Origin of the sequence: Leptothoe sp. ISB3NOV94-8A, from assembly GCF_043421595.1 — a bacterium.
Classification (GTDB): domain Bacteria; phylum Cyanobacteriota; class Cyanobacteriia; order Phormidesmidales; family Phormidesmidaceae; genus Leptothoe; species Leptothoe turfae.
Genome location: NZ_JAXSQW010000001.1, coordinates 1,730,146 through 2,191,518, shown reverse-complemented (window position 1 = coordinate 2,191,518; position 461,373 = coordinate 1,730,146). Strand labels below are relative to the sequence as shown.

At 46.9% G+C, this 461,373-nt stretch carries 371 protein-coding genes, 7 pseudogenes and 1 riboswitch (2 of these 379 cut by a window edge); of the genes and pseudogenes, 189 read left to right on the top strand and 189 right to left on the bottom strand.

Going from position 1 to position 461,373, the window contains the following annotated elements:
* Both SPB21_RS09465 and SPB21_RS09460 read left to right on the top strand, forming a co-directional pair.
* Nucleotides 1-3,186 carry the 3' portion of a WD40 domain-containing protein gene (locus tag SPB21_RS09465; RefSeq protein WP_499866407.1) on the top strand. It extends 648 nt beyond the left edge of the window, so only the last 3,186 of its 3,834 coding nucleotides appear in the window; its start codon lies off the left edge, out of view; the stop codon is at nt 3,184-3,186.
* Nucleotides 3,187-3,250: 64 nt separating this feature from the next.
* A complete protein-coding gene (locus tag SPB21_RS09460; protein ID WP_499866406.1) occupies nt 3,251-4,306 on the top strand; it encodes an acyl-CoA dehydrogenase family protein in 1,056 nt (351 codons plus the stop codon).
* 101 nt (nt 4,307-4,407) lie between these two features.
* On the opposite strand, the gene SPB21_RS09455 is transcribed toward SPB21_RS09460, so the two are convergent.
* The 3 genes from SPB21_RS09455 to SPB21_RS09445 all read right to left on the bottom strand — a co-directional run bounded on the left by SPB21_RS09455 (nt 4,408) and on the right by SPB21_RS09445 (nt 10,894).
* A complete protein-coding gene (locus tag SPB21_RS09455) occupies nt 4,408-7,728 on the bottom strand; it encodes a response regulator (protein WP_499866405.1) in 3,321 nt (1,106 codons plus the stop codon).
* Nucleotides 7,729-7,857: 129 nt separating this feature from the next.
* The gene (locus SPB21_RS09450; protein ID WP_499866404.1) at nt 7,858-10,278 is read right to left on the bottom strand and encodes a methyl-accepting chemotaxis protein; all 2,421 of its coding nucleotides are present in this window, start codon (nt 10,276-10,278) and stop codon (nt 7,858-7,860) included.
* 58 nt (nt 10,279-10,336) lie between these two features.
* Nucleotides 10,337-10,894, bottom strand: coding sequence for a chemotaxis protein CheW (locus tag SPB21_RS09445; protein WP_499866403.1), 558 nt, complete (start codon nt 10,892-10,894; stop codon nt 10,337-10,339).
* A 747-nt stretch (nt 10,895-11,641) separates the two neighbouring features.
* On the opposite strand from SPB21_RS09445, the gene SPB21_RS09440 reads away from it, so the two are divergent.
* Nucleotides 11,642-12,754, top strand: coding sequence for a taurine ABC transporter substrate-binding protein (locus SPB21_RS09440; RefSeq protein ID WP_163664015.1), 1,113 nt, complete (start codon nt 11,642-11,644; stop codon nt 12,752-12,754).
* A gap of 499 nt (nt 12,755-13,253) precedes the next feature.
* Here SPB21_RS09440 and SPB21_RS09435 read toward each other — a convergent pair whose 3' ends face one another.
* The 8 genes and pseudogenes from SPB21_RS09435 to SPB21_RS09400 all read right to left on the bottom strand — a co-directional run bounded on the left by SPB21_RS09435 (nt 13,254) and on the right by SPB21_RS09400 (nt 20,515).
* A complete protein-coding gene (locus SPB21_RS09435) occupies nt 13,254-13,616 on the bottom strand; it encodes a response regulator (protein ID WP_006513972.1) in 363 nt (120 codons plus the stop codon).
* Nucleotides 13,617-13,691: 75 nt separating this feature from the next.
* Nucleotides 13,692-14,894 carry a response regulator gene (locus tag SPB21_RS09430; protein ID WP_499866402.1) on the bottom strand — a complete coding sequence of 401 codons (1,203 nt, stop codon included), beginning with the start codon at nt 14,892-14,894 and terminating at the stop codon, nt 13,692-13,694.
* 388 nt (nt 14,895-15,282) lie between these two features.
* Nucleotides 15,283-16,590 carry an MFS transporter gene (locus SPB21_RS09425; RefSeq protein WP_499866401.1) on the bottom strand — a complete coding sequence of 436 codons (1,308 nt, stop codon included), beginning with the start codon at nt 16,588-16,590 and terminating at the stop codon, nt 15,283-15,285.
* A gap of 236 nt (nt 16,591-16,826) precedes the next feature.
* Nucleotides 16,827-17,069, bottom strand: a pseudogene (locus SPB21_RS09420) (isoprenylcysteine carboxylmethyltransferase family protein); the annotation flags it as partial.
* A gap of 12 nt (nt 17,070-17,081) precedes the next feature.
* Complete coding sequence (locus tag SPB21_RS09415) at nt 17,082-17,411, bottom strand: hypothetical protein (RefSeq protein WP_499866400.1); 330 nt, start codon at nt 17,409-17,411, stop codon at nt 17,082-17,084.
* 155 nt (nt 17,412-17,566) lie between these two features.
* Nucleotides 17,567-18,418 carry a uroporphyrinogen-III synthase gene (locus SPB21_RS09410; RefSeq protein WP_163699402.1) on the bottom strand — a complete coding sequence of 284 codons (852 nt, stop codon included), beginning with the start codon at nt 18,416-18,418 and terminating at the stop codon, nt 17,567-17,569.
* 346 nt (nt 18,419-18,764) lie between these two features.
* The gene (locus tag SPB21_RS09405; RefSeq protein WP_163699404.1) at nt 18,765-19,754 is read right to left on the bottom strand and encodes an NADPH:quinone reductase; all 990 of its coding nucleotides are present in this window, start codon (nt 19,752-19,754) and stop codon (nt 18,765-18,767) included.
* A 56-nt stretch (nt 19,755-19,810) separates the two neighbouring features.
* Entirely contained in the window at nt 19,811-20,515 is a 705-nt protein-coding gene (locus SPB21_RS09400) for an SDR family NAD(P)-dependent oxidoreductase (RefSeq protein WP_499866399.1), read from the bottom strand.
* Between the two features lie 244 nt (nt 20,516-20,759).
* Here SPB21_RS09400 and SPB21_RS09395 point away from each other — a divergent pair, with 244 nt between their 5' ends.
* Nucleotides 20,760-21,371, top strand: a complete 612-nt coding sequence (locus SPB21_RS09395; RefSeq protein ID WP_163699409.1) for a TetR/AcrR family transcriptional regulator — start codon at nt 20,760-20,762, stop codon at nt 21,369-21,371.
* A 635-nt stretch (nt 21,372-22,006) separates the two neighbouring features.
* Nucleotides 22,007-22,363, top strand: coding sequence for a hypothetical protein (locus tag SPB21_RS09390; protein ID WP_163664000.1), 357 nt, complete (start codon nt 22,007-22,009; stop codon nt 22,361-22,363).
* Between the two features lie 68 nt (nt 22,364-22,431).
* Here SPB21_RS09390 and SPB21_RS09385 read toward each other — a convergent pair whose 3' ends face one another.
* Together SPB21_RS09385 and SPB21_RS09380 are read right to left on the bottom strand one after the other, a co-directional pair.
* Nucleotides 22,432-22,785, bottom strand: coding sequence for a response regulator (locus SPB21_RS09385; RefSeq protein ID WP_163663998.1), 354 nt, complete (start codon nt 22,783-22,785; stop codon nt 22,432-22,434).
* Between the two features lie 346 nt (nt 22,786-23,131).
* Nucleotides 23,132-24,178 carry a hybrid sensor histidine kinase/response regulator gene (locus SPB21_RS09380; RefSeq protein ID WP_499866398.1) on the bottom strand — a complete coding sequence of 349 codons (1,047 nt, stop codon included), beginning with the start codon at nt 24,176-24,178 and terminating at the stop codon, nt 23,132-23,134.
* 931 nt (nt 24,179-25,109) lie between these two features.
* Here SPB21_RS09380 and SPB21_RS09375 point away from each other — a divergent pair.
* On the top strand, nt 25,110-28,994 hold the full coding sequence (locus SPB21_RS09375; RefSeq protein ID WP_499866397.1) for a hybrid sensor histidine kinase/response regulator: 3,885 nt from the start codon (nt 25,110-25,112) through the stop codon (nt 28,992-28,994).
* A gap of 40 nt (nt 28,995-29,034) precedes the next feature.
* Here the strand turns inward: SPB21_RS09375 and SPB21_RS09370 are convergent, their stop codons facing one another.
* Complete coding sequence (locus tag SPB21_RS09370; protein WP_499866396.1) at nt 29,035-30,234, bottom strand: glycosyltransferase family protein; 1,200 nt, start codon at nt 30,232-30,234, stop codon at nt 29,035-29,037.
* A gap of 123 nt (nt 30,235-30,357) precedes the next feature.
* Nucleotides 30,358-31,644 carry a glycosyltransferase gene (locus SPB21_RS09365; RefSeq protein ID WP_163699416.1) on the bottom strand — a complete coding sequence of 429 codons (1,287 nt, stop codon included), beginning with the start codon at nt 31,642-31,644 and terminating at the stop codon, nt 30,358-30,360.
* A 523-nt stretch (nt 31,645-32,167) separates the two neighbouring features.
* Here SPB21_RS09365 and SPB21_RS09360 point away from each other — a divergent pair.
* From SPB21_RS09360 to SPB21_RS09335, 6 genes are all read left to right on the top strand, one after another.
* Entirely contained in the window at nt 32,168-32,836 is a 669-nt protein-coding gene (locus SPB21_RS09360) for a response regulator transcription factor (protein WP_006513955.1), read from the top strand.
* 150 nt (nt 32,837-32,986) lie between these two features.
* A complete protein-coding gene (locus SPB21_RS09355) occupies nt 32,987-36,568 on the top strand; it encodes a PAS domain S-box protein (RefSeq protein WP_499866395.1) in 3,582 nt (1,193 codons plus the stop codon).
* Nucleotides 36,569-36,701: 133 nt separating this feature from the next.
* Complete coding sequence (locus SPB21_RS09350) at nt 36,702-37,796, top strand: hybrid sensor histidine kinase/response regulator (RefSeq protein ID WP_163663984.1); 1,095 nt, start codon at nt 36,702-36,704, stop codon at nt 37,794-37,796.
* Nucleotides 37,797-38,075: 279 nt separating this feature from the next.
* On the top strand, nt 38,076-39,140 hold the full coding sequence (locus SPB21_RS09345; RefSeq protein ID WP_499866394.1) for a bilin-binding protein: 1,065 nt from the start codon (nt 38,076-38,078) through the stop codon (nt 39,138-39,140).
* A 199-nt stretch (nt 39,141-39,339) separates the two neighbouring features.
* The gene (locus SPB21_RS09340) at nt 39,340-40,158 is read left to right on the top strand and encodes an alpha/beta hydrolase (RefSeq protein ID WP_163699424.1); all 819 of its coding nucleotides are present in this window, start codon (nt 39,340-39,342) and stop codon (nt 40,156-40,158) included.
* Between the two features lie 129 nt (nt 40,159-40,287).
* Nucleotides 40,288-41,823 (top strand): leucine-rich repeat domain-containing protein, encoded by a 1,536-nt coding sequence (locus SPB21_RS09335; protein ID WP_499866393.1) that lies wholly within the window; start codon nt 40,288-40,290, stop codon nt 41,821-41,823.
* Here the strand turns inward: SPB21_RS09335 and larB are convergent.
* A complete protein-coding gene (gene larB / locus SPB21_RS09330; protein WP_163699428.1) occupies nt 41,815-42,594 on the bottom strand; it encodes a nickel pincer cofactor biosynthesis protein LarB in 780 nt (259 codons plus the stop codon). The two genes, SPB21_RS09335 and larB, sit on opposite strands and share 9 nt — an antisense overlap.
* Nucleotides 42,595-42,742: 148 nt before the next feature.
* Here larB and SPB21_RS09325 point away from each other — a divergent pair, with 148 nt between their 5' ends.
* From SPB21_RS09325 to SPB21_RS09295, 7 genes and pseudogenes are all read left to right on the top strand, one after another.
* The gene (locus tag SPB21_RS09325) at nt 42,743-44,032 is read left to right on the top strand and encodes a glycosyltransferase family protein (protein WP_499866392.1); all 1,290 of its coding nucleotides are present in this window, start codon (nt 42,743-42,745) and stop codon (nt 44,030-44,032) included.
* 291 nt (nt 44,033-44,323) lie between these two features.
* Nucleotides 44,324-45,304: an ABC transporter ATP-binding protein gene (locus SPB21_RS09320; RefSeq protein ID WP_490795351.1), complete on the top strand. Its 981-nt coding sequence runs from the start codon at nt 44,324-44,326 to the stop codon at nt 45,302-45,304.
* Between the two features lie 59 nt (nt 45,305-45,363).
* The gene (locus tag SPB21_RS09315; RefSeq protein ID WP_499866391.1) at nt 45,364-46,866 is read left to right on the top strand and encodes an ABC transporter permease; all 1,503 of its coding nucleotides are present in this window, start codon (nt 45,364-45,366) and stop codon (nt 46,864-46,866) included.
* A 91-nt stretch (nt 46,867-46,957) separates the two neighbouring features.
* Complete coding sequence (locus tag SPB21_RS09310; RefSeq protein WP_499866390.1) at nt 46,958-49,018, top strand: prolyl oligopeptidase family serine peptidase; 2,061 nt, start codon at nt 46,958-46,960, stop codon at nt 49,016-49,018.
* 148 nt (nt 49,019-49,166) lie between these two features.
* A complete protein-coding gene (gene glsA / locus SPB21_RS09305; protein WP_499866389.1) occupies nt 49,167-50,117 on the top strand; it encodes a glutaminase A in 951 nt (316 codons plus the stop codon).
* 145 nt (nt 50,118-50,262) lie between these two features.
* Nucleotides 50,263-50,592 carry a hypothetical protein gene (locus tag SPB21_RS09300; RefSeq protein ID WP_163659592.1) on the top strand — a complete coding sequence of 110 codons (330 nt, stop codon included), beginning with the start codon at nt 50,263-50,265 and terminating at the stop codon, nt 50,590-50,592.
* A 204-nt stretch (nt 50,593-50,796) separates the two neighbouring features.
* Nucleotides 50,797-50,919: pseudogene (locus SPB21_RS09295) on the top strand (glutaminase A); the annotation flags it as partial.
* 596 nt (nt 50,920-51,515) lie between these two features.
* On the opposite strand, the gene SPB21_RS09290 reads toward SPB21_RS09295, so the two are convergent.
* Nucleotides 51,516-52,267, bottom strand: a protein-coding gene (locus SPB21_RS09290) for an IS1 family transposase (RefSeq protein WP_499866388.1) whose coding sequence is annotated in 2 segments (ribosomal slippage) — nt 51,516-52,207 and nt 52,207-52,267 — 753 coding nt in all. Because the reading frame shifts where the segments join, the coding sequence is not laid out codon by codon here.
* Between the two features lie 709 nt (nt 52,268-52,976).
* Between SPB21_RS09290 and SPB21_RS09285 the strand changes: the two genes are divergently transcribed.
* The 5 genes from SPB21_RS09285 to SPB21_RS09265 all read left to right on the top strand — a co-directional run bounded on the left by SPB21_RS09285 (nt 52,977) and on the right by SPB21_RS09265 (nt 58,225).
* Nucleotides 52,977-53,882, top strand: a complete 906-nt coding sequence (locus SPB21_RS09285; RefSeq protein WP_499866387.1) for a glycosyltransferase family 2 protein — start codon at nt 52,977-52,979, stop codon at nt 53,880-53,882.
* A gap of 434 nt (nt 53,883-54,316) precedes the next feature.
* On the top strand, nt 54,317-55,378 hold the full coding sequence (locus SPB21_RS09280; protein ID WP_499866386.1) for an ornithine cyclodeaminase family protein: 1,062 nt from the start codon (nt 54,317-54,319) through the stop codon (nt 55,376-55,378).
* A gap of 18 nt (nt 55,379-55,396) precedes the next feature.
* A complete protein-coding gene (locus SPB21_RS09275; protein ID WP_163659589.1) occupies nt 55,397-55,693 on the top strand; it encodes a (2Fe-2S)-binding protein in 297 nt (98 codons plus the stop codon).
* Nucleotides 55,686-57,089 (top strand): FAD-dependent oxidoreductase, encoded by a 1,404-nt coding sequence (locus tag SPB21_RS09270; RefSeq protein WP_499866385.1) that lies wholly within the window; start codon nt 55,686-55,688, stop codon nt 57,087-57,089. Before SPB21_RS09275 ends, SPB21_RS09270 begins: the two co-directional genes overlap by 8 nt.
* Nucleotides 57,086-58,225, top strand: coding sequence for an NAD(P)/FAD-dependent oxidoreductase (locus SPB21_RS09265; protein ID WP_499866384.1), 1,140 nt, complete (start codon nt 57,086-57,088; stop codon nt 58,223-58,225). Before SPB21_RS09270 ends, SPB21_RS09265 begins: the two co-directional genes overlap by 4 nt.
* 17 nt (nt 58,226-58,242) lie before the next feature.
* On the opposite strand, the gene SPB21_RS09260 is transcribed toward SPB21_RS09265, so the two are convergent.
* Nucleotides 58,243-58,842 carry a TetR/AcrR family transcriptional regulator gene (locus tag SPB21_RS09260; RefSeq protein ID WP_499866383.1) on the bottom strand — a complete coding sequence of 200 codons (600 nt, stop codon included), beginning with the start codon at nt 58,840-58,842 and terminating at the stop codon, nt 58,243-58,245.
* Between the two features lie 163 nt (nt 58,843-59,005).
* On the opposite strand from SPB21_RS09260, the gene SPB21_RS09255 reads away from it, so the two are divergent.
* Together SPB21_RS09255 and SPB21_RS09250 are read left to right on the top strand one after the other, a co-directional pair.
* The gene (locus SPB21_RS09255) at nt 59,006-59,743 is read left to right on the top strand and encodes a Mut7-C RNAse domain-containing protein (protein WP_499866382.1); all 738 of its coding nucleotides are present in this window, start codon (nt 59,006-59,008) and stop codon (nt 59,741-59,743) included.
* 87 nt (nt 59,744-59,830) lie between these two features.
* The gene (locus SPB21_RS09250) at nt 59,831-63,577 is read left to right on the top strand and encodes a hydantoinase B/oxoprolinase family protein (RefSeq protein ID WP_499866381.1); all 3,747 of its coding nucleotides are present in this window, start codon (nt 59,831-59,833) and stop codon (nt 63,575-63,577) included.
* A 558-nt stretch (nt 63,578-64,135) separates the two neighbouring features.
* On the opposite strand, the gene SPB21_RS09245 is transcribed toward SPB21_RS09250, so the two are convergent.
* Nucleotides 64,136-64,744 (bottom strand): class I SAM-dependent methyltransferase, encoded by a 609-nt coding sequence (locus SPB21_RS09245; RefSeq protein ID WP_499866380.1) that lies wholly within the window; start codon nt 64,742-64,744, stop codon nt 64,136-64,138.
* Nucleotides 64,745-65,322: 578 nt separating this feature from the next.
* Here SPB21_RS09245 and SPB21_RS09240 point away from each other — a divergent pair.
* The 3 genes from SPB21_RS09240 to SPB21_RS09230 all read left to right on the top strand — a co-directional run bounded on the left by SPB21_RS09240 (nt 65,323) and on the right by SPB21_RS09230 (nt 74,020).
* On the top strand, nt 65,323-65,577 hold the full coding sequence (locus SPB21_RS09240) for a hypothetical protein (RefSeq protein WP_499866379.1): 255 nt from the start codon (nt 65,323-65,325) through the stop codon (nt 65,575-65,577).
* 145 nt (nt 65,578-65,722) lie between these two features.
* The gene (pbpC, locus tag SPB21_RS09235) at nt 65,723-68,131 is read left to right on the top strand and encodes a penicillin-binding protein 1C (RefSeq protein WP_499866378.1); all 2,409 of its coding nucleotides are present in this window, start codon (nt 65,723-65,725) and stop codon (nt 68,129-68,131) included.
* 105 nt (nt 68,132-68,236) lie between these two features.
* Nucleotides 68,237-74,020, top strand: coding sequence for an alpha-2-macroglobulin family protein (locus tag SPB21_RS09230; RefSeq protein WP_499866377.1), 5,784 nt, complete (start codon nt 68,237-68,239; stop codon nt 74,018-74,020).
* A gap of 55 nt (nt 74,021-74,075) precedes the next feature.
* Here the strand turns inward: SPB21_RS09230 and SPB21_RS09225 are convergent, their stop codons facing one another.
* The 4 genes from SPB21_RS09225 to phnF form a co-directional block, all read right to left on the bottom strand.
* Nucleotides 74,076-75,833: a putative 2-aminoethylphosphonate ABC transporter permease subunit gene (locus SPB21_RS09225; RefSeq protein ID WP_499866376.1), complete on the bottom strand. Its 1,758-nt coding sequence runs from the start codon at nt 75,831-75,833 to the stop codon at nt 74,076-74,078.
* Nucleotides 75,834-75,888: 55 nt separating this feature from the next.
* Nucleotides 75,889-77,094 (bottom strand): putative 2-aminoethylphosphonate ABC transporter ATP-binding protein, encoded by a 1,206-nt coding sequence (locus SPB21_RS09220; protein WP_163664907.1) that lies wholly within the window; start codon nt 77,092-77,094, stop codon nt 75,889-75,891.
* Nucleotides 77,095-77,126: 32 nt separating this feature from the next.
* Entirely contained in the window at nt 77,127-78,236 is a 1,110-nt protein-coding gene (locus tag SPB21_RS09215) for a putative 2-aminoethylphosphonate ABC transporter substrate-binding protein (RefSeq protein WP_250565881.1), read from the bottom strand.
* Nucleotides 78,237-78,681: 445 nt separating this feature from the next.
* Nucleotides 78,682-79,395, bottom strand: coding sequence for a phosphonate metabolism transcriptional regulator PhnF (gene phnF / locus SPB21_RS09210; RefSeq protein WP_163664908.1), 714 nt, complete (start codon nt 79,393-79,395; stop codon nt 78,682-78,684).
* 282 nt (nt 79,396-79,677) lie between these two features.
* On the opposite strand from phnF, the gene SPB21_RS09205 reads away from it, so the two are divergent.
* Nucleotides 79,678-80,502 carry an HAD family hydrolase gene (locus SPB21_RS09205; protein ID WP_163700922.1) on the top strand — a complete coding sequence of 275 codons (825 nt, stop codon included), beginning with the start codon at nt 79,678-79,680 and terminating at the stop codon, nt 80,500-80,502.
* Nucleotides 80,503-80,562: 60 nt separating this feature from the next.
* On the top strand, nt 80,563-81,726 hold the full coding sequence (locus SPB21_RS09200) for a TIGR03364 family FAD-dependent oxidoreductase (protein WP_499058652.1): 1,164 nt from the start codon (nt 80,563-80,565) through the stop codon (nt 81,724-81,726).
* A gap of 44 nt (nt 81,727-81,770) precedes the next feature.
* On the opposite strand, the gene SPB21_RS09195 is transcribed toward SPB21_RS09200, so the two are convergent.
* Both SPB21_RS09195 and SPB21_RS09190 read right to left on the bottom strand, forming a co-directional pair.
* On the bottom strand, nt 81,771-82,295 hold the full coding sequence (locus tag SPB21_RS09195; protein ID WP_163664913.1) for a hypothetical protein: 525 nt from the start codon (nt 82,293-82,295) through the stop codon (nt 81,771-81,773).
* 13 nt (nt 82,296-82,308) lie between these two features.
* Nucleotides 82,309-83,799, bottom strand: a complete 1,491-nt coding sequence (locus tag SPB21_RS09190) for an ammonium transporter (protein ID WP_499866375.1) — start codon at nt 83,797-83,799, stop codon at nt 82,309-82,311.
* 463 nt (nt 83,800-84,262) lie between these two features.
* Here SPB21_RS09190 and SPB21_RS09185 point away from each other — a divergent pair, with 463 nt between their 5' ends.
* The gene (locus SPB21_RS09185; protein ID WP_499866374.1) at nt 84,263-90,007 is read left to right on the top strand and encodes an AAA family ATPase; all 5,745 of its coding nucleotides are present in this window, start codon (nt 84,263-84,265) and stop codon (nt 90,005-90,007) included.
* A 43-nt stretch (nt 90,008-90,050) separates the two neighbouring features.
* On the opposite strand, the gene SPB21_RS09180 is transcribed toward SPB21_RS09185, so the two are convergent.
* Entirely contained in the window at nt 90,051-90,521 is a 471-nt protein-coding gene (locus SPB21_RS09180) for a hypothetical protein (RefSeq protein ID WP_163664919.1), read from the bottom strand.
* A 253-nt stretch (nt 90,522-90,774) separates the two neighbouring features.
* Between SPB21_RS09180 and SPB21_RS09175 the strand changes: the two genes are divergently transcribed.
* Nucleotides 90,775-91,029 carry a hypothetical protein gene (locus tag SPB21_RS09175; RefSeq protein ID WP_006513927.1) on the top strand — a complete coding sequence of 85 codons (255 nt, stop codon included), beginning with the start codon at nt 90,775-90,777 and terminating at the stop codon, nt 91,027-91,029.
* A gap of 273 nt (nt 91,030-91,302) precedes the next feature.
* Here the strand turns inward: SPB21_RS09175 and SPB21_RS09170 are convergent, their stop codons facing one another.
* The gene (locus SPB21_RS09170; RefSeq protein WP_163664921.1) at nt 91,303-91,899 is read right to left on the bottom strand and encodes a LabA-like NYN domain-containing protein; all 597 of its coding nucleotides are present in this window, start codon (nt 91,897-91,899) and stop codon (nt 91,303-91,305) included.
* A 560-nt stretch (nt 91,900-92,459) separates the two neighbouring features.
* Here SPB21_RS09170 and SPB21_RS09165 point away from each other — a divergent pair.
* The gene (locus SPB21_RS09165) at nt 92,460-92,993 is read left to right on the top strand and encodes a pentapeptide repeat-containing protein (RefSeq protein WP_163664923.1); all 534 of its coding nucleotides are present in this window, start codon (nt 92,460-92,462) and stop codon (nt 92,991-92,993) included.
* Nucleotides 92,994-93,256: 263 nt separating this feature from the next.
* Here SPB21_RS09165 and SPB21_RS09160 read toward each other — a convergent pair whose 3' ends face one another.
* From SPB21_RS09160 to SPB21_RS09150, 3 genes are all read right to left on the bottom strand, one after another.
* Nucleotides 93,257-93,454, bottom strand: coding sequence for a hypothetical protein (locus SPB21_RS09160; protein ID WP_163702664.1), 198 nt, complete (start codon nt 93,452-93,454; stop codon nt 93,257-93,259).
* A 77-nt stretch (nt 93,455-93,531) separates the two neighbouring features.
* On the bottom strand, nt 93,532-94,470 hold the full coding sequence (locus SPB21_RS09155) for a CHAD domain-containing protein (RefSeq protein WP_499866373.1): 939 nt from the start codon (nt 94,468-94,470) through the stop codon (nt 93,532-93,534).
* 410 nt (nt 94,471-94,880) lie between these two features.
* Complete coding sequence (locus tag SPB21_RS09150; RefSeq protein WP_163702662.1) at nt 94,881-95,693, bottom strand: acyl-CoA desaturase; 813 nt, start codon at nt 95,691-95,693, stop codon at nt 94,881-94,883.
* A gap of 234 nt (nt 95,694-95,927) precedes the next feature.
* Here SPB21_RS09150 and SPB21_RS09145 point away from each other — a divergent pair, with 234 nt between their 5' ends.
* The 3 genes from SPB21_RS09145 (at nt 95,928) to ltaE (ending at nt 98,883) form a co-directional block, all read left to right on the top strand.
* Entirely contained in the window at nt 95,928-97,295 is a 1,368-nt protein-coding gene (locus SPB21_RS09145) for a (Fe-S)-binding protein (protein ID WP_250565982.1), read from the top strand.
* 111 nt (nt 97,296-97,406) lie between these two features.
* Nucleotides 97,407-97,832 (top strand): thiol-disulfide oxidoreductase DCC family protein, encoded by a 426-nt coding sequence (locus tag SPB21_RS09140; RefSeq protein ID WP_163664932.1) that lies wholly within the window; start codon nt 97,407-97,409, stop codon nt 97,830-97,832.
* A gap of 22 nt (nt 97,833-97,854) precedes the next feature.
* Entirely contained in the window at nt 97,855-98,883 is a 1,029-nt protein-coding gene (ltaE, locus tag SPB21_RS09135; RefSeq protein ID WP_163664933.1) for a low-specificity L-threonine aldolase, read from the top strand.
* A gap of 80 nt (nt 98,884-98,963) precedes the next feature.
* On the opposite strand, the gene SPB21_RS09130 is transcribed toward ltaE, so the two are convergent.
* A complete protein-coding gene (locus SPB21_RS09130; protein ID WP_499866372.1) occupies nt 98,964-99,644 on the bottom strand; it encodes a YHS domain-containing (seleno)protein in 681 nt (226 codons plus the stop codon).
* Nucleotides 99,645-100,329: 685 nt separating this feature from the next.
* Here SPB21_RS09130 and SPB21_RS09125 point away from each other — a divergent pair.
* Nucleotides 100,330-101,301, top strand: a complete 972-nt coding sequence (locus SPB21_RS09125; protein WP_499058682.1) for a phycobilisome rod-core linker polypeptide — start codon at nt 100,330-100,332, stop codon at nt 101,299-101,301.
* Nucleotides 101,302-101,432: 131 nt separating this feature from the next.
* On the opposite strand, the gene SPB21_RS09120 is transcribed toward SPB21_RS09125, so the two are convergent.
* From SPB21_RS09120 to SPB21_RS09095, 6 genes are all read right to left on the bottom strand, one after another.
* The gene (locus SPB21_RS09120; RefSeq protein ID WP_499866371.1) at nt 101,433-102,737 is read right to left on the bottom strand and encodes a glycoside hydrolase family 10-like protein; all 1,305 of its coding nucleotides are present in this window, start codon (nt 102,735-102,737) and stop codon (nt 101,433-101,435) included.
* Nucleotides 102,730-103,578, bottom strand: coding sequence for an HAD family hydrolase (locus SPB21_RS09115; protein ID WP_499866370.1), 849 nt, complete (start codon nt 103,576-103,578; stop codon nt 102,730-102,732). Before SPB21_RS09115 ends, SPB21_RS09120 begins: the two co-directional genes overlap by 8 nt.
* Nucleotides 103,579-103,745: 167 nt before the next feature.
* Nucleotides 103,746-104,363, bottom strand: coding sequence for a helix-turn-helix transcriptional regulator (locus tag SPB21_RS09110; RefSeq protein WP_163664944.1), 618 nt, complete (start codon nt 104,361-104,363; stop codon nt 103,746-103,748).
* Between the two features lie 542 nt (nt 104,364-104,905).
* Nucleotides 104,906-106,933 (bottom strand): dynamin family protein, encoded by a 2,028-nt coding sequence (locus SPB21_RS09105; RefSeq protein WP_499866369.1) that lies wholly within the window; start codon nt 106,931-106,933, stop codon nt 104,906-104,908.
* A 46-nt stretch (nt 106,934-106,979) separates the two neighbouring features.
* Nucleotides 106,980-107,747 carry a GntR family transcriptional regulator gene (locus SPB21_RS09100; RefSeq protein ID WP_250564959.1) on the bottom strand — a complete coding sequence of 256 codons (768 nt, stop codon included), beginning with the start codon at nt 107,745-107,747 and terminating at the stop codon, nt 106,980-106,982.
* Nucleotides 107,748-107,989: 242 nt separating this feature from the next.
* The gene (locus SPB21_RS09095; protein WP_499866368.1) at nt 107,990-109,663 is read right to left on the bottom strand and encodes a BCCT family transporter; all 1,674 of its coding nucleotides are present in this window, start codon (nt 109,661-109,663) and stop codon (nt 107,990-107,992) included.
* 833 nt (nt 109,664-110,496) lie between these two features.
* Between SPB21_RS09095 and SPB21_RS09090 the strand changes: the two genes are divergently transcribed.
* On the top strand, nt 110,497-111,810 hold the full coding sequence (locus SPB21_RS09090; RefSeq protein ID WP_499866367.1) for a J domain-containing protein: 1,314 nt from the start codon (nt 110,497-110,499) through the stop codon (nt 111,808-111,810).
* Between the two features lie 137 nt (nt 111,811-111,947).
* Here the strand turns inward: SPB21_RS09090 and SPB21_RS09085 are convergent, their stop codons facing one another.
* Together SPB21_RS09085 and SPB21_RS09080 are read right to left on the bottom strand one after the other, a co-directional pair.
* Nucleotides 111,948-113,333 carry a sensor histidine kinase gene (locus SPB21_RS09085; RefSeq protein WP_499866366.1) on the bottom strand — a complete coding sequence of 462 codons (1,386 nt, stop codon included), beginning with the start codon at nt 113,331-113,333 and terminating at the stop codon, nt 111,948-111,950.
* Nucleotides 113,327-113,941: a cysteine hydrolase family protein gene (locus SPB21_RS09080; protein ID WP_499866365.1), complete on the bottom strand. Its 615-nt coding sequence runs from the start codon at nt 113,939-113,941 to the stop codon at nt 113,327-113,329. Before SPB21_RS09080 ends, SPB21_RS09085 begins: the two co-directional genes overlap by 7 nt.
* 612 nt (nt 113,942-114,553) lie before the next feature.
* On the opposite strand from SPB21_RS09080, the gene SPB21_RS09075 reads away from it, so the two are divergent.
* The 5 genes from SPB21_RS09075 to SPB21_RS09055 all read left to right on the top strand — a co-directional run bounded on the left by SPB21_RS09075 (nt 114,554) and on the right by SPB21_RS09055 (nt 123,596).
* Nucleotides 114,554-115,483, top strand: a complete 930-nt coding sequence (locus SPB21_RS09075) for a response regulator transcription factor (RefSeq protein ID WP_499866364.1) — start codon at nt 114,554-114,556, stop codon at nt 115,481-115,483.
* Between the two features lie 146 nt (nt 115,484-115,629).
* Nucleotides 115,630-116,175, top strand: a complete 546-nt coding sequence (locus tag SPB21_RS09070) for a chemotaxis protein CheW (protein ID WP_499866363.1) — start codon at nt 115,630-115,632, stop codon at nt 116,173-116,175.
* 120 nt (nt 116,176-116,295) lie between these two features.
* Nucleotides 116,296-119,928 carry a GAF domain-containing protein gene (locus SPB21_RS09065; RefSeq protein WP_499866362.1) on the top strand — a complete coding sequence of 1,211 codons (3,633 nt, stop codon included), beginning with the start codon at nt 116,296-116,298 and terminating at the stop codon, nt 119,926-119,928.
* An 87-nt stretch (nt 119,929-120,015) separates the two neighbouring features.
* Nucleotides 120,016-123,024, top strand: coding sequence for a hybrid sensor histidine kinase/response regulator (locus SPB21_RS09060; RefSeq protein ID WP_499866361.1), 3,009 nt, complete (start codon nt 120,016-120,018; stop codon nt 123,022-123,024).
* A gap of 98 nt (nt 123,025-123,122) precedes the next feature.
* Complete coding sequence (locus SPB21_RS09055) at nt 123,123-123,596, top strand: chemotaxis protein CheW (protein WP_499866360.1); 474 nt, start codon at nt 123,123-123,125, stop codon at nt 123,594-123,596.
* 20 nt (nt 123,597-123,616) lie between these two features.
* On the opposite strand, the gene SPB21_RS09050 is transcribed toward SPB21_RS09055, so the two are convergent.
* The 6 genes from SPB21_RS09050 to SPB21_RS09025 all read right to left on the bottom strand — a co-directional run bounded on the left by SPB21_RS09050 (nt 123,617) and on the right by SPB21_RS09025 (nt 136,377).
* Nucleotides 123,617-124,918 carry a M74 family metallopeptidase gene (locus tag SPB21_RS09050; RefSeq protein WP_499866359.1) on the bottom strand — a complete coding sequence of 434 codons (1,302 nt, stop codon included), beginning with the start codon at nt 124,916-124,918 and terminating at the stop codon, nt 123,617-123,619.
* Nucleotides 124,919-125,185: 267 nt separating this feature from the next.
* Nucleotides 125,186-126,502: a hybrid sensor histidine kinase/response regulator gene (locus SPB21_RS09045; protein WP_499058708.1), complete on the bottom strand. Its 1,317-nt coding sequence runs from the start codon at nt 126,500-126,502 to the stop codon at nt 125,186-125,188.
* Between the two features lie 120 nt (nt 126,503-126,622).
* Entirely contained in the window at nt 126,623-129,349 is a 2,727-nt protein-coding gene (locus tag SPB21_RS09040; RefSeq protein WP_499866358.1) for a hybrid sensor histidine kinase/response regulator, read from the bottom strand.
* 229 nt (nt 129,350-129,578) lie between these two features.
* Nucleotides 129,579-130,349 carry a guanitoxin biosynthesis pre-guanitoxin forming N-methyltransferase GntF gene (gntF, locus tag SPB21_RS09035; RefSeq protein ID WP_499058712.1) on the bottom strand — a complete coding sequence of 257 codons (771 nt, stop codon included), beginning with the start codon at nt 130,347-130,349 and terminating at the stop codon, nt 129,579-129,581.
* 54 nt (nt 130,350-130,403) lie between these two features.
* Nucleotides 130,404-134,750, bottom strand: a complete 4,347-nt coding sequence (locus tag SPB21_RS09030) for an amino acid adenylation domain-containing protein (protein WP_499866357.1) — start codon at nt 134,748-134,750, stop codon at nt 130,404-130,406.
* A 1,141-nt stretch (nt 134,751-135,891) separates the two neighbouring features.
* A complete protein-coding gene (locus SPB21_RS09025) occupies nt 135,892-136,377 on the bottom strand; it encodes a GNAT family N-acetyltransferase (protein ID WP_499866356.1) in 486 nt (161 codons plus the stop codon).
* Between the two features lie 1,031 nt (nt 136,378-137,408).
* Here SPB21_RS09025 and SPB21_RS09020 point away from each other — a divergent pair.
* Nucleotides 137,409-141,107 (top strand): NACHT domain-containing protein, encoded by a 3,699-nt coding sequence (locus SPB21_RS09020; protein WP_163664976.1) that lies wholly within the window; start codon nt 137,409-137,411, stop codon nt 141,105-141,107.
* 139 nt (nt 141,108-141,246) lie between these two features.
* Here the strand turns inward: SPB21_RS09020 and SPB21_RS09015 are convergent, their stop codons facing one another.
* Nucleotides 141,247-141,681, bottom strand: a complete 435-nt coding sequence (locus SPB21_RS09015) for an ExbD/TolR family protein (protein WP_499866355.1) — start codon at nt 141,679-141,681, stop codon at nt 141,247-141,249.
* Entirely contained in the window at nt 141,668-142,318 is a 651-nt protein-coding gene (locus SPB21_RS09010) for a MotA/TolQ/ExbB proton channel family protein (protein WP_163664980.1), read from the bottom strand. The genes SPB21_RS09015 and SPB21_RS09010 overlap by 14 nt, the downstream gene beginning before the upstream one ends.
* Before the next feature lie 445 nt (nt 142,319-142,763).
* Between SPB21_RS09010 and SPB21_RS09005 the strand changes: the two genes are divergently transcribed.
* The 8 genes from SPB21_RS09005 (at nt 142,764) to SPB21_RS08970 (ending at nt 150,437) form a co-directional block, all read left to right on the top strand.
* A complete protein-coding gene (locus SPB21_RS09005) occupies nt 142,764-144,185 on the top strand; it encodes an energy transducer TonB (RefSeq protein WP_499866354.1) in 1,422 nt (473 codons plus the stop codon).
* Between the two features lie 5 nt (nt 144,186-144,190).
* Nucleotides 144,191-145,216, top strand: a complete 1,026-nt coding sequence (locus tag SPB21_RS09000) for a FecCD family ABC transporter permease (protein WP_163664984.1) — start codon at nt 144,191-144,193, stop codon at nt 145,214-145,216.
* Nucleotides 145,217-145,220: 4 nt separating this feature from the next.
* Nucleotides 145,221-146,282 carry a FecCD family ABC transporter permease gene (locus tag SPB21_RS08995; RefSeq protein WP_163664986.1) on the top strand — a complete coding sequence of 354 codons (1,062 nt, stop codon included), beginning with the start codon at nt 145,221-145,223 and terminating at the stop codon, nt 146,280-146,282.
* Nucleotides 146,279-147,085 (top strand): ABC transporter ATP-binding protein, encoded by an 807-nt coding sequence (locus tag SPB21_RS08990; protein WP_163664987.1) that lies wholly within the window; start codon nt 146,279-146,281, stop codon nt 147,083-147,085. Before SPB21_RS08995 ends, SPB21_RS08990 begins: the two co-directional genes overlap by 4 nt.
* 254 nt (nt 147,086-147,339) lie before the next feature.
* Nucleotides 147,340-147,735 carry a bleomycin resistance family protein gene (locus SPB21_RS08985; protein ID WP_163664990.1) on the top strand — a complete coding sequence of 132 codons (396 nt, stop codon included), beginning with the start codon at nt 147,340-147,342 and terminating at the stop codon, nt 147,733-147,735.
* A 42-nt stretch (nt 147,736-147,777) separates the two neighbouring features.
* A complete protein-coding gene (locus SPB21_RS08980) occupies nt 147,778-148,101 on the top strand; it encodes a hypothetical protein (RefSeq protein WP_499058727.1) in 324 nt (107 codons plus the stop codon).
* A gap of 184 nt (nt 148,102-148,285) precedes the next feature.
* Nucleotides 148,286-149,455, top strand: a complete 1,170-nt coding sequence (locus SPB21_RS08975) for a virulence factor (RefSeq protein WP_499866353.1) — start codon at nt 148,286-148,288, stop codon at nt 149,453-149,455.
* Between the two features lie 166 nt (nt 149,456-149,621).
* Entirely contained in the window at nt 149,622-150,437 is an 816-nt protein-coding gene (locus SPB21_RS08970; RefSeq protein WP_499866352.1) for a hypothetical protein, read from the top strand.
* A gap of 289 nt (nt 150,438-150,726) precedes the next feature.
* Here SPB21_RS08970 and SPB21_RS08965 read toward each other — a convergent pair whose 3' ends face one another.
* A complete protein-coding gene (locus tag SPB21_RS08965; RefSeq protein WP_499866351.1) occupies nt 150,727-151,185 on the bottom strand; it encodes an FHA domain-containing protein in 459 nt (152 codons plus the stop codon).
* Between the two features lie 288 nt (nt 151,186-151,473).
* Here SPB21_RS08965 and SPB21_RS08960 point away from each other — a divergent pair, with 288 nt between their 5' ends.
* The 4 genes from SPB21_RS08960 to SPB21_RS08945 all read left to right on the top strand — a co-directional run bounded on the left by SPB21_RS08960 (nt 151,474) and on the right by SPB21_RS08945 (nt 153,151).
* Nucleotides 151,474-151,704, top strand: coding sequence for a hypothetical protein (locus SPB21_RS08960; RefSeq protein WP_499866350.1), 231 nt, complete (start codon nt 151,474-151,476; stop codon nt 151,702-151,704).
* Between the two features lie 108 nt (nt 151,705-151,812).
* Nucleotides 151,813-152,457, top strand: coding sequence for a DUF4291 domain-containing protein (locus SPB21_RS08955; protein WP_499866349.1), 645 nt, complete (start codon nt 151,813-151,815; stop codon nt 152,455-152,457).
* A gap of 116 nt (nt 152,458-152,573) precedes the next feature.
* Nucleotides 152,574-152,834 carry an AbrB/MazE/SpoVT family DNA-binding domain-containing protein gene (locus SPB21_RS08950; RefSeq protein WP_163698888.1) on the top strand — a complete coding sequence of 87 codons (261 nt, stop codon included), beginning with the start codon at nt 152,574-152,576 and terminating at the stop codon, nt 152,832-152,834.
* On the top strand, nt 152,822-153,151 hold the full coding sequence (locus SPB21_RS08945; RefSeq protein WP_499866348.1) for a type II toxin-antitoxin system PemK/MazF family toxin: 330 nt from the start codon (nt 152,822-152,824) through the stop codon (nt 153,149-153,151). Before SPB21_RS08950 ends, SPB21_RS08945 begins: the two co-directional genes overlap by 13 nt.
* Before the next feature lie 292 nt (nt 153,152-153,443).
* On the opposite strand, the gene SPB21_RS08940 is transcribed toward SPB21_RS08945, so the two are convergent.
* The gene (locus tag SPB21_RS08940; RefSeq protein WP_499866347.1) at nt 153,444-155,312 is read right to left on the bottom strand and encodes a S9 family peptidase; all 1,869 of its coding nucleotides are present in this window, start codon (nt 155,310-155,312) and stop codon (nt 153,444-153,446) included.
* Between the two features lie 137 nt (nt 155,313-155,449).
* Nucleotides 155,450-156,184, bottom strand: coding sequence for a nucleotidyltransferase domain-containing protein (locus tag SPB21_RS08935; protein ID WP_163698894.1), 735 nt, complete (start codon nt 156,182-156,184; stop codon nt 155,450-155,452).
* Between the two features lie 359 nt (nt 156,185-156,543).
* Here SPB21_RS08935 and SPB21_RS08930 point away from each other — a divergent pair, with 359 nt between their 5' ends.
* Nucleotides 156,544-157,128: a protein-S-isoprenylcysteine O-methyltransferase gene (locus SPB21_RS08930; protein WP_250564689.1), complete on the top strand. Its 585-nt coding sequence runs from the start codon at nt 156,544-156,546 to the stop codon at nt 157,126-157,128.
* 41 nt (nt 157,129-157,169) lie between these two features.
* On the opposite strand, the gene SPB21_RS08925 is transcribed toward SPB21_RS08930, so the two are convergent.
* The gene (locus tag SPB21_RS08925) at nt 157,170-157,400 is read right to left on the bottom strand and encodes a hypothetical protein (RefSeq protein WP_163698896.1); all 231 of its coding nucleotides are present in this window, start codon (nt 157,398-157,400) and stop codon (nt 157,170-157,172) included.
* 10 nt (nt 157,401-157,410) lie between these two features.
* On the opposite strand from SPB21_RS08925, the pseudogene SPB21_RS08920 reads away from it, so the two are divergent.
* Nucleotides 157,411-157,739: pseudogene (locus SPB21_RS08920) on the top strand (cation efflux transmembrane domain-containing protein); the annotation flags it as partial.
* Nucleotides 157,740-157,964: 225 nt separating this feature from the next.
* On the opposite strand, the pseudogene SPB21_RS08915 reads toward SPB21_RS08920, so the two are convergent.
* Nucleotides 157,965-158,285: pseudogene (locus tag SPB21_RS08915) on the bottom strand (O-methyltransferase); the annotation flags it as partial.
* Nucleotides 158,286-158,477: 192 nt separating this feature from the next.
* Here SPB21_RS08915 and SPB21_RS08910 point away from each other — a divergent pair.
* Entirely contained in the window at nt 158,478-159,752 is a 1,275-nt protein-coding gene (locus SPB21_RS08910) for an ISNCY family transposase (RefSeq protein WP_250564713.1), read from the top strand.
* An 80-nt stretch (nt 159,753-159,832) separates the two neighbouring features.
* Here SPB21_RS08910 and SPB21_RS08905 read toward each other — a convergent pair.
* The 3 genes and pseudogenes from SPB21_RS08905 to SPB21_RS08895 form a co-directional block, all read right to left on the bottom strand.
* A pseudogene (locus SPB21_RS08905) lies at nt 159,833-160,186 on the bottom strand (class I SAM-dependent methyltransferase); the annotation flags it as partial.
* A 75-nt stretch (nt 160,187-160,261) separates the two neighbouring features.
* Nucleotides 160,262-161,545, bottom strand: coding sequence for a TonB-dependent siderophore receptor (locus SPB21_RS08900; protein WP_499866346.1), 1,284 nt, complete (start codon nt 161,543-161,545; stop codon nt 160,262-160,264).
* A gap of 125 nt (nt 161,546-161,670) precedes the next feature.
* The gene (locus tag SPB21_RS08895; protein ID WP_499866345.1) at nt 161,671-162,696 is read right to left on the bottom strand and encodes a helix-turn-helix transcriptional regulator; all 1,026 of its coding nucleotides are present in this window, start codon (nt 162,694-162,696) and stop codon (nt 161,671-161,673) included.
* A 123-nt stretch (nt 162,697-162,819) separates the two neighbouring features.
* Between SPB21_RS08895 and SPB21_RS08890 the strand changes: the two genes are divergently transcribed.
* The 3 genes from SPB21_RS08890 to SPB21_RS08880 all read left to right on the top strand — a co-directional run bounded on the left by SPB21_RS08890 (nt 162,820) and on the right by SPB21_RS08880 (nt 165,303).
* Nucleotides 162,820-163,650, top strand: a complete 831-nt coding sequence (locus SPB21_RS08890; RefSeq protein ID WP_499866344.1) for an alpha/beta fold hydrolase — start codon at nt 162,820-162,822, stop codon at nt 163,648-163,650.
* 187 nt (nt 163,651-163,837) lie between these two features.
* Entirely contained in the window at nt 163,838-165,061 is a 1,224-nt protein-coding gene (locus SPB21_RS08885) for a saccharopine dehydrogenase family protein (protein WP_499866343.1), read from the top strand.
* Nucleotides 165,062-165,093: 32 nt separating this feature from the next.
* Nucleotides 165,094-165,303, top strand: a complete 210-nt coding sequence (locus tag SPB21_RS08880) for a hypothetical protein (protein WP_499866342.1) — start codon at nt 165,094-165,096, stop codon at nt 165,301-165,303.
* Nucleotides 165,304-165,361: 58 nt separating this feature from the next.
* On the opposite strand, the gene SPB21_RS08875 is transcribed toward SPB21_RS08880, so the two are convergent.
* The 4 genes from SPB21_RS08875 to SPB21_RS08860 form a co-directional block, all read right to left on the bottom strand.
* Nucleotides 165,362-165,925, bottom strand: coding sequence for a hypothetical protein (locus tag SPB21_RS08875; protein ID WP_499866341.1), 564 nt, complete (start codon nt 165,923-165,925; stop codon nt 165,362-165,364).
* Nucleotides 165,926-166,178: 253 nt separating this feature from the next.
* Nucleotides 166,179-167,192, bottom strand: coding sequence for an NAD-dependent epimerase/dehydratase family protein (locus SPB21_RS08870; protein WP_163698908.1), 1,014 nt, complete (start codon nt 167,190-167,192; stop codon nt 166,179-166,181).
* 48 nt (nt 167,193-167,240) lie between these two features.
* Nucleotides 167,241-167,792, bottom strand: a complete 552-nt coding sequence (locus SPB21_RS08865) for an SRPBCC family protein (protein ID WP_499866340.1) — start codon at nt 167,790-167,792, stop codon at nt 167,241-167,243.
* Nucleotides 167,789-168,112 (bottom strand): ArsR/SmtB family transcription factor, encoded by a 324-nt coding sequence (locus tag SPB21_RS08860; protein WP_163660162.1) that lies wholly within the window; start codon nt 168,110-168,112, stop codon nt 167,789-167,791. Before SPB21_RS08860 ends, SPB21_RS08865 begins: the two co-directional genes overlap by 4 nt.
* A gap of 417 nt (nt 168,113-168,529) precedes the next feature.
* Here SPB21_RS08860 and SPB21_RS08855 point away from each other — a divergent pair, with 417 nt between their 5' ends.
* The 7 genes and pseudogenes from SPB21_RS08855 to SPB21_RS08825 form a co-directional block, all read left to right on the top strand.
* A complete protein-coding gene (locus SPB21_RS08855; RefSeq protein WP_499866339.1) occupies nt 168,530-169,006 on the top strand; it encodes a hypothetical protein in 477 nt (158 codons plus the stop codon).
* A gap of 103 nt (nt 169,007-169,109) precedes the next feature.
* Complete coding sequence (locus SPB21_RS08850; protein WP_163698914.1) at nt 169,110-169,955, top strand: class II fructose-bisphosphate aldolase; 846 nt, start codon at nt 169,110-169,112, stop codon at nt 169,953-169,955.
* Between the two features lie 462 nt (nt 169,956-170,417).
* A complete protein-coding gene (locus SPB21_RS08845; RefSeq protein WP_499866338.1) occupies nt 170,418-171,503 on the top strand; it encodes a HEAT repeat domain-containing protein in 1,086 nt (361 codons plus the stop codon).
* 301 nt (nt 171,504-171,804) lie between these two features.
* Complete coding sequence (locus SPB21_RS08840; protein WP_163660175.1) at nt 171,805-172,422, top strand: TMEM165/GDT1 family protein; 618 nt, start codon at nt 171,805-171,807, stop codon at nt 172,420-172,422.
* A gap of 77 nt (nt 172,423-172,499) precedes the next feature.
* Complete coding sequence (locus tag SPB21_RS08835; protein ID WP_499866337.1) at nt 172,500-173,684, top strand: MFS transporter; 1,185 nt, start codon at nt 172,500-172,502, stop codon at nt 173,682-173,684.
* A 61-nt stretch (nt 173,685-173,745) separates the two neighbouring features.
* Nucleotides 173,746-173,890, top strand: a riboswitch (cobalamin riboswitch).
* A gap of 283 nt (nt 173,891-174,173) precedes the next feature.
* Entirely contained in the window at nt 174,174-174,440 is a 267-nt protein-coding gene (locus tag SPB21_RS08830) for a hypothetical protein (protein ID WP_163660179.1), read from the top strand.
* 178 nt (nt 174,441-174,618) lie between these two features.
* Nucleotides 174,619-174,747: pseudogene (locus SPB21_RS08825) on the top strand (SAM-dependent methyltransferase); the annotation flags it as partial.
* Nucleotides 174,748-175,029: 282 nt separating this feature from the next.
* Here SPB21_RS08825 and SPB21_RS08820 read toward each other — a convergent pair.
* On the bottom strand, nt 175,030-175,617 hold the full coding sequence (locus tag SPB21_RS08820; RefSeq protein WP_163660184.1) for a hypothetical protein: 588 nt from the start codon (nt 175,615-175,617) through the stop codon (nt 175,030-175,032).
* 252 nt (nt 175,618-175,869) lie between these two features.
* Between SPB21_RS08820 and SPB21_RS08815 the strand changes: the two genes are divergently transcribed.
* From SPB21_RS08815 to SPB21_RS08805, 3 genes are all read left to right on the top strand, one after another.
* Nucleotides 175,870-176,304 (top strand): ferritin-like domain-containing protein, encoded by a 435-nt coding sequence (locus tag SPB21_RS08815; protein ID WP_163660186.1) that lies wholly within the window; start codon nt 175,870-175,872, stop codon nt 176,302-176,304.
* A gap of 713 nt (nt 176,305-177,017) precedes the next feature.
* On the top strand, nt 177,018-177,503 hold the full coding sequence (locus SPB21_RS08810; RefSeq protein ID WP_499866336.1) for a tetratricopeptide repeat protein: 486 nt from the start codon (nt 177,018-177,020) through the stop codon (nt 177,501-177,503).
* A 205-nt stretch (nt 177,504-177,708) separates the two neighbouring features.
* The gene (locus tag SPB21_RS08805; RefSeq protein WP_163702933.1) at nt 177,709-178,149 is read left to right on the top strand and encodes a hypothetical protein; all 441 of its coding nucleotides are present in this window, start codon (nt 177,709-177,711) and stop codon (nt 178,147-178,149) included.
* A 76-nt stretch (nt 178,150-178,225) separates the two neighbouring features.
* On the opposite strand, the pseudogene SPB21_RS08800 reads toward SPB21_RS08805, so the two are convergent.
* A pseudogene (locus tag SPB21_RS08800) lies at nt 178,226-179,007 on the bottom strand (SAM-dependent methyltransferase).
* Between the two features lie 799 nt (nt 179,008-179,806).
* Here SPB21_RS08800 and SPB21_RS08795 point away from each other — a divergent pair.
* Nucleotides 179,807-180,106 (top strand): 2Fe-2S iron-sulfur cluster-binding protein, encoded by a 300-nt coding sequence (locus SPB21_RS08795; RefSeq protein ID WP_163700337.1) that lies wholly within the window; start codon nt 179,807-179,809, stop codon nt 180,104-180,106.
* A gap of 194 nt (nt 180,107-180,300) precedes the next feature.
* Here SPB21_RS08795 and SPB21_RS08790 read toward each other — a convergent pair whose 3' ends face one another.
* Nucleotides 180,301-180,972: a tetratricopeptide repeat protein gene (locus SPB21_RS08790; RefSeq protein ID WP_163700334.1), complete on the bottom strand. Its 672-nt coding sequence runs from the start codon at nt 180,970-180,972 to the stop codon at nt 180,301-180,303.
* Nucleotides 180,973-181,401: 429 nt separating this feature from the next.
* On the opposite strand from SPB21_RS08790, the gene SPB21_RS08785 reads away from it, so the two are divergent.
* Nucleotides 181,402-182,241 carry a YwiC-like family protein gene (locus tag SPB21_RS08785; RefSeq protein ID WP_499866335.1) on the top strand — a complete coding sequence of 280 codons (840 nt, stop codon included), beginning with the start codon at nt 181,402-181,404 and terminating at the stop codon, nt 182,239-182,241.
* Nucleotides 182,242-182,260: 19 nt separating this feature from the next.
* On the opposite strand, the gene SPB21_RS08780 is transcribed toward SPB21_RS08785, so the two are convergent.
* The 8 genes from SPB21_RS08780 to SPB21_RS08745 form a co-directional block, all read right to left on the bottom strand.
* Nucleotides 182,261-183,214 (bottom strand): FAD-dependent oxidoreductase, encoded by a 954-nt coding sequence (locus tag SPB21_RS08780; RefSeq protein ID WP_163700331.1) that lies wholly within the window; start codon nt 183,212-183,214, stop codon nt 182,261-182,263.
* 149 nt (nt 183,215-183,363) lie between these two features.
* Entirely contained in the window at nt 183,364-183,723 is a 360-nt protein-coding gene (locus SPB21_RS08775) for a 2Fe-2S iron-sulfur cluster-binding protein (RefSeq protein ID WP_431732003.1), read from the bottom strand.
* A 69-nt stretch (nt 183,724-183,792) separates the two neighbouring features.
* On the bottom strand, nt 183,793-184,866 hold the full coding sequence (locus SPB21_RS08770) for a chlorophyll a/b binding light-harvesting protein (RefSeq protein ID WP_499866334.1): 1,074 nt from the start codon (nt 184,864-184,866) through the stop codon (nt 183,793-183,795).
* 123 nt (nt 184,867-184,989) lie between these two features.
* A complete protein-coding gene (locus SPB21_RS08765) occupies nt 184,990-185,247 on the bottom strand; it encodes a hypothetical protein (protein ID WP_250564790.1) in 258 nt (85 codons plus the stop codon).
* Between the two features lie 210 nt (nt 185,248-185,457).
* Nucleotides 185,458-185,967 carry a flavodoxin FldA gene (gene fldA / locus SPB21_RS08760; protein WP_163660204.1) on the bottom strand — a complete coding sequence of 170 codons (510 nt, stop codon included), beginning with the start codon at nt 185,965-185,967 and terminating at the stop codon, nt 185,458-185,460.
* A gap of 281 nt (nt 185,968-186,248) precedes the next feature.
* The gene (locus SPB21_RS08755) at nt 186,249-187,697 is read right to left on the bottom strand and encodes a chlorophyll a/b binding light-harvesting protein (RefSeq protein WP_499866333.1); all 1,449 of its coding nucleotides are present in this window, start codon (nt 187,695-187,697) and stop codon (nt 186,249-186,251) included.
* A 136-nt stretch (nt 187,698-187,833) separates the two neighbouring features.
* On the bottom strand, nt 187,834-188,898 hold the full coding sequence (locus SPB21_RS08750) for a chlorophyll a/b binding light-harvesting protein (RefSeq protein ID WP_163660208.1): 1,065 nt from the start codon (nt 188,896-188,898) through the stop codon (nt 187,834-187,836).
* Nucleotides 188,899-189,030: 132 nt separating this feature from the next.
* Complete coding sequence (locus SPB21_RS08745; protein WP_163660210.1) at nt 189,031-189,756, bottom strand: phycobilisome rod-core linker polypeptide; 726 nt, start codon at nt 189,754-189,756, stop codon at nt 189,031-189,033.
* Between the two features lie 714 nt (nt 189,757-190,470).
* Between SPB21_RS08745 and SPB21_RS08740 the strand changes: the two genes are divergently transcribed.
* The gene (locus tag SPB21_RS08740) at nt 190,471-190,923 is read left to right on the top strand and encodes a Tery_1686 family protein (RefSeq protein WP_489670947.1); all 453 of its coding nucleotides are present in this window, start codon (nt 190,471-190,473) and stop codon (nt 190,921-190,923) included.
* Nucleotides 190,924-191,469: 546 nt separating this feature from the next.
* On the opposite strand, the gene SPB21_RS08735 is transcribed toward SPB21_RS08740, so the two are convergent.
* Entirely contained in the window at nt 191,470-191,658 is a 189-nt protein-coding gene (locus SPB21_RS08735; protein ID WP_163660212.1) for a hypothetical protein, read from the bottom strand.
* A 620-nt stretch (nt 191,659-192,278) separates the two neighbouring features.
* Between SPB21_RS08735 and SPB21_RS08730 the strand changes: the two genes are divergently transcribed.
* The 27 genes from SPB21_RS08730 to SPB21_RS08600 all read left to right on the top strand — a co-directional run bounded on the left by SPB21_RS08730 (nt 192,279) and on the right by SPB21_RS08600 (nt 225,109).
* Nucleotides 192,279-192,527 (top strand): hypothetical protein, encoded by a 249-nt coding sequence (locus tag SPB21_RS08730; RefSeq protein ID WP_499866332.1) that lies wholly within the window; start codon nt 192,279-192,281, stop codon nt 192,525-192,527.
* A 79-nt stretch (nt 192,528-192,606) separates the two neighbouring features.
* Complete coding sequence (locus SPB21_RS08725; protein ID WP_163659050.1) at nt 192,607-192,966, top strand: hypothetical protein; 360 nt, start codon at nt 192,607-192,609, stop codon at nt 192,964-192,966.
* Between the two features lie 102 nt (nt 192,967-193,068).
* Complete coding sequence (gene grrM, locus SPB21_RS08720) at nt 193,069-194,256, top strand: cyclophane-forming radical SAM/SPASM peptide maturase GrrM/OscB (protein WP_499866331.1); 1,188 nt, start codon at nt 193,069-193,071, stop codon at nt 194,254-194,256.
* A gap of 128 nt (nt 194,257-194,384) precedes the next feature.
* Nucleotides 194,385-195,179: a hypothetical protein gene (locus SPB21_RS08715; RefSeq protein WP_499866330.1), complete on the top strand. Its 795-nt coding sequence runs from the start codon at nt 194,385-194,387 to the stop codon at nt 195,177-195,179.
* Nucleotides 195,180-195,277: 98 nt separating this feature from the next.
* Nucleotides 195,278-195,817 carry a 2OG-Fe(II) oxygenase gene (locus tag SPB21_RS08710; protein WP_499866329.1) on the top strand — a complete coding sequence of 180 codons (540 nt, stop codon included), beginning with the start codon at nt 195,278-195,280 and terminating at the stop codon, nt 195,815-195,817.
* 211 nt (nt 195,818-196,028) lie between these two features.
* Nucleotides 196,029-197,975 carry a tetratricopeptide repeat protein gene (locus tag SPB21_RS08705; protein ID WP_499866328.1) on the top strand — a complete coding sequence of 649 codons (1,947 nt, stop codon included), beginning with the start codon at nt 196,029-196,031 and terminating at the stop codon, nt 197,973-197,975.
* A gap of 6 nt (nt 197,976-197,981) precedes the next feature.
* Nucleotides 197,982-198,794 (top strand): CHAT domain-containing protein, encoded by an 813-nt coding sequence (locus SPB21_RS08700; RefSeq protein WP_499866327.1) that lies wholly within the window; start codon nt 197,982-197,984, stop codon nt 198,792-198,794.
* Between the two features lie 594 nt (nt 198,795-199,388).
* Nucleotides 199,389-200,786 carry a phage tail sheath C-terminal domain-containing protein gene (locus tag SPB21_RS08695; RefSeq protein WP_499866326.1) on the top strand — a complete coding sequence of 466 codons (1,398 nt, stop codon included), beginning with the start codon at nt 199,389-199,391 and terminating at the stop codon, nt 200,784-200,786.
* Between the two features lie 19 nt (nt 200,787-200,805).
* Nucleotides 200,806-201,315, top strand: a complete 510-nt coding sequence (locus SPB21_RS08690) for a hypothetical protein (RefSeq protein WP_163660226.1) — start codon at nt 200,806-200,808, stop codon at nt 201,313-201,315.
* 1 nt (nt 201,316) lies between these two features.
* A complete protein-coding gene (locus tag SPB21_RS08685) occupies nt 201,317-201,673 on the top strand; it encodes a hypothetical protein (protein WP_163700299.1) in 357 nt (118 codons plus the stop codon).
* A 14-nt stretch (nt 201,674-201,687) separates the two neighbouring features.
* Nucleotides 201,688-201,819, top strand: coding sequence for a hypothetical protein (locus tag SPB21_RS08680; protein WP_264315260.1), 132 nt, complete (start codon nt 201,688-201,690; stop codon nt 201,817-201,819).
* Nucleotides 201,803-203,344, top strand: coding sequence for a hypothetical protein (locus SPB21_RS08675; protein ID WP_499866325.1), 1,542 nt, complete (start codon nt 201,803-201,805; stop codon nt 203,342-203,344). Before SPB21_RS08680 ends, SPB21_RS08675 begins: the two co-directional genes overlap by 17 nt.
* Nucleotides 203,345-203,346: 2 nt before the next feature.
* Nucleotides 203,347-206,574: an MSCRAMM family protein gene (locus SPB21_RS08670; RefSeq protein WP_499866324.1), complete on the top strand. Its 3,228-nt coding sequence runs from the start codon at nt 203,347-203,349 to the stop codon at nt 206,572-206,574.
* A gap of 13 nt (nt 206,575-206,587) precedes the next feature.
* On the top strand, nt 206,588-210,040 hold the full coding sequence (locus SPB21_RS08665; protein WP_499866323.1) for a phage tail family protein: 3,453 nt from the start codon (nt 206,588-206,590) through the stop codon (nt 210,038-210,040).
* A 259-nt stretch (nt 210,041-210,299) separates the two neighbouring features.
* Complete coding sequence (locus SPB21_RS08660; protein WP_499866322.1) at nt 210,300-210,806, top strand: hypothetical protein; 507 nt, start codon at nt 210,300-210,302, stop codon at nt 210,804-210,806.
* 545 nt (nt 210,807-211,351) lie between these two features.
* Nucleotides 211,352-212,545 carry a hypothetical protein gene (locus SPB21_RS08655; RefSeq protein ID WP_499866321.1) on the top strand — a complete coding sequence of 398 codons (1,194 nt, stop codon included), beginning with the start codon at nt 211,352-211,354 and terminating at the stop codon, nt 212,543-212,545.
* A 44-nt stretch (nt 212,546-212,589) separates the two neighbouring features.
* The gene (locus SPB21_RS08650) at nt 212,590-214,782 is read left to right on the top strand and encodes a hypothetical protein (RefSeq protein ID WP_499866320.1); all 2,193 of its coding nucleotides are present in this window, start codon (nt 212,590-212,592) and stop codon (nt 214,780-214,782) included.
* An 81-nt stretch (nt 214,783-214,863) separates the two neighbouring features.
* Nucleotides 214,864-215,871 (top strand): hypothetical protein, encoded by a 1,008-nt coding sequence (locus tag SPB21_RS08645; protein WP_499866319.1) that lies wholly within the window; start codon nt 214,864-214,866, stop codon nt 215,869-215,871.
* Nucleotides 215,871-216,722 (top strand): phage baseplate assembly protein V, encoded by an 852-nt coding sequence (locus tag SPB21_RS08640; protein WP_499866318.1) that lies wholly within the window; start codon nt 215,871-215,873, stop codon nt 216,720-216,722. The genes SPB21_RS08645 and SPB21_RS08640 overlap by 1 nt, the downstream gene beginning before the upstream one ends.
* A gap of 3 nt (nt 216,723-216,725) precedes the next feature.
* On the top strand, nt 216,726-217,382 hold the full coding sequence (locus SPB21_RS08635) for a polymer-forming cytoskeletal protein (protein WP_163660245.1): 657 nt from the start codon (nt 216,726-216,728) through the stop codon (nt 217,380-217,382).
* A 23-nt stretch (nt 217,383-217,405) separates the two neighbouring features.
* Entirely contained in the window at nt 217,406-217,849 is a 444-nt protein-coding gene (locus SPB21_RS08630) for a GPW/gp25 family protein (protein WP_499058840.1), read from the top strand.
* 4 nt (nt 217,850-217,853) lie between these two features.
* Nucleotides 217,854-220,355 carry a baseplate J/gp47 family protein gene (locus tag SPB21_RS08625; protein WP_499866317.1) on the top strand — a complete coding sequence of 834 codons (2,502 nt, stop codon included), beginning with the start codon at nt 217,854-217,856 and terminating at the stop codon, nt 220,353-220,355.
* A 9-nt stretch (nt 220,356-220,364) separates the two neighbouring features.
* Nucleotides 220,365-222,086 carry a hypothetical protein gene (locus SPB21_RS08620; RefSeq protein ID WP_499866316.1) on the top strand — a complete coding sequence of 574 codons (1,722 nt, stop codon included), beginning with the start codon at nt 220,365-220,367 and terminating at the stop codon, nt 222,084-222,086.
* A 38-nt stretch (nt 222,087-222,124) separates the two neighbouring features.
* On the top strand, nt 222,125-222,658 hold the full coding sequence (locus tag SPB21_RS08615) for a hypothetical protein (protein WP_499866315.1): 534 nt from the start codon (nt 222,125-222,127) through the stop codon (nt 222,656-222,658).
* A 49-nt stretch (nt 222,659-222,707) separates the two neighbouring features.
* Nucleotides 222,708-224,186 carry a hypothetical protein gene (locus SPB21_RS08610; protein WP_499866314.1) on the top strand — a complete coding sequence of 493 codons (1,479 nt, stop codon included), beginning with the start codon at nt 222,708-222,710 and terminating at the stop codon, nt 224,184-224,186.
* 85 nt (nt 224,187-224,271) lie between these two features.
* Entirely contained in the window at nt 224,272-224,535 is a 264-nt protein-coding gene (locus SPB21_RS08605) for a hypothetical protein (protein ID WP_499866313.1), read from the top strand.
* A 10-nt stretch (nt 224,536-224,545) separates the two neighbouring features.
* Nucleotides 224,546-225,109 (top strand): hypothetical protein, encoded by a 564-nt coding sequence (locus tag SPB21_RS08600; protein WP_499866312.1) that lies wholly within the window; start codon nt 224,546-224,548, stop codon nt 225,107-225,109.
* A gap of 24 nt (nt 225,110-225,133) precedes the next feature.
* Here SPB21_RS08600 and hpsP read toward each other — a convergent pair whose 3' ends face one another.
* The 5 genes from hpsP to hpsL form a co-directional block, all read right to left on the bottom strand.
* Nucleotides 225,134-226,327 carry a hormogonium polysaccharide biosynthesis glycosyltransferase HpsP gene (hpsP, locus tag SPB21_RS08595; RefSeq protein ID WP_499866311.1) on the bottom strand — a complete coding sequence of 398 codons (1,194 nt, stop codon included), beginning with the start codon at nt 226,325-226,327 and terminating at the stop codon, nt 225,134-225,136.
* 26 nt (nt 226,328-226,353) lie between these two features.
* Nucleotides 226,354-227,391 carry a hypothetical protein gene (locus tag SPB21_RS08590; protein ID WP_499866310.1) on the bottom strand — a complete coding sequence of 346 codons (1,038 nt, stop codon included), beginning with the start codon at nt 227,389-227,391 and terminating at the stop codon, nt 226,354-226,356.
* 190 nt (nt 227,392-227,581) lie between these two features.
* Nucleotides 227,582-228,748, bottom strand: coding sequence for a hormogonium polysaccharide biosynthesis glycosyltransferase HpsO (gene hpsO, locus SPB21_RS08585; RefSeq protein WP_499866309.1), 1,167 nt, complete (start codon nt 228,746-228,748; stop codon nt 227,582-227,584).
* 33 nt (nt 228,749-228,781) lie between these two features.
* A complete protein-coding gene (gene hpsN / locus SPB21_RS08580; protein WP_163660265.1) occupies nt 228,782-229,810 on the bottom strand; it encodes a hormogonium polysaccharide biosynthesis glycosyltransferase HpsN in 1,029 nt (342 codons plus the stop codon).
* A 20-nt stretch (nt 229,811-229,830) separates the two neighbouring features.
* A complete protein-coding gene (gene hpsL / locus SPB21_RS08575; protein ID WP_163702384.1) occupies nt 229,831-231,513 on the bottom strand; it encodes a hormogonium polysaccharide biosynthesis protein HpsL in 1,683 nt (560 codons plus the stop codon).
* 26 nt (nt 231,514-231,539) lie between these two features.
* Between hpsL and SPB21_RS08570 the strand changes: the two genes are divergently transcribed.
* Nucleotides 231,540-231,683, top strand: a complete 144-nt coding sequence (locus tag SPB21_RS08570) for a hypothetical protein (RefSeq protein ID WP_499866308.1) — start codon at nt 231,540-231,542, stop codon at nt 231,681-231,683.
* 94 nt (nt 231,684-231,777) lie between these two features.
* Here the strand turns inward: SPB21_RS08570 and SPB21_RS08565 are convergent, their stop codons facing one another.
* Nucleotides 231,778-233,046 (bottom strand): pentapeptide repeat-containing protein, encoded by a 1,269-nt coding sequence (locus SPB21_RS08565; protein WP_499866307.1) that lies wholly within the window; start codon nt 233,044-233,046, stop codon nt 231,778-231,780.
* Nucleotides 233,047-233,154: 108 nt separating this feature from the next.
* On the opposite strand from SPB21_RS08565, the gene SPB21_RS08560 reads away from it, so the two are divergent.
* Nucleotides 233,155-234,702 (top strand): site-2 protease family protein, encoded by a 1,548-nt coding sequence (locus SPB21_RS08560; protein WP_499866306.1) that lies wholly within the window; start codon nt 233,155-233,157, stop codon nt 234,700-234,702.
* Here the strand turns inward: SPB21_RS08560 and SPB21_RS08555 are convergent.
* Complete coding sequence (locus SPB21_RS08555) at nt 234,676-235,518, bottom strand: energy transducer TonB (RefSeq protein WP_163702378.1); 843 nt, start codon at nt 235,516-235,518, stop codon at nt 234,676-234,678. The genes SPB21_RS08560 and SPB21_RS08555 overlap by 27 nt on opposite strands.
* A gap of 332 nt (nt 235,519-235,850) precedes the next feature.
* Here SPB21_RS08555 and SPB21_RS08550 point away from each other — a divergent pair, with 332 nt between their 5' ends.
* Together SPB21_RS08550 and SPB21_RS08545 are read left to right on the top strand one after the other, a co-directional pair.
* Nucleotides 235,851-237,683, top strand: a complete 1,833-nt coding sequence (locus SPB21_RS08550; protein WP_163660277.1) for a purple acid phosphatase family protein — start codon at nt 235,851-235,853, stop codon at nt 237,681-237,683.
* Nucleotides 237,684-237,688: 5 nt separating this feature from the next.
* Nucleotides 237,689-238,753, top strand: a complete 1,065-nt coding sequence (locus tag SPB21_RS08545; protein ID WP_163660279.1) for a hypothetical protein — start codon at nt 237,689-237,691, stop codon at nt 238,751-238,753.
* Between the two features lie 107 nt (nt 238,754-238,860).
* Here the strand turns inward: SPB21_RS08545 and SPB21_RS08540 are convergent, their stop codons facing one another.
* Complete coding sequence (locus SPB21_RS08540) at nt 238,861-239,418, bottom strand: RICIN domain-containing protein (RefSeq protein ID WP_499866305.1); 558 nt, start codon at nt 239,416-239,418, stop codon at nt 238,861-238,863.
* A gap of 543 nt (nt 239,419-239,961) precedes the next feature.
* Between SPB21_RS08540 and SPB21_RS08535 the strand changes: the two genes are divergently transcribed.
* Nucleotides 239,962-240,807 carry a response regulator transcription factor gene (locus tag SPB21_RS08535; protein WP_163660283.1) on the top strand — a complete coding sequence of 282 codons (846 nt, stop codon included), beginning with the start codon at nt 239,962-239,964 and terminating at the stop codon, nt 240,805-240,807.
* Nucleotides 240,808-240,844: 37 nt separating this feature from the next.
* Here SPB21_RS08535 and SPB21_RS08530 read toward each other — a convergent pair whose 3' ends face one another.
* Both SPB21_RS08530 and SPB21_RS08525 read right to left on the bottom strand, forming a co-directional pair.
* Nucleotides 240,845-241,480 carry a response regulator gene (locus SPB21_RS08530; RefSeq protein ID WP_163660285.1) on the bottom strand — a complete coding sequence of 212 codons (636 nt, stop codon included), beginning with the start codon at nt 241,478-241,480 and terminating at the stop codon, nt 240,845-240,847.
* The gene (locus tag SPB21_RS08525; RefSeq protein WP_163660287.1) at nt 241,477-242,742 is read right to left on the bottom strand and encodes a sensor histidine kinase; all 1,266 of its coding nucleotides are present in this window, start codon (nt 242,740-242,742) and stop codon (nt 241,477-241,479) included. Before SPB21_RS08525 ends, SPB21_RS08530 begins: the two co-directional genes overlap by 4 nt.
* Nucleotides 242,743-243,009: 267 nt before the next feature.
* Here SPB21_RS08525 and SPB21_RS08520 point away from each other — a divergent pair, with 267 nt between their 5' ends.
* The gene (locus SPB21_RS08520; RefSeq protein WP_499866304.1) at nt 243,010-244,470 is read left to right on the top strand and encodes a serine hydrolase; all 1,461 of its coding nucleotides are present in this window, start codon (nt 243,010-243,012) and stop codon (nt 244,468-244,470) included.
* Between the two features lie 68 nt (nt 244,471-244,538).
* On the opposite strand, the gene SPB21_RS08515 is transcribed toward SPB21_RS08520, so the two are convergent.
* The 5 genes from SPB21_RS08515 to SPB21_RS08495 are packed head-to-tail and all read right to left on the bottom strand — an operon-like array spanning nt 244,539 to nt 249,606.
* Nucleotides 244,539-245,204, bottom strand: coding sequence for an ABC transporter ATP-binding protein (locus tag SPB21_RS08515; protein ID WP_499866303.1), 666 nt, complete (start codon nt 245,202-245,204; stop codon nt 244,539-244,541).
* Nucleotides 245,191-246,120, bottom strand: coding sequence for an ABC transporter ATP-binding protein (locus SPB21_RS08510; protein WP_499866302.1), 930 nt, complete (start codon nt 246,118-246,120; stop codon nt 245,191-245,193). Before SPB21_RS08510 ends, SPB21_RS08515 begins: the two co-directional genes overlap by 14 nt.
* A 2-nt stretch (nt 246,121-246,122) precedes the next feature.
* Nucleotides 246,123-246,983, bottom strand: coding sequence for an ABC transporter permease (locus tag SPB21_RS08505; RefSeq protein ID WP_499866301.1), 861 nt, complete (start codon nt 246,981-246,983; stop codon nt 246,123-246,125).
* A complete protein-coding gene (locus tag SPB21_RS08500; protein WP_499866300.1) occupies nt 246,980-247,984 on the bottom strand; it encodes an ABC transporter permease in 1,005 nt (334 codons plus the stop codon). Before SPB21_RS08500 ends, SPB21_RS08505 begins: the two co-directional genes overlap by 4 nt.
* Nucleotides 247,975-249,606 carry an ABC transporter substrate-binding protein gene (locus SPB21_RS08495; RefSeq protein ID WP_499866299.1) on the bottom strand — a complete coding sequence of 544 codons (1,632 nt, stop codon included), beginning with the start codon at nt 249,604-249,606 and terminating at the stop codon, nt 247,975-247,977. Before SPB21_RS08495 ends, SPB21_RS08500 begins: the two co-directional genes overlap by 10 nt.
* 538 nt (nt 249,607-250,144) lie before the next feature.
* Between SPB21_RS08495 and SPB21_RS08490 the strand changes: the two genes are divergently transcribed.
* The 3 genes from SPB21_RS08490 (at nt 250,145) to SPB21_RS08480 (ending at nt 253,008) form a co-directional block, all read left to right on the top strand.
* Nucleotides 250,145-251,158 carry an ArsJ-associated glyceraldehyde-3-phosphate dehydrogenase gene (locus SPB21_RS08490; protein ID WP_499866298.1) on the top strand — a complete coding sequence of 338 codons (1,014 nt, stop codon included), beginning with the start codon at nt 250,145-250,147 and terminating at the stop codon, nt 251,156-251,158.
* Between the two features lie 220 nt (nt 251,159-251,378).
* The gene (gene arsB / locus SPB21_RS08485; RefSeq protein ID WP_163702361.1) at nt 251,379-252,524 is read left to right on the top strand and encodes an ACR3 family arsenite efflux transporter; all 1,146 of its coding nucleotides are present in this window, start codon (nt 251,379-251,381) and stop codon (nt 252,522-252,524) included.
* A 28-nt stretch (nt 252,525-252,552) separates the two neighbouring features.
* Nucleotides 252,553-253,008, top strand: coding sequence for a phosphatase domain-containing putative toxin (locus tag SPB21_RS08480; protein WP_163702359.1), 456 nt, complete (start codon nt 252,553-252,555; stop codon nt 253,006-253,008).
* Nucleotides 253,009-253,454: 446 nt separating this feature from the next.
* Here the strand turns inward: SPB21_RS08480 and SPB21_RS08475 are convergent, their stop codons facing one another.
* The 8 genes from SPB21_RS08475 to SPB21_RS08440 form a co-directional block, all read right to left on the bottom strand.
* Nucleotides 253,455-254,525, bottom strand: coding sequence for a WD40 repeat domain-containing protein (locus tag SPB21_RS08475; RefSeq protein WP_163702357.1), 1,071 nt, complete (start codon nt 254,523-254,525; stop codon nt 253,455-253,457).
* Nucleotides 254,526-254,877: 352 nt separating this feature from the next.
* Nucleotides 254,878-256,008 carry a glycosyltransferase family 4 protein gene (locus SPB21_RS08470; RefSeq protein WP_163660308.1) on the bottom strand — a complete coding sequence of 377 codons (1,131 nt, stop codon included), beginning with the start codon at nt 256,006-256,008 and terminating at the stop codon, nt 254,878-254,880.
* 263 nt (nt 256,009-256,271) lie between these two features.
* Nucleotides 256,272-257,471, bottom strand: a complete 1,200-nt coding sequence (locus tag SPB21_RS08465; protein WP_163660310.1) for an NAD-dependent epimerase/dehydratase family protein — start codon at nt 257,469-257,471, stop codon at nt 256,272-256,274.
* A gap of 319 nt (nt 257,472-257,790) precedes the next feature.
* Nucleotides 257,791-258,198 (bottom strand): Gp49 family protein, encoded by a 408-nt coding sequence (locus SPB21_RS08460; protein ID WP_163660311.1) that lies wholly within the window; start codon nt 258,196-258,198, stop codon nt 257,791-257,793.
* 185 nt (nt 258,199-258,383) lie between these two features.
* Nucleotides 258,384-258,530 carry a hypothetical protein gene (locus SPB21_RS08455; RefSeq protein ID WP_163702354.1) on the bottom strand — a complete coding sequence of 49 codons (147 nt, stop codon included), beginning with the start codon at nt 258,528-258,530 and terminating at the stop codon, nt 258,384-258,386.
* Between the two features lie 41 nt (nt 258,531-258,571).
* Entirely contained in the window at nt 258,572-259,741 is a 1,170-nt protein-coding gene (locus SPB21_RS08450) for an esterase-like activity of phytase family protein (RefSeq protein ID WP_163661682.1), read from the bottom strand.
* An 80-nt stretch (nt 259,742-259,821) separates the two neighbouring features.
* Nucleotides 259,822-261,270 carry a glycoside hydrolase family 13 protein gene (locus tag SPB21_RS08445; RefSeq protein WP_499868686.1) on the bottom strand — a complete coding sequence of 483 codons (1,449 nt, stop codon included), beginning with the start codon at nt 261,268-261,270 and terminating at the stop codon, nt 259,822-259,824.
* A gap of 207 nt (nt 261,271-261,477) precedes the next feature.
* On the bottom strand, nt 261,478-264,459 hold the full coding sequence (locus SPB21_RS08440; protein WP_499866297.1) for an AAA family ATPase: 2,982 nt from the start codon (nt 264,457-264,459) through the stop codon (nt 261,478-261,480).
* Between the two features lie 293 nt (nt 264,460-264,752).
* Here SPB21_RS08440 and SPB21_RS08435 point away from each other — a divergent pair, with 293 nt between their 5' ends.
* The 7 genes from SPB21_RS08435 (at nt 264,753) to SPB21_RS08405 (ending at nt 275,376) form a co-directional block, all read left to right on the top strand.
* A complete protein-coding gene (locus SPB21_RS08435; RefSeq protein ID WP_499866296.1) occupies nt 264,753-265,145 on the top strand; it encodes a hypothetical protein in 393 nt (130 codons plus the stop codon).
* Nucleotides 265,146-265,313: 168 nt separating this feature from the next.
* Nucleotides 265,314-268,244, top strand: coding sequence for a DUF4912 domain-containing protein (locus SPB21_RS08430; RefSeq protein WP_499866295.1), 2,931 nt, complete (start codon nt 265,314-265,316; stop codon nt 268,242-268,244).
* 57 nt (nt 268,245-268,301) lie between these two features.
* On the top strand, nt 268,302-268,805 hold the full coding sequence (locus SPB21_RS08425; protein WP_163660322.1) for a DUF937 domain-containing protein: 504 nt from the start codon (nt 268,302-268,304) through the stop codon (nt 268,803-268,805).
* 669 nt (nt 268,806-269,474) lie between these two features.
* Nucleotides 269,475-271,715, top strand: coding sequence for a peptidase domain-containing ABC transporter (locus SPB21_RS08420; RefSeq protein WP_499866294.1), 2,241 nt, complete (start codon nt 269,475-269,477; stop codon nt 271,713-271,715).
* 48 nt (nt 271,716-271,763) lie between these two features.
* Complete coding sequence (locus SPB21_RS08415; RefSeq protein WP_499866293.1) at nt 271,764-272,963, top strand: HlyD family secretion protein; 1,200 nt, start codon at nt 271,764-271,766, stop codon at nt 272,961-272,963.
* A gap of 17 nt (nt 272,964-272,980) precedes the next feature.
* Nucleotides 272,981-273,616: a DUF6232 family protein gene (locus SPB21_RS08410; protein ID WP_163660328.1), complete on the top strand. Its 636-nt coding sequence runs from the start codon at nt 272,981-272,983 to the stop codon at nt 273,614-273,616.
* Nucleotides 273,617-274,413: 797 nt separating this feature from the next.
* Nucleotides 274,414-275,376 carry an S-layer homology domain-containing protein gene (locus tag SPB21_RS08405; protein WP_499866292.1) on the top strand — a complete coding sequence of 321 codons (963 nt, stop codon included), beginning with the start codon at nt 274,414-274,416 and terminating at the stop codon, nt 275,374-275,376.
* A gap of 74 nt (nt 275,377-275,450) precedes the next feature.
* Here SPB21_RS08405 and SPB21_RS08400 read toward each other — a convergent pair whose 3' ends face one another.
* Nucleotides 275,451-276,566 (bottom strand): saccharopine dehydrogenase family protein, encoded by a 1,116-nt coding sequence (locus SPB21_RS08400; protein ID WP_499866291.1) that lies wholly within the window; start codon nt 276,564-276,566, stop codon nt 275,451-275,453.
* A 127-nt stretch (nt 276,567-276,693) separates the two neighbouring features.
* On the opposite strand from SPB21_RS08400, the gene SPB21_RS08395 reads away from it, so the two are divergent.
* On the top strand, nt 276,694-278,358 hold the full coding sequence (locus tag SPB21_RS08395) for an ABC transporter permease (protein ID WP_499866290.1): 1,665 nt from the start codon (nt 276,694-276,696) through the stop codon (nt 278,356-278,358).
* A 557-nt stretch (nt 278,359-278,915) separates the two neighbouring features.
* On the opposite strand, the gene SPB21_RS08390 is transcribed toward SPB21_RS08395, so the two are convergent.
* On the bottom strand, nt 278,916-279,944 hold the full coding sequence (locus SPB21_RS08390; RefSeq protein WP_163702333.1) for a chlorophyll a/b binding light-harvesting protein: 1,029 nt from the start codon (nt 279,942-279,944) through the stop codon (nt 278,916-278,918).
* Between the two features lie 211 nt (nt 279,945-280,155).
* Here SPB21_RS08390 and SPB21_RS08385 point away from each other — a divergent pair, with 211 nt between their 5' ends.
* Entirely contained in the window at nt 280,156-280,371 is a 216-nt protein-coding gene (locus SPB21_RS08385; protein WP_499866289.1) for a hypothetical protein, read from the top strand.
* 5 nt (nt 280,372-280,376) lie between these two features.
* Here SPB21_RS08385 and SPB21_RS08380 read toward each other — a convergent pair whose 3' ends face one another.
* Nucleotides 280,377-280,589, bottom strand: a complete 213-nt coding sequence (locus tag SPB21_RS08380) for an Asr1405/Asl0597 family protein (RefSeq protein WP_163660339.1) — start codon at nt 280,587-280,589, stop codon at nt 280,377-280,379.
* Between the two features lie 532 nt (nt 280,590-281,121).
* Between SPB21_RS08380 and dpsA the strand changes: the two genes are divergently transcribed.
* The 3 genes from dpsA to SPB21_RS08365 all read left to right on the top strand — a co-directional run bounded on the left by dpsA (nt 281,122) and on the right by SPB21_RS08365 (nt 283,374).
* Nucleotides 281,122-281,661, top strand: a complete 540-nt coding sequence (gene dpsA / locus SPB21_RS08375) for a DNA starvation/stress protection protein DpsA (protein ID WP_163702330.1) — start codon at nt 281,122-281,124, stop codon at nt 281,659-281,661.
* 365 nt (nt 281,662-282,026) lie between these two features.
* Nucleotides 282,027-282,611, top strand: coding sequence for a (2Fe-2S) ferredoxin domain-containing protein (locus SPB21_RS08370; protein WP_499866288.1), 585 nt, complete (start codon nt 282,027-282,029; stop codon nt 282,609-282,611).
* The gene (locus tag SPB21_RS08365; protein ID WP_499866287.1) at nt 282,601-283,374 is read left to right on the top strand and encodes a hypothetical protein; all 774 of its coding nucleotides are present in this window, start codon (nt 282,601-282,603) and stop codon (nt 283,372-283,374) included. The genes SPB21_RS08370 and SPB21_RS08365 overlap by 11 nt, the downstream gene beginning before the upstream one ends.
* Nucleotides 283,375-283,441: 67 nt before the next feature.
* Here SPB21_RS08365 and SPB21_RS08360 read toward each other — a convergent pair whose 3' ends face one another.
* From SPB21_RS08360 to SPB21_RS08335, 6 genes are all read right to left on the bottom strand, one after another.
* Nucleotides 283,442-283,888: an SRPBCC family protein gene (locus tag SPB21_RS08360; RefSeq protein WP_499866286.1), complete on the bottom strand. Its 447-nt coding sequence runs from the start codon at nt 283,886-283,888 to the stop codon at nt 283,442-283,444.
* A 224-nt stretch (nt 283,889-284,112) separates the two neighbouring features.
* Entirely contained in the window at nt 284,113-285,171 is a 1,059-nt protein-coding gene (locus SPB21_RS08355) for a Fe(3+) ABC transporter substrate-binding protein (protein ID WP_499866285.1), read from the bottom strand.
* A 590-nt stretch (nt 285,172-285,761) separates the two neighbouring features.
* Nucleotides 285,762-286,526 (bottom strand): histidine phosphatase family protein, encoded by a 765-nt coding sequence (locus SPB21_RS08350; protein ID WP_163661684.1) that lies wholly within the window; start codon nt 286,524-286,526, stop codon nt 285,762-285,764.
* Between the two features lie 229 nt (nt 286,527-286,755).
* Nucleotides 286,756-287,331, bottom strand: a complete 576-nt coding sequence (locus SPB21_RS08345; protein ID WP_006513766.1) for a Crp/Fnr family transcriptional regulator — start codon at nt 287,329-287,331, stop codon at nt 286,756-286,758.
* 138 nt (nt 287,332-287,469) lie between these two features.
* Nucleotides 287,470-288,210, bottom strand: a complete 741-nt coding sequence (locus SPB21_RS08340; RefSeq protein ID WP_163660351.1) for an alpha/beta fold hydrolase — start codon at nt 288,208-288,210, stop codon at nt 287,470-287,472.
* A 355-nt stretch (nt 288,211-288,565) separates the two neighbouring features.
* Nucleotides 288,566-289,027 (bottom strand): Fur family transcriptional regulator, encoded by a 462-nt coding sequence (locus tag SPB21_RS08335; RefSeq protein ID WP_163660353.1) that lies wholly within the window; start codon nt 289,025-289,027, stop codon nt 288,566-288,568.
* 437 nt (nt 289,028-289,464) lie between these two features.
* On the opposite strand from SPB21_RS08335, the gene SPB21_RS08330 reads away from it, so the two are divergent.
* A complete protein-coding gene (locus SPB21_RS08330) occupies nt 289,465-289,818 on the top strand; it encodes a CU044_2847 family protein (protein WP_163660355.1) in 354 nt (117 codons plus the stop codon).
* On the opposite strand, the gene SPB21_RS08325 is transcribed toward SPB21_RS08330, so the two are convergent.
* Nucleotides 289,808-290,491, bottom strand: coding sequence for a helix-turn-helix domain-containing protein (locus SPB21_RS08325; RefSeq protein ID WP_163660357.1), 684 nt, complete (start codon nt 290,489-290,491; stop codon nt 289,808-289,810). The two genes, SPB21_RS08330 and SPB21_RS08325, sit on opposite strands and share 11 nt — an antisense overlap.
* Before the next feature lie 254 nt (nt 290,492-290,745).
* On the opposite strand from SPB21_RS08325, the gene SPB21_RS08320 reads away from it, so the two are divergent.
* The gene (locus SPB21_RS08320) at nt 290,746-290,955 is read left to right on the top strand and encodes a hypothetical protein (protein ID WP_163660359.1); all 210 of its coding nucleotides are present in this window, start codon (nt 290,746-290,748) and stop codon (nt 290,953-290,955) included.
* Nucleotides 290,956-290,963: 8 nt separating this feature from the next.
* On the opposite strand, the gene SPB21_RS08315 is transcribed toward SPB21_RS08320, so the two are convergent.
* Nucleotides 290,964-292,121, bottom strand: a complete 1,158-nt coding sequence (locus tag SPB21_RS08315; RefSeq protein ID WP_499866284.1) for an aminotransferase class V-fold PLP-dependent enzyme — start codon at nt 292,119-292,121, stop codon at nt 290,964-290,966.
* Between the two features lie 310 nt (nt 292,122-292,431).
* On the bottom strand, nt 292,432-292,914 hold the full coding sequence (locus SPB21_RS08310) for a Dps family protein (protein ID WP_163660363.1): 483 nt from the start codon (nt 292,912-292,914) through the stop codon (nt 292,432-292,434).
* 411 nt (nt 292,915-293,325) lie between these two features.
* On the opposite strand from SPB21_RS08310, the gene SPB21_RS08305 reads away from it, so the two are divergent.
* The gene (locus tag SPB21_RS08305; protein WP_499866283.1) at nt 293,326-295,047 is read left to right on the top strand and encodes a SpoIID/LytB domain-containing protein; all 1,722 of its coding nucleotides are present in this window, start codon (nt 293,326-293,328) and stop codon (nt 295,045-295,047) included.
* A 183-nt stretch (nt 295,048-295,230) separates the two neighbouring features.
* Here the strand turns inward: SPB21_RS08305 and SPB21_RS08300 are convergent, their stop codons facing one another.
* Nucleotides 295,231-295,530 (bottom strand): ferredoxin, encoded by a 300-nt coding sequence (locus SPB21_RS08300; RefSeq protein ID WP_006513757.1) that lies wholly within the window; start codon nt 295,528-295,530, stop codon nt 295,231-295,233.
* A gap of 521 nt (nt 295,531-296,051) precedes the next feature.
* Here SPB21_RS08300 and SPB21_RS08295 point away from each other — a divergent pair.
* Nucleotides 296,052-297,011 (top strand): Gfo/Idh/MocA family protein, encoded by a 960-nt coding sequence (locus tag SPB21_RS08295; RefSeq protein ID WP_163660365.1) that lies wholly within the window; start codon nt 296,052-296,054, stop codon nt 297,009-297,011.
* Nucleotides 297,012-297,033: 22 nt separating this feature from the next.
* Here the strand turns inward: SPB21_RS08295 and SPB21_RS08290 are convergent, their stop codons facing one another.
* The 4 genes from SPB21_RS08290 to SPB21_RS08275 all read right to left on the bottom strand — a co-directional run bounded on the left by SPB21_RS08290 (nt 297,034) and on the right by SPB21_RS08275 (nt 300,866).
* Nucleotides 297,034-297,774, bottom strand: a complete 741-nt coding sequence (locus tag SPB21_RS08290) for a 2-phosphosulfolactate phosphatase family protein (RefSeq protein WP_163660367.1) — start codon at nt 297,772-297,774, stop codon at nt 297,034-297,036.
* A gap of 66 nt (nt 297,775-297,840) precedes the next feature.
* The gene (locus SPB21_RS08285) at nt 297,841-299,091 is read right to left on the bottom strand and encodes an FAD-binding oxidoreductase (RefSeq protein ID WP_499866282.1); all 1,251 of its coding nucleotides are present in this window, start codon (nt 299,089-299,091) and stop codon (nt 297,841-297,843) included.
* Nucleotides 299,092-299,152: 61 nt separating this feature from the next.
* Entirely contained in the window at nt 299,153-299,947 is a 795-nt protein-coding gene (locus tag SPB21_RS08280) for a glutathione S-transferase family protein (protein WP_499866281.1), read from the bottom strand.
* Nucleotides 299,948-300,083: 136 nt separating this feature from the next.
* Complete coding sequence (locus SPB21_RS08275; protein WP_163660371.1) at nt 300,084-300,866, bottom strand: DUF4230 domain-containing protein; 783 nt, start codon at nt 300,864-300,866, stop codon at nt 300,084-300,086.
* Nucleotides 300,867-301,029: 163 nt separating this feature from the next.
* Between SPB21_RS08275 and SPB21_RS08270 the strand changes: the two genes are divergently transcribed.
* The gene (locus SPB21_RS08270) at nt 301,030-301,455 is read left to right on the top strand and encodes a hypothetical protein (protein ID WP_499058925.1); all 426 of its coding nucleotides are present in this window, start codon (nt 301,030-301,032) and stop codon (nt 301,453-301,455) included.
* Nucleotides 301,456-301,526: 71 nt separating this feature from the next.
* On the opposite strand, the gene SPB21_RS08265 is transcribed toward SPB21_RS08270, so the two are convergent.
* Nucleotides 301,527-301,919: a hypothetical protein gene (locus SPB21_RS08265; RefSeq protein WP_250565769.1), complete on the bottom strand. Its 393-nt coding sequence runs from the start codon at nt 301,917-301,919 to the stop codon at nt 301,527-301,529.
* Between the two features lie 124 nt (nt 301,920-302,043).
* Here SPB21_RS08265 and SPB21_RS08260 point away from each other — a divergent pair, with 124 nt between their 5' ends.
* Entirely contained in the window at nt 302,044-302,727 is a 684-nt protein-coding gene (locus SPB21_RS08260) for a response regulator transcription factor (RefSeq protein WP_163660375.1), read from the top strand.
* Nucleotides 302,728-302,747: 20 nt separating this feature from the next.
* The gene (locus SPB21_RS08255) at nt 302,748-304,022 is read left to right on the top strand and encodes a sensor histidine kinase (RefSeq protein WP_499866280.1); all 1,275 of its coding nucleotides are present in this window, start codon (nt 302,748-302,750) and stop codon (nt 304,020-304,022) included.
* A 375-nt stretch (nt 304,023-304,397) separates the two neighbouring features.
* On the opposite strand, the gene SPB21_RS08250 is transcribed toward SPB21_RS08255, so the two are convergent.
* Together SPB21_RS08250 and SPB21_RS08245 are read right to left on the bottom strand one after the other, a co-directional pair.
* Nucleotides 304,398-304,748, bottom strand: coding sequence for an NfeD family protein (locus SPB21_RS08250; RefSeq protein WP_163660381.1), 351 nt, complete (start codon nt 304,746-304,748; stop codon nt 304,398-304,400).
* A gap of 64 nt (nt 304,749-304,812) precedes the next feature.
* Nucleotides 304,813-304,998: a hypothetical protein gene (locus SPB21_RS08245; protein WP_163660383.1), complete on the bottom strand. Its 186-nt coding sequence runs from the start codon at nt 304,996-304,998 to the stop codon at nt 304,813-304,815.
* Nucleotides 304,999-305,326: 328 nt separating this feature from the next.
* On the opposite strand from SPB21_RS08245, the gene SPB21_RS08240 reads away from it, so the two are divergent.
* A complete protein-coding gene (locus SPB21_RS08240; protein ID WP_499866279.1) occupies nt 305,327-308,068 on the top strand; it encodes a helix-turn-helix domain-containing protein in 2,742 nt (913 codons plus the stop codon).
* Nucleotides 308,069-308,199: 131 nt separating this feature from the next.
* Entirely contained in the window at nt 308,200-309,450 is a 1,251-nt protein-coding gene (locus SPB21_RS08235; protein WP_499866278.1) for a Sll1247 family protein, read from the top strand.
* Nucleotides 309,451-309,475: 25 nt separating this feature from the next.
* Here SPB21_RS08235 and SPB21_RS08230 read toward each other — a convergent pair whose 3' ends face one another.
* Complete coding sequence (locus SPB21_RS08230; RefSeq protein ID WP_499866277.1) at nt 309,476-309,721, bottom strand: hypothetical protein; 246 nt, start codon at nt 309,719-309,721, stop codon at nt 309,476-309,478.
* Nucleotides 309,722-309,970: 249 nt separating this feature from the next.
* Between SPB21_RS08230 and SPB21_RS08225 the strand changes: the two genes are divergently transcribed.
* A complete protein-coding gene (locus SPB21_RS08225) occupies nt 309,971-311,056 on the top strand; it encodes a M28 family peptidase (protein ID WP_499866276.1) in 1,086 nt (361 codons plus the stop codon).
* Nucleotides 311,057-311,187: 131 nt separating this feature from the next.
* Here the strand turns inward: SPB21_RS08225 and SPB21_RS08220 are convergent, their stop codons facing one another.
* The 5 genes from SPB21_RS08220 to SPB21_RS08200 form a co-directional block, all read right to left on the bottom strand.
* Nucleotides 311,188-311,889 (bottom strand): response regulator transcription factor, encoded by a 702-nt coding sequence (locus tag SPB21_RS08220; RefSeq protein WP_499868685.1) that lies wholly within the window; start codon nt 311,887-311,889, stop codon nt 311,188-311,190.
* Between the two features lie 37 nt (nt 311,890-311,926).
* A complete protein-coding gene (locus tag SPB21_RS08215) occupies nt 311,927-315,157 on the bottom strand; it encodes an efflux RND transporter permease subunit (RefSeq protein WP_499866275.1) in 3,231 nt (1,076 codons plus the stop codon).
* A 471-nt stretch (nt 315,158-315,628) separates the two neighbouring features.
* A complete protein-coding gene (locus SPB21_RS08210) occupies nt 315,629-316,978 on the bottom strand; it encodes an efflux RND transporter periplasmic adaptor subunit (RefSeq protein ID WP_499866274.1) in 1,350 nt (449 codons plus the stop codon).
* Between the two features lie 103 nt (nt 316,979-317,081).
* Nucleotides 317,082-317,801 carry a rhomboid family intramembrane serine protease gene (locus SPB21_RS08205; RefSeq protein WP_163660394.1) on the bottom strand — a complete coding sequence of 240 codons (720 nt, stop codon included), beginning with the start codon at nt 317,799-317,801 and terminating at the stop codon, nt 317,082-317,084.
* Nucleotides 317,802-317,865: 64 nt separating this feature from the next.
* Complete coding sequence (locus tag SPB21_RS08200; protein WP_499866273.1) at nt 317,866-318,894, bottom strand: hypothetical protein; 1,029 nt, start codon at nt 318,892-318,894, stop codon at nt 317,866-317,868.
* Nucleotides 318,895-319,211: 317 nt separating this feature from the next.
* Between SPB21_RS08200 and SPB21_RS08195 the strand changes: the two genes are divergently transcribed.
* Both SPB21_RS08195 and SPB21_RS08190 read left to right on the top strand, forming a co-directional pair.
* On the top strand, nt 319,212-319,862 hold the full coding sequence (locus tag SPB21_RS08195; protein ID WP_163660398.1) for a Uma2 family endonuclease: 651 nt from the start codon (nt 319,212-319,214) through the stop codon (nt 319,860-319,862).
* A 90-nt stretch (nt 319,863-319,952) separates the two neighbouring features.
* Complete coding sequence (locus tag SPB21_RS08190; RefSeq protein WP_250564699.1) at nt 319,953-321,137, top strand: pyridoxal phosphate-dependent aminotransferase; 1,185 nt, start codon at nt 319,953-319,955, stop codon at nt 321,135-321,137.
* Between the two features lie 234 nt (nt 321,138-321,371).
* Here SPB21_RS08190 and SPB21_RS08185 read toward each other — a convergent pair whose 3' ends face one another.
* The 3 genes from SPB21_RS08185 to SPB21_RS08175 form a co-directional block, all read right to left on the bottom strand.
* Entirely contained in the window at nt 321,372-322,133 is a 762-nt protein-coding gene (locus tag SPB21_RS08185) for an alpha/beta fold hydrolase (protein ID WP_499866272.1), read from the bottom strand.
* Between the two features lie 139 nt (nt 322,134-322,272).
* The gene (locus SPB21_RS08180) at nt 322,273-323,475 is read right to left on the bottom strand and encodes a M28 family peptidase (RefSeq protein WP_499866271.1); all 1,203 of its coding nucleotides are present in this window, start codon (nt 323,473-323,475) and stop codon (nt 322,273-322,275) included.
* Nucleotides 323,476-323,553: 78 nt separating this feature from the next.
* Nucleotides 323,554-324,360, bottom strand: a complete 807-nt coding sequence (locus tag SPB21_RS08175) for an AraC family transcriptional regulator (RefSeq protein WP_499866270.1) — start codon at nt 324,358-324,360, stop codon at nt 323,554-323,556.
* 48 nt (nt 324,361-324,408) lie between these two features.
* Here SPB21_RS08175 and SPB21_RS08170 point away from each other — a divergent pair, with 48 nt between their 5' ends.
* On the top strand, nt 324,409-324,834 hold the full coding sequence (locus tag SPB21_RS08170; protein ID WP_499058950.1) for an SRPBCC family protein: 426 nt from the start codon (nt 324,409-324,411) through the stop codon (nt 324,832-324,834).
* Nucleotides 324,835-324,965: 131 nt separating this feature from the next.
* On the opposite strand, the gene SPB21_RS08165 is transcribed toward SPB21_RS08170, so the two are convergent.
* From SPB21_RS08165 to SPB21_RS08155, 3 genes are all read right to left on the bottom strand, one after another.
* The gene (locus SPB21_RS08165) at nt 324,966-325,376 is read right to left on the bottom strand and encodes a hypothetical protein (protein ID WP_163660407.1); all 411 of its coding nucleotides are present in this window, start codon (nt 325,374-325,376) and stop codon (nt 324,966-324,968) included.
* Nucleotides 325,377-325,707: 331 nt separating this feature from the next.
* Nucleotides 325,708-326,835 carry a LuxR C-terminal-related transcriptional regulator gene (locus SPB21_RS08160; protein ID WP_499866269.1) on the bottom strand — a complete coding sequence of 376 codons (1,128 nt, stop codon included), beginning with the start codon at nt 326,833-326,835 and terminating at the stop codon, nt 325,708-325,710.
* A 200-nt stretch (nt 326,836-327,035) separates the two neighbouring features.
* A complete protein-coding gene (locus tag SPB21_RS08155) occupies nt 327,036-327,644 on the bottom strand; it encodes a MarC family protein (RefSeq protein ID WP_163660411.1) in 609 nt (202 codons plus the stop codon).
* A 105-nt stretch (nt 327,645-327,749) separates the two neighbouring features.
* Here SPB21_RS08155 and SPB21_RS08150 point away from each other — a divergent pair, with 105 nt between their 5' ends.
* The 3 genes from SPB21_RS08150 to SPB21_RS08140 all read left to right on the top strand — a co-directional run bounded on the left by SPB21_RS08150 (nt 327,750) and on the right by SPB21_RS08140 (nt 332,542).
* On the top strand, nt 327,750-328,826 hold the full coding sequence (locus SPB21_RS08150) for an AI-2E family transporter (protein WP_163661696.1): 1,077 nt from the start codon (nt 327,750-327,752) through the stop codon (nt 328,824-328,826).
* Between the two features lie 543 nt (nt 328,827-329,369).
* Nucleotides 329,370-331,913, top strand: a complete 2,544-nt coding sequence (locus SPB21_RS08145; protein WP_499866268.1) for a glycogen/starch/alpha-glucan phosphorylase — start codon at nt 329,370-329,372, stop codon at nt 331,911-331,913.
* The gene (locus tag SPB21_RS08140) at nt 331,904-332,542 is read left to right on the top strand and encodes a histidine phosphatase family protein (protein ID WP_499866267.1); all 639 of its coding nucleotides are present in this window, start codon (nt 331,904-331,906) and stop codon (nt 332,540-332,542) included. Before SPB21_RS08145 ends, SPB21_RS08140 begins: the two co-directional genes overlap by 10 nt.
* A gap of 118 nt (nt 332,543-332,660) precedes the next feature.
* Here SPB21_RS08140 and SPB21_RS08135 read toward each other — a convergent pair whose 3' ends face one another.
* The 3 genes from SPB21_RS08135 to ptsP form a co-directional block, all read right to left on the bottom strand.
* Nucleotides 332,661-333,317 (bottom strand): HAD family hydrolase, encoded by a 657-nt coding sequence (locus SPB21_RS08135; RefSeq protein ID WP_163702962.1) that lies wholly within the window; start codon nt 333,315-333,317, stop codon nt 332,661-332,663.
* Nucleotides 333,317-335,206 (bottom strand): glucose-specific PTS transporter subunit IIBC, encoded by a 1,890-nt coding sequence (gene ptsG, locus SPB21_RS08130; protein WP_499866266.1) that lies wholly within the window; start codon nt 335,204-335,206, stop codon nt 333,317-333,319. The genes SPB21_RS08135 and ptsG overlap by 1 nt, the downstream gene beginning before the upstream one ends.
* Nucleotides 335,207-335,296: 90 nt before the next feature.
* Nucleotides 335,297-337,849 carry a phosphoenolpyruvate--protein phosphotransferase gene (gene ptsP, locus SPB21_RS08125; RefSeq protein WP_163702960.1) on the bottom strand — a complete coding sequence of 851 codons (2,553 nt, stop codon included), beginning with the start codon at nt 337,847-337,849 and terminating at the stop codon, nt 335,297-335,299.
* Nucleotides 337,850-338,669: 820 nt separating this feature from the next.
* Between ptsP and SPB21_RS08120 the strand changes: the two genes are divergently transcribed.
* Nucleotides 338,670-339,647, top strand: coding sequence for a YbaY family lipoprotein (locus tag SPB21_RS08120; protein ID WP_499866265.1), 978 nt, complete (start codon nt 338,670-338,672; stop codon nt 339,645-339,647).
* Nucleotides 339,648-339,760: 113 nt separating this feature from the next.
* On the opposite strand, the gene SPB21_RS08115 is transcribed toward SPB21_RS08120, so the two are convergent.
* The 7 genes from SPB21_RS08115 to SPB21_RS08085 all read right to left on the bottom strand — a co-directional run bounded on the left by SPB21_RS08115 (nt 339,761) and on the right by SPB21_RS08085 (nt 346,841).
* On the bottom strand, nt 339,761-341,407 hold the full coding sequence (locus tag SPB21_RS08115; protein ID WP_499866264.1) for a BamA/TamA family outer membrane protein: 1,647 nt from the start codon (nt 341,405-341,407) through the stop codon (nt 339,761-339,763).
* A 282-nt stretch (nt 341,408-341,689) separates the two neighbouring features.
* Entirely contained in the window at nt 341,690-342,055 is a 366-nt protein-coding gene (locus tag SPB21_RS08110) for a cyclic nucleotide-binding domain-containing protein (protein WP_163660427.1), read from the bottom strand.
* Between the two features lie 181 nt (nt 342,056-342,236).
* The gene (locus SPB21_RS08105; protein WP_499866263.1) at nt 342,237-342,494 is read right to left on the bottom strand and encodes a hypothetical protein; all 258 of its coding nucleotides are present in this window, start codon (nt 342,492-342,494) and stop codon (nt 342,237-342,239) included.
* A 273-nt stretch (nt 342,495-342,767) separates the two neighbouring features.
* Entirely contained in the window at nt 342,768-343,424 is a 657-nt protein-coding gene (locus SPB21_RS08100) for a peroxiredoxin-like family protein (protein ID WP_250565548.1), read from the bottom strand.
* Between the two features lie 133 nt (nt 343,425-343,557).
* Nucleotides 343,558-344,139: a TetR/AcrR family transcriptional regulator gene (locus SPB21_RS08095; protein ID WP_163695925.1), complete on the bottom strand. Its 582-nt coding sequence runs from the start codon at nt 344,137-344,139 to the stop codon at nt 343,558-343,560.
* A 146-nt stretch (nt 344,140-344,285) separates the two neighbouring features.
* On the bottom strand, nt 344,286-345,464 hold the full coding sequence (locus tag SPB21_RS08090) for a diaminopropionate ammonia-lyase (protein WP_499866262.1): 1,179 nt from the start codon (nt 345,462-345,464) through the stop codon (nt 344,286-344,288).
* Between the two features lie 117 nt (nt 345,465-345,581).
* Nucleotides 345,582-346,841, bottom strand: coding sequence for an MFS transporter (locus tag SPB21_RS08085; RefSeq protein ID WP_499866261.1), 1,260 nt, complete (start codon nt 346,839-346,841; stop codon nt 345,582-345,584).
* Nucleotides 346,842-347,080: 239 nt separating this feature from the next.
* Between SPB21_RS08085 and SPB21_RS08080 the strand changes: the two genes are divergently transcribed.
* A complete protein-coding gene (locus SPB21_RS08080; protein WP_250565594.1) occupies nt 347,081-347,662 on the top strand; it encodes a helix-turn-helix transcriptional regulator in 582 nt (193 codons plus the stop codon).
* A gap of 449 nt (nt 347,663-348,111) precedes the next feature.
* Here SPB21_RS08080 and SPB21_RS08075 read toward each other — a convergent pair whose 3' ends face one another.
* Both SPB21_RS08075 and SPB21_RS08070 read right to left on the bottom strand, forming a co-directional pair.
* Nucleotides 348,112-348,447, bottom strand: a complete 336-nt coding sequence (locus SPB21_RS08075; protein ID WP_499866260.1) for a hypothetical protein — start codon at nt 348,445-348,447, stop codon at nt 348,112-348,114.
* 52 nt (nt 348,448-348,499) lie between these two features.
* Nucleotides 348,500-350,674, bottom strand: a complete 2,175-nt coding sequence (locus SPB21_RS08070) for a glutamine synthetase III family protein (protein WP_499866259.1) — start codon at nt 350,672-350,674, stop codon at nt 348,500-348,502.
* Between the two features lie 177 nt (nt 350,675-350,851).
* On the opposite strand from SPB21_RS08070, the gene SPB21_RS08065 reads away from it, so the two are divergent.
* Nucleotides 350,852-351,373 carry a GNAT family N-acetyltransferase gene (locus SPB21_RS08065; RefSeq protein ID WP_499866258.1) on the top strand — a complete coding sequence of 174 codons (522 nt, stop codon included), beginning with the start codon at nt 350,852-350,854 and terminating at the stop codon, nt 351,371-351,373.
* On the opposite strand, the gene SPB21_RS08060 is transcribed toward SPB21_RS08065, so the two are convergent.
* A complete protein-coding gene (locus SPB21_RS08060; protein WP_499868761.1) occupies nt 351,370-351,867 on the bottom strand; it encodes a hypothetical protein in 498 nt (165 codons plus the stop codon). The two genes, SPB21_RS08065 and SPB21_RS08060, sit on opposite strands and share 4 nt — an antisense overlap.
* Between SPB21_RS08060 and SPB21_RS08055 the strand changes: the two genes are divergently transcribed.
* Nucleotides 351,792-352,496 carry a DUF4184 family protein gene (locus tag SPB21_RS08055; RefSeq protein ID WP_499866257.1) on the top strand — a complete coding sequence of 235 codons (705 nt, stop codon included), beginning with the start codon at nt 351,792-351,794 and terminating at the stop codon, nt 352,494-352,496. The two genes, SPB21_RS08060 and SPB21_RS08055, sit on opposite strands and share 76 nt — an antisense overlap.
* Before the next feature lie 77 nt (nt 352,497-352,573).
* Nucleotides 352,574-353,590: a DJ-1/PfpI family protein gene (locus SPB21_RS08050; protein ID WP_499866256.1), complete on the top strand. Its 1,017-nt coding sequence runs from the start codon at nt 352,574-352,576 to the stop codon at nt 353,588-353,590.
* Between the two features lie 137 nt (nt 353,591-353,727).
* Here the strand turns inward: SPB21_RS08050 and SPB21_RS08045 are convergent, their stop codons facing one another.
* The 3 genes from SPB21_RS08045 to trpB all read right to left on the bottom strand — a co-directional run bounded on the left by SPB21_RS08045 (nt 353,728) and on the right by trpB (nt 357,035).
* A complete protein-coding gene (locus SPB21_RS08045; RefSeq protein ID WP_006513708.1) occupies nt 353,728-354,180 on the bottom strand; it encodes a phosphate-starvation-inducible PsiE family protein in 453 nt (150 codons plus the stop codon).
* 622 nt (nt 354,181-354,802) lie between these two features.
* Complete coding sequence (gene trpA, locus SPB21_RS08040) at nt 354,803-355,576, bottom strand: tryptophan synthase subunit alpha (RefSeq protein ID WP_499866255.1); 774 nt, start codon at nt 355,574-355,576, stop codon at nt 354,803-354,805.
* A gap of 211 nt (nt 355,577-355,787) precedes the next feature.
* On the bottom strand, nt 355,788-357,035 hold the full coding sequence (gene trpB, locus SPB21_RS08035) for a tryptophan synthase subunit beta (protein WP_499866254.1): 1,248 nt from the start codon (nt 357,033-357,035) through the stop codon (nt 355,788-355,790).
* A 103-nt stretch (nt 357,036-357,138) separates the two neighbouring features.
* Between trpB and SPB21_RS08030 the strand changes: the two genes are divergently transcribed.
* A complete protein-coding gene (locus SPB21_RS08030) occupies nt 357,139-358,011 on the top strand; it encodes a LysR family transcriptional regulator (RefSeq protein ID WP_163695938.1) in 873 nt (290 codons plus the stop codon).
* 9 nt (nt 358,012-358,020) lie between these two features.
* On the opposite strand, the gene SPB21_RS08025 is transcribed toward SPB21_RS08030, so the two are convergent.
* Nucleotides 358,021-358,626, bottom strand: coding sequence for a TetR/AcrR family transcriptional regulator (locus SPB21_RS08025; RefSeq protein ID WP_499866253.1), 606 nt, complete (start codon nt 358,624-358,626; stop codon nt 358,021-358,023).
* 71 nt (nt 358,627-358,697) lie between these two features.
* Here SPB21_RS08025 and SPB21_RS08020 point away from each other — a divergent pair, with 71 nt between their 5' ends.
* Nucleotides 358,698-359,420, top strand: a complete 723-nt coding sequence (locus tag SPB21_RS08020) for a GNAT family N-acetyltransferase (RefSeq protein ID WP_499866252.1) — start codon at nt 358,698-358,700, stop codon at nt 359,418-359,420.
* 2 nt (nt 359,421-359,422) lie between these two features.
* Here SPB21_RS08020 and SPB21_RS08015 read toward each other — a convergent pair whose 3' ends face one another.
* The 3 genes from SPB21_RS08015 to SPB21_RS08005 all read right to left on the bottom strand — a co-directional run bounded on the left by SPB21_RS08015 (nt 359,423) and on the right by SPB21_RS08005 (nt 361,164).
* Nucleotides 359,423-359,776 carry an LptA/OstA family protein gene (locus SPB21_RS08015; protein ID WP_499058994.1) on the bottom strand — a complete coding sequence of 118 codons (354 nt, stop codon included), beginning with the start codon at nt 359,774-359,776 and terminating at the stop codon, nt 359,423-359,425.
* Nucleotides 359,777-359,843: 67 nt separating this feature from the next.
* Nucleotides 359,844-360,134, bottom strand: a complete 291-nt coding sequence (locus SPB21_RS08010) for a putative quinol monooxygenase (protein WP_499058996.1) — start codon at nt 360,132-360,134, stop codon at nt 359,844-359,846.
* 121 nt (nt 360,135-360,255) lie between these two features.
* Nucleotides 360,256-361,164 carry a helix-turn-helix domain-containing protein gene (locus SPB21_RS08005; protein ID WP_499866251.1) on the bottom strand — a complete coding sequence of 303 codons (909 nt, stop codon included), beginning with the start codon at nt 361,162-361,164 and terminating at the stop codon, nt 360,256-360,258.
* Nucleotides 361,165-361,252: 88 nt separating this feature from the next.
* Between SPB21_RS08005 and SPB21_RS08000 the strand changes: the two genes are divergently transcribed.
* On the top strand, nt 361,253-361,960 hold the full coding sequence (locus SPB21_RS08000; RefSeq protein ID WP_499866250.1) for an aspartate/glutamate racemase family protein: 708 nt from the start codon (nt 361,253-361,255) through the stop codon (nt 361,958-361,960).
* 62 nt (nt 361,961-362,022) lie between these two features.
* Here SPB21_RS08000 and SPB21_RS07995 read toward each other — a convergent pair whose 3' ends face one another.
* Nucleotides 362,023-363,489, bottom strand: coding sequence for an NB-ARC domain-containing protein (locus SPB21_RS07995; protein WP_499866249.1), 1,467 nt, complete (start codon nt 363,487-363,489; stop codon nt 362,023-362,025).
* 211 nt (nt 363,490-363,700) lie between these two features.
* Between SPB21_RS07995 and SPB21_RS07990 the strand changes: the two genes are divergently transcribed.
* A complete protein-coding gene (locus SPB21_RS07990) occupies nt 363,701-364,408 on the top strand; it encodes a Crp/Fnr family transcriptional regulator (RefSeq protein ID WP_499866248.1) in 708 nt (235 codons plus the stop codon).
* 158 nt (nt 364,409-364,566) lie between these two features.
* On the opposite strand, the gene SPB21_RS07985 is transcribed toward SPB21_RS07990, so the two are convergent.
* From SPB21_RS07985 to SPB21_RS07955, 7 genes are all read right to left on the bottom strand, one after another.
* Nucleotides 364,567-365,937: an MFS transporter gene (locus SPB21_RS07985; RefSeq protein WP_499866247.1), complete on the bottom strand. Its 1,371-nt coding sequence runs from the start codon at nt 365,935-365,937 to the stop codon at nt 364,567-364,569.
* 168 nt (nt 365,938-366,105) lie between these two features.
* Nucleotides 366,106-367,851: an ABC transporter ATP-binding protein gene (locus SPB21_RS07980; protein ID WP_499866246.1), complete on the bottom strand. Its 1,746-nt coding sequence runs from the start codon at nt 367,849-367,851 to the stop codon at nt 366,106-366,108.
* Nucleotides 367,844-368,686 (bottom strand): class I SAM-dependent methyltransferase, encoded by an 843-nt coding sequence (locus SPB21_RS07975; protein ID WP_499866245.1) that lies wholly within the window; start codon nt 368,684-368,686, stop codon nt 367,844-367,846. The genes SPB21_RS07980 and SPB21_RS07975 overlap by 8 nt, the downstream gene beginning before the upstream one ends.
* A gap of 35 nt (nt 368,687-368,721) precedes the next feature.
* Nucleotides 368,722-370,530: an ABC transporter ATP-binding protein gene (locus SPB21_RS07970; protein WP_499866244.1), complete on the bottom strand. Its 1,809-nt coding sequence runs from the start codon at nt 370,528-370,530 to the stop codon at nt 368,722-368,724.
* A 132-nt stretch (nt 370,531-370,662) separates the two neighbouring features.
* A complete protein-coding gene (locus SPB21_RS07965) occupies nt 370,663-371,856 on the bottom strand; it encodes an MFS transporter (protein WP_499059010.1) in 1,194 nt (397 codons plus the stop codon).
* Nucleotides 371,857-374,433, bottom strand: coding sequence for a TonB-dependent receptor domain-containing protein (locus tag SPB21_RS07960; RefSeq protein WP_499866243.1), 2,577 nt, complete (start codon nt 374,431-374,433; stop codon nt 371,857-371,859).
* Nucleotides 374,434-374,584: 151 nt separating this feature from the next.
* Complete coding sequence (locus SPB21_RS07955) at nt 374,585-375,589, bottom strand: helix-turn-helix domain-containing protein (RefSeq protein ID WP_499059014.1); 1,005 nt, start codon at nt 375,587-375,589, stop codon at nt 374,585-374,587.
* Nucleotides 375,590-376,640: 1,051 nt separating this feature from the next.
* Between SPB21_RS07955 and SPB21_RS07950 the strand changes: the two genes are divergently transcribed.
* From SPB21_RS07950 to SPB21_RS07855, 20 genes are all read left to right on the top strand, one after another.
* On the top strand, nt 376,641-376,889 hold the full coding sequence (locus tag SPB21_RS07950) for an acyl carrier protein (RefSeq protein ID WP_163659383.1): 249 nt from the start codon (nt 376,641-376,643) through the stop codon (nt 376,887-376,889).
* A gap of 33 nt (nt 376,890-376,922) precedes the next feature.
* A complete protein-coding gene (locus SPB21_RS07945) occupies nt 376,923-377,372 on the top strand; it encodes a 4'-phosphopantetheinyl transferase superfamily protein (protein WP_163695968.1) in 450 nt (149 codons plus the stop codon).
* Between the two features lie 6 nt (nt 377,373-377,378).
* On the top strand, nt 377,379-378,947 hold the full coding sequence (locus SPB21_RS07940; RefSeq protein WP_163695970.1) for a benzoate-CoA ligase family protein: 1,569 nt from the start codon (nt 377,379-377,381) through the stop codon (nt 378,945-378,947).
* Nucleotides 378,948-379,029: 82 nt separating this feature from the next.
* Nucleotides 379,030-380,352 carry a salicylate synthase gene (locus tag SPB21_RS07935; RefSeq protein ID WP_499866242.1) on the top strand — a complete coding sequence of 441 codons (1,323 nt, stop codon included), beginning with the start codon at nt 379,030-379,032 and terminating at the stop codon, nt 380,350-380,352.
* A gap of 31 nt (nt 380,353-380,383) precedes the next feature.
* Complete coding sequence (locus tag SPB21_RS07930) at nt 380,384-380,830, top strand: holo-ACP synthase (RefSeq protein ID WP_499866241.1); 447 nt, start codon at nt 380,384-380,386, stop codon at nt 380,828-380,830.
* 167 nt (nt 380,831-380,997) lie between these two features.
* Nucleotides 380,998-382,524 carry a 3-oxoacyl-[acyl-carrier-protein] synthase III C-terminal domain-containing protein gene (locus tag SPB21_RS07925; protein ID WP_499866240.1) on the top strand — a complete coding sequence of 509 codons (1,527 nt, stop codon included), beginning with the start codon at nt 380,998-381,000 and terminating at the stop codon, nt 382,522-382,524.
* A 41-nt stretch (nt 382,525-382,565) separates the two neighbouring features.
* Entirely contained in the window at nt 382,566-386,120 is a 3,555-nt protein-coding gene (locus tag SPB21_RS07920) for a non-ribosomal peptide synthetase (protein ID WP_499866239.1), read from the top strand.
* Between the two features lie 133 nt (nt 386,121-386,253).
* A complete protein-coding gene (locus SPB21_RS07915) occupies nt 386,254-392,103 on the top strand; it encodes a beta-ketoacyl synthase N-terminal-like domain-containing protein (RefSeq protein WP_499866238.1) in 5,850 nt (1,949 codons plus the stop codon).
* A gap of 94 nt (nt 392,104-392,197) precedes the next feature.
* Nucleotides 392,198-393,082, top strand: coding sequence for a 3-hydroxyacyl-CoA dehydrogenase family protein (locus tag SPB21_RS07910; RefSeq protein WP_499866237.1), 885 nt, complete (start codon nt 392,198-392,200; stop codon nt 393,080-393,082).
* 72 nt (nt 393,083-393,154) lie between these two features.
* Nucleotides 393,155-393,406 (top strand): acyl carrier protein, encoded by a 252-nt coding sequence (locus SPB21_RS07905; protein WP_163659374.1) that lies wholly within the window; start codon nt 393,155-393,157, stop codon nt 393,404-393,406.
* A gap of 31 nt (nt 393,407-393,437) precedes the next feature.
* Nucleotides 393,438-396,890 (top strand): non-ribosomal peptide synthetase, encoded by a 3,453-nt coding sequence (locus tag SPB21_RS07900; protein WP_499866236.1) that lies wholly within the window; start codon nt 393,438-393,440, stop codon nt 396,888-396,890.
* A 75-nt stretch (nt 396,891-396,965) separates the two neighbouring features.
* Entirely contained in the window at nt 396,966-402,851 is a 5,886-nt protein-coding gene (locus SPB21_RS07895; RefSeq protein ID WP_499866235.1) for an SDR family NAD(P)-dependent oxidoreductase, read from the top strand.
* A complete protein-coding gene (locus SPB21_RS07890) occupies nt 402,848-407,218 on the top strand; it encodes an amino acid adenylation domain-containing protein (protein ID WP_499866234.1) in 4,371 nt (1,456 codons plus the stop codon). The genes SPB21_RS07895 and SPB21_RS07890 overlap by 4 nt, the downstream gene beginning before the upstream one ends.
* Nucleotides 407,218-408,732, top strand: a complete 1,515-nt coding sequence (locus SPB21_RS07885; RefSeq protein ID WP_499866233.1) for a thioester reductase domain-containing protein — start codon at nt 407,218-407,220, stop codon at nt 408,730-408,732. Before SPB21_RS07890 ends, SPB21_RS07885 begins: the two co-directional genes overlap by 1 nt.
* Before the next feature lie 119 nt (nt 408,733-408,851).
* Nucleotides 408,852-410,222 (top strand): class-III pyridoxal-phosphate-dependent aminotransferase, encoded by a 1,371-nt coding sequence (locus tag SPB21_RS07880; RefSeq protein ID WP_499866232.1) that lies wholly within the window; start codon nt 408,852-408,854, stop codon nt 410,220-410,222.
* A gap of 30 nt (nt 410,223-410,252) precedes the next feature.
* On the top strand, nt 410,253-410,441 hold the full coding sequence (locus tag SPB21_RS07875; protein WP_489670913.1) for a transposase: 189 nt from the start codon (nt 410,253-410,255) through the stop codon (nt 410,439-410,441).
* Nucleotides 410,442-410,517: 76 nt separating this feature from the next.
* Nucleotides 410,518-411,672 carry an acyl-CoA dehydrogenase family protein gene (locus SPB21_RS07870; protein ID WP_250564653.1) on the top strand — a complete coding sequence of 385 codons (1,155 nt, stop codon included), beginning with the start codon at nt 410,518-410,520 and terminating at the stop codon, nt 411,670-411,672.
* Between the two features lie 329 nt (nt 411,673-412,001).
* Complete coding sequence (locus tag SPB21_RS07865) at nt 412,002-414,389, top strand: non-ribosomal peptide synthetase (protein WP_499866231.1); 2,388 nt, start codon at nt 412,002-412,004, stop codon at nt 414,387-414,389.
* A 39-nt stretch (nt 414,390-414,428) separates the two neighbouring features.
* The gene (locus SPB21_RS07860) at nt 414,429-415,169 is read left to right on the top strand and encodes a thioesterase II family protein (protein ID WP_499059046.1); all 741 of its coding nucleotides are present in this window, start codon (nt 414,429-414,431) and stop codon (nt 415,167-415,169) included.
* 314 nt (nt 415,170-415,483) lie between these two features.
* Entirely contained in the window at nt 415,484-416,614 is a 1,131-nt protein-coding gene (locus tag SPB21_RS07855; RefSeq protein ID WP_499866230.1) for a hypothetical protein, read from the top strand.
* Between the two features lie 46 nt (nt 416,615-416,660).
* Here the strand turns inward: SPB21_RS07855 and SPB21_RS07850 are convergent, their stop codons facing one another.
* Together SPB21_RS07850 and SPB21_RS07845 are read right to left on the bottom strand one after the other, a co-directional pair.
* Nucleotides 416,661-417,752, bottom strand: coding sequence for an IS481 family transposase (locus SPB21_RS07850; protein ID WP_499866134.1), 1,092 nt, complete (start codon nt 417,750-417,752; stop codon nt 416,661-416,663).
* Between the two features lie 119 nt (nt 417,753-417,871).
* On the bottom strand, nt 417,872-418,051 hold the full coding sequence (locus SPB21_RS07845; protein ID WP_499866229.1) for a hypothetical protein: 180 nt from the start codon (nt 418,049-418,051) through the stop codon (nt 417,872-417,874).
* 332 nt (nt 418,052-418,383) lie between these two features.
* Between SPB21_RS07845 and SPB21_RS07840 the strand changes: the two genes are divergently transcribed.
* A complete protein-coding gene (locus tag SPB21_RS07840; RefSeq protein ID WP_499866228.1) occupies nt 418,384-419,088 on the top strand; it encodes a hypothetical protein in 705 nt (234 codons plus the stop codon).
* A 41-nt stretch (nt 419,089-419,129) separates the two neighbouring features.
* A complete protein-coding gene (locus SPB21_RS07835) occupies nt 419,130-419,318 on the top strand; it encodes a hypothetical protein (protein ID WP_499866227.1) in 189 nt (62 codons plus the stop codon).
* A gap of 97 nt (nt 419,319-419,415) precedes the next feature.
* Here SPB21_RS07835 and SPB21_RS07830 read toward each other — a convergent pair whose 3' ends face one another.
* Nucleotides 419,416-420,453: a helix-turn-helix domain-containing protein gene (locus tag SPB21_RS07830; RefSeq protein ID WP_499866226.1), complete on the bottom strand. Its 1,038-nt coding sequence runs from the start codon at nt 420,451-420,453 to the stop codon at nt 419,416-419,418.
* Nucleotides 420,454-421,173: 720 nt separating this feature from the next.
* Nucleotides 421,174-422,190 (bottom strand): hypothetical protein, encoded by a 1,017-nt coding sequence (locus tag SPB21_RS07825; RefSeq protein WP_499866225.1) that lies wholly within the window; start codon nt 422,188-422,190, stop codon nt 421,174-421,176.
* Between the two features lie 852 nt (nt 422,191-423,042).
* On the opposite strand from SPB21_RS07825, the gene SPB21_RS07820 reads away from it, so the two are divergent.
* Nucleotides 423,043-423,756 (top strand): PEP-CTERM sorting domain-containing protein, encoded by a 714-nt coding sequence (locus SPB21_RS07820; RefSeq protein ID WP_499866224.1) that lies wholly within the window; start codon nt 423,043-423,045, stop codon nt 423,754-423,756.
* Nucleotides 423,757-424,048: 292 nt separating this feature from the next.
* On the opposite strand, the gene SPB21_RS07815 is transcribed toward SPB21_RS07820, so the two are convergent.
* The 6 genes from SPB21_RS07815 to SPB21_RS07790 form a co-directional block, all read right to left on the bottom strand.
* Nucleotides 424,049-424,930, bottom strand: a complete 882-nt coding sequence (locus tag SPB21_RS07815) for a helix-turn-helix domain-containing protein (protein WP_499866223.1) — start codon at nt 424,928-424,930, stop codon at nt 424,049-424,051.
* Nucleotides 424,931-425,219: 289 nt separating this feature from the next.
* The gene (locus SPB21_RS07810) at nt 425,220-426,569 is read right to left on the bottom strand and encodes a transposase family protein (RefSeq protein WP_499865454.1); all 1,350 of its coding nucleotides are present in this window, start codon (nt 426,567-426,569) and stop codon (nt 425,220-425,222) included.
* A 45-nt stretch (nt 426,570-426,614) separates the two neighbouring features.
* The gene (locus SPB21_RS07805; protein ID WP_499866222.1) at nt 426,615-426,890 is read right to left on the bottom strand and encodes a hypothetical protein; all 276 of its coding nucleotides are present in this window, start codon (nt 426,888-426,890) and stop codon (nt 426,615-426,617) included.
* Nucleotides 426,887-427,207 carry a hypothetical protein gene (locus tag SPB21_RS07800; RefSeq protein WP_499866221.1) on the bottom strand — a complete coding sequence of 107 codons (321 nt, stop codon included), beginning with the start codon at nt 427,205-427,207 and terminating at the stop codon, nt 426,887-426,889. The genes SPB21_RS07805 and SPB21_RS07800 overlap by 4 nt, the downstream gene beginning before the upstream one ends.
* Nucleotides 427,207-427,383, bottom strand: a complete 177-nt coding sequence (locus SPB21_RS07795; protein ID WP_499866220.1) for a hypothetical protein — start codon at nt 427,381-427,383, stop codon at nt 427,207-427,209. Before SPB21_RS07795 ends, SPB21_RS07800 begins: the two co-directional genes overlap by 1 nt.
* Nucleotides 427,384-427,446: 63 nt before the next feature.
* Entirely contained in the window at nt 427,447-427,806 is a 360-nt protein-coding gene (locus tag SPB21_RS07790) for a hypothetical protein (RefSeq protein ID WP_499866219.1), read from the bottom strand.
* A 301-nt stretch (nt 427,807-428,107) separates the two neighbouring features.
* Here SPB21_RS07790 and SPB21_RS07785 point away from each other — a divergent pair, with 301 nt between their 5' ends.
* From SPB21_RS07785 to SPB21_RS07765, 5 genes are all read left to right on the top strand, one after another.
* Nucleotides 428,108-428,281 carry a hypothetical protein gene (locus SPB21_RS07785; protein ID WP_499866218.1) on the top strand — a complete coding sequence of 58 codons (174 nt, stop codon included), beginning with the start codon at nt 428,108-428,110 and terminating at the stop codon, nt 428,279-428,281.
* A 146-nt stretch (nt 428,282-428,427) separates the two neighbouring features.
* Entirely contained in the window at nt 428,428-431,592 is a 3,165-nt protein-coding gene (locus tag SPB21_RS07780; RefSeq protein ID WP_499866217.1) for a tetratricopeptide repeat protein, read from the top strand.
* Nucleotides 431,593-431,822: 230 nt separating this feature from the next.
* Nucleotides 431,823-432,098, top strand: coding sequence for a hypothetical protein (locus tag SPB21_RS07775; protein ID WP_499866216.1), 276 nt, complete (start codon nt 431,823-431,825; stop codon nt 432,096-432,098).
* Nucleotides 432,082-432,690, top strand: a complete 609-nt coding sequence (locus tag SPB21_RS07770) for a helix-turn-helix domain-containing protein (RefSeq protein WP_499866215.1) — start codon at nt 432,082-432,084, stop codon at nt 432,688-432,690. The genes SPB21_RS07775 and SPB21_RS07770 overlap by 17 nt, the downstream gene beginning before the upstream one ends.
* Nucleotide 432,691: 1 nt before the next feature.
* Nucleotides 432,692-433,492 (top strand): BRO family protein, encoded by an 801-nt coding sequence (locus SPB21_RS07765; RefSeq protein ID WP_499866214.1) that lies wholly within the window; start codon nt 432,692-432,694, stop codon nt 433,490-433,492.
* Between the two features lie 268 nt (nt 433,493-433,760).
* Here SPB21_RS07765 and SPB21_RS07760 read toward each other — a convergent pair whose 3' ends face one another.
* Both SPB21_RS07760 and SPB21_RS07755 read right to left on the bottom strand, forming a co-directional pair.
* Complete coding sequence (locus SPB21_RS07760; protein WP_499866213.1) at nt 433,761-436,013, bottom strand: GUN4 domain-containing protein; 2,253 nt, start codon at nt 436,011-436,013, stop codon at nt 433,761-433,763.
* Nucleotides 436,014-436,592: 579 nt separating this feature from the next.
* Nucleotides 436,593-437,174 carry a hypothetical protein gene (locus SPB21_RS07755; RefSeq protein WP_499866212.1) on the bottom strand — a complete coding sequence of 194 codons (582 nt, stop codon included), beginning with the start codon at nt 437,172-437,174 and terminating at the stop codon, nt 436,593-436,595.
* Between the two features lie 680 nt (nt 437,175-437,854).
* Between SPB21_RS07755 and SPB21_RS07750 the strand changes: the two genes are divergently transcribed.
* From SPB21_RS07750 to SPB21_RS07740, 3 genes are all read left to right on the top strand, one after another.
* Nucleotides 437,855-438,895 carry a toll/interleukin-1 receptor domain-containing protein gene (locus SPB21_RS07750; RefSeq protein ID WP_499866211.1) on the top strand — a complete coding sequence of 347 codons (1,041 nt, stop codon included), beginning with the start codon at nt 437,855-437,857 and terminating at the stop codon, nt 438,893-438,895.
* Nucleotides 438,896-439,298: 403 nt separating this feature from the next.
* Nucleotides 439,299-439,871, top strand: a complete 573-nt coding sequence (locus tag SPB21_RS07745) for a hypothetical protein (protein WP_499059895.1) — start codon at nt 439,299-439,301, stop codon at nt 439,869-439,871.
* A 432-nt stretch (nt 439,872-440,303) separates the two neighbouring features.
* On the top strand, nt 440,304-441,284 hold the full coding sequence (locus SPB21_RS07740) for an IS110 family RNA-guided transposase (RefSeq protein WP_499865561.1): 981 nt from the start codon (nt 440,304-440,306) through the stop codon (nt 441,282-441,284).
* 1,097 nt (nt 441,285-442,381) lie between these two features.
* On the opposite strand, the gene SPB21_RS07735 is transcribed toward SPB21_RS07740, so the two are convergent.
* The 4 genes from SPB21_RS07735 to SPB21_RS07720 form a co-directional block, all read right to left on the bottom strand.
* On the bottom strand, nt 442,382-443,362 hold the full coding sequence (locus SPB21_RS07735; RefSeq protein WP_499865561.1) for an IS110 family RNA-guided transposase: 981 nt from the start codon (nt 443,360-443,362) through the stop codon (nt 442,382-442,384).
* 401 nt (nt 443,363-443,763) lie between these two features.
* Complete coding sequence (locus tag SPB21_RS07730; protein WP_499866210.1) at nt 443,764-444,078, bottom strand: hypothetical protein; 315 nt, start codon at nt 444,076-444,078, stop codon at nt 443,764-443,766.
* A 17-nt stretch (nt 444,079-444,095) separates the two neighbouring features.
* Entirely contained in the window at nt 444,096-444,344 is a 249-nt protein-coding gene (locus tag SPB21_RS07725; protein ID WP_499866209.1) for a hypothetical protein, read from the bottom strand.
* A 201-nt stretch (nt 444,345-444,545) separates the two neighbouring features.
* Complete coding sequence (locus tag SPB21_RS07720) at nt 444,546-445,007, bottom strand: hypothetical protein (RefSeq protein WP_499866208.1); 462 nt, start codon at nt 445,005-445,007, stop codon at nt 444,546-444,548.
* Between the two features lie 262 nt (nt 445,008-445,269).
* Here SPB21_RS07720 and SPB21_RS07715 point away from each other — a divergent pair, with 262 nt between their 5' ends.
* Entirely contained in the window at nt 445,270-445,452 is a 183-nt protein-coding gene (locus SPB21_RS07715; protein ID WP_499866207.1) for a hypothetical protein, read from the top strand.
* Here SPB21_RS07715 and SPB21_RS07710 read toward each other — a convergent pair.
* The 13 genes from SPB21_RS07710 to SPB21_RS07650 form a co-directional block, all read right to left on the bottom strand.
* The gene (locus tag SPB21_RS07710) at nt 445,436-445,684 is read right to left on the bottom strand and encodes a hypothetical protein (RefSeq protein WP_499866206.1); all 249 of its coding nucleotides are present in this window, start codon (nt 445,682-445,684) and stop codon (nt 445,436-445,438) included. The genes SPB21_RS07715 and SPB21_RS07710 overlap by 17 nt on opposite strands.
* A gap of 24 nt (nt 445,685-445,708) precedes the next feature.
* On the bottom strand, nt 445,709-446,407 hold the full coding sequence (locus SPB21_RS07705; RefSeq protein WP_499866205.1) for an SH3 domain-containing protein: 699 nt from the start codon (nt 446,405-446,407) through the stop codon (nt 445,709-445,711).
* A 136-nt stretch (nt 446,408-446,543) separates the two neighbouring features.
* Nucleotides 446,544-447,143: a hypothetical protein gene (locus tag SPB21_RS07700; RefSeq protein WP_499866204.1), complete on the bottom strand. Its 600-nt coding sequence runs from the start codon at nt 447,141-447,143 to the stop codon at nt 446,544-446,546.
* Nucleotides 447,144-447,149: 6 nt separating this feature from the next.
* Entirely contained in the window at nt 447,150-447,521 is a 372-nt protein-coding gene (locus SPB21_RS07695) for a hypothetical protein (RefSeq protein WP_499866203.1), read from the bottom strand.
* Entirely contained in the window at nt 447,494-447,652 is a 159-nt protein-coding gene (locus SPB21_RS07690; protein WP_499866202.1) for a hypothetical protein, read from the bottom strand. Before SPB21_RS07690 ends, SPB21_RS07695 begins: the two co-directional genes overlap by 28 nt.
* Nucleotides 447,646-447,867, bottom strand: a complete 222-nt coding sequence (locus SPB21_RS07685) for a hypothetical protein (RefSeq protein WP_499866201.1) — start codon at nt 447,865-447,867, stop codon at nt 447,646-447,648. Before SPB21_RS07685 ends, SPB21_RS07690 begins: the two co-directional genes overlap by 7 nt.
* Entirely contained in the window at nt 447,867-448,244 is a 378-nt protein-coding gene (locus SPB21_RS07680; protein WP_499866200.1) for a hypothetical protein, read from the bottom strand. Before SPB21_RS07680 ends, SPB21_RS07685 begins: the two co-directional genes overlap by 1 nt.
* Nucleotides 448,228-448,536, bottom strand: coding sequence for a hypothetical protein (locus SPB21_RS07675; protein ID WP_499866199.1), 309 nt, complete (start codon nt 448,534-448,536; stop codon nt 448,228-448,230). The genes SPB21_RS07680 and SPB21_RS07675 overlap by 17 nt, the downstream gene beginning before the upstream one ends.
* Nucleotides 448,520-448,921 carry a hypothetical protein gene (locus SPB21_RS07670; protein ID WP_499866198.1) on the bottom strand — a complete coding sequence of 134 codons (402 nt, stop codon included), beginning with the start codon at nt 448,919-448,921 and terminating at the stop codon, nt 448,520-448,522. The genes SPB21_RS07675 and SPB21_RS07670 overlap by 17 nt, the downstream gene beginning before the upstream one ends.
* A gap of 77 nt (nt 448,922-448,998) precedes the next feature.
* Nucleotides 448,999-449,403 (bottom strand): hypothetical protein, encoded by a 405-nt coding sequence (locus SPB21_RS07665; protein WP_499866197.1) that lies wholly within the window; start codon nt 449,401-449,403, stop codon nt 448,999-449,001.
* 355 nt (nt 449,404-449,758) lie between these two features.
* Nucleotides 449,759-451,264 carry a hypothetical protein gene (locus tag SPB21_RS07660; protein WP_499866196.1) on the bottom strand — a complete coding sequence of 502 codons (1,506 nt, stop codon included), beginning with the start codon at nt 451,262-451,264 and terminating at the stop codon, nt 449,759-449,761.
* A complete protein-coding gene (locus tag SPB21_RS07655; protein ID WP_006514159.1) occupies nt 451,257-451,691 on the bottom strand; it encodes a hypothetical protein in 435 nt (144 codons plus the stop codon). The genes SPB21_RS07660 and SPB21_RS07655 overlap by 8 nt, the downstream gene beginning before the upstream one ends.
* Before the next feature lie 76 nt (nt 451,692-451,767).
* Nucleotides 451,768-452,454: a hypothetical protein gene (locus SPB21_RS07650; protein ID WP_006514160.1), complete on the bottom strand. Its 687-nt coding sequence runs from the start codon at nt 452,452-452,454 to the stop codon at nt 451,768-451,770.
* A gap of 324 nt (nt 452,455-452,778) precedes the next feature.
* Between SPB21_RS07650 and SPB21_RS07645 the strand changes: the two genes are divergently transcribed.
* The gene (locus SPB21_RS07645) at nt 452,779-453,291 is read left to right on the top strand and encodes a hypothetical protein (protein ID WP_499866195.1); all 513 of its coding nucleotides are present in this window, start codon (nt 452,779-452,781) and stop codon (nt 453,289-453,291) included.
* Nucleotides 453,292-453,410: 119 nt separating this feature from the next.
* On the opposite strand, the gene SPB21_RS07640 is transcribed toward SPB21_RS07645, so the two are convergent.
* Nucleotides 453,411-453,569 carry a hypothetical protein gene (locus SPB21_RS07640; protein WP_499866194.1) on the bottom strand — a complete coding sequence of 53 codons (159 nt, stop codon included), beginning with the start codon at nt 453,567-453,569 and terminating at the stop codon, nt 453,411-453,413.
* A 358-nt stretch (nt 453,570-453,927) separates the two neighbouring features.
* Here SPB21_RS07640 and SPB21_RS07635 point away from each other — a divergent pair, with 358 nt between their 5' ends.
* Both SPB21_RS07635 and SPB21_RS07630 read left to right on the top strand, forming a co-directional pair.
* Nucleotides 453,928-454,335 (top strand): hypothetical protein, encoded by a 408-nt coding sequence (locus SPB21_RS07635; protein WP_499866193.1) that lies wholly within the window; start codon nt 453,928-453,930, stop codon nt 454,333-454,335.
* A gap of 367 nt (nt 454,336-454,702) precedes the next feature.
* Complete coding sequence (locus SPB21_RS07630) at nt 454,703-456,019, top strand: family 16 glycosylhydrolase (RefSeq protein ID WP_163701631.1); 1,317 nt, start codon at nt 454,703-454,705, stop codon at nt 456,017-456,019.
* A 359-nt stretch (nt 456,020-456,378) separates the two neighbouring features.
* Here the strand turns inward: SPB21_RS07630 and SPB21_RS07625 are convergent, their stop codons facing one another.
* The 5 genes from SPB21_RS07625 to SPB21_RS07605 all read right to left on the bottom strand — a co-directional run bounded on the left by SPB21_RS07625 (nt 456,379) and on the right by SPB21_RS07605 (nt 458,587).
* Nucleotides 456,379-457,248, bottom strand: coding sequence for a hypothetical protein (locus tag SPB21_RS07625; RefSeq protein WP_499866192.1), 870 nt, complete (start codon nt 457,246-457,248; stop codon nt 456,379-456,381).
* A 47-nt stretch (nt 457,249-457,295) separates the two neighbouring features.
* On the bottom strand, nt 457,296-457,613 hold the full coding sequence (locus SPB21_RS07620) for a hypothetical protein (RefSeq protein ID WP_499866191.1): 318 nt from the start codon (nt 457,611-457,613) through the stop codon (nt 457,296-457,298).
* Nucleotides 457,613-457,789 carry a hypothetical protein gene (locus SPB21_RS07615; protein WP_499866190.1) on the bottom strand — a complete coding sequence of 59 codons (177 nt, stop codon included), beginning with the start codon at nt 457,787-457,789 and terminating at the stop codon, nt 457,613-457,615. The genes SPB21_RS07620 and SPB21_RS07615 overlap by 1 nt, the downstream gene beginning before the upstream one ends.
* 62 nt (nt 457,790-457,851) lie before the next feature.
* On the bottom strand, nt 457,852-458,049 hold the full coding sequence (locus SPB21_RS07610; protein WP_499866189.1) for a hypothetical protein: 198 nt from the start codon (nt 458,047-458,049) through the stop codon (nt 457,852-457,854).
* 13 nt (nt 458,050-458,062) lie between these two features.
* Nucleotides 458,063-458,587, bottom strand: a complete 525-nt coding sequence (locus tag SPB21_RS07605; protein ID WP_163660062.1) for a hypothetical protein — start codon at nt 458,585-458,587, stop codon at nt 458,063-458,065.
* 190 nt (nt 458,588-458,777) lie between these two features.
* Here SPB21_RS07605 and SPB21_RS07600 point away from each other — a divergent pair, with 190 nt between their 5' ends.
* The 5 genes from SPB21_RS07600 to SPB21_RS07580 form a co-directional block, all read left to right on the top strand.
* Entirely contained in the window at nt 458,778-458,957 is a 180-nt protein-coding gene (locus SPB21_RS07600; RefSeq protein WP_499866188.1) for a hypothetical protein, read from the top strand.
* Nucleotides 458,950-459,528 (top strand): hypothetical protein, encoded by a 579-nt coding sequence (locus tag SPB21_RS07595; RefSeq protein ID WP_499866187.1) that lies wholly within the window; start codon nt 458,950-458,952, stop codon nt 459,526-459,528. The genes SPB21_RS07600 and SPB21_RS07595 overlap by 8 nt, the downstream gene beginning before the upstream one ends.
* 3 nt (nt 459,529-459,531) lie before the next feature.
* A complete protein-coding gene (locus SPB21_RS07590; protein ID WP_499866186.1) occupies nt 459,532-459,813 on the top strand; it encodes a helix-turn-helix domain-containing protein in 282 nt (93 codons plus the stop codon).
* 169 nt (nt 459,814-459,982) lie between these two features.
* Nucleotides 459,983-460,816 carry a hypothetical protein gene (locus SPB21_RS07585; protein ID WP_499866185.1) on the top strand — a complete coding sequence of 278 codons (834 nt, stop codon included), beginning with the start codon at nt 459,983-459,985 and terminating at the stop codon, nt 460,814-460,816.
* Nucleotides 460,813-461,373: the 5' portion of a hypothetical protein gene (locus tag SPB21_RS07580; protein WP_499866184.1), read on the top strand. Its footprint extends 165 nt past the window's final position; the window shows 561 of its 726 coding nt (coding positions 1-561); the start codon lies at nt 460,813-460,815; its stop codon lies beyond the right edge, outside the window. Before SPB21_RS07585 ends, SPB21_RS07580 begins: the two co-directional genes overlap by 4 nt.

Genomic DNA, 461,373 nt, shown 5'->3' with positions numbered 1-461,373 from the left:
AATGCAAAGAAAGCGTCTCGACATTTTCAAGCAGGGGCTTTAGATCCTCTCGATCATAAGTACAAAGACTATAAGTATTATCGTCAGCTGTTACAAGAGGTTGGCATTTCAAAATTAGAAAGACAACTACGTAGCTGTGTTGTAATCACTAGTCGTGAGAAGCCTCGAGAGCTAGTGACTCTGGAAGGAGAACACTCAAATGTGCGTATCTTGGCTTTAGCAGGGCTAGATTATCAGGCAGCTGAGCAACTGTTAGAAGATATTGAACCATTGCAGGGCACCGATGTCGAAAAAGCGAAGCTCATCCATAGCTATTCTGGAAATCCTTTGGCTCTCAAGTTAGCGACGGGTACCATTAAAGACTTGTTTGCAGGGCGTATCCGACGCTTTTTAGACCAGCAACAGCTGGTCTTTGACGATCTGCGGGATGTGTTAAAGGATCAGTTTAATCGGCTATCACCTCTCGAAAAAGAGACCATGTACTGGTTGGCCATTAATCGCCTACCCATGACATTTATCAGTCTGCAAACTGATATTGTCTCTTTGCTGAATAAGCAAGATCTTGTTTATACGTTGCGCTCCCTGGAACATCGCTCATTAATCGAAGTGAGATCAGCAGGGGCAACCTTTACTTTGCAGCCAACGGTGATGGAATATGTGACTCAGCATTTGGTCAAGCGCATCGTTGAGGAACTCAACTCGTCAACTATACAGAAGTTGCCTGACAATTTATTACTTAACAATCATTCCCTCCTAAAGGCTGATGCTGTTCACTATGTGCGACGACAGCAAACAGAAAAGCTATTAAAGCCGGTTTTGGATGCCCTAAAACAACTCTATGGCAGTGCAAGGGAAACTCAAGAAAAACTAGAGATCTTCTTGGAGCGCCACCGTCATAATGATGCTTATAAAATTGGTTATTTAGGTGGAAATTTGGTCAACTTGATGACACAGCTGTCGAAAGAGTTGAAAGCCGCTAAAGATCTGAGCAATCAAGATTTTTCACATTTGGCGATCTGGCAGGCAGATTTGGAAGGGGTTAAACTAACTGGCACTAAGTTTAACCACTGCAACTTAGATAAATCTGTTTTCACTGAGATGCTAAGCGATGTGGTATCAGTTGGCTTTACCCATCAATCTACTAGCTTTAATTCTCTGGATGCACCGTATCTCGCTGCTGGAGATACGAATGGGCATATTCACATTTGGAATGCGCTGACCTATCAAAAACGTACCTATTGGCAAGGTCATTTAGGTTGGGTACGGTCACTCGCGTTTAATCGAGACAACACCTTAATCGCTACCGGGGGAGATGACAGTAAATTAAGACTTTGGCGTTTTCATCCTAGCCCTGAAAATCAACCCAGCCTCAATAATATTTCGCTAGTGTGGGAGAAAGTTGGCTTTCCAGACTGGGTACGCTCAGTCACGTTTCATCCTGAAAGGGAGCTCGTCGCCTGCTCTAGCCGATCTACGATTTATCTATACAGTGTGAGGACTGGAAAGGAGTTGAAACGTCTTCAGGAACGTGGAGAAGAGTCTTCTACGCCAACGAGTAGTGAAACTCTTCGATATATTACCTTTAATCAGGCTGGCAATCAAATTGCCAGCTGTGGTGATGATACCTATATTCGAGTTTGGGATTGGGAGAAAAGGCAACGAGTTTTCATGTCGTCGACAGAAACTGGGCATGAAGATTGGGCTCGATCTGTGGTGTTTTCTCCCTGTAGCCAGTATTTGGTTAGCAGTGGTGATGATCAAACCGTACGCATTTGGGATCTGGAGTCCCAAACCTGTATCAGGGTTTTAAGGGGACATACCGATCGAGTTCGTTCGGTTGCTGTTAGCCCAGATGGATGCTATGTAGGTAGTGGTAGCGACGACGGCACCGTTATTCTGTGGGATTTTCACCTGGGAACTCAAATTAGTAAATCTCAAATACACGACAGTCGTGTCTGGTCTGTTGCCTTCTACCAGCACCATAGCGACACACTTTTAGCCAGTGGCGGAGATGATCGTTCAGTTGTTTTATCGAAAGTGTCTGCGACACCCAATAGCTGGACGCATCCCATGGAGCCGCTCAAAATTTTGCGAGGGTTTGCCAGGGGAAGTCGGTCGGTGGCTGTGCTGTCTTGTGCTCGTCAAACGTCTGATCTAGATTTAATTGTTAGTGGTGGGAATGACTGGCATATTAAACTATGGCAATCTTTTCAAGAAGATCCCAATACGCCGATTCGAGATTTAGCGGGTCATACCGGACGTATTTGGGGGGTAACGGCCCATGCAGAATGGGTTGCCAGCGCCAGTGATGATGGGACGGTGCGGATTTGGGATTTGGAAAGCGGTTCCTGTGTCAAAGTACTTATAGGCCATCAACACTGGGTGCGCACGGTGGCGTTTAACCCCAGTGGCACAATGCTGGCGAGCGGCGGAGATGATCGCCAAATTTATCTCTGGCAGCTACCTACGGGGATGAAATTACAACTATTGGAGGGGCATCAACATTGGATTCGAACGGTTGCCTTTAGCCCCGATGGGAAATATTTAGCCAGTGGTGGGGATGATAAGGCAATTTATCTCTGGGATGTGCGCAAATATAAGGTGATTCGTAAGTTTAAGGAGCGCCACCAGCATCGCATTCGTTCAGTTTCATTTAAGCCGTTTCCCAAATCTCAGTCCAATCCTCGATTATTGTTGGCGAGCGGTAGTGATGATGGAAAAGTGATCATCTGGGATGTGGAGATGGGGGAATATCTCCATTGTTTTGAAGATGAACATCGGACAGCAGGGGTGAAATCTGTTGCCTTTAGCCCAGATAGTTGTTGGATGGCGAGTGGTAGTGATGATCATAGGATTTATGTATGGGACACTCGCTCACCTAATCCACAAAACTGGAAAGCCCAGCCAATAGACATGCCAATGCCCATTGGCCAGCCATTGGGGATTCAATCTTTGGTGTTTATGTCGGATAGTCGACATTTAGTGAGTTGCGATCGCAGTGGTTCTATCCACATCATCGATATTATCGATAAAACTCGCCGACAAATTAAGCCACCCCGTCCTTATGAAAAGATGCAGATAAAAGGCATCACTGGAATTGATCCAGTACAGCGTGTCAGTCTCAAGGATCTGGGCGCTATCGATGTGGAAGACTTCAGCAATAGCCTGTCCCAGAGCCAAAATTAAAGCCCTAAGCTTTAACGCTCTCCACCCGCTACATTGGGATTATACGAGCCAGTTATTTGCCCCCATGAGCACATCTGTTATTACCGGTCACTCCACCCATACGCTTGATCACTTATTTCAAACGCTCATTGCTCCACAGGCGGCACAGCTAGATCGAGACCCAACGTCCTTACATAAGGCATTTCAGGAATTAGGTCGCCATGGGTTATTGGGACTTAAGGTTGCCAAACAGGGTGGGGGACAAGGTTGGAATTCTGAGGCGGTTTATCGATTTACGGAGCAGCTGGCGCGCTACTCTGGAGCACTGGTGTTTTTACAAAGTCAGCATCAGCGGTGTGCCCAGGAGCTTTGGAATTCTGACAACCTAGAACTAAAACAGACCTATTTGCAGGGTGCGATCGCAGGTGACATTGGTCTGGGTGTAGGCTTCTCTCATTTGCGTCGGGCACAACAGCCTATCCTGGCAAAAGAGACCGCTGGGGGGTATATGTTTAATGGCACAGTGCCTTGGATTACGGGGTTTGGGATTTTTGAGCATTGGATGTTGGCAGCACAACTACCGGATGGACGAGCAGTTTTTGTTCTAGCTCCATTTCATCCTGTCAAAGGCTCGCTTGCATTTAGTGAACCCATGGAACTGGCAGCCTTAGGATCAACACAAACGGTAACAGCGACTTTGCAGGATTGGTTTGCGCCTGAGAAATTGGTTTTGGATGTTAAGCCAGCGGGGTGGATTCAGCAGGCAGATATGGGGTATCCGCTGACGCACAATTTTTTTGCCCTTGGCTGTGCTCAGGGAGGATTGGATATTTTAAAAAGGGCTCAATCGTCTGTATTTCCTGAGATTGGTGAGGCCTATGGGAGATTAACCCATGAGGTGTGTCGCTGCCGAGAAGCTACCTATGGGACTTTAAAGAATCCATCGGAAGAGAGGTTGCGGTTGCGGGCTTGGGCGATTGAGCTAGCGGTGCGGTGTGGCCATGGGGCAGTGATTGTGTCACGGGGGGCGGCGAATTTTGCAGGGCATCCGGCGCAACGGGTTTATCGAGAGGCCCTGGCGTTTTCGGTATCAGGCCAGAGTAATGGGGGAATGAGGGCGAGTTTGGAAAGAATTTTGTAGGGTGCTTTGTGGGCACTTTGCACAATTTTGGATCATCGATCTGTTTGATCGTGGACAACTGGGCGATGCCGGGGGGATCATGACCGGGAATCGCCATACCGTTAAACTGTTTTCGCAATGAGCTTCTCTAAGGTCTGCAATAACACTTGCTCATTGTATGGCTTGGCAAAGTAGGCAGCAGCTCCCAGGTTCATTGCTAATTTGCGGTGCTTTTCACTACTGCGGGAGGTTAGCATCGAAATGGGTAACGACTTAAACTCAGGTCGATTTTTAATTTCATCCAGCACACCATAGCCATCAAGACGAGGCATCTCTACATCACAAAGAACAGCCTGTACGTTTAAGCCTTTAAGAAGTTTATCGACGGCTTCTTGCCCATCCCGCGCTTGTTCGACATAGTAACCTGCTTTCTCTAGGGTAAGTGTAAGATAACGACGCAAGTGTACAGAATCATCCACGACCAAGACTGTTGGTTGCGAGCCATGGTTTTGCTGGGGTAATGGGACGAGGTTAGAAACGTCCGATTCGGTTTCTAATGGTGTGTGGATCTTGTCAAAAGCAGTACTAGAAATGAGTAGCGGTAGATCAACCAGAGAGACAACTCGACCATCCCCCAAAACAGTTGCCCCGACAAAGCCAGGTGGCAAGGGAATGGGGCTTGTAATGGCTCGGGTAGCAACTTCCTGCTCCCCCCAGTAGCGCTGGATGACAATGGCACAATAACCGTTGTCATGGCTAACGATGAGAGCCATAGGGTGGTCAATGGTAGGTTTACCCTCAAAGGGAGTCAAGGAAGCCCTGCCATTGAACGTGAGGTGATCTTCGAGCTGGACTAAGGGGATCTGTTGCCCCTGCCAGATAAATTTGGGTCCTTGGTCAGAGTCAATCAGTTGGTCCCTATCCAGAGCCATCAGTTCTTCTATAGCATCCACAGGCACAGCAAATACCATGGATTCCTGTTCCAAAAGCATGATCCGAATTACAGAGAGGCTTAAGGGAATTTCAATGGTAAAGGTTGTTCCCTGGCCAGGCTGTGTATCTACCTGAATATCACCATTCAACTGTTGCAAATTGCTGCGAACCACGTCCATACCCACACCACGGCCCGACAGTTCAGTAACCTCAGCTGCGGTACTAAACCCTGCATCAAAAATAACGGAGAGTAGCTCCTGCTTACTCATTTTATTGATAACAGCCTCATCAATATTGTGTTGTCGCATGCGATCGCGAATTTTATCCAGGTTAATGCCGCGTCCATCATCACGAATAACCATTCGGGCACGGTTGCCAATTTGAGAAGCCCGAATGGTTATCAATCCCATTTCAGCTTTACCCGCCTTAACCCGTTCATGGTTTGGCTCAATCCCATGGTCAAAGGAATTTCTAAGGATATGGGTAAGAGGGTCTGCCAACAGCTCCAAAGCAATCCGCTCAAAGAGAGTAGTTTCCCCTTCGATTTTGAGCTTGACTTTTTTATCGTATTGAACAGACAGATCACGAATCAGTCGAGGAAAGCGGCCTAGTATATCCGAGATCGGACGCATTTGAGTACGAGTAATTCGATTTTGCAGTTTTTGGGTCGTACCATTAAGAGACTGGGTGGTCTGGTCCATTTCCCGCAGACCCAGACGGATGTCAGCAGTTACCTCCTGAAGCTTAACAACTGTTTCCATTTGCTCCTGGGCAAGCAAATGTAATTCAGAATATTGGTCCATCTCCAGGGCATCAAAATCTTGAGAGAGTGCCACACCTATGCCACTATCAGACGCTCTTGACTCCGCAAGGGCAACCGGTAGACTGGCATTCATCGCCCCTGTTGGCAGAAGACTTTCCATAGAAGAACGGTCATACCATTGACGCAACCGGACGTTAAACGATTCCAATGCTTGCATCCGTTCTTGTAGTAGGGTGGCAAAATCATTTAACTGCTTTTGTCGCAGGTTGATCGCATTTCGCTCCAGAATCAAGGTACCAAAGAGATCGTTGATCTGTTGTAAATCTTCCGCAGCGATCCGAAACGTGCCGGTTCGCTTAGGTGCCGTCATCTGAGGACGAACAATTTTTCGTTTTACCCTAGGGCGAGCCAACCTTTGGGTGGAATTGGATACTTGTGCCGGGATAGCCTCTGAGGTTGCTTCAGAGATAGCGTCTGGGGTAATTTCTGGGGCGACTAAATCAGTTGTTGCGGTAACCCTATCCTTATCAAAAGGGTCAACTAAGGTGGTTATGTCAAGTTGAGCAAATGCTGCCTGTAACTGGCTGAGATCCTTTGTATCCAGCTCAGGTAAATCCATTGCTGGTGGGTCCACAGTAGTCTCAACACCCAGGTTTTTAGGCCTTGGTGGATCCATTTCTGTAAGTAGTTCGGCTTCTGCAAGTAGTTCGACAGCAGGCTCAGGAACCACGACAATGGAGCTATCAATATTATCATTATCGATACTTGGCAATATTTCTAACGCTTCAGCGGCAGCAGCCATTTCCATCTGCAAGCTTGCTAGATCAGTATCATCCAAACTGATCGTCTCTTCTGCCGTCAGGAGAGATATGTCAGTAACGACGTCTTCTATTTCGGACGGCGAGTCTGTGGGTAATATCGATTTCCATACGGCGGTGGGCTCTACTACAGTGGCACTCTCCAAGGTTGCATCAGGCGTCGTATCAGGAATAAATTTGAGTTGGGATGGCAGCTTATCCATACGCCCCAGTTGCACCAGGGACTGAGAACGTCTCCAGGCCGTCAATGCCTGCTTGCATAATGCTGGCATCTGCCCAAGGCTAGCGCTTTGGGCTTGATCATAAACTGACTGGCAAAGCTCAACAAAGGTATCGATTCCCCCCATCAGCCCCAGTTCAATTAATCGATTAGCCTGTTTACACAAAGCTTCCTGCAGTGGTTCTCCTGCATAGCCAGGCAAATTTGCCTCAAACGTATCCAGGGCTTCTTCCACACCCCCATTGAACACAAGAATGGCTACGTCTATATCGTCCTCGTCTGAGAGGAGGAGACTTTCATCGGCCTCGCTTAGTTCACCCAAACGATCTCTTAACTGCTCAATAATAGGATCTACATGGATTGCAATCCATGCGTTATCAACACTCAAGCCTGAGGACAGTTGTGAGTTCACGGCCTTCAGGCTATCTACCCCTTGCAGTAAGAGGGTTTCCAAATCAGTATCCACATCCACATTGCGGGCTCTAATGATTTTGAGGAAATCTTCTAGTCGGTGGGCCACCTGGGCCATGGGTGCAAACCCCATCATGCCAGCTCCTCCCTTCAGGGAGTGAGCAGCGCGCATGGCCACATCAATTTGCTGAGCAGGGTTTTCTGCATCGGGCAGGCCAAGCAAAACCTGTTCCATCTGCTCAAAATATTCTCCGGATTCCTCCAGAAATCTTTCTCGAACCTGCTGATCGGTAGCCATGGTGTGATTCAGGTATGGTGTTGAAGTCGAAACTGGACTGCAAATTTAATCGGAGCTTTAAGTTGGAACCATAGCAGCTCTCTCGTTTATTCGTTTAGTTGAATGGCCACTCGGTTTTAGCCATATTTGTTAGTTTTCGTCGTCAATCTTAAACTGTTCTACCGAGGCTTCCAGTTCTTGTGCAACTTCAGTGGCATCTTTCATGGCTTGGGCCATCTGTTGTGCCGATTCTGAACGTTTTTCAGATTCCTCAGCGACTTCTCTCACCAATGTGTTAACAGCTGATGATGACTCTGTCTGATATTTAGTAGATGCTGAGATTTGTCGCATCAGTTCATTAATTTGTTCTGATTTTTTGAGTGCTTCAGTCAGACGCCGTTTGGTTGTTTCCACAAGGTTGGTACTATCAACCACCTGGGCAGTACCCGTTTCAATCGACTCGACAACTTCCTGGGTTTCTGTTTGAATTTCCGCAACAATCTGAGCAATTTCTTTGGTTGCAGATGATGATTGTTCTGCCAGCGATCCTACCTGTTCTGCAACCGCTGTGAAACCTTCACCCATTTCACCGGCTCGGGCCGCCTCAACACTGGCATTAACCGCCAATAAGTTGGTTTTCAAGGCAATTTCGTCAATCAAGCTAACTGTCTGGGAAATCTTCTGGGCTGATTCACCCAATCGTTTGATTTTCTTCGCTGTTTCACCAACCGTTGATCTCAGACCCACAATACTTGCTACTGTTTGATCCATAGAGGATGTACCGGCTTTCACCGTTGCGTAGGTATCTTGAGTAAGAACAGAAGCTTCACCTGCGTTGTCGGCTACTTCCTGAATTGATTGGCCAATCTCTTCTACTGCTTCCATCGTATCTTTCAAGGATTCTACCTCAGCTATTGCCTGAACTGACAGCTCTTGAATAGCAGCCTCATTTTCAGATAGAGAACTGGTTACCTGCCCGGTAGATTTTTTTACCTGTTTTGTCGTGAGTCGTAAGTTCTCAATGATTGAGTTAAACAAGTCAGCTACAATACCGACATCACCCTCAGATAGCTGGGCACGGACTCGCAGGTCTCCATCTGCGGCATCGCCAACGTCTTCCATCAATTGGGCGATTTCATTCTCTAGCTCCGCCCGTTGACGCTCTTGTTCCTGGGCTACAGCAGTTTGTTCTTGAAGCAAGGTCTGCAACTGATTGAGCAATGAATTAAAACCTGCCCCTAAAGTTTTGGTTTCCACTGTGCCCGCTAGAGGTGCTCGAATCTCTAGTTGGCCACCTGCGGCAGCGGCTGCCGTCGAGGTCAAAGATTTCAGGGGAGAGGCTAACTGTCTCGCTAAAACACTCAACACTACAGTCGCTACAAGAGCCAGAGTTAGCGTCGTCACACCAAATGTTCGAATTAAATCATTGCCTGCTGCATTGACCTCTGCCTCGTTAATAACCGCAAGCGCCACCCAGTTTGTACCTGGCACAGTGGTAATACTGTAATAAATACCTTCTAGTTTAAAGAGTGAAGATAGATATAAGCCCAAATACTCCTGATTAACTTTTTCTAGCTCAATTTGTAGATCAGGTAACTCTACGGCTGCACGGATATCTGCAATAATTTCATCAACAGTATAGTCAGGAGTATTTAGGGCATTATCCAGTTCCTTAGCAATCACCTTAATGGACTCAGTTCCCAATAAAGACTCGGCCTCAACCTGAGTACCTTCTGAAGAGACAACCGCAACAGGAGTGCCTGACCTTGCATCTAAGATTTCAATAACCTGGTTATCTTGCAAGATAGCCGACAATAGGGTTGTCAGCTCTGCATGGAGCGCCTCAACCGGGACCAAGGTTTTAATCACGCCTAAAAAATTATTATTGCTCGGCTCTAAAATGCTCCGAGACATTTCGATACCGTCAATACCAGCAGACTCGTCGCTAACAACTGAACTGACAAAATATCCTTTCTGACTCGCAACCTGCCACCATTCTTCATCTCGTTGGACAAAGTCTGAGGTAACATTACTATAGGCCACATTAAAGCCATGGCGCTCAGTAAAGAAAATCTCGCCAAATCCCTCAACTATAGCAACATCCCTAAGATATTGATTTAAAGAGCTATTTGGGGTCAGGAGCTTGGTACTGGAAAATGATGTTTCTAGAGCATCAATGGGGGTAGTATGCCAATTTTTACTCACAGCTTTATTGGCATCAGTCACTAAGGCCTGGCGAACCGATGGATTTAAACCAATCACTTCTGGAATTTTTAGCGTATCTACCACAAAGACATTGGCAGCTTCGGCAGCCAGCAATGATTCTAGTTTAAGATTTTCCAGTGCCTGCGTTTTAGCCTTTTGCTTCACCGTAAAAAATTCGACGGCTCCTGCTACGATCAGCGGGATTAAGGCCGTTGGTAACACATAGGTAAGAAGACGTTGGGTAAGTGTTTGTCCTTGGGTAACTTTCGATTGGGTTTGAACGCGGGATGCACCAGATAAACCATTTTTAACCAGGGAGGATGTTTCAGTTAAAGATGGATTTTGATTTACAGAAGAAGAGACCATAATCATTCAAAATGATAAGCAATGAAAAATAAAGAAAACAGAAGCTTGCCAATAGCTCTTACAAACTACTTGTGTAAACGTATAAAGATTCCGCACTACAAATAGCATCAACATCCAGAAGGAATAGCTTTTCATCTTCCCCCTGAAACTGTCCTTGCAAATATGGTGCAAGCCCTGGCATTATCTCCTCAAATGAGGGTATCAGGTCTTCCGGATTCATCCGTAACGTACCTTGAATCTGAGGAACATACAGGCCTAGAAATTGGCAATCAGATTCTTGACCATCATCTAACATAACCTCAACCACAATGATATCGTATTGCCGAGAACGAACATCCTTTTGAGGTACTTCTAACAATTTAGGGAGGTCAAGTACCCATAATATTTTACCTTGATGACTCATCAGACCTAGCACAGAAGCAGGCATATTTGGGATAGGTGAAACCTGATGAGCTGAAATCCTGAGAGTTTCTACCACCTGTACCAAAGGAATAACTACAGTTAAAGATGAACCAAGGTAAAATTTTAGATATAACTCTCCTGTTTGAGTTTGGGGTTCAAACACATCAGGCAGTAAAGCTTGGAGTCGTTCGATCGGTTTTTGCGTCGTTTGCATGGGTCAATAAGAAGTATCAAAAAGCATAAGACAGGATCTGACAACACCAGAACCAAGGAAATAGAATATAAGCCATACTACGCACCAATGAGCAACATGCCGCACCGCATCAAACTGCGTCAATAAGTTGTTCTACTGCGCAAGACTTGACGGCATAAGCTGCAACTCCTTCCTTCTTAGCCCAAGAGTGATCCATTTCGCGATCTTTGGCTGTGCAAGCAACACAGGAATATAAGATATTTCGACTCTGTTATTGCAATTCTTGAATAACATCCATCAGTAGCATAAGACGGCTTTGACTAGATGTGTGATAAACCTATACATACCTAACTTGTTTCAATCACCATAAAGTTTCTAATGCATTCTTATGATTGCGTAAGCAGTTGTGGAAGTACTTGTAGATTGCCCAACAGCCCCATATAAGTATCAAACCACCTATTTAGTGTCAAATACTTGTTTCGTTTGGCAGGATATCTTGACCTGCATATGTGAGGTCAAATCTTCGAGAGTGTAGTGTCCTAGGACATTGTATTATGCAATTCCTGAATCACTGCCATTATGTAAAATTATCAATTCGCAAAAGTCTCATCCAGAAACCTTATGCTTGAGACAAGAATCATCAATCACAACTTTACGAGGGAATCATATTGCCAACACTACACACCCGGGAAATTCCTAAGGGTTTCTATCTGACCTGCAATCGAATATTGCACCTCAGTCCCTTTACCGTAAGGACATGTAACCTAAATGTTTTTTGAACAGCTTCGACAAACTGGTCTACCACGCAGAAAATTCAATACATTACTAGGCTTGACAGGATTAAGTCTGGTATTAACGATCTCTGCTTGCACACCCAAGGCAACTGTTGAGAATAATGCTGGGGCAAACAACGGCAACAGTGCAGGTAGTATGCCAGAAGAAATCAGAGTAGGTTATCAGGTGATTCCCAATGCTGAGCTATTGGCAAAATCCCAGGGTATGGTTGAAGAAAACCTCCCAGGGGTTGAGATAGAATGGGTTCAGTATAGTTCTGGTGGTGATGTCAACCAGGCGATGATGGCCGGAGAAATTGATTTAGGTTTGGCTGGCTCTGTCCCTGTTTCTACAGGCATTGCCAATAATCTGCCTTACCAGGTTTATTTCATTCATGACATTATTGGTGAGAACGAGGCTCTTGCCATCAGGCCTGACTCTGGGATTATCCGCCTTGCTGATATGAAAGGGAAAACTATTGCTGTGCCATTTGGCTCGACGACCCACTTTAGCCTTTTATCGGCCTTACGAGAAAATGGGGTAGATGCTGCGGAAGTCAAGATTGTTGATATGACGCCGGATGAAACATTGGCGGCATGGCAGAAAGGAACCATTGATGGCAGTTTTATATGGCATCCAGTTCTGGGTAAGCTTCAAGAGGATAATGGTATTGTTATTACATCGGCCAAGCAATTAGCTGATGAGGGTATTATCACCGCTGATTTGGCTGTTGTTCACCAAGATTTTGTCAGCCAATATCCAGAGGCCGTTGAGAAATATGTCATGGCATTAGATGAAGCGGTTGACTTCTACCGTGCAGACCCAGAATCAGCTGCACAGGCTATCTCAGGCGAACTTGGATTAACACCTGAACAAAGTCTCGATGTAATGAACGAGTTAGTTTGGCTCAGCGCTGAAGAACAAGCGAGCATTAAATATTTAGGCACATCGGATGCACCTGGTGCTTTGGGTAAAGTCCTACTGGAATCAGCTGAGTTTATGGTCGATCAAGGCGCTATTGAACAAGCACCTGATCTAGCAAGCTATCATGCTGCAATCTACAATAATGCGGTAAATTCCGCTGGTGGAGCTGTAGCTGCCAAGTAAGGTTCCTCAAACATATTTCACACTTGATAAGTAACTCCCGTAGGAAAAACGAAGTCTGATTCGTGCTGCGGGAGTTACTACTAGTTTTAATACAACATTGATGGGCTATTGATTAGGGGACTGCACAAAAATAAAGACCCGGGTTGGGGCTGTCGATGGGTGGATGAGTAATGGGATAATGGGGTGATTATTTAAGCGCCAGCGCCTTACGTTGGTCATCAGCTTTTTACACCAAACTTGTAACACACCTTAATGCATAAATCCCCTAGCCAGAGCGCATGCCCTAGCTAGGGGATATTACTGCTTAAATTAAAAAGATGCAACAGTTTTTATGGGGGCAAAGCTCAAATACATGAAGGAATCAATCTGTTCTTAAACCCATTCTCCACATTACCCAGGACTCCCAATGTCATGACAAGCATATTGGGAATAAGTGCAATATGGAGATAGGTATCTAAGCGATCTGGCTTGCAGGGACGTCCTAATAAAGCCTTATATACTAGACGACCGAGCGAACTGCATCGACTAATTCTTGCTCAGTACAGGGCTTAACCACATAGGCGGCTACCCCCTGCTTTCTGGCCCAGTTCTGGTCCATTTTGCGATCTTTAGTTGTACAAGCCACGACGGGGATTGCTGCAGTGTCTGGTTGACGTTTAAGTTCACGGCACAATTCCAAACCTGTGATTTCAGGCATCACTAAATCTGTTACAACAATATCGGGTTTGTTGGCTTTGACCATGACAAGGGCCTCTGCACCACTTTCAGCGGTGGTAACGTTATAACCGGCTCGTGATAAGTAGTTAGACATTAAATCACGCTGAGCCTGCATATCGTCAACAACAAGTATATTTTTACCCATGGATTACTCCTTAGAACATCAAAAAATATAGGAAACGAAAGACTTAGAACACACACTTAGCCTGCCCAGAGCTTTCTATGCAGCAACAACAATTGAAAGATACTCTTCAACAATGGCGAGCAAATCTGCTTTTGAAAAAGGCTTGGTTAGGTAATCAGTGGCACCAGAGGATTCGGATTTGGCTTTATCTAAGACACTAGTATTACTGCTGACCATAATGATTGGCACCTTTTTGAAGACAGAGCTACGACGCAGGATCGTGCACAGACGATTACCGTTAATACCTGGCATGGAAACATCCATCAAAATTAAGTCTGGTTTCATGGAAAACAGAGTTGACATTGATTCCATCGGATTTTCAACGGTGGCTACATCAAAGCCTTCTGAACCTAAGTAACCTTGAATCGTTTCTAGCATGGCTGGGCTGTCATCAATGCAAACAATCTTGTGAACCTTTCTATGGGTTGGCAAGGAGGTTGGGGGTGAAATGGTTGGTTTCCCTACGGCCTGAACACTGTTCGGGGCTGGAATATTGGGAAGTTTGTCGTAAGGAGAAACCGGAGATTTTAAAATAAAGTACTGTTGTTGTATGTACGGATTTAGCAATTGGGCAAATTTCAGAGTATCTTGCCTCACAAATGACGCGAGTTGTTGAATATTATTGCCATTCATCAGCTGAGCCAGTGCTTGAAGGAGTGTCTGAGTCAATATACCATTGGGCACAGGCTGACTAAGCTTACTTCGGTCAGGGCAATAGGGCCGCTGGTAGGGTGAGGACACTATTTGACTCAACCTTTGCCAGATTTTGAGTTGTTCTTTCAACTGGTTAATGATGGTTGAGAAAGAAGCAACATCAGGGTGATATGACGTCTGGTCTAGCCATACATATGTTGCTTGTCTTAACCAAAACAACGATTCTAGGGCGTCTTTAGACAGTTCCAGCTTAAGCATTTGGGTGGCATTACTGTCTAATACTCCCTCTTGATATAGCTGATTGCTGGCTTCATAGAGTAACCATACTTGGTTAGTGGATAGTTGAACGCTTCGAAAATCGGGCTGTAAATTGTCTAGCATCTTTTCAGGCACCCGATACCCTAACTTATTTAGGCAGTATTTTATTGTCTCGAACGTCTGTATGGAATGGACGGCATATTGAAGGCGGCCTTCCTTGACAAAAACATTCCAGGTGATGCCATTGCTCTTAACCTGTAAGCAACCATTTTTTTTGGATTGGGCAATGTCAAGACACTGCTTAATACCGTTAAAACTATCGACCATGTACAGAACCTAACTAACTGATCTTTCACTCAAGTTCACAGCTTTTGTTTATGGAATACGAATAAGCTGTTTAACTACTTAACATCTACCTCTACACTCAAATCCTTGGAGGCTTTAAGTCTGGTCTTTACCAGTCTTGGGAAAAGGGAATGAAGAGGTAAATAATGGATGACTTTAAGATTCCCATTTCTTGTTTAAATACAACATTGGTTAATCCTTTTTAAAGCCAAGCAATAATCGTAATCTTGTTACTTCCAGCTCTACTCTAGAAGCAACAAGATTAATATTGCTGTTTAGGAAAAGTGATTAAATTGCGTGGATTTGTTGGGCATGCATGCAACAGATATTGTACTGGTTACAGCCAGTCAACATACTTTCTCTCTACTATTCAAAACCCATCAACAATAAGATCAGACTCCTCAACAGTTGTTAATTTCTGCTTCAATACCACCAAAATAAAACTGGCGACAAAACCTCCAGTAATCAAATATAGCCATAGATTAGTCCCCATCGTCTCAGGATGATCCAGTGCCCAGCCTCCTAGGGCAGGGCCAACCGTAAATCCAATGGACCAGCATTGAGATTCTAGGGAAAAGTAAATCCCTCGCAAATTTGAAGGTGCCATTTCACCGAGAAGAGAAACCCCTGCTGGTGAATAGAGGATTTCGGCCAGAGCGATGAGGCTAAAGGCACTGATGGCTATCAATAGTGGGTCGATTGCAATATTGCCGACAAGCCACAGCAAAAAGAAAGCAGCACTCCAAATGATGAGGGCGACTAACATAATGGAGACATGGTTGATGGTTTTGACTAAACGGGTGATGGGGAGCTGAAAAACAACTTTTAGGACAACGTGCCAGACGAAGAAGTAGCTGATCCACTGTTCTGAGAAGCCAATTTCTGTATTGCCACCAGGGATAAAGTTGGCGAGGTACAGAGGTAGGGTGCTGGTGTACTGGGCGGCATAGATAGTAAAGATGATATTGGCGCTGAGGAAGGTGAGGAGGTTGCGATCGCGAAATGCTTGCCACCAATCTTGCCATACGTTACGCACGTCACCGAGGGGCTGTCGTGTTTCTGCAATTGCCACATAGATCACCCCAGCAAATAGGGCGTAGGTTAAGCCTTTTAGGATAAACAGAATGCTGTAGTTACCAGACATAGCCACATATTGTCCAGCGAGTAAAGCACCCAAAGCAAGGCCCAGATGATCCACTAGCCGCGTTAGGGCAAAGGCTTCTGTACGGTTTTCTGTTGTGGTCAGGTCTGTTGTGATGGCTAAATTTGCAGGCCAGTATAAGCTGATTCCTAACCCCAACAGCAGATTGCCTAAAACTAACAGCACAAAGGTATTGGCAAAGGCAAGACAAAAACAAGCTAACGCCGTAATCATGGCTGATAGCATCAGCGTTCGACGACGACCCCAAAAATCAGAATCAATGGCATAACCGGACCAAAAACGTCCGACTATTCCAGCCAGACCGCTACTGCTTAAGGCTAACCCGACTTGAGTCGGAGAAAAGCCAAGTTCGTTGACAAAGTAAATCGAGGCATAGACCAGGGTAAATCCCTGGCCGATGTATAAAAGCAACTGCCCGGTCGCTAGAATCCATATTTCGCGTCTGAGTTGAGGTAGCCAGGCAAAGATGCCAGTGGCGGTGTCTTGCAGGTCGGTCTGAGCTTCGGTGTGCTCCATGGATGGTTATGTTCTACCTATCGCCCAGAAGTGGGGCTCTATTATTATTGTCTCTATCATTATTGTCCCAAGTGCAGCTGTAATGCCGCAAATTATCGTTGTGCTAGTAGGGCTGCAGCAACGCGATCGCGTAACGATAGTTTGCTCAAAAGCTGTGCACTCGTTCTGCCATACCGTTAGAAATCACCTTAATCGCTGTCAGGGAGGGGGCGTATATGGCGCTTATGGTCAAACAATCAAAAAATAAACGGGACCAACCGCTTCGTCCGTTGCCGATATGCCTGATATTGTTCACCAAATTGTTCCAGCATCATTTTCTCCTCATTACCCACCCGGAGAAAATATAGAAAACCAAACGTAATTATGCCTGAAAGACCGGCAATCCAATTTGTTAATAATAGTGCTTGGGCCATGGCCCATAACCAGAGCGAGGTATACATGGGGTGGCGGATAGATCGATAAATGTCGTTGGTAATTAATGTATGGTCTTTTCAAACCTGCAATGTGGGTGACCAGTTTTTGCCGAGATCATGGTGAGAACGCCAAAATAAGTAGAGCGCGATCTCAAACATCAAAATGCCCAATACATTCGCCCAAATCGGTAGAAAATAGTTAGCAAAATTAAACAGTGGCGTAACAATATAAATCAGCGGCAAAACAAACATCCCCAGCAGAACAAATGCTAACAGGCCATTCTCTAGAGGGGTTTTACGGTTATCGATGATGGTATTCTCCTTAATCTCCCGTTGATAGGGTTTGCGGATAATCCCTGTTAATACGAAGAAAACTAAGAAGATAATTTTGAGAATGAGGGAATCCATGATTGACCTCTTACATGCTAATTAAGTTTACTTCCAGACACAGGATCAGTTATTTATTAAGAGTATTTCTCAATAAATAACTCCCATGATCATAGCGAAATCCCCCAGGAATGACGGGCCATTACTCAATCTTTTGTAACGTAGCTCTCTTCCTGCTAGTTGATGGGCAAACGCGTTTGCTTTGCCTCAAATGCAGATCCTCTTGCTGCGGCCCATTGAATCAGCGCTGCGGTTAAACCATTTAGAGAGTACTCATTAGGCTGAATATCTACCCGACTAAAGATCTCTTGACAGGCTTCAGATGTTAGTGGTCCAATAGAAGCGATCGCCACCTTTTCCAATAGCTGTTCTGGCAATGCGCCCAGCTTATTTTGATGGGCCTGTAGGAGTTGTTGGAAGCATCGAACTGTCTTAGGACTGGCAAATGTAACTACATCAATAATTCCTTGCTTGAGGGCCTGTAGCGTGTCCGGTTCAATATCCTCTGGACAGGCAGAGCGGTAGGCTGGAACATCCCACACCACAGCCCCTAGGCGAGAAAGTTCAGTAATGAGTAGGTCCCGTCGTTCATCTTCCAAGCAGGGATATAAAATTTGGGCCCCGTTCAAGTGATCGCGATCAGGAAAATGTTCCACCAGCGAATCAGAAATGAATTGAGGTGGAATAAAATCGGGTGTCAGCCCCTTTTGTTGCAAGAAAATTGCAGTTTTTCGACCGACAACCGCAATTTTGACTGTGGCAATGTCTTGGAGTGAATAGCCCTGGGATCTCAAACGCTCAATAAAGAACTTGCCCCCATTAGCCGAAGTTAGAATCAACCAATCAAACTCCGATAGCCGGGAAAGTTGTTGGTCGAGCTCGTGCCAACTAGACGGTGGCTGAATCGACAATGCCGAGAGTGAGATCGCATTGGCTCCCTGACCCCTAAGTTGTTGGACAAAGGTATCGGCTTGGTCTACGGGCCTAGTCACAAGAATAGTTTCACCCGAAAATCGAGTAGCAGTCATCTTTTTACTCTTATTGTCGTCGCTACATCTAGCTTACATTCGAATCCCCCTTAAATTATTGACATAGAAAGGTTTAAGGGTACTCATGCTGATCAGCGGTTAGGATGGGCATTGCCTCCACCCTACAGGGATTTAATAAAGTACTGCCACCTCAGATCTTGATCTTGTTGTTATATTTCAACAACTTACTACAGATCCCCAGACGGTTACCCTAAGTTCTGAAATGGTCAAGCAGCAAACGGAAACGGCGATCAATTTTATTCTTGCAGGTGTAGGTACTTAATAGCACGCATATTTGCAATGGGATCTCAGGGGCAGTGCTTGATGAGTTGGGTCGTGTATCCTGTTAAGTGATATCAATAACAACTTTGCCGATGAGTTTGCCGCTGTCCACTGCATCATGGGCAGCGGCGGTTTCGTTTAAGGGATAGTGGGCTGCGATCAAATGTTGAAGGGCACCATCGCGACTAGCCTGATTAATGTCGCGGGCAGCGGCCTCATGGGCTGCGTCACTCATGGCGTAAACCAGCACTGTACGGAGGGCGGCATTTTTGTAGAGCAGTTCATAAAAAGGAATTTCTACTTTAGCTGCATTGCCTGACTCATAGGTGGCAATCACGCCATTGCGGGCAACAAGTTTGGCGTTGATGTCAATGTTGGCAGCCAGGGCAACATCGACGATGCGATCGCACCCCCACTTTCCGGTAATCTCGCGAACCTTTGCGACCACGTTTTCCTGCCGATAATTAATCACATAATCAGCCCCCACTTGTTTGGCAACAGCTGCTTTCTCATCACTGCTCACTGTCGCCAAGATTGTCTTCGCGCCACCCCATTTAGCTAGTTGAATGGCATACATGCCAACGGCACCGGCTCCTCCATGCACCAGCACCGTTTTGTCAGTAATGGGACCATCACTAAACACGGAAAAGTGTGCCGTCATCGCTGGAACACCTAAGCTAGCGCCTGCTGCAAAGTCCAGAGACTCGGGCATCGTCATTGCTTTATGGGCAGGCACCACTACATAGTCTGCAGCTGTGCCAAATGCTGAGTGTCGTTGGGCTTCGTAGATCCACACCCGTTCTCCGATGCGCTCAGGTGACACATTCTCTCCTACGGCATCAATCACCCCTGCACCATCGTTGTGGGGAATAGTTTTTGGGTAGGGTTGTTTTAGCCCCATCCAACCACTGCGAAACTTGGTATCAGAGGGATTAATGCCGGAAACATGCACTTTGATTCGCACATCTCCAGCACCAGGTGCTGGCTGTTCCATATCACCATATTCTAGAACCTCTGTTGCATTACCTGGTTTTTCATACCAAACAGCTTTCATTGTACGTTCTCCTTTAGGGGCATTTTTTGGATGTAGAGACGTTGCATACAAAGTCTCTAGAAATCAATTATGTTGCGATCTCGCCAAAACTTACCACTGTCTTTCCCAGAAGCCTCGGTGGCTAACCAGATGGCCGTATCTGCTCCTTGTTCTGGTGATCGTGGTGCTGAGGATCCTCCCATATCGGTTCTGACCCAGCCTGGACACATGGCATTCACAACAATGTTTTTAGACCTTAGTAATTGGGCCAGCATGATAGTGGCACCGTTGAGCGCTAGCTTGGAAAGGCAGTAGCTAGGTGCTGTTGTGGTGAGGCCATCCAGCGCTCCCATACCACTGGAAACGTTGATTATCCTAGCATTCTCAGCGGCTTCTAACAGAGGTAAGAAGATTTGCACCATGCATACCACGCCAAATGTGTTGGTGTGCATGGCTGAAGCTAACAACTCGCGGGAGATGGTTAGTATGTCGACGCTGTTATCTGGGTAAACGCCAGCATTATTGATTAATACATCTAGGTGGTTGATGCCTTGGGATTTAAGTGTCTGAACCGCTTGCTTGATGGAGCTGTCATCGCTAACGTCTAATTCGAGGGGAATGACGGGACCGTTGAGGGTTTTGGCAGCTTGTTTGGCACTGTTGAGCGCGCGCGCGGTGAGGATTACTTTGTAGTCTTTGGCGAGGAGGCCCTGTGCGATCGCAAATCCAATGCCGCGATTGCCACCGGTTACTAGTGCTTGTTTTTGTTGTTGTGTGGTCATGGGGTGAATTTTCTGTTGTGGAATGGGTGTCGTGCTCTTCTCGTTTCACCATTGGCTTATTCAACAAACGTCAAGACAGTTAAATAGATCATCTTTGAAACCATACCTAAAATAAAAACGTTGCGTTTCGTATATATATCTTCTAAACGATTCGTATCGGAAATGTCAACACTTCTGAGATAATTTCTGTACGATTCGTATCGTATGTATAATCAAAAAACCTGAAAAGCTTGAGGTAAATAGTATGCCACGTCAGAAAAGCAGCGCCAAATCCAACCAGCCGGCCTCGGTTGGACGACCCCGTTCCTGGGAGTCGAAGCAGGCAATCCTGACAGCAGCGTGGAAATTGCTGCAGACATATAGCGTCCGCAAGGTTTCTATTGAGGCTGTCGCCCGTGAAGCTGGGGTGGGTAAAACAACAATTTATCGCTGGTGGCCCAGTAAGGCGGCGGTGATTGTGGATGCGTTTTTAGCTCAGGTGGAGCCAAGTCTGCCGTTTCCTAAAACGGATACTGCGTCGGCATCTTTAGCATTGCAGATGCGCCAGGTGGTCAAGATCCTGAGTGGTGATGTGGGTCGGATTGTGGCACAAATTATTGCTGAGGGACAGTGTGATCCGGAGGCATTGGAAAGTTTTTGCGATCGCTTTCTCAAGCCTCGACGCAATGCTGCCCGACACATAATTCTCCAGGGTATCGAGTCTGGTGAATTTGCCCCAGACATAGACCCAAATTTAGCGATGGATATTCTGTATGGGCCGATCTACTATCGTCTGTTAGTAAAGCATTTACCTTTGGATGAGGCGTTTGCGGCAGCATTGCATAGGCAGGCAATTGTCAGTATTCTCAAGCCATAAGAGGCTGGCAAATAGCTGGGACTACCATTCCCACTTTTGAAGACAATTTATACCTTTACAAGTTAGAGCGTAAATTACTGACTACACCCAAGAGGGGCGGGAACGTCCTCAGACAAACACCTCTATATGAATTCATCTATGCCCTTACCTGGTCGAATCAGGCAGCTTAGAAATTCTTCTTTAGTTTTTATAACAATTTTTGTTGTTTTATCTCTAAGTAGACATTTGACTTCAGTTACAGGATAGAGCTTACAGCAAACGATGCCTGATCTCTAATCATGGATAGCTAATATGAAATATTAAAGAGAACAATAATCTATCAAACTTATTAAAATAATCCACTAACCTGACTAAGTATGTGATATGAGACTAGTTTATTGAGTTTAAACCTGCATGCATACTTAAGATAATCACCGTAATTGTTAACCGTCTTGTGGTTCTCAGGCAACTTCTCCCCAGACAGCGCAGCCTAGTATATAATCGTGTTCTATACTTGGGACATCACTTTACTAAGTGGCATCTGTCACTTGGCTGTTTTTCACCTATGTCAGAAATCTTTTTCTTTTTCTGACTTTATGATGAACAAATCAAGTGTCGCTACTCCGAAGACATTTAAGAAATCATAAAGGAGCCAAATGCAAGCGCGGATAGCAAAAACATCAACCCTTTCGGACCTAGCTGAGTGGCTGGAACAGAAGGGCTGGAAGGAGCTTCCACCCAGTTCAGCCGTGCTTAATTACTGTGACCGTCTTTGGCAAAAGAAAGCTGGTTGTTTATTGGTAAATCTCTATAATTATGATGCATTTCAAGCAGGAGAAGCAAATATTGATGGAGAATTAAACTCCTTTGCTATTGAATTAGCTGCCCAATCTACTGATGGTTACTGGGCAAGGCATGAAAAGTATGGTATCCGTGGCAGTGAGCTAAAGGATGTTTTGGATGATCAAGTAGTGAAATTGTTGAAAGCGTGGCAAGTTATCAATGAATGCTAGTGAGATCTTCACAGCTCGTACTGATGTTGAGCGTAAATCCCAGATATCTCTTCATACTACGTAGCTACTTACACGTATGTGTGAATATATCCCATTAGACGCTCAAAGCTAAAGGGTTTAGCAAGGTACTCATTAGCCCCTAAAAATAAAGCCCGTAGCCGTTCCTCTTCACTAGATAAGGCTGTCACAACTATCACAGGGACCTGTAAGTTCTGGGCACGTATTGCACCAAGAATTGATACACTATCTAACTCTGGCAGAACCAAATCCAACAAAACCAGATCAAACATGTCAGAGAGAGCTAACGGTATGGCTCTCTCTTCATTATTCACGGCTAACGTTCGATGCCCCAGTTGCTGCAATCCTTTCGATAGAAAAGAAACAGCATGCGGTTCATCTTCAATAATCAGAATACTTGCCACAAGAGTACTCTCAAGTGATGGTGGGCTCTTTGTAAATGCAGCTTTTCAGGACTTTCACCAAGAGTACTACCTGTTACTGGCACTGATGATAAACCTGGGCTTTTCAAGCAATTTGTCTGATGTCACTTGCGCCACAAGGCCTAAAACACTTAAGCCGAGATAAATCAATTTCTCTTGAAGTAATCTAAAAGCCTGACTTTTCAGACAGTACACGGTTTAAATATTGAATGATGTATGCAGTTATACTTTAGGACATTTTTTGTAAAGATGAGCCTGTAAGATACATAGCAGCATTGGACCTCAAGATCTGATAGCTCATTAGGATAAACTACTCATTCAAAGGGAGCTAACTCCCTGTAATTGGTAGGGTCAGCCTTACTATTGTTCCCTGCTGATAACTACTTCTCACTACAAACTGTCCTCCAATAAGGGCAACAATTCTTTTGACAATTTTCAATCCTAGCCCTGTATGCTCTTGCCCATAAGCTTTCCGATCAAACTGGATTGAGTCATCAATGGTGGCAATTTGTTCTTCTGTCATCCCTTGCCCTGAGTCACGGATGAATAGAGTCACAAAATCTTCTGTCACTTCACTTCTAACTTCAATAGGTGTTTCTGGTGGAGAAAATTTTAGGGCATTATCGAGTAACTCATTGAGAATAATTGATAGATATCGAGCCGATAGTGCAATTTCGGCATCCTCAATTATCAAGACCAGGTCATTACTACGGTTATATCTGTGTGCAAGGGGTGCTGTTAGTTCAACAGCCCTACTCAAGCTTTGCTTCTCTTCAAATTCTAAAGAGCTTGGTTGACTAGCAGCAAGCTCTAACTCCATATAAACCTGAAACTTGACTGTTAGATTTTCTAAACGTTGGGCCGATTGCTCAATCCGATCGCACAGATCATGGTGGGATAATTGAGAAGCTAAGCTGGCTCGTAAATCATCGAGGGTACTTTCTAAAAGATTAATTGTATTTGATTGGATACGAGATAGTGTTTCGTTTGTGTCATATCCTTGTTTAATTTTAAGCATGGAGTTCACACAAGTGCGCAGCTTGAGCGAGTCAACCGGTTTAGTAAGAAAGTCATCAGCACCTGCGTTGATACAAGATGTTACTGTTGTTCTAGTATCTAATATTGTTACTACAATAATAGGAACATTCTGCCATTGGGGTGATGCCTTGATGCGACGGCACACTTCGATACCACTAATACCCGGCATGAGAACATCGAGCAAAATTAGATCGGGCTTAAATGCATCTAGAGATACAATGGCATCCTCTCCACTGGCAGCATAATAAAGCTGATAATCCTGACGATTGAAGAGGGCCTCGATAATGTCAAAATGACTAACTTCATCATCAATCACTAAAATAACGGGCTGTTTCATAGAGCGTTCGTTTGTTCGCTTAAAAGCTTCTCAATAGTAATGGCAAGTTGCCCTAAATTAACTGGTTTGCTCAAGTACTCAGGTAAACCTGCCCCCTGTTCAAATATTACTAATAATTTTACCTTTACCGCCCTGAAGCTCAGCAATGCGTTTTATTAAAGCGATTTTTAGGCCTGCTCTAACTTATTATCGGCTAAGCGCATCATCAGTTTGAATAAAGAGTTTGAATAGCTTTTGCATATAATCAGATTTAATACCAATGCCTGGGTTAATGACAAGAAAATTTAATAAGATGTTGCGGGAGTTAGATGTCTCCGCATCGCTGGTCTCGTTAGATGTCTTTTCAGACTGTTGTTTATGATCATCTTAAGGTGGCAAAACCCCCTGCTGGTAAGATTTTAATGGCATCGCTGAGTAGATTAATTAGCAGTCTCACGTATACCAAGAATGGTGTTTAGAAGTGTGCAGGATTCATGTGGGAGTCGTTAACCAACGAATGCACCGCTTATTCTAATTTGGGTAAGATAACTTTGATTTTACTTGAAGCAAGGGTGTAGTGTTTATGGCCATGGAACCTAAACGTGCTAAGAGTGGAATGGCAGCAGATATCCACAACCATTCAATCGGTTCCGGTCAAGTTTGAATTAGTCTGGACCCATCGAATTAATATGGAGAGAGTTCTGTAATGATCTGTGCTTAGGTGGTGGGTGCGATCGCACAGAGGCTAAAAATAGATAGATAAAGACGTCTAGATAACGGCTGCAACGTGGAAAATATTCTTGATAAAGCTTGGTGTGCATGACTTCGATCGGATAAATGAGGTGTTCTTTGAGCTAGAACCCAAACTCCAGCTATGCATGAATCTTGTATTTTTCCTTTAGAAATTAAATTTTTCAGGTAGTCGAGGTTTTGAAGTTAAAGCAGTAAAGTTATGATTAGGAGGGTTTATTTAGAGAAATATCTAGAAAACGTTAGTGTCGGTAAGCGTTATGTCGATGCTATTGCTCCACCCGTTATGTTGAGAAGGATTGCCGTTTTAATCACCACCCTTGGGTTTGTTTTGAATGCGGTATCACCTTCCTATGCTCGCAGGCCTGATGACATCAAGTTTAATCACTTATCCCAAGAGGACGGTCTGGCGGGCAACCGAGTACGGGCAATTGTGCAAGATAACCATGGCTTTATGTGGTTTGGTCATTGGGATGGGCTGACTCGCTACGACGGCGGCACCACGGTGGTCTATAACAATGACGTGGATGACCCCAGCAGTTTGAGTCACAATCTGGTGAGTACGCTCACTCTTGACCAGGAGGGCTTTCTATGGGTTGGTACCCTCGGAGGCGGTCTTAATCGCTTTGATCACGCCCGCCAAACCTTCACTCATTACCGTTATGCTTCTGACAATGCCAATAGTTTAAGTAGTGATGATGTTGTCAGTGTCTATCACGATCGGGCTGGGACTATGTGGGTTGGTACCTGGGGAGGCGGTCTTAACCGCTTTAATCCAAAGACAGGTAACGTCACTCGCTACCAGTATGACCCAAATGACCCCACCAGTCTCAGTGGTGACAAAGTTGTCGGCATTCATGAGGATCGGATCGGGCAGCTTTGGGTGAGCACGTTTCATTCGGGGCTCAACCGTTTGGATCCGATCACGGGGCAGTTTACCCGTTTCCCAGTCGATCCGAAGACCGGGAAAAGCCTGAACGCTGACTGGGGCAATAACCAGAACTTTTATGAAGATGCCTCTGGTCTGATTTGGTTTACGGCCAAAACTGGACTTTATATCCTAGATCCAGAAACAGAACGATTTACCCGTCAACCCTATGCGGTTCCTGGCGTCCTTAATCCTGAGCTGAGGGGAATTCTAGTCGATCGCACAGGAACTATGTGGGTCAATGGTCGACATGGCTTTGCTAGACGTGAGCTTGAGCGGGGGCAATGGACTCATTTGGTAAACAATCCATCGGATGCATCCACCATCAGTCCTAGCGATAAGATCACCACATATCAAGATCGCTCTGGCGTCATTTGGGTTGGGAGCTTGTGTTGTGGGGTGAATATCTTTAATCCCACTCCTGCCAAATTCACCCACTACAAACACAACCCAGATAATCCTAATGGACTAAATCATCCGTCTGTTCAGGTCATTTATGAAACGAGCGACGGTGCACTATGGTTGGGCACTCAGATCGGGCTGGAAAAATTTGACCGTCAGACAGGGCAATTTACCCATTATTTACATGAACCGACAATCCCCCATAGCCTGGGGGCTGGTACAGATTTTTTAGCCATTGATGAAGATGCGGCGGGTGATCTCTGGGTGGGCGGTGTTGGTCACACCGGATTGAATCGCTTGGATCGGGCCAGTGGCCGGTTTACGACCTATCGGCACGATCCGAATGATGTCAACAGCTTGAGCGATCCAGACGATAGTGTTCTATCCATTCAAGTCGACGATGACGGCAGCATTTGGGTGGGGACCCGAGCGGGTGGTCTTAATCATTTTGATCCGAGTACCGAAACGTTTCGTGCTTACCGCCACGACCCCAATGATGCCAACAGTCTGAGTGATAATAATGTACGAGTCATTCATATTACCCCGTCCGGTATTCTATGGCTCGGCAGCTGGCATAAAGGGTTAACTCGATTTGACCCTCAGGCTAAAACGTTTACCCGCTATCAACACAATCCAAACGATCTTCAGAACAGCTTGCCGAGCAATACCGTATATACAATTCATGAAGATACCAAAGGTACATTATGGATTGGCACATCCGCCGGGTTAAGTCGGTTTGATGCGGCCAAGGGCGCATTTACCAGTTATAGAGAGAAAGATGGTCTACCCAGTGCATCCATTCGTGCCATCTTGGAAGATAATCAAGGCCATCTATGGATAAGCACGAATCGAGGACTCTCCAAATTTGATCCCGAGACACTCACGTTTAGAAATTACGGTGCACACGATGGTTTACAAGGTAAAGAATTTGCTGCGAGTGCTGGTTACAAAAGTCGAACGGGCGAAATGTTTTTTGGTGGCACTGCTGGTTTTAATGCGTTTTACCCCAATCAATTAATCAATGATAGTTTCGCACCGCCGGTCGTGTTCACCGACTTTCAACTGTTCAATCAGTCAATCCCTCTTGGTCAGGAGGGGTCTCCGTTAACCCAGGACATCAGTGTTACCAATAAGGTTACCCTGAGTCACGATCAGTCAGTATTTAGCATTGCCTTTGCGGCGTTGAGCTACTGGTTTCCTGAACACAATCAATATGCCTATAAGATGGAGGGCTTTGATCAAGATTGGACATGGGTCGACAGTCGTCGTCGCTTTGCCACCTACACCAACCTTAACCCGGGTAACTATACCTTCCGGGTCAAGGCCAGTAACAGTGATGGCTATTGGAATGAAACTAGTAGAGCTCTACAAATCACGATTACCCCCCCCTGGTGGCAGACCCTTTGGTTTCGCAGTTTGGCAGTGGTGTCAGGATTAGGCGCAGTCATCGGGATTTATCGCTGGCGAGTTCAAGCCATCGAAAGTTACAATCGCCAACTCACAGCTGAAGTAACAGAACGGACCTATGAGTTGAAAATTGCCAAAGAACAGGCCGAAACCGGGGCTTATGAGCTGAAAGTTGCTAAAGAACAAGCTGAAGCTGCCAACGAAGCTAAGAGTGCTTTCTTGGCTAATATGAGCCACGAACTACGCACCCCCCTAAATGCGATTCTGGGGATGACCGAGGTACTACAAGAGAAGGTTGTCGGCCAGATTAATGGGCAACAACTAAAAGCGTTACAGACCATTGAACGCAGTGGATCGCATCTGCTGGAACTGATCAACGACATTCTCAACTTGGCCAAAGTGGAGTCAGGGTTAATCGAGCTAGAGTATTCTCCCGTTGCGGTGACATATCTCTGTAAGTCTAGTTTGGCCTTTGTCAAAGAACAGTCCCTGAAGAAAAACATCCAGCTTCACCAGAAAGTTCCCTCAAACTTACCAGATATAGTGGTTGATGAACGGCGGATTCGCCAGGTTTTGATTAATCTGTTGAACAACGCTGTAAAATTTACCCTGGAAGGGGGACACATCACCCTCGAAGTGGAGCCATTGCCACCGGACGAGACCTGCCACCAAAAATACCTACGCTTTGCCGTGACCGATACAGGCATGGGCATTGCTCCAGACCATCTGAAAAAGTTGTTTCAACCCTTTGTCCAGATTGAAAGTGATCTCAATCGACAATATGAAGGCACTGGACTGGGGCTAGCTCTGGTAAAACGGATTGTTCAACTCCATGGAGGACAAGTCGCCGTCACCAGTGAGGTCGACGTAGGTAGCTGCTTTTCCATTGAGCTGCCCTATACCATCTCTGAGCTTAGTGATCCCATATCTCAAATTGTGCCGGAGTCTTATCCAACAACTCCTGAAAGCGAACAACCCACCGTAGCTCCCCTCATCCTATTGGCGGAAGACAACGAGGCCAATATTCTCACCTTCTCCAGTTATCTGCGTGCTAAAGGCTATCGCCTTCAAGTGGCAAAAAATGGTCAAGCAACCATTGAGTTAGCTCAGGCTGAACTACCCAATATTATTCTCATAGACATCCATATGCCTGGCATGGATGGTTTAACAGCCATCCGACACATTCGCCAATTACCTGCTCTGACTAAAATCCCCATCATTGCGCTGACAGCCCTTGCTATGACAGGAGATCGAGAGCGTTGTTTAGAGGCTGGGGCTAACCTTTATCTCAGTAAACCGGTTAAACTCAAACAGTTAACGCTATCAATTCAAAAGTTGTTAACTCAATGAGAGAGAAAGCATACCCAAGCTATATTAGCCTCTGCTCCTATCAATAGCTGTCTTTACATGGAAGAGGTTCTAGGGTTGGATTGAGTAAGTTAAATGGCTTTTTTAAAGTCACTAAGGCTTTAACCAGAGTCGTTGTAATCTTAACGCCCTGTAAGCAGATATCATTTGGCTTGGGATAACGGTTCAACATGGCAAGAGTTTCAAAAGAAAAGAGAATTGGATCAAGTTCTTCTGGTTCGATAATTTTAAGTATGTCGCGCTCTTGTAGGCGAGCTAATCTTCGTGTTTGTTCCGGTTCAACATTCCCTCCAAACGGTAATAGCATTGCCCGAGTGCCGGTTTGTAGAACATTTAGGGTCATGTCGTATCCGGCTATGCCGATGGCCAAATCAGCTTGAACCATATAGCTAAGTAAGTCAGAGGTATACCGCTGTACGGTGAGATTAGAGCAATGTATTGCCATTGCTTGCAGACGTCTGTAAATGTCCATGGGCACAAATGGCCCTGTGAATATTTGAATATGATGGGGGATTTTATCTTCTAAATACTGACTGGCCTGAGCGACGCAATCCAATAGCCCATGCCCTAGACGACCATCTCCAACGGTCACGAGTATCATTGGCTTAGTCTTAGCTTCAGGGGAGAATTCTCGATCTACATCCGGTACTACATAGCCTGTGTAGTGAATGTCGCAGGTGAGTTCTCTGATGCAAGAAAAACTTTCATTCAGTGAAATGAAGCTAGGGTCACCATGGATTAAGATCTGGTCAAAGTATTGATTGATCAGCTGGCAGGTTTCAGTTTCATAATCGGCTTTATTGGTGGGTGAAATAACAATGTCACCCAGACTACAGATAGTTTGAGCTCCGTAGTCTTTAGATCTGTCTAGTAAAGGGATGATCTCAGCAGCAAGGTGATGATGCTCAAAGGGAAATCGCTCTACAATGACAGCAGCAGGACGGATGCGATCGCAAAGTTCCAATAATCGCTTACGGCGACGGTCTGAAATATTGTCTATAGGCAAAGAAGCTACAGACAATTTAGAATCCGCTAACTCTGTTTGAGTTGTCGGTAAGTCAACAATTTCAATACCTTCAAGTGTAGGAAAATCCTGAATCACCCCTCCACTGTTGACGACATACACTCTAAATTCTTGAGTCAGGCTGTGGACAATTGCCATACTACGAATTAAGTGCCCAATGTCATGGCTAGGCTGACTATAAAACAGTAGATTTTTCATTGATTATTCCCGCCATGGATATTAATCATGATTCCTAAACACAAGATTTATAGTATGCCTGCAATTATGTAGGGATGCACTGTTATCGGCCCATAAAATATGCACGTGGCGTATGCATGTCATCTACGAAGCTGTTAACTTGAGCAAGTTCGCTAGCGTATTTTCCTGATTTGTCAGCCTCATGGGGGGCTGTACAGCTTTTATTAAATTGTCTTTTAAAGCGCCTACATTACTCGCTAGGCTAAACTTATCCAACACGGTTAAGCGGCCTGCTTTGCCTAATGTGCTACTTAACTCAGGCTGCTCCATTAATGTCTCTAAAGCTTTGGCTAAGGATAGGGAGTCTTTCTCAGGCACTAATACTCCATTGTAGTAAGAGTGCATCAGCTCAGAAATTCCTAAAATACTGGTTGATACAACGGGTATTTCCATTGCCATAGCTTCTAGCAATACGTGAGGAATCCCATCGCGATTGCCACTGTCGCTTACCAGATAAGGCAACACAAACAGAGTCGCTTTTTGATAATAATCAATCAGCTGCTCCTGAGATATATGGCTAACTAGAGTGACATGTCCATTAAGACCTAAGTGGTTAATTTTCTGGCGTATTGAATTTTCTAAGGGGCCATCACCAAAAATTATGCCTTGAAACGACGTGCCTTCCTGTTTAAGAAGATGAAAGGTTTCTAATAAATATTGAAATCCATTGTCTTCACACAAATAACCACCACTCAGAATGAGAGGAATATCTGACTGTTGACGTTTAGGTGGAGGATTAAAGCGACCAACGTCAATGCCATGATAAGCCACGTGAATAGGCGTGTGGGAGGTGGAAATACGATCTAGATAACAGCGATTGTATTCACTACACGTACAAATAAAGTTCGCTTTAGCCATACGGCGATTAAGGCTAGCCGTATCCTTAATATAGATATCTTTTGTATGGACTGAAAGGCTATAGGATATGCCAGAAAACGCCTTCACAATCTCTGCGGTAGCTGCAGGTATGTCCGCAAAATGAGCATGGAGATGAATAATGCCTAAATCTTTCAGCAACTGGGCCAAATAACCTGCTTGTAAAAATTCATTAAGCCGTTGGTGTTGATCGCGCTTTAGATGGTGCTTTAAGGTTTCTAAATAAACATCACTATCTTGTTCGAATAAAGCAAGCTGAGTACTGACTAGCTCTTTTTCAGCAGCTCGATCAAACTCAGGAAGCAGGGATGGCACGTAGGTGATTGGCGCTTTAATATTGACCGCATCAGGATGACTATCCCCTTCAAATGGAGGTCTTAAAGAGAAAATGTGTAGGTCGAGCCCTTGTCTTTCTAGCTCTAAGATCTCATTGACAATAAAAGTCTCTGATACGGTAGGATAGGTTTCCAGCAAAAGTCCAATTAAAGGGCGCATAGTCATCCTGTGAAATTACGGCTGAATCAAAAAAAGCGCTTCGTATAAAGACATACGTTCGTTGAATAAGGTGGAATAGATGCAAATATAGCTCCATTCCCTGCAGCTGACCTGAGTCCACAACACTATGTTGGGTATTATGGTCGATTTTGTTAAAACGCAAGTGAATGAACGGTTAGATTCTCCTCATGAAAGCCATTTCCATGAGAGTTTTCTTAGATACTCTCTATTGGCGACCTATTAATAAACTATATCTGTCAAGATATATCTGTGAAGACATTTAAACCTGGGTTGTCGCAACGATAATGGCCAAGTAAAATACCTTAGGCTAATTAAGTATAAAAGTTTAGCTTAATTAGACGACTGTTTAAGGTATACCTGTTTGTCTACTTGAAGATCTGGTTTTGAGTCTACTCGTGATCAAATTAGTTTATTCAGATTAGCTTGTATAGCAATCACACTCTTATAGTAATCAAGCGTTATTGAGAGCAGCTAGCTTTGCTAGGATGCAGGAGAATTTCAGATGAGACAGATTTTAATTGCTGAAGATGAGACTCGGGTCGCATTTTTTTTAGAGCAAGGGCTACGCAGTAATGGATTTATGACTAAACATGTCGCGACAGGATCTGAAGCGCTGAGTCATACCCTCAATGGCGAATTTGATCTGATCATTCTCGATTTAGGGTTGCCTGGAAGAGAGGGGTTTTCAGTACTTCAAGAGCTACGGGGGCAGGGATGTCAGATTCCAATCATCATTTTGACGGCCCGTGATGGGATGACCGATAAGCTCACCGGGTTTGATCTTGGAGCCGATGATTATGTTACTAAGCCGTTCCGATTTGAAGAACTGTTGGCGCGTATTCGGGCTCGGTTGCGGACGACGGCATTTGCCAATCCTGAGAAAGACTGGATACTGAGTCATCATGGGGTGGAACTCAACATGCGTACACGGCTAGTGCGCATTGGTGAGAAGCTCATTGAACTATCAGCCCGTGAGTTTTCCATGGCAGAGACCTTTTTGAGTCATCCAGGACAGGTAATTAGTCGTGAACAGCTACTGGATCGGGTGTGGGGATACGACCATGCACCAGGTTCTAATGTGGTGGATGTGTATGTGGGCTATCTGCGTAAAAAGCTAGGAAGTCACTTAATTGAGACTGTTCGAGGGGTGGGATATCGCATGCCTGTTTAGGCTATAACTTTATATATACCAGGGAGAACATAAATAGATCTATAGTTTTAGCTCTAACAACTTGAGACTGTGATAAAGACAATGGCTACTACAGTCAGAGCACGATATTTTTAATGGTTACCTTGGTCGATTATTTGGAGTGCTCTAATTATGGATGAGCGTTTAAGCGTTCTATTCATTGCAGATTCAGAAGAGCATCTGCTGCCAATATTGCAGGTATTACGTAGCAGTGGGTTTTATCCTAGTTGGGAATGGGTGAAAACGGCTGAGCCACTACACAGAAAAACAGCCAATCGCTCCTGGGGCGTGATTATTTTTTTAGATAATGCTCTGTCTGAATTTGATGTTTTTGCTGCACTCGCAATTATCGAACAAAACCAGCCTGATACCCCTTGTATTGTAATTTCAGCCATTGCTGGTGAACGCAGGGCTGTAGAGATCATCAAGGCAGGTGCCCATGATTATTTGCTTCAGGATGATTTAGGGCTTTTGCCAGAAATCGTGCGCAATGAAACCCGGAAAATGCAATTAGAAAGCCAACGGTTTCTGGTATCGGATAAATCGGATGGCTCCAGGAATGATCACGGAGTTACGTCTAGCGATCGCAAAGAATCTCAGCGTTTAAGGGAAGCACGGGTCGACGCTACTTTCGTTCAATCGACGGTGGGCTATGTTGAAACCAACTTGCAAACCATGGGGTTAACCTTTGTCAATCCTTACTTCTGCAAGATGATGGGCTACAGTCAAGCAGAACTATTGGGCATGGGGGTTGATGAAATTAGTCATCCTGATGATACGGAAGAATCTTTCTCAAAAATCCGCCAGTTATTTTTAAGAAAGATTGAGAGCTTCGAATTAGAAAAACGGTATCGTCGCAAAGATGGCTCGTTTTTTTGGGCTGAAATAACGGTTTATCCCCTCCATTTCCAGGAAAATCAAGTTACCCATTGTTTCGCTATTATTCAAGACATTAGCGAACGTAAAAAAGCTGAACAAGAGCGTGAGGGGTTCTTTAATCTATCTCAGGATTTATTGTGCATTGCTAGTTCAGAAGGATATTTTCTAAAAGTTAATCCTGCTTGGCAAACCACCCTTGGCCATGCACAAGATGAATTAATTGGTTTTCCCTTTATTAATTTTGTTCATCCTGAGGATCGAATAGCCACTCTAGAGGAGTTTCATCGTCTGAATTATGACAATAAGATTGGTCTCAACTTTGAAAACCGCTATCGCTGTAAAGATGGTTCCTATAAATGGCTGTCGTGGAGATCAAGCCCAGATGTAACAACAGGGGTTGTTTACGCAATTGCCCGTGACATAACAAGCATCAAGCAAGCACAGCACAAACTCCAGCACCTTAATCAAGAGTTAGAAGACAAAATCGAGGAACGAACTAAGGCGTTAATGATGACACAATCAGCCGTAGATCTAGCTGCCGATTGCGTGTTTTTAATCCGTTCAGATGGCAGTTTTCATTATGCCAATAAAACAGCCTGCGCCAAACTAGGGTATACCCAGGAAGAGTTTCGCCAGATGAACGTGTTTGCCATCAATGTAAACGTCTTTCCAGAAAATTGGGTGAAGATGTGGCAGACTCTTAAAAAAGAATCATCGCTCACCTTTGAATCTCAACATCGCTCTAAGAATGGTCATATTTATCCCGTTGAGATTAATACCAGATATCTAAATTTTGACGGTCAAGAATATTGTTTTTCGTTTGTGAGAGATATTAGTTATCGCAAATTAGCCGAAGCAACTATTAAAAAGGAAAATACGTTTCGTCAGCAAATTTTAGAAAATATGGCTGAGGGTCTTTGTGTTTGTCAACAAATAGATGAGTTTCCCTTTATTCGCCACACGGTCTGGAATCGAAAAATGCAGGCGATTACTGGCTATTCGATTGAGGAAGTCAACCATTTGGGGGTTATACCCGGCTTAATTTCTAATGCGGTTGATCAAAAAAACTATGTTCAACAATATATGGAGCACCTACGTATGGACAGTGTTCCAGCCCTTGAAGAAGCTGAGATTTATCGCAAAGACGGTCAAAAACGGACGATTTCTATTTCTACCTCTGTTTTATCAGATTTTGAAGGCCATTTCACCGTGTTGGCGCTTGTACAGGACATTACCGAGCGCAAACAGAGCCAGCAAAATGCAAGTCTATTGGCTGCTGTGGTTGAATCAACTGACGATGCCATCATCACCACAAACTTGGATGACATTATCACCAGTTGGAACTCAGCGGCTGTAAATTTGTTTGGATATACAGAAACTGAAGCCATCGGTCAACCCATATCCATTCTCTTTCCTCCTGATCGTCTAGATATAGCGCCTCAGATTCTTGAGCGGATTACTAACGGAGAGCGTATTAAAAACTTTGAGACAATTAATCTTCACAAAAATGGAACTCCCATTAATGTCTCAGCTACTATTTCCCCATTAAAAGATGAAACAGGAAAAGTTGTAGGAGCCTCAAAAATTATTCGTGACATCACTGAGCAAAAGCGAGCTGAAGTACAACTGCGACTCACTAATGAAGAACTGATGCGTGCCACTCGCCTTAAGGATGAGTTTTTGGCTAATATGAGTCACGAACTACGCACACCCCTGAACGCTATTTTGGGTATGACCGAAAGCTTACAGAAGCAAGCTTTTGGCACAATTAATCAAAAGCAACTTAAGCCATTACAACTGATCGAACGTAGTGGGGCCCATTTACTAGAACTCATCAATGACATTTTAGATGTTGCTAAAATTGAATCTGGCCAGATGAAGCTAGATTTGCAGCCAACCATCGTTATTCTTCTCTGTAAATCCAGCTTAGACTTTGTTAAACAACAGGCCTATAAAAAAGCAATTCAAATTGAGACTAAATTTCCTCCCCATATACCTGATGTGTGGTTAGATGAGCGACGTATACGTCAGGCTTTGATTAATCTGTTGAGTAATGCCGTTAAATTCACCTCAGAAGAAGGACGAATCACCTTAGCCGTGAGCCTTCAGGGTGAGACAAAAACTCTTTTAAAAAAAGAGAATAGGACATTAGTGGAAAAAACAGTTCTCCGATTTTCTGTGACTGATACTGGGATCGGTATTGCACCTGAATATATTAGCCAGCTGTTTCAGCCCTTTATCCAAATTGATGGATCGTTAAATCGCAGATATCCAGGCACTGGTTTAGGCTTAGCGCTAGTAAAACGCATTGCTGAACTTCATGGTGGAGAAGTTGGAGTTTCCAGTCAGTCAGACATGGGCAGCTGCTTTACCATGGATATTCCGTGCGAAGTTGTTACATCTTATGATGAAGTATCGGCCATAAAAAAACAAACTGAACTCAGCGTTACCACAAAGCCAGCTCCAAAGAAAAGGGCCTCCTTAATTTTACTGGCAGAGGAAAATGCAGCAAACATTATTACAATTTCCAGTTATTTAAGAGCAAAAGGTCACCGTCTACAAATTGCAGCAGATGTGAAAAAAATTAGTAATATTGCTCAATTGACTAGCCCAGATTTGATCTTGATGGATCTCCACGTATTAGGAAATAATAGTTTAGAGATTATTCAGCAAATTCGTCTTAATTCCTATTTAAAGATTGTTCCTATCATCGCTTTGATTGATCCTTTTATAGATAACAGCCAGGATGATTACTATGATGCTGGAGTTAATCATTGCATCCATAAACCTTGTAACCTTCAACAGTTAATTGATACGATGCAAAAGCTATTGTAAAGTATGTTTACATTAAAATATTTTTGTAAACATTGCAAAAATTATATGTAATGTCAATAGATTTGAGTCAATCGTTTAGTAAATAAACGTTGATTCAGGTTTTATTTTTATATTAGGAGTAGGAGGCTAATTAATGAATGCCCCCACAATTCTCATTATTGATGATGAGCCAGATAATTTTGACGTAATTTCAATTCTCCTAAATGATCAAGAGTATCAACTACACTACATTGGCAATGCTGCGGAAGTCATAGACTCCCTTGAGATTATTCAGCCTGATTTAATTCTATTGGATGTCATGATGCCGGGCATCAATGGTGTTGAGCTATGTCGACAGATTAGGGCAGTCCCTAAATGGCAATCGATTCCAATTACCATGGTGACGGCACTGACTAGAAAAGAAGATTTGGCACGCTGTTTGAATGCAGGGGCCGATGATTTTATTAGTAAGCCGCTGAATGGTCTTGAGCTGCGAGCCAGGGTGCATTCCATGCTCCGTATTAAACACCAGCATGACCATTTACAAACCTTACTCAAGTTCCGAGAGGATATGGTCCATATGCTCATCCATGATTTGAGAAATCGCCTTACAGATGTATTGCTAGGGGTAGAATTCCTTGAAATGGATGTGGAGCCTGTTATCCAGGAAAGACTGGCAAAAATCTATAAATCAGCCCAAGGATTGCAGCTTTTAATTGATGATTTACTCAAAATCGCGCTGCTTGAATCTGGCAATATACGTTTGAATCGAGCCAATGTTGACATTCGTCAACTCGTAAATGCTGTGATCAATAATTTTAGGACGATCGCAAACCAAAAAAGTCAATCTCTTATCAGTTTATTTGCAGATGACTTAGTGGATACCATTTTCATTGATGAAACCCTGATGTACCGGGTATTAGACAATCTTTTATCCAATGCGGTTAAATTTTCTCCATCTCACAGTAAGATCGTTGTGAAAGTCACAGGTTCTCAACCAGACACATTAATCATTCAAGTAATCGATTCGGGTCCTGGTGTGCCCCATAAATTGCGGCAACAGATCTTTGAAAAATATGAGATCGGCACTCTAATGCCTAACGTTTCTCAAATTGGCCTGGGGTTGGCGCTATGTAAGATGATTGTCGAGACCCACCAAGGCAATATCTTTGTCAAAAGCAATCATCCCAAGGGCTCTATTTTTGAAATTAACTTAGCTCATAACCCTGCATTTGAACCATCGCCCTAATCGTTTCGATCAATAGAAAGATCTATACTTATGATAAAAAACATTCATGGAAACTCTCTTGCTGAGAAGATCCTCATGAATGTTTCATAATCTTTCTCATGTAATCTGTCATACTAAATCAAAATCCTTAACGCTGAGTTGTTACTCACGGTTACTACTCACGTTAGTAATGATTGCTACCCTTGGTCTGTTGGAGGGTAGCAACAATATTGCAAGCATTAGGTTTATCTATTTAACTCATTAATCAGACTATACATTGTTTAATTTAAATTTACTCTTATGTTATTAAATTCTGAAAGCTCTCAGACGTCTACAGTTGGACGTCTTACAAAGATATGGGCTGCTCGTTATTTACCTGATCTTTCTATCTTATCAATTGAGAATGATCTCTCAGTTCGCGATAAATTGCAAGGGACCGTATCAGAGCAAGGTCGTGCCTATACAGCTAATAAACTGAATAAACGTCTGGTTGAGGATCGCTGTAATCTTGCTGCTGTTAGAGCCAAAAACCTTTACTCCTTTTATAAGAACTCAGATTTGAGAAAGATAGCTAGCATCGCTAAACTTGTTAGCCGTATTTATCTCAAAATAATAGAGATGTATCAAGATCCATCGGCAATCGTTCTTTCATCATATTCCAAGCCTGATAAATCCTTTGATCAATCGTCACTAGCTGCTTGGGGGTTGCCAAAGATAGACCGGTTGGCATTAGAGCTGTCTCCTCTGTTATTAGATCTACAAGAACGGTACCGAGTTTCTCACAACTGGCAATCTGTGGGGTTTATCACAACGCAGATAACCCTTAGCAATGCTCTATTATTAGAAGAATTAACGCCTTTAGAACAAATTTTTGTTAAGTGCTACTTTAAATTTCTGGAGGAGCAGGTTTGCCTGCCTTGGCAACGCCTTTGTATAGCGGTGAGAAGGTATAGCCTGTATTCTCCGATTTTTGAGGCTGTTGAATTGATGTTATCTAGGCTAACGAGAGTTTCCACTCGGGTTTATGAACGTTGGGCCAATGCGTTTCCCCATTACATTAGCCATAGGGGTGATTTAACGGATCCCAAGGTTAGGCAGTCATCAATTCGAGATTTTGATATGTTTCAAGCATATTTATGTGTATGTTTACTGGAAGAAGATGCAACAGTTATTGAACAAGAATTGTCGGCAATTTGTCTGATTGTTTATGGGGCTTTAAATATTCCCTGGGACATGACGGTTGAAGGTACTCTTTTATTAATGCATGAAATCTCGACTCAACTGAAGCCTTATCACAAGCAAATCGCTGAGCCTTATTTGGAAATGATGACTAAAACGTTCTCTCACAGAAGGTTTGCATCGTAGGTTTGCAGGGAATGACGAAGGCAATGGATCACAGCCTCTTAAGGAACAGCAATTTCCAATAAACAAGAACTATTGAGAATTGCATCAAGACAGTTATTTTGAACTAAGTGGGCATTCAAAGTCCTGCTAGGAAAGGTTTTCAGATTTAATGCCTGAGTGTGACAGTTGAGAGGGCGGAATGTCGGTATAAACATCACCCATGAATAAGTCGTCCCTTAGAAAACTGCTGATTGGCGAATTTACCTGGAAACGACTAGTGCGCTCAGTCCTGTTTATCTACATAGTTATTGCCTTATATGTCTTCTTCCGGGCAGACAGCATGATTTTCCTACCTCCACCTGCCAGCTACCAAGACACTCAGGAAATCCTAAAAGTACCTGTCACTAATAACCAACAAATTTCAGCTCTCTATCTGCCCAATCCTGACGCCGCTTACACTCTACTCTATATCCATGGTAATGCTGAAGACCTCGGCGATATTCGTCCCATATTAGAAGACCTGCACCGCTGGGGCTTTAGCGTATTTGCTTATGACTACCGAGGTTATGGCACCAGTGATGGTAAACCTGGTGAACGTAACGCTTATCAAGACGTAAATGCTGCCTATACCTACCTGATTCAGCAGCTCAACGTACCTGCCAATCAAATCATTGCCTATGGTCGCTCTGTCGGCGGTGGCTCAGCAACAGCTTTAGCCAGCCAACAGCCCGTGGCCGGACTTATCTTAGAAAGCGCATTCACATCTGCTTTTCGTGTAGTGATTCCGTTACCCCTATTCCCTTTCGACAAATTCTCAAATCTGCCTAAGCTTAAAAAGGTCCGCTGCCCGGTGCTCGTTATGCACGGTCAGGCTGATGAAATCATCCCATTTCACCATGGCCAGAAACTATACGAAGCAGCGCCAGAACCAAAAGCATTTCTATGGGTACCCGCAGCAGGCCACAATGACTTTGCCTGGACCAGCGGCGACCGCCTGCGACAAGCATTGGTATCTTTCCAAAAACTCCTGAAAACCTAATCCGACGTGGATACCCTGCGATATTGGGCGCTATCGGTCAGGATTTCATATGAGGTAAACGATCTGGATTACTGATACTTCATCATGTAGCTCTTTGCTCAGAGTTCAGGTTCCTTGAGGAAAATCGTCATGCATCAGGCTTCTATCGAAAAAGGCAATGGGTTGCCCCCCCTGGGGGCATTGCTCAGAAACATCATGACTGCGGCTTTGTTAATCAATCCATTAGGGTATCAAGCGCTGTCGGCATCAGAGATGATGGCCAGCCAAAGCGACCTAAGCAGACATCGTCTTCTTGCTCAGACAGACTCGGCCTATGCTGAAGCCCAAAGACTGATTCGGGAGGCCCTTAAGACTCAGGCCACCGAATTAAGCTTGTCCGGGCTAGATTTGCAAACGTTGCCGCCAGAAATCAGTCAACTGTCTCAGCTACAAACGCTAGACCTGAGTTACAACCAGCTAACCACGGTACCGCCTGAGATTGGTCAGCTTTCTAGCCTGACTTATCTGAACCTGAAGATCAACCAAGTCAATCAGTTGCCTGCTGAAATTGGGCAATTGTCTAACCTGCAAGAGTTGGATCTTTGGAATAACCAACTGAGTGATTTGCCATCGGAGATGGGTCAACTCTCTCAGCTGCAAATCCTAAACGTTTGGGATAATCGGCTAAGCAGTCTGCCCGCTGAAATGGGTCAGCTCTCTAACTTGGAAGAACTCAATCTGCGGGGCAATCAACTTCATAGTCTACCGTCTGAAATGGGTCAGCTCTCTAATTTACAAGAGCTAGATCTCTCCTTTAACTGCCTGAGTGACTTACCGATAACAATCGGTCAACTTATTACTCTGAAACAGCTAGATCTCGGCTACAACCGACTGAGGGGGGTACCGATAGACATTCGCTGGTTGAATCGTTTAGAACGCCTTTCTCTAAACCACAACCAGTTTATTAGCCTCCCAATTGAGATTACTCAGCTCTCTAATCTGAAATATCTTGATCTTGACGAAAATCAATTGAACAGCCTACCTGCTGAGATTGGTCACCTCTCGCAATTGCAACATCTAAGTCTTGGGGATAATCAGCTAAATAGTCTGCCTGCTGAAATGGGCCAGCTTGTCAGCCTAAAAGATCTGTATCTGAATAGCAATCGGCTCAGCCAGTTACCAGCTGAGATCGGTCAACTGACGCGGCTAGAACGGATTTTTCTAAATTCTAATCAGTTGGTTAATTTTCCAACTGAAATTAGCCAACTCGTGAACCTGATCGGTCTGGGTCTTTACGATAATCAACTGAGTCACCTGCCTGCTGAGATTGGCAAGCTCTCTAATTTGCAATATCTGGGGCTTTCGGGAAACCAGATTAACCGTTTGCCAACTGAGATTGGCCAGCTCTCTGCTCTGGCTTATCTTTACCTGGCGAACAATCAACTCAGTCAGGTACCCTCTGAAATTGGCCAGCTGGTTTATTTATATGACCTGGATCTAAGTCAGAACCAGCTGAGTCGTTTGCCTGGCGACATGGGGCGAATGTTCAGCCTGGAAAGGCTGTCCCTTAAGGATAATCAGCTGACTAGTTTGCCAGTTGCGATCGCACAACTCCCCGAACTCCGTTCCCTAGAACTCGCAGGCAACCCCATGCCCCCTGAACTGCTGGAGCAATACTCACGCTGATTGGCCAATTTTTGTGGCTGTTCTAATAATTTGCCCGGCTAACACAGCAGCCCCAAACCCATTGTCGATATTCATCACGCCAATCCCTGCGGCGCAAGAGTTTAACATCGTCAACAAGGCCGACACCCCCCCAAAGCTGGCACCATAGCCAACACTGGTCGGCACGGCAATCACCGGGCAGTTCGCCAATCCAGCAACAACACTGGGCAATGCTCCCTCCATCCCGGCAACAACAATTAACACATCGGCCTGATCAATCACCTGCCGATTGTTCAACAACCGATGGATGCCTGCTACACCCACATCCCATAGACGGGTCACTTGAAAACCCGATAGTTCCAACGTGACTGCCGCTTCTGCTGCCGTGGGCAAATCGGCTGTGCCCGCCGTAAGAATCGCAATGTTACCGGGATATACCGCTGCAATAGTCTCTGGCTGTAGGGCACAAATGCGAGCTCGTTCGTAATAGCGCAGATTTGGCAAGGAGTCTCGCAACTGTGGATACACCTCTGGCGTAATTCGTGTCGCCATCACCACCGGATTCTCGGGCTCCATCGCTCGAAAAATTTTTATGAGCTGATCTATCGTCTTATCTTGACCCCAGATCACCTCCGGAAATCCTGTCCGCAAGGTCCGATGATGATCGATTTTGGCAAAGTCATCAACGGGTTGATAGTTCAGGTGCTTGAGTTTATCAAAGGCAGTGTCGGGGCTAACCTGTCCTTGGGCAACAGCGGTCAACAAATCGCGTAGTACAGCAGGCTGGGTCACGGTGAGAACGGAAATTTTGAAGGACGGTATTTAGGCTAGCGTTTTTTTGAAATGGTTGACGTTTGTGTCGGGGCGTTCCATGAAACATCCCACGGGTTATGGCACGTGATAATGTGGCCATGGCAATGCCTTTGGAACCCATAGACCGATGGCGGTAGACGTTCTAATTTTGACCAACGGGCCAGGGGAAGTCTCAACCTGGGTAAAACCCGTTATCCAGCAGCTGAGAAAGCGTGAGCCGGACCACGAACAGATGCGCTTTTCGGTGATGCTGTCCCCCTGCCCCCACGCATCGGGAGGCGAAACGGCTTCCCTCAAGTCCTATGCCGAGGTAGATCGCGTGCAAGGGCCAGACGCGTTTTTCCGGTTTTTGCTCACGGGCAAAACCGCTGACGACTGGGACTGGCATCACCAGGGTGTGGTCGTTTTTCTTGGTGGCGATCAGCTCTATGCTGTCTGGGTGGCCAAGCGTCTGGGCTACCGTACCGTCATCTACGCAGAATGGGAACCGCGCTGGCTCAACTGGGTGGATAACTTTGGCATGATGCAGGGGGATACTACCGAGAAAGTTGCGGCTAAATATCAGCCCAAGCTGACGGTGGTGGGTGACCTGATGGCGGATGTGGAATCTGCTAGTGGCGCAGAGCTGCCCTTTAGCCCTGAAACGCAGGTAATTGGGCTGATGCCGGGGTCAAAGCCAGATAAGTTAAGGCCTGGGGTACCGTTGTCGCTTGCGATCGCACACACACTCCACCAAACCCATCCCGATCTTGAATTCATCATCCCCGTCGCCCCCACCGTCACGCCAGACACCCTTGCCACCTACGCCGACCCCACCCAAAATGCCACCGTCGCAGTCATGGATGGCCCCGACGCCCAGCTCATTACCCCCGACAATGCAGGCCTGCCCTACTTCCAAATCAAAGACGGTCCCAAAGTCTGGCTCTGGACCGATTTCCCCGCCCATGGCCTGCTCAAACGCTGCGCCTTGTGCGTCACCACCGTCGGCGCTAACACGGCCCAGTTAGGTTCCCTGGCTGTGCCCATGGTGGTTTTACTCCCCACTCAGCAGCTAGACGTCATGCGCACTTGGGATGGTCTTTGGGGCTTGCTATGCCAGCTACCCGTGGTTGGCTCGTTGCTAACCAAGCTGATTAATACCGTGGCGATTCAATATATCCAGCGCAATCAAAAGCGCTTTGCCTGGCCGAATATTTGGGCCAAGGAAGAGGTGGTGCCGGAGCTGCTGGGACGGATTACGGCTGAGGAGGTGTGCGATCGCATTGCCACCTACCTCAAACACCCGGAACAGCTGGAAGCCATGGGCCAAAACCTGCGTAATCTGCGCGGTCCATCAGGGGCCGCCAGCCGTTTCGCCCAATTAATTTTGGAAACACTCCCCGCCGATGCATTCAATCGAATTGGAACAAATCATTAACCAGGTATTAAATGTAACCATAAATACCTGTTGTCTAACGGAGGCTTAATCTAAGCTACGACTGTTTAATTTTGAGTACAGCTTGAGTCCTAACTACTTGCCTCCTGATTCTCCACCGATAGGAATTGTTGAGGTGCTACAAACATAATCATTTTCTAAAATACCTGTAATACAAAGGGTCTAGAACGTCACATGTCTTGACTAAGCCTTCGATTGCTATAACCAAGATGTCTCGACTTAAGTTGATTCCCCTTACGTTTAACTGCTCAGTGTTATTTACCCAGTGACGGTATGTCTGAAATTTCGTCTATATCTCAAGATCCGTCCCCTCCAACTACACCGTCTCTCGTGGTAGAAACCCGAGGATTAACAAAACAGTTTGATCGGCATGTCGCTGTTAATCATGTTGATCTCGCCATCGCAGCTGGCGAAGTCTACGGGCTGATTGGCCCCAACGGTGCCGGTAAAACCACATTGATTCGTTTGCTGGCTACGGCAGAGGAACCGACCACCGGAGAAATTCTAATTGGTGGAACCCCCCTCAAGCGGGGCCATCCCAATGCCCAGATTAAGCATCAGTTAGGGTTACTCCCTGATGATTTCCCCCTCTATGACGACCTCACCGTTGACGAGTACCTACAATACTTTGGCCAACTATACTATCTTCAAGGAACTAACCTGAAGCAGCGGATCACCGATGTACTGGCGTTAGTAAGTTTAGAAAACAAACGCCATGGGCTAATCAGTAAGCTGTCGCGAGGCATGAAACAACGCCTCAGTTTAGCCCGCACTGTGCTACATAAACCCACCCTCTTACTTTTAGATGAACCCGTTTCTGGATTGGACCCCATCGCCCGCATTGAGTATCGTCAAACCATTAAAACTCTTCAAAAACAGGGGATGACCATTTTAATTTCATCCCATATCCTCAGTGATCTAGAAGACTTTTGTACTGCCATTGGCATTATGGAGCAGGGCCGACTGGTTCAAAGCGGTCAATTGCATACCTTATATGAACCTGCCACACAACAGCTGCTGATTTCTGTAGTTGAAAATATTGATGGGCTTGCTCGCTATTTAGAGGATCAAACTATCCCCGTAAAACAATTAGACAATAATCAGCTAGCCATTCAATTTACCGAAGATGTCCAAGCCGCTGCTAATCTGTTGCGGCAGTTAGTTTCCGAAGGCTTTGCCATTACGGAGTTTTATCAGACCCAAGAGACCCTGGAAGATATTTTTATTCGCTCCGGCTATCAACGTACGGCTTAAGGAAAAAATCGCCCAGATGGTGGGCCGTGCTACACACCATTCCTCATTCCCCATTCCCCATGAACTGGATCAATCAAATTGGCATTTGGAACCCTCAATTTTTACGAGAGTGTCGCGGCCATCTTAAACCACGTACGGTAATAGCAACGCTGAGCATATCGGCCATATTTCAAATTTTGCTTTGTTTTCTGTTATTTCAACGTAATACAGCAGCCCCTCCATTTCATAACCCATGGCTTGATATTGGGCGCTTTTTTACCTGGGCAATTCCCTACTTTTTATTTGTCATCGGCGGATACTATGTAGCCAGTGACTTGACCCAAGAAGAGAAGAAGGGAACTCTGAATTTTATTCGTCTGAGTCCACGACCTGCCCGAGAGATTCTGCTTGGCAAACTATTGGGGGTCCCTATCGTCCCCTACTTGGTAGTACTCTCGGTTGTTCCTTTACATGTTTACGCTCTGGCTCAAATACCATTGCCAGTCTCTTTCCTTTTGAGCTATTACAGCCTGTTGATTATTTCTACATTTTTATGTCTCAGCCTGGCCCTTTTAGCGGGTATTACTGGCAAGCTGCAACCCCAAAAAACATCCATAGCCATAGCCTTTTCTGGCCTTAGCCTAGTTTTGTTTGCGCCCTTTTTTATGTTTTGGAACGCCAACATTAGCTGGTATACCATTGCTGAAAACTCAAGACTGTTCGATGCAAACAATCCAGTGGTATCAACGCAATGGCTATATGTCAACCTGGCTTACAATAGTTTTTTGGCCTATGGATTTACTCTGGTTAATCTGATTATTGCCATTGGTTTAGTGTGGTGCATGCTAAAACGTCTATTTCATCAACCCAAAACCACATTAATTAGCAAGCGAGTGAGTTATTTGCTAACGGCTTATATTAACGTACTGGTCTGGGGATTTCTTCAACATCAAGACGCTGCACAAGGCTGGGATGCATTTCTCGGTTTTGTAGTGTTGTATGGGGTCAATTTTGGCTTAATACTGCTGTTGTTATTGGCCCTGATGCCTCAACGCCAACAGCTATTCGACTGGCTAACTTATCCCAAAACTAATTTAACTACCCGTCTTTGGGCTGATAAGAGTCCAGCATTCACGGCCATCGGGGTCAATATTCTGATTGCCGGTTTATTGATAGTGCCATCGTGGCTCCTGGAGGCTGAGTCATTATTATCTCCGCATTTACTAGCAGTACCCTTGAGTATTATTTTGAGCTGGTTAATTTATGCAGCGCTGACCCAAATTATCTTTACCACCCAGGTGCGTAATCCAGCCCTTTGGTCAACAGGCACAATCCTGTTACTGATTATTGTGCCATTGAGCATTTTGTCTATTTTTCAGAAAGGTGATTCCCTAAATCCTCTATGGCTGTTATATCGAACATTCTTTGGCCATCCTCCACTTTATGGTGGTCTTCAAGCCGTATTTTTGTGGGCCGTTGGTTTAGGCATAGGTCTCCAAGGAATTGTTTTGGCTGCCCTATTGGTGTTGCTTCGTCACCGTTTGCAGCGGCTCAGATCTTTGATGCAGGCCGTAGGGGATTAGGGTGCGATCTCAATTGAGTCTGGAAACGCTACACTACTCGGGTAATTGACAATTACCCATTGACAATTATCAACTATCAATTACCCTCCCCATGCCCTTCCAATACCCCCAAACCCGCCGCTGCGACCAAACCGATACTTACCACGGCACGACTGTTGCTGACCCCTATCGCTGGCTCGAAGATCCAAACTCGGATGAGACGAAGACCTGGGTTGAGGCACAAAATGAGGTTACATTTGGCTATCTGCGTGAGCTACCTGCGGTGGAGCCTCTCAAAAAGCGGCTGACGGAGCTTTGGAACTATGAGCGTTACAGTGTGCCATTTAAGCGCGGTGGACGTTATTTTTACTACAAGAATGATGGCCTACAAAACCAGGCAGTGCTTTACACCCAACCATCCCTGGAAGCTGAGCCGGTTGTGCTGCTCGATCCCAATACCCTATCGACAGATGGCACTGTTGCCCTAGGCAGCATTGCCGTTAGTGAAGATGGTCGTTATCTGGCTTACAGCCTCTCTAGTTCAGGGTCAGATTGGTTGGAGTGGAAGGTGCGAGACATCAAGACAGGGGAAGATACCGCCGACCATCTACAGTGGAGCAAATTCTCAGGAGCGCTCTGGAGTCACGACAACCAGGGCTTTTTCTATAGTCGCTATGACGCACCCTTGACAGATTCTCAGTTTGAAGAGGTTAATTATTTCCAAAAACTCTTCTATCACCGTCTGGGCACTCTTCAGTCAGAAGACACACTGGTCTATGAACGTCCTGATGAAAAAGAATGGGGCTTCCATGGGCGGGTAACCCATGATGGACACTACCTGGTTATCTATGTATGGCGAGGCACTGATAGCAAGAACCTGATTTTTTATAAGGATCTTCAAGATCCCAATGGCGAAGTCATAGAGCTGATTAGCGAATTTGAAGCATCCTATAGATTAATTGACAATGACGGCACTACATTCTGGTTCAAAACTGATTTAAACGCATCCCGTGGTCGTGTCATTGTCCTTGATCTGACCCAAGGAAATGTCCCCACAGAAATTATTCCCGAGGCAGAAGAGACTTTGGACTCGGTTAGCCTGCTAAACAATCAGTTTGTTGCCAACTACCTCAAAGATGCTTACACCACTATTCAAATCTTTGATCTAGCAGGTCACCCCCTCAGAACTGTTGCGCTACCAGGTATTGGCTCCGTAGGTGGATTTGATGGCAAAAAAGAAGATACGGAAACATTTTACCAATTTTCTAGCTTTACGGTGCCTAGCCGCATCTATCGCTACAACATGGAAACAGGAGAACAAAGCCTGTTTCGTGAAGCTGAGGTGGCATTTGACCCCAATCAATATGAAACACAGCAGGTGTTTTACACCAGCAAAGATGGCACACGAGTGCCCATGTTTATCACCCACAAAAAGGGCATAACACCCAATGGCCAAACACCCACGCTGCTCTATGGATATGGCGGTTTTAATATCCCTCTTAGCCCCAATTTCTCAGTGGGCAATCTAGTGTGGCTAGAGATGGGGGGCATCTATGCCGTAGCCAACCTGCGAGGCGGTGGTGAATATGGTAAAACCTGGCACCAGGCAGGTACAAAGCTGACCAAGCAAAATGTTTTTGATGACTTTATCAGCGCGGCTGAATGGTTAATTGACAACAATTATACTGCATCTGAAAACCTGGCGATTATGGGCCGTAGCAATGGCGGGCTGCTGGTTGGAGCCTGCATGATTCAGCGCCCCGACTTGTTTGCAGCAGCTCTACCCGCCGTGGGTGTTATGGATATGCTGCGGTTTAATCAATTCACCATTGGTTGGGCCTGGGAAAGTGACTATGGATCTCCCCAAGATCCTGAGGAATTTAAGGCACTCTATGCCTATTCGCCACTGCATAATCTAAACTCAGCCAGCTACCCATCCACACTGATTAGCACCGCCGACCATGATGATCGCGTCGTGCCAGCCCACAGTTTTAAGTTTGCCGCTACACTCCAGGCGGTTCACCAGGGAGACAATCCAGTATTAATCCGCATTGAAACAAAGGCAGGCCATGGAGCTGGTAAACCAACCGCTAAGATCATTGAGGAAGTCGCTGACAAATGGGCCTTTCTAGTAAAGACCTTAGATGCAGAGGGCAAACATTTGACAGTTTAACCTGTTGCGATTTCAGCTGGTGCTAATTTAGGGGATAAATCGAGCTGTGATATTTGCTAATAGCCCAGATTTAAAGGATTAAATCCCTCCGAGGATCAGCAACGCCAATTTCAAATTATGATGCTATCGAGTGGGTGGGACATCGACTATGTCAGAATTGCAGGCCTTTCTTGAAAAGCTACACCATACCTATGCGGCAATGGAGGAGGGTGAGGTCGCAGCTTATATTCCAGAACTCTCCAAGGCTAACCCAGACTGGTTTGGCATCAGCGTTGTTACCACCGATGGCCAGGCATTTAATGTCGGGGACACCGAGCAGAAATTTACAATTCAGTCAATTTCTAAACTCTTCTCCTACGGTCTGGCGTTAGAAGATCATGGTCGAGAGATTTTGTTGGAGAAAGTGGGCGTAGAACCCACGGGTGATCCTTTTAACTCAATGATTCGGTTAGATGAAGGCTCCCATCGGCCCTATAACCCCATGATCAATGCTGGAGCCATTGCCACCACCAGCCTGCTGAAGGGTGATGGCCCCACCGATAAGCTCAACAGGTTGCTCAAAATGTTTGAGCGCTACACCGGGCACGACGTTTTTATTGACATGCCCACATTTATTTCAGAACGGGCTACTGGTCATCGCAATCGCGCCATGGCCCACCTGATGCTCAACTTCGGCATGATCGATAAAGATATCGATGCTGCCCTCGATCTGTATTTTCAGCAATGTGCCGTCATGGTCACCTGTCAGGACTTAGCCACCATGGCAGCCACACTGGCCAATCACGGCCAAAACCCCATCACCCAAACCCGCGCCGTTAACGAAGACTACGTTCGAGATATCCTCAGCGTCATGTACACCTGCGGCATGTATAACCGGGCAGGAGAATGGGCCTATCGAGTTGGTGTGCCTGCAAAAAGTGGTGTTTCCGGTGGTATTTTAGCAGTAATCCCCGGAAAAGCAGGTATTGCCACGTTTTCTCCCCCCATTGATGACAATGGCAATAGCGTAAGAGGCCTGCGAGTATTTGAAGCCCTATCTAAAAAATACAACCTCCACATGTTTGACCTATCCATGGGGCGATGCATATTTTGCATTTAAAATTTGTCGCTTACCATACTTAGAAATGTTGTGAACTGATCTATTAGACCGTAGCTATACAACACTTGGTTAAATTCCTTATAGGTTATGTGAGATATCTGTAGAGACTCTAGGAACAACAACAGCGTAATTGATATATTTTTCCATGGTGGTCTACCAGGGGAAAATCAAAAAGATGCGGAATAAGTGGAGTAGTACCAAAAAGAGACAAAAGCACTCAACCAAATTAAGAAAGAACAAACATAGAGAATCTGAAACAACGGCTGTTACCGCCATTGACGATACAACTACAACCGAGGCAGTAGATGAAACAGCAGAAATCATCACTGCCGAAGATGAACCTGAAGCAACAGCGACTACTGCTGTAGATAGTGAAACTGTCGACGATGAGAACGAAGCTGAAGCAATAGAAATTACTGCTGTCGATGATGAGAACGAAGCTGAGATGGCATCTGCTGCTGACGAGTCAGAATAAGGAGTGAATGCGAGTTTTTTTTGTAACAAGCATCTAAAATAAGATACTTACTTTGACCCTAGCCATAGTCAGGGTTTCTTTTTACCTGAATATGAATAGTGGGTACTGGTTCCATATAGTGGGATAGCTAAAGAGAATGCTATGGATGCTGTTGAGGGATAATAGCTGCTAGCAAAGTCCCCAACCTGTGGTGTTATGGAGCTATACCACACCTTTATTGACATGCCCACATTTATTTCAGAGCGGGCCACTGGTCATCGTAATCGCGCCATGGCCCACCTGATGCTCAACTTTGGCATGATTGATAAAGACATTGATGCCGCAGTCATTGGCGTACTCCCACCCCCAATTCAATCGAAAATATAGCCAACAAAGTATCCCACCATATTTCGGTATTCTAGGCCACCACTACCAAGTATCTACCCACAAAGTGAAACCTAGGTCAATGCCAACAATGCGTTGTCCATTCCGTTTTGGCCCCGTGGCAAGCGGATAGGGACGTTTTGATATGTCTATTTTAGGCATGGTCTCCTGTCCTCACTCCTCACAATCATCGGGCACACTTCGCCCTACAGCAACATGGTCCAAATCGTTATTACAGCGTCTAACAGCCCATTGTCGTGCTGTTTGCAGCATCCTTAACAGGCTTTTGTCAGCCAGCTAGGATTCTCACACAAATTTATTGTTTATGTGAAGTTAAAATAAATTACACCCCCATCATCAATTCAGAGTATTTAATCTGCCATAATCTCTCTACGACGATAACAAGTATTTTCACTCTAAACGCAGTGTTAATGCTTAGGTGTTACCATCGACTTCTTTTGGTAAAACAGTCACTTATGTAACATGTCATGAAGCATCACAAAAAAGCTTTCTGCAAGCTAGATCTAGAGAAAATCAACGAGAGACTTAATAAAGCTGATTTAGGTAGCGCTATTAAGGAGAGGATGGTGAAGAAGAGGCCTAATACTCTTATTTGCGCGTAATTGCTCGTTGTAGTGGTTGATAAAATACCAAATTACAGCAATATGATTTTTGAGCTTTTTCGAGAAGGGTAACATTTTGCGCACCAATCGAGATACCCGCTGCTGCATCGTATCTTTAAATCGCTCAATATAGCTGGTATAGCCACCATCCTTGTCTATAGGATGATGACGTTTGCTGGGTAAAGCCACTGGATAGGAACTCAACCGATCGGTGTAAATCACAGCACATTGTCGATAGATGGCTGGTAGGGACATCCATATGGCCTGAGCTGACTCTCCACTACGGTCACCGACATAGGCCCCCATGTTCTCACGCGTCTTGACATCTAAGGCTAACCACACCCATTGTTCATTACCTTTATTATCGACAAAAGACCATAATTCCTCCCTTTGAACCGTTAGGCGTTTTTTTGGCTTGCTGGTTACCTCTACTTGGGTGGCAACGGTATTGGTTTTCCGATTGCCATAGCGTTGGATGCAGTCGTCTGAACGCGCCAGGGAAATCCACTCCAGAAGAAAGCGGTCAATCAGGTCTCGTTGCTCCTGGGTGCAGTGATGCCACTGAGGATTCAGGACAAACTGACATCCACAATCCCGGTATTTATAGTTCTGTTTGCCATGATGGCTTGCCCATTGAAACTCATAGACTCAGGGTGACAGCTTGGACACGCAGGTATAGAACAAGACATCTTGTGACTGAGGGTAGAGTCGATTCTCTAAGGATGCTTTATCGGTCTCCAGAGGATCTCTCTGATCCACTTTTCTTATCCTTTTTTTCCTAAAAGGGGCTACCCTGATTTGCTGTCTCACAACAGAGTTTAGTTTTAACGGGTAGAGCTTTTTGAATAATTCAACCTTTGGTGTGTAGAGGTTTCAGTACTCGACGCAGGTAATAGAAATTTTATTTTTTTGACTAATGTGAGTTTCTGGAAGAACTACTCTACTAAGGTTTTGGTGCAGTAGAGCTGTTGACTTTTTAGATTGTTGAAAAGTTCTCTGATGTAAAGATTTTATATCACTCTCTTCAATATATGGAGTCGATCTGTTTTTAATGAGTTAGTGAGCTGATACTGGACAGTGCGAAGTTTTCTCTTGTTGGTCAAGTTCTTCCATCTAGGAGTAAAACTCAAGCCCAATACCTCGATTTACAAAGGGTACGTCCGAATAGAAAGATCTTAAAAGACCAAGTATGTGCCTACTTCAAAGCTGGTAGAAAACGATTTTCAGTAAAACTATGGCCTTTCGACCATTAGGTAATCTATCGAAAATCTATCGAAAAACCAACCAATCTGCTGAACGTTAGCGAGGAATCAGGGCTTTACTGACTGATTTCTAAGTTTATCCACAACAAGAACTTTTCACTGTCCAGAGCTTTTAGTAATTCATTTTTTCGACAACATGTCTAAGCTTTTAACAATCGCGATACCTACCTATAATCGTGCCTCTCTATTAGACCAGCAAATGGCTTGGTTGAATGAGGCTATTCATCGACTAGAGAGTTCTGTCGAGATTCTTATTTCCGACAATGCCTCCAGTGATGAGACTCAAAGGGTAATCGAGAAATGGTGTCCCCAGTTCTCTAATGTACAATTCACAAATCATCGTCAGCCATCTAATTTAGGACCTATTAGAAATATTGAATATTGCATAGAACAGGCGAAAGGGAAATTTGTCTGGGTAGTTAGTGACGATGATCGATTAAGACCAGAGACCTTAGGCTATATCATTAAGCATCTTTCTGAAAAGCCTGACTTAACCCTTATCGTGCTGAACCATGCGGCCAAAAATTTTGCTCAAGATATTGTGGCTTATGAGCAGTGCTATCGCATTAAGGAAGATGTTTGTGCTACCGATGGTAAATCCCTGTTTAGTAAATGTCTGCTTCAGCATCAGGGTGGAGTCACTCTAACAACAGCCTTAATTTATCGAACCTCTGTGGTTCAAGATTCACTGACATCTTGGCCCGAGGGTATGGATAATTTTTCAGTGCAAACCTATATGACAGCTTACTGCGCTCTTTATGGCTCTGTATTGCTAACGGCCATTCCTTACGTTGTTTGTGCCTTGGGAGATCATTGGTTTATCCAAGATACCTCAACCCGCAATCGTTTCCGATATGAAGACAAACCAGCAATGTATGCCAGATTATCTGATATTGGCTATGGCAGAGTTCTAATATGGAAATTCTGCTTGACAGTTGGCCAGTCCATTTTTGAACTCCTACGGCATCCCAGTAAGTTATCGTTATTTTTAAGAAAACTCTTCTCTTTAGCTAATGCCAAATTCCATAAGAAGAGTGCATAAGAATTCATAGAAACTAGATGGGTGGAATCTTTAACCGACATTCCACCCTCTCAGGGTTGCTACAAGCATAGCTGTTATTGCTGTAACCTATTATGTTGTTCATTGTGAATGGCCTGGATAAACTCAGAGTGAGTGGCATCGTACCCATGGTTTGACTTTTCGTTACTTTAGAGATGTAACAAAAAAGCTGACAATGCTCTGATTAGATTTAAAATTTTTATGTTGAGCTGTTATTCCTTAGGCTTCAGATAGAAGTATCAACATGGTTTCCCATACACGGTAACCATCATGCGATCAGTAGTTTGTGAATCCAGGAAAAGAGGTAACTGCTTTCAAGGCCATTCGAGTTATTTTTGGGTTGAGATTATCTCTATTTAAACTCCATTGAGTTGTTATCAAATTTGTTTGATAACACGTTTTAGGAAACCACATTTATGAGTTACAAACACCACCTTAGCTTCACCTATCTATCTCAGGAAGATCTGCTTAATGCCGGGTGTTTAGATATGCAGATGGTGATGGATATCGCCGAAAAAGGCATGTTTGAATTTGAAAGACATCATGTCATTTTTCCTGAGAAAATTGTCCAGATTTTTAATCAAGCTACCCAAGAACGGATTAATTGTTTACCGGCAACGCTGTTAGATGAAAAGGTCTGCGGCGTTAAATGGGTTTCGGTCTTTCCCCTGAATCCCAGTCAGCACGACCAGCAAAATTTATCGGCTATTTTTATCCTTTCGGAAATTGAAACAGGGTTTCCTATCTGTGTCATGGAAGGAACTCTCGCCTCAAATATGCGGGTTGCAGCCATGGGGGGGATTGCTGCCAAGCATTTAGCCCGTCCTGATGCTGAAGTGATTGGTTTTATTGGGGCCGGGGAACAGGCAAAAATGCATTTAATCGCGATGAAAGCTGTGTGCCCTGGTCTAACGCAGTGTCGAGTTGCCGCTTACTTGGTAGCCCATGAGGAGCAGTTTATTGCTGAACTCTCACCCCTGTATCCAGAGATGGAGTTTGTATCCACAAACACTAATGCGCAACAAGCCATGGAGGATGCTGATATTCTGGTGACCGCCACCAGTGCCCAGGCCCCTCTGCTCAAAGCAGCCTGGATGAAACCCGGTGCCTTCTATAGCCATGTGGGGGGCTGGGAGGATGAGTTTGAGGTGGCATTACAGGCCGATAAGATCGTCTGCGACGATTGGGAAACCGTGACCCACCGCACCCAGACATTAAGCCGAATGTATAAAGAGGGGCTGATTAACGCCAGCCATATCCATGCTGATCTACACGAGTTAGTCTCTGGCAAGAAACCAGGGCGTGAATCGGAGTCAGAGCGAATCTATTTCAATGCCGTTGGCTTGGCCTATATTGATGTTGCCATTGCCACCGCCATGTTCAACCGAGCTAGGGAGAACCAGCAGGGCACTCAACTCGATCTACAACAGAGTATGGTATTCGAACATCCTGATTTGAAATCGAAACTGAAACGCTGATACTAAGACCGGGCAACTATGTTTAAGCGTCTGAATAACTTAACAGATGAAACCGTCACGGTAACGATTGAAGGTGAAGCTGTTCAAGTTCCAGTGGGGGAAACCGTGGCGGCAGCTGTTTTAGTACATGGGTTGGACTATACCCGCACCACCTCTTTATCAGGGGCACCTCGGGCACCGTTATGCATGATGGGGGTGTGCTTTGAGTGTTTGATGGAAATTGATGGCTTGCCCAACCGTCAAGCCTGTCAGGTACAGGTGGCAGAAGGGATGACGATTCGTCGTCAACAGGGGGTGGGAGGAGATAATGCGTAAATCTTATCAGCTGGTGGTGATTGGGGCTGGACCGGGGGGACTTGTTGCAGCAACAACGGCGGCGAATTTAGGCTTAGATGTGGTGGTGCTCGATGAGCAGCCATCGCCCGGTGGACAAATTTATCGTGCGATCGCAAATGCCCCCACAAACCGCGCCACATTACTCGGAGCAGATTATCAACACGGCGCTGACCTGGTAGCCGCATTTCAGACTAGTGGAGCCCACTATTTACCCAACACCACCGTTTGGCTATTAAATGCTCGTCACCAGGTTGGCATCCTGCACAATGATCAAGCATCTATTATTCAAGCGGAGTCTGTGATTGTTGCCAGCGGTGCGATGGAGCGACCAGTAGCGTTTCCCGGCTGGACCTTGCCGGGGGTGATGAATGCAGGGGCGGCCCAAATCTTGCTGAAAACCGCTGGTGTGGTCCCCGCCAATGGCACGGTCATCGCCGGTGTGGGTCCGTTACCCCTACTGGTGGCTTGGCAATATCAGCGGGCTGGCATACCGGTAAAAGCGATTCTAGAACTCTCGCCTGGAACCAACCTGTGGCGGGCTGCACCGCGCTTACCGAAGGCATTAGGGGCCGGTAACTACATTAGCCGTGGATTAAAATACACCCTGGATCTCAATGCAGCGGGCATCCCCATCTACTATGGGGTTTCTCACCTACAAGCTCAGGGGGACAAACACATTCAAACGGTAGAGTACGGCTGGAATAGCCTTGGCATTCGTCGGCGAGAAACCATCCCCACAGACAGTCTCTTGGTCCATTTTGGGGTGATTCCTAGAACAAATCTGACCCAGGCCGCTGGTTGCCACCATATCTGGGATGCGGGGCAACAGTGTTGGCGACCCCAAGTAACGCCGTGGGGAACGACCACTGTGCCGGGGATCGCCGTTGTGGGTGATAACGCCGGCATTGGGGGTGCCCGCAGCGCCGAACATAGTGGCCGATTAGCCGCCCTAGAAGCTGCTCGGGCGTTGGGCCTCATCAGTGAGCAACAGCGCGATCGCCAGGGCCAGGATGATCTCAACTGGCGGCAGCAAGATTTAAGGGTACGCCCTTTTCTAGAAGCCCTGTACCGCTTACCGGAGTCCCTGCTTGTTCCCGCCGATGATGACACTCTGGTCTGCCGTTGTGAAGAGATTTCAGCTGGGCAAATCCGCCAAACGGTGCGAGAAGGCCATGGTGATCCCAATCAAGTGAAATATTATCTCCGCTGTGGCATGGGGCCTTGTCAAGGAAGACAGTGTGCCTCGACCGTAGCCCACATTGTTGCAGCCGCTCACCAGCGTCCCGTCTCAGACTATGCTCCCTTTCGCATTCGCCCGCCGATCAGGCCCATGACCATTGACCAGCTGGCTAATTTGACAGGAACAGAAGCATGACGGTTGATGTTGTAATTATTGGTGGGGGGTTGATTGGATCCTCAACAGCGCTACACCTGGCCATGGCTGGACAACGGGTCATCGTCGTAGAGAAAGATAGCCCTGGCCGCCATGCATCTGGTGTGAACGCAGGCGGTTTACGTCGATTGAATCGTCATCCGGCGGAGATTCCCCTCGCGGTTGTTGCCGCCAGAATGTGGCGAGATATCTATTCCCTGGTGGGCAGTGATTGCGATGTAAAACTCAGCGGCCAGGTGCGGGTGGCGGAAAATGCCGCTGATCTGGAGAAACTCAAAGAACGCGCAGCTATGGTCTGTGCCCTGGGGTTTGACCATGAACAGCTGATTGATCGCGAACACCTCTACACACTGGTCCCTGCTCTGGCTCCCCACTGTGTGGGTGGACTGTATACCGCTGGTGACGGCTTTGCCCGTCCCTATCACGCCCTCACTGCTTTTCGCCGCAAGGCCGAGTCCTTGGGAGTAGAGTATCGAACAGGCTGCCGTGTGACGGGGATAGAACGGATGGGAGACCGTTGGCGTGTGGTGTCAGAGCAAGCCAAGTTGGACGCACCTATCCTGGTCAACTGTGCAGGGGCCTGGGCAGGGCAGGTATGTGACTATTTAGATGAACCCGTCCCGCTCAATATCGGAGCTCCAATGATGATGGTGACTGAGCGGTTACCCCCTTTTCTTGAGCTAGTGGTAGGCGTGGCATCCCGTAAGTTGTCGTTTAAGCAGATGCAAAACGGTACTGTATTGATTGGAGGGGCTTATTTGGCTGACCATGACATGGTTAACGAGAGAACAGAGATTGATTTCTTCAAACTCTCTGAAAGCAGCCGCACCGTTGTAGAGCTGTTTCCTAGAATGGCAGGTGTGCGAATTGTCAGGACATGGGCAGGCCTGGAAGCCTTTATGCCCGATCGTATTCCCGTCATTAGTGCCAGTGGAAAAGTCCCTAATGTTTATCATGCCTTTGGGTTCTCGGCCCATGGCTTCCAACTTTCACCCGTTGTCGGGCGCATCATGTCAGAGCTGATTTTGAATCAAAAGAGTTCCTTAAACATCAAACCGTTTTCGATTCAGCGATTTCAAGCCATCGATGCCAGCCATACTTCACATCAGCTTAGTTAACGTTGGTAAAGGGAACGTTACAGCGCTACTCCTTGCTGTATCAGCTGTAATGTGTTCTCAATCAGCGGTTTAACCGCATCCCCTTCAATCCCTAAGCGATTATCCAGCAGCAGCATCGCCAAACCATGCACCAACGACCAACTGGCCAACGCCAATAGTTGTGGCTCGCCTGGCTGTATTTCCTGGGCTGCCTGACCATCCGCAATAATATCCACCAAAATTTGAAAAGACTTATTAGCCGTTGTTGTTAACAAAGGAAACGCATCTGCATCTGCACAGTAACTGCCAAACATCACCTGATAGTGGGTGGGGTAGCGTAGAGCATATTCAACATAGGCGATTCCCGTTGCCTGTAGCTGGGCCAGCGGAGTCGATTCAGCATCTCTAGCCTGCTCCAAGTAGCGACTAAACTCCCGAAAACCTTCTTCGGCGACGGCGGCCAGCAGCGCTTCTTTATCAGCAAAATGACGATACGGAGCTGTGTGGGATACCCCAGCCCGACGAGCCACCTGCCGTAAAGATAGGGCAGATATATCCTGCTCCGTAATAATTGCCAGGGCAGAATCTAGCAATGCCCGTCGTAAATCTCCATGGTGATAGCTCTTTTTTGTCGCCATATAAACCTTGAGTTTGAAAATTCTCAGGTAGGCTCCTATTTTCGTTAATTATGTTAACGTCGTCAACTTTTATGATGTTGTCCTGTGGTGATAACTGCTCGGCGCGATCGCAATGCCTTGAAATCTGGCAAAATTTTAAGAGGTGACGATGCACAAGTAGACAATGCCCCAGGCAGTTTTTCATTTCCATGGCAGCTTAAATGATTTTCTGCCCCCTACCCGCAGCCACAAAGCATTTTCTCACACTGTCAAAGATCGAGCATCTATTAAAGATGCCATTGAAGCCCTAGGGGTACCCCATCCAGAAATTGGGCTAATTTTGGCTAACAACGAGTCTGTTAGTTTTGCCTATATTTTGAAAGATGGTGACAGTATTAGCGTTTACCCCCACTGTGAATCGTTAAAGATCGATGTGGTTTCTCATGTGAGGCCTCAGCCGCTTACGGAGCAGCGCTTTGTACTGGATGTTCATTTAGGTAAACTGGCCAGCTATCTTCGATTGTTAGGGTTTGACACGCTGTACCAAAATGACTACGACGACAGCACCCTGGCTCACATTTCTAGCCAGGAAGAACGCATTTTACTCACGCGCGACATCGGCCTGCTCAAGCGGAGCATTGTCACCTATGGTTACTGGGTGCGATCGCATGATCCTAAAAAACAGGTGCATGAATTATTGAAGCGCTTTAGCCTTTATGCAGCAGTCGCCCCTTTTCAGCGCTGTCCCAGCTGTAATGGTTTGCTACACTCGGTCGAAAAACAACTGATTGAACATCGGCTGCCCCATTTCACTCGGCTTTCCTATGATGAATTTTTTGAATGTCAGAGCTGTTGTCAGCTCTATTGGAAAGGGGCTCACTATCAGCGGATTCAGCAACTAATCGAACAGTTTGTTGGCTGATTTTGTTGGCTGATTTTATGGGTTGATGTCTTTTACCCCAGAGCAGAACTCGATACCATAGCCTTTGGCCTGTGTGTAGTTGTCCCCATGGAAAAGTTATCTAATTCTGGAAATCGCTGGCAATTCTGGATTGATCGAGGGGGCACATTTACTGATTTGGTAGCCCAGCGACCCGATGGGGGGGTGGTTATTCATAAACTGCTATCGGAAAACCCAGAACGATATGTGGATGCGCCGCTGCAAGGCATTCGGGATATTTTAGGGATTGCAGCGGGACAGCCGCTGCCCACCGAGCAAATTGGTGTGGTGAAGATGGGCACCACGGTGGCCACGAATGCCTTATTGGAGCGCAAGGGCGATCGCACCCTACTGGTCATTACCCAAGGCTTTAGAGATGCACTGCGCATCGGCTATCAGAATCGACCTGACATTTTTGCCCGCCAGATCGTGCTGCCAGAAATGCTCTACGAGCAGGTGATCGAGGTGGAGGAACGCTATAGCGCCCAGGGCGAGGAGCTATTGCCGGTTGAAACGGAGTCGCTGCTGCCCCAACTGCAACGGGCCTATGATGCGGGTATTCATTCCTGTGCCATTGTGCTGATGCATGGCTATCGTTACCCCGATCATGAGCATCAGATCGCGGCCCTAGCCAAGGACATTGGCTTTACGCAGATTTCAGTGTCCCACGAAGTTAGCCCCCTAATGAAACTGGTCAGCCGGGGGGACACCACCATGGTAGATGCTTACCTATCGCCGATTTTGAAGCGCTATATCGATCGGGTGGCGTTGGAGCTGGGTGCCGTGGGCACAGATAATTCAGACGGTAAGAACACTACTCAAACAGAGCCTAACCAAGGGCCCCAGCTGATGTTTATGCAGTCCAATGGGGGGCTGACCGATGCCCATCTGTTTCGGGGCAAAGACAGTATTCTCTCGGGACCCGCTGGCGGTGTGGTGGGGGTGGTACAGACGAGTGCGATCTCAAATCTCCACAAAATCATCGGCTTCGACATGGGCGGTACCTCCACCGATGTCTCCCACTACAACGGTGAATACGAACGGGTATTTGAGTCAGAAGTGGCAGGTGTTCGCATCAAGGCACCGATGATGGCAATCCATACGGTGGCAGCCGGTGGGGGCTCTATTTTGCATTTTGATGGAGCCCGCTATCGGGTGGGGCCAGACTCTGCTGGCGCTAATCCGGGGCCAGCCTGCTATCGCAAAGGCGGCTGCCTCACCGTTACCGACTGCAACGTTATGCTGGGCAAAATCCAGCCGGAATTTTTCCCCCAGGTGTTTGGCCCTGAGGGAAATCAGTCCCTGGATCGCGAAGTTGTCCAACAAATGTTTGCAGATCTGACTGAACAGATTCACCAGGCGACCGGTGATGTGCGATCGCCCGAGCAAGTGGCGGCTGGATTTCTGGCCATTGCCGTTGAGAATATGGCCAACGCCATCAAAAAAATCTCAGTGCAGCAGGGCCATGACGTGTCAGAGTACACCCTGTCCTGCTTTGGGGCAGCGGCTGGACAACATGCCTGCCTGATTGCCGATGCCCTGGGCATGCGACAGATTTTTATTCACCCCCTGGCCGGTGTGTTGTCGGCCTATGGCATGGGGCTGGCCGACCTGCGAGCCCTACGCCAGGCAGCGATAGAACAACCTTTAGTCGCTGGTTTGCTGCCGGACCTGGAAGACAAACTAACTGGGATCACGGCCCCTGCGGTTGCCGAGGTAAAACGCCAGAAGGTTGCCGATGACCGCATTGAGATCCTACCCAAGGTGCATATTCGGTATCAGGGCACCGACTCAGCGCTGATCGTGGCCTTTGGAGATTTATCCACGATGCAGGCCCAGTTTGAGCGAGATTACCACCAGCGCTACGGCTTCACCATGGCGGAGAAGCCCTTAATTGTAGAAGCGGTTTCAGTGGAAGTTGTTGGCAAAATGCCGCTGCCAACGGAGCCCACCCCTGGGTCTCTCCGTTCCCATCCCCCCCAGCCAGCCACCACAGTGACGATGTTTATAGCCGATGATTGGCAATCCACGCCCCTATTTCAGCGCAGTGAGCTACGATCGGGTGATCACATTTCAGGCCCCGCCATTATTGTGGAGGCAACCGGTACCAATATTGTTGAACCGGGGTGGGTAGTGGAGATTAGCGATCGCAACCACCTCATCCTGACCAAATCCCCTAAAGATAAAGACCCAGCAGCAGCCACTGGCACAGAATCGCTGTCACCACCAAGAGAGCTGTCCCAGCAGACCACTGCCGATCCCGTCATGCTGGAGATTTTCAATAATCTGTTGATGGCCATTGCCGAACAGATGGGCTTTACCCTGCAAAAGACCAGCTATTCGGTCAACATCAAAGAACGATTAGACTTTTCCTGCGCCATCTTTGATCAGCAGGGACAGCTGGTGGCCAACGCTCCCCATATTCCCGTTCATCTGGGCTCCATGGGTGAAAGCATCGAAAGCCTGATTGCAGCCAAGGGTGATAGCCTAAAACCTGGCGATGTGTATGTGCTCAATAACCCCTACAACGGGGGTACCCATCTACCAGATGTCACCGTAATCACGCCTGTTTTTCCCAGTCTCCCCTCAACTGATCCTGAGCAACAGGTCTCCCCTCTCTTTTACGTTGCCTCCAGGGGACATCACGCCGACATTGGCGGCATCACCCCAGGCTCCATGCCCCCCAACAGCACAACCGTGAACGAAGAGGGTGTGCTGATCGACAACTTCCAGCTGGTGGATCAGGGTCATTTTCGAGAACAGGAACTCCTGGCATTACTCACCCAGCAAACCTATCCGGTGCGTAACCCCACCCAGAATATTGCCGATCTCCAGGCCCAAATTGCCGCCAATGAAAAAGGGGTGCAGGAGCTAAACAAAATGGTGCAGCACTATGGTCTGTCCACCGTCCAGGCCTATATGCAACACGTGCAAGACAATGCTGAAGAATCGGTGCGGCGGGTGATTGATGTGCTCAATCCAGGCCAGTTTACCTATGCAATGGATGACGGTTGTCAGATACAGGTGGCCATTAGTTGCGATCGCACCCGCCGCAGTGCCCGCATCGATTTCTCCGGCACCTCACCCCAGCAGACCACCAACTACAACGCCCCAAAAGCCGTCTGCAAAGCAGCAGTACTCTACGTATTTCGCACCCTGGTGGACGACAAAATCCCCCTCAATGCCGGCTGTCTAAAGCCCTTGGAGATCATTATCCCCGCTGGCTGTATGCTCAACCCCCATTATCCAGCCGCTATTGTGGCCGGTAATGTGGAAACCTCCCAGGTGATTACCGACGCCCTCTATGGAGCCTTAGGCATCATGGCCGCATCCCAAGGCACCATGAACAACTTCACCTTTGGCAATGAACATTATCAGTACTATGAGACCATCTGTGGTGGCTCCGGCGCAGGTCCCAATTACAATGGCACCGATGCCGTTCAAACCCACATGACCAACTCCCGACTGACCGATCCAGAAGTCTTAGAATGGCGCTTCCCTGTTTTGTTAGAGAGTTTTGCCATTCGTCAGGGTAGCGGCGGCCAGGGCTTACAGTCAGGCGGCAATGGCGTCATCCGTCGCATCAAGTTTCGAGAACCCATGACAGCCGCCATTCTCTCCAACCATCGTCACGTTCCCCCCTTTGGTCTGCACAGCGGCACCCCTGGTCAGATCGGTCACAACTCTGTTGTGCGCCAAGATGGCACAACAGAAACCTTGGACAGTAAAGCCATGATCCAAATGCAAGCAGACGATATCTTCATCATCGAAACCCCCGGCGGCGGCGGCTATGGTGCCATTTCTACAGAGTATTAAAATAGCTTGCTCTGCATCAGGGGCTGCCGTGTACACACAAGTATTGGAAATTAGCGTTTACGGTTGTCTAACCCCCTCTAACTCCCCCTTACCAAGGGGGAGAACCGGAGCTTCCCCCCTTACCAAGGCAGGGCTGTTTCATTGTCTGGACAGAAAATCTGGAGGCATTGGAAGCTTATTTGAGGAAAGGCATGCTCTACATGAAGGTGGGCCAAACAACAATGCGATAACCTGATTAATCGACCCCGCCGTAACCCTTAAGTTAATGCCATTGAGGACAACCTAGTAGGCTGGGTCTTAGGGCGGCCTCCCGGCCCTAACCATGGGGGTTTGGGGAACTCGGAGGGACCCCAAGCAACCGGTTTTGGCTCCCTGCGATCATCTCTCGATTCAGTATGAACGAAGTAATAAGCCTTACAGATTTTCTCTGGTGAACACGAAACAACCCTGCCTTACCAAGGGGGGATTAAGGGGGGTAATGCAGGATTGTGAACTCCCTTTCGAGATGTGTGTACACCGTAGCTGTATCAGGGGGGATTAAAAACTAAGCTTATGGCGTTAAGAGGGTTCCTTAACAAACATAGTCATCAAATTAGGCCCCAGCAGATACTGATGTTGCACACATCGAAATCCCACTTGAGTGCCCATGTGTTCTCGCACCTGCGAACCATAGAATTTAATCCCACCTGGAGAAACTGGAACCTTCAACGTTTCCGTTGATACCCGTGCAGCTGGATCAACCAAATAAAACCTGCCCCCCGGACGTAATACCCGATAAATTTCAGCAAACACCTGGTCTGGCGCTGCATAATGCAGAAAACTTAACGTGTTAAAAACCGCATCAAATTGTTTGTCAGCAAAACGCAGTGGGTTAGCATTACTCTGCACAAAAATTAAGCGAGGGCGATGGCGGTTCGTGCGACGTGCCTGACGTAGCATCTCAGGCGCAAAATCTAGACCCGTGCCCTGGAGGTCAGGATACTTAGCTGCTAAGCGATCCAACAAACGCCCGGTCCCACAGCCAAGGTCAAGCACATGGGAATGCTGCGGGAGGTCAACATAATCTAGCAGCCGCTGATGGGTGGCTTGATAAAATACTGACGGAAATAACAGGTCATACAGGGGTGCCCAGCGATCGAAGAGTTGCCTTTTGTTCGGTAAAGTCATCAGTTGACCAGGTCCTAGATCAATTATCAGAGATTCTAGCGAATTCCCCCAGAAATACGAGTTCACATCCTGGTTTCACATATTTAGAGTTGAGCATTGAGCAACCCGCACCATGAGACTTGCTGTGATTGCAGCCAAAGCCTTCAGTAGCTTGGCAATGAAGTGCCTTATTTGACGTCTATTTTTTGCGATCGCACGGCTAACAGAATAATGCTTTTCCAACGATTCCGGATAGTAAACCCATGCTTCATAAGAAGCTCACATTCTTGCTTTAGGATTAACGTGAAATTAAGAAATCTCCACATCTAAGCTGTTTTAAGGAGAAACGATGACTTCTTTTTTAGAAAAGGCCTGAGGCCATTGGCCCATTGAGTAGATATAGGGGAATAGCAGCTAACGCTGTTCTATTTTTATTTTTTGCTGCTGATCCTCAGTATGGAGTTTATCTGTCACATTTAGGCTGTTAGCCAGTTTTGCGATTCGATTCATCCTTTAAATCAGCAACAGCTTTTTTTAACCCTCGCATCTCCCCCACCAGCGTTGGATAGTTATGCCAACTCTTGGGAAGTATTTAAACTATGACTAACTCAAAGCCATCCCCCAAATTTTCTCTCCTATTTGCACTCTGGGACTACCTTAATCAGCCCCTGTTTGAGCGCGATGTCCAATTCGTGTGGAATCCTCGTAAGTTCACCATATCCTACAGGTCTCAACTATTAGAACGCTGCTGGTCTAAAGACTATGAAACTGAAAAAAATCGCTATCGGCTAGAAGTTAACTGGCACAATACCGATCCTCAACCTAAGATGCCAGACACCGCTTCCAGTGAGTAAGATGGCTCTGCCAGATTTGAACCTATGGTCGTGATTAAGGTACTGAATGTCTGCCATCGGATACTGGCCTGTCCTAATTTATTAAGAGTTGTGGATTACCGCTGCGGATGAGCAGGGCTTTACAGCAGTATCGGGGTAAAAGCTTATGCCCCAATCTCTTCAGCACTTATTCAGAACGGGTTGTCGTTGGATATGGCGACGGAATTTACGGGTGAAAATCAGTGTGGTGCTGTTGCTGACGGGGCTGGTTGTGCGGGGTGTCCCCTACTTGATGCCTATTCATGCGACGGATTTAGCCCAGGTGGATCAGGCAGTGGAGTTTCGCGATCGCAACTCTCTCCCCCTTGGTACCCTCCTTTCCCGCGACCAAGAGCACACCGCTGTTGTTCCCCTATCCCAAGTCTCCCCCCATTTTCAGCACGCTATTCTCGCCGCTGAAGACCGACGCTTTTATCACCATGGCCCTGTCGATCTACAGGCCTTAGCCCGCGCTAGTTTACAGGCCATTCGTACCCGCCGCATTGTCAGTGGCGCATCCACTGTGACCATGCAACTGGCTCGCATGGTAAACCCTGTCCCGCGCACATTTCTCGGAAAAGCCCAACAAATTTGGTACGCTTGGCGATTGGCCGCAGGCATGACTAAGGATGAAATCCTTACTGCCTACATTAACCGCCTCCCCATGGGGGGCAACATCTACGGCGTTGAAGCCGCTGCCCGTGTCTACTTTGGGATTCCTGCCGCCGATCTAACAGTTGCCCAGGCAAGTTTATTAGCTGCTTTGCCCAATGCTCCGACTGCCCTGAACCCCTACACTAATTGGGATAGTCTCAAACAGCGACAGCAGTATGTTCTCAATCAAATGGTGGCCGATGGCACACTAACCCAGGCTCAAGTCAAGCGCATTTATGTCCAACCCGTTACTGTCCAATCGATTGATCAGGGGCTTTTAGTTGCCCCACACTTTCTCTTCTGGCTGGCCGCACAGCTCCCTACGGATCACCCTGCCCAAGTCCATACCAGTCTCGATCTGTCCCTTCAGCGTTTTGTCACCGCCCAGGTGCAACAGGCTGTTCAAGGGCTAGCTCTAAAAAATGTACGCCACGCCGCCGCCCTCGTGATCGAAAATGCCACAGGTGACGTTCTAGCCTATGTGGGTTCCCCAAACTACTTTTCTAGTCAACAGACCGGTCAAAACGACGGTGTTCAGGCTCTGCGTCAGCCAGGGTCCACCCTTAAACCCTTCCTCTATCAGCTGGCGTTAGAACAAGATATCATTCAGCCCAACACCATCTTGGCGGATGTGCCCACACACTATGCGATTCCTGGGGCTCAGCTCTATAGCCCCACCGACTTTAGTGAAACGTTTCAAGGTCCGGTGCGGGTGCGAGCTGCCCTGGGTAATTCTCTGAATATCCCAGCTGTGCGTATTCTGGAGAAGGTCGGTGTTGATAAGTTTCTGGAGCGGTTGCACCAGCTGGGTTTTACTCATCTGAATCAGTCTCCTGATCACTATGGTTTAGGCCTGGCCCTTGGCAGTGGAGAAGTGTCGTTGTGGGAGCTGGCACAGGCCTATTTAACCCTGGCTCATCAGGGTGATCCCAGTATTACTCTCTCTCCAATGCGAAGGGCAACTCATAATCAGCCTTCACCTATGAGTCACAGCCGATCGAATGTGTCCCCCTTACGAAGGAGGACCGACAGGGGGGTGATATCCAGCGCCATCGATCGAGACTCCGCCGCCTACGGCACCTTCCCTTCTAAAGGGGAGGAAGACCTCCTAACGTCTTCTCCCACATGGTCTCTTATCACTGATATTCTTTCTGACCCTCACGCACGTGCAACAGCCTTTGGTGTCGATTCTGTCCTCAACTTGCCCTTCCCATCGGCTGTGAAAACCGGCACATCCTCAGACTTTCGCGACACCTGGACAGTAGGTTTTACTTCTGACTACACCGTTGCCACCTGGGTCGGCAACTTTGATGGCACCCCCATGCAGGATGTTTCTGGTGTGATGGGGGCTGCTCCCCTGTGGCATCGAATTATGGTGCATCTCCATGAGACCCATGAACCTGAACGATTCCCCTCACCTGATGGCATGGTAAAACGACCTATCTGTACACTGACTGGCCAGAAACCCACATCCGACTGTGAAGCCATCGTCCAGGAGTATTTTGCCCTGGAGGATTTGGCAGATTATGAACAGAACACAACAGAATCAAACCAAACCAATGTGGCTGAAAACAGTGCAGAGTTAATAATTGTTTCGCCTAAAACAGGCAGTCAGTTTTTGCTATATCCAAATGCCCAAGACCAACGTCTGGAATTTAAGGTGGTTGATAACACGTCTCAGGAGTCTTCAACTATCGAGTGGCAGCTCAATGGTCAAACGTTAGAGTCTTCTGGCAAACCCTCTTTGTTTTGGTCGATGCAGCCAGGACAGTGGCATTTAGATGTCCGTAGCGGCAGCCGGCGAGCCCAGGTGCAGTTTGATGTACTTTTAGCTGATGAACAACCTGTAAGATCTGGATTTTCTCTTCGGAAAAGTCAATAACGTTTTCTAACACAGATTCTATCCAGAATTAAGAATTGTAGGTATTTCCGTAATCTGTCAGGTCCCATTGGATATGACAAAGAAGTGTGGCCAGTGGTGGAGTCAATGTCAGAAAGGAAAAAGCTACGAAAGCTGTTGATCTACGGGCTGATCGGTTTTGTTCTGACATTACTGTTGGCCACCTGTAATCGTCCCAATGCTTTGCATACGCAAGATCAGAGTGTTCCCATTCCACCGCCCGAACCATTGCCAGCAGTGGCCGCACTCACCGACCCAGACCCGCCCGATTGGATTGAACAGATTAGCCCTACTGGAGAAGCTGAAACACTAGCCCAGATAAGGATTCGGTTTGCTGAGCCGTTGGTGGCAGTGGAGAGTTTGGAAAGTCAAGGGCGTAACGCTACCCTAGAAAAATTTGAAGTCTTCCCTCCTATCCCTGGTGAATTTCGCTTTCTCACCCCGCGTATGGTTGGTTTCCAGGCCGATCGCGCCATTCCCAAGGCCACCCGAGTGCGCGTCACCCTGAAAGCCGGTCTAAAAGATCTCTCCGACCATGAGCTAGACCAGGACCTTGCCTGGACCTTCACCACAGAGCCCATTAAAATCACTAACCTACCTGGTATTGATAGCAGACGAGGATCAGCCGAGGACCCCATTGATATAGAACCTGTCCTAGAGTTCAACTCTAACGTTCAGCTTGATCTAGCTTCCCTAAAACAACACCTACAACTCTCGACTGAAGATCAAGAGACTGAAGGCCAAGCCAGTTCAATTCCAGTACGGGTAGTTGAGGCCGATTACAAAGACAAGTATCTATCTGCTCGGGAAAAGTTTGGTACCTCGACACGTCCCTGGCAATACCATGTCACCCCCAATCGTCCCCTCAAAAAAGCCACTCAATACTTTCTCAGCATTTCACCTGGACTGCAGCCTGCAGGTGGAAATCTCCCCACTGAAAATAGTATTGATAGTCTAATTACCACCTACAGCCCCCTAGCCTTCGAGAAGTTAGAGATGGTAGGCGCAGGACAACCCGGTGGAGCTACTGGTCGATTTACCAATGGCCTGGCCCAGCTTGTATTTAATAATGGACTAGTGGCTGAAAGCGCTGCTGAACAAATCACCATCGATCCTCCCATTCAAGCAGGCACTCGCCTACTCCGAGCCTACGATAATGACACGTATGTCAGCCTCAATCCCTGGTCATTGGAGCCTCAAACCACCTACACCATTACCCTTGGAGCTGATTTAAAAGACCGCTTTGGCCAAAGCCTGGGTAGTCCGGTGACGGTGGACTATACCCCCAGTGATTTAACCGGTGACATCTGGGCTCCCACTGGGCTCAACATTTTCCCAGCCAACCAAGATTTGCAGCTCAACATATCGGCAGTAAATCTGCCAGACAACGCCTATAAAGCTGCCTATCAGGTTGTTCAACCAACGGATTTAGTCAAAACTGACACGGCCTATCCCCGGGGTAACAACACGAGTCTGTTGCCAGACCGCAGCACCTGGTCCTCATTTTCTGTCGCCGCTGAGAAGAATACCTTTGCTGATATTCCCGTGCCCCTACGAGAACAGCTGGGGGGCAACACCGGCATGTTGGCCTATGGCGTTACGGCCCGCGCCAGCACCTATAATCGCAACGGCACTCAACGCTGGCATGAACCCAACTATTACGGACTGGTACAGCTCACCAACCTGGGTGTCTTTGCCCAGTGGTTCCCAGATTCAGGCCAGGTGCGGGTACATCATTTAGCAGATGGCTCAGTCGTCCAGCAGGCCCCCATCTCGATCTATCGCGCCTACACCTACGAAGGCAATCCTCCAGCAGGGACACCCCAGCCCTGTGCCACAGGTAACACTGACAACACCGGCACCCTGAAATTAAATGCCCAAGCTCTCAAATCCTGTATGAATGGAGCTGAGACGTTTGATGACCCGCCAGAACTCCTCGTGATTGCCCGTGAAAATAATGACTGGGCATTTGCCCGCACCACACCCTATACCGGCAGTTCTCGCTACGGTATTTATGCAGGTTGGGAAGGGAGTCAGCCCATTTCCCGTGGAAACGTCTTTTCTGACCGTTTTCTTTATCAGCCCGGAGAAATCGCTTGGCTGACTGGCAATGCCTACTATCTACAGAAGGGCAGCCTGCGTCAAGACAAAAACAGACCTTATACCATCACCCTACAAGGGCCTGAGGGTGAGAGAATTGACCTGGGTACCCAAACAACCAATGACTTTGGCACCTTTTCTGTGAAATGGGATATCAGTGCCGATCAGCCTTTGGGCTACTACTCCGTTTTGGCCGCTGCTGACAATGGTGTAGAACTGCTGGGAAATTTACGAGTAGCCGAGTTTAAGCCGCCTAACTTTAAGGTTGCCATGGGCCTTGATCAAGCAACAGCAGCGGCAGGCGATAGTCTTTCAACCAGTGTAGAAAGCAGCTATCTATTTGGAGCACCGGTACAGGGACGTGAGATCAATTACTATGTCACTCGTCAGCCAACGACGTTTATTCCAGAGGGTTGGGACGACTTCTCCTTTGGTCGTCGGTGGTACTGGCCAGAGGAACGCCCCATTGTTTCCAGCGATGTATTAGAGACTAGCAAAACCCTGGATGACCAGGGGCAAAGTCAGCTTTCCGTAGAGATTACTGACGATTTGCCCTACCCCATGACCTATCGCTTAGATGCTGAGGTGGTGGATGTTTCCAATCTTTCAGTTGCTGATACAAAAGAGGTGACGGTGCTGCCAGAGGAACGGTTGATCGGTTTGCAGAGTGATTTTGTAGCCGATGCTGGAGAGCCCTTCGATGTGGAGGTGATTGTTACCGATGCTGCGGGGCAAGCTCAGTCTGGTCAGTCGGTACAGTTGGCGCTAGAGCGGATGAATTATAGCAGCGTCACTGAGGTGATTGAGGGCAGTGTTAACCCCAACTATCAGGTGGAATATGAGCTAGTAGATGAGGTAACGGTTCGTTCTGGTAATACGACTAAAACAGTGCAGCTGACAGCCCAAGAAGCAGGACCTTACCGCATTCAGGCCACGTTGGGTGATGAGCGCTCTGCTACGGATACCCGGATTTGGGTGTCTGGTGCTAACCCTGTTTACTGGGGCAGCCGCTATAACAATAATCGGCTAGAGGTGCAGCTGGACAAAGACAGCTACGTCCCTGGAGAAACAGCCACGGCGATGATCCAATCGCCCTATGACGCAGGCGAACTGTATTTTGCCGTAGTCCGCCAAAACACCCTCTATGAAGAAGTGGTTTCCGTTAGCGGTGGCGCACCCCAGGTGCAATTCACCGTTACCCCAGACATGTTGCCTAATGCAGCCGTGGAAGTCGTTCTTGTTCGCCAGGGAGAGCGGTTGGAAACTGTCGAAGTTAATAATCTGGAGAATCTAACCAGCATTGGCTTTGCCCCATTTCAAGTAGATCTGGCGTCTCGTTATCTAAAGCCAGAAGTGACACCCACTGAATCCGAGATTCGTCCGGCTGCCGAGCAAACACTCAATCTCACCCTTAAGGATGATCAAGAGCAGCCTGTGTCAGGTCAGTTTACAGTGATGGTAGTGGATGAAGCCGTCCTCCAGCTTAGTGGCCATCGTCCACCGGATTTAGTGGAGACGGTGTATGCCGAACAGTCCATTTCCACCCGCTTTGCGGATAACCGTTCGGATGTGGTGTTACGACCGCTGAGTTCTCCCCTAGAAAAAGGCTGGGGCTATGGCGGCGGATTCTCGGCAGGCGGTGAGAGTACCCGCATTCGCAAAGACTTTCAGGCGCTGGCCTACTATAACGGCTCAGTACTGACGGACGATCAGGGGCAAGCTCAGGTGAGCTTTACCCTACCCGACAATCTCACCACCTGGCGCGTGATGGTGGTGGCTACTGACGGCAATCTAAATTTTGGCAATGGCGATGCCACGTTTGTTGCCACCCAGCCCTTAATCACTGCGCCAATTTTGCCCCAATTTGCTCGGCCTGGCGATCGCATAATGGCTGGCTTATCGGTGACTAATACCACAGACCAGCGGGGCCGGTTAAAAATCCAGGGAGATGCGGCTGACGGCCTGAGCTTTGCTGATGAAGAGTCAACGACAAGCCTTGAAGAACGTGGTAAAAAAGGCACCCAGGCCTATCGCTTCCCTATAGAAGTAACCACAGCGGGAGAAGCACAGATACAATTTCAGACCCAGCTAGGCGATGAGGCCGACGGCTTCCAACTGCCGTTAACTGTCAAGCAGTTGACGGTTACTGAACAGGTGGTAGATGCAGGATCAACTACGGACCCAGTCACCATTCCCGTGAATGTGGACAAAGATGTGGTGTCGGATGTGGGTGGCTTAGATGTCTCTCTCTCTAGCACTCTGCTAACGGATATCAAAGCACCGGTGCAACAAATGGAGTGGGTAGAGTCGTTACCGAATCTTTCCACGGCAGCCAGTCAGCTGAGTATTGCGGCTAATTTACAAATTCTCAGCCAGCAATATGGTCAGGTGCTGGATGGATTTGATCCACAAGCAAAAGCCAATCAGGCACTGCAGCGCATAAAGATATTACAGCGTCCCGACGGTGGCTTTTCCAGCTGGCCAGGCGGTGAACAGTCTGACCCCTTTGTCACACCCTATGCCGCTAGATCCTTGGCCCAGGCCAAAGCCGCTGGATTCTCGGTGGATGGAGCCTTGATGAGCCAGCTCCAGAAGTATCTATCTGAGCTGCTAAAAAATCCAGGGCAGGTGGACTGGTGTTCATCGCCCCCATGCAAGAGCCAGGTGCGTTTAGAAGTGCTGTTAGCATTGTCGGATCTAGGCGATGTGCGACAAGACTTTTTGTCATACCTATACGACAATCGTGACGAGTTTGACTGGGTTGGCCAAATTAAGCTAGCGCGTTATCTGTCTCAGTTGGACAATTGGCAAACGGCAGCTGATACCCTGGCCAATCAGGTTCAGGAATCGGTTTACGAAACAGCCCGCAGTGCTACGGTGAACCTGCCCGATGGGTGGGGTTGGTGCCACTCCCCTGTGAGGGCCCAGGCTGAAATCTTAAATCTGTTTGTAGCAAGAGAGGGCAGTCCTGAACTGTTGGGACGACTGGTAGAAGGCCTACTAGCCCTGCGGCGGGAAGGCAGCTGGGGATTCCCTTACAACAATGCTCAAGCCCTCGGTGCGCTAGTGACCTATGCTCGACGCTTGCCTGAGCCGCCTAATTTTGAGGCAACGATCCAGTTGGCCAGTAAGCAATTGGCTCAACAACAGTTCCAAGGCTATCAGCAGCCGAGTTTAGATATCTCTATTCCCATGGCAGAATTGCCCAAGGGTACGTCAGATTTAGTCCTTAACAAAGCTGGTGACGGAGAACTACACTACTTGAGTGCCTATCGCTATCGGCTAAAAGGTAATGCTCCCGGTCGTTTACAAGGCTTGCGTGTCACCCGCACAGTGCGTCCAGCAAACGAATCAGAGATGCTCTATCAAATGGGTCTGAGTCGGGTAAAAGAGAATCTCTCATTAGACGTAGGCCAGGTGTTTGATGTGGGCCTGGAAATTATTACCGACCATCCGGTGAACCATGTGGTGATTACCGATCCGCTGCCTGCGGGTCTGGAGCCCATTGACACGTCATTCCAGACGAGTACGGCCTATTTCCAGCCGCAGCAGGATAGTTGGCAGATTGGTTATCAGCAGTTGGGTCGCGATCGCATCCTTGCCTACGCTGACTACCTCGACACAGGTGTCTACACCCTGCATTATCTTGTCCGTTCAGTCACACCCGGCACTTTCCTCTGGCCTGGCTCAGAGGTACAGCTGGAATATGCCCCCGAAGAATTTGGTCGGGCTGCCACCACCACCTTAGAGCTACAGTCAGCAAGAGAATAGATGATCCTGGAATGTTGAAAACTAAAGTTTTCTCCTATGAACAAGGTTTATAGGCTTATTTCTTAAGCCATGCCTGGGTTCGTTGTTGTAACCCTCTCGTTAGCAACCAATAAATTCCCTTAACCCCTAAGCTTGTCAACACAATTAACACTGACATCGCTGCCGCCGCAGACACATCTCCCGCATCATCCATATTGACAATGGCCACAGATGCTAATGGTAGTTTGGGTGGATAGAGAAAGATCACCGCCGATACCGTCACCATGGCATTGATGAAATAATAGATCCCAATTTCCAGAATCGCCGGTAAACACATGGGGACCGTTACCCGCCAGAAGGTTTTATAAAACGGGACTGACAGAGAGGCCGATACTGCCTCAAATTCTGGATCAAGTTGTTTTAGAGCTGTGCTGGCAGTCAAGAAACAAACTGTCGAAAAGTGGATAATCGTACACAGGACTAAAATTCCCATGGTGCTGTATAGTCCATTGAGTGGATTTAGCAGGGCATAGCCAGTAAAGGGAATACTGATGGTGCGCTGGTTAAAGAAGAACACATAGGCCAGACCCAAAACGAGTCCTGGTAATGCTAAGGGTATTGTCGAGAGAAAGTAAGTTACATTCCGTAGCCATTTCATGCCCCTACCTTTTTCAACTAAGTAGGCAATGGTAAACACCAAAGCAGTTCCCAAGACTGCTGTGTAAAACGACATCCGAATACTGTTCCAATAAGCTCTATAGCCACCGCCACCGACACGACTAAAGTCATAGTTTCGCAAACTTAGACTAAAGTCATAGGGCCATACTTTAACCAGGGAAGCAAAGATAATGGTGCCAAACACAATGATGGCCGCTGAGGCAATCAGGGTACAGCAGGCAAACATCATCCAGTCCAAAACTGGCTGTGGTTTGGGCTGTAATGGAACGGCTTTAGCGCTAACTAACGCTGTTTGCCGACGCTGAATCATGCGGTCAAGCACAAAGGCCAGCACGGCAGGCACCAGCAGGAACACACTGATGGTGGCACCCATGGAGAAGTTTTGTTGGCCAATCACCTGCTTATAAATATCGGTGGCCAGAACATTAAAATCCCCACCAACAACCTTAGGCACTCCGAAATCCGTAAAGGCAAGAATAAAACAGACAAAAATGGAGCTAATTAAGCCAAATTTAACCCCTGGCAAGGTAACCGTAAAAAAGGTACGAATAGGAGATGTGCGCAGAGCTTGAGCTGCTTCATACAGACGAGCATCTGTCAGACTGAGAGCCGTGGTCAAGATCACCACTGCCTGAGGAAAACAGTAGAAAAATTCCCCCATCACAATACCTGTGGGGCCATACAAATTAATGTCCCAACCTACTTGAGTGACTAATCCCTGATTTCCAAATAGGTAAATCAGGCCAATCGCATGGGCTAGAGGGGGAATGTAAAGGGGTAACAGACTCAATAGTCGAAAGACACCTTTACCAGGCATGGCGGTACGGGTCAGGGCATAGGCATATACAAAGGCCAGGCTAACGGAAACCAGGGTGGTCAGAAATGCCACATATAAACTGTTACCAAAAGAGGCCAGCAGAGAAGGCGTTGTCAGGTATTTTAGATAATTATCAAAGCCCACCCAGGCACCATCGGTGTCTTGTAAACTCCGCAACACCATAGGGAACAAAGATAAGATCACACCCACGGTGAGCCAAATAACAGCCAAGATCAGTGCGCCCCGCATGATCCAGTCTTCTCGGGTAATCACTTGTTTAATGGGCTTATTACCAGCGGTCGAGGCAGCTGGTGGCGGTAAGGATGGAGAAACAGTCATGATTTCAAAAACCTTTACTGTCTTGTTGTCGTAAAAGTGTTACTTTCTGAATCGATTAGTTTTCTGCTGCAAATACACGAATAGATTCTGGGGGGAATTGAATCACCAGCTGAGATTGCAGGCCCAAGTCAAATCTCAGAGCCTCTGTAGTGGTGATTTCCACCAGCATTGGTGAGGCTGCCTCTGTGCCGGACTGAGTCACCACATCTATTGGCATCAGGGATAGTTGATAGCTAGACCCTAAAAATTCTAGACCTGTAACTACGGTTGAAAGAACATTTGCAAGACCTACTGGAGCATGCTTTCCCAAGACTTGAACATCTTCAGGACGAATTGCCAGGGTGACTGCTTGATTGGTCGGTACATCATTTCTGGGGGTCTGCAAATATAACTCTCCACATTGAACTTGATCAGTGGAGATGACCTGTCCTGGAAGAAAGTTCATCGTACCAATAAAGTCAGCTACGAACGGAGAATTGGGTTGTTGGTAAATCTCGTAAGCAGTTCCCACCTGGGCCAGGTAACCGTTGTTCATTACCACCACACGGTCGGCCATGGCCATGGCTTCTTGTTGGTCATGGGTCACCATCACTGTGGTGATATTCAACTCCCTTTGTATACGGGCAATTTCGCTACGCAGTTTCACACGCACTTTAGCATCCAAGGCAGAAAGGGGTTCATCCAGCAGCAATAATCCAGGGGAGAGTGCTAAGGCCCGTGCTAAGGCCACCCGCTGTTGTTGTCCACCGGACATTTGAGCTGGATATTTATGACCAATTTGGCCTAAACCTACTTTGTCTAAAAGCTCTGTAACTCGGGCTGTAACTTGTTCTTTTGGGTGACCTGCGTTTTCTAAACCGTAGGCAATATTTTGGGCTGCGGTCAGGTTAGGAAATAGGGCATAGGATTGAAATACGATTCCAAAGTCTCGTTGATAAGGAGGGAGTGCTGAAACATCTTTCCCATTTTGGATAACGCGTCCACTGGTTTGGGGATCAAGGCCAGAAATAATACGCAGCAGTGTGGATTTACCACAACCACTAGGTCCCAGGAGACAGACTAGTTCACCTGGATAAACGTCTAGGTAAATGGCTTTGAGGGCAACAAAGGAACCAAACTGTTTATAGGCGTTTTCGATACGCAAATAGGGCTCGGCCTGCCTTTCTGTTGTGACAACGGTACCGTGCCGTTGAACTAACGGGTCAGAGTCAACCGAAGGGATGGATTGGGACGAAACCTTAGGCTCATTAGGAGAATGCATTGTCGTAATTCCTAGCTAGCTGGGGGATGGATTTATTCTTTAGGCTCAGACTTGCCGTCGTAGCGATTGGTCCATTCTTCTAGGATGCGATCGCGATTCTCAGCCGCCCAATTAAAGTCATTTTCGGCCAGTTGAGCAATGGGATCGGCAGGGAAACCAGCGGGTACCGGAACATCTGTTTTCACCGCCGTGATTGCATAGCTTTTCGCATACTTCTCAGAAATTTCAGGAGTAATGGCCCAATCTAAAAAGGTTTTAGCCGCAGGCTTAATGTTGTCTTTCTTAATCAGAGCATTGGCTTCCATTTCCCAGCCAGACCCTTCTTGTGGAAAGACGGGTTCGATGGGTTCTCCATCATTCTTTTGCTTAACCGCCCGATAGCCAAAGGAAATACCAATGGGATATTCACCTGCCCCTGCTAGTTTGCAGGGCTTGGAACCTGAGTGAGTGTACTGAGCAATATTGTCATGCAACCCATCCAGATACTGCCAGCCACCCTCTTCACCCTTGAGCTGAAGCAACGAAGACACCGACAAAAAGCCTGTCCCCGACGATGCTGGATTTGGCATTACCAGATGACCTTTGTACACTGGATCGGTTAAATCTTCCCAGGACTCGGGTATGGGCAATCCCTTAGCCTCTACTTCTACGGTATTCACACAAAATGCAGAAATCCAGGCATCAATGCCAATCCAGCGGGGAGGATTTTGAGGATCCCGAAATCGCGCCTCAACTTTTTCCAACCCTGCCGGGGCATAGGGTTCTAACAGTCCTTTTTGATCAGCCAGTACCAGGCTGGACGCGGCTAATCCCCAGACAACATCAGCTTGAGGATTATCTTGTTCCGCCAAGAGTTTAGCCGTAACAATTCCTGTCGAATCACGCACAATGTTGACGTCGATATCCGGATAGGCAGACTTAAACCCAGCTAGGTAGCCTTCAATCTGGTCATCTTCGATGGCAGTGTAAACAGTAATCGAACCTGCTGTTGCACTGGCGGTATCAACGGCTGCCGCACCCGATGTATTGGCACCGCTAGTGTTTGTATCCTCTTTGACAACACATCCGCTGACCGCAATGGCGACCATTAAACTGGCTAGGGACGTGGAACAAAGACTTAGAAACCGTTTTCTTGAAAGCATAAGTGACATTCCTATTTGGGGAACTAAAAGATAGAACGCCGAGCAGACGGGAAGAGAAAATACTTGCTGAGCTGAATTAACAAACGATGCGAGTTCAACAGACCCAGAGTGCGATTAAACAGGGAAATACAGCATGTATAACGGGATGGAGAACTCGAGCTGAACCGTAGCAGTATGACGATTGACTAGACGTTATGGACCAGATATCCATGGGTGGCTAGTTGTCTAGACAAGTTGAATGATATTGAGCTTACTTTGATAAATCGTTAAGGCAGGGTTAAGCTTCCCAAAAATTGGGTTCGATACCTTTTTGACATTGATTGTTAGTTAGCCTTGCTCAACCAGGGGCAAAAGAGGTCTTCAGGAATCAATCAGCAACTTTATACTTATTGGCCCGGAGTACTCAGGCATCACTCAGTAACTCGGCACTATCGGCCTGGAGTATTCAAGAATCAATCACCAGCTCGATACTATCGGCCCGGAATCGTGTGATTGTGTACTCAATGGCTGTGCCGTACTGGTTTTCGTTAATGGACTGTACCAGCAGAATCGACTGATTTTTGGCAATTTTTAGGAGTTTGGCATCTTGAGGCTTGACCGGACGAGACGAGATAAACGTGCGACGACGAATGTGGTCAAATCCATAAACGTCATGCATAAGCTTGGAAATTGATGCGAACTCAGACAATTTCTCGGCAATATTAGGACAGGATGCGATCGCAAAATAACTCGTTGACACATTTAGCGGTTTGTCATCTGCCCACCCCGTCGTTTCGTATTGAACGACAACATCTCCCAGGTCAAGGGCTAAATATTCAGCTACCTTGCCGGTCGCCACGGTTTCAGTGAGCTGAAGTACTTTTTGTCGAGACGAACGGCCCTGGGCCTGGAGTGAGTTGTTATAACGAACACGCTTACCAATGGGATAGTTAATGGGCGCGTCTGCAACAAAGACCCCCAGACCTTTATCTACCCGGAGCAATCCTTCCTCTTTTAGTAGGTCGACAGCCTGACGCACAGTATGTCGATTGACTCCAAAGCGAATGCCTAACTGCTGTTGACTCGGCAACCTATCACCAGTTTGATACACACCTTGCTGAATATCGTGGCGTAAATCGTTGGCAATTTGCACATAGCGGGGCAGCGCTGATTGAAACATTGTCAACACACAGTGGCCAAAGTGCTTATTCGCTCAATCGTAACAGTATAGCAAGCTAAATACTGAAATTTATAGTAAACGACTGAATGCATTCAGCCATTTACTGAGCACATAACTGCTGCTAAATAGAGATTTCAGCCATAACTGATGTCATAAACTATGTGCACCAAAATATAGTTAGCAACCATTATTGTCAATTTTCCCATATGGAGTAAAATCTAGATGTCTAGACAGCTAGATGTGTTGTTTTTTGAGTGATCTTTACATTAGGGGGTGTCAAGGATGTCTAGAATCCAGTTAGTTGTATTTGATATGGCTGGTACTACCGTTCAGGATCATAACGAGGTGCAGCGTTGTTTTTTTGAGGCAGCTGATGCAACAGGGTTGAAGGCAGATCCTAAAAAAATCACGGCCATGATGGGCTGGTCCAAACGGTTAGTGTTTGAGACTCTCTGGCAACAACAAATTGGGGGGGATCATCCCCATTATTTACATCGGGTAGAAACCTCATATCAAGCGTTTAAGCACATACTTGAAAACCATTACAGGACTCAGCCAGTCTTACCAACGGCAGGATGTTTGGATGTCTTTGATTGGCTGAAGTCTCAAGATATCCAAGTGGCGCTAAATACAGGTTTCTATCGCCAGGTGACAGATATTATTCTGGAGCGTTTGGGCTGGGATCGTGGTCTTGATAAAAACTACGTAGGGACTACGGATAGTGTTATACAGGTATCCGTAACCCCATCGGAAATTTATGGCAATGAGGGTAGACCAGCTCCCTACATGATTCAAAAAGCTATGTATTTGTTGGGTATTAAGGATCCTCAGGCGGTCGTTGTCGTTGGTGATACGCCATCAGATCTAGAGGCCGGTATCAATGCCCACTGTCGTTGGTCGTTAGGTGTCACTAATGGCACCCATAGCCGTGAACAGTTAGAGCTATATCCAAATCACGGTCTTTTGGATTCGCTATCAGCATTAAAGGACAAAGGCATTGCTGATCCTCGGGATGGCTTTAATTGTGAGACACCGTCCAATAGCAATCGCTCTAGACCGGTGCATCCCCTAAATCAGCAATCGCAAGACAAAATTGCGAAGGTCTAGCTGCATTATCTGACGTTTCTAGAAATAAAATCCATCTCACGAACAGGGAGTATAACAACTATGGCAAACGTAGAACGCAGGGTTGATGTAGCCATTGTAGGCGCTGGGATTGTTGGGCTTGCCCATGGGTTGGCTGCTGCGAAACAAGGTAAACGTGTTGTTGTTTTTGAGCGAAACCTTCAGTGTGTTGGTGCTTCTATCCGCAACTTTGGGATGGTATGGCCGATTGGTCAGCCTGGTGGGACGTTGCTGGATCGGGCGTTGCGATCGCGCAAAATTTGGCTAGAGCTATCAGCAGCAGCTGGGTTTCATGCCAATCCCTGTGGGTCTTTACACCTGGCGTATCGCCCCGATGAACTGGCGGTATTAGAAGAATTTATCGCTGAGCGACAACAATATACCAATACTGTTGCCCTCTTAGCTGCTGATGCAGTTAATCAGAAAAGCCGTGCAGTTAGAACAGAGGGATTACTAGGTGCCCTTTGGAGTGACACTGAAGTAATCGTTGATCCTCGAGAAGCGATTCGTAAATTACCTAATTACTTATCCCGTACCTATGGCGTAGAGTTTCACTTTGGTACTGTTGTCACTGACATTGCATCTCCATATTTATTGGCAGATGGCAAGCGTTGGCAGGCTGAACAAATCTTTGTATGTAGTGGAGCTGATTTTGAAACCCTTTATCCTGAACTTTATCGTGATAGCTCCATTACGAAAGTCAAGCTCCAAATGATGCGTACTACCCCTCAGCCAGATGGCTTTAGTATCGGCGTACCCTTGTGTGGTGGGTTAACACTGACCCATTATGCTGCTTTTGCCAACTGCCCCTCTTTGGCTGCATTAAAAGCTCGCATTGAGCAAGAAACCCCTTATTTTCCTCAGTGGGGCATTCATGTCATGGTTTCACAAAATGCATTGGGAGAATTGGTTATTGGCGATTCCCATGAGTATGGCGATAACCCAGATCCTTTTAATCGGGCTCACTTGAACCAATATATTCTGGACTATCTAAAAAGTTTTTTCCAAGCTCCCTCGCTAGATATGGCTGCAACCTGGCATGGCGTTTATGCTAAATTACCGGGCAAAACAGAATTAGTTCTCTGTCCAGAAACTGGAGTTACAATTATTAATGCTTTGAGTGGGGCAGGCATGACCCTCTCTTTTGGATTAGCAGAAGAAGTAGTCGCGGCGATATCAGGAGAAGCCGTGGTTGCAGCGGCATAAAGCATGACTACGTCGCGGCAAGTCATCATTAGTCCACGATGAGACTACAATTTTTCAAGTACTTCTCTAGCAGCAGGACAGTTTTTGCGAGGATCTTGCTGATTTTGAAAAAAGCTTTCTAGTAAAGGCCTAATTTCTTGGGGTTTACCGGACGTGTTACGATTTTGTTCCCAGAGACTAAATAGAAATTGAGCCTCTTTAAAATACTCTGATCCACTTCCTTCTGGAATTTTACAGAGTCGAATAAAGGAGGTGCTAAATTTACCCTCTGTTGCTTTAATAATCGCCGTGTCATAAAGGGCACCATCCAATTTATTCTGACAAAAGTTAGTCCATTTCTCCTCGATCTGCGTCTTAAGTCTTAACAATTCTTCCACAATTATCTCATTGCTCTCAAAATCATCTTGACAATAATTTTCTGTAATTACAGGCAACTCGCTTATGACAGGTTGAGACGAAGTTTTAAACATAAAATAGGCAACAACACCAAGTGCCGATATCATGAAAGCGGCTGTTGACCACGTCATTGAGGAGCCAGAAGCATCCCTTTTTATATCTTGTTTACGCATGATTAAGGTCTACTCACATAATTATGGTGGCATCACTTCCCGCTTTTTCATCTTCCAGCGTTACCCTTAATCCTCTTCTAGCCGCTGTGAAAATACCCACATTATTACTAGTATTTTGAATGTAGCCGCTTTCATTTAAATTTAACGCGTAAAGAGATAACCCTATCAGCACCCAGGCTATTAAACTCAATAGAAAAGTAACGACCACTACACAGCTACACCCCAAAGCTTGGTAAAGAAATTGCTGAGTAACAGGATAAACACTACTAAACTCACGGGAGAAACTTTGTGCAAAAATCCCCACTGCTATCGTCCCCCAGATACCACAGAAGAGATGAACAGGCACAGCACTGACTGGATCATCAATGCGTAACAGTTTTTTTTCAAGTAAGCCCTCACCAATCAGCACCAGGATGCCGCCGACGGCTCCAATAATGCATGCGCCTAAAACATCTACATAAGCAGACGAAGCTGTAATACTGACTAATCCTCCTAGCAAGCCATTTATAATAGATGAGAGTTTTACTTTATAGCCCGTTACCAGAGGACTATAAAATAGAATGGCTAAACCTCCAGCAGTGGCAGAAAACATCGTTGTGGTAATGACATGGGGAACATAGTCTAAAAAGCGTGTTGAACCACCATTAAAGCCAAACCAACCAAGCCACAAAATTAAACACCCTAACGTAGTAAACCCTGTATTGCAGGGCTCAAATTTTTCAGTATCTCTCTCAAAAAGGAAGGTTTCTTGCTCTGCATCATATCCAAACCGTCCATCCCTTGGCCCTAGGACCCAAGCACCGACTAATGCAGCTGTTCCTCCAACTGCATGAATTACGGTTGCACCAGCGAAATCATGGAAGTTAAGCACATTTGCGATCCAACCACTTTCTCCCCATACCCAGTAACCCACTAGCGGATAAATAAAACCAACAAGAATAAAACTAAAGAGGATAAAGCCCCAAAATTTAATTCTTTCTGCAACGGCCCCAGACACAATCGTTGCTACAGTGCCAGCAAAAGATAATTGGAAAAAGAAAATTGCTGCAAACGACCTGTTTTCCCAAAAGCTTCTGACATATTCAAAACCTTGTGGAAAAGGATTTAAATTTTCCTTGGATGGAAAGATGAAATCCACAAAAAAACCAACTTGTCCAAAGAGAGAATTTTCACTATCGCCAAACATAAAGCGAAAGCCAAACAGGAAAAATGCACTTGCTGCCACACAAAATACGATTAAATTCTTAGCTAGAACATTAGTCGAGTTTTCAGTTCGACAAATTCCTGCTTCAAGCATGGCAAACCCAGCATTCATGAAGAAGACGAGTAACGCTGCAATCACCATCCAAGCAGTGTTGATCGCAGAGAAAAGCTCTATGTTCGTTGGGATTTGACTAGTAGATTCTTGGGCAAATGATTGAGTCGATATAACTAGTAAGAACGTAACTGTTAATAAACTAGTGAACAACCAGTGTTTTGATAATCGACTCACTAAAAGATTCATATTTCTAGATAACAAGAATTTCAATTAACCTTCTGCATAAATGAAAGGTATAAATTTAAGCTGGGCAATTTTGATATCTATTTCGATGTGATCGCTTGTTAGGGGGTCTATTTATACCTTGAAGATTGCACCCACAATCGCTTTCATGACCAAGATGCATTTATCCCCATCGAGAAATTCTATACATCTAGACATTAAGTATCAGAGTATCTAGTTGATATCTAATATGTCATTGACAGAAGAGGCCATTATCTATGCAAAATTGGCCAAGTTCAATCCGTGTTTTGAGCAGGAACTTGGTCAGAGTATTATTCGTCACTAGCCTGGAAGCTCTGATTGAAGGGCAATTGGTCAAAGGATGCTTTTTAGCTTGTGGCCAGCTACGAATGATTTCGAAAATTGCCCTGAAACGATACAAACGTTAGGCAAACATATAAGTGCATTCAACGTTAATGTTTATTAGATGACTCGTAAGCTACATCAAACGATCGTAGACACCTCTATTCGGATACCTGGCTACGAAATTATTGAAAACCTCTACAGTAGCAAACGAACTCTGATCTATCGGGCCATACGTCAGGCTGATCAGCAAATAGTCATCCTAAAGTTATTTCATAATTCGGAGCCTAACCTTAAAGAACTTGTCCGGTTTCGTAATCAATACTTAGTCACTCAGCAGCTGCAACATCCAGGAATTCATCAGATCGAAGCCTTGCTGCCCTATCAAAATGGCCTAGCTTTGGTTATGCCTGCTGACGATCGCTGTTCTCTTAAAGATTATCTAGAGAATAATGTTCAAGCTGGCTTGCCCCTGGCTGAGGTGTTAACTATTGGCATTCAGATGGCCGAGGTGCTCCATTATTTGGGAGAAAAGCGCATTATTCACAAGGATATTAAACCGGCTAATATTCTGATTCATCCAGATACCTTACAGATTCAACTCATTGACTTTGGATTGGCATCATTGCTGCCCAAGGAAGTTCAAGAGCTGTGTGCCCCCAAGCACTTAGAAGGGACATTGGCCTACATGGCTCCAGAGCAAACGGGGCGCATGAATCGTGGGATTGATTATCGTGTGGATTTCTATAGTTTGGGGGTGACGCTGTATCAGTTGCTAACAGGGCAGCAACCTTTTTGGGCCTCTGACTCCTTAGGGTTGATTTATTGTCATTTGGCTCAGCCACCTACTCCACCGGTTGAGATTCTGGGTGTCGACTCCGGTCAACCCATTGATATTCAAAGGATACCGACGGTTGTCTCTGACATTGTGCTCAAGTTAATGGCCAAAAATGCAGAGGATCGTTATCAGAGTGGCCTGGGGTTGAAGTATGACTTGGAGCAGTGTCTATGTCAGTGGCAAGAGACCGGCACGATTACTGACTTTGAGCTGGGACAACGAGATAGGTGCGATCGCATCTTACCGCCCCAGCATCTCTATGGACGCGACACAGAGGCAAAAAAACTGCTAGATGCATTTGACCGAGTCACAGCGGGGAGTGTAGAACTAATATTAGTCGCTGGTTTTTCTGGCATTGGTAAAACAGCCGTTATTAGTGAAATCCATAAACCCATTACTCGCCAGAGAGGCTATTTTGTCCAAGGCAAATTCGACCAATTTAACCATAGTCTGCCATTCTCCGCCTTTATCCAAGCCTTTCGCAACTTAATGGGCCAGTTATTGGGAGAATCAGATACGGCTCTGGCTGCATGGAAAACAAAAATCCTGGAAGTCGTTGGAGAAAATGGGCAGGTTTTAATCGACGTCATCCCTGAGTTAGAGTATGTTATTGGCCCCCAATCTAGGGTTTCTCAACTGTCTGGCAGCGCGGCTCAAAACCGCTTTAATTTACTTTTCAGCAAATTTGTTGGTATCTTTACCACCCAAGATCATCCTCTAGTCATTTTTCTAGATGATTTACAGTGGGTGGACTCAGCCTCCTTAAGGCTACTGGAGCTATTGCTCACTCAGTCAGACGCAGATTGTTTATTGATTTTGGGTGCCTACCGAGATAATGAGGTGTTTCCAGAACACCCTCTAATGTTGACACTGGAACAACTTCAAAAGCAACAGGCCAGCCTCAGGACATTAACACTGGCACCCTTAACAGCCAAAGATGTTACCCACTTAGTTGCAGATACGTTACGGTGTCCTGCAAACACCGTAACTCAGTTATCACAAAGGCTCTATCCCATTACCCAGGGGAATCCATTTTTTACCCTTCAATTTTTGCAAGGTCTCTATGAGGAAGGCTGCATACAGTTTGATGCAGCAACGGGTAGCTGGCAATATAACCTGACACACATGCAACAGGTTGAGTTAGCCGATGATGTGGTGGACTTTATGGTGAAGCGTCTGCAGAAATTACCCGCTGCAACCCAGGAAACTTTAAAGTTGGCAGCTTGTATTGGCAATCGCTTTGATCTTGAAACATTGGCTATTATTTGCGAGATCCGTCAGGGGGAGGTGGCGGCAAATTTATGGAAGAGTTTACGAGCAGGGCTGATCATCCCAGAAACTGAAATCTATAAGTTTTTCCAAAGAGCTGATAGAGGTGTTGCCAGCCTTAAAGATATTACAGTTGACTACCACTTTCTACACGATCGGGTTCAACAAGCCGCCTATGCTCTGATTCCGCAAACTGATAAACAAGCAATTCATCTTAAGATTGGACAGCTACTTTTAAAGAAAATGTCTCCCAGTGATCAAGAGGAGACCATTTTTACGATCGTTGGCCAGCTTAATATGGGTCGTGATCTTTTGACCACGCAAGCAGATCGCACACAGTTGGCTCAGCTAAACTTACAGGCAGGCCGTAAAGCTAAAGCATCCACAGCCTATAGTGCTGCCCTTGGCTATTTGACCATTGCCCGCCAACTGTGTGCTCCAGATAGTTGGCAACATGACTATCAAACTACTTTGGAGACTTTTATTGAGGCATTAGAGTTAGAGTACTTGAATACCAACTTTGATGTGGTAGAACCCCTTGCTGACGAAATTCTTCTTAAAACACAAAATTTGCTTGATCGCATCAAAGTCTATGAAATAAAAATTCGAGTGTGGATTGGCTATGGAGATCAACATCGGGCATTAGAGATCGGTCTGGATGTTCTCAAGCTTTTAAATATCCCTCTTCGTCACCATAAGCCTGATTCTGTTGCTAATGTTGCAGGGCTGATTGATGTCCCAGCCATGAACGATCCATACAAATTGTCTGCCATGACTATTATGGCCCACATCATTACACCTGCGTGGGCCGTCAGCCCTGATGATTTTAAGAGAATCACCTTTACTATGGTGGATCTGTCCCTACAACATGGAAACTGTGCGGCTTCTGCCTTTGGCTATGTCTGGTATGGCACTCTGCTATGTGAAACCCTAGGCAATATTAGCGAAGGCTATGAATTTGGCCGATTATCCGTTGATTTACTCAATCACTTTGATGCCCGTGAATTAGAGTCTAAAGTATTAGTTTTATATGCCAGCTGTGTGATTCTTTGGAAGGAACATATTGAGAAATCTCTTCCTGTCCACCTTAAAGGATTACAGCGGGGGTTAGAAACAGGAGATTTAGAGTTTGCCAGTTATGGTGCTGCTGAATATGGTCAGTACCTGTTTTTAACTGGCGCACCTCTGACACAGGTACGCGATGAGGTTGAGCAAAAAATCTCGATTATTCATAAGCTCAAGCAAAACTTTCATATTGACTACTTAGCACCCTGGCTCCAGGGAATCCTTAATTTATTGGGGAACAGTGAAACCACGACCACATTAGATGGCCCCACTTATAATGAGGAGCAACGTCTCCCCATACTAATTGAGCAAAAACAATTAACTACAGTATTCGTTGCTTATTTTGTTAAAAGCTTTTTAAGTTATCTGTTTGAAGACTTTGACCAGGCTGTTGAAAATGGACAGCGGGCACGAGACCACAGTGGTGGGGTGGCTGGAACATTTTTTATTCCAGTCGAAATGTTTTATTCTTCACTAGCACGGATTGCTCGTTTGGAAAACCTTGAATCTTCTAAACAACAGTCTGAACGTCAGAATATTAGTGAGTGCCTTGAAAAATTAAAACGCTGGGCCATCCATGCCCCCGAAAATTATCAACATAAGTGCGATCTGATAGAAGCAGAGCTAGCAAAGCATGATCGCCAATTATTAGTAGCAATGGAGCAATATGATCGTGCCATTGGCAACGCGAAAAAGAACAAATACCTTCAGGAAGAGGCATTAGCTAACGAACTAGCGGCAAAATTTTATATTGATTGGGGTAAAGAAAAAGTTGCAGTAGGCTATATACAAGAAGCCTATACCTGCTACAGACGCTGGGGAGCTACGGCCAAAACAGATAAGTTAGAGCAGCGCTACCCCAAGTTATTGGGACCAATTCTTCAAAACCATTCAACGGAGATTGTTTCTATCGTTTTCCCTGCCACACACAACAACTCGACCAAGGGTACTGATCAATCATCCGGTGATTGGGAACTCAACTCTGTGGACTTTATTCCAATTATGCAATCAGCCCAGGCTCTGGCTCAGCATACCGACATCAATGAACTGATTCGACAACTGATCCAAATTGCCTTAGTTAGCTCAGGTGCTCAAACCTGCATGATTGCCTACTTCAACACCCATGAGCAATGGATTGTTCAAGGCAGCCATATCCCTCACAACAGAACAGATAGTGCTGAACAATCTTCTACGGCCTTAATAACTCCCATGGAGTATCCTAACCATCTAATCCATTGGACTAAAAATACTAAAACTGTGGTGGCTATAGACAGCCAAAGTCCTCTGGCCGTCGTCGATCACTATCTACTTGACCATCGACCTCAGAGTGCTTTTTGTGCTCCTATCCTGAAAGGTGAAACGGTTCTTGGTGTCCTTTATCTTGAACATCGCCATGTTGCCAATATTTTCACCAAACGAGATCAGCTTATTCTGTCGTTTTTATGTGCCCAATCTGCCATTGCCTTTGAAAACACGCATCTCCGTCAAGTTACCCAAACGTTACGAACCGAGCAGACGTATTTCACCACACTCTTGGCCAATATTCCCCATATGGCATGGCTTCAGGATCTCAGCGGCCATATTTTAGCGGCTAATCCAGCCTTTGTCCAAACCTTTGGTCAAGGTACTTTACCAGGTATGGTCGGCCAACATTACACCGATTGGCTGCCAAAATCACTAACAGAAAAGTTCCAAGCGGATGCCCTAGAAGTGACCGTGACTGGTCAACCAAAAGTGACTGAAATCGAGATTATATTGATTAATAGTCCTCCCCGTTGGTACGAAGTCATCAAAAATCCAATCCGTGATACAAAAGGTCAAATAACTGGCATGGTTGGTATCTGGATTGATATTCAAACGCGCAAACAAAACGAGATTGCACGTCAAGCCATGGAGCACCATTACCAAACTCTCTCTACTCAAATGCCCGGTGTGGTCTTCCAGTTATGTCAAGAAACAGATGGTGTTCTCAGTTTTCTCTATATCAGCATCACCTGCTATGAGCTATGCCAGCTGTCAGCCACTGCCATCATGACCAATGCAAATTGCCTACTGGGCATGATTCACGACGATGACATTGCCGGAGTCAAAGCAGCCATTAACCAATCTGCTGAGACATTAACTCCCCTATTATGGATGGGGCGCTTTGTTTTACCCTCAGGGGAAGTCAAATGGATAAGACTAGCTGCTCGTCCTGAATCTAACAGACAAGGAGCAACTATCTGGGATGGGGTACTGCTAGAAAGCGATGTCCCTATACAACCTGCCACTCAAAATACTCCCATCTCAATCAATCACCGAACGGCTGCCCTGACCAAAACCAAAATGTGGAAGTTTGCCCAGGCGCAATTAACCGAACCTTTAGGCACACCAGAGTACTCTAATTCTTTCTTAGAGCAGGTCAAAGCAACCTTGGTTGAACTATTGCCCATGGGGCAATGCTCAGCAGTGAGCGTCGCTAAGAAATTAGAAGTTAGTCCGCGTACTCTACGGCGGCGTTTACAAGATAAAGGAACAACCTTTAAGACCATCGTATCCCAAATACGGATGGCCCTTGCCAAACATTATCTACGTCAGTCTGATCTAACCTGCAAGCATATTGCTACCTTGATTGGATACGATAATCCGAGTTCCTTCACTCGAGCTTTTCACACAGCAACTGGCACAACTCCTGAGGAATTTCGTGAAACTCAGTAGGAAAGATAGGTAAATCGATTTTTAGTATCGACAGACACTAAGACTATTGTTCTTTCCGAACAATCAGCCAGGGCATCACCGCAAACAAGCAAAGCATGATGTAGTAAACCGTACCAGCTATGGGGTCACGAGTAGCAATATACTCACCCATGGAAAGTCCCCGTAGCCCCAGAACCAGGCCCCATTCTGCACCCAGCAAACAAGCCAGTGCCACTAAGCCCATGCTGAGCCTGGACCATAGCACCGGCGGCACCGCTAGTTGCTTCACAACCCAGTAGGCAGCTATAACAACGGCCATTAACATCAGAGGCATTTCCAACAGTTCAGCCAGTCTGACCCCAAATTGAGGCTCTATCCATACCACTCGAATGAACCCCAACAGAAAACCTATTCCAAAAACAGTCACAAAGTAGATTAATCCGGCCTTTACACTTAGCCATAGCGTCGTTAGTCGATGAAAAGACTTTTCTTCATTGTTGTAACTGTTTAGATTTTGATCGGTGGAGCTTTGCATTACCTCTAACTCCCTAAATTAGCCTACATCGCTACTTTAGGGAAAAAGCATGGGGAACCTGTGAGGCAAACAGGAGATGCCTTCACAAGTGTCTCAGAATTAAATGCTTAAATAATAGCAACTTTCTCCCCAGCGGCTTCATTTTTAGGTGTCATGGTTTGCTTCCGTAATGGGGTGTTTCCTTCCAGATAAAGAAAGCCATACTTAACGCTAGGGTAAGAGCCTGAGGAAATTATGAAGGGAGAAGATCCTAATGCTCACATTTCACACAATTCTAGAACCTGAAGAACATTGGGATGATCTATTGGAGAAAGAAGTGATCTATTTCGGTAATGAGGCAGCTCCAGTTGAAATTGTGGCGATGTCAAAGGGCATGGCCTCGGGACGAACCAGCATCAGCATGCGGCTAGATCTACCCGATGGTCGCGTGATAATTATGGAGACGGCTCTGTATGAGTTAGATAGAGCGGTGAAAACCATCCAAAAGCATTTTGGCGAATGCGTCTAAAGGAGACTGCCCAAACATAAAGACCCAGGTTTAGGCTGTAGATGGGTGGGGAACGGGGTGATTCCAAAATATCATCTATAATTCAGCCACCCATATAGCTGATTAAGGCTAAATCAAGGGTGGCTGAATGTAAATTTCTGGCATTGCTGATCTTTAGAAGGGGGTTGGCGATGAGGGGCCGTTACATAGCAATGACGCTAGACTGGTTCATCCTCTAAATCAGCAATCACTATAGTCTTAAGATATCTGAGCACCCCTGCACAGGCAAATTCATTATACTCTAGCTGTCAGTGGCCGATAAACATAGTGATCTTCGTTAGCCTTAGTAATTCTTTTGTGAACAGCTTTTTGAATGTCAGTTTTTATGGTGGAGAGATCTAGATAAGCATCGGCGACATTGATCAAATAATCACTCATCATAGATTTAAGACCAACCACCTCGACCCGTACCCCTTGTCTACTAACAGCATCAACGGCATAAGCCAAGTGGCCGTTACCGCTGACCAAAACAGCGGTGTCATAGTAAGGAGCCAGGGTGAACATATCAACCACCATTTCCACCTCTAAATTAATTTTCTTAGAGCCATCAGGCATTGGCACTAACTCTTTGGTAACGACTCGATAACCATTACGCCGCATCCATAGCAAAAAGCCCTGTTGTTTTTCGTTATTGCTATCCACACCTGTGTAGAAAAAGGCCCTTAGAAGTTTTGAATCCAAAGTTAGCGTTGCTAACAATTGGGTGTAGTCCAGCTCAATATCTAGCTGTAAGGCCGCATAAAACAGGTGCGAGCCATCAATAAAGATGGCAGTGCGACCACGATCCTGATGGGGCAGCAGGCTAGATAAACTGTTTTGATGAATCGTCATAATTAGGACCTACTAAATTCTACAGAGGGGTGGGAATAAGCACAGATCGTCAAGCTTTGAAGGTGCGATCTGCCTATGGCTCCATGGGCTTGAATTCAATGTTGCCGCTATGTTCAAGTGTGATGTAAACATTTGTTGGGAACGGGTTACCATTCTCGTTATATTTCATAAGCTTTCTTTTTATAGTGCTGACGGATAAGCAACCTGATGCATCACACAGATGGCTATACTTCACACACTAATTTCTAAAAATGAAAAAGTTCTGAAATGCCACAGGTATTGCTTGCCCATAGATCAGCGTGGGGCATTGCAATCCATTAACAATCTGTGTCGCTTTTTATAAAGTACGCCAAGATAGGGATACCGTTAGGAACAGTGTTGACGAACGGCGAATCATTAATCGCACATTAATCGCACATTTGTGTGACGATCCATCACAACAAACCACAGATCGTATCAATTCTCTGTCGTAGGTATTCCGCCAATAGCGCCAAACTGTTTCATGTCAGTTAGAGAGCCCCACCTCTTTACCTTGGACAACCCCCTATAGGAGACACACCATGATTAATATTCAACAACTCCGCCACGAATATAACCAAGGCTACCGCGATTTCTCCGGTGTTAGCCTGCATAATGCCAACCTCAGCCAAACGCACTTCAGCGGCGTAGACTTTAGCCAATGCGATCTCAGCGGCGCAGACCTTAGCAATGCAGACCTTAGCCGCAGTGACCTAAACAGCGCCAACCTCACCGATGCCGATGTCACTAAGGCCGACCTCAGCGGTAGCAAGCTCATGGGCGCTAACTTTATCGGGGCCGATCTGTCAGGCACGAGTCTTGTCGGAGCCGACCTGAGCCAGGCCGACCTCAGAATGGCCAACTTAGAAGGAGCCGATTTGAGAGGTGCTAATCTTACCGCCGCCATTGTCAGTGGCGCTAACTTCTGTAATGCCAACTTAACCGCTGCCTGCTTAGACGAAACTGGCTTAGAGGAAGTAGATCATGACGGTGCTAACCTTTGCCATCTCAGAACCCCTGTCATGAATGGCGCAGACACCACAGCTCATCGCTGGGTTACCTGGGGCGCACATTAAAAAATAGTCTAAGTGTTTCTCCGTAGGGGCGCGCTGCTGTGCGCCCTTTTAGGCTGTTTGCCAATAATCAATTACCTGTTTCCTAGGTCTCCTGAGAATGGCCACAAAAAAAGAACGCAAAGAAATACGTCCCTCCAGAGATATTCGTTTTCTTATGCAAATCTCTTACCCAATCAAAAAGAGATATCTGTTCTATTTGAAGATATAGCCAATATCAACAAGAAAATTTCAGACAGTTACCACTATTTTGCCTCGGGCGTACATCAGTGTGCCCCCACAACCTCAGCATCCGATACGACTAGCGGCCTAAACAACATATTACTCAACACAGCATGCACTTCATCGGCACCACAGCTATCCGCCTCCGGCATTTCCTGACGGCAGTCAGGACAATACAAATACACCTCACCATGACGAATATGTCGTAACAGCGAACTATTGCAACAAATACAGTAACTCATAGTCACCTCCAACCTGTAGTGCTGTTACATTAATAGGCTACAAAGTTGAAGATTTTATGAGGGCGGGTAGAATCTGGCTACACCAAGAACAGCTGATGTAAAGCATCACGCTGGGTTGCAGACACATAAGGCTGCCGTAGTTCTAACCACTGCTGCCATAGCTGATGATGTTGCTTCTGAAAACACCGATGTAAGCTAGGCAATTTTTTCGCCCACTTAGAACCGAGCATGGTTACCAAAAATGATTGCACAACTGATTCATCTTGCAATTCACCCAGCACATCCTGCATCTGTCTGAAGGTGTTTACCTGGGCTCTATAGTCTTCGCCATAAAACTCTCTAAATAATGCCATCTGATAACGCGCACCTTTAATGTGTTTGCGCAGATCATGGACCTGTTCAAGCTTAGTTGTGTCAGTTGCATCCACCACTAACCAGCCAGGATGCAACAATAGCTGACAGATCATCGGCAACTGAACGTCTGGCAAAGCGACTGTCAAAGGCAATCTCGATACGGACTGATATTGCGGCTGTTTCAGCCATTTTTTGATGACCTTGAACAGTTGTTTATAGGCCTTACTCCGCAGTAGCTTGTCAGTTTGAACCCGACATTGCTTACGTTGCTTTTTCAGCGTTCGGTTTAAGGTGCGTAGCACTTTTATTTCCGATTTTTTCAACTTAGTCTGGTTACTGTACTTTTTAAGCCAACCTTGCAATATATCCAGGTCTCGCATGCGCCCCAAAGCTTTGCCCAGCCGCTTCAGGGCACGATCACTAACTGCATCGGGTAAAACCAAGGCAAAGTCAAAGGCTGCTCGCACCGTCCGCAGACGACGCAAGCCTACACGCATTTGATGCACAAATTCAGGATCGTGATGATGGGCCAGCACACCCTTTTCGTGCTGGAGAATATGATCAACATATTTTTTGATGGCCTGGTGGGCATAGTCACCAACACATTCGGGTTTTTCTTTTACCGGTAGCTGGGCAATAGTTGACACAAGTTGGGGTTTCATGCGATGCGCCCCTGATTTCATAGAGCCAATTTCAGCCTATCGTATCGCCTTTAGTCTGTGGTTTTTCCTTAGAATTTCTCCACCTGATTAGGAATAGGTAACAACCGATCAAGCAGGCTCTCTAGCTATATTTTCAGAATTATCTTGAGCCCCAGCCGATAGCTCAAATTAATGGCCATCGCTGGGTTGCTAATTGCATACACCGCTGTCAGCCTTACTTTTAGCCCCACTCCATCGGTCGTCAGCACTGCCTGCCCCGGCACACTCAGATACTGTCCGTAGTAAGGGGGCAGTGGGCAACCCTCAGCTAGTCATACTAGCCGGAGGAGCTTAACGGTCCCTTAACGGGCATTATGGTCCCCCAGATTGCCCCTGTGATACATCAAAAGTAAGCCCCTACAGAAATTCCATTAATTGGCTGTTTTCACCTTTTGAGCCAGACCAACCGCCTGCAGCAATCGGATTACTTGCCATACGGGATCAATTTCCCACCAGCTTTTCTGAAAACAAGCAGAAGACTGACAGGCATGATGATTGTTGTGCCAGCCTTCACCATAGGTGAGTATGGCCACCCACCAACAGTTGGTAGACATGTCATCGGTGTCAGTGGAACGGTAGCCAAACTTATGACAGGCGCTGTTCACAAAGCAAGTGCCATGGAAGCTAACGAGCAGTCTGACAAATATGCCCCAGACAAGAAATGGCATGCCACCCATTAGATATAGCAGCAGTCCCAGAGCCACCTGTAGTGTGATGTAGTGGTTATGGCAAAACTGATAGAATTTATCGTCACGGATATCTTGGGTCATGCGAGGTAGCAAGGATTGGGTAGGCACCGTATGCATTAGCCAGTTGATATGGCTCCACCAAAATCCCTTACTAGCACTGTGGGGATCGAGTGCTTGATCAGTGTGCTTGTGATGCAGGCGATGATACCCTACCCAGCCATATACGCCCCCCTGAAAGGCGAGGGTACCCAGCAAAATGAACAGGTGTTCTAACCACAGAGGTACTCGCAAACTGCGATGGCTAGCCATTCGGTGAAAGCCGAGGGAAATGCCGAGACCTTGAGTCAACGCATGTAAAAAAACAGCGATGCCAATGGCTCGCCAACTAAAATTGCTTGGCAGCAGCGCTAGGAGAGCGAGTAAGTGAAGAATGACCGTTGAAACAACCACCGTCCAGCGTAACCGTGGGGTGGGTAGAGCTGCTGTAGTAACCAAGGATTATTACCTAAATAAGTAAGACTGATTGAGGGGTTGTTCCCCTATGGCAGACTAACATATTCGTCTTGTATCGCTTCATTTCCAGGCCATTGCCACCATAGGTACAGACCACTCGTGTGGAGTATATTTATTTGCCTCATTAGCTTATTCAATCGACAAAAGGTGTTTTAGAGCCATGACATCATAACGAAAACGATAAGCTAGTTAGAGTATTGCCTCTTGCTCCTTTGAATGCAGACTTCGGAACCATCTACGGCGGCCTCTCTTAAGCTTAATACTGGCCTGGACTCTAACACGGTTGGGTTTGATGCCCATGAGCCCCCTGACCAATCTTTAATTGATGCCTGTGTCCACTGTGGATTTTGCCTGACGACATGCCCTAGCTATCGGGTTATTGGTAAAGAGACTGATTCACCTCGGGGTCGTATTTATTTGATGGATGCCATCAACAAGGGAGAGGCCCCTCTGTCTGCGGCATCGGCCAGTCATTTTGATTCTTGTTTGGGGTGTTTAGCCTGTACAACTTCCTGTCCGTCTGGAGTGCAATATGACCGGTTGATTGACTCGGTGCGATCGCAAGTCAATCGTAACCATCAGCGCCCTCTCCCCATCAACCTGATCCGACAGTTAATTTTCTCCTTATTTCCCTACCCCGACCGCATTCGTCTGCTGTTGGGCCCCCTTGCCCTATATCAATGGCTAGGGGTATCGAAAGTCATCCGCAGCACCGGCCTATTAGAGCGTTTTTCACCGCAGCTGGCGGCGATGGAATCAAACTTGCCTGCGGTCACTCCCAAGTGCTTCCAAGACAATCTGCCAGAAACCGTACCTGCCCAAGGCAAAAAACGCTACCGAGTTGGCATGGTGCTGGGCTGTGTTCAACGCGTCTTTTTCTCTGACGTCAATGAGGCGACGGCCCGCGTACTGAGCGCTAACGGCTGTGAAGTGGTGATTCCCAGAAGCCAGGGCTGCTGCTCCGCTCTGCCCGCTCACCAGGGAGAAACTGACCAGGCCCAGGCCCTTGCCCGTCAGATGATCGACAGCTTCGCCGACACCGCCGTAGACTACGTCATTATCAATGCCGCTGGCTGTGGTCACACCTTAAAAGACTACGGTCATATTCTTAAAGACGACCCCGACTATTGCGACAAAGCGGTCGCTTTTAGCGACAATGTTCGCGATATCCAGGAGTTTCTTGCCGAGGTAGGGTTAACCGCCAAACTCTCTGCTGTGACGGATACCCCCCTCAAGCTGGTCTATCAAGATGCCTGTCATTTACGCCATGGCCAGGGCATCACCCAGCCGCCTCGCCAGTTGCTTAAACAAATTCCTAACGTCAGCGTTGCTGACCCCATTGATGCAGAACTTTGCTGCGGTAGCGCTGGTGTTTACAACATGCTGCAGCCGGAAGTTGCCAATGAATTGGGCCAGATGAAGGTGACTAATTTGATGAATACAGGAGCGGCCCTGATCGCTTCGTCGAATCCAGGCTGTGCCCTTCAGATTCAAAAGCATCTTGAGCTCCAGGGAAAAACGCTGCCGCTGATGCACCCAATTGAATTACTGGATAAGGCCATTAGTGGCGAAAAACTAGATTGAAGCGTACGTGCGATCGCGATGCTGGAGGGTGAGGATATCCCATCACCCAGCCACCAGCAATAATCAGAAAATCCCTTTAGACTACCAAAGGAAACAAACGCATCTGCACCCATGGCCGACTGGAAAATTAAGCTGCTCTATGACGGTGACTGTCCTTTGTGTCTGCGCGAAGTAAATTTTCTCCGAAAAAAGGACAATGGTCGTGGCCTAGTAGTCTTTACAGATATTGCTGCGGACGATTATGATCCTGCTGCAAACGGGGGTGTTTCCTTTGAAATAGCGATGGCTCGCATTCATGCGGTCCTACCCGATGGCAGTGTGATTCAAAATGTTGAGGTGTTTCGTCGAGTCTATACCACACTGGGTATCGGCTGGATGTATGCCCCTACCCAGTGGCCTGTGCTGGGGCCTTTAATAGACAAAATTTACGACATTTGGGCGGACTGGCGTTTAAAACTCACAGGTCGCCCAGATTTAGCCACTATAATTGCCCAACGCAACCAGCGGTGCCAGCCTGAGGAAACCTGTCGGTTGTAATCGGTCAGAAGCAACCAAGCCCATGCCCATTGATCTGAGAAGCGACACCATTACACAACCGACCCGTGGTATGCGGGAAGCCATTGCCACCGCTGAAGTTGGGGACGATGTCCTGGGAGATGATCCCACTGTTCGGCAGCTAGAGCGATTTGTGGCGGGTCTTTTGGGCAAGGAAGCGGCGGTCTTTATGCCCTCTGGCACCATGACCAACCAGATTGCGCTGCGCACCCATACGGAACCGGGCGATGAGGTGATCTTAGAATCCCAGGCGCACATTTACTATTACGAAGGTGGGGGTCCCGCTGCCCTATCCGGTGTGATGTGTCGCCTGATCAACGGAGATCGTGGCGTTTTCACGGCGGCAGATGTGGAAACGGTTTTGCGTCCCGCCGATGTTCATTTTCCAAAGACTAAATTAGTCTGTCTAGAGAATACCCATAACCGAGGTGGGGGCAAGATTTATCCCCTGTCCGAGATAGATGCGATCGCGCAGGTCTGCAAACAGCACGGTCTCAAGCTTCACCTTGATGGTGCCCGACTGTGGAATGCCTGCATTGCCACCAACACCCCTGAGGAGCAATACGTTAAAGCCTTTGATTCCGTCAGCGTATGTTTTTCCAAAGGTCTCGGTGCGCCCATCGGCTCTGCCCTGGCTGGGTCCCATGACTTTATTAAGCGAGCCCGACGCTTCCGCAAAATGTTTGGCGGTGGTATGCGACAGGCAGGCATGATGGCGGCAGGGGCCATCTATGCCCTTAAGCACCATCGCGCCCATCTAAAAGAAGATCATCTTAACGCCCAAACCTTAGCCAAAGGTCTGGCAGAAATTCCAGAAATTATCATTGACCCTACAGCCGTGGAAACCAACATTGTTGTTTTTCACACAAAAATGTTACGCGCTCAGGTGCTGGTAGATCGTCTTAAGCTAAAAGGCGTTTATGTTTTACCGGTGGGGCCAAAGTCTATTCGGGCCGTGACTAATTTAATGGTAACAGAGGAGCAGATTTTACAGGTTCCAGATCTGGTGGACCTTTCCCTCAATGAAAGTTAAAAGAAAACTCTCTCTATCGGGAAAGGGTATCCTGATATAACAACTGCTTTAGGGGTGTCAAGGACAAAAAGAATCCAAACCTAGAAATAGACGGCTCCAACAGTGTCGTAGTAAACAACATTGGAAGTCTCTAAAATGCTGGGCCACTTAGAATCTGCTTTAGAAATGTTGCCAGGAATATCTCCTTTCCACTGCGTTTGAACATCCAGACTGTAGTTGAGATAGAGTTTACCATCAACAATATCCCAAGCCTCAGGTACTGTTGAAGCCAGATTTCCTTCACTCAAAGCCTTTGCACAGTAGCCACCATACTGGGGGGCATAGGCTTCGGGGTTACTAGCAAACAGTTCTTTATTAGCCGCACTAGAGAAACGCCAGGTAGCACCGTTCCACTCATACGCATAGTCGCCGCTGCCTTCAACCGGCGCACCAACCGTAAAATAAGCCACTGGGTCATACCCTCGAATAGCAAGATTATCCTCTGCCTGAGGATCGGAGAAAACGGTTGGGATCGCAGCAGCTACAGAGGCTGCACAAGGATCAGCCGCACAAGGATTTGCAGCGCCAGCGCAAGGGGCCGCCGCGCAAGGGGTCGCCGCACAAGGATTTGCAGCGCCAGCGCAAGGGGTCGCCGCACAAGGATTAACAACGCCAGCAGCGCAAGGATTGGCCTGGGCAGGGATGAACTGAGTTGGAGCCACGACAGCTGTAAAACTAACAATCGAAGCGGCAATCAGAGTAGAAAAATACTTAATTTTCATGGACCTGATACTTCCTAAAGGCTAGAGGGTATTACGTTGGCAGCACCAGGGATATATTGGCATCAACTCCATGCTTGAACCTGAGATTGCGCTGAACTAACCATGAGCTTTAGTCCGTTATTCAATGAGCCCTTCTCATATAATGAGCCCTTCTCATATAATGAGCCCTCATGCTGATTGGCCCATCACTGTTGCCATGCCGTCACATCGTATCCAAACTGCTCACCTGTTAGCCTGTGCAGCAGATCAGTCACTACCACAGGCTCCCCTCAAACCTAGGCAATACCCATGTGATTTTACGTTTTGTTACGTTTTTTAATTTTCTAAAGTAGCGAACCAGCTATTTGAATGCCCATCCAAAGGATCAAATCAGAGAGTATCTCAGCTGATATAACTTGGGACTAATTCAACCAAGCCCTTACTCTTCAATGATTTTGAAGGATAGAAAAGTAAGCCATATCCACCCTGGCAGTCAGCATTTGCTGCATTCAACGTTCATTGACGAGGCACCAGTCACGCTGATAGGATTGGCCCTGTAATCTACGTCCCCTGTAGGTTTTCAGCGAGTTTTTAGCTCCTTACTTTGTGGGAGAATAAAAATTTAATTTACGTCCTTAATGAGACTAAACAGAGTCCGTTAAGTGTGTGAGGTTGTCAAATTTGTTTTTTCTAAAGGGCTTAGGAAATGCTTAAAGGGTTATCTGGCGTCTTAGAACAATCTAAGAACCTCAAGCTGCCAGTACTGAATGGAAAAAAACCAACTGAAGCCAAGCAGGCGAGTGAGCCTAAAGCTGTAGCCGCACCAGCCCCTGTCACATCACCTACGCCTAAGGCCGTCGCTGCTCCGAAACCTGTAGCCAGTAAGGAGGTAGACGGTCGGATTCAAATTTGGACAGCCCCAGAAGATAAGGCTAAAACTTTACCGACGAAATATCGCGACGCCATTGCTGGCAGTGTTGTCGCTGAATACACTGGCGATGCCCTATCCCAAGGGAATGCCGATTTGGTGATTGCTGCGGCTTACAAACAGGTTTTTGGTAATGCTCATCTAATGGAGTCTGAGCGTTGCACCATTGCCGAATCAAAAGTGCGCAGCGGCGAAATTAGCGTGCTTGAGTTTATTCGGGCTCTGGCTAAGTCTGATCACTACAGATCATTGTTCTGGGAAAAGCATCCCAATGTGACTGCCATTGAATTGAATTTCAAGCATCTGCTGGGCCGTGCCCCTAAGAACTATGCGGAAATTTCCGAGCATATTCAAATCATTGCAGAGGGTGGTTTCGACGCTGAAATTGATGCTTATTTAGATAGCGATGAGTATTTCCAAACGTTTGGAGATATGTATGTGCCCTATCCCAGGGGCTATAACACTCAGACTGGTGTCAACGGATTAGGCTACACTCGCTCATTTTCCCTATTTGGTGCTGCTTGTGGGAGCGATAAGTCTAGGTTTGGCGGCGATAACCCTGGCTTGAAGCCCAATCTACTGTCTGAGGGACCTGGTGAGATTCCTGACATCAGGGCGATCCCTGATTCCTATTCAGCAGAGTTGGTTAAAACGTCCATACCCCGCGTACCTAAGGAGCTGTACAGCATTGCTCGGGAACTGCTAGGAGAAATGCGCGCTAGAAAAGGTCTTGCACCTCTTAATTACTAAGTGTCATAGCTTGGTTAAGCTTGTCCCTTCCTTGTGCTTCTCCCTAACATCTAGGGAGAAGCACAAGTGTATTTTAGGAAGTTTTGATATCACCTGATATTCCAGGGTGTGCCCAAGGCATCATCTCACTGTTAAGACTGAAACAAGCGCTCTAGGGTTTGTCTCACTTCTAGGTCAGTCGCTTTTCTCAGGACCCAGAATGTTGTTTCCCATGAGAAAAAGGCAACACCACGGTAACCTGCCTGCTGTACAGCTGAAATTTCATCTACTGTACGATTGAAATCTTTTGCTGCTGCCAGTGGCCCTGTGTAGAGACCAATGGCAATGGGAACCTGGTTACGCAGGTTATGAAACCCGCTGCTATACAAGTCTTTTTCAAAGATGCTGAGGTCGTCACGGTAAAGCTGCACGACCACTTCATCGACGATGCCTAAATTGACCCACTGGACCCAGTCTTGAAGGTACTTGCGATAGGCAAACCCAGGTGGATTGGGAGAAACTGAAATAATCGCTTCTGGGCGTACCTCTTTGACCGCTTGGGTGATGTCGGTTAGTAGCGTAGTAATGGCGTGGGCCCGCCAGGCAACCCAACCCGGAGCACTGGGATCATCGGGGGGTGGCGCACCGCCATGGGTGTCTTTATAGAGCTGCACTGAATAAGGGTCGTAGCCCATGGACATTGGCAAACTAAAGTGATCGTCCAACTGGATACCGTCCACTGGATAGCGCTTGACCACATCGACAATCAAGTCGATCATGAACTGGCGTACCTCTGGGTGCATGGGGTTAAGCCAGGCAATATTGCCACCGGTAATCTCCATTTGGACGTTTTTTAGGGGCTGCGGCAGCAATGGATGGGCCGATAGCGGTGCCGGAATACTAGCGCCTGCTCGGTTAGTGGTTAACCACTCGGGGTGGGCCCTGGCAATGGGCGATGTTGCTGGCACCATGAGGCCATACTCAAACCAAGGGATCAGGCGCATGTTGTGGCGGTGGGCCTGACGGGTGAGGCTATGGAGAATATCATCAAAGGGGTAGAAAGGGACATTGGCGATGCGATCGCAACATCGCCCGCCCGCTTTTTTAGTCACCTCATTGGGATACAGCGTATACCCCTGGTTCCAAACGCTGGGATAGAGTGTATTGATCCGATGCTCCGCCAGGTTAGCCACCGCATCATCCAGGCGAAAGCTGAAGTAGTTCATAGCCGTCGCCACATTGGTCATCCACACACCGCGAATCTGGTTGCTGGTGGTCAACTTGACCGCTGGAGCCTGCCAACAGGCCAACACAAGCCACACCGCCGCAATGCCTAAGGCCCAATAGCGCCGTCGCCTACGTCTGGCTAATTTAGCCCGTAGTAACAAGCGTGACTGCTTCGATGATTTAGCAGGGGAGGTCCTGGATGATTTACCAGGGGACTTAGCTTCAGACATTCACCATTGACCAACGGGATTCTAAGTATTTCACTACGCTATCTTCACTGTGGTGACCAATGATTTCGGTTGCATGTTGCTGTAGTTCTAGCGTCGCATTCGCCGTTGCCACTGCCACATCGGCCAGTTGAAACATGGAAATATCGTTGTTGTGGTCTCCAAACACGGTCAGATCGTGATCATGCAGCTTGTGAAATGCTTGCAATTCACGAATACCATTTGCTTTAGTTGCCGATCGATCCTGTAGAGTCAGCCAGTACCAATCAGGCTGATAGGGATTTTCAAATAGATGCATATCAAGACAGCCAGGAAAGTGCTGATTCAACGCTTGTTCTAGATGGGTTAAACGCGCTTTCGTATCAATCAGTGTAAACCGCATCACCTGTTCGTCAAAGATTTCCGTTAAGTCAGTCCGACAGTGCCAACGGCCATCTTCATTACGCTCAGCATCATCGATGTACCATTGGATGCCTGGATTCACATCATGGGTGAAATAGACATGGTCATCTTGACCGTTATAACTAGAAATCAGCGGTTTAACGTCATAATCTTGCACTAACTTTAGAATTTTTATGGCCAGCTCCGTGGCAATGTCATTCACAATCAGATGCTGCCCGGTGGTCAAGTCAGTAATATAGGCACCATTTAGCTCAATAACCGGTAATGGCAGTGATACGCCCTGAAAAATGGGGCCAACCGAACTGACACTGCGGGACGTGGCGACGGTAAATGGTAAACCAGAGTCTAGTAGGCGCTTGAGAGTGGCTCGGGTGTAAGTGGACAAAGTGGCCGTTGGTGTTAGTAACGTGCCATCGAGATCTGAAACATACAGTGTGGGCATGGGCAATCTTGAGTCCAATACTCCTCAGAGTTGAGGAAAATCATACAAGCGAGGCTTTGTCCCACCTAGTTATGGCAGCTATGGGTGCCATTGTCTAGCGGTGGGCTCCTAAAGATTACATTTGTCCACCATGCTAAAGAATTGCTTGACGTTGTTAGCTGACATGGTTAACTGGCCAGGTTATCGGTGTAAGTCTCTTCTTTCACCAAGGCCATATGTCGTTTGACATAGATCTTCTTGATGTGTCTCTTCACCGTATTCACGGCAATGTATAGCTCGGCAGCAATTTCTCGATAGGTGTAGCCCGTGCGGTGTAGCAACCATACTTCTGCCTCACGGGGACTGAGACCATAGCGATCCACTTCAGTAATGGCCAAATTCCGTTTGGAATAGTTTTGATCTTCTAAGATCACCAAAATGTAAGCATTGTTGCCATGGTCACCAAAATCAAACCATCGGGCACGAATGCGAAAATGTTCGTGGGGTTTCACACTGAGTTCTGATTCGGCAACCACTGGACCCTCGGTATACTCGTTACAGCCTTGAATCAGTACCCGACAGGTGCGCCAGATTTCTTTGGGGATCTGGCCAGAATCGGTTTGGGTGATGCGATCGCAAATTTGTTTTGCAATGGAGTTACTGCGCACTAACTCACCCGTTTTCGTCAAAATCAGAATGCCATCAATCCAGCTGGTGATAATAGCATCCATCAGTTCACGGTTAGGGCCATGGACACCTAAGGGCGATGATGGTTGAGATAGCTGGTTAGGGTTTTGAGAAGTCATGGGGCTACGCACAGGTTCAACAGTGAGGTACAACAATCAGGTGTTTGAAGCCTGTTCAAACGGTTGCTCAAAAATTTGGCTTTGAATAAATGTCTTACAGCGTCAGCAAAACAGGCTCAACCGGGCTGAGTAGCTAGTTGAGTCCCAGCAGCAGATTCTCAAACAGAGTAAGAATAATCTTCGATACCAACTTGTCTTTATGAGAATTATGAGGAATTAGCCCCTGAATATCATTGCTGTTTCTGGACAATTGAGACTGCACTTTATTGCCATTTTTCGATGAATAATATTGCAGAAAACTGCAAAGGGGCTGCCCATCTCTCCCAACCATCAAAAGCAACATCGTTGCCAATCATCACTTTCACGGTGCTTACGACGAGACTGAGAGAGAGTACCTAGCTGAGTTTTTTACCTCGTAACGCATGGGTAAAGAGAAACCTGATGTGGCTAACTCGTCTGGAGTAGCTACCATAGGTTATGGTGGGCAGATGTAGGGTCAGAGTATAGGCAAAGGATATCCGTAGGGAACTGCCACCCTACCGTTACACCATCCCCTGTAATACTTCTAATTCTTGCTGAATACTGTCTTCCAATGATTTCAATCGCTCTACCGTTTGCTCGCGATTAATCTCATTCTGTTGCTTTTTCTCCACCAGGCTGCTTAACTCCAAACGTCGCGCTGCAATATCACTGCTAATCCGCTCAATTGCCCGTTCTTCATAGGTACCAAAACAATCTGTTACCGCCTTGTAAATTGACTGCCACTGGTCCGCTGCAATCTGGGGCAAGTGCTTCACAAACTCTTTGCGCGTTGCCTTGATAAATTCTTGACGCACAAACTCTGCTTGCACTGCTAAAACGCCACCCGCAGCAGCAATCACACCAATAATATTTAAGAACAAACTGCTAAACAATAACCCTAAAATCTGTAGCGCAATCACAATACACACATAGCTCACCGCCATCTGCAACACTGATTGCCAAAAATGATTAAAGGGCTGGATCGCATCGTTCAACGTGTCGGGAATCTCATCAAAGAGATCGCGAATATTATCAATCCAAGGACGCGCTTCATCTGCAGTGTCTGTGCTGGGGGCATAGAATTTACGCCCCATCATTTTCTCGTGGATTACTTCGACCACTTCGGCATAGGCTACCTGATAATCCGCAGCACTCTCATTGAGCTCGTCAAAGGACTGACCAATCTTTTGCTTGGCGGTAAACTCCCAGGCAGCTAGACGATCGTTAATATAACGCTCAAAGGCACGCTTGAATTCTTTGTAAAAGTCATCCCGTGCATCTTCATCTAGAAAATCAAGAAAATCCAGATCGGGCTGGGAAGCAACAAAATCGGTCTCGAAGGTTTCTTCTAAATTGAGGATATAGGTTTTGAAGGAATCAGCAATGGCTTTAGCCGTGCGATCGCATCTTCCCCGAATCAGCTGTCGGTAATTATCCCGAATCTTCTCCAGCTTGCCAAATTCCTCCTCAACTGAAGCGACCCGTTGCTGTAGTTCACTTAGATCTTCATCTAGTAAAGGAATCCGCCGGGCCACCGATTCTTGCACCGCGCTGTAGGCCCGATGGGCGAGCTTGGCCGCCCGCCGAATCTCTGCTTGACCACGGCTTTGGGTTAAAAAGGACTCCAGCTCGGTTAAAAACTTATCCACACCGCTACCGGCCAGGGACTTTCCCTGACGCCGCTGACGCAGGGCCGTTAGGGCTGATACCTCAAACCAGCTGGCATCTTCGGGCAGGCTCTGGGCAAATACCTGACGCTGACGCTGTTCCGCTTCAGTCAACGCGGCTGCATCCTCCGGATTAACCAGGCCGACTTTAATCCGGTCCCAGCCATTGACCACATAAAAGCAATCCAGATCGCGGCCTTGAATATAGTTTTGCAAGTAGCGCCGCTCGTCCAATGTCATCGGCTGCAACGCATCCAGCACAAACACAACGGCCTGGGCTTCGTTTAAATAGCTCAGCACCTGTTGGTTACGGGCTTCAGTATCATTGAGGCCTGGGGTATCAACGATTTCTAGTCCCGATGCCAGCAGCGGAGCCGGGCATTCAATCACCACATGGCTAATGTCAGGGAACGCATTGGTTTCCAGATGCCGGGCTTCATCGGCAGGAATCGTGTAGTCAGCACGGAAGGTATCAAAATCAATGGCTTTAGGGGATTTGCCATCGGTATAGTGCACCATCACCCGTTGCTCTGGGCCGTGGCGTAGCAGGCTCAATAATGCCGTGCAGGGATTGACATCACTTGGCAGCAGCGCCTCTCCCACCAGAGCATTGATCAGGGTGCTCTTACCCCGCTTCATTTCACCCAGTACCACGATGCGATATTTGCCCTGCTGTAGCTGCTCCGCCGTACTTTTTAGGGTACGAATGTGGCGGGTTAACCCCAGTTGGCCAGACCGCTCCGTAGTTTCAGCCCGGTCCATTGCGATCGCAATTTGACTTAAAACCTGGGCTGCCTGCTTGCGACTATGGATAAGTGCATCAAGGCTGCCTGCCATTTGCGGGTGAGCATTGGAACCGTTTGCTGCCTGGGGTGTGACCATAAAAGCACGCTAGAACTACTAAAAGCGAAGGATTATCCGACTATACCTACAACCCAGTGTGCCTCAAATCCCCAAAATTGAGATCTGTGATCTCAGATGTGTAACAAAGCCAGTTAGAATGCGACAGCACCTTGCCACACACAACCGGCTGCAGGTTATCTGAAAAAACAACAAAATCAAGCACTAGCAACGGCATGCCTAACGGGATATTTAAGTGCTTGGTCAACTCATAGGTGGCAGGTACAGTCCCCAACGTCACTTTACCAGTACTGAGATTAACGCCGTTAGCCTTTAATGTGCTGTACGTAAACCCTTGCTGCAACTGGTCTGCCAGGGATGCACCAATTGTCTCAAGGAAATAGTCAATTTCTAGAGCAATGGGACTATCGTCAGCGTAAATGATTTTCTCTTGCTCATACACATGGGTTCCTTGAGCAACGGCGAGGGTGTGTGCTAGTTCAGCAGATGCCTGGGTTAGCTGAAATTTTAACGATTGGATTCGTCCCTCATAACCCTGTTCCCGAAAAGCAATATCGAAATGGGTCATGGGGTTAGAGATAGAAATGTTGATCTTGTGATGACCGCTGACAAAACTACCTTTACCCCGCTGACTTCTAACCAGACCTTGCTGAATCAGGTTTAAGATGGCTTTGCGGATCGTAGTACGGCTAACGCCAAAGAGTTCTCCAAGATCAAATTCACTGGGCAACCGTTGCCCCGGCTCATATTGACCCGCTTCAATTTTTTCTTTTAACTGCTCTGAAATAACCATGTGCAGTGGTTGTTTGGCTGCACCTGGCTCACTTGGAACCATAGGGTGTAAAGTCATTTCCAGGGGTTACTCCAGACATCCTACCGGAAAAAAAGACCCTAGTTTTTAATGGATTGAAATCAATTAACTTTATTGGGAATATAATTCACTGGTCCAGTCGCAGATATGTTCGGTTTATTGTTGGCTGGGGGGGGCAATCTACTTCGCTGGGGCTATGGGATAGCTCAGGGCTTTCCTCCGAAAGGGAGGAAAGCCCTGAGCCCCTCACTTCAAACCAACACCTCCTAAACCGCTTCCTCAACAACTCCTTCAGCCATCTGCAACTCTTTTTCTTTAGCCATCTGCAACTCTTTTCCCTCAATCATCGCCAACTCCTGACTTAGCCCCCTATACAAGCTGAAACACATCACCAACAACACAATCGCAAATGGTAAACCCGTGGCAATGGATGCCGTTTGCAACGCCTGTAGACCTCCTCCTAACAACAGCACCGCAGCAACAACACCTTCTATTACCGCCCAAAACACCCGTTGCGGTACAGGGGAATCTAACTTTCCACCAGACGTCAAACTATCCACGACTAAAGAACCAGAATCCGACGAGGTCACAAAGAAAACCACCACCAACAAAATCCCCACAAAGGAGGTGATTGCCGTTAGGGGCAGCTGTTGCAACATGACAAATAAAGCAGTGGCCACATTTTCATTAACCGCCTTGCTGATGGTGCCCGATAGTTCACCCAACTCCATTGACACGGCTGTTCCACCAAATACCGACATCCACAAAAATGTCAGTGTTGTCGGCAGCAGCAACACACCTAAGATAAATTCACGCACCGTACGTCCTTTAGAAACACGGGCGATAAAAATACCCACAAAAGGAGACCAGGAAATCCACCATCCCCAGTAGAATACGGTCCAACTATTCTGCCAGGCTGTTCCCTCAAAGGTTTCCGTCCAAAAGCTGAGGGTGGGCAAGGAGGCCGCATAGTAGCCAACAACCTGAACAAAGGAACCAAAAATAAACAAGGTGGGACCCACCAACAACACAAAGGCCATAAAGATGGCCGCCAAAATCATATTGAGTTCACTCAAGCGGCGCACACCGGAGTCTAAACCAGAAACAACTGACGCTGTGGCAAACCCCGTAATAATGGCAATTAAACCAATCTGGATGGGCGTGTTGATGGGTAGACCCACCAGGAAGTTAAAGCCTGCATTAACCTGTTGGACACCAAAGCCTAGGGAGGTCGCTAATCCAAAAAGAGTAGAAGCGACGGCCAGAATATCAATGACGTTGCCACCCCATCCGTAAATACGATCACCCAAAATGGGATAAAACACGGAACGAATGGTTAAAGGTAGCCCCCAGTTATAAGCAAAAAAGCCCAAGGACAACCCCACAATGGCATAGATACCCCAGGCATGCAGACCCCAGTGAAAAAAGGTAATCCCCAGGGCCTGTTGGGCCGCATCTTGAGACAAGGGTTCAATGGCACCAATGAGCGCGGGCGGATCCTGGAAGTGGTAGATGGGCTCGGCCACGCTCCAAAACATCAGGCCAATTCCCATACCCGCACTGATTAACATGGCAATCCAGGCAAAGGTGGGAAACTCAGGTTTAGCGTTTTGGCCGCCCAAACGAATTCTGCCAAATTTACTAAAGGCGAGAAGAATAGCCACCCCTAGATAAATGCTGACGGACAAGATTAAAAACCAGCCCATCGCCTCCGCAATAAAGGTTTGAATATCTCCAAAAACAGTCTCGGCAGGCTCGCGAAAGAGTAGGGTCACCAGCACAAACAGCACAATGAGACCAGCGGAAACTAGAAATACCTCCGGATGAAAATCAAAGCCATAGCCAGTGACGTTGCGATCGCCAGGCTGACGACGACTTCGATGCGACCTCGGTGTGCTCAAAGGTTCTTGCCCTTGAGCACCAGGTTCTTGATGGGTCATAAGTAGTACTACTCCAATGCTTAGAGCACATAGCTATGTGCCCTAAGAAAAAATTCATAAATTTCGATCAACAATGATGATGTTCTTAAAAGCAGCAGCGCATCATCAGATTTCGACGTTAGCTGCACGATAAAGGGCACATTATTAAGCCTCTGTCTTTATCTCTACAGTTGTCACTACATGTTTTGAATGCCATAGATTGCTGATTGAAATTTAACTATTAGAGGATGTTTCAACTGTGTAGGTTAACAATCCAGGCTTCTGAAGACCTTGAAAATATTTAGATTAGATACCCTGGATTCAAATTAAACATCCCTAGAAATTTTAGAAGGCTAATGTCCTTTTATAGAGAGTTATAGAGAAGATCTTAATAAAAGTTTCAGATTTTATGATGCACCAGAAACTGAATACGACTTCTAGAAAAAATCTAAAAATTGTCGAAAATATGACAGTCTAAATTGAAAAAATACTCCATATTCCCTATTTTCAAGACTTGTAATTACAAGTTCAAATTTGTGATTTACAGACTAAAAAGTATTAAGTTTGACGGTCACTGATCTAGACAGGGTCCATGACAATTGAGGCAGAATATGAATCCCCCGTGTTGTTTCGAAATCCGTTTGCGATTCTGTCGAGCTGTAAGAACCAGACATATCTGTAGGGTCACCCATGACATCCTTAGGGACCTACAGAGAGGGTCTATCATCGGATGGGACGGTGCGTCGTTGGTAGGGAGTATTGCGTCGTGAGTTACGATTCACCTGACTAAATGATTACAATAAGGACATCTCCTACATCATCACCCCATCCATATCCCACTTGTTTGGTTGTCTATGGCCATTCCTGACGACTATTACGCCCGGTTACAGGTATCGCCCGATGCCACTCAAACAGAAATCAAAGCGGCGTTTCGACGATTAGCACGACGCTATCACCCCGACTTAAACCCAAACGATCCAAGAGCCCTGGAAAAGTTTCGAGCCCTGCATGAGGCCTATGAAGTGTTGACGGACCAGGTGCGGCGACAGCGCTATGACTGCACAGGCACCACTGAATATAATGGCACTCGACCCCAAACAGCCCATGATTTCTACCTGCGGGGTATTCAGCAAACCTTAGCAAGGCGTTATAAAGCGGCATTGGCAGATTTTGACCAAGCCATTGAGCTCCAGCCAAACTTAGCTGAGGCCTATTTACGACGGGCTCAGGTGCGCTACATTTTAGAAGATGATGCTGGGGTACTGGCAGACTGTCAGCGGCTACTACAGTTTTCAGATACATTACCCCAGACGTATTACTACCTTGGTTTGGCGCGCTATCGTCTGGGCTATACGGAGAGCTCGATCGCTGCCTTTACCGAAGCCATTGTCCTTGAACCCGATGATCCCCAAGCCTATTTTCAACGGGCAGTGGCCTATGAAGATATCCAGGAATGGGACGAGGCCACCACTGACTTTCAAACTGCCTCCATGTATTACCAAGCCCAGGGAGACTTGGAAGGCTATCATCGGAGTTGCGATCGCATCCACGCTCTCCGCAAACAGCGGCGCTTTAAACTCAGCACCCCTTCCCGCAGAATTGTCGCTAAGCGATGGGGCCTACTGGGGCAGCTCAATCGATTACTATTCGGTCTACTGAGCAACCCAGCAGAAGAGTTGCCTGCCATTTATAGCCACCTTAATCAACGCCAGGCTTTGCGCGTCGGCTGTTTACTCGCCACCCTGGCCCTGGGCAGCTTTACCTTAGGCGGCTACATGCTGCCGTTTGCCTCAGGCGCAACCAGCAGCAATATTGCCCTGGGCGCATTCTGGCTATCGGGTTCTGCCGCTTTTTTAAGTTTAATTATGATGTTGGCCGTTTCCCGTCTTTGTCTACGACGCCACGGCAGTTGGTCCGACGACACGTTTATCGCTGGTGCCACGTTATTGCCCATGGGCATCTTTATCTTGATCAGTCCTGTGGCCATTGGTATCCCCTGGCTGTGGTTGCTGCTGCTTTGTATCGCTCTGCACCACACACTTTTAACCCTCCACAGCGGCTGTCACCAAATTCAACATTATTCTGTAGTTGCTGCCACCTGGCTAACACCCAGCCTGTTCTTTACGTGTTTGAGCATCGGCTATTTAGTCTGGCGTATCTGGATCTAACTTTAGTGACATAGCATTAAACATTACCCCCACTCACCAATCACTGACACCACCAAACTGTATTCATCCCAACCGGGAACTGCCACAAATGCCGTTACTGATCCTTGAGAGGATCAGTAACGGCTATAAATTAAACCCTATCGAGCATCCGCAACGCCCGCATCGTTTATCGGCATCTGGATTTTAAATGTTGTTCCCTGGCCAATATCAGAGCTACAGCTTATTTGCCCATGATGGTTTTCAACAATAATTTGATGACTAATCGATAACCCCAGCCCAGTTCCTTTTCCAACCGGCTTAGTTGTAAAAAATGGCTCAAACACCCGGGAGATAATATCCTCAGAAATACCAGGCCCGTTATCAGAAATTTCAACATTAACAAAACCATTCTGTGCGTGAGTACAAATTGTCAACACAGGCACAGAATTTAGCAACGTGTTACCTAATACGCTAGCATCATTTTTCTCAACAGCTAATAGGGCATCAATGGCATTACTCAACAGATTCATAAACACCTGATTAAGCTGATCCGGAAAACCATCAATCAATGGCAGTTCACCATAGCTTTTAATTAACTGAATCCCTTTCTCTTCACTGTTTTTTCCCTTAAAGCGATGGTTTAAAATCAATAACGTATCATCGATGCCCTTGTGGATATCTACTTTTGTCATTAATGATTCATCTACGCGAGAAAAGCCTCGTAGGGAATCGACAATTTTTCTGATGCGCTCTGTGCCTGACTCCATAGAGCTTAGCAACTTGGGAAAATCTCCTTTAATAAACTCAATATCACAATCATCAAGCATGGATTGGATACCCTCAGCAGGTTGAGGATAGTGCTGCTGATAGAGCCCAAGCAAACTCAATAGTTCCTGGGCATAGGCTTGGGCTGGCTCAAGATTACAATGTACAAAACTCACGGGATTATTAATCTCATGGGCTACGCCAGCTACCAACCGGCCCAGGCTAGACATTTTTTCTTTATGTACAAGTTGTCCCTGGGCATACTTCAGCTGCCGTATCGTATGCTGCAATTTCTGATTGGCGCTTATCAATTCCAATGTACGCTGCCTGACTCTATCTTCAAGCTGCTCATTTGCCTGTCTTAAAAAAGTCTCAGCCTGTTTACGCTCAGTGATATTAATCAGTGCACCTGAGAGGCTATTACTATCCTCAAACCGCATGGCAAGCTCTAACCACAATAGAGAGCCATTGTCAGCATAAAACCGCAGCTCTAAATAGCAGTCGATTTGCATTTGTAATGCTGTTTGCCATTTATGAATGTCATCCTCATTGATAAACTGATCCAGGGACTTACCGACAACATCTCCAAACGCATACCCTAACGTTTCGGTCCAGGCTCGATTAATAAATGTCAGTACCCCCGAATAGTCACATTCGAACACGATCTCCCGTAAATTTTCGACTAGAGTACGATAACGTCGCTCTGACTCTGTAACCTTTTCAATTAAGCGATACTGAATTTGGGTGTAGAGTTCGTTGACTTTTTCAGGCTCTAGCATAACGATTCAACGGCTAGCTTTTCCAAAAACTCTGAAGACGTGATGGTATCGCTATATAAAGGAAATATATTTTCGCAATAAAAGTCTTGCTCAAAGGTTGTGCGTGCTGATGTACAGTCTTTAAGAATAGAGACATGGTAGCCTTTTTCATGGGCTGAGCGACCAGTAGAGTCAATACAAATAGACGTTACAGCACCCGCTAAAACAAGGTGAACAATATTATTCTTTCGCAGGATTCCGTCTAGATCAGTATTGATAAACGCATTAAATCCACGCTTGCCAGGAACCTCTAAAATTTTATCCTTAAACGGTAGTAGTGCCTGAATACTTTCAAAGCCCTTAGAGCCTTCTTGAAAAGCTCTCATATCCTTAATTGTCTTTAGGATACCCACGGGTTCCATCAACTCCTCATAGTTTGGGGTAAAGCAGATGGGGGTAGAAATTAATAAAACAGCGGTATTTTCTAAGGAATACAATAGCCTGGTCACATTTTCAACTGTCTTGACAGCCTTAGCTGATGCATCAATCACTCCGTGCAAAATTCCATCCGGAGCAAAATAGTCGTTTTGAAAACCAATGAGAAGCAAGGCGGTACGCTGAGGATTCATAAGCTGAAATCGGATAAACACGTCTGTAAGGTCTGATAGCTAAAAATTCATATCCTGACGAGTTGAATTCTCGGTGTAGTCAGTAAATAATGGTCGCGATTAGCGACTACCTACATCCACTCCAAATCATTCAGAATAATTTAAATTATATTTAAACAAAATTAGATAACCACCTCACATATATGAATTTTGTAATTGGTTATATCCAGTCTTGGTCAGTAGCGCTCTGGTCTAACGCATAATTGGGCCAATCAATCCCTATATATGCTGATTAATTCCAGTGAACATCAACAATTTGATGAAAAAACGCCCCAGTAATTTTTCCTATTCCTGAACATCTTTATAACCATAAGAACGAATAGAAAAATTATTTCGTTGTCGAAACTGAGTGTATCTATGCAACTGGTCTATTTTTTTCAATCTATTTCCACCCAGGAAAGCTTGATTAGTCAAATGGATGGAGGGTCGCAGCAATAGCCTCTTTGGTTCACGTCAAACGGTTATTGTGATTTGGCATTGGTCAACAGCAACTTTGGCTCTGAGCTGTTGACTATCGTCCAATAAGTTCAAAGCCTTTTAGCCCAGACACCCATATTCATTTGAATCTCTTTTATGACTTGGAAAATCTTATTAGTAGAACATGATGAGCCCATGTGTAGGATGTTACAAAAACAACTTGCACAGTACGGATATGAGGTGGTGCTGGCCAATGATGGAGGGGATGAAGGGATTTTAATGGCGGTCACTGAGCTGCCGGATTTGATCTTAATTGCAACAGATCTGCCTGTAATTGATGGTTGGCAAACTATTAAGATCCTGAAGGCTTCCACCGTCACTCAGAACATCCCGATTATGGCGCTGATGGCACTAACCTCAGATGCCGAATGGGGTAAAGTATCCGAGTCAGGCTGTGACGATTATGAGCTGAAACCAATTGATTTAACAAGTGTCTTGAATAAAATCAAGGCTCTCTTAAGTCCTGAAAATGCATCTGCTCTTTCAGCCATATCTTATGGTTTCGAAAGCCCATTATTCCAGGATCGTTTGCCAGCTTCTCAACGTTCAAGAGAAGCTCAGATATCCAAGCGTTGGGCTCAGGTAGCAAATGCTACTAACCCAACAACAACATCAAGTCAATCAAGGGTGGTGTACGTTGATGATAGTCCGGTAGATAGCCAAGTTATGGCAGAAATTGTCAGGGGTGCAGGCTATGAATATGACAATATTACTGAACCATTAGACGCTATTCCTATATTATTGGAGCTTAGACCTAAGGTTATTTTTCTAGATCTGGTGATGCCATTTACCAATGGCTATGAGGTATGTGCTCAGATTCGACGCATATCTACCTTTCGAAAAACCCCTATTATTATTGTTACTAATAATGATGGTATTATCGATCGAATTCGCGCCAGAATCGTTGGTGCATCAGGATTCTTCAGCAAGCCGGTCAAGAAAAAGCGCGTCCTCAAGGTACTCAACAAATACTTGGGTGCTAGTCGTGAAGAAACCATCCAAAGTCTTTCTCCAAGTGAATTTTGATCTTTTTTCTAATGTGTTTAGTGGCCGTCATGTTCGCTAATTAGTCAATAAATACTCTGATTCTGATGCTGTTCTCAGTATCAGTACTTAGGCCCTCGCGTGAACATCAACACTATAGAACTTATATCCACCTGAGCACATCAGCCATGGCATCAACTGTTGTCAGTCAGCTACAGTCATCTCTTCAGGAGACTGCGGCACTGTCGGATCCACTTGGACTGGAGCCCATTCCTGAAGATACGCGTCAACGTTTTTTGAGATTTAAACTCTCCGGAGAGAACGGAACATTATTGCCCCTAGAAACGATTATTGAGATATTGCAATTAGAGCCAGTAGAGATTTTACCTGTACCAGAGGTACCGGCTTATTTATTGGGCGTATGCCACTGGCGCGGTGCCATTCTGTGGCTGACGGATCTAAATGTGTTAGTTGGCTCATCGCCGCTGTGGCAGCAGGCCCCATCCCTAGAAAAGCCATTAGTGATTGTTATCGAATCTGGCGATCGCAGGGTTGGTCTGGCGGTAGAACAGGTGGATGATGTGGAAATGGTGGCTCCTGAGACAATTCACTTGCCAACCGAATTTGACTCGACGCCAATAGCGCCTTTTGTCATGGGCTATTTGCCAAACCATGGAGGTACTGTATTGGATGTGGATGTCATTGTTGAACGCTCTCTACAAGGTCCCCCTTAATACCCTAAGCTCCTGCTCTTCTAACCTAGGAGTTCACCTCAGCATTACTCGATGCTATGGGCTGAAATTACACGCTGAAATTACACATTAATTACACACGACTAAGGTTTAAAATTATTCATGGATAACATCGCTAACAATAATTCAGACGAGCTACTGACAACCGTTGATACCCCATCTCCAGAAGAGCAGGACTCGTCTCCAGAACTAATGCTAGCCGCTGAGGAGTTGACGCTAAGTCAAACTGCGTCAGACCAGTCTACTGAGATCACCCTTGCAGTAGAGTCCATTCCCTTTTCACAGAATCAGAGTAGACGACCGTTTGCGATCGCAAACGCCATGGCTCAAGCCACTGACTTAGAAAACCTTTACCAGGTTACGGTTAGTCAATTACGTAAACGATTTAATGCAGACCGAGTCCTGATCTATCAGTTTCAATCTGAAACCCAAGGCACTGTCATTGCCGAGTCACTCACGTCCGGCTATACACCTGCTTTGGGACAGACTATTGCCCCCTTATCCTTCGGAGCAACTACCACTCAACACTATCAGCAACAAGCCGTTATCAGTATTAATAATATTGCAGAAGAGGCGATTACACCCTACCAGGCGCAAACCGCCCAACGCTTGCAGGTACAGGCTAGTCTCGGCTTACCTCTTTTTTTAGAAAACCAGTTGTGGGGATTGTTGGTCGTTCAAAATTGTGCAGCCCCTCGTCAGTGGACAGATTCTGAAATTGCCCTACTCTATCAAGTCGGCACCGAACTCATCTTAAAGCTTCAGCCATTACGACTGCAAGCTGAACGACAGTTGCTTGCTAGTGTCAGTGACAAACTCCGTCAATCCTCCGATCAAGAAACCCTCTTTCGGGGCATCACTCGAGACCTTAGGAGACTCCTAAATGTTGATCGCGTGGCCATTTGCCAGTTTCGTCAAGACTACAGTCTTCAATTTGTCTTTGAATCAAAAGTGGGACAAGTCGCCTCGATGCTCGATGTTGTTTTAGCAGATAGCCATCTGCAAAAGCATGAGGGAGGAATCTTTAAACAATCTGACCCATTTGTTGTCAACCATGTCGCCAAAGATTCCACGCTCACCCCTTGCCATGTCGAGACTCTAACCGACTTTGACATTAAAGCCTGTGCCATTGTGGCGATTTATCAAGGACAGAAACTGTGGGGTTTGCTGGGGGCCTATCAACACAATGGTGCCCGATACTGGGACCCCAATGAAGTCAAATTGTTGACTCAGTTAGGTGACTTGGTCGGGGTCAGCTTGCATCAATCAGAACTCATAGAGGATCAAGCCAAAGCCTCTAAAAACCAGGAAGCCCTGCCCGACATTATTAATAAAATTAGCAATACGGCCTATGCTGAAAACATTTATCAAACCGCTGTACAAGAAGTTCGTAATCTCCTGAATGCAGAGCGCGTCTGCATTTACAAATTTCGCCCAGATTATTTCGGCGACTTTATCTATGAATCTGGTACCGGTGGGTGGCCATCATTGGTGGGAAGCGCCTGGGAAGATACCTACATTCAAGAGAATCAAGGGGGGCGATTCCGCAACACTGAGCAACCGTTTCTCGCAGATGACATTTACTCCGCTGGGTTAAGTGAATGTCATGTTCAAACTTTAGAGCATTTTGGCGTTAAATCCTTCTTGATCGTCGCCATTAGACAGGGAGGTAAACTTTGGGGGCTATTAGGTGCTTTTCAACATAGTGGGCCTCGCCATTGGCTGGAGAGTGATATCAACGTTTTACAAGATATCAGCCGCCAGATGGAAGTCAGTCTGAAAGGGGCTAATTATGTTGCCCAGTTACAAGAGCAATCGGCTCAGATGACTAAAGCGGCTCAAATTGGTCGTTCAGTGTCCACTATCATTCCAAAGATTTTGCAAGCCCAGGACGCTGAGCAAATCTTGAAAATAACACAGCGAGCAGTACGGCAACTGCTGGTATGCGATCGCGTCGCCTTCCATCGCTTCAAAGCTGACTGGAGTACCGAACTACTCTATGGATCAAGTGCAAAAAGTCAGGCCAGTTCAGACTTAGAAGAAAATCTGCAGGCAATTTGGCCAAAGCACAATTTGCAGGAAACCCAGGGAGGGCCTTATCGCAACCAAGACAGCTTAGTCATTAACAATATCTATGCCGCTGACCATGCACCTTTGGAGATTGAAATGCTGGAGGAATTTAGCATTAATGCCTATGTGGCAGTACCCATCTTTAATAAAGGTCAGCTCTGGGGTGTGCTGAGTGCATATCAAAATGAGAAACCCCGTTCATGGACTAACGCAGAGATTAATGCCCTGAAACAAATTGGTTTACAGGTGGGGACTGCCATGCAGCAAGCAGATTACCTCAAACGCTTGGCCCGCATAGCTCAGCAGGAAAAATTAATCAGTACTATTATCGATCGTCTCCGCAAAGCCACCGATTTACCCCAGGCGCTGACAACAGTGGCCCGTGACATTCGTGAAATGCTTCAAGCTGATCGAGTAGGGCTGTACCAATTTGATCCAGCCACCAACTATAGTGTCGGAGCGTTTGTTGTAGAAGACGTTGCTCCAGGGGTACGGTCTGCGATGGCTGCCAGGATACAAGATCACTGTTTTGCTGAAGGTCAAGCAGAAAACTATCAAAAAGGCCGCTACTGGGTCGTCAATGATGTTAAAACCCTGGATCTGCCCAATTGCTTAGTCGATCTACTGGCTAACCTACAGGTCCGGGCTAGCTTAGTCGTTCCCCTACTCAAAGGCGATGTGCTTTGGGGCTTATTTGCCATTCATCAGTGCCAGGGACCCCGTGAATGGCAAGAGTCTGAAGTGGAATTTATTCATCGCATTGGTGCCCAGCTTAACCTGGCGCTGCAGCAGGGTGAATATTTAGATCAGCTCAAGGCTAAAAATACAGCCCTGACTGAAATTGTTTTAGAGGTGCAAAAAGCGGCGGATCAAGTGGGGCAGACATCCCAGTTAAACGCCGTCTCCATCACCCAGCAAACTGAGTCTCTAACCCAGGTTCTCAAGCGTGTTCAAGATCTCATGCGCCTTTCTGAAGGGGTGGTGGGTGATGCCCAACAAGTGGAAGCTGTTGTCCAGCAGGCGAACAAAACCGTGCGCATTGGCGATGCCGCCATGAACCGCACGGTTGATGGCATCATGACCATTCGTTCCACCGTAGCCGACACTAACCAGCGCATTAAACGGCTGAGTGAGTCGTCCCAGAAAATCTCGAAGGTGGTCAGCCTGATCAGTCAATTCACCACTCAAACCCAGCTACTGGCACTGAATGCCTCTATCGAAGCCACCCGCGCAGGGGAATATGGTCGTGGGTTTGCCGTTGTCGCGGACGAAGTGCGATCGCTAGCCCGACAATCTGCTGAAGCAGCCACCGAAATTGAACAGCTAGTGCAGGAAATTCAGGTGGGTACCGCAGAGGTTTCAACCGCTATGGAAACGGGTATCCAGCAGGTGGCGGAAGGCACCAATCTGGTCACCGACACCCGTCGTAATTTGACGGAAATTGTAGAAGCTACCGGCCAGATCAGTAACTTGATTGAGGAAATCACCGAAGCCACACACCAACAGGCCGATGAGTTTAAGGGGGTGACGGCCACCGTGACAGAAGCCACCACCACCGCTGCTCAAACCTCGAAAAATTCAGAACAGTTAACCTTATCCATTCATCAACTGTTAACGACCGCCAAGGCGCTTCAAGCCAGTACGGGCACTGAATCAGTGTTCTAACAGTCGAACATCGTAGCGTCCTTTGTTTAACCTAATCCCAGGGCGCTACCAGATTTTTACATGCCATAACAATCTCGTTTTCAGTGAATGATGACTTCTGATTCCGTGCATTCCCAGCAGGTACCCTCTTACTTTTTGCAAGAAGCCTCCGAGTTGCTTCAGCAAATGGACGGTGAGCTGCAAACCCTCAGCCAGGATTTTGGTGTCCAGAAGGTCTATGCATTGATGCGAATAGCCCATACTCTGAAAGGAGCCGCCGCCAGTGTCGGATTAGACCACATTAAAACAACCACCCATTCCCTAGAGAATGTGTTTAGGGCATTGTGTAGTCCCAATGCCTCCCTCACTCCTGCCATAGAATCACTCATTTTTGAGGGCTATGGCTGCTTACAGTTGCTACTTTCGGCCCAAATAGCAGAGGCCCAGATTGATGAGCCCAGCATTTTGGAGCGCATGGCAGATGTGGTCTCTAAGTTGGAAAAACATCTGGGCAGTCGGTTTGGACAAGATGGTTATTTACCCACATCGAGTGAGCTGGGGGTGGATATTACCCGGTCAGTTTTTGAGAAAGGCATCACGCAACGTCTCCGGCAATTAGAAGTGGCCCTGGAAACGCCAGATCCAGAAAATCTTAGGTCTTTATTGCGCTCCCAGGCGGATGTTTTTGGTGGTTTAGCCGAGTCGTTTAATCTGCCAGGGTTTGGAGCAATTGTTCAAACCACGCTCAAAGCACTGGAGTGTCGGCCTGATCTGGTGGTGCAAATTGCCCAGATTGCCTTAGACGACTACCGCGCTGGCCAGCAGCTTGTCTTGGACGGCGATCGCAATCGCGGCGGTGAACCCAGCTTAATGCTAAAAAAATTGGCCACTCCCCCCAAGTCCGCCAAGAACAATTGGTTAGGACAGGTGTGGAATGCTTTAAACCATCCGATTCCAGGGACGACAGCGAAACATCAAACTGCGACTAAATCGCAGAGCCCAGTCGCCCCCAGCCGCCCCCCCAACTCACCTCCGTCTATTCCTGAGCAAGGAGCAGCCAACAAAGGGACATTGGACGATCTATTGACAACATCAAAATCAGTTGCGATCGCTGAAACGAATGCTTTATTCGCAACCCAGCAGGGGGGGGCTGGTTTAGACAACAGTGACTCCAGGACAGATGCCCCCCGACTCTCTGACTTACCTATTCCTAAGTCGGCTCCTAAAACCTCCAGTATTCCGACCTTACATGTCTCCAACCTTAAAATATCCGTTGCTCACCTGGACCAAATTAACTATGCCATTGGTGATTTATTAACCCAGCAAAATCGGCAGGCCCTTCACAATCAGCAATTAGCAACCGCCAGTAAGGCTCTACTCAACCGACTAGAGCAGCAACAACAACAGTTAACCAAATTACTCAACCAAGCCAGCAATAGCACCCTCGCCCACCCCACCACCCGCAGCACTGAATACCAGTTCGATACATTAGAATTCGACAACTACAGCGAACTTCAGCTGCAAGTCCAGGCGTCGTTGGACACCTTAGTGCAGCAAATAGAAAATGCTGAAGCCATTGAACTGTTTGTGCGCCAGAACACTCAGGCCGTTGAAAAACAGCAGCGGTTAATTAAAACTCTACGAGAAACCGTGGTCACAGCGAGAATGCAGCCCATCGACAATGTGTTTCAACGTTTTCACCAAGTTTTAGGGCGCTTAGTGGCTCAACAAGGCAAACCCGTAGAGCTATTGATTGAAGGTGGTCATGTCCTTGTCGATAAGATGATCGCTGACAAGCTTTATGAACCCCTCTTGCACCTGATCCGCAACGCCTTTGACCACGGTGTCGAAAAAGCATCAGAGCGTAAACAGCAGGGAAAGATAGAAGACGCTAAAATCACGCTATCCGCAAAACAAGAAGGGCACCACCTCAGCATCACTGTGCGAGATAATGGTCGTGGTCTTAACCTTGATAGCATTCGGAAAAAAGCGATCTACCAACAACTGATCACAGCAGATGAGGCTCAACAACTAACATCTGACCAAATCAGCGAACTAATCTTTGAGCCAGGTTTTTCAACGTCAGCGCAAGTTAATGACATCTCAGGGCGAGGGTTTGGACTCGATGCGGTACGGGCTCAGATATATCCCCTCCACGGCAGGGTGACGGTCACCCATAAACCTGACCAAGAAACCTGTTTCACCCTGGAGCTTCCGACTCATTTAACAATTGCCAGATTGTTACTCTGTCAAACAGGTGAAACACTATATACCTTTATGACCGATGCCATTGAGCAAATTCTCGTTCCTAAACCTGAGCAGTTAAGTACCCGTAATGAGAGAAAAATGCTGAGCTGGGAGTTGGAAGGTAAAGAATATTTAGTGCCCGTCATTTCCCTTGCAGATGCCCTCAACTACAACGCCAAACTTCCCCATAGCCATTGGCAAAGAACAGACCAGACAGCCGATATATCCAGTCCAATTTTGATTATGCGACACCAAGATAAGATCTTGGGTCTAGAATGCGATCATCTTTTGGGAGAACAAGAACTCGTCATTCGCTCCCTGGGAGATATGGCCTTTACCCCCGAGTATTTCTATGGCTGTAGCATTCTCCCCAATGGTCGTCTCAGCCTGGTCATTGATGGCAGTCTGTTAACGGTGAATGTTTTACAACAGTCTTCTCAAACATCAACCGTAAGTTCTCCACCACCACACCATCAAGCTGAACCATCGACTCTAGAGAAACAATCGATCTTAATCGTTGATGATTCCATTACGGTGCGTAATACCCTAGCCCAGGGATTACAAAAGGCTGGCTATCGGGTTATCCAAGCTAAAGAAGGCAATGAGGCGTTACAAAAACTAGAGCACACGCCAGTGACAGTTATCTTGTGTGACTTAGAAATGCCAGGCATGAATGGCTTTGATTTTCTAAGAGCGCGCCAGAGAATCCCAACCGTTGCATCGGTGCCAACGATTATGCTCACATCCCGAACAGGGGATAAACATCGTCACCTGGCTCAGTCTTTGGGGGCCGATAACTATTTAACCAAGCCCTATTTGATGCCTCAGCTGATTGAAACCATTAACAATGTCTTAACGCCGGACGCTTAAGCATTAAATTGCTAACATTCCGCAGCATAGCCCCATCTTTTATCGATAGGGCGTTTTCAAACGCCTTGAAGACCCACCGCTCCCCTGTACTCCCCCCTATGGATAACAACACACCAGAGATAGAACGATTTATTACCTTTGACGTGGGTGGCTACTGGTTTGCCTTGCCCATGATGTCCATTCTGAAAATTGTTAACTGCCCACCCCCTACTCAAGGGGGAACTGTGGGCATTGGCTTAGTGCAGTTGGGCTCCCACACAGTCCGACTCTTAAATTTACATAGAGAAGTCGGTAAGACGGCTGAAGCCTCACCTGATCATGCTCCCTTTCTAGTGGTTGTTCGCACCCCTCAAAAGGAGCTATGGGGCATCGCCTTGGAGGAGCCACCCGACTTGATAGAACTCCCCTTGACCCTCTTTAAACCGGTATCCCTGGAACCCCCGTTTGACCACAAGACAAACTGGATTAGCCACATGGCGATTGTGTCTGAAAAGGATAGCGATCGCACCCTGCTATTGTTAGATGTCCATGCTGTTTTTCAACATGACATTGGTCAACCTGTCAGCGCCTAGCGCCCTCACTAGCAACCACATTAGACCTGCGGGGGCACATTGATCTCAAAATGAATGTGATCATCATGGCCGCCTGCGCGTCGGCATAGCCTTTTGCTAATCAGAGCGGGATCGTTGAAATACAGAGTCCTCTTATCGACCCAAGGTTGTGCTCGTAACGCCTTTAAGATGGCCTCGGTTGCATTGCGATCGTAGTTAGCATTAGACCATCTTGTACCGCCAAACCGTCCTCCCTTACGGGGTAGCACGATATCCCCCGCATTGCCGCTTTGATGACCAGAATGATCCGGCGTGCGCCCTCCCTTGGGGAGACTGACATCATTAACGGCCATGGGGGCAATCTCTGAACGATTTTTACGATAGGCCAGCTCATAGTGAATACCGGCTGAGCGAATTACATTGCTAATCCAATCAATACCATAGTCATGGCTATCCCCTGGCTGGTCTAACACTTCCACGTTATAAAAGCCCACCCCCTGGCCTGGCATCCGCATCCATTTGGGTGCATTCGCGGCTTCTAAAAACTGCTGGGTTTTACCCCCGACATCCACTCGCCCATCACCTCGAAGCGTGGTACTGCCTGAGATCGCAGACTGAAACAGCTGAATAGCCTGGATCAGATTATTCATGGAGTTGCCTGCCGCAAAGTCATATCCCAGGACCACTAAACGGTCGCGGACAAGTTTGACATCACTGGCTCGATTTGACCCTCCAGACCCAACACTGGCACTAAGCGCAAGCTTCTGGCCCCCTGGATGTTTCTCAATGTAGGGGGTAAGGGTTAGAGACGCCATATCCGTAGCCTCCCCCGCAACCACCTTCAGCCGACGCATCTGGGGCTTAGGCACGGCTAAAAAGACGGACTGAAAAGCCCACTGGTTATTCCCATTAACCGTTGTTGTTGCAATGGGCTTTTGGTTGTTGTCCACATAAAGGTTCACCGTTTTACCCACCAAATCATCACTGGTGGTGCCCGCCAGCTGATAGGGGTGGTAGATTTTTACCTGGTTAGGAACTTTGGTGATTTTGATACCCTGACTAGACGGCGGCTCAGGGGTGGGGGTCACCGGTTGAGGGTTGGAAATCGGCGGGGGAGCGGGGGGTTGCGGCTTGGGTTGCGGCTCATCGACTCCGGTCCCTACGGATACCAGGAAAAACCCTGGTGCATCATCACTATTAAGCCAGTCCTTGAGCACCTTAGTCCGAAAAAAGGTTTCACCCTCTACATCACCCTGACGTGGGGACTTGTCAATTTTCTGGCGGTAGTAACCACCCTCCATTAGATAAATGGCTTTATCAGTTTCCTTAATCCAAGTCCCCATAGGTCCTCCAAACGATGCTGATGTAGGAAAGCGAAATGTTAACCAAGCTCAGGTCCCTGCAAATGTTAGCAGGATATGACTATGCGGTTAGATATCTAAATAGATATCTATTTGTTGGGTTTTTGGTGGATTTTCAGGTGAATTTCAATGAATCTAAATCAATTTAAAATCCTCTCTAGTTTCCTGAAACCCAGCCTTGCCGCTCCTGAGTATGATTTAGCCTTGCCAATCCAGGCTATTGGCAAGTTTCACAGAGCCGTTCATCCCCTAAACTGATTTAGTTGAGGCAATGGGAATTTCAATCAGAAACTGGGTCCCTGGCTGGTTTGGAATGGGTTCACACCACAGTTTGCCTTTGTGGGTTTCAGTTACGATGGTGTAACTGATGGACAGCCCCATACCGATACCTTTGCCGACGGATTTGGTCGTAAAGAAGGGGTTGAAAATTTGCGATCGCAAATTTTCCGGCACGCCCATACCGTTATCCATAATTCGGATCAGCAGCCGACTATCCTGGATCGCTGTCGAAATTTTAATCATGCCGGGATCTGCGATCGCATTTTCCACAGTTCGGTGAGCATCACGCTCATTCACAGCCTCAATGGCGTTACTCAACAAATTCATAAATACCTGATTGAGCTGCCCTGCATAGCATTCAACCAGAGGTAAGACTCCGTAATCTTTAACAACCTGAATATCAGGATAGTGATTGCTACGTTGCAAGTGACTTTGCAAAATGGTGAGGGTACTATCGATACCCTCATGGATATCAGCCAGTTTAATCTCTGCCTCATGGTGTCGCGAAAACGTCCGCAGAGAAAGCACAATGTCACAGATCCGACTAGTGCCAAGGCTCATAGAGTTTAAGATCTTCATTAGATCCTGCTCAAGATAGTCCAGATCCAGTTCATCGATCTTGTCAGCAACTGCCTTTGGAGGGTTGGGAATATGCTGCTTATAGAGTGAGATAATGCTCAATAGATCTTCCACATAGCGCTCAGCGTGGTGAAGATTGGCATGGATAAAATTCACTGGATTATTGATTTCATGGGCAACCCCTGCAACAAGTTGCCCCAAGCTCAGCATCTTTTCATTATGTACCAGTTGTATTTGTGTTTTCTTAAGTTCCTCAAGGGCCCGCTGTAGCTCTCTCTCGGCCTGCGTTCTCTCAGTAATTTCACTGAGTAACTGCATTTGTGTGTGTCGCAATGTCAGGTGCACTTTAACCCGTGCTAGCACCTCATCAGGGTGGATCGGCTTAGTAATGTAGTCAACGGCACCTATGCTGAGGCCTTTAACCTTATCGACCTCATCGGTCAGGGCTGTCATAAAGATAACTGGAATATCTCGGGTCCTTGGATTCTGCTTGAGTTTTTCACAGACTACAAATCCATCCAGCCCTGGCATCATCACATCCAGTAGAATAAGATCTGGGACTATTTTTTCTAATTTCTTAAAAGCACTCTCTGCATTTTTAGCAATTGAAACTTTGTAATTAGACTGTTGAAGAAATTCGTAGAGGAGTTTAATATTAGTTGGAATATCATCAACAATCAAAATTTCACTTCGTTGGGAGCTCAACATAATCTAGCGAGGTCCAAAGAAAAAATTAACGAGGTATTTAAAGTAAGCGTTGAATCTGGTGAGTCTAGTTACTCTAGATTTCCCAAAAGTTAGTTTGTCTCTAAAGGGACATCCTATGGTTTAAAAGTTTATATGGGGTTTCACAAGTTGGACAATCCCTTCATCATCAAAGTCATCAGCTAGTTTCAACAACTGATCAACAAATGGAGCATAGTCTGAACCAAGCTGATTGAGGTGAGCAACTTCAGCTTGAATATCTGCAATATACCCCTTTTCAGCTGCCTCATAGAGAGGCATCAGGATATCTGAGGATGGCACAACCATCTCAGCCCCAAGATTAGGCGACACAGCTTCTACAGGTTTTAAGTCATATTGCCACTCTAAGCGCAAGAGCTGTTGAAGCTGATTTATAAGCTCTTGTGCTTGTATCGGTTTTGATAAAAAGCCACTAAATCCAGTCTCAATGCTGGCTTCTAAATCTCCACCAGATAAGTGTGCCGAAGAAGCAATAATAGGCACAGATTGGAATTCTTTCAAATTATGAAGCTGTTTGAGAAGTCCATAGCCATCCAAGTTGGGCATCAGCAAGTCTGTAATCACTAAATCTGGTAGAAATGATTTAGCCTTAGTGATGCCATCCTGGCCATCCTGAGCTTCCAATACTTCAAATCCAAGGGGTTCTAAAAGATTGACGATCACAGAGCGATTTTCCCATCGATCATCGACGACTAAAATTTTTCTACCTTTACCGTCATATCCCGTCAGCTCACCTAAACCTGGCTGTTCAAGGTTACTTTGAAGCCAGTCCTCAGCAAGGGGACAAACTACGTCAAATTCAAAGACACTGCCTTCGCCCAAGGTACTTTTAACCTGAATATGGCTGTCCATCAGCTGAATAATTTGCTGGCTAATGGCAAGACCTAATCCAGTGCCTTCAATTACATATTTGGTGTTATCTGTCTGCTCAAAAGGCGCAAAAATTTTCTCAAAGTTATCAGTTGCAATGCCAACACCGGTGTCTTCAACAGCAAAATGAAGCTGCGTAAGTAATGGATTCTGGGGATCAGCTTGCGCTTCCACCTTCAGTGTGACCCTACCCGCGTCAGTAAATTTAACTGCATTGCCAAGGAGATTTAACAAAACCTGCCGTAACCGTTTTTCATCAGCAACGATGCCTGGCGGCAAGGTATCGAGAGGCTCAAAAATCAGGGGTAAATTTTTCTGATCGGCACGAATCCGACAAATTTCCACAACTCCTTGTACAAAAGAAGGAAAATGAAAGGGGCTAGGATTTAACTCCAATTTTTGCGCCTCAATTTTAGAAATATCTAAAACATCATTAATTAGAGTTAAGAGATGACCAGCACATTGGGAAATAGTTCGAATACTTTTACGGTCTTTGTCAGGGCGATTTTTTTGAAGTTGCAGAATTTGGGCATATCCTAAAATGCCATTCAGCGGTGTTCTAAGCTCATGGCTCATATTCGCTAAGAACTCGCTTTTAGCATGGTTGGCCATATCTGCAAGATCCTTCGCTTCAGCTAACTGAGCAGTACGCTCTGCAACTCGGGTTTCCAGCATTTCAAAGGCATCTTGCAACTGTTCTGCCATTTGGTTAAACGCAGACGATAACCCTTGTAGTTCGCGAATTCCCCTAACTTGCAGCGATTGGTCCAAATCTCCCGTTGCGATCGCTTGACTAGCCAAATTTAATCGCTGAATCGGCGCACTAATCCAGCGAGACGTCAGAAATCCTAGTAAAGTTGCAATCACCAGGGCTGCAACACATAGCATGACCGTATTACGGGTGTTGGCATTAATTACTGCCATAAAGTCAGACTCTGGGATGGCAACCACCACCAGCCAGTCCAACCCATAATCATCTTGCCAGGGAGACACCTGGACGAACTGTCGGCTGCCGTCTGTTCGAAATTCTAATTGCTGGCCATTCTGGATATTTTCAAAGCCATTAAATTCCGCTTCCAGATATTGAGCGGTTGCTCGAATAATTGAATCAGAACTTTCTAGGGCACTCAGGCGCTGGGGTTCTCCATCGACTACACTGTAAGTCTTGGCTTCACTAGAATTACCTATCAGCAGACCATCCCGTTCCATCAAAAAGGCTTTGCCATTGGGGCTGATATCTAGTTTTTTCAGAAAATTACTAATATCACTCAGGAGCAGATCAATACTCAATGCCCCAAAAAGCTGACCTTCAGTGTCATAAAGGGGGAACGAAGCAGATGCAGCAACATAGTCTTCGAATCCTTCTGCATTATAAATACTGCTCCATGTTGGTTGCCCTGCATTGACAGCATCGAGATACCACTGGTCTTCAGGAGCGTAATATTCAGTAGCATCTAATACATCGGTACGATTTCCTTGAGCATCGGTGCCATAGGTATAGTCTTTCCCATCTGCTAATGAATGTTCGACGATAGTGACACCTTGACCTGCTAGCCAGCGTCCAGCTCCCACCCCTTCTCCTGACTCCAGGTAATACCCAATAAAATTGATATCTGGATAGGTTTGTGCCCTTTGCCATAGGTTACGACCGGTCAGCTCAAAATTTTTGATATCAAGGACTCCAGTTTGTAACTCATCGACGGTTATGGCACCCAGTTCATGGGGACGAGATAGGTAACTGTCTAAATGCTGATCAACCCGGCCACTAATTTCATTACTAAGACGTAAAACCAAGCTATTAACAGCCTTTTGACTATTTCTGAAGGACAGATATCCCACTAACCCTACAGCTGAAAAAATTTGCAAAACGAATGGGACGACAAGCACAAGGCTTAACGGCGTCCCATGGGGCATTTGACTGTGTTTTCTGTCCATAGCCATAGGTTTTGGGTTCAACACTGTAGGGAAATAGATGACGATGTACTTTACCAACTTCTGTAAGGTTATTGGAAAAGACTCGATTCAGCTATATCCGCTAGAGTGCCCAGGAAAAAAATGGCTAACCACAGGCCATAGATGGCTATATCATCACTTTTTCATGAAACAAGTGACTCATTGAGACGACTTAAGAGTTTAAAGTTGTCAGGTTTGTTTTTGTTAAAACTCAGATTTAAGAAGATTTAACACCACAAGCAAAGATGGTATAGAAAAATCCCTGTTCTGAATATTCGGGTAAATCTCTAACACGAATGTCAAGATTGACAAACCCATTGTCTAAAAAACAGCTCAGTACATCTTGGGGATTCAGTTCCGTAGATGGGAAACAGTTGTCACCAACTCGATAATAGTTACCAGAACCACAGGCTGAGGTGATCAATGTGCCACCAGGTTGCACCATGCCCATAATATTACGCATATAGGTACGCCACTCGTCTTTATTGAGGCTAATACCTTCTGCACAATAATGGGCTGTCACCAATGGATAAAACGTGCGTTTGCTTTCCCCTAAAGGATTAGGTTCTCTGACATCACCCGGGGTAATTAGGGTGACTTTTTGACGTGCGTCTAGCTCTCTTTGCTGAACCTCTAGAGGTTCAGGCAATTGATGGCCTTCAAGCTGTAATACCTTTTGAGTGAAAAGCTGCCAATCGTAGGCTGTTGGATCTCCAGAAAACCATTTCTTTAGTTCAATTAAATTGGACTCAACATATTCAGAAACATGAATCTCGTGGGCCTTAGTTACCAAAGGTAAAATATGGGAAATAATAGGTCCACTGCCAAAATCTAATGCAACTGGGACAGACTCGATTCGCTTTAAAGACTCTACCAAAAACTCCAAACAGTATTGTTCGTCAGGCATAATTCCAGAATAGTATTCTTGCAAATACTGTTTCGGATCCCAGGCAGAATAATCTGTGTACTTCGTTTCAACAGCTTGCATTGGTTCTCTCCAAATTTACTAATGAATAGTCGTGTTTAGTTTGAGCAGAAAACATTAACTAATGTTTTCTAAATATTGCATTAACATCTGCTTATCAACTGCTGGACAAGCAATTTGGGTTTGATTTAGCCCCTGTAGGGTATTTCGACAATCAAACATTTGGGTGCCTGCTAACCAGATTTCTAGGCGAGTAAGAGAATGTCCTTGTACCACCTCCATTAAGACTTTAGCTAGGGGGCTAAGGGCATTATGCACATTAATTACTTCACGTTGCCACTGTTCATAGGGGGATGTTCTAACAGAATAGCCCAATTGGTTCAGCCCATAGACCAGCTGGCCTAATGGATAGGGGTTGGGGTTCACTAAGTGGAAAGCTTGGGTGAAAGAGTCCGGTTGCAGGGATAGATGAGCGATTGCTTTACTCACATAATCAACCGGTGTCATATCAATCATCCAATCTAAATCCGGTGCACTTTCAAGCTGAAGAAGACTACTCAAAAAGCGACACATTAAATCTGTTGGATTACATATTCCTGTTTGGGTGTGCCCAGTTACCATGCCTGGGCGATAGATACAAGCCGGAACCCCCGATGCTATGGCATGCGTAACGAGTTGCTCTGCCACCCATTTACTTTGAGCATAGCCTCCCGAAATACCAGAACCTTGGGCAATATTATCATTCTCATAAATAATCGATGGTCCTGTTGTTACCAAAGACTCAAAGACATCTAAAGTCGAGATATAGTGCACTGGTTTGAGCTTAGTATGAGTAGCGAGGTTCAAGACAGATTGGGTCCCAAGTATATTGGTTGCCCTTAATGCTCGATAAGGATAAAACAAGTTAACATTGGCAGCGCTATGGTAGATAACATCTATAGTCTCAGCCAAATAGTTAACGTCTTCAAGGTCTAATCCCAATCCAGGACGGGCCATATTACCAATCAGAGGTTTGATTCTGTTATAGGGAATATCGAAGCCTGGTAAATTTTGTTGCAACGCCTGATGTAACCTTTTTTGACCTTCTTCACGTGTTTGTGCGCGCACCAAACAGTAAACAGTTGCATCTGTCTGTTTTAGTAGCTCATACAATAACGACGTACCAATAAATCCTGTCGCACCTGTGAGTAAAATCGACTGGGGATTGATCCAATTTGATTCAGGTTTTGACCAAGGACCTCCTGAAGAATATAAGTTGACCTCAAACAATGCTTCAGCCTCCAGCTGAGCTAGGGGCATGAACTCAGTAACGGTAGAAGATTTTTGTGTGTGGCCCAGCTGTTTGCATAGATCTGAGATAGTGGGTCGTTGGAAGAAATCGGCAAAGGAAAGCGTTAGTTTAAAGGAGCGTTCAACTTGTGCCATCAGCTGCATCAACCGTAACGAGTCACCCCCCAGTTCAAAGAAACTATCATTAATGCCAATGGGGGATACATTTAGAATGCTTGACCAAATCTCTGCTAGCTTTTCTTCTTGAATGGTTTGAGGGGCAACAAAAGACACCGATAGTTCTGGCCGAGAAGAATCAGGCAATGGTAATGATTTTCGATCAATTTTGCCGTTCGCATTGAGAGGAAATGTCTCTAATATCACAAACGCGGAAGGTACCATATAGTTGGGTAATGTTTGTGCAGCATAGGAGCGTAGCTGACTCGAAAGGATTTGAGTTATCTTGGCTTGCAACGGATTATTAGCATAGACGTTCCAAGGCTGGGGCAGTGGTTGCGGACCCATTGCTGGCAAAGGCTCAATGCTACCTAATTTATAGTCAGCCATATTCGCCTGGGGTTTAAAGAGGGCGTTAAAAGAACCACTATTTTCTGCACTGGGCCAGCTAATGGTAACGTCATAGGATAGCTCAGTGGCAATTTGTCTAAGCTCTTCAGGATCTACGCCATCAATATCTTTGGTTTGTGTCAGATAGCCTTTTAGGTCCGCAACGTTGCCAGAGAGCTGACATTGTTTAAGGACATCCACCGCTTTGATAGATTCTGAAACCCTGGCATTAGGAATATCTCGGAAACCTATGGCTTTCATGGTATAGCTTTTTAAGCGTTGTCGGAGTTTTGCAAGATCAAGGTATTGAGATGTCCAGTCTGACCAACTGGTTTCAACCATTAATTGGGGTGTTGCACCGACGTGTAAGACAACGTCATACCGAAATTGGCTAAGTTCGTTATGAAACTGGCTTTGTTTCAGTAAAACTTGAACCTGGCTAATTTGAGGCAGATAATCTTGCAGGGTTAAGAAAAAGGACGGATCGATGGTGAGTTCTTCTTCCTGACGTAGTCTTTTTTGAATACGTTGCCAGAGATCTGTTACAGGCAGATCATCAGGGGCTTTAAATAATTCTATAGACGTGGCGAATGCCTCTTGTAGGAGGTAGTTTCTAACATCGCCAATGAATAAAGAGCCACCCGGTTTAATGAAACGTACAGCCTGTTCTAGAACGTGGACTAAATAATCAATACTGGGAAAGTATTGTAAAACAGAGTTGAGAATCACTGTGTCATAGGAAGCCGGTTCTATACTGCTAAAGTCATCTGCAGCACAAAGTTTAAGATCAACGCGTGATGCTAGATCTTGTCTGCCTGTCAATTGTTTTTTGATATGTGCCAGCGAAACATCTGAAATATCTGTGCCAATGTAGCCCTTGCAATGGGGTGCCACTTGAAATAGCAAGAGTCCTGTACCACATCCAAGTTCTAACACATGGTCAGGCTTAAGGTTTAGAATTCGTTCAACGGTTGTATCAACCCATTCTTGCATTTCAATATCAGGGAGTAGTGCACCTGTGTAACTGCTAATCCAACCGCTGATATTGAATGTTTCATCCCATTCTGTGTTGACAGCATTTAAGTGGTCATCGTTATGGATAACTTGCCACTGTTTGATTTGTTCTTGCTCAAGTTGGGTGCAAATTGACTCGTCAGCGCTGACGCTATCGTCAATCAACTGGCCCACCGTTGAAGACGGTATATGATTGACCACATAGGCAACTAGCCGCTTACTGCCGGAATTATCTTCTTGAGCGACAACAACAGCTTCTTGCACAGCAGGGTGCTGCTCTAGGATAGATTCAATCTCTTGTAACTCGACCCGAAAACCTCGAATTTTAATCTGATGATCGACACGCCCTAAAAATTCTAACTGTCCGTCTTTACAATAACGAGCTAAGTCACCTGTTTTATAAAGTCGAATCGTTTGATTATTTTCGTCTAACGTTGTCACTAAAAACTTATCCGCTGTCAAATCAGGGCGATTTAAATAACCTGATGCTAGACCTCGTCCACCGATATATAACTCCCCCGAACTCTCTGCATGAACAGGTCTCATCTGCTCATCGAGAATATACGCTTGGACATGGCTTAATGGCCTGCCAATGGGAGCAATACCATCATTTACATCCTTATCTGTATAGGGCCCAGCTAAATGGCAATACGTTGCAACCACTGTCGTTTCTGTTGGACCATAGGTATTCACTAGCTGAACCTGAGGGCTCACATACTGTTTCCAGATATTGACCCATTGGGGCAGCACTCGCTCTCCTCCAATAATGGTGAGTCTAATAGTTGGCGATAGGTGTAGAGTATCTAATGAGGCACACAGCTGATGCCAAAAAGCAGTTGGCAAATCTAACACAGTTAGCTGCAATCTCTCGCAGGCTTGCAGAAAATCCGGAATGGATTTCAGCATATCTTTGGTGCGAAGGACTAATGTTGCCCCTTGGGTCAGGGTCAGGAAAATTTCCTCGATAGCCGCATCAAAACTAATCGATGCAAATTGCAATACGCGATCGTCAGCGACAATTCCATAGGCTTGATTGGCCGCAGAGACAAAATTTGCTAAGGCAACGTGCTCAACTAGAACCCCCTTGGGTTGCCCGGTGGAACCAGATGTGTAGATGACATAGGCTAATGAGCCTGCTGTCAAAGATGGGAGGTTATAAACAGGATACTGGGCAATAATAGGCCAATCTGCATCTAAACAAATAGTGTTTGCACCATTAACTGGAAGTGCTGAGACTAAAGATTTTTGCGTCAGTAAACATGAAACTTGAGAGTCTTTCAATATCCAATTAAGACGCTCTTCGGGATAGGTAGGATCTAAGGGAACGTAGGCCCCACCTGCTTTTAGAATAGCGAAGACCCCTATGACCATCTCAAAAGAGCGATCAATGCATAGCCCCACCAATACACCAGGTCTGACACCTTGTGTACGCAAGTAATGAGCAAGTTGGTTAGCACGGGAGTTTAAGGCTTGATAACTCAAATGCTGACCCATAAATTCAATTGCCGTCGCGGTAGGTCTGATATTGACCTGGGTTTCAAATAACCGAACAACAAATTTTAGGCTCTCAACAGAACCCTCCAGTGAGCGATTCCTAAGATCTACAAAAACCATTTACTTGATTCCCCCAAACACTGACAACAGGCCTGACAACTTTGGTTCCTAAATCGACTCTAGGGCTGCTGTATCACTAGACACCCACGTTGGTCTAGATAGTGACACTAAAAACCAAGCCCTTATCTAACAGGGACTGTGAAAGGTATGATATAGGACTATTATTGACCACCACCAGGCCGATACCGGTGATCAATGGCCTTGCCTATCCCGACAACAAAGTCATTGCCGAAGCGCCCAAAATCCCTAAAGACCTTGGGGAATGATAATTCTAAAGAGTGAACATTTTATCGAGCAAACAGAACAGTGAATCCCTCTAAATGGATAGGCTTCATACTTCCCATGACTCTCAAAAAAGACTTTTTGACATCCATAGACTTGGCAATTAGTGAACGTATTATCTCAAATCAAACGTTGACATGCGCTAATTTTCAATACAGTAATATTCTGCATTGATGGGTCGACTGGATTAAAATCGCCAATCATCAATCATCTGAGACAAAGGACAATTCAGTCGAAAAACCAAAACGGGGCTTCTCTCTCCGATCTTGTTTTACGCCTTATCCTACCTTGATAAAAACCGTATTCCACGCTTTGTGTAGTATCAAAGAATACAATAGCTCCATTGCCACAAATTTATATCCAATTAAAATATTAAAGAAACCTTAAGTCCCAAGGGCTGTGCCATAGGTCCTTAGGTGTGAATACTGAGATTTCCCCCTACAAATTAACCTGTCGTACTCTACAGCTTTTTCACGATATGTACTCCAGAACATCGGAGTATGGTCATGAGAACAAAGAAAAAGGTTTTTCTTTGTTCTCATTCCGTATTTCCTCTGTTTACATTACAGCTTCTCTTTTGCTAAAGACAATGCCCATAGCGCTAAAAGGCTTTCTGAACCATTTATTGGTGCTATATTGGGCGAGTGAGAGGAAAATATTTTTTGATTTTTAGGTTTTTGTACTGAATAAAATGTACTTAACGCTATTTTTATACTAATAGGCTTATGTATCCCCACGTTAATGTCGTATAATCTGGCAGGGTATCTGTTAAACAATTTTTTCTGTTCTGTTTTTAGAAAACATACGTCAAGAGGATCGTGTTATCTTTTGAGCAAGGTAGATTGTTAATGCCATTACATTAACGGTGATCAATTTTAAGTTCTAGTAGGAATAACTCAACCAGATAACGTTCGAACTCTACACCCTGCAGAGAAACCACTTCAGTGTCATACAGTTGAAAACCAAATTTCTTAAATAGCCCTAAGCTAAACTCACTGGCTTCCGCGTAAAGTCTTGGTATGCGATGTTCATGGGCATAGTTCAGTACAGTTTTCATTAATTTAGAACCAATACCCTGATGAAGACTGTCGTATCGAACATAGGCTGATGCCACATGACCATTGTCTCCAATGCCTGAAAATCCTAGGATACCTGTTTTATCAATCGCAACAAACGTGGTAACTTCTAGAATAAATTGACGAAAATGTTCAACATCTAAAGGGGAAGATGCCCACACTTCCGTTTGAGCCTTTGTGTAGTATTGGGGGGCATGTACTAACACTGTCTGTCGAAACAGAGCTGACAGCTCCAATAGATCTGTTTCATTAGCAAGGCGAATATTCATTACTGATTGCACCTAATTGTTGTCATAAGCTTAATCAGCTTCTGAAGCTATCTTAAACTTCTTCTGACAGAGCGTTAACCTTAGCATTAGATATATGGGTATAGTATTTGCGATTTACAGTGAATATTCCGTACGCGTGCTTTATCTATCTAGATAGCTCTCTATTGAAGTGGAGTATGGATATAACAATTTTTAAGTTATTTTGGGCGTTGCCGCTCTTCAGTATTGTTTCATCTGCCACGTCTAGATTGTTTGAAGGCACTTACGCTTAAATAGCATTCCATTGCCCCATCCACTCATCCACCCCTCTACAGCCCCACCCTGGGCCTTTATTTTTGTACAGTCCCCTAATCCCATGATTACTCAGGGATAAGCTGAAGCTCAGAGGATTATTGGCACTTTAAAGATCTTTGCGTATCTAGCTTTATGGGGAACAGAGCAGAGTCATTGGGCGTGAACATGGGTTTAAAGAGCACCATGGGTTTCTTAGCCAAGCAAGGTTGATGTACAGAAGGCTGTACCCATGATGGGTACCGATCGCCAAGGGGTCCTGAAGCTTCAGAAAGCAAAACTGTAAACACCTTTAGCCATAAACTAATCCCTATATAAAGGGTAATAGAATCAAAGTACAAAGTTTTCTCAACTGTATAAATTAGGCATTGGGTTCAAAAATCCAGTGCCTTACTGATCGTCTGGATTCTGAACACCTAGCTAGTTGGAATTTCTTAACATGAATAGATACGCTAAAATGACTAGATCACGTTCAGAGTGGATCAAGGTAGACTCACAGCATAGTCCCATGTAAAAATCATCACAATGAGTTCTTAAAAAGGAATGATCGTCCTATCATGTCTGAAGAGGCCCAATCGTTATCTAGCCTAATTATTGACGCATTGGGAACCAGGAGAGGATTTTTCTTCGGCCTGCTCAAAAAGCGTCCTAATCCACAGACGAGGCAAGCTATTTTGACTGCCTCTCAGGCATATGTGCACAGATTTAGACAACGTCATGGCAAGCTTAAGGTTCTGGGCATGAGCAAGCCCGTAAGCCTCGACTCGGTTTACGTTCCTGTACGTTTTTTGGAAGAAAGCGAAATTAATAAATCTATGTCAATTGATGACATGGAAAAGGCTTGTCGAGATCGCAACGAGCGCAAGCTACGTTCCAGTTCAAAACGGCAGAAAACAGCCATACATGTTGCCAACGAGCTTCAGTATTTATCAGTGATTGGTGCACCCGGTGTTGGTAAAACGACGCTGCTTCGGAAAATTGGTTTAGAAGCCCTCAAACATGCGAATGAAACTGAGTTTCATCATGCCTGTATACCCCTTTGGATTGATTTAAAAAAATTTACTGAGGGAGCGGTCGGGTTTCAAGCCTATATTGCCAATGAATTAGAATCATTTGACTTTCCAAGCAGCTTAGAAATTACTGAAAATGCCTTAAAGAAAGGACGTTTTTTAATCTTATTTGATGGTCTAGATGAAGTCTCATCAAAGCGTCGTTATAAAGTCCTTGATAAAATTGAGGCCTTTGTAGAACGCTATAAGAAAAATCGCTACGTTATTTCTTGTCGAGCAGCTGCTTATCGTAGTCCGTCGCCAAGTTTTCGAGAGATAACCTTGGCGGGTAATGGTCAAGATCAGATTAAAAATTTTATTTTTAACTGGTTCACTGTCGATCGGGAAGATGGTTCTGAAGCAGCGGAGAAGTGTTGGAAGTCCATTCGGAAATCAGATAATGTTGCGGTTAGAGAGCTTGCCCGTACGCCGCTGCTGCTGACATTTTTATGTCTGGTTTATAGCCGTTCTTTAACATTTTCGGGTAACAGAAGCATCCTTTACCATGAGGGCCTGCGCATTCTGTTAGAGAAATGGTTTGATGAAAAGCGGGTCTCCAACGAAGTCATTTATGAAGGTCTGCATGTAGAGCTTGAGGAGAAACTGTTGGCAGAAATTGCCTACAAGGCTTTTAGAGATGACAAAATTCTATTCACTAAAGTCAATCTAGTCGAGCATATTCGGGAATTTTTGCTCAGAGAATTGAATGCGCCCAGTAACCTGAGTGGAGAGAATATATTAGATGCGATCGCAATTCAGCAAGGCATCCTGGTCGAGCAGTCTGAGGGCATCTATTCATTTTCACACCTTACCTTTCAAGAATTTTTAGTTGCCAAGTACATCCACGAAAACTACAGCAACCAAGCTCTTTCAGAGATGGTACGGCTATACGCCAATGATAAGCGTTGGGAAGAAGTTTTTCTACTGATTGCTGGTCTCAAGTACGACGAAAGTAACGTTATTAACCTGCTGCTCTACCTCAACCAGGTAGCCCAAGGTTATATCAATACAGAACAGCTTAGCTCGCTATGGATGTGGGCTGCCCAAGTAACAGCGGATGAACCTACACCTGAGAAGCTGATCGAAAAACGTGCTAATGCCCTCTACCGAGCATTCCATTACAGTCGAATTTTAGCCCAAAGTTCCAAACTCAAAGGAGAGTTGGAAATCGTCCAAGCATTACTACAACCCTTTATCTATAATCTGAGAGCATCAAGTGATTTAACCCTGACAACCCATCTCATCAATGCATTCCAGAGTGTTGTTTTACAGGTTAAAAAAACGGGAAAACTCAGCGAAACAACAGCAAGAAAACGCGCTCAAAGCGAACTTAAAAAAGCTGTTCAGTTAGCGAGACCCTTAGCTAACACAATCCGCAAGCGAGCCAGTGTTCGCAGCATGCGCTACTTGAAGAACCATGGGCAGCGTTCTTCCCTCGATGAAGATCTAAAGAACAACGAAATTTTCTCAGGTTCTGACTTTTTATCACTGTTCGAACAGCTCAACCGATTGAGTCTCAATATACCAGGCACCCAGTTTCCAAGCCATATTCATAAAAAGTTTCTAGATGAGCTTAAGCAAGTATGTCTAGGAATTTTAAAGATCGATGAAGCCTGGTTGATGCTGACTCGCCAGGAAGCCAAGGCCTGTCAAGATTGCTTATACGTAACACTGTTGATGTTGAAGTGCAGACAGGAAGCAAAACGTATATCACCCGAGCTGTGGGACTCTGTTCAGGAACAAATTCTCTCCCTCACCACAGGGGGGTATCGAACAGCCATGTTGACAGCTCAAAGCTTTTTAGACCAAGTGGGCGCAATATCAAAACAGGAAAATGATGAGAATCTCTTAGTCACCAAGATTTCAGACGAGTTTGGCTTAAACCCACCATTTTTTGTGGCCGCAGTAGCAGAATATCTGACGGAAGATATCCTCAACAAATTATGCCATAAATCTGATGAGATCAAAGCCCATAACGCAGATTTAACTGGGATCATCCTGTATGAGGCGCTACCTGAGAACGCACCGAGAAAGCTAATTGCCGATTTGAGAGCCCATCAAAACTTTAAGGTGATTCCCATTGCTTTGGCGGAAGTCGAACATGTCTTAACTGATGCCGATAGCTGCAAAGAAGTACTGATAAACTATGCTCGTCAATATACTGATACGGTTGACTTCTTCAGGGGCAAAAAGCCGATTCATGACAAACTACTGTTTTTTGGGCACGCTGAACTCCTGGAAGAACTAGCGACCGATTTAAAGGACAATCAAAACATCGGTTTATTTGGCCTGCGTAAGTCAGGAAAGTCATCTGTCCTCCATCAGCTATCTCTGATGTGCCAGGATCACGCTGTTATTTATATAGACTTGCAGAAGTACACCGACATTGGTTATGGCGTTGAGTTACTAGATGATATTTTGCAAACCCTCTATGCTTTAGTAAAAAATAGAAATCCATTGCTAGAGCAGCCCCCTCTTTTCTCAGAAAGTGGTCAACCCATCAAAGACGTATCGCGTGATTTTTACCAGCATTTCAAGAAATTATCTAAGGATCTTGAAGGCGTTGGCTATGAGCTACCGATCCTTTGCTGCCTCGACAATTTAGATAAGATTTTCCCACGTTCCAACGAAAAATTTGAGGAGAAAGCAGAAGAGTTTAATTTTGTATTCAGCGCATTACAGGGGTTGAGCCAGAAAGAACAGCTGGTCTCTTTAGTCGTCACTGCTGTAAGGCCACAGTGTAATCGGATTAAGCAGTGGAACTTTTCTGACACCGCCGAGAATCCACTGCATCGGTTTTTTAAAGAGACGTTTCTAAAGCCATTTTCGATCCATGAGACCCTGGCTTTAGTTAATGGTCTTGGCGGCCTTATGCAGTGGGAGTTTGACTATCAAACGACCCAGGCTATTCACCGTCTGAGTGGTGGCCATCCCTTTTTGATTAGAAAGGTCGCTGGATTCTTAGTTCGAAAGGCCACCACTCAGACTGAGGCAGGTTCGACAGGGTATATAACGTTTGACTTTGCTCAACAACATCTGAGAAAAGTCTTTCGCGATCAGTCGTTGAAAGCCTATGTAGAACATGGCATTATTGGTGAGCTTAGGGCGTATAAGTCAAAACCTAAGGTGCATCATGTGTTGAATGCTCTGAGTATCATGACAACGGCATCTAATAGTACGGATGGTTGGCTGCGGGCAAGGACACTGTTAGGATTTCTATCTAAGAAATTAAATCTTTCAGAGATCCAATGTTTGGATGCGGTGCATGTCCTACAAAATTTTGGCATTGTGGAGCAGACGGAACATCCAGACGGATATGATTGTTATCGGATTCAGCTATTGTTATTACATCAGTGGTTCCAGATGCTAAGGAAATCTAAAAGTGCTTAATTAAAGACGACCTCTGACGACAGTCTTTCTACATAAGAGAACAAGATCTCGATGGCAGCAATTTGGCCACTACTGCATCCACCCATTTACCCATCGACGCATCCACATTGGATAGTGGGCAAACTTACGCCACAAAGTACTAGCGATTTTCAACTGCATTAGGAGAAGCCGGCTTAGGTAAAGTAGCAATACCTAAACTGGCTCCTTCTATGGTTCTTAATTCATCCATGACTGTAATCACCTTGCCATGATAAGTCTGTTCATCTGCTTTGATAGTAATCAACACCGCTTGTTCAGGTTCAAGCTGAACCTGAATTCGCTCACGCAGAATCTCTTCTGTAACAGATGCATCATCAAGAAAAAGGCTACCATCTGGCTGAATTGTGACCGTGAAGTCAGCCGGATCCTGTGGCTCAGACGTATCGGTTGTAGGTAAATTGACGGGTAGTCCTTCTGTGCGAGTTAGAAAAAGCGTCGAAACGATGAAAAATGCAAGAATTGCAAAAATCACATCGATCATCGGCAGGATATTAATCTCAAACTCGTCTTCTTGTTCGTTGTCAAGGATGTGCATATTCTTGGCTTCCTAACTTGTTGGTGTAGTGATTTTCGTACAGTAATTCAAGCTGACCACCATGTTCTTGCAAAAGCGAAATCTGTCGTTTGTAAAGACCACGAAATAAATTAGCGAACAGTAATGTGAAGATGGCAACGACCATTCCCGTTGCTGTTGATACCAATGCTTCGCTAATGCCACTAGTGACCGCATTCGCATTGGTCCCAATACCACCAATTTCAATCGCGCCAAACGAATTAATGAGGCCTAAAATGGTTCCTAGAAGACCTAACAGTGGTGAGACTGTGATAATTGTCTGAAAAACAGTATTAAATCGCTTCAGAATGGGTAATTCTGCTTGGGTAGCACTTTCCAGTGCCAAACGAAACTGGCTAGGAGAAGGCTTCTCAAGCTCTAGCGCTTCAAGAAAAATACGAGAGATGGGTAAGTGAATATTTTGTCGCAAGAGTGTAAACACATCCATGGGCGTGCGACGGTAGGTTGCCAAAACTTGTTTTACGACTTTTCGTTGGCTGCGATTAATACGTATCCAAAAAACTAAGCGCTCAACGGAAAGTGCGATCGCGATTAACGAGAACAACGCAAGTGGCCACATCACAATTCCACCTGCTTGAAAAATCTCAGTCAAAGACATAACAAAACCCAATCACGCCTAAATCTCAAAAATCATCGTTGCTGCCGTCCACAGAAAGCTACCATGACACAAACTGGTAGGGCGTATCAACTGTTGATGACATTAGATGTCATATAGCAGTTCATTCTAATATACATAGATGAAATCTAAACGTACCAAGGACATTTCCCTGACAAGACCGAATAGATTTGATTGTAAGGCTTGGAACCGTTAAGACTTAGATAGAAATTAGATGGAGTCAATCGTAATTAAACTGACTGACTTATTTTCCTTTTTTTATCAATAGAGCTAAAATCAAACAGTCCACACCGAGTCTTAATTGACAAAGGTTATCAATAGCTTTTGTATGGCGCTTTCTCAATCTTGTATAGAGCAACATAATCGGGAAGAAGCTATTGCGCGCAGATGGGTTTGCTGGGGGTTAGTGTGTGCTGCTGGAAGTCATATGGCACTGGTCCCTTTGTTAGCTCTTAGGCCAAGTTTTCTCCAGCAGAGTGAACCGGAGCGCATTGAGCTGATAGTCACAGCTCCACTTGAACCTGAAACTGAGATAGAGCCAGAGCCAGAAGAACCGCTTCCGGAACCAGAGCCACCCAAACCTCTACCTCAGAACGTCCAGCAGCCAACAGAGCGTGAAGTTGCCACAGAACCTGAGGCTGAGGCAGAACCTGAAGTTACCGAAGAGCCGGAGCCGGAGGCCGAGGTGGCAGAAGAGCCCGATAGCGCTCCTGCCGAAAACGAGCCTGCCGAAGGTCCAAGCGTTCAGCAACCCATACTCGAAGGCAATGGGCCGACTAGGGTGGACGGAACTTCTGGGCCCAGCATTGCCGTGCCTACTCTTGCCACCGGGGGAACAGGTTCAGAGGGCACAGGAACAGGTTCAGAGGGCACAGGAACAGGTTCAGAGGGCACAGGAACAGGTTCTGAAACAACAACAGCAGCACGACGGGGGCCTGCTGCGCGCCCCTCGGGGCGAGGGAGTACTCAATTTGGCTGTCGCAATTGTATCCGACCCGACTATCCTGACGAAGCCTTAGACGATGCAGTCGAAGGACAACCAGCAATCGAATTTGAGGTGGATGAGGACGGCAACGTTATTAATGCCCGTGTTACTCAATCTAGCGGTAGTGCAGCTTTAGATCGAGCAGCCTTGGAAGCCGTCAGAGAATCAACATTTACCTCAGGTGGTCAAGGGCGTGCTCGTACAATTGAGGTGGACTTTTCCATTGAAGGTTCTGAACGTAATCGTGCTGCGCGGAGACGAGGTGAACGACAGACAGTGGAGGAATCTGCTCCTGTAGCTGACCCTTCACCTGTAACATCTCAGCCAGAAACGCCTGTTCCTGAAGCAGAAAATCCATCAAATGCAACGCCGCCATTAAATGCCAGCGATGAAACTGATAACAATAGTCAGCCAGCTGGTCCGGCACCAGTTTCTAATGAAACAGATGAAACAGATGAAGATGAATCGTCTTCAGAGCAGGAGACAGATGCGGCATTAGAGTCTCCCGATACGCCTGTCCCTGCCAGCAATGCTAGCCCAGAAACAGCTGAACCAGTTGTTCCTGCAACACCACAGCCATCGACAACACCAGCAACGCCAGCACCCAGCAATCCCCAACCGACTACGCCAGCATCTTCGGTGCCCGAAACAAGCACCCCAACGTCTCCCGCCCCACAGCCGAGTGCTCAACCGGCGGCCCCACAGCCAAGTCCACAACCGGCGGCACAGCCGAGTGCTCAACCGGCGGCCCCACAACCGAGTCCACAACCAGCACTACAGCCGAGTCCACAACCGGCGGCACAGCCCAGGCCACAACCGGCGGCAGATCCACCGCCTACTAGTGCACCAGTACCGGAAAGCTAGTACACATGGAGAGAGTTAAAAATCAATTGTTCATTCCCTCACGAACAACCCTACTCACAGCGGGATATGTTATTGGAATTTCGCTGTTGTTGACATGCTTGATTGCCAGTATCGCTTTAGGCGTTGCTGACATTGCACCCATGGATGTTTATCAGGCATTAGTCTCTCCCAATGGTTCTACAGAACACTTAATTATTCGTACCGTACGATTACCCCGCTCCATAACGGCCTTGTTGGTTGGGGCCGCTGTAGCAGTATCTGGAGCCATCATGCAGGGACTGACGCGGAATCCCTTGGCTGATCCTGGTATTTTAGGGATCAACTCTGGTGCGGCTTTAGCCGTGGTTGTTTCAGTCTTTTGGTTTAACTCCACATCGCTGAGTGTCTATGCTGGGTTTGCATTAGTTGGGGCAGCTATTGCAGCCGTTACGGTTTATGGTTTGGGGTCCCTAGGGCGAGGGGGACTGAATCCTCTTAATCTAACGATTGCTGGAGCTGCCCTGACGGCTTTGGTCTCATCGTTAACGACGGGGATTTTGATCCTTAGCCAGCGGACCTTAGAAGAGATTCGCTTTTGGTTAGCTGGGTCTGTGGCTGGGCGAGATATGGAACTCGTGCTCCAGGTGATGCCTTTCTTGCTGTTAGGGCTGGTTTTAGGTTTAGCCATGGGCAAACAGTTGACCACCTTAAGTCTGGGGGATGCTGTTGCTAAAGGGTTAGGTCAAAAGACTATCTGGGTCAAGGTGTTTGCCGCCATTAGTGTTGTTTTATTAGCCGGAGGTTCGGTCGCGATCGCAGGTCCCATTGGTTTTCTAGGCCTGATTGTTCCTCACATTGTGCGATTCTGGGCAGGGGCCGACTACCGTTGGATTCTTCCTTATTCAGCTCTATGTGGGGCAATTTTGTTGCTGTTGGCTGACATTGGCGCTCGACTCATTATTCAGCCCCAAGAATTACCGGTGGGTATTGTTATGCCGCTACTAGGAGCACCGTTCTTCATTTATCTCACGCGTTCTCGGGTGAGGCGATAGCATTATGCAAAAAACAAGGCAGTCCCAAGACCATCTACAGTGGCTAATACTACGCACAGGGTTTGTGTCTGCACGCCTGGATCGGCGAGTCCCCAAAATTTTGTTGGGTCTGATGCTAGTGACTCTGTTGGCCATGGTATGGAGCGTCGGTCAAGGCGAATATCCAGTGCCCCCGCTAGATGTGATCCGCACGGTGTTGGGTTTACCAACGGATAACCCAGACTACGGGTTTATTGTCAATACACTGCGTTTGCCAAGAACCTTAGTGGCCTGGGGGGTGGGTATGGCCCTAGGCATGGCAGGTACCCTAACCCAGGGGATTACCCGGAATCCCCTGGCCGCCCCTGGCATTATCGGTGTGAATGCCGGGGCCACTCTGGCTGCGGTCAGTCTAATTGTTGTTTTCCCTTGGGTACCGATAGCCGTACTCCCCCTGGCTGCTTTTATGGGGGCCCTCGCAGTCGCTGTCTTAATATACCTGCTGGCCTGGAATGGAGGGGCTTCTCCAGTCAGGCTAATTTTAGTGGGTGTGGGCTTTAGCTTAGTGGCGGGTGCCTTAACGAATCTCATGGTTACCTTTGGTAATATTTACGATGTTAGTCAGGCGCTGGTGTGGTTGGCAGGCAGTGTTTACGGTCGCAGCTGGGCCCAGGTGTTTGCCTTTACGCCCTGGCTAATTGTTTTTGGCTTGTTGTCGCTGGTGCTGAGCCGAGAGCTGAATGCTCTACAAATGGGGGATGATGTAGCTCGTGGTCTGGGCAGCCGGTTGGAATGGCAGCGTGGCTGGTTGTTGCTGAGTTCGGTAGCCTTGGCTGGGGCGGCGGTGGCCACGGCAGGGAGCATTGGTTTTATTGGTTTGATGGCTCCCCACATCGCTCGTCAGCTGGTGGGGCCTTCCCATGAGGGACTGTTGCCAACGGCAGCGCTGACCGGGGGAATGGTGGTGGTGGTGGCTGACCTGATGGGTCGGCTGTTATTTGCTCCCATTGAATTACCCTGTGGCATCATCACCGCTGTGATTGGTGCGCCTTATTTTCTGTATTTATTGATTCGCGATCGCAAATGACAGATCCCGCTCTCACCACCCGTAAACTGACCCTGGCCTATGATGGCAACCCCATTATTGAGGGGCTGGATCTGGCCATTCCCTCAAGCAAAATTACGGTTCTCGTGGGACCCAATGGCTGTGGCAAATCCACGTTACTTAAAGGGTTGGGGCGACTGCTCAAACCACAGCAGGGTATTGTCTATCTAGATAGCACTTCCATTTTCAAACTGCCTACTAAAGATGTAGCAAAACAGTTAGGACTATTGCCCCAGGGGCCTACTGCGCCGGAAGGATTGACGGTGCGAGAGCTTGTAGCCCAGGGGCGCTACCCCTACCAGAGCTGGCTACAGCAGTGGAGCCAAGACGATGAAAAAGAAGTCGAAGCCGCCTTGGCAATGACAGAACTCCAAGAATTTGCAGAAAGACCCGTGGACAGTCTTTCTGGAGGACAGCGCCAGCGTGCCTGGATTGCCATGACCTTAGCGCAAAACACCCAGATTTTACTGTTGGATGAACCCACCACCTTTCTCGACTTAGCCCATCAGATTGAGGTGTTGGATTTGCTCTATGACCTCAACCAGCGAGAGGGGCGCACCATTGTTATGGTGTTGCATGAACTCAATCAGGCCTGTCGCTATGGCGATCACATCATCGCCATCAAAGCTGGCCAGGTATGTGCCCAAGGAAAGCCTCACCAGGTGATGACCGAAACATTGGTGAGAGATGTGTTTGGTCTCGATTGTCAAATTGTCAGCGATCCGGTAGCGGGCACACCTCTGTGTATTCCCATTGGACGTAAGGTCTCGGTCTCACAATACTAATGTTGCTCTGTTACTCAGGGATTGCCCTATGGGCTTGTCATGCCTGCACACCATTAAGGTAATCGGCTTGCTAATCCCATATAAGTTATGTAAAGCAGGTTGCCACAGTACAAATTTACTATACTACGATCTAGATGTTCGGTTTTTAATGAGCCACTGGGTGTTGAATCATGGGCTGGGCTAACTATCGTTCTTTGTCATGTCGATTAGTGCCGATCGCTTAGCACCAACTTAAAATCACAGAAACTGAGGATATGAAAGCTAAAGTAATCACCCCGATTCTGAATGTTTCGAGTCTACAGGAAAGTTTGGAATGGTTCGAGAAATTAGGTTGGCAGAAGCTCTGGGATTGGGGCGATCCCCCTGGATATGGAGCCGTGGGTTCTGGAGAATGTGAGATTTTTCTATGTCAGGATGGTCAGGGTGGCCGTGGTAAGGGCAACAACTCAAGTACATTCGGCCCTGGTGGTGATGAAACCCAAGACAAGGGGGCCTGGATGTCCATTTGGGTGGAGAATGTGGATCAGGTTTATGCCCTTGCTCTTGAGAACGGGATTGAGGTTGTTTTTCCTCCCGAAGATATGCCTTGGAAAGCCAGGGAATGTCACCTAAGACATCCCGATGGTCATGTGTTTCGGGTCAGTCAGTAGCTCAGTGCGTTGTAGCTAGGATTAAGGGAACGAGGTTTCAGCATGAAGCGTAAAAAATCAGATGACTATTACGTAGAGCTACCGGAGGGTATCTCTACGGATGAAATGCATGGGGTTTTAGAAAAAGCGGCAGAGACTGTGGGCATGTACATCTCCCATGTGGGCGGTTACTCACGTAAGAAATATCCCAATTCTGTACACTGGCATTTTAAGCGCGATCGCAAAGAACCCGGTCTTCTAGATGCCACATTCTGGGATGTTAAAAACTTGTTTTGGTTGATGATCCGACACCGCGAACCCCAATGGGTCCATGAGATAGTGCCAACATTCTTAACAGCTATAAAAAAAGAGATTCAAGCGTTATAAATAGAGCCATCTGGAAACAACATTACCCCATCACTTATCCACCCATCTACAGCCCCACCCTGGGTCTTTATGTTTGTGCAGTCCCCTTAGCCATGCACTATCTCGCTGATGATCTAGGCTAGCAACCCCATGGTCTCCATCGATATATTTAATATGGTTAACTGAGCCCAGTACCATTAAGACCATGCAACTGCTCTCCATCGAAACCACCCCCAGCCCCAACTGCATCAAGCTCAACCTGGATGGGACCATTAGCCCCAAAGCCCTAACCCTAGACAAGGGCAGCACCGTACCCGATACCCCTGCAGTCATTCAACAACTGCTCACCATTGAGGGAGTGAAGTCTGTCTTTGCAGTCCAGGACTTTATCACCCTTACCCGCCAAGGCAGCTCAGACTGGCAATCCATTTTGGCAAAAGCGGCTAAGGCGATTGGTATAGCCGACAATGCGGATGCGAAGCTCCTGACCCAGGTGGCTGAACCAACACAGCCAGTTGCCACTAAGGCCACCAGCTCAAATTTAGGCATGCTTGAAGTGGCAGTCCAGATGTTTCGCGGCATTCCGATACAGGTCAAGGCCACCGCAACAGATGGACAACAGGCCCGAGTTGCATTACCCGACCGCTTTAGTCGGTCACTCCAAAGGGCCATCAGTGAAACGGGCGCTGACTATGTAATGGAACGACGCTGGGACCCCTATCAGGCCCCAGCCGGTGAGCCTGAGCAAGTGGCTCAGCTGGTGGCCGATGAAATCGATAGTTTATTTGACCCTGAAGAACTGGCCCGGATTGAAGCCGCCGCCGTTAGCGCCATAGCTCAGTCCCCTGACCACGCAGCTCAGCAACAGATGCTTGTGGCTGAGTTGAACGATCCTGACTGGAAAAAGCGGTTAAAGGCACTACAGCAGCTTGATGTGACCACCGATAACTTTGCCGCCGTAGTAGCAGTACTCGATGATGAGAAAAGCGCTATTCGCCGTTGGGCAGCGGCCCTTTTGGGGGCCAGTACTCTAGAGATTGCGGTTGCCCCCCTGTGCCGTGTGGTGCGGCAGGATCCGTCAGCTATGGTCCGTCGAATCGCCGGGGATGCCCTGAGTGATATTGGCGATGCCAGTGCCCTGGCGACGATGGCTGAGGTGCTGACCGATGAGTCTAAATTAGTCCGTTGGCGGGCGGCTCGATTTATGACCGAGCTGGGCGATCAAACGGTGATTGAGCCCCTGCGCCAGGCCGTGGGTCAAGAATCTGAATTTGATGTGCGGGTGGAGATGGCAACAGCCCTGGAACGCATTGAGGACGGTGGCGATACCCAACTGCCCATGTGGATGCGGCTGACCCAGGGAATGGAGGCGTGATTGTTGATGTTGTGTGTAGGCATGTTTACCTAGCAAACGTTCGAATAATCAATAAATTCTAAATAGTTTAGTTCTAATATAGAGGAGATAAATATACTGAAATTTTCCACCTAATCACCCCTATTGGTTCGATAGGTGGAAAATTTCCCTCCAATGATACGTTAGCTTGCAATTTGCTGGTTTGAAGGTTGATAACAGACTCTTTGCAATGGTTAAAGTCACTTTTGATACTAATGTTTGGAGAAGAGTTGTTGAGATTAAGGTAGATTCTCGTAATGAATATCGAGAATTACGTCGCAGGATAGAAAATAAAGATGTTGAATCTTTTATTTGTGAAATTGCTCTAAGTCTTGAATCCATTAGTAGGAAAGATCGTCCAGACTTTTGGGAGTCTTACATTCCCCAAATGGAGATGTCTGGAAGGTTTGAAAATAACCAATATTCTGGAGTGTTCTCAATATCTCCAGATACATCTAAACATCCAGGAATGCACCCAATACTTCAGCGCAAGTTGGCTGAAGCCCAAAGATTAGGATTCAAAGTTCTCAGAATGACTAATCTTGGAACTGTAATGTGTCCGGATATCCCAGATAGCATGTACACAGTCTTTAGTGAGGGCAGCTTTTGGAATTACTGTGAGAGAGTAGCTAAATGCAGCGATTATATTGTCAGTCATGATTGGGGTCGGGCACAGTATGAAATCTTGAAGAATGAGTATAATCTAGTAGGCTTATCAGTCATCGATTGTTTATCAAAAGTACCTCCAGGGAAATCCAAAGCATTTTGTGATGCAATAGCTGAATGGGTTGATGGCGACTCAATCTCTATGCATTTTGGCTATTCAAATGAATATTTTTGCACAGAAGATAGAGGTAAAGGTGCTGGCAAAAAATCGGTTTTCCATGAAGAAAATTTGGCTAGTCTTAAGCAAGCTTTTGGGCTAAAGATCGTTTCAATATCAGAATTGCTCGAAGCTCTGTAGTATTAGAGGGTCTTCTTTCAGGGTGCAGTTTGATGAGTTTATAGATAGGTTCTTTCATAAATCAAGCTAACAACGCCCATGTATACCGACCGCCGAAAGTGGATCGGTATGATGCAGAAGTTATCTGCGGCGGATGATGGGCAACGTTAGGCGGCTGGTTGGTTGGTAAAGTAAAGTCTCAGCCTGGAGATGGTGTGATGCATCACACCATCTCCAAGGATCTGGCATAGTCTTTTGAGTTGGTGCGTTACCCTTCGCTAACAGCACTTAGCTTTCTGATAAAATAAGCTTATGGAATAGTACTTTGCCCATTATCAGGGATGGCTTCAGCGCCTAGGTTAGGGGTAAATGGGTAGGGGGGTCGGGGATCTCTAGATCCATTCGGGTCTGGACCAAATTCGTCTGGTGACGTAGTATCGCGCTCTAGTTGATAGTAAATGGCTCGAGCTTGTGTACCAAAGACAATTTCGTCCTCATTTTTTAAATCATAAGCCATTAACTTTCTGCCATTGATAAGCAAGCCGTTTGCGCTAGGTTTACCTTTTAAATTGCCATCAACAATTTGATAGTAGTAAGTTTCGTCATCTCTTGGTAGTTGCACTAGGGTAGCGTGATGCCTAGAAACAAACTTTGAAGCCAGACGGATATTACACTTCGCATCACGTCCTAATGAATAGACAGAGCTATCGAGGACAATTTCCCGTATCCCCTGGCTATCTTCCACAATGAGAATGTTGCTAAGTGCCATTAATATTTTGATTGTGACGATGAATTCTAGTCTATCTTAGAACTTAAGCATTGACAGAATAGCAAAGCCATGAGGTGATATAGGTGTCCCTACCTGTTCCTGCCTAACCCAGCGATGCGTGAGCTATCCAAACCGTCACGGCGCGTTGCAACTGTAGCCTCTACATCTTTCTCTGGGTACACCTTCACAGTTGTAGCGACGTGGAATTCACTCCCTTCGAGAACTCAGAACTTGTCAAAGATCTCACTCAATTGGGGGCTTGTGACCTCGATATTCTGAGCGTGAAAGATGAGGAGAGCCACGTCTCAGTCTGCTGTACTGATGGCATACTTCGCCTACACTACGTGGATGCAACTTGTGAGCTGGAAAGCTGACGAACTCGGTGACATGAGTTTATTAGATGACGGAGGTAGTACCGATCCAGCTTGCAAGAGGGAGTTTGTCGAAGCTCTCCGAGCGATTCTTGATGCTGAGGCGGAATCAGGGCGATACACTAGGCCCGATCAACAGCTAACTTGAGATGTATAACACATCGATGCAGCGGACTAATAATACAGAAATTACCTTTTAGCCCTTTACCAGATGCTAATCTCAATCGTTATGTGCTCACCCTACACCGCACTGAAGATGACGCTTGATACTGAACCATACTCGCAACAAGTCATACGCTGGCCGCAAGACGGACGCGTGATCCTCGCCCAATTCGATGCCGAGTCGATTGTCGTCTATCAAGCATACGGCCCCGCTATCGGTAACTTCGCTGCCGAAAACGGTTACTTTGGCGGCCCGTTCAAACTCACGCGCATGTCGTGGATCAAACCCAACTTCCTATGGATGATGTATCGTTGCGGGTGGGCCACCAAAGAGGGCCAAGAAGTCGTGCTCGCAATTCGGCTGCAACGATCCGCATTTGATCAAATCCTATCGCTGGCAGTTCATTCATCATTCAAACCCGATGTTTACGGCACACGCAAAGAATGGAAAAAGGCCGTCGATGAATCTGATGTCCGATTGCAATGGGACCCCGATCACGATCCCAAAGGCGAAAAGGTTGAACGTCGCGCAATTCAATTAGGCTTACGCGGCGATGTGATTGCAAAATACGCTCGCGAATGGATACTTGATATTCAAGATATTTCTGGCTTTGTTGCCGAACAACGTTCACATGCGAAGTCCCGTGATTACGATCGGTTGTTCACGCCCACTGAGTTTGCTTACCCTGTAACGAATAAAGACGTTGCGGGAAAACTCGGTTTGTCAACTCTGGCGTAAACAAACGCCACATAAATACGCCCTGAGGCAGACGAGGTCAATTTCGCACTGCTTGACAGTCCCTTGACCTGTGATTACGATGTAATTACATGTTCGTGTTCGCAAGTATCTAAACTATGGGCACAGTTATCAGAACTCGGATCGTCAAAATTGGTAACTCTCAAGGCGTTCGCATTCCTAAGCTTCTCTTAGAGCAAAGCGGTATTCATGAAGACGTTGAGATTGAAGTACAGGGTGATTGTCTGACTATTCGCACAGCACACTGTTGGCGTGCCGGATGGGATGAGGCTTTTGCAGCAATGGCTAAGAATCAAGATGATGCACTTCTAGATGATGTCAGCACTACTGATTGGGATCAATCTGAATGGGAATGGTAGTCAAACGTTTCGATGTTTTTCTGGTCAACCTAGACCCCACTGTTGGTAGTGAAATTCAGAAAACGCGACCCTGTGTTGTTATCTCACCGGATGAGATGAACCGTTATATCGCTACGGTTATCATTGCGCCAATGACTACAAAAGGTAAGCAATATCCCACTCGTCTTGTCTGTCAATTTCAGGGCAAAAATGGGCAAATTGTTTTGGATCAAATCCGTACAGTAGATAAAAATCGATTGGTCAAAAAGCTTGACCGAATCAGTCAAGATGAGCAAAAAATGCTTCTTGATATCTTGGCTGAAATGTTTGCTGAATAGGTTGCCTAACAAGGGCTTGCAACGGAACGGAGAATAAATTTAGATTATGATGCAAAATCATAATCATATCCCCATCCGCTGAAGCCCAAGCCGTTAAACAGCCACTTTCTTGGTCATTGCCCTTAGCATAAGACCAGAACTGCCCTAAATGGTCTGCTAACCTCGTGGTCTGTCAAGCTTAAGCCTTGGGATAAGGTCAGTGAAGGGATAAAGGATAAAAGTGCTGGGGAGACATACAGATAATCATTGCTGACATTCTCCGAGTCTCCCTGGCACCGATCTCCCTAGCCCGCTATTTCACCACGCCGCAGTGTCCCTCAACTTCAGCGGCAGGTTCGGCACGACCACCGATATATTTCGCCAGAAACGCCTCCACGATGCCATAGAAGTGCAAGCGGTTTTCTGGGCGCGCAAACCCGTGACCTTCGTCGGTATACAGGACGTATTCAACCGGCTTGCCAGCCCTATGCATGGCCTCAACAATCTGTTCACTTTCCGCTTCTTTAACGCGAGGGTCGTTAGCACCCTGACCAATGAGCAAAGGCTTCTCGATGCGGTCCACAAAAAACAAGGGAGATCGCTCTTTGAGCATCTCTTCTTCGGTTTCAATATCGCCCACACGATGGGCAAACATGGCCATCATCGGTTGCCAATAGGGGGGCACGCTGCGAATTAGGGTGATCAAATTGGATGGGCCGACAATATCTACACCGCAGGCAAACACATCTGGGGTAAAGGTTAACCCCGCCAGGGTGGCATAGCCACCGTAGGAACCGCCCATAATCGCCACTTTAGTACGGTCGGCAATGCCCTGGTTAAAAAGCCAATCTACGGCATCAATCAGATCGTCGTGCATGGTTTTGCCCCACTGGCGATTGCCCGCGTTAAGAAAGTCTTTGCCATAGCCATTGGACCCTCGGAAGTTCACCTGTAGGACAGCGTAGCCTCGATTTGCCAACCACTGTACAGGCGGGTTTAGGCCCCACATATCCCGCACCCAAGGACCGCCATGGACAAACAGCACCGTGGGTAGATTTTTAGCTTCGATGCCCACCGGCAAGGTCAAATAGCCGTGGATGGTGAGACCGTCGCGAGCCTGGTATTCGATGGGTTCCATCGACGCCAGGGCCAGATCTTCTAGTTTGGGCTGGTTACTAAATAGGTAGGTGGCGTCTTTACGATTACGATCATAGCGATAGTAGTATACTGGACCATCGTCAGTGAGATAAGCCACCAGCCATATATCATCGGCTGTAGTGCGTGAGCTAATGACAAACTGACCGGGACGCACCTGGGCCAAGGCCTCAAAATCTCCTCGAATAGCCTCGTCAAGTACCGTCCATTCTTCCTTGGCTTTATAGACAGAAACGGCCTGGATGGTGTGCTCAGTGGGGTGGGTGACGATATTACTAATGTCGTACTGGGGGTCTGCGGCAATCACAGTTTCAGTACGAGCCGCTAGATCGAGGGCAATAAAGCGTTGGGCATTGGCATCGTGGGTGCCCACAACGTAAAGAGTGTTGCCATCTTTAGAGAATCCAACGGCACCGCCCTCGTCATCTGGTCCCCAGCGGCGCAAACTCTCCCAGGCATCATCGGCAGTAGCGCGATAAAGCAGTTCGGAGCCGCCATCGGGGGTGGCTGCCGTGGCTGCACGGATCTGGAACTGATGGTCGGCGGTCCAGCTTACGATATTGCCAGGATTATCGGTGTCAAACTCCACTGCACCCGTGGTGAGATTGATGCTGTAAACGTCGAACTTCTGACGATCCTTCAGGTTAAGGCTGACTAGAGCTCGGTCGGGAAAGTCAGGATCTAGTTCGATAGGGTTAGCTTTAACGCCCTGGAAGGGGGTGAGGTCACGGACCATGCTAGTGGTGACATCCACCAAATAAAGATGGAAGTTTTCATCACCATCGGCATCTTGCAGATAAATTAACTGATTTTCCTGGTATGTCCAAAAATATGACCGAATACCGCGTTTTTTATCCTGGGTGAGCTGACGATCATCGCCGCCTGGTTCCTGTAGCCACACTTGTAGAACGTTATTGGCATCCGGCGCAATATACGCCAGGTATTTGCCATCCGGGGACAGGCGTGGACTGGTGCGCTGGGGGTTTCCAAACAGAGTGGCGCGCGGAATCAGGGGCGGTAGGCTCATCGTGACCGTGGTTTCAAGTTATGTTTGCTTTTCTATCTTGCCTTATGGGTTGCTTTCTGGAGATTGTCAGGGTAGCTAGCTGATTTTGATGACGGTGTACCCTATGGTTTAGAGCCAATAACCTGTTTAGATAGGGGTTAGATAGGTTTTTTCCAGGAAACAGGGGCAACAAGTTTATACCCCTCAAATAACCAACCACCCTCTGGCATTAGCATATTCTCTACTACCCCTATAAGCTGATCAGTCTCTCCATGGGCAAATAGAGCTGCAAAGCTGTCTTCAAACTGAGCAGCAAACTGAGGGGAAACTTGTTGCAATCGTTTGGGAATTGTCTTGCCTGTGGCAGACCAGAGATTCCGACTACGCAGATAATGATTTGCCACCGCATCATATAGCTGAGTACCAGAAGCTATCAGTTCTGCCCTGGAGCGCGGTGCTCGAATATCATCGATCAGCTCTGTAATGGCATAGCGTGACCTATCGATGGCGTCTTTGTCCCAGACCGGTGGACCGTCATCTAAAATATCGTCCGCTAGCTGCTTCAGCTCTCTGGATAGCTCGCTCGGCTGGGGTATCTCGATTCCTTCACTCACCATAGCGGACAAAGAAGGTATCCCTGTGGGGCTATCGACCTCAAAGAAAAAGTACCTCAGCGTTTCAGGATCATGGACAAATGCTTCGACGGGCCAGCCTTCAAACTGAAAAGATTCTCGATATGCCGCAGGCAGTTGTTGAAAGACAACAACAAGATCAAGATCTGAAGTAGCGGTACCTTCACCACGAATGACAGAACCTGCTAAGAAGATAACGTCTGCATCTGGATAGCGATCTTGTTGGATTTTGGTCGCGATCGCAATTAACTCGTCTGTCATAGGGATGTTCACTATGCTGAACCCGTACAAGCTCAATAGTAAAGAGTTTTACCCGATCTTGGCATCGGAGTAGACCCAGGGGAAATTATTGATAGTTAATCTCAATAATCTTAAGTTATTGAGATAATATGTCAGTTTGCATGTTAGTTAATTGTCTGCGATCGAACCTCCTTTTATGGGGGGGCAGGTGAGGAAGCAGTTTTGGGGAAGAGATAGCGAAAGGGAGAACATTACAAAAGGTTGAGGGGGTGTCATTCCTGTGGGCCTTCGCTATGATAGTGGAAAGTTATTGCGAAAGATTCTTAATTGCTAGATTACGAATTTTGCTCAGCTCAAAATTGGCAAGTAAGAGGTCAATCATGGACACCCTCACTCTCAAAATCATCTTCTTAGTATTCTTTGGACTCACAGGGGTTATCCGCAAACCCTATCAGCGAGAAATTAAGAGCAATACCATAATCGATAATCGTAAGACGCCTCTAGAGAATGGCTTATTAGCATTTGTTCTGCTGGGGATGTGTGTTTTGCCCTTGATTTATATTTTTACGCCGTTGTTCAATTTTGCTAATTATTCCCTGCCGGTTGGGGCGAATGTTTTAGGAATTGTGACATTTGCGATCGCGCTCTACCTATTCTGGCGGTCTCACCATGACCTGGGCAAAAATTGGTCGCCCACGTTACAGGTCCGAGAAGACCATACGTTAATTACCAAAGGTATTTATCAGAATATCCGTCATCCGATGTATACAGCAATTTGGCTATGGGTTATTGCCCAAGCACTGTTGTTAACCAACTGGATTGTCGGTCTCTCAGGGGTGATCACCTTCGGTACCCTGTACTTTTTCCGGGTAGGTAATGAAGAGAATATGATGCTAGAGCAATTTGGAGAACAATATCAGGCCTATCGACAACGGACGAAGCGCTTGGTGCCGTTTCTTTTTTAATTTCCCCACCCATGTTCAAACCCTACGCTCGCATCTTGTCCTTAATCCAGCGGATGTCCCATGGCTATTTTAGCAGAGACGTCCGTCGCTGATATGGCTAAGTTCTCATTTAACAGTTGCTGATTAATCAGCAGAACTAGCCCCTCGCGTAAATTTTCATTGCAAAACTGTTCCTTGCCAAACTGTTCAGGCAAAGTCAACGTACCCTCAAAATCGGAACTAGATTCTTCTTGCGTTACCGGCATTGCTGAAGATGCCCGTTTTCCAATCATTATCAATTCCATGCATATACATATTCTTGACCAGTGGAAACATTCTCACGACTTTTCTAACGATCAGGGTCGTGCAGAAAAAAATACCAAGGTAGTCATGCTGTTTACAGCCGTCACCATGGTGGCTGAGATTGTGGCTGGAACAATTTTTGGGTCAATGGCTTTGCTAGCTGATGGTTGGCACATGGCAACCCATGTCGCTGCCTTTGGCATCACGATTTTTGCCTATCAATATAATATGCCCGAAACCATACCTCCGACCCTAAATACACCTTTGGTACAGGAAAGGCCAGTGTGCTTGGCGGTTTTGCCAGTGTCGTTGCCCTTGTTGTCATCGCTGTATAGAGGTTTCAACCCAGAGTGCTATGAGATAAATTGAACAAATAAAATATCCCACTCTAGTCTGTTTAAGACAGGGCAGAATTTCTCGCAGTGGCCATGAAGGAATGTGCGATCGCACCCCCGTTAATGTAATTTTCAAAGGTTTTGTTTACCCCAACTCTGCAGACCGTTTTTCAAAATTATAGCTTCAGCGCTAGATAAGAGTTTTAGAGACTAAGAGTTTTAGAGACGCTTCATTGCTAAGGTCAACCCGTCGGCGATGGGTAACATGCTTAGCTCAATGCGTTCATCCTGGTGGAGGGTCTGATTCAAGTCTCGTAGTGCTTGTGTATCAGGATCGATAATATCTGGATCGGCTACAGCTCCAGACCACAGAACATTGTCGATGGCGATCAGTCCACCGGGTCTGAGTAATTCTAAAGACTTTTCGTAATAGTGGATATAGTTGCTCTTATCGGCATCGATAAAGACAAAGTCAAAGGTGCCTGACTGTCCTGTGAAGATTAAGTGATTTAAGGTCTCAATGGCATGTGCCAAGTGCAGCAGCAATTCCAAATTCCGACTTAAGAACAGGTGTCTGTGTCCTGGAGCTAGCAATCGAGTTGTGCACAGCGTGCCCCTATCCGATACAGTCAATTCATTCGAATGGGTCTTGCCCTTGGCAAGATAGTCGTCATGGTCTCAAGTGTGCTCGGATTCGACAGTGTGCTCGGAAGTCTGACCTCATGCATAGGAATGATGAAGGATGGACGTCAGCCTAGTAACGCGACTCGTTATAGCCTTCAAGATGCGGTCTTAGGAGCATTTAGTGCGTTTTTCATGCAAAGCCCGTCATTCTTAGAGTACCAACGACAGTTGCAAAGCCGTCATGGTCAAGACAATGCCCAGAGTCTATTTGGCTTGACCAACATTCCGAGTGTCGAACAAATTCGTAATATTCTCGACCCGCTTCCTGCGAGGGGGCTATCGGGTGTGTTCATCTTGAATTATCAGGATTTAGAGAAACAGGGATATCTGCGTGGGTTTGAGGTACTTGGCAAGCATCTATTGGTCACCCTAGATGGAACCCAATACTACAGTTCGCATGAGGTAAGTTGTCCGTGTTGTTCAATCCAGACGCATCGCAATGGCCAGGTCACCTACAGTCATAAAGCTATCTTGCCAGTGGTGGTGTCGCCGAGCCAATCATCGGTGATTTCGTTGTCCCCTGAATTTATTTATCCTCAAGATGGTCATGAGAAGCAAGATTGTGAGCAGGCTGCAGCTAAGCGTTGGATAGCGACTCATGGACAGATGTTCGCTCAGCGAGATGTGATTTTGCTCGGCGATGATCTATACAGTCGTCTACCGATGTGTGAAACAGTCCTAGCTCAGGGAATGAGTTTCATCTTCGTGTGTTTACCGGAGTCGCATCCAGTGCTCTACGATTGGATTGAGTTCAATGCGGCCAAGGGTCAGGTCAAAACCATCGAGAAAACGCGAACTCAGGGTAAGGAGAACGTCCACTATCGGTACCGATATTTAACCGATGTTCCATTAGGTGGCACCCCGTCGGACCGGGTACTGAATTGGTGTGAGGTCACCGTCACTCGACAACGAGACGGCAAGCGACTCTATCACAACAGTTGGATCACTCCACTAGAGCTCAATACCCCGCAGCAGGTCATTGCTGTAGTTGAGGCGGCTCGCAGTCGTTGGAAAACTGAAAACGAAAACCACAATGTCCTCAAAACGAAGGGCTATCATTTAGAGCACAATTTTGGCCATGGGCAACAGCATCTAGCCTCGTTCTTATTGACCCTAAATCTGTTAGCATTCCTGTTTCATACCATCTTGGGATATGTAGACGAACGCTATCAACGAATTCGACAGATTCGAGGTACCCGAAAAGGCTTTTTTCAAGATATTGTCGCCTTGACCAAGTACCTCTGGTTTGAGAGTTGGAACGCATTGATTGAGTTCATGCTCGATGATACCAAGCCGACGGGTCCCTTTCGAAATACCTCTTGATTCTCATCGTGACTGACATCCTCAACAGGAGTCTCTCTTACATACCACTCCTGTCCGTACATTGGAATTTGGAATTGCTGCAAGTGCAGATTAATTTTGTCAGCGACGCCAGCGGCTTGCCAGTAGCGGCGGGCGATTTCTGTATACTCTTCACTCACATCGCAGGCGGTGAGGGTGCCATCTGAAGGCAACGCCAGCGCCATCCACAGGGCGCTATAGCCAGTAAACGTGCCAATCTCCAACACTTTTTTAGCCCCCATTAGCCGCAGCAGTAGGGCCATAAATTGGCCCTGATACGGTGAGATTTGTATACTACTCACGGGATGTTGGGCGGTCTCCTGACGCAGCTGGGTCAAAATTTGGGGCTCGCGTAGAGAAACAGAGAGCAGGTAGTTATAAAGATGTGATAAAAGTTGTCCAGAATTGTCTCTGATCCCTGGGGAATACAGGTTTCTCCCGTGGCATGCTGAACTGGCCGACAGTTGGCGATGGGCGCAGAGGACCCACCATCAGAACTGCCATGACACCTGTGCTGACACGGTTAAGGGCTGACCTGGAACAATCTCTAGCTCATTGCCACCGCGAGAGGCTTCAAAAAAGTCAATATCAAACAGGTTTTCCACATTGATTTGGGCTCGAAAGCGATCGCGTTGATAATACACCAGCGCATCGGAACGGACATAGGACGATAGCTCAAAGGTGTTGTCAAGATCTCCTTCTCGCTCTCCTGTGAAGAACAGTCCCAAGCCAAATCCTAACCCCTCAAGGGAGCCCTGCTGTAGCTCATAAACTGTCCATAAACTCCCTGAATGACGTGGTACATTAAAGAGCGTGTCTCCCTCTTCAAAAACTTCGTCTTTCGTAATTTCGGCATCCGTGAGTGCATAGCTAGCAATCACATTCCAGCCGGGTAAAATTTCACCTTGCACATCTAACTCAATGCCTCGACTGCGTTGTTCTCCGGTTTGAATTTGAAACAGCCCATTATCTGGATCGGTCGTAAGGACGTTGGTGCGGGTCAGGTCAAAGAAGGCAAGATTTGCAAATAGCTTATCTTGCAACAAATTTGCCTTAATACCCAGCTCATATTGGGTGCCGCGCTCCGGTCGAAAGGAGTCTCTGGTAAAGGTTTGTCCAGCCTGGGGAGTAAAGGAGCGGGCATAGCTGCCATAGAGAGAGACATCCTCGCTGGGTTGATACACTAAACCCACGCGGGGGCTAAAGGCTTCATCTTGTTGAAACTCGTCGGTTTGTGCGATCGCATCATCATTGGTCACCCCGGCAATATCAAATCGCCCCCCCAGCACCAAGATCAGATTATCCGTAAACGAAATCTGATCTTGAGCGTAGATCCCCAACGAATCGGCGCGACTAAAAACATCTCGCCGAAGCACCTCAAAGCCAACGTTATCAGGGCTGTACACCGGATCAAAAATATCAATCGGGTCTAGAAAATTAGCCACCAATCGATCCGTTAAATTTTCCCTGGCCAGTTCCACCCCCACCAGCAGCTGATGGTCAATGGAGCCTGTGTTAAAACGCCCCACTACACTGTTGTTTAGGACATAGCTATCGCGGTCAGTATCCACATCCACCCCTAACTCTGTGGGGTTTACCTGGACGTCAATCACCTGGACAAATGCCTGAGCCAGGGAGTGTTCTCCTTGGACTATGGAAGGACCTGATAGATGATTGGGTCGGACAGTCTCCTCAGCCCAGGCTGATTGGCCCAACAGTGCCAAACTTGATGCCAAGAGCGACACGATCCGATACCCCATATCCTGCTTACCCATAGCCTCACACTCACGCATCTAAAGTCAATCAAGAAAGATTCCTAATAAACTTGACGATACGGGATTTGATAAATTTAAGGTTGTCGCAAACGGATTTTTTTTCTGTCCGATCAGGATTTTTTTCGTCACGCCTTAAACTGACGGCGATAATCGCTGGGAGTCAGGTCTGTATGTCGCTTGAAGGCATGGCAAAATCGGCTAGGACTGGCATAGCCCACCCGTTCGGCGACATCCGCAATTCTCAAGCCGCGATCGCACAGTAGATGCTGAGCCTGCTCCATCCGACAGGCATGCACATACCCAAACACCGTTGTATCAAACACCTGACGAAAGCCTCGCTTGAGCTTATAGTCATTTAGCCCCACCTGCCTGGCCAGCTCCAGCAGAGAGGGTGGGTCGTTAAATTTTTGTCTCAGAATGTCTCGCGCTAGCTGCAACCGTTCAATATCACCTGACCGTAATTTAGGAGACACCAAATCTGACCGCTGTACCTTGCTCAGGTGATGAAACTGCAGTGCCAAAAGCTCCAACACCTTGCTTTCTAAATACATACGTTTTACGGCCCCGCGATAGGGACAGTCCAGCAGCAGCTGGAGAATCTGTTGCATCATCGGAGTGGTGTGATTCAACGATTGATGAAAACTATCCACGGCTTTCCCCTGGGCCAGCTGTCGCAATGGGGGCGGCGCATCTTCCTGGGCAAACCCAAATGAGCGCAGTCGTTCAAAATCAATGGCAATGCCGAGATTTTTGTGGGGTTGTTCAGCCGGGTAGTATTCAATCGATTGCGCCTCAGCAATATGGCACAGACAGGTTTCACCCGCAGTTTCCTCACGATCATCTTCGAGCTGAATACCAGGGTTAATGGTGCGGTGCCCCCCCAGCAAATAAAAATTGGACAGCAGCTTGTCTTTGGTAGTGGAGTGATAGTTTAACTGTAGCGATCGCACATACCAGCTGGTGTAAATATAGAGCGTCAGCCCTGGCTGTAGCCTAATAACTCGTTTCTCACCTTTTCCCAATCGCTGGAGAATAGACTGCCAGCATTCAATCCCGTTCCATTTCCAGGCCACCTCACCACACTCACTGGCTTCTTGCCAAATGGCATCATATTCGACTTGAGTAATGGTCCGAGCGTGATCGAGGGGCATGGGACTGCTCTCAGGTTAGTCATGGGTGCACTGGCTGTCCTTGCAGGAGAAGTAGTTAGCTAGCAATTGGGAATTATTCTTAACTAGAATAGACGGAGAGTCAAGCTATGCAAATATTGCAAAATGTCAAAACAATTTATTGTCCTTAAGGACGGCAAAATTGCCTATCAAGTATACGGACAAGGACAACACACTCTACTCCTATTCCATGGTCTGCTCGGCAGCTCGTGGCTCGGCGATGAATGGATACAGGCCATCGAACAAGCAGGTGTACGCTGCATCGTACTAGAACGACCGGGCTATGGAGACTCGTCTATTTTTTCCATAGAATGTGTTGCCGACTGGAATATTATCTTTGCTCAACTCATCCATGCTTTGAATATTCAATCTGCCATTGCCATCGGCTGTTCTGCTGGGGCGGTTTATGCCTATGCAACGGCCTTTGCGTTTCCTGACATCATTACCCATGTTTGGGTATTAGATGGTGTGCCTGCTGTCTTTTTAGAAACTGTTATTCGTCACTATTCCCATGACGATCAAGCCACCTATAACCGTTTCTTAATCAGCCCCATTGCCGAGATTCAGGATGACTATGCAACGTGGCTAGAGGCTTTTTCTGAGCAGCAATCTGATCATCCCTATATGCTCAACATATTGAAAGATGCTCGCGCCAACCACCATATCGGCATGGCCCGAGAAAGTCAGCTGCAGATTCGCCCTTGGGGATTTGATATCTCAGCCATTCAACAACCGGTGACGCTATGGCATGCGGAGCATGATGCCATGGTGCCCTACAATGCTGCACAAGAGATGACCCAGGTGCTCGCCAACAGTACCCTGATTACGGCCCAAGACCTGGACATATCATCAGAACAAACTATCCATTCAGAAAGCATATCCCAAGGTTTTTTGCACCTGGTAGAACAATTGCAGGATTATAGAGGCGCTGATTAGGGCAAAGGTCCAACACAAATTAAGTCATGATTTTCCAGCCATGCGGTACAAAGATGCAGAAATAGCTCGCAGGATTCTCCACCTAAAGCAAGCACCAGAGCCACCTATAAACGATTATAGCGTATACAATTAGCCAATCTCTAAAAGGTTGTTAGCCTCCATCAACTAGAGCAATAGGGAAATTTTCATGGCTTATCAAACTCCCCAATACAATTTAGTTGTTTTTGGTGCAACCGGATTTGTTGGCCGTATCCTCTGCCAGTATTTGTTAAAGCAGGTTGGGGTACATGGTTCTGTTAAGTGGGCGATCGCAGGTCGTTCCCAGGCTAAATTAAATGCCCTGGTGTCTGATCTAGGAGCCAACGGCTTACCCCAAATCATTGCAGATGTCTCCGATGAGGCCAGCCTGCGGCATATGTGCGACCAAACCCAGGTTGTTATCTCCACCGTTGGTCCTTATGCCCTGTATGGGGAACCGCTGGTTAAGGTGTGTGCGGAGACTGGCACTGACTATTGTGATCTGACCGGAGAGCCCCAGTGGATTCGACAGATGAGTCAGCGGTACAGTGCTACTGCTGAGCAATCCGGGGCGCGGATTGTTCACTGCTGTGGGTTTGACTCGATTCCGTCTGATTTAGGTGTGTATTATCTGCAGCAGCAGGCAAAACAACGGTTTGGGAGAGTTTGCGATCGCATCAAAATGCGGGTAAAAGCAGCCATGGGCGGTGTCTCGGGGGGTACCGTTGCCAGTGGCATTAATGTGGTGAAAGAGGCCAGTGTCGATCCGGCCCTGCGTCAGGAGTTGGATAACCCCTATTCCCTTTGCCCCAGCCAGTCCACAGAGCATCCCCCAACGCTGGTGCCAGTGCAGTACGATCAGGACTTTCAAGGGTGGGTGTCGCCATTTGTGATGGCGGCCATTAATACCCGCATAGTGCTGCGGTCCAATGCCTTGCTGGATTATGCCTATGGCAAACAGTTTCAGTATGACGAGGCAGTATTGACTGGGCCTAATGCTACAGGCTGGCTGGTGGCTCAGGGGCTTAGTGTTAGTTTAGTCGGTGTGGCGGCGGCCATGGCATTCTCACCGACGCGCTGGTTATTGGAGACTATGCTGATTCCTAAACCAGGGGAAGGACCAAGTCAGGCAGCCCAGGAGCAAGGGTTTTATGATTTGCGATTCTGGGGGACAACTGCTGAGGGACAGACTATTCAGGTTAAGGTGACGGGCGATCGCGATCCGGGCTATGGGTCCACAGCTAAGATTTTGGGCCAGGCAGGGCTATGTTTGGCGGAGGATTTTCCACCGTCTGTTAAAGCAGGAGGATTTTGGACACCGGCGTCGATGTTTGGTGATGTTTTGATCGAACGTTTGGTGAAAGATGCAGGATTGACGTTTGAGGTGTGCTGATACACTGAAAAGTCACTTGTTAATCTCGATCCGTGAACCCTTTATCACAAGCTGAGCTACTTCAAATTGCCCGCTCCATTACCGGCTTTAGGCGATATACCGATATCGATTTAAGCGAAGGCAACCCACCCCTAGAGTTTAGTTGGTTAAATCCTGACGATATTGTTATGGGTGGTGTTGGATTTGCGTTTTATTACAACACCATCGAACAAGCTAGAGAACTTCGAAACACCTTACAGTAAGGGTATTACACTAACTGTCTGGCTATTTCTAATGGTGTTCCTGTAACGTTTGTTTGTCTCAGTGATGAGATTGAGAGTCGATATCTTTAAACTCTTTGCTTAGCCGAGTCAAAAACTGAGTGGGTTTATTCCAGCCATTGGCTTTAAACCAACTTAGTTTACGAATCGACCCACCACGAATGCCTGTCCAGTTAAGGACGTCTAACGTATCGTTGTCAGTAAGCTTGTAACGGGTTTGTAATGCCTGCCATATATCTCCTTCAACCGTTACTGGTGGATCGGCTCGAAACGTAATGCCTTGGGGACTGATAACTACGAGTTCTATGGGCTCTATTGGAAATCTGTTGACTAGGCTAATCATCTCTGCTATCGATTTCAGCTCAGTCCCTGGGACAACTATGACACAGGGCTTCTGGTAAGCTTTGAGTTCGTCGTTGAGCCACTCATAGGATTGCTGAGGGGTAAACTGACTCTCACTAAAGATGTCTGAGTGTATGACTTGCAGTTTGAATTGGTGGCCTAGCTCCATATGGATACCTGTAGGAACTGTCTGTCGCTGACATGATGGTAGCAAATCTATAAAGTTTGGAAACTTGGAAAAGTATCGGTGTGCAATTTTCACCTTAACTGCTATGAACAAATTTGACTGGCATTTGGACCCAATTCCTAAAACCACATGTACTCACAATCAGTATCTAATATGGGTTGGATGAAAGAGAATGTGAAAAAACGATGGGCGATGCTGTTAAGGAGTAGCATCGTCAGCAGGCGTTAAAGTGATTTGAACTAACTATGCGGTTGAGCGGCAGCAGAACAACCATAACGAAAGATGAAAAGACTATCCACTGTCTGCTCCAACCGAATGGTATCCTGCTTTACCTTGAAGCTAAAATAGCATCTTCTATCGCATAGTCTAAAAGTCCCGTGGCTGAAAATACTTCTGGGGGATTTGCTCGCTCCCAAGCAATTGTTCGCCTTAATGCTTCATCCCGAGCAATTGTCTCAGTATAGCCCAACTCTTCACGAATACGAGTGGAGTCGGTCAGCCAGTCCTGTTCAGTATTTAAAGAAACACTATTTGGAGGCAGATGGATTTTTGATGCAATTACAATGTCACCGCGCCAACCCACAATTTGTCCGATTGCGCCAATTAATTCTGCTTGGGACAATACAGATGATTCTGCAACATTATAAGTACGATTTGTTGCACGTTCATCCGTTGCGGCAAGAACGATCGCGGCTGCGACATTCTCAACATAGCCATAGCATCCGTGCCAGTGAGCATAGCCCTCCTCTAACACAATGACAGGACGCTTATCGTCCATACGCTTAATGTAGGGGTAGAAGCGATGTTGATAATCTCCCACGCCATACACCATCGGTAATCGCAGAACTGTTCCTGGCAAGCTTGAGTCACTGGCAACGACTCGTTCAACGAGAATTTTATCGTAGTCGGGAGGCAGGCTTGACTGGATTCCAACAGCTTGATATGGATAAAGTTGTGATCGCAATGGTGCATCTTCAGCCAATGGAACTGGATCAATCATGCCTGTTTCACGTCCCCAAAGGATGTCACGGGCGCGGTAAACATCTTGACTGCTAATGGTGACGATTCGCCTAGCAACTCCCTTAAATGTTTCCATCGTGCTTCGTGCATGCGCTTCAGTGAGGGCAATCATATCAATGACGACATCGGGAGCGAGTTGTTGGAAGGTCTGCCGATAATCTGTTAAATTCTGACGATCGCCCCGAATATGATTCACTTGTTGGGGCAAATTCGCGGGTGTTACGCCTCGATTGAATACGCTAACTTCATGCCCTTCTTGCAGTAATTGCTGAGTGACGCAGCGACCAATAAACCAAGTGCCTCCAATGACTAATATTTTCATAGGTTTTCTCCTCTAGTAGTTTCTGTAGTGGCGCAAATTAGAGAATCCTTACAGATGCGATTGTATTAACAATTCTGCTAATCGTTGTTCTAACCAGTAATGCCAATTTGTTCGACGATTTAGGGACTCTAAGACTTGATGTGAATCATTTTTCACCATGCATGATGCTGGCTGTAACGGAGGCATTGCTGCGATTGGAGCTGTGAAATGGTCATTCATTGTGGCACGAGCGGCTCGATCAATGATAGAAATTCCAAATCCAGGAACCGACGTAGCCGCCTCGGAACGATGATAAAGTTGTACCTGAGTCCCGTCTTCAACGGGGGCTAAAATCCAAGTCACTCGTGAGGGTTCACTCGTTGGGTGCTCTTTCCAGCTATAAACAAGGCGCTTTGGTGCTTCTATCTCAAGTACTTCACAGTAGATCGTGAGTTTTTGTCCTAGCGGGGAACAACGTTGAAATTGAAACTGATGCCCTAAGCAAGCTTCAAAATCGTTGTCCATCATCCAAGCGTTTAAAGCGCGACGATCGGTCAGTGCCTTCCAAACTCGCTCTGGTGGGTGAGGGTAAAACACTTCCAGTACAACATCCTGGCTCATGATTGTTCCTCCAAATATTCACCCAGAGCATCCAGTTTTATTTTCCAAAATTGTTCGTACTGGCTCACCCAATCCGAGACTTGTTTAAGTGGTGTTGGATTTAATCGGTAGATGCGCTGTCGTCCATTGCGTTGCTGAGTCACTAATCCTACGTCGCATAACACATGTAGATGCTGTGAAACGGCGGGTAGAGATATCGCAAAGGGTTCCGCAAGTTGCTTCACAGGTTGTTCGCCCTGCTGTAACTGATCGAGAATGGCACGACGAGTGGGATCTGCGATCGCTTGAAAAATGTCGGAGCTGGCAGTGGTTCGACTCATCAAAAATATTTAAGTGAATGCTTAATTGAAATATACTTAAGCATTCACTTAAATGTCAAGCTCTTCCTCAGCCAAAAAATCAGCAGGATAACTACGCGTTATCCAGAAACGTTCTGGATAAACGCCCTATAACCGAATGGCACTGATGTAAAAGGCAAAGAAAAGGCCCCAGGCATGATGATCTGAGAAAATCAAAACCTGGAAGCCCAACATACTGCCTTTACTATGCCGAATCGTGCGGAGATCCTCGTGGGAAAAGTTGGGGATTGGCGACCATCGTGTTGTTTGGCACCGTCCCACGAGGTGTCCTCAGTCGATGTCTCAAGACGCATTCGAGGCCTTACCGATGACCCTTGAGGTGAGAGAAGTCCATCTGCTGATACAACACCATGATGATTTCGGTTGGACGAAATCATCATGGTGACGACCTTGCAGGATCCCAAACGGTATCCGAAAGCCAAGTTAGCCGATCTCTATCAGCTACATTGGGAGGCTGCTGAGGTGAATCTCAGACATCTCAAGACAACCTTAGGCATGGAACTGCTGGCGGCCAAAACACCCGAGATGGTTCGTAAAGATCTCTGGGTCCATCTACTGGCTTACAACCTGTTGCGTAGCTTAATGTTGCAGACCAACAAGTACACAACCGTCAAGACTTCAAGGCTTTCATTACAGGGTACTCGGCAACAGTTTAACCAGTTCAGGTCTGAACTGGTTAGCGCTAAAGCGTCGGAGCGGCAACCACTCTATCACGCGTTGTTGACTAGTGCTGGAACACTCATTGTTCCTCTACGGCCTCATCGTTGTGAACCGAGAGTCGTTAAGCGTAGGCCCAAGCCCTACCCCAGAATGCAGCAACCTCGCTCAGTTCTTAAAGCTAAACTGGTGGCTTGATTCAAGCTACGTCAGTGACATTCGCCTATACACGCTCATTAGTAAATAATATAGGTTGAACCCATGCCGTTTTACTCAGTGACATCTACCTCAGCCCTCTTTTATGCTCACGTCTACCAAGGAACTGCTAGAGAAAGCTCAAAAACAGGCCTACGCCGTTGGTGCTTTTAACTTATACAATCTCGAAGGTGTCAAAGCCGTTGTTAATGCCGCTGAGGCCGATAATAGTCCGGCAATTATCCAGATTTTGCCGAATATCCTAGAGTATGGAGGGACGCCTCTGGTCAAACTCTTTATCGAAGCAGCGGACTCGGCCAAGGTACCGATGTCAGTTCATTTGGACCACTGTGACAGTCGTACCCATATCGAAACGGCTTTAGACGCTGGGGTTCAATCGGTTTTAGCGGATGGTTCTAAATTTCCGTTTCAAGAGAACCTTGCGTTTACCCGTGAAATGACAGCCTTAGCCCATGCCCAGGGAGCCACTGTCGAGGCAGAAATTGGTAGAATCAGCGGTACTGAAGATGGCATGACGGTGGCTGCAAAAGAAGCCAAGATGACCGACCCTTACCAGGCGAAGCAGTTTGTAGCAGAATCGAGGGTAGATTTCCTTGCGGTCACCATTGGCAATGTTCATGGGCGGTATCACAGTGAACCCCGGTTGGATTTTAAGCGTCTGGCCAAGGTGCGTCAGCAGCTCGATATTCCGCTAGTGCTACACGGTGCGTCTGGCCTACCGGCTCTGATGATTCAACGCTCAATTGAATTGGGAGTCTGCAAATTCAACGTTAATACTGAGGTTCGACAAAAATATCTTCAGTTTTGGCGAGAATATGGAAAAACTGATTCTAAACGTGATCTCTTGGATTGTCAGAAGGCATCTACAGGTGCCATGCAAGAGATTATTGCTCAAAAAATTAGGTTGTTTGGCAGTGCTGGCAAAGCCTAGTAAAGCAGGGCTTACAGAGCCAATATGCTTGATAGGGGATCTCCCCCAGCCCTATTAAAGCCGTTACGCAGCACCCGTGCGCCCTGCCCCCCGCAGGCTAAACGCAACTGATTCAACACTGAACCGGAGTTTATTTAACCCCAAGCGGGAGCTTTGTTACATAAACTGATTAATTACGATATGGATTATTTTTGTATTTGAGTAGCTAGAACAACACCTAGAGTAAGTTTAAAGATTGAACTCTACTTTAAAGAGTCTTCATAGAAACATAAAAATCAATGGGTTGTTGCGGTGGAAACTATAGTGAAAACCTTTGAGCTTCATAGGATTTAGATCCGGATACTAACCTGAACTCAATCGAGCTATTTCACTATTTTCGAAATACTTTCTAGTTGTTGCCTTAGTGAACTTTTGCCTTAAACATTTCAGTACACAGTTCTAAAGATAGATTAATCTAATCCTATGAAATTGTTGATATTTCAAAAGCTTGGCCGTTATTTTATCCTGTCATCTATGTTGTTTCTCAGCAGTAGCTGTTCTTTGTTCTCTCTCGAACGCATCGGAGATCGGGGAGACTGCAAAGATATTAGCAATGGGATATCTCAGAATGATGCCCATTTCCTAAGAAGTAAGCAAGACGACATAGATATTGAGAAACTGTTGACATCTCTTGAGAGTTGGAATAGTACAACTCGCTATAAATCCCTTTTAATTCTCATTTCTAATACGGACCCGACTACACTCTTGCCTAATCTCAGGATAGCTCTCCAAGATAAAGATCCAAGGGTCCGAGCCACCAGCATTGAAGGACTGGCTACGGCGGCTGCATCCCAAGAGACACTACTGTCTGAAGTTCTTCCAATCTTGACTCAAGGAACGCAAGATGAAGATCCAGGCATCCGTTTAAGTAGCTTCGATGGACTAACCGAAGTTGTTGTCAGTCATCAGACGCTGTCTCCTCAATTGGTCCCCTTAATTGCCCATGGGTTGAAAGACAGCAGTGCTTGCGTCCGTGCAAAAACTGTATTCAGTGCGGACTGGCTTATATCCGTACTAGATTCCTCTAATGCTGAGATAAAAGCTATGATTTCAGACTTAATTACAGTCGCATCAAGCGATTCTAGTGTTTGGGCTCGGCGACATGCTTTGGGTGCACTGAGTGATATCAATGTCGCTTCAGAGGAAATCATTCCTATGGCAGTTAATGTTTTGAAACATCATCCAGATTCGACTGTCCGTTCTGCTGCAGCTTATGCATTGATGGAAAAGGAGGCAAATCCTGCCTCTACAGAAGCCCTACTTGCAGCCATTAATGACGAAAATTCACCAGTTCGTATTCGGGCAACCGCTGCTTTATTTGCGCAACAACCGACCTTATTAATAAGCCAAGATGCCTTATCTACTCTATCTGACACAGGGCTTGGAACAGCTATTTGGTATGTGAAGCAACAGCTAGACGATTTAGATGCGACAGACGAGTCGAAAGCTGATGTGCAAACGGTCTTTAATGCTTTGGCTGCAGAGTATAACTCCCGTCCAAATAAGTAAGGCCGTTGTTCCGTATGTACCTGCTAGTAATCCATTGTGTATGTATTTTATAGGAAATCATGCAATTAAAAATCATAAAGGTCCTATTTGTCGTATAATCCTTCTCGAAGGGGAGTAGCTATCGGTTTAGCCGACATCTCTGAATCAACATACTGGTGATGAGCCTGGTTCAGAGAATGATAGGGAATTTCCACTAGTCATTAGCGAGACCTTCACTAAATCTGCTGACGCGGATTTGGTGGAGTCTTGTGCCTCGTCAAATTCGTGCCAGAGACCGTTGTGATCTGAGGAATTTGAAAGGATGCTAGCTGCATTTACGGCCAGTCTGTTATTGATTACTATCTCTGAGTTGGGTGATAAGACCTTTTTTATTGCCGCCATTTTGGCCATGCGCCATCGTCGCCGCTGGGTATTTGCAGGGGCGGTTGGGGCATTAGCCCTCATGACAATACTCTCCGTTTTAGTTGGGCAGGCGGCATCACTGTTACCCGACTCAGTGGTTAAATGGGCTGAGGTTTGTTTATTTATTGTTTTTGGTATTCGGCTGCTATATCAGGCTAGCCAGATGGCAACAACAGGAGACGAAGAGAAAGATGCGGCTGAAGCAGTAGATAGGGCAGAAAAAAGCAAGAGAAAACCGAAAGAGACTCCCTTGGCAATTATGGCCGAGACCTTTGGGTTAGTCTTCGTGGCGGAGTGGGGCGATCGCACCCAAATTGCTACCATTGCTCTGGCCGCAGCCAATCCACCTGGCGGAGTCGTGATGGGTGCCGTCCTGGGCCATGCTATTTGTGCAGCCATTGCCACTAACTGTGGTCGCTGGCTCTGTGGCAGGGTTTCAGAACGTACCCTGACTGCATTAGGTGGAGGACTGTTTTTACTGTTTGGCAGCTTGGCTCTGTTCATGCCTCAAGCTTAATTTTTGAGGGCAGGGGGGATAGGACAGATCATCTTATCCCCCTGCTACTTCATCCTGAGAACCCCCAGTAGGATTCTATGACTAATCAATCACGTAGGCTGACACGAACCGTTCAAGCTCTAGGCTGGGTAAGCTTGCTGACTGATTTTGCCAGCAAGATGGTGTATCCACTAACACCTTTTTTCTTGACGAGCATGCTGGGTGCTCCAGTTTGGACAGTGGGGCTGATCGAGGGGATTGCTGAGAGCACGGCCAGTATTTTGAAACTGTACTCTGGCTGGCTGTCGGACTGGGCCGGTCGGCGCAAACCTTTTGCGTTGGCCGGTTATAGCTTAGGGGCATTGTCTAAACTAGGGTTAGCTCTGTCGGGAACCTGGGGCCATGTGTTAGGGGCACGTTTGTTTGATCGGATTGGCAAAGGATTACGAGCTGCACCACGGGATGTTCTAATTGTTGAGAATTGTACTGCTGCCCAACGGGGACAGGCATTTGGCTTACACCATAGTTTGGAAACGGTGGGTGAAGTGCTGGGACCGCTGGTGGGTTTTGTCTTTTTGCAACACTCTGTAGGAAATTATCGAGGCGTGTTTGCGATCGCATTTTTCCCAGCGCTTCTGGGTGTTCTGATCTTACTAACTCAGGTCAAAGAACAACGTCCCCAAACTAGAAAAGCACGTCCCCAATTTACATTACAAGGATTAAGCCCCACCTATCGACAGTATTTACTAGCAATTATTCTCTTTAGTTTAGGAAATTCATCGGATGTTTTTCTGTTATTACGGGCCCAAGAGCTGAGCTTTACCGGCTCTACACTTCTGTTACTATACGCAGCTTTTAACCTGGTAGCCGTTTCATTAGGACTGATCGCTGGTCGTCTATCTGACCAAATAGGGCGACGACCGCTACTCGTCAGTGGATATCTTGTCTTTGCTATCACCTATCTTGGATTTGCCCAAGCTGAGACGCCTGCTATTATTTGGTTACTGTTTATGTTATACGGCCTCTATGGCACTCTAACGCGGGGTGTCCAAAAAGCATTTGTTGCCGATCTAGTACACCCCAACCGACGAGGCGCTGAAACCGGCACCTTTCATATGGTAGTTGGTTTGTCCGCACTACCAGCCAGTCTCATCGCTGGCTGGCTCTATGCAACAGTCTCTACAGCGGCTCCTTTTTATGTCAGTTCTGTTGCTGCGGTGATCGCCACACTATTGCTAATGCGAATGCATTTGCCATCGTTAGAGTCAGGGAATCGAGAATGAGCCGCACAGACAGCACCGCAAATTGAATTAACATTCCGTGTTGTGCGTAGTCAGAATGTGCTAGATTACTGGGCGTATCGGTTCTAAGGGGAAACAGTCCTTAGAGGAAACGGGGAAAGAGCAGTGAGAATCTGCCGCTGTCCCGCAGCTGTGAAGGAGGTGTTGCACCTCTCAGTCAGAATGCCCGCCGATAGTTCAACTCATGTTCTACAACATCTGCGAGGTACGGATGATGATTTTAGTGCGTAATTGTAACTATGTTGCCAGGGGAAATCTCTACAATGCTCTACCCTAGGCATATCTGGCTACATAGCTATGAAGTGTGCCTGTTAATTTTGGGCATCTATTAGTTATCTAATTAATTTTTTGAAAAGCTGTTGGCCAGTGTGTCACGGATTGTTATGCCTGCAAAAGGTATGAACAATCTATTGCTCTTAGCACTGTCTAACCCGTTCTCAACAGATCATTTTGAAAAAAGTTAAAAGCATCGTGCCATCCATTATACTGCCGCCTGAAGCACTCATGTTGCAACAGTATCTGCATCGCCCTGGATGTATTCCTGCGTCGGTTCATCCGTTTGTGAAACAAGCGGCACTTACGTTTGTTTCACAAACGGCACTTACCCATAAGATGCGGAGCCAAAAGACCTTTGGAAAACCAGCCAGGCGATTTCCATGGCGGGGTTGGTTGATGTTGATTGGATGTACGATCGCATCTCTCTCTCAATCAGTGACTCGCCGCATGCGTCGATGTTGACAACGGCAGTTCTCTCATCGTATGTCCATTGCCCCAGTGGGCAACCGCCTCCATCCTAAAAATGAGAATAGTTACTAACATGAATATTTTGTCATTGCTTGTTGCCCTCCTAGCGATTTTGCTGGTGGTTGACATCGTTGTTTATCTGCTGACTCCCCGCACCCATGGGTCATCATCACTGATGCGGTTTGGGGTTGTCGGACTGCTCAAATCATTGCGAGAAGTACCCACATTTCTATTAATGCGTTTAGCCTTTGGGGGTGGCCTGTGTCGCTTCGGCGTGTTCCGTGCCGTGCGGGCTGACTCGCTAGACTTGGGTGAACGGCCCCTTTCAGATAACGGACAAAAGATGGTCGTGGCTAGCCAGGCCCTTCTTGCATTAAACTGGTATCCGTCCAGTGCCACTCCACAGCAGGGAAACTCAGAAACATGATCCCTTCAGCCTAGGCAAACTGGCAGCAGGTGCTTGTCGCCACTAATCTTTCCCCTCGAATATAATGCCTGGAGCGGCTTTCTAGCCGGGGGCGAGGTGCCGTTGTATGTGCAAATCAAGCTAACTCATCCATCAAATTGATGCACGAGTGCTGTCTTAAAATGGCTGAGCCAGATCGGTGGCATAGACCGTTTTCCAAGCTTTAACGGTGTCCTCGCCAATTTTGCTATCGATTGCTTCGCCGCTATCAGTCACCAGTCGAATATCAAGCGTTGTCTCTGGTGCATTTTGCAACGCTTGGGCTAACTCATTGCTCACTGAGAACACATTATTTTGTCCATCAATTTGAAACACATCGCCATCAACTTTAATGAAAAGTTGAATGATATTTCTGGCGTTACTAAATTCTGAGCAACTCAAATCTGGAGAAACCCGAAACGACCCGCTGAGACAGTCGCGATCGCGAATAATCGACAGCACCCGAATAAAATCACGACTCCAGAGGCTCTGCACCTCAATTCGGGCGGTTGTATTCAAAAAGCGATCGCTAAAGGAATGACGGTCAAATACCCCAACAAAGCTGCCTTCAAACGGATCATTGATTTGAACTGGCTCTGACCAAGGTAAATTACGGTGGGTTCCTAATGTGGCCGAGTCGACAACAGCTAGCCCAGCGGCAGTGGCTGCACTCGTTATACAGATACTCCCCAACAACCCTAAACTAATCACTAAACGCCCAATCATAATAGAGCGCCTCTGCTTTATGAGACTCTACTTTGACGATAGCACAAGGGATTGGAAACAGTTGAAATATGAGCTTTCTCTTATTAGTTGCAATTGAAATTGCAGGCTTCCAGATGATCTACCAGATGATTTATGTCTACTTAGCTAAACCCATGCCCCAATCATCTTTCAACTCCAACCATTAAATCATAGCCACCCATAAAACCTATTCCATGCTTATAATCAGAACTCGTTGATTCTCAACATGACTAAATGAAAAACCTTGACACCTCACAAACCATTGAACTGCTCAATCAAATTATGGAATTTGAGCTAGCTGGTGTGGTGCGTTATACCCATTGTTCTTTAATGGTTACTGGGCCCAATCGCATTCCGATTGTAGATTTTTTCAAGACTCAGGCAAATGAATCTTTACTCCATGCCCAAGAAGCCGGTGAGATTATTACTGGGCTAGAAGGCCATCCCAGTCAGCAAATCTCAGCTATTGAGGAAAACAACCGCCACTCGGTTAAAGACCTCCTGTCAGAAAGTCTAAACCATGAGCAAACGGCATTAAATATGTACAAAAAGCTCCTAGATGTGGTCCAAAACGCCAGCGTTTATTTGGAAGAATATACCCGTACCAAAATTGGACAGGAAGAAATGCATACACTCGAGATCAAAAAAATGTTGCGTGATTATAGTTGAGCTCGTGGAACCGTTGCTTAGGTAGTTTGGGGGCCTATCTTAACGCGATGGGCTACCAAGCCCTATGTGGTCAAATCGTCGATGCCACATTAGTACCGGTGCCCAAACAACGGAATCGTTGAGACGATGATAACGAGATCAAAGCAGGCAAGGTGCCTGAGCCTTGGCAGGATAAGCTTCATCTACTCCAAAAGGATGGGAAAATTTGGGTAGTGGGTCGCAGCATTCTAGCCGCTTACCAAATTTTAGAAGACGTTAAGTTGTACATAAATCAGGCTTATTGGGTATAAATCTCAAGAAAGGCCTATGCTTAGAAAGCTGATTTTTAGCGGGGATCGATGGTAGGGCGATTGCGATCGCAGCCGATCTTGCCTACGCTAAACCTGGGATTACACGCATATTTCACGATCACAGGCTGGCCAAACGGTATGAGGCCCTAGAGATGATAAGTGTAAGTATTAAGCCAAAGTACCCAACCCTATCACCTAACACCCGAACGGATATGTGAACCGACAAGTCCCTCAGGTTTGCTTAATCGTCTGCTGAGCAAACTAAATACAGTTGCTTCCCGTGGCGCAGGCATTATCAGTCACGCTCCTAAATTCATAAAATCACCTACAAATTGCCGTAGATCCTTATTGACAATTTTTCTTATTTAGGTGATGCTAAGGTCATCTGTCTGAGCATGTATGAATGCGGGAGGCATGCAAGTAATGGTGGGTCGAGAGATTGAATCGTTAGTCACGATAGTTATCACTCTTTTTCTCTGTTTAATAGTTAACGTATCCCCTGCTGTTGCCAGTGTCACTGATGCCACAGTATGGAATAATTTAGGGCAACAGCTTTTTAGCCAAAAGCGTTATCCAGATGCTTTGTTAGCGTACAATCATGCTTTATTAATTGAACCAGAGTATTCTCTTGTTTTGGCAAATCGCTGTGGTGTTCTCAGTCAACTGCAAGAATTTCATCAAGCCTTAGTATCCTGTGATTTAGCCCTTGAAATCAATAGTCAATGGGGCGCACAAGGCTCCGCTCTCGGTTGGGATAACCGAGGGGATGCCCTTTTCAACCTGGAAAGGTATCAAGATGCTCTACATTCATTTGAACAAGCCTTGATGCATAATCCTGGCTATCAGAACGCACGACGAAATCGTCAGATTGTATTGAGCCGACTAGAGCAAATCGGTGAAAAGCCGTAAAGATTACATATTTCTGGAGAGCATTAGTTTATGTGGGATCCTCCTGCCATAATTGACATAAATCTGTTGTTAATTCTGTCCCCAATTACTGTTGCGATCGCTTGGAGCATACTAATTTCTAAAATTCTCAATCTATAATTTTCTTCACAGTTATTAACATCCTCGAAAACAATTCTTGAAGTCACACAATCCATGACTCTGAACAATGAATCACTTTATTGATGTTGCCGTTGCTTTTTTAGGTGGCACTATTATCTCGGTCAAAGGTGGCTACCGTGTATTACAACATCCCAAGAAGGGGCATATTTTTAATCGGCTAGCTGATGCTCGTTGGTTTTTAGCTGTTCATTGGTGTGATCAATTTCCAACACCAGCGGGGATCTTAACCCATGATGGACAAGTTACCTTTCAAAATCATGCGGCTTTGGCCTATGGAGACACCGTGTTTTTACCCATAAAGTCCAGGAAAGCTATCTTCAATCACTGTTTAACGTTGACACCTGGAGAAGTCGTAACTTATACAATTGAGGACTCTTCTCAGACTGATAAACATGAGGTAGAAATCATGGGACTAGATATTGATCCCCGGTATGGAAGAGTTGCCCTAGTAAAAACAAAACAGTCAGGTTCCTCGGCATCGTTTTAGAGTCTTAGTTGAAATATAATCTACGGCACTAACCAACAGCAGACAACGTGGGCATAAACGTGAGACTAGACATGGTTTATCTCTCCTTTCTGGCACAAAGCACAACATAACCTAAGTTGCTGCCATGACGGATAAACGTTTCTCGCATAGAGAGAATGCGCTGACGGAGAACCGGACGGGTGAGCATATTCCAACCCATGGTTAGTAGAGTCGGTACGCCTTCCTCTTTAGCAATACAGAGAGGGTTAAGCAGTGCCATAGGACCACTGTTGGACTGCTCTACAGTGAGTCCTGCGGTTTGACAAACATCCATCCATCCCTGCATGGACAACGGGGCGGCATTCACCCGAATAGTGGTGGACAGGTCTCGATGAATAGCCTCAATATTAGAATCACTCGCCCGCGATTCGTGACTAAGAAATTGACCATTAGGTTTGAGACGATCGCAAATGCCAGACAAAATTTTAACCTTACCTGCGGCAGACTGCATGGTCAAAATTGCTTCTGCTAGCACATAGTCAAACTGTTCTGTAATTTCCTCTAAATGGAAAATATCTCCCTTAATAACACTGACCTGGTCAGTTAAGCCAGCAGCAGCAATATTGGCTTGGGCACGAGCCACACTGTCAGAATTTTTCTCGATGCCCACCACACGTACTCCGTAGCGCTGCGCCAAGGAAATTGCACTGAACCAAAGCTTGCCGCCAATTCTAGAACAGTTTCACCAGGCTGAAAGTCAGCCCAGGCAAAAAGCTGTTCAGTCGCTCTATATCCTCCTGGGCGAAGAGCCTGTTTACCGGCAGTCGCTAACACTTGATGGGCTGGGGCAGTTTTCAGATCTATCTGAGCCATATTCATTAGCGCAAGACAATACCCTGAATATGCCAAAGAACTCTATCTTATTCTATGAGGTAGCTCATACACGGAGCATCCACTTAATCCAGGAAAGCTTGGCTCGGCAGGAAGTTAGGACGAAGAAGTCAGGGGCTCACTACCTTTCGACAAGAAAATTTTTTGGTTGAAATATTTTTTATTTCAACCAAAAAATAACCGAGTGAACACCGCAATAGCCAAATTCTGAAAAAATCCAAAAGTCTCATCGAGCAGAGCCCACATAAAGTCCTTTGGCTGCCAATAGCAATTAGAATTCAGCTATTCCAGGTGAAAATAATTATACAGTTAATATTGAGAATTAGTCCTATATAGCAAACCACCGGCATCATATTCAGTTATGGGTTAACCAACAGGAAAGCCCTAGCTGCGGGAATATTCAACAACGCAATGCTGGTCTACTTTATAGTTTTGTTTAACAAGCTCTACACTGGTCATTATTGGCATTTCCTGACGACACCGTAAACACATCCAGTAGAGACCTGTTGCACGAACATGGCGCAGCAAACTCCCAGAACAGCAAGGACAGGCAACCATATGTTTCACCTTAATTAATAGGATTTATTCTCAATAATAACGTATATTTATTAAAGTGACTCACCTTTAGAGAGTTGAGAACTACTCACCAATAAATTTCGAGGTGATCTGCAAATCAGTATCCTGAATAGCTACAGCAAAATCATTAGTAATTTTTGATTTATGAGTTAATTATTGAGAAAATATTGCAATAATACGAAAAGCAGATTGTTTTCTTTTAACAACGTATATGCAAACTTACAAAGTGAACCTTGTCAATGAAAAGTACGGCATCAATGCAATCATTGAGGTGCCTGAAGATGAGTACATTCTTGATGTTGCCGAAGAGGAAGGAGTGGACTTACCTTTTTCTTGCCGTGCTGGAGCCTGTTCATCCTGTGCTGGCAAAATTTTAGAAGGAGATGTTGACCAATCAGATCAGTCATTTTTAGATGACGATCAGCTATCTGCTGGCTATGCTTTACTTTGTGTCACCTATCCAATGTCTGATTGCAAAATTGAAACGAATTCGGAAGATGAATTGTACTAGTGATTTCAACGCCTAAGTATAGAGGCAATAGGATTAATATGCCGATAAAACAATTGTTTCTATACTCACATACAGGTATCGCTCTAATTGATTTATGCCGTTGCTGATTCAGGAGATAAATCGATGTAGTAAGATTTCCCTAAATCAGAATTTTTTAAATACCTTTTCCTGAGAATCAGCAACGCCAACTTCAGCTACTCTGAAGAAGTATTCTCATCATTTGAGTCCTCATCTTCGCCCTCACGGGCTTCTAGGGCAGCTTCTGCTAGGGCTAAATTTTCTTGAGCGGCTTGGAAATCAGGCTCAATTTCCAAGGCACGACCATAGGCAACAATGGCGTCTTCATATCGCTCTAATTCAAAAAGTACTGTGCCTAAGTTGTTGTGAGCCTGAGCGTAGTTAGGGTTAAGCTCTATCGCTTTTGCATAGGCTGCTACTGCCTGTTCTGCAGGCAGTAGATTACCCAGGTTTACATAGACCTCAGGCAAGTCTGGATCGATCTCAATGGCTTGCTCGTAGGCCTCAATGGCTTCTTCATAGTTCTCCTGAAATGCCAATACAGTGCCAAGATTATTATAGGTATCTGCACTATCTCCATTGATTTCTAACGCTTGCCGATAGGCATCTACAGCTTCTGCTGGCCGCCCTAATTGATACAGTGTAGCCCCCAAATTGTTATAGGCATCAGCATTTTGAGGGTCAATCTCAATCATCTGCTGCCAGGCCGCTGCCGCCGCTTCATATTCTCCGGAGCGATAAGCTTCTAAACCTTGCTGTGCCACCTCTTCAAGGGATTGGGCCAAGGCTGGCAGCGGATTTAAGAGTAGAGAGAATAAAAACAGTGGAAGGCATTTACGTAGGAGCATAAATGGATAGTCCGCTAGCTACCCTAGTAAGCATAGCAACTATTGACACTAGTTCTCAAATTTAAACCTGCTGGCCAAGGCATCTTGAATTATCCATAAATCTCAAAGCTCTCTATTTCTGAACCTAAAGAATTGTGATTATTGTTTCAAGTCGTGAGAAATATAGTTAGCTTTTTGCCATTCCATAGTATATCCTTAATAGGAAGAATTCTCATGTAAGTAGATCTGGCATATCTCAAAGTGCAAAGCCTGGATATTAATGTTTGATTGAGTTTTTTCTACAGCAAAATACTGCTGCTAAGCATGGAACAAGTTTATGTGGCAGGTGATTTAAGGGATGAATGGCCCTGGCACAATTGCTTGACATCAGAGGATTTCTCAGCTTAAGCCTTCCAAAAATTAGCAACGCCAATTTTATTACTTTCTTCAATGATGACCAGTTCTCAAGTAGCAACTTTTTCGATCTCCACATCTCGCGCAGGAAGTACTAAACCTATTTATTGGCCCACATTTTCTCCTGAGCATGGAGTGTTGTTGGTATTGGCTGGAGCTTTACTAACCGGTGCTTCTCTTGCTCAAACATGGACATGGGAAACTAGCCTGGCTTGTCTGGGTGCTTTTTTAGGATTACAGGCCGAACATCCCTTAGTTGTACAAATTAAGCAACGACGAAGTTGGAAACCGCGATATTTATTGTGGGCCGGTATCTATGGCGGGATTGCGATCGCAATTGCCGCCTACCTTACTTATCGTCATCCAGTGTTGTTATGGATCTGTAGTGGGGGTGTCATCGCCATGGGGTTCGACATGGTCGCTGTGCTACGGCGACGACAAAAGAGTATCGATACTGAGATGCTGATGTTTGGAACCATATGTATGGCCACGCTGTTTATCTATGGCACCAATACAGGCACCATTACCATTCAGGCCATAGGACTATGGGTACTCAATACTCTCTTTTTTGCCAGTGCGGTTTTTACTATAAAGCTACGCAAAGTAAAAACCAGTTCTCTGACCGGTAGTTTGGTGTATCACAGCATTGCGATCGCAATAGCTGCAACACTTTACTTATTAGGCTGGTTATCTTTATTTACAGCTCTTACCCTGGCAGTCGCGTTACTCAAGCTCGCCGTTGTTGTTTTGCTACGAGACTGGTACTGCAACTGTCGGTTTGAATATATCGCCCGGTTTGAAACCTACTTTGCCCTTACCTATACGGCCTTAGCCTGTTTAACAGTGTTGCCAGAGTATTTACCTGCACCAACCTGAGGGATTTATTTTAGCTTGACTATGTGTGATCCCAGTCGGGCTTAATAGACTTACGACGGTTGAGAAAGCGATCAATAGACATTGCCGCCACACAGCCATCTCCTGCTGCTACAACAGCTTGCTTAAAAGGCGTATTGCGAATGTCACCAATGGCCCACACACCGTCTACGGAAGTGTTCATCATCTCATCTACTTTTACCCCGCCGTCCGGATTAAGGGCAATCTGACCATGAATAAAATCTGTGATCGGTTTGGAGCCACTCTGATAGATAAAAACACCCTCTACAGGTAGTTCAATAGGAGATTGATCCAGTGGTTTAATGTTTATGCCGTTAACCCCCATGATGTCACCCTGCACATTCAGTAAACGAGCACGATTCCAAGGTTTGACATTGCCCATCTGCAACAGTTGCTGACTATGCACATCATCCGGCTTAGGCACTTTAGGCGTAATCCAATGAACGGTAGACGCAAATTTAGTCAGTACTTGAGCTTCTTCTAGTGCCTCCAGGTTAGAGCCCACAACAGCGACTTCACGATCCCGATAAAAGGCCCCATCACACGTAGCACAATAGCTGACACCTCGGCCTAAAAATTCAGCCTCACCAGGAAATGAAGCTTTTCGCCCCATAGCCCCTGCTGCCAATACTAAAGCTCGCCCTACAAAAGTTCCTTCGGGAGTATAAGCTTTTTTTAGTGGTCCCTCAACATCAATACTAAAGACCTGAGATCGCTGATAACCAGCGCCATAGGCAACAGCCTGATCGCGCATCATATCCAGTAAAGCACCACCACTGATATCACCAGCTACACCAGGATAATTGGCGATTTTATGGGTAATGGCCAAGGCTCCTACAGCTGGATTTTTATCCAAAATAATAGTCTTTAAGTCAGCGCGAGCTGTGTAGAGTGCGCAAGCGCATCCTGCTGGACCGCCACCAATAATAACAACATCAAACTCATGGGTTTCCACAATACCAGTCCCTCAGAAATATTTGAAAGTAGAACAGTACTCCAACAACTGTTAAGCTACCACCCCACCTGGTTCTAGACCTGTATCTGCGTCAATAGCATTTTATGTATTGGCGTAAGGAAGAGAAATCGACATATAGTGGGAAGGCCTTAACTACCTATAGCTATAAATGGATAGTTCTGCTCTAAAACACCGCCCTCCCAATCAATAGCAATTGTACAGTCGGAGAGCGCATAAGCACGACACAACAATACACCCCCCTCAGCAATTTGAGCGTCGTCTAAAAGTGATTGCTCTGTCTGATCAAGATCACCGATCAAAAGTTTACCAACACAAGCATCACACATGCCTGTCCGACAGGGCAAAGGAAGGTTCAAACCCATTTCCTTTGCCGCATCTAATATGGAGTGATCTTCCGAAGCCTTCAATGTGGTCTTTTGACCCAAGCGGTCATTTTGTAGAGTAACGTTATACCAATGCATTAACTTAAAACCATATCTAAATGTCAAAAAAAACTCATCTCCACCAGGTAGAGATGAGTCGGCATGGATCTAGAGGAATCCATAGTTGAGAAACCGCTAGGCAACGCTGTTCAATCCTATGGCCAAGGCGACGACCAATATGGTAGCAAAACCAGCCATGGCTGCTTCATAGTAAGAAGACTCACTGAAGCGGCCACTTCTCTTCTGACCAAGCAGATTATGCCACACATGGCCACCCAGAAAGACCACGGCCAAAACGGCTTGCAAGACCACTGTTTCTAATCGATTATCTCCAAAAATCTCAATGGGATAAACCAGCTCATTGAAGACAAAGAAGATAGAAATCAATGCCATCAGGCCAACACCAGCAAGACTGTAGGACAAAATGACATGGCCATCATAAATAAACTTTTCTCGGAACCAACCAAATGGGGCACGCACCGTATGCCAAATGCCTCCAGAGATACAAATGACAGAGATCCAAAGATGACCTCCTACTAAATCTGGAAGGTTATCCACCGCTGCCATCCCCATGGGATCCCAACCATGGCGAGTGAAGCCGAAAAGATAACCCAATATAACAGCTGGATTGGTGGTGGCATTCTGAACAAGATGAACAGAGCCTGCTAGAGGATCGTAAATACCACCAAAACGAGTAGCTTTAAGAACAAATAATGATGCGGCAAATCCTAAGATAATTAAATGTTGCCCTAGGATAAAGCTTAGGGTTTCCGGATTACTCCACAATCCTTCTTCCTTGGCCATAATCCTGTCATCGCCCACTGCATAGTTAGTAGATTGCTTGTTAAACACATGGAACAAACCACCCGCAGCTAAAACAGCTGATGATGCTAAGTGGAGGATTGCGATCGCAAACCAAGCCTCTACATTATCCGTGCCCCAACCCAAATTAACCAGACGGGGCAATAACAATAGCCCTTGATCTGCCAGGGGCACATCAGCAACGTAGCGAGAAATTTCCAACAGGGTAAATGAACCTGCCCAGAACATAATCAAACCAGCATGGGCTAAATGTGCACCCAGCAATAGCTCAGTTCGATTAATTAAACGGGCATTACCCTGTAGCCACGAGAAATCTCTAAGCTGAGATAAACTACTAGAGCCATCGACTCGATTAACAGCTACATCTAATGTTGGTTGAGATTGCATTATTTAAGCCCCTATCTAAAAAACTTGCACATTAATGACGTTGGGAGATATGGGGGGAACGATTAAAAAGTTTTGCCGCTTGCTAGACTCTTTGCACCTTAACCTCCACGCCTAACCTTAAAACTATCGCTTAACTAACTCTTTAATATGCTGATAGGTCGGCGCAGATTGAGAACAGAGTTTTCCACACCTGGGAGAGCTAGAAACATAATCAACACAATCGATAGCTTCTTCAGTCAAAGCAGACACGGGATGGACAGTACATTTCAGTCGGTAATCTCCCGTAAAATAAGCACACCGACTGCAAGGAATCTGATGTAATCGTCTAACATAGTTAGCACCCTGTTTCAAGGTATGAAGCATCCGCCAGATGCAAAACATTAAACCAGCGCCGATTCCAATAATCACTCCCACACGGCCTACTGCATGTAGAACCAGGGCGATAACATTCATGAAACTAAAAAAGAGAGAAAACGCAGAGTCAGAGAGAGAGTCAGTCAATAGTCAAGCATTTATGCTAATAAAAACCGATGCATCAGACTATTGACTGAATTAGGAAAAGCTATCTACAGAGAGGAGTAATAAGATAGCTTAGAGCGACATTTCTTGTTTAATTTGAGCAGTCCAAGTCTTGATACGACTCTCAGTCTTGTCAGACTCATTGTCATCATCAAGAGCTAAGCCACAAAACTTGTTGCCATCACGAATTGCCATGGAAGCCTCATGGTCATAACCGTCTGCAGACCAATAGCCGACAGTTTTACCACCTAGACTAGCGATTTTCTCCTCTAGCTGCCCCATGGCATCCATAAAATTGTCTGCATAGCCAATTTGATCACCTGTCCCCATGTAGGCAACAGTTTTGCCACTGAAATCAACGTCATCTAGATCGTCGAATACAGCAGCCCAATCATCTTGCAATTCACCAATATTCCAGGTCGGGCACGCAATGATCAAACACTCATATTCAGCTAGAGCACTTGCATCCTCAATTTCAATAAGATCCACTACTGAATCACCACCCAATGCTGCTTGAACCTGCTCAGCAGCATCAGCGGTCTTACCTGTAGTAGACCCATAAAACAAACCTACTTTGGCCATAACGACTCCCTTAATCAAGTCAAAAGAAAGTGGAGACTATAATGCGACGGAACTATAGTCTCCTTGGCGAATTCCCGTCCAATTGATAATCAAAGTCAATTAGACTTGTCTCTAGATGAGTATACATGGAATTCAGTTATTGAGAATAATTCTTTTTAAAAGAAGTTGGAAAAAGTGTGGAAGCATAGCGCTAATTGCCAAGAGAAGCCCATATACCTGCGTTGTCTCATGGCCTTTAACCCGTAGGAAAGGCTTACGGGTTAAAGACCGTTGGGATATATCTACAAAGTCATTAGCAGATCACCGTTACTAACAAGCAGATAGGCAAATAGAGCCCCTCCAGCACCACCCACTAAAAAGCTAGTAGCAAACTGGCTCCAGCCATCAGCAGACTTAAGGTTTTCAGGAAGCTCACCAGCGATCGGCTTATTCGGGACAAAGGCGGCCCTACCGTAGAGCGACAGTCCCAGGGTCAGAATCACCACTAAACCACAGGCAGAAAGCAAGCCAGCAAGATCGGCTAGATCGGTATTGCGCAGTGGCCCCAAAATGGCAAAAGGCCCAAATAGGAAATATCCATGGGCCATGCCAATTTCTAGCCCGCGGGAAAAGGGAGACAGCCCCTGGCGATAAATTGGCAAATTATTAATCCACAGCAGGCTTAAATCAGAGCTGTTGAGAGGCGTATTCATGGTGCCCACCTCTGGGTTATAGCTGAGCACAAAATCCCCTCTTCCAAAGCTATAGCCTTGAGCCTGAGCCCTGGCTCGAATAGCGTGCCATAGATGCCCGGCCAGCAATAGACCGCCAAAGGCAAAATGAAACGCTGCCAGCCAGGTGCGTACGGGAATGATGTCCGCATTACCTAAGAAACCCAGTGGACCATAGAACACTTCTGGATACGCCGTGTCATTCACGGTGACAAAATAGCCGGCAAAAATGCCCATGTAGGCCAGTGCCCCTAGGCTGTAAGACAAATAGGCTTCGCCGTTATAAACCAAAACTTGTTTAGCCCAGCCAAAGGGGCGAGTGGCAATGTGCCAAATGCCTCCTAATACACACATTAAGCCAACCCATAGGTGGCCACCGACAATATCCTCAAGATTATCCACCGCTGCCATACCGGCTTCGCCATGGGAACCTACCAGGTAACCAAAAATTTCTCCGGCACCTAGGGTAGGGTTATTCACCACCCGCATAGCACCTAGCTCAGGGTCATATAAACCACCCCAGAACATCGCCTTGGCCACTAACAACCAGGCACCTAACCCCAACAAGACTAGATGAATTCCAATGATGGTGGTCATCTTGCGATCGTCTTTCCAGTCATATCCAAAAAAGCCCGCAAAAGAGCGGTCTTGCTTAAGCTGATCCGGACCTAGAAATGAGTGATAGAGACCACCTGCGCCCAACACAGCTGAGGCCACCAAGTGGAACATACCAACAGCCAAAAACGGATATGAGTCAACGATTACGCCACCCTCACCAACGCCTAAACCATAGGTGGCCAGATGGGGAAGCAAAATGAGACCCTGGTCATACATGGGCAAATCTGGGCTGTAACGAGACAGCTCAAACAGGGTCATAGCCCCAGCCCAAAGGGTAATAAGCCCAGCATGCGCCACATGGGCTCCCAGAAGTTTGCCAGAAAAGTCAATGAATCGAGCGTTACCAGCCCACCAGCCCACACGCTGGGAAACTGGTCGACTACTAATTGCAGTTGCAGTCATGATTTACCTTTTAGTGTTTTTGAGTGTTGCTAATCCTCGGAACGAGTTAACCTGAACGCCCCTGATCAGCAGCATGCCTTTCAGATCGATTCATTCTTCTCAATCAGCAACAGCATTTCGTTTATTGACAGGATGCTTAGCCCTTGAGCTGACTAATAGCCATCTGTTCAGTCGGAGCAGCAACACGTCCACCGACGTTCTCAGTCACTTGACCTTGATTGAAGTTAAAACCAGCGGCTCTGAGGGCGTGCCAAAGATGTCCTTGTAGGAAAAAGAACCCTAACCAGAAATGAGCATTTGCCAACCACTCCCGTGATGAGTAGCCATCTACAGGAGAAGTACTCACAAAATAAGGAACTCGGTCAAATTCAATAGTCAACGTAGGACCAAAAAAATCTGTAGGAAATACTAAAGAGTTAACAGAGACAAACAATGTGGCCACAAACGCCATCAGACTGAGTGCTCCCAAGCTATAGGCCAGGTATGCTTCACCTGAAAACACAAACAGCTGTTTTACCCACGCTGCAGGCTTACTGGAAATATGCCACAGACCACCTAAAATCAGCACAATACCGATATACAGGTGACCACCCACGACATCCTCAAGATTATCCACACCCGCTAGCCAAAACTTACCTGCGAACAGATAACCAAAAATTTCAGCCGGATTGGTGTTAGGTGTAACCGTATGCACGGACTGCGTTAGAGGATCGTACAGGCCACCCAACAACATGGCCTTGGCTACCAAAAGCAATGCACCACCGCCAAGCAGCACCAAATGTGACCCCAAAATTTGGGTCATCTTATCGCCATCGCTCCAGTCATAGGCATAGCTACCCCCCAAAGTTTCAGGACCTTTGAGGGTGTGGAAAATCCCGCCAAATCCTAAAAAAGCAGAACTAATTAGGTGCACAGCCCCCACAACAAAGTAGGGGTGACCATCCACAATCGTGCCGCCATCTCCCAAGCCGTAACCTAGACGAGCAAGATTAGGCAGCAAAATAAAGCCTTGCTCATATAGAGGACGGGCGGTGTCTAGACGACTAACCTCAAATAGAGTAATCAATCCAGCCCAGAGCACAATCAACCCGGCATGGGCGACATGGGCACCAAGCAGTCGCCCCGATAAGTTCACCAGTCGAGCATTTCCCGCCCACCAAGGCGGTGAACCCGCTGCGCTGGTTGCAACAGACGTTGTCATAGTTATGAGTCCTGTAGTCAAAAAGTGAACCTTATTGACTTTAAATGTCAATAAGGTTCAAGTAAACTCTAGTTCATTCTCAGATTATTGAGAATATTTCCTTTTTTAAGTTTTATGTCATTCCATGGCGGCTCAAGACGAAGCCATGGGCACAAACGCAATTAGATAAAGTGCTGCAAACGTCATTAAACTAACAACAACATAGGGCAAGGGAGACGCTGGAGCCTTGGGGAATTCCCACCAACTAGGCACTAAAGGTCGTGCCACATAGTCATATCCCAACTCCATCAGCTGCTCTAAATGCCCTAAACCATAGCGAGACATTCGTGCAAACGGCAGTTCTCCAACTGCACGCTGAGGCAAAATTCTTCGACGCTGGTAGGGGACGGTATCGTCCCCAAACGTATTTAAATATTCATCACTATCTAAAAGCGCATCGATAAATCCTGTCAAACCTTTAGTAGCTAGGACAATTGACCAAGCTCTGGACTCAGCTTGACTATAAATATCTCGGCCTAACATTCGTTGCACACAAAGCTGAACGAACCGATAGTTGTTATTACAGTCATATACATAGCGACGAAAACTATCGGCAGTCACCAATCCCCGAATAAAATCACGGACGGTAATTTGACTACTCCTAAGCTGGGATTCTAAAAAACGCTGACGATTGTGGGCAATTGTCTGTTGCTCATTAAAAATCTGTCGATAAGCCGCATAGATTAACGCATCTATTTCTAGAGCGTTAGGTAGAGTATTAGTTGAGAAAATCTTAGGGCTTTCTTCATTGCCAACCCCTAAGGCAGCAACTCTAATGTTTTGAGAAGTAGGATTGTAGGCCAATACAGGGATAGTCATTAGTCAGTCTCCTAAAGTAATAGTTGTGTGTTTGATAACTATTTAATGACTCGTTGCTTAGTCAATTACATCCAAAGCTTTGCTGGCTATACTCATTCCAGTAAACACATTAGCAAGGCGTTTGCGGCAAGAAAGTTTTAATCACGCAGGAAACAACCTGGAGGTTATCTCCAGGTTGTCTGACCAGATATAAAGGCTACCTGATACAACACTAGGCTAGTCCTATAACAACATTAGATCAACAGGTTATAAACAAACTCATAAGAAAATCTCAACACAGCCATTTAAAGATTGCTCAGATACAGTAAAGACCATTAGGGAATTGCCCACACATAAAGTCCCAGGCTAGGATTGTGGATGGGTAGATAAAAAGATGAATATGTTTGAGAAAATACTAGATAATAAGCATCTAATTAAATATCCATAGGTGTTTTCAAAAGATTCTCATTAATGTCGAAAAATATTTTTAAGGTAGAATATTAAATACGCCTAGGTCCGAACTTTAAATACTATCTTTCATAAGATGAAATGCCATAAGATCAATAAATACAGGCATTTTAATATATCTTTTATATCTCCTATAATTCGTTTGGCTCAACCTCGCAGGAAAACATTTACAGGCTAATTACTGGGAAATAACTATCTACTTATTGATATATAATCGCAATAAGTAGATAGTTGTCAACTTTGAGTTGAATTTGATTTTTCTGTTTTATGAATGCTAGCGCTCAAGATCTGTCCATTAGTCTGACACGTAAAATTGCTAATGTTACTGTGATGTTTAGAGCTGAGTTTCCAGTAGCAGTTCCTGATCTAAGCCCATGGCTTACGGATGACATCACACAACAACAGATACAACCTTCCTCTATTGATTTGAATTTTGTATCACCACAAACATCAAACTTGCTTAATTGTCGATGTGTTTTTCTGCAGATTCTTTTTTCGGATGCTGTGTTAGAGCCTACATGTCGTTTTATTGGCATTGAAGCATCAGGACATGACTACCAGGGAAAATGCTGGACATGTTCAACGGTAACAAATTGGCAATTCGAAGGTAGACATGTTCCTGAGGATCCTAACCAGAAAAAAAGGTTTATCCATCTCTTGGAACAGATTCTCACCCTATTCAACTATCCTACGGCTTTATCTCGGTCAATCTTGGACTAGGATTCTATTCTATAGTTGCCCGCCTAACAATCATAGGTCGGAGACATCATCACCATTCACTTGCATAGTGATGATGTCTTCGATAACTGCGACAGCTTCGCTGTCGACAGCTATGAAAAATAATAATAAGTTCACATACCTAAAAATCAAGGTATTTAGAATAACTTTGCCATGGCAAAACCCCAATGAAAATTTTGCACTCCATGGATTGAATCTCAATAGATTAGGAAGGCTTGCCCCATAATGGGTAATTCTCACAACTAATGTTATCGATATGTGACTCGATCCAAAGCACTGGTAAAAATAACAGGAATAATCTTTATCCTTTCAGAACTTTGTAGTTGTTTGCATAGTTCATTGCCTGTTATTTGTGCATGCACAAATAAATTATTTCTTGTATTAGTACGACCTGCTTCACTTGTAAGCATTCCCTTCGACTTTGCTTAGGAGATGCTGGCTGGGAGTGTTGGCTTGACTTCGCTCAGCCAACGGCATATCAAGGACGGCTACCTTCACTTAGAAATTAACATTAAGTTCTTCGGCCAGCTAATTGAGTCCCTGGCTTAAAAGTTCTACGTCAGGCTCATGGGCCTGATGGCTCAGCAGCTCAATCAAACCGGTAATGAGTCGATTACTACGCTCCGGATGGTGTCTTGCGCTACATTCCCCTGGCAGCCCTTCATGACGGTCAGCAGTAGTTGAGTGCCTGTAAAACAGTGGTGGGTAGTACGGCACTGGGTAATAGCCTTCGCTCCCTATAGTTTTTTACCTCTAGACCCTCTTTACATAACTCCACAAAACTGAATAAGTTCCAGCCTTCTAGATCTAAGGGGTAATGCCCCCTTTGAACTGAAGCAATTTTATCCATGCATTCTTTTACGAAACTATTTAGCTTGGCGAATATCACTACAGCAGTGATATTCGCCACTTGGTTTCTAGGATTCCTTAAAGTAAAAACCAGCTGAATTGCAGTAGCACAAATCTTACACAAGTTCGACAAAAATTATTCTTTTGAAAAATCAGATATGGACTCTCTACCTGTTGAGTCTTGGCATTAGTTATGGAATTTCTCATCCCATATTTTTAAAAATCAAGAAAAAATAAAAAAATATTTGCCAAGTCAAAATTACCTTTATTGTAAATACTTGAAATCAGATAAAGTACCCAACAAAAGCCATTGAAAAGGTCTATAAATATCCATGGATCTAATAAATCCTAGACTTAAACTATTAAGTACTTTAGCCATTTCTGGGCTGATCTTGGGAGCATTATCTATGCTGTCAATGGCTGCATTTGCAGAGTCTTCACAAGTTTCTGTAAACGTAGAAATGCGGCTTCAAAGAGTTAGGAATATCTTGACAAAAAAGAGGATCCCGTTGGCTCCTGAATTCACTGTAAAGTCAGAAGCCAACGAGTCAAGTAATACAGATTTAATTATCAAGCAGGGAAATGAGTCAGATTGGAATAACTGGGGTAACTGGGACAACTGGGTCAATATGGCTGGCGATAACTGGGATAACTGGGATAACTGGGCCAATATGGCTGGCGATAACTGGGATAACTGGGCCAATATTACTTGGGGCAACATTACTAGCGATAGCTGAGACAACTCGTTAAACCACAAATAATACGAACAAAGTCTCTAAAAATAGTCAAACAATCATCAAAAATACGGAAAAAACGATGCATCCAAAACTCAAACTCTCAGCTATTCTGCTAGGTGCCAGCATTATTGTGGGAACATTGACAGTTCTCTCGACAGAGGCCTTTGCAGGATCGTCGGAAACACTTGGCAATGTAGAAGAACGTCTTCACAGAGTGAGAATATCTTTGCTAGAGGACCCTCAAAGTCGATCTTCAGAATCAAGTGGCATATTGGAGCAAACTGAGCAGACGAACGTGGATTCCACTCCTGAACAAGAAGAGGTCGCTCAGAACTGGTATAACTGGGATAATTGGGGAAACTGGAGCAACTGGGATAATTGGGGAAACTGGAGCAACTGGGATAACTGGGGAAACTGGAGCAACTGGGATAACTGGTAACTGGAGTAATCATTTAAAACAACTTAGAAAATTAACTGAGGAGCCATTGGCGATGCAATATTTAGGCTCCCAACTTTTGATATCAACAAGGTTTTATCCACCATGCATGCTTGTTTCCCTCAAAATCCTCAAAATCCTGCAAAAGGCAGGCAGCAGTTTGGCCCCATTAAGCTAGTAGTCATTCAACCAACTACTTTTTGCAACTTAGACTGTAGTTATTGTTATTTGCCTAACAGGCAACAAAAGCACAAATTTTCGCTTGACTTGCTGGAGCCCATTTTCCGAGAGGTCTTTTCCAGTTCTTTTTTATCCGATCAATTCACAATTGTTTGGCATGCGGGTGAACCCCTCACTATGCCAATCAGCTTTTATGAAGCAGCAATTGGTAAGATCCAGGAGCTATCAGATCAGTACAACCATAGAGCCTGTAGATACTCTCATTCTTTACAAACGAATGCGACCTTGATTAATCATGCATGGTGTAGCTTCATTAAAAAACACAAAATAAAAGTTGGCGTCAGCTTAGATGGCCCTGCTTTTATCCATGATGTTCATCGCGTCACTCGGAAAGGATTAGGAACTCACGCTGCCACGATGAGAGGTATCAAGCAGCTGAAAAAGAATCATATTGATTTTTCGGTGATATCAGTCTTGACTGAACAATCTTTAAGCTACCCGGATGAACTCTACCATTTCTTTCTAAGCAACGGTATCTACCGTGTCGGTTTTAATGTCGAAGAGATTGAGGGTAATCACCAAGCTTCTTCTTTGAATACACAAGACGCTGATGATAAATATTTCAGCTTTATGAAAAGATTTTACTCGCTGACATCTCAGCCAGGCAACAGGCTGAAGGTTAGAGAGTTTGATCGCCTTAGGAGAGCGATATGTAATCCTACTAAACAAGCAACCCAAGCAACCCCCCTGTCAATACTTAGCTTTGATTATGCTGGGAATTTTATGACATTCTCCCCAGAGCTTCTATCGCTTGATAGTGTTGACTACGGAAAATTTATTTTGGGAAATATTAGGTCAGAGTCTTTGAACACAATTGCTGACAACCCAAAATTTCAACGAATTAACCATGACATTCAATCGGGAGTCCATCGTTGTCGGCAGCAGTGTGAGTATTTTTCGTTATGTGGAGGGGGAGCACCTGCGAATAAATATTTTGAGAATGGCTCCTTTAATTCCACAGAGACAATGTATTGTCGCTACACGCAGAAAATATTGACTGATATTTTACTCACGGACATTGAGAAACAGATGGGGATACGCGGGGCTGCCTAACGTACCAAGGATTTTAGTATCTCAGCAATGTTAAAAAGAACATGGGACATCTTAGCAAAACTGTCAAAATTATTGACTGTAATCCAGAACCTTGCTGCCATAAACCACGATTTCTTCTCAGTGATGGTATGATGCCGACCCATGAGACTTCCTATCATCAAAGTTATGTCGAGAATGCATTTATTCCATCTAACACTTGGCGAGAACCTACAAGTTTAGAAGAAGATGTGATGTCTTTAAAGGACGGTGAGAGATTACCTGCTTACGGCCAATATGTTGGCATCTTTAAGGTAACAGATTCTATGTTGAGTCCCTTTGAAGATATGGGGGTATCTTTTGCTGTAACCAAGCAAGACTGTCACTTTTTATGGTCTCAGGAAGGATATAGGCAAGCGATTGAGAATTTAAACTCCCAATTGAGTCCTTTTATCTTGTCTGTTCGAAACTATAAAGTGCACCCGTTGACAGTGAATGCTCCTGGCCTGAGGACGGTGACCTACAATCGAGAAATCGGAAAATATATCGGTTTACATTTGGATAGCTGGGATAAGCTGCCGCTGGGAAAAAGGCATACTGGCACCAATCGCATTTGTCTTAACCTAGGGCTTGAGGATAGATATTTCCTCTTTGTGGATCTGACGTTACTGGAGATAGTGCAGAGAATTGACAGTCAATGTCCTGTCTCTAAAAAAATGAGTGCAGCTAGTAAATCTGAGTGGGTTAGACAGCAATTCTTCAAGCAATATCCTAGGTACCCAATTGTTAAAGTGAGAGTTGCTCCTGGTGAAGCATATATTGCACCTACAGAAAGTATCATTCATGATGGCTGTACATTAGGCAAAAAGTTTGCCGATGTTATTTTAACGATTCGTGGACATCTAAAGCTACCTAACAGTCTTTTGCCTAGAAAGATAGTAATCTAAGATGCTCTAAAGTTATGAGACTATTCGTGGCTAAATTCTGATTGTGTCAATATTAATTGCTTGAAACTTTCTTGTTCTGTCCATTGCTTAGAATAATAGTGAAACAGATTAGCATGAAGCCCATCATAGATGGTGTTTGGGAAATTCCTAATTTCTTATCTCCAGAAGAATGTATGGTGATAATTCTAAAAGCAGAAATGCTGGGCTTTAAGCCTGCACAGAAGAGAAGTTCAGGGCGATATAATCAAGAGGTGCGTTTAGAAGAAACTACAATTTTAGGTGCTTTAGCCATGAGGCTAATTAATTATTTATCTGATGATGGGGCATGCCAGTTGCAGCTGGCTGATTTGGGTGATCTGCTGGAATGTTACCGATACGATGAAGGAGAATATATTGCCCCCCATTCTGATGCCCACAAGAAGCTTAAGTTTGGGTTTCTATCGAACTTAACCTTGATTGCCTACCTGAATGATGACATACAGGGGGGTGAGACATATTTTAGTGAGTCTAAAATGCCTATTGTTCCTAAACTTGGTAAGGCAGTTATTTTTAAGCAGGCACTGCGCCATGAAGGCGCTAAAGTATTACGGGGCACAAAATATATTATCCGTACTGATTTAGCTTGTGCAGGTCTATAGAACGAAGTAAATAACTCACTGATTTATGGCAATGGAGCTAGCAATGTCCGATCTCAACAGAGCTATGACGAGACATATCATAGCTCCAGCGTTTTTGCCTATGTCTTTCCACTCTCTTCTCCCTCTTGCCGAAAGATTCTATAAAGGTGAATAAGCTTTTCTGTTTAGGCTTATATACTGATATCAACTCTAGGACTGGAGCTGACCCTCTATGCCTCATTCACTACATCTGCTTAATTTTGTTGTGACTACTGTGTTGATGTTACCCGCTCTCCAACTACGGGGAATCTCTCAAGAATCACAAGAATTTACTCCTTCAAAGCTAAAGCTTGCAGAGCAAAACAAGGAGGTTATTATCGCACAAACTGATATGAAAGATGAGTTGGAACTCGAAGGTCAGCTAACAGATGACTCTGCCTCAACTAGCTATCAGGTCAGATCGATTGCTGTTGATATATTTCAAAGGGCTAAGCTGATTTATTCAGCAGGTGATCTAACAAATGCACTTTTGGAGTTTGAACGGGCCTTAACACTTTACAAAGAAGAAGATTCAGCTCTTTACAGGGTAGAAACATTACTGTATATCAGTGAAATTCATCTCAATCAAAATCGATATAATGAATCTTTGGAGATATCGCAACAAGCTTTTTCTTTAGCTCAAACGTTACCTAATGCATTACAATCTGATTTTTTTTCAGCTAGTTCATTAATTGTAGCCGGTAGTGCTTTATCTCAGATGTCAAAATATGAGGAAGCACTAAATATGTGGGAGCTATCTTTAAATTTAAATCAAAGTATTAATGATCCTCATATCAATTCCTCTATTTTAGTGAAAATAGGCTCGGTGTATGCACATGGTCTTGGACAGTATGAAAAAGGAATTAATATTTGTACACGGGCGTTAGATATTGCTAAAGAATATCAAAATGCTCTGTGGAGTTACTATATTCAAGCTTCTAGCCTAAATTGTATTGGACTTTCCTATAACGGACTGGAGAATTTTGAAGAGGCTTTTATCTTCTTTCAAGAATCATTAGAGACTGCTAGACAATCTAATGATCCATTTGGAGAGTTCACGGCTTTAGTAAACCTGGGTTGGAACAAACAGGCTCGTGGAGAATATGAGCAGGCAGTTGTTTTCTTTCAACAGGCAATATTAACTATCCAATCAACTGGTGATTTAGTTTCTGAGGCTTTTGCAATTGCCAACTTGGGCTATTCCTATGGACACATAGGACAATATGAGCAAAGTATTGAGCTATTACAGCAGGGATTATCAATTATCCAATCCACTGACTTTCGCTATGCAAAGTGGAGAATACTTCGAGGGTTTGGTGTTGTTTTAGCGTTACAAAATAAGCCTGAACTAGCTATTATCTTCTATAAGAAAGCTGCTAATATTACGGAAAGTATCCGAGAGGATATTGGTGGACTGGACTTTGAAATTCAACAATCATTTCTTTCAACAGTAGCAGATGACTATCGAGTCCTTGCCAATTTACTGTTAGAACAAGGTCGTATTCCTGAAGCACAACAAGTGCTCGATCTCTTGAAGCTGGAAGAAATACGTGAATTCACCCGAACCACTCGTGCCACCTGGACAGGTACCGATCTGCAATACACCAAAATTGAACAGCCTGTTGTGGATGCCCACGGTAGCCTGATTGCCCTGGGGCAAGAAATCTATGCCTGTCGGCAAATCCGTTGTGGTGATCTAGAAAACTTGCGTGAGCAGCAACGAGTGCTGACGGACAGCTATGAAAAACAAGTGTCTCAATTTGAAGCTGCGATCGCAAGTAATGACCAAGAAGACGACCTCTTTCAATCCCCCAACAGCCTCAGTGACGATGCCTACAAGCTGTTACAGGCCAATCCTGATGCGGTCTTGATTTACCCCTTTGTGACCGACGATAAACTGTGGCTCCTTTGGGCCGCCGCAGGCGGTTCAGTCGGTAGCGTCCCCGTAACAGTTTCCCGAGGGGAATTATCCACAGTCGTCCAGCAATTTGGGGCTCAGCTTACCGATTTGAGCTTCCCTGCAGAGGTGCAAGCAAGCAGTCAGCAACTTTACCGTTGGCTGATTGAACCGCTCGAAACCGAACTACAGGCCAACAACATTCGTCAACTCATCTTTGTCAATGACCGCGTGACTCGCTAGATTCCCATGGCCGCCTTGTACGATGGCGAACAGTATTTGCTCGAGCGCTACACGATCTCCACGGTCATTGCCCCTGCGATTACAGATACCGAAGCTACCCTGGCAGGGATTGATGAATCAGTCGCTTTGGGATTGGGGTTAACTCAAGCTGTCTCAGGATTTAATCCGCTCCCGGCGGTTGCGCAGGAACTGGACGCCATCATTCGCAGCGATGATGCTGACCCGAGGGGTATTTATCCAGGCCAGGTCTTTCTTGATGATGACTTTACCCTAAAGGCCCTGCAAGCCAATGTTGAATTCCGGCAAATTCTACACATTGCCACCCACGCAGAGTTTGCCCCCAGTCGACCCGAAGATTCGTTTATTGTTTTGGGGAATGGCGATCGCATGAAGATCCAAGACATCGAAGTGATGCAAGAAAGCCTAAGGGATTTGCATTTAGTTGTGCTCTCTGCCTGTAAAACTGCCCTGGGAGGGACCGCCGGTGACGGTACCGAAATCGCCGGGATCAGTTCCTACTTTCTGGCAGCTAACCGTGCAGAAACCGTAATTGCCTCACTTTGGGCTGTTAACGATACCAGCACTAGCCTGTTGATGCAACGCTTCTACGAGTTTCTTGCCTCTGGCGAACTTACTAAAGCTGAGGCACTGCGCCAGGCCCAACTAAGTCTCCTCTACGACGAAGATACCGAAACTCGCCTTGCAGCCACCCGCGCCACGATCTCAGTTGAATCTCGTGATGGTAACCCCCTGGCTACTAATGGATTCCAACATCCCTATCACTGGGCACCCTTCATCCTCATTGGCAATGGGTTGTAATTCCTCCAGGTGAACTTACCCAACCTGAATTTCCAGAGATTAACATAATGGCGGTACCGGTAGGAGAGATCTCGCTGTTGGTAAGCCAGGAGAATACGAAGTAATACACAGAATAAAGAAATATATACTACTTTGAATTTTTGGATGCGGTTTCGTCCTTGAATCCATCACTTAAAGTATAAATTTATAGTTAGATGTAAGTGATTATGCGCATGAAAATCACAAGATTAGCTTACATGAGAGATTATTTTTTTTAGCTGCCTAGTTAATTCATTACTAATCATCACTAATAGGAGCAGTATGTACAACTTTCGACGAAGGCATTAGGCTTTCAATCATTTTATGTGAATCTAGATTTCCGGTGGCTCTTGAAGAAATCAAGAGTTACAAAAAGGTTGTATATCACGGTAATAGCTCAAATTAGTAGCTCCAAAAGATTCTATCGCTTAACAACGCTAGATAGATTGGGATATTTAGAGCACTCTTCTTGTTCTATTAAGTTACTGTTTGAGTAATTCAGAATGGTCAAGATTGCTGAATTTTTGAACTGCGTAGATTCAGATTTTGAAGATCGCGCCTCCAGGAGAGGAAACTATGTCAGAAATGATTTTGCCAGGGACTTACATTGAAGTACGTGCTGAGGGGCTGATTAGTGCTGGGAGAATCTCTACAGGTAATATTGGTATTGTAGGAACAGCCTCAAAAGGGCCTGTCAACCAGCCAGTTTTGATTAGTAGTCTGGCTGAAGCCAAGGAAGAATTTGGTGAGGGCGATCCCAGTAATGCTACGCTGATGACGGCGCTGGCACTCATCTATAAAAATGGTGGTCGAACTGTCTATGCCGTTCGCACAGGTCAGAGGAGCCAATACACCTTTAAGACAGATCAGGGAGATCAAGAAACGACGCCCGTATTAACATTGCAAGCACGGACGTCAGGAGATGCAGATAATCTAAAAATCAAGGTTAGTGAAGCGTCGAAAGACTTAGAAAATAGTGACACCGGTGGATCACCCTCCACAGATAAAGTTACAGTCAAGCTTTTTGAAGGCAATAAGACAAAAGAGACAGAATCTTACACTGTTACAAGCTTCCAGGATCTGGCAACACAAGTAAATGATCAGGCTGACAGTCTGATCAGTGCAGTTGATTTAAATGAGGCCCTGAAAGATACCCTCCCACCTAAGGTTGATGGAACAGATGGCAAATTTGAAGGTGGTCAAGATATTGATTATCCAGCCGGATTAGCAGCCTTAGAAAAGGAAATTGTAAATATAGTGGTGCTAGCAGGGCAGGATATTAAACAAGCCAAAATGCTAGAGGCGCTGCAAACACATCTCAAAACAACAGCTAATATCAAACGTGAACGTATTGGGGTGATCGGAACGAGTTTAGAGGAAGCTATACCACCAGCCAATGATATACCTGCGGATGATCGGTTGATCTTGGTGACGCCAGGCATTGTCACTAAAACTGCTGACATAAAAACAAACTTGTCTGGTGGTTATTTAGCGGCAGCCGTTGCGGGTGTGATTTCTTCACTGCCAGTACAAACCAGTCCTACCAACAAAACATTGGTATTGGAAGGACTCACAACAGAGTTTAACAGTGGTGAGCTAGAAAAATGTGTTCAAAACCGAATGCTGACCGTAGAGAAACGTAATGGCTTCCGAATTGTGAAAGGCATTACGACCCATAATGGTGCCTGGCGACAAATTACTACTCGGCGCATTGTGGACTATGCCATCTATGGTGTGCGTTCTAGCTGTGATCCCTACATTGGTAAGCTGAACAATACCCGTGTGCGCAGTGCAATGAAGGCAACGCTGGATGGGTTTTTGACACGTATGGTGGATAACGAGGCCTTAGTTAGTTATCAGCTAGACGTCTCTGCGACCCGTGCTCAGGAAATTGCCGGAGAAACCATGGTGACGATGACATTAATGCCTACGTTTAGTATCGATTTTGTCAAAGTAACGATGTATCTCAGCTAATTAAAGGAGATGTTTCATTATGCCAAATGCAAATGTTTTTCGAGGCTCTGATGCATCGCTGGTTTTAGCCGTCGATGATGTTGAGTCTGTAGAAGGTCAGTTCGCGGAAAGCCTGATTGAGAATTATGAGTTTTCTAATGTGGTTGGTCGTTTGCAAAATGTACAGGTGCGGGTTGAAAATGAGCTACGTCCATACCATGAGCTAGGTAAGCGATTCGCAACAGAATTGCGTCCAGGGAATATTAATGTGTCTGGTGTGGTCGAACGGGCTCATATTAATGGTGCTTTGATTCGTCTGTTGCTGGGGGATGGGGCAACCAGTCCACCGCCAACGGGCACCATTGCGCAACCTTCTTTCAATATTGTGATTAATCTCAGTAATCCGGCGATTCCAGATAATACCAATACCTTAACGGTATTTGGAGTCAAGTTTGAGAGTTGGAGTTTTAGCTTACCTGAGGATGATTTTGTGATGGAGTCCGCAACGTTTAAGGCGTTGCGCATTAGTGCTGAAGAGGTAGGAGGTTAGGGTGGCCTTGGTTGAAATAACACCTGATGAATTACTGGCAGGGGCGGCACTGACTTTTGATGTCGTCATTCCCAAGAGTATCTTGCATCCCCAGGGACAATCCCAAAAGGTTGAGGTCAATGATTCATCACTCACGGTTCAGTTACGACCGCTGACAGTTGGTACGTTTCAGCTGATTATGAAAGCCGCTCGTAATGATGCGGGGCTGATTCCATTGTTGATGATTAAAGAGTCTTTGGCTCAACCAACACTCTCTTTAGAACAGGTTAAGGGAATGCATTTGGGATTGGTTAATTTTTTGATTGCCCAAATTCGTCACATTAGCGGACTCGGAGAAAAAAAAATGCCTCTGCCTTAACACAATCATCGCTAGTGCGATCAAGCTATCGATTAGCCCGTGCCTTTGGCTGGACTCCCCAACAGTTGCAGGTGATGACCATGGGACAAATTTCCCTTTATCTTCAACTTTTAGACGAAGAGGCTGAGCATGAAAGATCCCTCTGACCATTTAACGACGCTGGGTAATGCGTTACGACAGAAGTATCAATCGCTTTGGCCCTGGTCATTAGATACCTGGTGTTCCCACGGGTTAGGGGATGAGGATTTGAGTAGTTTTCATCATCTGGAACAAGATATTCAGGAGGTATTACAAATCTGTGAAGAGCTGACTCAGCTTGAAGCGTGGTTAACGGCTCCATTTTTTTCAGTTCAGGGCAACCCTATTAATGGACAGCAAGATGTTGGTTTTCGGTACTCCGATGTCTCTAGTGCCGTTACTTGGCCACATGAATTGAAACCAAATAGCGATATCCAAAGTCGGGCGACTGTCGATAGAAGTCCGCCTATGATGAGTGATATATCTGCTCCCTCAAAATCAACTGACTATAAGTCACGACAATATTCATATCCTGTTTTGCCTCAGTCCAGTGATGGTGTCAATCCAGCGTCTTGTTCGGGGCTATCAAAAACACAACCAGAATTCAGCCACCCAATCGCTAGAGAACGGGCTAATCAAGTCTTCATACCACTCAAAAATGAAAAAGGTGAGCAAACTGGTAGTCTGCCAGTCACGAGGTTTGATCACAAAAATATATCTCAAGCAAGCTTGGATAAAACGTTTTCCAAACGGATTACCTCAACTCACTCAACTCACTCAACTCAACTTAGGCCGACAGAAACGTTGAATGTTGGTGCCGTTGGTGCAGCTGAACAACGAGTGCCAAACCAGCAACAGGATGCTCAAATCAGCATTCTGGAAAATTTGCCAAACCAATCAACTTCCCCGTCAACAAAGAAGCCTTTTGAATCGACTCAGTCCCAACCTTTGGCCACTCTCTCTTCAACTGTAAATAATCAAGTTATAAAAGATCAGATTTACACCTTACCAACGGTTAATGAGTCTCATTCCATGCCCCCAAGTATTCAGACTCAGGCCAATACTGCCAATACTGTTGATGCCCAACCGCTGAACTCAGAGCAGCCTGTCTCTACAGTGTTCACCCAAGCACCCATCAAGGATCTATCGGCGTTTGCCAATTGGCTAGATCATTCGTCTATTGAGTCTCCACAGGTTGATCAGTCTGACGATTCTTATGTGAGGCCACATCTTAAAATTCCGTCTAACGGTTCAAAAGTTAATCAGCAAACGTCTACAGCGTCTGTTGACTCAACTTCTGAACGTGAACGTGAGACTCTGTCCTCGCAGTGGCCAGAACCATTAGGGCATCAGCAATCAACACAGTTTCCAAGGGGCACGATTCCAGCGATAAACTCTTCCGAGCCAAGGCCAATCACACCAACCAGTCCTCTTCAACCGCAACACTCGACAGACATTTCCCCAACGGACATACACGCTACCCAATCGATAGAGTCTCCGGTAGATTGGCCAGCCGATTTCTCAACCATGTCCTCTGCATCGTCAGTACCATCGACAGATATTTTGCCTCTTGAGCCCCTGGATTTAGAGGAGGTCATGGCGGCCATTTCTGCAGAAATCTCCCGTGAATACCATCGATTTTATGGAGACTAGCTATGCCGATTGAACTGGCCAAAATCCAGTTAGATCGGGTCCACAAAGTGGATACTCTGGAGCGGGCTGCCCTAGTTCATCATCAGGTGCCGGGCCTAGAAGGGAATATCACCCAAAATCTGGGGCGTAATTCCGTTCGATTGCAGATTGAAGGGATCTTTTATGGCACGTCTGCCGAAGAGGATTTGGAGACCCTTCGAAAAGCGTATAAACAACGGGAGCCCGTTGACTTTCTGGCTGACATTGTTGGTAGGGCCTATTTTAGCCAGGTGGTCCTGGAGCAATTTGATGTGTTGCAAGCCGCCCAGGCTCCTGAGCAATTCAGCTATCGGCTCACCATTGCCGAGTATGTGCCCCCAAAGCCATCCACCATTGCTGACGCAGCTGCGGTCGATCAGGCAATCCAGTCCCAGGCGCAGCTCTTGTTGGATGTCGCCACCCTACCGGAGGCGCTGAGTATGGGCAGCTTGCCTGCCCTGACCAACCCCGCTGAGCCGCTGCAAGGAGCCCTCAATCAAATCACCATCGCCACAGAAGAGCTGCCAGCTGTTGCTGATGGCTTAAGGGGCCTGTTGGACCTCAAAATCGAACCCGTTCAGCCCCCAGCACAAGAAATACCTGAACCGCCTGAGCTCACGTTAAGTTGGCAGCCTAAACCGTCACTCCAGACATTGATTGAGTCAGGGGTGCCCATTGAACGTCTATTACAGTCCGGTATTTCGGTCAACGAGCTATTAGAAGCCGGGGTAGCAATTAGCGATTTACTGGCCGCTGGGGTGTCAGCCAAGGCGCTGTTGCAAGCCGGGGTAACCGCTGAGACCCTATTACAGGCAGGCGTAACCGTTGACGCCCTGTTGGGGGCTGGGCTATCGGCTGAGCAAGTGCTCAAAGCGGGTGGCTCGGTGGAAGATTTATTGGCTGCTGGGCTATCGGTTGAAGCACTGCTGAATGCGGACGCTACGGTGGAAGACCTGCTGACCGCAGGCGTGCCAGTTAGCGATCTGTTGCAAGCGGGTGTTGCCCTAGACGAGCTACTCACCGCTGGGGTGGGGGCAGATGTATTGCTGGCTGCCGGGGTCTCAATGGAGGATCTGACATCGGCTGGGGTTGACCCAGAACAGCTTAAGGCCCTGACCCAGCCTGGTGATTTGCCACCCGTAGAGACTGCTCAGATAGGTCTGTTATTGTTGGATGAGGCTGGTAATGCGATCGCAAATACAGCATATGAACTTCTCTTGCCCGATGGCACCCGTCAATCGGGTCAATTAGACGACCAGGGGCGCGCCCAGATCGAAGCACGGTTAACAGAAACCTATAGCCTGAGTTTCCCCGAGTTAGATGCAGCAGATTGGGAACTGTTAATCAGCGAAGCCAGTGAACAGTCACCTGAGAGTCCCGCTGATGGATCACCTGTAGAGTCATCTGAATCCAATGCTCAGATAAGTATCATTCTGGTGGATGATGTGGGTCAGCCATTAGCCAATTTACAATATGTCTTGAGCCAGGTGGGCGAGACTGTACGCGAAGGCACGTTAGATGCCCAAGGGCGAATCCGTCTTGACGATCTGTTAGTCGGAGCTTATGAGATTAGTTTCCCTGAATTAGATGCAGACGATTGGCAGCTAACGTCAGGGACTCCCAATCCCACAGAAGATACACCCGTTGCCCCTCCCGCAGACACATCCAGGGATATTCCCACAGACTCTCCAGATGTAGCAACGCCTTCTGACATCGCCAGCATTACCCTGAGTTTGTTAGACGATGTGGGTCAGCCACTGGCTGATGAGACCTATGAACTCACCAGTCCGGATGGCACTGTGCAAACGGGCCAGTTAAACTCCCAAGGAGACGTGACCCTTGAACAATTATCCATCGGCACCTATGGGCTAAGTTTACCGAATCTGGATGCGGCTGATTGGGAATTGCTGCCCAGTGAAGCGATTGATCCACACCCTGGGCTGCCCGTTGATGATGCTCCCATTGATGATGGCTCCCCAGAATCGCCTGCCGAACGTCCGGTGGATAGAGATTCATCTGAAAGCCCTGATGCCGTTGGCTCTCATGCTCTGGTGAACATTGTCCTGGTGGATGATGCGGGTCAGCCCATGGCCAATGCACGATATGTGCTCAGTCAGTCAGGTGAGACTGTACGCGAAGGCACGTTAGATGCCCAAGGGCGAATCCGTCTTGACGATCTGTTGGTCGGAGCTTATGAGATTAGTTTCCCTGAGTTAGATGCAGACGATTGGCAGCTAACGTCAGGGACTCCCTCCTCCATAGAGACCCCTACAGAAACGCCAGTCCCTCCAGCGACTGACCCCACCGACATATCCCGGGACATTCCCACAGACTCTCCAGATACATCAGCACCACCTAACATCGGCAGCATTACCCTGAGTTTGGTGGATGATGCGGGTCAGCCCATGGCTAATGAGACCTATGAACTCACCTGGCCGGATGGCACTGTGCAAACGGGGCAGTTAAGCCCCCAAGGAGACGCGACCCTTGAACAATTGCCCATCGGCACCTATGGACTAAGTTTCCCGAACCTGGATGCCGCAGATTGGGAATTGCAAACCAGTGAAACAGAAACACAACAACCCGAAACACCAGAGGATCGCCCCCCTCTTCCACAGACTCCTACCCAGTGGTCTACCGAGAGTCGCCCTGAGGACACGCCAGGCGAGCCCCCATCTTCTACCCCTGAATCCTTTGTAGATTCTCCTGTACAGGCCACTGCCCAGGTAACTATTACCCTGGTGGATGATGCAGGTCAGCCCATGGCCAATGAGTCCTATGTACTTAGCCAGGCGGGCGAGACCGTACGTACAGGCACCTTAGATGACCAAGGGAACATTCATCTTGACCAACTATTGCCAGGGGCCTATGAGATTACCTTCCCAGAGTTAGACCAGGGAGACTGGCAGCTGGCTCCCACCCTAGATGAGGATGAGCCCCAGGAGCTGACAAGAGACTTACCCAGGGAATCTCCTGTAGACGATGGGGCCACAGCACCCTCTGGAAACAAATGGCTTGCCCTAACAGTGTTGGATGACGATAACAGGCCTTTGACCGGGCTGCGCTATGAGCTATATCAGGACGATGAACAGGTGCAGACAGGTGTTTTAGATGACCAAGGAAGACTCAGGGTTGAAGGACTGGCGGGAACTGTTTATACCCTCTCATTCCCAGAGTTAGACCAGGATGATTGGCAATGGTTAGAGGAGTAAGGAGAGAACCATTATGGAACAAAGTACTTCGGAACAGAAGGGGTTTTTGGCCATCCTACAAAAGTTTCAGAAACCAGACAGTGGCGGTTTAGTTGAGCAGTTTACCGGACTGACCCAGGGCATTTCTTTACCTCAGTTTTCTATTGGGGATACGGTGACAATTCCGAAACTAGACGCCCTGACGGGGGCTGTTGATCGCTTTACAGATTTAGCCCAAACCCTGCCGTCTAACCCAGATGACTTGCTCAGTGGGCTGCTAGGTGAGCTCCAGGGGTTAGCCGATGGCTCGCTGGAAATTGAGACGTTAATGGCTCCTCTGACCACCTCATTTATGGGGGCAGCGCCAGTGTTGGGTGAATTTCAAACCATGCTGGAAGCGCTGACGGAGACTGTTTTTCCGGCATTGAGTCAGCTGAGTGAACAAACGGTTGATGCCAACTATCTAAGCGAATTGTTGTCAGTTTCATCGCTGGGCGAGACTGCCCTCACCCAGCTAAGCGATGTGATCGGTCCCTATGGGGGGCAGGTTGAGACGCTTAGTAGGTTACTGACTGGATTGACTGAAGAAAGCGCCACTGAAGGTTTTCAAACCTGGATGAATGACCTGGTGGCCCTGCCTTTGGACCATCAGCTAACCGACGATCATCTGACTCACCTGGAGCAACAGGCGCACCAGCTGACCCATCAAATCACTCGTTTAGAGGCCAAAACCCAGACCGCATTTGATCACGTGGAGCAGTTTGAAGGGACACTTGCCAATCTCTCAAACCAGGCCATGGAGAAGCTGGATACGGTGATGACCGGGCTCGATCCACAGGTGCTGGGAGCCCAACTTAATTTGCTCCCCCCCAGTGCCCTGGGCACGCTTCAACAATTTGATCTCAGCCGCATACTGGACCAGTTGCAACCGGCGATCGCAACCCTAGAAAACCTGGTTAGCCAGGGCGTTGGCCAAATCACAGCGGGGATTGAAACCGTGGTGGGCACCATTGAGAGTGCGATCGCAACCGCCGAGCAGGCCCTGGTCAAAGCCAGTGCCCTGGTGACCAACTTGATCCAGCAGATTGTTGACTTTATCCAAGGGTTTGACCTTACTGGCCTGATCAATCAAGCCAAAGCCATGTTTAACGACATCACCGACCAAGTGAGCGGTGTGATCAACCAGGTCAATGTGGCCATTGGGCAAGTGTATGGATTAGTCAAAGGGCTGATCGATAAAGTTGCAGCCTTTGACTTTAAGACCCTCGTCAGTCAGTTCCAGGCCCTGATTGCCCAAATGACCGCTCTTTTAGATCATCCCCAGGTTCGGAGTATTTTAGAGCAGGCTAAGCAGGGCATTGACCAGGTGGTGCAACAACTAGATGAGGTTAGCCTACAGCCCATCTTTGACGATGTCCTTAACCAGGTGGACACCGTTAAAACCACCCTGGCCTCGATCAATGTGGCCGAGCTGAACCAGATGTTGCGCACGGCCCTATCCGCCGCCTTAGACCTGGTGCGCAATGCCATTGACCCACCCTCCCAGGCCACCGACATTCTAAAAGAAGGTTATCGGACCCAGATAGCAGAACCGATTTTGGGTGGAGTGATCGAACCGGTCAAGGCCCAGCTCGATCAGGTGGTGGATATTATCAATCGATTTGAACCCGGCACCCTGGTGGGTGAGCTGCTAACCCCTCCCTTTGAAGCCATGGTTGCCCAGGTGGAAGCCCTGGTTGACCCCGATAAACTGGTGGAGCTGATGCAGCCGATCAGTCAGTTTCAAGCCGACTTACTGGCCAAAGTAGATGCTGTTGCCAGCCCCAAAACCTTGCTGGCACCGCTGGTGGATATCTATCAGCAGCTGATGGGATTTGTGCGATCGCTCTCCCCGCGTCAGTTACTCACCCCCATCAATGACCTATTGCACACCGTCACCCAACAGCTAGACAAACTGGGCCTGGAGACATTGGTGGATCAGGTGGTGGGCTCAGTGCGCCAGGTCACCGATACGATCAGTGGCTTCCGTCTGCAAGATCAGCCCTTTTGGCAACCCGTACAAACAATTTTAGACGGCGGGATTACACCCTTCTTAGAGACTGTTGTAAACAGCCTGCACGGACTTGTTGATGGCCTGGATCTCTCCGCTCTGGACCCGATGCTCAGCCCTCTGCGCACAGCAGCCACCACAATCATGACGCAAATCCGCGAACCGGTCTTGTTAGAACAAGTTAAAACAGTGATTCAGACCGTGGCTGATTATGAAAAAACTTATCTGGCTGAGATCACCCAGCTAGCCCAGGGCTGGCAACAACAAACCCGGAGACTAAACGGGGCAAACCAGATCCCATCAGAGTTGCAAGCACGCTATGAACAGTTACAAGCCCAGATACAAACCTTCAACCCCGTCACCCTGCTGGCCATTCCCACCAGTTTAATTGACCAGTTTAACCAAAAACTCATCAGCATTTTAGATACCCTCGAACGTCTCTGGCTGCGCCTCACCCAGCGTCTCGATCAGGGGCTGTCAGCCATCGACAACCTGGTGAACAATGGGGTAGCTGGCCTTAAAACTTATCTAAACCAGGCAATAGACGGTCTGGTGGCTGGCCCCATTGACGCCATTACCCAACAGCTTGAGCAGCCCCTTGCCCACATCAGCAGCGCGATTCAGTCTATTTTGGGGCTACAGGAGCACCTGGCGGTCTTTAACCAAATACCTGACGGATTAGCCCGCATTGGCCAGGCCATGGTTGGCATTAAGGATAAAGTGCAAGCGTTTAATCTCGACTTTTTAGCAGAACCGTTACAGCGAGTAAAAGCAGAAGTGGTCAAGCCCCTGGCGGCACTGAATCCAGAAACCGCTTTAATTGCCCCCTTACAAAAGTTATACAACAAAGTCCGTCGCAGTTTAGAACGGTTGGCAACCGCCCAGTTATTAGCAACCGCCCGAGGTAGTATCACTGTCACATTAGCCTCGCCAGCAGCAAATGCCATTGCGATCCCCAGCGGTACCCCTCTTGTTGCAACCACGCCCATGGGGGATATCTGGTTTGAGACTTTAGAGGACAAAGTCTTTGATCCTGGTGTCGCCGCTTTGGAGATGCCAGTACAGTCTTTGGTCTTGGGCCGAGCGGGTGACGTGATTATCCCCAAAGACGTGAGCTGGCAGGTGAATCAAGCAGACAATCTACCCAAAGAGCTAATAACGGCAGATTTAAAGCAAACCGTCCCTATTTTGAGCCTGACAACCCTAGTTCGCGAAGTTTTGCTAGGTAAGCTAACTCTATTTCACCCGGTTGAGCTAATTGCTAAACCCTTAAATGAGCAATATCAAAAGATTATTCAGCTCAAGGATGAGTTAGGCATTGAAACCTTGTTTGATGCACTGCTTGAAAAACTATATGCCCTGAGTGAAGAGATTGAGACCGGTGTAGACAAGCTGGGGGTTAGCTTTAATGGTTTGTTAGCCGCCATGCCTTTGTAAAAAAGAATTATAAAAACGTAAAAGGAGATACCAATGCCACCCGAAAAGACTGCACAAATTGAAACATTTTAAAAGTGTTTTTTCACGTAGAATATATTGTAAGCAAAGATGACTTTTAAGTCCGGCATCGAAGGGCATCCACAAGGGAGTGCCCCTACAGGATTGTCCATTTTTAATTGGGCTTAATGAATTCGGATTTGGTATTGTGTCTCTCTTTCTAGGAAATTAATTAAGTTTACGGCCTAAAAGGTAGCTATCTATGGAGAGTTCAGGTGAGGTTTATGTTGTTAAGTTAGGCGATACGCTAACGGGCATTGCCCATACAGCGGGGTTTCGTTCGACAGATACTATTTTCTATCATCCTGAGAATAACAATTTACGGCGGCAGCGACCGGATGGTGAGTTGTTTGTAGATGACAAGATTTTTATTCCTGAAAAACGGGTCAAACAGGTACAAATTGAAGCCTTTGGGCCAGATGATCCCCGTAATCGTCAGTATGTATTTCAAGTAAAGACACTCAAGGCCTATTTCTCTTATGCGTTTACTGATGAGAATGATGAACCCTATGCCAATAAGCGTTATGAGCTAGAGGTCAGTGGTGAAACCTACACGGGTACTACAGATGTTAATGGCTATATGAGTCAGGCCGTATCGCCAACGGCTACACAGGCCAATTTGACCCTATGGCCCAGTGAGGACGATGCTACAAAACCCGTTAGTTGGGAGTTTCCCCTCGGGGCAGGTGATCCTGAGGAGATGGCGTAGAAACCATTAATAAATTTCTAAAATATTGGGAGGAATTTCTAAAATATCGTAGAGACGCTCCATGGAAAATCTCTACATTCAAAGGTTCAAATTTAGTCATGATTTATATGGAGTTGTCAGGGCTACGGTGTACAAACATCTCGGCAGGGAGTTCAGAATCCTGCCTTACCTCCCTTAATTCCCCCTTACCAAGCTACGGTGTATACATAAGTCAGAGAGAATGGCTAAAACCCTTAAAAATCCTAGGTTTCAATATGGCCTACCAGGGGTTCCCCTTACGAAGGGGAACCGTCAGGGAGGGGGCTGGATAACTAGCGCTAACGACCGAAGACCCCTCCGTTGGTTCCCCTTGGCAAGGGGAACCGTTGTTTATCATACTCGATGCCAATCATCTTCCAGTTGTGTGTACACCGTAGCCTTACCAAGGGGGGAAACTCCAGTTCTCCCCCTTGGTAAGGGGGAGTTAGAGGGGGTAATACAACCGCCAACACTAAATTCCAATACTTGTATGTACACGGCAGGGTTGTCAGGGAGAAATATATCGAATGCCTGTTGAAGCGACCAAATTAATCAAACAACAGCCGTTGGATAAACCAGGGGCAGATTATCCGTTTCCGCCGTTGTCAGGGCTGGACAAGCCACGCAAACCGACCAAGCAACCCCCGCGTCGGCTCAGTCTAAAGCCGTTGCCCCAGCGATATGGCATTGCCCCACCGACGGTGAGCAGCAGTCCTTTCCATGGCGTGACTAGGCTGTCGTTGATCTTGGGTGATCAGGTATCGGAAACATTTAACAACGGCAAAGGGAACAAGACAAAAAAGGGCAAATATTTTGCCGAGGTGTCAGAAACCTTTAGCTTTATCTCGCGGGTGCAGAATCCGTTGATTGCGTGGAAGGTGCGCAATATGGATCGGTTTTATAAAGCTAAGTTTGAGCTATTTGCACCGGACTATCCTGAAGCGATTTGGGAAACGGTGTGGGATCAGGGAATGCTCAGCACTTACCTGCGACGGGGTGAGTTAGTGGCTGGCAGCAAGATTAAGGATGGAGAAGAGGTGGAGATTCCTTGGGTGGGGAGTATTGCCTGGAATGATCTGGTGGTGGATAATTATCAGCCAGATTTTCCGAATGGGTATTTGCCACCGGAGAAGGGACCTTATCAGCTGCGGTTGACGATGAATGATGGCAAGCCGGGGACGGATAAGATGGGGTATCCGTTAGTGGCTTGGACGTATTTTTATACGGAACCACCGGACTTTGATGATGACGATGACTTTGGCATGTTGAGTTTACTTGTTGAAGAGAAGGCGGGGGTAGGGTATCGGTTGGATGATGGGATGATGCCGCCGAGTGAGGGAACGGTGGATGAAGATGGGATTTTAGTGTATCCGGTTTGTCAGCAGGCTTTTTCTGTTGCTTTGAAGTTTGAGGATGAATCTGAAATATTTGAGATTGTTCTAGAGAATATTGAAGGAGGTGAAGAAGATTTTGACAATGATGATCTAATGTTGAAGGAATCTGAAACGGAAGATTATTTTGGTGCAGATGAACTACTCAGTTTACAGTTGGTGATTGAGGAGAAAGCTAACAAGGGCTATACCCTAGATGATGGCATTCTTGCACCGACGAAAGGAATAACTGATCCGGATGGAATTTTAATTCATCCGATCTCTCCAGAGGCAGAAGGTTTTGAATTGTGGTTTGAAGATGAAGATGAATCCTGGGAAATCAAACTCTAAACTTTAGTTGAATGATAGCTCAAGTAAACTATAGGAATTGACAAATGGCAGAAAGTACCCCTCCAACAGGTTGGCAGAAAGAACAGAAAAAAAAGAAAAGACAAGCACGGATCGTGCATATTCCAAGGGAGATTCAACAAAGTTTTGGACCTTTGGAAGTTCAGACGAGCTCAGGAACTGCACAATCAATCGATTCGAACTCACCCAAATATGAACAAGTAAAATACAAAGAATTCTTTAAAGACAATCAATGGCATAAAAAGCTTGCAGAGGTCACTGTATCTAGTGATGGCTCGAAAGGAGTCTTCTTTGTAAAGACAACGGTTAGAACGAGTAAAAAATTGCAGAGAGTATATGTTATTAAACCTACAAATGCACCACAACAAATATTATTTGCTGAATGGATGTTGAAAGAATTTGCTCAGGTTAAAATACCTGAAAGTTTTGCAATACCACTACAAAACTCAACGCTAACTACTAAGGGCATAAACCCCATAGATTTTTTATCTTCCGCCATTTACTTCAAAACATACATAAACAATAAGATAACAGATCAGCTTAACAATAACAACAACCTTACAGATCAAGAAAAAGAAAGATATAAACAGTCGCTTAATAATTTAAATTCATCAAATTATATAATAGTCATGAAACGCATGGATGGCGTAATCATAAGTGGATTTGACAAAGGCTTACAGAGGTGCCTTAAAAAAATCTACATGAAGTCATGGTTTTCTACAACAAAGGGGAAAGAATATTGGTCAAAAAATGTTGAAAAGTTTCGGACAGACCCCGCTTTCCCAGACAAACTTTTTACCGATGATGAAGTGTTTACTCGGATAGTCACAATAGATAGTGAACCGGCCTATGTAGTAAAGCAAGTAAGGCAGCTAAAGTTAGATAATATAACTGCTCAATTAAAATCAAATAAAGAACTCAAAGAAGCAATAAATTTAGTTAATGAGATTAAAAATATTTTAAAAAGTAAACAGGCCATGTACCAATTGGGGCGCATTCTGGCGGTTGATTGTTTACTAGGTAATGGGGATCGATTAGCACCTATAAATTTGGGTAACCTTATATTTATTGAAGATTCAAAAAACAAAGGAGAATACAAAGTCGGTGTAATTGATAATGATGCCTTTTTCCCAATTTATATGTGGTCAGGCGAGCAGCATGAAAGAATCCGAGATCGCTTTCCTGATCTTAAGAATAGCTTAGACCAATATTTGAAATATCTTTTTGAGGATGGGGGTGAAATATCAGAAGAAAAGCCAGCTCCAGGAATGGGTATTGTCACGATACCATTTCCTAAGTTAAAGTTTTTGTTGTCAAACTTCAGTGAGAATTGGTTCGTACGTCAGTTTTGTGTCCGCCTATTTAACAATCGTCATATTGATCTGATCTGGGAGATATGGAATCGTGATGAGATAGAAGCTATTAAGAAAACAGCTCAGAGTTGTATAGTTCGAGGTTTTAAAGATGTTATCGTGGATATTAAAGACCTGAGTAAATCTCAGTTATGTTTCAATTCATTTAAGGATCTTAAAAATACATATGAATACACCATAAACTTTGATGTTGTTGCTCTCCGAGCTCGAATTGAATACATGTCTAATATTAGTTTTACTAATCAAGATATGACCACTTTTACTTTTAATAGTACAGAGGCACTCAAAAAAGTAAAAGAGAACCTTTTCAAAGGTGAGGTTAATTCACACATAAAAAATGCGATCAATTTTTGTCAGCAGAACGAGGTAATATCCTTGGGACTTAGTCAGGAGCTAATGCGGCTGGTCACAGGTATACCCACAAAAGATCAATTAAATTTTTTAGAACTTAAGGTACTTCCCCCAAAAAGTAAATTTGGAAGCATCAAGAAGTTTGTCAAACAGCCAGATACGAAGCCCGAAGTTCTAGTAGATATTGATTCTTTAGATTCCGAATGTATGGGCATTATAAATCTCATAATATGTGCTGAATTGATGATTTTCAGGAAATATCTACATTCTTCTAAAAAAGCTTCTCAGGCAAACACACAAAACGCTGATAGTGCTTGGGTATATGTAGAGTATTTAAAGAATGTTGTTAGCAAAAATATGAGATTTGAAGGGAAAAAACAAAAATCTATTATCATCTTTAAAGGTAAAAATCCAGGCAAGTCGAAAAAGAATTTGATTCAATATATTGAAGATAATAGTGATTTAAAAATATCACGTCTATTTTCTGATAATTAATTGATAAGACATCGTTTTTTTTATAAAAGATGAGTGCTATAGACCGTCATTGTGGGACTTTAGCTGATTGTGTTCCTTATTGTGATTCCTAGCCTCGTTTTATTTAAATTAACTATGCAACCCATTGCTTGTGAAATCACCCTCGCCTCTACCTCTTACTTATCCACCCAACATCCCTACCTCCTCTCACTGAGCTCTTACACCGCCCTCATTACCCCTACCCACAGTTGCTGTATTACTCTCAGTCTCTCCACAGATCTCCCCTTCTCCCCCAACGCCCCTATTGCTATCGCCCTCGGCTATAACAACACCACTACCTCCATCTTCACCGGCACCGCCCACACCATCAACTACGGCATCGATCACATCACCATCGAAGCCCTCAGCACCTTCCACACCCTCACCACCACTCACCTAAACCTCCTCTACGAGAAACCCACCGCTGGTGACATCGTCAAAAATATCGCCCAAAGTCGCCTCAACCTCAAAACCGCCAAAATCGAAAACGGCCTTACCTTCCCCACCTACACCATCGGCGACCAACAATCCACCTACGCCCACCTCGCCCACCTCGCCCACCAATGCAACTTTGATCTCTACGCCGATACCGACGACAAACTCGTCTTCGCCAAATACAACCCCACCACCACCCACACCCTCACCTACGGTAACAACATCCTAAACTATCACCAAGCCCAACCCGCCCCCAACATCACCGCCGTCGAGGTCTACGGCGAAAGCCCCGCCAGCCAAGGTCAGGGCGACCAAGCCCATAGCTGGCTCACCAAAAAAAACGTCAAAGGCACCGCCGGAGGCGGAACCGGCACAAAACTACGCATCGCTGACCCCACCGCCCGCACCCAGGCCGTTGCCAACAAAGTCGCCCAGGCCTTGCTAGCCCAAAAACAACAAAAACAACGAGGTCAGGTACGCGTCCTGGGCGACCCCAACATCAAACTTGGCGACGCCATCAAAATTGAAAAGATGCCCCAAGCTCAACACAATGGCACCTTCAAAATTACCGGCGTCGCCCATCACCTCAACCGCCGCAAAGGCTTTTATACCACCATTGATTGGGAGCAAACCTGATGGATTCCATTGTCGGCGTCATGAAAAAGGTAGCCGCCCACGAGGCCCGCAAGATTTACACCACCGAGCTGGGCATTGTCACCGCCATCTTCCCCCACAAGTCTGACAGCGACAAAGAAAACTATCAGTGCTCAATTAAACTGAAAAATAAAAAGCAACCTGACGGCAAAGACTTTGAACTACGCCAGGTCCCCGTTACCACACCCCATCTAGGCCTGGTGAATATCCCCAACGTGGGCGATATGGTCCTAGTCACCTTTATCGGCGGCAACCTTAACGCTCCAGTCATTATCGGTCGCCTTTATAATGATCCCGACCAGCCGCCTGTTAATAAAGAAAAAGAATTTTTGTTGCAGCATGGCTTAAAAGAAGGCGGCAGCCTCAAAATTGATACAGAAGGCGCAGTCACCCTTACCAGTAAAGATGAAAAAAATGTTGTGACTGTCAAAGATGGTGAACTCAGTGCCGTAAATGAAAAGAGTGAGGTGAGCGTTAAAGACGACAATATTACGATCAAAAACCAGCAATGTACCATTACCCTGTCTGGAGGCAATGTTGCCATTGATAATGGCACCTGTAAACTCAACATTGAGGGAGGTGGCATTACCCTGGATGCTGCCAGCAGTAGCGTCACCGTCAAAAGCATGGGCTCGATCAAAGTCGGAGACGCGACAACCGGGTCGGTGCAACTCGGCGGGCGCATGCCCGGTAATGCAGTGGCAGACAATGACGATATTATTCTTAGCATGCATCAACATGTGGGTAATCTAGGCGCACCCTGCCCGATTATGGTCCCCACAGAAAAGATTAACTCGATTCAGGCAAAAGCACGAAATACAAAGGTGGGATAAGGGATGGTGCGCATTAAAGGGGCCAATAGCGATTATAAATTTGATGTGAATACCGGCCAGATCGAAGGCCCCAAGCCAACGGAAAATCCTGATTTTGAACAACCGCTTTACCTAAAGATTTTTATTTGTCCTTACGATATGCCCAGCCGGGTGGAAAAGCCCCTAGATGAGCAAGAGGGAAACTGGTGCGAAGGCACCGACAGCCAGTGTCCCCATAAGGGTGATAAATCAGGCCATGCCGTAGTCTCATTGCATCAGGATGAGGGCATTCGACTAGAAACCAATAACGGCAACCAGTTAGTGGTTGATCAACAAAATGGCATCCGGCTACGGCCAGATGCTAAAACCTCGTTAGACGTGCGGCCTAACCATATTGTGCTACAGCGCCACAAAACTCGTATTGAAATTGCAGAGAATGGCAATATCGCCCTGTCTGTGCCGCCCCAAAACCAGGTCACGATCAATGGCAACGTCACCACAAACAACAATCTAGTGGTAGACAAGAACTTAACTGTCGGTAACCATTTAACCGTCAATGGTCATGTTACGGTCAATGGCAATGTTACCGTTACAGGTCGTCTGGACCTGTCTAAGGCAACGGTGAACCTACCTCAGACGCTCATCGATCAGATTGTTTTAAAGGTAAAAAGTCAAGCATAACGTGAGTGTTTAGGAGAGACTCAATGGCAGAGGGGCTGAATAAAATTGATCTCAAACTCACCCGCCGTCAGATGGGTCAGCCGGTAGCGGCTCGGGCGGGGGTTGACCTGACGGTGGAACAGCAAGATATTGCTGCCGTCAGCGGACGCAACAATCTGGCCCAGGCCCTGCTAAATCGTCTCCATACCCGCCAGGGTGAGCTGAAATCTTTGGGGCATAGCACCTATGGCTCTCGCCTACATGAACTGGTCGGAGAACCCAACAACCGTCGCACCCAGCTGCTGACAGAAATGTATATTCGGGACTGTCTGGCCCAAGAATCCCGCATTTCAGAAGTGGTTAATGTTGTATTTGCGCCTCCATCCCGGGGGGGGGCGCGAGATATTTTAGGCGTTACCGTAATCGTCCGCCCCATCGATGACGATGAGCCGCTGACACTGGACCTGGCATTGGGGTTGGGGGGCTAACGCCATGGCATTTGAACCAAAAAGTTTTTCTCAGTTGTTTACGGAAATGCGCGATCGCACCCCAGCGAGCATTTCTGACTTTGAAACCGGCAGTGTTGCCCGCACCCTCTACGAAACCTTCGCCTACGAAATGGCGCTGCTGTATGAGCAAATGCATCGGGTATATCTATCGGGGTTTGTCGAAACCGCCACCGGTATTCATTTAGAGCGGGTGGTGGCCGTATTGGGCATCCAGCGCGGGGAGCCAGATTTTGCCACCGGGCTGGTCACCTTTGAGCGGGATCTGGGCATTGATGAAACCTTAGAAATTCCCCTGGGGTTTGTGGTGACCACCAGCGAAGACGCCGACACGGTTAAAAAGTCGTATCAAACGGTGGAAACCAAACAGCTAGGTCCAACCGACAACCAGGTGCAGGTGAGGGTACAAGCGATCGCACCGGGCGATAGTGAAGCGACAGCGGCCAACACCATTGAAGTCATGCCCCAACCCCTATCGGGGATCAAAACCGTTACCAACGAACAACCCATTCGCTTTACCGGCAAACACCGAGAAACCGATGACGACCTGCGAGCACGGGCCAAAACCGCGCTACTAGCCACCAGCGGGGCCAATGTCACCACCGTCGAAAATGCCATCTTTAACCTGCCCGGTGTGAAAGAAGTGCAGGTGCGAGAGAATTTTCACTTTGCCCGTGGCCAGGTAACCCTGACCCCTGATCCAGAAACTACAACAGAAACCACAACAGAAATCACAATCCCCAGGGGCACCGAGCTGGTTTTAGACCCAGGAGGAAACCGGTTTAAAACTCGCACCCTGGTCAGGCTAAGCCCCAATCCTGATCCAGAGTCATCCCAAAAGGTCGACGTAGAAGCCGTTGTGCGTGGAGAAGCTGGGCAAGTAGACGCAGCGGCACCGTGGCAACCGCTGGAGTTGGATGGCGGTGTCGTTGTCACCATTCGCAATGACAATGCCATTGTCTTAAAAGATTTTGGCCTGATCGAAGTGTTTGTGGATGGTGTTGATTTTACTAACCCCACCCAGGTACAGGCCCTAGAAGCGGCCATCGACCGTTCCCGCGCCGCTGGTATCTATGTCTTGCCCAAGCCTGCCCAGGCGATTCAACTAGACGGGGTATTTCTCGTTGAACTCACCCCAGGGCGACGGTGGTCAACCGAAGAACGCCAGACCCTGGAGCAGCAGCTCCAGGCCGATCTAACTGAGCATTTGCAGCAACAAAGCATGGGACAACCGCTGTTGATGTCGCAACTTACGCAAACCCTGTTGTCCCCGGCAGCTGTCAATGACCTGGTGGATTTTACCCTGACCACAACCCTGGCAGCGGCCCCGGCACAAACCCATGATGCCGCCACCAAGCGACTAGAGGCCGATATCCATGAAAAGTTTGAACCCCGCCACCTGCGGGTGGCCACGGAAATTAAACCGCTGGTAGTACAGGTTTATATACAGGCAACGGGGCTCAGCGATGAGCTGCATCGCAGCATTGAGGATGTTCTGCAAACCTTTTTTAATCGATTGCGACCGGCCCAGGCGATCCAGCGACAGCGTTTGATCCAGCAGCTTGAGGCGGTGGCCCCCGACCAAAATTTTGGAGCCACTGTTGAGCTGGTTCCTCAATTTTGGGCCGATATGGCCGATAACAATACCAGCAACGACATTCCGGTCAGTTTGGTTGAACAAGCTGAGCTGGGTCATGCCTTTATCTATGAATATGATCTAGACATCTCCGGTGCCCTAAAGCTAACGGTTGCCCCTAAGGCAACGGTCGCAGACAAGCGGGCAATCCAGGCTGAAGTGGAACAACAGCTGAACACTTATCTGGCCGGACTCCAACCCGAACAAAATGTGGACATGGGCCAATTGGCAAACCTGGCTAGCGACGTGAAGGGTGTGCTAGGTGTGAACTGGCGACAGGATGATGTGCAAGTGTGGCAGTCCACGGGGGAGACGCGAACGCTACAGGCAGATCGCCTGGATGGTAATGAGATTCGGGTTGATCGGTTTGAACGACCACGGTTGGCTACGGAGTTTGCGATCGCAACCGACATCCAAACCATTCCCATCAGTATTACGAATCTCACCCTGCACTTCAACATCACGGGCACCCCCTTCGACAATCAAGCCGCCCTAGAGACCGCCATTCAACAAACCCTCAAAACTCACTTACCCGACTTTGTCCCTCAGCTCACTAAATTTGAACCAGCCCAATCTCTTGCCTATGACTCATTTAAAACAGACATATTCAACGCCATCGGCACCCACATTAATAGCCTTGATCGCGCCGATATTCAGACCGCACCAGATGCCGCTGAGTTAGCCGAACAAACCAAAGCCCTACTACAAGGCTCCAACTATACCCTCGCCATCCTGGGCATATTCCCACCCGGCGGTGACATCCTGATTCGTCTCACCGAACGTGCCGTTCTCCAGCCCTTAACGGCTGAGGCCATTACCATCACCATCGACTGGCCGCTGTCTAATCCATAAGTCATCCCCATGCCCCCCACCGGAAAAACCCTCAGTCTTCTCAGTCGTTTCCCTTCCTTTTACCAGGCAGACGGGACCGAGGGGCTGTTGCCAGATTTACTGACGGTGTTTGGCGGGATGCTGGAACAGGCCGATATGGATCTGTTGCGGGTGATGCGATCTCACTTTGTCGATACCGCAGACAACCAGGGCTCTGAAGGATTTAGCAGTCACCTACTGGGCGATTTGGATAACATACTCTCTCTCTATTTAGAACGATTGGGCGGCACACCGCAGCTGATTCAGGTCAATCCCCAATTTTATCCCGGTGCCATCAAACACCTGCCCGAATTCTCCCAAAAACTCCACACTGGCCACACCGGCTTTGCCCGATATCTGTGGCGTTGTCTTCCCCGTGAAACGCAACAGGCTGTAAGTCTATTTATCGCGATAGATCCTCAAACCCGCACGGCCTCACAAACCAGGGGCGTCCGCAATGCCCTGGCCGATGGCCTCAACCTCTGTCTAAAAGACACGGGCTTATACCGCAAAAATCAGGAGCAGTTCCCCACCGCAATTCTGACGCCTGCTATCCAACAACTGCTACAGCAGGCTCCCACCCATGGGCTGCCCTTAGAAATTCTTAATCGAGCGCTGATCGAAACCGCGTTCCCCAATGAGATTGAAAAAAGCTATGCCCCCTATCGGGATCGCCTCAAAGCCTTAATCAAAGTCTTGCGGCAGGGCGCAGCGACAAAAGCCGGTATTCGAGACATTGTGGCAGCCAACTTAGGTATCTTTGGTAATGATTCCGCATCCCAGGCGGCAAAGGCCCAGATTCAAATCGAAGAATATCTGCCAGACTTGATCCGCGATCATTTTGAAATTCATCCCTTTGCGCTGGCTCCATCGTCAACTGAGACGGTAGACCTGTCCTTACCACAGCAGTTCGAGATCAATAACCCCAATGTTATTCCAACGGCACCCAGTCTACGCCTCCAAATTCAAGACGTGCGCAGGGCAGATAACCAGGCCAATGCAGTTGTATTACAGCCCCTGACTCATCTACGGTTTATCAATATAGACACCCAAGATTTTTTTGAGTACCAGGGCACCCTCAGGGTAAATGAAGATGTATTACAGGTCCTGGCCGATGGGCGCTTATTTTTAAATGGGATAGAAATCCCGGCCCAAGAGAGTCCTCCACTATTGCCCACGGGACAATCCCACTGGCGGATCGAAGCCAGGGTGGGTGAACCCGCAGGTAGGTTTGACCAAACTCTGTTTGACTTATCGCGGTTTGATGTTCCCATCAATGAGCCCGTCCCCCTCACCCATCAACAGGTAAGCAACTATGGCATCCATCTTACCGTTGAGGTCATTCGCAAAATTCCTGGTTCGTTTCGAGTCCAGGTGCCTTGGGATATTCCTGGTTTTACCGATAAATTTGGTGAGTTAGAAGACCATCCTCGTCGCCAGATTCCTGCCATTATTGATCAGGTGAAAGCAGCAGGGGTGCTATCTGTGATTGCTTATAGCAAGCGTTTTACAGAGTACCATGCTCTTATCGACTGGCTGACGGTGGTGCGATCGCCATTTACAGAACAGCACCCAATCAAAGAAGCCAACTTCGACATCGGCAGTCAGCTCCAACCCTATCCCGAGGGTATTCACCATGACTTAACCGATCAGCTTCATCTCTCGGGTGTCTTTGACTATACCGAGTTTAATTCCGGGAATCGCTTTGCTTAGGTTGCTATTTACCGAGGTTCACATAGGACAGGTTCACTATGAAAATTGCTGACGCACTGGACATGAGAGGCCGTTTAACCATCCACCGATACGATGCCAGCGGGCAGCCGATCGATACCACTGCCACCAACAATGCGATTGTCTATTCTGGTCGTGATTTAGTTGCCAAACTGTTTGCCCAACAAGCCATTGACCCTATTCGCTACATTGCTGTTGGCACAGGCGGTGAGCCAGTCAATCCAGACACGGATACAAAGTTAGCCAAAGAAGTGTTTCGTAAAGAACTAAAAGGACTCAATTTAGCCAAAGATTTAACCGATATTCAAATGGTTGTACCAACGGAGTCTGGAGAAAAAGAGCAAAAAAGCCGTCGCATTATCCTCAGTGCTGATCTCGACTTCGAAGAGCCCAACCCGTCTGACAATGGAGGCAAACCCTACGAACTCAGAGAAGCCGGTCTATTTAACGCCGGAGACCCCAATACAGGCATTATGTATAACCGAGTTGTTTTTCCAAATATTAGTAAAACTAAAGACTTTAAACTCACCCTGGTTTGGGAAATCATTTTTTAGTATCTCATCTTGATTTTATAAGGTTTTAGATGTTTGGAGGTTCCCTTTTATGATCGGCCCCTTTGCTCCTGAAGAACAGAAACCTGGTGGTCTGATAAAAGCTGCCGATTGGAATGCCGCGATGGAAGAAGTAGTGCGGCTAGAATCAGCCAAAGTTAATCGTCAGGGAGCCGACACCCTGGAAGGACCACTCACCATTAGAGGGGCGCTAACACTGGCTAATAGCGTCAATATTGTTGCGGATCCTCAAAATGCCGATACAAAGCTAGCAGTCACTGGCAATATAACCCTTGAAATCAATGGCAGTGCCAAAATTGCCACCAAAGACACGACAGGTCAAGGCCTGGATGTCAGTGGCACATCTCGCTTAGGAGGACACATAGATTATCAGGATGATACCGTTTTAAGCGTCGCTCCAGGGACCATTCATTTTGATGCACCAGGCAGCGTTGGTGCTAGGTTAACCATCATCGGTAAAACTGATGAGGCTACTGGTGTAACAGCAGGCAATGTTGGTATTAACACAACAGCTCCTACTGAAAAGCTCCAAATTGGCGATTTTAGTCAATCAGATAACCATATTAAAATCAGTACTGCAGGTGGGCATAAATATAGAGCTGGCATTAAACTCAAAATTTATGATGACAACAATGGTTTTACGATTGAAAATGACGAACGGGAAATAATCCATGGCTTAAACTTCTTGCGCCACCATCACGATTCTGCAGGGAAAACTGCATTGTTCATTGCCAAAGACAACGGTAACGTTGGCATTTACAATACAGCGCCTTTATCAAAACTAACCATCAATCAAAAAATAACGCATGACGGTGGCTTTAGTACGTTTGGTGAGGCCGCTTTAACCATCTTTGACCCGAACCACAATGGTGGCAATAATCCCAACGGTATCCGCGATATTTTACATCTCGTTAGGGAAGGTGTAGGTGGCCAGGCCTATGGCAATAAAGTCTCTCTATCCCTGGGGCGATACGAAAATGTAGGTACAGATTCTCGGACTCAGCTAGATATTAAGTTAACTGACAACAGCTTCAACACTCATAAAACTGTTCTATCTCTCAAAAGTAATGGCACTTTAACAGTTAGCGATAAAGGAACCATTACGTGCCCAGGACGATTGCATATATCTGGAGAAGAGATCCTATACCTGCTGAACAAAAAAGGTGTCACGATTGGCAAAGAATGGGGGGGCACTGGTAATCTTTTAGTTCAGGGTAGCGTTGGCATCGGAACAACTGAACCAGCAGCTCCATTACATATAATCGGTTCTATGTTTGAGAAGTTAAATGTTATCGACTGTAGTGGCAGCGATCAATGGGGCACCCCTGGCCATCCTATTTTAAAGTATTTCAAAGACAAATTAGCTAATCAGTCAGTGGGTACAATGACAAGAGCCATTGCAAATCTTCCTGGATGGCAAGATCTCTATTGGATAGGATGGGTTGACATAGATAATAAAATTAGAGTAACCCACCAATGGCGGCATCCGAGCAAGGTTATAGCTCCATAGTGAAAAGCTCAACTGAGGGCTTAAATCAACAATACTGAGAAATATCCTGGAATAATTTGCTCAATAAAAAATAAATTTCACTAATATGAAACAACAACTTCAACAACGTCTCCAACAACTCAAAACCGAACTTGAGTCAGGCCAAAAAGTTCTTGCTGATCTAGAAGTAAAACAGAATAACGTTCGCGAAACCCTATTACGCATCAGTGGTGCCATTCAAGTCATTGAAGAAGAACTTGCCAAGGCAGATGAAACCCAACCCAATGATTCTGCAACCGACAACAATGGCCACTCACTTTCCGCCACCAATGTAGATATAGTAATCCCCTCCACAGTAGAAACTACTTAAGGTTATTCCTGTGATTTACCATCTCCTACAGGTCATCACCGACAACCTGCAACTCGATCTAAAAAACGAGATTCCTAACGATGATGATCATTGGGGTTTAATTCCGATTATTGACCCAACCAAGATCACCTTACCTCACCTTACTCTTTACCCCAACAAACTCCAGGTTAATCACCCCCTACAACAACAATCTTATCCTTTAACACAGTCTGACACTCCAGCTCCATTGACCATTACCCAAGAATTCCAGCAAGACTTTACGATTGAACTCTATGACAAAACTCCAAGCGATCTCGAAAAACGCGCTTCCCTGGTCATCGGTAGTCTACTCACCAACCACGACATTTTGATCAACCGCTACAATGCTGCGGATATCCAGTCCAAATATCAAACCAATCAAATTTCAACCTGTCATCACCTTAGGCAATTTCAATTTCACGCTGGCATCCCCACCTATGCCTCAAATGTCATGGGCTTACAGCTGAACTTCACTGCGATCGGCCACCTGAGCATGTCCAGATCCATGCCAGACTCACAAGACATTATCCAAACCATTAATATCTCTACAAAATAAAAGATACGGGTTCACTTCAACTATTCAGTTTACCTTCAGAAGCTGATTGTATATAGTGAGCATACGGGATGCGATCGCATCCCACCCATAATTCTCCTGGGCAAACATACGGCCATTGTCTCCTCGCCGACGGAGTTCTCCAGAATCGGCAAGAGCATCATGTAGAGTTTGGGTCAGAGCAGTCTGATCGCAGTTCATAACCCAGCCACTTTGACTGTTTTTAATGTCTTGCCAAATGTGGACCTGGTCTGAAATTACCACTGGTTTGCCTGCCACCATGGCCTCCGCCACGGCAATGCCAAAGTTTTCATAGTAGGACGGTAGAACAAACAAATCCGCCGCTTGCAAAATTTGGGTCTTCAGTTCACCAGAGACAAACCCTGTAATCGTAGTGCAATCATTGAGTACGGAATGAGTTATCCGCTGACTGATGGTCTCTACATAGCCCTGGTTTTGGGGATTACCACCACAGAGCATAAAGTGAAACTGACTACCTGACTGATGCAGCGATTCTAGGGCAGGCAGTAATAAATTCAGCCCTTTTTTAGGATCAATTCGCGACATAAACAAGACGATGGGCACACCCTCTGCAATGTCATAACGCTGTCGAATATTTCCAGCATCCGCACTGACTGCCTTGGGGGTGGTCACTCCTAAGGGCAGTACAATATCTCGCGTTGTTACCCCAAAGCGTTCTGATACAGTAGCCTCCTGTTGACTGGTGAAATGGAGCGCCGCTGCGCCTTGAATATTAGGCCGCTCCAACACCGCTGCATAGAGCTGCTTAAACTGTTTTTTCTTGGCTAAATCTGCCGGATCAAGGGTGCCCAAGGGCCGCAAAATGTAGGGCAGTTGTTGCCATCGTGCCACCGTGGCCGCCGCACTGGTCACCGGAGAAAATAGGGCATGGATATGGGCAATGTCATACTCGGATCCATGGCGGTTTAACCACTGCAGTAGCGGTAGGGAAAACTTATAGCGTCGAAACGGTGTGCACCGAAAGTAAACGGTGCGATAGCCGTCTGTCTCGACAGGTTGATTCAGAGGCACATCTAAAGGAGCCTGGCCTTCATCGCCATTAGAATCTGTTGTCAGTACGGTCACATTGGCATCCTGTCGGGCCAAGGCACTACTTAATCCCCGCACCATCTGGCTGGGGCCGCCGTATACCAACGAGATGGAAGGCACAATTTGCAAAATGTTTAATGCCCTGGCCATAAATTTAGAAAGGACTAACGAAAGGACTAACGTTTGCTTCGACTGACTCGACTATAAACCCGATAACCCAAAGGCAATAACAATAGCCAGGTCAACGGTGACGGTGAGTGTTCGGGAACGGCTGCCACAGCCTGGGTGGAGGCTAATAGCTGAGGAGCCAGGCTCGGTTTCCCAGCCATGGTTGCAATTGGACTATCTGCCATGCCTATGGCATTGGCAGATACGTCCGGTATTGGCAGACTACCTTCATCCGCCGATAGTGCATCTGCCAATAGCAAAGGGATGGCATCTGCTTCCGTAATCGGTAGACTGTTGTCATCCGGCTCTGCTTCAGTCAAAAAGTCGCTTTCCCGAGCCCGTTCGATTTGCTCTGGGGTTAAGCGTGATAACCTATCGCCGTCTGGAAAAATATCGTCAATCGATTCAGGGACGGTACGTACAGCGCCACTACTCATCACATTATCAGCCTCCCCTGCGCCAAAGGTGGAATGCCTCAACCCCAGATTGTGGCCTAATTCGTGGGCAATCACATCAATGCGTCCGGCCCCATTGTTGAAGTCCAAAATGTCATCGCTGACCAACACACCGTTTAACCCGATCCAGGCATTACCGAATTGCACCAAACCCGTAGTTGTTTCGATCACATCTACAAACCAAAGATTGATGGGGCCATCGGTTCGTGTTGAGTCGGGATGCCGCCCAAAATCCCCAGCATCGCCAGAGAAGGACAGATCGATAAATTCATCTTCATCTGTGGTCAGATAGGTGCTGTCGTTCAGCTGATTTAATGGCAGAAACGCAATATCTATACCGGCCTGACCCCAAATTTTATCGGCAATGGCTTCAAACAGCTCAACCTGGGCGCAAACGATACCATCGTCATCACACACTTGAATGGGTTGAACTTCTAGAACCAGTTGATCAGGTTCGGAGATGGAGACGGGGGTAGCTGAACTGCCACCGCCACTGCCGCCAGTACAGGAGGAGATCACAAAGGCAACACTGCCCAAGACTGTAAGCCGACAGATTAAGGAATTACTGACACGTTCTGATGTTATGACCACTGGTTGTCATCAATATATTTCGTTGAATAGGCTTAGTTTAGATAACTTCACCCTGCTTTTAATCGGAACATCAACAAGATTTGCTGGGAATATATATTATGAAGCTTCTTAAAGTGGCAACTTGACGATGATGTTGGGGAAATGGTGAGTAAGGAGTGGAGGCACATTGATCATGTCTGAAAAGGCGTTACTAAGCTGTTAGTAGCGCTTCATAAAATGCCAGTAGCTCTGTTGCTAGGGCCTTATTTGTATAGTGTTTCATGGCTCTGTCGTAGCCCTTTTTCCCCAGGGCCTGCTGCTGTTCAGGGTGTTGCATCAGCTGACTGAGTCGATCGGCCATGGCCATGGGGTCACCTTCTGGAAAAATTAAGCCACTGTCATCAATGACATAGGGGATTTCTCCAGAATCAGAGCCGATCACCGGCACCTGACAGGCCATGGCTTCGATTAATACATGGCCAAACTGCTCTTTCCACCCCACGGAGGTCAGGGTTTTGAACTCATAGGTGGTTTCTGAAGGTAGCACCAGCGTATCCATCAGGTTTATATAGTCGGGTACCTGATCGTGGGGGACGCTTTCAATCCAACGGATGCGCTCAGCAATGCCAAGGGCTTGTGCTTGATTCTGTAACGCTTCCTTTAAGGGACCACGCCCCAGCAACACCAGGGTCCAGGATACATTAACTAGGGTCTCTAATGCTTTGAATAGGGTAACAAGGCCCTTTTCAGGGACAAAGCGACCGACAAATCCGACGATAAAGTCATGGTCAGGAATCGCTAACGTTTGTCGTAGCTGTGGCTGTTCTTTCGGACAAAACAGTCCTTCATCCACCCCCAATTGCGGCATTACCCGCACCGGACCATGGTAGCCATGGTCTTTTAAGATATTGGCTCCGTCCTGGTTGCCCACCACCAGGCCATCGGTGTGCCGCAGGTTATAGCCCTCTAGCAGAGAGAGGGGAAATTTCACCTCATAGGGCAGATTCCACCAGGTGAAAAAGAGAGTTTTGGCGTTACCCCCCAGGAGACGATTTAAGGTGATCAATTCTGCATAGCCCAAAGATTTGGACCCCTGCTCCACTTGAATAATGTCAGGCTTAAATGTTTTCAGGAGGTCAACAATGCCCCAGCCAAAACTCAGCAGACCTTGATTGTTCTGGCTAAAGTTGGCGATGGGGACTATGCGAAATGAGCCTTCTTGACGCGGTTCAGGTTCAACAATGCGATTTTGTACTCCTCCCGGATTCCAACGTTTTGGTACCACTACCGTGACCTCATGGCCCATGTGGGCTAATTCCCGCAGTTTCTCGCAGTTTAGGTCAACAATGTAGCTGTGGCTGGCAACTAAAACTTTCATGGGTTGGATGATGATGTCTGCCGTACTCCAGTATTAGCCAGTAACGACCCTGGTGGAGGTATTGTTGGGGTGGGTGGGCTGGGGCATAGTCTGGGCCGGTAGGCTAAACAACCGTCCCTTACTGTTAAAGGTGGTTGCTAAGGTCCAGCAAGCCTGGATAAAACCTAGGGTGTAAAAACCAAACCGGGTGACAATTTTAATGGGCGACCCGCTCTTATTACAGGGGGGATTGCCCAGAACATGGCAGTCAAATAAACGTCCCGACAGTCGCAGCAACTGCCATGGTGTCAGGTTTTTTAATGCCATTAAAAAATGGTTGTGATAAAAGGTCAGCTGGTATTTAAGGGAGCGGGTGCTGATATCGTGGCAGCCACCGGTCTCTTCTCCCAAATGGATCAAATTGGCCTCTGGGTCGTACCAAATCTTTAGCTGTGTGCGTCGAAAACGCAGGCAAAAATCCGACTCTTCCCGCACGGCACTGCCCTGGAAACGCTCATCAAACCGTAATCCGTGGTTTGCAAACACGTCTCGTCGAAAGGACATGTTACATCCCCGTGCTGTCAATACCTGCTGCGGGTTCACGGTATGGACTAAATCAATGTAGTACCAGGCAATACCGGGATCCATGGCCTCCGGCGGCAGGGTTTCAATCTGCTTGGCGGCATTGGATTCTGCCAACTTCATGCGATCAAACACACGCCCGGCCACGGCACCGATGTCAGACCGGGTTTTATAGTTTTGCCCATGGGCTGCTAAAAAGCCTGGGGGCAATTCCACATCATCATCTAAAAACAGAATGATATCCCCATGACAACGCTCAATCGCATAGTTTCGCGCAGCTGGTAAACTGGCCCAGTCAACGGTATACAGCGTTACTTTAGGATCTGTTTTTATGGCATTGAGGAATGCTGTTGTTGCTGACTCATGGGTCTGGGTCTGGTCAACAATAATCACCTCAAAGGCTGGATAGGTTTGCTCTAATACATTTTCAATAGTGCTACAGAGAACGGCTTCTCTGCCGTAGGTGGGAATGACAACTGAAATAAATAGATCCGTATCCATAGTTATTTGAAGGAATCGTCTTAAACGGGTTGGGGTTCCTCAACGTCAGCTGATTTTAGGGCTGTTTTTTTCTGCGATCGCAACCGCTTCTTCTTCCTGGGATTGGCCAATTCCCGCTCCTGCTTATCCAGGGTAGGAATCTTCAAGGCGATCCCGGCTGCCAGCCAGTAATAAACCGATACCGGGTCCACATCCAAAGGATAGTAGTAGGGAAAGAAGCTAATAAAGAGCACAAACACCCACATGGAGGCAGCATATCCCCGCAGGTTCTTATCCCTTGTTTTCCGATAAGCCTTAAACGTAGCAATGGTCAGAGCCGTATAGAGCATCACCACAAACAGCAACCCTAGAGGCCCCAGCTCATAGAGCAGTTTAGGATGATACGTTTCCACCAGACGTACTTTGCCAAACAAACGTGCCCCGTTGGTAGCCCTAGCTACGCCGTTACCTAAGATGCCTTCTTGGGCCTCCATGACCTCAGCAAACTGCTGCATCACAAATTCATGGGGTGGAGAGGCATTCCATCGATCCTCAAAGCTATCGATACGTTCCTGCATTAACTCTGGGTTACGAATCGTCAGCCCCACTAAAATCAGCCCCAGGATCACACCAATCGGCACAAAGCGTTTAAGGTTAGCCACCTGCCCCGTTAGGACACTCAACACCCCAACGACAATGGGAACCAAAAATAAGGCAATCCGCTGGCCAGAGATCACCGACATAACGAATACGGTGATCAGGGAAATGATGCCGATTAATCGCCAGAAGGGAGATCGATCATTAAAGGCCGTACCAAAGCTAAAAAATGCACTGGAAATTAAAAACCAACCCCATTGCCAGGGGGCCACAAAAGTACCCGGCAATCGAATCTGACCTTGGGATGGGCTGTACAACAGGGAGCCTCCCACAAAGCAGCGGGACCGCAAAGACGCCTTAAACAGGTCTACGCCTTGGGCTCCAATCCCCTCTGTGCCAGCACAAACACCGGTTTTGAGCATCAGGTACTGAACAAACCCGAGAGCACAGGACACGAGCACTAACACGGCCTGGATACGTAGCAAAAAGTATAGATCTTCCGACGTGCGTATCAAATAGTAAATGCAGGTGATAACAGGTAGGTATCCCAGCAAAATTTTCAGACCCAGGATGCCCATCATCAGAGGCATTTCATCCCCAGGTGCCTGGAGCTGCTGAGGTAGATTAATCAGCAAAATATTGAGGATGACAATCGCCAGTACCAGCACCAACGGCAGTTGTAATGCCTCCGGCAATAAAATCTTCTGACGCTTTCTACGGCACATCTGAATCACACCAATCAAGGCAGGTACGTAAAAAGCATCCTTGGCAAGCTGTAATAAGGAATTGCCCCCCAGCATGTAGGTCACCGTCCCTGAAAAGGGGATATAGATGATAAATGCGTAGAGGGCGTATCGCTGATACTTAAAGGACAAACTGAGACATAGCAAACTGGCTGTGGCGGCTATGCCTAAGGTGGGCTCCACCATGACGCCCAGCAAAAGACCCACTAAACCCGATGCGACACAGGCCAGCACCGTAAACTGAATCAGCTGAGAACGAGCCTTTGCCACTTCCCTCTCTTTTGCCCGTTGCTCCTTGCGAGTGAGGGTGGGTTCTGCCGTTTGTTCTGGCGCAGCCGAGCGAGAACGTTTTTTGGAGCGCTTCTTAAGTTTCTTGGCAACCATGGACGATTAGAAGAAGGGCAATAGATATGATGGACGACCCCACCGATGGTGGACGCCCCCACCGATGGTGGGCGACCCCACTGATGGCGGGTGCCCCCACCGTCTTCAAGGTAACAATTAGCCAACAGGAACAGGTCTGGCTAGTTTCAATTTACCCAAACCTAATGTGATTGATAGATAAATCACACTGGACTTGGCTCAACCTTACAAGAACTTTTTATACAAGCAGGTATGCGTAACCCGATTCCTTATTCCCGACTTCCCCTATCTACCCAACCGATTTGGAATATCCCGACAGCCACCTGGAATAGTAGCCCGAGTTTTACTGCCGCTCCAGGTGCATAGATAGCAGCGTTGGGTTTCAGATAGGCGCTGGGCATTGGATAGATCCATGCCTTCTACCACAGCTCCGGTAAACTCGCCGGTTTCATAGTTAGGTGTATCGTTACGGGTACGAGGTGTGGCGGTTTCGGGGGGGCCATGAAAGAAGCGGGTGCCCATAAGATCAGCCCCAGATAAGTCTGCGTCACATAACACCGTGCGGGTTAGATCGGTGCGGACTAACTCGCATTGGGATAGGTTGGCGCGGATTAAATTAATGCCGCTCAGGTCTACCCAACGTAGATCATTGCCGGAAATATCTGCCGCTGCCAGCATCACGCCAATATCAATCACCCGTACACCATTGAGGCGATCCTCAGCGTAGCCGCCAGAGCCATCTAAAATCGGGCGTCCCAACCGCTGATCACGGGCTAGGGGGGTGAGTAGTTTAGAGCGCGACAAAAATCGTAGAACTTTAGCTTTACCATCGCCATCGATACCGCCCAAAATAGCTGCCGTTCGAGCTTCAGCAATGATGCGTTCCTGGGGCCAGTCTTCAAGTAAGCCTTCATCATCCAGGACCAGTTCTGAAATGCCCTGGAAATAAGCATCAATGGTTTGCTGCTGGGTAATTAAATTCTGCTGAGTGGTTAGATCGCGGGAAATAATAAACTGTCGCCAAGCGACATAGAGCGCCAAAATCGCGATAAATATTTGTCCTAAGGCCCCCAAAAAATCACCGAGGGCTCCAATGGCATTCCAGTTGAGGGTGGCCCCCCACTGCAATAGTCGCAGGTTGATCCCACTGACTTGCATCAAGCCGTAGACGCCGAGAATTAAGCCAGGGGTGGCGACAATTAACGATCGTTGCTCTGGAGATAGGTCGTTGACCACTGCCCGCAAGGTGGGCATCGCCAACCGGATCGAAATCGCTAACGCGATTAAAGAGCCAAACGAAATTAGCCAGAAGCTATCGAGTACCAGACCAATAAAGGTGATCAAGGTGGATGCGATCGCAATCAATAACTGCACTGACACTTTCATGGGCGAGCTCAGGGGCAACGTTGCCATCTCCTCATGGTGCAAATCCCCAATGGATGCAAAATCAGGGTCTGGATTGTAATCAACGGTAAACCGCTCTGATGCCCTCGGAGTCTGAGGCATCAAGTCTGCTGGCGTCGCAGCATGATCAAATGGCTCTTGGGCGCTCATATAACATAAATTGGCAGAAAGCTTCGCGGTGTTGAGTTTAACCTGAAAGGGACGTCTACCCTTAAACTATCAGCAGAGTTTTAATGGTGTTGTCGGTTTTTCTGCGCAATGATAACGGTTCTAATTTTAGTAGCCGCAGTTGGCATTCTCATTTGGGGATTTATCAGAGCCCGTCCTGACGGCAAGTTGGGCATTTTCGCCTGGTTACAGTCAGTGGTGCTGATGCTACCTTGGCTCATATTTTTTGGACTGTTTACCTTTGGCATCTATCTCAACATTGCCTGGGTCCTGGTCGCTGTGATGGTTTCAACTGCCATCTACATATATTTAGGACGGCAGTTAAGAACCCTGGCCAAAGCAGCCCCTGAAGGTCAGGCCCAGGCTAAAGATCCCATTACAGTCTCCCAAAACGAACCCCTGCCGACGGTAGACGTCGTGGTCGAGCCAGACCTGGAGGCAGGTAGGGAATCCCCCACGAGCCCTAAGACGGAGAGTGACGAGAGCGGTGCCCCTGAGGCAACTGCCCCACCCCAAACGCCTCCAGCGATCCCAGCAGAGGATCTAGCGGCCATTGAATCTATTTTTGGCGTCGATACCTTCTTTAGAACGGAGACGGTTCCCTATCAAGCCGGTGTTTTCTTTAAAGGCAACCTGCGGGGCGAGGCTGAAACGACAATCAATGCCCTCAATGCTCAGCTGAAAAACCAGTTTGAGGACGATCGGTATCGGCTGTTTTTAATTAACGGCCCCGAAGACCGACCTGCCATCATTGCGCTGCCCAGCAAGACAGATCCCAAACCCGCTGACATCCGTCAAAAGGGGTTGGCAGTGGCGCTTGCGATCGCAACATTTATCACCAGCTTGGAAACCGGAGCCCTACTCAAGGACTTTGACCTGTTTGAGCAACCAGGCCGCTGGCCAGAGGTATTACCCACTGCCCTCGCCATCTTCGCCATTTTGGCCATCCATGAAATCGGCCATCGCTGGCAAGCCAAACGTTACAACATCAAACTCAGTCCGCCCTTTGCCCTGCCCGCCTGGCAGCTAGGTAGCTTTGGTGCCCTGACTCGGTTTGAGTCGGTGCTACCCAATCGCACCGTGCTGTTCGACATTGCCTTTGCCGGACCAGCAGCCAGTGGCCTATTATCCCTGGCAATGCTGCTAGTGGGTCTAGGGCTTTCCCATCCCGGTAGCCTCTATCAGCTACCGGTAGACTTTTTTCAAGAATCTATACTGGTGGGCACCCTGGCCCGTGCGATTCTAGGCGATACCCTACAAACCAACGACCTGATAGATGTTGATCCCCTGGTGCTGATGGGATGGTTGGGGCTGGTCATTACGGCGCTAAACGTGATGCCTGCCGGACGTATTGATGGTGGCCGTATTGTTCAAGCCATTTATGGTCGCAAGATTGCCGGACGAGCCACAGCCGTTACCCTCATCCTGCTAATTTTTGTGGCCCTGGCGAATCCCCTTGCCCTCTATTGGGGAGCCCTAATTTTGTTTTTGCAGCGCGGTGAAGAACGCCCCTGCCTTGACGACATTAGTGAACCGGACGATACCCGTGCCGCCCTGGCATTGCTGATTTTATTCCTGATGCTGGCCACCCTATTACCCCTAAGCCCCGCCTTAGCTGGCCGCCTCGGCATTGGCTAAACCAGAGGCCAAATTACAGGCCTCATAGTCAATTTCAATATTAAAGGAATAGGCTTTTGTTTTGCCCATCGCGTGATAAGCAGCGTAGTCCGCATCGCGGGCAATCTCCAGCGCTTTTTCATCCAACACCTGGTAACCAGAACTATTCAACGGTTTCGGATCATGGATTAAGGTGCCATCAGGACCCACCTCAACCATAAAACTCACTGAGGTACCGGGGGGATTTTCTAAACACTCCTGCAGGGGTACCTCAACTTCAGATAACGCTCGCTCTAAATCCCGTAGCGGTGTAGGCAAAAAACCCTGCTCCGCCATCTTGCCCAGTTGCGTCAGGACAGGGGTATTGCCAATTTGGGTGTCATCAAAATCAGTGTAGCTATCTAGGCTGGCAATACGTTCATCCAGAGTTAGCTCAGGGGGGGCTTCATCTCCACCATCACCCTCATCCAATAGCTCCTCATCGAAACCTGGTTCCTCCTCCCACTCACTGAAGTCATCCAGCTCCGGTTCAATCTCTTCCAACTCTTCTAAGATCTCCGGATTCGCCAGAACCATCTCATCAACTGGCTCCTCCACCGGGAGCGGTTCTTCCGGTGGAGGCTCAGGTAAAGGCGGCTTAGACGAACCAGGCGTGCGTGCCAATTTTGGCAATGTCACCACTTGAATGACCTCTGGTTCAGTTTCTTCAGGTACGTCCGGTTTTTCTTCAATCAGATCTGGCATCGGTAGGGCCAGCACCAGGCCATGCAAACCAATGGAGGCCAGCACCAAGGTCGTTACCCAACTATTCAATTTTGGTAAGCGAAACTTGGTCATAAAAGATTGCTGTAATAACCGTCAACTATGCCCATGCGCCATCAGAATTAAAGCGTGATTAAAAGGTCAGCCCAGCAAAAGCAGACGTTAATTCTCCAAACACTTTACCTATCTATCATTCCTTGCAGACGTTAGAAATAGATACACCGTTAGACAATTTTTGAATTGGGGTAAACCTAACGCTTACATAGCATTTGTACAAGGGTAAATTAGCCCCCATTAAATTGCATTGACGTTAGTCACTCAGATCTGGGGCACTAATTGGCTACTATCTAGACTTGAGTTGCATACCTACCCCCTGACATAGGTTAGGGAACCCACAGGAACGTTCTATGGCCTCAGCCAAAACCGGAAAAACCAAAACCGGAACCTTAGTAGCCTTGGGACTATTTTTCTCCCTGGGCGTGGTGCTATTTGTACAGTTGACCAACCGACCGATAGTGCCCCTTCAACAGCCATTATCCATGCCCCCCCAAGTCACCCTGCTCACAGACCCATTTTTACAATCTCCAACAGAGTCATCGATACGCGTAGTCTGGTTTACCGAATTTGCAGGTAGCGACCACAAAGTCATGTACGGCCCTGGCGATCAGACGGTCTTTGCCGACACCACCCAGCTTAGCCGCACCCGTGAGGATGCCGAATCTAAAACCGTTGAGCCCTATGAGGCCGTTACTCAACGCCCCATTTGGCGACACGAGGCTGAAATCAGTGGATTACGCCCTGGTCTACCCGTTCCCTATGCAGTTGCTAGCACCACGGACGATGGCACCACTGTTCAAAGCGATCAATTCTCCCTCAGGGCTTTACCACCGGCAGGTGAGCCCCTTAAAATCCTGCTCACGTCCGATCATCAGCTGATGCCGATGACCGCCGCCAACCTACAAAAAGTAGAAGAAACCATTGGCCAGGTGGATGGTGTATTCCTGGCAGGCGACCTGGTGAACATACCCGACCGCGCTTCCGAGTGGTTTGATGATGCCCGTGGGGGTGCGTTCTTCCCCTGCTTGCAGGGACGAGCCAGCTATAACCTGATCAACGATGAAAACGAAGAAGGCACTGTCTACAAAGGGGGGAAAATCATTCAAAATGCGCCCCTATTTACAGCCGTGGGCAACCATGAAGTCATGGGGCGCTACAGCACCACAACTGCTTTAAATAAACAGTTCAACGATCCTGTTCCCTGGAATGCCGCTAAAGACCTGTACGATCAACACAAAGCTATCTTTAACCCCACCGAAAATGAGGCTGTAGAAAGACACTGGCTTAAAGAAAATTCTTTTAACATCGATACCTACAACGAGATTTTCTCTCTCCCCAAAGCCCAACGTGATAATGGTCAGACCCAACGATACTACGCCACCACCTTTGGCGATGTACGTCTGGTGTCTCTCTATGTGACCCAGATTTGGCGCATGTTTAAGGTGGATGATGAAACTCGGGGGCGCTACCAGGAACGGGCCGTTGATTTGGGTAACCCTCAAAACTGGGGCCATGGTCAAATGATTTTTGAAAGCATTGAACCCGGCAGCCCCCAGTATGAATGGCTACAGGCAGAACTGGCCAGTGACGAGTTCCAGCAGGCTAAGTACAAGATTGTTATGCTGCACCATCCAGCCCACACCCTGGGGGATAATGTAGTACCTGCATTTACCACTCCGGTTCCTGTCTACGACTATGGCGATGAAGGGAATCTCACCGGTATTCGCTATGAGTATCCCAAAGAAGAGGATCACATCATTAAATATCTGGTACCGCTATTAGACGAGGCCGGAACCGATTTGGTGTTTTATGGGCACTCTCATATTTGGAACCGCTTTAAAGGCGACAGCGGTATGCACTTTTTAGAGTCTTCTAATGTGGGTAATACCTATCACGCTCACACGGAGGCCAGGCCGAGACCGGTGCCCCAAGACAGCCGCTTTAAAGAAACCTATGTTGCCACTGGTGACCCCAATGGGTTAACTCCCATCATGCCCACCCTGAAGCCCCTAACAGATGAGTTTGACAATCCAATGCCCTATATTGCCAGTAATGATATTACGGCTTTCAGTATTTTAGACACGGGTTTGGGAACCATCACCAGCTACTACTTTGATACGCGCAAGCCTGAATCCGCTGTCATCCCCTTTGATGTGTTTAACCTTGGCCAGCGAGAGAGATAACGACCATGACCACCCCGTTTGATGTAGCAGCCACCCAGCGTCGAGTAGACAATTTTTGGAAGCTTGGCGCTAGCTTTGGCATGGAGCGTAATGCGTACCACAACTATCTTAATGAAATTGTTAGCGATCGCTACGCCCTGATCAAAGGATTGCAAATTTTGCGAGATGAACTCCAGTTTGCAGCGGCGAGTCCAACGGATATTAAGGCCTGCGGGGCGGACATGAATTTGCCCAGTGTGGTGACGACATTGGCCTATACCAACTGTGGCGATCGCATCCACCAGGGGGAGGCAACCAAACGCTATCGTGACGTGGTCGCCTCCCGGTTTGCAACGCTGTCAGAAATTGGCGAGCTAAAACTAGAGGCATTTTTCCCAGCTGGCGGGGGTACAGATAATGGGGCGACATTGGCCCATGTGACGGTGGCCCATGAGTTAGATGAACAGCTAAAGCAGCGGGTGTATGCAGGTAATCCGCAGTCCATATCGCTGGTGGCGATTGATCTTAAAACCCACGTGGGTCGTTTGCGGGATGGTGAAAACCAGATGTATGGCGTCACTCGTGAGTCTCCCTGGCGTGAACCTCGGGCAGCCTGCGGGGCGATTGTGGGAGCGCTGAAACAGTATCATCCAGATAATCTGATCCATCGCCGCATTCGAGATGATCTGCGGGAGCGCAATTTTCAGTATCTCTCGAATAATAAGATTTTTACGGATGATGGGGTGGATATTACCATGGCCGTTGCGTCGGCAATTGTGGCGGTGCGGGGAATTCGGAATACGGCCATGGCGTTACCCCAGGAGTTAGATGAGCGGGGGGTGGCGCACTTGACGGCCAGTGTGACGGTCAATCGCCCTTCGCGGGATGATCTGGTGATTTATCTGGCACGGGCAACGGTGTTTAATGGCAAGATCCAGATCCAGGGGTTGGGGACCGAGGCTGACAAGTATGGTGGTCAGCTGGTGGAGTATGCCAAGGAGCGGCGGTTACAGTTGCGGTATGGCGATGGCGATGGCGAGAATCTGCCGGTGGAGGAGATTGATTATAAGGTAAGAGATTCCGGGTTGTAGAGTTGGAGGATGGGTAAATACCCCTGAATAGTTATCGCCATTGACCGCCCCCTGTATTTACCCACCTGCTTGTCTAACAGCAGCAGCGGTTAACCCACCCCATCCCCTTACTCCTCCATCCGCCACAGCTGACCCGACACATTTTGACAATCATCCATAAAGGCTGCGCCTTCTAACATAGAGTCAGGGGCTAACCGATTCCCCTCAAGACATTTATTCTGAGCCTCTAAAAACATGGTTGTTAGCCTAAAATAACCATCGCCAACCGGGATCTTCTTCCACAGCTGGCCCGACACGTTTTGACAAGTATCCATAAAGGCAGCCCCCCCTAACACAGAGTCAGGGGCCAGACGATTTCCCTCAAGACACTTACCTTCACCTTCAAGGAACATCGTTGTCAACTTAAAATAATCACCATCAGCCGGAATTATTTTCCAAAACTGACCTGACACATTTTGACAATCATCCATAAACGCCGCACCTTCTAACACAGACTCAGGGGCTAACCGATTCCCTTCTAAACACTTGTCTTCATCTTCAAGAAACATCGTCGTTAGCTTAAAGTAGCCCACCTGAGCATCGGCAACATTTTTAGAAGCCGAGAGAGCGATGGATGTAGCACCTAGGGAGACCGCTGCTACCGTGAGAATCTTCTTGAAATTCATAGAGTCTCTTTTTTGTTTTTCACCATGTGGGATGCCGTTAGCGACAATTTTTAGCCAATGCACCCTTGTGGAAAATAGTAGAAAACAACTAAAAGATTTTCTCCCGGAAAAACAATGGGATCAGTGTGAACTTTGTGACTGTGCGTTCTGTGTATTTACCCTGACCAAGCGTTCAAACAACATTTTTGATCGTTTTCCTGAGGATCAACTGTGTGAAATTAATTACCATCGCTCAATGTACGTAAGTAAAATCACTACTTTGGAAAAAGTTGCGTTTTAAGTGAAGGTGCTGATTCTGCCTGATTTTTCCTGAAAGCATGCGTTAAATGGACTATCGTTAAATGTTCTATAGCGTATCTGTGTAAATTCGTAGAAAGGGCAGGTACAATATGGTTTGCTATTCCTTAATTTTCTTTGCCCTTGAATATTCAGAAATAACTTTTGAAGCCGTATCTGAGTATTCAAAGACAAAGGGATCTCAACGATAAAGAATGCCGCTAGCTAAGCCCTGCAAAGGGATTGGCTAATCTTGTAAATAGTTTTATGGCTAAAATCCTATTAATAGATAAAGATAGGGCAAGCCGTCAGATCCTTGAGCATGCCCTTAAGCTATATGACTATGAGGTAGTCAGTACCCATCGTGGTGATAAGGGCTTATCGCTGGCCGTTGAGGAGGCTCCTGACCTGATTGTCATGGATATTGATGCCCAGGGACTTAATGGTTGGCAAGCGATTAAGATTCTTAAAGAGTCTAGTCCCACATGGCTCATTCCTGTAATTGCCCTGGCGCAGCCAACGGTTACTGGTCAACTTTTGATACAGACTGGGTTTGACACCTATGTCAGAAAGCCCGCTGCTGCTAGACACATTTTGCAAAGAATAGAATCCTTATTGGATAAAGTTGCCAAAGAGCTGACCGGTAGTAGCGGGAATCCATCGTCTGCATCAATGTCTGCATCAACGTCGCACAGGGGGCCAAAGGAGACACCCTATGCTCAAAGTCAGGTAGGCCAGGTAACGGTGGTCTATGTGGACAATAGTGCAGTAGATAGTCAAGCACTGGGGGACATTGTTCAAGCGGCTGGCTATAGCTACGCTAATATTTCTGATTCCTTACAGGCAGTGTCTCTGCTCATGGACTTGAGGCCTAAAATAATCTTTTTAGAATTAGTGCTGCCGGTGGCGAATGGTTACGAACTCTGTGCCCAAATTCGACGCATCTCTTCCTTTCAGAACACGCCTATCATCATTGTGACCAATAAAAACAGAATCCCTGAACGGTTGCGGGCAAAAATGGTGGGGGCATCAGATTTTTTGAGTAAACCCATCAAGGCAAAATCTGTTCTGGAGATTTTGATCAAGCATCTTTCTCACCAAAGTACTTTTTAGGGTCTAATGTTGAGATCTCAAGGGTAGACCTGAGGCTTTAGGACAGCAGATTCTGGTGGGCCCAGAGAGCTGCCTGGGTGCGATCGCGAACGTCCAACTGGCTAAAAATATTAGTCAAATGGTTTTTGACCGTACCTTCCGTCAGGTGTAAAGCAGCGGCAATTTCGCGATTGCTGTGGCCCTGGCCCAATAGCTTGAGGATGTCTATCTCCCGATTATTAAAAAGGATGTCCACATCTGTTTTGGTGCCATTATCTGATTTGACATGGGAAAACACCTTGGGGGCAATGGTGGGTCCTAACTGGCTGTAGCCCTGGTGAAGGTTACGAATTGCGATCGCAACCTGTTTCGCCGGGGTACTCTTCAGCAAATACCCCAATGCTCCTGCTTCCAGCGACTCAAATACATACTCATCCTCATCAAACGTAGTCAGCACCAAAATCCGAATCCACGGAAACCGCTGATGGATCTCATGGGTTGCTTCCACACCGTTGCACACTGGCATGCGCACATCCATCAAAATAACATCCGGTTGCAGTTGCTGGACCAGAGCAATGGCCTCCTGACCATGATTCGCTTCACCGACAATTTCAAGATCATCCTCCAGGGATAGCAACGACGCCAATCCCTGCCGAAACATTGGTTGATCATCCACCAACAAAATCTGAATCATTGTGGCACTGTAACCTGAATTAATGTGCCTTTTCCAAGAGTACTCTGGATTGTCATTTGCCCTCCCAGTAACTGTACCCGTTCTTGCATGCCCCGCAATCCATAGCCTGAGTTAGATGCCTCAGGCACAAAGCCAACACCATCGTCCGCCAGACCCATGGCAATGCCCTCTGTGGTTTGCTGAGCCCACAGCTTTACGGTAGATGCCTGAGCATGTTTTTGGATATTTGTTAGCCCTTCTTTAATAATTAGAAACAGCTGCTGGTTTACCTGTAGGGGCAAGGTTGGCAAGCTGATGCGAGTTTCAATTTTCAGGGGCTCAGTGGCATGGGCCTGCTGAATCTGCTCCACTAAACCCGTCAACGCATCGGGCAAATTAAACGTGCCATGGCGGATGGTTGAAACCGCCCGTCGTACTTCCTGTAGAGACTGACTAGAAAGTATCTTAGCTCGATTGAGTGCCTGCAAAGACTGGTCAGGTTGTTGAGAATATAAAGTTTGCGCCACTTCTAATTGAACATTAAGGGTAGTCAGCGTGTGCCCAAGGGAGTCGTGAATATCTCGGGCAATGCGAGTTCGTTCTAAATCTGTTGCCAGGGTTTCCACTTCCTGGGATAGTGCCGCCGCTTGTTGTCGGCTTTTACGTTCAGATAAAACTGCCCAACACAACAAAATGGTTAACAAACAAGTAATCACATAAATAGTGGTGCTGTTGATAATCACATCCAACACTAACAGAGCTTTAGGAGCTGCTAAGGATTCCTCAAACTGGGCTCGCAGTTCTTCTGTGGGGATAGAGAATTCATGAAAAATTCGCTGGGCCAGGCTAAGCTGCCACGCAATCCCCGCCAGGATTGTTGTAAAAATGACATCGCGACGACTTAGCAAGAAACAGCTCTTGACCAGGACAAGATACAAAAACGGATCAAATCCCCAATTAGTGAACAGACGACTAATCAGTAAAACAACAATTTCTAACAGAATGTATCCCCGCCGTAGCCCCATGGGCTGTTGTAGGGGAAAAACAATGCTAAGGATGACCAGCACCCCCAGCACAGTGAAACCAAGATAGTCTCCTGGACCCATCTCATACCCCAGGGGTTTATTGAGCATCAGTAGCCCAACGCGCAGAACCACCAGTAACACAAACGTCCATTCCACATACCGCAGGGTTTTAGGAATAGATGGAGACAGATTGGCGCTAGCGGCTGATAGGGGCTTGGTCTTTTCGCCTAATCTGGGGACGTGACTAACAGCGTTCATGCTTGGTTGATGGTGTAGCAGGGTAATTGGGCTGTGGCTGACTTAACTAGGGTTTACCGTTGCTTAATGCTAAACCATTCGCCTGATTGGCTCCATGACAAAGGTCATGACAACGCATGACCTTTCACTATGGAACCGCATGCTCCCCGTCGTTAAAGTACACATACATTGCTACTAAGACAGGTATAAAACGGGACAATGGGCAGGCGACTTCAATTAGCTTCACTGATAGGCATGGCTGTCGGCTTCGCTTGGAGCGCCAATGCCATGGCTTCATCGTCGGATTTAACAACGCTACAGTTCTTACAACCCCAGGATGCACCTATGCTTGCAAACGCACCAGCACTGGTCGATCAGTGCGCCACATCTTCAACAGAAACTGCCCTGACAGCTGATACCATCGATGAAATCAACGCGTACTTAGATGCCTATGACCAAACGGGGCGGCTCTCGGGCAATGTTGCCATTGACTACGGTACTGCTTCAACATTTACCTGTAGTTACGGTTTAGCCAACCGCGAACATCAAGTCGCGAATACTGTAGAGACCAAATTCCGCATCGGGTCTATTACCAAACAATTTACCGCCGTTGCTATCCTCCAGTTACAAGAACAGGGGCGATTAGATGTACAAGCCCCTATTTCCTCTTATCTCCCTGACTATCCAGATGGCGATCGCATCACCAGCCATCATCTGTTAACCCACACCTCAGGCATTCCAGAATATCTGGATGGAGAGATATTCCCTGACATCCAGGAATGGCTGCGACTGCCCTCTAACCTGGACCAGTTGGTGGATCGCTTCAAAGATTTGCCCCTAGAATTTGATCCTGGAGACCAGTTTAAGTACAGCAACTCTGGCTACGTTCTGCTAACCCAGATTTTAGAAACGGTCTCTGGGCAAACCTATGCCGACTATGTGCAGGCCAACATTTTTACACCGTTGGGTATGAATAATACAGGCTATGAGATTCCCCATGCGGTGATTCCCGATTTGGCCCAGGGGTACACGTTTGCAGGGCCTGATCTCTACTTGCAAGCCGACCCCATCGACATGAGTATCCCCCAGGGGGCAGGGGGCCTATATTCCACGTTAGGAGACCTCGCCATTTGGAATCAATGGCTCTACGGAGATCAGCAGCTGGAACAACCCATTTTGAGTCAAGCATCGATTGACTTGCTGGCCCAGCCAGTGGCCAAAATGGAGTCCGCTGCGAATCAGTCCGATGCCTTCTACGGTTATGGCTTGGTGAGCGATGCCCATCTTGGCCGACAGCGGATTCACCACAGTGGTGGCATCAATGGATTTCGCTCTAGCCTGATGCATTATCCCGAAGAGAACTTAACCATTAGTGTGCTCCTCAACTTGACCAATCAGGCCACGGACTCTATAGCTGAAGGGCTAGCCGCTATTCTCTTAGACGAACCCTACACCATGCCTCGACAGCGTGAGGCCATTGATTTGGACCCCGCCCTTTATGAGCAGTATGTCGGCACCTATCAACTGTTACCCGAGCTCCAGGTCAAACTACGAGTTGAGAACAACCAGCTTGTCAGCCAAGCCACAGGGCAAGCGTCGGTGATCCTTTATCCCAGCTCAGAAACCGAGTTTTTTGCCCAGGTGGTGGACATTCTCATTAAGTTCAACCTCAATGATGATGGCACCGTCGAAGGGTTTACCCTATTCGACCATGGTTATGAACTCTTTGCACCCAGGTTAGACGACTAATGGTAAGTCTGTAAACTGCGGTTAGTGAAGGTGGCAGAGCGATCTTTTCGGATTGAATCAGATAGGCGTTAGGAGTTGGCGGTGGTGCCGCAACGACGATGGGAAGGTTGTCTCTCGGACACGAGATTAACGATAGTCTGCTCAGCGACCAAACAACCTCGTTGGCAAATCCGCTGTAGCAATGGCTGATTGTGGCTAATGGCGATGATGCCAACATTATGTTGGCGAGCAAACTCTAGGACCGCCTGCCAAATCAACGCCTGGGTATTGGCATCAAGCATAGCCGTCATTTCATCGGCAATCAGATAGCGGGTGTTGCGGTTAAGCACGCGGGCGATCGCAACCCGTTGCAGTTCTCCACCGCTCAACTCATGGGGATAGCGGGTCAGCCAACCGGGATGAATGCCGAGGGCATCCAGGATGTGGGGCTGGGGCGGATGTTTTTCTCGCAGGATGCGGTCGATGCGCCAGCGCGGGTTGACCGACAACTCAGGATTTTGAAAGACCAGCTGCACGGGGCAGTAGCCTCCTGGCAGCGGTTGTTGATCTAACGTGATGCGCCCGTGGCTGGGCCTCAGATACCCAGCGAGGAGTTTACCGAGTGTGGTTTTGCCATAACCGGACGGGGCGATCAGACCGATAACTTCCCCTGGTGCGATCGCAAGCGACTGATCGCGCACCACCCACGGCAGCTTAGCGCCATAACGAAACCACAGACCTTCACCCTTCAGCATGGATACACCTCACCCAACCTTGACGAATAAATTGCAGTTCTGGTCGCTCCCGTTTACAGTCAGCCGTGCTCCAGGAACAGCGATCGCCATACAGACAGCCCACCGGCAGCTGGTCAGGGCTTGGCTGATTCCCCGGCACCGGCACAAAGTCGTTTTGAGGTAGCGATCGCCAGAGAGCCTGGGTATAGGGATGGCGCAGATTACCAGTTGTGAAATCCTGAGCGTTGGCGATTTCAACCGTGGTGCCGCCATAGAAAACTACCACCCGATCAGCGACCTGTAAGGCCGCTTCAATATCGTGGGTAATCAGCATCACGCCTCGACCCCCCTGAGCCAGTTCGCGCAGGTGATTGAGGGTTTCAGTCACGACGTCAGGGTGCAGACCCGGCGTCGGTTCATCGGCAATCACAAGCTGAGCCTGGGTCATGACGGCGGTTGAGACCAGAACTCGCCGCGCCATCCCACCGGAGAGCTGAAACGGGTAGCGCTTTGGCGTATGAGCGGGCAAATCATAGCGAGCAAAGGTGCGCTCCACCAGGGTTCTGGCTGAGCGCGCAGGGAGACCATTGAGCTGCCCCACCCGCTGCACCTGCCGCCCGACGGTCATTAACGGATCGAGGTAGCCAACCGATTGGGGAATAAGTGCGATCGCTTTACCCCGCAATGCCTCGCATCGCTTCTGGGTTAATGGTTTTCCTTGAAATTCCATCGTCCCAGAGAGCTGAGCGTTCTCCGGCAATATCCCCAAAAGAGCATGGGCCAGAAGACTTTTCCCGGAACCGCTGGCACCCACCACCGCCACCAGTTCTCCTGCCTGGACAGTTAAATCCAAATCAGTAATCACCGTTAGCCGCTTGCGGTGCAGTCCTTGATCGTATTGGGTAAACGTAATCCCCAGGTTTGAGATGGTGAGCATGGTTACCCCTGACTTGTCTTTGGATCCAGCAACGCGCGCATATTTTCTCCCAGCCAGTCAAACGATTTGACCGACAGCAGTAGCAGCAGCCCCGGCATGACACCCAGCCACCAGTATCCCGTTGACAGGTGGCGCATGGATTCCGCCAAAATAATGCCGATTGCCGGAATATGGGGCGACAGACCAATGCCAATAAATGACAGGGCCGCTTCGTGTAAAATTGCGTGGGGGAAGAGCAAAATCAGCCCCACTATCAGCTGTGGAATGATGTGGGGCACCATGTGATGTCGGGCAATCCAGAGGGGCGATCGGCCAAAGCGGTGGGAGATCTTTACATAGTCAGCGCTATTCACCTGCAAGACTTCCGCCCGAATCACCCGCGCTAAACTTGTCCAGTGGGTGAGCGCCACGGCAATGATTACCCCACGGGTGCCCCCGCCAACAGCAAAGGCAATCAAAATCAGCAGAACCAGGTGGGGCAGGCTAAAGAAGACATCAATAATCCAGGTGATCACGGCATCGACCCAGCCCCCCAGTGTGCCCGCCGCCAAACCCAAGCCAGTGCCGATCAGGGCGCTGATGGCGGCGGCGAGGAGGCCGATTCGTAAGCTGAGGGACAGGCCGTGGAGGGAGCGGCTGAACATATCTCTCCCCAGCCAATCGGTGCCAAAGGGGTGGGCTACAGAGGGGGGCTGATTACGCTGAGATAGCACAGGGCCAAGGCCGCCATCGCCAATTACCCAGGTGCTAAAAATGACTGCCAGTAAAAACAACGTACACAGGGCAATCCCCCAAAGTGTGCGCTGTCGCCGGTTATTGCGGAGACTGCGGGAGACAGGGTCAAAAGGAACTGTAATCGTCATGACTGTGAACTCCCCAGTGAACTTTCCAGCCGAATGCGCGGATCAACGATGGGATAGGCCAAGTCAGCTATCGTATTGCCGGTGTAAACAAACAGCGCACTGAAAAAAACAATGCCGACGAGCAGCGGAATGTCACTTCGCAGGGCGGCCTGTACTGTGGCTTCCCCCAGTCCGGGATAGGCAAATACCTGCTCCACCAGCACCGACCCCCCAAACAGCTCACTCAGGGAGGCAAATTGCAGGGTCAACGCGGGCAGGATTAAGTTGCGAAATCCGTGGTAACGAATGATGCCCCAGAGCGGTTCACCCTGGGCACGGGCAAACAGGATGTAGTCGCTGTGTAGTACATCAATCAGCTTTTGTCGGGTATGTAGGGCAATATTGGCAATGCCGATGATGCTGAGGGTAATGGCAGGCAGCAGCAGGTGGTGCAGGTGTTGCCAGAGGGTGACATCGCCTGCCAAAACACCGGGGGGTGCGGCACAACAGATGGGCGTTACCCTCAGCGAAACCGAGAAGATAATCAGCAGTAGCAGCGCGGCCCAGAAAGTGGGCGATGAGGCCATCGTGTAAGCGTAGAGGCGAATCACTCGGTCGATCCAGGAGCCCGCCAGGGCCCCCGCCAGGATGCCCAGACCTAAGCCAAGGGTGCCGGACAGCAGCCATGCGATCGCAAGCATCTGCACCGACACCCAAAATCGCTTGGCAATCACCTCGCCCACGGGTTGGTTAAACACCATCGAATTGCCCCAGTTACCCTGTAGCAGCTGCCCTAGCCAATCCCAAAACCGCACCGCCATGGGCTGATCCAACCCCCAACGCTCGGCGATCAGCTGTTGCTGCTCCGGGCTAATGCGCATCATGTCAGCACCGATATAGGCCTGCACCGGGTCAATCGGGGATAGGCTCAGCAACACAAAGGTGAAGATGGCCACCGCCAGCAGCAAGAGACCGAGCCGCAACAGCTTTTGGGCCGTAAAGGTCAATATTGTTAGTTGCATGTCCACTCCCACCCAGCGATATTGGCCGTAATCGGCCAGCCGTGGCCGTGGGGTTCAACCTGGGGTTGACCAATATCCAGACAGTCACTGACAAAGTAGGTGTGGTCTAGATTGACCAGCCAGGCCCAAGCCGCATCGCCTTTAGCGGTAAATCCGGTGTCGCCATCCCACTGGGCCGCTTTCCAAAAGGCGATCGCCTCCGCTTCTGACGATGCGCCCATGGCCAGATCCAGTGTGTTATCGATGGCTTGGTTAGCGTAGTAACCGGCATTGTAGAAATCTCCCTGGGCGGCCTGACTGTGGTACAGGTTGTACATCTCGGTCTGGTCGTGACTGCCCCAGCCAAATACCACCACATTGCTATGCATGGCGGGCTCGATTTCATCCCAGCTTTTACCCTCGACGTTTGCCTGAATGCCAACGGGCTTGAGCATTGCTGCCGTGGCCAGGGCCAGCGCTTGCCGAGTGCTATCGCTGGCGGGATAGAGGATCGTAAATTCAGCCGTGAGACCGTCTTTTTCCAACACACCGTCGCCATTGCTATCTGTCCAGCCGCCCGCCGCCAAAATCTCTTGGGCCTGCTCAGGCTGGGCGTCTTCGATGGCCGCACTCGGTTCTTCCCAAGCGAGACCACTGACAGGACCGAAGGCAACGGACCCGTAGCCTTCGAGGACCCCGTCCACCAAAGCTTGGCGATCAATGGCATAGTTCACCGCCTGCCGAATGGCCGGATCTGCCGTCACGTCATGGCCAATCGGGTCACCATCGGGGGTTGTTTCACCGGCTGACGCTGGCAGAAAGGGAAACATCAGACCCCGATTATCAACGCTGGTCACATCGTAAAGCGTCATGCCCTCAATGGTTTGCACGGCTAATGCCTGGGGCACACTCACCACCTGCACCTCTCCCGCTTTAGCCGCAGCAAAGGCGGCATCCTCTTCCACAAACAGAAAGACGAGGCGATCAATACCGGCAGACTCGCCGTAGTAGTTGGGGTTGGCCTCAACAATCAGCTGTTGCCCTTCATCCCACTGCACCATCCGGTAAGGGCCCGAACCGATGGGATTACGGGCATATTCCGGGCCGTGGGCATGTTCTGGCACAATGCCGAGGGTAATCAGGCGATTAACAAACGTGCTTTGGGGCTCTTTCAAGCGGAGCTCAACAGTGGTGTCGTCTATGACCACCGCTGCTTCCAAAATGGTCACGTCCGTTAGCCCCCCGCTTGCGGCGGCCTGGTTAAAGGTGTAGGCCACATCAGACGCCGTCACGGGTTCACCATCGGAAAAGATCGCATCATCGCGGATGGTCACGGTCCAAGTCAGCCCATCCTCACTCACCCTATAGTCTGTTGCGAGGTCATTGATAATGTTTAGGTCGGCATCTCGCTTTAGCAGCGTGCTTTGAAACAAGGGGGAACCATAGCGCCCCCAGCCCAAAGTGGGGTCGTAGCCTTCTTCACTTTCGCCCGCGATCGCTAGGACAATCTGTTGTGCTGAACCTGTGCGGGAAGCAGGCTCCTCTGTCCCAGACCCCGTTGGACCAGCCCCGCAGCCGACTAAAACGGCTCCCAGCAAAGCGGTTCCCAGAGACCCAAGTAATATCTGTTTTCGTTTACCCATGGCGAGCTTACACCCTATTAATTGCGTGGGGGCTTAGACGAGGGTCAACAGATCTCTTAGCTTGCTTGGTGGTCTCCGCAGTGGAGCGGGCAGGTCATGAGATGGTAGAAGACTTTCTCAATCAACTACGGGTGCGATCGCTAAGCCTGAAGACTCTCGTCTGCCCCATAGATTATCGAAACAGTTTCCAGGGGTTCTATGCCCCTGAGGGGCATAAATCCAATCTTTTAAGTAAGATTTTTGATTTGAGTAACCCCTTGATTTTTGGGTGCTGGTTTTGAACTATCGGACGATTCTATCGAGATATCTATCGTTAGACCTCCTTTTGTTGTGGTTATAAGCTTTTCAACTCATGTGTACCGCATATGCCTGTAGTGCTTCAAAATCTCTTCTCTGATACAGACGTAATGCTTGATTAGCTCTTATCTGTTGCTGTATCTGTTGAGTAGAGTTGCCTAATTGTCGTGCAGACAACTTTAAGTTTCAACTAAAATTGAAATAATTAATATAGTCTACGCAGTTTCAGGGTGACCGGGTAATGGTGAGGATTGGAATTAATGGCTTTGGCAGAATTGGTCGCCTGGTGTTGCGGGCTGCCTGGCCACAGTTGGACATTGTCCATATTAATGAAATTACTGGTGGTACTGTCGCTGCCGCCCACTTACTTAAGTTTGACTCTGTTCATGGGCGTTGGACTCCAGACGTTGAAGCGGCTGGGTGCGATCGCATCCTGATCGATCATAAATCCGTTACCTTTAGCGACCATGCCACCCCTGGCGCAGTCCCCTGGGACGACCTGGGTGTAGACATCGTTCTAGAGTGCTCCGGTCAGTTTCGTACACCCGGCCGGTTAGATCCTTATTTTAAGCGCGGGGTTCAAAAGGTGATTGTCGCGGCCCCAGTCAAACAGGGGGCACTCAATATTGTTTACGGCATCAATGACCATCTCTACAATCCCGCCGAGCATCATTTATTAACAGCCGCCTCTTGCACGACCAACTGTCTGGCCCCCGTTGTCAAAGTCATTAAAGAAGGATTGGGCATTAAACATGGCGTGATCACCACAATTCATGACCAAACCAACACCCAAACCATCGTCGACAAACCCCACAACGATCTGCGGCGGGCCAGGGCCACCGGCCTATCCCTGATTCCCTCCACCACTGGGTCAGCTACGGCCATCACCATCATCTACCCTGAGCTCAAGGGTAAACTTAACGGCATTGCCGTACGGGTGCCGTTACTCAATGCCTCTTTGACGGACTGCGTGTTTGAAGTCGCCCGACCCACCACCGTCGAGGAAGTCAATCAGCTGTTTAAGACCGCTGCTGACGGAGACCTTAAGGATATTTTGGGTTATGAGGAACGACCTCTAGTATCCGTTGACTACCGGGATGATCCTCGCTCATCCATCATTGATGCCCTATCCACCATGGTGGTCGACGACACCCAGGTAAAAGTTTTGGCCTGGTATGACAACGAGTGGGGATATTCCTGCCGCATGGCTGAGCTGACACGAAAGGTGGCGGAGACACTGGGGACTGGCAGTTAATGGCTAATGCAAAAAGAATTCTTTTTATAACTTCAATTCTAGAGAGCTGTCCCCCTTTAGAAGGGGGACTACAGGGGGTCTCGACACTAGCGCGAAGTATCGAAGAAACCCCTCCACCTACGGCATATCCCCTTCGAAAGGGGAGGACAAACTAAAGCTCTTTTTTCACTTTCGAGCCTTACACACACACTTTTTTCATAACCAAATCAGGACGTATCCCATGACCAGCGATTATTCCCAAGCTCCCCCCCAGGCCGGTGGTGAACTCAATATCTTCGAACGCTATCTCACCCTCTGGGTAGCCGTTTGCATCGTTGCCGGAATTCTCCTCGGGCGAGTCTTTCCCAGTGTTGCCCAAACACTGGATGCCATGAGTGTTTATCAAGTATCGATTCCCATTGCCATCTGTCTGTTTTTCATGATGTATCCCATCATGGTGAAAATTGACTTTTCCCAGGCTAAGCGAGCGGCTCAAACACCAAAACCAGTGCTGCTTACCCTGGTTGTTAATTGGCTGATTAAACCCTTCACCATGGTGGTGCTGGCCCAGTTTTTCCTGGGCTGGCTATTTCAACCAATACTCACAGGCACCGAGATTATTCGCGGCAGTGAAGTGACCCTGGCCAATTCCTACATTGCTGGGGCAATTTTGCTGGGGATTGCCCCCTGTACAGCCATGGTGCTGATGTGGGGCTACCTATCCTATAGCAACCAGGGCCACACGTTAGTCATGGTGGCTATTAATTCGCTGGCCATGTTGTTTCTCTACGCCCCTCTGGGGGGATGGCTACTCTCTGCCAATGACCTGATTGTTCCTTGGAAAACCATTGTGCTGTCGGTGCTCATCTACGTGGGATTACCCCTGTTGGCGGGCAGTATCTCACGTACCTGGATTCTAAGACACAAGGGCAAAGCCTGGTTTGAGAATGTGTTTTTGAAGTATTTGGGACCGGTGGCGATTCTTGCCATGCTCACCACCCTGATCTTGCTGTTTGCCCTCAAGGGAGAATTGATTGTTCGTAATCCGCTACATATTTTGCTGATTGCGGTGCCCTTATTTCTGCAGACAAACCTTATCTTTTTAATTACCTACGTGGCCGCTCAAAAGATGGGCATGGTTTACGAAGATGCTGCACCGGCGGCGCTGATTGGGGCTAGCAATCATTTTGAAGTTGCGATCGCAACCGCCGTCACCCTGTTTGGCCTCAACTCCGGTGCGGCCCTGGCCACCGTGGTGGGTGTGCTGATCGAAGTACCCGTTATGCTCATGCTAGTGGCCCTGTGCAAACGCACGGCGTTCTGGTTCTCCCGTGAACCCCACAAAGCCACCCTGCCTGACCCCCGTTGTATCCGTCCCCTTTCCTAGATATTTAGAGCTATTCCCAAAAATCACCATGTCAGACCTGTCCTTGCCCCCCATTTCTCAGCAGCTGTGGTGGGTTATCCCCGAGCGTCTTGCCGGTGTGCGCAAACCCACTGAAGCAGAGCTAGCAGAGCTGATGGGTGAGGGCATTGGCGCACTGGTCTCACTGATGAGTGATGATGGCAATTTGGAGCTTTACCAACGGCATCAAATTCCCCATATCTGGGTACCCATCCTCGGTGGCAAAGCCCCCAGTCTGGAGCAGGTGGAACAAATCAAAACCTTTGTAGATGCGCAAACCTGTCTGGGGCATGCCGTGGCTATCCACTGTTCCAGCGGTCGTCGCCGTACCGGTACGGTGCTGGCTGCATTATTAATCAAGGCAGGAGACAGCTATGAAAAGGCTTTAAATACCATCTTGACGGTTAATCCAGCGGTGGAGCTGAGGGAAGCACAAATTAACTTTCTCAAAAGTCTCTCGGATTAAGCAATGTTCAGATACGTGAGCGATCCTGTGAAACTTTTGGCAACAACTGGTTCCCCTTACCAAGGCTACAGTGTATACACAACTGGAAGATTTTGGCATCGAGCATGACGAACACCGGTTCCTCTTACCAAGGGGAACCAACGGAGGGGGCTTCGGTCGTTAGCGCAAGTGATCCACACACCTCCCTGTCGGTTCCCCTTACCAAGGCTACCCTGTATACATAAGTCGGAGAGTCGCTCCAAATATCGAGCCCTCATCCCCCAACCCCTTACTCCCTAAGGGAGAAGGGGGGCCTGACCTCAAAGTCCTTCGCCCCCAGGGAGAAGGATTTAGGATGAGGGCCAATTCAAGGTCAGGTCTACTTTTGGGGACATTATCTTCTAGATGTGTATACACCGTAGCCTTACCAAGGGGAACCGTCATGGAAGGGCTGGATTTTGCCAACCTTACTGCCACACCTTGACGGGTTGGTCTTTGCCGCTGCTAATCAGCGTTTGTCCCAAAACGTCAAAGTCCACCGACAAAATCCAATTATCGTTGTCATCCAATGTTTGAATTACCTGATGGCTGGATAAATCCCACAGCTTGATCGCCGTGTCTACGCTACCACTGGCCAGGATTTGGCCATCGGGGCTAATATCCAGAGCAACGACGCGATCGCTATGGTCAGTCAGGGTGGTTTGCAACGTACCGGTTGTCAAATCCCACAGCTTGATGGTTTGATCCCAACTGCCGCTGGCCAGGGTTTCACCATCTGGGCTAATGGCCAGTGAGCGCACAGTATCGTCATGGCCGGTGAGCTTGTTTAGGAGGGTACCGGTGGCCAAATCCCATTGGCGAATGATGCGATCGCTACCACCGCTGATCAAGGATTTACCATCGGGTGTAATCTTGACTGACCACACGGGCTCGCTGATATTTCTGTTGTAAAGCTGTTCGCCAGTCCTAAAATCCCAGGCCGTAATATTGCCAGCATAGTCACTGCTGACCAATATCTGATTATCAGGACTCAAAGCCACTGACCATACGGGGGAATTTTTAACCGGAAGACTATACAGCAGTTCTCCCGTTTCCAATCGCCACACCTTCAAACCATCGCCGCCGCCACTAACCAGCCAGTGGCCAGCTGCTGATATCGCTAAGGTCCTAACCGCATCCTCATGCCCGATGAGAGTGTGCAGACGGTCACCCGTTTGCCGATCCCACACCTTTATTTGGCCATTAGCCTCGCCGCCAATTAAAAGAGAGAGACCGCTTTCCTGGGTATGGGTAACCACTGTCCATACTGGGCTATCCCCCTGAAAATACTGGGCCAATGTCCATTGAGTCTTAGGCACAATGGACAGCTGTGCAGATCCACTATCGTTGGTCGGCGTGGGCTCTACAGTACGGGTTAGGCTGGCCGGTATGACCAGCGCCAGCGCCGCGACTAATCCAGCAATACCGGGTACCCATAACAATGGTCGCTGGTTCAGTTCAGTAAACCATGGTCGTAGCCAGCCATTTAGATAGTTCATGATGCGTCCCTAATGTCTTAAATGTCTTACTTAAGACAGCTATCCCATTGCTAACAACAAGTGAACAGACCAGACATCCCACGTTGAGTATCAACAATCACATATTTCTGAATTTAGCATAGTCATCTAATATCAGTTCCCAAAGGCATGTCTACAGTTCAGAGCCCTCCATACTTGGCAATGTCAGAACTGAGCAATGTCATAGTTCCACAACTCAAAACCAAGAACCAAGAACTGGCATACGATCCACTCAACACAAAAATACAGCGCCCAGATGAGATTTGTCTGGACGCTACCTGAGTATGATCTAAATGTCAATGAATGAAATGGAGGTTGGACATCCCCCCGTTTATTACGCCACCATGGGTATTTCAGCAGCAAGCACCTCAGCATAGAATTTCTGTAGCTGCTGCGTGGCCCCACGCCAGCCCCAACGCTCAGCTTCCATGCGAGCATTGCGGCGCAACAACTCAATTTCAGCACGGGTCGCCAACAGACGCTGTGTCGCCTTAATTGCCCCTTCCTCATCCTGAGGATCAAACAAGAATCCGTTTGTACCATCGGTAACAATGTCGGGAATGCCGCCTGCATTAGCGGCCACAGTGGGACAGCCTGCCGCCATCGCCTCTAACAGCACCAATCCCAACGTCTCTGTTCGAGATGGGAAAATAAACGCATCGCCAGAGGCATAGGCAGACGCTAATTCCTCACCCCCAAGATAGCCGACAAAGTTAGTCGCGGTTCCTGCAAAATGCTCCTCCAGTTCTTCTCGATAGGGACCGTCACCCACCAGAGCTAAGCGAGCGTCTGGAATCGCCTCCAAAATTGGCTTGATTCTATCCACTTCTTTCTCAGCAGATAGACGTCCCACATACAGCAGCAATGGTGCATCTGGATGGCCTTCACTCAGCCGCCCACGCATTTCTCGGCTGGCCAGACTCGGGCGAAACAGGTCTGTATCGACACCCCGCTGCCAAACCTTGACATTTTCAATACCGTGTTCAGTTAGCTCCTGCTGCATTGCTGTAGACGTGCACAAATTCATCCGTGCATTGTTGTGCACTGCTTTGAGTAGCTCCCACAGCATGCCCTCAAACATCCCGAAGCCATAGTGCTCTAGATACTTAGGCAAGTGCGTGTGGTAAGAAGCCACAAGCGGAATTTCTAAGGCCTTGGCATAGTAGACGCCTGCTAAGCCCAGGACCGCTGGGTTAACCACATGCACCAAATCAGGCTGAAATGCTTCTAGTGCCTCACCAATAGATGGACGGGGCAAAGCCAACTTCAGCTCTGGATATAACGGCATGGGAAAGCCAGAAACACCCTCCACCTTGGCCCCTTTATATTCCGTTAGCCCCCCCTCAGGGCAGAACACGCATACCTCATCCCCTAAGGCCTGAAGCTGTTCGACGGTATGCTTGAGACGGGTTACGATACCGTCAACTTTGGGAAGGAATGTTTCGGTAAACAGAGCAATGCGCATACGGTTAGCAATGATTGAATGCAGATGTATCAAAAAATACTGAGCTGTTGATTATTCAATCGCGAAATTGCCTCAGGCTCAAGCTTTCATAAAATCTTTTTTTTGGCAATATCCTAGGCAACATCGATTGCATTGATCGATAGTGAGCTTTGAGATGGGATGAGCCCCTAAAATAAAAAAACAGAGCATAGAATCAATGGGGAGCGACTCCCTGATCCCATACTCTGCCTATCCAGTAATCACATGACCGTAATCACTGGGACCTAACCTGCAGGAATGGGGGTAGGTGCAGCAGTAGACTTCTTAGTCCACTTGGATGTGCAGATAATCTTGGACGTGTCGCAGCGACCAACATACTTCTTGGCAATCTCTGTTACTTCCAGCATTAGACCTTTGTCCAGTTGGGTAGGCTGGAGCCCCATATCTAAGAAGCACTGATTGTCAACGACTAGCTCGTTTTCTGCCGCTTCATTACGGGGGTTCTCCATATACTGAATTTCAGCATCCGCAATGTCAGCCACAATGCGCGCTAGATCCCGCACTCGATGGGTTTCTGTCATCTGGTTCAGGATTTTAACGCGGTCACCCTTGGCCGGTGGGTTATCAATGGCCAGCTCAACACAGCGGACGGTGTCTTGAATATGGATAAATGCCCGTGTTTGACCACCGGTGCCATGAACAGTTAGCGGATGACCAATGGCAGCCTGCATCAAGAAACGGTTCAGCACTGTGCCAAAGTCACCATCGTAGTCAAAACGATTGATCAACCGCTCATCCATGGCAGTCTCACGGGTGTTGGTACCCCAAACGATTCCCTGGTGTAAGTCAGTCACCCGTACTTGATCGTTCTTGTTGTAGTACGCGAAGAACAACTGATCTTGGGTTTTGGTCATGTGATAGATACTGCCAGGATTAGCTGGATGCAGAATCTGTTTTTCGATGACCTTACCCGAATCGGTAACTACTTGGATATCCAGATACCCCTCGGGAATCTTCATACCAGCGGTGCCGTAGCCGTAAACACCCATGGTACCGAGGTGAACCACATGGATATCTAGCTCAGACTCAACGATGGCACATAGGACATTGTTGGTGCCGTTAAGGTTGTTATCAACGGTGAAACGCTTGTGCTTTGCTGACTTCATGGAGTAGGGGGCAGCCCGCTGCTCGGCAAAGTGCACAATCACATCCGGAGCATAGTCACAAATTAGATGCAAGAGTCTGTCATACTCTTGGGCAATGTCGAGATTATGAAAGTCAATGGTCTTACCACTGACTTCTTGCCACGCCGATAGGCGAGTAGACATGGAGCTAATGGGAGTTAAAGAAGCAATTTCTAGCTCATTATCGATATTACGTCGCGATAGGTTATCAATAATGGCAACTTCATGACCTGCGTTGGATAGATGCAGTGCAGTGGGCCAGCCGCAAAAGCCATCTCCCCCTAATACGATTACTTTCATCCTTTAGCGCTTAAGCCTCCTTCACACGCCCTAGAGTTGTTGGGCGATTCCTACCAAGCGTAAACCAAGATTTGCAAAACTCAAAGAACCAAAATTTTCTCTCACCTCTGAGAAAATAAGAGAGCGTCTGTATATATGGACATTCCCAGGATCGATGTTGGCTGTGATCGTCACTTTTGTTTAGCGTTCTGGGCGTCGGTTGGAGTAGTCGCGACCGGAGTCGCTGCTGGTTAGTGTACTTGTATCCATTGCCTCAACCTGTCCATCTGCGATCGCACTGCTTAACCCCCAGGGTGATCACATCTTTAGTTAAGCGGTTTTAATCGGTGGGTACTCCAGTTCTGGCCCACCGGAGGGTAAAGCCTAGAAGGTGCCATACCTGAGCTTCGATTTTTTGCAAACACTCGGCAGCCCCTAACACCTCGTTATAGTTGGCTGCATCGACACAGGCAGAATGAGCAAATAGTTCAAATCCATTAATTAGCCGGGCTCTGATAATGGTGGTTTTTTCTCCCAAGGTGAGGGTTTCCGTATCATCGATAAAGGCCTCTACCACTGTTTCAGAAATGCGGGTGCTGTCACTAATGGGAAAGTAAGCGGTTTCAAAGGTGGCTTTCGGGCTCCAGCTCACATACCCATCAGGATAGATCACCTCATATCCATCTCGACCATGTTTTTTGAGTGGTTTAGCTTCCACTTCTTTGACACCGATGTAAGTTTGATGCATGAGGCTTCTCCTTACGTAGCTCGTTTTTTGTCGGGCATGTAGAACACTACTTGAGCAGTTTCTTGCTTTTTGAGGCGACTGATCAGGCCATCCTAGCTGACCTTCAGCCCGCAGATAGCAGCGGTCACATTACCGGCTAGAGCCTGGTCATAGCGTGACGTTGCAACGTTATCCGTTACGATGATTCATCCCCGTTCGTAAGTTTCCCGGATATTGTCACGTACTAGCCATCGGTCAAAGGTGCCAATGCCAACGCTGATTACCGCTGCGATCGCAGCTAATCGCTCCCCACACCAGCATTCCCGTGCTGTGTGATGTGCTCTATAAAGCATTGATTAGTTTCGAGAATAGTGGCGTTTATAAAAGGTTGTCTTTAGAGACCGCTTAAGGTGAAGAGCCAAATCTGCGTTTCCTGCCGATTGTCAAAGTTATTGTCGCTGGCCATAATCAGGCTTTGACGTCCATCTGACAGTTTCGGGCCTAAGGTCATGGCCTCTAGATTATCTGGCTCTAAAGGCGTTAAATCTGCCACAAGCCGCTTGCGAATGGGGGTGATGCCGCTGGTGTCACCCTTGAGAGTTGCGATCGCACTGACATCACTCGCCACTCCAGTGGCCAGCTGATAGAGCTTAATGGATAGTCCTTGCAGGCCAAAGGCCCGTTCAATGGCCAAAAAGTGCCCGCCCACATCGATAGATAAAATTTCCGATAACCCATTGAGCAGTGCCCCCAGGGGAGCAGGGTCCATGGAATACAAGTGTTCTGACAACAGTGTAGACTGCCCTGTGCCGACAAAATTGGGATCAATCAGGTAGTGGAGCCAGCGGTTCTTAAAGGGAATATCCGGGTCAACATCTAAGTCCTGGTACAGTGGGCCTTCGGTGGCAGCAAATAGTCGAAAGGGTTCATAGGAGCCACCGGGAGCACTCAGGGTCAATGCTTCAAATCCAATATTTTCTTGAATGCCCTGGGTTTGGGGATCCGAAATTTCGCCATCCTGGGAGGCTAACAAGTACCGCTCTGGAATACGAAAGTTAGTTTTGAGATGCCCAGTTTCTAGATCAAACTCCTGTAATTTTGGTGGGATTTTTTGCTGAGGGGAGCCCTCACTGGAAACAATTAAGCTACGGCTAGGGGTAAGAACCATGCCTTCAGCATCCAGAGGCGCAATGGAGTTGCCATCCTGGTCTTGTAGATCAGTGACGGCTTCTACCCTGGCAGCCTGGATGCCAGACGGCTTCAGCGCCAGGCTGAGGGTGTAAAATCGCGGGCGTTGGCGATCGTCAGAGAGGGCATAGTATTGGTTGCGATCGCGATCGTAGGCAATCGCTGATAGCCCGCCGACTTGAGTCCCTTCAAAGTCTTCCATGGGCAGCACTATATGGTTAATAGCCTCTACCGATAGATCCAGAAATAAACGTTCTTCGGCACTGACCTGGGAAACGGCACAGCTACTGACAACAACCGCCAACAATCCTATCCACAGAAAAGCGTTTAAAAAACCTAAAAAACCGCTTCCCCCCCGTTGTTTCAGCCTGTTCATTACCCACGCCTCTGACAAAAGCTTCATAAACCCTCCCAGGGTAGCAGACGGCTCATTAAAGCGTCTGTAAAAGCGACCCACTAAATTGATGTACCTAGGACTCCCCCTGACTGCGGTGGGAGTCTGACCTGCTGAGTCTCGCTGGCAAACTCAATCTCTCCCCAAAGAACGTCCATGTCCTTCCTTAACGTTGGCAACGTTGGTAGGGTAACCATGTCTGGCTGCTTACCTGTGTTCACCACCACTACAATTGTTTCTTCTTCATGGCTGCGGGCAAAGGCATAAAGATCGTCTTCAGCAGCCAAGGTTTGATAGGAGCCGGTACGTAGGGCAGGATGCTGATGCCGCAGGGCAATGAGTTCTTTGTGCAGGGCTAACAAAGCTTGATGCCAATCTGGTTTATCAGGAAAACTACGACGACAGTCTGGATCGTGGGCACCCGCCAATCCTACTTCATCACCGTAGTAAATGCTGGGCGCACCAGGGAAGGTCATTTGTAACAACACAGCCAGTTGAAAACTCCGCTGATCGTCGCTAACAACAGTAATGGCACGGGCAATATCGTGGCTTGATAACAAATTTAACTGGGTTAATTGAATCTCCCAGGGATACAGGGCCAACAACTCGTCTATCTTTTTGGCATAGCCCTGGGCATCGAGGGCAGGATAGGGAAAGTAGGCGGGTCTCTCCACCAGGGACATAACAACTCGGTCTTTAGCTGTAAAGGCCAGCACTGGTCCCGTAAAGAGATAGTTCATTACCCCATCAAACTGTGTGCCATCAAGCCATTGGCGGGCATCGGTCCATATCTCTCCCACAATATAGGCCTCTGGGTTAATGGCCTTTACCCGCTGACGAAATTCTTGCCAGAAACCCTCTGCTTTTACATCAAACGGGACATCCAATCGCCAGCCGTCAATTCCCTGACGAAGCCAGTATTCAGCGATCTGCATGATGTACTCGCGAGCCTGGGGATTATCGTGATTAAACTCCGGTAGGGCTCGGTTATCGTACCAGCTTTCATAATTAGCAGGTTTAGCTCCATCATAGGCAGATAAGGGCCACCCTTCTACTTTAAACCAGTCTAACCAGGGAGATGTGGGACCGTTCTCAAGGATGTCATTGAAGAAAAAGAATCCACGGCTAGCATGGTTAAAAACACCATCAAGAACAACTTTGATGTCCCGTTGGTGAGCGGCTTCTAGTAAATCAAAAAAGGCCTCATTGCCCCCCAGCAACGGATCGACTTGATAATAGTCATGGGTATGGTAACGGTGGTTACTGGCAGATTGAAAGATGGGGGTAAAGTAAATGGCATTCACACCCAAGTCGTTGAGGTAGTCTAGATTTTCGGCCACACCCCATAAATCACCCCCTTTATACCCGCTGAGGGTGGGCGGTACCTGCCACGCTTCCAAAGGCACCTGCATCATAGGAGGTCGGGATTGTCGCTGGGTGCGGGCAAACCGGTCCGGAAAAATCTGATAAAAGACGGCATGTTTCACCCAGTCAGGAGTTTGGATTTGCATAGAAGCTATGGCAGACTGCATCGCTTAGGGTAGCGGTTTGTTAGGGAAAATCGTTTAGACGTTAGGATGCTTAAAGATATGGTTGCTACCTGAATGTAGAGGCCATGTAGAGGCCGTGGCAGAGGGGGTTGATCCCCAGCGCTGACTGTCGATCCCTCCTGTAGGTCCCCTTCGTATTTCCCCTTCGTATTTCCCTTTCGTATTACATTATCCCGATAGTCGTACCTGGGAGCCCGCTTCCGTTTTCATCACATCAATGCGGGTTTGAAAGGCCTCTCGAAAATGGGGCATGTGGGTCACGGCTAAAATACAAGCAAAATCAGGTGAGATTGCATTGATCGCTGCCACTAATCGATCACACCCTGCCTGATCCTGGGTACCAAACCCCTCATCAATGATCAGCATCTGCAGCGCCATGCCAGATCGCTGGGCTAAAAGCCGGGCCAAGGCTAACCGAATGGCAAAATTGACCCGGAACGCTTCGCCACCAGAATAGGTTTCGTAGGCCCTTGTACCCTGGGTATCGGCAATTAGAATATCTAAGGTGTCAATCAGTTTTTTACGCCCCGAACGCTGCGTGACAAACTGTACATGCAGCTGATGGGCACTGAGACGCCCCAGAATTTGGTTGGTTTCTGCCTCTAGCTGGGGGAGTAAATTTTCAATCATCAATGCCTGTATGCCGTTTTTGCCAAACGCATGCTGCAGCTCTTGATGTACCCTGTACTGATGCTGATGACTGTGGAGTCGTTGCCGCTGTTGATCGACCTGTTGCTGTAGGGCATCCAACTGCTGTAGCTGCTGTTCTAGACGACCCAGCTGGCTAATGTGTGCTTCTCGCTGGGTTTGCAGTTGGGCCAATGTAACATCCAACTGCTGGATTTGCTCGGTGGCATCAGGAATAAGATTGACGTCAGTATTGGCAATCTGTTGCTGTAGCATCTCGCATTGTTGCTGCTGTTCCGCTTGAATAGTGGATAAGGTGTGGCGCTGCTGTTCTAGATCAGGCAATGTGGAGCGGGCCTGCTGTAATGTCTGATGGCGCAGCTGCCAGGGTTGCAGGGCGTGTAGACGTCGCCGGAGCTGTTGGTGATGCTCAGAGGAGTAATCCAGCGCTGCCAGGGTTTCCTCTAACTGCAATAGTTCTTGAGGGAGTTGTTGATCAAAGGTGTCGAGTTGCGATCGCAATGCCGCTAACTCATTTTCTTTTTCAGGTCGTTCCGCCAACAGTCGTTCCAATTTGCGCTCGGCTTGAGATAATTCCGCTTGCTTAAATTCGGCCCAACGTAGCTGTTCAACTTGATTACGAACGAGGGCGTGATCGCGCTCATCATAATTTAATCGGGTAAGTTGTTGTTCTAGCTGTTGATATTCTTGTTGTAAGTCAGCTGCATAGTCTTCTGAATCTAAACATTGTTCTAAATGATGCCGTTCTTGCTCCAGTGCTTTGAGCCGCATGGTCACTTCTGTTGCAGAGCTGAGTTGAGCCTTGAGAGCCCCCTGCTTTTGCAACACCATACCGTACTTTTCTAGCTCTGCTTCCAGGGCTCGATATTCCCGCCGGAGCACCTGAATCTCTCGTTCAGAGGTGGTTAACTGTTCACGGATCACCCATACTCTCTTTTGTAAGGTGTCTCGCTCCTGTTGTAGTTGGGAAATCACCTGGGGGCCATGATCCGCCAGGGGGCGCTCACATAGAGGACAGTTTGCGGCTGGCTGGGTCAGCACCGCTAGCCGCTGTTCTAACTGGATCAGCTGCTGCTCAATCTGACGCTGCTCACTTTGGAGCTGTGCCATAAAATCTCGTCGCTCTTGACCTTTTTGACGAACTTGAGCTTGATAGGCCCGACGTTGTTCTAGATAGGTGAGCTGATGCTGTACCTGGGCCAGGGTTTGATGGAGTTTCGGTTGTTGCTGAGGGGCCAGGGTAGCCTGGGTTTGACTGATGGCTTCTAAGCGGGCTTCCAATCGTGCCGATGCCTGTTTCAGTCGGGTGTGAACCTGCTGCCGTCGCTGTAGTAACGGTGTGACATCCATCTGGCGTTGGTCCAATAGGCGCAGCTGCTGACGGGCAGCATGGAGCTGTGTCAAACTGACCTTCACGGTTTCCCGTTGACTCAGACCCTGCTGCAGCTCCGCAATTGTCTCGTCTAGTGAGGCAAGTTTCAGCTGCATTTGGCCAATGGCGGTCTGTAATGCTGCCCGTTGTTCCTGGCGTTGGGCCTGCAACTGCACCTGTTTAGTCTGGGTTTGCTGATACTGCTGAAAGCGTTGGGCATACTCCTCTTCTTGGGTCTGCAACTGTTGCAGTTGACCATAGCCTGCTTCAATGTCGAGAGCTGCATTTAACTCCACCTGAAAAGCATTAAACTGCTCCTCAACCCGCTGTAGCTCTGCATACCGCAGCATTTTAGTTTGGTGTAAGTGCTCAAGTTGTTGTTGCAGAGTTTGCAACAACTGTTGCTGTTGCTGCCGCTGCTGTTGCTGTTGTTGCAGATGATCGCGCTGTTCTTGAGCCGCCTGCTGCTGTTGCTGGATGTCTGTAACCTGTTGCTGCAATGTTTGATAGTGGGTGGCGATCGCACTGCGTTCTGCCAGTTGCTCCTCCGCCTGATTTAGCGTTGTAGTTAAGACTTTAATTTCAGCCTGATAGTCACGCCCCCGCTCCCGCGCTTTTTCCACCAGACGGTCATACTGACTCAGCTTTAGCAAATCAGCCAAAATCTGCTTCCGCTCACCTGGGCGCTTTAACATAAACTCATCCGCTCGGCCCTGCCGCAGATAGGCCGAATGGATAAACGTTTCGTAGTCCACCTTCAGATACTGAAGAATCAGCTGCTGCGTTGCCCGCACTCCCCGCTGGGTCAGACTGCGAAATCCATTTTCTGTCTGTATCTGAAATTCGAGTAAACAGCCTTGCTTGCGTCTGCGTCCCCGCAAAACTCGATAAACTTGGCCCTGGTGCTCAAAGGTAAACTCTACCTTGGCCTCTTTGGCACCTAGGTGAATAACGTCATCATCGGTGGCCACCCGACTGTGTCCCCAAATCACCCATGCCATCGCCTCTAGCAACGAAGACTTACCGGCACCATTGGGGCCACAGATACAGGCCACATGTAACCCCGCAAAATCGAGGGTAACCTCTCGATAGCTCAAAAAGTTAATTAGGGTTAGACGCTTGGGAATCATGGCATAGCTTTACAGCCTATGCCCACCATAGCAAGTACATACGATCTTTAGTACTTGCGATCTGTTTTTTAAATAACTAGCGATCCCATCGATCTGGTTTACTTATAACGCCCTGTAATTCCAGTTTTATCCTTAAGAGAGATTATTCTTAGGCTAAATTCGCCGTATGTTGTAGCAAAGTTCAAGAACCATAACCGATAAAGTTCCGTTTTGACTAAGTGGATAGAAAACTTTATCTGTCCTTAAAAATGGACGTGTAATTTTTCACTGGCAGATTAAAGGAGGCTGAAACCATGGAAGCTGACGTAGTTACAGATCTGAAAGTGCATAGCCGATATAACTGTTATCGCCTAAGTCCCGAACAAATGAATGCGATTCAAGATAAGGGTGTTTCGGTGACGCTAAATCCTGGCACTAACATTGTCAAGCTTCTGAAAAACGAGACTTCTTACACAACGGGCACGGGGGCCAAGGCCGAACCCTGGATTTTGCTATGGATTTATGGTGGCAAAGTTATGAATAGAAAGACAAATGTGGAAGTTGTTGCCACCTGGGCGTCTCTAAATGGCTACGATGACGCCTTGACAATGGATGTGCTTGAGCCAGCAACGCTGTGTGCTTTTTTGTTCGATACCAGCACAGGCAACCACAGTGGTGAATTAACCCTATCTGTCACCACTCTCTAAGGAAGCAAAACCAATTAACTTCAAAAATTTGGGTGTACAGACGTTCCATGGAACATCTCTTCAACATTTACTTTTGGACTTTATATACGGCTTGCTCCTAAGCGTAATTTTGTCTGCCCGTCTCTCCTATTTCATACATACATTTGAAGCAGCAACGTGTACCGAACGATGTCTTTGGTTAAATTTGCCACCATTATTGTTGCAACAGCAGCAGTTTCTCAGATATTCCATGGGAACTTCCCGCGACAGCGTTTATTTGCTCAGTCATTTGAAGAACCACCCGCTAGCTTTCCCATTCCAGATGCTCTACCAGATGGTGCAACTCTCAAGGTGGATGGTTCCACCAGTATGCGCCTCACCAACGAAGATTTAGAGAGTCGATTTGAGAAACAGTTTCCCAATGTGGATGTTGAGCTTGATACCAGCCGCACAGATCAAGCATTTCAAGCTCTGATTAATGGCGACATTGATATCCTAGCCACAGGTCGACCGTTAACGGATGCAGAAAAATCGCAGGGTGCCATAGAAGTTCCTCTGGAACAGCGAGAGAAACTGGCCATTATCATTGGCCCAGAGAACGGATTTGAAGGCGATCTCACCTTTGATCAGTTTGCCCGTATCTTTCGAGGAGACATTACCAATTGGTCTGAAGTGGGCGGTCCGAATGTTCCCATTCGCTTAGTTGATCGACCTGGCTATAGTGATACCCGACGGGCCTTCAGTACCTATAACGTCTTTGAAGGACAGCCATTCACAACAGGGACCATCGCTGATCCAGTATCAGATGATGAAACTGAAAGTGTGATTTCAGCCCTTGGCGCTGATGGTATTGGTTATGCAGTGGCGTCCCAGGTGGCCGAGCGCGATGATGTGACCATTATCCCCATGCACCAAACGTTACCAGATGATCCCCGCTATCCCTATTCTCAATATCGTGCCTTTGTTTATAAAGAAGGCGCTAGTCCCGCAGCCCTTGCTTTTTTAGGATTTGCAACCACTGAACTAGGGGAAAAGGTTCCTGCTGTTGGAGACGCTGCAACTGGCCCCGATACACCAACCGCAACATCAGCCAGCGGTAATGCTCCCACCGATGCTGATACATCAGCGACTGCTCCCGGTACAACAGCAGCTGATCCACCAGCGGGGGTAACAGCCAGTGGAGAGACCGGTAGATTTCCATTTTGGCTACTGCCACTGCTCGCGATTCCGTTATTAGGAGGTTTGCTGTGGTGGCTGTTAAAAAGCGGCGGTGGTGCTCCCCCTGCATCCGTGGCAGAGAGTCCAGTCCAACCTCGTATGGTATTAACTCCCCGAAACGATCGGCATGCCTATGCTTATTGGGAAATTCCCCCAGAGCGTTTGGCTGACGTCAAGCAGCAAGGGGGAGAAACCATGATGCTGCGCCTCTACGATGTTACTGGACGCAGTAAAAATTCGCCTCTGCCTACCCCCACAGCGGAGTTACCCTGTTTGGAGTCCACCCCTGATCTCCACTTACCGATTGAAGGGGACGGTCGCAATTACTGTGCAGAAGTGGGATATTTGACCAACGATAATCAATGGTTACCCATTACCAAGTCAGCTCCCATACGGATACCTGTCCGTCCTGACGTCAAGCCAGTTGCCTCTAATCTATCCGAGCTTAAAGCACCAAAACCTAGTGGTAAAGGCATGGCTGGTGCTCTGGGAGGTGCAGTTTTAGGTGGGGTGGCTCTGGCGGGAGGAGCTGCGGCCCTAGGAACTAAGCTAGCAGGGGGTAAAGCAAAACCGTCTGCAACAGCGGGGCGCATGGTTCTCACGCCGCGCAATGGGCAAAACGCCTATGCTTACTGGGAAATTCCCAAAGAACACTTGGCGGATGCTCAGCTTCAAGGGGGTGAAACTCTGGTGGCGAAGCTCTACGATGTTACCGATAGACCCACCGATGCAGCCTTACCGGAACCTGCTGCTCAGGTGGAGTGTGCAGCGGCGGATAGGGATGCCCATTTCCCCATTACGTCAGGTCACGACTACATCGCAGACGTTGGTTATCAGACTGCCTCAGGTAGCTGGCTATCCTTAGCTCAATCAAATTTGATACAAGCTGGCGGTCGTCAAGAAAGTACGTTAACCGGCAACTTTCCTGGTGCTGCTGTGCTGGGAGGTGCTGCTGCTGTCGCAGGTGCTGCCGTCGCAGGTGCTGCTGTCGGACAAGCTGCAAACTCAGCCATCTCCAACAGTCGGATTGTCATGGCTCCGCACAGCTCTCAAAAGGCATATGCCTATTGGGAAGTTCCTGAAACAGCAAAATCGGCCCTCAAAGCAGCAGGGGGGCAGGCTTATCAGTTGCGTATTCACGATGTCACAGCTATTGATATCGAGCGACAGTCGCCCAACAGCACACTTACCTACGGTCTATCGGAGTCGGATTGCGATCGCACCGTTCATCTACCCAATGATCACAGTGAGTATGTAGCAGAGGTCGGTTACCAAACAGCCTCTGAAGACTGGCTAACGTTGGCTCGATCCATCCCAGTGACCCCCTCTCAAGTCTTAACCCAATCCGACAATACGGCTGATTTAGCAGACACAGTCCCTGAGCAAACATCCCCCATTCCAGTCGCCGCCGCTGTGGCCACTGGCAGTCTATCCGCCGCCACAGTCAAAGCTCGGCAGGCCGATCCCACAGATGGAAACAACCTTGATACACCACAAGTCCCCCCCTTAAATCAAGGCTCTACTCAAACTGTTCAAGTCCATAGCCGCAACAATGCCATTATGTTTGATGAAGGTCAGCTGCACCACATTGAACATAATGTTGCCAGCACTTATCAGTTAACTTCGGGCATGTACACATTGCAGCTTCGAGATGGAGTCTTCAACTATGACGCTGACGACAGTCACCCAGGGGAAGCTTTTGTGTTGCTTTGGGTTCATGGAGGTACAGTCATCAATCAAAAAACTGGGGTTCCCGTCAGTTCCACCTGGACCACACTCAATGGATATGATGACACCCTAATTTTGGATGTTAGAGAGCGTGTTAAAATTTGCGCCTTCTTTTTAGACACCTATCCAGATGACAACTCAGGCGAGGTCACCCTGTCAATAGTCAAGCAATAGGTGGCACAACAACTCTATTGGAACACAAATAGTAAGAGCATTTTGGAGAATAAAACCATGTTTTTCGAAGTATTAAGTGCAATCAACGATCCTAACCAGCAGGCCAACATCAGTCAGTTAGAACAAATAATCACATCAGTGAAAAAGTTGGCCAGTAGTCAGGGCGTTAATCCCCATCAAATGCAGTCCATGATGACTGTTTTAGGTGGAGCCCTACAGCCTGTCTTACAACAAAAACAGTCTCAGTTCGGCGCTGGACAGCTAGCCTCCATGCTGGGTCGCACAGATGATGCCTCAGTGTTAACATCGATCATTTCTCCACAGCTACAGGAACAACTCGCCCACACAGTCGCCCAAAAAACTGGAATGCAAGCCTCTACGGCCCAGGCTATGTTCCCACAACTACTACCCATTGTGATGCAGTTGTTTAACATGGGTGCACCAACACCAGGCAGCGTCGGTGGAATCAACTCTCTGCTAAGTGTGTTTTTAGACAGCAATCGTGGGAAAAATACGGATTTAGGCCATGTTATGAAATTTGCAGAGCGATTTTTAGCCTGACTAAGCATATAAGGCTGCTTAAGTATGTGAATCTCCAATAAATTAGATGTGAAATAGCAAAACGTTCTCGATCATCCTATCCGTGCCCAAGTATTGAGACAGGTAGTATATCCTCCAAAAACATACTACATTTAATCCGTATAAAAGCAGAGACTTTATCGAAAATCTTGGATTTTTGGAAACATACATGATTTTTTATCGTCCTACTTGACAGGTGCAAATCTAGAACATTATTTGCAGCGACGTTCTGCATAGTCCACTGAGCATTAGGGCACATTTATACAAGCCCCCATCCTTCCGTAGAAACACATTGACCACTTTCATTGTCATATACATTTGAATGGGTCATAGGTCTACCTGGCTGACTTTTTTCAAGTATCGCTATGCATTATTAATGATGTTTGTATTAAGGGAGGTAGTTGAGCAAAGTCTTTATTGGCGGTATTCAAAGCTACTAAAAATAGAATATCAGCTAGAATATCAGCCATCTAACTGAATTTAGCTGCTCTCATCCTGGTGGTTTCGTTTCAGATAGTAAGAGTTATCTGTCGAAGATTACCTCAAGGTTCATCATCACAAATAGGTTCTATCTGTATTTTTCTCCTGTGGCATTGAATCTTATGCCCGGAAGTTTTGTGATTGGCCCCAAGGCACATACGCCGTAATCCTATGAAGTACTCATTTGTTAATCAACCTAGAGAAGAAGATTGCGGAATTGCCTGTATTGCAATGATCGCCAAGCACTATGGTCAAAAACTTCCTCTGTCACATGTCCGTGAACTTGTAGGAACTGGCCAGCTGGGTTCATCTTTACTAGGTCTGCAACAAGGGGCTGAAGCCTTAGGCTTTCAAGCTCGTTCTGGTCAGGCAACCGATGATATTTTTAATCGCATACATCGCCTGCCTTTACCCGCGATTATTCACTGGGGTAGGGAGCGCTGGGTTGTTTTCTACGGAAAAGAACAAAATAAATACGTTATAGCGGATCCAAGTATTGGCATTCGCCACCTCAGTGCGGACGAAATCAAGCGCAATTGGGGGGATGGTGCCATGCTTTTGCTGGTACCCGATGAACCATTTTATCGCTTATCAACCGATCAACCCAGCAGAGTTATTGGTGTTCTACAAAAGCTTTGGCCTTATCGCGTTTCATTAATTCAAATAATAGTATACGGTCTTTTCATTGGCTTTTTATCCCTAATTTTTCCATTTCTGATTCAGTTCATCACAGATGATGTGTTAATTGCAGGTGATATTCATCTGTTGCCTAGGGTGGCTTTAGCGGCTCTGGGCTTCTTTATCATTAAAAGCTTATTAAATCTAGTCCAAGTTACGTTAGTCGCCAATATCTTTCAAAGATTAGAACTAGGAATTACCCTAGAGTTTGGGCGTAAATTACTAAAGCTACCGCTCAATTACTATGAAACTCGACGTAGCGGTGAGTTTGCTAGTCGTCTCAAAGATATTTCCCGTATTAATGAGCTCATTGTTGATGGAGCCGTTCAGCTACCTGGGTTACTTTTTACAGCATCCGTATCCCTTGGCTGCATGCTGTTTTTCTACAGCTATCGTCTGACAGCCTTCTCACTGCTAACAGCGGCCCTAATGTTAGGAGCAACCTTGACATTACTACCTATATTTCAGATCCGTATTCGACGTCTGCTATCTCTGAAAGCTAAGAACCAGGCCATGCTGGTGGAAATCTTCAGAGGGGCTATGACATTAAAGACAACAACGGCCCAGCCCCAAATTTGGAAAGAAATACAGGGAAGATTTGGTAATTTAGCTAGTAAAAAAGCTGACGCTGTACAACTCAGTTTTTTTACTGGCCAGTTAGCAACTTTGACATCAGGTGTTGGGCAAATTGGTATCTTTTGGCTGGGCACCTCCATGGTGATTAAAGAGGAATTGACCTTAGGGCAGCTCCTAGCTTTTAGCATCATGAGCTATAGCTTTCTGGAATTTATTAGTTTTCTGGTTAAATTTTCAGACAGATTTATGGAAGTTAAGACGTCAGTTCAACGATTTGATGACGTTATTGATGTCGAGGATGAAAATCCAGATGATTGGCTAAAGCCCTTAGCTGAAATTCCCTCAGATGGAGATATCACCTTTAAGAAAGTCACCTTCCACTATCCGGGGCGGTTCAATTTACTAGAAACGTTTTCCCTCTCAATTCCTGGTGGTAAATTCTCTGCCCTTGTTGGAGCCTCTGGTTCTGGAAAAAGTACGATTGCTAAGATTTTAGCGGGCCTACATCCCTATCAGTCAGGCGAAGTACTGGTCGGTCCACACAATCTACGGGATTTATCTTCTGAATGTGTGCGTCAACAGATTGTTTTAGTATCCCAGACGACTCACTTTTGGAGTCGTTCAATTCTAGAAAATTTTCAGCTCTGTGCACCTAAGACCACCTATAACGAGATTGTCGCAGCTTGCCGCATTACGGGCGCAGATTCTTTTATTGACCAGTTACCAGAAGGCTATCTTACCGTTTTGGGAGAGTCCGGATCTAATCTATCGGGAGGTCAGCTACAGCGTTTGGCCATTGCTCGAGCCTTAGCGCTGAAACCAGCTGTCCTAATTTTAGATGAATCTACCTCTGCATTAGATCCCTTCAGTGAGGCTGACCTACTCCAACGACTGTTAGTGCATCGCAAGGGGCATACAACGGTTCTAATTAGCCATCGCGCCAGTGTTACCCGCATCGCTGATTGGGTTACCGTCATTAACAACGGGGAAGCAGATATTGCTGGCTCGCCTGAATACTTACTCAGTCAAGAAGGTGGTCACTTACAATTTCTAGACGGGTCATCACCTTACTCTTCAGGGGGAATTAAGCGTCTCGTGGCAAGTAACACTAAAACAATCTCTGATATTTCCTCTCTCCCAGGACGTCGAGAGAACTAATCAAATTACACAAAAAACTTATAATAATTGGCAATGTGAGTGTGGCCCATGAAATATGATGATGCTATTTCAAATTCTATGTTTGAGTTGCCTAGTCAAATAAAAAAAACAACAGCGATTGAGTCCGTTACTGACATTGAGCTTGTAATTGAGCAAGCAAAATCACCTTTAGGCACCCTACCAGTAAAACAAGAATATCAAGCGCGGCAAACATCTGTAGAAGAGGCCCAGTCTCTGGCATCACCTGTAGTCGATGATTTTTTGCCGTCCCCTAACCGCCTACTAATTTTTGGCGGCTTAGGTTTGGCAAGTTTACTGGGTATAGGGGCATTTGCATCTACTTTAATCACTTACAACACAACGGTTAAAGCTGAAGCTGTAGTTGAGCCCATTGGTGATATACGGTCTGTCAAAGCAGGTATGGGAGGAGTTGTTGACAAGATTCTCGTTAAGGATTACGACTCCCTCAAACCAGATCAAGAGATTGCTACTCTAAAAAATACAACACTGCTTGCTAAAGCCACTCGCATCAAAACTCAGCTTGTTGGGATTGAAGAGCGCTTAGCCCAAGTTGAAGGTCAGCTAAGTTCCCTGGAACAGAGACGTATAGCAGAGTCTAGCTGGTTAAAACAATTGGTGCCAGGGGGAATAGGAACTAACAATAACCTGCCACAATTTGAATATTCTAAGAACATGCTCTTGGAATATCAAAAAAATCTTACAAGCCAATTAAAGCAGGAACAAAAAGAGTTAGAACAAACTCAACAATTAATCGACAGCCTAACAATTCGCGCTCCCCAAGCAGGTACTGTCTATGATTTAGAGCTTGAAAGGTTAGGGCAGACCGTTGCTTCCGATGAACCTATCGCTAAAGTTATTTCCAATGAAACAGGTTTAGTGATTAAAGCATTGTTACCTAATAACGATATTCAAAACATTGAAGTAGGCCATCCTACAAAGCTACATTTGCCCAAATGTGCTGCGTTTAGATTTGGTTCCTTACCAGGCCAAATTAGCTTAATCGAATCAGCACAAACAGATGTGGCAACTGATCTAGTCAAATCAGATAATCTTTCAGATACCTCTCACATAGTCACTGTAGAAGCCACAGAACAGGCCCTACAGGCTGTCGGATCAGAGGCCTGTGAGTTGTTACCTGGGATGGAGGGGGAACTAACAATCATCACTGGACAAGAGAAGCTATTTAACTTCTTTTTGAGGAAGCTGCGTTTCAGCAGCAATATTTAAGTTATTGAGAAACTACCGTGGTACAGCCTGACGAGCGACAACTAGAAGAAATGCCTTTGTCACAGGGTAAATTAGCGCTTAGAGATGCGACCCTAGTAGCTAATGAACTAGTACTGGATACAGCCACCCTATCCCCAAGGCTTCATGTAGATAAGCAAGCGTCTCAGCCTAGCTCCCACACGGTAGAAATTTTCTGGGATGAAGCTTTGGTCACTGCCACCGAGTTACTCTATGGTGAGGCTGTCTATCCTATCAAGAACATTGACTCACTGCAAATCGTAAAACTGCATCGCAGGCGATCCGTCATTCAAAAAAAGCTCAGTAACTTTGCTGCTGGGATTATAGCCACAATTGGTGTAGTGCTAGTTATTGGCTCTCTACCCTGGCTAGTGCACGTTTTTGGCATGCTCCTATTCATCAGTAGTCTGGGGTATGCCGTGTATTTTAATTGGTGGATTGAACAACGTAGACGCGGTGAATTCGGACTTGTCATGACCATGCAGACTGAGTCAAAAGTTGTCATTACAAGCCATAGTCTCAAGGCAATTCAGACCTTATATCAAATTCTTTTTCGCCGTCTAGATCAGGTCAATCTTAACGATGAGTCCCTGATGGTTAATATGTACACAGGCGAAACCCTCCATAAGGCATAAAGACCCAGGTTGGGGCTGTAGAGGGGTGGATGAGTGATGGAATAATGGGGTGATGATTTAAGCGCAAGCGTCTAACGGTTGAAGAAGGGGCAACACACTGACATCTATTTACTTAGGATACTTCAGGACAATGTCCTCCTGAGTTCTATCTAGGCTGTTATATTGATTGTCGATAATATACGCTAGCAACGTTTGACAAGGGCAAAACTACAATCTTCAAACTATTTGCCACAGTCTTTACAGAAGCTTTAAATACGTGATCAAAATTAGATTAAACTAGCTTTTTGGCTGTCTCTAAATCAGTAACATTTGCAAACCAACCAATTTTCAAATTGACCCTATATTGTTTTGAACAATGTTGTATTTGAGTTGTCAATATATTTCAAAGTTGCTGGTGGGGATGTAAAACAACCGTAACGAGCTACTCAGTTTTGCAAGTATCTAGAATATCTACGCGATAGTACTTAAGTTTTTCGTAGATTTCCCAGTTAAAAACCACTTAAAAAATTGGTCCATAGTATCTTGTCCTAGCTAGGCACGGTGGGGTTGAATCACATCTAAGGTCTTCTACCACAGAATCTACTACAGACCTTCCATATTGTTATTACATCAGTGTGACTCATAAGCCCTAATATTGTTTGTTGTCGATTCGGTGTGGATTGCCGGTCACTAAAGGTAACCCACGGTTAGAGTATCAATAGATACGGGCTGATATCAGTACAAATAAAATCGGGGATGGCTGAACATTCGATGTGTGAAATTGTTTTTAATTTATCTGAATCTAAAGGAAATTAAACATGGATACTTCTAAACGTTTAGGACTTGTACGCAACATCACAGGCCTAGGCATTTCCTGTCTAACAGTACTCTCTCTCTGCGTTTTCTCCAGCACGGTGCAAGCAAACACCCGTGATGCACAGGTAGTAACGTCAGACAATGATTCAGAATTGCTTGCTCAAACTCAAAGGACACAGGTGATTCGTCGCAGTGTTGTTCGGCAAACTAGTTTTACAGATCTTCGTCAAAATTATTGGGCATCAAGCTTTATTTACCCCTTAAGTGAACGTAGCATTATCGAAGGGTTTCCCAATGGCATGTTTATGCCTACCAATGGATTGACCCATGCTCAGTTCTCGGCGTTAGTTAACAAAGCCTTTGATGTGAGGCAAGTGCGCCAAGTCTCGTCTATTTCTGGCATTTCTCGCAGCTACTGGGCCTATAATGCTATTCAAAAGGCCTATTCCATGGGCTTTATCGATCTAGATGATGTTGTTGCTAATCCAGAACGACGACTGACACGATTAGATGTTTTGGTTTCTTTAGCCCGTGGTTTAGGCTACACCGAAATTATTTCGGGGAAGACCGTGACGGAGATTCTCAGTATCTATGAAGACGCTGATACTATTCCCACGGAATACCGCCTCATCATTGCAGCACTGACTGAGCGTGGCATTATCGTTAATTACCCCAATCGTAGTCGTCTCAACCTTTCCCAAGTAGTGAGTCGTTCCGAAGCCTGTGGTTTTATCCATCAGGCCATGGCCAGCTTGGGAATTATTGAATATGTTCGTAATGAGTATGTGGCCGACGACTTCCTCGATATTTTTATCTCGATTAACAACGATATTGAGATAGATAACTCGGTTGATATTGATAACGATAGCAGCAACGACGGCGGTGATGATGACGACGACGATGACGACGACGATGACGATGATGACGATGACGACGATGACGACGATGACGACGATGATGATTAATGAACTGAGTAGTGATACCAGTCAGCACGTTTGAGTGCAAGATTATCTAATGAATGGTTTTGGCACGACAGTTTTCACCTAGACAGATTTTCATCTAGACAGAGGGTGCTGTGAACCGTTACCCCCCGTTCTGCCAATGTTTCTTTGAAGAGAGATGTTGGCAGCGCTCGTTCCACTGGCCATACACCTGGGAGAGAGAGTTGCCCTGATAAAATTAACTGAGCTACGCTGCCGGTGCCATACCCAGCAGCAGCAGCTGTATCTGGATGGGTCGTCGTAGCCAGGTAGGTGGCGGCTTGTCCATGAGATTGCCCACGGAGAGCCAAACGCATGGCAATGCCTGTACCACTGAAGCGATCGGTGACTTGTGTCATGGCATAACTCACCTGAGAGAGAAATTCTGTTATGGCAGGTTGTTTTAGCCAGGTAGATGGCATCAGAGTCATTAAACTGGTCAGGTGATTATAGATGTCAGGCAGGGAGCCAAATTTAGTGATTACGGTATTTAATTGAGGAAAGGATTGGGCCAGGGTAAGGGCTTCAACCGTATTAAACCAATACACGCCGGCCCCTTGGTTATAGGGAGCAGGGAAGGGTAAAACTTCTCGCTCACTGTAGGGTTGAATCAAGCGTTGCTGACCGTTAACTTTGGCTGCAAAGGGAGTTTGCAACTCGATAAATGTGGTGCGCATAACGGTTACACCTGCTCCACCCGACCCAGCCACCAAATAGCTGAGATGAGCATGCTGAGCTTTTTCTAATTGCTCAATACCCTGACGCACCATACTATTAGAGATGCCGGGAAACACCCCAGTGCTGACAATGCAGGTCACACCGGCCACTTTGGCAACCTCCCTAAATGCCAATGCCTTGCTAACGTAATCAGGGCTATCGGCAACATCAATGTAGGGAACTTTTTGCTCAATACATTGGGACAAAATATGGAAATCTCGTGGGCGAAATGGTCCCGCACAGTGGATGACTAAATCGTGAGATGAAATCGCATCCCTCACCCGCACTTTGTCTTCCAGGTGCAGAGATTGATATCGCTGGCGTGGCTCCAGACTAAACGCAGCCTGAGCACGTCTGCCCGTTAGGGTCATTTCCACATCGGTATGACGCAACAAATCAGCAGCCACGCTCCGACCAATGCGGCCACTGCCGCCGATAATCAAAACTCGCTGTGCCATAAACCAGTTATCCCAACGCTATGCCAAGCTTATCCTCCGTTCACACCTTCACTATTGACAACCTGTAGTTGCTGCAAAGACCGGCTGTAGCTGACAATAAACCAACTACACGTTGACCTCATTCTTTATGACTTTGCCCGTCACCCCCAAAGCATCTCGTGATTATCTGCCTGCGATTAATGGCTGGATCATTACAGTGTGGCTAATTGCCATGTTAGTGGCATCTCCTATTCTAGTGGTCCTGGGCAGTGTGTTTTCCCATAGTGAGGGGGTCTTTAGTCACCTGGCTTCAACAGTACTGACCCAGTACATTACCCATTCTCTGGTCTTGATGGTGGGGGTGGGGGCTGGGGTGCTGTTTTTAGGCATTTCGACGGCTTGGTTGGTAACCATGTGTCGTTTCCCAGGCGGTCGTTTATTTGAATGGGGTCTGCTATTGCCGCTGGCTGCACCGGCCTATCTGCTGGCCTACACCTATACGGACTGGCTGGATTATTATGGCCCGGTGCAAATTTGGTTGCGATCGCAATTTGGCTGGCAGTCTGTCACCGATTATTGGTTTCCCGACGTGCGTTCGGTGGGTGGGGCCATTGTCATGTTTAGCTTCACCCTCTATCCCTATGTGTATATGCTGGCACGGGTAGCCTTTCTAGAACAGTCAGTATGCACCTTAGAAGCCAGTCGTTCCCTGGGGTGTAGCCCCTGGCGCAGTTTTTTTAAAGTGGCCTTACCCTTAGCGCGCCCAGCGATTATGGCAGGACTATCGCTGGCATTAATGGAAACCCTGAGCGATTTTGGCACTGTTGACTATTTTGGTGTCGCCACCTTTACCACTGGCATTTATCGCACCTGGTTTGGCATGGGTGCCCAAGTGGCCGCTGCCCAACTGTCTGCCATGTTGATGGTCTTCATTTTTGTGCTGATTATTCTAGAACGCTGGTCGCGACGACAGGCAAAATATTATCAGGCAAAAAACAGTGTTCAGCGACCTCAACCCTACCATCTAAAAGGCATTCGCGCCTGGGGAGCAACCTTAGCCTGCGGACTGCTAATTACCCTAGGGTTACTGTTACCCGGTGGGTTACTGGCCCACATGACCCTCACCCATCTGGATGAGACCCTGGATAATCGCTTCTTTGAGCTGGCTCGTCATAGCCTAATTTTGTCAGGACTCACCGCTGGGATAGGTGTTATCGTCGCTCTAGTTTTAGCCTATGGCGAACGTTTGAGTAAACAACGCACTGTCAGTCTTGGGGTGCGTCTGGCCTCCATGGGATATGCTGTCCCCGGTGCAGTCATTGCTGTGGGCATTTTGATTCCCATTGTCAAACTCGATAAGGGACTGGCAGCCTGGGTAGAAGCCAGTACAGGACATTCAATGGGATTAATTCTGAGTGGCACAATTGTGGCCCTAATCTTTGCCTATTTAGTCAGATTTCTTGCTGTAGCCTTAGGGACCGTTGAATCAGGTCTGGCCAAAATTCGCCCCACCATAGATGACGCTGCCCGTAGCCTGGGCTGTGCTCCTAGTCAAACCCTGGTCAAAATCCACACCCCCCTCATGGCCAGCAGTTTACTAACAGCCATTATGTTGGTGTTTGTAGACGTCATGAAAGAGCTACCAGCCACCCTGGTTATGCGCCCCTTTAACTTTGACACCCTGGCAGTCAGAGTCTATCAATATGCCTCTGATGAACGTCTAGTGGAAGCATCGGCTCCAGCATTAATGATTTTGCTGGTGGGGTTGTTACCCGTTATCTTGTTGAGCTGGCGTATTGCCCGCGAGAGATAGATTGAGGGTGTAACGACCATTCTTACTAGCTGACTAACGTGGCTGGCCACGATGCCATCCCAGCTATCCAGCAAACTGGCTGGGGATAGCTCACCTGAGCCAGTTTGCTTTTTGTAAAAGCAATTGGGGGAATGTCACGCTTAAGTTTGTGATTTTATTGAGATCCGTTATCATAAGTGAGAAGAATGGTGGTCAAGTAAATGCGTTACATTGACGCAAAAATGCTCCCTTAAGGCATCTTAATTTATGAACTGGCATGGTTGGCTGTTTATTGTTTGCTTTATAGCAGTCTCTGCCTGGGGGCTCAGACTATCCTGGCTTTGGTGTTATAAATCTAGATACGAGCAGTGGCGTAGGCATTCCCGCTCGTCCATGGGAGTCAAAAAGTTTAGACGCTCTAAACGGCACATATACTACGTTTCCCGTAAATAAAAATAAAAATCAATAGGGGCAATTAAGATCCATTTCAACAAAAAAGCCTGTACTGCTAAGTACAGGCCAAGTTGAGAGAGGAGAATTTCTTAATGAGCCCTTAAACTGTCGGAAATTTAAGAGCGTTAGGCCTGGGCAATACTATCTAGAGCCTTGTTGACTCGTTTAAAGTCAAAGCCAATTGCCCGTAGTGCATGCCATAGATGGCCCTGTAGAAAGAAGAACCCTAAGAAAAAGTGGGTATTAGCCAGCCAACACCGAGCCGTATGGGCATCCAAGGGTAGTTGAATAGTGTCTGCAAAATACGGAGACACCCCAAGCTTTGTGTCTAATACGGGGCCATAAAATTCAACGGGATAGGCCAGAGTATTGACGGCGCAGAAATAGGCAGCAACGAATGCGGCTAGGGCAATCCCCCCTAAAGAGTAGGAAAGGATAGCTTCCCCTGAGAAAGAGAGTACTCTCTTGGCCCAACCGAGGGGAGGTACAAGAATATGCCAGATTCCACCCAGAATTAACAGGGTGCCAACGAAGGCATGGCCTCCCACCAAGTCTTCCAAGTTATCAATGCTAGCAAAATGAGTTTGGTAGCCATAGATGGTGGCAATATCTAATGTGGGATTGGTAACCAAACGAACCTCACCCAAAGCTGGATCATAAAGACCATGCCATTTTGTCGCCCATAGGACCAATAGGATGGCACCCATACCTAAAAACAGCAGATGATGCCCTAAGATGAAGCCCAGCTTCTTAGGATCTTCCCAACTAAAATGGAATTTTTTGGCTCTACCGGAGGCTTTGCTTAAGTCTTCTTCGCCTTTAACTAAATGGAACAGGGCACCGGCAGCCAGTACAGCAGAAGAAACCAGGTGCACAGCGCCAACAACAAAAGCAGGGTAGGTATCAACCATAATGCCATCGCTGACACCTAGCCCCAGGCTGGCAAGATGGGGCAACAAAATTAACCCCTGTTCCCCCATGGGCAAAGAGGAATTATAGGTCGATAGCTCAAACAGGGTAAAGGCACCGGCCCAAAATGTAATGAGGGCTGCTTGAGCCACATGAGCTGATATAAACAGTCCAGACTTATCAGCAAAGCGAGAGTTACCCGCCCACCAGTCGTAAGTCGGACTTGATTCACCATACGCTTGCATAATAGTGATGATGTCTCCGAATAACTACGATAGTTATGTTGTTGCCTAGGGAGATAGATGTCACGGTGCAACAACAAATCCTGATTGAAAACAATCTGCTAACTAAATTATTTTCAATGGCTGAGACTAGCTTGTCCCATAAAGCTTCTTTTGGCAACTAATGAGATCTATTCTTAATAATAGTGATCTAAGAAACATTTGATTAGATGACATGCAAGGATTAGAGCTTATAAAAGTCAAGCTTTTAGATCGATTTTCCTGTTTTATAAAAAGAAAAATTCCCAATAAAAAAGGATGGCAAATGCCATCCAGATTGAGAGGATATTTAGCTGTTGCTGATTTAGGGGATTATCGAGCTAGTAAATTTGCCCTAAGTCAATCTTTTTTAGATCAAATCCTCCTGGGGATCAGCAACACCGATAGTTAATTGGACTATTGCACCAGAGTTAGACAGCTTTCTAACCAAGTTGCAAGACTTTGTCGTGACTGAGCCAAACGATTGGTCACACACCACACCTGGATTGCTTCGTTCGCTGACACAACATGAACTCTGAGGGGTTGGTAACTCTTACAATCACAGGTAATGCCCAACTCCTTTAATCGAAAATAGGCTTCCCACCGCTCACAACAATCAATTTCAACCATAGAACTACTCAATAGATTTGATAGGGACTGGAGTTACCAGGACATGACCAACGATTGAACACATGTCATTGAATTTTAAAAAGTGGTCCTGGCAACCATTGGCAACAGCAATATATAAAACGCTTATAAGCCTCATTTCTAAAAGATTTCAAGTCAGACGCCGACAAACTCTTCTAGGTCAGGTGCAAATCTCTTCTAAGTACTTAATAAATAAATAAAATAGAAATTCAGTCATTAATCGTTATTACTTTCTAATCAGCCGTAACAAAATAACTAGAAGCTAATTGCATCAGCAGAAAAGCTAATGAAACGTGGGTGGTGACAAAAGTGGGTAAATCCCTAGTCTGCCTTTGGTTATAGGGAGCTACTATTGCGAATACGTCTCACGTGACAACAGTAAAGCCCATACATACCAGTGCTTTTAGTTGGTTTTGGTGAGCTAACATAGGGAATACGAACAATTCAACTATGCTGCAATAATCAGCTCAGTCGAGCTTTGACATCACGCTTAAATCCTTTCAAGGAGTCATACATGGTTAGCTTATCCGCACTAGTTACCCCCTTTGGTGAAGTTACAGAGAACGCGATCGCGCTAGAACAATCCATCACAGCACCTGTATGTGAAGGTCTGAATATCCTTTTAGCCAGTTTTCAGGCAATGTATATTCAGTACCAAAAACATCACTTTGTCGTAGAAGGGGCCGAATTTTACCAGCTGCATAACTATTTTGAAGAAAGTTATGACCAGGTACAAGGCCATGTTCACGACGTCGGTGAACGCTTAGATGGACTGGGTGGAGTACCGGCTGCCAGCTTTAGCAAACTAGCTGAGCTGTGCTGCTTTACCCCAGAACCTGATGGTATCTATCGCTGTCGCCAAATGGTCGAAAACGATTTGGCTGGAGAACAGGCAATAATTACAGTTCTACGTCGCCAGGCTGCCCAAGCTGAGAGCGTGGGGGATCGCGCCACCCGTTATTTGTATGAAACGATCCTGCTAAAGACAGAAGAACGCGCTTATCACCTCAATAATTTCTTGGCCAATGATACTTTAGTTGTCATTAACAACTAGCCAACCCTAGAAACAACCCAAACAAAGACCGGCCTCCCCTAAGGGGAGGTTTTTTAATGGTTTCCATTTGAAAAATATTCCCAGTTCCAATTGAACAGCAAATGAAAATAAGTGTCAAGAAGCTGGGACATTTTTCTACACATAGCCAGCATGTCAATAGCTATCAATGTTTTCTAAGCAACCATATGCTTTTATTCACTAGGGTTTTCACCACTACCTGGCAGATCGATCGGGTATGTCAGTATTCAATAGCCTTTACTAATAGGAGTTTGTCCTAGATTTAATTTGGCTAATTTTAAAGGAACTAGTCTCAATAAGCATGGGGATCTGAGTTAGACTAGCCGTAGTAAGCTACGCAGACTGGCATGGCAAAAGAGAAACAAATATTCTGTCTGGAAGGCCGTTTTGAAGGGTTTATGGCGGGGAGTAAGTCTCCGTTTAAGTACTTAAGCCTGCATGGAGCTGATGATCAGTATGCGGTTAAGCTACCTAAATCTGTACGGTTGATGCTGTTTCGCTACCTGCAGGTCGGTGACTGGATTCGGGTGATCGGTGATCGGTCCATTGATCAAGAAACCGGTGAGCCTAAACTAAAGGCAAAAGAAGTCATTCGGGTTAAGCCTTCGGATGTCGTGACTCCTCCCGCCAACTCGGTAGCTTCAACGCCACCGCCTGAGGCTAAACAGAAGAAGCCAAAGATCTTAATTTGTCAGAAGTCCAGTTGTCGGAAACGGGGGGCGTCTCAGGTCTGCCGTGAAGTAAAATCCACCCTCGCACATTATGGTTTAACCGACTCAGTTGACGTTAAGCTGACGGGCTGTATGGATAAGTGCAAAGCGGGACCGAATATGGTGGTGATGCCCCAAAAGCAGCGCTATACGAAAGTCAAGCCTGGTCAGATCCCTGGGGTGATTGCTGAGCATTTTCAGCAGCAGAGTAATGTTGGTTAAACCCTCTTTGCCATTGCGTTTGCCTGGGGGATTGGGAGCATTGGTGCTGTTATCGGTGTTTCTCCACGGGGGGCTGCTGCTGTTGCCCATGCCCCAATGGTGGTCAATGCCCGTAGAGTCTGACCCGGAGGAGGTGATTGAGGAAAGTGGTGCGATCGCTATTACGACTCTACCGATAATCCCCCAGTCCGATCCTCCACTTCAACCTGAAGCGCCCACCGTACAAGAGCCTGAACCTGTTGAGCCCCCTCCCCTGATCCAGGTACCCGATAATGGGTCGGCAATGGAGGATCTGTCGATTATTGAAGACGCTTTAGAAGATTTGGAGGAGCCTGAAGCGGTAGAACAACCGATTGAGCTTTCTGATGAGGATGAACTAGACCCTGAAAATAGTGAGCCAGAGGCTGGGATTGCATTTCAATTTGGCAATGATTTTCCCCACCTGGCAGGTTCACAGGCAGGCTGTTATGGCTTAGAAAACTGTCGCACAGCTGAAGGTCAAAACTATATAGACGCTGTGCAAGACATCACAAACAGATTAGAAGCTCAGGGCTATGAGTTAACCCCCTATGAGGGAAACGATGATTCTGATGTGCGTAACCACAGAATTTTTGAGATGCGTTTACCCGATAAGGCTGAGATTAAGTACCTGAATGTGTTTGGGGAAGGATTAAGGACAGCAATCTATATTATTACGCCGCGCATCATTACCCAGCAAGAGTTACAGACATTAGGGGATAGCCCACAGGGTGGCAGTCCATAGAGTGGTAGTCCACAAGTGGCAGTCCACAAGTGGCAAGTCCATAGATGGAGGCTAATCCTGTCTAGGACTAGGATAGCTTTTGCTCACAAAATGATTTTAAATCATCTAGATCTTTTTCCACCGCTTTTTTGATAAATAGCGGCATCACTATGGGCAGAAGCAGTTTAGGAAACAATTTTTTGCTGATGGCCTCCATTTGAATGATTAATGTGCTGAACTGACCAGAGGGAATGATGATGAAGATAGAATCCCACAATGTGCCATTGGTCTCGTTAATAATTCGGACCTGCTCATTTTGGACGGATTCAGTCACCTCAAATTCCATCATTGTCTCTTTATCATTAAGTACCCGCGACTGACGGAACCGGGTGCCCACGCCTAATTTGTTCTCTGACAAAAACTCAACTTTGGTTTCCCCAGAGATTGCTTGGGCAAATTGGCTAGGATCAGCAACCGCATTAAACACTACGGATACCGGAGCCAGAATTTTACGAGTGACGGTAATTGAGGTCATTTCAATAGAGATGATGGCACTTCAAGCAGCATCTCAAGTGTAATCAAGCATCTCACATCGGCATTTAAACCCTTAGATTCTGTTTGCCATGCAGTGTTCTTAATTGCTGACATGACCCACTAAGCTCCTCGATATGCCCTGTGATATATCGAGGAGCTTGGCGAGAAGAGGAACTTTGGCCCGAACCCAGTGGTCCGGACCAATCTGATGAAAGCCTATAACCTTTATACCCAACCTACACGGTCCATAATGCGCACAGCTTCAGACTGATTCTCGCCGAGCTGATTCACATTGAGGGTATCGGCATTAAAGGTGCCAAATTCGCCCACAACAGGATCCACAGGAATTCCTTCAACAACGGGGTACTCATTGTTGCCCTGGGCAAAGAATGCCTGGGCATTATCGCTGGCAAGATATTCCAAGAATTTAACAGCATTCTCACGGTTGGGCGCAGACTTAACCACACCAGCACCGCTAATGTTGACATGGGTCCCCCGCTCATTTTCACCCTGGTTGGGGAAGAACACACCGATCTTCTTGAAAATCTCTTGCTTAGCGGGATCGCTGTCCTTGGCGTAGCGGGGCAGATAGTACGTGTTTGCGATCGCAATTGCCCCGATGCCAGCGGCTGCCGCTTCAATTTGGGCCCGATCATTACCCTCAGGTTGACGTGCAAAATTAGCCACCAGTCCGGTCGCCCAATCTTCAGCATCTGCTGCACCATGGACAGAAACCATAGACGCCGTCAAAGACTGACTGTAGATGTTGCTGGAAGAGCGGGTCAAAATCTTGCCACGCCAGCGAGAATCTGCCAGTGCTTCATAGGTAGATAGCTCAGAAGGATCCACTAAATCTTTGTTGTACATCAGCACCCGTGCCCGCTTGCTGACACCAAACCAATGGCCATCAGGGTGACGTAGACTCTCAGGAATACGCTCTTCTAGAATGGTGGAAGATACGGGTGCAAAGACACCCTCTTGATCAGCTCGCCAGAGCCGGCCTGCATCCACGGTCATAAACACATCAGCTGGGCTGCGATCACCTTCTGCCTTAAGACGCTCTAACAGCTCATCAGCCTTACCTTCTAACAAATTAACCCGAATCCCTGTGCGCTCAGTAAACTCCTTGTAGAGCGTGTCATCGGTGTTGTAATGGCGAGAAGAATACAGGTTTACTTCACCCGTTTGCGCAACCCCCCGCTTAGGGGCAAACACCTGAGTTGCTGCAAACGCTGCTGTTGAACCAGCACCGCTAATCAAAAGAGAACGCCGTGAAAATTTCATAGATTCCGATCCTTCTGGTGACTACAGGCGAACAACGCCATCAATACGCATCGTTTATTAGGATTAATTATCATTCTGCATGGTGATTACTTTTAACAGATGAAAACCCAAAAACAAACTGGTTGCAAAAATCATCAATTTCTGCTCACTGAGACTAAGGTGAGCAACGATACAAATCCCGCTTGTATCAGTAGCCATCCTTGTCGTGCTTAAATATCGGGCTGGCGATATATCTAAGCGCTCCATTACTGAGCATGAACGTAGTTATTGACTCCCACTTTCAGTAATTTCACAGATGCCAAAGGATTATCCCACAGAAGCTTATTGACATCAATAGCTAATAAACTGAACACGCATTTAAGCGGATTTATCGCTTACAGAAGCGATAAATCCTTTGTTTATGGTAATTTCACCAGCTTTAGACACACGTTAAGCCAGGTAGTAATCATAATAAGTTTAACTAATCTATTTTCTATAGAATATATAGTTGATAACCAATATCAATGTTCTAGGCAGAAAATCCGATGGAGAAAACGACTCCATCGGACCACATGTGTGCGTTAAGGAAAGTTAATGGGTTAAAAGGGAGATTATAGATCGGCCCATTCTTCAGGCAGCATATTGGCAACCAGTTCAAAACTTCCAGCACCATCGGGGGTGAGCACATAGGCTAACCCTTGGGGGGCCGGATAGATACCCGTTGCAGCTTCAAAAATATCGTCATGACCAACAATGACCGTGTTTTGCCCAGCCTCAGGTACCGCTGTCAGCAGTGGCATCACGTTATCCTGCATTTCTTCCACCTGAGCATCGGTGTATTCCTCAAAAGGCAGGAAGTTTAGCTTGGAATTCTTCTCATGGCGACCAAAGGCTAAATCCGCTGTCTGCCATGCCCGGCAGTAGTCACTGGAGATGACATCACCCACTGGAATTGCTTTTTCTTCAAAGGCCGCGCCAATATCCTTTGACTGCTGTATACCCACATCGTTGAGTTTACGCTGGGTTTCACAGTCGTTGAGGTCCATGTTGGGATCAGCCTGATCCGCATAGTCACGCTCTGTTTGAGCATGTCGGAAATAGATCACATGACCGCCTTCTTGCAGTGCAGCCAATAAATCCGCGCCAGTTAGTTGGTCCTGAAAATCAGCATTGGCCTGCTCTCCAGCACTGTAGTCAGCACCGCCTTCTCCACCTTCTCCACCTTCTCCGCCTTCCCCGCCTTCAGCAATCTCAGCGACGGGTGCATCGGTCGCTGTATCAGCAGCGTCACCAGTCGTCGTTCCACCACCACATCCCACAAGAGCCACTGTAAGACCAAGGGTTAAAAATAACTCAACAGCTTTTGGTTGTCTCATCATCACTCTCCATCTGTTTAAAACAGTCATTACAGATTAATTACACTATTGAGAGTGGATGTCAAATAAAAATGTTGACATCCATTAAAATATCGATTAGCTGCCGATTCTGTTGTCAACACACCTAAAAAATTACTCCAGCATTACAGGAGAAAAAACCTGTGCTGACCGACAATCAACACAGGCACTAACGCGTTACGGACCTTATGGGACCTCTTTATGATGATGTTTAGGCAATCATCAATTCTCTGTGGTGAGCCTTAAGGGCTTTATTGCTGACAAATCGTTCTCTACCAGACCAGCGCATAAGCCCAGTGGCCTCCAGTTGTTTAATAAATCGGGTGATGGTAACTCTTGAAGTACCAATGGTTTCAGCAATTTCTTGATGGGTTAATCTGATAGTGATCAACCGGCCATGGCTCGTGGGTTGACCAAAATTCTCTGCTAACCAACAGGTAAACTGCAGCAATCGATCTTGTACCTGGCGGCAGTGCATAATTTGTAATAAGCGATTAACCTGGGCCGTATGCTTGAGCAGCATATCAATTGTGAGGGGATAATCTAGGGGTAGTCGAATCAGTTCAACGGCACTCAAACACTGTAATTCACAGGGTTCCACTTGACTGATGGGAACGCCAATAACACTGCCTGGGCTCCATAAACCCAGAACAACAATTTCACCCTCTTCACTCCATGTGACCGTACGCACTAACCCAGAGCGCACTTGCCAAAGTGTACACGTGTCAACAGAGATGCGATCGCGACGCTTAAAACGATAATTGGGTTGTAACAGCGTTGAAGACATAGTGAATAGAGTGTTTACAACATGGGATATAGCTAGAAAGTTAGTAATCTCCGTTGCTGATTTAAAGGATGAATCGATCTAGCAAGATTGTCCTACATCAGTATTTTTCAGATTAGACCCTCCCAAGAACCAGCAACACTAGTGATTTAATACAGCAGCACGGCTTAACTGTTCTACCTGTTGCCAATGGTGCAGGATGGTGGATTCGACTAAACGCGGCTGATCAAAGTGAAAGAAATGATGGCCTTCAGGACAGGTCCATATGCGATCGCTGGGCTTCAGCAACGACTGCCAACGTTCCGAACCATTCACAACGGCATCATTACCCCCTTGACATACCAACAATGGAGGCTGAATCTGGGTTGACTCAATATCTTGACACTTCACCAAAGAATGGATAGCGAGCCCTGAATCTAAATCTTGTTGCAGCATTTCGACCAATACGCGGGTGATATCACAACTGCGTTGACCAAACAACATTCGCGCCATCTGGGCCAACACAATCTCACGACTACAGGGTAACAACTGTCGCAAAGCATAGTAGTGTGCGTGCCAATTAACCCCTGGACTAGCTGCCACAGACAACAGCGTCAATGATCTAACATGTTCTGGATATCGCTGGGCATAAAGCCAGCCCACAACGCCACTCAAACCATGTCCTATTAAATCTATCGGCTGCTTGGTATGTACAAAATTCTTATGCAAATAGTCATGCAACAAACTGATGGCCACCTCTAAACAACAGGGCTCATCAGCCGTTTGAATATATTCCCAGCGAGCGATGGAAACTCGCTTTGACAGACGACACAATAATCTCTGGTCAAATCTCTTGAGATTAGGACTAACCGTCAACCACAACGCAGAGGGAAAGTAAGACATAGACAATAATGATTAACGCAACAATCTGATTAACGGGTTTTGATATTTGGTAAAACAACCTGGATGACGACAACGTCACTTCTCAACGTTATTTCTGAAATAAGCAACTAGTGGCAAACGTTTGCCCCCACTAGAAACAAACCAATCATGGCCACATTGAAACCTCCCAAGCCCACCAGCTTATTGATTATAGATTTCAATAAGCTTCGAAGTTAGTATAAATCACTTTTGGATAAATAGGAATAGATCTCGATAGCTGAATAATAAAAAAGCTGAAGCGCTTGGAGAAAAAGGCTTCAGCTTACTGAATTAAGTGTGATGACAGAATTATTAAGAATTCTTCCAATTAGTTAGGCTACCCACAGGAGACCTTGCCCCGTGATTTACAGCTAGGGCAGACACCGTAGAGCATTAGCTGACAATCTAAAACATGGTAGCCAGAGCTATCTGCCTGTCCTTGACCAATCCGATCAATATTATTTTCCTGAAATTCCAGGGTTTGACCACATTGAACACACACCAAATGGTGATGGTGATCCCGCAGAGGGCGGTTGAGTTCGTAATGCTTATGTCCTTCAGCCAATTCTAATTCCCTCAATAAACCCATATACACCAATAGATGCAACGTCCTATATACCGTTGACAGACTAATGCGTTCGCCATCTTCTCTAAGAACATCGTGAAGATCCTCAGCACTCAGATGATTGCCTTGACTTAGGGTCTGAAAAATACTGAGAATCTTCTGACGCTGAGGCGTAGAGCGGTAGCCTCGGGCATTAAGCTCGGCTTTCCATACATCATCAGAATAGAAAGACATGGGATTCTCCTTTGGAAAGGCTTCGCCTGAGCCACGCTATTTGGGCTATGCACTCCGCCATGGACTAGTTCGCATTAACAAGATTGATACTCATTCTTATTTAGAGGACCTAGATTGGTCAAGTTTTTTATGTTAAATAGCTAGCGCAATTGCCGAAAATGCCTATTAAATACCTAGTTTATCGACTAATCTAACGCCTTCTACAAAAAATCAGCATTGCGATAACCATAATTCAATGCCCAGACAGTTAACGATAGTTTCTATTAAAGATCGCTGACGGCTTCTCGTATCCCACGTCACATAAATAATATAGATTTTCAATAGTGAGGGAGGGGGCAAATCCAAAGCATGCCGAGGGGTTGCATATATCAACGGTAGTAACTCTTAGAAAATGGGCATAGAAAGAACAGCATCTACACGTCACAGGACGTCTATTCATGTCTCAACTAGCGCCTATTATTCTCGAAGACGGAACGACCATTTACATTGAAGCGGCCGATCGTAACGATATCCCCAGCGCCCCCCCTACTGATGAATCGGAACCAGGACGGGTGTCTAAAGGAGCATTTTCCTCAGGCATTCAGCGCCAGTTACCAACCGTCAAAAACACCATTACCCAGTACACCCGTTATGTCTTAAACGCCTTTAAAGAATTAGGCAGTGGTAATGTCGATAAGGTCAACCTTGAGTTTGGTCTGAAAATAGCAGGATCATCGGGCATTCCCTATATCACAGAGGGCAGTGCCGAGGCCAATCTACAAATTACCGTTGAATGCTCATTTAAGGATTAAGCGGCACCACTTTAACCCGTTGCAGTAAATTACCGCCATGGCGATATCCTACATGGCTAACACGTACCAGGTCTTCGGGGTTGGCCATGCCCCTGACCAATTGATGCTGTTGTGGATCATAGGAAAGCTGTTGGCCCACTGTGCCGATAACAGTCACCCCCCAGCTTTCCAGCAATCGTTCCACGGGTTTGACCAAAGGCAATAGTTTTTTAGCATCAAAGCCGTCATGCTCGGTGGCGGCTTTTGCCGCTGTGGGCCAATAAGTCAGCCAAGATTCCAGCACCTGCAGCGAATCCGCTTGGAATTGCTCCTGTAGATACTGGCTTTGTTGTTCTAACCGTTGCTCTAAACGAGCATATTCCTGGCGCAATCGGGCAACTTCGTCACTGGTGCTCTCCCCAATGGAAGCAGCTATGATTTCTGCCGTAGACTGTTCGGGGTCAAATGCCTGAAACAGCTCAGCAAGAGAGCATTCAAGAGCTGCTGCTAGCTTTTTCAAAGCAGTCACCCGCATGGTGTCAATATTTCCCTGCCTCAGCTGTTGTACCTGCCAGCGAGAGACCTTTGCTTTTTCGGCCAGTGCCCGCTGGCTAGGGATATTGGCTTGCTGCATCATAGTTTGCAGAGCCTGCTCGCTGGCTGAGGGATCACCGTGGTTAGATGCGTTGGACATTGACGTGCGGTATGAAGCGTTATGGGATTGTACCGCTTAACCAGAACCTGCTGTGCCTAGGGCCAGCCATAGAATCGTCGACTCCATCGAGCTGAGCGCTCCTATGGCTGAAAACTATTCCCAATGATGCAAACGGTTTCCTAGCGCCACTAATAGTGAAGAAATAATAATTATATAATTGACATGTAATATTGATAAATATAGGCTCATAATTAGTTTTATTTCTTGAAATATATTTTTAGTACAGGTGAGTTATGAAGAAGCGATTGAAGCCCCTAGAACTTTTTCTAACCGTCGGTATGATTGCCACCCTTGGTACGGCTTGTGGTGGGGGTGAAGGCGGTGAAGCTACAGAGCCTGCTGACATTGAAGACGTGGCCCCTGAGGGCGGTGAAGGCGGTGAAGGAGACGACGACGACGACGACGATGGCGACGACGAAGGGGGTGAAGGCGGTGAAGACTGATAGAGTCTTCAGCTTTCGAGGGTAGCCAACACATCGACCAACGCATCAATATCAACACTATTGTTATACGGCGCAAGCGAAATCCTAATGCGACCATTGCGCCTGCCACAAACGATTCGGTTACGACGTAAGGCGTCTCTTGCTCTCTCCACATCAAATTCTGAGTGAGCAAGCGTGACGATATGGGGAGAAGCCGACGGAGTCTCCAATGCTCGAAATGGTGTCCATCCGTATGTCTGGGTTCCCTGGATTAACCTGTGGGCAAGACGACGTGAGTGGGCCTCACGTTGACCTGCGCTCAACGTCATTAAATTTTCAAGCGCCGTTGTGAGGCCCACCATCGAAATGTAGGACATCGTCGACTGTGTAAAGCGTCGTGCGCCGGTGGCAAACGTTAACGTTGTGGCGTCAAAATCAAACGGATTGGTTGTTCCCATCCAGCCTGGAAGCGGTGTATCTTGCTCAAGCAAACCGGGAGCAACGGTTGCGATCGCAACACCACCATGCCCCCCCAACCACTTATAGCCACTGGTAACAACAGCATCAGCCTGCCAATGCTGTGAATCTATCTTCAGAATTCCTGCTGCTTGGGTGACATCGACCACGAGCCTTGCATTCACACGCCCACAGGCTTCGCGTAACCGGGGAATATCAACCATGGTTCCAGTGGAAAACTGAACAGAGCTGATGGCTACAACGGCGGTACGACTATCGATGTTATCGATCAGGCCATCTGTAAGATTCTCGGTTGCAATGTCATCAACAAAACGAAGAGCGCAATCATGCTCTTCCGCATATCGAATCCAAGGGCGAGTGATGGCTGGAAAATCTGTTGATACGGCAACAATACAACTACCGGATGTTGGGCGAATCAAAAAGGGAAGTTGACCGAGCAATTCACTAGCGCTGGCTATAATTGCCAGCCGATCAGGACTACAATTCAAGAGTCTTGCACCGCGCTGACGTAACGACTCAAAGAATCCCACCTCTTCCTCATCGGTCATTCTGAGATTGCCATGGCGGGCAATCTTATCAAGAAAGTCGTGCATTGACTGTACAGCGGGCTGACCAATGAGTCCTAATGAAGCCTGGTTGAGATAGACAGAATCGTTAAGGCTTGGATAATTAGATCGATCGATGAGAGCGTTAATCGTGAAGTTTGCCATATCCTAAATTCAATAGAAAACCACCTGATCTTGTCATCATATTCACCGTTGTGATCGCCACTGGCCCACGGAATTATGAGTGTTCAGCTGGTGGAGGATATTAGTCAGGTGGCGTTTGCTCCCATAATAAAACAGCCTAATAACACGCTCCCCTAAGAAAGATTCTGTGGGCAGAGGAGACTCAGCTAATAGTGTTCTACCCCCTGTCATCCCCCTAGTCACAGGGATAGGCTTCGCCAACGTTAGGGGGACACAAGTACTTGGTTATACCTGTTACTCGGAGACTAGTCCCCCGAGTAACAGGTATTGATTACTGCAACAAACTGCGTAGCATCCACGCATTTTTCTCGTGAATCTGTAGCCGCTGGGTCAACAAATCAGCCGTCGGCTCATCGTTGGCCTCATCTGCGATCGCAAACACTTCACGGGCCGTGCGAGCAACCGCCTCCTGGCCTTCAACCAACAGAGCGATCATCTCTTCTGCCTTGGGAACCCCCTCAGTCTCACTAATAGAACTGAGTTTGGCATATTCACTGTAGGTGCCAGGGGCAGGAAAACCGAGGGCACGAATACGCTCTGCGATCGCATCCACCGCCAGCGCCAGTTCGTTATACTGCCCTTCAAACATGAGATGAAGTGTCTGGAACATAGGGCCAGTCACATTCCAATGAAAATTATGGGTCTTGAGATAGAGCGTGTACGTATCAGCCAGGGTGCGAGATAGACCATCTGCGATCGCCTGACGCTGATCGTCACTGATACCAATGTTAATAGGGAGAGTTGACGTGGACATGACTAGTCTCCTGATAGTGAGTGGTGGGTCTTAAACGATGTCCAAGTTGAAATGGGCAGCTGCTTTTGCAAGAGCACTCTAGCCTTAGACATGCACAACGTTCAATAACCTGCTTGGCCAAACAATATAGTGCAGCGCAGCAATTATAGATATTGAAACCTTGCCTGACTGTATTTTGTGGTCTTCTTAATCATACTCATAACGACTTCGACTTGCAATATTTTTTTATTGACTACAGTCAATGTAAAAACACCACTGCATGGCAACATCAGTTAGATATAAAACTCAGACAAATTACCAACACAGTTGATCGAGGTTTGGGCTATGGTTTGAGGGATTATTACATTTGGGCAAATGGCATTGGCACATTGGCAGATAGTGAAGCGGTCCTTAGGCAAACACGCCATAGTTATGGCTGTCGGTTTTCTGGCTGTAATTCCCAGCCGTGGTCTAGCCCAAGCACCGCTCAATCCCGAAATTCAAATCGGTCTGGTGCAGCGGTTTGGAGAAGAGCGGGACGATCAGCTTGTCCTCACCCCCCTAAATGGCGATACCCTAACGGTGACCTTTGAAACCGGTGGCCAACCCCAGACAATTACCACCCAGGAGCTGACGTTGGCGGTAGGGACTAACCCTTTACCCCAACCTGTTTTACAAGAATGGGTGGTGCTCAGTAGCCACCGTAGCTTTGAAAGTGCCGAAGAAAGTGCAAATCAGTGGATAGCAAAGGGCATTGCTGCAGAAGTTGCACAACCGAGTTCTTGGCAGGTGTGGGCGAAGCGAGAAGACTACAATACGCCCCTGCTGCGTCGCTTGCTCTTAGAGAGTCTGCATGGGGCAGGCCATACCAATACCTTTATAGATAGCCGTGTACTCACCGAATCGCCTCGGGCGGCATTCATTGCCAACGGCTATCGCTACCATCGTCACAGCTTTAGAATCACCAGTGCCAATCGCCGTGTCCAGATGGCTGAAAATGGTGGGGCTAAAAAACTATTTGGGGGGGACTTCAAGATTCAGCCCAATGCCTATGGCGACTACACCTTAGTTAACCAGGTGCCCATAGAACTCTATCTGCGGGGTGTGGTGCCCCATGAGATCGGTCCCAGCGCACCCCAGTCTGCGGTGGAAGCCCAGGCGGTGTTAGCCAGAACCTATGCTTTGCGAAATCTGCGACGGTTTGCCATCGATAATTATGAACTTTGTGCTGACACCCAATGCCAGGTGTATCGCGGGTTGAGCGGTACGGTGGCCCGGGCAGATCGTGCGATCGCAGTGACCCAGGGTCAGGTGCTAACCCACAACGGCGAACTGATTGACGCGCTCTACTCCTCAACTACAGGCGGCATAACCGCCCGTTTTAGCGATGTCTGGAATGGGGCAGATCGTCCCTATCTGCAACCGGTGATTGACTCCCTGGCCACCAGCTGGGATCTCGCCGCTCGTCCCCTATCAGACGAAAACAACTTTCGATCTTTTATCAACCTACAAAGCCGCTTTAACGAAGACGACTGGCCCACTTTCCGTTGGCAGCGCTCCGGCACCTTGGAAGAAATCACCACGGGTGTTAAACAATACCTGACCAACCGCCAGAATCCCATGGCCAGCCTTAAAGCTGTTACTGGCCTCACCGTGACGGAACGTGCTAGTACAGGCCGCGTCCAAACCGTTCTAGTCAACACCGACATCGGTGACTTTGAACTCCATAAAAACGAAGTTGTCAGCGCGTTGATCCCACCCCGTAGTCAGCTCTTTTACCTGGAACCTCTGTATGAGGAGACTACGGATGAAGAGCAAACGAATAATGCTGGAGCAACAACAACCTCTGGGGAGACTGCCAATAGCACACCAACCACGCAGCCAACGCCTCCCGTACTTAAGGGCTATACCTTTGTGGGGGGTGGCTTTGGCCACGGAGTAGGCATGAGTCAGACGGGATCTTATCGCCTAGGCGAAAACGGCTGGCCTTACCAACGCATTTTGCAGTTTTATTACCCCAATACTCAACTACTGCCCATTAGCAACGACATTGTGTTTTGGAATGAACCAGCAACAACGATCCCAACGCCAGCAACAAATACTGCGGTAGACACCGCCCCAGCAACACAAGACCCGGCATTTTCACTGCCTTAGCAATTTGGGCGTTGCTGATCCTCAGGGAGATGAATCTAAAAATATTAGTGTTCTACACGACTTGTCATGGCGGCAATAAAAATGCAGGCCCCCTGGTTAACAGGGAGCCTGCATTTTTAGTCTTTACCAACGGCTAGAACAACGTTCAGACCATCCGTCAATAGACAACAAACAAGATGGGGCTTAGTAAAGAGCCTCTTCCTGGTGAGTCTCGATAGTGCAGTCGGAAGTGGGATAGCAAACGCAAGTTAGCACGTAGCCAGCTTCGATCTGATCATCATCCAAGAAAGACTGGTCAGACTGGTCGATGCTTCCAGCAGTAATCTTACCAGCACAAGTGGAGCAAGCACCTGCGCGGCAGGAGTAAGGAAGATCAATACCCTGCTCTTCAGCTGCGTCGAGAATATACTCGTCATCAGCTACGTCGATAGTGGTGTTTAGACCTTCAGCCTCATTGACCAGAGTAACCTTAAAGGTTGCCATGCTAGTATCCTCTACTATTGCAGTGATTGTAATCCTGTCAACTCTCAATAGTTCCCATAAAGTGTTTAGTAAGGAATCTATCAGATCAACATCATTTCTGATACTACGAGAAAACCAGAATGCTGTGGTACTTTTCTCAAAGATGGCTGAATGGTATTCGTAATCGAATCGTGGCTTTTGCCATGGTTTTACTTATACTTCTTCTAATGAGAATACTCGTCAATATTGCCAAAAAGCTCTTCAGACAATAAATGCAGCGCTTTATCAGCACTGGCAAAGCGCTGCACACACCTTGATCAAGTTATCATTAATTAATCTTTTCATTAAAAAAACTTATAGTCCATTTTATCTGTATATTGTTGATAGTTAATCTCCATTTAGTCTGGGTTTCTTTTACTACAAAGGGTGTCCATAATATGACGGTCTTTGTAGTCTAATTAACCTTTCACAAAATTAGTTCAACCTACTCAAATAACGACTTCTCTTTTTGTAGAACGTCGTTGCCTAACCTTCACGTATCAATGGTTATTTACGCTGCCATCATTGGCACTGGCTTTGCCGCGCGTAAGCGTGTTGAGGCCCTTAGGGACATTCCACAGGTTCATTTAGTGGCTGTTGCTAGCCGCAATTTTGAGCGAGCTCAGCGTTTTGGGACAGAACAACAGGTAACAGCTAGCCGTATTGAGGAGCTATGGCATAGTCAACAGTTAGACCTGGTATTTATTTGCACCGTCAATACAGAGCATGGAAACCTGGTAAATCAGGCTTTAGAGCACAACAAACATGTTGTCGTTGAATATCCGCTGGCGTTAAATGTAGAACATGCCACACAGCTGGTGTCCCTCGCCCGCGAGCGTAAGCGACTGCTGCATGTCGAACATATTGAATTGATTGGCGGGTTGCATTTAGCCATGAAGCAGCATATCGCTGCGGTGGGTACCCCCCACTATGTGAACTATCGCACCTTGGCTCCTAAGGATCCCGCGCCTGATAAATGGAGCTATTGCTCGGAATTGCTGGGTTTTCCGCTGATGGCGGCTCTGTCTCGCATTCAACGCTTAACGGATTTATTAGGCTCGGTGGCACACGTCACCTGTCAGGGGAGCGTGCAACCAAACTCAGGTTACTTTCGCAGGTGTTTATATAGCGCTCAACTCCGCTTTCACAATGGCACTTTAGCAGAACTCACCTATGGCAAGGGAGAAGGTCTATGGCGTCGTAGCCGCTACATAGAAGTGAGAGGAGACTTGGGCTGTCTAATATTTAATGGCAACCATGGCTGTTTAGTGACAAAGACTGGGGAACAGCCAATTGTGGCTGCCCCGCGTCAAGGGTTATTTCAAAAAGATACCCATTGGATAATGGAGCACTTGACCGAGGGGAAACCTCTCTATGTGCAACCTGAGGAGAGTTTATACTCCTTACGAATTGCCGCAGCATTGCAACAGGCGGCAGAGTCAGGGCAGCGAATCATGCTGTAAGGTCTAAGACCTAAGCAATCCATTAGCGATTAACCAAAACTCCTGGGCTCTCTTGTTCTGGCACTATGGTCTCCACGTCCATCTGAGCGCAATATTCAAGATCGGCTGTGTTATTCAAACGCAGCAAACGTTGACCATGGGTTGCCACATGCATCAGGTCTAGCATGCGGTGTTGCCATTGCTCATAGAGGCCTACGGCTGCAACAGCGGAGTCGTTGCCCGTGCATTCCACAAAGCTTTGGCCTGTTTTTTCCATCAGTGCATGGATAATCGCTCCAGCACATACGGTATCTTCTAAGGAGTACGTGCCTTCCCAGCCAGAACCCACCAACCAGACAGATTCAGGTTGCTCTTGCTTACGCAGGAGTTTGTCCACGACGGCCTGGCGCGTGGTTAGGGCAGCGGTCATGACTAACGGTGCAGCTTGAATTCGTTGCAGACAGCGGGTGCCGTTGGTGGTACTCATAAACAAGCGCCGACCCGCCGTACGCTCGGGATCATGATCGCGAGGGGAATTGCCCATGTCGAATCCATCTACTCGCTGACCACCACGTTCTCCCGCAAGAATACGTTTCTCAGAGGGCCATTGTTCGCTAGCTTTCACCAACTTATCTAAATCACTAAACACCTCGATGGCTTCAGCACCTGCTGCAAATGCGGCTGCCATGGTGGTAGTTGCCCTGAGGACATCAATTGAGATCGCACAGGCAGGCAGGGTATCAACTGGCGTCTCTTCTGGTGTGTGGTAAACGAATAATTTCACAAAAATTAAGAGCGGACAGACCTGACTATTCTATGCGGGAACGTACTCAAAAAATGTATGTGCTTATCAAATCCCTCCGACAAATCGTCCTGGATTTAATATTCCATGGGGATCGAACTGCTGTTTGATGGCTTTCATCATGTCCGTAGCATTCCCGGTATAGCCCCAGGGCTCTATGGTTAGGGATGGAGGTGCTTGCAAAATTGTGAGATAGCCTTTGTGGGCGGTGCAGTGCGATCGCAATGTTTCTAGGGTACCAGCGACATCGTGGGCATCGGCAGACAGCGCAATTAACCCCAACCCACTGGCATTATGCAACCGAGCGAGCCAGCTTGAGGGGAACGTTTCTAACAGCTGCAGTAAAGGGACTAGATGGGTGGGCAACACCCCGATCTTACATAATACTTTGGTTGGACTGCCCAGCTGTAGTGCCAGGGAGGACCAGAATGAACTATCTTCGGCAGGCTTACTCGTCAGTCCGGCTGTTTTAGCAATTGTTTCAAACCGTTCTACTTGCTCCTCGACACCGGCAGGAATACCTTGAAATCGACCTGCTAAGCGAACACCATTGTCTGTACCAATAAGATCCATGGCGCTGGACGTAATGCCCTGTAGCCGAGTTTGTAAGGCCGCTTCAGCGATCGCCTCAGCGGGTCCCGATAGCACAACGGTCTGGGATTGAACCGCCATGGGATATAGCCTGAGGGTCAACTGGCTGAGAATGCCCAACGTGCCATAGGCCCCGGTCATCAGCTTCATCAAGTCATAACCAGCCACATTTTTGACCACTCGGCCACCGGCTTTCACCACCTCACCGTCATAGCGCACAAACTGCACACCGATCACCGTATCCCGCACGCTGCCATAGCGCTGTCGCAGAGAACCGCCATCAGCAGTCGCTACAATGCCCCCCAACGTCGCCTGATCAGCATAGAGGGGGTCTACTGGCCAAAATTGGTTCTGAGGCTGTAATTTAGCCTGCAAATCGGCAAAAGCTATTCCCGCTTCCCCCCGCATGGTAAAGTCATCTACCCAATGATCCACCAGGCGATTCAACTTAGCGGTACTAATGACCACATCGGCATTATTCAGCTTGTGGTGACAACCCCAATGCAGCTTGGTACGTTGGCCACAGGTCACTATACGCAGGCGCTGTTCGTAGCAGGTGCGCACAACCGCCGATAGCTGTTCAATGGACTCAGGAAAAACAATCCTGAGATCATTATGTGTCTCAAATCGATGATCGCCGAGATTGGACCAAGACATTACCTGGTCGGGACCAAGCAAGGATTCAAATTTATTGACTACGGGGCTCATGGTGATGCGCTGACTGCGCTTTCCATTTTATCGGTTACTGGTTGGAGCGTGGGGAGTCGGTCTAATCAATGCCTATTTTTACGGGGCCACTGCCAGAATTTTGGGGGGGGTCAGAGCGCACCTTACGGTAGTCGGCATAGAGCTGATCGCGCCAGGTCCAAAACCGCTCATAGTCCGGCTCGTCCGCCAGTCCTGGCACACCTTTGCCACAAAGTCCTTCGGGTAAATCAATGTAGCGCTGGTCTGGAAACTTGAGATACATGGAAATGCCAGCGACGGCAAAGTCCGCCAGGGTGGGCTGAATGCCTACCAGGTAGGGGTGTTCTGACAAGACGATGCAGATTGATGATAGCGCCTGTTTCAGACTCAAGGTGGCGGCTTTAATGTCATCAGGGCCAAAGCCTACACCTGTACCTAGCAGGTTAAGTAAGTCTCCGGGCACAGCGCTGACTAGACCTTTTAGGACATCAGGGGTGGACGCAGGCAGCAGCGCTGTCCGAAAGCTGGGATGTTGGTTAAAGGCTCCAATCATGGCCTTGCGGGCATTAGGGCCCATGGATTCATCGGCCCAGTCTTCTAGCATTAAACACAGACCGCGCATGGCTCCGTCAGCTGGTAAGACGGGCCGTTCGGGATAGGTTTCATCCAGGTAGGTTGCGATCGCAGTAGAATCTGCTATTACCGTTGCTCCATCCTTAATCACCGGTACCTGACGTTGTCCTGACAGCCGATACAGCTCCACCTGCCCCACCCCAGGCATCACTTCAACAGTTTTATAGGGCAGTTGCTTATAATCCAGAAGCAGCCGGACCTTTTCACAATAGTGAGACGCTTCAAACTGATGTAGCTCTATCATTTTGGGGAGAGTTTTGAATTGAACCTACTGGCCTCAAGTAAAAATGCTGACATAAAACAGTAACAGCAAAGCAGTGTAAGGCATTGAGTTGATAATGTTGTAACTCACAACTCAGCACCCAAAGCTCAAAACTCCCTTAAGAACACCCTGTGGGTTCAGCCACGTTCACCGTCAAATTTTCATACCCCAGGGGCTCAATTAGTTGCCGCATAGTCAGTTCAGCCCGTTCACTGGCCATGGTCAAGATCCCCTCATCACAGGCTCCTTGACGAATTTGCTTAAGGGCTTCCTGCTGCGCTAAGGCCTGGAGTTCCGGGGCACGATCCGGACCTAAGCTCAAGAAACCACGGTCGTACTCATATACTTTTGAGCGAGTGACATCTAACTTACTATCCAGAACTTTAGGCGCTGGCAGGGTCAAAATCAGGCTCGGTGGCAAGTCTTCAGAATCATTGATCACCTGTACATTTTCTTCGCTGATCGCCCCAAGATCGATGCCTGCACGGACTTCTCCGTGGGCAATGTATAACAAGTTAGTTTGACCAATCACATAGTTACCGACTGTCCGGTTGCTTTCCGTGGGCACCACTGCCTCCATGGAAAAGATAGCCGTCGTCAGTTCGCTAGCCCCCTGAATTTGCTCAACGATCAGGGTGCGCGTATCCACCGTATCCTCCGGTGGTTTCGGCGTGAACATTAGCTTCACACCATCCATAAACTGATCCCCAGTACGCCACAGGCCATAACCTGCCACCGAGGCCACCACTAAGCCGCCACCAAAGACCACCATCGATAGCATTGACAAAACCCGCCACACTCCTGGCTGCTGCTGCGGGTTGGGATTGGTTTGTTTATCCTTCTGCTTATCCGTTTTACGAACGCGACTGCGATTAGTAATGCGGGAGGGACGAGTAAACATGATACCGCCTAGAACGCTAGGGATGATTCTAACGTCAGTTGCGAAGAATGAACGTTCAATGCGACCAGTTGTATTAAATGTCCTAATTCACATGCATGTATGGTTCCATACAACCTAGGTAAACACGATAATGTGAATAGGACCGCCCTATTTTGCTGATTCCATGACCGCTTCTTCATCCGAGACCAATCAACAGCGTCTTAAACGCTTTCGCAACAATCTACTGAAGCTCCATAAGCTGCTTTTAGAGTCAGAGCGTGTACGCTACGAACAGGTCAATGGCCCCATTAAAAATAAAGGTGAATTCTTTCAACTGGTGATCAGTGACGATGCGTTTAGCTGGCTACGTCCCATTTCCCAGTTCATCGTCCAGATTGATGAATTTACCAGTACCAAGGAACCGCCCGAAAACCCCGAAGAGACAGCGGCCATTTTTCTAGAGAAAGGGCGGTTGATGTTAAAACCCAATGAAAATTCATCTACGCCCTTAGCTGCCAAATATTTTGAAGCCATTCAGAGTGATCCTCAAATTGCTCTGATGAATGCAGAAATCACTAAAGTCTTTCGAGCCGAGAGGCCTGGTCTTTGATCCAGACTGATGATGTGATAATTCTCTCCCATGCCCTGTGATAGCTTTTGCGAAACATAAATCAAGCCTAATCACATTGAGCATGGATCACGGACCTTGTATTGAACTAGTTTGCTGATTGCTTGTTGGGGGATGTTGATTTCTTTTGCGATCGCACCCTCAATCTCCCCAGGCACAGTCAGATCAAACTGTAGTTTGCGATCGCCGAGATCATTAAAAATAACCCTGGCCTCAGAGGTGCCAGCTTCATTACAAATCTCCACCCGAATGACCCTGATCGCCTCTTTTGAAATGTCTTCTTCAGGCTGCACACCTGTAATCACATAGCGTGATGTGTCATAGGTACGCCCCAGAATTCTGAGCGTCATCAGCTGGCCGATGGTCCAAAAAGCACCCCCTAACACTAGCAGCGATAGCCACAGCCGTAATACTCTCCAATTCAATAATTGAGACAGCTTTCGCAAGGTGATGATGTTTAACGCCTAATGCACCGATCATACCCAGCAATGAGCGACATCATATTTCTGTTATATTCTCTGCCCATACTAAGGAGCGGTAAACTTTATTGGCCCGTATTGGGTATCCCCCATGATTATCCTGCTGGTTGAAGATGACCCCGCCCAACTACGACCGCTGTGCATCGCCTTATCCGAATCAGGTCACTTAGTCGATGGTGTGGAAGATTCTCAAGAGGCTCAATGGTTGATCAACAATAGGGACTATGATCTGTTGATTTTAGACTGGATGCTGCCTGTGGTTAGCGGCGTGTCTTTATGCCAACAGTACAGAGCATTGGGTAAAGCATCTCCTGTGTTGATGCTGACAGCTAAGGATACAACGGCAGATAAGGTGGTGGGTTTGGATGCTGGAGCTGATGACTACTTGGTAAAGCCTGTAGACATTCCAGAACTGTTAGCCAGGGTGCGAGCGTTGGGTCGCCGCTCACCCCAATGGCATGGCGATCTACTGAGCCTGGGTGATCTGCGTCTCCATATTTCCACCCTGATCCTGGAGCGCCAGCAGACACGCATTCGTCTCTCCAGTCGCGAATTTCATTTGATGGAATACTTGATGCGACGTTCAGGCCAGGTGATCACCCGCGATAATATCGAACAAACGCTATGGACCTGGGGTACTGAACCAGAAAGTAATGCCGTAACAGCCCTGATCTGGCGACTGCGGCAGCGGTTGGACGAATTAGATGCCAAAAGCTGGCTGGAGACCGTTTACGGTATGGGCTATCGTCTTAAAATTCCTGAAAAAATTTCTTAAAGGGTTCCACACCTGTCGCAATGTTCAATCGCAGTCGTCTTAATCTGGCTTATTGGTTTGCCCTTTCCATGGGGAGTATTTTGATTGCGTTTACCGGTGTGGTTTACACCCTCGAAGCTGACGATAAGCTCCAGGACTTTGATGAGAAGTTGTACTTGACAGTTAAGGACATTGATAATCGCACCTACTACCGTCCCGATCAGGGAGACTGGCTGTTGGCCAAAGGCACCACACTGGTGGGAGAGAATTCCCTATCTCCCCAGAATGAATTACTTTACGTCCGTTGGTACAACCACAATTGGAAATTAATTCAGTTTGTTGGCTCCACCCATGACCTGAAGCCGGTGATGGAGCCCAAAAAACGCTTTGAGACAATTTATATCAATGGTGTTGCTCCTTCGCAGCAGGCGATTCGTCAACTGACCGTCCCAATTAGATATAACAAACGTGTTGTCGGATATATCCAAGCAGCCACCCCACTAAATCCCCTACAGGCTGATTTAAACCGAACGCTTGTGATTTTGACCCTGGGTGTCCCTGTGACCCTTGGCATTATTGGCTTAACCGGATGGATTTTAGGCGGCATCGCTATGCAGCCTATTCGACAATCTTATGAGCGCCTGCAAAGATTCACAGCTGATGCCTCTCACGAATTACGTAATCCATTGGCGGCCATCCTCAGTAATGCTCAGGTTGCCCTTATCCCTAATCTTGAGTCAGGGTCTCAAGAGGAATGTGTAAAAGAGATCGAAACTGCGGCTAAGGCAATGGGGGGCCTCATTGAGGATCTTTTGTTTTTAGCCCGCCATGAGGGGCCAATTAATGGAGCTGCGCTGATTGAACAGATTAGTGTTGGAGACCTGCTCAAGCCTCTGGTGGACTATGGTCGTACCCAAGCTTTCCGACGAAATCGCACATTTGTTCACGACATCCCAAACCATACCGCTACGGTCAAAGTGAATGCACAGCTCCTGCGCCGAGCCCTGACCAATCTTTTAGACAATGCATTTAAGTACACCAAAGATAGCGGTATTGTTCAGCTGCATCTTCAAGTTCAGGCCAATCATGTGCTGATTCAGGTTGAAGATGATGGTGTTGGTATTCCAGAAGCAGATTTACTCCAAATTTTTGAGCGATTTTATCGGGTTGATGCAGCGCGATCGCGACATACAGGTGGATTTGGCCTCGGTCTATCAATTGCTCAACAGGTGGTGCGTGCCCACAATGGACAGATTACGGCAACAAGCACTGTGGGCAAAGGCAGTAATTTTCAAGTTCAATTGCCACTCAATTAGTCCCCACAGGTCTGCGTCAGCAATACGGACATTAACTGCGAGCGCGCCCAAATCAGCGGCACGCTCACAAAAGCTATGACAATGCTTCAAGTAGTGACAGTATGCCTATGCCAAAACCAAATATTAGTGCCAGTTTTAGCAACCATGGGAAACCCATAACGAGGACTGTCCAGCCGATGGTCACATTCAAAAAAACAGCCAACAACAGACAGACGGCACAAAAGACATAGGTTAACAACAGAAACCCCTGAAGCAACTTGCCCAGCAAATAGTACCAATACGGGTGATGATGAATTTTTCGCATAAACACCTCTAACAGTCATTACAAACAGAGATCATTGAGAGATGTAGAACTCTCTCTACATCTCTCAATGATTAAGCAGCTGCGCGCGCGCTCGGGGTAGATAGTTGTCGGGTGAGATAACGTACCGAGTCTGGCTCTGATAATGGAAAATTGACAACAGGCAGAGGCAGAACTGGCTTGATCAACAAAACCAAACCATTACGATCAATGACCTGCACGGGAGTATCTACCGGTAAAGGATAACGTAATGCATCAGCACAACGCGCCAACCAAGATACTCCCTGCAGTTGCACTCGACCAACAGAACCAGGCTCAATTAACTCAATCACTCTGCCCTGGACTTTCAAAAAGCCTAAGGCTTCAGAAGGAGGTGTAGTGGTGTCAAGGCTAAAGACTTTTTTCCAAAATGGGCGGATAGACATATTAGTTTCCCCCTTAACTATGGCATACAGTTCCTATACATAAAAGCTGCAGCAACGCTAGCTTCTAAGACTTGTTAGAGTTAGTACCTTGGGAGTCTTTGATAATTTCAATTTCTCCGCTGGAACCAGAAAGTACTACGGTTGCAATTGTTTTTCTAGCAGGTTTATCGGATTTAGGCTGCGGCGATTGGTTAAACAGCAAAATCAGTACCCCGCTTAAGCTTAAACCAAGCAACATGTCTAGTGGCATAATACAATCCCTCACTTAATATCAGCACTTACATCGTTTGGTGCTTTGTAATCTTATCTTGCCAAAGAGAAAGTCTAAGTTGAAACCTCTAAAGTCTTGAGAGTTGTCAGTTGTTTTCAAGCCTCTTAGTGTCCCTAATCATAAAAAGTCAGGTGGAAATGAATGACTTTCCATGACGTACTACAGAAGTCAGTACAAATGCTTTGGTAAAAAAGTCATAATGTCATAGTAAAAAGTCATTTAGACGTTTAAAAAGTCATATGACTTACGTTAGACTCCTGGATATACAAGGGTTGTGTGTGTCTACTTTACAGTCAAGGAGTCTACTTTGGAGCTAAAGGATGTCTTAGCCTATGTCGATCGCTGTGTTTTTGAATATGCTGATCGACATCTAAATAAGATTGAGAAAGATATTATCCGCTGGACTTATGAAGGCCTTTCATACGATGAAATGGCAATTCAGATGCAATATGGCTCAAGTACCCTACGTGCTGTATACGGATATCAACTATGGCGGCTTCTGAGACGGGTGTGGCCCAATGAAAATATTAATAAATCGAGATTTAGAGGGATTATAGAGCGTCTTTATCGAGAAGATCTAGACTTAAGTAGAGATAGTAATCAACAAAGCTCTGTCTCAAACACTTCTAATCTGGACCTTAAGATAATTCCTGAAAACAATTCTAATGGTGTTTATAGAAATGAATTAATACCTCGCTTGGTTGATACCCTCAAGTCAGGGTGTCGGGTACTTCTTTTGACTGGAGCTAAGGGTATTGGAAAAAGTTACCTGATTGAATCTTTGGGCTCAGAACTAAGGAATCATTTTGCGCAGGTCGTTTATCATTCAACCCACGAAGCTGCTACCTGGCGAACGTGTTACCAAGAATTATCTGCTCTTGGTTTATTGGATTTAACCAACGAATCTGCAAATAAGACGGCTGTATCAGAGCATCAAATGCGTCAGCAGCTACTCCAAGTACTCCACCAGGCCCCATATCTAATAATTATTGATCAGACTGAGCGCTTTATAGAAGATCTCAAACAGGAGATCTTCTATAAAGAAATAACAACGGCTATCAATCACCAAAGTGCCATACTATGGGTTAGCGCTATTCGCCCTGCTGAGATCAATAGGCGCGTTACTATAGAGACCTTGAAAGGCTTCTCATTTGACGAAGCAAGTACTTTTATAAATGAAGAATATCCACATCTCAGCAACTCACTATCTCAAAATGAGATTCACTGGAGGCAGCTTGTCAAGCTATGTGGAGGAAGTCCTGAGCTTTTACATAAGAGTATTGAGGCCTTGCAATCATTTTATTCTATTAACCAGATTGAGCAGTTTACGACTGTTCTCTCATCGTTTCCACCTTCTCTATTTAAATACTTTGAGAGTTTGACAGATGAGTTATCAGAAATAGAACAAAAATTACTCTATCTATTTGCCTTTAATCCCCTATCCTGGAATGATGTACAAAAATGGCCAATAATAAATAAATTTTCGCAAGATCAGTTGATGCAGGCGTGGAGTATGCTACATCGTCGGCATCTTTTAGAGTACTTTTCAGAAACCGATGGTATCTATCAGATTACTCCACCATACTTGGGCCTTTATTTACTCCAAAAGTTAAGAGAGATATTTCTGCAAGAGTTAAATGTAGAAAACCTAAAGCTTTTCCACACTTACCCGTTGTCTCTACCAACTGCCTCTGTAGAGCAGCAGAAAATCCTTAAAAACTATCTTTTGGTGCCTATGGTCAATACGCTTAGGCATCGGTTGTCGCCAGAAGATTTACATGCTAAATTTGGTCGCCTGATCAGTCAGCTTACTACATTGCCTGCATCCTCTTGTAGCTATGCAGCCGGTAGCCTATTTAATTTAGCTGTCCACATGAGACTATCGCTCGTCGATGTGAGTTGGGCTAACCTAACCCTATGGCATGCTGATCTCAGAGCACCTGGATTACAGGGCCTAGATTTTAAAGGATGCCAATTTCGAGAGGCCGTCTTAATGACGGGAGTATACGAATCTTTTGAGATCGCACTACATCCTAATAGAGCAGCGATGGTCATTGGCGATTCGCAGGGATTTTTGCAGGTTTATCAATGGGTTAACAATCGATTTATTTTGGCCTGGTGTGATGATCTGGGTATCCCCATTCAGCAAATAGTGATTACAGATAGCAATACGCTAATTGTGGTCTTAATCGACCAGAGCATTCTAATTTGGGACACACTTACCCGTAAAGAACAGTCTTATAGTGATGTATCTGGCGTTGCCGCTATTTGCAGTATTGACCTGAAAGCTCATTTACTTGCAATTGGCTTGGGTAATCGAGAAATTCAGCTTTGGAATTTAATATTGGGTGAAAAAATAAGCGAACCGCTGTGTGATGCCAATGATATTGTGAGACATTTGGCATTTAGTCCAGATGGCAGAATTTTAGCAGGCTATGACAACAACAATTCAATACTGGTTTGGCACTACAATGCATCACATAATACCTACACCATGGCTGAGGCTCCACTGCCCTTAAACCCCTACGGAGATTTCTTAGCGTTTCAATGGATGGGGGATCAGCTGAGTGTGATTGAAGCGATGTCAAATGATGATTCCCATAAACGCCTATCTAAGGTCGTAGTTCGCTCCTTTACAGTCACTGATCAGACTATGGCAGAAGATTCAATCGATTTCAAAGTCCAAGAATTGGAGATTAATGCCAGCCAGCCTTACCAGGCTACCTTTAGTAAAAATGGAAGATATCTAGCAGTGTGTGACATAGATCACACGGTTTGGGTTTGGAATGATATTATGTCCCTAATAGAGCTGATTACTTTACCGGAATTGCCCGATACCCTGTTTATCAGTGATGATGGACAACAGCTTCTATGCCAAAATCCTTCTAACATAAGTATTTGGAGCCTTAAGACCCAAGAGATTTTACAGATTTGGGAAACTGTCAGTGATCTAGATCAATACCAGGACTGTAAATTTTACACAAAACAAGGGTTCTCAGACGACGAACTGTATACAGTGCAAAGGCTTGGAGGTGTAGTCGTTGAGTGAATATTACTTGGGATGTTACAAACCCTGAACAATCCTTCGAGAATTACTGAGAAGCACTAGAATTTTCGTATAAATTGCGCTAATACATACTTAAGCTCACTAGGACAGGTCTAACGGAGACCTGACGTTCAATGTATTCCAACAACGGTGAATTTTTTGCTAGCCGACCGGCCACCAGGGCGGAGCGTGAGGTTTACGGCTATGTTCGTCAGCTTTCAAGAATAGAAGATGCCCAGCAGGCAATTGATGCATTTTACGGCCTTCTTTTCAAAGCAAGTGTTACTCTCCCAGAGCTGGATTCTAACTCAGTGCGCCATGCACTGTTGCATATCTTGGAATCTCCCGAGGCTAATAAAATTCTGCCCTATGTGATTAATCGGTGCTTCTATACAATTGGCAATATATGGCGCATGGATACTAGTCGTCATTCTGCTCTGAGAACATTGATCCTCAGGGCCAGTGCCGTCCCTGAGAAACGTCCAAGAGACAGGCGTGTTAGGCAACTGGTAAACGCTATGGATGCCTATGTAAAAAATGGCAGTCTGTATGTTCCTCTACAGCGTCAGATGCATTTGCTATGCGATCTTCCCCAGGAAGAAGACTGCACATCTTTTGCCAATTGTTTCAAGGATTACTTCTTTATTTATGAGTCAGCAGCCGTTACCCGCGATATTCCGCTACATCATCGTAAAAGTATTCAGCTACAGCGCAAGCACCAAGCCCAGCATTTCAACAAACGTCTCAATAACTATTGGCACGATTATCAACAAGGGCTAAATCCAGTTAATCCCACAAGATTGTCCGATGATGACCTCAGAAATGCAATTTGGGCATTTCTCCCCGGGCGAGACGGTAGCTACTTAAAGCAAGCTTGTCAGTTTGATGAATTTTATCGTTCTCGTCAGAAGCGCGAGGACTTTCTGACGCATTTCCATGGGTATGTGATGGAGCCCTTTGTGGAGGCTAACTCACGGTTTAAAAATAATCGGTTTAGCAGTTCAGTTAGGACTACATTAGTTGAGAGTTTGGGGACAGACACAGCACCCATCACCGATGCATCGATTACATACATGTGCAGTCGGCTGTTAAAAATACTGGTGTGTAATACATTGGAGCATCCTGACATTGGTCAGTTTAAGCATCTGATCAAGACCGTAGGCCATCAGGCACTAACGGCAGTTCTGTTAAAGATCGTCCTGTTTAAGCGTACGGTGCGTTCTTGGTTCGAAGACCGCTTTGGCATTTTGTTCCACAAGTGGGAATCATCTTCACTGGATTCCATTGGTTGGTTGGTACAGTCCTTTGAATACATGAATGTAGCGCTTGCCTTAAATGCCCCCTGGGTTAATTACGTACCTAAGGCTAGACACACTGTCGCTTAAGCTCTTTCTAGATAAGGACGGAACGTCAGAAAACATACCAAAGTACCCTTGGGTTAAGGCTGCCAGGACACTGCAGCCCAGATAGCGCAATAGATATCGAGAGCCCGTCCAGCTGTTCTGGAACTAAAGTCCATGTGCTGAAGAAGGCTGGCAGCTCCATGGATGACGACAGCGTGAGTTCGTAGAGAAAGCCTACAACGTTGAGGGCGATGAGCCCGTAGGTTACATAGGGCGTAATCTGAACCGGATTTTCGTCACGAATAGGGATCACGCTGCCCCCAGAAAATCATTTGTCCATAGGGTATTAGGGTAAGCATCGTCTCATGGGCAATATTTCTTAACCCCAAGCATCATCTGAAGTTCATATATAGCTCTTTTGATGAAAATCCTGTGAAATGTCCAAGGATACGTATCAGTCACAACATTTACTGGCAGGGGTACTTCGCTAACTTTTTTGGCGTGAGCAATCGCTCAGATTAATATTCAACAATCTTCTCAACCCCCACTGAAGGTTTCTATTGTGTCTATCAAGATTGAAAAAACAGCTTTTTCCTGGATATTATTGGGCATCGCTGCTCAGCCATTTTTATCATCGTCTGTTCAGGCGGCATCCTTTGGCTTTGGCGAGACTGCCGTTGAGACCATCAACTATCTGGCTGAAAATTTAAAAGGACGGAGTGTAGGTACCCAAAAGGAAGCCGAAACGGTTGACTATCTTGTGCAGCAGCTCAAGGGATTTGGGTATAAGCCTACCTTGCAGCCATTTACCTATGAATGGCAAGGTGAGACGCTAACTTCTTATAATATTTTGGCTGAGCGCACTGGCACCTCGGGTCAGCAAATTCTGTTAGGGGCTCACTACGACAATGCTCCCAGCAGCGCTACGCTAGATCGTACCAATCTGGAAGGCGTTAACGACAATGCTTCAGGGGTTGGTGTTTTGCTAGAACTGGCGCAACGTCTGGAACCAGAAACTAACAACACAATCAAATTTATTTTCTTTGGAGCTGAAGAAATTGGGTTAGTTGGCTCAAATTTTTATGCTGACAGCCTGAGTAAGCAAGAGATTGACGATACGTTACTGATGGCCAACCTCGATAGTTTGATAGTAGGCGATAAGATGTACTTCAATGCGGGGCGGGGGGCCACAGAAAAACCTTCGTGGTTCAAGTATCGAGATCTTGCCCTTGAAATTGCCGCCGAAAATGACATTGCGGCAGAAAGTAATCCAGGGTTCAATGCCTTCTATCCAAAGGGGACCGGCTGCTGCAGTGATTTAGAATCGTTTGATTTTTTGATGCCCGTGTTGGCAGCTGAGGCGACGAACTGGGACATTGGTGCTCAAGATGGCTTTACTCAGACTTCTGATCCTAGGGTACCTAATGGGCGCACTTGGCATGACCCGGCCACTGATAATCGAAAGTTTATCAATACAATTTTCCCTGGTTTGATTGAGGAGCGCACGCGAAATTACACACTAATCTTTGATGATTTTATTGATCGGGTAGATGCTGAATCGGTACCAGAGCCGATGAGTCTGTTGGGGTTTGCGACTCTGGGGGTCGGTGGTTTGTTGCTCAAGCGACACAAAGAAACGGGGAGTTAAAAAAGGTGCGTTAGCAACAGTCTCCTAAAACTCACTTAGAAGACTGTTGTTATCCGTGATTTGTTTAAACATACTGTACGTTCCTGGTTTGAAGTCGGATATTCTTTGAATGTGTCCGAAAGTAGATATAGTCATTGAACTAACATAGATCGAGAAGAAAAGGCTTCTCTCAGAACATAGCCTGCACCTCGTATAGTGTGAATTAAGCGACTTTCACGATTGGCTTCTAGCTTTAATCGCAGGTAGCGAATGTAAACGTGCAAGATATTGGTTTCCCCACCAAAGTCATAGCCCCAGACTTCTTGGATGATGAGATCGCATGATAATACCTGTCGTGGGTGTGAAATCAGATAGACCAACAAGCTAAATTCCTTGGGTGTTAGTTTGATCAAACGGTCTCCACGATAGACTTCCCAGGTTCTCAAATCAATTTTTAAGTCCTGGAAGTTAAGAATATCTCGTCTGCCATGACCGTAACGTCTGAGGTGTAGCCGAATGCGAGCAACCAGTTCTTCAATGCTGGCAGGCCATCGCATGTAGTCATCTGCACCGGAGTCAAATGCGATCGCACAATGATTAACACTACCCTCATCCAGCAAAATAATCGGCAGTGCTTGCTGAGTTGATCGTAAGCGCCGACAAATTTCTAATCCTGATGGCCGTGACAACGCAAGATCTAAAATTGCTAAATCAGGTTGCTGCTCACGCAGTGACATCAAGGCGGAGATACCATCGTCCACTATCTTCAATTGATAGCCTTCGTAGCGTAATTCGGTTGTTATTAGCGTTGTTAAAGACGAATGGTTAGAGGCTACTAAAATCTGAATTGCCATGGATTTAGGATAGTTTACGTCAATCATTGGCATACCCTCACTCCCCTTCAGAGCGATTAACATGGCCTGCCATGCCTGCCAGCACAGGTTCGGATCCCAAGTTGGCATGGTCAACACTGAGATCAGCCTTGAGTTGTCGAGATTTTCGGTAAGTCATATCACTCAACAGACGCATAATGGCTGGAACCACCGTTGGCGTTAGGAATGTTGAAAGAGCCAGACCACCAGTTAATGCAATCCCTAGCCCCTGGTAAAGCTCTGCTCCTTTACCGGGAAAAACAGCCAGCGGCAACATGCCTAGCACACTCGTGCCAGCCGACATAAAGATAGGTCGCAATCGGTCGCGTACTGCGTGGTAAAGCGCCTCATCCAACCCACAACCTTCCATGTCTTGGAGTTGCAGAGCACGATCCACCAGGAGAATCGCATTGTTGACAACAACCCCTGTGAGAATCACAAATCCTAATCCAGTAATCATATCGAGGGGCACAACAACACCTGGAATCAGATTAGCGACCACCAAACTTAAGACAGCCCCAGTCATCCCCATGGGAACCGTCACCATAATCACCATGGGGTAAATCAACGACCGATACAGCGCCACCAATAACAAATAGGTGATCACCAAAGAGAGTAGAAACGCCTTTCCTAGCTGCAACAGAGTTTCTGTCAACACATCGGCAGACCCGGCTAGTTCCGCTCGATAGCCTGCGGGCCAAGACGCTCGCAATGGTTCCAGAATTTCCTGCTCAGTTTGCTCCAACAGAGCACCCAGGGGAGCTTCCCGTGCCACGCTGACCGTCAGCGTCACAGACCGCTCCAGATCTACATGGTTGATGACATCAGGCCCTGTAGTTTCCACCACATCGGCCACATCATCCAGCTGTAGTTGAAAGCCACTGTCACTGAAAATCGCTAGCTGCCGCAGTTGCTCTGGTGATTCCACAAATGCATCCTGCAGCTCCACGGTCACATCGAGCTCGCGACGTCCATCCGAAAATTCGGAGGCGCGTACACCACCAAGGGCCGCCTCGACCAGCGTTCCCAGCTCTAGTTCAGACAATCCTGCTTCAGCCAGCCGTTCTCGATTAGGGATTACCTGTAGTTCTGGTGCACCAGTGACAAAGTCTGAGCGGACGTTTTGGATACCAGGGAGCGATCGCAACTGATTACTAACATCTTGTTGGAGTTGATTCAGCTGATCTAGATCTGCCCCAACAATCTGGACTTCAAACTCTTTACCCGGATCACGAAATATGGGCACCCGCCGTGGCACCAGAAACCGATAGCCAGGATAGTTGACACTGGCCGCTCGCATTCGATTCACCATGCTGTCTAAGTTTCTACCCGTAGCCTCATCTGGCTCAAGGAAAGCTGCGATCGCTTGTAATCCTGGACGATGCACATAAAGGGTGCGAAACACCCCCGGTTGTTCACTGGCAAACTGACGGGGTTCTTCGGAAAGGGCAACCGCCTCTGGAATACTTGTTCCAGGAAAAGGGGCAGCCAGCCAAAGCACCAAGTTACGGTTGCCTTCCGGTAAATAATCTGCTGCCGGTAACAAACGGGTTGTCACCACAAGCAAGCCAATCGGAATAGCCAAGACCACCAGACGTCGACCCTGACGACCTGCCCCCAATGACCAACCAACGGTTGCTAGCAAACCTCGTTCCAGTCGACCTTGCCATCGCCGAAACACACCAGATGTTCTCGCCACCATCCGTTCAAACCAGTTTCCCTGTCGATACACCGGGTCCAGCAGCATTTGCTGAGCTTCAGCCTGGTTGAGAAACAGACCCGACAGCATGGGCACTAGCGTCAAAGCAGCAAAGAGTGAAAACAGAACAGACGCCGATAACGCCATGCCGATGTCAAAGAAAAGCTGTCCGGCTTCTCCTGTGACCAACACAATGGGAGCAAATACCGCAATTGTTGTTAGCGTTGAGGCCAGCATAGCCCCAGCAACCTCTTGAGTGCCGTCAATCGCCGCCTGCACAGGTGACTTTTGCTGCTGCATGTGAGTGAATACGCTCTCAAGCACCACAATGGCATTGTCCACCACCATCCCCACAGCAAAGGCTAATCCGGCCAGACTGATCACGTTGAGCGAGCGCCCCAGGGCCGCAAACACCATAAACACCGCGATTAAGGTGGTGGGAATGGTAATCGCAATTACCGCCACTGTACGCAGCGACCCTAGAAACAGCAGCAACACCAGGGATGCCAGCATAGCCCCGATAACCAAGTTGCCTCGAACAAAGGAGATAGAATCGTTAATGTAGTCATTTTCGTCATAGGGGATATCAAATACGATGCCCTCACCTTCACGATCAAAGCGCTCTTCGAGTTCAACTAGAGCTGTGCGAATCCCTTGAGAGATTTCGGGAACATTTCCGCCCACCTGACGAATGATGCCCACGGCAACCGTAGGCTCTCCATCTCGAATCAACGCCCGGTCGCGAATCCTACGTCCAAATTGTGCTCGGGCCACATCTCCCAAATAGACCGTTCCAGAAGGATCTCGCCGCAGGACAAACGTTTCCAACTGTGCAACATCATTGGAACGACTGACCGTGCGCACACGATATTCTCGCCGCCCCACCACCAAGGGACCACTGCGAATATCTCGATTATTCTCCCGCAGTGTTGCCACCACATCTTCAATGGTGAGATTACGATCGGCCAGGGCACGCGGATCAACAACAACCTCAACCTCACGCTCTCGTCCGCCCGAAATCTGAAATTGCCCCACCCCTTCTACCTGGCGAAACCGGGGGATCACGACGTCATCAACTAAATCGCGGTAGTGATAATCATCCGACGTAAAACCCTCCTTAGGCGTCAGGATCACCCACATCATCGGACTGCTGCTACTGCTCACCACTTCAACATCCGATTCATCCGCCTCAGGGGGCAGGGAACCAACCTGCTGGAGCTTACTCAACACATCCACAAATCGCCCGTCAACATCCACATCCCACTCAAATTCAAGACTGATGATGCTCAAACCCAGGCGGTTAATGCTAGTGATTTCTTGAATCCCCTCGACTTCCTCCATACGTTCTTCGATGGGACGTGTGACCAGTTCTTCCACTTCAGTAGGGCTGGCCCCTGGATAGGGTGTGGTAATGGTAATCTCGGGGCGATCTCCGCCCGGTTGTAGTTCTAACGGTAATCTGAATAATGCCAAGGTGCCAAATAGGGCAATTAGGCAAAAGAGAACGGCGGTTCCGTGTCGCCAGCGGACGGCGGTTTTGATGGGGTTCATGATTTGGGGTGGGGGGGTGGATATTAGGCGAGAATATTGGAGGTGAGTTTGTTATTGGTTATTGGGGGTGGGGGGGTGGATTGGGGCATTTTGGGTTTGGTTTGGTTTGGTTATTGGTTATTGGGGGCTGGTGGAGGATACATGGGTAGGGGGGTTAGGCGTCGCTAAGAAACAACTTCATGACTTGAAATTTCTGCAGAAATTGATCCAGAACATTTATAGTCGCCCTAGCCGTAACCCCCAACTTAATGCTATTTGGAAGGCCTAGTACGTTGGGTCTTAGGGCGGCGTCCCGGCCCTAACCAGGGGGTTTGGGGAACTCGGAGGGACCCCAAGCAACATCTTGAAGTTCCTCATCAGCATTCTACGCAATGATCTAAACAACCAATAACAAAGACCCAATAACCAATAACAAAGACCCAATAACCAATAACAAAGACTCAATAACCAATAACAAGGAACAAATAACACCTACCCACCCTCTTCACCCGCCGATCGATCATCCGTAACATTTACCGTTGCCCCATCCTGCAACCCCTCAGCCCCCCGCACAACAATTGATTGACCCTCTTCAAGCTGATCAGACGTAACCGCCACAGATGTCCCCATATCAGCCACAATTTCAACTTCGATGGCCTGTGCTTGGTCGTCAGTAACTGAAAAGACAATCCATTCTTCAGCCCTTTGAACAAGGGCATCACGGGAAAGGATAAAGCCGGAGGTATTGCTTGCCAGCTCTAAGGTGCCTTGGATGGCCATACCGGGCAGTAATCCGGTGGGTGGATTGGCTAGCTGAAGCCGAACTTGCTGGCGTCGTGAGGCTTCGTCAGCGGTGGGGATGATACCTGCGATCGCACCTTGCCCCTGCCACTCAGGTAAAGCACGGGAGGTGAGTTCAACAGTTAACCCTGGCGTCATTTGACCCGCAAGATCCTCAGGAATTTCGAGAAAAATATCCAGGTCAGAGCGGTCAACCATCGACAGAATTGGATCGCCGATCTCCAAGTAGTCTCCTACATTAGCCATGCGCTCCTCAACAGTTCCAACCGTGGTTGCCTGAATTTGTGTGCGACTAACTTCAAGATGGGTTTGATCCACAGCGGTCTGACTAGCGGTGACAATGGCACGCTGGGCCGCAATTTCTTCTGCGGTGGGACCTGCGGTGGCTTCGGCGAGGACAGCGGCGGCTTCTAATCGCGATGCCTGGGCATCGGCAACAGCCGTTCTGGCTTCGATGAGCGATCGCTGAGGTAGACCGCCCACAGTTACTAATTCTTGCGTTCGCTGTAGATTGTCTAAAGCTTCTGCTTCCCTGGCCTGAGCCGACTGCAATAGGGCTCGGCGTTGTTCAATAATCTCGGGCCGGGTGCCGACTTCTAACTCGGCTAGATTGCTACGCTCAGAGGCGAGAGTCGCCTGGGCTTGGGAAAGGGCTAGGCGTTGGTCAGAGTCATCGAGGACTGCAATGGTTGCACCGACGTTGATCGGGTCTCCCGGCTCAACCAAAATTTGTTGTACAACGCCTGGGGTTTGCGATCGCACCGTCGCACTGGTTCTCGCCTCAACTTGACCGATGAGTTCAACTGATCGGATACCCTCTCCCGTCGTTAATCTTGTTACTTCCACTGGTCTTGGCGGTGGTCCTTGGGCAACAGTCTCTGGGGCGATTACTGCGCTGCTTTCTCGATTGATAAACCAAACCAAGCCACCCCCAGCCAGAATACCTATCACTAACCAGGGAAGCCAGTGATCTCGCCAATTATGCTCTTTCTCATACTTTCCAGGACGAGCTAAGGTCGCTGAATCAAAGTCCGAGGACATCTCCAAAACCTCTGTAACACTGCGTGATAGGTATCAGCTCAATGCTTCAAAACCTTGCTATGCAGTGTTACAGAGAAATCTCACAGAAAGATGATAGTCGGTTCTACCCTTGCTGAGTCTCTTCGTTAGAACTGAATAACCCCAGGGCTGGTCCCAAGATAGCCCCAAATACAAATCCGCCTGCATGGGCCCAGTAGGCGATGCCGCCATCTGCCATGCCAACATTAGTGGGGATACTGAGACTGGCAACACCATAGGCCGCTTGCTGTAGAAACCAGATGCCTAAATAGAATATGGCTGGAATTCTGAAGGGCAAGAACAGGAATCCCAGAGGCACAATTGTTACGATCCGAACCGTGGGAAATTTGAAAATATAGGCTCCCATCACACCTGCGATCGCACCGCTGGCTCCCAAGGACGGAATGTCAGAAAACATACCAAAGTACCATTGGGTCAAGGCTGCCAGGGCACCACAACCCAGATAGAGCAACAGATAGCGAGCCCGCCCCAGCTGTTCTTCTACGTTATTGCCAAAAATCCATAGGTACAGCATGTTGCCAGCCAGATGTAGGGGACCGGCATGGATAAATTGGCTAGTGAATAGGGTGGACCATTCGTAGATGTCAAACGGGATGCTCCCATCACCAAAGAAACTGACGGTTAGCTGCTCTGGAACTACGGCCCATGTGTGGAAGAAGGCGGTCAGTTCCATGGGGGACGACAGCGTGAGTTCGTAGAGAAAGACGAAAACGTTGAGGGTGATTAGTCCGTAGGTTACGTAGGGCGTAATCTGAACCGGGTTTTCATCACGAATAGGGACCACGCTGCACCAAGAGATACCACTTGCTTACAAGATATCAGCTACCTGTAGACAGGACAGCCCTAGTTTATGAAGATCGACGCAAAAGTTTTTTCGCTTGTCGTTGCAGACGATTTGGAAGAGAGGGGGATTGCGATCTCAACAACCCTATTGTTTGTTGTAATTCTGGTTGTCCGCACCAATACTCATAGGCAGGTACCGCCACCCGGTTCAACAACGACACCCAACGCTGAGTAATGGCCTGGGGCGTATAGGCCAGGGCCCGCTGATACCCATGGGTCACCATCGCTTGACGTAAGTTAGAATTATCCCGCAAACAGGTTAACTGTTCTAACACCTGCCAGAGGGAATTAGCCTCTAGATAATCAAGGGAACTTTGACGTTCTGCCCAGTAGGCACTGTCCCTGCCTAAAATAGCTGGAATTCCTGCTAACCATGCATTATAAAGTTTTGTCGCCGGTTTGTTACAAAAATTCTGAGTTTGCCAATGCAGCCGGGGATCAAAACTTCGCACAGCCACAATCGCATCAATCTCACGGTAATCGTGCCACTGATTACCGTGGGGGATATCGTCGTTCCCACTGTTAGAAACTAACCGCCACTGTAACCCTAATTGAGCCAGTCGTTCTTGCCAAATGGGGGACTGGAACTCGGAATCTAGGCTGTTTTGATGCCCTACAAAAGCAACGGTTTCAAACCGATTTTCCCGTTCAGCATCACGGGGGAGTAGTCCTGGCTGTGGCCAATGGGGCATAAAGACTCGACGCGGAGAAGCCTCCACTGGGTTTTGAACAATATGTAGCTGTGCATGGACATGGGGTGGGGCATCTGCCTTCAGACAGATGAACAGTTGTCGAGCCCCTGGTTTTAATGATGCTCCTTGCAATACACTGCTGTGAAACAGAACAATGCCCTGATTCGGGAGTTGTTGGCTCAGTTCACAGGTAAACCCCACATCTTTCAACCGTAGATAGGTTTGCAGGGTCCAAGCGTAAATTTCTAACCTAAATCCAGGCCAATCATCATTAGCATTCTTTGGCCAGGTGGTTGGCCAAAAAGGCTGAGGTAGATAAAAAACGATCTTTGGTCTGGCCATGGGAATTACTCCCTTTAGACGCTTCTGGATATGGAGAAGGTTTAAATGGTGGCACAGTTAAACTCAATGGGGCTAAGCAAGATATGGACTAGAAAGGTTCGTCATAGGTTGTAACAATAGTTGGGGAATGCGTTGCTTAGTTTTAAGAATATGCATCGCTCGCTTAAGCTCATCATTGAGCAGGGCTGTATGTAAAGGGGGCTAGGTAGACCTTACCCAGATAAATCGGTAACGGGCTTTGCCGAGGAGACGTTCTCAACACACCTTTTCCAAAGCTAGAATACTTAAATCTATTTCTTTTGCTTCCATGTGCCGTTATGGTCAGCGTTGCCCCGATTATTTCACAGCCGGTGCCACAGCCTGTTGGTGAAAAACGTTTTTTGTTTCGCGAACTTGATTGGCAGCGTTATCAAATGCTGCGGGATACGCTGAGTCGCGATCGCAACATTCGTTTTACTTACATGCGCGGGACATTGGAAGTAACTATGCCACTTGAAATTCACGAGTTTTCGGCTCGATTAATTGAGCTTTTTATTCGTATTCTAGTGGTAGAGCTAGGAATGAAGGTTAAGACAATGGGCTCAACCACCCTGGACAGGGAGGCCCTGGATAAATCTGCTGAACCAGATGATGCTTACTATATTCAGAATCAACCCCTGGTTGCTGGTCGGGATGTTGATCTGGAGCAAGACCCACCCCCTGATCTAGTAGTAGAGGTGGACATCACCCATACAGACATTAATAAATTACAGCTCTATGCTGCCATGGGAGTCCCAGAATTTTGGCGGTATAACGGCGAGGTTTGGCGCATTTATGCTTTTTGCGATGGTGAGTATGGGGAAGTAGAGGAGAGTCCTACGTTTCCGCTGGTACCTAAGGTGAAGCTGTATGAATTTTTGGCAACAGCCAGGCAAGATGAGGTCGACGCCGAACTAGCTTTGCGGGCATGGGTGAGATCTGTGATGTGAAATCACGGATTTTCATCACCCATAGGGACTACGTTGCATCAAGAGATACACTTGCTGACAAGAGATCAGGAATACGCGAAGTAATATTCAATGAAAATGGCTGCAACGACTAGTACCGTATACTCTCGAATGCAAAGTATACAGACTCCGATAATCCCGCTTATCAAAGAACTGATCAAAAACAATCCTGGCACCATTCCTTTAGATCAAGGAGTTGTTTCATATACACCACCAAATAGTTCCATCGAAGCAATTCAAGATTTTCTAGCCCACCCCCAAGAGCATAAATATCAAGCAACAATTGGCATTCCCAAACTATTAAGTGGCATCCAAGGGAAATTACAACGAGACAACCAAATTGATATCGGCCATGATAATTGTGTTGTCGTTTGTGCTGGTAGCAATATGGGATTCTTAAATGCCATATTAGCCATTACCCATGCTGGAGACGAAATCATCTTAAACACTCCTTATTACTTTAATCATGAGATGGCAATTGGCATGATCAATTGTCATCCTATACCTGTCCAGACTGATGACAACTATCATCCACAAATAGATAAATTACGCCAAGCAATCACATCTAAAACAAAGGCCATCGTTACAATTTCTCCTAACAATCCTACCGGCGTCGTTTATGATGCGTCTATTCTGAGAGAAATTAATCAGATCTGCCAGGATGCAGGCATCTATCACATTAGTGATGAAGCCTATGAATATTTTACTTACGGCAAAGTAAAACATACGTCGCCTGCTTCCTTTCCGAATAGTATGCCCCACACCATTTCCCTCTTTAGCCTTTCCAAAACCTATGGATTTGCTAGTTGGCGCATTGGGTATATGGTTATTCCTAAAAAGTTATTACCATCAATTCTAAAAATACAAGACACTAACTTAATTTGTCCTCCAGTCATTTCACAATATGCAGCCCTAGGCGCATTAAAAACTGATAAAGCGTATCTTTTTACTCATTTATCAGCAATTTCAAAAGTTCGAGAGAGTATTCTCCAAAAACTGAAGGCTCTACCTGAAAATTGTCAAATTGTTGTGCCCAACGGAGCATTTTACTTTTTCATAAAAGTCAATTCGGATCTATCAGATTTAGATTTGGCTAAACAGTTAGTAGAGACTTATAAAGTAGCTGTCATCCCAGGGCAGGCATTCGGTATGCATCAGGGTTGTTATGTTAGAATTTCCTATGGTAGCCTCACTCTAGACAATGCATCTTTAGGCGTGGATAGACTGGTAAAGGGCATTAAAGAATTAGCTTCATGATTGGAGTTTCATGATCTACCTGTTTTGCAAAAACCAGTCAGGATATACGCTATAACCCCATCTATGTAATTAGGGATACCCTAATATGGTGGGTTTTAGAGCAGCGTTCCGGGGCTCGGTCCATGGGAAACTTCAGTGTACCTAATTGGGATAACATGACTACTTCCAGAAAGGGAACTCGAAGGGGCCGTGAAATCCGTTTGAAGACTCCCCCAAGAGGTAGATTTGTCTCATTTATCCGTGAAGCAAAAAAGACTTTACCTGATGGTTAAAATCTCTAGCCTCTTCATACGCTCCGTGGCCAAGTCCTTTATAGATAATCAATTTGCTATCGCGAATTTGCTCTGCCATTTCTTCAGAGGAGTTAAGACCTACAACGTTATCTGAATCACCCCCAATTACTAAAGTAGGGCATTGAATAGAAGGTAGTTCGCTGTAAGTATCATGCTTGATACAGGCATGTGCCTGCTTTAGGAACCTATCAAAAGACTTTGGCTTGCTTACTCTTGTAAGTATTGGATAAAAGGGTTTATACCTTTTGAGCCGGTTTTCAGTAAAGGTTTTTTCCATTGTATCGATAATGAGGTGTCTATAATCACCATGCTCTGCCATTGTTATCCAATTGCCAATAGCAGTCTGAATGGTTTGATTTTGTCTGGCAACAGATACGCCTATAACAAGTTTAGAAACCTTGTCTGAAAAATCAATAGCTAAACGCTGAGCAATCATGCCACCTTGAGAGACCCCAAAGATAAAAGCCTGCCCAATCCCCAATATACCCATGGCCTTATCTAGATTGTTCGCCATATCCTTGATGGAATATCCTTCTTCCATGTCTTGTTTGCGGCTAAACACATAGACTCTAAGGTCTTGTGCAAACAGTCGATAGTAAAGGGCTAACGTAACGGCATTGCCTTTCACCGTTTGTAGCCCATCGCTAAGACCAGGAAGAATAATCAGCGGAGTATCGCCACGCCCAAATGTTACGTACTCCATTGTGGTGTTGCCAATTCTTATAGTGTTTCCCGAGCAGTGATAGAACATCAGAATCTATATCCAAAATCACTAATGCTTAGTTTGATCAATATAGTTGCGAGCCAAAAACTGTTTCATGTTTTCAGCTCGCAGTTGAGATTTATTCCTTCCCTTCTAAGTTGATAATCTCTTGCAAAAAAAGGCACACATCAAGAATCAGTTCCGGGTCTATTAAGCTTGGTGTATCGAGCTGGGTATGAATAACCGTATCTATCAACTCAAATATCCCGGTAGATGTGATGGCAATGGTCGGCACTTTGGCAGAGGCAAACAGCATATGGTCGCCTTGATACCAAGGGGGTATTTCTTGAATACTTTTAAATGAGTGATAGATTGATTCGATTTGTTCAGCATGTTTCTCGGAACATTCCATTAAAGATATTCCAGTTTTATTATCTTTTAGTCCTAACCCATCACAGTTGATGGCAAGCTTTATCTGATTAAATTCACTATTGTATGTGTCGAGATAGGCGATTTGTCCCGGTGTAGAGAAGTAATCTTCTCCATTAAATGCGACTAGTTCAATCCCAACACCTGCCAGTGTGGTCTCTTTTAACATCTCAGACAGAGTAAGCAAAACGGTAACCCCCACGGCATTATCAAGTGCGCCTGGTGTTCCTGACTTGGTATCAAAATGAGCTGTGATAACAATTTTATTTAGACCTGTCTCACCTTTTCTGGCAATAACATTCGCACCGGTTGTCTTTTTTCGTTTACTGTTAACTTTCAAATGAATCGGCAAATTGCTGTTTACAAGCCTATCTATATCATTTTTAGAAAATACAACCGATGGAATATCAAAATCACCATCTTCAAAGACAGGAAGCAGGTGTTTGTCATTTAAGCTGGTTGTCAGGATCGCTTCAGGAGCTTTTTCTTCTAGTAAGCTAATGATTCGTTGATGATGCTCGGGATTATAAAATTTAAAATTCTTTGGCATCAATGGTTCTTGGGTTAGTTCGCCGCATAAAACAGCGATTTTACCTGCCAAGTCAGCCTGCTCAAGCTGAAACATGTTGTTGACCACCTCAATACCAGCTTGAACGTTACAAGGTAATGAATAGGGTGAAGGCTCAACATCAGCTTTAATATCCCCGATGTTTAAGGTTGTTTCGTTTTTCTCCCAGTCGAGGCAGTCAAATTTCTGTAATGTGACCTTAAACTTGTTTCGAGTAAAGACTTGCTTAATATAATCTTCTGCTCGGTGATTTGCAGCGGAGCCGGTGGGTCTTTCACCTATATTTACAGATAATTCGTTGATGTGGTGTTTAATTTGCTTGAGTAATACGTTTTTGTTTTGCATAACATTCCCCTCTGTTGGTTAATGGTATATTTGCAATGTATCTCAAGCTTGCTAAAAAGAATTGTAAGAATGCGACATCTATTGTGGTATTTGACAAGGATGTCTAAAAAACGCTTTGGGAGATAACCCAGTAAATTCTCTGAAATCACGGATTAAATGGGATGGATCAAAATATCCGGCTTCATATGTAAGTGTCGTCAGGGATGTAGCTCTTTCGAAGTGCTTGATAGAGGTATTCAATCTGACAATACGACCAAATTTTTTGGGCGATATTCCGACATTTCTTAAAAATGTTCTTTCTAATTGTCGTTTACTAATATCTAGTTTGCTTGCTACTTCATTGACAGCAATTTGCCCATTTTCACCAACAATAATGTTGACGGCTTCCTGAGCGAGAGAGAAATCATTGGGTATAGACAGTCTGCTAAGTAAAAAATTTTCAATTAGCAGAATACGTGCATAAACCCCATTGGCTTCAATAATACGTTCTTGCAATGCTTTTATTTCCACTGGGAGGATATTGTCTAAAGCAATACTTTGATTAGTAAATTCATTAACCGGATTTGGGAAAAAAGCTCTAAAGGCACAAGGATAAAACACAACAGCCAACATTCCCACAGAACCAGGTGCTGTCATGACATCCTTGTATTCTGTTTGCTGTCCACAAATCAAGCATTGTGGCTGGATGAGGCTTTGACTATGTTTGCTAATTTCTTTAAATGGGGTTCTGTAGTGAAATATGAGTTGCAATTCTCCAGAAGGAATTACTCTTTCCGTATAAACTGTTTTCAAGTCTGAATTGACTTCAAACTGCCAATAGAGTTTAACCAGGCTCGACAAGTAGCTATTTGGTTTGTAAGTTTTATATATTAACAATACTGTCACCTGCTCTTGTTCTAACAGTGATATTGTAAGCCTTCACAAGGAGGGATAATGAAAACCTATAGCGTCACCAAAACGATCAATGCCAGTGCAGATACCATCTGGGCCATACTCACTGATAGCTCAAAATACCCTGACTGGAACGAGACCGTAGGCAAAATTGAAGGTAATATTGCCCTAGGAGAACAGCTCAAAGTCTACTCAAAAAGTAACCCTGACCAGGTATTTCCTGTCAAGGTTATAGAATTTGAACCTGGTAAGAAAATGATTTGGCGCGGCGGCATGCCCCTAGGGCTGTTTGTCGGTGCTCGTACATTTCTCTTGTCGGGTGATAGTCATGGCCCTATGGAGTTTTATATGGAAGAAAAATTTAGCGGTTTGATGTCACCGTTAATAACTCGCTCAATTCCAGACCTGACGCCATATTTTGAGCAGTTTGCCTTAAATCTAAAAGATAAAGCAGAAAACTATAAATAATGCAGATTGCATCATCAAAGTCTTTTTACAGGTATTAAATTTTGTGTTACGTGGGCTAACTCACGCCATAACGGTGCTTCTAACCCAGTTAGAAGCACCGCCTTTTGATCAACACTAGCTCAGCTAAACACCTATTTATTCGTGTCTACGGCTGATGGTAGTTTTTCATCAGCCCAACTCAAACCACGAACAACCCATTGCCCAACGGCAACAGTGGACAAAACCAGAGCAGTGATTTTAAGACCGAAAATAATCAATCCACTGAACGTAGTCGTCAACGTGACCAAAGCAATGGTGAGTACGGCTAGGGCTGCGGCTAGAAGCAATTGAATAGGCTGAGTATTGCGTAGCAGCTGCCAAACGGCCTGCGTTTTCTCAAGGACCAGCGGCTGATACTGAACCCATAGATTAAGAGTACTGTCCGTGGCTTGGGTAGCTAGATTACTCAGCTTGCTTTCGAGGGCAATACGAGGCTGCTCTGTGGCATCAGCGACAGAAATATCAAAACTAGCAGGGCTAGATGTAGGTTTTGCTAACGTCATAGCTCACTCCTTATGTGAGAAATGCAAATGGAAACCAGGGATGTCTAAGCGCTAATGACCGATCCCTTGGGAACTTAATGAGGCATAGGGACTAGAAAATGTAAGTACTAATGTATCACACTAGGGTACATATGAACTAATCAATTAATTACTTAATAAAGTGCCGACGCTATCTTTTATATCTGTAGTAAATTTATTGGTTGTTACATTCAGCATCCTCAAAGTCCCATAGTCATGGTGAGCAAAAAACATAATCCCAAAACATAGCTAGCCATAGGGTAGAAATGGCGACAATAAAGGACCTTTGTCCCAGGAATAAAAGATACCCAGGTTAGCTCAACCAACCATTCTTCGTAGCTTCAAACACAGCCTGAATGCGGGTGCGAACGCCTAGTTTTTCTAGCATGTTCTTGGCGTGGAACTTGACCGTTCTCTCACTGATGTAAAGCTGTTCTGCAATGTCGCGATCGCGATGACCCTGGGCTAGCAATCGCATCACCTCTTGTTCCCGCTCGGAGAGGGGCGAAGCGGCTGTAGTCACCTGGGATGAACTCAACTGTTGCGGTAACCGCAATCGCACCTGGGCCACATCAGTCCCTGTCTGGATTTGAGACTCACCGCCCAGGGTTTGTCCTGTGGCTAAAATATCCTGGAAAACCTCGATCAGAGTTGTCTCATTGAGGGGCTGCGCAGGGGTGGTCGCCAACATGGCCTCTAGGACAACAGTATCTGTATCGTAAACCAAACGACAATATTGACAAGACAACTTGACCAACCGATTTGCCATCTGGAGCAATAGCTGGGTGATCGGCAACGCCAAGGGTTGTTCCGTACCCAACAGACTTAGCCGGTTGCCCCCAAGCAGAGCGGCTAACTGCTCCGATAGGTGAGCGGCATCCGGTGTTTTTAACAAGGCCTGATGGTTAACGGCACTGGCCAGGGCACCAGCCACAGACAAACTGAGGATCTGTAGGACCTCTAAAAACTCAGGTGCCATGGGACGATGACTGAAAACCGCGAGTACACCAATGGCCTGGTCACCTGCCATCAGGGGCAATCCGGCAAAGCCCTGAATATTGTTAGCAATGGCCCATTCTCGATCTTTAACCCAGTCTTCATCGGGCAGACAGTTGCTTAAAAAAGGAATGCAGTGCTGGGCAATTTTGCCAACCTTAAAGGCCCCCATGGGTACCCGAGCAAAGTCACCGTCTAAACGAGTGTAGAGACCAGATGAGGACACTAGTCGCAGAGTACGGCGATCGGGTTCCACCAGCCAAATGCGCGTAAATGCACAGCCAAATTGCTCAATCAGCCCATTGGTAACGCAGACGGCAATCTCATCGGGGGTCAACCAGCCGGTAAATTTGCCGACTAAATCTCCACACCGCTTTAGATCGAACAAAAGCCGTGAAACATCCAAGGCATGGGATGTAAGATTGGGCACTGTGGCAGATATCATACCGAATAGGGTTGAATATAGCTGAAATTGAGGGTGATGGCGGTAATATTAGCCACCGATCAAGCAAAATGTTTAAAGCAACTTCTTTTCAAGTGTAGGTGAAGCTAATGGAGGTTGGAGCCCATTATTGGCCAACTCACTAGGATGCGATCGCACCACCAGCTAAGCAAACAGCTGAGCAAAATCCCAGGCTATGACAGTTATCCAAAGTATCCTTTCACACCTGCCAAGATCGTTTCCATGGCCAAGGCGGCCAGTAATAGCCCTAAAATGCGAGTAACCACATTAACGCCCGTTCGTCCCAGACCTTTTTGAATCAAGTCTGCACATAGCAACGCGATAAAGGTAATGAACAGTACACTCAGCAATGCCAATGCTGTCACTGTCTGGTCTATAAAGCCAAATTTTGTATTGTCAGTCAACAACACCACTGACATAATGCCCCCTGGCCCTGCAATCAGAGGCGTTGCCAATGGAAATACAGCCAGGTCAATGGATGACGCAGGATCCGTGGAGGCTGAATGACCGCCTGAATCCTGTAGGACCATCTGGAGGCCAACAATTAATAACAGAATGCCCCCGGCTGTTCGGAAGGCTGGCAGGCTGATATCCAAAGCCGCTAACAGAGATTGGCCAACGACAAGGAACGCTAACAAAATTAACGTTGAAATGCCTACCCCAAGCAATGCAATACGTCTGCGGCTAACCTGGGGCTCCCTTTGCGTGATGGCAATAAAAATAGGTACTAGACCAATCGGGTCAATGACAACAAATAGTGTTACCGCATCCTGAAGAAAATGTTGAAGCATAGAAATCTATCGTTACTATAGACCTGTGAGATATCTACACTACTTCAGGGTTTATTAGCTGTTCGCTATGATGACTAATTGTAACCTCCAGCTATTGTGCCCCATATGTTGCTAGAGCAAAAACTACCAGGATGGCTCAAGTTTGGACTCATTTTACCCCTCATTTTTCTAGATGGTTGGCTGATAGTTCTGCTCTTTCAATATTTTCAGCCCATTACCAGCATCGTGATTCTGGCGAGCCTACTGGCCTTTTTGCTAGAGTTTCCCATCGTCTTTTTAGAAAAAAAGGGGCTGGGCAGGGGCTGGGCAATTACGTTGGTGCTGATATCGGCACTGGTTGCAGTCAGTGTCATTAGCTTGATTTTAGGTCCTCTGATTTTTCAACAGCTGGTTGAATTTGCCAATCGTCTGCCGGTTTGGCTCAACAAAATCGAAGAGCAGATTCAATTCCTTGATGATCAGAGCATCATGCAAAACTTGCCGGTGGATTTGAGCGATCTCTCGACTCAACTGATCCAACAAACGTCAACGGCATTAAAGTCCTTAACCAGTCAGCTGATAAGTCTGACGGTTGAGACCATTAGCAGCACCGTCAATCTGCTGATTACGCTAATTTTGTGCATTTTGCTAGTGATTTTTGGCCCTGACCTATGGCGCGGTTTGATTAGCTGGTTGCCCATGGTGTGGCGCGATCGCATCCAGGCAGCCCTTCAACCTAGCCTCCAAAACTATTTTGCGGGTCAATCGATTATTGCGTTATTGCTAGGGGCAGTGTTATCGGTGGCATTCACACTATTACAGATTCCCTTCGGTTTGTTATTTGGCGTAGTTATCGGCCTTGCCAGTGTCATTCCCTTTGGTGGCACCATTACCATTTTATTGGTCAGTGGGCTACTTGCTTGTCAAAGCCTATGGCTAGGGCTCAAGGTGCTAGTAGCCGCTATTATTTTGGGCCAGATCAATGAGAATGTAGTGGCCCCTCGTTTAATTGGTGGGATGACGGGGGTGAATCCAGCTGTCGTGCTAATTACAGTACTAATAGGCGCAAAAGTGGCTGGATTCTTGGGATTGTTATTGGCCGTACCCACAGCTAGCTTTGTTAAGCGAATTGGGGATATGCTGCGCAGTACAGATAATCCTGACACTCAGCTGTTAAGCCACAGTGCAGTAACAAAAACTTGAGCTTGTTTTAACACCAATCAGAGTGTTGGCAAAGTCACGACTAGAAAAGCTTTTGAGGTGATATTCTCCTAGAGAGATCCCCCGGTAACATAGCCGCAGGAATTTTAATCGTTAATCAACAAACCACTACGATAAATTCTCTAAATTAAGAGATGTTTATGGGACTGATCAAGTTAACAATTTGCATTATTCCCTGGCTCAGATGCTCGATAGTAAAGACCTGGGCCTAGTCATGAAACAGTTATTTACAGTGGGCCACAAAATACTAGACCTCTACTAAAAACACTATTTTGAGCCCGTGTATGCCTTTGTTTTCTGATTGTTTTCATCGGTTCTCAGATGAATTTATACAGTTTATTGTAATCTAGCTAAAATTAGATGGTACAGAAGCCTTATTGTCTGTAATCCGTTTCCTTTAAATAATAAAAACAAAGTGAACCCGTCACAAAGTGAGCCCGTCATAAAGCGATACTGTTTCCAGGCTAGTCATCCTCGCCAGGTGAATAATCATATCGCTAAGTATGTTCTGGGAGTAAAACACTGATGAAAGTTGAGAATCTTGCAGCTTGCCCTACTGTAGACGTAGAAGACGACCGCACCGGGCTGAGCATAGAAACGCTGCGGCGTGCCCTGGCCGATAACTTGTTTTACGTCCAGGGTAAGTATCCAGGGACCGCGACAAAAAATGATTACTACATGGCCCTGGCCTATACGGTGCGAGATCGGTTGCTACAGCGATGGCTGGCAACCCGCGAAGCCTACGACAAACAAGATGTCCGCATCGTTTGCTATCTTTCAGCAGAGTTTTTGCTTGGCCCTCACCTGGGTAACAATTTGGTCAATCTCGATATCTATGAGCCTATCCAAAGGGCGTTGACAGAGTCAGGTCTGGATCTAGATGAGTTAATTGCGCAGGAGGAAGAACCCGGTTTAGGTAACGGTGGTCTCGGACGGTTAGCCGCTTGTTATATGGAGTCCTTGGCCAGTTTGGAAATTCCTGCCATTGGCTATGGTATTCGCTATGAGTTTGGCATTTTTGACCAGGAGATCCGCGATGGCTGGCAGGTGGAAATTACCGATAAATGGCTACAGTACGGCAATCCATGGGAGATTTTACAGGCCGATATCGCTGTTGAGGTAAAATTTGGCGGACATACTGAGTTTTATGCCAACGACCAGGGGGAACAGTGCGTGCGCTGGTTGCCAAACTATACCCTCAAAGGCATTCCCTACGACACACCGATTTTGGGCTACCACGTCAACACAGCCAATACCCTGCGGTTATGGAAAGCAGAAGCCAGTGAATCGTTTGATTTTCAACGCTTCAACCAGGGGGATTACTATGGTGCGGTCGATGATAAGACGGCGGCGGAAAACCTGACCAAGGTACTTTACCCCAACGATGAACAGGTTCAGGGTAAGGAGCTGAGACTACAGCAGCAGTATTTCTTTGTGTCCTGTTCACTGCAGGATATGATTCGTATCCACTTAGCAGAAGGCAATCGTTTAGAAACCTTCCATGAGAAGTTTGCAGCTCAGTTGAATGATACCCATCCGGCGGTGGGCGTTGCCGAACTGATGCGTTTACTGGTGGATGAACACGCCATGCCTTGGAATACCGCATGGTATGTGACCCAAAGGACCTTTGCCTATACCAACCATACGCTGTTGCCAGAAGCGTTGGAAAAATGGTCATTGTCATTGTTTGGTCGGTTGTTGCCCCGACATTTAGAAATTATCTATGAGATTAATCAACGGTTTTTAGAGCAGGTCCGACAACAATTTCCCAATGATGTAGGTAGAATAGCTGCTCTATCTTTAATTGATGAGTCGGGAGAACGCTACGTGCGGATGGCGAACCTGGCGTCAGTGGGTAGCTATGCCATTAACGGGGTGGCAGCACTGCACAGTGAGTTAGTGAAAAGCACCGTACTCAGAGAGTTTCATGAGCTATGGCCCACTAAAATCACCAACGTCACCAACGGGGTGACGCCGCGCCGTTGGATGGTGTTGAGTAATCCCCAGTTGGCTGACCTGATCACCAGCAAAATTGGCCATAGCTGGGTGCGACAGTTAGGTGAGCTGAGGCAGCTAGAAACGTATGTCAATGATTCTGAGTTTTGTGCCGCCTGGCAACAGGTGAAGTTGGCCAATAAACAACAATTGGCCCAGCGCATTCTCAACTTGACCGGCATTGAGGTGGACCCTACGTCAATGTTTGACATTCAAGTCAAACGGATTCACGAATATAAGCGGCAACATTTGAATGTGCTGCACATTATTACGCTCTACAACCGGATTAAGGAGAATCCGGCTCAAGAGATTGTTCCCCGCACCTTTATCTTTGGCGGCAAGGCGGCACCGGGCTACTTTTTGGCCAAGCTCATGATTAAGTTGATTACCTCTGTGGGCGAGGTGGTCAACCACGATGCTGATGTGGCGGGTCGTCTAAAGGTAGTGTTTTTACCTGACTACAATGTCACCAATAGTCAGCCTGTGTATCCTGCTGCCGATCTCTCAGAACAGATTTCTACAGCGGGCAAAGAGGCATCTGGAACAGGTAATATGAAGTTCTCGATGAATGGAGCTTTGACCATTGGTACGTTAGATGGGGCCAATGTGGAGATCCGTGAAGAGGTTGGCGAAGAGAATTTCTTTTTGTTTGGTCTGACGGTGGAAGAGGTGATGGCGCTGAAGGCCCAAGGTTATAGACCGAATGAATATTGCGATCGCAGCCCCAACCTTCAAAAAATCATTCACCAGCTTTCTTCTGGCGTATTTTCTAGAGGCGACCAAAACTTGTTTATGCCCCTAGTTGATAATCTGCTGTATCAAGATCCTTATCTTCTATGTGCTGATTATCAAGCCTATGTTGATTGCCAGGACCAAGTCAGCCAGGCCTACGCTGAGACTGACCGCTGGACTCACATGTCTATCCTGAATACGGCCCGTATGGGTAAGTTCTCCTCAGATCGGTCCATTCGTGACTATGGGGAGACTATCTGGCAGGTGCAGCCGGTGCCGTTAACCCTCAAGGATTACGTGCAAGCGGATGCTGGGTTACGGGTAGACCAATCATGGGTTTAAGCATTTATTTGCTCCGCCATGGTGAAACAACCCACAGCCAGACTGGTGGCTATTGTGGTGCCCTTAACCCAGAGCTAACGCCAGCGGGGATGGAGATGGCCCAGGCATTTGCAGATGCATATGGAGCCATGGACTGGACAGCAGTATTTACCAGTCCGATGAAGCGCACCATGGCGACGGCCAAACCCCTGTGTGAGGCCCTGGGGATGACGCCGCAGCTGCGGGAGGGTCTTAAGGAGTTGCAGTATGGGGCTTGGGAAGATCGCAGCCAGGATGAGGTTAAGCAGCTATACGGCCCAGACTACAATCGCTGGATGACTGAACCGGCTTGGAATCCACCCACGGGGGGAGAGACATCTCTCCAGATTGCGAGCCGGGCGAATACTGTGATTGCGGAGATTAAGGAGACCTACGAAACGGGCAATGTACTAGTGGTGTCTCACAAGGCGACCATTCGGATTATTATTTGTAGTCTATTGGGGATTGATCTGGGGCGATATCGCGATCGCATCGAAATGCCCGTTGCCTCTATCAGCGTCATTACCTTTGGTCGCTATGGCCCCATGCTCCAGCGTTTGGGCGATCGTAATCATTTGCCTAAAGCATTGCGGGAGCGGGCGGGCACATGATTACGATCGTTCATATCTGGAACACATGCAGCTATGCCATTGGCTGTTGTTAACTCGATAGCACAATGGCGTCCCTACCTGTTCTCCAACAAAAAACAGGCATGGCTAGTGAAAGCGACTACAGCAATTGTCTAGGGTTCAATGCTGAATAATCTTGAATAATGTATTCAACCGTTGACTGACCAGTAAATGCAGATGCTGGCGCTGACGTTGTTAAGGCAACGGCTCTCATGCCTGCATTTTGAGCGGCTTCAATACCAATCACACTGTCTTCAAAAACAACACAATACCTTGGGGCAATATCGAGCTGTTGGGCAATGGTCAAAAAGGTTTCAGGGTGAGGTTTACCCAATGTGACATCGTCGCCACCAACACAGATAGTGAAATAGGCTGCAATATCTAAGCCATCGAGTACTAAATCGATATTGGGTTTCATTGCTGACGTTCCCAACGCCATCGTAATTTCAAGCGATTGAGCTATCTGTAAAAATTCTCTGAGTCCGGTGATAGGTTGAAGGTGGGGTTTATACAGCTCTCGATAAAGGGCTTCTTTCTGATGGGCCAGGGTCGTAACAGCAGCATCGGATAGCTCTTCACCACAAATGCGGCGAATGCATTGTTCAATGGTGCCGTGGGTTTGCTGCTGGACCTCAGCCTCCGTCATTTCCACACCCAGGCTTGACAGAAATTTTTGCCAAGCCTGCATATGAAACGCCATATTATCAACAAGGGTGCCATCCATATCAAAGATGAAGGCCATTTGTTGTCTAGGCATTAAACATTCACTCCAAGACGTTTGTTGATTTCCCCAGCATATTGCTCAGCGTTTAGCCCTACGATCAGATGCAAGACTTGGTCTTGAACTCGCATTATGGCTTCAACACCCGCTGCTTGCAGGGCTGCTTCGTTAACAGTATCAGGGGTCGTAATTTCCACACGCAATCGAGTCATGGCCACCGGATCTACTGTACGAATGTTGTCTGCACCTCCCAGGGCGGCAACCATTGCTTGAGATTTTTCGGCAGCGGCGGGATCAGCTGTCACCTCAGCCATGGTAGTTGCGGCTGCCATTGACTCTTCTGGTATGGGGGCTCCTACCTCATCTGCCTCAGGTCCAGCAGTTTTTAGGTATTCCACCATATCTGTTTTGAGATTTTCTGAACGGGGACCAAAAATTGCCTGGGCATTGTTGCCCACCTGTAGCACCCCTGATGCCCCCAGGGCTTTGAGGCGCGCAATATTGACTTTGCCCATGTCTTTAACACCAATACGCAGACGGGTAATACAGGCATCTAAATTCTCGATATTGCTCCGTCCACCAAACGCCAGGGTTAATTCTTTAGACATGGCGGCAGCATCCTGGGGTAGGTTGCTTGCGAGTTCTTCGTTTTCCTCTTCACGACCAGGTGTGATCAAGTTAAAACGCTTGATCACAAATCGGAAACTGAAATAATAAAGTGCAGCAAACAGGGGGCCAAAGGCAATAATCAGCCATACCTTGGTGCCTAGAGCATTAAAGAGAAAGAAGTCGATAAACCCATGGGAAAAGGTAAAGCCCATGCGTCCGCCCAGGATAACAAACAGTAAGTCAGCAAACCCCGCTAGAACAGCATGGAGCAAAAACAAAACCGGAGCGATAAAGACAAATGAAAATTCAATAGGTTCGGTAATGCCGGTGAGAAAAGAGGTCAAAGCTGCGGAAATCATGATGCCGCCAATTTCTTTGCGCCTTTTGGGCTTAGCACAGTGCCACATGGCAATGGCCGCTGCTGGGAGACCAAACATTTTGAACCAATAGGCCCCACCAAGAATACCGGCTGTGGGATCTCCGGCAAAGAAGCGGTTGATATCGCCCGTAACGAGCTCATTGGTAATGGGATCGGTAAAGGAGCCAATCTGGAAGAAGAAGGGAACATTCCAAACGTGGTGCAGGCCAAAGGGAATTAGCAACCGCTCAATGAAGCCATAGATGGCGACGGTAATTGGAATGTTGTTCCCTTGCGCAGCGGCGTTGGCAAAACTGTTAATGGCACCACCAATCGGCGGCCAAACAAAACTCATGAGGATGCCGACGACAATGGCTGCGATCGCAGTAATAATCGGCACAAATCGTTTACCCGCAAAGAACCCCAGGTATTGGGGCAGCTTAATCCGGAAAAATCGATTGAACATATAGGCCGCCACACAGCCCATAATCAAACCGCCAAACACCCCCGTATCTAAAGAGGGAATCCCCATAATGGGTTTGAGGACGCTGGGGTCAATGTTGGCAAACAGAATTGAGGAGACTCCCAAAGAGGCCAGGAACACCACAAAGCCGACAATGGCAGCCAGGGCAGAGACACCATCGTTGGCGGTGTAGCCAATGGCCACGGCCACGGCAAACAGGATGGGTAGATTGGCAAAAATGGCATCCCCTGAGGCTTTCATAATCTCCGCCAGGGGGGCAGGTAGCCAGCCAAATTTGGCACTTGTTAAAACACCCTCTTGAATTTTCTGAATCTCAATCAGGCGAGCGCTACCTAGACCTAGCAAAATACCGGCCACGGGTAGGACCGAAACGGGTAGCATGAGAGCCTTTCCCATTTTTTGCAGGAGGCCAAAGGCTTGGTCACGCCATTGTTGTCGTTTTGGTAGAGGGGAAGGAGCTGTTGTTGTTGTCATGGGGTTGGGAGTCTTGTTTTGGGCATCCACCAGGGAGTGCCCCTACGAATTGGTAATGGTCTTGTTTTGGGCATCCACCAGGGAGTACCCCTACGAATTGGCTAATGGCACCAGACTACGTACTTCGGCGGCGGTTTCTAACCCCAATGTCCGATCTGCCAGTTTCTGACATTGGTCTAAGCTCAGAGAACGTACCAGGGCCTTAATAGTAGGAATCATCGAGACGCTGACGCTAAGTTCTTTGACGCCCAGACCAATGAGGAGAGGCACGGCTTGAGGATCGCTACCAATGCCACCACAAACGCCAACCCATTTGCCATAGCGGCCTGCACCTTTGACTGCGTGGTCGATTAGTCTCAACACCGCTGGATGTAGACCGTCTACCAAGGGAGCTAATTTTGGATGGCCTCGATCCATCGCCAGGGTGTACTGGGTGAGGTCGTTGGTACCCACGGAGAAGAAATCGACTTCCTTGGCAAACTGCTCGGCCATGACAGCAGCTGAGGGAACTTCAATCATAATGCCCACCTCAATGGGAGGCAAATTAAGGGCCTGGCGTTCTTCTTCTAACATGGCTTTGGCCATGCGTAGTTCTTCGATGCGGCCAATCATGGGAAACATCACCCGCAGTTTGCCCGCAGAAGCTGCCCTCAAAATTGCCCGCAGCTGAGTGCGCTGCAGTTCAGGTTGGTCAAACCCTAGACGAATGCCTCGTTCTCCTAGAAAGGGATTCTCTTCTGGGGCCATGGCCAGGTAGGGTAGAGGCTTGTCACCCCCAACATCAAGGGTGCGAATAATCATAGGTTTATCGGCTCCCAAGACTTCGGCAATACTGCGGTAAATGCCGGTTTGTTCATCTTCTGTTGGGGCTTGGGGTCGCCCCATAAAGATAAATTCGGTGCGCAGTAGACCTACACCTTCAGTCCCTAAAGAGACAGCTTCCTCGGCATCTTTGAGGCTACTGATGTTAGCAACAATCTCAACTTGATGCCCATCCTGGGTAATGGCCGGTGCAAACGCGTTCTCCAGATCAGCGGCCTGTTTGGCCTTGCGGTTAGCAATGCGGGTTTGGGTGTACTCAATGTCTGCAGCTGGGGCGTTTAACCGCAGGATGCCGCTTGTGCCATCTAAAATCACTGGGGTCCCATCGGCCAAGTCCAAAACCTGGGGTTCCACACCGGCAATGGCTGGAATACCCATGGATCGTGCCAAAATAGCCACATGGGACGTGGCTCCACCCGCCAGGGTACAAAAGCCGACCACACGCTCTCGATCTAGGGTAGCCATGTCAGACGGGGTGAGATCCTCAGCCAACAGAATTGTATTGTGGGGATACTTGATCTCTGTGGCCTCGATGCCTGTGAGAATCCGTAACACTCGCATCCCCACATCACGAATGTCATTGGCGCGCTCCGCCAATAACTCGTTTTTTAGCTGGGCTAGCTTATTTGCCTGGTTTGTGTAGGTTTGTTGCCAGGCAAAACTTGCACTTTTACCCTTATTGATGGCACTGGTGGCAATGTCCATTAACTCAGGATCATCCAAAATCTCTTGGTGGGCGGCAAAGATAGCCGCTTTACCCGGATTGCCCTGACCGTGGACCTTGGCGCGGATGGATTCAACTTCTAAGGCTGCTTTTGCGATCGCATCCTCCAACTTTCGTCGTTCTTTACTGGGGGATTCTCCCACCTCTTCAATCGCCAGGGTTTGTTCACGCACCCGATAGGTATTGCCTACCGCTAGCCCTGAGGAAGCCGCCACTGCCAAAATAATATTGGGGTCATCAGACTTGGGCTGGGGCGGCGGCGCTTTGAGGGCAGACTGATCGATACTAGCGGGTGCCGGGGCGGCTCCAGCTTCCCCCAGTCCGGCTTTTATTGCCTCAGTGAGTTCCGTAATTGCGGTCTTCGCATCCGCACCCCTGGCCTCCAGGGTAACCCGGTCTCCATAGGCCACCTGCATTGCCATAATTGCTACGACACTTTTTGCATTGGCGCGTTCACGACTTCGCAGCAGAGACACCTGGGACTGATATTTTTTAGTCAGGTTCACCAAAACTGCCGCCGGGCGGGCGTGCAGCCCTTGGGGATTGCTGATAACAATGGGCTCTGACGTGACGATATCTCCAGTGATTACGGCCTGCTCTTGACTGTCCTCATCCAGCACCAACTCCAGGAAAATATCTTGCCCTGCCGTTACCCGTCCTTGCTGGAAAACAAATTCTGCAATGCGCTCAGGATTGGTAACAACGATTTGAGTCAACAAACTTTTAGCATGGAGAGCGACATAATCAATATCAAACTCCAACAGAGGATACCCTGCTGTGACCCGATCACCCAGTTTTACCTGGGGAGAAAATCCTTCTCCCCGTAGTTCTACCGTATCCAATCCCACATGCATTAAAATCTCGACACCAGCCGCCGTTTTTAGGGTAACCGCATGGTTAGACGGATGAATCTGAATGATCTCACCGTCACAAGGCGCTCTGAGAATGTTAGAGATAGGGTCAATCGAGATACCATCGCCTACCATCTTTTGGGCAAAGACTGGATCAGGTACTGACTCAATGGGTCTTAAATAACCGGACAGGGGGGCGTTTAAGCGCAGAATGGTTTGAACTGGAGTGCGTGTGTCTAGGGGCATGGTATGGCTAATACTCTTTAGCATTAAAAACTGGATAGTGACCTGTTGGACGTGTTTGTTAGACGTATTTGTTGGGCGTGTTTATTGGACATACCTATTGGGTGTACCTATGGATTAATAAGCAAGCAAGATGGTCAAAAAAGCGGTGTTATTAACTATTTTTTAGTATTTGCCAATACATTCTTCAGTAGCGTTGCCCTATGGTGAAACCTGTTTTTTCTGTTATGACAGGGGTTTCAAAGAACATTTGCAGCAAACATGTCGTGTTTTAGAAGTCCCTATAAAAACCTTAAAACCATTGCTATAAAAGCCCTTAATCATACATAGACTTCTATTTATTGAAACGATAGACAAGCAAAACTATTGCACGCTACACCCTATAAGACTAGAGAAAAACATGCTTTTTCCAAAGCAAGAATCGATCTCAGTCAACAGACTGCAAGCAACTTATCCTATTTTTATACAACTCACATTCTGGCCATGGCCAGGTGTATAAAAAGTATAAATAAGTTGATGTTTTGATGTCAGAAATGACCGTTATTGCAATTAATAACGGCTTCAATTCATAACATGAGAAAACTCATATTTTTAGCATGTAATATGAGAGGATTCACAAGATTACCCTTCATTTCAATAACAAATAGTAAAATCGTAAATTCACTAGTATAGCTGTTGTTTTCTGTGGCTATATAGGGGGACAGTTAACGATTTAGCCTATGGTATAAACTTACAGATTCAGTGAGATAGATAATTAAGTCTGGCCCCACGATCGTCCTAAAAACTGAACAATTTATTGGTGAGTATCTATATGGGAGAAACAATGACAGTCGTAAGAAAATTTGGCTATGGGATAATTGTTGCAGCTACTGCCGCCGTTGCCCTCACCGATAAACCAGCGGTTGCGAAAGAGATGACAATGATTCTGTGCGAAACCAGCGGTACGGCAGTGAGGGTTTATGAGAACAATGACCAGGTGCTGATGCGCGCCTATAACCGTGAGCTCAATCAGGTTTGGCTTAATGACGCGCTAACAGATATTAATGTGGTACCCAACGGCATTGAATATGCTAATCAGCAAGGGCGATCAACCCTACGCCTGACTGTTGATACGGGTGCAGGAGACTGTGCGGTGCAAACTGAAGATCAGTCTGAAGGAGGTGTTATTTATGCTGGTTCCATCATCGGTACGGTGAACTATCTGGCACGCATTGGGTTGGAGCCTGGATCTGTTGTTAAAACAATGCTAGTGGATCTCGACAGTGACGCCATTGTTGCCGAGAACACCGTTGTGACGACTGGTCAACAGGTGCCAATTCCATTTCACCTATCCTATGATCCAAACAATCTTACAGCCAGTCATCAATATGGCCTTACGGCCCAAATTCTAGTTCAAGATGAGGTGCGTTGGCAAACGGTCGGTGATGGTCTGTTAATGACCCAGGGGGTTCCCTCAGCTGTTGCCCTGACGGTTGAACCGGTTGAAGAGACTGCTTTAGATGGAGCTACGGATAAACCCGTTGAACCCGCAGAGGCCGATGGACAGTTGCCTGATGCGATCGCAACTGCCGTGACAACAGCCCTCAGCCAGGAGTTCGGAACTGCTTCACCCCAAGTCAGCCGTTACAGCCGTGAAACCTGGTCCGACGGCTGTCTAGGCCTGGGCGGTCCCGCTGAAAGCTGTCTGGCTGCATTAACTGAAGGTTGGGAAGTAGAAGTGCTTGATACGGCCACGGGCCAAAGTTATATCTACCGCACCAACAGTGATGGCACACAAGTGCGTCGAGACGATGGACGATAGTCACCCGTTGAGCGTAGTCACCCCATTGGGTGATAGTCCCCAAAAAGCGCCAGGGCACCTGTAACAGATGCCCTGGCCATGAAACTATTCCAATGTCTCAGCCTGATGGTTCTCTAGAACCGATCGCCAATATTAAAAATCACCTCGGAATCGCCTTCATCATTGATGCCAAACTCCAGACGCACTGCGCCAATGGATGTCAAAGCCCTGATACCAAGACCATAGCCAAAGCCATCACCGGGTTTGTCCCGTGCCTCTGCGGGTTCACCAATAACATCATCACCACTGCCTAAATCACTGGCATAGTCAAAAAAGAAGGTTCCTCCAACATCGACATCATCGTCGAATGCATTAAAGGAAAACATGGGAAAACGATATTCGGCGGTGGCTTGAACAAAACTCTCCCCTGTGCCAATCTCACCGGAGCTATAGCCTCGTACAGAGCTAGACCCACCCAGGCTAAATGCATCATAGGGAGGCGTATCCCCAAGGATAGTACCCCCTTGAACATTAAGCACTAACGTGCGGGGACCCTCTGTAAAACCAAAAAGATTTAAAGGCAAAAACTGAGTATAGTTTGCACTGAGGCGGGTAAATAGGATATCCGCGTCCCCGATGGGAATGGATTGGTCTGCCCCAACCAAGAGTCTAGAACCCTTGGTTGGATTTTTGGAACTATTGCGACGGTCAATTACACCCGAAAAATTGACTGTTAACAGATCATCTTGACCATCATCGCTGACGGTGAGATCGTTACCCAACTCATCTTCGGAGGCGATATCATCCGAAAACGCATCCTCTCGCACAGAAATGCGCTGATAAGAAATACCTAAAGCCGCATCAAAATCAGACGCTAGAGGACGAAAATACTCAACGCCACCACCCAAGCGATGCACCCAAGGTTCATCACCGCTGGGGGTTTCCACTTCTCTGTCGCCTCCCGTAAATTCAGGCTCCACACCCCGCTGGTTGGCGAAGTTGATGCCGTAACCTGAACCATTTTTGAGAAATTGCCTAAAATCGACATCCACACCCAAGGTGTTTTCACCACCTTCCACACCTAAAGTCAGGGCTTGATTATTGCCACCTATGTTTGTAAACCCCAAACGAGCCCCAGCGGAGAAACCTCTAGCGCTATTAGAGGAAGCGTTGACGACAGCAGGTCGCGAGGGACCTTGCAGTGCAGTGGGTCGTGGCAGGGTATTGCCAAAGCTAAAGAAGAAAGAATCTCGCTCATCCACTGTCACCACCATCACCACTTGATCATCAGCGGCAGGTTCGAGGGTCAAGGATGCCTGTTTAATGATGAACATCTCATCAACTCGCTCTAACCCCTCTAGGGCAAGATCAGAGTCATAAACATCACCTGAGTGCAGGTCAAACTCTCGGGTAATAATTTCGTCCTTAGTATTGCCCTCAATAGGTTCACCGTCTCCATTCACAAAGCGAACCTGAATGTCTGAAATGACCTCTCCATTGCCGCTTGGTACGGTCAGGTCATTATTTTTGAGGCTAATGGCTGAATGGGGAGCTGCTTCTAGATGTTCTTCCTGGTCTTGGGCCGCCATCAGGCTGGAGGTGTCGAGTTCAGTCAATTCCTGAGAACTGACAAGGGATTCCTCAGCTTGAAGCGACGTATTGGTTTGTGCCCAGCCAGGAAACGTCAGCAGCAGGGAACTACTGGTAACGCTTAACGGTATTAATAAGACCCATCCATGCTGCTGAAGAAGATAGGATGCCGACAACAGTTTTATTTCCATAAACTTTAGGATGGCTTTACTTGGTTTTAATAATCAATACAAGCGTTAACTATTCGATTTTAATGGAATATCCGTTGAACTCAAAAAAATCTGTCAATTGCTCCACCCTAGATACTAGAAAAGTGCTGCAAAGCTTAATAGGGCAAACAAACCGCACATCTTAAAGCTTCGTTTAAGACTGTTTCTAATACTACTTCACACAAGCATATTAAACTCTGTAATGCTTGCTACATAGCCAGAATCGTATTAATTCCTTAACTTATTGGCAATACCGCTCTGCTATTACGCCTCTATAGCTTTGATGTTCATCTGATGCAGGCGTTCGGCCATCATTGCCATCATGTCAAAGGCAAAATTTGGAGTTTGCTCCACTAGAAATCGAAATCGCTCTTGACTAATGGGAATCAGCTGGCAGATTGTTTTTGCGATCGCACTGGCAAAATGGGGGCGATTTTCTAGAATCGCCATTTCTCCAAGGATCGTTTTAGGACCAAGGGTAACCATATTTTCACCGTCCCGCTGAATGACAACTTCCCCCTCAATCAGCACATACAGGGTCTCACTGACTTGATCTTGTTCAAAGATAATGTCTCCAGCGTTAACAGTAACAAAGTCTGCAGGGTGAATAAACAAATTCAGAGTTTCCATAGTGCTGCTGCGATCCCAGAAGATTGTGACTGTTGTATGTGCAGGGCCGGTTGTTGGTCTTGATTATAGATCACAATAGTACAGTGCTGGGTGGGCCTGCGATCTCATGTCTTTTTGTCACCCTGGTCAATATCCCTGGGGTGTCAATCTAGGCTGAATTCGCGATGGCTGGTAAAGAGAGCTAATAAAATAGTCTTGAGTCTTGTTTGGAAGCATTGAACAGATAAGATTCAAGGTCGTCTTCTGCGGGCTTCTCGTTTTGCTTCTTGTCAATCAGGAACTGACGGCGACGACCGGGCGGTAGTACTTGATATTCACCGTAGGTTTTGCTGAACTTCCAAAACTTATGCAAAAACGTTTTTAACGCTGACTGTGGGTAAGTATATGCCGATACCGCATCAATTTCAGAAGAATAGTGAATTATTATAAACCAAACCATGATAGCGTTCTCTAAAGTGTTTGTTGTCTTGATTTTAGGAAACCCAAACAAAGACAACAAACACTAAGATCGATAGGATCTATATAAAAGATCTATGCAAACGATCGATAAACTCTAATGCATCTGCGGATGCTTAGGGGGCATTATTATTAATGCCCCCTAAGGCGCTTGCGTTAAATCACCCCGTTACCCCACCACTCATCACCCATCGACAGCCCCAACCGGGGTCTTTAGTTTTGTGTAGTCCCTTAAGCATCCGCAACAACCAATGGATCAAAGGGCTTTCACCGCAGCTAACACCTCCGTCGGTTCAGCCCGAAGCGTGTAGTCAGCATTCGCATAGGCATAGCGAATCGTACCCATTGAGTCCACAACATAGGTCGCTGGCACAGGCAACTCATAGCTGTCATCACCATTGTGCGCTGGAATATCAATGCCGAACCCCTTATAGAGGGGCTGCAAAGATGCATCTAGGGTAAAGACCAAACCATAATCACGGGCCACTCGATTACCCACATCGCTCAGCACAGGAAAACTCAATGCATGCTTTTCCTGCATTGTCAGTGAACTATCTGGCAACTCCGGTGAGATCGCCACCACCTGTGCCCCCAACTGTTGAAATTCGGGCAAAGACTGTTGATATGCGCGAATTTCCAGGTTGCAGTATGGGCACCACTCACCACGATAAAAATTTAACACCACTGGGCCGTTCGCCAATAGGGCACTGAGTTTAATCTGTTTACCAGTTGGATCAGGCAGTTCAAAATCTGGGGCTTGGGCCCCCACCTGCAAACTGTTATTGACAATGCCGGACTGCTCTAAATCAGACGTTGCTTTAGCCATTGTCTCAACAGTCTCTTGAGGGGCTTGCCCCAAAAAGCCAGTTTGAAAATCTTTAAGCTGTGAGGCAAGAGAAGATTGAGTCGTCATAATGAGTCTCCTTGAATGGGTAAAGGTCAACACCATTGCCGATCCCTGCCAACAATGACAGTTCAACAATCACAAAAGACAGGAACCAATTGGTCAACAAAAGGGCAAAAAAATGGCCATAATCAGAACACGGCTAAATCAGCAGCTTCAGCAACGTCTCCACTTGCTGTTGAAGTGCATCAACAGCGACAGCGCATTTCGAGCGATTTACTAAACCCTGAAGCAAATTCAGCACTAATAAACTCAACTCTTCCGCTGGAATGTCAGCCCGAAATTCACCTAGGGATTGCCCTTTTGCGATCGCTCGTGTCAGCATCAATTGCACATGGCACAAATGCTCATCTAATAGCGTTTTTACCGCCTCGTCGTGGGGCGCTAACTCCACCAAAGAATTCAGCATAAAGCATCCCCGCCGCGTCTGATCATTTCCCCGTAGAGAAACAATCACTTGCAGCCAACCGGAAACCCCAGCCCTGGGAGAAATGGGATCATCCAAGTACTGACGGCTCAAATCATTGCTTTGATCTAAGTACCGGCGCAAGGCCAACATAAACAACGAGTGTTTATCTTTGAAGGCCTTATAGATACTGCCCTTTTGCAAGCCCGTAGCCGCCATCAAATCTACCAGAGACGTTGCCTCGTAGCCGCGCAGCCAAAATGTTTGCATTGCAGCATCTAAAACAGCATCTGTGTCAAATTCTCGCAAGCGAGCCATGGTCGGACTGATGTTCTAACTACCAATGATTATAGCAAATTAAAAACCAAACGGTCAACAATCATCTCAATCCTATGGAAGTCATAGGATTGAGCAAAATTCAGGTGGCAAAACATTAGGTCTTGGCCTCAACTATTAATCGAGCTTTAGCGCCAAACAATATCTCGATATACCTCCGGATCAGTATCTCCCTCGGTGGAGAACAATAGCACTTTTGATGCGGACGTTACATTTAGCGCTTGCTTAATGTCAAGAAAGTCGGTATTTGAAAGAATTTCAAACAGCGCACCCAGGGTAACGGCCCCTGATTCTCCAGATATTATGCGCTGATCGCCTGCTAAGGGGTTGCCCAGAACCTTCATTCCCCTGCGAGCCACATCATCGGAACACATTAAAAATCCACTGGTCGCTGACTTTAATAGGGGCCATCCTAGGTGACTGGGTTCTCCACAGGCCAGGCCTGCCATAATAGTGGGTAAATCCCCTTGAACTCTAAAAAGTTTATTGTGGGTCTTTGATGCAAACAGGCAGGGAGCACCCTGGGGCTCTACAACAACAAATTTGGGCATAGGACGGTCAGATAAACCACAAAGACGCGCCAGGATACCCGCAGCTAAAGACCCTACCCCTGCCTGTACAAAAACATGGGTGGGCCAGATATCTGGCTGCTGCTGGCAATATTCAGTGATTAAGGTACTGTAACCTTGCATGATATGGGTGGGTACTGCTTCGTATCCTTCCCAAGAGGTGTCCTGTAAAAGTATCCAGCCTTCTGCCTGGGCCTTTTGAGCGGCATGGAGCACTGTGTCATCGTAATTCATCGTTGTGATGGATGCGTCAGCTCCATATTTTCTGATGGCGTCTAATCGTGCTTGAGAAGCACCTTTTGGCAGATATACAACAGATTTACAGCCCAATAAGTTTGCTGACCAGGCGACCGCCCTGCCGTGATTGCCGTCGGTGGCGGTGACAAAAGTAATATGCTCGTATTTGGATTTTTCGGCAACTATATGACTAAAGGTCAATTCATCCTTGTTGAGCTTTAGTCTTTTACCTAGGTATTTTGCGATCCCATAGCTCGCTCCCAGCACCTTAAAGGCATTTAGATCAAAGCGGTGACTTTCATCCTTGACAAGAATTTCGCTGATCCCCAGGCGACTAGCAAGTTTGGACAGCCTGACCAGGGGGGTTGGGGTGTAATTAGGGAGACTGCTATGAAATTTATTGACATGGTTAGCCGTTTCCCCATTGACAAATGCAAATAACGTTGGCTCAGGTATCTGGGTTATGCGTTGCACCTGGTAAGCAATGGCATCCTTATTCATGGCTAGTCATTTAATAATCTTGCCCATAGGATAACTGTCACACTCCCATAAGCTGATTGGTGCCAGAAAGATTTTGGTTTGGCTAACCGAACAACCCGATACGTAGCAATATTTTTCCTAGAGATTTGAAGACGATTTAATAGAATCAGTGTGTGCTTGAAACTTTTCAAGTTGTTTTAGGATGAGTCCCCCAATCAGGGTACTAAAGGCAGCCGTTATCCATAATCCACGGGCAATGTCTTGATTTTGGTCCAGGGTCCATCCTCCGATCAAGGGGCCAACCAAATACCCAACAGTCCAACACTGGGCATTCAAGGAGAGAGATATACCCAGGGATTCTTTAGGGGCGAGTTCCGTGACTAAAGCGACTGAGAATGGATTGTAGGTGACATTTGCGATCGCTAATACCACCACTACCATCACCATCAGCACCCCCTGTCCCCCAACAGATATGCCCACAAACCAGACTAAGAGAAAACCCATCCCCCACAACAGCATGGATATCATCAAAACAGAAACCCGCCGGTAGGGTTGCATGGCACGAACGATGGGTAACTGGAACAGAGCCGCTATCAGCACATAGCCAGAAAACAAAATACCCACATTTTCTAGAGCCGTACTGGAAGCATTGTGAACAAAGTTAGTAAAGTAAAGCGGCATGGTGCTTTCCATCAGGTTGACATAGGTGGTAAACAAAATATTGGCTGCTGCAAATACCAAGAAAACAGGATTTAGTAGCGCTTTACGCCAGGCATTGCGGCCTGGCGTTTCTTCGAAGGAGTGTGAGCGATCTCGCTTATCTTTAAACACAATTGCCAACACCCCCAGAAAGAGTGCAAAGGTGATGCCATCGGCAATAAACAACTGCTGATACGAATTGTCCATCGTCAAAAGCAATCCCCCCAGAACAATTCCTAAGCCTGAACCGAGAGAATCAGCTAAGCCAGAAACAGCAAAGGCCTCTTCGCGCTGATGATTATTGGAATTATCGGTAATCGCTGCCCCTGAGGCAGGCCAATAGAGACTATCGCCTAACCCCATCAGCACATTTGCCACAATGAGCAACGGGAAACCATGGGCCAACAAAAATACACCATCCGCCCCGATAGAAATTAAACAAGAAAGTAACAGCGTACGACGACGTCCCCAAAACAGAGAGTCTGTCATCGCCCCTGCCAGAAAATAGCCCCCGGCACTAGCCATGGCTGCACTACTCAGACCAATACCCACCTGGGTGGGGGATAGCCCCACCTGATTGACGAAGTAGATGGGCTCGTAAAACAACACAGCCCCCGATCCAACCTGCGAAAGAAAGCGCCCCATGACGAGTATCCAAATCTGTGGATTGAGTCGGGGCAACCAGGAGAATGTACCCATAAAGCCTCCATCGTCGACCGCTGGACCGACTTTCTAAAGTTTTTCCTTTATAAAGTACTCTAGCCACCCAGCTCGACTTTGTAAAGAAAGTTCTTTAGAATGTAGCCATGCCCCCAAAACAACCCAAAAAAAAGCGAAGCAAAAAAAATGAGCCCCGGCGGTCGCGGCAGTTGCGGCAGTCGCGGCAGTTGCGGCAGTCGCGGCGGGCCATTATTCAGTTGCTAAAGCAGTCGGGAGCCATGGATGCCCATGCCATTGCTGAGCAGCTGGGTATTTCGGCCATGGCAGTCAGGCAACATCTCTATGCACTTCAGGATGAGCAGTTAATTGACTATGAAGAAGAATCACGCCCCATGGGGCGTCCGGCAAAGCTCTGGCATTTAACGGCGGCAGCCGATCGCTTTTTTCCTGAAGGCTATGCCGAATTAACCCTGAGTCTGATTCACTCGGTGACTGAAGCGTTTGGGGCAGATGGGTTAGAGCGGTTACTGGATATTCGCACTCGTGAACAGCTGGGGGCTTATCTGGCGCAGATGGATGGGCAAGATTCCTGGCAGGACCGATTGGAAACCTTGGCAGATATTCGTACCCGTGAGGGGTATATGGCTAATGTGCTGCCTCAAGATGATGGCTCAATGCTACTGGTGGAAAACCACTGCCCTATCTGTGCAGCGGCAGAAGCCTGTACTGGATTATGTGATCGAGAACTGGAAATCTTTCAAACTGTTCTAGGCGTGGATGTGAAACGGACGGAACACATTTTGTCGGGGGCGAGGCGATGTGCCTATCGGGTTGTGTTGGATGAGAACCAAGACCAGTAGAAAAGTCTGTGCCATGGGTTAGTGGGTACGGACAAGTATCATTTTGGGAAATGCCCAGCTACCAAGGGTGCTAGATGATTCTTGCAAGCAATCAGGATCTACATAGTGGCAAGTAGTGTTATCTTGACAGATCAAAGTCCACCCGGATTGATCAATGTCAACCAACCGATAGGTTGTATCTTGCACAAAATAACCTTGTTGTTTTTTGAACATAAATATGCCTAAATTCGTAAAGGTTGAAGACCTCCAGCACGTTAAGGTCCCCAGTAATATCCATCTGTGGCAAGTATTGGAGGGTAAACGGAAAAGTTTGACAAACAGCCAAACCATGAAAACCATGGAATCCCGGATGGGATTTATAGAGAGGTCGTTCTGGGATGATTGGCTAAAAAAATATAATGGAACGCTTCCTAACGGCTTCTATTGGATCGATCACCAAGCTCAAACCTTTAATGTAGTTCTAAGTAATACTTGGCATGCTGCTGCGTATCAGTTAGAACAAAAAGGCGTTGTTTTTTCGGGATCATAACGGCCTTGGTGGCAGCCTGAAAAGAAAAAGAAAATCCGTTTTCTTGAAAATGCTTTAATAACCAGGTGGTTGCTGTTTGGAGTTTAGGAGTATTGTCATTGGCAATCTCCAGCAAGATTTGGATTAATGCTGCATCGGGTGAAAGTCGCACAGCAAGAGTTTCGAGAGTATCTGTGTGTTGACTATCAAATTTTTCGAGTTCTGTAACAATATCCATGGCAATTATTAGCATTAAACCACATAAAAAAAGAGGCAAGGTACCCTCCTTGCCTCAAAAATAAACCACACCCGGCCACTACAGAACAAACTTACTTGATAAACAGCATCTCCTGATAAGTCGGCAAAGGCCAGCATTCATCAGCGATTTCGCCTTCTAGCGTATCCGCATACTCGCGCACGTCATCCATCAACGGACGCAAGGTGGACGCACAGTAGCTCATGTGTGCATGGGTGCTGCTAAAGTCATGTTTCTCCAGGGCCTCACTCAACTGCGTAACCTTGGTTACCATCGCATTGGTTAACTCTGCTATTTTTTGAGCAGTCCCTTTTTCAAGGGAAACGCCCAGATTCTCTAAGCTTGAAATAGTCGATGACAGCTTAGACAAATACTCAACAGCTGCTGGGTAAATCTTGGTTTTGGTCATATCGACCACTAATTTAGATTCCACCTCAATCGAGAGAATATATTGCTCGGCATACACCTGAAAACGACTTTCTAACTCAATGGGGGTTAGTACCCCTGTTTTCTGAAACAGATCTCTAATATACTCTTCTTGCAGTATGGGCAGCGCATCGGCAGTAGTCGGTAAGTTGGCTAGCCCCCGCTCTTCAACCGCCATTTTGTGCCACTCTTCAGAATAGCCATTGCCACCAAAAACAACCACGCCATGCTGTTCCATAATCTCTTTGAGCACAGTCAGAATGGCGGTGTTGAGTTCTGCCCCTCCAGTGAGTTCAGCTTCCAGTCGATTCCCCACCCAGGCTAGGGAATCGGCCAGCATCGTATTCAGAACAATTAAGGGGCCTGCCACTGACTGACTTGACCCTACGGCACGAAACTCAAAGCGGTTGCCGGTAAAGGCAAAGGGAGAGGTGCGGTTGCGATCGCCAGCATCTTTAGTCAAATACGGCAGCACATCCACCCCCAAATCCATTAACCCTTTCTTTTTGGAGTCGCTAATGGAGCCAGTTTTGATTTGATCAAAAACTTCTTCAAGCTGGGTGCCTAAATACACAGACATAATCGCTGGTGGCGCTTCGTTTGCCCCTAGACGGTGGTCGTTGCTGGCCGTTGCGATCGCAGCTCGCATCAACGGTCCATACTTGTGCACACCTCGAATCACAGCACCGCAGAACACCAAAAACTGAGTATTATCGTGGGGAGAGTCACCGGGATCAAGCAAGTTACCCTGGGTAGAGTTACTAACGGACCAGTTGACATGTTTACCAGAGCCATTAATACCGGCAAAGGGTTTCTCATGGAGTAAGCACACAAAGCCGTGTTTTTTCGCAGTGTGACGCAGCACCGTCATAATCATCTGCTGGTGATCGCTAGCCACATTTGCCGCTTCAAAGTATGGTGCAATTTCAAACTGTCCTGGTGCCACCTCGTTATGGCGAGTTTTAGCAGGAATGCCTAACTTGTAAAGGATTTCCTCCACATCCTGCATAAACACCTGCACCCGTTCTGGAATCGCACCAAAATAGTGGTCGTCAAATTCCTGTCCTTTGGCAGGGGCTTTACCAAACAGGGTCCGCCCAGCTAAGAGAAGATCAGGTCGCAGGCTTGCAAAATTAGCGTCCACTAAAAAGTATTCTTGTTCAGCCCCACAGCTGGAGTTGACGTGAGAAACTTCGGTATTTCCCAGGAGTTTCAAAACCTTCTGAGCAGCTTTGTCCATAGCTGCGATAGAGCGCAAAAGCGGTACCTTTTTATCCAGGGCCTCTCCAGTCCAAGAGACAAATACGGTGGGAATGCACAATGTAGCGCCGTTGTCCGTATCGATAATATAGGCTGGACTAGTCACATCCCAGGCGGTATAGCCTCGGGCTTCAAAGGTGCCACGAATACCACCATTGGGAAACGAAGATCCATCTGGCTCACCCTGGAATAATAACTTACCGGAAAATTCTGAAATGACCGTACCGTCACCCTGGGGCGCGATGAAACCGTCATGCTTTTCAGCCGTTAGATTAGTCATGGGATAGAACACGTGGGCATAGTAGAGTGCCCCTTTAGAAATCGCCCAGTCTTTCATTGCATTGGCGACAGCGTCAGCAATGGAGAGATCTAGTTTTTCTCCAGTAACAATTGTCTTTTTGATTGACTTAAATACGGCCTTAGGCAGAGTGGCCTTCATTTTGGGTAGATTAAAAACATTCTCTGCCCACATTTCTTCAAGACTGGCTGGTGTTTTGGGGGGCAGTGGCTCCCAATGGATAATTTGGTTAATGGCTTGAATCCGACCTGCATTTCCACTCATAATCACTTTTTTAGGGACCAACTGTCTGATGGTACTGAACGCCCCACATAGAAGTAAATAGCAGACATATTAATGGCAAGAAACGCGGGATATTAAAGCGTTACCGATATTCTCAATGGGACAGCTTCCCGCCTTGCTAATGTGGTTATATCTGTCATTAGTGACGAGGAGCCTCCAGTGCGATTTGTTTTATGTACCTATGATGCACATGCCGATGCCATCTTAGCCATCCTCAACGATGCGATTGTCAATTCAACAGCGCTCTATGACTATAAACCCCGCACGTTAGAAAATATGATCCACTGGTTTGCAGCAAAACAGAACGGTAATTTTCCAGTCATTGGTGCAGTTGACGACAATGATTTTTTGTTGGGCTTCGCCAGCTATGGCACATTTCGCGCCTGGCCCGCTTTCAAATACTCAGTGGAGCATTCTATCTATGTCCATGGGGAGCATCGTGGTCAAGGGATTGGCTATGCCCTAATGCAACAGCTGATCGCAGCGGCTGTTGAGCAGCAGTACCATGTGATGGTGGGTGGCATTGATGTTGATAATCCTGGCAGCATCGCTCTTCACAAAAAACTGGGATTTACCCACGCAGGCACCATTAAACAGGCAGGCTTTAAGTTCAATCGCTGGCTGGATTTAGCGTTTTATCAGCTGTTACTGGAAACACCGCTCCATCCTATTGATGGCTAATGCCCATGTTGGGGAAGAAATCGACCCAGACCATGGGTAAACTGCGACCGTCTGCCTAGAAACTGTCCATGTTGGCTCAGCTGTTCTGCGTCAACTAGTTGCCCTGGTTCCCAAGCTTTCGCATTTGCCGCTGCTTTAGACGTACCCGCCGCCGTATGGGGTCGCACAATAAATGCGGCATCCCCCAGCAGGATCACCCGACCAAATGCCACCTGTGGCACATCGAGATCCAAAATTTCCTGTACAAACGACTCGCGGGTTGCGGCCACCAGCTTTTGCATGGGTGGGGCCAGCACCTGTTCAGCATAGTCCCGCATCTCCTGTTCTACCAGAAGTGTTGCGACAGTTTTAACGGTAGCCACCACCAGCTCAAAGTTGTTATAACGCCAGAATAGAAAACGAAAACGTCCACTTACCAATGCCCTATACGCCAGCCCATACAATCGTCGCAGCCCCTCTGTGGTATCTATCCCAAAAGCGATTGCCGTTGCCATCACTCATTATTGGCTGTATGGCTCCAGACCTGCCATATTTCCTCTATCTAAATCCCATTTATTCCCCCGGCCACAGCATCAGTGGGCTGATTACCCATGCCGTGCCCCAAGGTTTGCTTGCCCTTGGTTTATGGTATCTGTGGTTGGAGAAATCAACCCTCACACTGTTTGGTCTGGCACCATGCAAACGACAGGTTTCATTATCGTGGCTAGGGCTTGTTATTGTCAGTCTCTGGTTAGGAGCCGCTACCCATTCGTTCCTAGATGCCACTAGCCATGAATGGGGGTGGTTTGTACAGCGATTTGCTGGCTTACGCTACCCGCTGGGCGGATTGCCCATATTCAAATGGATTCAATATGGCGGTGGTGCTATGGGTTTAACAGCTATCCTGAGCTGGTACTTGAGCGTTGCCAAAGTACCTAGCACAGCTAATCGCTCCGTGCAGGCTGGAGTCACTATTCTCAGCTTTTCAACTTTGAGCTTGATGGGTCTGGCTAACTGGGTACATCAGTCTCAGGATCTGCAGTCTTTTGCTATCAATTCGGCATCGGGGGCAATGTCAGGCTTTGTTGTTGGCCTATGCCTGTTTTCTGTTTTCTATCGAATACGTCGCTTAAGGGTTTCTTGACTACAATGGGCGTATAGGAGTTCGTTTTAACAGAGAACGTTGCGTTCCCCATAGTATTAATCTCAACAATCTCAGCCATGTCCATGACATCTGGTATTCCTGCATATGCCCCAAGATTTAACCGAACAAAACCGGTTGTCGCCGTTGTTGCAGAGAATAGCTCTACCGAACTAACGGATTACGTTATCCCCTATGGGGTTCTGGCCGAGTCTGGCGTTGCACAAGTGTTAGCGATCGCAACCCAAGCAGGGCCGATCCAAATGCTGCCTGCCCTTAAGCTACAGCCACAGGCCACAATTGCAGAGTTTGACTCACAATTTCCAGAGGGAGCTGACTATGCTATTGTTCCTGCCGTTATTCGCAGAAAAGATCCCACTTTACTCGGGTGGGTCAATGCCCAGGCCAAGAAAGGTGCAACTATCGTAGGGGTATGCGATGGTGTTTGGGTGTTAGCCAATGCGGGTCTGCTTAATGGTCGCAAAAGCGTATGCCATTGGTTCTCGTATAACAGTCTTAAAAAGAAGTTTCCTCAAACTGAATGGCTACAGAATACGCGCTACGTCGCCGATGGCAACATTATCACCACCACTGGTGTAACGGCATCGATTCCTGTGTCCGTGGCTTTAGTAGATGCGATCGCAGGCCATGGGAAAGCGGCCTTAGTTGCCCAGGCGATGGGTATTCAAAGCTGGGGAACAGAGCACCACAGCGAACAGTTTAAATTGAGTGCTAAAAGTATCTTCACGATTGTTGCCAACGGTCTTTCATTCTGGGCTCGTGAAGATATTGATATTCCGATCACTAAAGGTGTTGACGAAGTCGCCTTGTCACTGGTGGCTGACGCCTATTCACGCACGTATTGCTCTAAAGCATTCTCGCTACATACGTCTGATGCAGGTGTAACCACCAGGCGTGGCCTCATGATAGTCCCCGATAAAGTTCACGGCACAAACAAGACTGGCAGCCGAACTATTGAGGTACGCAGTGATCTCCCACCTGTCGCGTCGCTGGACATCACTTTACAAGAGATTGAGACATTATATGGCACGAGCACTGCTGAAGTGGCTGCCTTACAGCTTGAATATCCTCATTGAATAGGCATCGACCTCTTGCTCAAACCGAAAGATCCGTAGCCGTCGATCAATGGCATTTTGGATAATTTCTCTGATATGGCTCATAGGGCTAGTTCTGACTCTAATCCTTGAGAAATCTAATAATATTGGCCTCTAGCTTAACGATGGATAGTGTGAATAATCCAGTAGCTTAGGGACAGGGATAGGATTGCGATCGCAAGACCGATCAAACTGATCCCTGACACTTTATCCAGGTCTAAAATAATAATTTTGCGAGCTACAGCAATGAGGGAAGTGACGATTACCAATTCAACCTGAACCACATGCTTTTTCAGGTAAGCCGTAATATTTTCAAGGATTTCGAGAGCAATTAATACACTTAGAAATAATCCAAAAATATCTTTAAGGGTGTCAACAAAAAATCCTTCAGGGCTAGGATTAAACAGGGCTGTCGCCAAAAACAGTATAAGGTCGACCATAATCACCATAATCACAATCAACATGGTGATTGAAAGCAATTTTGAGACGAGGGTTTCAAACTGATCGATCCCGGTTGAGAATCCCTCGTCACTAGAACGCCAGCGAATATATCGCTTAAACCGTTTCAACATTATTTTTTAGACTAAACGTTTTGAATAACTTAGTCTAAATCTCTGATGAAATCTTTGTATAACCGACTATTTGACCTAATACACCCATTTTCCAATCATTAAAGAGTAGTTCTAATTCAGCCCTTACCTATATAAACGCAAATTTAAGGAATGATAAGTTATCTTTTGACTTCCAAAGATTACGCTATAACAGAGAGACTGACAACACCCAAAAACCTTGCCATTGAGCAGGTTTCAATTATTCTATTCATAGATGAAAATCTATATTAATTTACTTGTAATTGACTTGAGTCTATCTAAAACGAAAATTATGATGAGCGATAATGAACTTTATGACTAAGTAGAGATGGACTCAGATCTGTATTTGTACAAACGATTAAAGTTCTAGTCCATATGGTTAATGTTGTTTAGGCGGGGGCGGTATTCTTTGTTCAAGAATGCTGTTTAAGGCTATGATGCTGTGGCTATTTTTTGCCTTCTTCTCAGGACTTATCTTTGTTGATTACCAATTTAATGATTGGGAATCGGAGTCTTTGGATAAAACGACTCTAGCTGCCCGTAACGTTGATCCGTTGAATTAATCAATCGTTAGCATTAACAAAACCTTAGTCAGGATTTCAGATTAGCAATTCCTTAGACCTTGAATAAAGTTTTGAAGTCCTATAGCTCCATGTTTTGCTAAACATTCAACAGCATGGGTGCCAACCACAGCGATATCTGCCTGGCCAGTTAATTTTTGCACGTCATCGGAAGACCGTATGCCAAACCCCACTGCCATGGGTAGTGAAGTGGTTGCTCTTACCTGACGTAAATATTGGTGAACCATTGTCGAGAACTGAGTCTGTCGACCGGTGACTCCTTTTCGTGCGACGCAGTAAATTAATCCGCTGGTGTCATGGGCGATCCGGTGTATGCGTGTCTGGCTGTTTTTTGGTGCAACTAGAAAGATTGTTGCCAATGCCTGGTCGCGACAGGCGTGAATATAATGTTCTGCTTGTTCGGGAGGTAAATCAGGAATAATGCATCCAGCAATTCCACCCTGGGCAGCAGTTTTGACAAAATCATCAATGCCATATTTAAACAGAATATTGACATAGGTCATGATCACAAAACGAGTTTGGGGATATTGTTGGGCAACCTCTGCTGCAAACTGAAAGCAATCGTGGATCGATGTCCCTGACTGAATAGCCGCATGATTAGCGGCTAACAGGATCGGCCCATCGGCAATGGGCTCAGAGAAGGGAAACTGGAGTTCGATCAGCTCAACGCCAGCCTGGACCAGGGCTGCTACGGCTTGGCGATTATCTTCCCAGGAGGGATAGCCCAATACGGTATGGGACATGAGTAAGATGTCTTTCTGTTGTCGTTGCTGACGGATAAATTCTTCGAGATGCATGGTTATGTGAAGGATAAGGCAAGGAAAAAGGGAAAAAGATCTGAAATCTATATCAAGAGATCGGCTGTGGGGCATAACTCCACGCAGAGTTCAAAAACCAGCACTAATTAGGGGCTGTTTTCAATATCTCCGATTTAAAGCGAATCATCTTGTAGGGGTGGTGCCTTATGCCCACCCTGGGGCGTGGAGTGTTATCAATCAAGATTGCAGGTTAATCTTTAACTGCTCTTCGTCGTAAAAACCTGTGCCAATCAGGATCTTGCAACGCCTCGGCAATAGTAAAAATATCCTTATCCCCTCGGCCTGATTGATTAATGATGATGGCATCCTGAGATGTGTAATTAGCAGCCTCTTTAAAGGCCTGAACAAATCCATGGGCCGATTCTAGAGCAGGAATCAACCCCTCTTTTCGTAGGGTTAATTTCAAGGCCTCAATCACCTCAGCATCCAGGGCCGATGTCACGCGAATGCGTCCTATTTGAGATAAATTAGCCAGAACAGGTGAAACACCCACATAATCTAATCCGGCGGCAACAGAATGGGTGTCTTGCATTTGGCCATCGGAGTTTTGTAGAAACTGAGTCTTATACCCTTGGGCAATGCCGATGGATGCCTGGGCACTGGCCAACCGAGCAGCATGGTGAGGTGTGTGGGTTCCCAACCCTCCTGCTTCGACACCGATAAGTTCAACATCGGTGTCTTCTAGAAAACCGCTGAAGATACCGACGGCATTAGAGCCTCCGCCCACGCAGGCATAGACGGCCTTTGGGAGCTGTTGGGTTTGGGAAAGGATTTGCGATCGCGCCTCCTGGCCAATCACCGACTGAAACCAGGCCACCATTTCCGGAAACGGATGGGGACCACAGGCGGTACCTATCAGGTAATGGGTGGTTGCCATATTTGCAGACCAATCTCGCAGCGCTTCATTCATGGCATCCTTGAGGGTTTGAGTCCCGCTAGTGACTGGCACAACCTGAGCCCCTAACTGTCGCATCCAAAACACGTTTGGATACTGTCGTTCAACATCCTCAGCGCCCATGTAAACGGTGCACTCTAGACCAAATTTTGCAGCCATGGTTGCAGTTGCCACCCCATGCTGTCCCGCTCCAGTTTCAGCAATAATGCGGTGTTTACCCATGCGCTGAGCTAACAACATTTGCCCCAGAACATTATTGAGTTTGTGGGACCCCGTATGATTTAGATCCTCACGCTTGATGTAGATCTTTGCCCCGCCAAAATAGTGGGTCAGTCCCTCAGCATAGGTGAGCGGTGTGGGCCGACAGGAGTAGTTAGATAAAATTGCCACATACTTTTTCCAGAACTCAGGGTCCTGTCGAGCACCATGGTAAGCCGCTGTTAACGACTCAAATGTTTCGTATAAAATCTCAGGAATAAATCGACCACCAAAGTCACCGTAATAGCCCTTTCGGCTTAACAGTGGGGAGGCAACAGTTATCATTTTTCTGCGTTCTAGCGTCTATAGCCACCCTATGGGCAAATTTTTAATATGTCCAATATTGATTAACTAGCAATACTATATTTTTGAGATATAGTATTGTCCTATGGAACTTCGACATCTGAGATATTTTCTGGCGGTGGCAGAGACCCTGAACTTCAGTCGTGCTGCTGAACAACTGAACATGGCTCAGCCCCCACTCAGTCAACAGATTCAAGCGTTAGAAAAGGAATTGGGTGTCAGGCTATTTGACCGCAATAAGCGCCCATTGCAGCTCACCTATGCAGGGCAAGCGTTTCTGCCAGAGGTGAATGGGGTAATGGCTCAAGTGGAGCGTGCCAGGTATATTGCCCAACAAGCCAGTCGCGGTGAGGTGGGGCAACTGGCTATTGGGTTTAACAGTGCCGCCATGCAAACTGCTTTGCCAGAGATCCTTAAAGCATTTAGACAACAGTTTCCCTTAGTCAATATCAGACTTTGTGAGCTGGACTCTCAGATACAGCTAGAACAGCTTAGCAACGGTCAAATTGATTGTGGTTTTCTGCACTTACAACAGCGAGAACAGTTTAACCATCACATACTGCTCAAGGAACCTTTAGTTGTGGCCTTGCCAGACTATCATCCGTTAGCTGAGCAACAGATTCTTGATCTCAATTTGTTAGTGGATGAAACATTTATTTTACCGCCACCAACCATGGGCCAAAGTTTCTACTATCAGGTCCTTAGTCTTTGTGAGACCCATGGGTTTACTCCCAAAGTTATTCAAGAAGCTAGATTGCTACAAACGGTATTGGGGCTGGTGGTCAGCGGTATGGGAATTGCCCTGGTGCCAGAATCAATAAAAAAACTACAGCGCACGGGTGTGGTCTATCGACACTTGGAACATACGTTTGAGATTGAAACCCTACTTGCTTGGAGACAGGAAAGCCTATCTCCAGTGTTAGAACGTTTTCTCCATGTTGCCTTGAATGATTCATAAAACAGGCTATTATCCTGACAAACTCTGTGACGACTCACCGGCCAATTGCCTGATTAGTTGTTCCAATGCATGGGCTGCGGACTCTAAACTGTGGTCCTTGTCTGGTTGGGAGGCAATCCACAATGCCGCATCGATCATTGCACCATTGAGGAGAACCGCCAGAGCTGTCGGATCAATATCGGGGAAAATGTTTCCATCAATCAGATCAGCGATCGCATCCGTCAGGGGCACAATACTGCCCTGGGCATCGATATCGCGCAGCCTCTGCCCCAACACGGCAGGAGCATCCTGGAAAACAATTCGCTGGATCTCCGGATCAAGGGCAAAGGTCAAATACGAGCGACAGACCCTCACAAACGTATCCAGTGACGCATCATCCCCCGCCATAGCCAGGAGACGTTCAACCATTTCATCGTTGATCTCCTGCACAACGGCCTCAAACAAACCATCTTTACCACCAAAATTGTGGTACAGCGCGCCACGGGTAACGCCAGCGCTAGCGCAGAGCTTATCCATTGAAGTTGCAGCATAGCCAAGTTCAAAAAAGCTTTTTCGGGCTGCGGCCAGCAGCCGAGCAGAGGTCTCTGCTTTTTTTTGCGATCGCAAGTTTGCCATCAGCTTCCCCTACTTGACATACGATTCGTATGTGAGATATCACATACGTAATGTAGGTTAAAAGAGGACCTATGAATACGCAACTAAATGACCCACTAAATAGCAATGATGTGGTGCGCTCAGCAGGTCCTCAAGATGTGTCTTTTCTTGCTCAGATTGATTTAGAAGCTACACGAGCGCCTTTTCAGCAGTCTTTTTGGGAAGACATCCTGGAACCGACAGGTACATCACCGTTGCAGTTTTTAGAATCGATGCTGCAGTGTGGCGCATCCCATTGGGGACAGATTCAGGATTTCTTAGTAATTGAGAGAAATGGTCAACCTGTGGCCGCCTGCGCAGTTTTTCGACCCGCTGATATCTCAGCGGCCCACAGTCCGCTAAATATCGATAAACTACCACAGATAGCGGAGAAACTTGGCTGGACCCCGTCCATAACTGAAGATTTTCGACAGGCTTATCTCAAAATCTGGGAAGGTGATCATAGTTTTCTTAAGCCCCAGGCCGACATGATTGTCGAAACTGTTGCGGTATTACCTGAGCATCGAGGGTCAGGTCTGGGCCATCGCCTCATGCAGGCTGCCTTCAAGCGTGCCCGTGAAGCAGGAGCCTCTTCTCTAGGGGTGATGGTAATTCGCGGTAATGAGCCAGCCCAGGCCCTATACGAAAAGTATTTTGAGCGGTTTGCCACCTTCTATCCCGCATTTTTTAACCATACGTTCTCCGGTGTGACCAAGTATCGAGCCACCCTGAATGCATCCAAGGAGAACACTAGTCACGGTAAGGGTAGTCACTAGTGCTATTCCCCCGAAGGACTACACTGGCCCGTTGTTAGCAGACAGACAATTTGATTATCTCTTAACACTTCCCCCTGCTGGGTGACTTGAGCATTGCCTACCAGAATCAGTCTTTGCTCAGTCATAAAAAACTGGCCTTGTTCAGCCGTTCCTTCAAGCTGATGACGGGGATATTCAAAGAGCACATTGCCACGCAGGTTAATGATATTCGCCTCCGGGTTGGTTTCTTGAACGTCAGCCTGCAGGGTAAGTGTGGCTCCTTTTGAGGATTGGGCATGGGCTGTCGCTGTAGACACAAGGCCGAAAGAGACTAAGGCGGCTGTGAGTAGTCTTAAGCGCTTGGTTTGTTTCATCATGGGTAGCTCCCGTTCAAAATAGTGAAGCACTTAGCGTAAAACAAGCTTGCCTTAGTCAGGTTATACCCTATATCTCCATCCGATCAAAATATTTAATGTTTGGTGGTGATTCAAGAAAATGGGCCAGTTTATGTAATACGCCATTTTGGGTGATGGCGTTGATATATCGTTGGTGATGTTCGATAGTAAGCCATTCTTCATCAAAAATCATCCGTTGAGTCTCTGAATCAAAGTAAACGGTCACTTGCAGGCATCCTGAGAAACCTCTGACATTCGGTAAGTTAGCTGCTAAGAATGGCGTCAATGTGTCCATACTTCCAGCTTTAACTGTGGACTCGATTAGCACTTTCGTACTCATGGTTCCTCTCCTGAGACGTTAGAGATTATGAAAGCCACTGTAGAGTAATGCTCAAGGCTCGACTACTCACATCGGGTCAGAAATAACGATTTCTGGTCAATGGGGTGTTTTAATTGGGCATTTAGTGAGGGTCAACCGTTTTTATTTGGTGAGGTGTTTGGTGGTAAACCCGCTTAAATGCGGTAATAAAGTGGGAAATGTTGTCATAGCCCACCTCATTGGCGACAGCCGTGACAGACCATCGTTGCTCGACCAATAAGGTGTAAGCGTGGGCAAGTCGTTGTTCAATAATCCATTGTTTGGGTGTGGTTCCATAGAGTGCCTTAAACTCCCGATTAAAGCTAGAAACACTGCGACCTGATAAAGCAGCAAAATCTTTTGCACTAAGATGGGAGATGATATATTTCTCCATCAGGCGTTTGATGTTGCGTTTGGGATTTTCTTGTTGGTTGACAGACAAGTTGGACCGTAGTTGTTGGTCCTCATCATTGATGTCGATGATGTGCAAGATTTCTAATAATTTTAGCTTAAGAATATGGGGAGAATGATGCCAATGCCTGTAGCTAGCGATCAACGACTCAAAAAACAGAGCCATTGCCGGGCTTTTGTCTACTTTGAGAAATGTGCTTGTGCTGTTTGATAGTTTAGGAAAACTAGTACCAGTCGCTAGAAAATCGGTAACAACATCGTCACTTAGAAACAGTAAATAGGCCCTTAATGAGCCATCGGTACTGATGTAGTCTGAATATAGATTTAGCCCTTTGGGTAAGAAGACAGCTTCGTGCTGTTGCACTCGGCAAGCATGGTTATAGCAGTTGATAATTGTTTCCGTACCTGTTTCGATATAAACAATGCAGGGAGCGCTGGTGTGGAACTCTACATTGATCAGATCTTGCTCAAGGGCCTTATAAAAGATGGCAGAGTCTTGATTGTGAAGGAGAAGCTTTACATCTCTCATGCTGTGTAGGGCAGAGGGAATGTAGAGAATATTATTCTCACAGTGCTGTGCTGTTGATTTCTTTAAGCTCATACAGGCATCTGGGACTTATCCACGGCATACAATGGTAGCAAGCATTTTGATTGTGTGATACTGGGGCTCACATGATAGGGAGACTGCGATGAAAACAATTGGTTTGTTGGGCGGCATGAGTTGGGAAAGTACCGTGACCTATTACCGGGCCATTAACGAAGGGGTAAAACAGGCCCTGGGCGGATTGCACTCTGCCAAAATCGCCATGTATAGTGTCGACTTTGAACCCATTGAAAAATTACAACATGCGGGTAATTGGGACGCAATGGCAAACATCTTGTCAGAAGCCGCACTGGGTGTGCAGGCAGCTGGGGCTGATTTTCTACTGATCTGCACCAATACGATGCATAAGGTGGCTCCCCAGGTGGAGGCTGCCATTGATATTCCTTTGCTGCATATTGGTGATGCGATCGCAACCACCCTACTTCAGCAAAATATTCAAACGGTTGGCCTGCTGGGAACCGCGTTTACCATGGAACAAGATTTTTATAGCGGTCGCCTTAGGGATAACCATGGCCTGAATGTTTTAATCCCCAATCACCATGACCGCAAGATTGTTCACCAAGTTATTTACCAGGAACTTTGCCTGGGAAAAATAGAAGCCCAATCCAAAGCGAACTATCTACGAATAATCAATGAACTGGCTAAGCGCGGAGCCGAAGGAATTATTCTGGGCTGTACTGAAATCGGTCTGCTTGTACAACAAACTGACACTGAGGTAAAACTGTTTGATAGTACCGTTATCCATGCAGCCAAAGCAGTTGAATATGCCCTACCACAGGTATCAATAGATTAGCCGCATCGAATTGACAACAGTCACTGACATGGATGATATGGGTTTGTACCCCCATGGTTATCCTAGATGTCATTGTTGTCTAGGATTGTTGCCAAGATAGTCAAGTTAAACACAAGATAATCATTGTTAGGATAATGTGCTTTAGCTAGACCAAGCCAACTTTCCATGCACAGTGAGGGTATCTGAGGCCGTTGACGGTAGGCCGATTGTAATGCGCTCAGAATGCGATCGCCAAGAATATCGTCGGTACCGGGGCGTAGCAAACAATGGCTCCTCAGGAGTTGAAAGGGTTGAATGCTATCCTGTTGCTGCGCCTGACTAAGTTCCTCTAAAATCTTCTGAACCAATTTTTCAATTACAAACGCCATCACCATGGGTTGCAAGCTAAATGCGGGTTCATCTGCCAAAAAGTGTCGGGTGATGAGGGCAGCGGCGACTAACTTCGATAAGGACTCAATCACCGCTCCTGGTTCACACATTAATAGGTGTGTTTGCAGTCGACATAGGGAAATTGGCTCTTGCCAAATGGCCAGCCAGAAGACAATTGTTTTTTTCAGCCCAGTCAGATGGTTAAATTGTTGTATTAAAGGTTGCCGGATCGGATTGGTTAAGATCACGCTGCCTTGCTCTAGAAACTGGGTGAGCTGACCGCCGAAGGTTGTTTTAATGGTCAATGAGATCAATTTTAAGGCCAGGGGATTATGGCCATAAAGACGAGCAAGGGCCTTGAGCTGATGGGGATGCCCACCACAACCACAGCTCTCTAACAGCTGAACAGCTGCAATAGGAGATAAACCAGGCAGCGATAACGACTGCACTCGATTTAACGTTTGAAACTGCGAGGGTAAGGGATCGTGGCTAATAACCAGAACACAGCTTTGGTGACGAGCGCCGGTAATCTGGTAGAGAAAATCTAAATAGGCTGTGAAGTTATCCAGGATGATCAGCCATCGTTCCTGTTGCATTTTTTTACGCAGCTGTTTTACCCCCTGATCCACGGTTTCTATGGGAGCATCTAGTAGATCTCCGAGTAGTGTTTCGAGGGATAATAGGGAACCGACTGACCGCCAGATGACGCCTGTAAATTCTGGCTGTAGCTGTTCAGCCAGGGCTAAGGCCAGGGTTGTTTTTCCGCTACCACCCAGGCCGCTAATATTGACTAGCTTGGTCTGGTCTTCGAGAACCCACTCCTGCAGCTGTTGGAGTTCCTGATCACGACCGTAAAATTGCTCAATGTCAGGGGCATCTCCCCAATCCACGACAGTTGGGCTAGACGGGGTAGCCTGGCTAGCCTCCGGCAACTGCTCTTCGGCAATTTCTTGCCAGTGCTCAAGGCCTACGGTCTGACAGATGGCAATAAAGGCCTCTTGCTGGATGCGTTCGCCACGCCAGAAGCGTCGTAAAGTAGCCCTCGATGTGTGGGCGTCCTGCCACCAGCGGGCGGTACTCGTTTTAGTCCAGCCACGGCGCTGACGGGCCTGGTTTGCGATCGCAAGTCCCTTTTCCGAAGCTCGTACCGACTGCCCCATGCTGCTCAACTATCCCAAAATCATATAGTCGTGGGTGACCATGTCCATAACTGGTTTGAGTATACCCCTGGTTTTAAGCACTGAGCCAGATATTGCTTGGCTAGGTTTCGACTTGGGTAGTCATCTCATCTCGTCCTAGACTGTAATCAGTATAGTTTGCCAACCATTCGTCATTTTTCCCTCGATATAGCTCAAAAACGCCTATACCCCGATGCAAGCAACGATTTCTCAACTCACCCAGATCCAGTTGTTTGTGGCCCTTGACCCAAAAGAGCTAGAACAACTTCAACCCCATACTCACATTCAGCATTATCAACGTGAGACAATTGTCTTGCATGAGGGAGATATCCTTCCTCAAAAATTACACATCCTGATCAGTGGCATACTGCAAGTTCAAAAAAGTGCCACAACCGGTAAGGAAACAATCCTGCGCACCCTTAGAAATGGAGATATTTTTGCAGCTCCAGCTCTGTTTGGAGATGCTAAGGCCCCAGCCACCGTTATCGCCATGGAAGATTGTCAGGTGTTGACACTGTCTAAAGCCAATCTCCTCGATACCATTCAGCAATCACCAGAAGTGGCACTACGGATACTAATGGTGTTTAATCAGCGACTGCAACGGTTGCATACCATGGTGCATGGCTTGGTCTCAGAGCGAGCTGTGGTGCGGTTGGCCCAGTTAATTCAATATTCTGTCTGGCAGCATGGCACAGATATCACCGATGTTGGAGAACAATTGCGAATTAAGCTGCCCTATTATCAAATGGCTCGCAGTATTGGTATTACCTACGAAGAATGTGCTCGCTTAATGAAAAAACTAGAGGCCATTGTTCAATACGATCGTGGAGGTAAGATTGTCATTCTCAATCAGGATGAGCTGGAGACCCTTGCTGCTGGAGAAATTGATCCCAATCAATAATAGAATTAAAGTGAAAGCTCTCTTTGAGATAATTTTTCCAATCAGAGAGTACCTGTGAAATCATACTGTGCGGGCATCATGTCATCTCTATGGACCGTATTCCTTGCGGCCCAGTAAGACAATCAAGTCGACCGACGTGGATGACGTGTTAGTTTCTGTCAAGATAGAGATGAATGGCTAAGCCCTGGTTTCATCGCTTCATGAAAATGTAAGTGACTGTGAGGCTGAGTCCTAACTTTATCGGCATGATGCTCATCATGGATAGGTTCGTGCTCATGCCAGAGTCCAGTCTGTAGCTGGGTGAGACGTTGAGGTTTTAACCACAGGTATATAACCACCAAAAATACAGATCCAATCAGACTACTGTATAGAAAATGGTAGTCAGGGGAATAGTGACCTAACCAGCCTGCCAGTGGATAGGCTAAGGCCCACCAAAAATGGCTCCAAGCAAATTGAGCACCGTAGACTCGACCCTGGGCTTCTTTGGCTACCCGGCTGGCAATGAGGGTTTGGGTGGGAACATTAACCAGGGTTGTTCCCATACCGGCCAAAGCCCATAACAACAAGAGAACTCCAAACCCGGTAAGATTGGCCGTCATCAGGGTCAGGGTAATCAAAATTCCACCAATACTGGTTAACAAAATGGGGCTGTGCTTCTTTTTGGCATTGCCTAAACCAATGGAAGTGATGGTGGCACCAATACCAAAGGCCGCCATCACCCAACCATATTCGAGCTTTCCTAATTGCAGAGTGCCCTGGACATAGCCCACCGTATTCACAAGAATTTGTGCGCCTGCGATCGCAGCAATCAATTGCAGCATCAGTGCATAACGAATGGGAGGATCGGCAAATAAACAACGAGTCCCGGTTTTGATATTGCGAATAACGGTTTCAACAGCTTTAGCATCTGTTCTCAAATTTGCAGATGTATTGTTGCCTGCTCGCAGGTGTCCTGGCAGGGTGGCAATTAAAATGGCCGCCACCAAAAACGTTATGGCATCTAGAAAAAAGACCTGTCGTGTGCCTACCCAGGCGGCAATACTCCCTGCCAGGCCGGGGCCTAAAACCCCTAACAATTGATAGGTAGCGCTGGATAAGGCAATGGCCTTGGGGCATTCGTCTTCGGTGGTCACTAAGGGAATGGTGGCCTTATAGGTAGGGGTAAAAAAGGCGTAGAACACATTCAGTAAGAATACAATCCCATAGATATGCCAGGGCTGGGTAATAAAGGGCAGCAAGCAGACAATGCCCATGCGGATCAAGTGTGTGGTGATCATCAGGCGTTTACGATCAATCTGGTCTGCGATCGCGCCTGCAATGGGAGCCAACAACACAAAGGCCAATACCCGTAGTGTGAGGGCTCCCGCCAGAATAGTCCCTGACTTCTCCCCCGCTATCTCAAACGCTAATAAAGCAAGACCTAACCAGGTCAGCGATTCCCCCACCAAATTAATGGTTTGAGCTAAATAAAGTCTGGCAAAAACAGGGTTAGCCAACCCCTGTAGCCATCGAGGACGCTGTTTCCACATACTAAAAATCCAAATGTTATTAGAGCACTTTAAAGTGCTCTGAAATGCGTTAATCAGATGCCCCCGGGGGGCATCTGATTAACGCATTTATTATATCCCCCCGGGGGGATCCGCAAGCTAAAAAAATAGGCTGTTGCTACAAGGGAAACACCAACAGCAAAATATTTGCTAAGCCGCAATTCTCCAACTTTGAGATTGCTGCTGTGCATTCCATAGGTTGGCATAGCGCCCCTTTTGGTTTAACAACTCCCCGCTGGTTCCCTGTTCCACAATCTCACCGTCTTCCAACACTAAAATCAAATCAGCGTTGGTAATTGTGGATAGACGATGGGCAATAACAATGACAGTTTTATCAGCAATCAAATGATTGATAGCGGTTTGAACAGCCACTTCACTTTCCGTATCCAAAGCTGAGGTGGGTTCATCTAACAGCACAATGGGAGCATCCTTAAGTATCGCCCGGGCAATGGAAACCCGCTGACGTTCTCCGCCTGATAGGGTACCGCCAATTTCACCAATGCGGGTATCGTAACCATGGGCTAATCTCATAATAAACTCATGGCAGTTAGCGGATCGAGCTGCTGCTTCCACCTCCATATCAGTGGCCTCGGGTTTGGCCATGCGAATATTGTTGAGGATAGTATCGTCAAATAGATATACATCCTGAAACACCACCGAGATTGATGTCATTAAATGAGTGGCATCCACCTGGCCTACATCAACACCGCCAATGCGGATAGCGCCCTGTTGCACATCGGCAAAGCGGCTAATGAGTCGAGTGATGGTAGTCTTGCCACTGCCAGACGGACCTACCAACGCTGTCAGTGATTTAGAAGGTAATTGAAAAGACACGTTTCGCAACGCCCACTCTTGCTGCTGGGCATAGCGGAAGGACACATGCTCGAAGGTAATGTCAAACTGAGTCAGCTGCGTGGAAGCAGGATGTACGGGTAGGGCAGGAATAGCCATGACGGTTTCGACGCGTTCTAAGCCAACTTCCATCAAATCTAGAATGCTGGTGTAGGCAATTAGTTGAGAGATCGGCTCAGTAAATCGCATAGCGATAACAATTAGGGCAAGCAAAACAGGAATAGAGAGGCTGCCTTGCAAAATAAACAAAATACCTAAACTAATGATCAACAAAATGCCAACTTCTACCAATGTTGCCATGGTCACCAGAGGTAGCGTAATCAACCGCTCTCCTTTAGCTTGAACCTGGCGCTGACGATCGAGGGCCGCTTGCAGCAATTGTGAGCTTGCTCCCACTTGTCCAGTAGATTTAAGGACGGGTAATCCCTGGATATACTCAACAATTCGGGACGCTGCCTCGGCATCGGCCATGGAAACATCTCGCAGGGATCTTTTGACTAAATCCCGTGTGTAGCGATAAATGGGAATGGCCAAGGGAAATGTCAGCAACAGTGAAACCGCCAGTCGCCAATCAATAAATAAGGTTACTAGTACCGTCATCAGCGGTACAATTAAGGTCTGAATAATCAAAGTTGCTAAACTACCAATCCAGAGAACAATTTCACTGACATTGCCACTCATGACAATATTGAGATCCCCTGATTGTCGTTTATTAAGTTCTTCCAATGGCATTTGTCGTAGCTTCTCTGCCAACCGCAGTCTAAGGTCATAGGCCATATCGGTGGAGGTCAGCCATCCAAAGTCCAGCTCTCGCCAGCGAATCGCCCCTTCTCCGATCACCAGAAAACCAAACAGGGCAAGCAACCGCCAAACCTGCTGTATATCAATACCAGGAGAAGCCATTAAAGCTGATAGCAGTGGAAAAAAAAGTGCAAAGATAATTCCTTGAATAATAGAAGCGCCAACAGATAATAGAAGTGTGGTTTGCAGTTGAGGCTGATGGGAACCTGCAACACGCATCATGCGGCGATATGTATTAAGCATTTTTATGAATCTGCAAGTGTAGAATACGGCCACCCTGTTTAAAAAGAGGGATCAGGATAGGAGCAATGTATCTTGCCCATAGGGGTAAACGAGCAGTATGGGCAGCAATCCTGGTCAGATAACAATGTTCGCTCTTGAGCGTAATGCCAGGTTCCCAGCTTTCTAGATCTTTGGAGTTGTCAATCCCTGACTTAAATTCAGCATCTGTTTTAGATACGGTGTCATGATTAGCTGAATTATTGGATATTCTGCGGCTAATCACATCGAAGATGAATTCTGTCGGTGATAGGCGTGTGCAAATTTGTGACATCAGGGCTCGATTATCGGCCTCACTTAAATAACAAGAAACGCCTTCCATGACAATCACAAGATGCTGGTTAGGTAATCGCTGGATTTGATCAATCCAGGAAAAATCTAAAACAGATTTTCCAATAAATTGGTAGCGCTCGTTTTCTTCAAAAAACTTACGCCGCAGCTCAATCACGTCAGGCAAGTCTATTTCATACCAACGGACACTGCCGTTATCAATTCTGTCAAATCTTGTACAGAGTCCACAGCCTAAGTTAATAACGGTTGCATTGGGCTTGTCAGTCAGCAGCTCTCTGATGATCTGATCAAATTCCTGTAACCGAACGATAACCCCCAGATTGGACTTCCATCCCTTAGCATACCTATTGAAATCGTAATTAATTTTGTCTAGGACTTCTACTGCTTTAAGGTCTTGAAAAAAGCTATCGGGTCTCTGTGTTTCAAGATATCGGGCATACAGGGTAATTAACAACGTTTCGGTCACCCCTGTTAATTTTTCAGTTGATTCACGTTGATAGGCGCTCATGTCACTTCCATAACAAGTATCGATTCATACTATTCTCAAGAACCGCTGCTGCTGCCAGCTACAGCGTTAGCGCTGATTGATTTTTGTCTGTTTAAGCCCCAATTCTGAGCGGCTTGATGACGCGACCATAGCTGGTTGTAAAGGCCATTGGCAGCAATCAGCTGGTCGTGGTTGCCTAGCTCTATTAAACGACCTCGATCAAGTACAGCAATTTGGTCGACCTGAACAATGGTTGCTAATCGATGGGCAACGACTATCAAGGTTTTATCTCGGGTGAGGGCTGCGATCGCAGCTTGAATCAATGCCTCATTTTCTGGGTCGGCAAAGGCTGTGGCCTCATCTAACACCACAATAGGATTATCCTGGAGAATAGCGCGGGCAATCGTGATGCGCTGACGCTGCCCCCCCGACAACTGTCCTCCCCGTTCACCCACTAAGGTGCCATATCCCTGAGGTAAATCCAGAATAAATCCATGGGCTTGGGCCGCTTGAGCCGCTTCCTCTACTTCTTTTTGAGTAGCATCGGGGCGACCTAGCTTAATGTTGTTGAAAACGGTATCTTGCAACAAAAAGGTATCTTGAAAAACAAAAGAAACCCAGGACATTAGCGTCTCCGAGGTCATCTGACGAATATCCACACCTCCAATTTCAATAGCTCCCTCATCAACATCCCAGAATCGAGGGAGCAGACGAGCCAGGGTGGTCTTACCAGCCCCCGATGGTCCGACTAAAGCGGTCACACTACCCGCTGGCAACTGAAGCGATATATTTTGCAATGCAGGAGCCCCATCGCCATAGGCAAACGTGACATTACGGAAGGAGATCGATGAGTCTGTAGGCTGCTGCGGCTGCATGGGTTGAGGCAACGTCGGCTCCGCTAACACAGCACCAATCCGCAACGCTCCGGCATTGGCCTGATTAATCAGGTAAGAAAGGGTAAAAATAGGTTTAAAGGCACCACACAATCGAGGAGCTAACAATAGAAAAACTAAAAATCTCGGTATTGTTAAACTCCCATGGGAGACCAACCATGTTCCCACCGTAGATACCAATACTAGGGTAGGTAATGGTTCAAATAAGAGAGATCCTAAACGAGCAGAAAACTGAGTCTTATTGTTCCAATCTCGCAGGCTCTGGGTAAAGGCATCGAGAGCTGTTTGAAATCGTGCAAATGAACTACTACCATCATCAAAGGTACGCACCACTTGCATACCCTGAACAAATTCAATAATTACACTATTAATAGACTCATTGGCTTGATCGTAGGCATCTCGCTGATCTTTATAGTCTCGCAACGCTAGTTGAATAAAGATTAGTCCTACGGGTAACACCATTAAGGTTGCCAACCCTAATCGCCAATCAGCAATTAGCATGGCTATCAAAGAGACTATCGGAATGGTGTACGCCTGACCGATCAATGGAGTACTGTCAGCCACAAAGGCATGAAGAGATTTAACGTCGTCTTGCACCAGCTTTTTGATCGCGCCTGAACCAGTGGCAATAACATATCCCAGGGGAACTTTGGCCAAATGTTCAGCAAGTGCGGTACGTAAAATCACCTCAAGGTTAAAGGCCCCAATGTGGGAAACTCTAAATGCAAAGCTGCGAGATGTAAAAGCTATAAGCACTAAGACTACGGCCACTGCAACCCAACGCCAAATCACCTCTGGCACCGGTGCTACAGATAGCAGTTCCGCAGTGATAAAGGGAATAGTCAATAATGAGGCAAGACTGCTACAAGAGCTCAGGGCAGAGAGTGCGATCGCAACAACAATTCGCCCCTTAACCGGAGCCATGGTGCTCCAAATCCCAGTTGGTGGCTGAGTAAAGTGTGACTTAGTCATGGGCTTTTTCATAATGCGGCCATCGTAGCTAATATCAAGCAATACAACATTCTTGAAACGGATTTTTTTATATTGAAAACGGATTTTTTCCCTTGTCTTTTATCCGTTGCTTCACCGTATTTTTAAAACGGACTATTGTGCCAATGTTAGCGTTCGACGCATCAGAAGAATCGTTAAAAAGGCCACCGCTACACCTACTCCGAAAACTCCTTGATAACCGATTGCTGAAGCAACTACACCACTCATACCAGCCGCCATAAAGCTACCCAGATAAACAATGGATGTTTGAGCCGTATAGTCTGTTCCTGGAGCTGCCAATTGACTTTTATCCATCATGACAGTGGATGACACCGTAAAAGTAGCACCACTAGCAAAACCAGTTACTATGGTGACAAAATGGAGAACTAATTGATGACTAATACCCGATGCAGGCAACAGGTATGTCAAAATAGCAATCATTTGTACTCCCCCAAAAAAGATTAGAGAGCGCTTTCGCCCCATGGGCACCACGAGCAATCCTGATATCACAGCGCCTGCAATGCTAGCGCCATTGCCAACTACTCCCAAGAGCCAACCGATATCAGCCAATGACAACCCAATATCCACCAAAAGGGGGCGAAACATGCTATCCGCCATGGTGCCACCAATAAGATATAACGTGAGTAGCATCAGCCAACGCCACACCCCAGGACGACGATAAAAATTGGCCAGATCCATCCAAATAGGTGCTTTATGAGCTACCTTTGAAGAATGTTCCCGATATTGCAATATCGGGAAAAGTGCAACTACTATAATCAATGCCAGGGCAAGCAGACTATTTCGCCAGCCCCACTGATTGAGTAAAACCAGCATGGCACCGCCCCCCAACATCGCCCCCAAATAATTACCTGTCATTTGGATGCCGTTGCCCCAGCCTCTCTCGGTTGGAGTTAGTAGCCTCACTGCCAAAGCATCTGTGGCAATATCTTGGCTAGCAGCTAATGTGGCCATAAGCATCAGTAACCCAAACAACAACATAAAATTGGTTTGGAAGCTTACAAATGCACAGAGGGCAGCCACACCCGCTAACAGTAATTGAAACGTAACAATCCAAAAACGGTAATGTCCCCAGCGGGTATGGCCATAGCGATCAATCAAGGGAGACCAAAACACCTTCAGCAACAAAGGCAGCGCTAGCAGATAAACCAGCCCAATGAACTCCAAAGACACCCCCTGTTGGCGCATAAAAACAGGCAGCGCCTGGACAAAAAACATCAGCGGAATGTACTGCGAAATATACAGACTGCTCAAGAGGAGTAATTTACGGCCCCGTCTGTGACTGTTCATTTAGAAATTAGACTTGAACTGAACACCATAGGTTGCTGGAGCACCAAAGGAACCTGCCCGTTGCCCACCGATATCAAAGCCTTGAATAATATATCGAGTATCAAAAAGATTATTGGCAAAAAGATACACCCCATACTGATCAAATTCATATCCCAGACGAGCATTTATCAATGCATAGGCATCTTGTTTCAAAGTATTAGCCTCATCAAAAAATGTCTTGCCAACACCCTGCAATTCTAACCGGCCAAACAATCCAAACGGTGCTCGATACTGAGCTGCTACATTGTAGGTCAACTCGGGAGCATAGGGTAGGCTGTTGCCATCAAAATCAACCCCCGTATTGGCGTCAGTGAAGTTGGTAAATTCAGCATCAACCAAACCTAATCCCGCTAGCAAATCCAAACCTTCAAGGGGCGTTGCCCTTATATCAAATTCCAAACCCGTGATACTAACATCGGCATTGTTTACACTATCAGTAAATAAGGTGATTGGATTAAATGTAGCCACCTGATAATTGTCGACGGGATTATGAAAAAGAGAGAGATTGACTCCTAGACGATCATCAAACCAAGTAGTTTTAGCCCCCACTTCAAAGTTCCAGGAGCGCTCAGCATCAAACACTAGAGAAGCCTCACTGCCATCTGCAAAAACATTGACACCAGCCGGACGGTAGCCCCGTGAAATGCTGCCATACAGGGTAGCCTCTGGACTCAACCGGTAGTCAATGGCAAAGCGTGGTAAAAGTGCATCAGAACTTTGATCGACATCTTCAAATGTAGCCAAGGAAGTGTCAGGAAAACCTGGAACACGAAATACCTGGTCAAAGCGTGAAAGCTCACTGTCGGTATTTTCGTACCTCAGACCGACAGTGAGACTCAACGGATCAATCGGCCGATAGCTAACTTGGCCAAATGTCGCCCAAGTTGTATCGCGAGAATCTGCGGTATTAATACTGCTAGATCCCGGAATGGTCATTGGCCCCAAAACCGCTGCCGCATCATCCCCAAAAATCGACTTAAAGCCATTATTGTCAAACTCTCTAGACTCAAAGTAACCGCCTACAATCCACTGCAGCTGCTCCGCTGCTTCTGGAGATTGCAAGCGTAATTCTTGAGTCCATACGGTTGAATCCAACTTGCTGGTAGATCGCAGTACATCCGCCACTGTTAGATCAACTTCCCCCAGAGCGTCCTGTTCCGAGAAGCGACGGGTGGTAATCGAAGTCACTCGGAAATCTGGCTGGAGATAGGCAACCTTCAAAGATTGACTATTAGTATTGAGATCGCTGAAGCCATTAAAGTCCTGTTCTATGTCAAAGGGATCATCATCCAACAATACTAACGGATAGGCACCATCTTGATAATCTTCCAAGGATGCATTAATGGAAATGTCCCATGCGTCCGTTGGTGTCCACCGTAACTGTGCCCGACCTGTCCCCCCTGATTTCTCATCAAACTCCTCATCTAAAAAGCTGTTGTCATAAAAGCCATCACGCCGTTCAAAGCTACCGGACAGTCGATAAAACAGCTCATCTTCAATAATCGGGCCGCTTACCCCAGCTTGAAGGTCCAGGTTTTCTTCGCTACCGTAGCCGAGGGCACCATTGAACGACAATTCATTCGTCGGTTTGCGAGTGATAATATTGACTACCCCAGCCTGACTACTGCGGCCATAGAGGGTGTTTTGCGGCCCCCGCAAAACTTCCACTTGTTGAAGATCAGGCAGATCAAGGTCAAGGAAACTGCCATAGTCATAGGGCACATCATCAACATAGAAGGCCACCGGATCCCGAGAGCCAAAGTTTTGGTTAGATAGACCACGCATACTGTAAAACGTAAAACTACGGCTGCCAGTGGCCGAAAAAGAGGAAAAGTTTGGGGTATTGCCAGCAATTCCATCAAGGGTGGTAATGTCTCCATCTTCCAGTTCATCTTCAGTGAGCACGGTTAGACTAATGGGAACATCCTGAACAACTTCAGACGTTTTCTCCGCTGTGACCACAATGCGCAGAGTATTTTCCTCAGCCAAGTTATCCGTCGCTGCTTGTACAACGCTAAACAACAGTCCTGTTTCCTCTACAGTGATATCTGCAAATGGAGCTTCACTGACCCCCGAAATAACTACCCGCACCTGACTGTCGGGTTGATTGCTAACACTGACCAAGGCAATGTCATCCGTCAGATCCACTGCTTGAAACTGTTCACCATCCGCCAAAACTAAAACTGCATTTGGAATATCTGCAATCAAATCATTGCCAACAACAGAGGGGGAAACTGGTAACAGTTGCCCTGTCGAGGCTCGTAAAAACAAATCGACACCCGAGTCGGTAGGAACCAGCCGAACATCTGTAATCTGAGTTAAAGTCTCAACTTGAACCGGCACCTCAATATCAGACCTGGGCGACTGAGATAACCAATCTTCGTTAGCTTCTACCGCAGCATCTACTAGACTCACTGTGGAAGACTCTTCATCTAGCCTTGCCGTTAATCCCACGGATTCAGCATGGGCCGTTGAACAAATAAAAATCCATGATAGACCAGCTAAACATAAGCTCTTTAGCAGATACAGTTGTCTCACGTTATTTCCTCACAACACAATAGGGGCAAAAGTATGAAACAGAAAATGAAAATTATTCTCAATACTATGCTGATGTGATGGTAGGACATGCCAATGGCTATGTCCTCTTCAAGGTGGATTTTTTTCTATTGCAAGCGGATCGCACTCTAACTTAAGAACGGAGTTTGTAGCATCTAGGGGACATTCCGAATTTTTTCTTAAATGCAGCACTAAAAGATGTCGCACTGGTATAGCCGACCGCTTGAGCCACTTCTGTCACCGTTGAATAACTTGCCTCCAGCAACGTTCTTGCTCGCTCCATCCTGTGATGATACAAACAGCCAAATGCGGTAGTACCAAACACCTGACGAAATCCTCGCTTTAACTTATAATCATTGAGTCCAACCTGCTGTGCTAGCTCAATCAAAGACGGAGGGTTTACCAAATTACTCAGCAGTACTTCCTTAGCGTAATGAATTCGATCAACTTCATCCGACTTTAAGGGAGACTGGAGCTGAGTTGAACTATCTGCCGAACGATTTAAAGGCAGTTGCAGAGCAATGAGTTCAAGCGCCCGACCTTCTAGATACAACCGGCGTGTTACTCCTTGGTAAGGACAATTTAAAGTCTGTTCTGCTGCTTGAAATACAGCTTGAGACATGGTTTGGATTCTTGATAGAGGAGTTGCCCTTTGCCCCTGCAAAATAGTTTGCAAGTCCCCAGAAATTTGATCAGTCTGATCAGCCACTAGGGCTTTTAATGTAGAGATTCCAGCAATAACTTCAACATGAATGATGGGTTGACGTGGCTGATATTCAATCCACTGCCCGCAGCGTGCAGCAAAACTCACTCTATTTTGTCTCGGAGTGAGATGATACCCATCTTTAAGGGGTGAAAAATCGCCTCTAACATACCCTGACAGAGATGACTTAAACCCAATTACCTCTCGGTAAAACTGATTTGAGACCTCTACAGTAAAAGGCTCGGGAAACTCAAGATACTCTATCGATATTTCTAAACCCGGCCGCAGCCTAATTTGTCGCCAATACCCCTTACCGACTCGAGGTGATAGCTCTAACACTGCATCAGTGGAATCTAGCTGCACACACGAACCAATCTTCTGCCCCCATTCTGCAAATAAATTATCAACGTTTTTAGCAGAAAAGCTCACTTGCATGCATAAGGCCTCCAGCTAGATTATTTTGCCTGCCAAAATGGCAACCCCATAACAGCGTTGCCATTTTTAATCCGTCTATAGAATCCTACAATTATTTTTTATTATTGACAATTAATTTCAATAATAAAAATTCTAGACCATAAGAGCTATAACCTTTATACATCAAGGTTTTGAGCGAATGTACATATGTATTAATTGAAAGTATGGTTATTTAATGAACTAATAGGATAGTCATTTAATAAACTAATAAATTGAGATTTTTTCATCATTCCAAAAGGAAAACCTTTTGGTTTTTCAAAACTCACCCTAAAGATACATTCACTCTCTAGGGTGCCTATGAAAGGACTGCAATAGTCGGATTCTCATGTACTGAACCTGTGTAAGAGGGTTCTGCCAATGCGTCCGACCCACTGAAAGGATCGCAACGAAGTCAGTGAAAAATGAGAACAACCGTACTTTTTAAAAAATAGGTGTTGAAAATCACACAGGAGTGTGCTAACAATTAGGTGTAAGTCATTTTTCTGAGAATCTTTCGCAATAACTGCTATCAATCAGTAGGTATTGATGCAGTTTCTCCATCTTCAGATGACTGCAATGTTTTCAGGACTTACTCAAAAGCTTTCCAGTTTTAGAGAGTTTATTGCTCTAAGGTTGAAAAGGTTTGAGGATAGAAAGAATATCGGACAACAGAGTGCTGGCGCAGTATAGTTACGCTATACTGTCACCTCACCATTTTTGGGTGATCTAGAAGTATAACACTCTTTACAAGTTATACATCCTGGCTTTGAAAGTTAACTATTTCGCCCAACCAAATAAGTTTAAGGTTGTCAACCAGCATCTTTAATGTGCTGTAGGCCGTTTCTTATTCAAGGTTGTTTGTAATACGGTTCAGGAGGAATAAATAGTACGTCCTTCAGCTGATTGATTTTTTAGTGCTAGAGTATCTGCTTAACAATTATGTTGACAGATATTCGAATGGTGAAGTGTTGTTGATATATGGTGTGTCGGTAAGTCGAAGCAACTAGTCAATTTTTAAGATGTGTTTAATTAGATGAGTACTCAGCAGACAATCAATTCTCTCATGGAGATTCTGGGTGAATTGGGCATTCCTCCAGATAAGATGAAGCCAAGTTCCCTTATTTATAAGGATCTACAGTTAGATTCAACGGAAGTTGTTGAGTTTTCTCTAGCATTGAAACGCCATTTCGGTGTTGGGGTTAAGTTGGAGACTCGTCAAGATAAGACGTTGGAGGAAGTTAGCACCTTGGTCGATTTAGCAAAGGCTCAAGATGCAGGCTAAATAGTTTTTTGCATCCTTTAGAGGATAAAAGATGTGCAATCACAATGCCTTAAGGAGAAACCTTTTTGTTTCTTAGCTCACCATCCATGCTTTGAAGTTAAGGGGCTTGGTATTGACTTAGTCTCTCCAACTAGGATCGCCAGATTGATTGAGCGTTATGCTGATAGCAGTCTTGGCCTTCTATTTACATTGAACGAGCTGCAGTATTGTCGCTTGGCCAGCGATCCTAATTGGGCTTATGCAGTCTGTTTTGGTGCTAAAGAAGCTATCGGTAAAGCCCTAGCCACCGGCCTTGCCGAGATTGATTGGAATGAAATTGAGACAAATCCTAACGGGCAACAACTGACAGTTTGTTTGCGCGGACAAGCCAGAGTTCGCGCTCAGAAACTCAATATACAGCGTTGGTTCCTGAACTGGTGGCATTTAGAAGCTTACGTTTTAGTTCATGCGGTGGCCATTGGAATAGTTAAATCAGGGGAATAGTTTTCTATGATAGGTACCTACCAAAAATTACCTGATACTTTTAATCTTGCTGCTTACTTGCTTGAAAACAATTTCAATCGAGATTGTCGTGACAAGGCTGCCTTTTATAGCAAGTCTGCAGTTTATACCTATGCACAGGTTAGTAGTCTGGTAAAACGTAGCGCGCAAGTATTGTCCGAGCTAGGCATAGAGCAAGAAAACCGAGTGGCCATTCTACTCGAGAATAGAGTTGAGTGGGTATTTTTCTTTTTGGGTGCCATTTGGTTGGGAGCCATACCAGTTCCGATCAATCCTGCTTGCTCTTTGGAGGATGTGGACTATATCCTTCAAGATTCTCGAAGTAGGGTTCTCTTAACAACTCAGGCATGGCAAGAAAAGATCAGTATTACCTCGCTGAGTTATTTGCGTCATGTTTTACTTGTGGATGGGGAAAATCCGTTTCTATCCATAGTTGAACAAAGACAAGAATCGACAGTTCATGCATCGACATCCCCTGATGAGGCGGCCTTCTGGCTTTATACATCGGGTAGTACGGGTCGTCCTAAGGGCGTAATTCATGCCCATCAAAATTTTCTTTTTTGTGCCCAGCATTATGGCCAAGAAACGATTGGGTTAACCCAAGATGATATTATCTATTCCGTAGCCAGTATGGCTTTTGCCTATGGTTTAGGCAATAGTCTGTATTTACCTATGACAGTAGGTGCTGGCTCAATTTTGTCTGATGCTAGCAATGCCTTTGACATTGTTGATGATGTTCAATATTTTCGACCAACGGTTTTCTTCGGAATACCAAGCGTATATGCCAATATATTAGAGATAGAGGAAATCTCTAACTTTAATGTGTCGTCGTTGCGTCTGTGTATATCGGCGGCAGAGCAGCTTCCTAAAAGCATTTGGCAGAAGTGGCTTGATGCTCACCATCTAGAGATTTGCGAGGGAATTGGTACCACTGAATTGCTCTATATATTTCTCTCTAATCAGCTAGGTAAATCAAAGCCAGGCAGTTCTGGACAACCTTTGCCGGGATACGAGGTGCAAGTTGTGGATGAAAATGGATTACCTTGCTCCATTGGAGAAATTGGCGAGTTACAAGTGAGTGGTCCAAGTTTAATGTTGGGGTATTGGAATCGATTACAGGAAACACGTAAGGCAATCAGCGGTTCTACGATGAGAACTGGAGATCGATATAGGCGTGATCGTGACGGATTTTTCTGGTTTGTTGGGCGCAAAGATGAGCTATTTAAAGTAAATGGCCAATGGATTTCGCCATTGGAGATAGAAGATGTCTTACATCAGCATCCACAAATCCATGAGGTAGCTGTTACGTCCTCCGCTGAACAAGGTGAAAAATTGACTGAAGTTGTTGCCTATATTAGGCTCAAATCTCAACAATCATCTACCCTGGAGTTAGAAAGAACCATTTATCAGTTTGCTAAACAACGCTTACCACATTTTAAAACACCTAAGCGAATCTATTTTTTAGATAGCTTACCTCGTACATCCACAGGCAAAATCCATCGTCAACAGCTAAAAAATAAGTTAGCTAATGATGAAGCACTCGCCATTTCCCATTAACTTTTCTACTGAATGTCATTGACAGTAGGACAAGGTTTAAACCATTGACAAATGACGTGCAAATCTAATTAGGAGTTCTCCCATGGTATTGGAATTCAAACCCTCAACTAAGTATTATGAAACATTCATTCCCGGTACAAGAGAACCAACCGTTGTCTTAAATAACCTCCTTCAAGCAGGCATTTTTTCTAAATACGCCATGTATGTGGCAAACGATGAAACCCGTATTGCTGGTGGTGAATTGGCGAGGGTTTCGGTAAGTCAGCAGGAGGTTTCACTAAAAGGCTTAGATATATCCAAATCGGAACCCATTAGCGATCCCCTGAAACAAGTTGAGGATCTTCTGAATTCTTTAGCCCTTGAAAATTGGACAGCCTATGGTTATGTTGCCTTTGACATCACTCGTTTCTACTCTTCATATTCGAAGTCAATTAGTCAACCGCTTTGCCACTTCCTCATTCCTGAAACCGAATTGCATTTTACTAAGGAAGGAGTAAAAATCAAGACAACACAATCCCTAGAAAAAGTTAGAAATCAGCTGTTTGTTAATGCTGACCTACCCAACCTTGAGTCAGTATCACTCACCCTTGATAGTGGCGATCAAGAAACATATCAAAAGTCAGTCAGTGAAATGATTGATGCTATTCGAGGGGGACATTTACATAAGGCGATTATTGCACGGTCGCGTGAATTTACTGGGAATTTAGATGTTTTAGGCACTTATATAGTGGGGGCCAAGGTTAATAATGCAGCTCGTTCTTACTGTCTGGATTTTGAGAATATACAGGCTGTTGGATTTAGCCCTGAAACACTGATAGAAGTGAGCCAAGATGGTTTTGTGACAACTAATCCTTTAGCTGGAACTCGGCCACGTGGGAATACCCTTGAGGAAGATTTAAAATTGAGTGCTGAGTTGTTTACCGATGCTAAAGAGGTTAAAGAACATGCGTTGTCTGTTTGGTTAGCACAGGATGAAATTACGGCTATTTGCTTGCCAGGAACAATTCAGATTTTCAACTTTATGGAGGTTAAGCGATATCGCTGCGTACAACATCTGTCGTCCAGGGTCGGTGGTCAGCTGCAACCAGATAAGACATTCTGGGATGCTTTGAAGGTTTTATTTCCAGGTATTACGGTTTCTGGTATCAATAAGGGTAAAGCCCTGGAATGGATTGATCGCCTAGAGTCTCAACCTAGAGGTATCTATGCTGGTGGAATTGGCTGGGTGGATAGTTGTGGTAGAGCAGATTTAGCGATCGCAATTCGCTCTGCCTATCAATATGGAGACCGTATTTATTTAAATGCTGGTGCCGGAATTGTTGCTGAATCAGTTCCTGAGAAGGAATATACCGAGTCGGTCAACAAAATGAATACCATGCTCACCAATTTAGTACTCAAGCCTTAGATAACAGGTGCTACCAATGGAAATGCCGGAAATGATGATAGATATCGAACGGCAAATTTCTCAAAGTTTATCTGATGGTCACCCTAATTATTCTAATGTGGTGAGTCACGGCATTTATCTAGTAGACATTAGTCGTTTCCAACTACTGAGGGATCAGCTAGGTAAATCGCTAGAGCAGCATTGTTTCACAGAACAAGAGCAGCGTAATGCATTTGTAGGTACTCGCCGTTTACATTTTTTTGCAGGTCGTTTGGCCGGGAAAAATGCAGCCGTCAGAGCACTGGGTCGAGATAATGTTCCTGAAAATTCTTGGCAAAGCATTGATATTCAGAAACTGCCCAGTGGTCAGCCATTAGTGGTTCTTAAGGGCAAAGTTCACAAGGTTGCACGTCAGCTGGGGATTAAAACTTGGTTGTTAAGTATTAGTCACACATCGACTTATGCCATCGCAAGTGCGATCGCCCTTAGTTCAAGGTGAAAAACAAGTTCAACACGAGTGACTACGCTATGTGCCATAACACCATGAACTCTTATTAGAACAAAGAGCTTGATGTCATCATCTTTCCTGTCTAGTCCATGGATTCTATCCATTTTTCAATGAATTTGTTCAAAGACAACGTGATTATGTGAGTGTAAACGTGTTCCATGACTGTCTATCAATCAGGAATTAGCTCACTGGCGGTGAGTTTTCCTAAGACTATTCGCACAAATGATTATTGGCGGCAAAAGTATCCTGAGCTGATTCCTCAGCCGCGTGATCGACGGGTGAGAAAATCTATTCAAGAAAATCCTACGCTAAACAATTTGGATATTTGGTCTCGGGCTGTTGCTCCGTATTTATCGGATCCATTTCGAGGCAATGTTGAACGAAGAGTCATCGATGAGCATGAGTCTTCGCTGATGTTAGAGTGCGCGGCTGCAAAAGCTGCCTTAGATGCTAGCAAGCTTGCATCAAATCAGATTGATCTGATTGTTGTTAGTTCACTTTTCTCTAAAGGTGCAGGTGGGGGCAATGCAGTCGCTCTTGCCAATCAGTTAGGGCTCAGTATTCCTGCCTGGAATTTAGACTCAACCTGTTCCGGAGCTTTAATAGCTCTACAGAATGCCTGTGCTTTAGTTCAGACAGGGGAATATGCCAAGGTGTTAGTTGTCGCTTCTCACCTTGGATCCCATGCTGTCGAACCATCGGATACGCTGGCTTGGTCCATGGGTGATGGTGCGGGGGCTTTTGTGGTTGAGGCTTTAAAGCCAGGTCAGGGGTTACTCGGTAGTAAAGCCGTTAATACGGCATCTACCTGCGGTGCCTATATCCATGAATTGGTGATTGATCAGGCCGGTAACCCACGCTATCTCACCCGTACAGGTGAGAATATGAGTATGTTAGCGGCAACAGCTGTCGATTTTGTCCGCGACTGCTGCACAGAAGCGATTAAAGCAGCAGGAGTCACCCTAGAGCAGATTGACTATTTTGCGTTTAGTACTCCCACACCATGGTACAGCCAGGTGTGTGCCCGAGCCTTGGGCATCAATTCAGAACGTGTGATTAATCTTTATCCACGCTATGCCAATATCGGACCTGTTTATCCCATCGCCAATCTTTACCATGGGGTCCTGGACGGTAAAATTTGCGAAAATGATTTGGTCTTAGTTTATAGTAATGGAGCTGGTGCAACAGCTGCTGCTATGGTCATTCGCTGGGGGTGTACTGGTCTAGGCCCGTCTCCTGCTCCTCCTATTCAAGTTGTTGTAGAGCAAGAGAAACCTGAGCACCTTCAGCAGTGTGCCCCTCAGCCAGTTTCTCTAATTAGTGGCAAGAAAGAAGCTCAAGTCCATCCTTATCGGGAGAAAATTCTAGCTGCTGAATCAAAGGCTCAAAGACCTCTCTTGGAAACTTACCTGTTAGAAATCCTCAGGGAATTGTTGCAGCATCCTGATCTTCACCTCGAATCGGATGAATCTCTTAGATATTTAGTTGACTCTTTAATGGCTTTAGAAATCAAGCGAAGAATTGAGTTTGATCTGGGCATTCAAGTTCCCATAGCCAAGTTATTCCAGGACGACAAGATTTCCCTATTAGCGAGATTTATATTGAATCAATTGATTGTTAATAATTTAACTGCTCAGAGTTCTAGTGCTGATGCTGGAGAAGATTTACAAGAAATTATTCTTTGACATTCAATACTTCAAACAGGGAGCAACCAGGGGGAGAAGCGATGGATTTACAGCAAATGTTACTGGAGCTTTCCGAATTAGGTGTAAAACTATGGATAGACAAAAATAATAAGTCACAACTACATATTCGTGCCCCGCAAGGAGTACTTACCCCAGAATTGAAAAAACGTATAGGACAGCAGAAGTCGGAGATTCTGGACTTATTGGGTAACGCTACTCTCGATACCGTTACCCATGCATTACCCTCTGTGAATCCTGCCCCTCAGGACCGTCATCAGCCTTTTCCTTTAACAGATTTACAACATGCTTTTTGGATTGGCCGTAGTGGTCTGTTAGAACTTGGTGGCGTCTCTAACCATGGTTATTATGAAATTGACGGTGACAATCTAGATATCGTCAGGCTTAATCAAGCACTGAATCAGGTGATTCGCAGACATGATATGTTACGAGCCGTCGTCATGTCGGATGGTCAACAGAAAATCTTAGAGAAAGTACCTGCCTATCAGATTAAGGTAATTGACTTAAGGTCACAACCGATGGACCAAGTTGATGCTCACGTTAAAACCACCCGAGATCAGCTTTCCCATCAAGTGTTGCCAGCTGATCAATGGCCCCTATTTGATTTTCGGGCAACCTTACTACCAGAACAGCGAGTTCGATTACATGTTAGCTATGATTTACTTATCTTTGATGCATGGAGTTTATTTCTCCTCTTTGACGAGTGGTTTAAGCTTTATGAAAATCCTGAGCTAGCCCTGCCTGCATTGGAATTATCCTATAGAGATTTTGTCTTAGGTGAGCAAAAAATATCACAAACCAACTTGTACGAACGCTCTCGTCATTATTGGCTCTCACGGCTAGATAATTTTCCTGGGCCACCGGATTTACCCCTCACTCAAAACCCTAAGGACCTAAAGCAATATCGATGCCAGCGTTACGAAAGTCGATTAGAGTCCCAAGATTGGCAACAGTTACAAAAGCTGGCAAAACAAGCTGGTTTAACGGCAACAGGCATATTGTTGGCTAGTTTTGCTGAAGTCTTGGGGCGATGGAGTAAAAAGCTACAGTTTGTGATTAATGTTGCTTCTTTTAATCGTTTACCGTTGCACTCGCAAATTAGTGAGATTCTAGGGAACTTTACCTCGGTTACGCTGTTGGCTGTTGATAATGCCCAAGGTAAATCTTTTCGTGAACGTGCACAGTCTATTCAACAACAGCTATGGCAGGACCTAGAACATAGCTATTTTAATGGGGTGCGGGTCACTCGAGAGCTAAACCAGAGGGAGCATACTACCCCCAAAGCCATGCCTATTGTGTTCACTAGCACGTTAGGCATGGAAGCATTGGGCCAAAAAATGGCTACGTTTAACCACTTTGGTCAGCTGGTTTATGGGAGTGCCCAGGCATCTCAAGCTTGGATGGATATTCAAGTTTGGGATGAACAAGGGACTTTAACGTTTAACTGGGATGTGGTTGAGGAGCTTTTCCCTGTAAATCTAGTTGGTGATATGTTTGAGGCTTATTGTGCCTTGCTAGAGCAACTAGCTACTGACACAACTGTTTGGGGTAAGGCGAGTCTACAGATTCTGCCGCAGCCGCAGTTGGCGCAACGAGATAAACTCAATAGCAGAGCTATTGGTGATGCTTCCATTGCTAAAGCAAGTATTACTACGTCAGAATGGTTACATACCTTATTTATTAAGCAAGTCCGTCAGCAAGCTCAACACTGTGCGGTCATTGACCAAACCTGTACCCTAACCTATCAACAACTCTATAGTCTTGCCCATGAGGTCGGTCATCGTCTCAGAGAGATTGGGGTTAGACCTAACCAGCTAGTGGCCGTAGCCATGGAAAAAGGATGGGAACAAATTGTTGCTGTTCTAGGTATTTTGATGGCTGGTGCAGCCTATGTACCGATTGATCCTGGCTGGCCTGATCAGCGTCGAGCCTATCTTTTGGACAATAGTGGAGCACAGATTGTTCTGACTCAGTCCTGGCTAAATGAAAAAATCTCTTGGCCCACAGGGGTTCATATTATCAACCTTAATAGGTTGAATCGTGAAGACTGTTATGGGCAGTCACTGCCACCGCTTGAACCGGTACAGACAATTGATGATCTGGCCTATCTCATCTATACGTCAGGCTCTACGGGCACGCCCAAGGGGGTCAAAATTAGCCACCGTGGTGCAGTTAATACGATTTTAGATATTAATAGGCGGTTTTCAGTGGGGACGTGCGATCGTATTCTAGCCCTATCATCCCTCAGCTTTGACCTGTCGGTTTACGACATCTTTGGCACGTTGGCCGCAGGGGGAACCATTATTCTGCCTCAGGCCTCACAACTCAAGGAGCCAGACCACTGGATAGATTTAATTAGCCAACACCAGATCACCCTTTGGAATTCTGTGCCAGCCCTGATGCAAATGCTGGTTGATGCTACAAGCAACCACACGGCTATACTCAGCTCCCTACGTTTGGTATTGTTAAGTGGAGACTGGATTCCCCTCACCTTACCACCTCACATTCAAACCCTCGTGTCTGATGTCCAGGTTATTAGCTTAGGCGGAGCAACGGAAGCCTCTATTTGGTCTCTTTTCTACCCCATTCATACTGTAGAGCCAACCTGGAAAAGTATTCCCTATGGTCGTCCTCTAACAAATCAGAGTTTCCACGTACTCAATCAGCGATTAGAACCTTGTCCCACATGGGTACCAGGCGATCTCTACATTGGCGGTGTGGGTCTTGCCCAAGGATACTGGCAAGATGAATCTAAGACTAATGCTAGTTTTATCACCCATCCAGACAGTGGCGAACGACTTTATCGCACAGGTGATTTAGGTCGTTATCTACCCGATGGCGATATCGAATTTTTAGGCCGGGAAGACTTTCAAGTAAAACTAGGGGGTTATCGCATCGAGCTGGGAGAAATCGAGGCAGTTTTAGGGCAATATCGGGCTGTCAATCGAGCTTTAGTCAGCGTAGTCGGCAAACACCTCAATGAAAAGCGGTTAGTCGCCCATATCGTTCCACATGGGAGCATTACGGTGGATGAACTCAAGCAGTTCGTAAGGGCTCATCTACCTGACTACATGATCCCATCAGTGTTTGTGATTGTTGAAGCATTACCCTTGTCAGCTAACGGTAAAATAGATCGTCAGGCACTCTCATTACCTAACGACATGGTGTCGGGGTTAACAGTTGACTATATTGCCCCTCAAAATGAACTTGAAAAAACAATTTGTGAGATCTGGAAAGACACCTTAAATATAGATAAGGTGGGAGTAGACCACAATTTTTTTGAGGTTGGTGGTAACTCACTGCTGATTACCACGGTTTTCAATAGACTGAAAGAACGCTTAGTCAATGAGGTAGAATTAATATCACTATCTGATTTGTTCAAGTATCCCACTATTCATAGGCTAGCTGACTATCTATCGGCCCATCATCGCCCAGCGTCAATCTCTCCAACCAGCAAACCGTTAGACAAGCAACAAGTAGCAGTTAGTCTCAGTGAAGGTAAACAGAGACTTAAGCAACAGCTACAACGCGCTAAAGCTATTAAGGTCAGGACAAACAAAGTCCGCAAGAATCGATAAGGGTAACTTGAGATCAATAGTCTTAGCAATCGTGCTTTAAAGCACATATTTTGATTCTTCTTCAACCATCCACACTTCCCAAAGTGTAATAACTACAATCCGTATTATTCCATCTACCCCCATAAAAAATGCCATGGCAGTTGAACAAAATGGTTTAGAGGTCGCCGTCATCGGTTTGGCTGGTCGCTTTCCTGGTAGTCGTAACATTGAGGCTTTTTGGCAAAATTTGGTGGCAGGACAAGAATTTGTCTCGATTTTCTCAGAAGACTCTTCAGCCGACTCAGTCAAGGCTGCGGCCATATTGGAGGATATCGATCTCTTTGATGCCTCTTTCTTTGGTATCAATCCTAGGGATGCTGAAATCATGGATCCCCAGCATCGCCTCTTTTTAGAATGTGCCTGGGAAGCATTGGAAAATGCGGGCTACGATCCTGAACAGGAAATGGCCACCATTGGTGTCTATGCGGGCGTTGGTAGAAGCACCTATCTGTTGTATAACCTGTTGCCGAACCATTTGCATCAAACGATGGGATATTTTCCCATCCTACTGGCCTCTGATAAAGACTACGCACCCACACGTGTTTCCTACAAATTAAATCTCAACGGTCCCAGCATCAGCGTTGGCACGGCCTGCTCCAGTTCGCTGATAGCTGTAAATTTGGCCTATCAAAGTCTGCTCAGTGGCGAATGTGATATGGCCCTGGCAGCTGGGGTTTCCATCAAAGCCCCCCAAAACGCCATGACCCTATGTCCGGAGGGAGTTTCCCCCGATGGACATTGTTGGGCCTTTGATGCCCGTGCCAACGGTCCCGTTGGAGGTAATGGGGTGGGAGTTGTTGTCCTCAAACGGTTGTCAGAAGCGTTGGCCGATGGAGATTATATCTATGCTGTGCTCAAGGGCATGTCTGCCAACAATGATGGGGCTGTTAAGGTGAGCTACACCGCTCCCAGCGAACTGGCTCAGTCGCGAGTTATTCAGTCTGCTCAACTAATGGCAGAAGTAGAGCCAGAAACTGTCACCTATGTGGAAACCCATGGCTCTGGCACAAAGTTGGGGGATCCCATTGAAATTGCAGCGCTTACCCATGCATTTGCCACTGAAAAAAAGGGATATTGTGCCTTAGGTTCAGTTAAAACCAATATTGGTCATTTGGATGCTGCCGCAGGAATCACAGGGTTCATTAAAGCCGTGCTCTGTTTAGATCGTAAATGTATCCCTCCGAACGTTAATTTTGAGACACCTTCTCCCCAAATTGATTTTGACAATAGCCCTTTCTTTGTTAATACAACGTTATCGGAATGGAAAACCAATGGCACCCCTCGCCGCGCAGGGGTAAGTTCGTTTGGCTTTGGTGGAACCAATGCCCATGTGGTTTTGGAAGAGGCTCCTCAGAGTGCTTTGGTAGATCGGGAACAGTCGATCGATGGGGATAGTCCTTGGCAGTTACTACTTCTATCGGCTAAAACAGAGGCCGCTTTAGAGCAAAGTACAACAAATTTAATTCAGTATTTACAGCAACATTCCCAGGTTGATCTAGCAGATGTTGCCTACACATTACAGCGGGGGCGTCAGAACTTTTCCCATAAGAGAGCAGTGATAGCCCGGTCGGTCGAAGATGCGATCGCAGCTTTACAGGATCCAAAACGCATCTTAACTACGGAACAAGCCATTCAAAAACGCCCGATTGCCTTCATGTTTACAGGCTTGGGCAGTCACTATGAAGACATGGCTAAAGAGCTTTATCACATTGAGCCTATCTTTGCCCAACAGGTCGACAACTGCTGCCAAATTTTAGACCCTCTCTTAGGGATAGATTTAAGAGAGATTATTTTTCCACCCCAAAGCGCTGAGTCCACAGATACATCTGCTGTCATCTCCGACGCTGCCGCTCAAGCGCCTAAACTTGATTTGCGTCAGATGCTGGGTCGCGATCGCCAGGCTGATGGCAAAGATACCAGTGTACTCAACCAAACTCACTTAACCCAACCTGCTATTTTTGTCATTGAATATGCCCTGGCAAAACTGTGGCAATCTTGGGAGATTCACCCCAGCGCCATGGTGGGCTATAGCATTGGTGAGTATGTTGCTGCCACCCTTGCCGGCGTCTTATCTCTGGAAGAGGCCCTGACACTCGTAGCTAAACGGGCCGAGATGATTGCCCAACTGCCCCCCGGAGCCATGTTAGCAGTGCCGCTTTCAGCAGAAGCTGTACAGCCCCTGCTGAATGAGAGAATATCCCTCTCGGCGGTGAATGGTGCAACTCAATGTGTAGTTGCCGGAGAACCAGACGTCATCGATCAACTACAAACGCAGTTAATTGAACAAGGACTGGCCTGTCGACGTTTACAGTCTTCCCATGCGTTCCATTCCCATATGATGGAAGCTATTGTGCCAGCATTTAGGACATTGGTTGCGGGATTTAACCTACAGCCCCCTAATATTCCCTACGTCTCTAACCTCACTGGAACCTGGATCACGCCAGACCAGGTTACAAATCCGGACTATTGGATACAGCATCTCTGCCAACCAGTGCGGTTTGCCGATCAGGTACAGGCACTATGGCAAGAGCAACAGCCAATTCTATTGGAAATTGGGGCTGGACAAACCCTCAGTAGCCTCGCATTACAGTGTCTAGACCAGGCCGCTGCCACTGAAAAAATCGCCCTTGCCTCGCTGCGTAATGCCTATGAATCCCAATCAGATAAAGCCTTTATTCTGAATACGGTGGCCCAACTCTGGCTAGCAGGCGTTGATATTGATTGGTCAGCTATCTCAGCCCAGCACAAGCGCTACCGCATTCCCCTACCCACCTATCCATTTCAGCGTCAGCACTATTGGGTTGATGCTCCAGATGAGTCATCTATACAGTCACGATTGACTACGCCAGAATTTTGGCAATCGCTTGTATCCATCGCACAGAGCAAGGCGTTAGATGGTGTCCAAACGTTAGATAGCCATACTCATGCAAATTACAGACAGGCCCTTGATCGTCTCTGCACCGCCTATATGAATCAAGCCTTCAGGCAGCTAGGGGCATTTCAACAACCTACGCAAACTTACACCTTAGAGGCACTGTTCGAACAAACCAGGGTTATTCCCCGCTATCAGGAACTGTTAGCACGGTGGTTAGATGTGTTGGTTGCTCAGGGCTGTTTACAACGGGATGAATCGGGTCAATTTAGCCAATTAGAGCCTTTGGCACCTGAAACAATTAGTCATCGCTTAGCCGACGTTCAAGCCAAGTCTGCTGATGTAATCTCGCCAGAATGGATCGACGATATTTATCACATTTATGGCATGAATCTGCCAGTTATTCTTACGGGAGAACGACAGCCCCTAGAATTTCACTTCTCCATGCGGCTACAGGAAGCAGGGTATACCGTACCAGAGTATCCCTCAATGCCTTATTACGAGCCAGTTCTAGTTTCTATCATCCAAACCATTGTTGACGCTCTACCGGCTAATAACAAACTGAGAATTTTAGAGCTAGGGGCGGGTACCGGTAGCGCTACCGAAAAGGTGTTGCCACTGTTGCCAGCCTCCCAAACTGACTATACGTTTACCGATGTCGGCAGCTTTTTCTTGAGTATTGCACAACAGAAGTTTAGTCAATATTCCTTTATTAATTACGGAGTCTTGGATATTGAAAAAGCACCCCAGGAGCAAGGATATGCGGCCAATGGTTTTGATCTTTTGATTGCATTTAATGTCCTTCATGTTGCCCAGGATATAGATGCTACGGTGGAGTATGCACGTTCATTACTGGCTCCTGGCGGTATACTCCTGTTGTGGGAAATTACAGAAGCTCGCTTAGAAGCTGACATCATGGATGGCGTCTTGATGCAGCCGATTGCTGATGCAACGGGGCAGCGTAATATGGGCGATCCTTACTTATCTAAACAACAATGGAAAGACATATTAACTGTCCATGGATTTGATAACGTTGAAGCTTTTTCAGAGTTTCCTGCGTTTGGTGAGCATATTTTAGTTGCCCAAGCATCGGCCCTCGCAACACCCTCTGCTCCTCCAGCCTTTAGTCAGCTTAAAGAAATTCCAGCTGTCTCTTCAGGGAAACAGTCTGTCTCCGATCAGAAGCAGCCAGACATGTCAGACTGGTTCTATACCCCTTCCTGGCAGCGATCACCCCTACCATCCTGGACACCTCAGACCAGTGCAGGGTGCTGGTTAGTATTTATGGATGATTGTGAGTTAGGAGAGCAAATTATCCAGCAGTTGACACCGGAAGAGCATGAGGTGGTTGTCGTTAAAATTGGAGAAGGGTTTGCCAGGGATATTGACCACGACAAGCAGCACACCTATAGCATTAATCCACAGCGACCTGGGGACTATCAAACCCTTTTCAATGAGCTGTTGGCACTGAATTTATTACCTCAAAAAATCATCCATTTATGGCTGGTCAATACAGAAAATGAGCACAAAGTTGCTGAGACCTTAGGATTTTACAGTCTGTTATTTATAGCACAGGCCCTGGGAGAACATAATCTCAAAGACACTCTGGAAATAAATATTGTCTCCAACAATTTACAAGGTCTAACCGGAACAGAAGATATTTGCCCAGAAAAGGCCTTAGTTTTAGGGCCTTGTCAGGTTATTCCGACCGAGTATCCTCACATCCAGTGCCGTTGTATTGACCTTGTGCTACCGACTACAAAGGGTTATCAACAACAGCAGTTGGTGGATCGGTTACTGATGGAATTTAATCATCCCATCTCCTCTACGCCAATGATTGCGTATCGCGGTTGTCATCGCTGGGTGCAAACCTTTGAATCGATGCATTTGGGGACAGTCAACAAGAAACAATCCAGGTTAAAAAAGAAAGGCGTTTACCTGGTTACGGGTGGACTAGGAGGTGTGGGGCTAACATTAGCAACCTATCTAGCCGAAAACTTCCAGGCCAAACTGGTTCTAACAGGACGCTCATCCCTGCCAGAGCGTGATAATTGGTCAAATTGGTTAGCCACCCACGGGCAGCAGGAGAGTGTCAGCCTGAAAATTCGTCAAATTCAGCATCTAGAAAGTCTGGGTGCAGAAGTAATGGCTGTGGGTGCTGATGTGACCGATCTAGAACAAATGCAAACGGTCATTGAGCAGGCATGTACCCAGTTTGGTCAAATTCAGGGGGTAATTCACGCTGCTTTTGTGCGTGGAGGCGGGATTATACAACTCAAGACTCAAGATGTTGTTGCTGTTGATATGGCACCTAAGGTAAAAGGCATTAGAGTCTTGGAGCAGTTACTTAAAGATAACGAGTTAGATTTTTGGATACTCTGTTCATCTTTGAGAACATTAACGCCCGAAGCTGGTCTAGTTGATTACAGCGCTGAAAATTTCTTCTTCGATAGTTTTGCCCATTACGGCACCTATCGATATGGATGGTTTATCAGAAGTGTTGATTGGGATGTTTGGCAGGGGGTTGGCACAGCTGTGACGGTTCAGCAAGAACATGAGGCAACTGCTGAGGAAGCATTCAGAACTGGTATGACACCTGCGGAAGGAGTAGCGATTTTTGAGCGCATTTTATCAAGTAGTACAGAGCCTCAAGTTATTATTTCAACTCAAGATTTCCTAGCGGATACGCGTGAGCAAGCGCCGGTCCCTTTAACGCCCACAAATAGTGAAACACTCAAACCCAAATATCAAAGACCTGCTGGCCTTAAAAATGTTTATATTGCACCCAGCAGTGATTTAGAAAACAAACTGGCTCAGAAGTTTCAAGAATTACTAGGGTTTGAGCAAGTGGGTATTCACGACAGCTTTTTTGCTCTGGGGGGTGATTCTCTAACTGGTAATATTTTAATCAACCAATTACGCGATATTTTTCAGATTGAGATACCAGTTCGTAGCCTGTTTGAGTGTCCTACGGTATCTGAATTAACTGTTCTGATTGAAAATATACTCATTCAGGAATTAGAAGCTTTAGATGAGCAAGAAGCCGAGCAACTTGCTGCCCAACAAGCTTGAGCTGCTCTAAACGAAAATTATAGTTCATGGAATAATTTCTCATTCATATTCGCATCACTGCTTTTTGTCTGCACTTAGTTTTGGAATGACAGTCATGGAAATTAAATCAGTTGGTGTTATTGGTGCTGGTACAATGGGCATTGGTCTGGCCCAGAATCTAGCTCAAACAGGTCACCAGGTTACGCTACTTGATGTTTCTGAACGGATTTTAGAACGAGCTGAGCTTGAGATCCGCAAAAATCTCCGACTACAGAGCTTTTTCTCAGAGTCTACTCGTCAATCTGATACTAAGTTGAGTACATCAGATGTTTTAAATCAGGTTCACTTTTCTACAGATTATCAGCAGCTAGAAAGGGTTGAATTTGTTGTCGAAAATGCGACTGAGAAATGGGATATCAAGCAATCTATTTATCACAAAATAGATTCTATTTGTCCTCCCGAGGCTATTTTTGCTGCCAATACATCAGCTATTTCCATCACTCGATTTGGTTCAGTTACGCAGCGACCAGAGAGAGTTATTGGCATGCATTTCATGAATCCTGTCCCGATCAAACCTATGGTAGAGGTTATTCGAGGTTATCATACCGCCGAAACAACTATTCAAAGTGCCCAAACACTGCTGCATCAGATGGGAAAAGACTCAATTGTGGTCAATGATGCTCCTGGATTTGTAACCAACCGAGTCATGATGTTGACCATCAATGAAGCTATTTTTATCTTGCAGGAGCAAGTTGCTACCGTTTCAGAAATTGATCGCTTGTTTAAGGGATGTTTTGGCCATAAGATGGGACCATTAGAGACAGCAGACCTCATTGGGCTAGATACGATTCTCTATTCCATTGAGGTTTTGTACGAGAGCTTTAATGATGATAAATATCGCCCCTGTCCATTGCTAAAAAAAATGGTGGATGCTGGATTACATGGTTGTAAAAGTAATCGAGGGTTCTACACCTATGTGAAAGGTCAAAAGTTAAGTTGATTTTTTATTCAACTAAATATTTGCTTTTTCAGTTAAGTATTCAGATTGTTGTTGTTGAGCTAAGTTAGACAAATGAAGGAAGTAAAAGAAAAGCTCTATGGATTTCTCTCGGAGCACTTTCAGGACTATCAATTACAGGAAGACGAAGATATTTTTGCCACTGGTTTTATTAACTCCATGTTCGCAATGCAGTTAGTTCTCTTTATTGAGCAAGAGTTTCAATTAACTGTCGAAGATGAGGAACTTGATTTTGAAAATTTCAGAACAGTCAATGCGATGACCCAGTTGATTGAGCGCAAAACTAGTCTCCCAGTAGGTCATTAAGATTTTGATGCTTTTCCTATAGGTGATCTACATGTCTTTAAGAGAAAAAAATGTTGCCAAGAAGTCTCAATTGTCTCTGGCTAAACAGCAACTCCTTGAGAGACGGTTGCGAGGGGAAAGTGGCTCTTCTGAGCAAAGATTCCCTGCCATTGTGCCCGGTTTAGAGCAGCGCTATCACCCCTTTCCACTTACAGACATTCAGCAAGCCTATTGGATAGGTCGTCAGGGTGGACTGGAGTTAGGCAATATTTCAACCCATGGCTACTTTGAAATCGAAACGGATGGGATTACACCGGTCCAGCTCAATCAGGCATGGCAGCAGTTGATTCAACGTCACGAAATGCTGCGGATGATCATCCGCCAGGATGGACAACAGCAAATTCTCTCGGAGGTTCCCGGCTACCAAATTCAGGTAACTGATTTACGAGGAGCGAGTGCTGAAGCAATTGCCCTGAAATCAGAGAGCATTCGCCAGCAGATGTCCCATCAGGTTTTTCCGCTGGAGCAATGGCCTTTGTTTGAAATTCAAGCTGTTTATCTAAACCATGATCAGGTCAGGTTTTGCTTTAGCCTTGATGTTCTCATCGGCGATGCTTGGAGTTGTGAGTTGCTCTTGGCTGAATTAGCAGATTTAGTGAAAGCTCCGCAACGTTCGCTACCGCCCCTGAACTTATCTTTCCGAGATTATGTGCTAGCTGAGCTGGAATTTCATAGGTTTCCGCTTTATCAACGTTCAAAAGATTATTGGAAAAAGCGTCTAACAACGTTACCGCCAGCCCCAGAACTTCCCCTACAGAAAAGTCTTTCATCCGTTGATTCGCCTCACTTTGTGCGACGCGAAAAGCAGATGGATGCAACGACCTGGCGACGTCTGAAGCAACGGGCTCATCGTGCAAACTTAACGCCTTCTGGCATTTTACTGGCAGCGTTTGCAGAAATTTTGACTCTTTGGAGCAAGAACCCTAAATTTACTCTTAATCTAACCCTTTATAACCGCTTACCTTTACATCCTGATGTTGATAAAATCGTAGGAGATTTTACTTCAGTCACGTTACTATCGGTAGATAATACGTCATCGGCATCGTTTGAAACCCGTGCCAAACGGATTCAAGAACAGTTTTGGGATGACTTAGATCACAGTTACTATAGTGGAGTCAAGGTTATACGGGAGTTAGCCAGAATTCAAAACCGTCCGGCTGAAGCCTTAACCCCTGTTATTTTTACCAGTACGCTGACCAACGAAAGTTTAAGTCGAGAACAGTCTGTAGTTAGCTCATCTGATAATTTACCTGACAACCTCAATACCTATGTAGATACAACCTACAATCGAGATATGCTTAAGGGCATGGGTAAGATGACTTATATGATCACCCAAACGCCCCAGGTTTATCTTGATCATCAAGTTTTTTTTAATCCATCTGGAGAACTGTTTCTTAATTGGGACTGTGTTGAGGAGTTATTCCCTGAGGGTGTTTTAGATGATATGTTTGCCGCTTATGGCAACCTCTTAGAGAGATTAGCAACGGAGGAGGAGGTTTGGCAGGCGACAACTCCTGGGCTTTTACCCAAAACTCAAGTAGATCAAATTGCTACAATTAATCAAACCGAGATATCTCTGGGGCAAGATAGGTGGCTGCATGGCTTGTTTTTTGAGCGGGTGGCTAATCAGCCCGACCAGCCTGCAGTGATTGCTAGCGATCGCACCCTAACCTATCAAGAACTTAGCGATCGCGCCCAACATCTCGGTCAACAACTCCGCCGCTTAGGAGCACAGCCAAACCATCTGGTCGCGGTCGTCATGGAAAAAGGATGGGAACAAATTGTCGCGGTGTTGGGAATTTTAACCTCCGGAGCGGCCTATGTGCCCATTGATCCAAATTTACCCCAAGAACGCCGCTGGCATCTCCTGGAACAAGGCAACATTGATCTGGTGCTGACCCAGACTGAATGGGAGCAGACTCTAAAATGGCCAACCACGACCACTTGTCTTTGTGTCGATACCCTGAAGTATGAACGCCCAGAGGCCCCCCTGGAATTTGTCCAGCGCCCTGAAGATATTGCCTACGTCATTTACACGTCTGGGTCCACAGGATTCCCTAAAGGTGTAACCATTGACCATCAAGGTGTGGTAAATACTGTTTTAGACATTAATCAGCGGTTTGGGGTGAGTCAACGCGATCGCACGTTCGCCCTATCATCCCTCAGTTTTGACCTATCCGTCTACGATATCTTTGGTACGTTGGCTGCGGGTGGCACACTGGTGTTACCTAAGGCCGAGGCCAATCGCGACCCAGCCCACTGGCTCGAGCTGATAATCCAGCATCAGGTCACCCTTTGGAATTCGGTACCTGCATTGATGCAGATGTTAATCGAATATGCAGCTGCCGCATCAACACCGATTCAGGCAGTCCTACGATTGGTCTTACTCAGTGGCGATTGGCTACCTCTGAAATTACCAGAACAGATTAGAACAACCTTTACAGAGGCCCAGGTCATTAGTTTAGGGGGCGCTACAGAAGCCTCCATCTGGTCCATTCTTTATCCTATTAACCAAGTTTCCCCTGAGTGGAAAAGTGTTCCCTATGGATACCCCATGGCCAATCAGCGCATGTATGTGCTCGATCACGCTCTAAACACCTGTCCTCTTTTTGTTCCAGGACAGCTCTACATTGGCGGTGTCGGGTTAGCCAAGGGGTACTGGCATAATCCCACCAAAACCGACGCTAGTTTTATCCACCATCCCCAAACGGGAGAGCGGCTTTACTGCACTGGTGACATCGGTCGCTATCTGCCAGATGGGGTGATTGAGTTTTTAGGAAGGGAAGACTTCCAAGTCAAGATCAACGGTCATCGCATCGAACTGGGAGAAATTGAAGCCACCCTAGTCCAACATCCAGCTATTGACGCTGCCGTTGTCACAGCTATAGAGGAGCGACCAGGAGTAAAGCGGCTTGTGGCTTATCCCGTAACGGCTCAGTCAGCAAAGACAGAATCCCAGCTGACTCCAGAGCTACGCAAGCTCCTAGCTGAAAAACTGCCAGCATACATGGTGCCATCAACCTTTATCTTTTTAGATAGCTTACCCCTAACGGCCAATGGTAAAGTTGACCGACGCCAATTACCTCAGCCTGATCTAAGTGAATCACCTTTAAAGCAAGCATACGTTGCCCCCACAGATGAGATTGAAAAACAACTCAGCGATATCATCCAAACCATCTTGAAGATTCCCCAAGTTGGTATTTACGATAACTTTTTTGATCTGGGTGGAAACTCCGTTCACTTAGTTCAAACCCATATCAAAATACGAGAAATCCTTAACCAAGACATTCCTTTAATAGAAATGTTTCGGTATCCCACTGTCCAAGCATTATCTCAATACTTCTGCCGTTCATCCAACGATCACAACATTGGCTATCGGCAACTCACCAGAGCTAAACATCGTAAACAGTTACAACAGCGTCGTCAGACAAAGCGTAGACGCTAATATCATCCAACCTGCTTCATCCAACCTGCTTCAGCTTTCAGAGTCAGCACCTCAGATAAATAGTCAGAGAATCCTATGGTAGACCTTAATATCGAGCCAGACAATCTTAATGCGGCTAATGCCATCGCGATCATTGGCATGGCAGGACATTTTCCAGGTGCAAATAATCTCGAACAGTTTTGGCAAAATCTGGTGGATGGAGTAGAATCCATCACCTTCTTTGACAAACAGGATTCGGCAGAAATGCACATCGATCCGGGGGTTTTAGAACACCCAGACTATGTCGGAGCTGAACCGCTGTTAGAGGGACTTGATCAGTTTGATGCCTCATTTTTTAGTTTTAATCCCAAACAGGCAGAAGTGCTCTGTCCAGAAGTCCGCCTGATGTTGGAATGTGCTTGGGAAGCCTTGGAAAACGCAGGTTATGCCGGTGGCGATGGTCCAGGGTCAGTGGGTGTTTTTGCAGGCAGTAATGTCAGTAATTATCTCGCAGCGGTTAACCACAGTAAGATAATTCCCATGACCCTGAGTGGGTTGGAAACCTATTTAGGCAATGACCTAAATTACTTAGCCACCCAAATTTCTTACCACTTGAACCTCAAGGGACCCAGCTTGATGGTTCAGTCTGCCTGCTCCACTGCGCTGGTGGCCATTCATGTGGCCAACCAAAGTTTACTTAACGGTGAATGTGATATGGCCCTAGCCGGGGCCGTGAATTTAATGTTGCCCCAAGGAAGAGGCTACGTATACCAGGAGGGAGGGATTTTCTCGTCGGATGGACATTGCAAAGCCTTTGGAGCAGACTCCCAAGGAACTTTGCCTGGCAGTGGATTGGGTCTGGTTGTGCTGAAACGGTTAGAAGATGCTTTAGCGGATGGCGATACCATCCGAGCCGTGATTCGAGGCTCAGCCATTAACAACGATGGTGCCGTAAAGGTCGGTTACACGGCTCCCAGTATCGATGGCCAGGCTGCCGTCGTTGCCGAAGCGTTGGAGATGGCTGAGGTTGCCCCTGAAACGATTACCTACATTGAGGCCCACGGTACTGGAACGACGCTTGGAGATCCGATTGAAATTCAATCCTTAAGCGATGTGTTTCGGGCCAGTACTCAGAAAAAAGGGTTTTGTAGCATCGGCTCTGTCAAAAGTAATCTTGGCCATCTAGGGGTGGCAGCTGGTATGCCCAGTGTTATTAAAACAGTGTTAGCACTGGAAAATCAGGTAATTCCCCCCAGTCTTCACTGCCAACAAACCAATCCTAAAATAGATTTTGCCAACAGTCCTTTTTATGTTGCTCATCAGTTAACCCCCTGGACCAGGAATGGCACGCCCCGGCGAGCGGGAGTAAGTTCTCTGGGGGTGGGCGGCACCAATGTGCATTTGGTGATTGAAGAAGCACCGTCCCAAGTCCATAGCAAGACGATGGCCGATAGTGTTACTAACAGCGTCGCTGACCGACCTTATCAGACATTAGCACTATCGGCTAAAACCGAAACTGCACTGGAACAAGCAACCCTCAATTTAGCCAATTATTTAGCGGCGAATCCTCAACTCAACCTCACCGATGTAGCCCATACTCTACAGGTGGGCCGTCGTGGATTTAAGCACCGTCGCTGGCTAACCTGCCAGAGTTTGGATGAGGCTGTTGCGGCTTTGAGGAATCCTACAGCGCCCCCAGTTCTCACCGGAAGCAGAAAACTTCAGTCTCCTGGGGTCGTCTTTATGTTTTCTGGGCAAGGCGCTCAGTATATCAACATGGCTCGGGATCTTTACGAGTCTGAGGCTCAATTCAGAGAATCGATTGATCACTGTTCAACTCTCTTAAAGCCCCACCTCAACGTAGACTTACGATCCATTCTTTATCCTGAACCTGACTGTCGAGAAACCGCTAAAGCACAACTACAGCAAACGGCGATAGCGCAACCTGCGCTGTTTGTCGTTGAATATGCCCTGGCCCAACTCTGGATGACTTGGGGGATTCAGCCCAAGGCCATGGTGGGTCACAGCATTGGTGAATATGTTGCGGCTACCCTGGCAGAAGTCTTTACCCTTGAGGAAGCCCTAGCACTTGTAGTGGCGCGGGGGCAGTTAATGCAACAACAACCCAATGGCAGCATGTTATCCGTGCCATTGAGTGCTGAAGAGAGTGCAGTGTTTATGACCGATGAGAGTCTGGTCATTGCGGTTGTGAATGGCGTCAATACCTGTGTTGTTTCAGGGTCTACAGAGGCGATTGATGCATTGGCACAAACCTTGGAAACTCAGGGAATTCAGAGTCGTCGGTTACATACCTCCCATGGGTTCCACTCACCCATGATGGCTGGCATGGTTGAACCATTTTTAGAGCATCTCCAAAAAGTCACATTCCATGCACCTCAGATTCCTTATTTATCAAATGTAACGGGAACTTGGATCACTGAGGCTGAAGCCACGGACCCTCAGTATTGGGCAAACCATGTTAGACAAACAGTACAGTTTGGAGAGAATCTGCAACACCTTTGTCAGAATCCCCATCAGATTCTATTGGAAGTGGGCCCCGGTCGTACATTAAGTAAATTAGCGAAGCAGCATCCTGAAAAACAAGCAGGACAATTAGTCCTAACAACCGTGCGCCACCCTCAGGAAAATTATCACGATGTTTCCTTTTTATTGCAAACCTTAGGTAAACTCTGGCTTTCCGGTGTGGAGATTGACTGGGCCAGCTTTTATGCTGACCAACAGCGTTACCGGGTACCATTGCCTACATATCCTTTTGAACGCAAACGATATTGGTTGACTGACAGCACAAATAATGCGGCTACGTTGAGTGCTACTAAGCTCCGTTCCCCTTCTACAGAGGAGCTATGGCAGCCATTGACCGCAGCGATGGTAGATCAGGCAAACCAGGGCATCTCTCAATTTGATCGGGAGGTTTATGTTGAGAATCTTCCTTCCATGGAGCAGGTATGTCTCTCCTATTTGAATCTTGCATTTCAATCCTTGGGGTTTTGGCAAGATACGGCTCGGACATACTCATTTGACGAGCTGGTTGCTGAGGGTCAAATTGCCCCCCGTTATCAACAATTATTTTGCCGCTGGCTGGATGTTCTAGTTGAGCGAGGACACCTTCAACAGGTTGATGGGCAATATTGTCAGTTTATGCCAGAGGCTAAAAATAGCCTAGGTGATATTTTAGATACCTTTAAAGCCCGGTGGATTAAATTTCCCCAGATGGTCGACTTAGCTCAACAATGTGGCAACAATCTATCAGCGATCATCACTGGGCAAAAAGATCCCCTTGAAATTTTTAATTCCCTAGTCTATCAGCAAGGCAAGGCATCCAATCCAGAAATGCCTCTGTTTGCCTACTACAGTGCAGTTATGCGGGCAAGTTTAGAACAAATTGTTACTCAATTATCTGATAACCCCCAGTTAAGAGTTTTGGAAGTGGGTGGAGGACAGGGGCTAGCAACCACCGATTTGTTGCCCATTTTGCCACCTGAGCGTAGCCAGTATACCTTCACGGATATTGGTCAATGGTTTTTAAACCAGGCAAAGAAGAAGTTTAATGACTATCCGTTTGTTAACTATAAACTGCTGAACATTGAAACGGCTCCTGAATCCCAGGGATATGAGCGCCATAGCTTTGATGTTATCATTGCGGCCAATGTTCTCCATGTGGCAAAGAATCTGGAAAACACCCTGGATTATATACATTCTCTGTTAGCACCAGGGGGAATTTTGCTGCTTTGGGAAATCACGACTCCGCTGTTGTTCTTTGATATTACCTCTGGTTTGCTGATGAATCCCTTGGAGGACAATCAGCGTAGTCGCGGCAATCCGTTTTTAAGCAGTCAACAGTGGCAGGAAACGCTAACCAACCATGGTTTTGCTCAGGTGAGTGCCCAGCCTGAGTCCGATGCTCTAGGGCAGCATATCATTGTGGCTAGGACTGAACTAACAGAAGGGGGGTCACAACCGGCTGCGTTTACTGTGGTCAACAGACCTGAAACAACTGCGACTGTCACACCGGTAACTAGGGGCCAGGTGACGGATAAAAAGCCCCATGTTTCTGATTGGTTCTATGGTCCATCCTGGTCGCGATCGCATCTCCTTCCTCCCCCAAGTCCAGCTGACCAAAAGCCTTCTGAACGCTGGTTAATTTTCAAGGATGATAGGGGCATTAGCGACCAAATTACCTCCCAACTCAATCAGCGAGGCGATGAAATCATTCTCGTCCAGCCAGGAAATACATTTCAGGTTGAAGTCACCCAAGACAGTCATTGCATTATTCTCAATCCCCGCTCCCAGGCAGACTACCAGTCTCTGTTTCAGCATCTGGAACAGGCCCAGTTAATGCCCACCAAAGTACTACACAGCTGGCAGTTGACTCCTCCTACCCCGCTTGATTGGCCCAGGACTGAGCAAGCCCAATATCTGGGTTTCTACAGTTTATTATTTATGGCCCAGGCCCTCCCAAAAGAAACACTTTCCAAGCCATTCCCAATCTCGGTGCTTTCCCATGGTCTCCATGAAGTAATTGGCACTGAGGTAGTCCTTCCTGAAAAAACAACCGTCCTGGGACCGATCAAGACGATTCCCCAAGAAGTCCCCAATGTCTATTGTCGCAGTATTGACTTATCAGAATCTGAGGTCAATGCTCACGCCAACGATTCACTAATTTCAAATTTGATTGCTGAGCTGGATAGTCCAATTCTTGATCCCATTGTGGCCTATCGCCATGGACACAGATGGGTTGAAGCACATACACCCTTATCTTTAGAAGCATCCACTGAAGAGCAGACATTACCCCTAACATCCCAGGGAGTTTATTTAATTGTGGGGGGTTTAGGGAGTTTAGGGTTAGTCATTGCCGAGTACTTAGCTGAAACTGTCCAAGCCAAGCTTGTGTTAACCGGACGATCGCAGTTCCCAGCACGGGAACAGTGGGCCGAATGGCTAAAAAATCATAGTGAACAAGAACCGACATCTCGTAAGATTTTGCAATTGCAAAACCTTGAGACATTAGGGTCCGAGATTCTGGTGGCCCAGGCGGATGTCGCTGATCTGGAAGCCATGGCTGCCGCCGTCAATAGCGCTGAAAATCGTTTTGGCAAACTGAATGGGGTGATTCATGCCGCGGCCACCGACCCCCTAGAGATCTATCGCCCTGTTGCTGAGGCCACTGAAACAGACTGTCAACAGCAGTTTCGTGTTAAAGTTCAAGGGGTACTAGTACTTGACACTGTTCTACAGAACAAACCCCTAGATTTTTGTCTCTTAATTTCTTCATTGGCATCACTGTTTGGTGGAGTTGGCCTCACGGCATATTCAGCAGCCAATATATTTTTAGATCACTTTGTCCAACAGAATCGCCAAACACACTTTCCCTGGCTCAGCGTTAACTGGGATGGGAGAGTGCCGAGCCAGTCAACTAGTGGCACGGTGAGCGGTGAACTCACGGTTACCCCAGCGGAAGATATTAAAATCCTTAAAACTGTTTTGGCTAGCCCAGGACTCAAGCGGGCTGTGGTTTCTACCAGAAGTCTACAGCCTAGACTTGATCACTGGATGCGTAAGCAAGCTTTGTTAAAAGACTTACCGGACACTTCTCTATCGAACTCGGTAGCATCGAGTCAGAACACCCAGCTGTATTCTAGACCCGACTTGGAAGCCGTTTACCGAGAACCAAGTACTGAGACTGAGAAAAAACTGGTGCCAATTTGGCAAAATGTCATGGGTGTTACGCGAGTAGGCATTGACGATAACTTCTTTGAATTGGGAGGGGATTCCCTCGTAGGTATTCAAGTCATTTCCCAGATTCGACAAACATTTCAAATTGATCTGCCCATGACCATCTTATTCGAGGCCCTGACTGTAGCAGGGATTGCAGAATATCTGGATACGACCTATCGAAATACTCCCGCCTCAGCAACAGCCCTCAGTAATGATAGTAATGCTCGGGAGGACATTGAGCTATGAAATCTGCCCCACAGTCTGCCCCACAGTCTGCGATACAGCCTACGACACAGCCAATTGCTAAATTTTTAGATGATCTGAGAACGCAGGATATTCAACTCTATGTTCAGGATGGCCGCTTGCGGTGTAATGCACCCAAAGGTAGTCTGACGGACTCATTGCGACAGTCTATTACCGAACGAAAAGCAGAAATTATCGAATTTATACAGCAACCAGGTGATGAAGACTCAGGCGATCAGCCGAACTTAAATGAGATTTATCAACCCCTACCGCAAATTGTTACCAACGCAGCGGAGCGCTATCAATCCTTTCCATTAACAGAAATCCAACAGGCCTATTTGATTGGCCGGGACGATAGCTTTGATCTCAGTAATGTGTCTACCCATGTTTATGCTGAGATTGATGTGGTGGATTTAGACCTGAAGAAATTTGAGCAAGCCTGGCAATATCTGATCCAAAAGCATGAAATGATGCGGGCGGTGATGAATGCAGATGGCTATCAGCAAATTTTAGAACAGGTCCCTGATTACCAGATAGACACGCTGGACTTACGTACGGCAGCATCAGAGGTGGCGCATGAACAGTTGATGGCATTACGGGAGTGCCTTTCGCATCAGTTACTTCCCACTGACACATGGCCCTTATTTGAGGTGAGAGCAGCGCTTTTAGACACCACCAAAACCCGGTTGTTTATCAGCATTGACTTGTTAATTGCCGATGCTTGGAGTTTGGAGCTGATTATACGAGAACTGGTGGACTATCTCCATAACCCCCAGCCCTCTCAAGCAGCAATGGAGTTGTCTTTCCGAGATTATGTTTTAGCAGAGATTGCCTTAAAAACATCAGCTGTGTATCAGCGATCGCAAACCTACTGGCAAAATCGGGTTGCCACCCTACCCCCATCACCAGAATTACCGTTGGGAACCAATTTGGGATCTATCAAGCAGCCCAAATTTGTCCATCGCACCCGGAGAATTTCTCCAGAACAGTGGAAACAACTTCGACAAAGAGGATTCCAAGCAAACCTAACCCCTTCTGCCATTATCCTTGCCGCCTTTAGCGAAGTCTTATCAGCCTGGAGTAAACAACCGCGATTTACCCTTAATATTACCCTGTTCCGACGACTTCCCCTACATCAAGATATTAACCGTTTGGTAGGGGACTTTACCTCACTAGATTTATTGGCCATTGATAATTCAAGTCTGGCCGCTTTTGTCACCCGCGCTAAGGCCATTCAGAAACAACTTTGGCAAGATCTGGATCATCGCTATGTGAGCGGCATGAAGGTTTTACGGGATATTGCCCATGCCCAACAGCGTTACTCCGGTGCCCTGATGCCGGTTGTTTACACCAGTACCCTCACCAACGATAGTCTAAATCGTGATCGCTTTGCCAACAGCTCCAACACCGAAAGTGCCTCAATTTATGAACTTGGAGAGGTTGTTTACAGTCTTAGCCAAACACCTCAAATTTATCTGGATCACCAGGTGCTTGAGGAACAAGGAGCCCTGATTCTTAATTGGGATGCAGTTGACGAAGTCTTCCCTCCCGGATTGTTAGACGATATGTTTCAGGCCTATGGTGATTTTGTCGAGGCGCTTGCCACCGAGGAAAGCTTATGGCAAGCTGATCCGCGTCAGCTGATGCAACGGCTGTTTCCACCCCAGCAGGCTGCTCAAATTGCCATGGTCAACGCCACTGAGCAACCGTTGTTAAGCTCTCAAATAGACGGTCCTCAAACAAGCAGTCCTCAAACAGACAATCTCCAGTCTTTCCTCCATGGTTTAGTCCTTAGGCGTTTACAGACATCAGCCACAGATATTGCTGTGGTTGCAGGAGACATTACCCTGACCTATGGGGAGTTAGGAAAGCGTGCCTACAGTCTGGGAATACAGCTGCGTCACCTAGAGGTTCTTCCTAATCAGCTAGTGGCTGTGGTGATGAAAAAAGGTTGGGAACAAGTGGTTGCCGTCCTCGCTGTTCTGGTTTCTGGTGCAGCCTATGTGCCCATTGATCCCAATTGGCCCCAGGTAAGACGTCAGCAGATCTTAAAACAAGGGGCAGTCAACATTGTTCTCACTCAACCAGAGTTAGATTCACAATTAGATTGGCCAGATGATGTGCAACGAATTGTTATTAGTCGAGATGAGGTCAATCAAACTGAAGAGCACCTGTCTGGTAGTGATGCTGAAATTATTCAATTCCAGCCCGTTCAAACTCCCAACGATCTTGCCTATGTGATCTACACGTCTGGCTCTACAGGTATCCCTAAAGGGGTTGCCATTGAGCATCGTGCTGTTGTTAACACAATTCTCGATATTAATCAGCGGTTTCAAATTAGTTCTAAGGACCGAACTCTGGCCATTTCTTCCCTCAGCTTTGATCTGTCGGTCTACGACATTTTTGGTACCTTAGCAGCGGGAGGCACATTGGTGGTGCCTGATGCTGCCGACAGCAAAGAACCGACCCACTGGGCAACATTAATCAAGCAGCATCAGATCACTTTGTGGAACTCCGTACCCGCCTTGATGCAAATGCTGGTGGAATACAGTGAATTTCATCCAGAAGTCACCTTAAATTCCCTACGCCTTGTACTACTCAGCGGAGATTGGATTCCCTTAAAGTTACCGGATCAGATTAAGGCCCTCAGCCCTGCGGCAGAGGTGGTAAGTTTAGGCGGTGCCACTGAGGTTTCCATCTGGTCCATTCTCCAGGTCATTAATCAGGTGGATCCTAATGGGAAAAGTATTCCCTATGGGAAACCTATGGCGAACCAACAGTTTCATATCTTGAATGAACATTTGGCTCCATGTCCCGTGTGGGTACCCGGTAATTTATACATTGGTGGGGTAGGGTTGGCCAGGGAATATTGGCGCAATTCAGAAAAAACCAGTCAAAGCTTTATCCACCATCCGGTTACAGGTGAACGGCTTTACCATACTGGAGATTTAGGATATTACCTTCCCGATGGTGCCATCATGTTTTTGGGACGGGCGGATTCCCAGGTTAAAGTACAGGGCTACCGAATTGAGTTGGGAGAAATCGAAACAGCTTTAGAACAGCTCACCGCTGTCAAGCAAGGGGTTGTCTTACTCAAGGGAGATGCTCAAGAAACTAAACGACTAGTGGCCTATGTTGTTTTAGAACAGCCAACACTGACGCCAGACCACTTAAAGCAACAGCTACTAGAGCTACTGCCAGATTATATGGTGCCGTCAACCTTCGTCTTTTTGGAAACCTTACCTCTGACAGCTAATGGCAAGGTTGATCGAAACCATCTGCCCGAACCTCAACAGACTTCTGTGGCATCGAGCCAACTCTCAACATCTAAAGATGTTGCTGATGCAGCTCTTACTCAACAAATTGCCCAACTGATAGCTAATGTGCTCAAGGTTGATACCATCGAACCTAATGCTAATTTGCTAGATCTGGGTGCTAATTCTATTGATATTGCTAGAATTGCTAATCTCATGGAGGAGCAGTTCCAATATCGATTACAGATTAAGGATCTATATAGTCTCTCCACTGTAGGGGCGTTGGCCAAAGACTATGATGATCGGTTAGTTAGGGAAACAACGCCGCAGTCTGCACCTCAATCAGTCGGCGATGGTGCTCTCGCAGGCAATTTTAAGATGATCTTTAATCCAGAAGAGCGTCAACAGTTTAAGCATCTACGGCGTGGACTGCGACAAGAATCTTGGGGGAGTGTAAAGCTAGTGGCCCCAGAATTAGACGATACGCTTAAACAAACGTATCTCAGCCGCTACAGTTGTAGAACCTTTAGTTCAGACCCACTACCGTTTGAACGATTCAGCCTTTTTTTGAGTAATTGGCAACAGTTATTAGTTAATGGTCAGCCTAAGTTGCGCTATGGGTCTGCCGGTGGGCTTTATCCTGTCCAGGCCTACCTTTACATTAAACCCGAGCGCATCTCTGGTCTGAAAGCAGGTACCTACTATTATCATCCCCTGGAGCACCAATTAAAGATCATTACGCCAGACGCCGAAATTGACCGAAGCTTGTATGCCTTCAACAATCAGAAGATATTTGATCAAAGTGCATTCTCTATCTTTTTGGTGGGCCAGTTAGCTGCGATTGCACCCATGTACGGCGAATTAAGTCGAGATTTTTGCCTGTTGGAAGCCGGATTGATGAGTCAGCAGCTGGAGCTAGCTGCGCCTGCCCATGAAATGGGCCTTTGTCAGATCGGCAGCTGTGATTTTGAAACGGTCCGACATTTGTTTGCTCTCGATGAACACCATATCTATTTGTATTGCCTGCTAGGGGGTGCTCTCAATCAGCAGGCAATGCCGACAGTGGATCTGAGTTCTGTAACTACCCATGATGCCTGGGAGGAAGGCACATTATAATGGCTAACCATAATCCTGATATTCCTAACCTGTTACAACGATTTTCTCAAATCGGCATAACATTGTGGTGTGACAATGGCCAACTACGGTTTCGGGGGCCTAAAGGTGCGTTGACACCTGACTTAAAAGCAGAGTTACAACAACATAAACAAGCTATCTTAGCTTTCTTCGGACAAGGCTCAGTTGACACGTCACCGTCCTCACCCTTAAATTTATCCAGTTTTTATCAGAAACCAACCCTGGCTAGCCTCAATCAGGTGATTGCCAATGCTTTAGAGAATAAAGGTACTGAGGGGAATGCGATCGCAACAGCTACCACCACTGAACAGCTACTTCAGGAGGCCATGGCACAGCTGAAAGATATCCCTGATTCCATTCACTTTGTTCCTGCTCAAAAAGAGCCGATGGCCATTTTCTTAACTGGAGCAACAGGATTCCTAGGTACCTACTTACTCAATGATCTCCTGGAACAAACCCAGGCCACCATCTACTGTTTAGTACGCGCACCCAACCTCAACACTGGGCAAGAACGCCTCCAAACCAAACTTAAGGCCTATGGACTTTGGCAAGAAACACAAGGGACCAGAATCATTCCTGTGCTTGGAGATCTGGCAGAACCCTTACTAGGTCTATCTTTAGATCAATTTCAACAGCTTGCATATGCTATCGATATTATTTATCACAATGGAGCCTTAGTTAATTTTGTTTATCCCTATACGGCTCTAAAAGCTGCCAATGTTAACGGCACTCGCGAGATTCTAAAATTAGCCACCATCCATAAAATCAAACCTCTCCATTATGTTTCTACCATTGGTGTATTTTTGTCTTCTCACTTAGCTGCCGATCACGTCATATATGAGCAAGACTCCCTTGATCATGGAGGAACCCTCTATGGAGGATATAGTCAAAGCAAATGGGTGGCCGAAAAACTGGTGTCTTTGGCCAGTGATCGGGGTTTACCCGTTTCTATTTATCGACCCGGTACTATTACAGGCCATAGCCAAACTGGAGTTTGTAGCACACAAGATTGGCTATCCCTGACGCTCAAAAGTGCTGTTCTCCTAAAAGCACTGCCAGCGATTGATACAGTTCTTGAAATGACCCCAGTGGACTATGTCAGTCAAGGTATTATTTACTTATCTAGGCAACCCTCCTCTCTCCACCAATGTTTACACTTAGTTAATCCTTATCCCTGCCATTGGCACCAGTTAACAGATTTCTTAAGCAACTTTGGCTATCAGATTCAGTTAGTTACTTTTGAACAGTGGGCGCAACAGGTTGAAACCTACACTACCGAATCATCGAGTTCCATTGCCAATATACTCCCCATACTCCAAGCCCATGGCAGTGGTAGTAACCAGGTCAAATTTAACTCTGAAAATGCTGTGCATGCACTTGCTAAAGCTCAAATTAGCTGTCCCCCTGTGAGTTCCCAGCTATTGCATCCGCAATTATCTTATTTTATTCACCATGACTTCTTACCAGCGCCACCTGCAAGAATTTCAGTGAATTAAGCAGATCAACAATATCTAGTGTTGCTGATGACTTTGTTTAGGATCCACTCTAAACAGCGAACTCCAAATATCACCGCATATTCATTTGCCATTTATCTTATTGAAACGGAAGGATAATCATGAAACTAGCTACGAAAGTTGAATCCTTTATCAAAGAGCATTCCATCAACGAGACCTATGCCAATAAAGTTAACCATTGTTATTACAAATATTGGGATAGTGTAGGGACCACTCAAATCCGATTTGTAGACAGCACTTCCTATACTCTTATTGATGAGAATGGCAAAGAGTATCTAGACCTTGTAGCAGGCTTTGCCTGCTTGAACTGGGGGCGGAAAAATCCAGAATTAATTACCGCTTTGGAAGATGCTATCAACACTCCAATTCCATCACTCACACAAATTAATGTGCCTACCCTGGCAGCAATTTTGGGTCATGAACTTTTAGAGTTAACTGACCCATCATTTGAACGCGTATTTTTTCTCAATTCGGGTACTGAGGCTGTTGAATATGCCATGAAGATGGCCATCGACTTCACCAGAAAAAAGCGTTTCGTCAGTTTTACAGGTGGATATCACGGACTAACGTTAGCGTCTTTGTCCATTAATGGTGTCTCTAACTACAGGAAGATTTTTGGCGTAGAAAAAGCTCACTTTCAACTAGAGCTAAATAATATAGATGCTCTCAACCAGGTGTTTAAGAATCACCATCGAGAAATCGCTGGAGTTATTGTTGAGCCCATCCAAGGAAGAACCGGCAGTATTGCTAGCGATGAATTTTTGAGAGAGGCTAAGCGTCTATGCCAGAAACACAACGCATTACTCATTTATGATGAGGTCCAAACAGGGTTGGGACGCACAGGAAAACGATTTGCCTATGAGTGGTCCCAAGTCACACCCGATATCATGACCTTAGCCAAAGGACTAAGTGGCGGCATGGTTCCCATTGGGGCTGTGGTTTATACCGCAGAGGTTTATAAGAAAGTGTTTGACAGCATGGAGAAAATCCTGGTATATTCCTCAACCTTCAAAGAGAATAATTTATCAATGGCAGCAGGTTTAGCATCCCTGGAAAACCTGAGAAATTATGATTTAGCCAATGTTCAAGCCGCAGAAGCAAAATTTCGAGAACGGCTAGAACTCCAGAATACTCATCGCAACTACACCTTAGAAGTGGCGGGAAAGGGATTGATGTTATCAGTTTCAATCCAGCAGCAAAAGAAAAAAATTGCCCAAAAATTGTTTGATTGGATGGAAGGAGATTTCTTTTATGGCATCGCCTGCGGTAAGATGTTTCGCGAAAAACAGGTTCTATGTACCGTAGGTAATCGATTTGGTAAAAGTATCGCAATTAGACCAGCGTTGACAATCCCTCCTGACTTAATTGATCAGTTTTGTGACAGCTTATTTGAGATCTTTGATGAAATGGCGGGATACTCAAATGTCAAATTTCTGAAAACGACCTATGAAGACATTAGGAAGGTAGTTTAGACAAAGGATTTTGAGACACATCATCAGAAACTGAAGCCTAAGGAAGACTTGGTGTCTGATCTGGATAAGATGATTCCGTGGAATCAGTCTCACCCAATTTTAGAACAGGTATATGTCAAGCCTCACAAGAGTAATGCCGGTCGTCGTCCCATCAATATCATCGTGATGTTTAATCTGTTGATATTACAGCAGCTCTACAACTTGTGCATGCCACCTTAGTAGCCGTATCCAAGCAATGTAGCCGTCGAGAGGACAATCTCGATTTTTAAGAAGTTCAATCAATAGAGGTACCCACATGAGTATCAGTTTCGACTGGGATCTAGAACAACTTTCCTTTTATCGCTCCATCGTCACATTTGCTCAACAAGAGTTAAATGCAGACTTAATTGAAAACGATAGACGCAGTCACTTTAATCAAGCAGGCTGGCAAAAATGTGCAGATTTTGGCATTTTAGGATGGCCAATTTCCAAAGAATATGGTGGACAAGGTCTGGATCCATTAACCACCATATTAGGTTTGGAAGGTTTGGGCTATGGATGCAAAGACAATGGTCTAGTCTTTGCCATTAACAACCATCTCTGGAGTTGTGCTGTTTCAATTGCCAATTTTGGTACTGAAGCTCAAAAACAACAGTATTTGCCAGCCCTTTGCCAGGGCACATCGATGGGAGGACATGCCATCACCGAACCAAACTCAGGATCTGCTGCTTTTGAGATGCAAACTGAGGCTATCCCCCATGGGGATTACTACATTCTCAATGGCACCAAGACATTTATTAGCAATGCCCCTGTTGCCGACGTTTATATTACATTCGCCCGTACTAATTTAGAGGTAGGTGCTCAACAAGGAATTTCTGCCTTTATTATTCACAAAGATTTGCCTGGATTGACCATCGAAAAAGAGTGGGAAAAATCGGGATTGCGGACAGCACCCATGGGAGAACTCGTTTTCAAGGACTGTAAAGTGCCCGTTAACCATCGTTTAGGCAAAGAAGGCCGGGGACACAATATTTTTCAATCCACCATTAGCTGGGAACGAAGTTTCTTGTTTGCCAGTCAGGTGGGGACCATGGAAAGGATTTTCGAGCAATGTGTTAGCTATGCTAAAAAGCGTAAGCAGTTTGGCCAGCCCATTGGCTCTTTTCAGGGTGTATCCAATAAAATTGCCGAGATGAAGATGAGATTGGAGCTGGCAAAGCTTATATTGTATAAAATAGGATGGTTGAAAAAAGAAGGAAAACAAGCCTTTTTAGAATCTTCAATTTCTAAAGTTTTTATCAGCGAAGGTTTCATGAAAACCTGTCAGGATGCTATCCAGATCCATGGTGCTAGAGGCTATGTGACCGATTACGAACTAGAAAGATATTTTCGAGATTCTATAGCAGGTACCATCTATGCAGGTACATCTGAAATTCATCGCAATATTATCTCTACCCTCTCAGGCGTGTAGATCTTCATCTTCTCAGAACTTGTTTTTTGTTTTTCATTTTCTGGCTGCTTAAATCATGTATATACTCCTCTATGGAGAGAGGCAGCTAGTTTTTCAAGTAGGTGGGTTTGATCCATGAAAATCACCGCAAGCTTTTGATTCCACGCTCTAACAGTGCTCAAATCAGTGCTTACGGAAAACGAGTTTGCAGTTTTACAGAGCAAATTATTGAGCAGCATCATTAGCAAAGTTTTTTGAGCTAATGATGCTGTGTATCAGCTCTTTTTGAGGATAATAGTCGATGCTTTATTTAGTTTCTGTGAGGGAGACAGAGGGAGAAACTCAAAAGAATGAGTACAGACAAACTATTCACTTCAATCTCTATTAGTAAGAAGTTTGATAATAATGTTCATCAGGCTGAAGAAAAATGGATGGAATTTTGCCAAAAATCTATTGAACTTCTGCCCCCTACTCCAGAATTACCTTTAGCCCAGACCTTTAATAAAGGTGACATCAAACTAGCGCAGTATAGTCGACAAATCGATGCCAAAACTTGGGCACATTTGAAGCAACAGGCCTTAAAGGCCAATACATCACCAGGCGACGTTCTATTAGCAGTTTACACAGAAGTACTAGCAACCTGGAGTAAAAGCGCTTACTTTACAATTAATCTGGTTGAAACGAGATCTACAACTCTCAATTCGGAAGAGGATGCCGTTAAACAACCAAATCAAAAGAAGATTTTTAACACCTTGTTAGACATCAATTATTTGCAACCAGATTCTTTCGAAGCTAGAGTTAAACATATCGCAACAAAGTTAAGATCAGATCTGCAACATCGATTAGTAGCCCCGTTTACGCAGTTAAAATTATTACCTAAGGAGATATTAGAGAAATTAGAATCTATATTAGCTATTTCTTTTGTCATTGAGCCAGACAACATAGAAGACGTCTCCAATATCGAAAATGTTATTAATAATAACTCCACTTCAATAGCGCCCGTCCGCCTAGAATGTCGGCATCTTGAAAAGAATGGAACACTGACAGTTAATCTATATGCTGATACGGACTTTTTTCTTCCGAACATGGTGCAGGATATATTGACATCTTACTGTTCATTTCTGCAACGATTAGCCCATGAGGAAGCTGCGTGGCAGGAAACTAATCGCTCAATGATTCCTGCAGCTCAACTTAGCCAGAGAGTTACCGCCAACCTAACGACCGCTCCGCTACCTGAAGAGACACTCTATAGTTTGTTTGTGCATCAGGCTAAACAAAACCCTCAACAGATTGCCATTATCACTTCAAAGCAATCAATTACTTACGACCTTCTATACCGTTGTGCCAATCAAGTTGGTCATTATTTAAATCAATTGTTAGGTATCTGCTCTGATCATACCGTAGCCATCGTTATGGAGAAAGGCTGGGAACAGATTGTTGGAGTACTTGGTATTTTAGCTGCTGGCGCTGCTTACGTACCCATTGATCCTGACTTACCTTCGGAACGATTTCAATATCTGCTGGAAAATAGTGGTGTCAATATTGCATTAACGCAATCATGGTTAGAAGAAAAGGTAGTTTGGCCAGCAACCATTCAACGATTTGCAGTTGATCTAATCCATTTGTTCCCAAACACTGAGCATCAGTTGCTATCTCTCCCAGGCCCTGATGATCTTGCCTATGTTATCTACACGTCTGGGTCTACAGGCTTACCTAAAGGTGTCATGATTACCCATCGAAATGTGGTCAATGTAGTCATCCATACTAACCAACGATTTCAAGTCAGTTCTAAAGATCGGATATTAGCGCTCACCGCCCTCAATCATGATCTATCGGTTTATGATATCTTCGGTCCGTTATCAGCTGGCGGAACAATTGTGATGCCAGACGCTGCTGCTGCTAAATTTGCTCGACATTGGCTGGATTTACTCACCAAAGAACGGGTAACCCTGTGGAATTCAGTACCTGCCATGATGGAAATGTTGGTCAATTATCTCGACATTAAATCTGAAAAATTGCCACAGAGTTTGCGTCTAGCTATCTTAGGTGGAGACTGGCTGCCAGTTTCTCTTGCCAGTCGATTAAAAGCATTATCTCCAGATTTAAATATTCTGAGTATTGGCGGCCCTACTGAAACCACAATTTGGAATATTGGTTATCTTATCCAGGATATTGATCCCAATTGGAAAAGTATTCCCTATGGAAAGCCTATGGCCAATTCAAAATATTATATTTTGAATAATAATCTGGAAGATTGCCCCGTGTGGGTGCCAGGGCAAATGTATTGTGCGGGTGTGCAGTTAGCCAAGGGGTACTGGTGCAACCCTGAAAAAACAGCAGCTAATTTTATTGCACATCCCCGAACTGGTGAGCAGATTTATCGAACTGGTGATTTAGGCCGCTATTTACCAGATGGAAATATTGAGTTTCTGGGTAGAGCTGATTTTCAAATTAAATTGAGGGGTTATCGCATTGAAGCCGGAGAAATCGAATCCACACTAGCAAAGCATCCAGCGGTCAAAAATGCCTTAGTGACCGTCACTACCACTCAACAAAGTCAACAATCGCTCACAGCCCATGTCATTCCTCGCCAGGGGTACTCTCCTGCCATTGAAGAGCTACGCAATTTTCTAAATCAGAAATTGCCTACATATATGGTGCCATCATACTTCAAATTTTTGGACGCGTTACCGTTAACAGCCAATGGCAAAGTAGATCGTCGTGCCTTATCAGGCTAAATTATAAACTTTGCATACAATTACGATAGATTTTGCACTATGGGTAAATGGATCGTTTGTCCCCAGCCAAAACCATCTCCTAAATTAAGGTTGCTATGCTTTCCCCATGCAGGCGGCTCAGCTAGGGTGTTTCATGACTGGCCTGAGTTGTTACCATCAACAGTCGAGGTGTGTGCCGTTGAACTACCTGGACGCGGAAAACGCTTGTTTGAGACTCCCTACACCGATATTATTTCACTGTTGCAAACTCTTGGCCCTGAATTAGTACCTTTTTTAGATGTTCCGTTTGCCTGTTTTGGCCATAGCCTGGGGGCACGGATTGCATTTGAGTTTTCTCGATGGTCACAACAGACAGTTCAGCTTACTCCGCGTCATCTTTGGGCAGCTGCAGCTCGCGCTCCTCACTTACCACCCGATAGAGAATCAATTCATAATTTGTCTAGCGATGATTTTATTCTTGAACTACAAGGGTACAATGGCACACCTGAGAGCGTTTTGAAAAATCCAGAACTAATGGAATTGATGCTTCCTATGTTGAAGGCAGATTTTTCGCTTCTTGAAACCTATCAATACCAACCAAAGGCTCAGCTTGCTTGCCCAATTACCTGTTTTTGGGGAGAACAAGATGAGATAGCAAATCATACTGATGTGGCCGCTTGGCAACAACACACGAACATATTTACGTTAGAGGCCGTTCCTGGTGATCACTTTTTTACCAATCACCCCATGTTTCCCCAGAGATTATTAGCCAAACTCACTGAGCTCATCCAAACCCTATAAAATCACACTTCTTGCAAGTTGTAGTGACCCCCAAAATCAAGACAGAGCTGAGAGAGCGTAAGTTAAAGTCCATATACACGCCCTCAAACGGATGTTCCGATACCAACCGTCTTTATCTCAATCTAGGGTCTAAAAGTGCTAAGAAGTGCCCAAAAATGTCCAATGTATTTTTGGTTATTTTCGGATTGCGATCGCTGAACCCCTTGCCAGAAAATCTGTATCGCTTGCGCTGCCTAAAAGCCAACGGCGGGATTTGAACCCGCGACCGCTCGATTACGAATCGAGTGCTCTATTCTTGAAACTTCCTGGAGGCAATGGTTTACGGGTGTATCATAAGGTATTGGACTAAGGTTGGACTAACAATGCCGGACGTAGACAATCTGATCAAAGCTGCGAATTCTAAGCTAGATATCTTACGAATTGAGCGCAGAGGTCAAAAGCTCAGTCTGCGTGGCACGTTGCCCAAAAAGCCAGGGAAGGGGCGAGGTACTGAACAGCAGCGTATCCCATTGAAAATCTATGCTAATGCGGATGGGGTTAAAGTTGCACTAGCCCGAGCAAAGCGGGCCGAATCCGACCTGAGCCTCCAGCAATGGGATTGGTCTCACTGGACAGGCGAAGAGGTTGATTCTGTTCTATCAGCGCAGGCACTAGCTAAGAAGTTTGCTGAATACAAGAAGCCAAGTATCAAAGCTTCGTCATTCCGTGCAAATTATCTGTATCCATTAGAATCGCTTCCTGATAAACCTCTAACTGAGGAGATGTTAAGAGTCCACATCCAACAAAGAAATGAACCCGGAACTTGGGCACGGAAAAACGATGTAATGGTTTTCACTGCACTATGCAAGTTTGCTAAAGTGCCCGTAGATCTAAAAGATTTAGGGAGGGGGTACGCCGCAAAGCCTGTTAAGCCGGATGACTTACCTACGGATGAAAATATTGAAGCTATTTGGGAGTCGCTGAAGGGTACAACTTGGGAATGGGCATATGGAATGATGGCGACTTACGGGCTCAGGCCCCATGAAATTTTTGCCATCATAGATCCTGTAGGTGTGGCAACCAAGACTGGGAAGATTTCAATAGCTGAGGATAGCAAAACTGGGCGAAGAGACGTTTGGCCATTACCTGATCGATGGAGGAAACGGTTTAGCCTAGCCAACGTGATCATGCCTAACATTCGCTACGAAGGGCGAGACAATCAACAATTGGGCCAACGTATGAGTTCCAATTTACGTAAAAAGATTCCTCACAAACCATACGCATTGAGACACGCTTGGGCAATCCGTTCAGCGATTATGGGAGTCCCTGACAGTATTGCTGCCCGTTGGATGGGCCACTCTATTTCCATTCATGCCGCCACATACCATGCAGCGATCAGTCAGCGACAACATGAAACTATTTGGGAAAAAGTCAATAAGGACGATTCTCAGGAGGAAGAAAAATAACTTTCTCTAACTTGTAATAGATCAAACTTCATCTGACAGAAGGGGGTTATCTGACACTTAGAGACTTGTCAGGTTGTGTTTGATTTTTTACACTCTTTTCTCCGTATTGATCTAATTGTTTTTCGTTTGCTAAATGCGCACTATCGAGAAAGGTTTGTATGGGCGTCTTGCCGTAACAATATCGACCTGAATGGGGTCGTTCCCAATTGTAATACTCTATCCATTCATCCACATCGTTTTGTAGGTCTTCAAGGCTTTGATAGACTTTTTTACGAAACGCAATTTGATAAAACTCCTCCAAAATGGTGCGATGAAAGCGTTCACAAATCCCATTGGTTTGGGGTGATCTGGCTTTCGTTCGCGTATGGTCAATGTCTTCAATGGCCAGGTAGAGTTGATATTCATGGTGTTCGACATTGCCACAATATTCGGTGCCTCGGTCCGTCAAAATCCTCAGTAATGGAATGCTCTGTTCCTCATAGAATGGGATTACTCGGTCATTGAGCGTATCAGCGGCCACCAGCGCATTCTTACGGTCATACAGCTTCACCTGAGCCACCCGAGTGTAGGTATCAATGAAGGTTTGCTGATAAATCCGTCCGATGCCTTTGATGTGACCCACATAGAAGGTGTCTTGAGAGCCTAGATACCCCGGATGATGGGTTTCTATTTCCCCATGGGCTTCCTTTTGTTCCTTCGCCTTTTCGAGGGCTTTTACCTGCGCTTCGGTGAGGATTAGGTTGTCTTGAGCCGCTTTCGCTTCCAGTGCTTTGAGCCGGAGCTTAAACGTTTGAAGGTCATGCCGTAGCCAAATAGAGCGAACACCGCCTGGAGAGACAAAGAGGCCGTGTTTCTTCAGTTCATTCGAGACACGCACCTGGCCGTAGGCCGGTTGGTCTGTGGCAAACGCAACGACGGCGGCTTCTACCTCTGGGTCGACTCGGTTCTTGACGCAGGGCTTTTTACGGTCAATGTCGCGTAGAGCCGCTTCTCCACCGGTCTCGTAGAGTTCTTTATAGCGATAGAACGAATCTCGCGATACGCCCATCACTTTGCATGCCTTGGAGACGTTGCCGAGGGTTTTGGCTAGATTTAAGATGCCTAAGCGATTCTTGACGATCTTGTCTTGGGTATTCATTGTGACACTCCTGATTCAGTGTGAGTTTACAGGTTGTGTCAGATAAAGTCTTAACTATTACAATTTAGTGCAGCTATGATCCCTTCACACGCTTTCCCTTTTTAATTACTTGCGAGCCTTTACTCGCTTCTTCGTTCCTTTTCTGAACCTGCTTCGCTGGACGCTTCCTTTGTTTCTTTGACGCCATCTTCTTCTTCAACCTCAATTTCTACTCGTTCACCTTGCTTAAGAACTTCAGAACCTAAACTTGCCTCTTCAGATCTCTTTGCAATATCTCCTTCGCTTCGTTGTTCTTCCATGATAAATTATCGACCTTAATATATTCATTTACAGTATAGCCGATCTCAATTTGGGCTCAATTGCTATACTTTAATCGTGTAGGTGATTATCACTTACCCAGGCGGACACCGGTTCGATTCCGGTCATCTCCACCAACAAGGGGATGTAATGGCACTCGACGTTTGGGAGATTAGGACGATCTAACCAGCCTCACAGACCATAACATTTAACAACATTGTCACCTTTGCTCGCCCTTTGGCTGTAGCCTAGGCCATTACCCCGCTAGCCCTGAAGCTGGCGGGGTTTGTTGTACGCGCTAGACTGGGTGCGATCGCAACGCTCCTGAGACATCATGCCACTGACTGCTTCGAAGTATAAGTACACCGTTAAGCGCAGGGTTCAACTTGGCGCGAACTTCCGCAAGTTTCGCTACAACAGCACTGAATTGAGCCTAATGCCCAACGCCGACAGCCTGGGCCAAGGCAGCCGAGACATCCAGGAAGCCCAGGGACTCTTCTTTGAGCAATGGCGTGTGTGGTTGGGCGTGTTTGAGAAGACAGAGCACAGCCTTCCTGATGCAGCCTTCAAGTTGGGGGCTAACTGGGAGATCAGTGAAGATGATGGGGCCTCTTGGTTTGGGGCGTTTATTCTCAAGCCACCCATCAGACAACCTCAATGGTACGAGTGTATCTTTGCTCGGTTTATTGCTGACGCGAATCTCACCGTGACCTATGAGGTGGGCCAGGGAACCTACAGCGATGTCGAAGGTAATCGGGTAGAGGATACAGTGCCCGCTCAATTTACGGCTGTAGTATCTCAGGAGCAGAGACCTAGAGACTTGGATTTACCCGGCACCCCAGCCAGCAGCATTTACCTAGAGGGCTATCACATCGAGCCCAAGGCAGCCCCTGATGTGAATAAGCAACAGAAGTTATTGGCAACGTTGAATGGTGTGGCTGGGGAGTTCGTGATGCTGTCCACAGTGCAACCCCCAGCAGGGCAGAGCGCAGGGACGGGGGATGTGTTGAAGGGGATGTTTGTGGTGCTGGGGGGTTAACGCTCCTCACACCCCACCCCATCCTTATCGCCATCCAACCAGTGCGGGTCTTCGCCAATCGTCACCACCGTAAAGTTGCGGTCCTCAATCTCCCCACAATCCACGTCATCCTCCCTGGCCTCATACACCGGGATACAGGCACCGGAGTAGTGCGGATCGCAGTCGCTGGGTTGGGTGGGTTGCTACTGGGTTTGGGGCTGCTGGGTCTGCGCGATCGCAACGCCGGATAACAGATGGACGGCGATGGCAGTGGCAAGGATGAGTTTCATAAGGTACCAAGTGTGTCCTGTATATAGTACACAGATTGGGTGAGTGGATCGCGATCGGTTAGGCTGCTTGCTTCACAAACCTATGCCATGCCGCCCAAAACAGCTTATTGAGCTTCTGATTGAACTCTTCCTGGAACCCGCCTACGCGGTCATCCACCACGTCCCTCATTAGCTGAATAGAGATTGGCCCATCTTTGTCCAAAAACTCGTCATACGAGACCTCTTCGAAGTCCTTGCCGCTAATTGAGTAAATGTCGTCATCAAAATCTCGCTCTACGTACAAATCCAGGTCATCAGCGTAATTTTCGACAAACCAAACTTTTAGCCAAACAAGCGTTTGAGCTTTCATCAGCCCAATTACATCTCGATACTGAGGATCAGTCTCTAAAGTTTCAGGTAACTTGAGCCACCCATTATGGTCGCAGCTCAAACCAAATGTGCCATCAAACAATCGCCTTTTAATTGGCTTAGGGATGTTCGTCTTTCTTAAACTTTCGGCGGAAGATTTTTGACTTTGGCTATTTGAGATACGGCCATTGGGTGATGTATCAGCCTGAGTAGACGTGCAGTTATCCTCTGGCTTTTCTTTCCCAGAATTAGAAAAAAGTTCTTCTTCATGCGAGTGAGTGCTTTTCGAAGAAAACACTGTTCCATATGAATGAGATGAATTGGGTAGATCATTATGGGTAGATCTGCTGTAACGCTCCGTAACACCCCCCTGTATAAAATCGTTACACCCCCTGTTACGCTCCGTTACAGCGTTGATTTTATTGGCCTTCGCGGTTTCGCCACAAGTTTTTACCTCATCCCAATGGACTACGTAGTTGCTATTTCTCCATCCACCGTCATCGCGATAGTTTCTCGTTTGACTAACTAATTTTTTAGCCTCTAGCCGTTTAATGCATTGGTTTACTGTTTTGCGGCTATATCCTGTTTTGTCTGCAATGGTCTTTTGCTTAGGGAATGCGCCGGTACCATCGGCTGAAGAATACTCATTGATAACCAGCAGGACAAATCGCTCATTTGGCGGTAGCCCAGAATCAAGAATAAGTCCCTGTCTCTCAAAGTAAGGCTTTGGCTCTTGTGCTATATTCATAGTGAATTCTTCAATTCTCAGTTACTCAAAAGCACCGAGCACATGGGCCGCTAACCCGCTCGGTGCTTTAATTTTAGCTCGCTTTTTGGTACATGCGATCGCGTTTGTTGTTTGCCCCTGTTGTGCTACATGACGGGTACTGGACAATGCCGATATTACACGGCTGTCACACGCAACCGTAACATCACTGATTCGTTGCCAGGGCTATGCACCAGGGGTTCGCTTCCCTAACTGTTATGGGCTTATTGACTGTACTTTGCTCTAGGCAATCTTTTTTGTACGTTAAGGATTTGCCAAGAGGGCCAGGACAGGGGCAACTGTCTTGACCCTCGCCCACATCTGCACCAAGGCGATGCCATCGTGTGGGAACTTGGTGTACGTTAGTACGTCATGGTAGTTAAGCGTAAAGCGTATAGTTGACCTGCCCCCTCTGGTGACCAATCGGCCAGGGGGGTTTATTGTCTGAGCTACCCTCTAGTCCTCTAAACATACAAGGGGACTAACCAGAATGCCAGCCCCACTAAAGCAGGACCGGCTAAAATCCTCGCTATGCCCACCCCCTATAAGCCGCTCTAACGGACCCTTGCAAGCATTCACTCCAGTGCAGCGGAGCATCATCACCGGCCAGCCACACAATGCAGCTACGGTAGGAGCAGGGATATCGCCCCCAAGACTAGCAGCGGTCTCTTGGTTTGTGAGCGCAGTTCCTATTAGCTGTTTCTACAATGGTAATATTGTTTTTTTAGATATACTTATTTGCTCAGACATATAGTTCGCAGCTGACTTGATAGTGGTAATGAGCAAGGTTCTTGGCCCCCGGACCCCCTTTAGGGGAGGAGATGTCTCTTTTAGCTTTTTCATATAATCCTGAAAAGCTAAGTTTACCGGGTAGTGCAGATAAACTAACTCATTTGACAGACTATTACCGTTTTCCAGACTTTGCAGTATTTTCATCTCCTCTTTTTTCATAGTTTTCTTGTATTCCTTAGCGGTATATTTGTAACCTATGACCTTTAGGGCTGCGATAAAGTTATCTCGACACATGTTGTCATCGACACGATAATGGCCGCTATTTGAGGTGACCCACACGATCCTGCCATTAACATCAACACAGAAGTTGCCAGCGGCTAACACTGGTTGATGCTTAGATAATGCAGCGTGTGGAAGATATTGCAGGTAAGGCTTTGTACCTTGTCCATGTTCGTAATTTTTGTCGTCGTTTGGGAAATACCTGATATTTCCGTCTATACATATGACGAACATATATGTACCAGGATATAGGAATCCACCGTGAGCGCCGACTAATCGACCTTTATTTTTCGAAGTATCAAGACCGCACGACCCCGCCGGAAGTATCCGGACATACTCCCACGGCGCATCATAGTTTATGGATTGGTCCTCATACTCGTTGATGAGCTTGCCGAGCTTAATTCTTAGGGATTCATACATGTCTGAAAGCCTATGCCCGGTATCTAGGGTTTTTACCACAACCCGATTTTCAACAGTTGCATACCATCCCTCATTTGAGTTCCAGGCCACTTTATTCTTAACATCATCATATTTATCAAACCATGGACCGTTGACCCCCTGGAATCCATGCTGAACTTGCCATGCCATTTTGGCTCCGAGGCGCACGTCCTTAATAACTTTTGCTGTAACAACTTGGTTCGAAGTGGCATTCCCTAGCATAGCTTGCCAGCGAGCTAACTCAAGAGCTTCACTGCGTTCATCTCTCATGATTATTCTCCTCTATATTGACATCGGTTCACTGTTCTTTTTGCTGAGTTGATCTCGTATTGCGCTTTCCACACTTAGGACAATCCTCAAGGTTGATTTATGTTTTTTTTGAGTTGAAGTTTTTGAATAAAGCTCTAACTGCGGACTCTAGTAGGAGTGAAACAGGGCTATAGAAATGAAGAAATATCCACTACTCAACGTTCTGTGATCTAGCGCATACTGAAACTAACGTTCTGTCCTAATTCCCATACTTGACACCTATTAATTTCCTAGATTCTTCAACTTTCTCCGAACTCTGCCTCTAGTTCCTCGGCAACTCAGTAGCTCATATTCCTGGGCATAGACATTGCACCCCAGGCTCAAAACCTTAGAGTGGTTGGTTAGGGATTTGAAGGCGTCTTTGATGGCTAAGAGGTGATGCTTTAGCGATTGAGGCTTCAGTAGTTTCCCTCGTACCAGTTCTTAAAAGTATGATCTGTCTGTAAAGTTCATGACCGCTGAAGGTGTGAATCAGCTTTGGCGAATTCTGTTCACCTGTAGTTTTTCGAACGATCCGGAATTTTTCAAAGAGTTAATTTGATTATTTGCCTTAAGTGAAGACACGGATTTTCGCTTGAACCAGTTCGACAAATAGCGTACAAAGAATTTGAAAGGTATGAATCAGGATTCTCTGTAGAGCTTAAGTATTTGTAAGGATAAATTGCTCAGCACCTGCCCCCAACCGCGCAGTTGACGCATTGATGCTTCGAGCAGCATTGCTGCCTAGTACTGAATCCTTATCGTGTCCGTTTCAAGATAGGGAAAGTTCACAGTGTTTACTTTCTCAACATAAGAACTTTGGAGATAGAAAAGATGTTTAAGAAAAGTCTAATGGCACTGACAGGTACAGCCGTGATGAGTTTTGCTGTCGCAGAGTCGGCTGTAGCCTTTACCATTTTTTCAGATCGCCCTACGTTTGAAAATCAACTGGAGACTTTCATTGTTGATGATTACTCAGATCCTGGCTACGCGGCTGGCGACATATTTGATATTGCTGTTTTCGATATACACTCAGACGCCAATATGAGCAGTATTATTGGGGAAACTCAATATACAACAACAGGAGGGGCTGACGACAATTTTATTCCCAGTCAGGCCTCAGATCGTTATTACTGCGCGGGCTGTAATGGTTCTTTCTTACTGGATTTTACGTCCACATCTGTAGGTGATAGCTCTGGAGTCTTTGGTGTTGGTTTTGATATTGAAGGTACAGCAGAAGCGGTCTTTGGGACTTTTGCCTTTGTCACCTTTGGGGATGGGAGTACCGACAACTTCTTCCTGCCAGAGTTTCAAGATGTGTTTTGGGGGATTACGTCTGACCTAAACATCAGCTCTATTGCCTTTGGTTTGGAAGATGGTGGGACCAATACGGATAACGATGTGCAGCGTATGGCATTAGACAATTTGACCATTGGTTCTAATCCTACTCCATCCGAATCAGTTCCCGAACCAGCCACACTCTTGGGTCTTCTGGCAATCGGCGGCCTCGGCTTAGCTACAAAGCGTGGTTCCGTTGCAAAAATCTAGTGATGACGTTTGCAATCTTCGGGTAACCTGAGGCGTAGTCTCACGGACTAGTCAGTTAATCCCTTTTCAATAATCTCTAATGCGGCGAGGACTCTGGCAGGGTCCTCGTTTTTATTGGGAGCTAGTCGTCATACTTGACCTTGAGCCAGCGGTCCTCTAATTCAGCCTTAGAAATCCTTCATGCGCTGCGATCTCGTGGGTTAGTCGATAAGCCCCTTCTCAGTACTGCGATCACGCATCTCATCCCAGCCACACCTCACCATTCTGTCCTCAACGACAAACATGAGCCTTATTAAATTGCTACATCATCCTGCGCTAGCATCCGCTTTACTCTTCTTCTTAAACTCCGACAACTCCTAAGCTCATGGGATTGGGCATAGATGTTGCACCCCAAGCTCACTAACCTGAGAGAGGCCTCATCGTTCAGCACTTTAAGCACGCGAGTATGACCTACAACATTCTCAGTAACCAGGAAACCACACCCAGACTCTCTAAGCAAGAACAACAGCTCTGGATCATCCAGCTCAGTAGCCACTCTCTTTTTTTGGATAGGTTCAATATCCCTGTCCAATCTCCACCGGTTACTCAATCGTCGTTTAATGGTCGACTGACTCCAGTCTGTTGCTTTGGCTAATCCTGCAATTGAACAACCGGGTATCTGAAATCCATTTGAAACCACAACCAAGCTATTTTCCCCTGGCAATTTGTCAGAGGTCGCCATCTCCCACGGTTTCAAAACTGATTTCTTGGCTTGTCCTTTCTTCGCTTTTCTGGCAGCCCAATACGCTTGTCGTTGTCGATACTGGGCTTCCAATGCTGTACACAATGCTTTGGCTTCTGATCGGCCAAGGTGGTCTATGGATACATCTGCGATCGCACCCAAGCCATCCACACCCAAGGTATTTTTGACTGCCCTAATACCCGATAGATAGAGTTCTATTTGGCTATCCATCCACCGACGCCCACGGAACCATCCACGGGTTAATCCTTGGCTCACCCATCGTTGAACAGTCCTCACAGAGACGCCCATGAGGTTGGCTATCTCTGCGTAATCGAACAGGACCCAACCACGGCCCTGGGTATCCAGAGCACGCAGCAGGGTCCATAGCCGACCACATTCGTGGCCATGGTCGAGCAGACGGGTATAGATTCGGACGGTCTTAGGTGTCTGCATAGCACAACAGGCCGGTCCTCCAAAGAGAACCGGCATTCCTCGTTGCGATGGGTTAGGCCTTGATGAACTTGGGTGTTAGTGCTTTGACCAACCGCTGTATCTTCACGATCAGATGGTCCTCAGCCCCCGACACTGCACACGCTTCCCAGTTCAACTCAGACACTTCCAGGCAGAAAAGAGTAAAGCGTACTAATGCCCATAGTACAGACAGGAAAATGAGGCGAATGAGAGTCTTAGTTACACGACTTGGAAGGTTACGAGCAGAGAAAAATAACTGGTGAGATGGGGGTTAGCTCGGCATCAGGACCTCCATAATGAGATCAACCGATTGCCCTTGCCCCGTGAGTCGATGAATCAACTGGACCACCTGTTCGAAGGCATCCCGAGACAAGGAGTACAGTCGCTGGCCGATGGGTTGCTGATTGTGATCAGCAAAGTCAAACCGCTCAGATTTTTGTCCATAACAGCTGGCTTGCTGAAGGGCAGACTGCGCTATACAACTTAAGCAGAAGTGGCGTTTGACCGCTTCCTCGTTGCGGAGCTGAGCGTCTTCAAAGCCCGTCAGCTGTTTGGCAAACTCGTGAAAGGTTTCTATCGGCCATCGAAAGGTCCAGGTAGAAAAGGTCCGGTTGGCATCCCAATGCAGGGCATCGGTTAAGAGAAAACGAGGGGCATCACTGAGGTCTTCAGTTTCATGAACAATGACAATACGTTTGCGACCATATTTTTTGAGACGAACAACTTTAGTAAATGCCCAAACCTCTCGATATTGACTGTTTCGGCAACGAACGTTCTTGTGTCGAAAACTCTCAGGATGACTCTCTTTAAGTTGTTGAGCCACGTGTTGTACCTGCTGCCAGGTGTGGTTCCACATAATCAGTCGCGTCCGTTCAATCTCACTGACCCAATGTTTGCCTTTAGATTCAATCAGTTCGGTTAACGGACGAGTCAACACGCCCTGGTCAAAGGCATAATCTGCTTGAGGGTACTGCCCTTCGGCTTCGATAGTGCGAACACTCTCAACCACCATCTCCGTTCGTTTCTGATAGCTTTGTTGGTGTAAATAATAATGGAGTAATTCCAGCAATCGCTCTCGCACCTGGTCAAGTTGTTCGTAATGCTCTCGTTGTGTCATCGCTAAATACGCCAACTCTGCTTTCTGATAATTGGGCGGTTGCGCCTCAACCGCTAAGCCATCCACCCGATGGGGATTGGCAATGGCAGCGGTGACCACTGTTTGATAGCGACTCCAACCACTATGCACATAATCATAGGCGGACTTGGCTCCATAGATCTTGCGGCTGTAGGGATGATACGAATAGGTCCAGTCCAGACTAATCACCGCTCGCCCACGACCTCGATAGCGGGGGGCCACCAGTGCCCGATGTCGACGCATGAGCTCATCGCGACTCCATCGCGATTCGAACACCGATTCATGCATCGCTCGGCGGCTCACCTGGGTCCCCTCTGGCCAGACGATTTGAGCGTATATTCCTTGTAGAGTCTTATTTGGGCTTAACAACAGGCCATTGATATAACGACTGACATGGTCAAACCCGGCCTGTCGGCAAAAGACCGGACGATAGTTCTGCAGAAACCCTTGTAGGGTAGAGCCAATCCCAACTAACGGACAATGCATCGGGCCTTTCCAACGTCAGTCCGTCTATTGTCCTAGATGGAATACCTAGCTAACCTTCCAAGTCGTGTAGTTACGTTGGTCATCGCTCTGTTCCTCCTTCTGTAGTAACTGGTCAGCCATCACACTCGCCACGTTGATCGAATCGAGGACGGGGCGTTGAATGGTGTGGTCTAATCGAATCTCGTCGTAGTGATGCAATAAGCCCTCGAACATCGCATCTAGGACCGCAGATAACCCGTAGCCATGGATCAGCGCCATCACAAACGCTTCTAGTTGCTTATCTGATTGGTCGGGACTGATAGGAATGGTGATTTGCTTCATGACACCCCCTTCAGCAGTCGAGATAACGGGAATGCCGCCCACGGTTCAGGCTGGCCAGCTAACTGGATGACACAAGGGATTTGTTCGTCATAGACAAACTGCCAGGTCTCCATAGCTTCTGTAACGGTCTCAACGTGAATAACAGGGCCGCCATATTGCTGGGTGAGCTGTTGAATATCTGCCTTTAGGAGTAAGGCTGCTTTACTCACAGCATTGGCCTCATGGGGTCGATTGCAACGCTGTAGCAAAGACTGGGTGAGTCTAACGGTTGCCCACAATGGACACAGGACAGCTAAGCGGGTGAAGTGTGTCATCATCAAGCCTCCGCCCAAGCATTAACAGCGGCTTTGACCTTCGACTCAATCTCAAGCTTCAGATGAACCTCAAGATCACTGAACTGACCTTCGATGTAGCTACCTTTGTCCAAGGCCTGAGTCAGTAGCCATAGGGGACAAACAACAAGCCACAACAACGTGTATAGGAATATTCGCATCGTTCTAAATTCCGTAGGGTTGGTAGGGGCCGCTGTGTAGAGGTAGCGGCCACAAGGCAATCGTTAGAAAGGCATCGGCTCAAACTCATCGTCTGGCTCTGCCATGGCCCAATCAACGATGTGCCAACCCGGTAGGTTGTCAGACACCCAGTCTTCGATTCTGGGCTTGGCTGGGGAGGCTAGCCTCCCCAGCTCCAGGGTTAGCTCTAAGGTTGCATAGCCTGGGTGTAAGGCTTCAGGGTCCTGCCAGATGTCTAGGCGTTGCAGGGTGATGAAGTATTGATCGACGTCGAGAGGGGAGATATCTAAAGCGTTGTCTGCGATCGCGTGATATTCGCTAGGGCTGTCTACCTGACAGGTGGGTGCGGTAATTACCCGGTGCAGGGGGGCGACGAATATTACGTCAGGGGTTAGAGTTTTCATTAGGTCAAATCCTTGTAACAGAAGGTTTTGGTTTAGAGGGCTGAAGGAAGGTGAGAGCTCTTTCAGTCCTTGCTTATAATTCAATTATGGGCCTTAAGTACTTAATGAGTCAAGTTCTTAATTATTTAAGTTTTTAAGTTACTATTTAGGTAGGTAATTAATGCCCTTGATGCCTTACCTAGTGGGTTGTACTAATAGATGGTTGCCTATGATTGTTTTAATAAACGTGAAAGTAACGCTTGAAATCAGGGACATGTGGCCTGAAGGGGTCACCATTGAAAAAGCTGCCAAGGAGCTTGGCATGAATCCCCGATCAATTACGAATATTCGAAAAGGGACTGAGCGAGGGAGCTGGGATACTCTGGTGAAGTTGTCGCGTTGGTTGTCATGGCATACAGGTGAAACCGTGTCTTTGGATGATCTGCTCGTTATTGAAGACGATGATTACCATCCAGAAGAAGAGCGTAGTGATTAAGGCTAATAGGCAGGTACCCGCCGTAATTGGAAGACTAACCAAACCATAGGGCCAGGAATTCAGAAAATCTTTAGGCTTGGCTTGAATCACTTACTACAAAATCGAAGCAGTAAGGTCTATACACATCACTTATCTATCACCTGAACATGGCTCAAGAGCTTTTTATTGGTCGTAGGCAAGAGCAGGAGCAGTTTCGGCAGGTACTACGTCTCTTTCAAACATCCTGGGCTACGAGACAGCTGCCAACGGTGATGAAGCTAATGGGTAAAACCGCTTCACAACCGAAGCAACCCGCCATTTTTCTCTTTTACGGTGAGGGTGGCATGGGAAAAACCACCTTAGTCAAAGAATTACAGCGAATTGCTGAGCAGGAACCCTTTGGGGCAGAACAGTTATCTCGACATCAGTTCCAGACCGTGTACATCGATTGGGAACTGCACAAAAACGATCCAGAAATCGTAGTAAGCCACGATCAGATTCAGCCTGAGGGGGTGCTGGCTGTGCTTCATCGGGCAGTGTCCACTCAATTTGGTGAGTTAAAAGCTTTTACCCAGGCATTAGCAGAAATTCAGACCTTCGAACAGAAGGTTGACGAGCAACTCAAACAACCGCCTCAGGCAGGGCAAGAGGCCTTAAAGCAGGAGATATTAGATTTGGGTGCCAAGGGCCTAGCCTGGGCCGTAAAAACTGCTGCTGCTACCCAAACCGGACCGATCGCAGCAGCATTGGGTGGAGCCACGGTAGAACGGTTAGCCAAGGTTGGCATTACCTTAAGTGCCGAAGGTCTATCTCAAATCAATCGCTTAGTGAGTAAGGCACTCACGACAGAAGAACAAGAAATCTATGCCCGTCCTCAGAAAAAACTGGCGGTAGCCCTGGGAGAGGGACTAGCAGCTGCTGCTAAAAAGCGACCACTGGTCATCGTGTTAGATACCTATGAAATTGTCGATACCCCGCTCTGTGACTATGCACTGCGTCAGGTAATTCAGGCGAGCGGTGGGCAAACAGTGTGGGTCATTGCCGGACGAGCCAACCTGGCAGATAGCGGACAGCGAGGACAAGCCTACTTTCGTGGCTATCGTCAAGATTTTTCAGACCAGGCCTATGCCTATCCTCTGAGGGAATTTGGAGTAGATGAGCTGCAGCAGTTCTTCGCTCGCCAGGTGCCAGAGCGTCCGATTGATGACTCCCAGGCAGAAGCCCTATCACAGTTCAGCAGAGGTATTCCGTTTGTGATCAACCTGGCGGCAGAGCTATGGGCCAAAGGGGTTGCCTTTGACGACATGATTGCTCCACCGGAAGACGCTTCCTTGAATAGTGAGGCACCGCAACCCGCACATTATCAAATCATTCGAAAAATGAGTGAGCGATTCTTGATGCATTGTCTGGGGGCAGAGCACCAAGATGATCGTCAAGCGGTCTCTGCGCTAGCAATGATGCGGCGTCCAGAGCCAAACTTGTTGCGGGCTATGTTAGATGTGGAGCAACTAAACCCAAGACTGCAGGAGTTGCGGCAACGCTATTCATTTATTTTGGATGAAGAACTGCAGTTAGATAACAAACTGAAGTTCTTTTTAGGAGAATATCTCCTTAATCCAGAACAATACTCGGAGCCATTGGTACAGACGTTAAATGAACGAGCGCAAACCTTCCTAGAGCTACGCATTGAACAGACTACTCAGGAACTCACTGATCGGGCGGAGTGGTTAGCCGATGAGGATATTGCCCAGCTGTTGATAGACTATGCTTACCAATGCTTTTGGCAAGATAGCAGTGTTCAAGACCAGGCAGGCTGGCGCAATTTGATTCCCTGGGTAGTGGAAGGCTGGGAATACAATCAGCGCTGGACCCGTCAATTACTGGAGGTAGCAGTCGGGTTTAAACGGCGGTTTTCGACAGCCGAGCAACAACGGTTGAAGCGACTACAGATGGGATTAGCCCCCCAAGCAGAAGTAGAAGCCGAAGCAGACCTACTGGAAGAGTTAGAAAAGTGGTCTAAACGGAATTGGCTAACTGGTGACGGTGCAGAAGAGAGGCAAGCCATTTTAACCCTCAAGCGGGGGCGATTGCTCTCTCGCCAGGAGCACTATGAGCAATCTCTAACCCTCTATTTAGAGGCTCAGCGGAAAATACCTGACAGAGCGGTGATGCTGACACGCAAATTAAGTGACGATTTGGAGAACCTAGGCTTCCAACTAGACTGGAAAGATGGCTCTATGGCCTCTGAACCGGCCAAACAGGCTTTTGAGCTGGCCACCGAATTGAATCCAGACAATAGTTCTGCCTGGTACGGACTAGGAGCAATCCAAAAGAATTTTAAGGCCTACGAGCAGGCGATTGCCGCTTATGAGAAAGCGATAGAACTCGACCCCAAATTCGTCTATCCCCACCATGGCTTAGGCAATGTCTACAGAGCCCAGAATAACTACGAGCAGGCGATTGCCGCCTATGAGAAAGCGATAGAACTCGACCCCAAATTCGCTGCTCCTCACCATAGCTTAGGCAATGTCTACAGCGACCAGAACAACTACGAGCAGGCCATTGCTGCCTATGAGAAAGCGATAGAACTCGACCCCAAAGCCGCCTATTCCCACGATGGCTTAGGCAATGTCTACAGCTACCAGAACAACTATGAGCAGGCCATTGCTGCCTATGAGAAAGCGATAGAACTCGACCCCAAAGACGCTGCTCCCCACGATGGCTTAGGCAATGTCTACAGCGACCAGAACAACTACGAGCAGGCGATTGCCGCTTATGAGAAAGCGATAGAACTCGACCCCAAATTCGTCTATCCCCACCATGGCTTAGGCATGGTCTACAGCGACCAGAATAACTACGAGCAGGCGATTGCCGCCTATGAGAAAGCGATAGAACTCGACCCCAAAGCCGCTGCTCCCCACAATGGCTTAGGGTGGCTCTATCTAATTCAAGATAATCTCCCTACCGCCACAGACTGCTTCAACCAGGCAATTGAACTCAATAAAAAATGGGGGAGACCTCTATGCGGCTTAGGCCTTTCTTTTGCCATCCAGGGCAACCTCAACCGTGCCCGAGAACTGTGGAAACAAGCTTTGCCGCTATACACTGACGATGATGACTGGGACAACGCCATAATTGCTCTGTATACCGTAGCCTTGGGTAACCCTTCGCAAGGCCTAGCTGCTCTGCAAACCTTAATTGATAAAAGAGCCGTGCCAGCAGCTTTACGCAATGCCCTAGAGGATGCCGAACTGCTGATGAAATGTCCTACCCCCCTTAAAGGGATTGAAGACATGATTATTTTATTGAAAAATTCACTGGAAGAGTCTTAGTAACGCTTAAAAAGCCCTTGCAGTTTCCAAGGCTAAAAAAGCATTAGCGAAATAAACTAACGTGTCTATTGCTGTTAAAGCTTAGATTAATTGCAAGGACTTGATATGGGCTTTAACTACCTAATGCCTTAAGAGGTTGACTAATAAAGATTTTAAGATAACATGAGTGAAGAACTGGCTAAGACCCTTATTGGATTAGCTAGGCGAACTGTACTTTTGTGAGGTAATCCATGGATTTGGGAATTGCCCTCGTGAAAGTAACCCTTGATATTAAAGACTTCTGGCCTGAGAACGTAACTATCGAGACGGCGGCCAAAGAGCTTGGGATGAATCCTCGTAGCATCACGACGATTCGCAAGGGTACTGAGCGAGGTTCTTGGGATACGTTGGTAAAGCTTGCTCGTTGGCTGTCGTGGCGGGGTGAGAAAGAAGTCTCTATTGATGACTTACTAAGGATTGAGGGGGAAGAATATCAGCCAGGGGGCGGCAATGATCAATCCAGCTAACATTCGAATTGATGGGCTGCCTTGGCTCCCTCTTGATGAGAAGGGTGCATTCCCAAGACAGCCCGCTATCTACTTTGCGATCGCATCCGACGGGGCAGTTCAATATGTAGGACGAAGTATCAATCCTCGGCAACGATGGGGTAGCCATCATCGGTATGACGAATTATCTGAAATGGGTGGCATCAGAATTGCGTACTTGTTTGCTGATGCAGACTTGCTGCCAGTCATTGAGCAGGCTTTGATTGAATATTTTGATCCGCCATTAAATGGAAAGGCTATCAAGCAGGAATCTGAATCCGTCGCACCTGAGTCAACTGGTATTCAGTGGCGACTGCGACAGCTAATGGCAGAGATTAACTTGTCAAACAATGACTTGGCTGAGATCGCCGGAATTCATCGCGTTACCGTGTCGAAGCTCAAGAATTCTGATGTGGTTAAACAGATTTCAGGCGATGTCCTAAATAAGCTCTGCAACGGCTTGACTGTCGCGTATCGCCAAAAAGAAAGAGACGAGATTATAACGCCAGGAGATCTATTGGTTTTCACTCCTGACGAAGGGCTGTTATTGGAAGGCAAACCAGAGGGTGACTGAGATGTCTAACATTGTCGCTACGCAAACCATATTTGATGAGCTGCGCAGGGTTGATAGCCATGGCGTGGAGTATTGGAACGCCAGAGAATTAGGTGCCCCTTTGGGGTATCCAAAATGGGACCGGTTTGGCAAGGTTATCGAAAAGGCAACGTTAGCCTGTGAAAACTCTGGTAATGAAGTGTTTGACCATTTTCGAGGAGCCTCGAAAATGGTCGAAACTGGCTCAGGGGCTAAGCGAGAAATAAATGATTTCAGACTGACTCGTTACGGTGCATACCTGACTGCGATGAATGGCGATCCACGTAAGCCAGAAATTGCAGCAGCCCAAGCTTATTTTGCGGCTAAGACCAGAGAAGCCGAAACGGTCATTCCTGCCCAGAACGCGAGATTGGAAGAGCTGCGTTTAGAGTTAGCTTTAGCTCAATCCCGTGAGCGTCTTGCCTCGGCCACCCAGATGCTTTCTGCTATCAACCCAGCATTGCCCGCCTTAGCTTTTGGTAAGCCTGAAGCGGTTATTGAGGTGGAAAAGCCAGTGACCGTCATTCTTGATGCTCATGGACGTGCCGAGAAATACGATGGTGTGACCATCACCGAGCTGTCCAGGCGTTACGGCTTCGGTAAAGGTAAAAAAGCTAACGATGCTTGCCGTCAGTGGATTTCGTCCATGGGCACCAATGAAACTCAATGGATTCATGAACCCGCAGCACACATCACCAAGAAGTTACCCAGGGAGATGCTCACGCTTCTGGATCAGAATTTTCAGGGTGCTAGAGGGCAGCGTCAACGGTTGGTTGGGGAGTGAACGGATACGGTTCGTTGCTCAGATTACTCGTCTTTAGAGGGCACAATAGCGATTCAGGCTCATGAAGATCACCTTCCCACGCATCAGATGAATCGTCGTAAACAGGGTGATTAAAAATTGACGATGAGGTTTGCTAAAAGCCTACTGTTCAAAGTAGACCCGGTATGATGCATGTCATATCCATTCAGGTTGGTTTGTCTGTTAATAAAACCTTAGAACCTGAATAGCGTTTCTGCCTATTTATCTCGCTTTTCTGTCCGGACTATTGTTATATAACGCCGCACTGTTTAATTCTCCACATGAGAGTAGAGACTCTTAAGGACAAAAGCGCTATACCTTCATCCTCCCAATTCAAAGTGTCCGTAAAAAAGATACCACACGGAAGATGACCACTTGGAGAAGATATGTCGTATTTGATATGTTCAAGCCAACCTACTCTTTGGTAGAAATGGTAGTTATTAGAACTGTGGCTAATATTGTTTAGGTAAATGTCGCTCTGTATGCTAAAGCCAAACTTCTTATTACTATATTTGCTCCACAAATTGTCAATACTTTTTAGCTCATCACAGGAAACTTTTTCCAGCTCTTCAGGGTTCAAGTGCTGTCCAGCGTCTTTGCCTGCAGTAGTAATCATTAAGCGATATGTTTCGTCGTCCGCTTCTCTCCACTGACCGTTTTTCAAATACTCTTCCAGTCTTTGATAGCGTGAGGACTTCAGAGCCCGTTGCAAACCTTCATGTTCCATTACTATTTTTAAGTCTGGATCAAGACGTTTCGTCGTTTCTTGCCAGCAGGCATATGCCAAATCTATAGCTCCCCTCTTTAGCATTTCGCGAATTAGCTGGGTAGGATTCACCTGAGCAGCGTAGAACAAGATGGTTGGCTTCCACCAATCATCGTCAAAGTGATTATAGAGACTTACTTCTTGTCCTTTAGTTGCAATTTCATTAGCTGCTAAGTACTCTTGAAAACTAAGATGAGCAAATTCGACCTCGTCTTCTGGTTCCACGAGTAGTTCACTAACTCGTATTACCTGTTCCAAAAAATCTTTGGCCTCTATCAATTCTTCTTGCTCTTGTAGAAAACTTTGTAAAAGGGGAACTAATTCTATACGAGAAATTTGCTTATATCGCCGTTCCATCATATCTAGTGCCAGCATTTGCAAGATACTTTGGGCTCTAAAATCAGTTAGCAGTGTTTCGAGTTTGCGAGTACGCGGCCGATCTCGCAGTTGCAGTAAACAAATCTCTTGGTACAGCTCCACTCGTCGTTTTGGTAGCTTTGCCCCTGGATAGCGTCGATGGAAAGCAACAATCATGTTGAGTAATAGAGGATTTTTGGCTAAGTCTTTGAGCTCCTGACGAGTTTCGATTTGGCTCAATAAATCTTTGGTTGCTCTATCAGCAAGTTGTTTGACATCGGGAGTCTCTCTACCACCATGAGCATATTTTTCCTGACATTGATACCATCTGCTCACAAAATCATACCGTTGTTTTTCGTCAAAGTCTTTCACCCACAAGACCGTAGAAAGTTCTAAACGATCAACAGCATCTTGTTCTTTATAAGCTTTTGGGCGCGAGGTGACAATAAAGATGGAACTTCCATAGTTATGCATTTGAGCATGAATCCATCTGGCAACTTTAGGACGTTGATGTTTAGGAACTTCATCAAAGCCATCGAACATGACTATTACTTGGCCGTTGCTCAGAAAATCAGCTACCCAATTCTGAGGTAGTTCTTGGTCATTTCCTTCCTTAGGCAAGTCAGGGATGTGGTGTTTTTCAATAATTTCAACTAGAGTGGGGGAGGGAGCTTGTGTTATTATGGAAGTATACTTTCGTAACACAAGTAGTACTGGTATAAGAGCTGGTGCATTAAATCTTCCTTGTTGCCTAGTGCCATATATGTAGGCAACATGTTTAAGCAAAGTGGTTTTGCCATAGCCGCCCCAGGCCAAAATAGCTAGTTGCCTGTAAGGACGGGTCTTTTCCGCTTCGCGGATAAAACTCCAGATACTCAAAACTTGATGATCTCGAGTTTGTGAAAAGTTTAGACTTTTTAAGTGAAATCTGAATCCTGGTATGCTGGCGTTGAAATCCAGTACTAGCTGTACAAAAACTTCTTCGATCAAGGGAGTAAAGATACCTTCATGCTGAGCCATGCCTTCAGGTCGGTACGATTGGCTATCCCATGCCTGCCACTGCAAATAAGATTTCTTATAGTATTCGTAGTTTAATTGAGCACCTACACGGTCGATTTTTTTATTAAGTTTTTTCCCAACCGTATATAGTCGTTCTTCGTTTCCTTGATGGATGGGTTGTAGTAGCTTGGTTCCATAGGTAATACTCAACCCGATAAACAGTGATGCAATAGCGTTAACAACACTACCATCGTCCTTCATAATCAGTTCCCAAAATGCATTAGCACCACCTGCTGTGAGGCCACCGGCAGCAATAGCCTTTACAGCAATTTCTGCCAGGCGTTCATTTAAGGGAAGTTGAGGGCCAGAAGGTTGAGGCATAGCATAAGTGGGAAAACTCCCTATTATTTTGGCTCAGAATAATATATTTGGAACACTGTCAGCTATTTTCTATAATTTAGGGAGTGCGGATCATAAAAGGTTCCAGGCAGCACACCCCCGGCAAAGCCGGTGGCTTGATGAATAGGACCGCTTCAAAAGCGGGTATCCTTGCCGGGAGTGCTCTATCCCTACAACACTTGGAACCGTTTAACTGAATATTTGAGGTAAGCCACTGGTTTGACCAGTGAGACCAGAAAAGCTTGGCTGATGCAGAGCCTAGCTTGAACCCTGTGTTTGATCCGGAAATAAGCTACTACGAACAATACTTTTCGTCGATAATTCCTCGGAAAGGGTACTCCTTAAAAGGAGGTGTTTATGTTGGGAGTATTTTGCTAACCCCTTCCAGGGCTGTCGCTGAAAAGTGCTTGGCACATGAATTTTTTAAGAATTTATCTGCAGATCAAAAAGCCTGCCTAGTTCAGAGATTTCGGCCATTGGTGGCTCCACCAGATATTAGCCTTGAGAAAGGCTATTCGTTACAGGACCAGCTTAAGCATTGGATAGAGCACGGCAGCTCAATTAGTCCGCTTCATTTCCGCCCTCGTCTTCCTGGGTGTCGATAAGTTCTATCTCGTCAAATTTAGACAAACGTTCAGTAACTCTTTGTCTTATTGAAAGAACTGATGGGGCATTGCCTTGTCCTTTATTGAGTGCATAAAGATTATCTTCTACATCTCTGATAAAAGAGCGGATGAGAACGACTCTGCGCTTTGCGGCTACAGCTTTGATATCAGGTCGATACCTCTGACGGATTAATGAAGACAACAGAACAAGTACTCCTAAGATGCCAACTACTTGCTTAGGTGCTGAGTCCTGAACAAATGATGAAGCAAGCAGCCCACCAATGATGTATTGTCCAAAGGTAAGTAATGAATCAGCCCAACTATTTAGGCGAGCAATTGATTCTTGGCGCTGTAGCGAACTGCGAAGCTCATAAAGACGACAATCCCTAGCTAAATCTTCAGTAGGTTCAGTTAGATCTAGTCGAGAAATCTTAGATTCCTTTATTCGTCTCTCACTAAAAGCTGAGATACCAGCAGATACAACTGTAGCTAATAGACCTGCTATTACACCTAATAAAGCAAAAATATCGGAACCCATAAATTCTTATTGTTGTAAAGTTAGAGTTTTCATGTACTAATGGCTTCCAAAATAATCACTATCATATCAAGGTGCTGTAGACAGTCGGGTAAAGGGATAGGTTTTACATATAGCCTATCCTTCTCCTCAAAACCGTACATGCAACTTTTGGTAATATTTCTAGCCGCTTAGGATGAAATTATTAGGGATATGCAGAAGATTAAGAAAAACTTTTACTTCTTTTAGAGAAGATGGAAGATATCCATGAAATGTTTTATCGGCCATGGCTTTATAGTTGTCTCTTTCAATCTAATTAAGCTACAAAGAAAGTATAAAACTTAGGTCTAGATGCCGATAGTACCCTCAAGGGTACTTTTCGTTTTTATGTAAAGCTGCTAGTGGCAAAAAGGGAGACATGATCACAGAACCTGATGCTGCGGTTCTGATGCGATCGCTGAAGGCCCTGGAAGGCTACAGGCCCGTTGCGGTTGTTAGTAGCTAATCCGCTAATAGGAGCTCTGGAAGATATGTAGGAACTTTCCAGATCTTTATCTAATCTGGGCGTAATATACTGCAAGTTTCCATATAGCTAACCGGGTAAGGTGGATATAGTGCGGACTATCCATATATCCAGCTCGTATGGGGTAGATATATGGAAAAAGTAGATCTAATAAATTGTTAGTCCGCAGAAAACAATTCATATGCAAGTATTCATATCCTGGTCAGGTTCCCGTAGTAAGACACTTGCGGTACATTTACACGAATGGATCAAGACGGTTGTGCAGCGAGCGGAACCATGGATGTCAGAACGCGATATTGAGGCCGGACAACAGTGGAATTCGCAGCTTTCCTTGAGCCTAAAGGAAAGCGATTTTGGTATCATTTGCCTCACACCTGAGAATCTAAATGCACCTTGGCTACTGTTTGAGGCCGGATCGCTTGCCAAAGCGTTAAATACTGCACGCGTGATTCCTCTGCTTCTCGGTCTTAAAAAGGCCGACCTTTCTTTTCCACTTGCGCAGTTTCAGTCCGTAGAGGCCGACCGAGATGGCTTCTTCGCGTTGGCATCTGCAGTTAACTCGTCTCTTCCAGAGGGACAACTCGACAAAACGCTACTAAATAACATCTTTAATGGTCTTTGGTCGGGCATGGACCACAACCTCAAGAAACTACAAGAGACATCTGGCGAAACATCGAAGCAAGAGGAACGTACTGATCGTGAAATACTGGAGGATGTGCTGACGAGCGTTCGAGCACTACAACGGATCACTGGCCCATCTGCACACACAACAGAACAATTTCGCTTTCGAGATTGGGAAGATCACTTCATTCTCGGCATTAATCTTGCGAACAAAAGAGGCGGCGATGAAACTAACAATGAATCCCTACGCAACTACGCTCAAGCAATTGCAATCGCACCGGACGATCTTCCCAAGAATACGCTTTCTCGTTTGTACGCGTACTACTCTGCAATGCTGAAACGGGTTGGACGTCTTGAAGAAGCCAAGAATAGTTTGGTCTTGGCTCAAAAGCTAGCAAGTGAGGACCGCGAGATCAACGACGCAATGTATAACATGGCTTGTGTTCTAGCGATGACAGGGGAGGCTGATGGGGCACTTGAACAGCTCAGCAGCTTGATTGCCCGAGATCCCAGTTGGGCTAAGTACATCGACAGTAACCCGTACTTTTCAAGCATTGCTGAAACGCCGGAATTCAAATCAGTCATAAACGCGGCAGACTAACAAATGCAGGCATCGGAGCCGCCAATTCGGTTGGAATAAGTAGAGCATTGTTAATGACGGACCGGTGAGACTGGTCGTTACAATCTACTTTGATTAGTGCACCGCTAACAGCCAGTCAGCCCCTTGAGAGAAAATCCTTGGCGGACAAGAGCTTGAGTTTATGTGCGAGCAATCTGGTCTGAGTATATTTCCTAAAGACTTTCCGCCATGGCATCCCCTGCATTCCCGACCAGACCTTAGTGGAGCATTTGGGAGGCTTCGGTGCTGAGATACGAGACTAAGGTCGGGGGTGGGGTTGGGTGGGGGGTGGAGTTAGTTAACTGAAGGTCTGAATGTAGTTATCTAATGCTAATTGTTTTGACACCCTGCTGAATAATAAGAGCGCTGGTTTCTGTGTTCTCTTATGTCTGACGGTCAAAAGTTCAAAGCCAAAAGCTTGGTTAGTAAACCCGCTAGCAACTGGAAACGCCCTGCGCTCATTACAGCTGGCTGTCTAGGATTTTTGATCTTGGTCGGCGGGGTGGGCGTTGCCTGGCTGGAGCATCGTCAAACTGAAGTCAGGCGTGCTGAACTTAGATCTGAATGGAAAGCTAGTCAGGGAAACGCAGAATTACAAGAGCAGGCTAGGGCAGCAATAGCAGCACAGCAGGAAGCAGAAAGGGAAAAGAAGGATAAGAGAGGATTTGATGCTGAAGAAATTAGAGCTTTTAAGGATGTGATTTCAGAATTAGACCCTACAGAGGCTTTGATTAATGAGATCAGTATTGAAAATGGCAGGGGACTGGTCGATGTTGTAGTAACTCCGTTGGCTTATAAGCAGAGTGATTTAGAGCTAAAAGAATTTGGTACCAATATGCAAAATGCTGCATCAAAAATTTGTGAATGCAGCCCGATAGTTAGATTTAGGACAGCTAGCGGTAAAACTGTGATTATAGTAAACGCGTTTGGTTATAGCATTAGGGAGAAAAACCGCTAAGCCGAGTAACATATAGGGAATTTGGCAAGGGTGTACGTCATGTGTATGCCCTGTTTTTGTGTGGGTAGTTTCCCCTTCGGGGTAGTGGATTCTAAACGAATTTTTGCTCCAACAATGTCAAGTGTCGATGGGTTTCCGTCCCCTTGTATGTTTAGAGGTGTAGCAGGAGACCGTCATCCCCTAGAACCGATGAGCAAATGTTAAGAACGGGTTTGTTTAGGAGTCTACTCAAATACGCTAAGCGTAGTAGCACTAGACCAGGTCCTCCCGTTCATGATAGCTCATCATAGTCCGACCGCAAGCAAGGTTACCGCTACTATTCATCGAACTGAGAGCTCGAAAAAATCGCCAGGTTCCCATGGGAGACCGGATCACGCAAGGTAGAGTGCAGTGGATGGAGCCTCAATACCGTACTCCTTTAGGAGAGATCATATGACGACATCAGCTAAGGTAACTCCGGTGAATTGGATAGGCATAGACGTCAGCAAAGACAAGCTGGATGTGTATGACCTGAGCGCAGAAACGTATTGCTCATACAGCAACGATGCGGCAGGTATCGAAGCGCTGAGGCAAAAGGTATTAGAACGACCGGATCCAGCCGTTGTCTGCGAAGCCACAGGCGGCCACGAGGCACGAATGGCGCTGAGGCTACATCAGCATGACATCCGAGTAAGCGTGGTCAACCCACGTCCGGTCAGAGACTTAGCCAGAGCCCTGAGTAAGCTGGCTAAGACCGACCCGATTGATGCCTATGTGATTGCCAAGTACGGTGAGGTGACCGAGCCTGCCGCGACAGTCTTTGCCTCTGCCGCCGAAAGCGAGCTAAAGCAGTGGGTCACGCGTCGGCAGCAGTTAGTTGAGATTCTAAGCGCGGAGAAGAACCGTCGGACACTGTTGGTGAAGGGTGCAGCCAGAGATGAAGTGAGTGAGCATATCGACTGGTTAGAAAAGAAGATAAAACAACTTGATGAGAAAATAGCAGACCTTAGCGATTCAGTCTCTGAGTGGAAAGCGCGCAAGTCTATTTTGCGTTCGCCCAAAGGCATTGGCCCGCTAATTTCGGCAAGCTTTCTAGTGTTGTTGCCGGAGCTCGGTACGCTCAATCGGCGACAGATTGCAGCGTTGGTCGGTGTTGCGCCCTTTAATCGAGACAGCGGTCGCTTTCAGGGACAGCGACGTATTTGGGGCGGTCGAGGCGCGGTGCGGGCGCTGCTATACATGGCCACTTTATCAGCGCTGAAGTGCAATCCACCGATTCGTGCCTTCTATCAACAGCTACTGGCCAGAGGGAAAGCTAAGAAAGTGGCGATTATTGCGTGTATGAGAAAGTTTATCATCTGTTTGAACGCAATGGTCAAGAAGAATGAACCCTGGGATGACAACAAAGTCACAGCATTCTTCCAAACGACCTAGTTTCAATGGTCACAGCGCTTTTTTCTGTGCAAATGTAGAACCTTTTTCTGATCAATTTAGATGAGTTGTTGCTCCTTTTTAACACTAGAAAAGAGAGAATAGAGGAGTGTGATTGATTTTCAACATTTGCCGTCAAAAAGACGGTGAGAACCCACTGTTGCAACGCTGTATTCTCACGTTTTTTCAATAACCGCCCTTGACAGCAAACATAATCGCTTGCGGGGTAAGTGGAATGTAAGGCACCTATTCAGACGCCTTACCGCTCAACGACTTCAGCCACCGAATACACACTTCAGAAATCCGAAGCGCAATCCATGGCCTCTGATAGCCTTAAGCCTTAACTCTACGATGCAGAGGCCTTACGGACCAAGGCCTACACACTTCGCAACGACGCTATGCGGTTTTCAAGGATCTGACTGAAGCGTGTACCTCAGCTAGCGATCACCCTAACCCAACCAACCGGAATCGCGCAACTATGCTTAATATGTACGTAATAATCACGGTACGCTTAGGCTTCAGCCCCCGCTGCCTCTAGGTTTCCTGAAAGCCTATGGACATAGCCGAATGGGTTGGCTATGCTGGGTGAAACCTCTACGATTCGTGGGGGTCTGCCGAACCTCGAAAACCGCATTATTTCGTTGACCCCCTCAGATCAATTGCTGGGCAAGGGCTTCAGACGTTTTCCACAGGGCTTTATTGGGAATAGCTTCTATTTATCTGGGCTTTTCCAGACCCCCTCAGAAATCGGGTTCTAGAGGACTTGTATAGTAAGGGTTTCAGAAGGTGGGGGTTCAAAATCTACTACCCCGTAAGGGGACGGAAACCCTCGTGCTCAAGTGAAGGAGCCTGCATGGGTGCGTTCAAAATCTACTACCCCGTAAGCGATTATGTTTGCTGTCAAGGGCGGTTATTGAAAAAACGTGAGAATACAGCGTTGCAACAGTGGGTTCTCACCGTCTTTTTGACGGCAAATGTTGAAAATCAATCACACTCCTCTATTCTCTCTTTTCTAGTGTTAAAAAGGAGCAACAACTCATCTAAATTGATCAGAAAAAGGTTCTACATTTGCACAGAAAAAAGCGCTGTGACCATTGAAACTAGGTCGTTTGGAAGAATGCTGTGACTTTGTTGTCATCCCAGGGTTCATTCTTCTTGACCATTGCGTTCAAACAGATGATAAACTTTCTCATACACGCAATAATCGCCACTTTCTTAGCTTTCCCTCTGGCCAGTAGCTGTTGATAGAAGGCACGAATCGGTGGATTGCACTTCAGCGCTGATAAAGTGGCCATGTATAGCAGCGCCCGCACCGCGCCTCGACCGCCCCAAATACGTCGCTGTCCCTGAAAGCGACCGCTGTCTCGATTAAAGGGCGCAACACCGACCAACGCTGCAATCTGTCGCCGATTGAGCGTACCGAGCTCCGGCAACAACACTAGAAAGCTTGCCGAAATTAGCGGGCCAATGCCTTTGGGCGAACGCAAAATAGACTTGCGCGCTTTCCACTCAGAGACTGAATCGCTAAGGTCTGCTATTTTCTCATCAAGTTGTTTTATCTTCTTTTCTAACCAGTCGATATGCTCACTCACTTCATCTCTGGCTGCACCCTTCACCAACAGTGTCCGACGGTTCTTCTCCGCGCTTAGAATCTCAACTAACTGCTGCCGACGCGTGACCCACTGCTTTAGCTCGCTTTCGGCGGCAGAGGCAAAGACTGTCGCGGCAGGCTCGGTCACCTCACCGTACTTGGCAATCACATAGGCATCAATCGGGTCGGTCTTAGCCAGCTTACTCAGGGCTCTGGCTAAGTCTCTGACCGGACGTGGGTTGACCACGCTTACTCGGATGTCATGCTGATGTAGCCTCAGCGCCATTCGTGCCTCGTGGCCGCCTGTGGCTTCGCAGACAACGGCTGGATCCGGTCGTTCTAATACCTTTTGCCTCAGCGCTTCGATACCTGCCGCATCGTTGCTGTATGAGCAATACGTTTCTGCGCTCAGGTCATACACATCCAGCTTGTCTTTGCTGACGTCTATGCCTATCCAATTCACCGGAGTTACCTTAGCTGATGTCGTCATATGATCTCTCCTAAAGGAGTACGGTATTGAGGCTCCATCCACTGCACTCTACCTTGCGTGATCCGGTCTCCCATGGGAACCTGGCGATTTTTTCGAGCTCTCAGTTCGATGAATAGTAGCGGTAACCTTGCTTGCGGTCGGACTATGATGAGCTATCATGAACGGGAGGACCTGGTCTAGTGCTACTACGCTTAGCGTATTTGAGTAGACTCCTAAACAAACCCGTTCTTAACATTTGCTCATCGGTTCTAGGGGATGACGGTCTCCTGCTACACCTCTAAACATACAAGGGGACTAACCAGTTCACAACCCCCGCCGAAACAGAGCCAATATCCCCCGTAAGCAGCCAACAAAAAGCCGCCCCCGAAGAGGCGGCATGAGGTGCGCGTGTAGGGGGTGAGTCAGTCTGTGACGTCTTGGGGTGCCTCTCGGCCATTGATCCATCGAGACTTAATCCGATCCTGGGCGTAATGCAGCCAGAAATGCCGTTGAAACGGGAACACAACACCCCAACTACTGCTTGGGACCTCCCAGTTTTTACCCAGTATCTTTTTGCCAGTGTGGATGAACGGGAATGGCAGATCGTCGGACAGCACATTTAGCGGGGGAGACTGTGCCCACTGGTTGATCGCGATCGCTGTTCTGGCGTCAATGTCCTCGACTGTTGGCGTTTTTGTAGCCTCAGCGATCGCCCTTAGTCCGAGATTGGTGGCCAACTTTCTCCAGTTCAGGTTCAAGCGGTATCACCTCCCCGGTTCAGCAGAGTTCGTAAATCCTGGCGAATAGCAGCAATCTCTTGGGCGCTGTAACCATCCTTGCCCATCTCGATATAACCTTCCACCTTGCCTCGTAGTTCGTCGTATTTACTCTTCAGTTCAACAATTTCTTTGCCAACGTCGGTAGAGAAAAGCCGAACAAGTGCAGTGGTAATTGCGACGGCTAGAACTGCGTCAATCCCAAACAGTGCGGTGATATTGTCCATGGTGAAATTTTGAAAGCGGAGATCACATCAAGTATGCCTCACGCGTCCGCGAACATGCCATGAAAAAGCGACCGTTTTAAAGGACAGTCGCGAAAGGTTTGAAGTCTGTTAATCACAACAAAGAAGCGCCACCCCGAGAGGCAGCGCCGTATAAACCCTATTCACTCGGATCTTAGATCCGTGTAAATTTACGCCCCCATTCTAGCGAGAAAGTTGGGTGGTTTGGCTCACAGGCATCCGCACCACCAGCCCCTCACACATCGGCTCGTCATCCTCTACGACGACAAAAGCAGCCTTGTTTTCGCTGGGGATTGTATCTGCTGTAATGCGCCAACTTAAACTTGTTCCTTGCGGGCACCACTCAGCCTTGACCTCAAATGAAGAATCAAAACTTTCAACTATTTCTCGGCATTCCTGAACAGTTATAGGGGGTTTTAATAAAGACCCATCTTCGCTTATCTCCAAGAAACCATGGCTACCAAAACGTGCTGTAGTCCCGTCGTAAGCTCCACATTCATCACGGATCAACCCATCAGCCTCTAGCAGATCGTCGCTGTGTCCCCATAGCACGATAAAACCGTGATGCTTGGCTAATTCTCGATCTTCCAATTCAAACGGGTATTCCTGCCCTGTAATTTTTTCTGCAAACTCTTGTGGGGTCATAATCCTATCCTCCAAAAACAATCATCACCAACGCCACCACCCCAAACCCTCGCGCCATCATCGGCAACCGACACCAACAATGGAAAATCCTCTGCACTGGATTCGGATACCGCCATAGCCATGAACAGGGGAGTTTCTGAGCCCGCCTGTTCTGGATCGTTACTGCGCTCTTGTTCATCCCGAGTAGCGGAGTGCCACCCAGAAAATGCACCAACCGGTGTGCTCTCGGAGTGAGTAGCAATAAATTCCAGCCTGGCCGTTCATGTCCATAAGCACCGCTGTGAGTGTGGTGAAAGTTGTACCCACGGTACTTGCCCTGGTGGGTCTTCCCCACGGGTGCGCCAGTGAATTGGCAGGTGTGGCGGAGGAGATCGAGCCAGGCGGGGTGGTGGTGGCGGAGTCTGTAGTATTTAGACATTTGATTTCCCCTAGCTTAAAAATTTAGCCAATCCGTTAAGCATTCCGAGCCCAACACGAATCGCTGGATTCTCAATCTCGTATTCTTCAAAGCGGGGAGCACGCAACGCCCACCCACGCTGGGGGTTGTAGCCTTCGACAATACGAATCTGACCGTTAACAAGCAAAGCATCCCCATGTTGAAGCTGAGCGGGGGTAATTTGTATCGTTTGGCCATTTCTGACCACTTCGATGACATCAGAGAATCTAGTGTTACTCATTGGGTTTAATAGAGCATTACTGCACTATCGGCAGCCACTCACCTCAAAATCCCGTACCCAACCTTCACGCCCCTGGTAGCTCACCTGAACAAAATCATCCTCACACTTGAGAATGCTCACCGCTGCCCCTTCAGGGATTCTGCCCACGACAGCCGAACCATACTCGCCAGCTGAGAACATCGGAATGGCTGAGGATGACGCGGGGGAGACTGGGGCGACGGGGCGGCGGTTCAGTCCTATCAAGAACAGCAACAAGGCCCCGATCATGAGGATTGCAATCCATCCAGAATCACCATCGCCATCGTCCTGGGGATCTGAATTGAAGAGATCAGCAAGGGGGCGATGCCAATCGAAGCTAGGTTCTTCCTCATACTCAGCCTCATGCAGGTCATCCCACGCTTCTTGGAACTCTCGCATCTGATCTACGTACCAAACCTCTACACCCTGGCTTCTAACCCTATCCGCCGTTGTGTAAGAGGCTTCCTCATTACTCGGTGTACAACCAGCAATCACCATGCGTTTGCCAGGGTGATGACTCCCATAGATCTGAGCTTGGGCCATGGCCTGTAGTAAAGCAGATCTCGTGAGTTTTGGCTTCACCTCGATGACTGCACCACTGGTCAGCACATCCACTCGTGAACCGTCGGGCATCTCTACCTCGCGAGCGCCGCCAGTTACTGAGTGGATGAATTCTTGAAGATGATCTTCGTTCTTAAAGTTCATTTCTGCATCTTCCTCAGCATCTCGACTTGATCAGGCGTGAGATTTATCTCTTTGGAATTAGCTTTGTGACCGCTGCCGCCCCTGAGAAAAATTATCAAGACCGCTAAAAATAAACCTGGGATCATTCCTGGTGGCATTAGACTATATACCCCTTGCTTCTAAGTTCATCCATCATTGATGTAAAAATTTCAGAGCCTTCTGACTTGGGCAGGCTCATAAGCCACTGCATAAATTGTTTTGCCATATCAAATTCTTTCCAGCTGCGTAATTTGATTTCTTGCAAGGCGCTGTGAATTGTTGTTTTTCCACACTTCAGCCTTCGATGCTGAAGCAACCAATCTTCCATTTGCCGAACGCTATAGCCTTGTCGCTTGAGGCTTAGTAAATCCCAGCGATAATCAGCCTTTAGCGACTCTTTTGAACAAAGCTGATTTGATGGCTCCCCCATTAGATCAAATGCTTTGTTAACCACACTGGTGGTGCATTCAAAGCGCTTTGCTAGTTCATTAACGGAAACACCTTGGTCTCGGGCCTCAATCAGCAAACACCCATAAAACTCAGCAATTACCTCAGGGATTCCTCTGGTCTTAATATCGTTTTCTCTTCGATATTTCCCAATACCCTGAGTACTTACCAATGGGTGGCCAATGTCTATCAGAGCTTCTTGTATCTGTCGGTCACGAAATCCGAACCCAGCCATCAGGGAAATGAGTTCGTGGTGCTCTGATAATGCCATGAGGGGTTAGTTATTGCCGGACAGGGCTAAATATAACCCGAAAGCCATAGACCCCGCTACAGCAGGGATATACAGCCATCCAGCCGCATTGATCAGCCACAAGCCAGCAGCCACAAACGCAAAAACTGAAACTGAATAAAGCAGAACCTCTAATGCAGCCTGGCGGCGACCTGCATTAACTAGTCGTCCAGCGAGTTTGCCAGCTTGGTCATAATCATCAGGGCAATACCGATCCGCCCACAAAACGATGTTCTCGGTTAGCGTCTGCTGAAAAGCCGTATCCATTTGATGTGTGGCTACGTTCGCTAAATGGGAGCCAGTAGCTTGAGCGTCGTCGGCTATCTCGTTGGCTATTTGATGAAGTCGATCATTTTCCATGTGGGGCCATCCTTAGCATCAGCAATAAACTCATAGACTGGAGCGACATGCTCAACAACAATGTCGTAGGCTGGCCTGACATTCCATGCCACAATGCCGCCTACGACGAACCCGAGCGCTATCCTCACCATTCGCCTAACCCTCCAATCCCGACAGGATCTTGATTATTGACAGATGGCACCTGCCCCTTGAGCCACCGTTGAAGTTCAGTAGACTGCTGCGCGTTAATCGGGTGGCTATCCCCTGTCGTTAACTTGATGCTCGGCGTTGTCCAGTTAATTTGAGTCACATGCAGCAAGTTTATCGACAGCGACGGGCCAATCTGCATCCAATTACCATCAATCATCAAAACCTCCTTTGCAATTTACTTGTGACAACTATTGCCCCCGCGCCTGACAGCAGGCACACAACACCAAGCGCTCGACTTGCACTGTTCAGACTCCTGTCGCGATGGTTATCTAGATTCCCGCTTCGTTCTGCGATCGCAAGATTCCCAGTCAATGCGGTGAGCCCCATCACCCCGATACCTACAGCTATTCGCCATAGCCACTTTTTAGAATGAAAGGGGAATCTAGATGAATCTTCTATCTCGCTAGACAGCACATCAACGTCAACCACCTGGTCTGAGGGATCAAAGCTTTCAAACCAATTTGGGGGCTGCACATTACAGACAAACGGTGGCCCTCCTATTTCAATACCACCTAAGTCAACGTGAATACTCATAGCTCCCTTGATAGTGATTGTTATTGCTATCGCCACATCCCCCGAACAGATACCCCATAGTGAGTAGTAACGCGAAAATGCTAAGGCCATACCCGAGATAGCGTTTTAAGTTGTTTTGCCTATCGAGCCTGGCCTTTTCGCTGTTGGCCTTGACTATCGCACCAATGGCGTCAATCGCAATATAAGCGGGGACATCTCCTGACAAATGCAGCTGGTGCTTACCTTCTGGGGTCACAGAAATTTGAACATTCCCGTGTAATTGATCTGTACTTAGATCAGATCTCCGATTCATTTTCTTCGACGCCTTCTAAATAGCTTGCTGGCTGAGATGGCAACACAGGGTCTTCTTTGATATCGCAAGCTTGCTCTACCGCCTCAGTGAGACTGCCAAAAGCCGCACGGGTGACATCCGCCATGTTGCCAAACACAACAGGTATGTTTTGGCCAAGGCGTGATGCATAACCTTGAGCTGTTGCTTGAGATACCAGATCTGCGATAGTAGCCCCTTCGTCAACAGCTCCCTGAACCATCGAGCTTACCTGCTCCCCTGGGGTCTGCTGAACAGAGACGTCGTTAAGCTGCACTTCATCGCCAGGGACTTGAGCCTGTTGAATACCTGAAGACTCTTTTACCTGAATCTGACTACTTTGGTTTACCTTTGCTCGTCGTCTTCCCATGAGTTTCAAAAAATAAATTTAAGGACGCTGACATCATAGTTAAAGGGGCGCGATAACGCAACCCCTAGGCAAAGAAGTCAGATGAGCTGGGCGGCGATGTCAATCGTATGCCCAGGTAGCTTTTTTTTACGGTTTAACTCAATATCGGCCATCATCTGATCAAAGTGCTGGCGGCTTCCACCCATAGCCTCGGCGTAAGACCGTTTAGCTTTTTGAGGGTCAGGCAATTTATCAAGGCTATTCAAGAACCCGTGCAGATCTTTAGTCGTCACACGTTGACGCCCTTCTATTTTTAGCAACTGACGTTGATGCAAGTAGGTCAGGTACAACTCCCAAGCGACTTCATGCGGCACAACGCGACGATCATAATCATGCTCATAAAGTGCCTGGAGTTTTCGGGTAATCCAACAATGATGAACATCAAACGCCTTCGCCAACTCCTGTTTTGAATAAACCTTGAGTGTGACAATTCGTTGTTTCACGTCCTCAATTGGGAGCAATCCTTTCACAGCCCTTTTGTCCTTTGTGCAGATATTTGAAACTACAGTAGCATGTGAATAAAGGGATGTGCATTATTTGCTAAAAAGAGATTGCTCGTGCAAGCACGTAGCTGCACGCTCGTGCAGCTTTAGTGATAACAACCCCTTGAATAAAGCACATACTCAAATATGCTGAATTGCTTGCAGGACAAAGGCCGCAGTTGCAAACGTGCAATAAATTAATGAACGTGCATTACGAGAGACGTCGAAGACAAAAACAATGGTGTGCCAGTTTATGACAATAAAAAAGCTGCCTCACAGGAAAGCAGCCAAACGTTTTTGAACTTTTATTGATGTATCAACTGATCGTGTGCAGCACCTCCAACCGAGCCCTTTCAAACTCAGGTGTCTTAGCCTGACATCCATATACTTGGCAAATCGCTTGAGTTAATTCAGTGCCAGCCATTCTTAGTTGAATAACTTGTTTCGGTTTAGAGTCTGTAGAGGTTGTCAGGTTTGCATCTTCAAATAACCGCTTCCTCTTGATGTCAGGCAACCAGGGCATTTTAAGGATTTGGTGCCCATGGATATTTGAATAGGCTAGAAATGCTTTCGGCTCTGCCTCAAGTCGGTCCATGGCAGTCTTGTAAATCTCTTTCCCCTGCGCGTGGGTAGGCACTGGAGAGCGACCAATCAAGGCGTGCTCGATCGCCTGTTCGGCTCCACGACTAAACGGGACAACAACGCCAAAGTTCTTTTGAAGCCCAGTGTTGATGCCTGCGTTCTGAACTTGATGATCTTGGCCGAATAGCCAAATACCAACGTTGTCCTCGCGCCCCATGATGGCGATGTTGTTGGCGATCTCAATCAACTTAGCTTCGTAGTCAATCGGTTTGTCCCCACGCTCCTGAGCTGGGGCAGATTGCCACTCACGGATCATTTCTTTAGTGTGAGTTTTGGCTAAGGATAGAGTTGCTAGCCATTCATCTAAAACGATGATCAAAGGCTCTGGGTTGTAAGGCTTCCCTGTCTGCTCGGCTTTTGTTCGTTGGGTCTGACGCTGCACCATTCGGTCGATAATCCACTGAAGTCGCGATACCAAAGGCTCAACTGTGTACGACTTATTCATGTTGAGCAAAATGACATGCTTCTTGCCATCATCAGCCGTTTTGTTCTCGTACCCTAAAAACGGTCCAGGTTTTGCTGTACTGAAATAAAACTCAGACTGCGGTGAAACTTTTTGGTAATAATCAACCAATCCAAGCAGTAGACTGGTCTTCCCCGCTCCAGTCTCAGCAGGTATCAATAAGTGCTTCTTTTTGTTGTTAAATACCAGCTTAAAAATATCTGCTAAGTGAGATGACTCATCAGTAGCAGGATTTGGCCTTGCTTCTGTCGCTACCGATTGCTGGGATTGGTTCTGATCACTTTCAGGGCTAGACGACTCACCCACTGCTGTATGATTTTGAGCTTCTGGCTCAGCAGTCTCAACCATCCCCCCTGCTTCAACAGCTCTTTGCTCGGCGGAGACCAGGGCCTTAACCTCTTCTTCTGCCTCAGCGATTTCAGGTAGCACTTTATAGCGTGCCTGCAACTGAATAGTTCGCTCCCTTTCCTCCTCCTCCCATTGACGCTTAATGGCTGGCAGTAAAAACAGGCCCATAATCGACCCCCCAGACGCCAGTGCTGCGAGCGGGAATTTGTACCACCAATATCCACGGGTGGAATGCCTGAATGATTGCCCTGGCTCTAACCTTTCAACAATCTGGCCAGATGAAAGTTCATACCGTGGCAGCAGGTTCATTGTGGGAGAGATCAATGCGCAAATAGAGCACGTAATTGCCAGTTTCAAAACCTTATCCATGGCGAATAACCTTCTTAGCAACAAATGCCACCCCAACGCCTGCCATAGCCAAAGACAGGATCAACGCCACCCCACCAATCATGCCGCTGACTGACAACAGGACAGATAGATAATCCCACCCACCGCCAATCACCCCGCCCAAGCCCAATAGGCCATACACCGTAGATTTTGCCGATGCGCCTCTCCCAGCTAGTAGTCCATAGGCGATGAGAGCGATCGCACCCCCCGACAAACCCACGACTGTGGCTGGAATCAACGGGGGCACCAACCGCGCCAACATAACCATCGACATGGGTGCACTAAATGAAGCAATGCCCACCAACCAAATCTGCAGCCCATCAACAACGGTGAGACCTGTTTCCGGCGTCGGATCAAGTGACTCCGCTAATGGCTCAGTAAAATTATCGAAATCTAATCCTTCAAACATAGATTTCAAAAACGCTTTCTGAGGACAATGTACACAAAAGAGAACGCTCAATCAAGAGCGCAGTAGTCGATCTTGTTTAGAATGCCAGCTTTTGAAGTTTGGCCAGTAGTCCACTCGCCTGCCTTGCTGAAATCTTCCCGTCCATTGCGTCAGCAAGCGTGCGGTTGTAAGTGGCCCTAGCCTGCGCAGTGCGAGCCTGCAAACGGATTCGCTGTCTCTCTTGATTGAGCGTCTGTTTATGGTTGGTGCCCATTGACTGCAGTTTTAGCTCAGTGCCTTGCCGTAGCTGCAATAGCTTAAATTTCCAATTAGCCCTGTCCAGTCCTGCATTAGCCTGATACTGAGCCCCTTGATATTGCAACGCATTGGCTGTCTTTTCCTGCAGCAGTTTGCGATCTAAGCCAGCCTGGTTAGTCTGTTTGGTTAATTCGGCCACCATCTCAGCAACCTGACCATCTTTCGCTAGACCCTCCTTGAGAATTTCTGCTCGTAGTTCTTCAATGGTGGCCACCCGCTTCAAGATCTCTTTAATCTTCTTGCAAGCGTGTTTAGCGAATTTTTCTTGCTTCGCCATCTCCTCAGCGGTCGCACTGAGTCGTTGCACATCCTCCAGGGATAACTTGCCGATACTTCGTGGATCAAACCCGCCGGTCATTTGCTCAATAACCTTAGATGCGGCGGTGGTTCCGCTAGTATTGCCAACACGGAAGTTCGGAGAATAAGCTCCGCCTGAACCGCTACGACCAGAGAGAACAGGAAGCATAATAAATCTGACTAGAATGGCCTCATTATTCTAACGGTATTGTCCTCAAGCTGCAAACTTGAAACCCACCAAAAAACCCCACCAAAAAACCTGGGAGCCAGTCAACCCCCAGGCAGTCAGTGTGTGTTGCAGCCAGAGCGCGGCGACACCCCTGGCTACGTAACCCAGGCTACCCAAAGTATCCTGATGTATGTCGTACTATAGGACAGTCATTTGCCACCCATAGTGGTTGCGCCCGGTCTTGTGCTGGGCTTTTTTGTGTGTGGGCTGACACCCGATCTCGTCCGCTATCATGAGCGCACCGACTGATGGAGAACCTGAATTATGGCACTTGGTAAGCTAGCTGCTGTCTGCTGCTCCTTTTTATTACTGTGGCCATCCGCTGCAAAATCTCAGCCAACTGAAGGGCCGTGCAGAGCCCTGCATCGATTTTCTTCAATGATTGAGCGAGCGAATGCCCCTGGCGCGGATCTTAGCGGTGAGAGCACTGTTTTCCCGGACGACGATGCAGATCCATTGACCGAGGATTGGGTCATCATTGATGTCACCCAAGCTACAGATGGCAGCTACCCGTATGCTGTCACACTCATAATTGAATGGCGGCATAGCAGCCCAGAAGAAGCGAGGGCGGCTTACAGCGACTTTGTAGTTAAGGGCATAGAGCAGACACACAACGACATCACAGCTTGCGCGGACGTCGTTGAAACATTGCCAAGTAGTACGCGATACCGGTTTTACGACAACGGCGAAGCATATGGCGTGTTCCTTGAGCCTGAAGAACCGGCTGATTTCTCAGATTCCCGGAATACGCTTACCGTGACAATATTCCGTGAGTAATCCACCCCAAACAACCCCCAGGCAAGTGTGTGTTACAGCAGCCAGAGCAGGACAGTCACTCCGGCTGCAACTAGCCTACCCAACCGACTAGTCTATGTCCTATAGTACGATCAGTTTACTTACTTAGCTAGTACTAACGCCCGGTCGTGTGCTGGGCGTTTTTTGTCGGGGTGCGCGGCCTCCGAAATAAACCCCCAGAAGCATTGGCGGACTTCCAGGGGGGTGGTTGTGCTGAATGCGGCTAGAGATGCTTGCTGTGCTCTAGCCGGAGTGCTCATAGTTTGCCCAAGTGGTGCGAGGGAATCGCGGGAGATAGCCTTTCAGTAGCCTGGGAATGCTAACGAAGCCTATGATCACGATGCCTGAACGCCCTTAAGCAATTAGGGGCATTTTTTATAGAAAAAATCCCTCGGCAGGTGCAAGCCGAGGGACATAAATAAGTGAATTTAGAGTCTGGTGAGCACCCTTTTGTCCTGAGGAATCTGTAGTATCGACACCCGAATGTCTTTGAAAGTTGCAAAGGAATGCTCAATGCTATCTATTGAGGGGGTTAGTCGAAAGTGTCGAACACTCAAGACTGGCCTGCTCGTTGAACACACTCCGGTACCCTTGGATACAGTTTCACAAGGCATTACGATGAGACCCCCGGCAGTTATCGCTTTGTTGTCAGTGCTCACTGTTGCAGCCCACACCTCCGTTCATGCCTGCTACATGGATATGGGAGGCGAGCGGATCGATCTCAGCCATATATGTGTGGATGGATCTGCACCGACTGATGATGATGAGCCCAAGACCCCTGCCAGAGATGAGTTAGCAACCTTCCAAGTGCTTCAGATCAATACCGATGGTTCAGCGACAGGACGGGTAAGTTTCAGCCGGTCTACGCCAGAAGGGACCACTGTTTGGGCCTATGTTGTCTTCATGGATGGAGCCTGGCTCTACGTTGGTCGGGCTACCCGCACCCGAGACCAACGTAGGGTGGAGATTCAGTTTGCTTTGCCCCCTGGAACTTTGCTTAGCGAAGTTGAGGGCGAGGCGAGATAGGATGAGGGTATAGATAGCCCTAACTGAGAAAGTTTGTGAATTTTCAGTAAGAAGAAGTCTTTGCGCTATTGTCGCTGATGCCCTGCCTACAAGAAACTACACAGCACCATGTGTGCTGCCAGGGCAAGAAAACAGGTCAAGTTTCTAGATTCTAACTGAACTCAGGGTTTTCCTAGACAAAGATTCTACAAATTAAACCAGCTAACTCAGTAGTTCTACGTTGTTATTAACAGAGTAGATGCACCCATCACTGCTGCCTAGTCGCAAGGTTTTAATACCAACAGCGGATGACAAAGTGTGTGTCTCATCCGCACGAGCACAATCGCAGTGTTCTCAAGTAAAACAACGCAACAAAGAAGCAACGGTAATGTCTAAGAAATTCACTAAGAACAAGAACTTTGAAGTAACCTTTGAGAACACATTCGACAGTGTTGATGACCTCAGTGATTGGAATACGACCTATTACTATGGTAGTCGAACCAATACATTCAACAATGAAGAACAGTATTACTTAGATGATGCCTTCCAGTTCAATGAGGACGGTACCCTCAGTATCGTTGCTACTAGGTTAGATACTCCGATTGAGGCATTTGAAGGTGTCGATCAGTGGCTTCTCGAAAACCAGGGGAAAGATACTTCGTTTGACTGGACTTCTGGGATGCTGTCTGGTCATGATAAGGCAGCTTTCCAATACGGCTACATCGAAATTAGTGCTCAAATCCCGGCGGGGCAGGGGATGTGGCCTGCTTTCTGGATGCTACCCACGGATGGAGGATGGCCTCCAGAAATCGACATTATGGAAGCTCTGGGCCATGATACAAGCACTATCCATCAAACAGTGCATTATGAAACTGAATCAGGTCGAAGCATGCACCATGATCAGACGTCAGGCACTGATTTCTCCGAGGGGTTCCATACCTATGGTGTGGAATGGAAAGAGAATAAGCTCACCTTCTACATTGACGGCCAGAAAACCTATACTCTCCATGAGGATATTCCTCAAGAAACCATGTATCTGCTGTCGAATTTAGCGGTTGGCGGATGGGCTGGTTCTCCCGATGACACTACAGCAGATGAAAATGAATATGTGATTGACTACATTCGTGTCTATCAAGATAAGAAGGGCCTGTTAGAAGGGGGAAGTGGCAATGATGTTTTAGACCGAGCCAATGGTCATATCTCCGGCTTAGGGGGCGATGACGTTCTTTCGTTGAGCGGCAAAGGTGAACTCTATGGAGGCGAGGGCAATGATCTGCTGACAGGGGGTACCCAAAGTAACTATCTAGTTGGTGGACGCCACAGTGACGTCATTGATGGTGGCCGTGGTCGGGATGTACTGATTGGTGTTGAATTTGGAGATTCCTTAGCAGGGCAAGGAGAGGTTGATGTCCTGATCGGTGGCCAAGGTGCTGATGTGTTCAAACTTGGAGATGCTACACAGGTTTACTATAGCGACGGTGATGCATCGACGTATGGCCTTGATGATTATGCGCTGATCAAAGACTTTGAATTGAAGGGTGGAGATTCAATTGAATTGCATGGTCGCGCTGAAGATTATTTCTTAGGAGCCGTTGAGCAAGGTACCGCTATCTTTTCTGAGATGGAGAATACTCCTGAACTGATTGCGATTCTTGAGGGAGTCGAGAGTTCAGCGATTTCGACCAATAGTTTCCAATTCGTCTAAGTTTCTGTTGAGCTAGAGACACACCTTTGCAAAGTGGAGTCGCACATACGTTTGGGTAAAGATGCACTGAGTGTCTCGGGGGCTACAACAAGTAGTCCCTTTTTATGTACCGACACACTGGTTCACCGATTACCCACCCAGGACACGCCAGCATTCATAGTGCGTAGTCCAAACAGGAAACCCGCTAATAGTTCAATGGCACACATTAGCGGGTGATAACGTTATGTGACTCTCTGTGCTACCGAAAAGTTCAGATTTATTCAGGTCTGATGGGACTGTGTGATCTGCTACTAAATATGTTGTGATATAGCGCATACTACGCCTGATTCGTCTGTCCTAATTCCCATACTTGACACCTATTAATTTCCTAGATTCTTCAACTTTCTCCGAACTCTGCCTCTAGTCCCTCGGCAACTCAGTAGCTCATAATCCTGGGCATAGACATTGCAGCCCAATACCAGCAATCTGAGAGAGGCCGATGAGCTCAGCACCTTAAGCACTCGGGTACATCCCAATGCATTCTCCTGAACCACAAACCCAATCCCCGATTCTTTGAGTCTGAATAACAACTCAGGATCATTGAGTTCAGTCGCTACTCTCTTCTTCTGGATAGGGTCAATGTTTCGGTCTATCCGCCATCGGTTATTAAGTCGTCGTTTGATGGTGGACTGAGATCGCCCAACGGTTTTAGCAATGCCTGCCACTGAAGCACCGGGTATTTGAAATCCATCGTTTACCACTGCCATGCCCTTTGCCCCTGGGAAACTGTCAGAGGATGCGGCGTCGTGTGGATCAAAAACTGATTTCTTCGCCTGGCCCTTCTTGGCTTTCTTGGCTGCCCAGTACGCCTGTCGTTGTCTGTACTCGGCTTCTAAGGCTGTCGCTAATGCTTTAGACCCCATGCGGGTGAGTTCGGATAAGGGAACGTCTGCGATCGCACCCAACCCATCTACACCCAATGCACAGGCCACTTTGGCCACACCTGATAGATAGAGCTCTACCTGACCATCAATGCGTCGTCGGCTTCGCCACCAAACACCGAGACCTTGTTTCAGCCATCGGTAAATCGTTTGGGTGCTGACACTCATGAGGAATGCCATGTCAGACACACCAAAATAGACACGTCCAGTGCCCTCAGTGTCGAGGGCTCGTAAGACGTGCCATAGCCTGGCCTGCTCACAGGTATCCAGCAGACGGCTATAAATTCGTATGGTGCTGAGGTCTGACATAGCACAACTCACCGGCCCCCGAAAGAACCGGTGTTGATGGCAGTGGATTAATAGCGGTCCATAATCTTCTGGGTGACTTCCAACGCACCTTTGGCCTCATGCAGGGCAGCATCAGAAAGCACTTCTTCCAGTCGAAGCAAAGCATCAATGATCAGCCCCGCCCCGTACTTTTCGATCACAGGTCGAACCGCATCCATCGCCTCACCGACCTGGCTATCCCAGTCATAGTCATCGGTGAGACTCTGAACGGCCTGCTCTGGTGTGGGCCAGGGTAACGACTCGTAGGAAGCCCCGTGATTCATGCGGGAAGGAAACGCCGCAATGTAGCCGTCTTCGGTTACCTGTAGGGTGAAGTGTGTCATCATTACGCCTCCGCCCAAGCATTAACAGCGGCTTTAACCTTCGACTCAATCTCAAGCTTCAGATGAACCTCAAGATCACTGAACTGACCTTCGATGTAGCTACCTTTGTCCACGGCTTGAGTCAATAGCCATAGGGGACAAACAACAAGCCACAACAACGTATATAGGAGTATTCGCATCGTTCTAAATTCCGTAGGGTTGGTAAGGCCGGTCCCGTAGCGATGGAACCGGCGGTGAAGGGTTAGCCGTTGTACTTGGCCAGAGCTGTTTGCATGTCCTCAGTGTTCTCTTGAGGAGTCGCTAAGACGTGCTCTACCGTCATCCCAATCTCGGCCAGGAACGCCTCAACACGAGTGGTCGGAATGCGATAGTCGGCTCCAGTCTCAGAACACTCTGCGTACAGCTGGCCAAAGGTAGGGTTTTGAGTGAATGTGATCATCGCTAAGCCCTCCCTATGCAGCGATCGCACTAGCGACAAACCGAGGCAGACGAATACCCACCTTACCTAGGTCCTGAAAGCACTCCACCATATCGCCACGGCGCAGAGTTTTAGCAAAACCCAGAGGCACCCAGAGCGTGTCGGTCCACCGGTCATCTACGGGTAGGTCATTCAGGCCTCGGATGCTGACTAACTGCACTTGGCTATGGCCACCAATGAAGATAGGACCATTGCTGTAGCGGCTAGCAGGCTTACTGACAGGGCCAAAGTCGATTACTTCTGCTAGGCAAACATCAGCCTGAGGTGGAGTGTTCTGCTCAGCGTAGTCCTGCTCAGCCTGGGCAACGCAGTCGTCATAGGAACCCATAAAGGTATTGGGGTAGGCACTATAGCGAACGTATTCCCAGTTCAGGCCGAGTTCTGGTGAGCATTGGATCAGTCCGATGGTGAGATCGTTCCAGGTGACCGCATGTTGGGTAAGGCTGGTTTCGGTTATTGCGAATGAGGTTGATTGAGGGTTTTGAGTTAGAGTTTGCATTGGCTCTAATTTGGTAACTGGTTAGGGTCAGCGAGGCTGGTCGTCTTGCCGTGGAAAGTTAGGCGACTGGCCCTTGCTACCCCCAAAGTAACTCCACTATAGGATAATGCCAACTCTACTATGGGTTGACTATGGCTCTACTTGTGGGCTAAGCTGGCGTCAGTTAAGCTCTAGAGTGGAGTGTACTTATATGGTTTTGGCTACGGATAAGAAGAAGGTATCGGCCTACTTGGAGCCCGACTTAAAAGAAGATGCTGAGGCGCTGGCTAAGACACGCAGGATGAGCCTCAGTACTCTGATCGCTGTGCTTTTGGATAGAGAGGTTAAGGAAGCCAGAAAGCAGGGTGAGGAGTTTGGCGCAGATGAGTGAATCAACCAAGGCCACCCGTGCCAGCATCCAGATCGGAGACCTGATTGTAGACGGCTTCATGCTGCCCGATGGTAGCTACCGAATGAGCCAGACTCAGACTGCTGAGGCGGTTGGGTTGCCAGAACGAAACGCCCGCGAATTTTTAAAGTCAAAGGCTATCAAACGCTTGTTGGGTGAGGATTATACGCCCGCGATTTCTGAAGTTGAAATTGAGTCCACTGATCAAGCTAGAGGGCAAAGCCGCATTAATGCATTGTCCTTAGACACCGTATCTGCCTACTGGTTATGGCAATTGTTCAGAGGCAATAAACAAGCCCTGGCCCTATGCATGGCCTTAATGATTGAGACGCTCACCCGTCGTTTTGACAAAGCTTTTGGTGTCCAGCGCTCTGAAGATGAGTATAACCAACTGTTGCGTGATCAGAATGCTGCTCTCCAGGCGACATTGCAAGACCTAGCTGACGCCTACGCAGAGCCAGACTTGCTTAGAGAACATGTGTCCAGATTGGAGCAGCAAATTAGAAGCTTGGGGGCAGAGCCGTGGGACCTGCCTAATGATGGGGGAGACTAACCCATGCTCATCCTGAAACTCAAAGAAGCTCAAGCTCGCTACAACGTCACCAACAAAGACCTAGCCGAATTCATCGGTGTAGGCAAAACCATGATCTCTGATTGGCGGGCTGGCAGGAAGAAACCCAGCTACGATCGCATTGGCAAAATCATGAATGCGATCGCGCAGCTCGGTGACAAGAATCAACTGCAACTTTTCCCATTGTCACTGTCAGAGTTGATCGAGTGGCGGAAAGATTTAAATGAGAAACCCGTAACAAAAAGAGAAGAAACTATCTCTTTTTAAGAGCCTTTGTTCTCTCCTTTTGCGGGTGCTGTTCGTTATAATGAGAACACGAGATTTTTGACAATCAAATGAGGGAAGCCGCCGACAGGTAAATGAGTTGGCGGCAATGGGATTTTAAAGGGACGGGAGAATTTTTCAGGACAGAAATGAAGTTTTTGAGGATTGAACGATGAAAGAAAATGCATTGTCAAAGCAAGTTCAAGAAGCTATCAACGCAGGAACGCTGGCAAAATTCATGCGAGAAAACTTGGAAGGTAAAAACTTGAGCATTGCAGGCGTTGCTGCATTATGCAGTGTTGCCGATAAATCCATTATTAATGGCGGTAGTTTTAATAGCGCAGCATTGGCTGAAAAGCTTGAGAGTAAAGGGTTTGATGCCGGTAGTTTAGTGGAAGAGGGATTTAATTCTGTTGCTACCTGGCTAACGATTGAATATTTCGCATATGAATCTAAAGCTAAAGCAGTTTTTGCTAAAGCTATTGCGAGAACATTCGGTGCGTTTGGAGTAAAGGCAGCATTTGATGAAGTCTTAGGTGTAGCACCCAATGTTCGACAGCTGCCTAGAAGATCGATTTCTGAGATTGACGAATTCGCCACTGTATTAGGCAAGCGTTTTGGCCCGCACGTTGAAGAAAGTTGTTTAATCCTAAACCTTCGGCGGCATTACCCAGACATGGAGGTGCCTGAGATCTCAGCCGAGCAACGTACCTCGCTCCCTTTGCCTGAAGCTCTCATGAGGCCAACAGACATTGGAGAAAAGCTAGGGATTCTTTTCAAGACCGGCAGAGGCAATGCGGCGAAGGTTAATACATTACTTAAAGAATTAGGGTATCAAGTAAAGTCTGATGGCAGCCCACCGTGGACACCAACCGAGAAAGGTAAGCCGTTTTGTGAACTCAAGCCGATAGACACTGGCAGCAAATCTGATAAATTTCAGCTGTTGTGGAGAGTTTCGATTATTGATGAGCTACGCGACCAGAATGAAGGAGGCGTAGCAGCATGACAGACACCCCTAAACGTCGTCAGGACAAGCCAGGTTGGGCGTATGACATCGAAGGCTATGCCATCGCCCAAGAACCTTTGCTCAGGACAATCAAGTACAGCGGCAAGGAGGTCGGGATTGTTACTCGGTGCCGATATGACGCTGAGGTCTTAAATGCACCACAGATGCTGTTCATTGATATTGACCTTGGGGATCCTCGCTATGAAGACGGATGCTTTGTTAAGACTGAGAAAGAAGCCTTAGATGGGTTGCGCGATGCTGTCAAAAATCCTATGAAATGGCTACCTAAATATGGCTTCAGTGTTGAGCGTGATCAATGGATCGATAGGCATAGAAGTGGCCTAGGTTTTCGTGTCTATCGGACGGCAGGTGGGCTTAGGTATATTTGCACCACTCACCAATGGTGGGCTGGTCGTGACTTTGAAGATGATCTGATGCGATTTGTATATACGGATTATCGGTATCGCAGAATATGCAGAAGTCAACAGACTTTCAGGGTTCGCTTAACGCCTAAACCTTGGCGAATAAGGCAAGAGTATATCGAACACTCTGGTCGG

Excerpts from the sequence above, each read along its gene's own strand:
- SPB21_RS09460 (WP_499866406.1), top strand. The coding sequence starts at position 3,251 with ATGAGCACATCTGTTATTACCGGTCACTCCACCCATACGCTTGATCAC.
- SPB21_RS09455 (WP_499866405.1), bottom strand. The coding sequence starts at position 7,728 with ATGGCTACCGATCAGCAGGTTCGAGAAAGATTTCTGGAGGAATCCGGA.
- SPB21_RS09450 (WP_499866404.1), bottom strand. The coding sequence starts at position 10,278 with ATGGTCTCTTCTTCTGTAAATCAAAATCCATCTTTAACTGAAACATCC.
- SPB21_RS09445 (WP_499866403.1), bottom strand. The coding sequence starts at position 10,894 with ATGCAAACGACGCAAAAACCGATCGAACGACTCCAAGCTTTACTGCCT.
- SPB21_RS09440 (WP_163664015.1), top strand. The coding sequence starts at position 11,642 with ATGTTTTTTGAACAGCTTCGACAAACTGGTCTACCACGCAGAAAATTC.
- SPB21_RS09435 (WP_006513972.1), bottom strand. The coding sequence starts at position 13,616 with ATGGGTAAAAATATACTTGTTGTTGACGATATGCAGGCTCAGCGTGAT.
- SPB21_RS09430 (WP_499866402.1), bottom strand. The coding sequence starts at position 14,894 with ATGGTCGATAGTTTTAACGGTATTAAGCAGTGTCTTGACATTGCCCAA.
- SPB21_RS09425 (WP_499866401.1), bottom strand. The coding sequence starts at position 16,590 with ATGGAGCACACCGAAGCTCAGACCGACCTGCAAGACACCGCCACTGGC.
- SPB21_RS09415 (WP_499866400.1), bottom strand. The coding sequence starts at position 17,411 with ATGGATTCCCTCATTCTCAAAATTATCTTCTTAGTTTTCTTCGTATTA.
- SPB21_RS09410 (WP_163699402.1), bottom strand. The coding sequence starts at position 18,418 with ATGACTGCTACTCGATTTTCGGGTGAAACTATTCTTGTGACTAGGCCC.
- SPB21_RS09405 (WP_163699404.1), bottom strand. The coding sequence starts at position 19,754 with ATGAAAGCTGTTTGGTATGAAAAACCAGGTAATGCAACAGAGGTTCTA.
- SPB21_RS09400 (WP_499866399.1), bottom strand. The coding sequence starts at position 20,515 with ATGACCACACAACAACAAAAACAAGCACTAGTAACCGGTGGCAATCGC.
- SPB21_RS09395 (WP_163699409.1), top strand. The coding sequence starts at position 20,760 with ATGCCACGTCAGAAAAGCAGCGCCAAATCCAACCAGCCGGCCTCGGTT.
- SPB21_RS09390 (WP_163664000.1), top strand. The coding sequence starts at position 22,007 with ATGCAAGCGCGGATAGCAAAAACATCAACCCTTTCGGACCTAGCTGAG.
- SPB21_RS09380 (WP_499866398.1), bottom strand. The coding sequence starts at position 24,178 with ATGAAACAGCCCGTTATTTTAGTGATTGATGATGAAGTTAGTCATTTT.
- SPB21_RS09375 (WP_499866397.1), top strand. The coding sequence starts at position 25,110 with ATGATTAGGAGGGTTTATTTAGAGAAATATCTAGAAAACGTTAGTGTC.
- SPB21_RS09370 (WP_499866396.1), bottom strand. The coding sequence starts at position 30,234 with ATGAAAAATCTACTGTTTTATAGTCAGCCTAGCCATGACATTGGGCAC.
- SPB21_RS09365 (WP_163699416.1), bottom strand. The coding sequence starts at position 31,644 with ATGCGCCCTTTAATTGGACTTTTGCTGGAAACCTATCCTACCGTATCA.
- SPB21_RS09360 (WP_006513955.1), top strand. The coding sequence starts at position 32,168 with ATGAGACAGATTTTAATTGCTGAAGATGAGACTCGGGTCGCATTTTTT.
- SPB21_RS09355 (WP_499866395.1), top strand. The coding sequence starts at position 32,987 with ATGGATGAGCGTTTAAGCGTTCTATTCATTGCAGATTCAGAAGAGCAT.
- SPB21_RS09350 (WP_163663984.1), top strand. The coding sequence starts at position 36,702 with ATGAATGCCCCCACAATTCTCATTATTGATGATGAGCCAGATAATTTT.
- SPB21_RS09345 (WP_499866394.1), top strand. The coding sequence starts at position 38,076 with ATGTTATTAAATTCTGAAAGCTCTCAGACGTCTACAGTTGGACGTCTT.
- SPB21_RS09340 (WP_163699424.1), top strand. The coding sequence starts at position 39,340 with ATGAATAAGTCGTCCCTTAGAAAACTGCTGATTGGCGAATTTACCTGG.
- SPB21_RS09335 (WP_499866393.1), top strand. The coding sequence starts at position 40,288 with ATGCATCAGGCTTCTATCGAAAAAGGCAATGGGTTGCCCCCCCTGGGG.
- SPB21_RS09325 (WP_499866392.1), top strand. The coding sequence starts at position 42,743 with ATGGCGGTAGACGTTCTAATTTTGACCAACGGGCCAGGGGAAGTCTCA.
- SPB21_RS09320 (WP_490795351.1), top strand. The coding sequence starts at position 44,324 with ATGTCTGAAATTTCGTCTATATCTCAAGATCCGTCCCCTCCAACTACA.
- SPB21_RS09315 (WP_499866391.1), top strand. The coding sequence starts at position 45,364 with ATGAACTGGATCAATCAAATTGGCATTTGGAACCCTCAATTTTTACGA.
- SPB21_RS09310 (WP_499866390.1), top strand. The coding sequence starts at position 46,958 with ATGCCCTTCCAATACCCCCAAACCCGCCGCTGCGACCAAACCGATACT.
- glsA (WP_499866389.1), top strand. The coding sequence starts at position 49,167 with ATGTCAGAATTGCAGGCCTTTCTTGAAAAGCTACACCATACCTATGCG.
- SPB21_RS09300 (WP_163659592.1), top strand. The coding sequence starts at position 50,263 with ATGGTGGTCTACCAGGGGAAAATCAAAAAGATGCGGAATAAGTGGAGT.
- SPB21_RS09285 (WP_499866387.1), top strand. The coding sequence starts at position 52,977 with ATGTCTAAGCTTTTAACAATCGCGATACCTACCTATAATCGTGCCTCT.
- SPB21_RS09280 (WP_499866386.1), top strand. The coding sequence starts at position 54,317 with ATGAGTTACAAACACCACCTTAGCTTCACCTATCTATCTCAGGAAGAT.
- SPB21_RS09275 (WP_163659589.1), top strand. The coding sequence starts at position 55,397 with ATGTTTAAGCGTCTGAATAACTTAACAGATGAAACCGTCACGGTAACG.
- SPB21_RS09270 (WP_499866385.1), top strand. The coding sequence starts at position 55,686 with ATGCGTAAATCTTATCAGCTGGTGGTGATTGGGGCTGGACCGGGGGGA.
- SPB21_RS09265 (WP_499866384.1), top strand. The coding sequence starts at position 57,086 with ATGACGGTTGATGTTGTAATTATTGGTGGGGGGTTGATTGGATCCTCA.
- SPB21_RS09260 (WP_499866383.1), bottom strand. The coding sequence starts at position 58,842 with ATGGCGACAAAAAAGAGCTATCACCATGGAGATTTACGACGGGCATTG.
- SPB21_RS09255 (WP_499866382.1), top strand. The coding sequence starts at position 59,006 with ATGCCCCAGGCAGTTTTTCATTTCCATGGCAGCTTAAATGATTTTCTG.
- SPB21_RS09250 (WP_499866381.1), top strand. The coding sequence starts at position 59,831 with ATGGAAAAGTTATCTAATTCTGGAAATCGCTGGCAATTCTGGATTGAT.
- SPB21_RS09245 (WP_499866380.1), bottom strand. The coding sequence starts at position 64,744 with ATGACTTTACCGAACAAAAGGCAACTCTTCGATCGCTGGGCACCCCTG.
- SPB21_RS09240 (WP_499866379.1), top strand. The coding sequence starts at position 65,323 with ATGACTAACTCAAAGCCATCCCCCAAATTTTCTCTCCTATTTGCACTC.
- pbpC (WP_499866378.1), top strand. The coding sequence starts at position 65,723 with ATGCCCCAATCTCTTCAGCACTTATTCAGAACGGGTTGTCGTTGGATA.
- SPB21_RS09230 (WP_499866377.1), top strand. The coding sequence starts at position 68,237 with ATGTCAGAAAGGAAAAAGCTACGAAAGCTGTTGATCTACGGGCTGATC.
- SPB21_RS09225 (WP_499866376.1), bottom strand. The coding sequence starts at position 75,833 with ATGACTGTTTCTCCATCCTTACCGCCACCAGCTGCCTCGACCGCTGGT.
- SPB21_RS09220 (WP_163664907.1), bottom strand. The coding sequence starts at position 77,094 with ATGCATTCTCCTAATGAGCCTAAGGTTTCGTCCCAATCCATCCCTTCG.
- SPB21_RS09215 (WP_250565881.1), bottom strand. The coding sequence starts at position 78,236 with ATGCTTTCAAGAAAACGGTTTCTAAGTCTTTGTTCCACGTCCCTAGCC.
- phnF (WP_163664908.1), bottom strand. The coding sequence starts at position 79,395 with ATGTTTCAATCAGCGCTGCCCCGCTATGTGCAAATTGCCAACGATTTA.
- SPB21_RS09205 (WP_163700922.1), top strand. The coding sequence starts at position 79,678 with ATGTCTAGAATCCAGTTAGTTGTATTTGATATGGCTGGTACTACCGTT.
- SPB21_RS09200 (WP_499058652.1), top strand. The coding sequence starts at position 80,563 with ATGGCAAACGTAGAACGCAGGGTTGATGTAGCCATTGTAGGCGCTGGG.
- SPB21_RS09195 (WP_163664913.1), bottom strand. The coding sequence starts at position 82,295 with ATGCGTAAACAAGATATAAAAAGGGATGCTTCTGGCTCCTCAATGACG.
- SPB21_RS09190 (WP_499866375.1), bottom strand. The coding sequence starts at position 83,799 with ATGAATCTTTTAGTGAGTCGATTATCAAAACACTGGTTGTTCACTAGT.
- SPB21_RS09185 (WP_499866374.1), top strand. The coding sequence starts at position 84,263 with ATGACTCGTAAGCTACATCAAACGATCGTAGACACCTCTATTCGGATA.
- SPB21_RS09180 (WP_163664919.1), bottom strand. The coding sequence starts at position 90,521 with ATGCAAAGCTCCACCGATCAAAATCTAAACAGTTACAACAATGAAGAA.
- SPB21_RS09175 (WP_006513927.1), top strand. The coding sequence starts at position 90,775 with ATGCTCACATTTCACACAATTCTAGAACCTGAAGAACATTGGGATGAT.
- SPB21_RS09170 (WP_163664921.1), bottom strand. The coding sequence starts at position 91,899 with ATGACGATTCATCAAAACAGTTTATCTAGCCTGCTGCCCCATCAGGAT.
- SPB21_RS09165 (WP_163664923.1), top strand. The coding sequence starts at position 92,460 with ATGATTAATATTCAACAACTCCGCCACGAATATAACCAAGGCTACCGC.
- SPB21_RS09160 (WP_163702664.1), bottom strand. The coding sequence starts at position 93,454 with ATGAGTTACTGTATTTGTTGCAATAGTTCGCTGTTACGACATATTCGT.
- SPB21_RS09155 (WP_499866373.1), bottom strand. The coding sequence starts at position 94,470 with ATGAAACCCCAACTTGTGTCAACTATTGCCCAGCTACCGGTAAAAGAA.
- SPB21_RS09145 (WP_250565982.1), top strand. The coding sequence starts at position 95,928 with ATGCAGACTTCGGAACCATCTACGGCGGCCTCTCTTAAGCTTAATACT.
- SPB21_RS09140 (WP_163664932.1), top strand. The coding sequence starts at position 97,407 with ATGGCCGACTGGAAAATTAAGCTGCTCTATGACGGTGACTGTCCTTTG.
- ltaE (WP_163664933.1), top strand. The coding sequence starts at position 97,855 with ATGCCCATTGATCTGAGAAGCGACACCATTACACAACCGACCCGTGGT.
- SPB21_RS09130 (WP_499866372.1), bottom strand. The coding sequence starts at position 99,644 with ATGAAAATTAAGTATTTTTCTACTCTGATTGCCGCTTCGATTGTTAGT.
- SPB21_RS09125 (WP_499058682.1), top strand. The coding sequence starts at position 100,330 with ATGCTTAAAGGGTTATCTGGCGTCTTAGAACAATCTAAGAACCTCAAG.
- SPB21_RS09120 (WP_499866371.1), bottom strand. The coding sequence starts at position 102,737 with ATGTCTGAAGCTAAGTCCCCTGGTAAATCATCCAGGACCTCCCCTGCT.
- SPB21_RS09115 (WP_499866370.1), bottom strand. The coding sequence starts at position 103,578 with ATGCCCACACTGTATGTTTCAGATCTCGATGGCACGTTACTAACACCA.
- SPB21_RS09110 (WP_163664944.1), bottom strand. The coding sequence starts at position 104,363 with ATGACTTCTCAAAACCCTAACCAGCTATCTCAACCATCATCGCCCTTA.
- SPB21_RS09105 (WP_499866369.1), bottom strand. The coding sequence starts at position 106,933 with ATGGTCACACCCCAGGCAGCAAACGGTTCCAATGCTCACCCGCAAATG.
- SPB21_RS09100 (WP_250564959.1), bottom strand. The coding sequence starts at position 107,747 with ATGGTTCCAAGTGAGCCAGGTGCAGCCAAACAACCACTGCACATGGTT.
- SPB21_RS09095 (WP_499866368.1), bottom strand. The coding sequence starts at position 109,663 with ATGACCCATCAAGAACCTGGTGCTCAAGGGCAAGAACCTTTGAGCACA.
- SPB21_RS09090 (WP_499866367.1), top strand. The coding sequence starts at position 110,497 with ATGGCCATTCCTGACGACTATTACGCCCGGTTACAGGTATCGCCCGAT.
- SPB21_RS09085 (WP_499866366.1), bottom strand. The coding sequence starts at position 113,333 with ATGCTAGAGCCTGAAAAAGTCAACGAACTCTACACCCAAATTCAGTAT.
- SPB21_RS09080 (WP_499866365.1), bottom strand. The coding sequence starts at position 113,941 with ATGAATCCTCAGCGTACCGCCTTGCTTCTCATTGGTTTTCAAAACGAC.
- SPB21_RS09075 (WP_499866364.1), top strand. The coding sequence starts at position 114,554 with ATGACTTGGAAAATCTTATTAGTAGAACATGATGAGCCCATGTGTAGG.
- SPB21_RS09070 (WP_499866363.1), top strand. The coding sequence starts at position 115,630 with ATGGCATCAACTGTTGTCAGTCAGCTACAGTCATCTCTTCAGGAGACT.
- SPB21_RS09065 (WP_499866362.1), top strand. The coding sequence starts at position 116,296 with ATGGATAACATCGCTAACAATAATTCAGACGAGCTACTGACAACCGTT.
- SPB21_RS09060 (WP_499866361.1), top strand. The coding sequence starts at position 120,016 with ATGATGACTTCTGATTCCGTGCATTCCCAGCAGGTACCCTCTTACTTT.
- SPB21_RS09055 (WP_499866360.1), top strand. The coding sequence starts at position 123,123 with ATGGATAACAACACACCAGAGATAGAACGATTTATTACCTTTGACGTG.
- SPB21_RS09050 (WP_499866359.1), bottom strand. The coding sequence starts at position 124,918 with ATGGGGACTTGGATTAAGGAAACTGATAAAGCCATTTATCTAATGGAG.
- SPB21_RS09045 (WP_499058708.1), bottom strand. The coding sequence starts at position 126,502 with ATGTTGAGCTCCCAACGAAGTGAAATTTTGATTGTTGATGATATTCCA.
- SPB21_RS09040 (WP_499866358.1), bottom strand. The coding sequence starts at position 129,349 with ATGGCTATGGACAGAAAACACAGTCAAATGCCCCATGGGACGCCGTTA.
- gntF (WP_499058712.1), bottom strand. The coding sequence starts at position 130,349 with ATGCAAGCTGTTGAAACGAAGTACACAGATTATTCTGCCTGGGATCCG.
- SPB21_RS09030 (WP_499866357.1), bottom strand. The coding sequence starts at position 134,750 with ATGGTTTTTGTAGATCTTAGGAATCGCTCACTGGAGGGTTCTGTTGAG.
- SPB21_RS09025 (WP_499866356.1), bottom strand. The coding sequence starts at position 136,377 with ATGAATATTCGCCTTGCTAATGAAACAGATCTATTGGAGCTGTCAGCT.
- SPB21_RS09020 (WP_163664976.1), top strand. The coding sequence starts at position 137,409 with ATGAGCAAGCCCGTAAGCCTCGACTCGGTTTACGTTCCTGTACGTTTT.
- SPB21_RS09015 (WP_499866355.1), bottom strand. The coding sequence starts at position 141,681 with ATGCACATCCTTGACAACGAACAAGAAGACGAGTTTGAGATTAATATC.
- SPB21_RS09010 (WP_163664980.1), bottom strand. The coding sequence starts at position 142,318 with ATGTCTTTGACTGAGATTTTTCAAGCAGGTGGAATTGTGATGTGGCCA.
- SPB21_RS09005 (WP_499866354.1), top strand. The coding sequence starts at position 142,764 with ATGGCACTGGTCCCTTTGTTAGCTCTTAGGCCAAGTTTTCTCCAGCAG.
- SPB21_RS09000 (WP_163664984.1), top strand. The coding sequence starts at position 144,191 with ATGGAGAGAGTTAAAAATCAATTGTTCATTCCCTCACGAACAACCCTA.
- SPB21_RS08995 (WP_163664986.1), top strand. The coding sequence starts at position 145,221 with ATGCAAAAAACAAGGCAGTCCCAAGACCATCTACAGTGGCTAATACTA.
- SPB21_RS08990 (WP_163664987.1), top strand. The coding sequence starts at position 146,279 with ATGACAGATCCCGCTCTCACCACCCGTAAACTGACCCTGGCCTATGAT.
- SPB21_RS08985 (WP_163664990.1), top strand. The coding sequence starts at position 147,340 with ATGAAAGCTAAAGTAATCACCCCGATTCTGAATGTTTCGAGTCTACAG.
- SPB21_RS08980 (WP_499058727.1), top strand. The coding sequence starts at position 147,778 with ATGAAGCGTAAAAAATCAGATGACTATTACGTAGAGCTACCGGAGGGT.
- SPB21_RS08975 (WP_499866353.1), top strand. The coding sequence starts at position 148,286 with ATGCAACTGCTCTCCATCGAAACCACCCCCAGCCCCAACTGCATCAAG.
- SPB21_RS08965 (WP_499866351.1), bottom strand. The coding sequence starts at position 151,185 with ATGGCACTTAGCAACATTCTCATTGTGGAAGATAGCCAGGGGATACGG.
- SPB21_RS08960 (WP_499866350.1), top strand. The coding sequence starts at position 151,474 with ATGAGGAGAGCCACGTCTCAGTCTGCTGTACTGATGGCATACTTCGCC.
- SPB21_RS08955 (WP_499866349.1), top strand. The coding sequence starts at position 151,813 with ATGACGCTTGATACTGAACCATACTCGCAACAAGTCATACGCTGGCCG.
- SPB21_RS08950 (WP_163698888.1), top strand. The coding sequence starts at position 152,574 with ATGGGCACAGTTATCAGAACTCGGATCGTCAAAATTGGTAACTCTCAA.
- SPB21_RS08945 (WP_499866348.1), top strand. The coding sequence starts at position 152,822 with ATGGGAATGGTAGTCAAACGTTTCGATGTTTTTCTGGTCAACCTAGAC.
- SPB21_RS08940 (WP_499866347.1), bottom strand. The coding sequence starts at position 155,312 with ATGAGCCTACCGCCCCTGATTCCGCGCGCCACTCTGTTTGGAAACCCC.
- SPB21_RS08935 (WP_163698894.1), bottom strand. The coding sequence starts at position 156,184 with ATGACAGACGAGTTAATTGCGATCGCGACCAAAATCCAACAAGATCGC.
- SPB21_RS08930 (WP_250564689.1), top strand. The coding sequence starts at position 156,544 with ATGGACACCCTCACTCTCAAAATCATCTTCTTAGTATTCTTTGGACTC.
- SPB21_RS08925 (WP_163698896.1), bottom strand. The coding sequence starts at position 157,400 with ATGATTGGAAAACGGGCATCTTCAGCAATGCCGGTAACGCAAGAAGAA.
- SPB21_RS08910 (WP_250564713.1), top strand. The coding sequence starts at position 158,478 with ATGATGAAGGATGGACGTCAGCCTAGTAACGCGACTCGTTATAGCCTT.
- SPB21_RS08900 (WP_499866346.1), bottom strand. The coding sequence starts at position 161,545 with ATGGGTAAGCAGGATATGGGGTATCGGATCGTGTCGCTCTTGGCATCA.
- SPB21_RS08895 (WP_499866345.1), bottom strand. The coding sequence starts at position 162,696 with ATGCCCCTCGATCACGCTCGGACCATTACTCAAGTCGAATATGATGCC.
- SPB21_RS08890 (WP_499866344.1), top strand. The coding sequence starts at position 162,820 with ATGTCAAAACAATTTATTGTCCTTAAGGACGGCAAAATTGCCTATCAA.
- SPB21_RS08885 (WP_499866343.1), top strand. The coding sequence starts at position 163,838 with ATGGCTTATCAAACTCCCCAATACAATTTAGTTGTTTTTGGTGCAACC.
- SPB21_RS08870 (WP_163698908.1), bottom strand. The coding sequence starts at position 167,192 with ATGAAAATATTAGTCATTGGAGGCACTTGGTTTATTGGTCGCTGCGTC.
- SPB21_RS08865 (WP_499866340.1), bottom strand. The coding sequence starts at position 167,792 with ATGAGCCAGGATGTTGTACTGGAAGTGTTTTACCCTCACCCACCAGAG.
- SPB21_RS08860 (WP_163660162.1), bottom strand. The coding sequence starts at position 168,112 with ATGAGTCGAACCACTGCCAGCTCCGACATTTTTCAAGCGATCGCAGAT.
- SPB21_RS08855 (WP_499866339.1), top strand. The coding sequence starts at position 168,530 with ATGGTGACGACCTTGCAGGATCCCAAACGGTATCCGAAAGCCAAGTTA.
- SPB21_RS08850 (WP_163698914.1), top strand. The coding sequence starts at position 169,110 with ATGCTCACGTCTACCAAGGAACTGCTAGAGAAAGCTCAAAAACAGGCC.
- SPB21_RS08845 (WP_499866338.1), top strand. The coding sequence starts at position 170,418 with ATGAAATTGTTGATATTTCAAAAGCTTGGCCGTTATTTTATCCTGTCA.
- SPB21_RS08840 (WP_163660175.1), top strand. The coding sequence starts at position 171,805 with ATGCTAGCTGCATTTACGGCCAGTCTGTTATTGATTACTATCTCTGAG.
- SPB21_RS08835 (WP_499866337.1), top strand. The coding sequence starts at position 172,500 with ATGACTAATCAATCACGTAGGCTGACACGAACCGTTCAAGCTCTAGGC.
- SPB21_RS08820 (WP_163660184.1), bottom strand. The coding sequence starts at position 175,617 with ATGATTGGGCGTTTAGTGATTAGTTTAGGGTTGTTGGGGAGTATCTGT.
- SPB21_RS08815 (WP_163660186.1), top strand. The coding sequence starts at position 175,870 with ATGAAAAACCTTGACACCTCACAAACCATTGAACTGCTCAATCAAATT.
- SPB21_RS08810 (WP_499866336.1), top strand. The coding sequence starts at position 177,018 with ATGGTGGGTCGAGAGATTGAATCGTTAGTCACGATAGTTATCACTCTT.
- SPB21_RS08805 (WP_163702933.1), top strand. The coding sequence starts at position 177,709 with ATGAATCACTTTATTGATGTTGCCGTTGCTTTTTTAGGTGGCACTATT.
- SPB21_RS08795 (WP_163700337.1), top strand. The coding sequence starts at position 179,807 with ATGCAAACTTACAAAGTGAACCTTGTCAATGAAAAGTACGGCATCAAT.
- SPB21_RS08790 (WP_163700334.1), bottom strand. The coding sequence starts at position 180,972 with ATGCTCCTACGTAAATGCCTTCCACTGTTTTTATTCTCTCTACTCTTA.
- SPB21_RS08785 (WP_499866335.1), top strand. The coding sequence starts at position 181,402 with ATGATGACCAGTTCTCAAGTAGCAACTTTTTCGATCTCCACATCTCGC.
- SPB21_RS08770 (WP_499866334.1), bottom strand. The coding sequence starts at position 184,866 with ATGCAATCTCAACCAACATTAGATGTAGCTGTTAATCGAGTCGATGGC.
- SPB21_RS08765 (WP_250564790.1), bottom strand. The coding sequence starts at position 185,247 with ATGTTTTGCATCTGGCGGATGCTTCATACCTTGAAACAGGGTGCTAAC.
- fldA (WP_163660204.1), bottom strand. The coding sequence starts at position 185,967 with ATGGCCAAAGTAGGTTTGTTTTATGGGTCTACTACAGGTAAGACCGCT.
- SPB21_RS08755 (WP_499866333.1), bottom strand. The coding sequence starts at position 187,697 with ATGACTGCAACTGCAATTAGTAGTCGACCAGTTTCCCAGCGTGTGGGC.
- SPB21_RS08750 (WP_163660208.1), bottom strand. The coding sequence starts at position 188,898 with ATGACAACGTCTGTTGCAACCAGCGCAGCGGGTTCACCGCCTTGGTGG.
- SPB21_RS08745 (WP_163660210.1), bottom strand. The coding sequence starts at position 189,756 with ATGACTATCCCTGTATTGGCCTACAATCCTACTTCTCAAAACATTAGA.
- SPB21_RS08740 (WP_489670947.1), top strand. The coding sequence starts at position 190,471 with ATGAATGCTAGCGCTCAAGATCTGTCCATTAGTCTGACACGTAAAATT.
- SPB21_RS08725 (WP_163659050.1), top strand. The coding sequence starts at position 192,607 with ATGCATCCAAAACTCAAACTCTCAGCTATTCTGCTAGGTGCCAGCATT.
- grrM (WP_499866331.1), top strand. The coding sequence starts at position 193,069 with ATGCATGCTTGTTTCCCTCAAAATCCTCAAAATCCTGCAAAAGGCAGG.
- SPB21_RS08715 (WP_499866330.1), top strand. The coding sequence starts at position 194,385 with ATGATGCCGACCCATGAGACTTCCTATCATCAAAGTTATGTCGAGAAT.
- SPB21_RS08705 (WP_499866328.1), top strand. The coding sequence starts at position 196,029 with ATGCCTCATTCACTACATCTGCTTAATTTTGTTGTGACTACTGTGTTG.
- SPB21_RS08700 (WP_499866327.1), top strand. The coding sequence starts at position 197,982 with ATGGCCGCCTTGTACGATGGCGAACAGTATTTGCTCGAGCGCTACACG.
- SPB21_RS08695 (WP_499866326.1), top strand. The coding sequence starts at position 199,389 with ATGTCAGAAATGATTTTGCCAGGGACTTACATTGAAGTACGTGCTGAG.
- SPB21_RS08690 (WP_163660226.1), top strand. The coding sequence starts at position 200,806 with ATGCCAAATGCAAATGTTTTTCGAGGCTCTGATGCATCGCTGGTTTTA.
- SPB21_RS08675 (WP_499866325.1), top strand. The coding sequence starts at position 201,803 with ATGAAAGATCCCTCTGACCATTTAACGACGCTGGGTAATGCGTTACGA.
- SPB21_RS08670 (WP_499866324.1), top strand. The coding sequence starts at position 203,347 with ATGCCGATTGAACTGGCCAAAATCCAGTTAGATCGGGTCCACAAAGTG.
- SPB21_RS08665 (WP_499866323.1), top strand. The coding sequence starts at position 206,588 with ATGGAACAAAGTACTTCGGAACAGAAGGGGTTTTTGGCCATCCTACAA.
- SPB21_RS08660 (WP_499866322.1), top strand. The coding sequence starts at position 210,300 with ATGGAGAGTTCAGGTGAGGTTTATGTTGTTAAGTTAGGCGATACGCTA.
- SPB21_RS08655 (WP_499866321.1), top strand. The coding sequence starts at position 211,352 with ATGCCTGTTGAAGCGACCAAATTAATCAAACAACAGCCGTTGGATAAA.
- SPB21_RS08650 (WP_499866320.1), top strand. The coding sequence starts at position 212,590 with ATGGCAGAAAGTACCCCTCCAACAGGTTGGCAGAAAGAACAGAAAAAA.
- SPB21_RS08640 (WP_499866318.1), top strand. The coding sequence starts at position 215,871 with ATGGATTCCATTGTCGGCGTCATGAAAAAGGTAGCCGCCCACGAGGCC.
- SPB21_RS08635 (WP_163660245.1), top strand. The coding sequence starts at position 216,726 with ATGGTGCGCATTAAAGGGGCCAATAGCGATTATAAATTTGATGTGAAT.
- SPB21_RS08630 (WP_499058840.1), top strand. The coding sequence starts at position 217,406 with ATGGCAGAGGGGCTGAATAAAATTGATCTCAAACTCACCCGCCGTCAG.
- SPB21_RS08625 (WP_499866317.1), top strand. The coding sequence starts at position 217,854 with ATGGCATTTGAACCAAAAAGTTTTTCTCAGTTGTTTACGGAAATGCGC.
- SPB21_RS08620 (WP_499866316.1), top strand. The coding sequence starts at position 220,365 with ATGCCCCCCACCGGAAAAACCCTCAGTCTTCTCAGTCGTTTCCCTTCC.
- SPB21_RS08615 (WP_499866315.1), top strand. The coding sequence starts at position 222,125 with ATGAAAATTGCTGACGCACTGGACATGAGAGGCCGTTTAACCATCCAC.
- SPB21_RS08610 (WP_499866314.1), top strand. The coding sequence starts at position 222,708 with ATGATCGGCCCCTTTGCTCCTGAAGAACAGAAACCTGGTGGTCTGATA.
- SPB21_RS08605 (WP_499866313.1), top strand. The coding sequence starts at position 224,272 with ATGAAACAACAACTTCAACAACGTCTCCAACAACTCAAAACCGAACTT.
- hpsP (WP_499866311.1), bottom strand. The coding sequence starts at position 226,327 with ATGGCCAGGGCATTAAACATTTTGCAAATTGTGCCTTCCATCTCGTTG.
- hpsO (WP_499866309.1), bottom strand. The coding sequence starts at position 228,748 with ATGAAAGTTTTAGTTGCCAGCCACAGCTACATTGTTGACCTAAACTGC.
- hpsN (WP_163660265.1), bottom strand. The coding sequence starts at position 229,810 with ATGGATACGGATCTATTTATTTCAGTTGTCATTCCCACCTACGGCAGA.
- hpsL (WP_163702384.1), bottom strand. The coding sequence starts at position 231,513 with ATGGTTGCCAAGAAACTTAAGAAGCGCTCCAAAAAACGTTCTCGCTCG.
- SPB21_RS08570 (WP_499866308.1), top strand. The coding sequence starts at position 231,540 with ATGATGGACGACCCCACCGATGGTGGACGCCCCCACCGATGGTGGGCG.
- SPB21_RS08565 (WP_499866307.1), bottom strand. The coding sequence starts at position 233,046 with ATGAGCGCCCAAGAGCCATTTGATCATGCTGCGACGCCAGCAGACTTG.
- SPB21_RS08560 (WP_499866306.1), top strand. The coding sequence starts at position 233,155 with ATGATAACGGTTCTAATTTTAGTAGCCGCAGTTGGCATTCTCATTTGG.
- SPB21_RS08555 (WP_163702378.1), bottom strand. The coding sequence starts at position 235,518 with ATGACCAAGTTTCGCTTACCAAAATTGAATAGTTGGGTAACGACCTTG.
- SPB21_RS08550 (WP_163660277.1), top strand. The coding sequence starts at position 235,851 with ATGGCCTCAGCCAAAACCGGAAAAACCAAAACCGGAACCTTAGTAGCC.
- SPB21_RS08545 (WP_163660279.1), top strand. The coding sequence starts at position 237,689 with ATGACCACCCCGTTTGATGTAGCAGCCACCCAGCGTCGAGTAGACAAT.
- SPB21_RS08540 (WP_499866305.1), bottom strand. The coding sequence starts at position 239,418 with ATGAATTTCAAGAAGATTCTCACGGTAGCAGCGGTCTCCCTAGGTGCT.
- SPB21_RS08535 (WP_163660283.1), top strand. The coding sequence starts at position 239,962 with ATGGCTAAAATCCTATTAATAGATAAAGATAGGGCAAGCCGTCAGATC.
- SPB21_RS08530 (WP_163660285.1), bottom strand. The coding sequence starts at position 241,480 with ATGATTCAGATTTTGTTGGTGGATGATCAACCAATGTTTCGGCAGGGA.
- SPB21_RS08525 (WP_163660287.1), bottom strand. The coding sequence starts at position 242,742 with ATGAACGCTGTTAGTCACGTCCCCAGATTAGGCGAAAAGACCAAGCCC.
- SPB21_RS08520 (WP_499866304.1), top strand. The coding sequence starts at position 243,010 with ATGGCTTCATCGTCGGATTTAACAACGCTACAGTTCTTACAACCCCAG.
- SPB21_RS08515 (WP_499866303.1), bottom strand. The coding sequence starts at position 245,204 with ATGCTGAAGGGTGAAGGTCTGTGGTTTCGTTATGGCGCTAAGCTGCCG.
- SPB21_RS08510 (WP_499866302.1), bottom strand. The coding sequence starts at position 246,120 with ATGCTCACCATCTCAAACCTGGGGATTACGTTTACCCAATACGATCAA.
- SPB21_RS08505 (WP_499866301.1), bottom strand. The coding sequence starts at position 246,983 with ATGACGATTACAGTTCCTTTTGACCCTGTCTCCCGCAGTCTCCGCAAT.
- SPB21_RS08500 (WP_499866300.1), bottom strand. The coding sequence starts at position 247,984 with ATGCAACTAACAATATTGACCTTTACGGCCCAAAAGCTGTTGCGGCTC.
- SPB21_RS08495 (WP_499866299.1), bottom strand. The coding sequence starts at position 249,606 with ATGGGTAAACGAAAACAGATATTACTTGGGTCTCTGGGAACCGCTTTG.
- SPB21_RS08490 (WP_499866298.1), top strand. The coding sequence starts at position 250,145 with ATGGTGAGGATTGGAATTAATGGCTTTGGCAGAATTGGTCGCCTGGTG.
- arsB (WP_163702361.1), top strand. The coding sequence starts at position 251,379 with ATGACCAGCGATTATTCCCAAGCTCCCCCCCAGGCCGGTGGTGAACTC.
- SPB21_RS08480 (WP_163702359.1), top strand. The coding sequence starts at position 252,553 with ATGTCAGACCTGTCCTTGCCCCCCATTTCTCAGCAGCTGTGGTGGGTT.
- SPB21_RS08475 (WP_163702357.1), bottom strand. The coding sequence starts at position 254,525 with ATGAACTATCTAAATGGCTGGCTACGACCATGGTTTACTGAACTGAAC.
- SPB21_RS08470 (WP_163660308.1), bottom strand. The coding sequence starts at position 256,008 with ATGCGCATTGCTCTGTTTACCGAAACATTCCTTCCCAAAGTTGACGGT.
- SPB21_RS08465 (WP_163660310.1), bottom strand. The coding sequence starts at position 257,471 with ATGAAAGTAATCGTATTAGGGGGAGATGGCTTTTGCGGCTGGCCCACT.
- SPB21_RS08460 (WP_163660311.1), bottom strand. The coding sequence starts at position 258,198 with ATGCATCAAACTTACATCGGTGTCAAAGAAGTGGAAGCTAAACCACTC.
- SPB21_RS08455 (WP_163702354.1), bottom strand. The coding sequence starts at position 258,530 with ATGCTTTATAGAGCACATCACACAGCACGGGAATGCTGGTGTGGGGAG.
- SPB21_RS08450 (WP_163661682.1), bottom strand. The coding sequence starts at position 259,741 with ATGAACAGGCTGAAACAACGGGGGGGAAGCGGTTTTTTAGGTTTTTTA.
- SPB21_RS08445 (WP_499868686.1), bottom strand. The coding sequence starts at position 261,270 with ATGCAAATCCAAACTCCTGACTGGGTGAAACATGCCGTCTTTTATCAG.
- SPB21_RS08440 (WP_499866297.1), bottom strand. The coding sequence starts at position 264,459 with ATGATTCCCAAGCGTCTAACCCTAATTAACTTTTTGAGCTATCGAGAG.
- SPB21_RS08435 (WP_499866296.1), top strand. The coding sequence starts at position 264,753 with ATGGAAGCTGACGTAGTTACAGATCTGAAAGTGCATAGCCGATATAAC.
- SPB21_RS08430 (WP_499866295.1), top strand. The coding sequence starts at position 265,314 with ATGTCTTTGGTTAAATTTGCCACCATTATTGTTGCAACAGCAGCAGTT.
- SPB21_RS08425 (WP_163660322.1), top strand. The coding sequence starts at position 268,302 with ATGTTTTTCGAAGTATTAAGTGCAATCAACGATCCTAACCAGCAGGCC.
- SPB21_RS08420 (WP_499866294.1), top strand. The coding sequence starts at position 269,475 with ATGAAGTACTCATTTGTTAATCAACCTAGAGAAGAAGATTGCGGAATT.
- SPB21_RS08415 (WP_499866293.1), top strand. The coding sequence starts at position 271,764 with ATGAAATATGATGATGCTATTTCAAATTCTATGTTTGAGTTGCCTAGT.
- SPB21_RS08405 (WP_499866292.1), top strand. The coding sequence starts at position 274,414 with ATGGATACTTCTAAACGTTTAGGACTTGTACGCAACATCACAGGCCTA.
- SPB21_RS08400 (WP_499866291.1), bottom strand. The coding sequence starts at position 276,566 with ATGGCACAGCGAGTTTTGATTATCGGCGGCAGTGGCCGCATTGGTCGG.
- SPB21_RS08395 (WP_499866290.1), top strand. The coding sequence starts at position 276,694 with ATGACTTTGCCCGTCACCCCCAAAGCATCTCGTGATTATCTGCCTGCG.
- SPB21_RS08390 (WP_163702333.1), bottom strand. The coding sequence starts at position 279,944 with ATGCAAGCGTATGGTGAATCAAGTCCGACTTACGACTGGTGGGCGGGT.
- SPB21_RS08385 (WP_499866289.1), top strand. The coding sequence starts at position 280,156 with ATGCAAGGATTAGAGCTTATAAAAGTCAAGCTTTTAGATCGATTTTCC.
- SPB21_RS08380 (WP_163660339.1), bottom strand. The coding sequence starts at position 280,589 with ATGGTTGAAATTGATTGTTGTGAGCGGTGGGAAGCCTATTTTCGATTA.
- dpsA (WP_163702330.1), top strand. The coding sequence starts at position 281,122 with ATGGTTAGCTTATCCGCACTAGTTACCCCCTTTGGTGAAGTTACAGAG.
- SPB21_RS08370 (WP_499866288.1), top strand. The coding sequence starts at position 282,027 with ATGGCAAAAGAGAAACAAATATTCTGTCTGGAAGGCCGTTTTGAAGGG.
- SPB21_RS08365 (WP_499866287.1), top strand. The coding sequence starts at position 282,601 with ATGTTGGTTAAACCCTCTTTGCCATTGCGTTTGCCTGGGGGATTGGGA.
- SPB21_RS08360 (WP_499866286.1), bottom strand. The coding sequence starts at position 283,888 with ATGACCTCAATTACCGTCACTCGTAAAATTCTGGCTCCGGTATCCGTA.
- SPB21_RS08355 (WP_499866285.1), bottom strand. The coding sequence starts at position 285,171 with ATGAAATTTTCACGGCGTTCTCTTTTGATTAGCGGTGCTGGTTCAACA.
- SPB21_RS08350 (WP_163661684.1), bottom strand. The coding sequence starts at position 286,526 with ATGAGACAACCAAAAGCTGTTGAGTTATTTTTAACCCTTGGTCTTACA.
- SPB21_RS08345 (WP_006513766.1), bottom strand. The coding sequence starts at position 287,331 with ATGTCTTCAACGCTGTTACAACCCAATTATCGTTTTAAGCGTCGCGAT.
- SPB21_RS08340 (WP_163660351.1), bottom strand. The coding sequence starts at position 288,210 with ATGTCTTACTTTCCCTCTGCGTTGTGGTTGACGGTTAGTCCTAATCTC.
- SPB21_RS08335 (WP_163660353.1), bottom strand. The coding sequence starts at position 289,027 with ATGTCTTTCTATTCTGATGATGTATGGAAAGCCGAGCTTAATGCCCGA.
- SPB21_RS08330 (WP_163660355.1), top strand. The coding sequence starts at position 289,465 with ATGTCTCAACTAGCGCCTATTATTCTCGAAGACGGAACGACCATTTAC.
- SPB21_RS08325 (WP_163660357.1), bottom strand. The coding sequence starts at position 290,491 with ATGTCCAACGCATCTAACCACGGTGATCCCTCAGCCAGCGAGCAGGCT.
- SPB21_RS08320 (WP_163660359.1), top strand. The coding sequence starts at position 290,746 with ATGAAGAAGCGATTGAAGCCCCTAGAACTTTTTCTAACCGTCGGTATG.
- SPB21_RS08315 (WP_499866284.1), bottom strand. The coding sequence starts at position 292,121 with ATGGCAAACTTCACGATTAACGCTCTCATCGATCGATCTAATTATCCA.
- SPB21_RS08310 (WP_163660363.1), bottom strand. The coding sequence starts at position 292,914 with ATGTCCACGTCAACTCTCCCTATTAACATTGGTATCAGTGACGATCAG.
- SPB21_RS08305 (WP_499866283.1), top strand. The coding sequence starts at position 293,326 with ATGGCTGTCGGTTTTCTGGCTGTAATTCCCAGCCGTGGTCTAGCCCAA.
- SPB21_RS08300 (WP_006513757.1), bottom strand. The coding sequence starts at position 295,530 with ATGGCAACCTTTAAGGTTACTCTGGTCAATGAGGCTGAAGGTCTAAAC.
- SPB21_RS08295 (WP_163660365.1), top strand. The coding sequence starts at position 296,052 with ATGGTTATTTACGCTGCCATCATTGGCACTGGCTTTGCCGCGCGTAAG.
- SPB21_RS08285 (WP_499866282.1), bottom strand. The coding sequence starts at position 299,091 with ATGAGCCCCGTAGTCAATAAATTTGAATCCTTGCTTGGTCCCGACCAG.
- SPB21_RS08280 (WP_499866281.1), bottom strand. The coding sequence starts at position 299,947 with ATGATAGAGCTACATCAGTTTGAAGCGTCTCACTATTGTGAAAAGGTC.
- SPB21_RS08275 (WP_163660371.1), bottom strand. The coding sequence starts at position 300,866 with ATGTTTACTCGTCCCTCCCGCATTACTAATCGCAGTCGCGTTCGTAAA.
- SPB21_RS08270 (WP_499058925.1), top strand. The coding sequence starts at position 301,030 with ATGACCGCTTCTTCATCCGAGACCAATCAACAGCGTCTTAAACGCTTT.
- SPB21_RS08260 (WP_163660375.1), top strand. The coding sequence starts at position 302,044 with ATGATTATCCTGCTGGTTGAAGATGACCCCGCCCAACTACGACCGCTG.
- SPB21_RS08255 (WP_499866280.1), top strand. The coding sequence starts at position 302,748 with ATGTTCAATCGCAGTCGTCTTAATCTGGCTTATTGGTTTGCCCTTTCC.
- SPB21_RS08250 (WP_163660381.1), bottom strand. The coding sequence starts at position 304,748 with ATGTCTATCCGCCCATTTTGGAAAAAAGTCTTTAGCCTTGACACCACT.
- SPB21_RS08245 (WP_163660383.1), bottom strand. The coding sequence starts at position 304,998 with ATGCCACTAGACATGTTGCTTGGTTTAAGCTTAAGCGGGGTACTGATT.
- SPB21_RS08235 (WP_499866278.1), top strand. The coding sequence starts at position 308,200 with ATGTATTCCAACAACGGTGAATTTTTTGCTAGCCGACCGGCCACCAGG.
- SPB21_RS08220 (WP_499868685.1), bottom strand. The coding sequence starts at position 311,889 with ATGGCAATTCAGATTTTAGTAGCCTCTAACCATTCGTCTTTAACAACG.
- SPB21_RS08215 (WP_499866275.1), bottom strand. The coding sequence starts at position 315,157 with ATGAACCCCATCAAAACCGCCGTCCGCTGGCGACACGGAACCGCCGTT.
- SPB21_RS08210 (WP_499866274.1), bottom strand. The coding sequence starts at position 316,978 with ATGTCCTCGGACTTTGATTCAGCGACCTTAGCTCGTCCTGGAAAGTAT.
- SPB21_RS08200 (WP_499866273.1), bottom strand. The coding sequence starts at position 318,894 with ATGGCCAGACCAAAGATCGTTTTTTATCTACCTCAGCCTTTTTGGCCA.
- SPB21_RS08195 (WP_163660398.1), top strand. The coding sequence starts at position 319,212 with ATGGTCAGCGTTGCCCCGATTATTTCACAGCCGGTGCCACAGCCTGTT.
- SPB21_RS08190 (WP_250564699.1), top strand. The coding sequence starts at position 319,953 with ATGAAAATGGCTGCAACGACTAGTACCGTATACTCTCGAATGCAAAGT.
- SPB21_RS08185 (WP_499866272.1), bottom strand. The coding sequence starts at position 322,133 with ATGGAGTACGTAACATTTGGGCGTGGCGATACTCCGCTGATTATTCTT.
- SPB21_RS08180 (WP_499866271.1), bottom strand. The coding sequence starts at position 323,475 with ATGCAAAACAAAAACGTATTACTCAAGCAAATTAAACACCACATCAAC.
- SPB21_RS08170 (WP_499058950.1), top strand. The coding sequence starts at position 324,409 with ATGAAAACCTATAGCGTCACCAAAACGATCAATGCCAGTGCAGATACC.
- SPB21_RS08165 (WP_163660407.1), bottom strand. The coding sequence starts at position 325,376 with ATGACGTTAGCAAAACCTACATCTAGCCCTGCTAGTTTTGATATTTCT.
- SPB21_RS08160 (WP_499866269.1), bottom strand. The coding sequence starts at position 326,835 with ATGATATCTGCCACAGTGCCCAATCTTACATCCCATGCCTTGGATGTT.
- SPB21_RS08155 (WP_163660411.1), bottom strand. The coding sequence starts at position 327,644 with ATGCTTCAACATTTTCTTCAGGATGCGGTAACACTATTTGTTGTCATT.
- SPB21_RS08150 (WP_163661696.1), top strand. The coding sequence starts at position 327,750 with ATGTTGCTAGAGCAAAAACTACCAGGATGGCTCAAGTTTGGACTCATT.
- SPB21_RS08145 (WP_499866268.1), top strand. The coding sequence starts at position 329,370 with ATGAAAGTTGAGAATCTTGCAGCTTGCCCTACTGTAGACGTAGAAGAC.
- SPB21_RS08140 (WP_499866267.1), top strand. The coding sequence starts at position 331,904 with ATGGGTTTAAGCATTTATTTGCTCCGCCATGGTGAAACAACCCACAGC.
- SPB21_RS08135 (WP_163702962.1), bottom strand. The coding sequence starts at position 333,317 with ATGCCTAGACAACAAATGGCCTTCATCTTTGATATGGATGGCACCCTT.
- ptsG (WP_499866266.1), bottom strand. The coding sequence starts at position 335,206 with ATGACAACAACAACAGCTCCTTCCCCTCTACCAAAACGACAACAATGG.
- ptsP (WP_163702960.1), bottom strand. The coding sequence starts at position 337,849 with ATGCCCCTAGACACACGCACTCCAGTTCAAACCATTCTGCGCTTAAAC.
- SPB21_RS08120 (WP_499866265.1), top strand. The coding sequence starts at position 338,670 with ATGACAGTCGTAAGAAAATTTGGCTATGGGATAATTGTTGCAGCTACT.
- SPB21_RS08115 (WP_499866264.1), bottom strand. The coding sequence starts at position 341,407 with ATGGAAATAAAACTGTTGTCGGCATCCTATCTTCTTCAGCAGCATGGA.
- SPB21_RS08110 (WP_163660427.1), bottom strand. The coding sequence starts at position 342,055 with ATGGAAACTCTGAATTTGTTTATTCACCCTGCAGACTTTGTTACTGTT.
- SPB21_RS08105 (WP_499866263.1), bottom strand. The coding sequence starts at position 342,494 with ATGGTTTGGTTTATAATAATTCACTATTCTTCTGAAATTGATGCGGTA.
- SPB21_RS08100 (WP_250565548.1), bottom strand. The coding sequence starts at position 343,424 with ATGACGACTCAATCTTCTCTTGCCTCACAGCTTAAAGATTTTCAAACT.
- SPB21_RS08095 (WP_163695925.1), bottom strand. The coding sequence starts at position 344,139 with ATGGCTCGCTTGCGAGAATTTGACACAGATGCTGTTTTAGATGCTGCA.
- SPB21_RS08090 (WP_499866262.1), bottom strand. The coding sequence starts at position 345,464 with ATGAATAAGGATGCCATTGCTTACCAGGTGCAACGCATAACCCAGATA.
- SPB21_RS08085 (WP_499866261.1), bottom strand. The coding sequence starts at position 346,841 with ATGGGTACATTCTCCTGGTTGCCCCGACTCAATCCACAGATTTGGATA.
- SPB21_RS08080 (WP_250565594.1), top strand. The coding sequence starts at position 347,081 with ATGGATGCCCATGCCATTGCTGAGCAGCTGGGTATTTCGGCCATGGCA.
- SPB21_RS08070 (WP_499866259.1), bottom strand. The coding sequence starts at position 350,674 with ATGAGTGGAAATGCAGGTCGGATTCAAGCCATTAACCAAATTATCCAT.
- SPB21_RS08055 (WP_499866257.1), top strand. The coding sequence starts at position 351,792 with ATGCCCTATACGCCAGCCCATACAATCGTCGCAGCCCCTCTGTGGTAT.
- SPB21_RS08060 (WP_499868761.1), bottom strand. The coding sequence starts at position 351,867 with ATGGCAACGGCAATCGCTTTTGGGATAGATACCACAGAGGGGCTGCGA.
- SPB21_RS08050 (WP_499866256.1), top strand. The coding sequence starts at position 352,574 with ATGTCCATGACATCTGGTATTCCTGCATATGCCCCAAGATTTAACCGA.
- SPB21_RS08045 (WP_006513708.1), bottom strand. The coding sequence starts at position 354,180 with ATGTTGAAACGGTTTAAGCGATATATTCGCTGGCGTTCTAGTGACGAG.
- trpA (WP_499866255.1), bottom strand. The coding sequence starts at position 355,576 with ATGCATCTCGAAGAATTTATCCGTCAGCAACGACAACAGAAAGACATC.
- trpB (WP_499866254.1), bottom strand. The coding sequence starts at position 357,035 with ATGATAACTGTTGCCTCCCCACTGTTAAGCCGAAAGGGCTATTACGGT.
- SPB21_RS08030 (WP_163695938.1), top strand. The coding sequence starts at position 357,139 with ATGGAACTTCGACATCTGAGATATTTTCTGGCGGTGGCAGAGACCCTG.
- SPB21_RS08025 (WP_499866253.1), bottom strand. The coding sequence starts at position 358,626 with ATGGCAAACTTGCGATCGCAAAAAAAAGCAGAGACCTCTGCTCGGCTG.
- SPB21_RS08020 (WP_499866252.1), top strand. The coding sequence starts at position 358,698 with ATGAATACGCAACTAAATGACCCACTAAATAGCAATGATGTGGTGCGC.
- SPB21_RS08015 (WP_499058994.1), bottom strand. The coding sequence starts at position 359,776 with ATGATGAAACAAACCAAGCGCTTAAGACTACTCACAGCCGCCTTAGTC.
- SPB21_RS08010 (WP_499058996.1), bottom strand. The coding sequence starts at position 360,134 with ATGAGTACGAAAGTGCTAATCGAGTCCACAGTTAAAGCTGGAAGTATG.
- SPB21_RS08005 (WP_499866251.1), bottom strand. The coding sequence starts at position 361,164 with ATGAGCTTAAAGAAATCAACAGCACAGCACTGTGAGAATAATATTCTC.
- SPB21_RS08000 (WP_499866250.1), top strand. The coding sequence starts at position 361,253 with ATGAAAACAATTGGTTTGTTGGGCGGCATGAGTTGGGAAAGTACCGTG.
- SPB21_RS07995 (WP_499866249.1), bottom strand. The coding sequence starts at position 363,489 with ATGGGGCAGTCGGTACGAGCTTCGGAAAAGGGACTTGCGATCGCAAAC.
- SPB21_RS07990 (WP_499866248.1), top strand. The coding sequence starts at position 363,701 with ATGCAAGCAACGATTTCTCAACTCACCCAGATCCAGTTGTTTGTGGCC.
- SPB21_RS07985 (WP_499866247.1), bottom strand. The coding sequence starts at position 365,937 with ATGTGGAAACAGCGTCCTCGATGGCTACAGGGGTTGGCTAACCCTGTT.
- SPB21_RS07980 (WP_499866246.1), bottom strand. The coding sequence starts at position 367,851 with ATGCTTAATACATATCGCCGCATGATGCGTGTTGCAGGTTCCCATCAG.
- SPB21_RS07975 (WP_499866245.1), bottom strand. The coding sequence starts at position 368,686 with ATGAGCGCCTATCAACGTGAATCAACTGAAAAATTAACAGGGGTGACC.
- SPB21_RS07970 (WP_499866244.1), bottom strand. The coding sequence starts at position 370,530 with ATGACTAAGTCACACTTTACTCAGCCACCAACTGGGATTTGGAGCACC.
- SPB21_RS07965 (WP_499059010.1), bottom strand. The coding sequence starts at position 371,856 with ATGAACAGTCACAGACGGGGCCGTAAATTACTCCTCTTGAGCAGTCTG.
- SPB21_RS07955 (WP_499059014.1), bottom strand. The coding sequence starts at position 375,589 with ATGCAAGTGAGCTTTTCTGCTAAAAACGTTGATAATTTATTTGCAGAA.
- SPB21_RS07950 (WP_163659383.1), top strand. The coding sequence starts at position 376,641 with ATGAGTACTCAGCAGACAATCAATTCTCTCATGGAGATTCTGGGTGAA.
- SPB21_RS07940 (WP_163695970.1), top strand. The coding sequence starts at position 377,379 with ATGATAGGTACCTACCAAAAATTACCTGATACTTTTAATCTTGCTGCT.
- SPB21_RS07935 (WP_499866242.1), top strand. The coding sequence starts at position 379,030 with ATGGTATTGGAATTCAAACCCTCAACTAAGTATTATGAAACATTCATT.
- SPB21_RS07930 (WP_499866241.1), top strand. The coding sequence starts at position 380,384 with ATGATGATAGATATCGAACGGCAAATTTCTCAAAGTTTATCTGATGGT.
- SPB21_RS07925 (WP_499866240.1), top strand. The coding sequence starts at position 380,998 with ATGACTGTCTATCAATCAGGAATTAGCTCACTGGCGGTGAGTTTTCCT.
- SPB21_RS07920 (WP_499866239.1), top strand. The coding sequence starts at position 382,566 with ATGGATTTACAGCAAATGTTACTGGAGCTTTCCGAATTAGGTGTAAAA.
- SPB21_RS07915 (WP_499866238.1), top strand. The coding sequence starts at position 386,254 with ATGGCAGTTGAACAAAATGGTTTAGAGGTCGCCGTCATCGGTTTGGCT.
- SPB21_RS07910 (WP_499866237.1), top strand. The coding sequence starts at position 392,198 with ATGGAAATTAAATCAGTTGGTGTTATTGGTGCTGGTACAATGGGCATT.
- SPB21_RS07905 (WP_163659374.1), top strand. The coding sequence starts at position 393,155 with ATGAAGGAAGTAAAAGAAAAGCTCTATGGATTTCTCTCGGAGCACTTT.
- SPB21_RS07900 (WP_499866236.1), top strand. The coding sequence starts at position 393,438 with ATGTCTTTAAGAGAAAAAAATGTTGCCAAGAAGTCTCAATTGTCTCTG.
- SPB21_RS07895 (WP_499866235.1), top strand. The coding sequence starts at position 396,966 with ATGGTAGACCTTAATATCGAGCCAGACAATCTTAATGCGGCTAATGCC.
- SPB21_RS07890 (WP_499866234.1), top strand. The coding sequence starts at position 402,848 with ATGAAATCTGCCCCACAGTCTGCCCCACAGTCTGCGATACAGCCTACG.
- SPB21_RS07885 (WP_499866233.1), top strand. The coding sequence starts at position 407,218 with ATGGCTAACCATAATCCTGATATTCCTAACCTGTTACAACGATTTTCT.
- SPB21_RS07880 (WP_499866232.1), top strand. The coding sequence starts at position 408,852 with ATGAAACTAGCTACGAAAGTTGAATCCTTTATCAAAGAGCATTCCATC.
- SPB21_RS07870 (WP_250564653.1), top strand. The coding sequence starts at position 410,518 with ATGAGTATCAGTTTCGACTGGGATCTAGAACAACTTTCCTTTTATCGC.
- SPB21_RS07865 (WP_499866231.1), top strand. The coding sequence starts at position 412,002 with ATGAGTACAGACAAACTATTCACTTCAATCTCTATTAGTAAGAAGTTT.
- SPB21_RS07860 (WP_499059046.1), top strand. The coding sequence starts at position 414,429 with ATGGGTAAATGGATCGTTTGTCCCCAGCCAAAACCATCTCCTAAATTA.
- SPB21_RS07855 (WP_499866230.1), top strand. The coding sequence starts at position 415,484 with ATGGTTTACGGGTGTATCATAAGGTATTGGACTAAGGTTGGACTAACA.
- SPB21_RS07850 (WP_499866134.1), bottom strand. The coding sequence starts at position 417,752 with ATGAATACCCAAGACAAGATCGTCAAGAATCGCTTAGGCATCTTAAAT.
- SPB21_RS07845 (WP_499866229.1), bottom strand. The coding sequence starts at position 418,051 with ATGGAAGAACAACGAAGCGAAGGAGATATTGCAAAGAGATCTGAAGAG.
- SPB21_RS07840 (WP_499866228.1), top strand. The coding sequence starts at position 418,384 with ATGCCACTGACTGCTTCGAAGTATAAGTACACCGTTAAGCGCAGGGTT.
- SPB21_RS07830 (WP_499866226.1), bottom strand. The coding sequence starts at position 420,453 with ATGAATATAGCACAAGAGCCAAAGCCTTACTTTGAGAGACAGGGACTT.
- SPB21_RS07825 (WP_499866225.1), bottom strand. The coding sequence starts at position 422,190 with ATGAGAGATGAACGCAGTGAAGCTCTTGAGTTAGCTCGCTGGCAAGCT.
- SPB21_RS07820 (WP_499866224.1), top strand. The coding sequence starts at position 423,043 with ATGTTTAAGAAAAGTCTAATGGCACTGACAGGTACAGCCGTGATGAGT.
- SPB21_RS07815 (WP_499866223.1), bottom strand. The coding sequence starts at position 424,930 with ATGCAGACACCTAAGACCGTCCGAATCTATACCCGTCTGCTCGACCAT.
- SPB21_RS07810 (WP_499865454.1), bottom strand. The coding sequence starts at position 426,569 with ATGCATTGTCCGTTAGTTGGGATTGGCTCTACCCTACAAGGGTTTCTG.
- SPB21_RS07805 (WP_499866222.1), bottom strand. The coding sequence starts at position 426,890 with ATGAAGCAAATCACCATTCCTATCAGTCCCGACCAATCAGATAAGCAA.
- SPB21_RS07800 (WP_499866221.1), bottom strand. The coding sequence starts at position 427,207 with ATGATGACACACTTCACCCGCTTAGCTGTCCTGTGTCCATTGTGGGCA.
- SPB21_RS07795 (WP_499866220.1), bottom strand. The coding sequence starts at position 427,383 with ATGCGAATATTCCTATACACGTTGTTGTGGCTTGTTGTTTGTCCCCTA.
- SPB21_RS07790 (WP_499866219.1), bottom strand. The coding sequence starts at position 427,806 with ATGAAAACTCTAACCCCTGACGTAATATTCGTCGCCCCCCTGCACCGG.
- SPB21_RS07785 (WP_499866218.1), top strand. The coding sequence starts at position 428,108 with ATGAATCCCCGATCAATTACGAATATTCGAAAAGGGACTGAGCGAGGG.
- SPB21_RS07780 (WP_499866217.1), top strand. The coding sequence starts at position 428,428 with ATGGCTCAAGAGCTTTTTATTGGTCGTAGGCAAGAGCAGGAGCAGTTT.
- SPB21_RS07775 (WP_499866216.1), top strand. The coding sequence starts at position 431,823 with ATGGATTTGGGAATTGCCCTCGTGAAAGTAACCCTTGATATTAAAGAC.
- SPB21_RS07770 (WP_499866215.1), top strand. The coding sequence starts at position 432,082 with ATGATCAATCCAGCTAACATTCGAATTGATGGGCTGCCTTGGCTCCCT.
- SPB21_RS07765 (WP_499866214.1), top strand. The coding sequence starts at position 432,692 with ATGTCTAACATTGTCGCTACGCAAACCATATTTGATGAGCTGCGCAGG.
- SPB21_RS07760 (WP_499866213.1), bottom strand. The coding sequence starts at position 436,013 with ATGCCTCAACCTTCTGGCCCTCAACTTCCCTTAAATGAACGCCTGGCA.
- SPB21_RS07755 (WP_499866212.1), bottom strand. The coding sequence starts at position 437,174 with ATGGGTTCCGATATTTTTGCTTTATTAGGTGTAATAGCAGGTCTATTA.
- SPB21_RS07750 (WP_499866211.1), top strand. The coding sequence starts at position 437,855 with ATGCAAGTATTCATATCCTGGTCAGGTTCCCGTAGTAAGACACTTGCG.
- SPB21_RS07745 (WP_499059895.1), top strand. The coding sequence starts at position 439,299 with ATGTCTGACGGTCAAAAGTTCAAAGCCAAAAGCTTGGTTAGTAAACCC.
- SPB21_RS07740 (WP_499865561.1), top strand. The coding sequence starts at position 440,304 with ATGACGACATCAGCTAAGGTAACTCCGGTGAATTGGATAGGCATAGAC.
- SPB21_RS07735 (WP_499865561.1), bottom strand. The coding sequence starts at position 443,362 with ATGACGACATCAGCTAAGGTAACTCCGGTGAATTGGATAGGCATAGAC.
- SPB21_RS07725 (WP_499866209.1), bottom strand. The coding sequence starts at position 444,344 with ATGGACAATATCACCGCACTGTTTGGGATTGACGCAGTTCTAGCCGTC.
- SPB21_RS07720 (WP_499866208.1), bottom strand. The coding sequence starts at position 445,007 with ATGACCCCACAAGAGTTTGCAGAAAAAATTACAGGGCAGGAATACCCG.
- SPB21_RS07715 (WP_499866207.1), top strand. The coding sequence starts at position 445,270 with ATGTCCATAAGCACCGCTGTGAGTGTGGTGAAAGTTGTACCCACGGTA.
- SPB21_RS07710 (WP_499866206.1), bottom strand. The coding sequence starts at position 445,684 with ATGAGTAACACTAGATTCTCTGATGTCATCGAAGTGGTCAGAAATGGC.
- SPB21_RS07705 (WP_499866205.1), bottom strand. The coding sequence starts at position 446,407 with ATGAACTTTAAGAACGAAGATCATCTTCAAGAATTCATCCACTCAGTA.
- SPB21_RS07700 (WP_499866204.1), bottom strand. The coding sequence starts at position 447,143 with ATGGCATTATCAGAGCACCACGAACTCATTTCCCTGATGGCTGGGTTC.
- SPB21_RS07695 (WP_499866203.1), bottom strand. The coding sequence starts at position 447,521 with ATGGAAAATGATCGACTTCATCAAATAGCCAACGAGATAGCCGACGAC.
- SPB21_RS07690 (WP_499866202.1), bottom strand. The coding sequence starts at position 447,652 with ATGGTGAGGATAGCGCTCGGGTTCGTCGTAGGCGGCATTGTGGCATGG.
- SPB21_RS07685 (WP_499866201.1), bottom strand. The coding sequence starts at position 447,867 with ATGATTGATGGTAATTGGATGCAGATTGGCCCGTCGCTGTCGATAAAC.
- SPB21_RS07680 (WP_499866200.1), bottom strand. The coding sequence starts at position 448,244 with ATGAGTATTCACGTTGACTTAGGTGGTATTGAAATAGGAGGGCCACCG.
- SPB21_RS07675 (WP_499866199.1), bottom strand. The coding sequence starts at position 448,536 with ATGAATCGGAGATCTGATCTAAGTACAGATCAATTACACGGGAATGTT.
- SPB21_RS07670 (WP_499866198.1), bottom strand. The coding sequence starts at position 448,921 with ATGGGAAGACGACGAGCAAAGGTAAACCAAAGTAGTCAGATTCAGGTA.
- SPB21_RS07660 (WP_499866196.1), bottom strand. The coding sequence starts at position 451,264 with ATGGATAAGGTTTTGAAACTGGCAATTACGTGCTCTATTTGCGCATTG.
- SPB21_RS07655 (WP_006514159.1), bottom strand. The coding sequence starts at position 451,691 with ATGTTTGAAGGATTAGATTTCGATAATTTTACTGAGCCATTAGCGGAG.
- SPB21_RS07650 (WP_006514160.1), bottom strand. The coding sequence starts at position 452,454 with ATGCTTCCTGTTCTCTCTGGTCGTAGCGGTTCAGGCGGAGCTTATTCT.
- SPB21_RS07645 (WP_499866195.1), top strand. The coding sequence starts at position 452,779 with ATGGCACTTGGTAAGCTAGCTGCTGTCTGCTGCTCCTTTTTATTACTG.
- SPB21_RS07640 (WP_499866194.1), bottom strand. The coding sequence starts at position 453,569 with ATGAGCACTCCGGCTAGAGCACAGCAAGCATCTCTAGCCGCATTCAGC.
- SPB21_RS07635 (WP_499866193.1), top strand. The coding sequence starts at position 453,928 with ATGAGACCCCCGGCAGTTATCGCTTTGTTGTCAGTGCTCACTGTTGCA.
- SPB21_RS07630 (WP_163701631.1), top strand. The coding sequence starts at position 454,703 with ATGTCTAAGAAATTCACTAAGAACAAGAACTTTGAAGTAACCTTTGAG.
- SPB21_RS07625 (WP_499866192.1), bottom strand. The coding sequence starts at position 457,248 with ATGTCAGACCTCAGCACCATACGAATTTATAGCCGTCTGCTGGATACC.
- SPB21_RS07620 (WP_499866191.1), bottom strand. The coding sequence starts at position 457,613 with ATGATGACACACTTCACCCTACAGGTAACCGAAGACGGCTACATTGCG.
- SPB21_RS07615 (WP_499866190.1), bottom strand. The coding sequence starts at position 457,789 with ATGCGAATACTCCTATATACGTTGTTGTGGCTTGTTGTTTGTCCCCTA.
- SPB21_RS07610 (WP_499866189.1), bottom strand. The coding sequence starts at position 458,049 with ATGATCACATTCACTCAAAACCCTACCTTTGGCCAGCTGTACGCAGAG.
- SPB21_RS07605 (WP_163660062.1), bottom strand. The coding sequence starts at position 458,587 with ATGCAAACTCTAACTCAAAACCCTCAATCAACCTCATTCGCAATAACC.
- SPB21_RS07600 (WP_499866188.1), top strand. The coding sequence starts at position 458,778 with ATGGTTTTGGCTACGGATAAGAAGAAGGTATCGGCCTACTTGGAGCCC.
- SPB21_RS07595 (WP_499866187.1), top strand. The coding sequence starts at position 458,950 with ATGAGTGAATCAACCAAGGCCACCCGTGCCAGCATCCAGATCGGAGAC.
- SPB21_RS07590 (WP_499866186.1), top strand. The coding sequence starts at position 459,532 with ATGCTCATCCTGAAACTCAAAGAAGCTCAAGCTCGCTACAACGTCACC.
- SPB21_RS07585 (WP_499866185.1), top strand. The coding sequence starts at position 459,983 with ATGAAAGAAAATGCATTGTCAAAGCAAGTTCAAGAAGCTATCAACGCA.